Genomic DNA, 461373 nt, shown 5'->3' with positions numbered 1-461373 from the left:
CAACAGCGCTTCATCGCCCATCACCCGCTGCCCGCCTCCGTCGTCGCTGCACGCACCGACACGCTCAGCGAGCTGGCGGGCGTGGCGGTCTCGGCCTCCCAGGGGCTCTACTATCCACAAGCGGGATGGGCACAGCCAAAGCGACTCTGCGAGCAGTGGTTGCAACACGACCGCATTACCGTGCAGCAAGGCGAAGTCACCGAGCTGACGCAGACAGCGGGACATGCACCGTCGTGGCAGGTCACGCTGGCCAACGGGGAGAGGCTACAGGCCGACCACGTGGTAATCGCCACGGCGTCGCTGGCAAACCGGTTTGCCCAAACCGCCGAGCTGCCGCTGCAGCAGGTGCGGGGCCAGGTCAGCGAGCTAACGCTGCCAGAAGGCACCCAGACGCCGGATAAAGTGGTGTGCGCGGGAGGCTATGTGTCGCCGCCCATCGAGAACGTGCTGACCTTTGGTGCGAGCTTCGTTCCCAACGACGCGACGAGTCACGTCATCGACGAAGAGCACCAGCGCAATATCGACGAATTGCGCCAAGCGCTGCCAGCGTGGGTGGCCGCGCTTGAGGCCTCCGGCGTTGCATTACGCTCAGAGGCGCTGGAAGGCCGGGCAGCGGTACGGGCTGCCAGCCCCGATAAAACCCCTTACGCGGGACCGGTGCCCAATGCGGCGGCTTGGCAACGAGATTATGCCGTGCTGCGCAAGGATGCCTCGAAAGTGCCGTCTACCCCCAGTGAACACTACCCAGGGCTGTGGATATCCACCGCCCACGGCTCACGGGGGCTGGCGAGCGCACCGCTGTGTGCGGAAGTCATCGCATCGCGCCTTTGCGATGAGCCGCTGCCCATCGAGCAGCCGCTGGTGGACCATCTTCATCCAGGGCGGCGGCTGATCAGCGCGCTAGTGCGGGCTCAGTAATCGCCCTCTTCCTCGTCATCCGCCAACTCTCGCCCAAAGGAGCGCCATTGGGCGAGAGTCATTACTTCGGTCATCTCGAGCTCTAGGTCGTGGGCAATGATCAGCTCGTGACGGTCAAGCTGCTGCTTGAGCTCGGCGACCCAACCGCTCATCCCTTCTCCGGTATCGGTGGTGTCGTACCCTTGGCGGGTGACGAAGGCTTCCAGTAGCGCAGTGAGTGTTTCCGGCGGCAGCATGCGCGCCGGAACTTCGATAAAACGGCTCATTCGCTCTGCTCCCAGGCGGCTAAACGCTCGATGAACGTGGCTTCGTCGATCACCTCGACCCCCAACTGCTCGGCTTTAGTGAGCTTGCTGCCGGCGGCTTCACCCGCCACTAGGCAAGTGGTTTTTTTCGATACGCTGCCCGCTACTTTGGCCCCCAGCGCCTGAAGCCGCGCCTTGCCCTCGTCGCGGGTCATGCTGTCCATCGCCCCGGTCAGCACCCAGGTTTGGCCCTCCAGCGGCGTTGGGCCTTGCGTGACCTCTGCCTCTTGCCAGATCAAGCCTGCGTCGATCAACGCTTGCAGCGTTTCCAAGTTATGGGGCTGGCGGAAGAAGGTGTGGATATGCGCCGCCACGACGGGGCCCACGTCATTGACCGCCTCCAGCGCCGCCAGATCGGCATCTTGTAACGCTTGCAGCGTACCGAAGTGGTTGGCCACATTGGCCGCCGTGGCTTCGCCCACCTCACGGATACCCAGCGCGTAGATGAACCGCGCTAGCGTGGTCTGTTTGGCCTTTTCCAGCGCGTTGACCAAGTTAGTGGCGGACTTTTCGCCCATGCGCGGCAGGCTCTTCAACTGATCGACGCTGAGATGAAATAGATCGGCAGGGGTTTTCACCCACTCCTGATCCACTAACTGTTCAATCAGCTTCTCGCCCAGGCCGTCGATATCCAGCGCTTTCCGGCTGGCAAAGTGTTTTAGCGCCTCTTTACGCTGGGCGGCGCAGTAAAGCCCTCCGGAGCAGCGGGCCACGGCTTCGCCCTCGATACGCTCGATGTCCGAACCGCACACGGGGCAGTGATCGGGGAAAGTAATCGCGCGGGCATCCGCCGGGCGCTTCTCCTCGTCCACGCGCACCACTTGGGGGATGACATCGCCCGCGCGGCGAATCGCTACCGTATCGCCTATCATCACGCCCAGGCGGGTAATCTCATCGGCGTTGTGCAACGTGGCGTTAGAAACCGTCACCCCCGCGACGGTAACCGGCGCCAGCCGGGCGACCGGCGTGATGGCCCCGGTGCGGCCGACCTGAAACTCCACATCGTTGAGGGTGGTGACTTCCTCCTGAGCGGGGAATTTGAACGCCACCGCCCAGCGCGGCGCGCGGGCAACGAAGCCCAGTTCCCGCTGGTGGCGCAGGTCGTTGACCTTGATCACCACGCCATCGATGTCATACCCGAGTTGGTCGCGCTTTTCACCGAGCTGTTCGCAGTAATCGGCCACCGCGTCCGGGCCGAACAGAGTCGTCAGTTCCGCGCTGGTGCGAAAGCCTAGAGTGGATAAACGGGCCATCAGCGCACTGTGGGTGGCATCGCCCAAGTCGGGCTCCAAGCGTGCTGCTTGGTAGGCGTGGAACTCCAACGGACGGGTCGCCGTAATGCGCGGGTCGAGCTGACGCAGGCTGCCAGCGGCGGCGTTGCGCGGGTTGGCAAAGACTTTGCTGCCCTCTTCTCTAGCGCGCTCATTGAGTGCTTCAAAGCCAGCGTGGCGCATAATCACTTCACCGCGCACTTCCAACAGCTCAGGCACGCTTTTACCCATGAGCTTAAGCGGCACCGAGCGCAGGGTACGCAGGTTGGAGGTAATGCCCTCCCCCGTACGGCCATCCCCACGGGTTGCACCGCTAACCAACACGCCCTGCTCATACACCAACGATACTGCTGCGCCATCCAATTTCGGCTCGCAGCTAAACTCGATCTCGCTGGCTTGGCACTCCAAACGCTCCGCGACGCGCTCGGCAAAGGCCGCTATGTCGTCACGGCTAAAGGCGTTATCCAACGACAGCATGGGAATGGCGTGGGCCACTTCGGGGAAACCTTCTGCCGGGGCGGCACCGACTCGCTGAGTGGGCGAATCCGGGGAAATCAGCTCGGGATGATCGCTCTCCAACTGCGTCAAGCGCTGCAGCTTACGGTCGTAGTCAGCGTCGGTTAACGTCGGCTCGTCCAGGACGTAATAGCGGTGATTGGCGTCATCGAGATCGGCACGCAGTTGGCTGATCTCTTCCAGCAAGGTGGGGTCAGGCTGACTCATTCAGAGATTCCGAAGACAGATAAACAGGCATTTAGTAACAAAAACACCCGCCTTCTGGAAGAAGGCGGGTGTCGGCGCAACGCGGCGATTAACGCGCCTGCAGTTGGCGGTGCAAACGGTGGCGACGTTCGAATTCGTGCACCCGCTGACGGGCAAACTCGATGGTTTGTGCCGTCATGACGCTGCGGTTTTCATCTTTCAACTCGCCGCCCATGTGGCGCACTACCACCATGGCGGTTTCGACCATGGCTTCAAAAGCCGCCGAGCTATCCACCGCGCCGGGTAGCGGCATCAGGAACGTGATGCCGGGGGTGACGAATTCGTCCATCTCTTCGATGGGGAACGTACCGGGCTTGAGCACGTTGACCATCGAGAACTGTAGCTCGCTGTCCGGGCTTTCCGTTTCGAAGCGGTGGAAAACGCCCATGGTGCGGCTATACCGTAGCCCACAGGCCATGATGAGTTCGAGCAGTTTGCCACCATCGAAGCCATCGGGATCGCGGGAGAGCACGCTGATGACGACCATTTCCTCGGCGCTGGCCAGCGTCTCTTTGGCGTGTTCGCCGTTCACATCGTGCCGCAGAGCCTTTTCCAAGGTCGGGTGGGCACGTACGACGCTGTCCTGCGCCGCGTAAGTCTCTTCATAGTCGTCATCGAAGCCTTGGTAATGCTCTTCGTAGCGTCTCGCGCTGTCATCGTAGTCATCGAGCGCAGGCGCTGACGGCACCACTTCACGTTTGGCAGCGGCGTCGTGAGCGGCGGCTTCGCGAGCCTGGGCTTTCTCTTGAGCGATACGCGCTTTTTCAGCGTCAGCGGCCTGTTTGGCCTCACGACGCTGCTCGGCTTCCAGCGCTTTGCGCTCGGCTTTTTGCTTGGCCAAGGCTTCGGCACGCTTGGCTTTTTCGGCCTTCTTGATGGCCTTCTCTTTGCGACGCTCGATGATACGGCGCTTGAACGAGCGCCCGATACCTTCGAAATCGACCAGACGATACTCATCGATGTCGTCGTCATCCAGTTCGCGGTCGCCAACGGTCTCTTCGCGCAGTTGGCGGCGTTTGGGAGCGTCGGACGCGTGCTTGGCAAACACGGCATCTTCAGGCTCGGCGCGCAGCACCGGTTCTGGGTCGAGGGTCGGTGTCGGCTCATCGGCAGCCGAGTCTTTAGAACGCGCGGGAGTTTCTTCTGTTACGGGCTCTGCTACGGGCGTTTCCGCCGTCGTCATGGGTGGCACGTCAGGCTGTGCAGGCGCAACGTCTTCGGTAGGCTTGGCAACGGGGGCGTCGTCTACGGCGCGCACCGTAGGCGCGGCAGCCGGTGTCGTTTCCGGTTCGGGCGGCACAGAGGCCGACGCCGCAGTGGCAGACGGAGTCGGCTCGGCAGTGTTGGGCGGTTCGTGCTTAGCTGTCTGGGTATTGTCCGCGGCAAACAGGCTTGGCTCACGACGGGGTTCCGGCTTCGCCTCCTGCGTGACTGCATGTCGTTCGGCAGATACACGGGCAGCGGGTTCGGTGTGCGCGGCTGGCGAAGAGGGCTTAGCAGCCGACTTGCCAAACGAGCGACGAAAATCCGACAGCACTTTGGACGGTCCAGGATGCTCTTGACGTTTGAGCTTGGGTTTTTGCCCCAGCCCACTGTAATCGGCGGGCTTGACCACCCGAGCACCGCCGTTTGGCAGCTCCCAATTGATCTCGGCTTCTTTCGCCTCGTCGTCTAACTCGTCTAGCTTCGCGGTCGGCAAATCCTTTACCGCTTGGTCTAGCCGGGGCACACGACGCTGACGCTGGAGCCTACGCACACCGTCGACAACGATTAGCGAAACCAGTGCCAGTCCTAGAATGATTAACCACTCTCTTAATTCCATGTCGAGCATTCCATGGGTCATCTAACCGGTTACTAGGGCACAGTGCGCGGCACTGCGCCAGAATATGGGAACCTTCTTATAAATCGATATTTAGCACCAAGCATAGCGCGGTTGCTACGAAAAGAGCCAATTTTTGCTGATTTTCACACGTTTGAGCCGCTAAGGGAGCTTTTTAGGCGAATTTTTCGACCTTATCAACCATCAAAAGTGCCCTTTCCGCGTTATTCCATCTCTGATATGGGTGGCCAAACGCGGAGTGCCGTGTGAGGCCGCTACCCACTCAGTTCACCCTATTTAAACGTTATGCTAGTGAATGTTTTTCACTATCGCTAGTTTCTTATGAACGCATTGCGCTTTCACGACAGGCAATGATTCGCAAGCGATAAGCGGGACTTAAGCCTATACGGCCGCGACGATCCCACCGTCAACACCACGTTTTTTCAACAACTCGCTGTTATCAAAGCATTTCGTGGGCATGGCGTTACTATCCGCTTGCGCTGGCACACCCAGGTGACAGGCACGCATTGGCAAATAAGGAAACTCTTGGGAAGTCGCAACACGGCGCAGCCATGGGCCATACGCCCTATTCGACCAACTCGGCGGCCTCATCGATACCCACGGAAACCAAACGTGAAACGCCGGGCTCTTGCATGGTGACCCCCATCAGGCGCTCGGCGGCTTCCATGGCAATCTTGTTGTGGGTGATATAGATGAACTGCACGCTTTCGGACATCTCTTTCACCAGCTTGGCGTAGCGGCCAACGTTGGCGTCATCCAGCGGAGCGTCGACCTCATCCAGCATACAGAACGGGGCCGGGTTGAGCTGGAAGATGGCAAAGACCAGCGACAGCGCAGTCAGCGCTTTTTCCCCACCGGACAGCAGGTGAATCGTGCTGTTCTTCTTACCCGGCGGTCGGGCCATGATGGCCACGCCGGTTTCCAACAGGTCATCACCGGTCAGCGTCAGCCACGCCGCCCCACCGCCAAACACACGGGGAAAGAGCTTTTGCAGGCCGTTATTGACCTGATCGAACGTCTCCCGGAAACGGACGCGGGTTTCTTGATCGATCCGCTTGATCGCCCGCTCCAGCGTTTCGAGGGCTTCGGTGAGCTCGGCATGCTGGGCTTCGAGGTAGTTACGCCGCTCGGCCTGCTGATCGTACTCCTCAATGGCCGCGAGGTTGATCGCCCCCAGGCGGCGGATTTTTTCCGAGGTACTTTCCAAACGCTCTTGCCACGCAGGTTCGCTGGCATCGCTGGGCAGCGTGCTGGCGAGCGCATCGGCATCGTGGCCTAGTTCTGCTAACTGCTCATCCTGGGTCGCCGCTTTGAGCGCCAGCGCCTGCACGTCCATGCGGCGCTGCTGGAGCTGTTCGCGACTCTGTTCAAGATTGCGCTCGTGCTGCTGGCGGGCTAACTCATCGTTGCGCAGCTGCTCGGCCAGCGCCTGGGCCTGTTGGCGCGTCTCATTGAGCCGCCGTTCCTGCTGTTCGCGCTGGTGAAGCAGCTCTTCGAGCTCCTCAGCGGCCAGCTCGTCAGGCTCGACCAGCATTTCACGGGACTCTTCCAGCTCGGCAATACGCAGTGAGAGGCGCTCTTCGGTATCGCTTGAGCGGGACTGCTGCGCACGCAGGCTGTCGCGCTCGGCTTTTAAGCGCTCACGTTCCAAGGCCAGCGCCTGCTGCCGCGCTTTGAGCGGGGCATGCTGTTGGTTGAGCTGCTCGCGCTGCTCGCGCTGACGTTGGCGCTGTTCGGCGCTGGTTTCGCGGGCTTCGGCGGCGGTTTCCAGTTGCTCCATGGCCGTGTGCCAACGAGCGCGCTGCTCTTCTAAAGTAAGCGTTAACTCCGCCTCATCTTCTTGCAGTTGCGCCAGTTCGTCGTCTAATTCTGTGGCGCGACTGGAGAGATGCTCAAGGCGTTGGGCAAGCCGCTGCTCTTGCACTGCTAGCTGTTGGCGGGTGGCCGCGTGGTCACGCTCCTGCTCCGCCTGCTGCTCACGGGTCAGTTCTAACGTTTCAATCGTCTCGTTGGCGGCTTCGCACTGTTCATCCAAGAGCGCCAGCGCCTCTTCCGCCCGCTCACGCTCTGCGGCCAGCTCCTCAAAGCGGCGACGCGTCACCAATAGCGCATCGACACCCTCGCCGTTCGACTGCTGGTGCAGCCAGCCGCGACCGCGCCATACGCCGTCTTGGCTGACCACACTCTCACCAGGGGCAAGCCTAGCCAGCAGCGCTTCGGCCGCCTCGGCGGTATCCACATAGTGAATACTTGCTAACCACTCCGTTAGCGCGCCTGCGCCTTTCACCAAATCGCTGAGGCGATTGCCTGCGCCCGCCGTGGCTGTGGAAGGCGGCGCTTGATCAATCAAGCACCACTCCGTCGCTAGCGCTTCGGGCAGCGCGTTTAGCTGATGGGCGGCTACCAGTCGGGCGTTTAACCAAGGGGCGAGTAGCCAGGAAATAACCCGCTCCCAGCCTTGGCTGACCGAAATGGCTTCACCCAAGCGGGGTGCATCAGCAAGGCCATGAGCGGCAAGCGTTTCGCTTAGCTGAGGGTCGTGGTCGGCCAGAGCGGCATCCATCAGCGCCTGCAGCGAAGCAAGTTCACCCTGCTGCTGGCTAAGCGCAGCGCGTTGCTCGTCGCGGGAGGTTACCGCTTGCTGGTAGGCGCTTTTGGCATCGCTGTAGCGCTGCTGCCACTGTTCTCGCTCCACTTGGAAGGCGTCGGCACGTTGGTCGGCTTCTTCCAGGCGGGCTTGGTATACCGCGTGCTCGTTTTGTAGCGCGGTCATGTCGGCCAGCTCGCCGCGCTGCTGGCGGCGGCGCTGCCCTTCTGCCTGCAGGCGGGCAATACGTTGCTCTAAGTCGCGCAGCTGGTCTTGGCTACGGTCGGCATCGCGGCTGGCCTCGCGCCAGCGGTTTTCGGCGTCGGCCCACTGCTGTTCGGCAGCTTCCAGTGCTGGCGTTGCGTCGGCCAGGGTTTGCTCGAGCATCTCGAGTTGCTCTTCCAGCGCTTCATGCTCGGGCAGCAGCTCCTCAAAGCGCTCGTCGATCACCGCGAGCCGCTCCTGGTCGCCCTCGCTGACCTGGCGCTGCTCGTCGAGATCTCGGCGCGCGGTGGCAATGTCGTTGGCCAGCTGCGCTTCGCGGCTTCGGCGGTGGGCCTGGTCCTGCTCTAAGCGGGCAATACGCGTGGTGGTTTCATAAAACTGCTGTTGGTGGCGGTCCAACACGTCGGCCAGCTCGTCGTGCTGTTCGCGGGCCTGCTCCAAGCGGGTTTCACACTGGCGTACGCCAAACACGTCTTTCTCGACGGCAATTTCCAGCTCGCGGACACGGCTCTCTTGGTGGGACTGTTCGGCCCGCAGGGCGCGGCCGCGCAGCAGCGCCAGCTCGCCTTTTAAGCGATACTCCTGCTGTTTGAGCTCTTGGTAGCGCTTGGCGGCTTCCGCTTGGCGCTTGAGGCGTTCGAGCTGTTTATCCAGCTCTTCGCGAATGTCGTCCAGGCGCTCCAGGTTCTCCTGGGTGCGCCGCATGCGGTTTTCGGTTTCCCGACGGCGCTCTTTGTACTTGGAGATCCCCGCGGCTTCTTCGAGGGTGGCGCGAAGGTCATCCGGGCGCGCTTCGATCAGCCGCGAGATCATGCCCTGGCCGATAATGGCGTAGGAGCGCGGGCCTAGGCCGGTCCCCATGAACAGGTCGGCGATATCCCGGCGGCGGCACTTCTGGCCGTTGAAGAAGTAGTTGGACTGGCCATCCCGGGTCACCAAGCGTTTAACGGCAATTTCTGAGTACTGGGCGTATAAACCGCCCATACCGCCATCGCGGTTATCGAACTTCAGCTCGATAGAGGCCTGCCCTACCGGCTTACGCCCGGTAGAGCCGTTGAAGATAACGTCGGCCATGGATTCGCCGCGCAGGGTTTTGGCGGAGGACTCCCCCATTACCCAGCGCACGGCGTCGATAATATTGGATTTACCGCAGCCGTTCGGCCCGACGATGGCCGTCATATTGCCATCGAAGGGCACGGTGACCGGATCGACAAAGGACTTGAACCCAACGAGACGAATAGAGGTTAAGCGCATTGCAACCCTTAGCAGCGGTAGCTTAAGTGGAGATTATTCAAAAACACGGTTGATAACGACATTGGCCGCATCGTCTTCGCTGATAGCACCTACGCTGACGCTCTCCAAATCGCCAAACAGGTCGCCCGGCTGCGGCGTGGCCTGCCCAGATTCTGAGACACGCACCACCAAGCGTGCTTCGCGCACCTGGGAGATTTGCGCCTGGGGCGACATGGCGGCGGTATCGTCCAGCACCACGGTCATGGGCAGCTCAGAAACCTGCGTACGTATCACCGCCAGCGGCGGCAGCTCGCCCTCGATATCCCGGGCGGTGATGAACACCGTGGCGTCGTCACTGACATTGTCTACCAGCGCCTCATCCAAGGAAACGTTCACCCGCACCCCTTGCCCCTGCGCGTCTGCAGGCGCCTCAGGCATTACGCCCATGCGCTCTTGGGCAACGCGAATGCCATCGCGCAGCGACTCAGCCGTTTCCGGATCTTCGATGTTAGCAACAGCGCGACGCCAGCGGTCAATGGCCGTTTCATAGTCACCGTTATCGAAGGCGTGGATGCCCAACAGCCCCAGCACGGTGGGCTGGCGGGGGTCTAACTCTAGCGTTTCGTCCACTAACGCTTGAACATCAGGGGTTAGTTCACGCTCGGCCATGAAGAAGCGGAGCTGCGCCAGCTGGGCGAGCAGCGGTGGAATACGCCCTTCAATGGCAATCAAGCGCTCCAGGGCATCGGCGGCTTTTTCGGGCAGGCCGGTATCGCGGTAGAGCGGAAACAGCGAGCTCCACACGTTGGGGTTGTTGGGCTGACGCTCGGCCTCGGCCTCCATGCGCTCCAGAAACATAGCCATCGAGCCTTCCGGGTCGTTGCGAACTTCCTCTTGGATGGCGTAGAGCGTCAGGTCGCCTTCTGCCCCGTTTTGCTGGTACCAGAAGGTGCTGGCCCCTACCACGGCGACCATGACCAGCGGCACCACCAGCCGTCCAGCGGTCACGGTTTTCAGCGGGCGTTTGGTTTGGGTGGCGGTATCTTCCAGCAGACTACGCTCTAGCTCTAAACGATCTTCGTTAAAGCGAGTCTCGTCGATATCGCCCCGCTCGCGGGCCGCCTCCAAGGAGGCCAAGCGACGTTGGAAGATCGCCACGTTCTGTTCGGCAGACGTATCGTTGGCTTCAAACTGCTGTAGATGATCACGCAGGGGACGAGCACCGCGCATGGGGGCAATTAATAACCACAGCGCGGGCAGTAACAGTAAGGCAATCGCTATCCAGAGCGGTGTCATGAAGACCTCTCGCGGTTAATCAGGGCATCTAGGCGGGCGCGCTCTTCGGCACTCAACGCTTTCGCAGATGCATTGCGGCGGGCGCGTACCATCAGCACGACGACCAGCATGCCTAGCACCACCAGCCCAATCGGTAGTCCCCACAGCAGGTAGGTGCGGTTTTCTAGGCGCGGGTTGTAGAGGATGTACTCCCCAAAGCGCTGCACCATGTGGTTGATGATTTCGATATCGGACTGACCGTCCTGAAGCAGCTGATAGACCCGCTCTCGCATATCACCAGAGATCGGCGCATCTGAGTCATCGATCGCCTGGTTTTCGCATAGCGGGCAGCGCATGGAGGCCGTGAGGTCACGGTAGCGCTGCTCCATCACCGGGTCATCGAACTCGCGGATTTCGATGCCTGCCGCGACAACGCTGCCCGCCAGGGTGAGCAGCGCCACGGCCACTAGCCAACGCATTAACGCCATTTTTCCACCTCCGGCAGGATGCGCTCGCGAACGTCTTCAGGCGATACGTAGCCTTTATGGTGGTAGCGAATCACTCCATCGGCATCCACCAAGAACGTTTCCGGTGCGCCGTAGACGCCAAGATCGAAGCCCAGGCTGCCTTCAGGGTCGAAGACGTTCACTTCAAAGGGGTCGCCAAACTCGCTTAAAAACTCCAAGCCTTTCTCGCGGGTATCTCGGTAGTTGATGCCCACCATACGGATGCCGTTATCAGCGAGCTCTAACAGCTGCGGCATTTCCTGCTTGCAGGCGGGGCACCATTCGCCCCATACGTTGACGAGCGTGACCTCCCCGGTCATCAGCGTTTCATCCACCTGACGATTGGCATCGCGTAGCGTGCTGGCTTCGAACGCGGGGAACGCCCGCGCCATGAGCGCAGAGTCCCGTTGAGACGGGTCACGGCCCAATCCCTGATAGAGAAACAGCGCGATGCCGAGAAAACCGATGGGTAACAGAAGCAGCAGTAGGCGGCGTGTCATACCGTGGCCTCCTGAGACGTCGAGCGGTCAGTATGAACGGGTTTGGCTTGGCGGGCAGCCGCACGACGGTAGCGTTTGTCCGCTACGGCCAAGATGCCGCCGAAGGCCATGAGCAGGCCACCCAGCCACAGCCAGCGCACAAACGGTTTGTACTGGATGCGCATAGCATAGCTGCCGTCGCCCAGGTCTTCCCCCATGGCCACATAGAGGTCGCGGAACAGGCCGGGGCGCAGCGCGACTTGGGTCATGGGCATGCCGGTGGCGAGATAGAGGCGCTTCTCAGGGCGCATCACAAAGCTGCGCCCCTCTTCCCCACGCTGTACCTGAATGATCGAGGTATCGGCCAGGAAGTTCGGGCCGCGACGGTTGGTGAGCTCCGTCATAGTGAACTGGTAGCCTGCCACTTCTACAGTGGAGCCGGGCGACATGCGTACGTTACGTTCGATGTTGTAGTTCGAAACCACGGCAACGCCCACGATAGTCACCGCAATGCCCACGTGGCCCAGCACCATTCCCCAGTAAGAGAGCGAGAGCTTGCGCAGCCCGGCGACAAACGAGCTGGCGTGGCGGGTCTTGTCGAACAGGTCGCGCACCATTGGCAAGACGATCCACAGCGCAGAAATAATGCCCAGCGACACCCACAGGTTCCATTCGCCGTCGTAGACCAACGGCATGGCCACACCCAGCACGATAGCCGCTGCCGCCGCGAGACCTAGCTTGCGCCACAGCTCACGGCCACTCATGCTTTTCCAGCGCGCCACTGGCCCCAAGCCCATGAAGACACACATCACCACGGTGAGCGGCACAAAGAGCGCATTAAAGTAAGGCGGGCCTACGCTGATTTTACCCAGCCCCAAAGAGTCCAGAATCAGCGGGTACACTGTGCCCAAGAGCACCGTCACGGTCATGATGACCAGGAGGATGTTATTGATCAGCAGCAGCGAATCCCGCGAGAGCCAGTTAAAACCGACCTTATGGCTCACCCTTGGCGCGCGCAGGGCAAACACCAGCAGCGATAGCGTGACGGTAATCGCCAGCAGCATCAAAATGAAGAAGCCACGGGAGGGGTCGTTGGCAAAGGCGTGGACCGAGGTCAGTACGCCCGAGCGCACCAGGAAGGTGCCCATCAGCGACAGCGAGAAGGTGGAGATCGCCAACAGCACCGTCCAGCTCTTGAACGAGCCACGTTTTTCGGTCACCGCCAGCGAGTGAACCAGCGCCGTACCCGTTAACCAAGGCAATAGCGAAGCGTTCTCCACCGGGTCCCAGAACCACCAGCCGCCCCAGCCAAGCTCGTAGTAGGCCCACCAGCTGCCGAGTGCGATCCCGACGGTGAGAAACGCCCAGGCCACGTTGGTCCAGGGGCGCGCCCAGCGGGTCCAAGCGGCGTCTAAGCGCCCGCCCAGCAGGGCGGCAATCGCGAAAGCAAACACCACCGAAAAGCCCACATAACCCATGTAGAGCATCGGCGGGTGAACCACTAGGCCAAAATCCTGCAGCAGCGGATTCAGGTCCGCGCCATCCTGCGGCATGTTGGGCAGCAGGCGTTCAAAGGGGTTGGAGGTCATGAGAATGAAGAGCAGAAAGCCCACACACACCATGCCCATGATGCCCTGCACCCTGGCCACCATGTCGCGGGGCAAGTCGCCCGAGAAGACCGACGCCGCATAACCCCAGCCCGCCAGCATCAGGCTCCACAGCAGCACCGAGCCTTCATGGTTTCCCCATACCGCGCTGAACTTGTAGTACCAGGGCAGCAGCGAATTGGAATTATTAGCCACGTTGGCCACACTAAAATCATCCAGCATATAGCTGGCGGTCAGACAGAGGTAGGCAATGGCGACGAACAGGAATTGTCCTGTCGCCATGGGCCGGCCATAGGCCATCCATAGCGGGCGACGGGTCGCCGCCCCGGCAAGCGGCATCACTGCCTGCACCACCGCCATTAATAGCGCGATGACCAGGGCAAAGTGGCCAATTTCAGGAATGATCTTAATTAACATGGGCGCTCCGAATTAGCATCAGGCCTTATCGCGTGGGGTGCGTTCAGCCGTTAATAGTCGCTTCTTTCTGGGGAGCCTTCCTGCTCTAGGCGCTTGCCCACTTCGGCGGCTTTCGCTTGAAAGTCGGCCGGGGAGTAGCCTGCTTCTTCCAATGCCTGAGCCACTTCAGGCGGCATGTAGTTTTCATCGTGGCGCGCCAGCACTTTATCGGCGTAGAGACGACCATCGGCCTGCAGTTCGCCGACCACCACCACGCCCTGCCCTTCACGGAACAGGTCCGGCAGAATCCCGCTGTAGTAGACCTCCAGATCGTCCACGTAGTCGGTCACCACAAACTCGACGTCCAGGCTTTCCGGGTCGCGGGACACAGAGCCCTCTTTGACCATGCCACCCGCGCGAATCTGGCGCTCCATGGGGGCATCGCCCTGGGCGATTTGCACCGGGCTGAAAAACAGATTGATGTTGGCGCGCAGCGCGTACAGGGTGAGCCCCACCGCAATGGCGGTGAGCGACAATAGCCCCAATATGACAAACAGCTTCTGTTTACGTTTAGGCGTCATGGTGAACGTCCTTTTGAGCAGAGGTAACGGGCTCTTGCAGAGGCTGCGCATGCGGTGACGACTGGCGCTGGGCGTGCTCACGACGCACCCGACGCTTGACCGTGTGAAGAAGCTGGCGGCGCTCCTGGCGGGCATGCCATACGATGACCAGCATCAATAGCGCAGTGACTCCCCAGGCAGCCCACACGTAAACCGCGTGACCGCCCATGGCAAAAAATTCGTTCAGCGAGGAAAAGGCCATTAGTTCGTCTCCTCGGCAAGCTCGCGCACCCAGCGCTTGTTGGCTTCTCGACGCAGAATTTCGCTGCGCGTGCGCATCAGCGTGAGGGCAATGAAAAAGCTGTAAAAACCCAACACCATAATGAGTAGCGGCGCCCACATATCCATGGTCATGGCGGCGCGGCCGGTAATCGTAAAGGTGGCGGGCTGGTGCAGGGTGTACCACCAATCCACGGAGTATTTGATGATCGGAATATTGATGACGCCGACCATGGCTAGCACCGAGGCGGCACGGGAGCCGCTATCGCGGCTGCTAAAGGCACCCCGCAGAGCTATCACGCCCAGATAGAGAAACAGCAGAATCAGCATGGACGTGAGGCGCGCGTCCCACATCCACCAAGTGCCCCAGGTCGGCACGCCCCACACTGCGCCCGAAAAAAGGGCCACGAAGGTCATCGCAGCCCCCAACGGGGCCATGACGGTGGCAGCCATATCGGCCACTTTGATTTTCCAGACCATGAACACCAGCCCGGAGACCGCCATGGAAACGAAAATGGACTGCGCTAGAAACGCCGCAGGGACGTGGACATAAATGATGCGAAAACTATTGCCCTGCTGGTAATCCGCCGGTGCAAAGACCAACCCCCAAACGGTGCCGACCAGCAGCAGCAACGTTGCTGCCACCCAGAAAAACGGCTGCAGCTTGGCGCTAATGGCATAGAACCATTTGGGGGATCTTAGTTTGTTGATAAAGGCCCACATGGTGTTCCCGTCCTCTAACCGTTAATGCTGATGCGCAGCGATGCCGCAATGGCCCAGGGTGCCAGCATCAGCGCCAGCGCTAACAGGGCCCCTAGAATCGCCAAATGCGCGGCTATTCCATCGCCAAAAATCGCGGCCTGTACGGCACCTGCGCCGAAAATTAGTACTGGTATATAGAGCGGCAGCACCAGCAGCGATAGCAGCACACCGCCCCGCGCTAGCCCCACCGTCAATGCGGCACCGATGGCCCCGATCAGGCTCAAGCTGGCCGTCCCGAGTGCCAACGACAGCGCTAGCACGGCGTAGCTTCCCGCTGGAAGCGACAGCATGATGCCCAAGAGGGGCGCCATGAGCGCGAGCGGCAGACCGGTCAGCAGCCAGTGTACCGCCACTTTTGCCAACCCCAGCGCTGCCAGCGGCTGGGGGGCCAGTAATAGCTGCTCGAGGCTGCCATCGTCGTAGTCGCTGCGAAACAGGCTATCCAGCGAAAGCAGGGCGGCGAGCAGTGCGGCCACCCATAACAGCCCCGGCGCAATGCTTGCCAACAGCTCTGGATCCGGTGAAATCCCTATGGGAAACAGGGTAATCACCAGGGCAAAGAACACCAGCGGATTGAGCACTTCGCCACGACGGCGCAGCATCAGGGTGAGGTCGCGCTTAAGCGTCGCCTTGATGGCCACCATCAAACCGCCCTGGGGGGCATGCATGACCACCTCGGGAGTGCTCCGTTGAGCGTGTGAACGTTGCAACGCTGTCTCCTTCTTACCCCAGCTGAATACGCCTAAGCACGGGTGACTCGGTCAGCGCATGGTGCGTAGTGACCAACACACAGCCGCCAGACTGCGCGTGGGCCACCAGCTGCGCTTCTAGCGCTGCCACCCCTTGACGATCGATCGCGGTGAAAGGCTCGTCGAGCACCCACAGCGCGCGCTGGGTTAAGGTCAAACGCGCCAGCGCTACACGCCGCTGCTGCCCGGCGGACAGCTGCCCGGCAGGCACGTCTTCGAAGCCGGCGAGCCCAACGGCAGCCAACGCCGCCTCTCGTGCGGGCTCGCTGCCCTTTTCTCCGCTAAGCGCTTGATACCAAGCTAAATTCTCCAGCGGCGAAAGACCTGCCTTCACACCGGGGGCATGACCTAAATAGAGTAAATTAGCGAGAAAATGTTCACGGGCTTGGCGCATGGGTTCGCCATTCCAGTAAAGCTCGCCACGGTAATCGGTTAATTGGCCAGAGAATATTTTCAGCAGGGTCGTCTTGCCGCTGCCGTTGGGGCCTTCAATGCGCACGATCTCGCCGCTTTGAATATCGAGATCGAGCCCTTCAAACAGCCAACGGTCATCACGTTCACAGGCCAATTGTCGGGCTTGCAGGCACAGGCTCAAAAGACACTCCAGGCACATTGATTTTGGGTCGAACTCTACACGGAAAGGCCCTTTCCCGCCAGTCGGGCTCTGCGGCCTTGGGTCGCAGCGTGGTCCAGAGCCATGCTGGCTTAAGCGTCTTGCGGATGAGCCAAGCGAAAGACAGGACTAGCACTGTATGCAAAAACAGGCTTATACTGTAACCACTGTATGAATAGACACCACAGAATAAAACAACAGGTATCGACTCAATCAAACGCCTTGGCAACGGGCGCTGCATGGGAGAACACACTATGACGACCTGCCTATCCTCTCGGGTAACGTCTCACGTCCCTTCTTACGTATCCCCTCAGACGCTGTCTCAACCGGTAGCGCCATCGACGCCTCACCCGTTAGCGTCTCGCAGCGCTTCCTCACACACGCGCCAAGCGTGCACACCCCCTCGCGTCACACGTCGCAACACCTACGCCCTGCGTATTCGCGGTGACCGCATGCGCGACTGCAACCTGTTCGACGGCGATGTCATCATCATTCACCGTCACCAGCACGACGCTCATCAAGAGACCGCCGTTGCGACGATCAACCAGCGCGAGGTAACGCTAAAACAGCTCTCCATTAGTCGCCTGGGCATTCATTTATGGCCGGAAGATGCAGCCATGCCCGATCTCTTCCTGCATAATTGTGATATTCAGGTGCTGGGCATGGTGATGGGCGTGGCCCAACACGCCACGGACCCCCGGCATCACTAACTGGTCATCCACCCTGCCGGGAGTCCTAGTTGCGTTTTCGAGTTCCTGATTTAGCCCTTGATACATGGCACACCGCCGAGATCGACGTCGAGAAGAGTCAGTTTTTGACCTGGGTGTGCCACGCCCCGACCACCGACGCCTTCGACACGCTGCTACACGCGGCCAAAGCCGCCCATCCGAATGCCAGCCATCACTGTACAGCCTTCATCGCAGGCCCGCCTGGCGAGCAAACCCACATCGGTTTTTCTGACGATGGTGAACCGGGCGGCACCGCAGGGCGCCCCATGTTTCAGGCGCTGCAGGGCAGCCAACTCGGCGAGATTGGCTGTGTGGTGATTCGCTACTTTGGCGGCACCAAGCTCGGCACCGGCGGGTTAGCCCGCGCCTATGCGCAGGCGGTGAATGCCGGGCTCGAAACGCTGCCCACCCGGGAAGTCGTCGAGAGGGATCTCTATGAGCTGAAAGTTAGCTTCGCCCACGAGGCGCAAGCCCGGGCTTGGTGCGACGAGCAGGGCCTGCCCGTACAACGGGCAGCGTACGACGGCAACGGCGTGAGTTTGACCATCGGCTGGCCACTGGATGTCGAGCTGGATATCAGCGGCCTAGAAAATCGTCTTAAAACAGCCATTGAGCTACAGCAAATATAAAAAAACGCGGCTTACACAAGCGCTTGCTCGGTAAGCCGCGTTCTATAGCGGCAGGCGTGCTGTCTAACAAGCCGCCTAGCCCAGGTACTTGATCATTACCCCGGCAGCCACCGCCGAACCGATGACCCCAGCCACGTTCGGCCCCATGGCATGCATCAGCAGGAAGTTGTGCGGGTTCGCTTCCAGACCGACCTTATTCGCCACGCGCGCAGCCATCGGCACGGCAGACACACCTGCCGCGCCAATCAACGGGTTGATGGGCATTTTGCTGACCAGGTTCATCAGCTTGGCCATCAAGACACCGGCGGCGGTGCCGATACCGAACGCCACGATCCCCAGGCCCAGAATCCCTAGGGTTTCGAACGCCAAAAAGCTCTCCGCCATCAGCTTAGACCCTACCGACAGACCCAGAATGATCGTGACGATATTGATCAGCGCATTTTGCGCGGTATCGGAGAGGCGCTCCACTACCCCACACTCACGCATCAGGTTGCCGAAGCAGAACATGCCCAGCAGCGGCGCTGCGTCCGGCAGAAACAGCGCGACAGCAATCAAAAGCATCAGTGGGAAGACCACTTTTTCGAGCTTAGAGACCGGACGCAGCTGCGTCATGGTGATCTTGCGCTCTTTTTCGGTGGTCAGCAGGCGCATGATCGGCGGTTGGATCAACGGCACCAGTGCCATGTAGGCATAGGCCGCGACGGCAATCGCCCCTAGCAACTCAGGCGCCAGCACGCTGGAAACGTAGATCGAGGTCGGACCATCCGCCCCGCCGATGATACCAATCGCCGCCGCCTGATTGAGCGAGAAATCCATGATACCCATGGACGTCAGCAGCACCGCGCCAAACAGCGTGGCAAAGATACCGAACTGCGCCGCCGCCCCCAGGAACAGCGTGCGCGGGTTGGCCAGCAGCGGGCCGAAGTCGGTCATCGCTCCAACGCCCATGAAGATCAGCAGCGGCGCAATGCCCGAGCCAATGGCGACCTTGTAAAAGTTATAGAGCATGCCATCGCTGTAGCCGACGCTCACCGCCACGTCTTTGGCAGCGCGCAGCTGATCCGGCGCGGCCGAGTCGTGGGCAATGGCCTTGAGGGTCTTGCGCCAACCCTCGACACCGGCCAGCGGGTCTAGCGTCGCGCCCAGCGCCGCCGCCATTTGCTCAAGCACGGCGGGCTTGGCTACTTCAATGGCTTGATCCAACGCCGAAATCGCCAAACCGGCCTCGGGAATGTTGGCCAAAATACCGCCAAACCCAATCGGCACCAGCAGCAGAGGCTCGAACTTCTTGTAGATCGCCAGGTAGAGTAGCCCAAGCCCCACCAGGATCATGACCGCTTGGCCAAGCTCCAGGTTATAGAGCCCGGAGCCTTCCCATAGAGTGATTAATTTATCCATTCCGAAAAGCCCTTAAAGCTCGATCAGCGCATCGCCAACGGCCACGCTATCGCCTTCGCTGACGTTGACTTTCGACACCGTACCGGCGCTGCTGGCACGCACTTCGGTTTCCATCTTCATGGCTTCCAGAATGATCACGACATCGCCTTCGGCCACTTGTTCGCCTGGCCGTACGTTCACTTTGAAGATGTTACCCGCCAGCGGCGCATCGATGCTGACACCGCTGGGTGCCGGGGCGTCGGCTTCGGGCTGGGCGTCGGACTGCTCTTGAATGTTGTCAATCTCGCCCCCCTCCGACACCTCGACCACGTACGCCTTGCCGTTGAGCTTCACGGTATAGGTTTCCGGGCCTGCGCCAGCGCTTGGTGCGGCGGCAGGGGCTGTTTCTGCTTTGGCCGGCGCAGCCGTGCGAGGTGCTTCCGGCGCAGGCTCGAAAGCGTCTTTATTGTCGCGGTTCTTGAGGAATTTCAAACCAATCTGCGGGAACAGGGCATAGGTCAATACGTCATCCACTTCCCGCTCGCCGTCGGCAAGGCGAATGCCATCGGCGCTGGCTTTCTCTTTCAGCTCGGCGGCGAGTTTGTCCATCTCAGGTGAGAGGTTGTCTGCCGGGCGGCAGGTAATTGGCTCGCCGCCTTCCAGCACACGCTTTTGCAATTCGGCATTGAAGGGTGCTGGGGCAGAGCCGTATTCACCTTTCAGCAGCGCCTGTACCTCTTTAGAGATCGACTTGTAGCGCTCGCCCATCATGACGTTCATGACCGCTTGGGTACCCACGATTTGTGACGTGGGGGTAACCAGCGGAATGAAACCGAGATCTTCGCGGACGCGGGGGATTTCACTCAGCACGTCATCCAGCTTGTCGCCAGCGCCCTGCTCTTTTAACTGGCTCTCCATGTTGGTGAGCATGCCGCCGGGAACCTGGGCCACCAGAATGCGCGAATCGATACCGCGCAGCGAACCTTCGAAGGCGGCGTATTTTTTACGCACCTCGCGGAAGTAGCCAGCGATATCTTCCAGCAACTCTAGGTCCAAGCCAGTGTCGCGGTCGGTATCTTTTAGCATGGCGACCACCGATTCCGTCGGGCTGTGGCCGTAGGTCATCGACATGGAGGAGATGGCGGTGTCGACGTTATCGACTCCTGCTTCGACCGCTTTCAAAATGGTCGAGGTCGATAAGCCTGTGGTCGCATGGCAGTGCAGGTGAACCGGAATAGAGAGCTCTTTTTTCAGACGCGTGACTAGATCATACGCCGTGTACGGCGTGAGTAGCCCCGCCATATCCTTGATAGCCAGAGAGTCTGCGCCCATTGCAGCAATGGTCTTCGCAAGATCGACCCAGCTATCCAGGGTATGTACCGGGCTTACCGTGTAAGAAATGGTGCCCTGTGCATGGCCGCCGACTTGGCGCACCGCTTTGATGGCGCGTTCCAGGTTGCGCGGGTCGTTCATCGCATCAAACACACGGAATACGTCGACCCCATTGGTTTTGGCCCGCTCGACGAACTTATCGACGACGTCATCAGCGTAGTGACGGTAACCCAGCAGGTTCTGACCACGCAGCAGCATCGCCTGTGGCGTGTTCGGCATGGCTTCTTTCAGGGCGCGAATACGTTCCCACGGATCTTCCCCTAGGTAGCGGATGCACGCATCGAACGTGGCACCACCCCAGGTTTCCAGCGACCAGTAGCCGACCTTATCCAGCTTTTCGGCAATGGGCAGCATGTCGTCCAAGCGCAGGCGCGTGGCAAACAGAGATTGATGCGCATCGCGCAGTACCACATCGGTGATTCCCAGAGGACGTTTTATTTCATTCATGGTCATGGCTCACAGTTTGGCGTTATGAATTTGTAGTAAATTTAACAAAAAAATTGCATCAGGAGCGAAATGGACACGCGGGAACGTGCCGCTTACGGACGGCGAGACGAACGATAACGATGCACCGCAGCACTGATCACTGCGACGACTTCGTCGTTTTGGCCCTGACTGGCGGGAGTTTTCCCACTTTTTCGGCCCGCTGGCGCAGCCACAGGGGCAGGCTGAAAGCGGTCAATCAGCTTTGACATTAGCGTGACGCTAATGACCAAAATAGTAAGAAAAACAAAAACAAAGCCCATACCAAGACCCATTAGAGCGAGCCCCTCTTGGAGCAACTCCGACCCTTGCATAGCGTGCTCTCCTTATTTTATAGGGTTATTGGCACACCAAACGCCTCCAACGGCGCTTGGCGCAATAAGGGTAATACACTAACCTGCCACATCCAGAATAGAATGCAATCGCGCCATAGTGGAAGTCATGGTTGTTAATTTACTACATAAAGGCAAGATCGGTCTCGCACCGATGGAAGGCGTCATCGATGCGCTCACCCGTGACCTACTCACTCGACAGGCCGGTTTTGACTGGTCGGTAACGGAGTTCGTCCGCGTCGTCGACACGCGCCTCCCCCCACGTGTGTTTTATAAACACTGCCCCGAATTACAGCAGTGCCCCGTCGCCACGCCCAGCGGCGTGCCGGTGCATCTGCAACTACTGGGCTCCGACCCTCAGGCCTTGGCCGAGAATGCGCGCCAAGCGCTGGCGCTGGGCGCAATCAGTATCGATCTCAATTTTGGCTGCCCTGCCAAGCTCGTCAACCGCCACGACGGCGGCGCCTCACTGCTGCGCCAGCCCGACCGCGTGTATCGCGCCGTGAAAGCGGTCGCGGACGCGCTAGACGGTGACATCCCGGTGACGGCGAAGATTCGACTGGGGTTTGCCAATCGTCGCTTGGCAGTGGCGTGTGCGCAGGCCACTGAGGCGGGCGGCGCGGCGCGCCTGGTCGTCCATGGGCGAACGCGAAACGAAGGATATCGTCCACCGGCGCACTGGGAGTGGATCGGCAAAGTGCGCCACCACGTATCTATCCCCGTGGTGGCCAATGGCGACATTTGGACCCTGGAAGATTACTGGAAGGCCCGCACGCTCTCAGGCTGCTGCGATGTGATGCTTGGGCGCAGTGCGTTGGCAGACCCCTGGCTCGCCCCTCGTATTCGCCACTGGCAGCAAACCGGCGAACGCTTGGCGGACACCACGTGGGAAATGCGCGCCAGCGTACTGCAAGAGTACGCCGCCCTACAGCGCCAACATCTTCCTGACCGCGTGGTCGTATCTCTGGTAAAGCAGTGGCTTGCCCAGATGCGCCAGGGCAACGCCGAAGCCAACCTGCATTTTCAGCGCCTGAAGCGCTTGACCGACCTGGACACACTTTTGGGTAGCCTGATCCCTAGCGCAAGCGCACTTAACGCCTGCGAACCCGCCTAAGGCTGTCGAGCACGCCCCACCCCTACCTTCCCCCCCAGCCGATTTAAAGCGCCTCTCCAGGCGCTTTTTTAGGCGCATCACTGCTTTCGCTACCCGGCACTCTCCCTTGGCGCGTTACAGGCCAAAAAAAAAGCGCCCTTCCGCAAAGATGCGGGGGCGCTTTACACGATCGCAAGACTATCGCGCGAGCCACGATAGTCAGGCTAGAAAACAGAAAACCCGCTCTCCTATGAGAGCGGGTTTTGGAATCTGGCGCGCCCGGGAGGATTCGAACCTCCGACCACCTGATTCGTAGTCAGGTACTCTATCCAGCTGAGCTACGGGCGCTTTTCAGTCATTGCTTACTGCGTAAAACAATGAAAACAGTGTAACATCAAATACTTACCTTTGCAACTTGGCGCGCCCGGGAGGATTCGAACCTCCGACCACCTGATTCGTAGTCAGGTACTCTATCCAGCTGAGCTACGGGCGCATATCAAATTGCGATGCTACATGATGCAGTTGGCGGAGAGAGAGGGATTCGAACCCTCGATAGGGCTATAAACCCTATACTCCCTTAGCAGGGGAGCGCCTTCAGCCACTCGGCCACCTCTCCTCAACGGCACGGCGCGAATATTACCGATTATGATGACTGGTGTCCAGTCCTATTCCGATTTTTTTCGCGCCGCCCTGATATTACCGCTTAAACGCTCTTTAATGAGCGTGACACAGGCGGCCATTTACTCTGCTTCGCTTTCACTATTACGTTCACGCTGAATACGCTGATAGATCTCTTCACGGTGAACCGCGACATCTTTCGGTGCGTTCACACCAATGCGTACTTGATTACCTTTCACACCTAACACCGTGACGGTGATTTCATCACCGATCATCAGTGTTTCGCCAACGCGGCGGGTTAGGATGAGCATGGCTGATCTCCTTCTCAGACGTTTATACAACGGGATGTGTCCGCCAACGGGGGCCACCACGCCATTATGCGGCATGGTGCCCCCTGCCACCAATGGCTTTGGCCCCTATGACACCTTAACCTCCCGTTGAAAGAAAGCTCACCACCACACGGCAGCGAGTACCTTCAGCGTAGAAGGTTTAGGCCACAATTGTTATTCAGATTCGATATCGGATTTATCGAGACCAAATGCTTTGTGTAAGGCGTTGACAGCAAGTTCCATATGTTTTTCGTCAATCACGACAGAAATTTTAATTTCGGACGTGGAGACCATACGGATATTGACGTTTTCATCGGCCAATACGCGGAACATTTTAGAGGCGACACCCGCATGAGAGCGCATACCGACGCCCACCAGTGACACTTTGGCAATATTATCGTCACCGCGCAGCTCGCCGCCGCCCAGGTCAGGAATAACTGTCTCTTCCAACAGCTTTTTGGTGGCCTTGTAGTCACCCTTCGCCACGGTGAAGGTGAAATCGGTGTAGTCGCCAGCCGGTGCGACGTTCTGAACGATCATATCGACTTCGATGTTGGCATCGGCAATCGGGCCCAAAATACGGGAAGCCACACCCGGAACGTCTGGGGTGTTCAACAGCGTCAATTTGGCTTCGTTTTTGGTAAAGGCGATACCGGAGATTAGCGGTTCTTCCATAGAATCCTCGTCTTGGTCTGAGTCAGCAACAATCAGGGTGCCCGGGCCGTCTTCAAAGCTCGACAGCACCCGCAGCGGTACGTTGTACTTACCGGCGAATTCAACCGCGCGAATTTGCAGCACTTTAGAGCCCAAACTGGCGAGTTCGAGCATCTCTTCTACGGTGATGCTTTCAAGGCGCTGCGCTTTGGAGCAGACGCGAGGGTCGGTGGTGTAAACACCGTCCACATCGGTATAGATTTGGCACTCATCAGCGCCAAGGGCCGCTGCCAGAGCCACCCCGGTGGTGTCCGAGCCGCCACGGCCCAACGTGGTAATATTGCCGTCTTCGTCCACGCCCTGGAAACCGGCCACGACCACGACCTTACCTTCGTCCAGGTCAGACTTCAGGTCGTCGGTTTCGATGCGCTGGATACGCGCTTTGGTGTAGGCGCTATCCGTCAGAATTCCCACCTGAGCACCGGTGTGCGAGGTTGCCGGAACGCCAATTTGCTGCAGCGCCATGGCCAGCAGGGAAATGGTGACCTGCTCGCCGGTGGAAAGCAGCATGTCCATTTCACGGGGCGCGGGGTCTTCGTTGAGGGCGTGAGCCATATCGGTGAGGCGGTTCGTTTCGCCGCTCATCGCGGAGACGACGACCACGACCTGGTGGCCTTGGTCGCGAAAGCCTTTCACTTTTTCCGCCACGGCCTTGATACGGTCGACAGAGCCCACCGAGGTGCCGCCGAACTTCTGTACGTATAGTGCCATATGCCGTTTTTCCTTTACGTTCGGGAATGGAGGGTGAATATTGTTGTTGCTAAGTTTCCTAACTAGCAAAAAGGCCGATGGCAAATAATGCCACCGGCCTCTCTATTTAGCGAAGCGTGTTTTCCAACCAAGCCGGGACGCTGTTCAACGCATCCGGCAGCGCCTCTGGCTGACTGCCGCCCGCTTGTGCCATGTCGGGGCGACCGCCCCCTTTACCGCCTACCTGGGAGGCCACATGGTTGACCAGTTCGCCCGCTTTGACCCGATCGGTCAAGTCGGCGGTCACCCCGGCAATCAGACTGACTTTGCCGGCGGCTTTGTCGGCCGTGCCTAGCAGGATGACGCCGGAGCCCAGCTTGTTCTTCAACTGATCCAGTACGCCGCGCAGGTCTTTACCAGAGACGCCCTCCAGCTCGGTCACCAGCAGCTTCACACCGCCGACGTCCTGCACCTGGCTGAGCATGTCACTGCCCGCCGCGCTCGCCAGCTTCGCTTTGAGCTGCTCGAGCTCTTTTTCCAAGCTGCGGTTGCGCTCCACCAGTGATTCGACACGGGCTTCCACCTGTTCAGGCTTGGTTTTCAAACGCTCGCCCAGGCGCTGCACGCGCGCTTCCTGTTCGCGGAAGTAGGCCAAGGCGTTTTCACCGGTAATCGCTTCGATACGGCGCACACCGGAGGCGATACCTACCTCGCTGACGACGTGGCAGCAGCCAATGTCGCCACTGCGGTTGACGTGGGTGCCGCCGCAAAGCTCGATGGAGAAGTCATCGGCACCGATGGTCAACACGCGCACGTTATCAGCGTACTTGGCTTCGAACAGCGCCGCCGCGCCTTTGGCCTTGGCGTCCGCGAGGCTCATCTGCTCGATTTTCGTCGGCGCGTTGGCCAGAATCTGTTCATTAACGATGCGCTCGACCTCAGCAAGCTGCTCGGCGGTCATCGGCTCGAAGTGGCTAAAGTCGAAACGCAGACGTTCGGCGTTGACCAGCGAGCCCTTCTGCTGGACGTGATCCCCCAGCACCATCCGCAATGCTTTGTGCAGCAAGTGGGTCGCGGAGTGGTTACGAATGGTCGCACCGCGCAGGCTGGCGTCGACTTCACCACGCACGCTGGCACCCACGCTCAGCGTTCCTTCGACCATCACGCCCTGATGAAGATGGTGGCCGCTCTGTTTCTGGGTGTCGGTCACCTGGAAACGACCGCCATCGACGTGCAAGTAGCCGGTGTCGCCCACCTGACCACCAGACTCCCCGTAGAACGGCGTGCGATCCAGCACCACGGTGCCTTTCTGCCCCGCCTCTAGAGCCGCCAGCGCGTTGCCCTCGCTATCCACGAGCGCCGTGACGGTGGCTTGATCCTCCAACCGCTCGTAGCCGGTGAACTGGGTTTCGCCATCCAGCTCAATCGATGCAGTGTAATCCGCGCCAAACTGGCTAGCGGCGCGGGCGCGCTCACGCTGGGCTTCGAGCTCACGCTGGAAGCCCGCCTCGTCCAGTGTCACTTCACGCTCACGGCACACGTCGGCGGTCAAATCGAATGGAAAGCCATAGGTGTCGTAGAGCTTGAACACGGTTTCGCCGGGCAGCACGTCGCCCTGAAGCTCTTCTAGAGCAGCATTGAGCAAGCCCATACCGTGATCTAACGTGCGGGCAAACTGCTCTTCCTCTTTCAGCAGTACACGAGCGATCTGCTCACTGGCATCGCGCAGTTCGGGATAGGCGTCGCCCATTTCGGCATCGAGCGCAGAGACCAGCTTGTGGAAGAACGGTTCGGAAGCGCCCAGCTTATGGCCGTGGCGAATCGCCCGACGAATAATCCGACGCAGCACGTAGCCGCGGCCTTCATTGGAGGGCAGTACGCCGTCGGCAATTAAGAATGCACAGGAGCGAATATGGTCGGCGATGACGCGCAGCGACGGAGTGGAGGTATCACCGTGACCAGTAGCGTCGGCAGCGGCTTTCAGCAGGTTCTGGAACAGATCGATTTCGTAGTTAGAGTGCACACCCTGCATTACCGCCGCAACGCGCTCTAAGCCCATACCGGTGTCGATAGAGGGCTTGGGTAGCGGGTTGAGCGTGCCTTGGGCATCGCGCTCAAACTGCATGAAAACGAGGTTCCAGATTTCGATGTAGCGGTCGCCATCCTCTTCAGGGCTTCCGGGCGGGCCACCCCACACTTCCGGGCCGTGATCGAAAAAGATCTCAGAACTGGGGCCGCAGGGGCCGGTGTCGCCCATCTGCCAGAAGTTATCTTCATCCAGCTTAGAGAAACGCTCCGGGTCGATGCCGATCTCCTCTTTCCAGATGCGCTCGGCTTCATCATCGCTGATGTGCACCGTGACCCAGAGTTTTTCCTTGGGCAGCCCCAGAGTCTCGGTCAGAAACGTCCAGGCAAAGCGAATGGCGTCGCGCTTGAAGTAATCGCCAAAGCTAAAGTTGCCCAGCATCTCGAAGAAGGTGTGGTGGCGCGCAGTGTAACCTACGTTGTCCAAATCATTGTGCTTGCCACCGGCACGCACACAGCGCTGAGCAGACGTAGCGCGCACGTAGGGGCGTGGGTCACGGCCCAGGAATACATCTTTGAAAGGCACCATGCCCGCGTTGGTGAACAGCAGCGTCGGGTCGTTGCCCGGCACCAGCGAGCTAGACGGCACTGCCGTATGGCCGTGCTCTTCAAAAAACGATAAGAAGGCCTGTCTGATCTCTGCGCTTTTCATAGGGTATCCGTAACAAGAAAGCGTGATGCCCCAGGGCGCTGTCGCCGCCACCCGCTGGGGTCGCAAAGGGTCTATTATAACGCAGTTGTCAAACGACTAAAGCCGCAGTTAGTGGCAGAAGCCAAACAGACTGCGGCAACGAGGGAGAAGTGGGCATTATCATAGGGCGGAACGTATCGGTAGAAACCACTACTTAGGAGGGGCGTAAAATACCCAGAGGGAATTACAAGCAGGAGAGCGCGTAGCGAATTTGCTCGAAATCAAAGCCGCGTGTTGCTAAAAAGCGCTCGCGTTTGGCGCGCTCTTTAGGTGTTTCACCTGGGGAGTCATAGCGTCTTGCCAGCGTTTCTTTAGCAAGTTCAAACCAGTCGATGGCCTCACGCTCCTCAACGGCTGCCAACGCCTCAGAGAGCGTTTCTTGATCCACGCCCCGTTGGCGCAACTCGCCTTTGATACGAATCACGCCCTGCCCCCGGGCAATCCGCGAACGGACGAAGCTCTCGGCGAATCGCGCGTCTGACTGGAGCGCCTGTTCGGCCAGGGCATCGAGGCAGGCGTCGATCTCATCACCATCGAAAGATTTTTGCTGCAGCTTACGCGCCAGCTCGGCGCGGGAATACTCGCGCCGAGCCAGCAATTGAATGGCGACGTCCCGTGGCGAGGCGTCTGCATTAGAGGAGAACATGGCGCCCTCCTCTTTTCCACGCCAACGGGAATGGCCGCTTAGAGCAGATCGTCATCGCCATCGGCGGCCACGTCTGCGGCAGGCGCGTCTTCTTTCTTCGGTTCGGCCTTGGCCAGGAGCTGTTCACGGATCTGAGTCTCGATCTCGTTCATGATCTCGGGATGCTCCTCCAGGTACTGGGCCGCATTGGCTTTACCCTGACCGATCTTGTTACCTTTATAGCTGTACCAAGCGCCGGCTTTATCGACCAAGTTGCACTGCACGCCAAGATCGATGACCTCGCCCGCGTGGTAAATGCCTTTGCCGTACAGGATTTGGAATTCGGCCTGCCGGAACGGCGGTGCCACCTTATTCTTCACCACTTTCACGCGGGTTTCGTTGCCGGTGACTTCGTCGCCCGACTTCACCGAACCAGTGCGGCGAATGTCCAAGCGCACGCTGGAGTAGAACTTCAGCGCATTACCGCCAGTGGTGGTCTCGGGGCTGCCGAACATCACGCCGATTTTCATACGAATCTGGTTGATGAAGACCACTAAACAGTTGGCGTTTTTGATGTTACCGGTGATTTTGCGCAGCGCCTGGGACATCAAGCGCGCCTGAAGGCCCACGTGGGAATCGCCCATTTCGCCTTCGATTTCTGCACGTGGCGTCAAAGCGGCAACGGAGTCGATGATGATCACATCCACACCACCTGAACGTACCAGCATGTCGGTAATTTCCAGCGCCTGCTCACCGGTATCTGGCTGGGAGACCAGTAGGTCATCCAGGTTCACGCCTAATTTCTCAGCGTAGCTGGGGTCCAGCGCGTGCTCGGCATCGACGAAAGCGCACACTTTGCCCTGCTTTTGCGCCTGGGCAATGACCGACAGTGTCAGGGTCGTTTTACCCGACGACTCAGGACCAAAGATTTCGACGACGCGACCAAACGGCAAACCACCAATGCCCAGGGCAATATCCAGCCCTAAAGAACCAGTGGAGACAGACGGCATAACGACGCGAGGCGCATCGCCGAGGCGCATAACGGTTCCTTTGCCAAACTGACGGTCAATTTGGCTGAGTGCGGCATTAAGCGCTTTTGTGCGGTTGTCTTCCTGAGCCATGCAGAGATTCCTCATAACAAGCTGTATAATTAGCCAGTAGTATGCCAAAGATTAGCGACTAAACAAATCCTCGACGGCAACTTTAACGATTATTTCTTCTGCGCCTGGGCGCTCAACCGAGCGACCAGCCCCGCCAGGGCTTCACGCACCGCCTGCTCACGCACCGCTTGGCGATCGCCAGGAAAAAGGAAGCGCTCGGCCTCTTGCTGTTCGGCACCGCCCCAAGCGATCCACACGGTACCTACCGGCTTGTCATCACTGCCGCCATCGGGCCCTGCCACCCCGCTCACCGCGACGGCCACATCGGCACCGCTCTCGCGGCAGGCACCGGCGACCATGCGCTTCACCACAGGTTCGCTGACCGCGCCGTGGTCAGCGAGAGTGGCCGCCTCCACGCCTAACAGACGTGTTTTCGCGGCGTTGGAGTACGTAACGTAGCCCGCCGTAAAATAGGCCGAGCTTCCGGCCACCGAGGTAATGGCGCTGGAAATGCCACCGCCCGTGCAGGATTCTGCCGTGGTCACTTCCACGCCTAGCTGAAGGCATTGCCGACCCAGCCGCTGGGCAAGCAGCGATAAATCGAGATTCTTGAGACTAGAAACGCTGGGGGGCATGGTGACTCCTTCATGTAAGACCTTAGGGTAGCGTAGAATACTGCGTTTAGCTTTCTCAACGAAATTGCCCAACGAACATGCCGTAAGCTCAATGCTTGCGCCACGCTCAATCAGGACGCCCATGTCACAGGCCAGCCCCGCCCATACGCCAATGATGGCGCAATACCTTAACATCAAGCGCGAGCACCCCGAGGTACTGCTGTTTTACCGCATGGGGGATTTTTACGAGCTATTTTTCGACGACGCAAAACGCGCCGCCGCTCTGCTGGATATTACGCTGACGCAACGCGGCCAATCTGGAGGCAAGCCCATCCCCATGGCTGGCGTGCCCTACCATAGCGCCGAGGGGTATTTGGCACGCTTGGTGGCCGGCGGGGAGTCGGTAGCGATTTGCGAGCAAATCGGCGACCCGGCCACCAGCAAGGGGCCCGTAGAGCGCAAGGTCGTGCGTATCGTGACGCCCGGTACGCTGCACGATGAAGCCCTGCTCGATGCTCGGCGAGATAACGTCCTGGTGGCCGTTGCCCCTGGCAAAGCAGGCTGGGGATTGGCGTGGCTGGAGCTCTCCAGCGGTCGTTTCAACGTACTGGAAGTCGAGAGCGAAGCGGAAATGCTCGCCGAGCTTACTCGTCTCTCTCCCGCTGAGCTGCTGGTGCCGGAGAGTCTGACCTTGCCTGATGCGTGGTCGCAACAGCGCAGCCTACGCCGCCAGGGGGAGTGGCTATTCGATCTGGAGAGCGCCACCCGCAGCCTATGCGACCAGTTTGAAGTCAGTGACCTGCGTGGCTTTGGCTGCGCGCACCTCTCCACGGCGCTGATCGCGGCCGGTGTCCTGATCGACTACGCCCGCGATACCCAGCGCTCGCGCCTGCCCCATGTGACCGCCATCAGCGTAGAGAACCGCGATGATGCCGTGGTGATCGACGCCGCCAGCCGCCGTAACCTGGAGATCGACATCAATCTAGGGGGTACCAGCGATAACACCCTGGCCAGCGTGCTCGATACCTGCACCACCGCCATGGGGTCGCGGCTTTTAAAGCGCTGGCTGAACCGCCCGCTGCGCCAGCGAGAGATCGTCGAGGGCCGCCAAGCCGGCGTTGCCCTGCTCTCCATTGATGCCGCTTACATGAGCCTGCGGGAGACGTTGAACGACGTGGGGGACGTGGAACGCATACTCGCCCGCGTGGCTCTTTACAGCGCGCGCCCACGCGATCTCGCACGTCTGAGAGATGCGCTCGCCACGCTGCCCACGCTGGAAGCACTGCTGATCGATATCGACAGCGGCAGCGCCCTGGATAGCCTCAAGCCACACATTCGCCCCTACCCCGAGCTGGCCGATACGCTAGCGCGCGCGCTGGTCGACAACCCGCCCGTCGTGATTCGGGATGGCGGTGTGATTGCCGACGGCTTCGATGCCGAGCTGGACGAGCACCGCGGTATGGCCGAAAACGCTGGCGACTACCTCGTACAACTGGAAAGGAGAGAGCGCGAGCGCACCGGACTCGCCAACCTCAAAGTGGGCTATAACCGGGTACACGGCTACTTCATCGAGCTCCCTCGCGCCCAGGCGCAGCATGCGCCCGCCGACTACATCCGTCGTCAAACGCTGAAAAACGCCGAGCGCTTCATCATTCCCGAGCTGAAAGAGTTTGAGGACAAGGCACTTTCCGCCAAGTCGCGGGCGCTCACTCGGGAAAAATGGCTTTACGATCAGCTCCTGGCTGATCTCAACGCCCAATTGCACGAGCTACAAAGCACCTCTCGTGCACTCGCAGAGCTAGACGTGCTGTGCGCCTTCGCCGAGCGCGCCGACGCCCTCAACTGGGTGCGCCCTCGATTGGTGGAGGCCACCGGCATCACCATTACTGCCGGGCGCCACCCGGTCGTGGAGCAGGTCAGCGACAAACCGTTCGTGCCCAACGACGTGCGGCTAACCCCGCAGCAGCACATGCTGATCATTACCGGCCCCAACATGGGCGGTAAATCGACCTACATGCGCCAGACGGCGTTGATTGCGCTACTCGCCCATAGCGGCAGCTTCGTGCCCGCCGATGCCGCCGAGATCGGCCCGGTCGACCGTATATTTACCCGAATTGGCTCGTCGGATGACCTCGCCGGCGGACGCTCGACCTTCATGGTGGAAATGACCGAAACCGCCAATATCCTGCATAATGCCACCGAGCATAGCCTGGTGCTGATGGATGAGATTGGCCGCGGCACCAGCACCTTCGACGGGCTCTCCTTGGCCTGGGCAAGCGCTGAGCATCTCGCCAACGCGCGGGCGCTCACGCTGTTTGCCACGCACTATTTTGAAATGACGGCGCTGCCTGAGCAGGCGGAGGGCGTCGCCAATATTCATCTGACAGCGACAGAGCACGGCGATGGTATCGTGTTCATGCACCGTATCGAGGCGGGTCCTGCCAGTCAGAGCTATGGCTTGCAGGTCGCCCAGCTCGCCGGTGTGCCTAATCCGGTGATTCGCCGCGCTCGGGAAAAGCTGATGATGCTCGAACAGCGGGATGTCGACGAACAGCAGCGACCGGCGGCGAGCCCGTCGATACCGCAGCAAAACGACCTGTTCGCCAGCGCCCCACACCCGGTGGTGGAAGCGCTCGGCAAGGCGGATATCGACGACTTGTCGCCTCGGGAAGCGCTGGCCCTGTTGTATCAGTGGCGAGAGCTGCTATAGACAATGGATATAATGAGCGGCAGTAATCGCATCAACAGATGAGCGTGAGCGCTTGCCGCCGGGTATGGGCACCACTAGAATGTCGGCCATACTTTTTTATCTTATAAAAAACCGCTGATTTATAACCATTCACGATTGACCACGACCGGGAGACTTCTCGGTCTCGCAAGAGGGATAGCAAGATGACGTTTGTCGTTACCGAGAACTGCATCCAATGCAAATACACCGACTGTGTGGAAGTGTGCCCGGTCGACTGTTTCTACGAAGGCCCCAACTTCCTGGTCATTCACCCAGACGAGTGCATCGACTGCGCGCTGTGTGAACCAGAGTGTCCGGCTGAGGCGATATTCTCCGAGGACGAGCTGCCCGATGGTCAGGAGCAGTTCATCGAGATCAACGCGGAGCTGGCCGAGGTGTGGCCCAATATTGCCGAGAAGAAAGACCCGCTCCCCGATGCCGAAGAGTGGGACGGCAAAACCGGCAAGCTGGAAAAACTCGAGCGCTAAGCGCTGCGTGTCGACACGCCGCAAAAAACCAGCGTACGCGCTGGTTTTTTTGTGAGCGGATGAACAGCGCTTCAGCGCTGCGTAAATGGCGGGCATAAAAAAAGGCGGCCCGTAGGCCGCCCGCTCCAAGCACTTCCTCTGACCACTCCCTGTGTCAACCTCCTCAGGTGACGTCCTTGCCAGGACTCACATCACTGTGTCACCCGGCGCACCTACCTGCATCCCGTTGCATCCTGCCTGAAGCATCCTTGCCTCCCCTTGTCCTGAGATCATTGTGGCAGAAGCGGCTAACTTCTCAACCAAGCCCAAAACGCAAAAGGCGAGCCTTACCGGCTCGCCCCTCTCTCACTAAAATCTTAAATATCAACAACTTAAATTAAGATTAGTGAAAAAATTCGCTTTTTCTTACATGGTTCCGAGCGAATGTCGTCGGCATTTGTAAGAGATCTCTTACAAATTTTTGAGAGATCTCTTACACGCGGAGGCTATTTTTCCGCTTACTGACCTTTAATCGCTTTCAAACCGGGGTAGCTCACATCGCCAAGCTCGGCTTCGATCACCAGCAAGCGGTTGTACTTCGCGACACGGTCAGAGCGGCACAGTGAGCCGGTCTTGATTTGACCCGCGCAGGTGCCCACGGCCAGATCGGCAATGGTGGTGTCTTCGGTTTCGCCACTGCGGTGGGAGATGACCGCCGTGAAGCCTGCATCCTGGGCCATTTTGATCGCATCCAGGGTTTCAGACAGCGAGCCGATTTGGTTGAACTTGATCAGGATGGAGTTACCGATCTGCTCATCGATACCGCGCTTGAGGATCTTAGTGTTGGTCACGAACAGGTCGTCCCCCACCAGCTGCACTTTATCGCCCAGCTTGTCGGTCAGCGCCTTCCAACCAGCCCAGTCGGACTCGTCCATGCCGTCTTCGATCGAGACGATCGGATAGTCGGCACACAGGCCCGCCAGGTAGTCCGCAAAACCTTCGGCGTCGTAGCTCTTGCCTTCGCCAGAGAGGTTGTACTGGCCGTCTTTGTAGAACTCGGATGAGGCACAGTCCAGCGCCAGCGTGACGTCGCTGCCCAAGGTGTAACCCGCATCGGCAACGGCTTGCTTGATGACCGCCAGCGCGTCGGCGTTGGACGCCAAGTTCGGCGCAAAGCCACCTTCATCGCCCACCGACGTCGAGAGGCCTTTGGCGGAGAGCACTTTTTTCAGCGCGTGGAAAATCTCCGCGCCCATACGCAGACCTTCACGGAAGTTCGCAGCGCCGACTGGCTGTACCATGAACTCCTGGATGTCCACGTTGTTATCCGCGTGCTCGCCGCCGTTCAGAATGTTCATCATCGGCACCGGCATGCTGTACTGGCCGGGCTGGCCGTATAGCTCGGCGATATGCGCATACAGCGGCACGCCCTTGGCATTTGCCGCCGCTTTCGCCGCCGCCAGAGATACCGCCAGAATCGCATTGGCACCGAGGGTGGCTTTGTTATCCGTGCCGTCCAGCGCCAGCATGGCGTCGTCCAAGCCCCGCTGGTCCCGCGCATCCATTCCCAACAACGCATCGCGGATCTTGCCATTCACGGCCTCGACGGCTTTCAAAACGCCTTTGCCGAGGTAGCGTGCCTTGTCGCCATCGCGCAGCTCGAGCGCTTCGCGGGAGCCCGTGGAGGCACCGCTGGGGGCACAGGCAACGCCGACGGCACCGCTTTCCAAACGTACGGTGGCCTGAACGGTCGGATTGCCGCGCGAATCGAGCACTTCCAGCGCACTGATTTCAACAATTTTGGTCATGACAGTGTCCTTTGGTTGTCGGTCTAATCGATGAGAGGTCCAATGTATACCACGGATTGCCGCCGCGATTAACGGATGGTCAAGGGCTCGAAGCCTTTTACCAGCGCGTCTAATTGCGACAGCTGCGTCAAGAACGGCTCAAGCTGGTCCAGCGGCAGCGCGCAGGGGCCGTCGCACTTGGCGTTATCGGGGTCTGGATGAGCTTCCAAAAACAGTCCGGCCAAGCCCACCGCAACGCCCGCACGAGCAAGCTCGGCGACCTGAGCACGGCGGCCATCGGCGCTGTCCGCACGGCCACCGGGGCGCTGCAAGGCGTGGGTCACATCGAAGAACACCGGGTAGCCGGTCTGCTTCATGTCACCAAAGCCCAGCATATCCACGACGAGGTTGTTGTAGCCAAAACTGGTGCCCCGCTCGCACAGCATCAGGCGGTCGTTGCCCGCTTCCTGAAACTTGGTGAGGATATGGCGCATTTCATGGGGGGCCAAAAACTGCGGCTTCTTGATATTGATCGCCGCACCGGTTTTCGCCATCGCCACCACGAGATCGGTTTGGCGCGCCAAAAAGGCCGGCAGTTGGATAATATCGGCGACTTCAGCAGCAGGCGCTGCCTGCCACGGCTCGTGCACATCGGTAATGATGGGTACGTTGTAGCGCGCCTTGATATCGGCCAGAATTTGCAGGCCTTTTTCCAATCCAGGACCACGATAGGAGTGGATCGAGCTGCGATTCGCTTTATCGAAACTGGCCTTGAACACATAAGGCATACCCAGCTTTTGCGTCACATTCACGTAGGCCTGCGCGACTTCATCGGCCAGCTCCGCCGACTCCAGCACGTTCATGCCGCCTAACAGCATAAGCGGCAAAGAATTGCCGGCGGTTAAGCCGGCAACGTTGATGTGATGCTCTGGGAATTGGGACTGAGAAGACATGCTTCCCCCTTTATTCCTGAGGTGCGGCGTGGGCACGGGTACGTGCCGTTTTATGCTCTAGCGCGGCATTGACGAAGCCAGAGAAGAGCGGATGACCGTCGCGAGGCGTCGACGTGAACTCCGGGTGGAACTGACACGCCACGTACCAAGGGTGGTCCGCCAGCTCGACGACTTCGACCAGCGACTGGTCGACGCTCTTGCCCGAAATCACCAGACCTGCGGCTTCCAGATCATCGATGAACTGGTTGTTAACCTCGAAGCGGTGGCGATGACGCTCAACGATTTCGTCGGCACCGTACGCTTCGCGGGCTTTGCTACCGGCTGCCAGATGGCACACTTGGCCGCCCAAACGCATGGTGCCGCCCAGGTCGGAGGCCGCGTCGCGCAGCTCGATCTTGCCTTCGGCATTGATCCACTCGGTGATCAACCCCACCACCGGGTGCTTGGTATCGTGGGTAAACTCGGTGGAGTTGGCGTCTTTCCAGCCAGCCACGTTGCGAGCGAACTCGATCACCGCTACCTGCATGCCTAGACAGATACCCAGGTAAGGGATGTTGTTTTCACGGGCAAACTGGGCGGTCAGGATCTTGCCTTCCACGCCGCGCTCGCCAAAACCGCCGGGCACCAGAATGGCGTCTTTACCTGCCAGACGCTCGGTGCCGTGACGCTCGATGTCTTCAGAGTCGATGTAGTCGACGTTGACCTTGATGCGGCCCTGAATACCTGCGTGGATCAGCGCTTCGTTCAGCGACTTATACGCATCCAGCAGCTCCATGTACTTGCCGACCATGGCGATGCTGACGGACTTCAGCGGGTTGAGCTTGGCATCGAGTACCTTGACCCACTCCGACAGGTCCGCAGGTGCTGCTTCCAGACGCAGCTTGTCGCAGACGATATCGTCGAGGCCGTGCTCGTGCAGCATCAGCGGAATGCGGTAGATGGTGTCGGCATCTTGCAGCGGCACCACCGCACGCTCTTCTACATTGGTGAACAAGGCAATCTTGCGACGCTCGCTCTCTTCGAGCTCCACTTCGCTGCGGCAAATCAGGATATCCGGCTGGATACCGATAGAGCGCAGCTCTTTGACGCTGTGCTGCGTCGGCTTGGTTTTGGTTTCGCCAGCGGTCTTGATGTACGGCACCAGAGTCAGGTGCATGTAAATGGCGCGGCTGGCGCCCAGCTCGCTGCGGATCTGACGAATGGATTCTAGGAACGGCAGCGATTCGATATCGCCGACCGTACCGCCGATCTCCACCAGCGCCACGTCGAAGCCTTCGCCTCCGGCGTAGACGCGCTGCTTGATCTCATCGGTAATGTGCGGAATGACCTGCACAGTGCCACCCAGGTAATCGCCACGGCGCTCTTTACGCAGCACGTGTTCGTACACACGGCCTGTGGTGAAGTTGTTGCCCTGGGTCATTTTGGTGCGAATAAAGCGCTCGTAGTGACCTAAGTCCAAGTCCGTCTCGGCGCCATCCTCGGTGACGAACACCTCGCCGTGCTGGAAAGGACTCATGGTGCCCGGGTCCACGTTGATGTACGGGTCGAGCTTGAGCATGGTGACCTTAAGGCCGCGGGCCTCTAGAATCGCCGCCAGCGAGGCCGACGCGATGCCCTTGCCAAGAGAGGACACAACGCCGCCGGTCACGAAGATATATCGTGTCATGGAAAACCTGTCGAAACGTGATCAAAAGGCGTAACAGAAAGCCACACCAGGATGGGACGACAGAATAGCAGAGTACGCCTTAAGGCTCAATTTGAACTGAAACAGCGCCAGCCTCGGTCGCGAGCTAAAGCTGCCTCCCACTCTAGCACTGGCTATATATAAGCAGTGGGAGGCCGATTGATCGGGCTAAAGGATGCCGATGCTCAGTTGCCCCAGAGGTAGATCTGCGCGAGGCACTGTAAACCCAATCCTGGGCGCTACTTTTGTCATCCATGACAAGAAGACCCTCGCTACGACCTACCCCTGGTGCTGTTCGGCATGACATACACACTTTACACGCCTAGGTAATCCAGAATGCCCTCGGCGGCCTGACGCCCTTCATAAATAGCGGTGACCACGAGATCGGAGCCGCGCACCATATCGCCACCGGCAAAGATTTTCTCGTTGCTGGTTTGAAAGGCGTACTGACCGTGCTCAGGCGCTTTAACAAGATCCCATTCGTTAACGTCGATATTGGCGCTATCGAACCACGGTGCTGGGCTTGCCTGGAAACCGAAAGCCACCACCACGGCATCAGCGGCGATGATCTCTTCAGACCCCGGCACGACTTCAGGACGACGACGGCCATTCTCATCCGGCTCGCCCAGGCGCGTACGAACCACTTTTACGCCTTCGACCTTGTCTTCACCCACTACCGCTACCGGCTGGCGGTTGAACAGGAACTCGACGCCCTCTTCCCGCGCATTGGCCACTTCACGGCGCGAGCCCGGCATGTTCTCTTCATCGCGGCGGTAGGCACAGGTCACGCTGGCGGCGCGCTGACGAATCGAGGTGCGGTTACAGTCCATCGCGGTATCGCCACCGCCCAGCACCACCACGCGCTTGCCTTCCATCGAGATAAAGTCGTTCGGGTCTTTCTCGAAGCCCAAGCGGCGGTTGACGTTGGCAATCAGGAAATCCAGCGCTTTGTAGACGCCGGGCAGGTCTTCACCGGGGAAGCCGCCCTGCATGTACTTGTACGTCCCCATGCCCAGGAACACAGCGTCGTACTCCTGCAGCAGCGTCTCGAACTCGACATCGGTGCCGATTTCGGTATTCAGACGGAACTCAACGCCCATCTCCTCGAATACCGCACGACGGCGCTCCATGACGTTCTTTTCCAGCTTGAACTCAGGAATACCGAAAGTCAGCAGACCGCCAATTTCGGGGTACTTATCGAACACCACTGGCTTGACGCCATTGCGCGCCAGAATATCGGCACAGCCTAAGCCCGCAGGGCCTGCACCGACAATCGCAACCTTTTTATCGGTCCACACCACCTTGGACATGTCCGGGCGCCAGCCCATGGCAAAGGCGGTATCGGTAATGTACTTCTCTACCGAGCCAATGGTCACCGCGCCAAAGCCGTCGTTGAGGGTGCAATCGCCTTCACACAGGCGGTCTTGCGGGCACACCCGGCCACACACTTCCGGCAGCGAGTTAGTTTTGTGGGACAGCTCGGCGGCTTCGATAATGTTGCCTTCCACCACCAGCTGCAGCCAGTTGGGGATGTAGTTGTGTACCGGGCACTTCCACTCGCAGTAGGGGTTGCCGCAGTGCAAGCAGCGGTGCGCCTGGCTCGCCGCATCGGTGGGCTTGAACGGCTCGTAAATTTCCGCGAACTCTTTGGCCCGGGTGTGCGCCGGTTTTTTCTGTGGGTCTTTACGACCCACGTCGACAAACTGAAAATCGTTGTTTAAACGGTTGGCCATGATCTCTCTCCTCGAAGCGTAGGCGCTGACGGTTATTGCGGCTGACGCCGAGACTGATCCAGCAGACTACCCAGGCTGGCCGCTTTTGGCTTCACCAGCCAGAAGTGGCGCGCGTAGTCGCTGAAGTCTTCCAGAATCGCCGCACCGCGTGCGGAACCCGTCGCGGCCACGTAGGCCTCGATCATTTCCCGCAGGTGGCGACGGTAAGCTTCCATCGCTTCGGTGTTGACCCGGTGAATTTCGACCAGCTCGTGGTTGTACTTGTCCACGAAGGTCCGGTCTTCATCCAACACGTAGGCAAAGCCACCGGTCATGCCCGCCCCAAAGTTAACGCCGGTTTCACCCAGCACGCAGACCAAACCACCGGTCATGTACTCACAGCAGTGGTCGCCCGCGCCTTCGATCACAGCCGTTGCGCCGGAGTTACGCACCGCAAAGCGCTCGCCAGCGGTACCTGCGGCAAACAGTGTGCCGCCTGTCGCCCCATAGAGGCAGGTGTTGCCGATGATGGCCGTTTTGTGGCTCTCGAACTGGCTGACTTTCGGCGGCACGATCACAATGCTGCCGCCGTTCATGCCTTTACCGACATAGTCGTTGGCATCGCCTTCCAGGTAGAGGTTCAGGCCGCGGGCGTTCCACACCCCAAAGCTCTGGCCTGCCACGCCGGTAAAGCGCGCGGTGACCGGAGCGGCCTCAAGGCCCTCTTCACCGTAACGCTTGGCAATCGCCCCGGAGGTGAGCGCCCCTACACTGCGGTCGCAGTTAGTGATGGTGAAATCGAACGTGCCGCCAGACTGAGACTCGATGGCCTCTTTCAGCGCCGCCAAGACTTCCTGGTTTTTGGCACCCGGGTCGTGGGGCACGTTGCGGCTAACTTCACAGAACTGCGGCGCATCTGCAGGCACGAAGTCGTTCGCCAGCAGCGGCATTAAGTCCAGCTTACGCTGTGATGCCGTATTGCCTTCCAGCACTTCCAGCAGGTCCGTGCGGCCAATCAGGTCGGTGAGCTTACGCACGCCCAGCATGGCCATCAATTCGCGCACTTCTTCGGCAATAAAGCGGAAGTAGTTTTTCACCATATCCACGGTGCCGCGGAAGTGCTCGCCACGCAGGAAGTCATCCTGGGTTGCAACACCGGTGGCGCAGTTGTTCAGGTGGCAAATACGCAGGTATTTACAGCCCAGCGCGACCATCGGCGCGGTGCCGAAACCGAAGCTTTCAGCACCCAGAATCGCCGCTTTGACGACGTCGAGGCCGGTCTTCAGACCGCCATCGGTTTGCAGACGAATTTTGTCCCGCAGGCCGTTAATGCGCAGCGCCTGATGCACCTCGGGCAGCCCCAGCTCCCAAGGGGAACCGGCGTGCTTGATGGAGGTGAGCGGGCTGGCTGCGGTGCCGCCGTCGTAGCCAGATACGGTGATTAAATCCGCATAGGCTTTGGCGACGCCGGTGGCAATAGTGCCGATCCCTGGCTCGGAGACTAGTTTTACCGAGACCTGCGCGTCTGGGTTGACCTGCTTGAGGTCAAAGATCAGCTGCGCCAAGTCCTCGATGGAGTAAATATCGTGGTGAGGCGGCGGTGAAATCAGCGTGACGCCGGGCACCGAGTAGCGCAAGCGGGCAATCAGTTGATTGACCTTACCGCCCGGTAGCTGGCCGCCCTCACCGGGCTTGGCGCCCTGGGCTACCTTGATCTGCAGCACTTCGGCATTGACCAAGTAAGCCGGAGTCACGCCAAAGCGCCCAGAGGCGATTTGTTTGATTTTCGAGCTGCGAATGGTGCCGTAACGCGCCGGGTCTTCGCCGCCCTCACCGGAGTTGGAGCGACCGCCCGCCTCGTTCATGGCCTGGGCCAGCGCTTCGTGCGCCTCGGGAGAGAGCGCACCCAGCGACATACCGGCGCTGTCAAAGCGCGGAATCAGCGCTTCAATGGGCTCGACCTCTTCCAGCGGCACCGGCGACTCGGAAGGCTTGAGCGTCAGCAGGTCACGAATGGTGGCCACCGGACGCTCGTTCACCAGCTGGGCAAACTTTTTCCACTTGGCGTAGCTGCCTTCTTGCACAGCGGCTTGCAGCGATTTCACTACGTCCGGATTGTAGGCGTGGTACTCGTGGCCATGCACGTACTTGAGCATGCCGCCTTGGGAGATCCCTTTGCGGGGAATCCACGCATCCTTGGCCAGCAGCTCTTGCTGAAGCTGAAGCTCGGCAAAGCCGGTGCCCTGAATACGAGAGGCCATGCCCACGAAGCAGGTATCCATGACTTCATCCGCCAGGCCGACGGCTTCAAACAGCATGGAGCCACGGTAGGAAGCCAGCGTCGAGATGCCCATCTTCGAAAGAATCTTGAACAGTCCTTTCTGCAGGCCCTTACGGTAGTTCTCGCGAGCATCTGCTGGGTTGCCGGTCAGCTCGCCCGTGCGGTGCATATCCGCCATGACCTGATACGCCAGCCACGGGTAGACCGCCGTTGCGCCCACACCGAACAGCACCGCCATCTGGTGCGCATCGCGAGCGTAGCCGGTCTCGACCACGATGTTGGCGTTGGGGCGTAGCGCCAAGCGGCCAAGGTGGGAGTGAACGGCACCCACCGCCAAAGCTGCCTGAATGGGCAACTGGCCTTTGGGCAGCTCCGCATCGCTTAGTACCAGAATCACTTTACCCGCTTTCACCTGCGCTTCGGCTTCTTGGCACAGCGCGGTAATCGCCTGCTGCAAGCTGGTCTGCTCAGGGTCGTAGCCCAGCGTCAGCATGTGGCTGGCAAAAGCCGGATCGTCCTGGCTTACCAGGGCAGTGAATTTACGCGGCGAGAGCACCGGCGTGGTCAAAATCAAGCGGTGAGCGTGTTCCGGCGTGGCCTTGAAGACGTTCAGCTCCGCACCACAGCAGGTTTCCAACGACATCACGATCGCTTCGCGCAGCGGATCGATCGGCGGGTTGGTGACCTGGGCAAATTTCTGACGGAAGAAGTCAGTAAGCAGACGCGGACGGCTCGACAGTACCGCCATGGGCGTATCATCTCCCATGGAGCCCACCGCTTCCTGGCCACTTTCCGCCAGCGGGCGCAGCACCTGGTCGCGCTCTTCGAACGTCACCTGGAACATCTTCTGCTGCACGTTCAGTGCCTCAGTGTCCATCGTTTGGAAGCGCGCCAGTTCGGTCAGCGCCGACTCCAGGTAGTTCGCTTCCTGCTTCAGCCAGCGCTTGTAGGGGTATGCGGACTTCAGGCGATCATCGATATCCTGAGTGTGCAGTACTTCGCCCGTTTGGGTATCCACGGCCAGCATCTGGCCGGGTCCGACGCGGCCTTTTGCCACCACGTCTTCCGGCTTGTAGCCGTAGGTACCGATTTCGGAGGCCAGGGTGATGTAGCCATTCTTGGTAATCACCCAGCGCGCGGGGCGCAGGCCGTTACGGTCCAGCATACAGACTGCTTGGCGGCCGTCGGTCATCACCACGCCCGCAGGGCCGTCCCACGGCTCCATGTGCATGGAGTTGTACTCGTAGAACGCGCGCAGCTCGGCGTCCATGGTCTCGACGTTTTGCCAGGCGGGCGGCACTATCATGCGCACGGCGCGGTGCAGCTCCATGCCGCCGGTCAGCAGCACTTCCAGCATGTTATCCATACTGGAGGAGTCGGAGCCGGTGGTGTTGACGATTTCGTCCAGCTTGGCGATATCCGGCAGACGCTCGTTAACGAAGTTCGCCTTACGCGAGTTCGCCCAACCACGGTTGGCTTCGATGGTGTTAATTTCACCGTTGTGCGCCAGCAGGCGGAACGGCTGCGCCAACGGCCAGCGCGGTGCGGTGTTAGTCGAGAAGCGCTGGTGGAACACGCAGATGGCGGTTTCCAGACGCGGATCGTTCAGGTCTTTGTAGAACGCCGGTAGATCTTCCGGCATCACCAAGCCTTTATAGGAGACCACCTCGGTAGAGAGCGACGCCACATAGAAGTTTTCATCACTGCGCAGCGCCTGCTCGGCGTAGCGGCGCCCCATGAAGAGATCAACATCGAAATTTTCGCTGCTGCCGGGGGCGACAAACAGTTGTTCAATGCGCGGCAGGCAGTCCAGCGCCATGGGGCCACAGACGCTGGCGTCCGTGGGCACCACGCGCCAGCCCAGCACGTCCAAACCACGCGCGCTGAGTTCAGCAACCAGCGTCTCTTTCGCTTTAGAGGCACGCGCATCGTCGTTGGGCAAAAACACCGAGCCCACCGCAAAGCGCTCGCCCAGCTCGACGTCGAGCGCTTCTTTGGCGGCAGCACGCATGAACTGTGCGGGCATCTTCAGCAGCAGGCCGCAACCGTCGCCAGTTTTACCATCTGCCGCGATACCGCCACGGTGGGTCATGCAAGTCAGTGATTCAATAGCCGTTTTCAGCAAGTCGTGGCTGGCCTGCCCTTCCATGTGGGCAATAAGGCCAAAGCCGCAGTTATCGCGAAACTCGCCTGGCTGGTGAAGACCTCTATTCATGGGCGTGCCTCTAGTCAGCGTATTTTGTAAGCAGCGTTTTTATGGTATTATTACGGGTTTTTCTTTTTTTATGGCTCTTGTTACCCGCCCGAAATAGGGTGTTTTCCGCATTCGCTGCTGCAAGAAAATGGTCGCTCAGCATAGCGATTTGCCACCGCGTAGCGCAATCGCCCGGCGCGCGCCAATCGCTAAAAACCCTCGCCAAAACCCGTAGTTGCATTATCGTTCAATAAAAAAACAGTTATACTTCAACGGCTTGCAATGCAAAGAAACGATATTTTAACGACCGAAAGAGCTCATTAGACTTTAGTCTAATTATCACCAAAAACCCCATGCCGATAGCGCATAAGGCATACGGATATCATTACGTAATGCTTGTATCGGCTCTTCGTGGGCAGAAAAAAACCCGCCTGATTAGAGGCGGGTTCCGAGCGGTGAGGCTAGCCAACTATCCCCTGGCCGCGAGGGTAACCATCCAGTAGCTGCCGTAAGGTGTCGGCTGGAGTGGCGTCGCTGACGCAGGCATCGCCCAAGTCCTTCAGCAGCACCAGACGCAGACGCGCATCGACGTTCTTTTTATCCAATCGCATACGCGCCAAGAAGTCATCCGTCGACATGCCCGCGGGCGCGACCAGCGGAAGACCCGCGCTTTCAATCACCCTTTTCGTGCGCTCAAGCGCATCCGCGCTAATCCAGCCAAGCTGATGAGAGAGCGTGGCGGCCATCGCCATGCCCGCTCCCACGGCTTCGCCGTGCAGCCAGTTGCCGTAGCCTTGATGCGCCTCGATGGCGTGGCCAAAGGTGTGTCCAAGGTTCAAGAGCGCACGCACGCCCTGCTCGGTTTCGTCTTCCGCCACGATATCGGCTTTGATCTGGCAGCTCTTGGCGATGGCTTCAGCCACCACCTCGGGTTCGACACGGCGTAGCGCCGCCATGTTTTGCTCAAGCCAAGCGAGGAAGGCCGCATCGCGAATAAAACCGTACTTCACTACCTCGGCAAGCCCCGCTGAGAGTTCCCGAGCGGGCAAGGTGGTGAGGGTAGCGATATCGACTACCACGGCCTTGGGCTGCCAAAACGCGCCAATCATGTTCTTACCCAGCGGATGGTTCACGCCGGTTTTGCCGCCCACCGAGGAGTCCACCTGCGACAGCAGCGTGGTGGGCACTTGGATGAACGCCACGCCGCGCTGATAGGACGCCGCTGCATAGCCCACCATATCGCCCATCACACCGCCGCCTAGCGCAATCAGTGTACAGCGCCGATTGAAGCCTGCTTCGAGCAGCGCATCCCAAATGCGCCCCACCTGCTCGATGGTTTTGTACTGCTCTCCGTCAGGCAACACCAAGGTACGCACGTCGAGCTGCTCGGGCAACACGTCCTGTAGCGCCTTCAAATAGTGCGGGGCCACCGTCTCGTTGGTGACGATCATCACCTGATGACCTGCCAGATAAGGCACGAAGCTATCCGAGCGTTGGAGCAGCCCCACGCCAATGTGAATGGGATAACTGCGCTCACCCAGTTCAACAGTTAACGTGTGGTGATGGGCTTGTTCGGTCATGGGGATACCTTTTTCTGCGGGGCGCTGGCAGCGTCCAACGGATCGATCATGCGGTGTACGCGGCGTAAAATCTCGTTGACCACCGCCCGCGGGCTTCGGCGATCCGTGCGCACGGTAATGTCAGACGTCGCGCGGTAGAGCGGGTCGCGGGTGGCAAACATGTCGTTGAGCACCTGCTCGCGGTTGGCACACTGCAACAGCGGGCGGTTGCGATCCTTGGCGGTCCGTTTTAGCTGCTGTTCGACGGTGGTCATCAAGTAGATGACCGTGCCGCGCTCACGCAGGGCACGGCGGTTCTCTTCCCGCAGCACCGCGCCACCGCCGGTGGCAACGACCACGTCCGCTAATTGGGTAAGCTCGTCGATCATCTGGATTTCACGCTGGCGAAAGCCGGGCTCGCCCTCTACGTCAAAGATCCAGGGAATATCGGCACCGCAGCGGTCCTGTATGGCGTGGTCGCTATCGTAAAACGGGCGCGATAGCTCTCCCGCCAACAGGCGGCCTATCGTGCTCTTACCAGCCCCCATGGGGCCTATTAAAAAAAGATTGGGTAAATCCTGCATCAGCGAACCGCCAAACCATCATCAAGTAGTCGTGGAGTAATAAAGACCAGTAACTCTACCTTTTCATTGCTCTCTTCGGTATAGCGGAACAGGCGTCCCAACACCGGAAGGTCACCGAGAAGCGGCGTCTTGGCCATTTGGCTAAGCTGTTCTGTGGTCAAAATACCGCCTAACACCACCGTCTGGCCATTATCCACCAGCACCTGGGTTTCGATTTGATTGGTATCGATGGGCGGCTCGCCGCCAAACTCGCTTTCACGGAAACTATCGTTCTTGATCACCAAGTCCATGATGATGCGATTGTCCGGGGTGATTTGTGGGGTCACCTCCAGCGACAGCTCCGCCTCTTTGAATTCGGTATCCGGGTTGCCCTGGGCATCGACACTCTGGAACGCCCGCTCTTCGCCCTGGCGAATGGTGGCGGTGCGCTGGTTGGCGGTAATCACGCGGGGCTGGGAGATCGTCTGGCTCTTGCCTTCGCTTTCCAACGCGCGCAGCTCCAGGTCGAGCAGAATATCCCCAGAAAGGTAGCCAAAGCTAAAGCCGGTGTTGGCTGCCGCCGTGGAGCCCAAATCCACCGCCAGCCCCCCCTGAGCGCGGTTGATGCCGTCAGGGTTGATATCGCGACGTGAGAACGTGCCGTCGTCTCCTTCTACAAAGCCGCGGGTGCTGGAAACGCCCCAGTTCACGCCCAGCTCGCGAGACGCCGTATCCCGGGCAATCACGATGCGCGCCTCTATCTGTACTTGGCGTACCGCCACATCAAGACGGTCGAGGGTACGCATGATGTCGCGCACCTGATCGGCGGTATCTTGGATCAACAGCGTGTTGGTACGCTGATCGACACTCACCCGGCCACGCTCGGTCAGCAAACCAAAGCCTTCCGCCCCACGCAGCAGTTGGGCCAAGTCTTCGGCCCGGGCGTATTTCACCTCGATGAACTCGGTCACCAGCGGCGCTAACGTCTGCTGCTGGTTGCGCGCTTCGATCTCTTGACGCTCGATCTCCGCCAGCTCCCCCGCCGGTGCCACGACAATGACATTGCCCTGCTCACGGCTTGAGAGTCCCTGACTTTGCAGAATCAGCGCCAGCGCCTGGTCCCAGGGCACGTCGTTCAGATTGAGCGTCACACGGCCCGTCACGCTGTCGCTCGCCACCAGGTTCAGGCCGGTAAATTCGGCCAGGGTGGCCAGCACCGCACGCACTTCGATATCTTGGAAATTGAGGCTCAGGCGATCGCCGGTAAAGCTCTCGCCCTGCTGCTCGCGCTCTTGCTGACTGGCTTGGCTCACTGGCTGCACTTCGACGGTGAGCGTACGACCGCTTTGCGATGAGATCATCGCGTAGGGACCGTTGGTTTGCAGCTCCAGCAGCGTATCGCGCTGCCCAGAGCGGGGCGTGATGCGCGTAATCGGCGTCGCGAAATCGGTCACATCGTAGATTTGGTTGAGCGCATCGGGAATGTCCACATCGCGCAGTTCGGCCACGACCACTCCGTCACTGCCTTCGCGCACCTGGGTCACCACGCCTTCGCGGTCGAACGTAACCAACAAACGACCGGCGCCATCCGCTCCCCGGCGAAAATCGATGTCGGTGACTTGCGGCCCTTCGTCGGTTTCCAGGCCACCACTGACCGGCTCGGACGACGCGGCGTTCATGGCCGCTGGCGCAGACGGCGGCGCACTGGCAGCCGCCGCCAGCGTAATGCGCAGCTGGTCGCCTTCCACTCGGGAGGTGTAGTCGAGCGGCTGGCGTAAATCGACCACCAGACGCGTTCGGCCATTTCCCTCCAGCGCTGTAATCTGCTCGACGCTTGCGTTCTCCACGCTGATCCGGCGCTGGGGCAGATCGCTCTGCGTATCGGCCAGATCCAGCGCCAAGCGGGGCGGCGTGTCCAATCGGTAGCCGCGCAGTTCGGCGACACCGCCGCTGAATTGCAGGAGCAGCTCGACCTCACCGCTGCCGGTTTGGCGCACATCCAAATCGGTTAGCACGGACCCAAAAGCAAACGTTGGCATCAGAGCTAACAGTGATAGCGTCATTCGACGAAGTGTAGCGGCCATAGGTGTCATCCGGTAACAAGTCATGAAGTGGGTTGCCTGGTGGCGTGAGCGCGCTGGCTACTCATCCAAGCTGAGCGTTGCCTGACGCTCCTGCCAACCCACCTGCTGATTTAAAATACGTTCGGTGATGTGCACTTCCTGCGGGCGAATGTCGGTGACCTGCCCGTAGTCGGTGCCGAGATAATTGCCTTCACGCACGCTGGTCACGCTGCCGTCCGGCGCGCTGATCAGCGCCACCTGCTGCCCCCCCATGCGCAGCGTGCCCACTAAACGCAGGCTTTGGAGCGGAAACTGCTCGAGCGGCTCGGCCTTTCGCTGCTGGTCGGGAGCCAAGGCGCTGTCGAAGACCGCAACCACGTCGGTCGCCCGCACGCTCTCAGGTGCCAGAAAGGGGCTGCGGGTGTCACTATAGCGGTAATCCACCGGCTGGTATTCGGGAATCGTCGGAATGATGACCGGCGGCTGCCCCGTGGGGGCACGACGAATCTCCTCCATGACCGACTCTAGCTGGCTGAGGTTGGCATCGCCACAGCCTGCCAGCAGCGCCACCATGCCAATGCTGAATAAACGCTTCATGGGGCTGGCACCTCCCCTTCGTCTGCTTCTTCTATATAGCTATAGGTGCGGGCCACCAGCGACATTCGCAGCGACTCCCCGCTCTGCTCGGCAGGCGAGAGCGCGACATCGTGCTGGGTCACGATACGTGCTAGCTGGCTAATATCGGCCACGAATTGCGCCAGCTCGTGATAGCCGCCACGCACCTGAATATCCAGCGGGTGTTCTACATAGTGCGTGTTGCTCACGGTGGGACGCAGGCGAATCGTCTCGATACTGAGGTCATTATCCAACGCCGCATCGCTAATACTGTCCAGCAACGAGGGAATTTCGGCACTGGTGGGCAGCATGGAACGCATGGTGGCCATCTGCTCTTCGAGAGCGGTGAGCTGGTCGCGCACTTCGGGCAAAAACGCCGCTTCGGAAACTTTGCTGCGGTACTCGTTCAGAAGCCGCGCCTCTTGGCGCTGCGCTGCTTCCAGCTCGACGCGCTTTTCGCTCACCAACCACCAACTCAGCCCGCCAAGGGCGACGCCAAACGCCAGTGCACCACACAGTGCTTTGAGCAGCACAGGCCATTCACCCGCCTCTTTGACATCCAGCGCCTGCCAATCCAGGGTTTTCAGCCGCTGCCACTCATCCTGCCACCGCTCGCGCCCCCACTTCATGGCGACTCCTCCTCATCACCGAGCTCTTCCAGCGAGGATTGCACCACTTCGAACTGGAACATGCGACTGTTGCCATCCTGCCCGCTGGTGACTTCCGACAGGAGCGGCACGCCAAGCTCTGGCACGCTGGCGAGCTGACGAAGCTGATCGGAGACCTGACGCTCGCTGCCAGCCATGGCCGATACGCTCACCTGCTCGCCGGTGCGCGTCAGGCGCTGATACACCACGCCATCCACCGCACTCGCGGCGATAGCATTGAAAAGCTGCACGGTGCTGATCCGCTCGGCTTGCAGGGTTTGAAACAGCGTTAACTGTTCACCCAAGCGCTCGGCGGTTTGCTGGTAGCGCTGTACGTCGGCAATTTCGTTGTTCAGGCGCTCGATGTGCTGGGTGATATAGGCATTACGCTGCTGCTGGGCGGCTAGCTTTTGCTGGTAGAGCTGGGCGACCCCCAGGCCCAGGGCAATGCCCGCCACCAGCATCAGCACCACGACTCCGTAAAAACGGCGGGTCCGCTTTTCCCGGCGCGCTTCCCGCCAGGGAAGCAGGTTAATCGTGATGCTCATAGCCCGACCCTCATCGCTAAACCCCCAGCGGTGAGCATGGCAGGGGCATCGTTGGTCAGACCTTCCATGTTGAGGCGCTTGTTGACCCGCATCCGCTGGAACGGGTTGGCAATGGTCACCGACATGCCGCTATCTTCGGCAATGCGTTCAGCCAAGCCGGGAATGACGCTGGAGCCGCCCGCTAGCACGATGTGTTGCACTTCATGCTGACGGCCAGCGGTATAGTAAAGCTGCAGCGAGCGTCCCACCTGCTGCACGACGGTCTCCAGAAACGGATTGAGCACTTTGTCGTGGTAATCCTCTGGCAGGCCACCGCGCTTTTTCGCAAAGCCGGCCTCTTCGTTGCTCAAGGAGTAGTGATCGCGAATAGCGTCGGTGAGCTGGCGGCCGCCAAACACGGTATCGCGGCTATAGACGATATGGCCACCACGCACCACGTGAAAGGCGTTCATGTTCGCGCCGATATCCACCAGCCCGACGCAGGCGTTGGGGTCGCTGTCTACGTTGAGCTGGCGGCGCAGCTCGGCCAGCGAACGCTCCATGGCGAAGGTTTCCACGTCTACCGCCGCGGGCTCTAGCCCTGCCCGCTCCAAGGTTTCAGTGAGCTGCGACACGTCCTGCTGGCGGCAGGCGACCAGAATGACTTGCTGCTGCTCATCATCGAAGGGCGCGGGCCCAAGGCAGTGAAAGTCGAACGCTACCTCGCTGAACGGAAACGGAATATGCCGGTCAGACTCGGCGATGATCCGCTCCTCGATTTCGTCTTCGCTCAGCGATACGGGAAACTGGAGCGTCTTGGTAATGGCGGCGCTGGCCGGAACGGCCACGGCCGCCTTACGCGTAGACGGTTTGGCATGCTCGACGGCACGACTCAGCACGTTGGCAACATCGTTCATATCACGAATGCGGCGTTCGACCACCGCGCCCTCGCGCAGCGGACGCACGGCATAGCTCTCGACCTGATAGTTGTCGTTACACCGTTTGAGTTCGAGTAGCTTGACGGTAGCCGACGTAATATCGACACCAATCAACCCTTTACTGGGTTTTAGTAAGCGCATGTTGAGTTCGGCTCCGCCTGCCTGTCGTGCGAGTTTCGAGGTTACATGATTTTTAGTTAAGGCACACGCCAATGCCTCTACGTCATATCAACACTGGTGGCCGCTGCCTCCCCTTCCTATAATGGCAGCCAATTGCGCGCTATGGCGGTTACACCACCATACCTACTCTTCTTTTCACGGGTGCCCACTGTTCATGACGTTTTTACGAACTCTTGTGCTGTCACTATTTTCGCTGGTCGTTGCGCTCTCGGGTGCGGTCATACTGGCGGTGATCGGTGCCGCTATCTATTTCTCGCCGGGCCTGCCCGACGTGCGCCAGCTGCAGGATTTCGAACTGCACACGCCGCTGCGAATCTTTACCAACGACGGCAAGCTGATCGGCGAATTCGGTGAAGAGCGCCGCATGGCGATCGACTTCGACGACATTCCCCAAGACATGATCAACGCGCTGATCGCCGCCGAAGATGCCAGCTACTTCGACCACGCCGGTGTCGACCCGCGCGGCCTAGCGCGGGCGGCGGTCGAGCTGGTACAGAGCGGCGGCACCATTCAATCGGGTGGCTCTACCATCACCATGCAGGTCGCGCGTAACTACATGCTGACCCTGGATCAGACTTTCACGCGTAAGATTCGCGAGATTCTGCTGGCCCTGCAAATGGAACAAATCCTCGATAAAGAGGAGATCTTCGAGCTTTACGTCAACAAAATCTTCCTAGGTAACCGCGCCTACGGGATTGCCGCCGCCGCCGAGACCTATTACGACAAGCCGCTAGCCGAGCTGAGTCTGGCAGAAACGGCGATGATTGCCGGGCTGCCCAAAGCACCCTCGGCGTTCAACCCGCTGGCCAACTCCGAGCGCTCACTGATCCGCCGCAACTGGATCCTGTTCCGTATGCGCGAGCTTGGCTATATCGATAACGATACCTACCAGAATGCCGTGCAGGCGCCGGTCACCGCGCGCCGTCACTACACGCAAACCGAAGTGGATGCCGCCTACGTGGCAGAGATGGCTCGCCAGTACGCCATCGAGCGCTTTGGCGACACCGCCTATACCGGCGGCTACCGTATTTACACCACCATCGACAGCGAACTGCAGCCCTTTGCCCGCCAAGCGCTGGCCAACGGTCTGATCGAGTACGACCTGCGCCACGGTTGGCGCGGTGCCGAGCAGGAAGACATCGCGCCCAGCTTGGTAGAAGCCCAAGAGCAGACCAATACCCAGGGCCTGGAAGAGGAGCTGTCCGAGTCGCCGGAAATTCGCCAAACCGCACGTCAGGCTGCCCAACGCAGCCAAACCGAAGTCGAAGGTGTGGATGGCGATGTGAGCAACTGGCTACAGGTACTGGAGCGCACGCCTAACTACGGCCTACTGCAACCCGCCATCGTAGTAGAGAGCAGTGGCCGTGAAATGCAGGTACTGACCCGTGGCGGTGAGCTGCAAACCATTCCGTGGAGCGGCCTGAACTGGGCGCGCCCCTATTTGAGCCCGCGTAGCCGCGGGGCCGAGCCCAGCAGCGCAGCGCAGATTGCCGAACGTGGCGATATGATCCGTGTCATCGAAACCGACGACGGCACGCTGCGTCTCTCTCAGCGCCCGGATGCCGAAGGTTCGCTGGTGGCGCAAGACCCGCGCACCGGCGCGATTCTGGCACTTCAAGGCGGGTTCGATTTCAACGCCAGTAAATTCAACCGTGCCGTTCAGGCCCAGCGCCAGTCTGGCTCGATCTTCAAGCCGTTCATCTACCTCGCCGCGCTACAGGATGGCGAAATGAACGCTGCCAGTGTGGTCAATGACGCGCCGGTGGTGCTGGACGACGGCAGCGATTCGCTGTGGCGTCCGGTGAACTCCAGCCGCGACTTCCAAGGGCCGATGCGCCTGCGTCCGGCGCTTGCGCGTTCGCGCAATCTCGTCACCATTCGCGTTCTGCAAACCATGGGGCTCGACCACACCATTCAGTACCTCGAAGGCTTTGGCTTTGCGCCTGAGCGCCTTCCCCGCGGTCTGTCACTGGCCCTGGGGAGCGCCAGCCTCACGCCCATGGAGATGACCAACGCCTACGCGGTGATCGCCAACGGTGGCTTCCAGGTCGCGCCTTGGTTTATCGAGCGCGTCACTCGTGATGACGATAACGAAGTCATTGACGAAGCCACGCCGCAGGTGGCCTGCGTGAACTGTGCCGAGGACCAGGAAACCGTCGAAATCGATGGGAAGAGCTACCCTATCGCGCCCCGCGTCGCTGACCCCGCAGCGGTGTACATCCTGCGTGACATGCTGCGCGACGTCATCACATCGGGCACGGGCCGGGCAGCGCTAAGCCTGAACCGTGACGACATCGTCGGTAAAACCGGGACGACTAACAGCCAGCGGGACGCTTGGTTTGCCGGTTTCAACAGCAACCTCGTAACGACGGTGTGGGTCGGTAAAGACAGCAACGACACCATTGCCGAGTACGGTGCGAATGCTGCACTGCCGATCTGGATCGACTTCATGGGCGATGCGCTGGAAGGGACGCCCTCTGCGCTGCCAGAGCGTCCCGACACCATCGTCACCGCGCGGGTGGACCCGAATACCGGCCGTCGCCTGCACGATGACCAGTCTGGCGGCATCTCGGAGCTGTTCCACCAGGATCATCTGCCCGACTTCCAGCCTCGCCGTATCAGCCAGGAGCTGGAAGAGGCCAGCGGCTCGCAGGGGTCAGGCACGGCAGAGTCGATCTTCTAAGGCACCGACCATCGGTTAGCCCACGGGTGAGCCGTTGACACGAAAAGCCCGGGAGCTGACGTTCCCGGGCTTTTTTGGTGCTGCTTGTCTACTCGGCACACTCAACCGGCAACCGGTGGTGTCTCCCGCTTGCTCGCCTGCCAGTTGGCAGCGATGGCGACGATCATCACGGCGACCCCTGCCATTTCGGTCCAGAGACTCGGGTAGAACACACCGACGATCGCACCGCCAATGGCCAGGCGCGGCAGCCAAGACATGCGGGTGAACAAATACCCCTCTAGCGAAGCCGCAAACGCACAGAGCGCCAGCAGCGCGATGACCGCGTTCCAGACCACCACGAGCACCGGCCCGCCGATGATGATTTCCGGATTGAAGACCATGAACAGCGGAATCAAATAGAGCCCTTTGGCAAACTTCCACGCCTGGAAGCCCGTCTCCATGGGTTTACTGCCCGCAATGGCCGCCCCGGCAAACCCCGCGAGCGCAATGGGCGGCGTGACGTTGGAGTCCTGGGAGTACCAGAACACCACCAGGTGCGCGATCAACAGCGGCACGCCGAACTCCGAGGTAAGCGCCGGCCCGACGAGAACGATCAGCACGATATAGCTCGCGGTCACCGGCAGGCCCATGCCTAGAATCAAACTCGCAATCAGCACTAGCAGCAGCGCGAGTACCAGATTACCGCCGGAGAACGCCAGCATCATGGAGGAGAACTTCAGCCCCAGCCCGGTCAAACCGACCACGCCGACGATGATACCCGCCACCGCACAGGCCATGGAAACCGCGACGGCATTGCGCGCGCCCAGCTCCAACCCCTGTACCAGCTTCACCAGGCCTGCCCATACGACCGCTTTGGTGCGTTCGACCGTGACCGGCTCGCCCTGTTTGGGTGCCACGAAGAAGTACCACAGCGCGTAGCGCAAAACGGCCACCGCCACCATGGTGACGACTGCGTAGTAGCCCACCCGCATGGGTGACATGCTCATGGCCAGCAGCCACACCAGTACCGCCAGCGGAAGCAGGAAGTGCCAGCCATCCTTCATAACCTGACGCATTTGCGGCAACTCGCTCTTGGCCATGCCCTGCATGCCCTGCTTCAAGGCGATGATATGCACGAAGAGATAGACCGTCGCGAAGTACATGATCGCCGGGAGGATACTGATTTTGACAATTTCCAGGTACGGCGTGTTGGTATATTCCGCGATTAAAAACGCGCCAGCACCCATCAGCGGCGGCATGATTTGCCCGCCGGTAGAGGCCGCCGCTTCGATACCCCCCGCCTGTTTGGGCTGGTAACCCAGCTTCTTCATCAGCGGAATGGTAAACGCGCCGGTGGTCACCACGTTGGCAATGGCGCTCCCCGAAATGGAGCCCATGCCCGCCGAGGCCAGCACGGCGGCTTTCGCCGGGCCGCCGCGCTGACGCCCGGTGGCGGCATAGGCCATATCGATAAAGAATTTACCGGCACCGGTGCTTTCCAGAAAGGCGCCGAAGAGCACGAAAATAAAGATATAGGTGGCCGCCACTCCCAGCGGCAGGCCGAAAATGCCCTCTTGGCCAAGGTAAAGCTGGCCCGCTACGCGGTCGAGGCTATACCCACGGTGTTCCATGATGCCGGGCATCCACTCGCCCAGCCAAGGCAGCTCCCCCCGGGGGCCAGCAAAGGCGTAGATAATGGCCAACATGCCAATCACCGTCATACCAAAGCCCACCGCGCGGCGGCTGGCTTCCAGCACGGTGACCGTGGCAATACACGCGACCAAGATATCGGTCTGGTTCCAGAACCCGGCGCGACTGAAGATGGCATCGAGGTTGAGTACCAGGTAGCCGCCGGTGATCAGCGCCCCGGCAAAGAAGACGAGGTCGATGCCCCAGCCCAGAATGCCGCGCTTTCGGTTAGGCCCGAAGGCCGGAAACATCAAAAATGCCAGCAGCATGATCAGCGCCAGGTGAATACTGCGCTGATAGAACAGGCCCAGCGGCTGAATACCCGCCGAGTAGAGTTGGAAGAGCGAGAGTCCCACCGCCACGATGGTGATACACCATAAAACGAAGCGGGGTTGAATCGCATTGCCGCCCGGCATCACAGTCGGCGGTGGCGTGGATTCGTTCATGAAGTCCTCGGAAGCGTTAGCTAACTTAGGGGGTTAACACCCACTTAATTTTTATGAAACGTGACATCGATAAGCGCACATAGCTGGCAAGCGACGCAGGAGTTAGGGCGATGACAAAGCAATCGTGACGCGCTGACCGGCGGCCCGCTCGCTCAAGCTCACGGTGGGATGCTCGCCATCTGGCCACATGACACGGTGGTTGACGGCCTCGGAGCCTACCCGCAGCACGTAGCGGTTGTTCGCCACCGGTTCGTTGATCGCGTTGATCCAGTAACCGCCCTCACCGTCGGATACCTGCTCACCACGCCCAAAGATATGTCCAAGCCCTGCGGCAAAATCCGGTTGATGGCTGCGCTCGAGCAGCAGCGTACCGGCCGCGTTGCGGTAGCAGTCCAACACCGTGAAGTGTTCGACAGAGTGCTGCCACTGGATGCACCAGCGGCTGCCCTCTGGCGCGGCTGCATCCACTAGCGTGTCGCCCTGCTCGGTCACCACCGTCAAGCGCTTAGACGCAGTCGCCGAAGCGAGGGAGGCCCCCGCTTCGGCGAACAAACCACTCACCAGTAAGAGCGCCATCAGTCGTCGTTGCCACTGCATGGCACAGCTCCTAATGGATTAAGGGCGCAGACGGTCCGGGATCTCGGCGCCGACTTCTTCGAAGTAGCGAATCGCACCCGGGTGCAGCGGCACCGGTGTTGAGTTCATGGTGAACTCGATGGTGGTGTCGTTAGCCGCCGGGTGAACGGCAATCAGCTCATCGGTGTTTTCAAACAGAAGCTGGGTCAGTTGGTAGGCCAACTTTTCATCCATATCAGAGTTGACAACCAGCACGTTGGGAATACCGATGGTCTGCACCGCTTCGTCCATGCCGTCATACATACCGGCGGCCAGCTCGTAAGGGGCGAAGACGGCTTCGGCTTCTTGTGCGTTGGCGATTTCTTCATCCGACAGGCCAATGAGGCGGATATCGCGTGTCGCGGCAAGGTTGAGGATAGAACTGGTGGGCGGTCCAACGCTCCAGAAACCGGCGTCGATGTCGCCATCACGGATCGCATCGGCGGTTTCGTTGAAGTTCAAACGCTGGGGGGTAAAGTCTTCGTAGCTCACGCCGTTGGCTTCCAGCAGGGCACGGGCGTTCAGCTCGGTACCGCTACCCGGTGCGCCGACCGACACGCGCTTTCCAGCCAGATCCGCGATGCTTTCGATGTCAGACTCTGCCAAGGTGACGAGCTGCACGGCATTCGGGTACACCGACGCCAGCGCACGGGTGTTCTCGATCTGGCGGCCTTCGAAATCGCCGGTACCGGTGTAGGCTTGGTAGACCGTATCGGCCAGCGCCAACGCCATGTCGGCATCGCCACGCATGATCAGGCCCATGTTTTCGACGGAGGCACCGGTTACTTCGGCCGTGGCCTGAGCACCGTCGATGTGGTTGTTGATCATTTCAGCAAAGCCGCCGCCGATGGGGTAGTACACGCCGCCGGTGCCGCCGGTGGCAATCGAGAGTTGCTGTGCGCTAGCGGGCAGCGCCACGGCTAGCATGGATGCGGCTACGGTATATTTTAGAGTTCGCATGAGCGTTTCCTCCGTCCTGCTTGGACTTATAGGTATGGTTGACGTAAAGGAGGTGTGAAGCCCCAGCCCCGACTCGCCGTTACGGCTGCCCGGGGCGGTGCCAAGAAGTTAGCACGGCTAGTGCGTGGGATGCTAATACAGGCCACACGCTCAGCTTAGTTCACCAGGGTGTTGACCTGCTCCACGATATGAGCACCAATCGGCAGTGCCGAGGTCGCCGCCGGCGACGGGGCGTTGCCCACGTTCACCGTACGTTTTGTATTCACAAACAGAAAATCATCCACCAGCTTGCCGTCGTTGGAGACCGCCTGAGCGCGCACCCCAGCTGGGTAAGGCGTTAGGTCGTCAAGCGTTAAGCTAGGGCAATACTTACGCACCAGCTCTAGATATCCACGCTTATAAAGCGAGTTTTTCATCTCAAACAGCCCAGGTTTCAGATGTTTACCTAACACTTTCAAAATACCGGGATGGGTGAACATCTGTCCCATATCGCTTAGCGACATATCCTGCTTACGGTAACCCTCGCGCTTCAGCGCTAGCACCGCATTGGGGCCTACGGTCACCGTGCCATCGATCATCCGCGTCAAGTGAACGCCCAAGAACGGCATGGCGGGGTCAGGAATCGGGTAAATCAGGTGGTTCACGATCTGGTTGTGGTGCTCGGGTAGCAGATAATACTCCCCACGAAACGGGCAGATCGTAAAGCCAGGGTCTTTGCCCAGCATGCGAATGACTCGATCCGCCATCAGGCCAGAACAGGTGACGAGATAGCGCCCCGTGAAGGTGTCTTGTTGGGTGGTCACCACCACCTCGTCAGCGCGCTCTTCCAAACCGGTGACACAGTGGTTAAAGCGGATCTCACCGCCGAGGCGCGTAAACTCCGCCGCCATGGCGCGGGTCACCTCGGCGTAGTTCACGATGCCGCTGGAGGGCACGAAAATGCCAGCCACGCCGGTGATATTGGGCTCGCGCTCCTTGAGCGCATCGGCTTCCAGCCACTCACGCTCCAGCCCGTTGGCGGCGGTGCGCTCCCACAATGCTTTCATGCGCTGCTTTTCAAGGTCATTGGTGGCTACCAGCAGTTTGCCGCAGATGTCGTAGCGCACATCGTGCTGGTCGCAAAACTCACGCGTGGCGCGGTTGCCCTCCAGGCAAAACTTCGCTTTCAGGCTGCCCGGCGTGTAGTACACCCCCGCATGAATTACCCCGCTATTGTGGCCGGTTTGGTGTTGGGCCGCCCCCGACTCTTTCTCGACCACCAGCAGGCGCTTATCCGGGTAGGCCTGTTGCAGCTGCATGGCGGTGGAGAAGCCTAAAATACCGCCACCGACAATGATGAAATCCCACATGAATGTCGTTACCTGTGCCAAATTTTCAAAATTTATTGATAATAGCCGTTAATTCACGTTGATCGCCACGCCCCTACATTGGTCTAACGAACCTTGGTCTAAGGAGTTCTTATGGAGCACGATGCGCCGCGCCAAAACCTCGCGATTAGCGCCTACCAAGCGCTTAAGCACGACATTATTCGCGGCCGCTACGCGCCGGAAGAGAAGCTCTTAATGAGCCGCTTAAAAGAGTATTACGGAGTGAGCACGGGGCCGCTGCGCGAAGCGCTTTCTCAACTAGTGGCCGACCGTTTAGTGGTAGCGATTAGCCAGCGCGGCTATCGAGTGGCGGCGATGTCGCTGGCCGAGCTGAACGATATCTACGATGCCCGCGCCCAGTTAGAAGGGTTGATTTTGCGCTTGGCGATCGAGCGCGGCGATGACGATTGGGAAGCGAACGTGCTGGCTACTGCCCACCGGCTGGCCAAGGTCACCGAGGTCAGTTCCCCCGATGAGCTGCTGGACGGCTGGGATTTACGCCACAAAGCATTCCACACCGCCATCGCCAGCGGCTGTAACTCGCCGCACCTGCTGCAAATGCGCGATACCCTCTTCGATCAGGTAGAGCGTTACCGCCACTTATGGCTGCAAGAGACCGTGATGTCGCCCCAAGCCCTTGACACCAAACGCCAGGAGCATGCCGCTTTGGTCGACGTGATTCTGGCGCGCAACGCCGAGCAAGCCGCCAACCTGATGCGTGACCACCTCATGACGCCGGTGCCGATCATTACCCGGGTGCTTCAAGCTCGTGGTATCGATTAAATTCTGCGTTTTAAAAAAATGTAGAAATTTTTAAATAACGGCGATACATTGAACGCAACAAGATCACTATTCGGAGTTCACGCCATGACACGCTTCAACTGGGACGACCCGCTACTGCTGGAAAGCCAGCTCACCGATGAAGAGCGCCAGATCCGCGATGCGGCTCACGACTATTGCCAGGAAAATCTGCAGCCACGCGTGCTCAGTGCCTTCCGTGAAGAGCGTTTTGATCGTCAGATCATGAACGAGATGGGCGAGCTGGGCCTCTTGGGCGCGACGGTTTCCCCGGAGTACGGCGGTGCAGGCGTGAATCACGTGGCCTACGGCCTGATTGCCCGCGAAGTAGAGCGTGTCGATTCCGGCTACCGTTCTGCCATGAGCGTTCAGTCGTCGCTGGTGATGTACCCCATTGAAGCCTACGGCTCTGAAGAGCAGAAGCATAAGTACCTGCCCAAGCTGGCCAGCGGCGAGATGGTCGGCTGCTTTGGCCTGACCGAACCCGACCACGGCTCCGACCCGGGCTCCATGATCACCCGCGCGGAAAAGGTCGATGGCGGCTACCGCCTGACCGGCGCGAAAATGTGGATCACCAACAGCCCGATTGCCGATATTGCCGTGGTATGGGCGAAATCTGCCGCCCACGACAACCAGATTAAAGGCTTTATTGTTGAGCGCGGCACCGAAGGCTTCTCCACCCCGAAAATCGAAGGCAAAGTGTCGCTGCGTGCCTCGATCACCGGCGAGATCGTGCTGGACAACGCCTTCGTTCCGGAAGAGAACCTGCTGCCTAACGTTAGCGGCCTGAAAGGCCCCTTCGGCTGCTTGAACAAAGCGCGCTACGGCATTGCCTGGGGTGTGATGGGCACCGCCGAATTCTGCTGGCACGCTGCTCGCCAGTACACTCTGGACCGCAAGCAGTTTGGCCGCCCGCTCGCCGCCAACCAGCTCATTCAGAAAAAACTGGCCGATATGCAGACGGAGATCACCCTGGGCCTTCAAGCCGCTCTGCAGGTGGGTCGCTTGATGGACAGCGGCAACTGGGCACCGGAGATGATCTCGCTGATCAAGCGCAACAACTGCGGTAAAGCGCTGGATATCGCCCGCGTTTCCCGCGATATGCACGGCGGTAACGGCGTGTCTGACGAGTATGGCGTGATTCGTCACATGGTGAACCTGGAGTCCGTGAATACCTATGAAGGTACCCACGATGTGCACGCCCTGATTCTGGGCCGCGCGCAAACCGGCATTCAGTCCTTCTTCTAATCCATACCGACTAACGCATACCAACGAATCGATCACCACTCACGAGGCGCCCAATGAGCACAGCCGCGAAGCCCCTGGCAGGCATTAAAGTCCTCGATATCTCTCGGGTACTGGCAGGCCCCTGGTGCGGGCAGATGCTAGCCGACATGGGTGCCGAGGTGATCAAAATCGAGCGCCCCCAAAGCGGCGATGACACGCGCCACTGGGGGCCTCCGTGGCTTTCCGGCAGCACTGAATCGGCGTACTACCTGTGCGCCAATCGCGGTAAGCGCTCGGTGACGGTGGATATGGCCAAGCCCGAAGGCCAAGCGCTGATTAAACAGCTCGCCGCTCAGTCGGATGTGGTGCTGGAGAACTTCAAAGTTGGCGGGCTAAAGAAGTACGGTTTGGATTACGCCAGTTTAAAGGCGATTAACCCCGGCATTATCTACTGCTCGATCACCGGCTTTGGCCAGGAAAGCCCCTACGCCCACCGGGCGGGATATGACTTCATGATTCAAGCCATGGGCGGCATCATGAGCCTGACTGGCAAGCCGGATAGTGAGCCCGGTGGCGGCCCGGTCAAAAGCGGCGTGGCCTTTACCGATATCTTTACCGGCCTATATGCCGCCAACGCAGTGCTGGCCGCGCTCTACCAGCGCCGCGACACCGGCGAAGGCTGCCACATTGATTTGGCCCTGATGGATGTTCAGGTAGGCGTGCTGGCGAACCAGGCGCTGAACTACCTGACCTCTGGTCAGGTGCCTCAGCGGTTGGGCAACGCGCATCCCAATATCGTGCCCTACCAGGCGTTTGCCACGGCGGATGGTCATATGATCGTGGCGGTGGGCAACGACGAGCAGTTCAAGCGCTTCTGCCAAGTGATCGATCAGCCGCAGTTGGCGCAAGATGAACGCTTTGCTACCAACGGTAGCCGTGTGCAGCATCGCGAGACGCTGGTGCCAATGTTAGAACTCGCTTTAGCATCGCAGCCTACGGATACGTGGCTCTCAGCATTTGAAGCGGTGGGCGTGCCCTGCGGGCCGATTAATACCCTAGATCGCGTCTTCGACGACCCCCACGTGAAAGCCCGAGGCCTAAAGCAAACGCTGCCCCATCGCCTGGCGGGAGAAGTGCACTTGGTGGCGAACCCGATTCGTATCAACGGCGAATCGATCAGCGCCAGTACCGCACCGCCAACCCTGGGCGAACACACGGACAGCGTGCTGGATGCCATCGGCATTACCGATGAACAGCGCCTGGCGCTGCGTCAAGCAGGCATCATTTAGGCCGCTCGAGGCATCACGCCGCTCTCCAAACGCCCTGCGGGGCGTTTTTCATTGGGGAATCCGCCCCCGCCCTGCCCATAGTTCTCTATACAAAACCTATACAGAAAGAGCATGAGCGGCTAGACTGCGACTACGGCTTATTTCACTATTTGTTTAGAAAACACTCACATACTCAGGCTTTTGACGACATCAGTGCGCGGTATTTCTGCCACGCAAGCGAGCGCGAGCGAACACTTCAGGAGACGTTATGGGCAACTGCGCACGGGTGAACGGCACGTGTAAACGCTGTGAAGGGGAACTGCCTTTTGATTTCACGATGGCGTTCCAACCCATCGTCGATGTTCGGCTGGCCCGCGTGGTCACCCATGAAGCCTTGGTGCGGGGGATCAATGGCGAGTCTGCCTGGAGCGTCATTTCTCAAGTCACCGATGAGCTGCTCTACCGCTTCGATCAAGCTTGCCGCGTCAAAGCCATCGAGCTCGCCAGTGAGCTAGGTATGACCACGGATCTCTCCATCAACTTTCTGCCCAACGCGGTTTACGAGCCAGAAGCGTGTATTCAGGCCACGCTGGAAGTCTCCCAGCGGGTAGGCTGGCCGATGGACAAGCTGATTTTCGAGATTACCGAAACCGAGCGAGTGCGCGACCGGCAGCACCTGTGCAATATCATCGACGCTTACCGCACCATGGGGTTTAAAACGGCTCTCGACGACTTCGGTAACGGCTATGCCAACCTGGACCTGCTCACCGACCTCGCCCCGGACAAGCTGAAAATCGACCGCGAGCTGGTCATGCAGTGCGACCATGACCCCCGTCGCCAAGCACTGCTCAATGCCATTATTTTGCTCGCCGCCGAACTCGACATGACGCTGATTGCCGAAGGGGTAGAGACCCGCGCTGAAGCCTTATGGCTAGCTCGGGCGGGCATTACTCGCCAGCAGGGCTTTTACTACGCCAAACCCGCCATTGGCAAACTGGGCACCGAATTGACACCACTGCTTGAAGCGTTGCGGTCAGAGGCCCAGCTAAGCACGGAGAGCTGAATGACAAGCATGAGCACGGACCATCTCTACCAGTTGGTCAACCGTTCCAAACGCAATACGGAGAACGTGATCAAGACCGCACCACTGGGCATCTGCATTACCGACCCTCACGGGAATTTCGAGATGGTCAATCCGGCCTACTGCCAGTTCTACGGCTATCGGGAAGAGGAGCTGATCGGCCAGCACTTCACGCTCGTGGTGCCCGAAGCGTACCGCTCACACATGCGCCAGCTACACGATGACTTCATTCAAGGCGATGAAACTCATGAGCTTCGCCAAGAGTGGGAAGTGCGCTGTAAAAACGGCGAAACCCGCACCATCATCGCCGAAGCTGCCCGCATCGAGGGCGACGACGGTGCTTCTCGCAAGGTTACCTTCATCGTCGATATCACCCAGCGTAAGCAGCTCGAAGAGCGCTTGAAACAAGCCAACGAGCGCCTGGAATATTTAGCCCACCACGACGAACTCACCGGGCTGCTCAACCGTCGCCAAGGGCTCTCCAAGCTGGACGAAGCCCTAGAGCGCTGCCGCCGCTACGGCAATCAGCTCAGTATCGTGCTGTTCGATTTGGATGACTTCAAGAACATCAACGATTCCTACGGCCACAGCACCGGCGACAGCGTGCTCCAAGAGCTGACCCGGGTCGTCAATCAACAGCTGCGGGAAACCGACTTCCAGGTCCGCCTGGGAGGCGAAGAGTTTTTGATCATCATGCCGGAGGTCGATGCGGATTCGGCGCATATTGCCATGGAGCGCATCCGCCAAAAGGTCGAGCAAACGCCTTACACCGAACATGAGCTGACCGTGACCCTATCGGCGGGCATCGCATGTTACATTGAAGCGTCGAGTACTCGAATGCTTGATCGCGCGGATAAAGCGATGTATCAGGCGAAACAAGCAGGGCGCAACCGGATTGTCATCGCATCGTCATCAGTGTGATCAACGCTATTGCGCACTATGCTAAAGCAACACCCTATCCTTAAAGGAGCTGAGTCATGAGCAATGCCGAGCTAAACGAACTAAAGCAGAAATACGTCGCTGCGGGCGCTGCAAGCCCCGCTACCGCCTTTGCGGATCGCGCCGAAAACGCTGAGATCTGGGACGCCGACGGCAACCGCTTTATCGACTTCGCTGGCGGCATCGGCGTCTTGAACGTAGGGCATCGTCACCCGAAAGTCGTGGCAGCCGTGAAAGCCCAATTGGATAAGGTGATGCACACCTGCCAAACGGTCATGCCTTATGAAGGCTACGTCAAAGTGGCCGAGAAGCTGAGTCACATCGTCCCTGTACGTGGTCACGCCAAAGTCATGCTGGCGAACTCCGGTGCCGAAGCGCTGGAAAATGCGGTGAAGATCGCCCGCGCCGCTACCGGTCGCTCTAATGTCATCTGTTTCGATGGCGGCTACCACGGCCGTACTTTCTACACCATGGCGATGAACGGTAAGGTTGCCCCTTACCAAACCGATTTCGGCCCGATGCCGGGCACCGTCTTCCGTGCGCCCTACCCTGTGCCTTACCACGGCGTCAGCGAAGACGAAGCGATTCGCGGCCTGAAAATGGCGCTGAAAACCGACGCGAACCCGAAAGACACCGCTGCGATCATTCTTGAGCCGGTGCTAGGTGAAGGCGGTTTTTATCCCGCGCCGAAGAGCTTCCTCGAAAAGATCCGTGAGATTTGCGATGAGCACGGCATGCTAATGATCATCGACGAAGTGCAGTCGGGCTTTGGCCGTACCGGCAAGATGTTCGCCATCGAGCACAGCGGCGTGGAACCGGACATGATGACCATGGCCAAGAGTATGGCCGACGGCATGCCGATCTCTGCCGTCGTCGGCACCGACACCATCATGGACGCCTCTGGCCCGAACTCCCTAGGCGGCACCTACACCGGCAGCCCCACTGCCTGTGCGGCGGCGCTGGCGGTAATGGACGTCTTCGAAGAGGAGAACATCCTCGAGAAGAGCCAGGCACTTGGCGAAAAACTGGCCGCGCGCTTCAACGAGTGGCAGGGCAAGTTTGATTGCATCGATCACGTGCGCAACATGGGCGCCATGGCAGCATTTGAGCTGGTCAACAACAAAACCGACCGCACGCCAAACCCGGAACTGGCGGCAGCGCTGTGCAAGAAAGCCCGCGAAGAGGGCCTTATCCTGCTCTCGTGCGGTATGTACGGCAACACCATTCGCTTTTTGATGCCGGTCACCATCGAAGACGACGTGCTGAACGAAGGCCTGGATATCATCGAATCCTGCCTGGAATCGCTGATCTAAGCGCTCTGCACCAACGACAACGCCGCCCCTGGGGCGGCGTTGCCGTTTTTACGCATCATATTTTGTTACTTGAACAGGGGCGCCTGCTGGTTCAACTGTCTGATCTGATAAAGATCATGCGTATAGGCATCCCATCTGAATATCAGAGCATTCAGGAGCACCACTCCCCAAATGGCCAACAGGATCATCACCGGCTGATTGACCCACGCGAACGCCGATACGTTGACTGAGTAGTGAATGGTATACACACTCATCGCCGCCAGTAGCTGGACCAACCCACAGTTTGCGATCACCGCCAGAATGAACGCACTCCTGACGTTGATAGACGGCAAGCGCGTCTTGAACAACCGCAGATGACGCACGCGAACACCGCCCTCTCCTGCCTGATGCGACGAAGGACGAGCGAGTGTTCTCTGACGGTGCAGAAGCGGCAGCCCATAGGCCTCTCGCCCCTCCTGAGAGAACGCAATGCGAAGGGCGTCCATGTTAAATCCACGCCCAAAGATGCGCGTTGCCGCCTCTTCAAAGCGTGGCGTATCGGCCTCATCCGACGACGTTTGCTGAGCGGCCGTGAGCGTATCCAGCTGCCTACTTTTATGACCCGAAAGTTTCGCATCGTTAGGTGTATTGATATTAAAGTGCATTTGGTAAATCTGGTACCAAGCGGCTGTTACACCCACGAATATCATCAAGAAAATCAGCACGGTTATCATTTATCTATCCTCATTCCTACTTATCCTCACATCTACTTAGCCTCACACCCACTTATTCTCAAACCCACCTAGCCTCCCTCTTACTGACGGGTCGATCCCAAAAACCGCGTTTCGATGTTAGAGGAGATCGAAGGCTCATCTAACGCAGCGATGTGCAGCACCACCGGGTGGCTCGGCTGGGTCAACGCTGACGCGTCAGCATTGAGCGCCACGCGTAACTGCCTCGTTTCATTAGCGGCCAAGACGAATGTGTCAGCCCCTTGTAAACGCAGGCCGGGCAAGCCGGTGGCGGATAACGCGTACTGGTGTTCCTTCGTATCTTGATTGCGCAGCGTCACGGTGTAGTAGTTGATAATGCGCCCCTCGGCCGTGCTTTCAAACAGCGCCTGACGATCTCGGGCGACCTCTACATCTATAGGCACCCGGGCATTCAAGAAACCAATCAACAAAACCACCATAGAAAGCAGTGCCACCGTATAGGCCAACAGCTGAGGTCGCCAAAACCGCGTAGGTTTGCCCTCTAGCGCGCGCTCGGTAGTGTAGCGAATCAGGCCCAGCGGCTTATCGATACGCGCCATCACGCTATCGCAGGCATCGATACACGCCGCGCAGCCAATACACTCATACTGCAGGCCATCACGAATATCGATCCCCGTGGGGCACACCTGAACGCACAGTTCGCAATCAATACAGTCCCCAACAGCCGCTTCCGCAACCTCTTTGCGATGGCCACGACGGGGCTCACCACGGGCGGGATCGTAAGAAACAATCAGCGTATGGCTATCAAACATGGCCGACTGAAAGCGTGCATAGGGGCACATGTGCAGACACACCTGATGGCGCAACCAGCCAGCGTTCAGGTAGGTAAACAGAGTAAAAAAACCGATCCAAAAAAGCGCCCAAGGGTGCGCCTCTAGGCTGAATAGATCCCTCACGAGCCCACCCACCGGCGTAAAATAGCCCACGAAGGTGACGCCCGTTACCCACGCAATCAGTAGCCAAGCGGTATGTTTAGCGCCTTTTCGCCATAACGACCCCAGCGTGTTAGATGCGTTGTCGCGACGTATCCGACGGTGCCTTGGCCCCTCCAGGCGGTGCTCGAACCAAATAAACAAAAACGTCCATACACTTTGCGGACAGCTATAGCCACACCACACTCGCCCCGCCGCCACCGTGATCAAAAACAGACCAAACGCGCACAGCACCAGAATCCAGGTCAGTAAGATAAAGTCTTGGGGATAAAACGTCGCTGCGAAGAGATGGAACTCCTGGGCAGAGAGGTCAAACCACACCATGGGGCGGTCACCCCACTGAAGCCATGGCAAGCCCACATAGAGCGCTATTAGCAGCCAGTTGGAATAACGCCTTATGCGCTGAAAAAAGCCCTGTATTTCTCGCACATAGATATGCCCAGACGTGGATGTCGAGCGATTAGTAGATTGAGCCTGAGGCGAATGGTGTTCAACGGCTGCATCGGTGGTTAGGTCTTGCAGAGGAATGCGTTGCGTCATACCGATATCCAGAAAAGAGGGAGTGGCGATCTATACGGTCGAGGGGCGTCACCGAATGAGCCGCTACTATGCTCTCCCAGCCAACCACTAAAACAGATGCAGTTTTAGAGAAAAAAGCCGTATCAGTTTTGATATGCTTTTGATTGAGAGTATCGATTCTGTTGATCCCACTAAGCACCCGCGCCAAGCACCAGCGAGTTTATGCCATGAAACGCTATGAACAGTTTGCCGATGAAATAGCCACGCTGATTCGCCAAGGCGTACTGGGCCCAGGCGAGCGCATTCCATCAGTGCGCCAAGCGAGCCGCCATCACGGCATTAGCCCGTCGACAGTGTTTCAGGCGTACTACTTACTGGAAAACCAGGGGCTTATCAGCGCTCGGGCGCGCTCGGGCTACTTTGTTCGTGAACACGCACGGCGCTTGACCAACGAACCCCGCGTCACGCTACAACCCACCGACCCAGCGGAGGTGCAGGTCAGCGAGCTGGTGTTCTCGGTGCTGGACTCACTGCAGGATGATCAAACGGTGCCCTTTGGCTCGGCTTTCCCTAGCCCTGAGCTGTTTCCACTCTCTCGCTTGAGTATCAGCATGACACGCGGCTTGCGGGCGCTTTCGCCCCAACAGGTGGTGGCTGATATGACCACCGGGCACACCGACCTGTGCCGGCAGATTGCTCTGCGCTACATGCTGGGCGGCATTCAACTGCCGATGGACGAACTGGTGATTACCAATGGCGCAATGGAGGCGCTCAATCTAGCCCTACAGTGCGTGACCCAGCCGGGGGATCTGGTCGCGGTTGAGTCGCCTGCTTTTTATGCCAGCCTGCAGGTGTTGGAGCGGCTCAAACTGCGCGCGGTGGAAATTCCGGTTCACCCTCGGGAAGGGATTGACCTAGACGTGCTGGCAGAGCGATTAGCGACGCTGCCCATCAAAGCCTGCTGGTTTATGAGCCACCTGCAGAACCCCATCGGCGCCAGCCTAAGCAACGAGCGCAAGCAGGTGCTTTACCAGTTATTAAAGCAGCACCAAGTGCCCATGCTAGAGGATGACGTGTATGCCGAGCTCTATTTTGGCAGCACGCCGCCCGCTCCCGTTAAGGCCTTTGATGATGAGGGCTTGGTGCTTCACTGCAGCTCTTTCTCGAAGTGCTTGGCACCCGGCTATCGGGTGGGCTGGGTAGCGGGCGGCCGTTATGCCCAGGAGATCTCGCGGCTAAAGCTGATGACCACTATTTCCCCCTCTATCCCCGCCCAGGCCGCCATTGCTGACTACTTACAACACGGTGGCTACGACCGCCATTTGCGCAAGCTGCGCCATGCCTTAGAAGCCCAACAAACCAGTATGCTGGCGGCGGCAGATCGCTACTTCCCAGCGCATACGCGCATCACCCGACCTGCGGGCGGTTATTTCCTTTGGGTGGAGTTTCCCGAACACGTGGATTCGCTGCAGCTGTTTCGCACAGCGCTCGACCATGGCGTTAGCCTCGCGCCAGGCCCCATTTTCTCCGCGACCCAACAGTTTCGCCACTGCATTCGCTTAAGCTATGGCCACCCCTGGACCCAGCGCAGCGAACGGGGGATGGAAACGCTAGGTAAGTTGTTGAGCCGAATCTAAACCCAGTGGACACATTCCCAACGTAAACAAACGATGGCCCTAGATCATTGATAACGCTCTATTGAAACCCTTTAAAGATATGTTATAACATAATTAAATACCGCCAATATGGAGAATGAGTCATGTTTGTACTTTCTAACCCGAAAATCAGCACGCTGGCCTTCAGCATTGCACTACTGACCTGCGCTCAAGTCACCCAGGCCAATGACCATAATCACGACCATAGTCATGATCATGACCATAGCCACAGCGACGCGCACGCTCATGACCATGACCATGACCATTCGCATGATAACGATATCTATGCGGGCTACTTTGACGATGACCAAATTGCCGATCGCCCGCTTACCGATTGGGAAGGCGACTGGCAGTCCGTTTATCCTTATTTGTTGGACGGCACGTTAGACCCTGTTTTCGCCCATAAAGCCGAGGAGGGAGACAAAAGCGCCGAGGAGTACAAAGCGTACTACGATACCGGTTACGCGACTGATGTAGAGCGGATCGTCATCGATGGAAGCAGCGTCACCTTCTTTACCAACGGCGAGCCGATGGCCGGCGACTACCACTACGATGGCTACGAGATTCTAAATTACGAAGCCGGCAACCGAGGCGTTCGCTTCATCTTCGAACTCGCAGAAGAAGCCGATGACGCACTCCCCCGCTACCTTCAGTTCAGCGACCACAGCATCTATCCGACGGATGCACACCACTACCACCTGTACTGGGGAGATGATCGTGACGCGCTGTTGGAGGAAGTGACCAACTGGCCAACCTACTACGCTTCATCGCTCAGTGGTGAAGAGATCGTCGATGAGATGCTGTCTCACTAATCTCACTCATTTTTTCCATGAGATACCCCTCCTTGAGCGCTGACGGCCCCCGCCAGCGCTCTCATTTTATCCCCACCGTTCGCTACGCGCCGCGGCATGATGAGCGTGCAAGCTTTCAATGTGCTCCACTTTCATCTTGCCTCTGCCGAGAAAGCCCGTGAGTAGACGAATAGAAAGGGACGTTGAATCCTATATACATCCAGCCCCCATCTAGCTTGGCATTCATGGTGCTCGTATTTTCCTGGCACTCTTTGCTTCGTTATAGCGCCTGGCAGTGGGCTTTCATATCCGCCTGCCAAGCTCGTGGGCTCACCGGTCCTCTCACCGTCGCCAAAGAGATTTACGCGGGATCGATGCTCATTAGCAGGCGTTTATGGCCATTGTCGAGTGCAGGGCTTCTATGCACCAACCCACGCTCTTCGCTGCCAACCCAACCGCTGCCCTTGATCAAACCAATATCGCCGGGCGCAAGGCGTTGGATGGCAGCAGTGTCAGTGGCAATCTCGGGTTTACCGGGGTGCGGCGCCCCCAGCCCTTTACGATTGATGGCGTACTCCGGCAACCATTCGCTACCGGGCCCAACATAGGTCGTAACGAGGCGCACCGGCAGGTTGTCGCAGTGAAAGCGCGGGCACATGGCACTGTTAAGCAGGCGTAAGCGAAGACCGACGGTACGCGTCTCGAATAAAAAGGCCACCGCGTCGGCGATATAAGCGCTAGCGCGTGGCGACGAGCCGCCCCAAAGGCCCGCTGTCCGCCCGACTGATTTAGCGCATGGGAATCTTGGGAGTCTCTGGCGCAAGGCGCTGACGAAAAACGCGCCAAACGTGAGATATCAGCGTTGCCAATGTGAATAGCAGGGCAGCCAGGGAGACGATGGTCGGGCCGGTGGGGGTATCCAGCAGGTAGGCGCTTTTGAGCCCTGTCACGACCGCCAGCATGGCGACCCCAACGGCCACCATCGCCATGGCTTCGGGCGTCCGGCAAAACGGGCGTGCGGTCGCGGCGGGGATGATCAATAGCGCGGCGATCAGCAAGACGCCCACGACTTTCAGCGCGACGGCCACCACCACGGCCAGTGCCAGGGTGAGCACTAACTGTTCACGACGCGGCTGAATGCCACTGGCGTAAGCCAGCTCCTCGCTGAGCGTCGCCGCCAGCAAAGGCGACCAGCGCCAGTACAGCAGTAGCAACACCAGCGCCACGCCACCGCCAATGACCCAAAGATCCTGTTTGCCAACGGCCAAAATATCGCCGAATAGATATGCGTGAAGGTCGATACGCACGCCGGTGAGAAACGACACGGCCACCAGCCCCACTGCCAGCGCAGAGTGAGCCATCACACCGAGCAGCGTATCCATGGCGTAGCCACGACCGCTCAGTAAAGAGACACAGGTCGCCATCAGCAGTGCTACCGTCAGCACACCGAGGAAAATCGAGATATTCATCAACAGCGACAGCGCAACGCCCAGGATGGCCGCATGGGCCGTCGCGTCGCCAAAATACGCCATGCGTCGCCACACCACGAAGCAACCCAGCGGTGCGGCCGCCATGGCCACGAGTATGCCCGCCAACAGGGCGCGCCACATAAAATCATCCAGCATGGGCGGCCTCCTGAGACTGCTGATGATAGAGCGCCAGCGTTTGTGCGGCTTGATCACCGAACAGCGAGCGATAATCCTGCGTCGAGGCCACGTGCTCAGGCTTACCCTGGCAACAGACACAGCGATTGAGGCAAAGCACGTGATCGGCGGTCTGCATCACCACGTGCAGGTCGTGACTGACCATCAGCACGGCGCAGCCGTAGGTGTGGCGAACGCGTTCGATATGGCGATAAAACGCCGCCGTTCCTCGGTGGTCGAGACCTTGCGTCGCTTCATCGAGAATCAAGATGTCGGGCTTGACCAGGAGCGCTCGCGCCAGCAGCACGCGCTGCAACTGCCCGCCAGACAAATCGCTCATATTGGCCTGCAAAAGCGTCTCGGCCCCGGCGTCTTTTAGCGCGCCGTCGACCTCTTGACGAGAATGGCGGCGCGGCAAGTTGATGAAGCGCTGGACCGTCATCGGCAGCGTCACATCCAAATGGAGCCGCTGGGGGACGTACCCAATGCGCTGTTGTGGAGCGAGGGTGACACTGCCCGAGGTGGGCTTCACCGCACCGATCAAGGTTTTCACCAGCGTCGATTTGCCCGAACCGTTAGGGCCGATTAGCGTGAGCACCTGCTCACGAAACAGATCGAAGTGAATATTCTCAAGAATCTGCTGCCCACCGAAGCGAACGTTCAACTGACGAACGCTAAGTACCGCTTCACGAGGGGGTGAAGATGCAAGTGACATCATAGCCATCCGCTCTTGACGTATTTGTTATGTTATAACATAAATATAAAGACAAGCGATACTCGAATGTCCCTCCTTGTCTCGTTCACTCATCCCCGTTTCATCAGGAGCTCCCATGCCATACCGCTTAACGTACTTCGCGCTGCCATTACTGACGGCCTTTCCCCTAGCAACCTTGGCGGAAGTGCCCCGCGTCGCGGTAGATATTCCCCCGGTGTACTCGTTGGTGGCGACCGTCATGGGCGATGTGGGCACGCCCGAGCTGTTCATTCAGCCTGGCGCCTCTCCCCACGGCTATTCGCTGCGCCCCTCGGAAGCCAGCGCGCTGGACAGTGCGGATCTGGTGATATGGGTCAGCGATTCGCTCACCCCTTGGCTGGAAGGGCCGGTAGAACATTTAGCGGGAGACGCACACCACCTAGAGCTGATGGACGTGCCCGGCATCACCACACTGGCATACCGCGAAGAAGCGACGTTCACGCTGGATGAGGGGCAAGCTCACGAGCATAAGCATGACCATGAACATCCGCATGCCAAGTCTCATGACCACCACGATCACCAAGATCACCACGGCCATCATCACAGCCATACCGGCACGAACCCGCACGCTTGGCTATCACCCTCGAACGCGCGCCAGTGGCTCACGGCGATCGCCGACCAGCTAAGCGACCTCGACCCGGATAACGCTGCCGCCTACCGTGACAACGCTGCACAAGGACAAGACGCGCTGATCGCGCTGGAACAACAGCTTCAGGAGCGCCTCGCCCACAGCGCCGACACCCGCTTCATCGTGTTCCACGATGCGTACCAGTATTTCGAGGAAGCCTTTAACGTTCAGGCCGCAGGCGCCATTTCCATCGGCGACGCGTCTGCACCCAGCCCAGCACACATCAAGGCGTTACAAAGGCTGGTCAATGAAGAGAATATTCAGTGTGTCTTCAGCGAACCGCAGTTCAACCCGCAGATGGTCAACAACGTATTTGGCGATACGTCGGCGTATTTGGGCGTGATGGACCCTCTTGGCGTGGGCTTGACGCTGGATGCGGGACTGTATGCGGCGTTGCTGGAGCAGCTAGCCGATGAGATAACGCGCTGCACGCGTGCTGAAAGTGCGTAATACTCGTCTTCCGCGCGAGTGGTCAAAACGTAACGCTGCGAATGGCGTGCTGCGCGCAGCGTTACGTTAGTCAGTAGGGGAAAGAAGTCGGGCTGGCATGGCCGACAAAGGAAAAGGCGTACATATGAAAAAAGCGGTTCTCGTCGCGTTTGGGATAGCGCTGCTCGCCCTCTTCGGCCTCGGTACAAGCCTTTACAGCACCCTGCAGGCGCCTGCCAGCGTCTCGGTGGTTAGCCCGATGGGCGGTTACGTCATCGAATCCGTGAGGGTAACCGGGCTGCTTGCTCCGCTGGGCGGCGTCGCTTACCTGCGCATCATCGACCGGCAAACGCCCTCGACCGTTTACCGCACGCCGCTTTTCGCCACGCAGCACATCGACTTCTCGAAAACATCGGAGGATAGCCGCTACCTGGACGCCATCGTTTGGGTGCGCTTCGATAAACAGGCGCAGCATTTCTCCATCGGTATGCCGCAGTGGCGCGCTGATTGGCGCAACCGCTTCATCAGCAACACGCCCTTCGAGGCAGGTGGCAACGGCTAGGCTGGGTTGGATGACGTTTGGCCAGCCATGGAGGGATTTACCGAGGCCGCCGGTCACCCTCTAAAAAGTTGGCCGTAAACACGGCGTTGCCGTGGGTCTCGAACGACCATTTCATCACGTCGCTTAGTGCCGCCATCACCTCATCGAACTCGCCAAACACCTGGGTGCTCATTCGGTTGGGGTGAACCTCCAGCCCGGTGGCCTCTAAACGTTTGACCACCTCTTTGACTACTGGCTTGAAATCATCGGCCAGCGGGTAGTAGCTCAGCTGTACGGAAAGGTACATATCGTCTCCTTAATCGCCTCTATGGCTGTACCGTTTGAAACTGCTGCCACGCGGCCAGTATCGCCGTGCGCGTCTCTTCCGGGTGTTCCATCGGGAACATGTGCGTGCCGGGCACCATACTCACCGGCAGCCCGCGTCGAGCGATGCGCTTGAGCCGTGAAGGCGTCATCAAGTGCGACTGCTGCCCCGCCACCAGTTGGATGGGTACGCCTACGCGCTGCGGCAGGTTGGAGAGGTGATCCGGCAGGTGGCGGAAAATCTCCAGCTCGATGCGCGGGTCAAAGGTCAGCTCGGCGCTACCGTCATCTAAAAGCCGCGTGCCTGCTTCAATGTAGTCGTTGAGCGCCTCAGGGGTAAAGCGACGAAACAGCCCTCGCCGCCGTAATGAGTTCGCCATCGCCTCACGGCTGGGCCACACGCTGCGCCGCCCTTTGGTTTTACCCGCCGGCGTAATGCGGTCCATCAGCCCAAACCGCTTGGCCGCTTTCATGGCCCAGGCATCTGGCCCCAGCATCAGCGGCGGGTCGAGCATAATCACGCCACAAAAGCGCTTCGGCTGCTTGTCGGCGGCCATGGCCATCAGCGTGCCGCCCAGCGAATGCCCGACGCCCAGCAGCGGCGCGTCGGTATCGGGGAGGTAGCTAATCAGCTCCTCCACCAAGTTGCCCCAGTTGTGGTTCACCGGGTAATCCGGATGGTGGCCTAGCCGATCTAGCGGGTGTAAATCGAACGACTCTGCCAGCGGGTCTAACAGGCTGCGGTAGCTCAAACCGGGAAAGCCGTTGGCATGGGCAAACACTAAGCGGGGGCGTTGGGTGGCATCGGCAGGCATGGCAGGCTCGCGGTTAGGCTAACAGGAAGAAGCGCTATCTATCATACGTCTGTTTTAACGCGAGCACTGAAACCCGTCAATCCACCCAAGGATTAACAGGCTAATTAAAACAGCGAGAGCTGCTGGGCAGCGGTCTCTTCCGCCAAGCGGTAGCCCACCCCCAGCAGGCGCACGGGGCGCTCGCCCCTTGCCCATCCCACGTTCAGCAAGGTTTCGAACTGTTCCAAGTTGGGGGCGGGGTCGGCGTGTTCGACGGTGGTTTGAGTGAAGTCGTTGAATTTGATCTTCACCATTACTCCTCGCACGGCGGGTGCCGGGTCTAGGCGGGCGTAGCGGCGCTCTAAATCGCTAATCAGCTCGGGGAGCTGGCGGCGGCAGGCTTCCAGGGTGGGTAGGTCTTGGGAGTAGGTTAGCTCGGTGCTGATCGACTTGCGCTCGCGGTGGGTTTTAACGGGGCGCTCATCGCGCCCATGGCTGAGTTCATGCAGCCGATGGCCAAAGCGGCCAAAGCGCTCTACCAGCTCGGTAAGCGGCCGGGCGCGCAGATCCGCGCCAGTCTGAATGCCCAACTCCGCCAGCTTTTCAGCGGTGCGCGGCCCTACCCCGTGGATCTTTTTCACCGGAAGCTGCTGCACGAAAGCATCTATATCGTCTGGCGTAATGACAAACAGACCATCGGGCTTGCGCCAGTCGCTGGCGATCTTGGCGAGAAACTTGTTGGGTGCCACGCCCGCCGAGACGGTAATGCCTACTTCCTGCTTCACCCGATGGCGGATGGCTTCAGCCATACGGGTGGCGCTGCCGTGGTGAAGCTTGACCTCCGAGACATCCAGAAAGGCTTCATCCAGCGAGAGCGGCTCGATCAGCTCGGTGACATCGCGATAGATAGCAAACACCTGGCGGGCAACATCTTTGTACTTCGCCATGTCGCCACGAATCACAGTGAGATGGGGGCAGCGTTTGAGCGCCTGAGCCATGGGCATGGCGGAGTGGATGCCGAACTTGCGCGCCGGATAGTTGCAGGTAGCGACCACCCCGCGCTGCTCCACACTGCCGCCAATGGCAATGGGGATATCGGTTAACGCGGGGTTATCGCGCATCTCTACCGCCGCATAGAAGCAGTCACAGTCGCAGTGGATAATTTTGCGCACAGGCCGACCTTGCCTCCGCCCTTACCTGTAAAAAAGCACAGTTTATCACAGGGTGTGCAGCATTTACGTACCACAAAAGGTGCGCAACACCTGTTCGCTTTCCGTGGCCGGAGCGGCCAAGCGGCGCGCTTCTTCGGATTCATCAAAAGGCTGTGTGACCGCCGCGAGCAGCGTGTGGAAGGGCGCGAAATCGCCTTCTACCGCCGCATCGATGACCTCTTGAATGCGGTGGTTACGGGGAATCACCACCGGGTTAGCGCGGCGCATGGCCTCCAGACGCTCGCTCTGCTGGCTCGCTTGCTGGGCGTTTTCCCACTCGGCCAGCCAAGCGGTCAGGCCGTCGGGCTGAGTGGTCAGCGCTAGCAGCGCCTCTTTTTGGGAATGGGCTGATGAGTCCTTTATCAGCGCTTGCGCATAGTGCGTTAGCGCGTCGAACGTCGCGGTCATGTCCATGCGACCTTGATGCATCTGGATTTCCAGCGCTTCCATCAGCGCCACGGCGCGGTCGCTTTCTGGGGCAAGGCCCAGCTTATTAGCGTGCAGGCGGCGCTGCTCGGCGCTAAAGCGGGAGGTAAAGCCGCGAAGCACCTCGGTGGCTTGCTCTACCACGGCATCGCCCTCTTCACGCATCAGCGGCAGCAGGGTTTCGGCAAAACGGGCCAGATTCCACTGGGCAATGCCCGGCTGGTTGTTGAAGGCGTAGCGCCCGCCCTGATCAATGGAGCTATACACTTTTTGCGGATCGAACTGCTCCATAAAGGCGCAGGGGCCGTAATCGATGGTTTCACCGGCAATGCTGCAGTTGTCGGTGTTCATCACCCCGTGGATAAAGCCCAGGCTCATCCAACGCGCCACCAGCGCCGCTTGGCGGGCGGTCACCGCTTCTAACAGCGCAAGGTAAGGGTCTTCAGCGTTGGCCGCTTCTGGGTAGTGGCGGGCAATCACATGATCGGCCAGCGCTTTGAGCGCGCTTTCATCGCGGCGAACGGCGGCAAACTGGAACGTGCCCACGCGAATATGGCTGCTGGCCACGCGGGTCAGCACGGCCCCCGGCTCGGCCATTTGACGCACCACGCGCTCACCGGTGGCGACAGCAGCCAGGGCGCGAGTGGTGGGTACGCCCACGGCGGCCATAAATTCACTCACCAGGTATTCCCGCAGCACCGGGCCAAGGGGCGAGCGGCCATCGCCACCGCGAGAAAACGGCGTGCGGCCGCTGCCTTTTAGCTGCACATCACGGCGTATTCCTTGCTGATCCACCACTTCGCCCAACAGCAGTGCGCGGCCATCGCCTAGCTGCGGCACGAAGTTGCCGAACTGGTGCCCGGCGTAGCCCAGCGCTTTAGGCTCGGCACCCGACGGCAGCTGGTTACCGCTGAACCACTGGGCCAGCGTGGCGTCGTCGGGCCGGGTTTGCATACCTAGCTGCGCGGCCAGGGCATCGTTGAACGCGATCAGGCTGGGCTGTGCCACGGGCGTAGGCTGGCAGGCCACCCATAGGGGCTCTGGCAGCGTGGCAAACTGGTGTTCAAAGGTCAGCACGGGCAACTCCGCTTTTCAATTAATGGCCTACAGAATACCCTAGCAGCTTACTCAAGTACTTGGCGATAGTATGCCGCAGAGAGACACGTTAACCCCTGTTAAGTTACCGATAGAGCAAGGGCCACTCACGCCCCTGCCCCAGGCCTTCTACAACCGCGATACGTTGGAAGTCGCCCGAGACCTGCTGGGCTGCTGGCTAGTGCGCCAGCTCGATGGTGAGCTAATGGCCGCGCGCATTGTGGAAACCGAGGCCTACCGTGGCTCGGAAGATTCCGCTTGCCATGCCCACCGGCGCAGAACGCCACGCACCGAGGCGATGTTTGGCCCGCCCGGTCACGCCTACGTCTATTTGGTGTACGGCATGCACTGGCTGCTGAACGTGGTCACCCAGCCGGAAGGCAACCCCTGCGCGGTATTGATTCGAGCGGTAGAGCCAGTGATCGGCGAGCCTGCCATGCGCGCATGGCGCAGCGTGGCGGGGCGTAACCTAAGCAACGGCCCCGGCAAACTGACTCGGGCACTGCGTATCGATAACGCCCTCTACGGCCACGATATGACGCAAAACGGCGATCAGGCGAACGGCCTGTGGATTACCTCCGGCGAGCCGCCCAGTACGATTGCCAGCGGCCCAAGAGTCGGCATCGATTACGCCCAACCCGCCGACCGCGACGCCCCCTGGCGGCTATGGAGCGAGGGCAACCCGTGGGTGTCGAAAGCGCGTTAAGCGCTCTTCAAGCACGCCACCGCTTGCTCCAACACCGGCGTTAGCGGCGCGCGCCATTGGTGAGTCAAAAACGCATCGGCACGGGTCACACCCAGCGAGAGCGATGCTACAGGCAGCCCCATGGCGTGGGCATCGCGGCAGAAGCGGTAGCCGGAATAGACCATCAACGACGTACCCACTGCCAGCACCGCATCAGCTTGCTGCAGCGCCGCCTGGGCCGCCAACCGCCGCCCCGGGGGCACCACATCGCCGTAGTAGACCACCTGCGGTTTGAGGATGCCCTTGCAGCGGGGGCAGTCCAGCACTTTGAAGGTAGAGAAATCGGTTTCCAGATCCGCATCGCCATCCGGCGCGTGGCGGGCATCCAGCGCGGCAAAGGCAGGGTTCATGCGCGCCATTTCACTGTGCATGGCGTGGCGCATCATTTGATAGCCGCACGCCATACAGGCCACCACGTCCGCCCTGCCGTGAAGATCGATCACCTTTTTCGAGCCAGCCCGCTGGTGCAGGCGGTCCACGTTTTGCGTCACCAGCAGCTCCACATGGCCCATGGCCTCCAGCTCTGCCAACGCCCGATGCGCCCCGCTCACTTGGGCTTCGCGCATGGCTTTAAAGCCCACCAGCGCCCGCGCCCAGTAGCGCTGGCGTACGGCGAAGGAACTCATAAAATCACCGTGCTGCACCGGCGGCGGGCGCTTCCACTGGCCATCGGCATCGCGGTAATCGGGAATCCCGCTGTCGGTACTCACCCCCGCCCCGGTAATCACCCAGAGTTTGGGGTGGCGTTTGATGAAAGCGGCCAGCGCTTCCCCGGCCACCTGGCTGCTCTCGCGTTTTTCTGTACTTTCCACGGCCTGCGTCAATGGATCACCCTAGGCAATACTGCGACAAGTCAACGATACTGTATGACAATATAAGCACATGCAATGTGCCCTCGATAGCGGAGTAAGGAGCCTCTCATGCAGTGGGATCACGAGATTATTATTGTCGGTGGCGGCATGGTGGGCGCGGCCCTGGCGGCAAGGCTCGGCCAGGCGGGCATTTCCGTAGGGCTCGTCGAGCGCGGCAGCGCCCCGAAACCCGCCAGCGGCGACTACGACCTGCGTATTTCATCGCTCAACGCCCGGTCGCTCGCATTTGTGAAAGCCAGCGGCGCGATACTGCCTGGCGAGCGCTGCTGCCCGTTCCGGCATATCGATGTGGCGAATCAGGATGGCACCGGCCACTCCGTGTTCTCCGCCGAAGAGAGCGGCATGAACGACTTCGGTATCTTTATCGAAAACCGCGCTTTGCAGCACGCCCTGTGGCAACGCCTGGAAGAACTGCCCAGCGTGACCTGCTATACCCAGTGCGCTCCGCTCAGCACCATGGCGGCCACCACCGCCCGCATGCTAGAGCTGGATAACGGCAAAACCCTGAGCGCCCGACTGATTGTAGGGGCCGACGGCGCGCGCTCTACGCTACGCGAGCTGGCAGGCATTGGCGTGACCAGCCACGACTACCACCAGCGGGCGATGATTATTAACGTCGAGACCGAGCTGCCCCAGCAGGACGTTAGCTGGCAGTGTTTTACCCCCAAAGGGCCGATTGCCATGCTGCCGCTGCCCGGCCAGCGCGCCTCGCTGGTGTGGTACGACAGCGATGAAGCCACCAAAGCCCGCGAACAGCTCTCTGACAACGCGCTCCAGCACGCCATCGAAACCACCTTCCCCAAGCGCCTGGGCAAGCTCACCCGTATTGTGGCGCGGGCCAGCTTTCCCATTAAGCGCCAGCACGCCAAACGCTACATCGGCAAACGCCTCGCGCTGATTGGCGACGCCGCCCACGTAGTGCACCCGCTGGCCGGGCAAGGGTTGAACATCGGCCTACACGACGCCGACACCCTGGCCGAGCTGATCATCAAAGGCCGCGACCCCGGCGACCACATCAGCCTGCACCGCTTCGAATGCCAGCGCCGCCTGGCCAACCAAGCGATGATTGCCGCCACCGATAGCTTCCACCACCTGTTCACCGGCGCAAAGCCGCTGCGCCAACTGGGCGATCTCAGCCTGCACTTGGCCGAGCGCGTGCCTTTTGCCAAACGTATGATGATGCAGCAGGCCAATGGGTTGAATCCGTTTAAAATCGGCTAACGCTGACTGTCACAAAAGGGGCGAGGACGTCAGTGACTGACTAACCACGCCCCAACGCCCGCTGAACCGCCTGCTCCGCGTGGATCTCGGTGGTATCAAACAGCGGCACGCTCGTATCGGCTTGCTGAATCAGCAGGCCAATCTCTGTACAGCCTAAAATCACGCCCTGCGCGCCGCGCTCAGCCAGCGAAGCGACGATCTTCAAATAGTCAGCTTTGGCATCTGCTTTTACAACGCCCAAGCACAGCTCTTGGTAAATCACCGAGTGTACGCGCTCACGCTGTGACTCGGTGGGCACCACCACCTCGATGCCGTGACGCTGCAAGCGCTCGATATAAAACGCCTGCTCCATGGTAAACCGCGTACCTAGCAAACCCACGCAGGTAATGCCCTGCTGTTGCAGCACCTGAGCCGTGGTGTCGGCGATATGCAGCAGCGGAATGGAGACCGCCGCTTCCAGCGGCTCCGCCACCTTGTGCATGGTGTTGGTACACAGCACCAGAAAATCGGCCCCGGCCGCTTCGATCGTTTTTCCCGCCGCACCCAATATCTCAGCGGTAGCCTGCCAGTTGCCTTGATGCTGTAGCGCCTCTATCTCGGCAAAATCGACGCTGTACAGCACCACCTTGGCCGAATGCAGCCCGCCCAACGCCGTGCGCACATGCTGGTTGATGAGGCGATAGTAGGTCTGCGTGGATTCCCAACTCATACCGCCGATTAAGCCAATGGTTTTCATAGAGATGCGTTCACAGGTTGGGGCTTGGAAAAGGATAAGCTGAGAGTGCTACCCCGCCTTCAGGCGGGGCTTCTCACACATTAGCTGTTAGCGTTCTCTTCGGCCACCTGACGCAGCGCATCGACCAACACATCGGCGGGCTGGGCACCCGAGATCAGGTAACGGCCATCGAGAATAAAGCCCGGCACCGCGCTCACCCCTGCGTCCATAAAGCGCTGTTCTGCCTCGCGTACTTCCTCCGTGTATTGGTCAGAACGGGCAATGGCTTCAGCGGTGTCACCGTCCAGCCCAACCTCAATGGCCTTCTCACGAAGCACCGCTGGGTCGGCGGGGTTTTTCGCTTCACCGAAGTAGGCCTCAAACAGCGCCAACTGAAGCGCCGTCTCTTGGTGTTGAGTTCCGGCCCACGCCAGCACGCGGTGGGCGGCGAAGGTATTGTTCGCCCGGCGCTCCAGGGCACCCCGGAAATTCAGCCCAAGCTCTTCAGCGGCGGCCATAATCTCGCGCTGAGACTGCTCCATGGTAGCCGCGTCTTTGCCGTACTTGTGGCACAAGTGCTCCAGAATCGGCTCGCCTTCAGGCGGCATATCGCGGTTCAGCTCAAAAGGCTGCCAGACCAGCTCAACGTCGATCTCGCCCTTGAGTGTCTCTAGCGCTTGCTCCAAGCGCCGGTAGCCAATGGCGCACCACGGGCAGGCCACGTCGGATACCAGGTCGATTCTTACCTTTTGCATCATGGAACTCCTCTTCGACATATTCCAACATTCGATCCAACTAACAGCATGGTACGTGTATATAGCAAGTAACGGCAGTACCGATGACGGAGGCCACCATGGAAAAAGCCGCGTTAGCACTCATCGCCGTGTTGCTATTAAGCGGGTGCAGCAACACCGCGTCACCTAGCGCACCTGCTCCGGACACGGCAACCGAGCAACACCAGTCCCACCATCAGCTAACCGATAAATGGATTGGCCGATGGATTGGCGTTGAAGGGTTATTTCTGGCCATCAGCAAAGACGAACCTGCAGGCCCCGGCCACTACCTACTTGAAATGCAGTACGGCCTGGATGCCGATCAACGCGGCACCTTCGAAGGCCAAGCAACCGCCGAGGGCATCCGCTTCAACCGCGAGGACGGCCAACACTTGCTCCGAGCTGGCGATGGCGAAGCCACTGGTATGAAATGGCTATTGGAAAAGGAAGACTGCCTAATAGTTAAAACAGGTGAAGGCTATTGCCGCGACTGATCTACCCGTTGGGCTATCAAGAAGTGGCACGGTGACATCGGCTATTCGCACGGCAGTTCAATCAACTGGCCCGCCTTATCCAAACTGTATTCGCCAAAATCCCTCGCCAAGTAGAGCGCGCCTGAATAGACGCTTTGCGCCTCTTTGCGGATATCCTCAATGGAAGGCGAGGTATGGGAGATAAGCGGATAACGAGGGCTAAAGTGGGTGAGCACCAAGTTGGGCAGCTTGATGGCTTGAGCAAACGCCGCCACCTGCTTGCCGTAGCTATGCCCTACCTCACCGGCCTTTTCGGCCATCTCTTCGGTGTAGGTGGCTTCGTGCACCAGCACCTGTGCCCCGGCGCATGCCTCTGCCAACAGCTCGGGCTGGTCGTTGTCTCCGGCAATCACCACTTTTCTGGGAGCGTGTTTGAACAGCAGATAATCCTGGCTACGCAGCGGCTTGCCTTCAAACGCCACATCCCTTCCCTGCTTCAACTGCCCCCACAACGGCCCTCTGGGAATGCCTTGTTGATCTAATTTATTCACATCCAGGGCTGCACCCACGTTGCGCTCAGTGAACGTATAGGCATAGCACGGCACCCGATGGGAAAGCGTAAACGTCGTCACCGCCATGTTCTCAAACTCAACGCTGGGCAGGTCATCGGAGCAGATAAATTCCAGTGCAAAAGGCAAGCAAAGCTGTGTGACCGCAAACGTGGCTTCCAGCCAGGTTTGGATACCTGCCGAGGCCACAATGGTTAGAGGTGCTGTGCGCCCGCCCATGGCCGCACTCGCCAGAATGCCAGGCAGCCCATAGCAGTGGTCGCCGTGCACGTGGGTAATCAAGATGGCTTTCAGTGAATGGAACGACAGCTTCGTGTGCAAAACCTGATGCTGGGTGCCTTCGCCACAATCGATCAGGTACCAGCCCTTCCCCTTGCTCTCGCGCAAGGCGATGCCGGAGACGTTTCTTGTTTTGGTGGGTACACCGGCTGAAGTGCCGAGAAAGAGTAGGTTCATGGTGTTTTGTGGGGCCATGGAGATTAATAGCTATTCTCGGAAAATTGCTACAACGCCTACACCAAGCGCGCCTTGACCATGGAGGCGAAACAGCAATGGAAGAGAAGCCACCATGTTAAGCGCTTATCAAGCGGCGTTAAATTCCAGTGGATGGAGGTCATCCAGATCGACCGTACTCCGAGCCACCCAAAGATCATGCATATCTTGCATCGCCAACCAGCTCTCAGGGCTACGTCCCAGCACTTTGGAAAGTCGCAGCGACATTTCCGGGCTAATGCCACTTTCTCCTTTGAGCAGCCGGGACAACGTGGACGGTGAAACGCCCAGACTCGTAGCAAGCTGACGCGAGCTAATGCCAAAGGGTTCCAAATACACGTCCCGAATAAATTCACCAGGATGCGGCGGATTATGCATCGTCATTAGTGATAATCCTCATAATCAAGAATGTAGGCGTTGCTGTCCTGAAATTCGAACGTCATACGCCAATTTCCGTTTACCCAAATCGACCATCGCCCTTTGTCTTTTCCTTTCAATGGGTGAAGCCTAAAGCCAGGGATGTTCATGTCTTCGACTGAAGTGGCGGTATCCAGAGCAAGAAGCTGCATACGTAGCTTCTTGGTATGATGCGCACTCACTTGATGTTGAATTGATGGTCAAGCCACTTCCTGTAGTACGGGTCATGAATATGGTCGAGCACCAATTCCCGTACCGAGTCGTTGGTTCTGATCGTTTCAGAATTTAGTACTGAACAGAGAACCAAGAATTTCTGCAGAGGGTATGGGCGCTGCGGATTCTTGGGAAACAAATAAAAATTTAGCTTTCCGTCAAGTTTGTCGATTCTCGAAAAGGACTGGATCTGATTCGCCAATGAAACAGTGCTTACAACACCGCTCGAAATTTGTTGACGCAACAGCTCATCAATCTGCTTGCTGTTGGTTATCAGCAGCCTGGACATGACCGCTGTAACTTGCCGACGAAGAAATGAGTCGCTTTGCCAAAGATTTTGATATTTTTTAACGAACTTAGTTAGGTCCTCAGGATGTGAGTACTTAGCTTTGAACCACAGCGCAGAATAGAAATCCGCAGGATTTTTGCTCATGAATGACGCCGAGACCAAGCTGTTGTCAACTGAGCTTAAGAACTCAGTTGCCTGGTCAGTGAGCGGAACCTCCCACAGTGTGACTAAGCTGGCCAGTTGAAATAGAGAAATATCATCAAACACATCTATAGCGCTAAGAATCTCTTGCACCTTAGACGCAGAGCGCTTCGTGTATCCAATCTTTGAGAGATAAATTAGGAGATTAGGTCTCAAGGACGGATAGTTGACATAAATATCGGTGATCTCGGTTAGCAGCTTCGTGGATTCAGCCTTGCCAAAGGCTGTTATGTAACGCTTCGCGATCTTGTCCCAATACTTAGGCGACCGATCTTTGAAATGCTTTTTCAATCGCCTACGAAGCTCGGTCGTTGTTTTATCGTATTCTTTGTCTCCTTTCTTTAAGCCCTCAACAGAATCGAGGTACTTGTTCTCTTCAATCTGAAAGTGAAAACGAGCTTCTTTACTGTCATAGATTGCGGTCTTTGAAAGGTTAAGAGCCAAACCCCGGCTCTTCAACATATCTGACACCGAGCTAATCAGTTCTATAGCTTGGCTTCGATCATCGACGCCAATAACAATGTCATCCATCCAGCGTGTAAAGTTCTTGTTAGTTTTCTTGTCTAGAACTTCGTCAACTTCGAAAAGAAAGGAATGAGCCAGCAGCCTGATCGCCTCTAGGTTGGAAGTCGGGAGACCTCTGGCACTGTAGGGAAGATAATCAGGCTTCCACGAAATTTCCTCTATGACGCGAAATAGGACATCGACAAGCACTTCGTTGGCTTCGATATAGCCTAGGAAGACCTTTTTTAGTTCGTTTATGTCAATACTGTCGTAGTAGTTCGACAGGTCGGTAACTATCAAAAGTTTTTTGTCTTCGTTAAAGCGATAAATTTCCTTCTGCAACTTTTTCCATTGCTGCCTGAAATTCAGGCCGTACTCTGCAGCATCATGTGGTTTGCCTACATTATGTTTGTCGCGGGAGTAGAAGGCATTTTCTGCAGGTTGATGTTTAACAATTTGTTCCGCTACATGCTCCACCAGAACCTGAAGAACGAGCGCATCTGCCGGCTGGGGAATCACTATGTGCCTACAGACACCAAATTTCTTCTCAAGGCGGTAAATCAGAGGAAGTGATACACGATAGGTGCCATTGAGAAGTTCATTTCGGATGGCATTTGCTCGCTCTTCAATGTTGTAGTTGAAGTCGTAGTGATCGTACAAGTCTTTGAAGTCTAAGGACCGTAACTGACCGCGGACGATCTTCCTCCAGATCGAACTTACCTCTTTCTTACCAAATAGATTAGAAAGAGCATCCTTTCGTAGTTGCCGGAAGCGTTCGGTATGCATTTGTCCTCGCTGCTCGTCTAACACTGCTTATACGGAAGACTGCATAACCCCAATAAACGTACCCGCTCATTCATTGAGGTTATGTAGCCAGTCTATCGACTCTATCCCACTGATTCGCCTGAAAGCAAAGGGAAAATAGGCGGCATATCCAACATTTGCATGCTGGCGCGTTTTGCTCAGCCTCGTCATACCGTCAGGAACACACTGCACGGCTAATACTTTACGCCAAGCCCAAACCAGGCCCAAGCAAGATGCAAGCTGCTAACCAAACCCCACCGCCACCAATTCCCCCTCAAACCACTGCTGCTTAAGCCCCCCTGTTTTTCCAGCAGCGTGAGGCAAGGCCTTAGCGGGTGTTGGGGCGATAGGCCGACATGAAGCTGGCGCAATCGTCGCTGATAAGGTAGTTGCCCCGCAGGCTGGTGCAGGGGGGTGGCGTGTTGGGTGAGCCACGCGATGTCAGGGAGCAGTAAGTGCGTGGCGCCGCTGTCCAGCGCCAGGGTAATGCCTTTGGCGTCGAAGTCGCCTGCGTAAAGGTGCGGCCTGCGAGTTTTGCGCCATACCTCGGCCAGGTGGGCGAAGCCGCCGCCGTAGTGGCTATCGCCTCGGTAGGCGATGAGCGGGTTGGCGTAACCGCTGAGGGCGCTGATGTTCGGGTTGAAAGCGTAGAAGCTGTCGAGGTTTTCCACCTGCACCAGAGCGCCGAAGGCCCCCAGCGTGAGGTGGCGAACGTCCACGTCTCGTATGCAGCGCGGCTCGTTGGCAAGCCCCGAGGTGGGCTGGGGCGGCAGGCTGAGCAGTACGCGCCAGGCACGGGGGCCTTCGCGGGTGGCTTTATCTTCTTCTACGCCCTCTTTCGCCTGGGCGGCACTGCTCAGGCCGCTGAGCGAGCGGCCTAGCGGTGCCAAGCGGGCACTTTCCAGTACATCATTGATCTGCGCCAGCAACTCGGCATCGAAGCGCAGGGCTTGGCTGGAAAGCCGCCTGCCGAGATCGATATCCTGCTGGCGGCACCAGGCCACCACGTCTTCCACCCATTGACCGCGCGTTTTGTCTACTATCGGCTGACGGCGAAGCTGTTTCGCTACGTCATTGAGACCAGAGCGGGCGCGCCCCGTCAGGTTCATACCGCCACCGCCAGGGCCACATCGTGAATCAGCCGCAGGTCGTTATAGGCGCTGGCCTTGCTCTCCTCTTGCTGCAGGCGGAAGGCCTGCTGTTCGCTGCGCGGCAGCCCTTGATACTCGGCAATGACTTGGAACAGCCAAATCTCGTCCGCCCACTCCAGGCCGCTCTGTTGCAGGTACGCCAGGGCGCTGACCGGTTCGGTAGGCGGCTGGTCGAGCACTGCGAGGTAGAAGTGTTCCACGTCCTGCTTGAGCGCCTGCTGGCGGGCGGCGGCCAGGCTCTCTTCGGCGGGTTGAACGGGGTTGGCGACCGCGACGTTTTGTGCGGCGTGGCGTGGGGCGGGCAGGTCATGCAGCAGTTCGGCCAGTACGCGGGTATCCAGGGCGCGGTCTAGCGCCGGGGCGGCGGCGGGGTTGAGCGGGGTGGCGCGGTTGAAGAGCGCGGGCACCTCGCTACGCTGGGCGTAGTTGCCGGGCACAAAGCCAGGGTGTTCGCGCATGAAGGCGGCCATGCCGGTCATCAGACGGCTGCGGGCCTGCTGCTTGCGAAAGCGCGCCATGAGGTCGATCAGCCGACGCTGCACTTCCCGCAGGCTGGTGTAGTGGTGGCTCAGGCGGTTCTGAAGCTGGCTGATGAGCAGCTTGCGCAGGCTGCCGTCGCTACCCACCAGTTCGATCAGCTCGTCGAAGTCGATCAGCGCGAGGCCATCGAGTAGCCGCACGATCTGCTTTTGGGCGCGGTCGTTCTCGCGGATCTTGTCGTTGAGCTGGCTAACGAAGCCGAAATCGCTATTCAGCCGCTGCCACAGGCTGTCGATGGCGTCGGCAAAGCGGCCGTTGAGGTCGTCCACTTCCTGGCGCAGGCGCAGTAGCTGCTGCTCTTGCCGCCAGTGTTCGCCTTTGCTGCGCGCTTCCCGGTAGCTCTCTATCTGGCTACGAATCAGCTCCAGGGTTTCCGCTACGTCGGCATTGACGTGGCGGCGGGCTTCGTCGGCGAGCATTTCGGCGATCAGGTCGCGCACCTTGGGCGAGAGCTTCACGCCGCTTTGCTCGTCGGGCCGCCACAGCACGCGGGCTGCCAGCAGCTTGCGCAGCGCACCGTCGCTCAGGCCTTCCAGCGGTATGTCGTCGCGGGTATAGCCCTGCATGAGGCGCTCGGCGTGTTTGCCCAGCAGCGCCAGGCGCTCCGCGCCGGTTTTCAGCAGGCGGCTCTCCAGTTCGCTCACGCCATTGCCCATACGCTTACTCACAGCAACGCCTCCTGCGTGCCCTCGTCTCCGTCGGCATCGATCGGCAGGTTCTCTTCATCACGAATGAAGCGCACCACATCCACCAAGTAATCCATCTTGCCCGCTACCACGAACACCTGGCGTTCGCTGTGGGGCTGCATCAGGTAGCCGTGCTCCTTCAGCCGCTTGAAAATCTGCTTTACCTGGGCATCCAACTGGTCGCTCTGGGAGCCAAAGAAGCTATCCGTAGCTAGCCGCTCCAGGCGCTCGCGCAGGCTCTGGTTGTCTTCGCATTTGGCGCTGAATTCAGCGGGTTTGAGCACATCGCCGGGGGCCGCCAGGGTGTCGTGGCCTAGCGCTTCTTGCACCAATTGCAGCCACTCCAGCATGGGCAGCAGGCTGTTGAGCGTGTCAGCTAGCTGGCGGGAGAGTTGCTCCCGCGCCGCGTCGTTGAGCTGGCGCCAGGCCAGGAAGTAGACGCTGGCATCCTCGTTGCTGGCCAGCCGCCGGTTGAGCGGGCGCAGGTAGGCGTCGATCGCCTCGCGGGTCTCTTCGTTGGAGAGGTGGCGGTAGGCGTTGTCGTCGCTGACGGCGCAGATGAAGTCACCGGCCAGCAGGCGTTCCAGTAAAGGGCCGTGTTCGATCATGCGCTGACCTCCTGTTGGCGCTGCTTGATCTTCTGCGCCAGCGCGCTGAGGCGCGGCTCGATACGCTTGAGCCGGCGCTGCTGGTGAGTGGCATCCCGCTCGATGAGGTAGCGGTTGGCGAACAGCAGCAGCACGTCGGATTCCGGGTTGGGAAACGCACCGACGATATGAATGCGGTTGCTGTCGCAGGCATCGAACAGTTTTTCCACGTTGTGGTAGGCCAGCGTGCCGATCTCATCGATGGGCCAGTGAATGGCGATTTGCGCCTCGCCGCGCAGCAGGCGGGTAAAAGCAAGCAGGAACTTACATAGAATCAGATACGCCATGCCGTGGCTGGAGGACTCCAGCAGTTGGCGGTCATTTTTGATCACCAGATCCGTGCCACCTTCGTTCAGGTGCAGCTCCAGGCGCAGCAGGCTTTCGAAGCTGTACTGCTGGTCGCTACGCAGCAGGTCGACCACGTCCGCTAGGGCGTTGAGGTAGTCGTCGCTGGGTAGCGTCTGGCCAGACTCCCGCCACGCCTTGTAGCGCTGGGCAAACAGTTTGAGCGGCTCCCAGAAGCCCAGCTCGTCGATGGTGGATTGAATGCGCACTTCCGCCTTGGTGATGCCTTCCAAGCGCAGGTCGTCGGCGACCTCTTCCGAAAGCCGGCGGCTTTGAGCGCTGATGCGCCGGTTCAGGTCACGGAAAACGATAAAGAACTTGTCCAGATCGTCGCTGAGGTTACGCCCTTCCTGAATCAGCTGCTGCTGTTGATCCTCCAGCAGTTTGAGCATACCGCGCAGCAGCGGCAGCAGTAGCCGGGGGCTGTCGCTGGGCAGCTTGTCGCGCTCGCTTTGCAGGGCATCGGCAAAGCCGCTGCTGGCGTCTTTGATCAGTTGGCTTTCGACCTCCAGACAGCCTCGGCGTAACTGTTCTAGCTGCTGGTGGCGGCTGGTCAGCGCTTGGCGGGTTCGCTCGATACGCTCGTCCACATCCCCGACGCTGGCTTCCGCTGGCGCGCCTTCGGCCACCAGCTCCAGGCTGTCCAGCTGGTTGAGCAGCGGCGTGAGAGTGTCCAGGGCGCCTCGGGCGCTGTCGCGCTGGGCTTTGAGGTCGTTCACCGCTTGCTGGTGGGCGTCGCGGGCGGCATGGAAGGCGTTCTTCAAATGCGCTTTATCGCGCTTGAGCTGCTGGTCGCGCTGGGCCAGTTCGGCCTCTTCCGCCACTAGCTGCGGTTTGTGCTGGCCCCATTCGATGCGCATGAAGCGCTGGTACTCGGCCAGCTCCTCCTGACGAGCGGTGGTGTGGCGAATGCGCTCGTTCTGCGCTTCCAGGCGGGTTTTGGTGGCCTTGAGCTGGGCGGGGTCGACGCCTTGGTCGGCCAGTTCCTGGCTGAAGGCGGCTTCCAGCTCTTCGCGCTGGCGCTGGTGTTCGGCGTTGGCATCGCTAAGCTGCTGTTTATAGGTGCGTAGCTGGGCCTCCAGGCTGTCGAGCTGGCTCTGGGCGTCGGCTTTGAGTTCCAGCAGTTGGCCTTGATGGGTCTCGGCCAGCTCGGCCAGGGCTTCGCGCTTCTCGTCGCGCAGCTCGGCTTGTGCCTGCTCCTGGCGGGCCAGTGCGCCTTCGATGTGGGCACGGCGGGCTTTCTGGCTCTCCGCGTGGCGGGCCTGCTGCTGGCGGCGCGCTTCCAGGGCGTACGCCACTTCTTGCTCGGCGCGCTGGTGGGCCAGCCGGGCGGTATCCTGGGCATCATCCGCCTGCTGCACCCGCTCGTTGTGCTGCTTGAGCGCTTTTTCAGCGGCGACGCAGGCGCTTTGGGCGCGGGCTTTGGCACCTTCTGCTTCTTCGATGGCGGCCAGCAGGCTGGCTTCGTCCTGGGCATACTCCGGCAGCGCAATAGCGGAAAGGTCCAGCGCCAGGCCGAACAGGTCGTCGCTGGCGTTTTCCGCTAGCTGCGGGGCGAGGTCGCGGCGCTCCAGCAGCTCGGGGGCAATCACCTTGCCGAGCTGCTGCTCCCAGCCGGGGCGGTGGTAGCGCAAGAAGTAGCGCAGGCTGCCCTGCTCGGGGGTTTGCTGCTGGTAGAGCGTGTAACAGTGCTGCTCGGCGCGCTCGCGCTGTTGGCGGCACTGCACGAGATGCTGTTCGGCGGTGTCGCGTTCGCGTTTGTGGGTATCCAGCTCGCGGCGCAGCGCTTCCAGAGTCGCCCCCGCCGCGCTGCGGGCTTGCTGGGCGTCGTCCAGCCGTGCCTGGGCCAGTTCGGCTTCCTGGGCTTCTTCGCGGGTTTGTGTGGGCATGGCGAGCTGGGCTTTTAGCTCGGCCAACTGCTCCACGCCTAGTTCTAGCTGGGCTTGGTACTCGCTCTCTAGCCGCTGGCGGGCCTGCTGATAGCGCTCGTTATGCTGCTGTTCGGTTTGCCACTGCTGCTCGCGGCGCCCGGCCTTCTCTTCGACCAGCGCGTCGATCAGCGCCTGACTCTCTTGGGTCTGGCGGGCGAGGGTGTCGGAGAGTTCGCGCAGTCGGCCATCTAGGCGCGCCTGGCTTTCCTTCACTGCGTCCTGCATCACTTGCAGGTGTTGCTGCAGCTGGTCGCGCTGTTCGCGCCACTGGGGCAGCGCGTTGATATCCCGCTCCAGGCCGGGCATATCGGCATCAGCATAGCGCTCGAACTGGGTTTGCAGGTCGTTGAGGCGGCGCTGGGTGTGCTGCAGTTGGCTTGCCACTTCGCTGTGCTGGTCGTTGAGTGCATCCCGCCGCTCGGTGTAGGCCTGCTCTTCGGCCTGGAATGCCTGCTGGTGGCGATTGAGTTCGCTGTCTACATCGGCCACCCGCCGCTGGGCCTGTTCGCGGTCGTCGGCCAATTGGGGTTTGAGTTGCCACAGGGTGGTGTCGAGTTCGGCCAGCTCGCGGTCGATGCCAGAGAGCTTGGCCAGCGAGGCTTGCAGCGGCTCCAGACGCATGGATTGGCGCATCTGAGCAATCCATTCGCGGGCTTTGGCGCTGCGGATGCGGGTGACGGGCAGCTCGACGCCGTCCTCTTCGAAAATCGCCGCCAGCATGGTCTTGAGGGTGTCCATCTTACCCTCTTTGGCATGCACCGCCGAGACCAGCTTTTCGATATGGCGAATGCGCCGCTCGGGGTTCACTAGGCTAAACTGAGCGGCGATCTGGCGCAGCCTCAGGCCGTCGCGGCTGTTGCCGTGGAGCTGGGTAAAGTCGTTCTGAATCACCGAGCGGAATTCAGAGGTCGCGCCCAGCTTGGGAGAAACCGGCGTGCCGCTACGGCGCAGCCCGCTGGCCCACTGGGTATAGTCCAGCGCCAGCGGGCCCTGCTCCGTCTCCACTAGGTAATCATCCGGTCGATAAGGTGCGCCCACGAAGCGGTACTCCACGCCACCTTCGGCCTTGCGGGTCAGCACCGCTTGGCAGATGTTGCCCGCTTCGCGGCGGTATTCGTACACCAGATAGCTGTTCCGGTGGGGCAAGTAGAACGCATCGAACTTCATACGCGTTTTGGGCACTACCTTATTGGGTAGCTCGCCGTAAAACACCGGCACCAGCCGCTGTAGCGTGGTTTTACCGGAGGCGTTGGTGCCGCAAATATTGGTGTGGCCGTCCACACTGAGTTCGACCACGCCATTTAAGTGACCGTGAATCATCACGATTCGCAATAAGTGAGCCATGCCGTATCCTTGGACGGGTATTGTCATTGCCGTTCATGCTTTCATTACTGTGCTAGGCGACAGTTTACGCTATCTGATTTGGAGACGTTATGCCCCGCTACCCCGAGCATCTCACTGGCGAAGGCCCGGCCAACCCGTTCCCCGGCATTAAAGTATTGGAGCGTCGGCTTGGCCGAGAGATCCCGCACCGGCTGGGCTCTAACGAGGGGCTAGACATGCCCCATCGCGCCTTGCGGGAGCACTTTGGCGATGCGGTGGTGCAGCACGTTTACTGTTATGGCGATGCCGAGGCGTTCGGAGTGCGCCAACGCTTGAGCGCACAGCAGAACATTCCCCTGGAGCACCTGCTGGTGGATGCCGGTGCCGATAGCTTGATCGCTCTGGCGCTGCGCACCACCTGCACGGCGGGCGATGCGGTCGTGAGTACGGCGGGCACCTACCCTACCTTCGCTTACTTCGCCAAAGGCCAGGGCTGCCGCTTGATCGAGCCAAGTTACCATGAAGCGCCCGGCGTACTTGCTCCGGATTTAGAAGCGCTGGCCGCCGCCGCCCATCAAGAAAATGCGCGGCTGGTGTATTTGGCGAACCCCGATAACCCCAGCGGCCACCTGCACAGCGATAGCGCGATTCTCAAGCTACGCGAGGCGCTGCCGGAGGCGTGCTGGCTGCTGCTGGATGAGGCTTACGGCGATTTTCGTGACGACGCGGGCAGCGAGTTCCTCGGCCAGGCGCTGCCGCGGGTGATTCGCCTACGCACGCTCTCCAAGGCCCACGGCCTTGCCGGGATGCGGATTGGCTACGCGATTGCCGAGCCTGACGTGTTGGCGATGATGATGAAGGTGCGTATTCACTACGCGGTGTCCTCGTTCGCCCAGGCAGCGGCCGAAGTCGTGCTCGATCACCCCGAGGAAGTACAGCAGCACATTGAAGCGGTGAAAGCCCGCCGCGAACAGTTGGCGCTGCACTTTATCAGCCTGGGTGCCGACGTGCTGCCCAGCGCGACGAACTTCGTCGGCATTCGGCTCTCCAGCGCGGAATTGGCAGCGGCGGTTCACCAGGAACTGCTAGCCGAAGGTGTATTGGTGGCCCGCCTTGCGCACCCTGAACTGGCCAACGTGATCCGTATTACGGCGGTGGAAGGAGCGCTGGAACCCGGTAGGTTGGCCGCTCTGGAGAAGGCGATTCAGCAGCACGGCTAGCGCCGCTTGCCCCGGGTCTATTTCAAGGGCTATTTCAAGTCTATTACAAGGTTATGCCGGGGTTAGCCAGTGCTGGTAAGCCTCTAGCTCACCGCGCACCGCTTTGCGATAAAGGTGCTGCAGCTGAGCCGTCACGCTATTAGCCGCAATCGGCTCACTGGGCGGCGGTGCCCCGGCACGGCTGCCAACTCTGCGCCCATCCAGCTCCCTCAGCGGCAGAATTTCGGCGGCGGTGCCGGTTAAAAAGGCTTCATCAGCGGTGTAGAGCTCATCGCGGGTAATGCGCCGCTCTTTAACCTCAATGCCTAACACATCGCGAGCCAGATGAATGACGCTATCGCGGGTGATGCCCTGCAGGCAAGAGGTTACTTCCGGGGTGTGCAGCACGCCATCGCGCAGCAAAAAGACGTTCGCCGCCGAAGCCTCGGCCACATAGCCCTCTGGGTCGAGCATGATGGTTTCATCAAAGCCCGCTTTTACCGCCGTATTGAGCGCCAGCATCGAGTTCACGTAGTGGCCGCTGGTTTTAGCGCGGCATAGGCTGATATTGACGTGGTGGCGCGCCCAGGAAGAGGTTAAAGCGCGTAGGCCGTGGGACGCCGCATGGGGTGAGATATAAGGTCCTAAATCCCAGGCAGCAATCATTACATGGGTGGTCAGCCCTTGAGCGCGTAGCCCCAGGCCTTCCGCGCCTAAAAAAACGGTGGGCTTTAAATAGGCACTGCTTAAACCGTTTTTGGTCAGGCTTTCGCGCTGGGCATCAATTAGCTCGGCTTCGCTAAACGGCAGTGGAATATCCAGCGCATGGGCACTTTCCACTAGCCTGCGAGTATGCTCGGCCACTCGAAACAGTTGGGGGCCTTGCGCTCCTGCATAGGCGCGCACCCCCTCAAAGCAGCCCATGCCATAGTGCAGCGTATGGGTGAACACATGCACTTTGGCGTCCCGCCAGGCGAACCACTGGCCATCCTGCCAGATCCAACCGTCGCGATCATAGAGTGGTGTCATCGGGTTGTTTGCTCCCACTGTTGGTGCCAGCCATCAATTAACGCCTGCTGGTGTGGCTGCAGCGCTTGGTAGCCCCAGGCGGCAATTTCGTCGTTTTGTGGATCGAACACGGCGGTCTTACTGCCCGCAAGGGTTTGGATCACGGCATGACCGCAGAGCGGCACATAACCTTCGGAGTAGCCGCCTTCATGCACCACTACCAGCTTGCCGCTGCAGCAGCGCTCTGCCACGGCCTTGACTTGGGCGGTCATGGTGGCGAAGGCTTGGCTATTGAGCAGCATCTTGCCTAGCGGGTCTTTGGCGCAGGCGTCATAGCCACAGGCCACCACGATTAGGTCAGGCTTGAATGCCTCCAAAGCGGGCAGCACCAATGTTTCCATCGCATACGCGTAGGCTCCCAGGCCACAGCCTGGGGGTAGCGGCAAGTTAAGGTTAGCGCCTAACCCGTCCCCTTCGCCCTGCTCGTCGAAACCACCGGTTTCCAGCGGGTAGTTGGCCGCTTGGTGCATGGAAACGGTGAAGACATCGGGGTCGTGATAAAACGCCGCCTGCTGGCCGTTGCCGTGGTGAACGTCCCAATCGAGTATCGCCACGCGCTTGGCTTGGCCTAACGTGCGGGCACGCATTACCGCAACGGGGATATTGCCTAACAGGCAGAATCCTCGGCCCTGGTCGGCTTCGGCATGGTGGCCCGGCGGGCGGCATAGCGCATAGGCGTTATCCACGTCGCCCAGTGCCACGGCCTCAACGGCAGCAATGGCCAGCCCCGCTGAGTGGGTTGCCGCCGCCCAACTGCCCGGCATATAGGGCGCGCAGTCTCCGCCATTGCCACCCCGTGCTTCATCCCCTGCTTGCAGTTCATCCAAATAACGCGGGGTATGAAAACGCAGTAGGTCAGAGAGCGTTGCAGCAGGCGGTTTCACCACGTAAAGCTCGTCAATCAGCCCGCTGACTTCCAGAATATTCTTCAGCCGCCGCTTGCTCTCAGGGCTTTCGGAGGCGGCCTGGGGCTGCAAGAACTCCCCCGGCGCGGAGAAAACACCGATGGCCCCCTGGTCGTGCCAAAAGCAGCGTTCGTGCCAGTAAAATGCGGTTTTACTCATGCGGTAAACCCCTGCATAAAGGCCGCTAGGTTGGCGCTTAAATGCTCGGTGGGGTAGCCGCCTTCCTGCACAATCACCATGGGTAGCGAGAGCGCTTTTAAGCGTTTGCCCACCTCGATAAACGCCTCGGTTTCCACATTAAGGCCCGCTAGCGGGTCATCCTTATGGGCGTCTAACCCCAGCGCGACCACCACGGCATCCGGCTCATAGCGCTGCAGATGGTCGATCAGGATCGCCAGCGCATCTAAATAGACCTCGCCATCGCTGCCCACCGGCAGGGGGCGATTCACATTGGCCCCCACGCCTTCATCGCTACCCTCTTCATCGGCACCGCCCCAGAAAAACGGGTAAAAATCGCTGGGATCGGCGTGTAGCGAACCGGTCCATACATCGCCCCTGGCGTAGAAAATATCCTGGGTGCCGTTACCGTGGTGTAGGTCTACATCGATAATTGCCACCTTGGCAAAGCGTTCGCGCAGCACGGTGGCGGCCAGCGCCGAATTGTTCAGCAAGCAAAAGCCGCCGGCGCGTTCTGGCCCAGCGTGGTGGCCCGGCGGGCGGCACAGCGCATAGGTAACCGCTTCTCCGTCTAGCACCGCTTCTGCTGCCGCCTGAGCGGTGGCGGCCGAGGCCAGCGCGCCTTGAAAACTGGTCGCACTCAGTGGGCAGGCCATATCGTGCAGATGCCAGCCCGCCTGCCCAACCGGGTGACGGGGGTAGTGGTGGCCGCCGCAAGGGTGAATATTGGGTGCCACGAACTCAGCTGCATTGGGTAGCGTTTGCCAGCGGGCGTAGATCGTTTCCAGAAATTTCAAATAGCGCGGCGTATGAATCTGCTCCAGGCGCTTACGCAGTTTGGGGGAGTCTGACTCCACTGGCGCAGTGAGCACTAAGCCAGCCTGCGCTAACCCCTGCGTTAGCAGCTCGGCACGCACCGGGCCTTCTGGTGAGGGCGCGGGCTGGCCGCGTAGCAGAAACGTGGGCGGCGCATGTAACACTTGGTCAGGGTGGTAAAAACACTTCATGAGTCGCAGTCCTTAGCTGGTCACAGCAGTGACGGTATCCAGGTGGAAAGCGCCGGGAAGGCCGCCAGCAGCACAATCACCACCAAGAACGAGACGTAAAACGGCAGCGACGCCACAATGGCCCGTTCATAGGGCACCTCGGCTATTCGCGCGGCGGTCATTAGCGTCATCCCCACCGGCGGTGTGACGTTAGAGATATTGAGCACCACAATCATCAGAATAGCGAAGTGAAGCGGATCAAAGCCAAGCTGAATCATGGCGGGCACCAGCACCGGCGCGATAACCACCAGCGCGGGCAGTACGTCCATCACCGTTCCCACCACTAGCAGCAGCAGGCAGACCAGCATCAGCTGCACAAAAGCCGCGTCGCTAAAGGTGGTGATGATGCTGGCCGCATCCCGTGCAATGCCTGAACGGGTGACAAACCAGCCCAGCACCGCCGAGGTGGCTAGCAGGAAAAACACCACCCCAGAAAAGCGCACGGTAGTGACTAACGCCTCCCATATTTTTCGCCACGTCAGGTTCCGGTAGAACACTACGCCGATCACGATGGCGTATACCGCAGCAAACCCCGACGCTTCGGTGATGGTGGTTAAGCCTGAGAGAATACCGCCCAAAATAATCAGCGGCACCACCATGGCGGGCAGCGCCAGTACAAACGACATGATCGCCATCTTAAACGGCGTGGGTGCCTGTTTTGGGTAGTTACGCTTCCAGGCTAAAAAGAAGCTAACGCCTAGCAGCGCCAAGGCCATCAGCAGGCCAGGGATAATGCCACCGGCGAACAGGTCGATGACCGAAATATCCCGCAGTAAGGTGGCGTAGACCACCATCACCACGCTGGGGGGAATAATCGGCCCAATGATCGAAGAGCACGCGGTCACTGCCGCTGCATATTCGGCATCGTAGCCCTGCTTTTTCATCTCGGGGATCATGATTTTGCCGATGGCCACCGTATCGGTCACCGCTGCCCCGGTCAGACCCGCAAAAAACACCGAGACCGAAATATTCACATGGGAGAGCGAGCCCCGCACCCGGCCAAACAGCGCATTGTTGAACGCGATCAGCTTGTGGGTCAGCCCGCCCTGGTTCATTAGCTCTGCGGTAAAAATAAAGTAGGGTACGGCGATCAGCAGAAAGCCGGAGACGCCAGAAAACATACGGTCGGCGATGATACCGAGCATGCGCTCGCCGCCAATCGCAAACCCGCCCGCCAACCCAGACATCGCCATCACAACGGCTACCGGCGCGCCAATAAACAGCAGTACAACAAACGCAATAATCGCAGGCGTCATGAGCGGTGCTCCCCATCAACGGTATCGATAAGTTCGCCAATCACGTCCTGCTCATCCATAAAGTGTTCGAGCAGTGCAAACCCGTGCACCAAGTGCAGCAGCATAATGACCCCACTCATCGGCACGACAACGGCGGTGACCTTGCTGGGAATACGGATTTGGTCGGAGACCATGTACACTTGAGTGGCGCTGCTAAAGTAGTCCCAGCCATACCAGGTGAGCATGAGCGCAAATAGGCCAATCACCCCTAGGCAAAGCCCGGCGGCCACCTGCACCATCACTTTCGGCAAGCTGCGTACCAGCAGCGTCATGGCGACGTGCTCACCGTAGCGCAGCGAAATCGTCATCGAGAGAAAACCAATCCAAGGCAAAAACAGCCGCGCCAACGAGTAGGTCCAGCTCAGCGTGCTGCCCGTGATCAATTTGTATAAAAATGCGGTAAAGGAGATGCCCAGCATCGCCAGAATACAGCCCACACACACCACGATAGCGACCTGATTGACCAGGTCGCTTAAGCGGCGCAAAGGAGTTAAAACGCCCATGGCTATTCCTCACGCTGGGGCGCATGGCCCCAGCGTTGATCACCGTTATTGTCCGTAAATCCGCAGATCGTCTTCCGCTAGCTGCTGGCCCACGCGCTCCACTTCATCTAGCAGGCCCTGCACGCGCGCCTCGTCCATCCCGAAGTCGTTCACGATCCACTCCTGCCAAGCGGGGCGGGCCACTTCGGCCATGCGCTCACGTTCGGCATCGGGCATCAGGTAGCAGGCTTCAAAGCGCTCGCAGGACTCGACCCAACTGGCGGTGGCGAGTGCGCCCGACATGCCATGGCTGAGCTGAATGGCCTCCCGCGCCGAGCTAATCACCGCCTGCTGGTGCGTTTCCGGCAGCGATTGGTACCAGGACTCGCTCACCACCCAAGGCGCGCTGTTATACACATGCCCGGTGAGGGTGGTGTAGTCGGTCACCGCATCGAAGTTGAAGGTGGTGTTGAGCACCGGCGCGTTGAACTGGCCATCGGCTAAGCCGGTTTCCAGCGCGGTGATCAGCTCGCCCCAGGGCAGCGGCGTCGCGGAGGCCCCTAACGAGCGCATAATGGCGACGTGGGCCGGGTTCTCTTCGGTGCGAATATTGAGCCCTTCCAGGTCTTCCAGGGTTTCGATCAAACGGACGTTATTGGTGAAGGCTACAAAGCCGCCGCCGTCATCGAAGGTACCTAGATAGCGCATGCTCGCGGCATCCACGGTGCCCGACATAAAGTCGGCAAACCACTCGCTATCGAAGAACGTCCAGGCCTGCCGCCAGCTGGTAAAGAGGAACGGCGCGGTCACCGCTTGGTAGTCACCATAGAACGACGACATGGCCCCGGCGGACATAATGGTGGACTGCAGCGTACGACCGCCCTGCACTTCTGAGCCATTTTCTACTTCAGAGCCGAGCTGGCCGCCGCCGAAGATAGTGACTTCCAGATCCCCGTCGGTACGGGCTTCGACGAGATTTTTAAAATGCACCAGCGCCGGATAGATTTCGTTATTGTTCATATCCTCCGGGAGCTGGGTGGCGATCACCATTTCATAGGATTGGGCCTGAGCCGTGGCACTGGCCATTGCCAGCGGAAGTGCCGCAAGGGCAGTGAAGAGCAAAGAGCGATTAGCGTTCATAACACACCTCGTTTTGGTTATTGATGGTCTTCGTTATGACTGGCGTTGCAGTGCTGCGGGCGTGGTGGCCTTTATTGTTGTTATACGGCCAGGCCTGCAGCGGAGTTTATTAGTGATGCTTGGGCAGTGACTCCCATAGTTCAATCGCGGCAGCGAGATCCTCCAGTGAGGCCCCTACCGATTTAAACAGCGTGATGGCGTCTTTATCCGAGCGCCCTGGTTTGGCCCCTGTGAGCACCTCAGCAAGCTCCGCACGGATATCGTCAAACTGAAAAGCGCCCTCCTCAATGGCCTGCAGAATGTCCCCCGCCTCGCCTTTTGCGCCCGCGTAGGTATCCACAAACACCTGTGCTCGGTGTAAACACGCCGCGTCGGTTTCCCGCATCTGCGGCCGAAACGCGCCAATTAGGTCAACGTGAGTACCGGGCGTTAGCCACTCTCCTTTGATAATGGGCTGGGTGGAGAGTGTCACGCAGCTGACGATATCGGCTTCTACTACGGCGGTGGGTAAGTTATCCGCCACCTGAGTATCAAAGCGGTCTGCGTACTCCTCGGCAATCGCGGCGGCCTTGCTGGGGTGTCGCCCCCAGATAAGCACGCGTTTGATGGGGCGCACGCTGGCGTGGGCTTCGATCACCATAGGAGCCAGCTTGCCTGTGCCCACGACCAACAGCGTTTCGGCGTCTTTATTGGCTAGCGCCTGGGCGGCCAGAGCGGAGGCGGCGGCGGTGCGGCGGCGGGTTAATTCGCTGCCATCGATACAGGCCAACGGCTGACCGTGCTTGCCTTCGCTGAGCAGGTAAAGCCCGGAAATCGCGGGAATTCCGTGCTCTGCGTTTTGCGGAAACACGTTGACCATTTTCACACCGATATAGCCAGCGGCTTCCCAGGCAGGCATCAGCAGCATGGTGGCTTCGCCGTCGGGCCGGTGCATGGCGTGATGGTGGCGCGGTGGCGACTCCACCCCGTTCACAAAGGTGTGCCGCAAGCGGTCGATGACGCCCTGCCAAGTAAGGTACTGCGCGACTTCCGCTGCCGAGACAACCTGCATATCAAGCCTCCGGCAGCGCAGCGATGACCATGATTTCCACCTTCCATTCAGGCTTGGCCAGCTTGGCTTCCACGGCGGCACGTACCGGCGGGCGGCCAGGCACCACCCAGGCATCCCAGGCTTGGTTCATTTGGTCGAACTCCGCCATGCTGGTGACCCAAATTTGCGCCGACACCAAATGCTCTTTAGAGGTCCCCGCCTGGGCCAGCAATTGATCGATTCGGGCCAACACCTGCTCCGTTTGCCCACGCATATCGGCGGTAGAATCTGTGGGCACCTGGCCTGCGAGATACACCGTGCCGTTATGAATGGCCACTTGGCTCATGCGGATGTTGCTGTCTTGATAGGTCACGCCCATGGGGTCTCTCCAAGGAAAATGGGGTTCCTCTTGAGACTACGACGATGCAACAGCGTGTGCTTGCCCGAAACTCTGGCAAATTTGCCCGTAAGTCAGGCAGACAAGGCGTTCAGCGGTCAGATGAGGGGGAAATCTCGAAGTAGCGCCGATAGGCGCGTGAGAAGCTGCCCTGGTCACGAAAGCCGACCAGCATGGCAATATGTCCAAGGCTCAGCGCGCTATGGCGCACCAGCGTGCGCGCATGCTCTAGCCTCCTGCTCTGTACATAGGCCAGCGGCGTCACCCCGGTTAATTCACGAAAGCAGCTATGAAAGTGCCCAGGGCTTAATGCACACAGGGCCGCTAGCTGCTCAACGCGCACTTCATCCGCCAAATGTTGGTCTAGCCAGGCATCCAACCGCTCTAGATCAAGCCGCTCACTGATACAGCGCACCCCGAGCTGGTCGGCCGTCTGTTTTGGCGCGTCTTGCAGGTACATATAGAGCGCTCGCAGTAGCAACACGGCGATCTCATTTTGCAGTGCTGGGCATTGGTCAAGCTGATGCGCAAGCGCATGGGTGAGCTGATTTAAAGCAGGCGGAACGGTAAAGAAACGTGGCTTATCGAATAAGCGCTCAATCTCACTGCCCTTTTCCAGGGAGGCTAAGTGCTGCACAGGGATATCCAGCACCAGCGTTCGATTGCTGCCATCACCTTGATACTCGTGATGGCGCGATGAGGGAATCAAACAGCCTCGGCGAGCGGTCACCCGCTCCCCTTGGCCTTCCATGGCAAGCTCGGTAACGCCACACGTCGCCAGGATTAGCTGGTGAAAATCGTGGGAGTGCGCTACCTGCTCTGGGGCCAAATTGCGGCTATGCAGCTCAAACTGGGCCATGAACTTACCACTGGGTTGGTTCTCAATAAGAGCCTTTACTATACGGCGATGCCCTGCTGAAAAGCGAGGGTGCGTTAACGTTGTATTAACGCACCTACAGCAGGCTGCTGTCTTTATGCGTCAGGCAGTGCGGCGACTACCATAATCTCCACTTTCCACTCGGGCTTGGCTAGCTTGGCTTCCAGCGCCGCGCGTACCGGCGGACGCCCCGGCACCACCCAGGCTTCCCACACTTCGTTCATTTCTGCGAATTCGGCCATATCGGTCACCCATACCTGAGCAGAGATCAGGTGCTTTTTAGAGGTGCCCGCCTGCGCCAGCAGCTCATCAATACGCGCCAACACCTGCTCGGTTTGACCACGCATGCCCACCGTGGCATCGGCTGGCACTTGACCCGCGAGGTAAACCGTTCCGTTATGAACAGTCACTTGGCTCATACGCGCATTGCTTTCGTGATAGGTCACGCCCATGGGGGTATCTCCAGCGAAGATGTGTATGTTATTAAGTTGATGTGCACTTAAGCACCGCATTTATACGATGCTTGGCGGGATTCAACAATAGATACACGCGACTGAGCGTTGCTAGACAGGGAGTGATGACGAGGAGAACAGCAAAAAGCCCAGGCAGCCGGAAGGCTGCCTGGGCTTTGCCTAGTCATGCATTAGGAAATGGAGTAGTTGGTGTTCCAGTTATCGTCGAGGAAGTTATTGATATCTAGGTTTTCGAAGTTGGCTAGCGCCTGCGTATCGAACTCAGTGCCTATGTCCTCAACGCGGAATAACTGGGCATTTTCTCCGCTCGCGTCTTCATTAGCCAAGAGATAAACAACCTCTTCATCCTCTAAGCCAAGTTGATCAAGCCACGTAAGATCCGCAAAGCTCTCGGTTGTGAAGACAGCGAAGGCGTCCTCCGCGCCAAGCGCTCCGTTTATGGGATCTTTCACAAACCCTGGCGTGGTTCCACGAAGTGATGCGAATTCGTCTGCTGTCAGGTCAATAAATACCTGATCAAAGCCAGGAGCATCCCCCACCCGGAAATCAGTAATGAGATCAACCTCACCGTCCGGCTGTCCATTAATGGCAAACGTTTTGGAGAGTTGGGGGATGCTGCCGCCGGGAAGTGCACCAGGCTGATGAGTGTAGCCACTCACAGTAAACGTAATATTGAGATCCTGCTCATCATCACTTTCTAGCGGGTCATCTATAATAACGATACTAGCAGCATCATTAACTAGAAAATCTGCCGGCGTCCCTCCATTATCGGCCACATTGAGAGTATAGATGTTCTCGTAAGTATCCTGCACCACCCAAGACGTCAATGATGAAAGAGGCACATCGCTATTTACAGCACCATCTAATAGCGCACTTGCGGTGTCAAATAGCTCTTTGGCTGCGCGAACATCCAACAACCCTGCATCGAGAAAAGATGCTTGCTCTGTCACCAGCGAGTAATTTTCCGGAGCATCCGCCCCACTGATAACACGCTGGACAAGAGCTCCAAGCGGATAAGTAACAACCAGCTCTGACTGCTCAAAGTTACTTAACTCATTCAGCACTTCATAATCTTGGTAACCTATTTCATTAGCATTAACGCGTACACTACTCGCTGCTGACAACGCGCTGCTATCGATAGCGTCTATCAGCTGCTGTGCATCATCTTCTACAATCCAGCTCAGCAAATTATCGCGCTCTAAGTCAACCTCATTACTTGCATTAATTATAACAGAAGTCACTGTTGTTAAAAGCTGCTCAACTTCAGCCACCGTTAACGGGGAGGTATTAAAAGGCTGGTCAGTTAAAAGCTGATAGCCTCCTGGGCGCTCATCTGAGCTAGAAGGCAACACTCCTCCAGCGTTTACAAAAACAACAGCATCTTGCAAGGAATAACCCACCTCCACGCCATCGAGCATCACGTTATCTAGCGCAACAAACGCCTCATACTGATCAGCGTTTAGCAGTTCACCAGACGCCAAGTCTAAGCTAATCGCATCTGCGCCCGTTACCCATGCTTCGCCGCTCGCCGCCAATAAACTAGTCGCCTCAGCACCAGTAATACTCCATGTTTGAAGCGCTTCCACACTAACATTGCGGCTATTTAGCGCACCATCAACAATCGCTTGAACCGACTGGTATCGAGCTTGTGCATCGGCAACCGTGGTTAATGAAAAATTTGGTAACTCACCACTATTGGGGGTAATTTCATAGCTATTAGAAATACTTTCAATCTGACTCAAAGTTAAGTTGCTCGTTAAGATAAACCGAACTGGCGTATCACCAAGCTCGAAGTTATCTAACCGTTGCAATCGCTGCAAGTCAGCAATTGCCAAGATATTATCATTCACCGAAACCTGCTGCGCGTCGGTAATATGCTGCGGAAACTCGGTGCCAACCTGTGTTTCTAACAGGGCAGCTACCGCATCTACAATCGTCCACTTCAGAAGTGAGTTTACTGCGGGCGTAGGTGTATTAGCATTAGCTAAGGCAGACTCCGCTTTATCAACCAAAGGTTTAACGTCGGCAGCAGTAAAAATGCCGATAGGCAGTTCTTCATCAGCAATGCGATAACCTACACTATCATCACCAGGGTCTTTATTGAGACTCTCGACACCCTCTTTGTCAATGACATCTAATGCCTCTTCTAAAGTATACAGCACTTCAATAGGATCATCGGCATATTGATAATTGCCTAGGGTCATCAACGCTTGATACTGCGAGTAAGTAACTTGATTATCTGTAAGCACCACATTATCAGCTAGAGTGACATGCTCCTGATTGAGCGCTTGTATAACGTTGTCCGCTGTATCGCTTACCGTCCAGTTAAACAGAGTTTGAACAGTTTCATTGTTATTTTCGAGACCATCAGCTGCTTCTAATACTGTACGGATACTTGCTAATGTATCGGCAGAGTCGGAAACGGTTAAGGTCGTTACCAGAGCAGCTGCATCATCCAACAGGCTAAAACGCCCCACTGGGGCGAGTAAATCCGCTTGTTCGGCGCGTAATGCATCGCTAATATCAGCATAGGTTACTGCGGTAGTATCACCTAAACTAAAGTTTTCCAGTGCCGCATCCAACCGTTCATATTGCACAGCTGTTAATGCGGGATTAGTAACTTGAATCGTATCCGCAAGCTGCAAACCGTCTGGCAGATTAACGCTTAACTGCGCATCGATATTGGCGTAACTGTCGAGCACGCTCCACATGTAAACACTGCTGAGATCAAGCTCGTTTTCAGCATTCTCCAGCAATTGGCGTACAACTGTCAGGTCATTAATAGCAGACTGCACGGTCAGTGGCTGCGGGGTAAACAGCTCGCTAGCACTAATGATGTAATTCTCTACCACATCCCCAGAAAACGCTTGCACTAGCGTATATTCCACCTGCTCACCGCCACGCTGATAGCCGTCGTTATTGCTTTCAATCGCTAGCAGTGCAGCATACTCTCCAATCGTAACCACTTGATCAGTAACACGAATCTCATCAGCGCGCGCAATATATGACGCGCCTTGTTCAACGGCTAAAATCGCCTCAACAGTATCGTTAATGACCCAATCAAACAGGGCGTCAGCATCTAACTGGTCGACGTTGCTAGCCCCGCTTATAATGTCTTCAACACGAGCAAGTTCTACGCTGGCATCAGCAACGCTACGCGCTCCAGGATTATACACGTCAGGCGTAAGTTGATAGTTACCTGCTAGCTCAAACTCTGTACTAACAGCCCCCTCTAAGGTGTAACGAACCACGGTTGCAGCCAGCTCAAAATTCTCAAGCATCACCAAGCGTTCGTACTGAGCTTGATTAATCCCTGTATTGGTGACACGCACTTGATCTGCCAGAGTCACATGAACGCCAGCAATATCGCTAATAATGGCATTAGCGTTATCCTGCACTATCCAGCTAAACGGCAAGTTTTCGCGCAGCTCTTCACTGTTTTCAGCATTTTCCACTAACGTATCAATCTGAGCATACTGATCACGTGCGTCTGTTACTGATAGTTCGCCACCTTGGCGAATTTCTTCTGAGTTGATCGCGTAATTATTGAGCAACGAACCATTATTATCAGCGGTAATGGCGCTTGAAAGCGTGTACTCGATAGTTTCGCCAGTGCGCACGTAGTTACTCTGAAGTTCTGATAGGGCTTCAAACTGCTCCAAAGTAATCATGCTATCGCTAACGTTGACAGCATTGGCACGTAGTACGTGATCAACGTCACCCACACCCAAAATAGCGTCAACTGTATCAAGCACTGTCCAATTGAAGAGTTGATCAACATTAGACGTTTGTGGATTTACCGCATTTGACAGGATGTTCTCTACTTTTGCGAGCGTTTCTTCTGCTTCTAACACGCTAACACTGCCGGCATTGAAAGGCGGTTGTTCGGCGATTTCATAGTTATCAGCAAGCGTGTCGGCAGAAATTGCTTGCGATAAGGTATAGCCTACAACGGTATCGCCAAGCTGGAAGTTTTCCAGCGTATTGAGCTGGTTAAATTCATCAAAGGTGAGAGAACGATCACTAATTGTGATGAGGTCAGCACCAGTCACATGATTATCATTGAGCTCCGCTATAATAGCATCGGCGCTATCACTAACGGACCACTGGAATAGCATAAGAGGAGGTTGATTGTTAGCACCTTCTAAAACACGCGATACATTCAAAAAAGACGAAGCTGCTTGTGCGACGGTTACAGTACCTGTATTAAAGGGAGCATCGAGTTCAATAATGTAGTTGCTAGCTAGCGGAGCTGCTTCAAGGGCTTGTGCAAGCGTATAGTTTACTTCTGTGGCACCTAGCTCGAAATTATCTAATGCATCAAGCTGCTTAAACTGTGCTGGGGTAATGACGGCTTCAGTAACGCTAACACGGCGAGCTTCATTAAGCTGCGGATCTGCACTGGAAGCGCCAATCACGTTGTCAAAGCTGTCGAGGATGGTCCAATCCAACAATATCTCACGTGTTAAACCATCATCTCCGGCATTCAGGGCGCGATCCGTTAATAACCTTGCTTCGTCAATAAGCTCTGCCGCTTCTTGCAGGCTTAATTCACTGCTAACAAATGGTGTTTCTGGATCTAGTGTGTAATTTTCAGGCATTTCTGCCGTTTGCAACGCCTCTTCAAGTGTGTAAGGCACCACGGTACTGCCAAGTATAAAGTTATCCAGCGTATTCAGATCTGCGAATTGATCCGGTCGGATCGTGTCATCCGTTAGCGTAACACGTTCAGCACCTAAAACGGCGGGGCGTTCCAAACCGCCGGTCACCAGCACATCTTCGACGCTGGCGCGAATTGACCAGTTATAGATCTCAGACAGCTCGATAGGCGCAGTACTAATATCGTAATCACCTGAGAGGATATTCTCTACAAGCGCTAGGCGGTCAGCAGCAACCGTCAACCCTAATGTGCCCGCAGAAAACACTTGGCCTGGGTTGATCAAATATTGATTGGGGAGATCTCCGTTCTGCGCAAGATTAACCGCAGTTTGCATCGTGAGATATGGCAGATCTGCGCGAGTGTCAATCGTTTTAGAGAGATCGCTGTTAGGGTTTTGAACCTCTTGCTGGGCATTGCGAAGAGGGTTGCTATCGCCGTCTCGATAAGCATCAAAGTTGACGTCTGCACCCGCTTTATCAATAGCATCAAGTGCCTGCTTCACTTGGCCTGCAATAGAGGGCAGCCCTAACGCATCAGCCATTTGCTGATTAGTTAGCTCACGATTCGCCTCGTTAGCTTGGTTGAGTGCGTTGGCAAGAAGTGACAGCGCGTCGCTATTGCTAATGCCTGCACTGTCGGCCATCGCCATCAAGCCAGCAACCTTAACACTCGAGACAAGCAACTCAACGCTAGCAGCGTCCTCGCCCAATGGATCAGTAATCAGCAGATTAAAACGTTCATCTAATCCCAACGCAGTTTTAATTATGGTTTGCGATGCAGCATCGTTGACATCAAACTGAGCCGATAGCTGCACCATCAGCGTGGTCAGCGGTGTGATGACCGTCGCGTCTTCAGGGGCCCGTAGTACGCCGGTAAATGGTAGACCCGTAGCAATATCGACGCCGCCAGTCGCGGTCAAGATACCGCTGCCCTGCAGACCGCTAAAGAAGCCATCGTCATTGGTGGTGACTTGGTTCGAATTTACGGCCCGGGTGACGGTCGCGCCAGAGATATAGCCATCGACCACATAGCCGCTAATAGTGGCCGGGCCAGCATCACCACCGCCACCGCCGCCTCCACCGCCTGCAGCGGCAGCCCCCACGGCAATGGCACCACCCCCTATATAGAGCCAAGGCGGAATGTCACCAAACGAGCTGACCGGCTCGCTGCTACTACTGCTTGCGGTGCTAGGGAAGCTGCTGGTGCTTGAGGTATCGGTGGCGAAAGAGGCGCTGGGCACAAACAACAAACTGCCGAAATCCTCGCCACTGGCGATGCCTTGCTGCAGAGCATTGCTAGGGCTGATCAGGAATAAATCGCCTTGCTGCACCAGCGCGCCGCGCTCAATGACCATTTGCGTGCCGTCGGCACGGGTGACCATCACGTTGCCGTCGGGCAGTCGCTCCCAGGTTTGCACGTCGGGAAGTTGGCTCAGCGGTACCAATAGGCCACTGTCGTTGCCCAATAGCTCCATGAGGGAGTCGACATCGACCACCACTCGCCCGTTTTCCAAGGCCACATCGGCGGCTGCAATATCAATGCGCTGGCCGCTGTTCATGATGAGGGTCAGGCTGCCGTTGGGCTGGCGAATCACTTCTGCCACGCCTTGCAGATCATTGACGGCGACCATTTGATCCGCCAGGGCCTGTTGCGCCATCAGTGGCAGCACGAGGGTGGCGGCCATACCGCCCTGTTTCAGGGCTTTTTGATGTTTCGCCATCCAGCGGCGGACGAACGCCATGCGCTCTTGGGGATCAGCCGGTACGTCGATACGCACTACGTCGTCGCGCGTGTTGGCCAAGAAGTCCCAATCACGGTGAGACTCTTGGGCGCTGACCCTGACACCGTTGAGCAGGTGGCCACTCATAACGCCGGGTTGCGTTGACTTAAGCATATCGGCTGATGACTTCGCCATTGAGCACATCTCCACTGAAGGTTCGCAAGCGCGTTGCGCCAAACGTTTTTATGAAAGACAGGCGTTGGCCGCCTTAGCGCCCTCATCAATCGTGGATGACAAGAGGCGATTAGATAAATAGGCTCAAGTATTTCACAAAGAGGCAGGAAATAAACCCGTAAAAAGGCGGGGTAATGCAAGGCTTCACAGGATTAAAAGCATCATCACGGACAAAAACGTCCACCGACGTCAATGTTAGGCACAAAAAAAGGGCCTAGCGATAAACGCTAGGCCCTTGAATTTGGTGCCGGTGGCCAGACTCGAACTGGCACACCCGTAAAGGCGGCGGATTTTGAATCCGCTGCGTCTACCAATTCCGCCACACCGGCAATGGATGCGCATTATACGTAGATAACCCACTAGGTCAATCACATCGACTGACTTTATCCACCTAAAGCGCTATCCTAGGCGGCTTGTTTGACCACTGAAAAGAGCTTCTTCACATGCAGCGTGCGGATTTCCATTTCGAGCTACCCGATGAGCTAATTGCCCGCTATCCGTCCGAACAGCGCAGCGATTGCCGTTTACTGTGTGTGGATGGGCAAAGCGGTGCGCTGGCCCATCGCCGCTTTCCCGACCTGTTAGACCTGTTAGAACCGGGCGACCTGTTGGTGTTCAACGACACGCGAGTGATTCCCGCTCGCCTGCACGGCCACAAGGCCAGCGGCGGCAAGGTGGAAATGCTGCTGGAGCGTCCGCTGGATAGCCACCGAGGGCTGGCGCATATTCGTTCTAGCAAGTCGCCCAAGCCGGGCACCGAGCTGATTTTCGAAGGCGACATTCATGCCGTGGTGGAAGGCCGCCGCGATGCGCTGTTCGAACTGCGCTTTTTAGGCGAGACGCCGATGATCGCGCTGCTGGAAAAGCACGGCCATATGCCGCTGCCGCCCTATATCACCCGGGAAGACGAGTTGAGCGACCGCGAGCGCTACCAAACCGTCTACGCTCGCCGTGACGGGGCCGTCGCAGCACCGACCGCGGGGCTGCACTTCGATCAGCCGCTGCTGGATGCTTTGGCCAAGAAAGGCATCAACAGTGCTTTCGTGACACTGCACGTCGGCGCAGGCACCTTCCAGCCGGTGCGGGTGGATAACATCCTCGAACACCACATGCACAGCGAGTGGATCGAGGTAACAGAGACCACCTGCCAGCAGATTCGCGAGACGCAAGCCGCTGGCAAGCGCGTGATTGCCGTGGGGACGACGAGCGTTCGCTGCCTGGAGAGCGCCTGTATGAAGAGCAGCGATGGCCAGATTGCGCCGTTCAGCGGCGACACCGATATCTTCATTTATCCCGGTTATGAGTGGCGCTGCGTGGATGCTCTCATCACCAACTTCCACTTGCCCGAATCCACCCTATTGATGCTGGTGTCGGCGTTCGCGGGCTATGAGCACATCATGCAGGCTTACCGTACGGCGGTCGAAGAGCGTTACGCCTTCTTTAGCTATGGCGACGCCATGCTGCTGACCCGCTAACCGCCGCGCCTACCGATCGATCAACGAGTGACTGTCATGCGAAACGAATGTTTTATGCGCTTCGAGCGCCTCGCCGAAGATGGCCGCGCGCGCCGTGGCCGCCTGCACTTCCCACGCGGCACGGTGGAAACCCCCGCGTTCATGCCGGTCGGCACCTACGGTACGGTCAAGGGCATGACGCCCGAGTCGGTCAAAGAGATCGGCGCAGAGATCATTCTGGGCAATACCTTCCACCTGTGGCTGCGCCCCGGCACCGATGTGATCGAAGCCCACGGCGACCTGCACGACTTTGCCCAGTGGGATAAGCCAATCCTCACCGACTCCGGCGGCTTCCAGGTGTTCTCGCTGGGTGAAATGCGCAAGATCACCGAGCAGGGCGTGCATTTCCGCTCGCCGGTGGATGGCAGCAAAGTGTTCATGGGGCCAGAAGAGTCCATGGCGGTGCAGCGCTCGCTGGGCTCTGACGTGGTGATGATCTTTGACGAATGCACGCCCTACCCGGCCACGTTCGAAGAGGCCGAAAAATCCATGGAGCTGTCGCTGCGCTGGGCCAAGCGCTCCCGCGACGCCCATGGCGATTCGCCCTCGGCGCTGTTCGGCATTATTCAGGGTGGCATGCACCCTGAGCTGCGTGAGCGCTCGCTCAAGGGGCTTTTGGAGATCGGCTTCGACGGTCTCGCCATCGGCGGCCTCTCCGTGGGCGAACCCAAAGAAGAGATGATCAAGGTACTCGATTACCTGCCCACCTGGATGCCGGACGACACCCCGCGCTATCTCATGGGCGTGGGCAAGCCGGAAGATCTCGTCGAAGGCGTGCGTCGCGGTGTGGATATGTTCGACTGCGTGATGCCCACGCGCAACGCGCGTAACGGCCACCTGTTCACCTCCGAAGGCACCGTCAAGATTCGCAACGCCAAGCACCGCTTCGACACCCGCCCGCTGGATGAAGAGTGCGATTGCCATACCTGCCAGAACTTCTCCCGTGGCTACTTGCACCACTTGGATCGTTGCAACGAAATGCTGGGCTCCATGCTCAATACGATCCATAACTTACGCTACTACCAGCGGGTGATGGCTGATTTGCGCGCGGCAATCGAAGCGGGTACATTGACGACCTTTGTGGAAAGCTTCTATGCAAGGCGCGGCCTCCCTGTGCCCCCCCTTGCGGGCGCTACTACCTAATCCCTTTATGGCCGCCCGTCGCTGCGGGTGGCGTAACTCACTCACCCATTGAGTGTTCTAACCCAGGAGTTCCCTGCAATGCTGGATTTCTTCATCTCACCAGCCCATGCCCAAGAAGCCGCTGCTGGCGGTGGCATCGCGCAAATCGTCATGCTGGTCGGCTTCGTGCTGATCTTCTACTTCCTGCTGTGGCGTCCGCAAGCCAAACGCGCCAAGCAGCACAAGCAGCTGGTCTCTAGCCTTGCCAAGGGCGATGAAGTCGTCATCGGCGGCGGTCTGGTTGGCCGCGTGACCAAAGTCAGCGACGAGTTCCTGACCCTGGAAGTCTCTGAAGGTACCGAAGTCAACGTGCAGAAAAACGCCGTTGCCGCCGTACTGCCTAAAGGCACCATTAAGTCCATCTAACGCTTGCACTCTCCCCCTGCCGACCCAGTGCCAGCCACCCCGGCAGGGGTGACATGGTAGCGTCGATGGTGAACGTTGCTGTGCGCAGCCTGTCTGTGCACAGCGATTCCGTTTGTAATTGAAGGCAGGGCTTGCATGCTCAACCGTTACCCCCTGTGGAAGTATCTGCTGATACTGGTCGTCCTGGTGGTTGGCCTTATCTACTCGCTTCCCAATCTATTCCCCGCAGATCCCGCCATTCAGGTGAGCGATGCCCAAGGCGACGCGCTGGATGAACGGCAAATCACCCGCGTTGAAGAAGCGCTCAGCGAGCGCGACATCGCCGTCAAGGCCGTTGAAGAGACCAACGGCCAGTGGCTGATTCGCTTGCAAAGCGACGATGACCAGCTCGACGCGCGGGATATCGCCGCAGACGTGCTGGGTCCCAACGCGACCGTTGCACTCAACCTTGCCGATGCCACCCCAGGCTGGCTGCAAGCCTTTTCGGCCTCTCCGATGACGCTGGGCCTCGATTTACGCGGCGGCGTTCACTTCCTGCTGGAAGTGGATATGGACGCCGCGCTGACCCAGCGCCTCGAAGTGAACGCCAGCGCCATGCGCGAACTGCTGCGTAGTGAGCGTATTCGCTACCGCAACACCACCATCGACGAACGCTCGCTATCGATCGACTTCGCCAGCGCCGAAGACCGCGACGACGCCCGTCGTTTGATCAGCCGCGACTTCCCCAACTTCGAGTACACCAACGAAGGGGATGGCCGCGCTTCGAGCTTGGTCATGACGCTGAGCGATGTCACGGTCAACGAAATCCAGGACTACGCGATCAACCAGAACTTGACCACGCTGCGCAACCGCGTGAACGAGCTGGGCGTGGCCGAGCCCATGGTACAGCGCCAAGGGCCGAGCCAAATCGTGGTCGAGCTACCCGGCGTACAGGACACCGTGGCCGCCAAGCGGATCGTGGGCGCGACGGCCAACCTCGAGTTTCGTCTAGAAGCGCGCAACGATACACCGGATGCCGAAACCGAACGCTTCGAGTTTCGTAACGACCCGGCCCGCTCAGCGGAGCTGATGCGGGATGTGATCATTACTGGTGACAGCGTCTCCAGCGCCAGCAACAGCTTCGACGAGAACGGTCGCCCCCAGGTCAACATCAACCTGGATGGCACCGGTGGCACGCTGATGAACCGCGCTACGCGCACCAACATTGGCCGCAACATGGCGGTGCTGTTCATCGAGCACAAGAGCGAAGATCGCATCGAGGTCGACCCGGAAACCGGCGAAGAGACCATCGTTCGGGATCCCTACACCGAACGCGGCTTGATTAGCCTAGCGACCATTCAGAGCGCACTGGGTAACAGCTTCCGGATTACTGGCCTCGACTCCCCTACCGAAGCCGCCGAGCTAGCGCTGCTGCTGCGTTCAGGCTCGCTCGCTGCGCCGATCTACTTCGTTCAGGAGCGTACCATCGGGCCCAGCCTGGGCGCTGAAAACATCGAACGCGGCCTGCTATCGGTTCAGATCGGCTTGCTGCTGGTCGTGCTGTTCATGCTGGTGCGTTACAAGGTGTTCGGCGTGTTTGCCAACATCGCGCTGGCGCTCAACTTGACACTGCTGGTGGCCGTGATGTCGATGCTGGGGGCGACGCTCACCCTGCCCGGCATTGCCGGTATCGTCCTGACGCTAGGCATGGCGGTGGACGCCAACGTGCTGATCTTCGAGCGGATACGTGAAGAGCTGCGCAACGGCATGTCGATTCAGCAGGCCATTTACGCGGGCTACGAGCGGGCGTTCACATCGATCGTGGATGCCAACATCACCACCCTGCTGGTGGCGGTGATTCTATTCTCGATTGGCACCGGGCCCGTGAAAGGCTTTGCCGTCACGCTATCGATCGGCATCCTGACGTCGATGTTCACTGCGCTGATGGTGACGCGTGCCATGGTCAATTTGGCCTATGGTGGCAAGCCCGTCAAAAAGCTGTGGATCTGATATCGATGAGATCACAACACGCGCTCAGCACAGAATTTAAGAGGTGGTCATGAAACCCCTATCCCAACTGCGCATCGACTTCATGGGGCGGCGCAACCTAGCGTTCATCGTCTCCGCCGTGATGTTGATCGTCTCGATTGGTGCCATCGTGTTCCAGCAGCTCAACCTGGGCTTGGACTTTACCGGCGGCACCCTGGTGGAAGTCCGCTACGGCGCCGCGCCGTCTCTGGACGCCATTCGTCAACTGCTGGAAGACAGCGGCTTCCAAGATGTGTCGGTGCAAACCTTTGGCGCGTCGACCGAAGTCTTGATTCGCCTACAGCAAGCCTTCGACGGCGATGTGGGTAACGAAGTCGTCAATCTGCTGCGGGGCAACGGCGATAGCGTCAATCTGGTTCGCGCCGAGTTCGTGGGCGCCCAGGTAGGCGACCAGCTACGCGATCAGAGCGGCCTGGGGCTGCTCGTGGCCCTGGGCGTGGTCATGCTCTACGTGGCCTTCCGCTTTCAGTACAAGTTCGCCCTCGGCGCCCTGCTGGCTCTGCTGCACGATGTCATCATCGTGGTAGGCGTCTTCGCCGTGTTCCAGCTCGACTTCGACCTCACGGTACTGGCCGCGATCCTGGCAGTCATCGGCTACTCGCTGAACGACACCATCGTCGTGTATGACCGCATCCGCGAGACGATTCGCACGTCGCGTATCGACGATATGTCGCAAATCTTCAACGAAGCGATCAACGCCACGCTGTCGCGTACGCTGGCCACGTCAGGCACCACCGTGCTGGTGCTGCTGGCGCTGCTGCTGCTGGGCGGTGACATGATCGAAAACTTCGCCATCGCTCTGCTGGTAGGCATCGTGGTGGGCACGTTCTCGTCTATCTATATCTCCGGTGCCCTGCTGATTCCGCTGAAGCTCTCTCGGGAAGATCTCATTCCCGCTAAGAAAGAGGTGGATGAAGAGGAAGAAGAGCTGCCGTAAGCACTCAAAAGCAGCCAACGAAAAGGCCCTGCCGGGTAACCCCGGCAGGGCCTTTTTACTACCATTTTATTGACTACTCACTACTCACCACTCACTACGCAGCGCGACCGCGCCGCCAGTGATTAAAAGTGCGGCGCCAGCTGCTTGATCAATGCTTTGTAGAGACGCGGGCCAGCGGCCATCAGTTGGCCTTCGGCATTCACGCTCGGCTTGCCGTCCGGGGTACCCATCAGCGCGCCGGCTTCTTTCAACAGTAGCGTTCCGACCTGCATGTCCTGCTCTTCGAGCCCCAGGACGAAGACGCTGTCGACACGGCCAGCGGCCAGTTCGCACATATCCAGCAAACCACTACCCGTCGCCAACAGCGACTCTACCTGCGGGGCGAGCTGTTGGGTAATGGTCAGGTACGCGGGGAGATGGCTCGGACGCAACCAGGTTTCCGGCAAGCTCATCGCCATGCGGGTCGCAGGAATCGCGGTGGGCTTGCTAACACGCATGCGCTTGTCGTTGTGCTGAGCACCGCGGCCACGGCTGGCGATATATTCGTCATCACCAAAAGGAGAGATCACCACCGCGTGCTCGGGGCGACCTTTAACGAGACACACCACTGAGAGTGCAAAGCCCTTACCGGCTACCGCCAGGTTGGAGTAGCCGTGCAGCGGTTCGATTTTCCACACGATATCTTCCCCTTCGCCTTCGCCCGCTTTATGGGGCGTGTAGCGGCCGGTGAAGCCGTGCTGCGGATAGCCGCGCTGCAGCTGCTGAACGATGGTCGCCTCGGCTTTGCGTGCCGTGTCTTCTAGCAAGCGGTCGAGGTTGAATTCTTCATGGGCGTTTTCGATGCGTTCGCGAACGCGTAAAAAGTGCTCAACGGCGCCGCGCGCCGCGCGCAGCGTAAATTGGACCATCGGATTCATGATCGGGCCTTGTCACAGTGATGTTAAAGAACGGGTCAGGCGCCATACGCCTTTTGGCGGGCAATTCTAACAGAGCCCCCTCGGGCATGCCATCGACTCATGCTAAACTGCGCGCTTTACGCATTTGAAGCGGGCCTACTATGCTTGAGCGCATCCGAATCGTTCTAATTGGCACCAGCCACCCTGGCAACATTGGCGGCGTGGCACGCGCCATGCACAACATGGGCTTGGCGGATCTCGCCTTGGTCGCGCCTCGCTGCGACGTGATCACCCAAGACAGCATTTCCCGCGCCTCCGGTGCCGACCACCTACTGCACCAAGCCACGGTGCACGCCACACTGGAAGATGCCGTGGCCGACTGCACCCTGGCAGTGGGCGCCAGCGCTCGCTCGCGCACGCTGCCCTGGCCGATGATCTCGCCTCGGGAGCTGGCCGAGCGCCTGCCGGGCGAGTGCCAAGCCGACAACGCCCGCGTGGCGCTGGTATTTGGCCGTGAAGATAGTGGACTGACCAACGCCGAACTGCAGCGCTGCCACGCCCACGTGCATATTCCCACCAACGCGGAATTTAGCTCGCTGAACCTTGCCGCCGCGGTGCAAGTGGTGGCGTATGAGTGCCGTATGGCATGGCTTAGCCAGGCCGATGCCCCCCAGGTGGCGGATGACAACGACGAGCGGGCGACCCACGAAGAGCTCGAGCGCTACTTCGAGCACCTAGAGCGCACGCTTATCGCCATCGAGTTTCACGATCCTGCCCAGCCGCGCCAGCTCATGGCACGCTTGCGCCGCCTCTACCTGCGGTCACGGCCCGAAAAGATGGAAATGAACATTCTACGCGGCATTCTTTCGGCGACTGAAAAGGCCGCCCAACAGAGCGAGACGCAGCGTGTGAATAAAGAGAGTCGCGACAAACTCGACTAACCCGTCACGGCGCCCTCGTCGCAAAAGGCGCCAGCAAAGCGGCCATGGCCTAAACTTGAAGTTACATCGACGCGCCCCAACATCGCCTTATCGATTGCCGCTTTGCACTCAACCAATTCCAATACCGTATTGCTGCCGCCTCCCCTATCGCCCAAGGATCACCCATGTTTCAACGCCTGCGTGAAGACATCAATAGCGTTTTTGACCGCGACCCTGCGGCACGTAACTTTCTTGAGGTACTGACCAACTATCCTGGCCTGCACGCCTTACTGCTGCACCGTTGCAGCCATTGGCTATGGAACAAGAACTTCAAATGGTTGGCACGGACGCTATCGACCTTCTCCCGCTGGCTGACCGGCATCGAAATTCACCCGGGCGCGACCATCGGGCGACGCTTTTTCATCGACCACGGCATGGGCGTGGTGATTGGCGAAACCGCCCGAGTGGGCGATAACGTCACGCTCTATCAAGGCGTGACGCTAGGCGGCACTAGCTGGAACAAAGGCAAGCGCCACCCTACGCTGGAAGATGGCGTCATCGTCGGTGCTGGGGCCAAAATATTGGGGCCATTTACCGTGGGCGCCGGGGCCAAGATCGGTTCTAACGCGGTGGTCACCAAAGAAGTGCCAGCGGGCGCCACCGTTGTGGGCATTCCCGGCAAAATCGTCAAACGCGCCGACCCGGATGTGGAAGAAGCGCTGGACGTCGACCCGGCCCGCCGTGAAGCCATCTGCCAGAAATTTGGCTTCGATGCTTATGGCGTTAGCCAAGACATGCCCGACCCCGTGGCGCGCTCGATGCAGGCCATGCTCGATCACATGCACGCCGTGGACGAGCGTATCGAACGCATGTGCTCGACGCTGCGCAAACTGGACGCCAACTACCGCGACGGCCAGCTCCCCGCCCTGCGGGATGAAGACTTTGCCGATATTCTGGAGGAAAACGACACCGGTTGCCCCGGGCTTGGCCGCGCCGCCCAGGAGCGTAGCGATACAGCGGCGGAGGACAGTGCCTCCCGCAATAGTTGACCAAAGCACTCAGGATTTCCATAATGGCGCAACATTTGCTGCCAGTGCGCTGAACGCTCAGCGACGAGGTACCTGTCATGCGCTTGACCACAAAAGGCCGTTACGCCGTTACCGCCATGCTGGATTTGGCGATCAACGCCCCCAGCGGCCCCACCAGTCTGGGGGACATCTCCCAGCGCCAGGAGATTTCACTCTCCTACCTGGAGCAACTGTTTGCCAGACTGCGCCGGGCGGGATTGGTCAGCAGCGTGCGCGGGCCGGGTGGCGGCTACCTGTTGGCCAAAGCGCCCGAGGCGATCAGCGTGTCCCAAGTGATCGATGCGGTCAATGAAACCGTCGACGCGACTCGCTGCCAGGGGCTATCCGATTGCCAGCAGGGCGATACCTGTTTGACACACCATTTATGGTGCGAGCTATCCGGGCAAATCCGCAGTTTTCTCGACGATATTACGCTGGCGCAACTGATACAGCGCCCGGATGTCATCCGCATCGCTACCCGTCAAAAACAGCGGGTCGAGGCGGGCATCCTCGCCTCCTCTCCTTGACGGCCTTTACTGCACGCTGGAACCCATGACGATGACTGCTACTCCCTCGCTGCCCATTTATCTCGATTATGCCGCCACGACGCCGGTCGATGATCGCGTGGCCGAGGTCATGCAGCGTTACCTCACAGTCGACCAACTCTTCGCCAATCCCGCCTCCCGTAGCCATATGCTGGGCTGGCAAGCCGAACAGGTGGTCGAGCAGGCGCGCCGCCAAGTGGCCGACATGATCGGCGCCGACCCGCGTGAAATCGTGTGGACCAGCGGTGCCACCGAAGCCAACAACCTCGCGCTGATTGGCTTCATGCGCGCCAACCGCGAACGTGGCATGCACCTTGTCACCTCCACCATCGAGCATAAAGCTGTGGTGGATACCGCCAAGGCGCTGGAGAGTGAAGGCTTCGAGGTCACTTGGCTGCCCCCCGGCCGCGACGGGCGCGTGACGCCCGGACAGCTGCGCGCCGCCATGCGCGACGATACGGCGCTGGTATCGCTCATGACGGTGAATAACGAACTGGGCAGCATCAATGACATTGCCGCTTTGGCAGACGTCGCCCATGACTTTGGCGCGGCCTTTCATACCGATGCCGCGCAAGCGGTAGGACGAGTGCCGCTCGACGTCATCGCCCAGCACATCGATTTGATGTCGCTCTCGGGCCATAAAGCCTACGGCCCCAAGGGTGTTGGCGCGCTGTACGTGAAGCGCCACCCAGACATTCGCATCGAAGCGCTGATTCATGGCGGCGGGCATGAGCGCGGCATGCGTTCCGGCACGCTGCCCACCCATCAGATCGCCGGGATGGGGGAAGCCTTTTCCGTCATGCAGCAGCAGCAGGACGATGACCAAGCGCGCATCACCGCGCTACGCGAGCGCTTGTTAAGTGGCTTGGCCGATCTGGAGGGCGTCGTTCCCAACTCGCCATCCGAGAACGTCGTTCCCAACATCGTCAATCTGGCCTTCGAAGGTGTCGATGGCGAGGCGCTGTTGATGGCACTGCGGGACGTCGCGGTATCCACCGGCTCGGCCTGCAACTCGGCCAGCGTCGACCCCTCTTATGTTCTATTGGGCATTGGCACGCCCCGTCGGCTGGCGCTCTCATCGCTACGTATCAGCGTTGGGCGCTTTACCCAAGCGGCCGAGATCGACCACGCACTAACCTTACTGCGCCACGCGGTGAGCGGCTTACGTGCCAACGCACGTTAGGCGGCTGACGCTCTCCTGACGCACGGCTAACGACTTCTCAAAGGAGAACGCTCCATGGCAACACTGAACATTACCCCCGCTGCGGCTGAACAGATCCATCGCGTACTCGACGAGCGCGGCCAAGGCCTGGGCCTTCGGGTATCGGTCAAACCCAGCGGCTGCTCGGGTTACAGCTACGTACTGGACTTCGCCGACGAAGCCCAAGCGGACGACGTGCGCTTCGAAGCCCACGGTGCCAGCGTGTACGTCGCGCCAGACGCGGTAGAGATGCTGGACGGCAGCGAAGTGGATTACGTCAACGAAGGCTTGAACCGCTTTTTCCGCTTCAACAACCCCAATGTCAAAGATCAGTGCGGCTGCGGTGAAAGCTTCACGGTCTAAACCACCCGCCAGGACGGTTGCGCACATCACCGGTATTCATCCCCACCGGGAGGCGCTATAATCGCGGCCACTCGGCAGCCGCAGCCACCGACGGCCCTAGCCGACCACTTTTTTCCTGCGCCGCCCCGGCTTTCCGGGGCGGCAATTTCTGCTTTATCCCTTTTAAGGAGATTTCTGCATGGCGACTGAACGTACTCTTTCCATCATCAAGCCCGATGCCGTTGCAAAAAATGCCATTGGCGACATCATCGCTCGCTTTGAAAAAGCCGGCCTGCAAGTCGTAGCCGCCAAAATGCTGCACCTCTCTGAAGAGAAGGCAGGCGGTTTCTACGCCGAGCACAAAGAGCGTCCCTTCTTCAAAGACCTGGTTGGCTTCATGACCTCTGGTCCGGTCGTCGTACAGGTACTGGAAGGCGAAGGCGCCATCGCGAAAAACCGTGAGCTGATGGGTGCCACCAACCCGAAAGAAGCCGCTCCGGGCACCATCCGCGCCGACTTTGCGGAAACAATCGACGCCAACGCTGTCCATGGCTCTGATTCTCCGGAAAGCGCCGAGCGCGAAATTAGCTACTTCTTCGGTAACGACGAAATCTGCCCGCGCTAAACCAAGCGCCGCCGTTTCAACCTTCGTTGCCGGCCATTTTCGCGGGGGCTCTGCCCCCGCCTCTTTCTGAACGCTGACCGCCATGACCACCACCGTAGCTCAACATACGCCTGCCACTCACACAACGCCCGATAGCGCGACGACCGAACACGCGTCTCCCGCTCGACAGAACCTGCTGGGTCTCTCCCGCGAGCAGATGGAAGCGTTCTTTTTGTCGATCGGCGAAAAGAAGTTTCGCGCCACGCAGGTCATGAAGTGGATTCACCAGGAGGGTATCGACGACTTTACGGCGATGACCAACCTGTCGAAGCCGCTGCGCGACAAGCTCGCCCAAGTCGCTGAAATTCGCGGCCCAGGGGTTGTCTACGAAGGCACGTCCAGCGACGGTACCCGTAAATGGGTGTTAGAGGTGGAAGATGGCAGCTACGTCGAGACGGTCCTGATTCCGGCCGAGAACGGAAAGCGGCGCACGCTATGCGTCTCTTCCCAGGTGGGCTGCTCGCTGGATTGCAGCTTCTGTTCGACTGGCAAGCAGGGGTTCCAGCGTAACTTGACCGCCGCCGAGATCATCGGCCAGGTGTGGGTCGCCCAACGCAGCGTGGGCCCGCGCCGTGATACCGCCAACCGCCCGGTGACCAACGTGGTCATGATGGGGATGGGCGAACCGCTGCTCAATTTCGATAACGTCGTGCCTGCCATGAAGCTGATGCTCGACGATAACGGCTACGGGCTCTCCAAACGTCGCGTCACGCTCTCCACCTCTGGCGTCGTGCCGATGATGGACAAACTAGGCGACGAACTGGATGTGAGCCTTGCCATTTCGCTGCACGCCTCCACCGACGAGCTGCGCAACGAACTGGTGCCGATCAACCGTAAGTACAACATCCGTGCGCTGCTGGATGCCTGCCACCGCTATCTGGCCAAGTGTCCCGATAACCGTCAGGTCACCATCGAGTACACGCTGATCAAAGACGTCAACGATCAGCAAGAGCACGCTGAGCAGCTCGCCGCGCTGCTTAAAGAACTGCCGTGCAAAATCAACCTGATTCCGTTTAACCCGTTCCCGAATTCAGGTTATGAGAAGCCTTCACGTAACCAAGTGATGCGCTTTCAACAGTGGCTGTACGATTTAGAGTACAACGCCACCGTGCGGACCACCCGCGGTGACGACATCGATGCCGCCTGTGGTCAGCTGGTAGGCCGTGTGAAAGACCGTACCAAGCGCAGCGCACGCTACATACAGTCCGTGCAGCTCGACGCTGACTAACCGCTGCTGTCTTGACTTCCAACCGACACAGCGCTTTGATGGACACGTTTTTTTGCCGGGCGCTCGCCAAGCGTCCGCAGTACGGCACTGGCTCAACCGTTTCGACTCAAGAGGGCGTAGATGATCGGTCACCGCAGGCGCATTACCTCCATCAGGATGCCCATGCTGTCCGTGCTTGCTGGCAGCCTGCTGCTGGCGGGCTGTGCCACCTCTGGCCAGGGGGTCCGTACTGATGCCAATCCCGATGCGGTAGATGCCTATACCCAGCTTGGCGTCGCTTACCTAGAGCGTGATAACCTGCCACGCGCACTGAACGCCCTCGACCGTGCCCTGGAGTTGAACCCGCGTCATGCGGAGGCACTTCAAGCGCTTGCGCTGGTCTACCAACAGCAGGGGGAGAGCGAGCTGGCCAATCGTTACTTCCAGCAGGCGCTGGATGCCGAGCCATCGTTCACCCGCGCGCGTAACAACTACGCGGCGTTTTTGTATCAGCAGGCCGAGTTTTCCAAAGCTTGCGAACAGTTAGAAATGGCATCCCAGGATGCCCAATATGCCAATCGCGCCCAGCTCTTTACCAACCTGGGCCAGTGTTATTTGGCCATCGACGAATTGGATAAAGCGCGCGAACGTTTGCAACGCGCGCAAAGCATCGACCCGCGCAACCCACGCGGGTATTTAATGTTAGCCGAACTGGAAGTTTCGCAGGGCAATTATGATCAGGCCTGGGCACCGCTGCAGAACTATTTGCAGCTAGCGGGCCCAGACCCAGCGGCACTGGAAATGGCGATCGATGTCGCCCTCGCCCGCGGTGACGACGCCGCGGCTGCCGACTACCAGCGCTTGCTAAACAACTGATTGCCGCCCTGATCACCACATTATTGAAGGATGCTCAGCTATGAGCGACACACAGTTACACGATAGCGTTACTACGGCCCACAGCACGGCAACCCCTGGTGAGTTGCTCTCTCGTCAACGCGAATCGCTCGGCGTCCCGCTGGCGGATGCCGCCCGCGCCCTCAATCTACGCCCGGCCGTGGTGGATGGCCTGGAGCGTGATAATTACGAAGAGATTCCCGTTGCCGCGTATCGTCGCGGCTATTTGCGTGCCTATGCCAAATACCTGGGCATGGATGACCGCGTGGTGCTCGACGCTTATCAAGCCCGCCACGGCACCAGCGACGCGGAACGCAAAGTCACGCCGGTCGCCGTCACCAAGCCCCCCTCCAAGGTCGGCGCGTGGCTGTTCAAACTGGTCACGCTGCTGGTGATCGTCGGGTTGATTGCCGTGACGGTGGCCTGGTGGCAGAGCCGCGGCGGCAGCGAGCCGCCGAGCATCGGCGCCTCCCCCGCCATGGAAGAGAACGACGCCCCCATGAGCGAACCGTCCCCTGAGCCAGCGCCCGAGCCTACCCCGGTGGTCACGCCTGAACCTGCCGTCACCGAAGAGCTGACGAGCGATGCAGCCAGCGACGCGTCTACCGACAGCGCCTCCAACGACGACAGCACCGCGCCCGTGGCTGACACTGACGAGCGCGTACAGGCCACCGAAGAAACGCCTGACGCCCAGGTGACAGAAGCCGAAACCGACGCTCCGACCGCCGACGCAGACACGCCCGAAGAAACCGTCGCCGAGGCCGCCCCGGCGACCAATCCCAACCTGCTCGAGCTGACGTTCAACGAGCAGTCCTGGACCGAAATTTTCGATGCCAACAACCAACGCGTGTTTGTCGGTCTGCAAACCCCCGGCACCACCGCGAGCGTTGAGGGCGAGCCGCCTTTTCGTTTAACCGTCGGCAACGCCACCGGTGTAGAGCTGCGCTACCAAGGCGAGCTCGTCAACCTTGCCGAGCGCGCCGGTGCCAATAACGTTGCCCGCTTTACCCTGGGAGAGTGACCCGTCTTATGCACGCCCCTTCTCCGATCAAACGCCGCCCGTCACGCCAAATTCATGTTGGCAATGTGGCCGTAGGCGGCGATGCGCCGATCTCCGTTCAAAGCATGACCAACACCAACACGCTGGACGTGGACGCCACCGTCGGCCAGATCCAGCAGTTGGAAAAAGCCGGGGCGGATATCGTCCGTGTCTCGGTGCCGGATATGGACGCCGCTGAAGCCTTCGGCAAAATCAAACAGCGGGTAGCGGTGCCCCTTGTTGCCGATATCCACTTCGATTACAAAATCGCCCTTCGCGTGGCCGAGCTGGGCGTGGACTGCCTGCGCATCAACCCCGGCAACATTGGCCGGGAAGATCGCGTACGCGCGGTGGTGAGTGCCGCTCGCGATCACGGCATTCCCATCCGGATCGGTGTCAACGCCGGGTCGCTGGAAAAAGACCTGCAAAAGAAGTACGGCGAGCCCACGCCCGCGGCGCTGGTCGAGTCGGCGATGCGCCATATCGACCACCTGGATCGTCTCGATTTCCAGGAGTTTAAAGTCAGCGTCAAGGCCTCCGATGTCTTCATGGCCGTCGCCGCGTACCGCGACTTGGCTACCCGCATCGAGCAGCCGCTGCACCTGGGTATCACCGAAGCAGGCGGCCTGCGTTCGGGCACGGTGAAGTCCTCTATTGGCCTTGGCATGCTGCTGATGGACGGTATCGGCGATACCATCCGCGTCTCGCTGGCTGCCGACCCGGTGGAAGAGATCAAGGTCGGGTTCGATATGCTCAAGAGCCTGAAGCTGCGCGCCAAGGGCATTAACTTTATCGCCTGCCCCAGCTGCTCGCGGCAGAACTTTGACGTCATCAGCACCATGAACCAGCTCGAAGAGCGCCTGGAAGACGTGATGACACCGCTGGACGTTTCGGTGATTGGCTGTGTGGTCAACGGCCCCGGCGAAGCCAAAGAGACCGATATCGGCCTCACCGGCGGCTCGCCTGCCAACCTGGTCTATATCGATGGCAAACCGGCGAGCAAGCTGCGCAATGACCACCTCGTCGACGATCTGGAAAAGCTGATTCGCGACAAAGTGCGTCAAAAAGAGCAGCAGCAAGAGAACATGATTGCGCGCAGCGTTTAACGTCCCAGTGGCTGAAAGAGGCGGTGTGAGCGTCCCGCCTCGTGTGCTGCCGCCCCATAAGGAGTTTTCATTGAGCAAGTCCGCCGCTAAAAAGATTCAAGCCATCCGTGGTATGAACGACCTATTGCCCAGCGACAGCCCTCGCTGGCAATTTTTTGAGGGCAAAGTACGCCAACTCATGCACCGTTACGGCTTCGATGAAATTCGTACGCCGATTGTGGAGCAGACGGCGCTGTTTGCCCGTTCGATTGGTGAAGTCACCGACATCGTCGAAAAAGAGATGTACACCTTCGACGACCGCAACGGTGACAGCCTGACGCTGCGCCCCGAAGGCACCGCCAGCTGCGTGCGGGCGGCCATGGAACACGGTTTGCTGCATAACCAAACCCAGCGGCTTTGGTACCAGGGGCCGATGTTCCGTCACGAGCGCCCCCAGAAAGGACGCTATCGCCAGTTCCACCAAGTGGGTGTCGAGACGTACGGCTTCGAAGGCCCGGATATCGACGCCGAAGTCATTTTGCTTTCGGCACGTCTGTGGCAAGAGCTGGGCTTGATGGAGCACGTCACCCTGGAGTTGAACTCGCTAGGCTCGGCTGACGCCCGTGCGGCCTACCGCGATAAGCTAGTGGCTTACTTCGAGCAGCACCACGATATTCTCGATGACGATTCCAAGCGGCGCCTGACCAGCAACCCGCTGCGCATTCTGGACTCGAAAAACCCAGAGATGGCCGAGATGCTCGACGCGGCTCCGCAGCTGATGGATCACCTGGACGACGAGTCCCGCGCGCATTTCGAGCAGCTCAAAGCGATGCTGGATGCCTCCGGGATTCCGTACGTGGTCAACCCACGTTTGGTGCGCGGCCTGGACTACTACTGCCGCACGGTGTTCGAGTGGACCACCACTGCACTGGGCAGCCAAGGCACCGTGTGCGCTGGCGGCCGCTACGACGGTCTGGTCGAGCAGCTGGGCGGCAAACCCACGCCTGCAGTGGGTTTTGCCATGGGCATCGAACGCCTGATCCTGCTGCTGGACACCCTCGACCTAGTGCCCAACGAAGCGCTGGGCGGCTGCGACGTTTACTTGATGCCGATGGATGACAGCGCCACCGTGGCCGCGCTGACGCTCGCCGAACAGCTGCGCAGTGCGCTGCCTTCGTTACGCCTGCAGCTGCACTGCGGCGGCGGCAGCTTCAAAAGCCGGATGAAGAAAGCCGATAAAAGCGCCGCGCCGGTGGCGATTTTGCTAGGCGAGGACGAGCTAGCCCACCAAACCGCCACGTTGAAGTTTTTGCGTGATGATCGCGAGCAGCAGCAAGTGTCCCAGACCGAGCTGGCCGACGCGCTTCGCGAGTTACTGTCGAACGTACCGTCTCACTAACATCGCTGCCCAGCACCGACTGGGCAGATGAACACTCGTTAGCCGCATTGGCGGCTGACCTATGGAACAGGAGGCCGCCCGTGGCGGAGCTGAGAAGCGAAGAAGAGCAGCTAGAAGTCGTCAAACGCTGGTGGAAAGAGAACGGAACCTCGCTGATTGCCGGTGCCGTTCTCGCTGCGGCGGGCGTCTTTGGTTGGAATGCGTGGCAGAACTATCAAGAAGGCAAGGCGGAAGCCGCCTCTGCCCGTTACCAACAGCTCATCAATATGACGGCTGGCACGACCTTGGAAGGCGATCAGCTAAGCGCAGCACAGACGCTGATCGATGAGCTCACCGACGACTACGGCAACACGCTGTATGCCGAACTGGCACAGCTCTTGGAGGCTCGTCTTGCCGTTGAGCAAGACGATCTTTCCACCGCCAAGCAGGCGCTGCAGGACGTCGCCAGCAACTCCTCGCGCCGCTATGTACAAAGCGTAGCTTGGCTGCGTTTGGCACGCATCGAAGTGGCACAGGGCAACCCCGATGCTGCGCTGGCGCTGCTCGATCAGCCCATCTCTGACGCGCTGGCGGCCCAACAAGCCAACGTACGCGGCGATGCCTTCCTCGCGCAAAATCAGCCCGAGCAGGCGCGCGAGGCATGGCAAACCGCCCAGTCACTCGCCCAAACGAAGAACCAGCCGCTTTACGGCATGCAGTTCAAGCTTGACGATCTCGGCGCCGAGGAGGCGACACAGTGATGACGACTAGCCTGTCAAAACCGCTCTTTTCCAAACATCTAATGCGCACCACCCTGGGTGCCGTGGCGTTGGCACTGTTGGCTGGCTGTGCCAGCAAAGGTGAGCCTGCCTTCACGCCCAAAGAGCTGCGCAACTTCGATGAAACGTCATCGCTGGACAGCGTTTGGGATCGTCACGTTGGCGATGGCTTTGGCCGCGCCCGCTACCCCATCGCCCCATCGCGTGAGGGCGATACGGTCTTCGCCGCCGACGCCAACGGCCTGGTCGCCGCGTTCGATGCCAACAGCGGCGAGCGTGAGTGGGAAATCGAGCTGGATAGCCCGGTTTCCAGCGCGCTGAATGCCATTGCCGGTCAAGTGTATCTCGGCACCCGCAACGGTGAAGTGATTGCCCTCGACCAGCGGGACGGTAGCGTTGCTTGGCGCTCGCGGGTCTCCAGCGAAGTGTTGGCGGCCCCACAGGCCAACCAGCAATTGTTGCTGGTTCAGAGCGTGGACGGCCAAATCACGGCCCTGGATCGCGCCAGCGGTGAAGAGCGCTGGGTCTACACCAGCTCGCAGCCTGCCTTGACGCTACGCGGCACCGGAACGCCGATGGTCATCGATCCGGTCACCTTCGTGGGCTTGGCTAACGGACGCTTGGCCACGCTGGATAACCGCAGCGGCCAAGCTCTGTGGGATATGCAGATTGCTACCCCACGCGGACGCAGCGACGTCGAGCGGCTGGTGGACCTGTCCGGTCAGCCGGTTCTCAGCCCCGATGGACGCCTATTCGTGACTAGCTACAATGGCCGTGTGGTCGCCCTGGAAGCCACCCGTGGCGGTGTCTTGTGGGAAACCAACCTTTCTAGCCGCCACACGCCAATTCTGGTGGGCAACTTCTTGTTCGTGGTCAGCGACGACAGCCACGTCGTGGCCCTCGATGCCAACAGCGGTCAGGAAGTTTGGCGTAACGACGATCTCGAAGATCGCTGGCTCACCGCTCCCGCCTTTGCCGATGGCCGTATCGTCGTGGGCGATTTCGAAGGCTATGTCCATCTGATCGACGCCCGCGATGGCAACCTGGTCGGCCGCACCCGAATCGATGATTCAGGTATTAGCGTGCGCCCGGTCACGGAAGGCAGCACCATTCATGTCCAGGCCAACAATGGTCGCCTGGAAACCCTGGAAGTCACTCCATGACACCCGTCATTGCATTAGTCGGTCGCCCCAATGTGGGCAAATCGACGCTGTTTAACCGTCTGACCCGCTCGCGCGATGCGCTGGTGGCAGACTTTCCTGGCCTGACCCGTGACCGTAAATACGGTAACGGCATGCTGGGTGGAAAGGCGTACACCGTCATCGATACCGGCGGTATCAGCGGTGACGAAGAAGGCATCGATGCCGCGATGGCCGAACAGTCCCTCGCGGCCATCGACGAAGCCGATATCGTGCTGTTCTTGGTCGATGCCCGCGCCGGGCTGAACGTTGCCGATGAAGCGATTGCCAACCACCTGCGCGTCAATCAGAAGAAAACCTGGCTGGTGGTCAACAAGACCGACGGCTTGGAAGAGCACTCGGCCATGGCCGACTTCTGGAAGCTAGGCTTGGGCGACCCCTGGCCGATTGCGGCCGCTCATGGCCGCAACGTATCGCTGTTGATCGATACGGTCCTCGAACCTTTCCCTGAGCGGGATGCCAGCATCCCCGCCGACACGGGCACCAAAGGCATTCGCATTGGCGTCATCGGCCGCCCCAACGTAGGTAAGTCCACGCTGGTCAACCGCCTGCTCGGTGAAGAGCGCGTGGTCGTGTTCGATGAAGCGGGCACTACCCGTGATGCCATCGAAATTCCCTTCGAGCGCAACGGCAAGCCGTATGTGCTGATCGACACCGCCGGCATTCGGCGGCGCAAGAACGTGCGCGAAATCGCCGAAAAGTTCTCGATCATCAAGACGCTGGATGCGATCAAAGAGAGCCACGTGGCGGTCATGGTACTGGATGCCCGCAGCGGCTTGGTCGAGCAGGATCTGCACCTGCTGGATTATGTGCTCACCACCGGCCGTGCGCTGGTGCTGGCCGTGAACAAGTGGGACGGGCTGGAGAGCGAAGCCAAAGAGAAGATGCGCGCCGATATCAAGCGACGTCTGGGCTTTGCCGACTACGCCGAGCTGCACTTCATTTCCGCCCTGCACGGTACGGCGGTGGGCGATCTGTACCCCTCCATCGAGCGGGCGTTCAACGCCGCCAACGCGCACTGGTCGACCAACCGTCTCACCACGCTGCTGCAGGATGCGGTCAGCCAGCATCCACCTCCCATGGTGAATGGACGCCGCATCAAGCTGCGTATGGCTCACCAGGGTGGCAGCAACCCGCCGATTATCGTGGTACACGGCAACCAGACGGCCTCGCTGCCCGAGGCATACCGCCGCTACCTGACCAACACGTTCCGCAAAGTGTTGAAGGTGCGCGGCACGCCGATGCGCTTCGAGTTCCGCTCGGGCGATAACCCGTTCGATCACATGGCGGGCGCCAGCGATAAAGAGAAAGCCAAAAAACGCGAGCTCAACCGCACCAAAGAGGCGCGCAAGAGCCGCCGTTAAGCGTTATCTCTCACCTCAACGCCCACTGACGATTCAGTGGGCGTTTTTAATGCTCCTTCTCCCGCAAATCTGCTTGACAGACACCACTGCCCGCTCTCAAATAGCGGCGCTTTTCGGCACCTGCCCTGTAGATACTTGCTCTATCACTCTTGCCCTTCTTAGGAGGGACTGACATGCACGACGCTGTTCGTCGCGGACGCGGCTTGGTTTTACTGCTGCTGGCGACTCTCTTGACCGGCTGCTTGGCACTGCCCCAAACGGGACTGTTTGCTTTTCGCTTAGCGGTCACCTCACTCGGCATCGAGGACGTACGCATTGGCCCTTACAGCGTCAATGCCGGATTGGACACCAGCGATCTATCGAGTTTGCTGGCCTCTAGCCTGGGTGCTGGAAGCTTGCCGGTGCAAGCCACCCTGGCGATGGGGCTTGGCCTGCCCGCTGGCATGCCTCCGGTGGAGATGTCTGGCTTTCGCTGGACGCTGGACATGCCCGGCGTCGACCCCGTACAGGGCAACTATGCCCAGAACGTGACGCTCACCTCAGGGGAAGATGCCAATCTCCGCCTGCCGGTGGCTTTCGATGTGCTGGCTGCCGACCAGCAGCACATGACGCCGATGCTAGAGCTGGCGAGCCAACTCGCCAGCCAAGGGGAACTGCCTGTGGGCAGTGAGCTGGCCATCACCCCAGGGGATTTGCGCGGCCTGGGCATGACGCTACCCGCTGGTCTGCTCACCCCAACCATTCGCTTGAACGTGGGCGACGACGGGCAGCTCATCCCCCAACGCTAAAGCTTGCCCAGCGCGTCACTCACCCCGCTCATGCAGCCGTTTGCGGCCCACGTACTGGGCCGCAAACTGCCACGCCGTCCGGCCGCTTCGCCCGCCGCGCAGTGTGGCAAAGCGAATCGCTTCCGCCCGCGCAGCCTCATTCCAGTCCTGTTTTCCGCCGATACGCCCTACCCAGTGTTCGCATACCTCCAGGTACGCCGCTTGGCTAAACGGATGAAAGCCTAACCACAGGCCGAAACGATCCGAGAGGGAGATTTTCTCTTCCACCGCATCGCCGTGATGTAATTCGTCACCCACCAGCCGTGAGCCGCTGTTGTCCTCCATCGACTCCGGCAGCAGATGGCGACGGTTCGAAGTGGCATAGAGCAACACGTTATCCGGCGGCCCGGTCAGCGCACCATCCAGCACGCTCTTGAGCGCTTTGTAGGCATCGTCGTTGCCTTCAAACGACAGATCGTCGCAATACACCACGAAGCGGTGCGGCTGATGACGCAGCTGTTCTACCAACAGCGGCAGGCTTGCCAGGTCGTGACGGTCGACCTGGATCAGTCTCAAGCCTTCATCGGCGAGTGAATTGAGCAACGCCCGTATCACCGACGACTTACCGCTCCCCCGGGAGCCCCATAGCAGCGCGTGGTTGGCGGGCAGGCCTTGCAAAAAGGCGCGGGTGTTATCGACCAGTGCCTGCTTCTGACGCTCGATGCCCAGCAGATCATCCAGCGTCATGGTGTCTCTTGGGGGTACCGGCACTAGCCGCCCGCCCAGTGGGTGGCGTTGCCAGATGGCGGCCACGTGTTGCTCCCACGCAACCGGCGTGGGCGCTGGCGGCAGCCAGTGGTCGACATGATCGAGTAACCGCGCTAGGCGCTGGCTTAATTCGGCATCCATCGTCATCCTCAGAGTGCGTTATGATAGGGTTGATTTACCACTGCCAGTGGTTATCTTGTGTGCAAGGATCCCCACTCGTCTATAAGGAAACTGTCTATGCGTTGGCTTCGCCCATTAGCGGTTACGGCGCTCTGCGCCTCGATCGCCGCTTGCTCGACGTCACCCACCGGTCGTTCACAGCTGCTGCTGCTCTCCGATGATCAGCTCAATCAGATGGGCCAACAGGCCTTCGCCGAATATCAGCAAAACATTCCGACTGCGGGTCAGGCGAGCCACCGTTACGTGCAGTGCATCACCAATGCCATTGTCGACGTGCTTCCCAACGAGCAGCGCGACCTGGATTGGCAAATTCGTGTGTTTGAGTCCGAACAGCCGAACGCCTTTGCCCTGCCTGGCGGCTACATGGGTGTAAACACCGGCATGCTGGACATCGCCACCAGCCAGGACCAGCTCGCCTCGGTGGTCGGCCATGAAATCGGCCACGTGCTGGCGCGCCACGCCAACGAGCGTGCTTCGACACAAAGCGCCACGTCGCTGGGCCTTTCGGTCATCTCCAGCACGTCGGGCATGCAGACACCGGCAGGCCAGCAGTTGATGGGTGTGCTCGGCTTGGGGGCCGAGTACGGCATTGCGCTACCTTTCTCCCGCCGTCATGAAAGCGAGGCCGATGTGATAGGCCTACAGCTCATGGCGCAAGCGGGCTTCGACCCGCGTGAAAGCGTCACGCTATGGGAAAACATGCAGGCCGCGACGGGCGGCGGTGCGCCTCCTGCCTGGATGTCGACGCACCCCAGCCAAGGCCAGCGGATTCAAGGCCTGCAAGCCAATATGGAGCAAGCGCTGGCCACCTACGAGCAGGCTCGCAACAGCGGCCGTACTCCTAACTGTCCGCGACCGTAGCGGCCATTCGAGGCTTTCATGATCCGATTGGGTTTACTGCTGTTAGTGCTGCCGATTCTGGTGCTGCTAGGCGTTTACTTTTGGGAGTTGGGGGACGTTCGCGCCTGCCAGCTCGACGGCGGCTACTGGAACTACCTGGAGGGGGCTTGCTACGACACGCCACAGCCCTTCGTGTCGTGGCTCGAGCGTTCACCGCTGCTGGTGAACGGCGGCATGCTGCTATCCGTGGTGGGGTTGGTGATGTGCATGGTGGGCTTTTATACCAAACCGCGTTAGACCGACCCTTTCTCTCGCTCTCGTGAGCTCACAACGACAGGATGGGGGCACTCGCCCCCATCGTCCTGCTCACTCATTGAGAGACTGGCGGAGCAGCGAGCGCACGCTGGCCGTTTCCGGTCGAACGTTGCGCCATAGAAAGAACGATTCGGCCGCCTGCTCGACCAGCATGCCCAAGCCATCCAGCCGTTTCGCCCCGCGCGGTTCCGCCCACTGAAGAAACACCGTCGGCTCAGCGCCGTACATCATGTCATAGGCCCAGGCGCCTTCGGCAAACAGCGTCTCCGGCAGCGGCGGCAGCTCGCCTGAAAGGCTGGCACTGGTGCCGTTGATCACCAAGTCGAATTGCCCGTCGATGGATGCAAAACCGCCGCCCTGGAGAGTGCCCAGGTCGGCAAACGCGTGGGCCAGCTGCTCGGCTTTCTCCGCCGTGCGGTTGACGATGACGACCTCACTGGGCTTCTCCGCCAGCAGCGGTTCCAATACGCCGCGCACCGCGCCGCCTGCGCCGATGACCAGCACACGCTTACCCGCCAGAGGGACGCGGTGATAGGCCAAATCCCGCACTAACCCAATACCGTCGGTGGTATCGCCATAGGTACGCCCGTTACCGCCCACAATCAGCGTATTCACCGCCTGGGCGCGCTTGGCGCGGTGACTCAGCGTATCGCAGAGTGCAAAGGCATCGCCTTTGAAGGGCACGGTGACGTTCGCACCACGGCCGCCGTCGGCGACGAATGCTCGCCAAGCATCAGCAAACCCCTCCACAGGGGCGAGCTCAGCGGTATAACGCATGGCTTGCTGGGTTTGACTGGCAAATTCCCCATGGATCAGCGGGGATTTCGAGTGCTTAATAGGATTGCCAAATACGCAGTAACGATCAGTCATCGACGCTCCTTAGGCGTTGCTCTGCTGGGCGGCTTCGGCCAGCCAATCGCGGGGCACCAAGTAGTCGTGCAGCGCGGCCTCACGACTGCCCGCGTCAGGGGTAAAGGCGTACTCCCAGCGGGCCAGCGGCGGCATGGACATCAGAATGGACTCCGTACGCCCGCCGCTCTGCAGGCCAAACAGCGTGCCACGGTCCCATACCAGGTTGAACTCGACATAGCGACCGCGGCGGTAGAGCTGGAAGTCGCGCTCGCGCTCGCCCCAGGCGTCCTGCTTACGGCGCTCGACGATGGGCAGGTAAGCGTCCAGAAAGCTATCGCCTACCGCGCGCTGAAACGCAAAACACTCTTCAAAGCTGCCTTCGTTCAAGTCATCAAAAAAGAGTCCGCCGACGCCGCGGGTCTCCTCGCGGTGCTTCAGATAGAAGTAGTCGTCGCACCACGCTTTGTAGCGCTCGTAAACGCCCTCACCAAAGGGCGCGCAGGCGTCACGCGCGACCTGATGCCAGTGCACCACGTCCTCGAACACCGGATAGTAAGGGGTTAGGTCGAAGCCGCCGCCAAACCACCACACCGGCGGCTCGCCCTCTTTTTCGGCAATGAAAAAGCGCACGTTGCCGTGGCTGGTGGGTACGTTGGGATTTTCTGGGTGCATGACCCAAGAGACGCCCACCGCATGAAAGCTGCGCCCGGCCAGCTCGGGCCGGGCTGCGGTCGCAGACGGCGGCAGCTGCGCACCGTGGACATGGGAAAAATTGACGCCGCCTTTTTCAAAAATAGCGCCCGACTCCATCACCCGCGAGCGGCCTCCGCCGCCCTCTTCGCGCTGCCAGCTATCCTCTTTGAACGCGGCCCGCCCATCAGCGGCGGCAAGCCCTTCACAGAGGCGCTCCTGAAGATCGAGAAGGTACGCTTTAACGTCGTCTAGGTGCTCGTGGGCCACGGTAACTCCTGGTGAGGTGAATCGTGAATCGTGAATCGTGAATCATGAATCGTGAATCGTGAATCGTGAATCGTGAATCGATGGCAGTGTGACGAAGTCGGACGGCTAGTCACGCATCACTTTGCCGGTCACCAAATCGCGGATGGTGCTGGGTTTGGCATTGCCGCCCAGTTCGCCAGCCACGATGGCGGCGACCTCCTCCCCAAAAATGGTAGCGACCTCGCCTGCGCTCATGGCAGGAGGGTCGCCGGCTCGGTTGGCGGAGGTAGAGACGAGTGGGCCACCAAACGCTTCGCACAGCGCTTTCATCAGCGGGTGGTCGGTCACGCGTAACGCGACACTTTGGTGAGCACCACGCACTAAGCCGTGGCTTCTGCCGTTATCGGGCACTAGCCAAGTGTTAGGGCCAGGCCAACTGGCGGCCAGCGGGGCATGCAGCGCAAGGGGTAGCTGGGTCAGCCAAGGCTGAAATTGCTGAATGCTCGCCGCCACCAAGATCACGCCCTTGGCCGGGTCGCGCTCTTTCATGCGCATCAAATGCGCCAGCGCTTCGTCGTTATCGGGATCACAGCTCAGCCCCCATACCGCTTCGGTAGGGCATGCGATCACACCACCTGCGCGCAGCGCATCTACCGCCGCTTTCACGTCAACCGCCGGTTTCATAGACGCTCCTGATAAGCTCTCAGCCAATCCAACAAAGGAGGCTGCATCTTACCACGGGGCCGTCATTCTCACCCAGCCGCCCGCCTGCTGCGTCGCCTGCCCTTCCAGCTCCAGCATTAACAGCCGCTGTTGGCAGGCGCTCACCGAGAGACCGGTGGTCTGCACCAGCAGATCGATCGGCGTTGGCGAGGCTCCCAGCGCATCGAGCAACGGATCACCGCTGGCCGTCGAAGGGCTGTCGGGTCCGTGAGACGTCGTCTCGCCATGCGTCGTCGTCTCTACGGGCAGGTAGTGGGGCGCCCATTGCTGCAACTCTTCGAGCATATCGTCCACATGGCGCACCAGCGTGGCCCCGCTACGTAGGAGCTGTAGGCAGCCACGGGCTTGTACATTGTGCAGCGAGCCTGGCAGCGCGAATAGCTCACGCCCTTGCTCTACCGCTAGGCGGGCGCTCACCAGTGAGCCGCTTTTCTCGGTGGCTTCGACCACCAGCGTGCCGAGTGATAGCCCGGTGACGATACGGTTACGGCGAGGAAAAAAGGCGGGACGGGCAGCCGTGCCCGGCGGATGCTCGGACAGCACCAAACCGCCGGGCTGGGTACTGAGCTGTTCGTAGAGATCGCGATGGCGCGCGGGATAAATGACATCGATGCCGCTTCCCAGCACGGCAATGGAGGTGCCACCCGCCTCCAGCGCTGCACGCTGGGCAACCCCGTCGACACCCAAGGCCATACCGCTCACCACACACCAGCCGCGCCCAGCCAATTCACGGGCAAACGCTTGAGCGTTACGGCTACCCTCCGACGTGGGCCGCCGCGTACCGACCATAGCGATGCCCGGAGCGCTCAGGGCGCGTAAATCCCCCTGCGCCCACAGCACCACCGGTGGGTCAGGAAGCTGATTGAGTAACTCAGGCCAATCGGGGTGATCGCGGTGCAGCAGATGACGATCGGGCGCGCCTTGCAGCCAGGTCAAGGTGTCGTCCACCACGTGTTGCAGAGGGCTGCGCGTCGGGTGAGCGAGCCACAGGCGTAACGCATTGGCGGCACTGCTGGGCAGCGCCGCTAACCAGCCTTGCGGCCACGACGGCTGACGCGCTACCAGTTGTGCAATGCGCGTTGCCCCCATTCCAGGCAGTGCATGCACTGCCAGCCACTCCTTGGCATCCATCGCTGTTCCCTCTTGTAACGGATGATTCGTTCGTTAGCGCGCGGGCGAGCGCACGCTGTCCCCGATGGCCAATACCCGTGACGCCTGCATGACGAGGGCATAACTCATCTGATTGTAAGGCCGGAAAACCATCACCAGACCCGCTTCGGTATCGGGTAGGCGCAGTAGCTCTTGGGTGCGAGGATCGGTGACGAGCTCGCCCTGCTGATCGACACGCAGTACGTGCCCAGGCTGCAAGCCATCCTGGGTGCCTAGGTCCAGCGCAACGATCTGTAGGCGTCCAATAAAACGCACCCCACCCGGTACCGCAACGATCTGGCCCGACACGTCATTCAACGGTGCGCGGGGAACGAACGCGTCGCTCAGCTCACGATCCTCCAGCGGCAGCAGAATGTCGTCGTTACGCACTTCCTGATAGGCGCTGAGCACCTCGACCCGGGCGATATCGCCCTCGCTGCTGACGTAGCGCGCTTCGCCAATATTGATCAACTCATCGCCCAATCGCGTGCCATCGGCCGCGACATAGGGCTCGCCCGGACGATAGATCCCCAAACGCGTGCGCTCCGGCAGCTCTCCACGCACGTACAGCGTATCGCCTGCCCCGCTAATCAGACGCTGGTTGTCGCCGCCCACCACGTAGGCCAGCGCCTGTAGGTTCTCATCTGGCTCGACCACGCGATGCTCACGCAAAAAGGCGCGCACCAGGTCCATCGGAATCGGCGTAATGGCTTCGCGCTCCGGCACGGTGCGCATTTGCGGCGAGAGTTTGACGACGCCCTGGCCACGCTCCAACGTGACGCAGGGCTGGCCTTCGCAGGTGCCCAGTAGCAGCACGTCCCCAGGATAAATGAGGTGAGGATTGCGCACCTGAGGGTTTGCCCGCCACAGCGACGGCCACTGCCAAGGAGAGTGAAGGTAGCGGGCCGAGATGTCCCATAGGGTGTCGCCAGGAACCACTTCGTAGCGCTGCGGAGCATCGCGGCGTAAGCCTTCCAGGGCCCAGACAAGTTGGCTGGTCAGCAGCCCCCACGTTAAGAGCAAGCCAAAGACGCTATAATAAAGAGGCTTTCGGGCCACCATCCGGTTCTCTCCAGGCAGTCGTTGGTGAAGCAGTGGAAGAGGGCCACACGGTGTCGCGCGTGCCCTGTCACGCTATCAGCATGTTATAGTGGCCCATAGTAAAGCAGTTAGGCGCGCTGACACAGGTTCGCCGCTAACTCATCTTAAAGACTCAGCATAACGGTGATTGTAACGCCATGGCCAAACTTCCTATTCTCGAATTCCCCGACGAGCGCCTGCGCACCAAGGCGGTACCGGTGGAAACCGTTGACGACGAGGTCCGCCAGCTCGTCGACGATATGTTGGAGACCATGTACGACGCGCGCGGCATCGGCCTTGCCGCCACGCAAATCGATGTCCACCGCCGCGTGGTGGTGATGGATGTCAGCGACGATAACTCCCAACCGCTGGTGCTGATCAACCCGCGCTACGAGCCCATTGGCGATGCCAAAGAGCCGCTCTCTGAGGGCTGTTTGTCGATCCCTGAGTACTACGCCGAAGTGCCGCGCTACCTGAAAGTGAAGCTCAATGCGCTGGACCGTCACGGGGAGCCCTACGAGCTGGAAGCAGATGGCCTACTGGCCCACTGCATTCAACATGAGTACGACCATCTGGAAGGTGTGCTGTTTGTGGATTACCTCTCGCCGCTCAAGCGCGATCGGGTGATGAAAAAAATGCAGAAGCGCCACAAGCTGATGAACGACGCCTAACCGGCACCTCATCACCTGGCCACTGGCCGAGCTGACACGCTGCCCCGCAGGCTTCTGCCTGCACGATAGCGCTGCCTCTCGGCCTTTGTGCGTTTCATAGATGGCACTTTCTCTCTTCTCTTAGGGGTTCTCCACCATGTCACCGTTACGCGTTGTTTTTGCTGGCACGCCAGACTTCGCCGCCTCCAGCCTTGCCGCCGTTCTCGACAGCGAACACGAAGTGGTGGCGATTTACACCCAGCCCGACCGCCCTGCTGGTCGAGGCCGCAAGCTCACGCCCAGCCCGGTCAAACAGCTGGCACAAGCGCACGGCCTGCCGGTGTATCAACCCGTCAGCTTGAAAGACGCCGATGCGCAAGCCGAACTGGCGGCGCTGAATGCCGATGTGATGGTGGTGGTCGCCTATGGGCTGCTGCTGCCCCAAGCGGTGCTGGATACGCCCCGCCTAGGCTGCATTAATGTGCACGCCTCGCTGCTGCCCCGCTGGCGCGGCGCGGCGCCGATTCAGCGCGCCATCGAAGCCGGTGATAGCACCTCCGGCGTCACCATCATGCAAATGGATGCGGGGCTGGATACCGGCGCTATGCTGTACGAAGTACGCACCCCGATCACCTCTCGCACCACGGGCGGCGACCTCCACGACCGGCTAGCTATTCAAGGCGCTAATGCGCTGGTGACCGTGCTCGACCAACTGGACAGCGGCAGCCTCGACGCCACGCCGCAGCCTGATGAGGGCGTGACCTACGCCGCCAAGCTCAGCAAAGCCGAGGCCGAGCTCGACTTTAGCCAGCCCGCCGAGCAGTTAGCGCGTAAAATTCGTGCCTTCAACCCGTGGCCGGTGGCTTGGTGCCCCCTGGGGAACGATCGTCTGCGGCTGTTGATGGCCAGCGTCGAACCTGGCGAGCAGCCGCCAGCCGCGCCTGGCACGCTGTTGGCACATGGCGACGAACACCTGCGCATTGCCTGCGGTGCCCAGGGCCAGGAAGTGCTGTGCGTCAGCCGTGCCCAGCTACCCGGCGGCAAAGCCATGGCAGTGCGTGATCTTTTGAATGCCCGCCAAACGCCCTTGAGCGAAGGTGTTCGCCTTGGACAGCCCTCACAGCCATCCTCGCAAGGAGCGCGCCCATGAGCGAGCGACCCGCCAAAAGCGGCAGCGGCCTGGACGTCCGCGCGGCGGCGGCCAGAAGTCTGGTGCCGGTTCTCACCGATAAAGGCTCCCTGGCCGGGCTCGATGAGCACAGCGTCATCGCCAGAGACCGCGCACTGCTCAAAGAGCTTTGCTACGGCACCTGCCGACGCTTGCCGCGTCTTCAAGCGCTGGCCAGCCGTCTGTTGAAGCAACCCTTCAAAAAGCGCGATGCGGATGTCCAGGCGCTGCTGCTGATCGGTATCTATCAGCTGCTCTACATGCGTACGCCTGCCCACGCCGCCGTGGGGGAAACCGCTGGCGCTGCGCGTCTGCTGGAGAAAGAGTGGGCCACCCGCGTGCTCAACGGCTGCCTGCGCCGCCTACAGCGCGAAGCCGACGCTCTGCAGGCCGAAGTCGACCGGGATGAGAGCGTGGCCTTGGAGCACCCTCAGTGGCTGCTAGGCAAGCTGCGTAACGCCTGGCCAGATCAGTGGCGCGCCATTGCCCGGGCCAACAATGAGCCGGGACCGATGACGCTGCGTGTCAACCAGCGTCACAATGATCGTGAAGCGTACCTGCAGCAACTCACTGAACAGGGCTTGAACGGCCAGCTCTGCTTGCACGCCCCCGATGGCATTACGCTGACTCATCCATGCGATGTCTCGGTGCTGCCTGGCTTCGACCAGGGCCATGTCAGCGTGCAGGACGAAGCCGCACAGCTCTGCGCCGCGCTGCTTGGCCCAGCGCTCGCCCCACGGCCGGGTGCCCACGTCTTGGATGCCTGCTGCGCGCCCGGCGGCAAAACCGCCCACTTATTGGAGCAGTTCGATATTGCGCTGACCGCGCTGGATAGCGATAACCAGCGGCTGGCCCGCGTCGACGACACGCTCAGTCGCTTAGGGCTCAGTGCCGAGCTGAAACATGCCGATGCCACCACCCGCGACTGGTGGAGCGGCACGCCGTTTGACGCCATTTTGCTAGATGCCCCCTGCTCCGGCACCGGCGTGATTCGTCGCCACCCGGACATCAAAGCGCTACGCCGCAAAGAGGACATCCGCCAGCTCGCCAAGCTGCAGCAACAGCTGCTGGATAATCTCTGGCCGCTGCTACGGCCCGGCGGTACGCTGCTCTACGCCACGTGCTCGGTGCTCCCCGAAGAGAATGCCGCACAGATCGATGCGTTTTTGGCCCGCACCCCGGATGCCCACGCCACCACGCCCCATGACGTGGCCTGGGGCGAACAGAGTGGCCAAGGGCGCCAGCTGTTTCCCGCTCAGAACAGTCACGATGGCTTTTTTTATGCCAGACTAGAGAAGCGACCGGCCTAGGCGTTTCGCCCTGTGCCACCTGTTCATGACACGCAAGGAGATAGCATGAGTCATCACACTTATAAGCATATCGAGCTCACCGGTTCATCCGAAAAAGGGATCGAGGACGCCGTGCAGAACGCTCTGGCGAAAGCCTCCGAGAGCGTTCACAACATGCGCTGGCTCGAAGTCACCGACACCCGCGGCCACATCGAAGATGGCCGCGTGGCCCACTGGCAGGTCACCGTGAAGGTGGGCTTCACGCTGGAATAATCCCTACCTGCTTTTCGACGGCGGCTGGTTTACACTGGCCGCCGTCTTTATTGCAGCGCACACCGCCAAGCGGCCATGCGCTGGCGCTTATAACGGAACCGATGCTCAGCGATGAAAATCATCATTCTTGGCGCCGGCCAGGTCGGCGGCACCCTTGCGGAGCACCTCGCCCGCGAGGAGAACGACATCACCGTCGTCGATACCGACGGCGCAAAACTGCGCGAACTGCACACCAAGCTGGATATCCGCACGGTGACCGGCGCGGGCTCCTACCCCATCGTGCTGCGCCAAGCGGGCTGCGAAGACGCCGACATGCTGATCGCGGTGACCAACACCGACGAAATCAACATGATCGCCTGTCAGGTGGCCCACACGCTGTTTCGCACGCCCACCAAAATTGCCAGGGTGCGCTCCACCGCTTACCTCACCCGTAAAGGGCTATTCGCCCACGAAGCGATTCCCATCGACGTGCTGATCAGCCCCGAGCAGGTGGTCACCGACCACGTGCGCCGCTTGATCGAACATCCCGGCGCGCTGCAGGTGCTGGAGTTTGCCGGTGGCTTAGTGCAGCTGGTGGCGGTGAAGGCCTTCTACGGCGGCCCGCTGGTGGGCCAGGATCTGGCGTTTTTGGGCAAGCATATGCCCAACGTGGAAACCCGCGTGGCGGCTATTTACCGCCGCAACCGGCCAATCATTCCCCGAGGCGACACGGTGATTGAAGCCGACGACGAGGTGTTCTTTTTGGCCGCCCGCCGGGATATTCGCGCGGTGATGAGCGAGCTGCGTAAGGTGGAGCGGGACTTCCGCCGGGTGGTGATTGCCGGGGGCGGCAATATCGGCGAACGGCTAGCAGAGCACTTAGAGCACAGCCATCAAGTCAAGATCATTGAGCATAGTCTGGAGCGCTGCACCACGCTTTCCGAGCGGCTGGATCGCACCGTGGTGCTCCACGGCAGCGCCACCAGTAAGCGGCTGCTGGAAGAGGAGAACATCGAAGACTGCGATATCTTCTGCGCGCTGACCAACGACGACGAAGTGAACATCATGTCGTCGCTGCTCGCCAAGCGGCTGGGGGCAAAGAAGGTGCTCACGCTGATCAACAACGCGGCCTACGTCGATTTAGTCCAGGGCGGCGATATCGACATCGCCATTTCCCCCCAGCAGGCCACCATCGGCAGCCTGCTGACCCACGTGCGCCGGGGGGATATCGTCAATGTCCACTCCCTGCGCCGGGGCGCGGCGGAGGCCATCGAGGCCATCGCCCACGGCGATAAGCAGTCGTCGAAAGTGGTGGGGCGTACGATTGCCGAGATCGACCTGCCTGAAGGCACCACCATTGGTGCCATCGTACGCGGTAAAGAGGTGCTGATTGCCCACGGCGACGTGCGGGTAGAGAGCGGCGACCACGTGATTCTGTTCGTGATCGACAAACGGCGCATTCGTGATGTGGAGCGCCTGTTCCAGGTCGGGCTAACGTTTTTCTAAGGAGCGCGCCAGCGTGATGACACAGCCACCACCGAGATCAACAGCGCTATGAGTTTGCGGGTCATTCTACGTATTTTGGGCCTGCTGCTGATGCTTTTCAGCCTGACGATGCTGCCCCCCATGCTCATGTCGCTCTGGTTTCGAGACGGCGTCTGGCACGCGTTCATGAGCGGCATTGGGATTACCGTCATGACGGGGCTGTTTCTCTACCTGCCCAACCGCCGTGCTCACAAAGAGCTACGCATCCGCGACGGGTTCATCATCGCGGCCATGTTCTGGACCGTACTCGCGCTGTTCGGCTCGCTGCCGTTGATGCTGTTTGGCGAAGGCTCGCTGAGCATGACCGATGCGGTATTCGAGTCGTTTTCTGGCCTGACGACCACCGGGGCCACGGTGATTACCGGTATCGACTTTTTGCCCGAATCGATCCTCTACTATCGTCAGCAGCTCCAGTGGCTAGGCGGCATGGGGATCGTCGTACTGGCCGTGGCCATACTGCCCACCCTCGGCGTCGGGGGCATGGCCCTGTATCGCACCGAAATTCCGGGGCCGCTCAAGGACTCCAAGCTCACGCCGCGGATTACCGAAACCGCCAAAGCGCTCTGGTACATTTACGCGACGCTCACGTTTGCCTGCATGGTCGCCTACATGCTGGCGGGGATGAACTGGTTCGATGCCCTAGGCCACAGTTTCTCCACCGTCGCCATCGGCGGGTTCTCCACCTACGATGCCAGTATCGGCTACTTCAATAGCGCCGCCATCGAGTTGATCTGCATCGGCTTCATGCTGATTTCGGCCTTCAGCTTTAGCCTGCACTTCATTGCCTGGCGGGAAAAGCGTCTGCTGCACTACTTCCAAGACCCGGAAGCCCGCTTTCTGATGCTGTTTTTAGCCGGGCTCACCACCATTACCGTGATCACCCTATGGCTCACCGACACCTACGACGACATCGTGGGGCTACGTCATGCGCTCTTCGAGGTGGTCTCGGTGGCCACGACCGCCGGCTTTGCCGTAGCAGACTTTTCTGGCTGGCCAGGGGCACTGCCGTTCCTGCTGTTCGTAGCCGCGTTCGTGGGCGGCTGCTCGGGCTCTACCGCCGGGGGGATGAAGGTCATACGAATCATCCTGATCCTGAAGCAGGGGATGCGTGAGGTCATGCGTCTGATTCACCCCAACGCGGTCATCGCCGTCAAGGTCGGCAAAGTGAGCGTGCCCGATAGCATCGCCCAGGCCGTGTGGGGATTTTTCTCCGCCTATGTGATGCTGTTCTTTTTGATGCTGGTGGGCGTGATGGCAACGGGCGTCGATCAGGTAACGGCATGGTCTACCGTGGGCTCTGCGCTGAACAACCTGGGCCCGGCACTCGGTGAGGCCAGCAGCCACTATGGCGATTTACCAAGCCTCGCCAAATGGATCCTAGTGCTGGCCATGCTGCTGGGCCGCTTGGAAATTTTTACGGTACTGGTGCTGTTTACCCCGGCGTTTTGGCGGCGTTAAACGCACTGCTGGTGACTTTTTTTGAGATTTTTTAATGACTCACGATGACGCAACACCGCTGGCGCAAGAGAACAGCACGCTTCCGACGACCAGCGGCCCGCTGAGAACCATTCAGGTGGGCGCGACCCGCTACACGCTCCTTGGCACTGCCCACGTCTCTGCCGAGAGCGCAGACGACGTTCGTCGGCTGATCGACAGCGGCCACTTCGATGCGGTGGCCATCGAACTCTGCGATGCCCGCCACCACAGCATGGACAACCCCGACGCCATGGGTGAGCAGGACCTGTTTCAGGTGTTCAAACAGGGCAAAGCGGGGATGGTCGCGGCAAGCCTCGCGCTGGGCGCGTTTCAGCAGCGAATTGCCGAGCAGTCCGGCATTCAGCCGGGAGCCGAGATGCGAGCGGCGGTGGAAGAGTGCCGTACCCGCAATCTGCCACTGCTGCTGGTCGATAGGGATGTGGGCATTACCCTGAAACGGATTTATCGCAACGTGCCCTGGTGGCAGCGCTTCTCGCTGTTTTCAGGGCTGATTGGCAGCGTGCTCTCACGTCAGGATGTCTCCAAAGAAGACATCGAAAAGCTCAAAGAGGGTGACATGCTAGAGGCCACCTTCAGCGAGTTTGCTGCCGAGTCCGAAGCGCTCTACTCTCCGCTGATCCGTGAGCGTGATCGCTACATGGCGCTGCGTTTGGCGGAGGAAGCGCCGCCTGGGCGCTACCAGAACGTGTTGGTGGTATTGGGCGCCGGACACTTGAAAGGCACGGGTGAGCACTTGGAAACACCGCTGCCGGACAACCCCACGGTGGAGCGGGAGTCTCTCGAAGCCACACCGCCGCCTTCCAAACTGTGGAAAGCCGCCCCCTGGCTGATTACGGCGCTCGTCATTACCGGTTTCGTGGTGGGCTTTTCACGCAATACCGATCTGGGCTGGCAGCTGGTCATCGAGTGGTTTTTGATCAACGGGATTCTATCCGGCGGGGCTACCATTGCCGCTCTCGCCCACCCGGTGACGGTCATCGCGACCTTCTTTGCCGCGCCGCTCACTTCCCTCAACCCGACGATTGGCGCAGGCTTTGTGGCAACGGGAGTCGAGCTCTACATGCGCAAGCCCAAAGTGCGCGACTTTTCGACCCTGCGCCACGATGTGACGCAGCTCAAGGGCTGGTGGAAAAACCGCGTCTCTCGCACCCTGCTGGTGTTCATTCTCGCCACGCTCGGCTCGGCGGTGGGCACCTGGGTCGCGGGCTTTAGAATCGCCGGCGCCTTGTTCGGCAGCGGTGCTGCGTGAGTACGATCAAACAAGCCCCCTGGCAGGCCGATGCACTGCTCCTGCTGGTCACGGTTGTGGCCGCTGGCGGCTGGATATTTTCCAAGGAGGCGCTTGCGGGCATGCCGCCGCTGCTGTTTATCGGCACGCGCTTCTTACTCGCCGGGCTGATATTGCTGGGATTCTCTTGGCCTGCTCTGCGACGTATGCCGATACGCCGAATACGCCGCGGCCTGCTGGTCGGCGTTTTGTTCAGCGCCGCCATCGCGTTTTGGGTGCTCGGGCTGCACTACTCCGACCACCTGGGAGAAAGCGCCTTCATCAACAGCTTGGGCATTCTGCTGGTGCCCGTGGTAGCCCGGCTACTGTTTGGCGACCGCCCACCGCGCAGCACCTGGATCGCGCTGCCCATCGCATTGCTCGGCTTTGCCCTGCTCTCGCTCAATGCGGGGTTTCGAGTGGAAGCCAGCCAGCTACTCATGGTGTGCGCCGCGCTCTGTTTTGCACTGCTGATCAACGTCAATACCCGGGTGGTGCGTAACGTTCCCGCACTACCTCTCACCACGCTACAACTCATCTCAGTGGGCGTGGTGCTGACCAGCCTATCACTGGTAGTGGAACACCAGCCGCTGGCACTGAGTCCGTCGATTCTCGGCTGGTTCATGGCCAGCGTGCTGCTGGCCAGCTCGCTGCGCTTCTTTCTGCAGATCAAGGCGCAGGGCATGACGACCCCCAGCCATGCGGCGGTGATTCTCATGCTGGAAGCCGTTTGGACCGCGCTGTTTGCCGCCTGGTGGTTTGGCGAAACCATGACCTCGCTGCAGCTTCTGGGCTGCAGCCTGATTTTCGCCGCGCTGCTGATCAACCGCTGGTACTGGGTGCGCAAAGTCCTGTTACGCTGGTTGCCGGGCCAAACCCCTTAACGCTCTTACTGTTGTCTGTCTAGCAGCCGCTGCATCGCAGCGGTGGGCTCTTCGATCTTGCGATAGTAGCGGCTTTCCGCATAGCTATCGTTGAACACGTCAAAGTAGTCATCCAGCACGCTCGCCGCTGTTTCATCGCCACTTTGGCGTAGTAGCTCGATGGCCACCTCGGCGGTGCACAGATGCGCTTTCGAGGCGGGCTTGCGCAGCCGGTAGCGGGTTTCACGCTCGGTGCGCAGCGGCAGTACCGGCAGTACATCCAGGTAAGGGCTTTTGCGGAACATACGCCGCGCCTGACGCCAGGTGCCATCCAAAATGATGAACACCGGAATGCGCGCCTGCTGCTTGGCGGCATGCACCGCGCCGATATCCACCACGCGGTCGGCGTAATCCGGCTGGTCGTCCGGGAAAATCACGAACGGCGCGTAACGCGGATCTGCCAGCAGCGCCGCCAGCGTGTCGTCCGGCGCGGTGCGATACCAGGTAAACACGCGGGTGTTGGTCAGCACGTCGCCAATCAAGCGCCCGGTGTTAGTCGGTTTGTAGTGCTCAATGGAGTGGGTCAACAGCCATACCTGAGCGTCGCTCTCCGCCTTCACCTGATACGGGCAGAGGCAATTCAGCTCGGGCAAGTTGCAACCTTCGCAACGCTTAACGAAGCTGCCCCGCGCTTTGAATTCACGCCGAGGCGGGCGCGGATGCCCGGTGGCCGGGTCGCGGTCGGTCAATGCATCGTGCTCGGGGGGCAGCGAGGTCGCGTCAGGCATCTGCGCTCCAGTGGGTCGTCAAAGGGCGCAGAGTATAAAGCAGGCCATACATCCTGACGAATACTCCCTACAGTCAAGCACCATGGTAAACCAACATTATTCCAAAAGTTGACACCCTCAGCACAGCCCCGCTAGAGTCCTGTCAACTTTCAAAAGAATATAGGTTTACCCCGTGACCACTACCTCGACTGCTTCTTACGCGGCGGATGCCGCGCCGCGCCACGACTGGACGCTTGACGAGATCAACGCGCTGTTTGCGCTGCCCTTTAACGACCTGCTGTTTCAAGCCCAGCAGGTGCACCGGGCGCATTTCGATGCCAACGCGGTGCAGGTCTCTACTCTACTGTCGATTAAAACCGGGGCCTGCCCGGAAGACTGCAAATACTGCCCCCAGTCGGGCCACTACAACACCCAGTTGGAAAAAGAGAAGCTGCTAGAAATCGAGAAGGTAGTGGCCCAGGCCCAGGCGGCCAAAGAGGCTGGCGCTAGCCGCTTCTGCATGGGGGCCGCGTGGCGCAGCCCACGGGATAAAGATTTAGTGGTGGTGGAAGAGATGGTGCGCCAGGTGAAAGCGCTGGGGCTTGAGACCTGCATGACGCTGGGTATGGTCGACGGCGAGCAGGCCACCCGGCTGGCGGCGGCCGGGCTGGACTACTACAACCACAACCTCGACACCTCCCCCGATTACTACGGCGAAATCATCACCACCCGCACCTACAGCGACCGCTTAGAGACCCTAGCCACCGTGCGCGACGCCGGTATGAAAGTGTGCTCTGGCGGTATTTTGGGCATGGGCGAAGGCGCGCAGGATCGCAGCGCGCTGCTGCAGCAGCTGGCTAAGCTCTCTCCGCACCCCGAATCCGTGCCTATCAACATGCTGGTCAAAGTGCCGGGAACGCCACTGGAGAACGTGGAGGATTTAGACCCGCTGGAGTTCATCCGCGCCATTGCCGTGGCGCGCATCATGATGCCCCAAAGCCATGTGCGCCTCTCGGCGGGCCGCGAGCAGATGAGCGAATCCACCCAAGCACTCGCCTTCCTGGCCGGTGCCAACTCCATCTTCTACGGCGACAAGCTGCTGACCACCAGCAACCCCCAGGCAGAGCGCGACCGTGCGCTATTTGCCAAGCTGGGCCTGCACCCCGAGCGCCGCGATACCTGCGAAGACGATACACAGCGCGCCGAGCGGCTGGCCCAACAGGCGCAGCGTAACGCCCAAGCCGAACGCGCTGCGGCGCTGGCGGTGGATGCCAGTGTCTGAGGTGTGGCACCAGCGACTAGCGGCAGCCCGCGATGAGCGCGAGCGCCAGCAGCGCTGGCGCAACCGCCGCGTCTCTGCCCACGGGGCACTCGACTTTGCAGGCAACGACTATCTGGGCCTTGCCCAAGACCCACGGGTTCAGGCGGCTCAGGCGGAAGGCGCGAAACGCTTTGGCGCCGGGGCCGGCGCGTCGCATTTGGTCAGCGGGCATCTGGGCATTCACGATGCCTTGGAAGAGGCGCTGGCGGAGTGGACCGGACGGGAGCGGGCGCTGCTATTTTCCACGGGCTATATGGCGAACCTAGGCGTGCTGCAGGCGCTAGCGGATCCCCACACCGCGATATTTCAGGACCGGCTTAATCACGCCTCGCTACTCGACGGTGGCGCGCTGAGCGGCGCCCGCTCGCGGCGCTACCACCACCGCGATGGTCATGATCTGGCGCGTTTACTGGCGCGCAGCACGGCCACCCATAAGCTGGTAGTGAGCGACGGCGTGTTCAGCATGGATGGTGATATTGCTGACGTCGGAGAACTTGCCCACATCAGCCAGCAGCACGGCGCTTGGCTAATGATCGACGATGCCCACGGGCTCGGCGTGCTCGGAGAAAACGGCGCGGGCTGCGTGGAAGGCGTTGATAGCCAGGACGTGCCGATCTTGGTCGGCACCTTGGGCAAAGCGCTGGGCACCGCAGGCGCGTTTGTGGCGGGGGACGCCGTACTCATTGAGCACCTGATTCAGTTTTCCCGCAGCTATGTGTACACCACCGCCCAACCGCCCGCGATTGCCGCCGCCACGCTAGAAGCACTCACCATTGTCCAGCGGGAGCCGGAGCACCGCCAACGGCTCGCTCGCCATATTGACTACTTCCGCCAGCAAGCCATCGCCTTGGAGCTGCCCCTCGGACACTCCCACACGCCGATTCAACCTCTGCTGCTGGGAAGCGAGCAGCGCACCCTGGCCTGGGCGGCCACGTTCGATGAGCACGCTATCCAGGTAGGGGCGATTCGACCACCCACGGTGCCCAACGGCGAGTCGCGGCTGCGTATCACGTTAAGCGCCCGCCATACTCAACGGGATATCGATCGGCTACTGGAGGTCGCCGCCGACTGCCTGAACGAGGAGCAGCGATGAAGCTCATCCTACTCTCGGGCTGGGGCGTCGACCGCCGTATATGGCAACCGCTGGCAGAGTACTGGCCCGGCAACGTCGAACCCAGCGCAGTGGAGTGGCCCGGCTACGGCGAATCTCCAGCGCTACCTACCCCCACACACATTGCAGCGCTCGCCGAGCGTATGGCACCCGAGCTACCCAGCGATGCCATCTGGGTGGGCTGGTCGCTGGGTGGGCTGCTGGCCACGGCGCTGCTCAATCATCTGCCGCCGCCCAAGGCCCTGTTGCTACTGGGCGCAGGTAGCCGTTTTTGCTGTGACGGGGAAGATGGCGGTGTGACGAGCCAGGAGCTTGCCAGCTTTCAGCGCGCTTTCTGCCGTGACCCCGTTGCCACATGGCGGCACTTTCTACGCTGGCAGGCCCAGGGCGAACCCAATGCCCGCGAGGCCCATAGACAGCTACGAGCACAGTTAAGTGAGACTCCCCAAGCCGATACCGACACGCTCGCGCAAGGGCTCACGTGGCTTGAAACGCTGGATAACCGGGCGCTGCTTGCCACCCCTCCCTGCCCTATCCGCCGATTGGCAGGCGCCCACGACCCGCTGCTATCAAGCAGCACGCGCCAGCAAGCGCTTCAACTGGAAGCCGCAGGGCACTGCCCCATGCTCTCCCAGCCCGCCCCACTGGCGGCACGGCTGGCCGAGCAGGCCACGCGGGCGCTACAGGAACCGCGATGAACACACCGGTCACCTCGCTGCCACTGCTCCGCTGGCAGGAGCGTGTTGCTCGGGCTTTTTCACGGGCGGCACCACGCTACGATGCTCTCGCCAGCGCCCAGCGCGACATTGGCGAAACGCTCTGGCAAACGCTACCGGAGAGCGCCCAGCATGTGCTCGACCTTGGCTGCGGCACCGGCTACTGGACCCAGCGGCTGGCGAGCCACTACCCAAACGCCACCACCACCGGGCTCGACCTGGCGCCGGGTATGCTCGCCCACGCCCAAGCGCAGTATGGCGATGCCATACGCTGGCAACAGGGAGATGCCGCCGCGCTGCCGCTGGACGACGCAAGCGTGGATCTCGTGTTCTCTAACCTGGCGATTCAGTGGTGCCCGGATATCGGCGCGGTGCTGCGGGAGTTGGCGCGGGTGCTCGCCCCTGGCGGGCAGGCGCGCATCACCACGCTGCTGCCCGGCACGCTGAACGAAGTCGCCACCGCCTGGCAGCGGCCCGAGGCACTGCTGCAAACGCCGGATGCAAGCGCCGTACAGCGGGCGATTCAACAAAGCGGCCTGCGCCTCATCCAGCACGCCTGCGATCAGCGGCGTTTTTTCTACCCCGACCTGAACGCCGTAATGGCCTCTATCAAAGGCGTGGGTGCCCAAGTGGCCAGACCCAACGCTCGGCTGACCCGCCAAGCGCTTACCACCGCCCAGGCCCGCTATGAATCGCTACGCACGCCGCAGGGGCTGCCGGTGAGCTACCACTGCCTGACGCTACAACTGGAAAGTGCGATATGAATAACAGCTATTTCGTCACCGGTACCGACACCGACGCGGGCAAAACCCTGGCCACTAGCGCGCTGCTTTGCGCCGCCCGCCAGCGCCAGCTCACCACGCTGGGGTTAAAACCGATTGCCTCCGGCAGCGAGGCCACGCCCATCGGCCTACGCAACCGCGACGCCCTGGCGCTACAGGCGCAAAGCTTCCCGCCGGTGGAGTATCCAACGGTGAACCCCTGGGCCTTTGCCCCCGCCATTGCGCCGCATCTCGCCGCTCTGGAAGCAGGTACGGTGCTTAACGTGGCAAGGGTTACTCAGGCGCTCAGCGACACGTTAACCGACACACCACGGGATCTGACGCTAATCGAAGGCGCAGGCGGCTGGCGGGTGCCGCTGAACGAGGCGGAGGACTTTTCCGACCTGCCCCGCGCGCTCGGGCTGCCGGTGATTATGGTGGTTGGGCTGAAGCTGGGTTGCCTGAACCATGCCCGGCTCACCGCCGAAGCCATCGCCGCCGATGGCTTAATGCTGGCGGGCTGGGTAGGCAGCGTAGTGGACTCAGCCTTTGCCGACGACAGCCCGCGCTTTGCGGCCAATGTGGCGCTGCTAAAACGCGCTCTGCCCGCCCCTTGCTTGGGCATCATTCCTCATTTGGCCACGGCAGATGCGGCCACCGCGCAGCGCTACCTCTCCCTTGATGCGCTGCTCCCCCTCGCCACCCAGGAGGCGACGCCATGAACTCCCCCGTTTGGCACCCCTACGCCCATCTCAAAACCCAAACGCCTGCGCCCAAAGTGGTCGGCGGCAGCGGCAGCTACTTTACGCTAGACAGCGGCGAGCGCCTGCTGGATGCCACCTGCTCCTGGTGGTGCATGATTCACGGCTACGGCCATCCGCGCCTCGTCGCCGCCATCCGCGAGCAGGCCGGGGAGCTTTGCCATGTGATGCTGGGCGGTCTGACCCACGACCCCGCCGACCAGCTGGCAAGGGCGCTGGTACGCATCACCCCGCCGGGGCTGAACCATGTGTTCTACTCCGATAGCGGCTCGGTGGGTATGGAAGTGGCCATGAAGATGGCGCTGCAGTATCAGGTGCTGAGCGGCCACCCCGGCAAGCGCAAAATGCTCTCGCTCATGAAGGCGTACCACGGCGATACCACCGGCTGCATGGCGGTGTGCGACCCCGAAGAGGGCATGCACAGCCTGTTCGCCAGCCTGCTGCCCCAGCACCACTTTGCCCCAGCACCCACGGCCCCCTTCGACGCGACGCCTGAGCAGGTAGAGCGGGACCTCGCCGCGCTGCGGGAGGTGCTAGCGCGCCACCACCATGAGATTGCTGCGCTACTGATGGAGCCGCTGCTGCAAGCGGCAGGCGGGCTGAACATGACCTCACCCCACTACCTACGCGGCGCGCGAGCGCTGTGCGATGAGTTTGGCGTGCTGCTGATTTTTGATGAAGTCGCCACCGGCTTTGGCCGCACCGGCGAGCTTTTCGCCGCCGACCACGCGGGCGTCACGCCAGACATCATGGTGCTCTCCAAAGGGCTGACCGGCGGCTACTTGGGCCATGCGGCCACGCTGGCTACTGACCGGGTTCACGGGGCATTTATTGGAGACAGCGAGCACCACGCTTTCATGCACGGCCCCACTTTTATGGGCAACCCCCTGGCCTGCCGCGTGGCGCTGGAGAGCCTGAAGGTGTTCGAAGAGGAGCACTACCTGGAGAAAATTGCCGCGCTCAGCCAAACGTTACAGCGCGAGCTATTAGAAGACGTAGCGCTGCGCGCACATCCGGCCGTAGCGGACGTGCGCGTATTAGGCGCAACGGCGGTGATCGAAACCCACAGCAGCGAAGCGCTGAAAGGCGTTGCCGCGTTTGCCCGAGCGCGGGGCGTGTGGCTACGCCCCATTGGCCGCTGGCTTTACACCATGCCCGCCTATATCGCGACGGACGCCGAGCTCACCCAGATTACCGGGGTGATGAAAGCGTGGTTTTTAGAGTAGCGTCATCCAACGTCATGAACAGGTCAGGTGAGGAATCCTGCCGATCAAGGCAGTATCAAATTCCCCTGCTTACGCCACTGGTTAACCAGCGCCGGCACGCCTTCCCCCGCCGTGGTATTGATCGCCAGCACGCCGGGGGGGCTGAGCTCATCGGCGTCGGGGTCCACCAGCGCACAAGGGGTGTCGTAATCGATATAGGTGAGCAGCGATGCGGCGGGCATCACCGCCAGCGAGGTGCCCACCACTAGCAGGAAATCCGCCTGGCTCACCAGCTCGCAGGCCTCTTCGAACAGCGGCACCGCCTCACCAAACCACACCACGTCCGGGCGCAGCTGACTGCCCTTATCGCACACATCGCCCAGGGCAATACCCCCCTTTAACAGTGGGTAGCGCAGCCGTGCATCCACCGATGAGCGCGCCTTCAAAATCTCACCGTGCAGGTGCAGCACGTGGCGGGAGCCTGCCCGCTCGTGCAGGTCGTCGATGTTCTGGGTGATCACGCTAACCTGAAAGCCATCCTGCTCCAGCGCCGCCAGCGCTTTATGGGCGGCATTGGGCTTTGCACGACGAATCTGCTCACGGCGCTGGTTATAGAACGCCAGCACCCGCTCCGGGTCTTGCCGCCACCCTTGCGGCGTGGCGACCTCTTCCACCGGGTGATCCTCCCAGAGGCCATCGCTGGCGCGGAAGGTTTGAATGCCGCTCTCCGCGCTGATTCCCGAGCCGGTAAATACCACCAAGTGCGGGGCTGAAGTCATGCTGTCCTCGGCTTACGTCGTCCAGTAAACGCCTAATGTACCAGTTGCCCCACGGTGCCCGCGAACCGCTGCTTGTTGCGATACGGATAAACGTCAATCACCCGCCCATCCAGAATCGCCCTCTGTAGCGCCAGCCAGTAGTCCGGGTCGAACAGCTCCGGGTGCTGCTCCATAAATAGTGCGCGTAGTTCCGGGTTGGCAAACATAAACGGGCCAAACTCTTCGGGGAAGATATCGTTGGGGCCAATGGAAAGGCTGGCCCCGCCATCCATGTAACTGTCGTACCCTTGAGACTTGGGTATATGGCGAAAGCGACACTCGGTGAGATAGCTCACCTCGTCGTAGTCGTAGAAAATCACCCGCCCGTGGCGAGTGACGCCAAAATTCTTCAGCAGCATATCGCCAGGGAAAATATTCGCCGCCGCCATCTGTTTGATGGCGTTGCCGTAATCTTTTAGCACCATTACCCGCTCATCGGCGCTGCACTGCTCCAGGTAAATATTCAGCGGCGTCATCATTCGCTCGGTGTAGCAGTGCTTGATGATCACTTTATCCTCTTTCAGCGACACCGTGGAGGGCGCAACCTCTAGCAGGTGGGCCAAACACTCCGGCTCGAAGTGGTCCTGGCGGACGATAAAGTTGGAGAACTCCTGGGTATCGGCCATCCGCCCTACCCGGTCGTGGCGTTTTACCAGCCGATACTTCTCCCGCACGATGGCGTGGGTGACCTCTTTGGCGGGGTCGAACTTATCCTTGATGATCTTGAACACGGTCCGGAAGCTCGGCAGCACAAATACCGCCATCACCATACCCCGCACCCCCGGCGCGATCATAAATTGCTCTTCGCGTTTAGCCACCTGCTGGTTCAGCGCGCGGAAAAATTCGGTTTTGCCGTGTTTGAAAAAGCCAATGGCGGCGTACAGCTCGCCCTCGGGCTTGTGGGACATGAGCTGTTTTAGGTAGGCGACGAACTCCCCCGGCACCGGCACGTCCACCTGAAAATAGGCGCGGGTGAACGAGAAGATGATCGACACTTCATCGGTTTCGGTGAGTACCGTATCCAAATGCAGGCAGGGGTCGCCGCCCTGCTGCTCGCCGTACCCTTCGCCATGCAGAATGGGCAGCACCAGCGGCACCTGCTCGCCACCGCCTAAAATACGCCCGACCAGATACGCCCCTTTGTTACGGTAAAAAACGCTGTTGAGTAGCTCCACCTGGGCATCCTCCGCCTTCCAAATCGCGGCGGGGAGCTGAGTTTCCAGCAAGCCAGCGCCGAGCTGGCTATCGCGTTCCAAGTTGGCAAAGGGAGACTCAAACGGTGCTTCGCTCAGCGCCCAAGCGAGTGCCCCCGCCCAGTCGCCATTGACGTAATGCCTGCGGCACAGCTCAATGCCCGAACGGTGCGCGGCATCCTCCCGGGAGCTGTACACAAACATCCAGTCGTTGCGGATATGGCGATGCTGAAAGACTGAGCAGAACAGCGAATTAAAGAAGGTTTCCGCCAGCTCGTAATCCAGCCGCTGGCTAATCAACTGGGCGTAGTGCCCCCGCGCTTCCCGCCATGTTTCGCAGTGGGCCAGCACGTCCTGGGCAAAGGTGCGCTGCAATCGGTCGAGCGTCTCCTCGACTTTTTCACCGTACAGGTTGATCCGCGCGGCGGAGGCCTGCTGCGCTTCACGCCAGGCGGCATCGCGAAAACGGCGGCTGGCATCTGAGGTGATCTGCTTGAAACGCGCACGGTACTCATCGAAACCGTGCAGCACAGTGGCCGCTAGGCGATACGCGGGAGAGTGTTTCATCACGCTGGCTCACGTCGAAAAAAGAGCTTCTCAGATTCCGTGAACGGCACACTACATACGAGACGACCTTAGTCCTGTAAGTGTCAGCCCTGTCAGTGTTAGCCCTGTGAGTGTGAATCCTGTGGGTACGGCGCAATAGAGGCGACCTCCAGGCGAAACGGCCCGGCGGTGCGGTCGGCAATCAAGAAACCGAGCTGGTGAATAGAGTGCGGGTCGAGAGGCGGCGCGCTGGAAAGCAGCGTGCCCCGGCGCACCGCCTCGAACTGTGCCCAGGTGAATTGATGCGTTTCCCACTGGTGAGCCGTAGGCGTGAAAGCGACGCGGTAGGCGCTTGCTTCGTCCAGCGCGCTGCTTTTGAGCCGTAGCTGATAGGTGCGACCATCCCCACGCACGCGAAGCGTAACTCCTTGGCTGTGTGCTAGGGTCGGCTCAAAGCCGTTGGGTTCACGGCGCACCGAGGCAAAGCCACCGCCGTTTTCCAGCGATACCTCGCCACAAAAGCAGCCAGCGCCCGCTTCCACGCAAAAGCCGCTTTGAGACACGCCGCCCATCACACCATCGTCCACGGCGTACCAGCGCCGCTGCTCTGACTCGGCCATGTTCGATTCGGTAAAGTTCAACATCCTTCAAGCTCCTCCTTGCCTGCCCATAACAACGCCTCTGAGCGAAAGCCCAGAGGCGCACTGCTGTGGTTCAGACTAGGCGATCTGCCGTGGTGATTACAATTTCGCGGAGGCGACCTTCGATGCGACAGGGTCGAGATCCTCCGGCGCGGCGGTGACCAGCGCGAACTCCTCTTCTGCGGTTTTCGCGACTAAATGATTTTTGCTGTAGAGGAAGTAGTAAGCCGCTCCAGCAATGAACAGCACGATGGTGTAGTTGAACGCGCGAGGGTCAAACGCGTAGACACCGGTCAACGCGACGAGCGAGAGCACCAACGCGATGCCGGAGGTCACCACGCCTCCCGGCGTTTTATAGGGGCGCGGCAGGTCGGGCTGTTTCACGCGCAGCATAATATGGCTAAGCGCCATCAGCGCATAAGAGATAGTCGCCCCCACAACGGCCATGCCTAACATCAGATCGCCTTCCCCGCTCAGCGATGCGAGAAAGCCCAAAATACCGGGCACAATCAGCGCTAAGTAAGGCACTTTACGCTCGCTAGTGAGCGACAGCGGTTTGGGTAAATAACCCGCCCGAGAGAGCGCGAATACCAGGCGGCTATAGCCATAAATAATCGAGAAGAACGACGCGATCAAACCCGCTAAGCCCAGCACGTTGACCAGGGTCGCCAGCGTGGGATTACCCGCCGCATTCAGCGCATCTACCAGCGGCACACCGCTTTGGCCAATCATCTCAGCGCCCGCCGCACCGGCCAGCAGCACGACTACGAGCAGGGCGGTGAAGAGCAAGAACAGCATCGCACCAATGATGCCTTTGGGCATATCCCGGGCGGGGTCTTTCGCCTCCTCGGCCGCCAGCGGCACACCTTCAACGGCCAGGAACAGCCACATACCAAAAGGAAGCGCCGCCCAAATACCGTACCAGCCGAACGGCATGAAGGTGCTCGCCCCCGCCGCATCGGTGGGTGCAATATCAAACAGGTTGGCCGAATCGAAATCGCCAATCAGCGCCACGGCGGTGGCCAAAATGGCAAAGACCGCCAAACCGCTAATCACCATCATCACTTTCAGCGCTTCCCCCACACCCGCCAGGTGAATGCCGATAAACACCGCATAAAACAGCAGATACACCAGCGGCCCGTTAACGCCTAATAACGCTTCCACCGCCGAGCCAATAAAAATCACGATGGCCGCTGGGGCTAGCGCGTACTCGATCAACACCGCAAGCCCGGTCAAATAGCCGCCTGCAGGCCCCATGGCTTGGCGGGCAAAGCTGTAGCCGCCCCCTGCCGCGGGAATGGCGGCGGACATTTCTGCCAGCGCCAGCACTAGCGCTAGGTACATCAGCGCCATCAAACAGGCGGCAATCGCAAAGCCGCCCCAGCCCGCTTCGGCAATGCCAAAGTTCCAGCCCGCAAAGTCACCGGAAATAACGTAGGAGACCCCAAGGCCCGCGAGCAGCATCCAGCCTGCCGTACCTTTACGCAGCTGGCGCTTGGCCAGATACGCCTGATCAACCGTTGGTTGTGTCATCGTTTTGCCCTTTTCAGTGTGGAACGCAATGGGTGTCAGCGGCGTGCTGTGATCCTGGTTCCGTCTTGTTATTGGGAGAGTCGTCAGCGGTGTTATTGAAAATGTCGTTAGCGTTGTTATTGAAAGTGTCGTCCGCGTTTTGCGCGTTGTGCTCGTCAATCAGCCACAAGAAAATTCCGAGTTGAACCGCTGCTGCCCTCCAAGACGCTGTCTTCGCTGCGGTCTTTTAGCTTCACGCCGGAGAGCTTGCGCTCCCGCGCCTCGGTTAACAGCAGCAACAAGCGCCGGGCCGCCTCTTCATACGCAAGCCCGGCTGGCCGCACGTTGGAGATACAGTTACGCCGATCATCTTTTAACCCCACTTCGGGGCCCCAGGTCATGTACAGCCCCAAACTATCTGGGGAGCTAAGGCCAGGGCGCTCGCCAACCATGACGAGCACTGCATCTGCGTTGAGCAGCGCGCCTACTTCGTCGCCAATCGCCACGCGCCCTTGTTCCACCAGTGTCAGCGGTGCGAGCTGCCATTCGTTCTTGTCGCGCCCGAATGCGTCATACAACGCGGTGAGAAACGGGGCGCTGTTTTGCTGCACCGCCAGCGCCGAGAGGCCATCGACGATCACCACTGCCAGATCAAACCGTTGACCGCTTTCTGCCGCCTGCTGCAGCGTTTGCCGGGATGCCTCGTTGAGGCGTCTGCCGTAGTCGGGCCGCTGCAGGTACATCGCGCGGTCCTCTGCACGGCTGTGTACCGCAAGCGGTGCGGTGCTCAAGCCAAGCGCCTGGGTCAGCTCATCGGCCAGCACCTCACACTCCAGCGGGCAGTGAACCGCATCTTGGGCCTGGGCATGGGCGAGTTGAAACGCGAGCAGCTGTTTGGTGGGTAGGCTCACCCCCGCGCGCCCCAAACCAATGCGCGCGTCGGTAAAGGCGCGCAGGCGCTCCCAGGGGTTTTCAATGACGATCGGCGCAGTGGTTTCCTGCGTGGGTTGCTTAGCCATCTTAGTCGCTCCCCTTCGGCAAGTGGCGCAGGCTGTTAGCAAAGGCGGCGGGCAGTTGGTCGTTAAGACGATGGGTGCTCACATCTTGGAAGATCTGCATCTTGGCCAGCCACTGCTCGAACTCTGGCGCGGCTTTTAGCCCCAGCACCCGACGGGCATAGAGCGCATCGTGAAACGACGTGGTTTGATAGTTGAGCATGATGTCGTCAGAGCCGGGGATGCCCATCACGAAGTTGCAGCCCGCCACGCCCAGCAGCGTCAGCAGATTATCCATATCGTTTTGATCGGCGTTGGCGTGGTTGGTGTAACACACGTCGCACCCCATCGGCACACCTAAGAGCTTGCCGCAGAAGTGATCCTCCAGCCCGGCGCGAGTGATCTCTTTACCGTCGTAGAGATATTCAGGGCCAATAAACCCCACCACCGTGTTGACCAGCAGCGGATTGAACTTGCGTGCCACGGCGTAGGCCCGGGCTTCGCAGGTTTGCTGATCCAGCCCGTGGTGAGCATCGGCGGAGAGCGAGCTGCCTTGGCCGGTTTCGAAATACATCACGTTGCGACCCACGGTGCCTCGGTTCAACGTTTGTGCAGCGGCTTCGGCTTCCGCCAGGGTGCTCAAACCGAACCCAAAGCTGCGGTTGGTGGCTTCGGTGCCGCCAATGGACTGAAACACCAGATCCACCGGTGCGCCCTGTTCAATGGCTTCTAGCGTATTGGTCACGTGGGTCAGCACGCAGGATTGCGTAGGGATCTCGTATTTCTGGATCACGTCGTCCATCAGGCGCATTAGCTTGATGCTCTGAGCGACGTTATCGGTAGCCGGGTTGATACCGATCACCGCATCGCCGCTGCCATACAGCAGGCCATCGAGAATACTCGCCGCGATGCCGGTGACGTCATCGGTGGGGTGGTTGGGCTGTAAGCGGGTCGAAAGCCGCCCCGGCAGCCCAATGGTATTGCGAAATGCCGTGGTCACGTGGCATTTCTTCGCCACCAGCATGAGGTCCTGGTTGCGCATCAGCTTACTCACCGCTGCGGCCATTTCCGGCGTAATGCCGGGCCGGGCAGCGGCTAGCGCTTTACTGGTGGCGTGGTCCGAAAGCAGCCAGTTGCGAAAATCGCCTACGGTCAGGTGCTTCAGCGGCGCAAACGCCTCTGCATCGTGGTCGTCGATAATCAGGCGGGTGATTTCGTCCTGCTCGTAGGGGATCAGCGCGTCGTTCAAAAAAGTGGTGAGCGGCAGCTCCGCCAGCACCATTTGGGCGACGACCCGCTCTTCTGCGGACTCTGCCATCACCCCAGCGAGGCGGTCGCCCGAGCGCGGCGGCGTGGCTTTGGCCATCAATTCGGCGAGCCCGCTAAAGCGATAGCGGCGGCTCCCCACCGTGGTGTGATAGGTCTGCGCCATGAGCCTTCCCTTCCCTTCTCTTACCTGTTCGATACTCAAGGCGCGGTATGCGCGTTGAGGAACAAAACTTGCTTGTTCTCACAATAGCGCTATCACTTAACGGGGAGTATCGAGTTTTGGCAAAACACACCAAGGCTATAAAAACCAATAAGAAACAGCGGGTTAATAAAGACAACAAGGCGTGGACGCGGTTGATTCACGCTGTCAGGAGCTGGTGATGACCTTGACGCCTACCCAAAGCGCACCAAAAAAGTGCATTCAAGAAGCGTTTGATGCCGATGAGCATGCGCAAAACCTCACCCGTTGGCAGCAGCAGTATGATCAGCTGACCCCAGGGCGGTTTTATGGGCGGCTGGATGAAATTGCGTTGCCTGCGATTCAGGTGTTCAAAGAGCACACCGGCCAAGCGCTGCGTCAGGATTGCCGGGTGTGGGAGGATTCTTTATGGCTGGGCATTCCAACCCGACCAGCGGGCTCGCGTATCAATGGGCAGCCGCTCGACGCGCAGCAAGTGATGTGCCGCCCCGGCGGGCGCGATTTTGAATTGGTAACCCCGGAAGCCTTCGATATTTACGGGCTGGTGATACGCCTACCGGCATTACACGCCGCTGCCGAACGCCAGGGCATCACGCTGGATGAGCAGTGGATGATCGCGCCCCGCCGGCATGTGAACCCTGCCACGCTGCGCGCTTTACTGTTTCTTTTGGAGCGGCTGTTAGGCCAACAGCAGGGAGCCATTGCTGAAAAGCTACATCAGGATATTCTTTTAACCGGCCTGCTGGAGCTTTTAGATGCCCAACAGCCCAGTGGCGAGCTGCCTCCCAGCTACGCGCATCGCAAAGCCGTGGTCGACCGGGTCAAGCAGTACGTCGACGCGCATGTAGACGCCCCCATCACCGTGGATGCGCTGTGTGAACTGACCCATGTGAGCCGACGCACGCTGCAATATAGCTTTACGACGATTTTAGGCATTAGTCCGCTGCAGTTTTTGAGGCTGACGCGCCTTAACCGAGTGCGGCGCGCCCTGCGCGCCGCTGAACCGCCACAAACAGTGACCGAGATTGCAACGTATTGGGGATTTTGGCATTTAGGACAGTTCGCCCACGACTATAAGCAGCAGTTTGGTGAGTGCCCTTCGCAAACACTACAGGGGCCAGCCTAGCATCGCCGTTTATCTTATATATGAGAATGGATGCATTGACGACACTGTTTACCTTCTTAAAAAAGGGCTGCTGAGACAGCAGCCCCATAAGCCCGTTATACCTTGTGAAATATAACACCATAGTCATTCGGGTCGACGACGCCCTCTAGTCGACCAATTTGCGAAAAGTCGCCTTGCTCTAAAACACTATCGATATTGGTATCCATAAAGGCCAAGTTTTTAACGACATTGACTTTGATCGGCATACCTTTACCGTCGATATCAATGATCCACGCCAAAAAACCACCGGAAAATTTTGCAAGGCTTCCAATAGGGTAAAGCCCATAGCACTGAATATACTCGACCAAGGTCGCTTTATCATAACATTGTGGTGCCTCACTAATTAAGCGATACGCATTTAACGGTGTCAGCGGCCTAACGCCATTTCTCCCATACATCAACTTGCTCACCGCTTTAATGATAGACACTACAAGCACATTATCTGATATCTGTGACCCTTTAAGATTGAAAGGGTACCCCGTTCCATCCAATAACTCGTTGGCATGCAACATAATATCTTCACAGGTGGCACTTGGCTTCCAGCCGAGCGACAGCAGCTTACTCCTTAGGGTCACCACATGCTGCTTTAGGATCTCTTTATGTCGAGGCGACATGTTCGCTTTCAGCGTGGGCAGCTCTTCACTGACCAGCAACGGTTTGCCCATGGTATGTAACAGGGCGCCCACCACAGCCTCTCTGACGTGTATGGAATGAGGGTCCCTAATCAACAGGATATCGGCCATTTGTACTGCGACTCGGACAGCCTGCCGAACCCAGTCAGGCTCGTTGTGTAAAAACGCAAGCGCATACAAAAGCGCTTTCCTATCTTGTCTCAACAAATAGAGGATGGCGTCGGCGCAATCGTAGATCACCTTTTCAGGAAAGTGATCGCGGCTTTTTATATACATCAAAGAGTATTGAAGCTGGTGAGCCAGCTCCAAGACGCCTCTCTGCATTGGTGACTGCCTCAGGCGCTTTTTTTGTTCCTTTTCTTCACGCTGTATCGCCGCTTTTTCGACTGCGCCAGGTATAAATAAGGGAGAGTGACCAACTACGCGATCGTTGCTACCCGAGCGGTAAGCGGCTTCTCGCTCTGCCTCATTCACGATATAAAAAAGCTCTTCTGTCTGATGAGGCTCTAAATTGACATATTCGATTCCGAGTGCTGCATATCCGTGGTTACCAAAAGGACGCATATGCCTGATGACTCCTTCGGAAAAGAAACTGGCACCATTCGGAAACTCAATGGTAACGCCAGGAAGCTGCTGACCGACGGTAATGGGGACGGTGTCTTCAATCGCGACATCTACCAAGCATCCCCCCACGGATATATTGCGTAGACTTCCCGCCACGATCAATCCATCCAGATACACCTCGACGCTCACTTTTGCCCGCATACCCAGTATGAAAGGAATACGAACGGCGCCTCGTTGCTCTAGCAAAAACACTGAGCTAGGCAGTTGACACTCTAATCGATATGTCGAGCTGTCTACTTTGACGGCCTTTGTAGGAATGTTACTAACACTATGAATATCACGCGTTAGCGCTGAGTTTTTCACTGAGCCATCTAGTGGATTTAGCGTTTCAATATCAAAACTAACTTTTCCATCTCGGACATAACTATTAAAACTTTCTCCGTGACACTCCACCTCGATAACTAAGAGGCCGGTCTCGACATTAAGATCGATGATATTCGCTTGTAAAGCATACGGCATGTCTTTCGCATATACACAAATCTCATACTGATGCTTAAGAAACGATTGTACAACATGAGCTGTTGGGTTTTGCACAGGAGCGGAAGCAGGCATAGAACCACCATTTAAGTATTTTTAATTATAATGCAGCAACCTACCACTACATTTTAATACTTAGGTGGCTAAGTGCATGTTTTATTTTGTAAACTTAAAAAGAATGTGAACAAACGTTAAATATTAAACGTATTGATCGACAATGGGGCAGGCGAGTGCTAATCACTGGTCAAAGAAAACATCACAAAAAGAATCATTTTCAAACTTCTATACGAGCCACTTATTCGCAAAATGGTCAGCGGTTAAAGGTCGGTCATAAAAGTAGCCTTGGGCTTGGGTACAGCCCATCGCGATGAGGGCCTCACACTGCTCCTTCGACTCGATGCCTTCAGCGATCGTCTGTAAGCCTAGCGCGTTGGCCATCGCAATGATCGTTCTCACGATAGCGCGATCATTTTCGCTGGTGAGCATGTCGCGTACGAATGAAATGTCGATCTTGATCTTGTCCGCAGCAAAGCGTTTCAAATACGCCAAGGAGGAATAACCGGTACCGAAATCGTCAATCGACAACCCCATCCCATGGCTTTTGAGCACTTCCGTGATGGCAATGGCATCGTCGGGATGCGTCATGATGCCGCTTTCGGTAATCTCGATACTCAACGCCTGAGGAGAGATGCCATGCGCTTGGCAACTCGCGAGGAGCGTCGTCACCAAATCGCTATCTTCGAACTGATCGGCGGCGATGTTAATGGCTAGCTGCCCTCGAAGCTCGACACCCTGGCGCTGCCAATCGGCTAACTGGCGGCAGGCTTGATCGATGACACAGTTCCCTAACGCCGCAATCATGCCTCGCTCTTCGGCAATGGCGATAAACTGCACAGGAGAGACCTCTCCCAGCTCTTCATCCCACCAACGACACAACGCCTCCGCCCCAATGAGTTGGCCACTGCGCATATCGACTTGCGGCTGAAAATGGAGGTAGAGCGACTGATGAGCAATCGCCATCGCTAGGCGCTTGGCAATATGCAGCTGCTGAGCGACGGCATGGCCCATCCAGTGTTCAAAGGTGCGCATCGTGAGTTTCTGACGCTTCGCTTGGTACATGGCAATATCAGCATGCTTCAGTAGCGCCTGAGCCGACTGGCCATGGTCGGGATATAGCGAGATCCCCACGCTGACGGACAGTTCGGACGAGTGCTGCTCTATCACCATCGGTTGATGCAGGCTGGCACAGAGGATGTCGGCCGTTTGCATGGCGCTAACATCGTCGTGAACTCCCCGGCAGATCACCACGAACTCGTCACCGCCCAGACGGGCTAAATAGTCGTCAGCAGGCAGCACGCTGCGAAAACGCTGCGCGACCTCTTTGAGCACCAAGTCGCCTACATCGTGGCCTGCGGTGTCGTTGATCTCTTTGAAGTGGTTGAGATCCAGTAGCAGCAATGCAAAAGGGGTTGGCGGATGATCATTGACGCACTCTTCAAGACACTGCATGAAGTCCGTACGATTGGGTAACTGCGTCCCAGCATCACGAAAGGCCAGTTGACGAATACGCGCTTCATCCCGTTGGCGGCCCAGCTCGGATGCCGCTCTTGCCGCAAATATTTGCAGTACCGTGCTCACGATTTGGGTCTCGAAGAGCGGTGCCTTGAACATCACCCCAATAATTCCGATGGGGCGACCTTTGGCGTCGTCTAGCCGTCGGCCAACGTAGGCATTCACCCATGCCAGAGCACCGTTGGACTCTACTGGAAGGCGAATGCCGGCGTTTTCATGCACGATACACTCACGCTGGGTCAAAACGTCCTGGCAAGGCACTCCTGCTAGATGGTAACTAAACGCGGACTGGCGAACGCCGTTGACATAAAGCGCCAAGACATTGGCGATGTTGGGATCTTGCTCGTCTAGCGTGGCGATAAAGCCAACATCAGCGGCTAGCGCGTTGGCCATATGGTCGGTCAGCTGCGTCAAGAACGCTTCGCCGTGCTGTGCGGAAACGGCTGTGGCTACTTGCGTGACGGCATGCTGGATACGCTGTTCGGCCTTACGATGACGAAGACTGTCGATACCAAAGGCAATGTCATCGGCCAACTCGCTCAATAAACGTACCTCGGCAGCGGTCATGGGCGAATCGTCGCTCTGGTAAAGGGTGATGACACCGAGTAACTGCCCTCGGTAAATCAGCGGTAGCGCCACCAACACGGCGACCTCCAAGGCCACTAGCGTGGTATCACTGCCCGAGGCATTGGGATCGCATTGCGGTCTATACACCACAGGGGCACGGCGCGATATTGCTTGGCGTATGATATCGCGGCTATAGCCCGCTACGAGCAGTTGCTTGGGGCTCAACCAACCGAGAACGTCGGCCTCTCTATCCGCACAGGCTTGTAACACCCCCTCAGGGTTCTCCATCCCCGGCACGATGTGATGCACCCAAGCGGCCGTGTACCCTCCGACGTCCACCAGCACGCGACAAGCGGATTGAAGCAGCGATGTTTCATCACTGGCATGAAAGCGCGCGTCATTACCTCTGCTCAACAGCCGCAGCGCCCGCTGTTTGCAGGCGATTTGCTGATCGGCCTGCTGTCCGACGAGCTGACGGGACAGCTCGACGCCTGCCAGCGAGGCAATGATGCGCATGACCTCATTGGCGTAGTTAGGCAGCTGCAGCGGACGCGAATGCATGAGCACGAGAATACCGTGACAGTGTCCCGAGGCATCGGCCATGGGCACCCCGAGATAGCTTTCCACGGACAGCGCGGCCAAACGAGCATCGTCAGGAAAGCAGGCACGTGCCTGAGAAGTGATGTGGAAGCAGGTGCGCTCCTTAACTCGCTCACACGGGGTGCCAGAAAGTGTATAGGGCGCGGCGTCGACGAATTCACCTTCCGACCACATGGCCAACGGCGTCGCAGTACCGCTACGATCGATACTGGCGACCAATGCATGGTCGGCACTGAGCAAATGCGCCAAGGTGTGGGCTAAATGGTGAAAGAACCCGCCTTTATTGACGCGGGACAATCCTTCGGCGAGCTGTTGGAAAATTTCTGGTGCCGTCGTAGGAGACATGATATTAAGCGCCTTCGGGTTTGATAGGTCAGCCACGTTGGCAAGCCAAATGCTTTGATCAAAGCCGAATTGACCGCTGTGTGATCATCCCTGAGTCATACAGTGATTGTCTCTGCTGCATGTGAGCAGCCACCTTAAAAAGCATCGCCCGTCCTTGCTACCTATGCCCATTGATGCCATTTGAGCAGCGGCGCTTAAAAGGCATATCTTTTTTATTGCTTAACGCATGATGCACAGCTCACGCTCTCTATCTTTCAAGCAAATGCTTTAAGCAATAACGCTTAAGGCCAATAACACACGGCCTTTAAATTTTAATGAACTTAACCATAAATTTATTTTAGATGACCGATTTAAATAGATTTAACTGCACTATTTATATGCTTTTTCCGCGCGCGGCCAAAAAAACAGTTTACGCCGCTCATTATCAACCTATCAGGGTGATATTCAACCTAAACAGTCCTTCATGTCAATAGGCCGTTCCCCAACCATTCAGGGCTATATGGAGGATCGTGTGAATAAAATCGAACAGAAACGGCTAGCTAGCAACATCGGCAGAGCCATTGCCAAACAGCGAATACGCAGCCAGTTGACCCAGGAAGAGGTGGCCGAACGCCTTGGGGTGGGCAATGAAGCCGTTTCTCGAATCGAGCGGGGGCGTGTCATTCCCAACATCGTCCGCTTATTAGAATTAGCCGAGATTTTCAATTGCGAAGCCGCCGAGCTTTTAGGTCAAGCAAGTGTTCATGTCGATGATCAAACACAGCGCATTAAAACGTTATTAGCCCCCCTAAAGCCGCATGATCGACAATTGATGCTAGAACTCATAGAAAGCTTGGCCACGCGTTTTCGACAAGATTCCTCCACCGAAGAGTAACCAACACGACTATCCCGACTCTTTTGAGCTATCACTGCCTAACGTATCCGCTCCCCCCAACGCGACTGGCGGGGTTGCCAGCACCTTTGGTGCTTCTCTACGGTTCGTGCTATAGGTAGTGAGCGCTGCATTCAGCATGGCAGCCCCAACACTCGACGCCGTCCTGGTGCCCAGCTCACTCCCACCTTGCGAGGCCCTATGCTGAACACGACTTCCTGGAATCGTCTTCGCTACAGCGCCTACGCGCCTCTCTACGATGCGATTGTAGCGCCCGCGTTGCGCAGACCAAGACGTGTCGCGCTCAGCCATGTGGACTGGGAACCCGGTATGCGCGTTCTCTTGGTGGGAGCAGGGACGGGGCTGGACCTCCCCTTTTTGCCCCACGAGTTAGAAACACACCTGACCGATCTCACCCCTGCGATGGTCCGGCGCGCCAGCGCCAGGGCCGAGCGCTATCAGCGTGATGTGGCTTGTCATGTCATGGACGCCACCCAACTCGTCTATCCTGATGAACACTTCGATGTCGTCATCATGCACCTGATTTTGGCGGACATGCCTCGCCCGGAGCAGGGTTTGGCAGAGGCCTATCGCGTACTGAAACCCGGCGGGCAACTGTGCGTCATGGATAAATTCCAACCCGACACCCAACCTGCCGGGTGGGGGCGCCGCACGTTGAACGTATTCACTTCGATCATTGCGACCGATATCACGCGTCAAGCCAGCCCCATGATCCAACATGCTGGCTTTCGTATTCAGCGAGACGAGCCGGTACTCATGAACGGTCTGTTTCGTGCCCTGCTCGCCGTCAAATAGCGCTGTGTAATTGCTCATCGCTTGCAAAAACCTATACAATAAAATTAATGTGTATAGCTTACGTTGCACAACCCGTGGGGCACTGGGGTTTGCCTGCTCTCTATTCGAAAACGTCAATGATGAGGACGCGCCATGCCCAAAGCCGCCGTAAAGCGCTTTCGTCGCCTGCCAGAGGACGAACAGTCTCGCGTCATCGAAATGGCCTGGGAAGATCGCACGCCTTTTGAAGCGATCGAACGGCTATTTGGTTTAGGGGAACCCGATGTGATCGAGGTCATGCGCTACCAGATGACCCCAGGCTCATTCCGCCTATGGCGCAAGCGGGTCACGGGCCGCACTACCAAACATCAGTCGCTTCGCTCGCCCGATGTGATGCGAGGCTACTGCCCTACCCAGTACAAACGTTAACGCCACTGTCTTATTGTCCCACTCTCTCTTCTAATATCTTACTCACTAGGAAGGAACAGTGAGGCGAAGACCATTTTCAGCGCCCCAATAATGTTATATTATCACATAACATATACTATGAAAGGTCTTGCCAATGTCGTTGCTTTCTCCCTTACCCGTGACCGTGCTTTCCGGCTTTTTAGGTGCCGGCAAAACCACCGTGCTCAACCATATCCTGGCGAACCGTGAAGGCCTCCGGGTGGCGGTGATCGTCAATGACATGAGCGACGTCAATATCGATGGTACCCTGGTACGCGGCGGCCCAGGCGAGTCAACGCTCGACAGTGACGTTGCGCTCAACCGCGCAGACGAGCGCTTGGTCGAAATGAGCAATGGCTGCATCTGCTGCACTCTGCGTGAAGATCTGTTGGTCGAGGTCAGCCAACTGGCCCGTGAAGGTAAGTTTGATTACCTGGTGATCGAGTCGACCGGCATTTCTGAACCGCTGCCTGTCGCCGAAACCTTCACCTTTGAAGATGAGAGTGGTCAAAGCCTTTCCCACGTTGCCCGGCTAGACACTCTCGTGACGGTGGTGGACGGGGCTAACTTCCTCGCCCAATACCAGGAAGCGCAAAGCCTTGAAGAGGTCGGAGAGAGCCTGGGCGAAGAGGACGAACGTAACGTCGCAGACCTGTTGGTCGACCAAATTGAATTTTGCAATGTCCTACTGATCAGCAAGACCGACCTGATCACTGAGAAAGAGCTGGACGCTTTGAAAGCGATTCTACGCTCGCTCAATCCCGACGCAGACATCGTGCCCATCACCCAAGGTGGCGTGCCGCTAGAAAAAGTGCTGAATACAGGCAAGTTCAACTTTGAACACGCGCAGCAAGCGCCCGGCTGGCTGAAAGAGCTACGTGGCGAACACATCCCCGAAACCGAAGAGTACGGCATTGGCAGCTTCGCCTACCACGCTCGCCGCCCTTTTCACCCTCAAAAGTTTCACGACCTGTTAAACGCCGAATGGTTTGGCAAAGGCCTGCTGCGCTCCAAAGGTTTCTTCTGGCTGGCCACCCGCCCTCGCTATGCGGGCCAGTGGAGCCAGGCAGGTGGCATTGCCCATCACGGCCCGGCAGGCGTGTTTTGGAAAGCCATTCCTGAAGCCGACTGGCCAGAGGACCCAGAGTATCGCCAATTCATTATGGAGAAGTGGCAAGAGCCGTTTGGCGATATGCGCCAAGAGCTGGTATTTATCGGCCAAAACCTAGATGAGGCCAGAATGCGTGAAGCGCTGGACGGCTGCCTGCTCAGCGAGGCGGAGCTTTTGGAAGGTATGAAGGTATGGCAGCAACTGCCCGATCCATTCCCAGCCTGGGAGTGAATCGACTTCACTGTCTACTATTTGATACCGCATAAAAAAGAGAGGCCTAGGCCTCTCTTTTTATAAACCGCATGCAACTTACTGCAACATACTGGGCAGCCAGGTGGCCAAGCCGGGAAAGACGATCAGCACCGCCACCAGCAACATCGAGCAGAGAATATAAGGTATCGCTGCTGAGTATATTTCACGCATGGTGGTCCCAGCGGGCGCAACGCCTTTCATAACGAAGAGCAATAGCCCCAAGGGAGGCGTCGAGAAGCTGATCTCTAACGCTAGCAAGACCACTACCCCAAACCACACTAGATCGAACCCTAACGCTTGAGCCAGCGGGAAGAAGATCGGTACGGTCAGCATCATAATAGAGATCTGCTCCATGAAAGTGCCTAGCACCAGCAGCACCGCAAACATCGCCAGCAGCATTAGGATAGGCGATAGGTCGAAGCTGGTAGCCCAGCTAATCAGCCCACCCGAAGCTCCTGAGAAACCGAGCAACTGGCTGAACGTGGCCGAGCCGAACACAATCAAGTAGGCCATCAAGGTGACTTTTAATGCCCCGGTGACCGATAGTTTGAACGCTTCCCATGTCATGCAACGGAAGATAAACGCCAAAATAATGACGCCCAACGCTCCAAACGCGGCTGCCTCAGAAGGCGTGGCAAAACCAATCAGCATCAACGCCACAATAACGACCATCACACTCAGCATCGGCAGAATATCGGTCACTATCAGTTTTAACTTAGCCTTCAGTGGTACCGGTTCAAGCTCATAGTTTGGCGCCGCCAAGGGGTCCAGCTTCGTTTGAATAAAGATAGTGGCGATATAGAAACCTGCCAGCGTCAGCCCCGGTAAGATACCCGCAATCAGTAGCGCACCGATATCTACTTTTGCCAACGTTGCTAATAGTACCGCTAGTGCAGAAGGCGGAATAATAATCGCAAGACCGCCAGTGCCCAGGATCGGCCCAATGGCCATTTTCTTTTTATACCCTCGGCGCTCCATTTCAGGCACCAGTAGCGACCCCATCAAGGCGGTGGACCCCATCGAAGAACCACTTAAAGTGGAAAATGCCGTGCCGCCCACGACCGTTACGTAAGATAAACGCCCCGGCACTTTGCCCATCAATTGGTCGACGGCATTGAACATTTTCATGCCCAAACCGGTGCGGAAGAACAGTTCACCCATCAACAAGAAAAGCGGGATCGGCACTAAGTTGAAGCTAGAGAGCGCGCCAAAACCGTTGTTGAGCATCTGTAGAATGCCCGTTTGTCCGCCCATAAAGTGCCACGCGCCAATCACATTGGCGGCTAAAAATGCCAGGGCGATGGGCGTACCAATCGCCATAAAGATCAGGATGAGCGAGAGTAAAAAGGCGAGCGCAAAGTACCATTCCATTATTCTTTAATCCCCGCTTCGCCGCTGTGAAGAATGTCATGACCGACCACAAAGCGGCCAAACTCAATCGCCATCAGTGTAAAACTGATGGGAAATACAATGGTCAAGATCCACTTAGGCACAAAGTAAGCACGCACGTCATAATCGGTACGCTCTATATTCATTAACAATAAGTCCAACCCCTTCCACGCCAGAACGCCGCAGACCACTACGCACAGTAGCGACACGCCTCGGCTGAGCACATTCAGTACGGGCGGCGGCAGCACCGATGTTAGCAATTCAATATGTACGTGGCCTTTTTGGCGCACCAACCACGGTGCTCCTAATAGCGTGAGGTAGAACATGGCGTACTCGGTGGAAAGAAAGAACCAAGCCGATGGCTGAAGCCCTAAGTTGCGAATAATCACCGAGAGCACCACTGCCACCATCAGCCAGACCAGCATGATGGCGGCCAGTAGGGCCATGCCGTTTAGCAGCAGCAGGTAGCCGCGTTGTGCGTAGCGCATAAGAAACCCTGGAAAATAGCCACACAAACGGGGCGCTCGATTACTCGGCGCCCCCTACGTTTTATAGATCGTTGAATTTTTCGATCAGCGTATCGTAGTGCTCAAGCCCCATGGGATGACGCTCCATCTGGCGACGCATGCGTTCCCAGGTGGCATCACGGGCCGCATCGGAGAAACGCTGTGCCGCTTCGCCTTCCAGTGTCACCACTTGCATACCATCGGCTTCAAGTTGCGCCTGCTGTTCCTCGGCTAGCTCAGCCAGTTTTTCAGCGCTTTCACGCTCATGCTCAATTGCCACTTCCTGAAGGATCTGCTGGGACTCTTCGCTCAGCTGGTTCCACTTATCCAGGTTGACGATAACGCCCATGTCCGTGGAGAAGAAGGCAGGGTCCACCCGGTAGTTCAGGAAACGGTCCCAGTTGAGGTCTTTCAGGCCAATCTGAGTCCAACCGGTGGCATTAACCACGCTACGCTCCAGGGCGGCATACACATCAGTGGTCGGCAAGCTAATCGGCTGCGCTCCCAGATAGTCCTGGAAGAAGGCATCATAAACAGGGTTACTGCGCAGGCGCAGGCCTGAAATACTCAGATTGCCTTCTTCGTCCATACTAGGCTCGTCAATGGTGTAGAGGTTGTAGCTGACACCGCTATCGAACCAACCCAGATAATAGGTGCCCATTTTTTCCTGGTGGATCTGGTTGAGCAGGTCGATACCACCATTTTCACGGGCATAGATGGCATTGGTATTAGACGCCACCATGGCATCGCGTTCCGGCACGGTACCGGCGTAAAAGCTGGCAGCGGTATACGCCATATCCACCACGCCATTACGCACCGCATCAGGTTGCTCGGAAAGGCCGATCACTTCAGGACCGCCACGCACGTTGATCTGTACCACCCCTTCACCGCGCTCGTTTACCTTATCAACAAACTCTAAAAAGCTTTGCGTGTAGATTAAGGAAGGCGGAAAAGCATGAACGGCATTGATTTGATCAACCGCCAATACGTGAGTCGAAGCCAAGGCGGTAAGCATGCCCAGGGTGAGTGTTACTTTTTTCATTCGTTTGTCTCCTGCACAAGGTGATCTTTTATAGCGGTTGTTGTGTTGATCTATTTTTGAAACCTGTTGATGCAAGCGTGCTGTTATTTTTTTAAATACCTAGAGTGCTGAGCTTACCCCTTGCTGATGATGTCACTCTCTGGAGGCTTAGGAATTGCCCAGGAGAACTGCTCCTCATAATCTGCTGCAAACCGACTGATCGTGTCAGCGTGCTGTCGAGTCATATCGATATCATCCCAGCCATTCAGCAGCTTGGTTCGCCACACAGGGCTAATCGTAAAGCCCACTTCCACCTCAGCAACCCGAATAATCTGTTGCTCCAAATTGACGTAGATAGTGGCAGGAGAATTGCCAAGGGCTGCCAGCAAACGCTCAGCGTCCTCCTCCTCCACGACCGCTGGCAGCAGGCCATTATTGACGGCGTTAGAGGCGAAGATATCGCCGAAACTCGGTGCCACGACGCAGCGAAAGCCGTAGTCCACCAGCGCATAGACCGCCGCTTCACGGGAGGAGCCAGCACCGAAATTACGGCGGCTAACCATCACCTCTGCGCTCTCCCCACCGGGGCGGTGCAGAATAAAATCAGAATGGGCAGTGCCCTGCTCATCATGGCGAACGTCGTACAGCAGGAACTGGCCGTAACCTACGCTGCGCGGCTCTTTCATAAAGCGCGCGGGAATAAGCTGGTCGGTATCGATATTCGCAGTGGGCAATGCTACGCCCAGAGTGTCTAATACAGTGATCGGCTTCATGAGTGCGCTCCTGTTTGCATCCGCTTGGGCACTGTTAGTTGGCGCACATCCGCTAAGTGGCCGTGTATGGCGGCAGCGGCCACCATGGCTGGCGACATCAAATGCGTACGCGCCCCTGGCCCCTGGCGACCCTTGAAGTTGCGGTTGGTGGTGGAAGCACAGCGCTCGCCGCTCGCCACCAGATCACCGTTCATCCCGACACACATAGAGCAGCCAGAGTGGCGCCACTCAAGCCCGGCATCGATAAAAATGCGGTCCAGCCCTTCTGCTTCTGCCTGAGCCTTCACCAGCGTGGAGCCGGGCGAGACCATACCGGGCACGCGGCTTTTGTGGCCCGCCAGCACCGCCGCCGCAGCACGCAAGTCTTCAATACGTGCATTGGTACAGGAGCCAATAAATACCCGATCAATGGTGATATCAGTGAGCTTTTGCCCCGCCGTTAGTCCCATATAGGACAAGCTATCCCGGGCTTGGCGCGCTTTCGCCGGATCGTTCAACTGGTCAGGATCAGGCACCGCCCGGTCGATCGGCAGCGCTTCTTCGGGTGAAACACCCCAGGTTACTGTCGGCGCAATCTCATCGGCATGCAGCGTTACCTCTAGGTCAAAGCGAGCATCCGGGTCGCTGTGCAGCGTGGACCAGTACGCACAGGCTTGTTCGAAGGCATCGCCTTTCGGACTCCAGGGGCGCTCGCGCAGATAGTCGAAAGTCGTTTGATCGGGAGCGATCATGCCGCAACGGCCACCGCCCTCAATGGAGAGGTTGCACAGCGTTAAGCGCGCTTCCATGGAGAGCGAGCGAATCGCTTCACCGGCGTACTCGATGGCGTAGCCCCGTGCACCATCGGCACCCAACCGAGCAACCCAGGTGAGCGCGATATCCTTGGCGGTAATGCCTTCGGCCAGACGGCCTTCCACCGTGATGCGCATCACCTTGGGCTTGCTTTGCCACAACGTTTGAGTAGCCAGCACGTGGGCGACTTCTGATGCGCCAATGCCAAAGGCAATGCTGCCAAAGGCACCGTGGGTAGCGGTATGGCTATCGCCACACACCATCACCATCCCGGGCTGAGTGAGCCCCTGCTCCGGCCCGAGCACATGCACGATGCCCTGGCGAGGGTCATCCAGGCCAAACAGCGTCACACCATGTTGCTGGGTATTGTGGGAGAGCTGCTCGATCATTGAGCGCACTTTGGGATCAGCAACGCCTGCCAAATCACGGGCTAGCGTCGGGACATAATGGTCAGCAATGCCAAAGGTTAAATCGGGCCGGGCAACGGGCAGAGCTCGCTCAGCGAGTTTATTGAAGGCGTGAAAGGAGCCTTCATGGACAAAGTGACGGTCAATCCACAGCAGGCTTTGACCGCTTTCACTGCGGTGGACCTCGTGGGCGCGCCAAACTTTGTCAAACAGCGTTGTTGGGGTACTCATGGTTTTCGCTCGTTGCCTCGGCCTTCGTTAGACTTGTCATCACCACCCCAATACAACTAGCGCAATTTGACAACACAGGTCAAATGTATTTTTTACAATTTTAAATCTGTATTAAATTTAATACATTAAAAATATAGCCTAATGCGCTACTCGTCTTTCCCGGCGGTGGGCATTCCACCAACCTTCGGCTCCCAATAACGAGAGTTGTCATCACCGTTTCGCTCAAGGTCGATCTGGAAGCGGTAACGATCCGGGCGATAGAGCGCATCGAGATGCTCCACCCCACGCCCCTGCTCGTCATACACCACGCGAGTGAGCGAGATCAGCGGCGAGCCAACCGCCACATCCAACGCTTGAGCGACCTCATGACTCGCAAGCGTCGCAGAAATGGATTGGGAAGCGTGATCCACCTTCACGCCACTGCGCTCCAACAGCACGAACAGTGGTGTATTCGCCAGATCCATCTCGTTGTAGTGCAGGGCGATAGTTTCCGGCACGTGGGTTACCAAATGAGAAAACGGCTTATTGTCGACCATTCGCACACGCACTGAACGCTGCACCTTCCCGCCCTGAGCCATGCCCAACCGCTCACGGATCATTTCCGGCGGCGGCACATAAGCAAACTCCAGTAGCCGCACCTGAGAGGCTTGACTCATCTTGACCATATTGGGCATCAGGTTAGACACACTGGCGGTCATCACCGTGGCATCCAACGGCTGCTCCAGCACCACCGTGCCGACCCCTGCCTTACGGGTCACTAAACCTGCGGTTTGAAGCGCTTCCATCGCTCTTCGAACAGTCACGCGTGAAACGCCGTGCTGTTCTGCCAATTTGTTTTCCCCAGGCAGCTTGCTATCGGCAGGCAGCCGTCCGCTCAAGATCGCATCTTTCAACAGCAGATAAATCCGGTGTGATTTGGTGCCGCCCACCGCAGAGGGTTGTGCCTCACTCATCCATGCCTCTCCTCAGGATGTTGTTCAAAAAAATTCGTATCAGGCTTGACGAAGGGACAATAATAGACATAAAAATGTATTACATATAATACATATCAACAGCCAATAAATAACACAATTACTGCCGCTTGAAAGCCATTATTACAGAAATCGGCAGCATGAGAGTCGACGATGCTTAACCTGCACAGTGGAACCAAAGAGCACCATGGCATTGCACAGGTGCGTGCTTTTTTAAGCGCCATGGAAGACCGCGATTTGCCCCGTGCCGAGCGCTACCTGGCAGCAACGGTCACCATCCGTTTTCCCGGCTCGCCGACCATGAGCCGACTGAGTGAAGTTGTGGAGTGGGCACAGGCACGCTATCGCCAAGTGCACAAAACATTTCACGCAGTAGACCTTTGCAGTGACCAGCAACGATGTGCCAATGCAGACCACTGCGTAGTGGTGTGCCACGGAGAATTATCAGTGGAGTGGCTGGATGGCAGCACGTCGAACGGCGTGCGCTTTATTGACCGCTTTGAATTAACCGATGGCCTGATTACCCGCCAGGAAGTGTGGAACGACTTGGCGCTCGTACGCCGCTAATACCCATCAGATGCAAACGCTTACCCAACAATGATGAGACCGCTATGACACGCCAACACCTTACGTCACCACAGGCTGCTTCTCCACAGGCTTCACACCAGCCCGCTCAACTTAAACAGCTGTTGCAGGCTCCCCCCATTGTGGTCGCTCCCGGCGTGTTTGACGCACTCGGCGCGTCACTGGCCGAACAGGCTGGGTTTGATACCGTCTACCTTTCGGGTGCCAGCTTGGCGTACACCCAACTGGGGCGGCCCGATATTGGCCTTTTGAGCATTACCGAAATTTGCACCGCCATGTCGCATATCCGCGAACGCACCAATCTTTCCGTGGTGGTGGATTGCGACACCGGCTTTGGCAACGCCATGAACGTGATGCGCAGCGTGCGTCTGCTAGAGCGCGCAGGCGCCAACGCCATTCAGTTGGAAGACCAGACTTACCCTAAACGCTGCGGCCATCTGCGTGGCAAAACGCTGGTTTCCAAGAGCGAAATGGTCGGTAAATTGCATGCAGCACTGGATGCGCGAGAAAATGATAGCACGCTTATTATTGGCCGCACCGATGCGTTAGGCGTGGAAGGCACCGACAGCGCCATCGAGCGCGCCCAGGCTTACTATGAAGCGGGCGTGGACATGCTGTTTATCGAAGGTATCCGCACCGACGACGATATCAGCAAGATCATGGCCCAGTTCAAAGGCAAAGTGCCGATCATGGCCAATATGGTCGAGGGTGGAGACACACCGCTGCAGAACGCCCAGGCGCTGGAAGCGCTGGGTTTCTCGCTGGTGATTTTCCCTGGCGCGTTGGTGCGAGCGATTACCCACATGGCCAGTCGCTTCTTTGCCACGCTGAAACAGGACGGCACCACCGACGCCTTCCGTGACCAGATGCTCGACTTTAAACAGCTCAACGACTACCTAGGCACCCAAGCGATGCTGGAGCTTGGCGAGCAGTACGACAATCGCTAATCAAACACTACCAAGGCACCATCCAGGCGCTCACCGCTTAGCCACTAACAATGATGAGTCAGGAGACAACCATGCAGACCACCGATAAAACGGCAAAAGAGATCTTTCACGACGTGATGGCCAACCCTCAGCGGGTGCCCTTTGGCTTTGGCAAAAAAGCTGTGCTGGTCAATGTAGACCCCCAGAAGGCCTACACCCGTACCGATCTCTTCAAGACCGCCTACGAAACCGACCCCAAACAGCTGGAGTATACGAACCAGTTGGCGCGCGGCTTCCGGGAGAAGGGCTGGCCGGTGGTCTGGACTCATGTCGCCTTTCTGGACTCCGCCGAAGATGCGGGCGTGTGGGGCACCCGCACCGACACTCCCGATTCACTGCAAAACATCAAGTACGGCTCCGAGCGCGCCGAATTCGACGAGCGCTGCGAAATCGACCGCAGCCGCGACGTGATCTACACCAAGCGCATGCCTTCGGCCTTTTTTGAAACGCCGCTGCAGTCCCTGCTGGTATGGCACCAGGTCGACACAGTAATCATCACCGGTGGCTCTACCTCAGGCTGCATTCGCGCCACTGCCGTGGAGAGCCTGTCCCGTGGCTACCGCACCATCGTGCCGATGGAGTGCGTCGCCGATAAGCACGAAAGCTACCACTACGCCAACCTGACCGACCTGCACCTCAAATACGCCGACGTCATGCCCGTTGCTGACGTGCTGGCGTGGCTTGAGGGCGATGCATAAGGCGAGGAGCTAGCGATGAAAGAGTCACTTGGCGTTTACGATTACTGGGCCTACGACCAACGCCCTAAAATTACTTGGCCCGGCGGAGCAAAGGTAGCCTTCTGGGTCGCCCCTAATATCGAGTATTACGAACTCGATCCGCCGCAGAACCCGAGCCGAAAGCCGTGGCCGCACCCTCACCCATCGGTACCCGGCTACAGCATTCGCGATTACGGCAACCGGGTGGGCCACCAGCGCCAAATGGCCCTGTTGGATAAATACGGGGTTCGTGGCTCTGTATCGCTTTCCGTAGCGCTCTGCGAGCACCATCCCGAGATTATCCAGATGTGCAAAGAGCGCGACTGGGAGTTCTTTAGCCACGGCATCTACAACACCCGCTACACCTATGGGCTCAGCGAAGCCCAAGAGCGGGCAATGATTCGCGACAGTATGGAAACCATTCACCGCCATACCGGCCAGGCCTGCGCGGGCTATCTGGCCCCTGCGCTCTCTCACTCTGAGCGCACTCTGGATCTATTTGCCGAAGTGGGCGAAGAGCTATTCGGCGATAAAGGCGGGATTTATACCTGTGACCTGTTCCATGACGATCAGCCAACGCCGGTGAGCGTTCGCTCCGGCAAGCGCTTTATCTCCATGCCCTACTCGCTGGAGATGAACGACACCATCGTCTACGCGGTGAACAAAGTGGAGCCGCGTCAGTACGCCACCATGCTCAAGCGCCACTTTGATCGCCTGTATTTAGAGGGCGCGGAGTCCGGCACGGTGATGTGCATTCCCACTCACAACTATCAGGTGAGCTGCCCCCATCGCATCAAGGCGTTTGAAGAGGCACTGGAGTACATCACCGGGCACCCGGATGTATGGGTCGCCACGGGCAGAGAAATCGCCGATTACTATCTCGAACACCATTACGATGCCGCCCTCGACAGCATCCAGGCCCAGGCCGCCACCGCACGCAGGGAGGGCTAATCCTATGGCATCCAAAGACATGGCGCTCAACGACGACTACCTCGATTACCCCTTGCGCCGCCACGGCTACGACCACGACCGCTATGCATGGTCGATGCTAAGTGAACGTACACCGGTCACCTGGCCCGAGGGTAAAACCCTGGCGGTGTGGATCAATATTTCGCTGCAGTTCTATCCGCTCAACCAGCGCGGCGAGCCGTTCAAAGTACCCAACGGCATGACCATGCCCTATCCGGACCTGCGCCACTTTTCGCTGCGGGATTACGGCAACCGGGTGGGTATCTATCGCGTGCTGAAAGCGCTGGCCGCGCACAACATCACGCCTACCTTTGCGATTAACGCGCAACTAGCTGAGCAGACGCCCTATTTGGTGCAGCGCTTGAAAGAGCACGGCGGTGAATTTATCGCCCACGGCTGGAACATGGATCACCTGCACTACGGCGGCCAACCGATTGAAGAGGAAGCCGAGCTGGTCAAACGCTCCGTGGACACGCTGCGGCGAGTGACCGGCCAACCTATTCGCGGCTGGCTAAGCCCCGCCAAGCACCAGAGTTTCAACACACTGGACCTGCTGGCAGACAACGGCATTGCGTACTGCGCCGACTGGGTGAACGACGACATGCCGTATGCTTGTGACACCAACACCGGCAGATTGACCATGATGCCGTTGGCCACCGAGATTGAAGATCAGTTCGTAATGAGCCAGAACCTGCACTCGGAAGATTCCTGGGTAACTCAGGTAAAAGACGCGTTTGATTTTCTGCTGGAAGAGTCCCGCGAGCAGGGCGGGCGACTGTTTGCCTTGAACCTGCACCCCTGGTTGGTCGGCCAGCCTCACCGGATTGCTTGCCTGGAAGACGTGCTGGCGCATATCAGCGGGCACCCGGACATCTGGCAGGCCCCGGCGGGTGAAATTCTAGATGCCTTCCACCCAGCTGCGGAGCAGGCGTAATGGCGATCATTCCCTACACACACGAAGGCTTTGATGCCCACCTTCCGCTGCTGATTATCGGCGCGGGGGCCTGCGGCCTGGTAGCGGCCCTGGCCGCCCAGGAAGCGGGCGTTGAGCTGGCTGTTTTAGAGCGCGACGCCCTGCCCCGTGGCAGCACGGCGATGTCGTCGGGGTTTATTCCTGCCGCCAATACGCGCTTTCAGCATGAGTTGGGCGTCACGGACTCTGCCGAGGCCATGGCAGAGGATATTCAAAAGAAGAATGGCTTTGAGGCCGACCCGAGCATCGTCGAACTGCTGGCCAGCCAATCCGGCCCAACCATCGAATGGCTAGCGGATCAGCATGGCGTGCCCTTTGAGCTGGTGGAAGGCTTTCTCTACCCCGGCCACCGCCACCTGCGCATGCACGCCACGCCCCGGCGCACCGGGGAAGAGTTGATGGGCGCGCTACTTAACGCCGCCGAAGCGGCAGGGATCGACATTCTGACCCAGGCCCGGGTAGTGGATCTACACGTGGACAGCACCCAACGCGTGCGCGGCGTCACCCTGGAGCGCCCAGACGGCAGCCGCGAAAGCATTGGCTGCGATGCGCTGGTTCTGGCCTGCAACGGCTATGGCGGTAACCCAGAGCTGGTGGCACGTTATCTGCCCACGCTGAGACACGCGCTGTATTACGGCCACGAGGGCAACCAGGGTGACGCCTTACTGTGGGGTCAGGAAATGGGCGCGAGCACCAAAGACTTAGGTGCCTGCCAAGGCCACGGCTCGCTCGCCACCCCTCATCAAACGCTGATTAGCTGGGCACTGATGATGCAAGGGGGCATTCAGGTCAACATCAAGGGCGAGCGCTTCTCCAATGAGCACGGCGGCTACTCCGAACAGGCCGCCAAGGTGCTGGCGCAGCCGGAGCAAGTGGCCTGGAATCTTTATGATGCCCGCATTCATGAGTCTGCCCAGGCGTTCGAAGATTACCGCAACGCTCAGGAGAGCGGCGCAGTACGCAGCTTCTCAACCCTGGAAGAGATGGCCACTGGCCTGAAACTTCCCCTTGGGGAACTGCAAGCCACCTTCACCCAAATGCAGCAGCACGCTGAGCAGCAAAAAGCCGATGCGTTTGGCCGCCGCTTTGACCCCGCCAACCTTCTGAAAGCCCCCTACTACGCCATTCGCGTCACCGGGGCACTATTCCATACCCAGGGCGGTTTAGAAGTGAATCGCAAGGCCCGCGTGCTCAATACACAGGGGCAGGCGCTGCCGAACCTGTTTGCCGCAGGTGGCGCCGCGCGTGGGGTGTCGGGCTCCAACGACAGTGGCTATCTTTCCGGCAACGGGCTGCTGAGTGCGGTGGTGCTGGGCGCAGTGGCCGGCAAAAGCGCCGCCGAGCTGCTGCACTTAAAGCTCAGTTCCGCCGCACTGCCTTAACCTGCATGAATGGCACACCACTCGCTTCCCGGGTGGTGTGCGGCACATTTTGTCAAACCGATACCGCACTATCCAACCTCGGATGCGCCAACGCTTGCCAAGCGTCATAGGTGGTAAAGAACACTTGGCCGGTGAGCTCGTGGTAGAACGCCGTGTGCGTTAGGCGATCCATCACCGGCCCTTTCACTTCGGCCAAGTGAAGCATGGCACCGGCGTCTTTCAGCCGACCGTTGATCGCCTCCAGGCTCTCCAGGGCCGAAGCATCGATGACATTCACTGCCTGACAGGTGAGCACAATGTGCTTGATCGACGGCGAGCGGGCGGCCAGCGCCATGACGGTATCTTCGAGATAGCGGGCGTTGGCAAAATAGAGGCTTTCATCGATGCGCAGCATGGCGACATGCTCGTCGGTTTCGACCTGATGGCGCTTCACGTTACGAAAATGCTCGGTGCCCGGCACCCGCCCTACCACCGCACTATGGGGCTGGCTGGTGCGGTAAAGGTGTAGCCCCAGCGAGAGCACCACCCCGCTGATAATGCCCACTTCCACGCTGTGCAGAAGGGTCAGCAGCAAAGTAGCGACCATCGCCACCCCGTCGCTGCGGGAGTATTGCCAGGTTCGCTTTACCGCAGGCAAATCAATCAACGTCCCCACTGCCACGATAATCGTGGCGGCCAGCGTGGCGGTGGGTAATAAGGCCAGTAAGTCGGTGAGTAGCAGCGTGGCCAACACAATACCAAGCGCGGTAAACGCCCCCGCCAGCGGCGTTGCTGCCCCGGCTTCAAAATTGACCACCGAGCGCGAAAAACCGCCCGACACCGGCGAGCCACCGCTAACGCCAGCGCCAAGATTCGCCATACCGAGCGCAATCAGCTCTTGGTTGGGGTCGATACGCTGACGACGCTTGGCGGCCAGGGTCTGCGCCACGGACACCGACTCTACAAACCCTACCAAGCTGATCAGCAGCGCCGCCGGGAGCAGGCCGAGCCACAGCGATTGATCCAGACTCGGCAGCGTCATGGCAGGCAGGCCACTGGGCACAAAGCCCACCACATCGACCCCGCGCTGCTCTAGTTGGAAGCCCCAGGCCAACAGCGTAGTCACTACCACGGCCGAAATAGGCGCGGCTTTGACCATTAACCCTGCCCAACTGGCAGGCATTCCCAGCTCGGTCAGCCAACCATTCAGGCGCTTGCGACACACCCATAGATACGCCCAAACGCCAAGGCCAATCAGCAGCGTAATGACGTTCACCTGCTGCCACTGACCCAATAGCGCACGCAGCAGTTCCACCACGTTATGGCCGGATGCTTCGACCCCCAAAATGTGCTTCAACTGGCTGATCGCGATCAAAATCCCCGAGGCGGTCACAAACCCGGAGATCACCGGGTGGCTGAGAAAGTTGACTAAAAAGCCCAGCCGAAGCACGCCCATGGCGATAAGGATCAGTCCAGAGAGCGCGGCCAGCACCAGCGCCGCACCGAGATATTCCGGGCTGCCCGGCGCGGCAAAACTGCTCAGCGCCGAGGCCGTCATCAGTGCTGCCACCGCCACCGGCCCTACCGCCAAACTCGCACTGGTGCCAAAGATGGCGTACAGCACCAGCGGCAGCATGCTGGCATAGAGCCCCATTTCCGGCGGCAACCCTGCCAGCATGGCGTAGGCCAGCGCTTGCGGCACCAGCATCAGCGTGACGATGACTGCGGCAAGCACATCCCGCGTGAGCAAGCCCCGATGATACGTTCGCAGCCAGCCGATTAGCGGCACCCAGCGCTCAATGATCATGATGCAGTCTCAAAATAGGTATCTGCTGATACGGGGCCTTCGTACTAGGGTTTCACGCGTCTTCGCTTTTTATTGGGCGCTTCGTTCAAGGCCATGGCGCTGATCTTCCAAGTCAACCCCTGCCGCATGAGCCGCCGCAAACAGTTCCGCCAAATCGCACTGCTCGTGCTGACGCTTGGCGTAGGCCCACAGGTGCGTGGCCCGCTTACCTGAGCGGCAAAATGCCAATAGCGGGCGCGGCAGCTGCTGGAGCGCTTCAGCAAAGGCGTGGATGTCAGCTTCGCTGTACTCGCCTGGCTTCACGGGGATATGCACCCAGGCAAGGCCAAGCTGCTCAGCTTTTTCGCGGTAGCGCGCCTCGTCGGGAAAGTCTTCGCTCTCACCCTCGATGCGGTTACACACCACCGCGTTGAAACCACGCGCTTTTACCTCTTCCAACTCATCCACCGCCAGCGCTGAGGTGATCTCAACGCCTGGCTCCAATGGCTTCGTTTGCATGACCACACCTCCTCTTGGTTTGGATAACTTCAATCCCAGGCCGCACCTTCCAGGGCATCCAGGGGGATTTTTAGATAGCGCTTGCCGTTGGCTTCTGGTTCCGGTAAACGGCCACCGCGAGTATTCACCTGCAGCGCGTGCAAAATCAGCTTGGGCATGGGTAGCTCGCTATCCCGCTGGTGGCGCAGGGCGATGTACGCCTCCTCGCTTTTGCCAACCAAGTGCGGGTTGTTGGCTCGCTGCTCATCGACGCTGCTCTGCCACGTTGGCTCACGGCCATCGGGCATATAGTCGTGGCCGGTGAACAGCCGCGTATCGTCCGGCAGCGTGAGAATCTGCTGAATGGAGTCCCATAGAGACTTGGCATTCCCACCGGGAAAATCGGCGCGCGCCGTCCCAAAATCAGGCTGAAACAGAGTGTCATGCACTAAGGCGGCATCACCGATGACGTAGGTGATGGAGGCCAGCGTATGACCAGGCGAGTGCAGCACGCAGGCGCTGAGTTCTCCAATGGCAAACGTATCGCCCTCCACAAACAGCGTGTCCCACTGGCGGCCATCGGTCGGCATCTCCGGCCAGTGATAAATCTCCTTCCACAGGGCCTGCACTTGGGTGACGTACTGGCCAATCGCCGTCGGCGCGCCGGTCTTCTCTTTTAGGTACTGGGCTGCTGAAAAGTGATCCGCGTGGGGGTGCGTATCCAGAATCCACGCCACTGTCAGTCCCTCTTCCTTGATATATTTCAGCAACGCATCAGCGCAGAAAGTCGCCGTTGCGCCGGATTTCTCGTCGAAATCCAGCACCGGATCAATAATCGTGCACTGTTTGGTAGCGGGGTCGCTGACGATGTATTGAACGCTGAAGGTGCGCGGATCAAAAAAGCCCGCCACGTCGGGTGACCCCGCACCGGTGCTTTGAGATAGGGCGAAGGTCTTCATGCTTATCTCCTAGATACGTGAGTATGTCTGCTTGCCGCTTATGCGACAACTATTGTTATAAAGATAGCTAATTATGGAATATAAGCAATCACCACCACAAAAATGCCGCCTCCCTGGCAACAGGGGGCGGCAATCCATAAGAGCACTAGTGGCGCAATCGATACGGGCTAAAACGCCTTCTCTAACGCAAAGCGCGGTTGGGTCTTCCCCTCTTTCGTCACGCTCTCCGTGAACATCGCTAGCGGGCGCACCCAAAGGCCGTAGTCGCCGTAGAGCGCGCGGTAGACCACTAGCGGCTCTTCGCTTTCGCTGTGCTGGGCGGTGCCCACCACTTCGTACAGGCTGCCTTTGTAGTGGCGGTAAATACCGGGAACGGGAGTGGTCATTCGTTTTCCTCTTGAATAGCTTGAGTGGCGGCGGGCTGATTCGCTTTCTTGGCGAGGCGCTCCAGCACTTTGGAGGCGGCCACGAAGCCAAAGGTGCCGGTGAGAAAGGTCGCCGCGCCAAAGCCGGAGGCGCAGTCGAGCCGTGTAGCCTCGTTGCTGCCGGGCTTTTGCAGGCACACTTCGCCGTCGGCACTGGGGTAGACCAGCTGCTCGTCGGAGTAGACGCACTCCACCGAGAAGCGCCGCTTGGGATTGCGGGAGAAGCCGTAGTCGCGGCGCAATCTTGAGCGCACTTTAGAGAGCAGTGGGTCGTGCTCGGTGCGGGTCAAGTCCGCCACTTGGATGCGCGTGGGGTCGGTTTGTCCGCCCGCTGCGCCGGTGACGGTAATCGGGATTTTGCGTCGCTTGCACCAGGCGATTAGCGCGGCCTTGGCAATTACGCTGTCGATGGCATCCACTACATGGTCAGCGTCATCGGGAATGCGCTCGGCCAGGTTGGTGGACGTGACGAAGGCGGTATCCGCGATGATCTCGATCTCGGGGGCAATCAGGCGGCAGCGCTCGGCCAGCACGTCTACTTTGGGCTGGCCAATCGTGCCATCCAGCGCGTGGAGCTGGCGGTTAACGTTGGAGACACACACGTCGTCCAGATCGATCAGCGTGAGTTTGCCGATGCCCGAGCGGGCGAGCGCCTCGACCGTCCAGCTACCCACACCGCCGACCCCGACCACCACCACATGGGCACGGCGAAATGCCTGCGCCGCACGCTGGCCGTAGAGGCGTCGAATACCGCCAAAGCGGAAGTCATAATCGCTAGAGGAAGTCGTGGATTCATTCAATGACATGGGCTGGCTCACAGTGCTTGCAGGGCAGAAGGCGTGGCAATGGGCGGCGTTCGCACGCTATCTAGCGGTAAATGCCCCTGCCAGCCAAACTGCTCGAACAGATTTTTCATCGTCTCATCCACGGCGCAGCTAAGCTGAATGCGTTTATCCAGCAGCGGGTGATCAAACGCTAAATAGGTCGCGGCAAGCAGCAGCCGCGGGGCGGCCAGCTGCTCGGCAAAAAAGCGGTTGTGGACACTTTTGCCATGCTTGGCGTCGCCAATGATCGGGTAGCCACGGCGGGATAAGTGGCGGCGAATTTGGTGTCGCCGCCCAGTCAGCGGCCGTGCTTCCACCAGGGAATAGCGCGCCACCGGGTAGCGGTCTACCTGCACCGGCAGCTCGACGCTATCCAAGCGGCGAATATCGGTCATCGCGGGCATGGCGGGCATTTCTGCCTTGGGGCGCGTGCCGTCCTCTTCCCGTAACGGGTAATCCAACCGCTCCTGCTCCGGCGCTTTGCCGCGCACCACCGCCAGGTAGCGCTTCTCTACCTGGCGTTCGCTAAACCCTTCGCTCAGCAGGGCGGCCGCCTCGGAGGAGAGACCAAACACCATCACGCCGGAGGTAGGCCGATCCAGCCGGTGCACCGGGTAGACCCGCTTGCCGAGCTGGTCGCGCAGGCGCTGAAGCAGGAACTCGGTTTCCCCACGCGCCAGCGCTGAGCGGTGCACTAACAGGCCTGACGGCTTATGCACCGCTACAAGATGCTCATCCTGATAAAGGATGTTGAGTGGCTGCATGGAACTCCTTGATACATAGGCAGAGCATTTGGACATGAAACAGAAACGTGAAAAAGGGGCATAAAACAGAGATGTGGAATCGCGGGCTATTGTCGCGACTTGGAGCGCTAATGTCATCCACTGGGTAAATGAGAATGACATTCACAAACCTACCCAAGCTAATCGTTACGTTATAAAATAACTTTTTAAACCCATCAGGAGTTCCTTATGAAGCGCGCCTTCGCTGCGGGGGTTACCCTACTGCTTGCTTTGCCGACCGCCTCTTCGCTTTGGGCGGCTGACCAACGGCTGGATATCGTCGCCCCTTGGGAAATCAAGAGCGCCAACCCAGCCACCTCCGGCTACGTATTTGGCCGTATGCGCGTAGCGGAAACCTTGGTGGACACCGATGCCGACGGCCAGCTTGCCCCGGGGCTTGCCACTGAGTGGCAGGTATCGGATAACGGTTTGACGTGGCGCTTTACCCTTCGCGAAGGCGCGACGTTCCATGACGGCAGTGCAGTCACGGCTGACGCGGTGCTGACAAGCCTGGAAGCCGCGCTGGCCAAGCCCGGCATTCTCGACAGCGCCCCCATTCGCCACATGAGCGCGGATGGTCGTGACGTGGTGATCGCGCTTGATAGCCCCTTCTCGGCGCTGCCTGCGCTGCTGGCCCACTCGACGGCGCTGATTCTCGCGGAAGCTGCGTTCGATGCGCAGGGCGATGTCGTCGCGATGATCGGCAGCGGCCCTTACCAAGTCGAGGAGCTAAGCCCGCCCCAACGCCTGACCGTGACGCGGTTTGATAACTACTGGGGCGGCGCGCCCGCCATTGCCAGCGCCAGCTATCTCGCCGTGAGCCGTGGCGAAACCCGCGCGTTAATGGCGGAGAGCGGCGATGCGGATATCGTGTTTACCCTCGACCCCGCCAGCCAAGCGCGGCTCTCCCGCAATGCCCGCTTAACGCTGCATAGCGAACCGCTGCCGCGAACGATCATGCTGAAGCTCAACGCCGGACACGCGTTACTGGACGATGCCCGCGCCCGCCAAGCGCTGAGCATGGCGATTGACCGGCAAGGCATTGCCGCCGGCCTGCTGCGCACGCCAGAGGCTGCCGCGGCTGAACTCTTTCCAGTCAGCCTAGGGCCGTGGCACCTGGGCCTAGAGGCCAGCACTGCCCAAGATGTAGAGGGCGCCAAGGTGCTGCTAGCAGAACTCGGCTGGCAGACGGGCAGCAACGGCATGCTGGAGCGCGATGGCGAGCCTTTCGCGCTAACCCTGCGCACCTACGCCGACCGCCCCGAGCTTCCGCTAGTGGCCACCGCCCTGCAAAGCCAGTGGCAGGAGATTGGCGTGGCGCTGGAAGTCGCTGTGACCAACGCCAGCGAGATTCCCTCTGGCCACCACGACGACAGCCTGGAAGTGGGTCTATCGGGCCGCAACTATGGCTTGGTACCGAACCCGCTGGGCTCGCTGCTAGACGATATTGGCAGCGACCCAGACGCCATGGGCGGCGACTGGGGCACCATGAACTGGCGCGATGAAGACGTTGCTCAGTGGCTCGACACCCTTCGCCAAGCCACCGATGAGCAAACGCTTACGGATCTCGCGCCGCTCGTGGCCGAACGCCTGCATCAAGAAATGCCGCTCATTCCCATTGCCTGGTATCAGCAGACGGCGGCGGTGAACCAGCAGTTGGAGGGCTTCTCTATCGACCCGCTAGAGCGCAGCTACCGCATTGACCAACTGGAGTGGGCAGAGTGATCTCACGCGCAAACCAAGGGCTTGGCCACCTGCTGCTGTCGCGGCTTTTTCAGGCGGGGTTAGTGGCGTGGCTAGTTGGCACGCTGACCTTCGTTCTCACCCGCACCCTACCGGGGGATATGGCCTACCGCATTGCGGCCGGGCGCTATGGTCACGACATGGTAGACGGAGCGGCGGCGGAAGCCGTGCGGGCGGAGCTGGCGCTCGACCAGCCGGGGCTGAGCGCGTATGCAGGCTGGCTGTGGGACTTGCTGCAGCTGGATTTAGGCCGCTCGCTGGTGAGCGGCCGCCCGGTGATCCAGGAGCTTTCCCACCAGCTAGGCCACTCGCTCAGCCTGGCCGTGATCGCGGTACTGCTCTCGCTGCTAATTGGCCCACCACTAGGCCTAGCCGCAGGGCGCAAACCCGGTGGCGTATTGGATCGCGTGAGTGAAGTGGCCGCCAGCGTGCTGCGCGCCCTGCCCGCTTTTGCCGTGGGGCTGTTACTGATCATGCTGTTTGCGGTCACGCTGGGCTGGCTACCCGCCGCAGGCCATGACGGTGCCGCACACACCCTGCTGCCTGCGCTAACGTTAGCGCTGGGTTTGGCTGCCGTTTCCAGCCGCGTGGCGCGCAACGCCATGGCGGACGTTTCGCATTCCGCTTACTACGCCTTTTCTCACACCAAAGGCCTCAGCGCACGGCAAAGCTTTTGGCGCCACGGCCTGCGCAACGCCTCGGTACCCGTGGTGGCGTACCTGGGCGTGCAGTTCGTTTACCTGATTGAAGGCGTCGTGGTGGTAGAAACCCTGTTTGCCTGGCCGGGCATCGGCCACGCCCTGGTTCACGCCATCGTGGCCCGAGATGTGCCAATGATTCAGGGCACCGCGCTGGTGATGGGGCTGCTGTTCGTGCTGCTCAATACGGCGGTGGATATGACCTGCTACCTACTCGACCCACGGAGACGCCGCGCATGATGCCTGATTCCTCATCATCTTCCACGGCGTCGCGTACAGCGTCATCACCCTTGCGCCGTTACTTCACTTCACTCACGGTTCGTCAGTGGTGGGGCGCGGGCTTACTCCTGCTGCTACTGGCCTTTGCCTGGCTGGTGCCCTGGTTAAGCGATGCCGACCCTGCCCGTCAGCAGTTAACACGTATTTTGCAGGCACCTTCGCTGACCGAGCCTTTCGGCACCGACCATTTGGGCCGCAGCATGCTGGCACGCTTGGCGTCAGCCATTCAGCTATCGCTGGGCATGGCGCTACTGAGCGTGGCCACCGCCGCCATTCCTGGCGTTCTGTTGGGTGTCATGGCCGGTTGGCGAGGCGGCTGGTGTGACCGCGTGCTGGGCAGCATCGCGGATGCTTGCCTAGCCCTGCCCGGCCTGCTGCTAGTGCTTCTGCTGGTGGCCATTGCGCCCGGCAATTTCTGGGCGCTCTATGTGGGTATTTCACTGGTGCTGTGGATCGAGTACTTCCGCGTGGTGCGTGCCCGTACCCAGGCGCTGGTGAGTTCGCCACAAATCGAAGCGAGCCGTCTTCTCGGCTTTGGCACGGTGATGCTGTTCCGCCGCCACTTGTGGCCAGAGCTAGCCCCCCAGGTATTCACCTTAGCAGCCTTTGGCGCCGCCAGCGCCATTCTCGCTATGGCGGCGCTTGGCTTTGTGAGTGTCGGATTGCGCCCACCCACCGCCGAGCTTGGCCTGATGATGATCGAACTGCTGCCCTACTACCACGAAGCCCCCTGGGCCATGGCACAGCCGATCATCGTTCTGTTCGTGGTGGTACTGAGCTTAAACCTCCTGGCTGGGAAGGACCCGCGATGACATCGATGACCTTAACCACCACGCTGCTACAAGTGAACGAATTAGCGATCAGCGGGGACGGCGTCACCATTGCCCCGATCAGCTTTACCTTGGAAGCCGGTCAGCGCCTCACGCTACTAGGCGAAACCGGCTCCGGTAAGAGCCTGATCGCCCAAGCCATTATGGGCACCCTGCCTGCTGGACTGAGCGCCCAAGGCGCGCTGGAAATCGCCGGAAAGCGCTTTGCGGCAGCAGAACCCGCTACCCGCCACGCCCTATGGGGGCGAACCCTGGCGCTGCTGCCTCAAGAGCCCTGGCATGCCCTCGACCCCACCATGCGCGCACAGGCGCAAGTCGCGGAAACGCATCGCTTCGTGGCGGGAAAAACAACACCAGCCGCCAACGAGGCCGCCAGCGTGGAGTTGAGCCGCTTGGGCTTAGCCCAGGCGCTGAACAAGCTGCCGGGGGAGCTTTCCGGCGGCATGGCCCAGCGGGTGGCGTTTGCCGCCGCCAGCGCGGCGGGCGCGCCTATCGTCATTGCCGATGAGCCGACCAAGGGCCTGGATGCCCCGCGTCGGGATGAAGTGGTCGAACTGCTTGCCCACACGCCCAACCGAGGCGGCGCACTGCTGACGATTACCCACGATATCGAGGTCGCCAGGCGGTTAGGGGGCGACGTCATCATCCTGCGTCAGGGCCAGGTCGTTGAACGTGGCCCGGCGGACGTGCTGCTCGATCAGCCACAAACGGCGTATGCTCAGCGCTTATTAGGGGCGGAGCCCAGCCGCTGGCCAGACCCGCCCTCTTTCACGGGCAGCGCCCAGGCACCCGTCATCAGTGCGGATGCGCTGCGCATGGCGCGAGGCGGGCGCGAGCTGTTTCGCGACCTTTCCGTCAGCGTGCGCCCCGGCGAAATCGTCGGTGTCGTCGGCCCCTCCGGCTGTGGCAAGAGCACGTTGGGCGATATTCTACTCGGCGTGACACGCCCCATCTCTGGCCGCGTGGATGTCTCTCGCGAGATGCCGAGGCTTGGCCGCCAAAAGCTCTACCAAGATCCGCCCGCCGCTTTTTCACCCCACTGGAGCCTGACCCAACTGCTGGAGGATTTGCAGCGCCGCCACCGCTTCGAGCAGCGCGCGATTGCCCCTTTGATGCAGCGCTTGGGCCTCAACGAGCAGCTGTTGAGCCGTCGACCGGGTGAGATCTCCGGTGGTGAGCTGCAGCGCTTTGCCATTCTTCGCGTGCTGCTGCTCAAGCCGCGCTTTCTATTTGCCGATGAGCCTACCTCGCGGCTCGACCCTGTCACCCAGCAGCAGACGCTCGGCCTGCTGGTGGAGCTGGCCCGGGAGCAGGCCTGCGCGGTGATGCTGGTCAGCCACGACCCGGCATTGATCGAGAAAGTGTGCGACCAGACGCTCACGTTGGCGGGTTGAGCAGCGGGCAGCTACGCTGTAATAGCGCCCCTTTTTAGGGCTTCCATGGATCAGGAAAGGAGCAACCAAGATGCGCTATTCACTACCCCTTACCGGTATTGCCGCGAGCATGCTGTTGGCCACGGCGGTTCACGCTAACGAGTCGCTGGATGTCGAGATGCATAAGGTCAGCGCCGACGGTGTGGAGGAGTCCATTGGCACGGTGGCCGTTGAGCATACCGAGCACGGCGTGCTGCTCACTCCCTCACTCACCGGTTTAGAGCCGGGTGTTTACGGCTTTCACGTCCACCAAAATGCTAGCTGCGAACCTGCCGACAACGACAGCGGAGAGATGACCGCTGCGCTGTCGGCCGGTGGCCACTACGACCCAGAAGAGGCGGGCACCCACCAAGGCCCCTACGGTGACGGCCACTTGGGTGACCTGCCCGTGCTCACTGTCAATGACGATGGCGAAGCCAACCTGCCGGTACTGGCTCCGCGCCTTAGCATGGAAGACATGCCGGGCCGCAGCCTCATGATTCACGCCGGGGGCGATACTTACGCGGATGAGCCCCACCTCGGCGGTGGCGGTGCCCGCATGGCCTGCGGCGTTGTCTCGTCTTAATGCTCTATTGATGCTGTTTTTGCCACCGTTTCAAACCGGGCAGCCTCATGGCTGCCCATTTTTTTGCTGACGGATCAGCGACTAACGTCGCGGGCCACTAAAGTCGTAAAGCACTTATCGGCACGTCTCTGTACATTCACCCCGGCTAAATAAGCGCGGCTTGCTGTATGGCTGTCCGCTTAACACCCTCCCTGACCAGTTGAGTGCTTTACATGATTACGTTCATTCTCTCGATAGTGCTATTAGTCGTGGGTTACTTTACCTACGGCAAGTTTGTCGAGCGCGTGTTTGTCGCGGACCGCAAGCGACAAACACCGGCGTTCAGCATGCGCGACGACATCGACTACGTGCCGATGAATACCACGCGCAACTCGCTTATTCAGCTGCTCAACATTGCCGGCGTGGGGCCGATTTTTGGCCCTATCCTGGGCGCTCTCTATGGCCCGGTGGCGTTTGTATGGATCGTGATTGGCTGTATTTTCGCAGGCGCGGTTCACGACTACCTGACCGGCATGATCTCCATCCGTAACCACGGCGCCCACCTGCCCCAGTTAGCGGGTAAATTTCTGGGCAAAACGATGAAGCACGTAGTGAATGGCTTCGCGATCTTGCTGCTGCTGTTGGTCGGTACCGTATTCGTGACTTCTCCGGCGGCCCTGTTGGCCAACATGACGTCGCTGTCGCTCACGTTGATCATCCTGGCTATTTTTGCCTATTACCTGATTGCCACGCTGCTACCGATCGATAAAGTCATTGGACGTATTTACCCCTACTTCGGCGCGCTGCTACTGTTTAGCGCCGCTGGCATCGGCATTGGCTTGGTCGTGACGGGCGCGCCTATTCCCGAGCTGTCGTTCCAGAACATGCACCCGGATAACGCGCCGATCTTCCCGCTGCTGTTCCTGACCATCTCCTGCGGTGCGCTTTCTGGCTTCCACGCCACCCAAACGCCGATCATCTCGCGCACGACGGAAAACGAAACCAACGGCCGCAAGATTTTCTACGGCATGATGATCGCCGAGGGTGTGATCGCCATGATTTGGGCAGCGGCGGCCATGAGCCTGTTCCAGGGTGAACAGTCGCTTTCCGATGTATTGGCAGCGGGCGGCCCGGCCGCTGTCGTGAGCGAAGTGTCCACCACGATGCTGGGCGCGGTTGGCGGCACGTTAGCCGTGCTGGGCGTCATTGTGCTGCCCATCACCTCGGGTGATACCGCTTTCCGCAGCGCACGGATGATCATTGCCGACTATTTGAAAGTAGAGCAAAAGCCCATCGTCAAGCGTATCTTGATTGCGCTGCCGCTGTTCGTGATGTCCTACGCGCTCACCCATATGGACTTCACGCTGCTATGGCGCTACTTCTCCTGGGCCAACCAAACCACCGCCGTGATTGCGCTCTGGACCGGCACGATGTATCTGGTGCTATCGCGCAAGCCCTACCTGATCACCTCGATTCCGGCGGTATTTATGACCATGGCGACCTTCACCTACCTCGCTTACGCGCCGATTGGCTTTAACCTGCCGCTGCAAACCAGCTACATCGTCGCGGCACTTGGCACGCTAGTCTGTATTGCGCTCTTCATGAAGCGCGTGCGCCGCCTCAGCCGCGCCACCTTTAGCGTGGATGAGCCGGTGCCTGGTGCGCTGGATCAAGACGCTACGCTGGCTACTAGCAATCGGTAAATATCAGGTCAACACTTTGCACTGAAACGCAAAACGGGCAGCCTCTGGAGGCTGCCCGTTTCTATTCGCGCGTTGACGCGTGGCTGGATCGCTGACTTACTCTTCGTCAGTGGCCAGTGCCATGTGCTTTTGCAGGTAGTTCTGGATACCCACCTGATCGATCAGTTTGAGCTGCGTTTCGATATGATCGATGTGGCCCTCTTCGTCAGCCAGCAGATCGCGAAGCAGATCACGCGTCACGTAATCTTTGACGCTTTCACAATAAGTGATGGCTTCGATGTAGTCGTTACGGCCGTCATGCTCGATCTTGAGATCGCACTCGAGCATCTCTTTGACGTTTTCACCGATGTGCAGCTTACCGAGATCTTGAAGGTTCGGGATGCCCTCCAAGAACAGAATGCGTTCGATGAGCTTGTCAGCGTGCTGCATCTCTTCGATGGACTCATCGTACTCCCACTTGGCTAGCACTTTGAGGCCCCAGTCTTTATACATCTTGGCATGTAAAAAGTACTGGTTGATCGCCACGAGTTCGTTGCCAAGCGCGATATTGAGATGCTGAATTACTTTCGGATCGCCTTTCATGCCGTCACCTTTTTTAGCGTATTGCCCTATAAAGTACTGTTTTGCACCGTACTCTTACGTTAATCAAGGAGTATAGGCCATAAAAGGCTAACTCCCAACGGTGTTGAGAGTATCAGCCATGGCGATAAAAATTCAAGTAAATCAATTATTTGCTAACGATAAGCCTAACAAGAGTGATTCGCGTCATACGGCGTAAGCGAGACTCATATCAGACTCGGCGCGTACGGCCTGAACGGCCTCGCGGGTGAGGGATTTGGCGAAGCAGGCGCATTTGCCACACTGGGTGCCGCAGCCAGTGGCTTCGCGGACTTCCCGCCAGCTGCGCGCTCCGTCGCTAACCTGCTGGCGAATCTGATGATCGGTTACTCCCTTGCACACACACACGTACATGGCGACACCTCATAAAAATCATGAGGTGAATGTAAATGATTCGCATACATCTTTTCAAGTAGAAAACGTTGTTCTTTAGTATCGATTCGCCTTAAGGCCATTGAGACATGGCATAACCCGTTGGTCGGCGGGCTATTTCCGTGGGCACCGCTCCCCCATTATTTTTTCGGCAGCACCACGGTCTCTGTCTTGGAGGCGATGTCAGGCCAGCTTCTGCGCTGCCCATCAAACAGTACCCACCAGTAGCCAATACCGAACGCCGCCAGCGAGAGCCACGCGGTTGCGCAGCGAATCAGGCTCTGCTTCAGCGTGATCGCGTGGCCATCCAGGGTTTGCACCCGCAGCCGCCACGCCTGCATACCCAGCGTCATGCCACCCCGGCGCCAGGAGTACACGAAAAACAGCGTGACGAAAAACAGCAGCATGAGCCGCAAGCTCCAGATATCGAAAGCCGTAGTGCCAATCTCCTCGGCGGGCTGGCCGAGCACGAAGCGGAAAAAGGCCAAATGCGCCACGGTCACGGCGATCCAGATGGCCGTGACCAAAAAGCCATCGTACAGCATAGCTCCCAACCGTCGGCCCAGCCCGGCGGGCCACACGTCATCCAATTGAGTAAAGCGTCGTGTCGTCACTGTTCTTGTCTCCTGGTTCGCGTCTTCGCGGCGCTTAGCCATTTCGCCGTAAGAAGTAGATCCCTACCGCGGCACAGGCAAGGGTCGGCACCAGCACCGCCCAAACGGGGGAAAAGCCAAAGATGGTGGACGCCGGGGCGAGCAAATCCTGTACGTACTTGAACACCAGCCCGGTGACCACGCCATAAAAGACCCGCGTGCCTGCCGCCACTGACCGCAGCGGACCAAACACGAACGAAGCGGCAATTAGCACCAGCGACCCCATGGTGAGCGGCATCAACACCTTCTGCCAAAAATAGAGGAGCGGTTGGTCTGCCTGTAGGTTCTGGCTTTGGAGGAAGTTGGCGTACGCCCACAGCTCGCTAGGCGCTTGGCTTTCAATATCCCGCAGCAAACGCTCCAGCTGGGTCGGTGTGAGCGCCGTTTCCCAAGCCGCACTGGGCTGGTACGCCGACTCGGTGCGATTATCAAAAATGCGCGTGGTGGTCACCCCTTCGAGCAGCCATGCGCCCTCTTCCCAGTGGGCACGATTGGCATGGGTGGCTTCGACTAAGCGACGTTCGTCGAAGCGGTAGCGGGTTAAATCCAGCACGACGTTATCCGCCCGAATGGCGCCGAAGCGATAGACGCTATTGCCTTCAAACTGCCAGCCGCTGCGGGTGGTAAGCATGGCCCTCTCGCCTTGGCGCTGCTCTAAGCGCCAGGCTTCGGCGTACTGCTCGGTCCGTGGGCTGACGAACTCTGCCACCAGTAGCACCACAACGACAACCAGCAGCACGGGCTTCATCACGCCCCAGACAATGCGCGCCAGCGATCGGCCAGCAGCACGCATCACCGTCAATTCGTTGCTAGAGGCCATGCTGCCCAGACCAATCAGCGCGCCAATCAGCACCGCGACCGGCGCGTACTGATAAAAGCGCCAGGGGAGTCGCATCCCCAAGTAGAGCAGCACGTCTAGCGCGCTGTAGTCGCCCTGGGTATCCCCTAAATCTCCGATATAGGCAATGGTGATATCCAGCCCCAGCAGCACGAACTGCACCACCACGATGGCGGCCAGCACGTTACGGGCGATATAGCGATCCATTTGATCCATTGCGATCAGCATTAGCGCATTCCCTTACGTTGCGAGTGCCATAACAGCAGTAAGCCAAGCCCCAAGAACAGCGCATGCACCGGCCACACGCCCAACGCCACCGCGAGCGAACCACTCCCGATGGCATCGACGGCGGCCAGCAGCAAACTTAAATAGGCAACGTAGAGAAACACGGCGGGTAGCAGTTTGGCGAAGCGTCCTTGGCGAGGGTTTACCCGTGAAAGCGGCTGGGCCAACAGTGCCAAGATGAAGACCATGAGCGGCAATCCTGCCCGCCACTGGAACTGCGCCTGGGCGCGCGGGTCGGGGTTTTGCCATAGCTCAGCGGTGGTGGCGTATTCGAGGGAGTCCAGCTCTTGACGATCCCGGCTCAGCCCTAGCCGCAGCGTGTAGCGCTCGAAGGTCAAGCGCTCGGCATCTTGGCGACCGGGGGTGACACCGTAGCGCTCGCCATCTTCAAGAACGAGAAAGCGACTGCCGGTGTCGACGTTCGTTTCCTGATAACCCGTACCCGCCCGTGTGATGTAGCTATGGGTCTTCTCAGCGCCGGCCATGGGCTGCTCGTGCACCAGGACTTCCTGCATTTCCGTGCCGTCACTGCTGAAGTCGGTGATGTAGGCCGTCCGCCCACCGCCGAAGTCTTGGAAACGGCCAGGGGCGAGCACCGACACGTCCAAACGGCTGCGTTGCTCCTCCAGCGTCGCCTCGGTTTGCAGCGCCCCGGCCGGAGTCAACCATACACTACATACCCCCACCAGCACCGCGACCACCGTGGCGGGCAGCAGCGTGACGCGAAAGAGCCGCGTTGGGCTCATGCCACAAGCCACCATCACGGTGATTTCACTGTTCATATAGAGCTGCCCATACGCCAGCAGAATGCCGAGGAAAAACGACAGCGGCAGAATCAGCTCCATGAAGCCCGGCAGATGAAACAGCATCAGGCTGCCTAAAATCGTGACCGGGAAGTCCCCCTCGGCAGCATCCGAGAAGTAGCGGATGAAGCGGCTGCCCATGATGACCAGCAGCAGAATGCCTGCCACGGCAGACATCGTCAGTAACACTTCGCGAGTTAAGTACCGAAATAGAATCAACGCACTCTCCGACTAGTGGTGCAGGTGACCATGCAATGCGTCCATGGCTTGGGTACACTAATCAAACTGGTAGCAAACACTAAATAACGGGGCATTATCCCGAATCACTCGTTGCTTGTCTTGTTGGAGACGTCATGGAATTTTCCGTTCAGACCGCGAACCCCGCCAAAGCCGAAACGGCTTGCCTCGTTCTCCCTGTCTATAAAGGTAGCGACTTACTGCCCGCCGTGGCCAAATTAGACGACGCCAGCGAGCGCTTGATCGGCCAGCTGCTGGAGCGCGGCGACTTCGACGCGGCGTTGGGCAACACGCAGCTAGTGCCTTTCGCACCGGGCTTGGGAGCCGACCGCATTCTGCTGGTGGGGTTGGGTGAGCGCGACAAATGCCAGGAAGCGGCCTTTATCAAGGCACTCGATGCCGCCATGGCCGCCCTGGTCAAACTGCCCGTGGACGAAGCCAGCGCCACCTTTACTGACGTACCGCTCGACGATCGCGACGCCGTCTGGAAAGCACGCAAGACCCTAGAAGCCGCCGAACGCGCGATTTACCGATTCGATCACTTCAAGTCATCGCCGGCCAAAGCGCCTAGCTTGGCTAAACTGACGCTGATCGTCAGCGATGCCGGCGATGCGCCGCTCGCCAAGCAAGGCGCCGCGCTCGGCACCGCCATTGGTCAGGGCATTAATTTTACGCGCACGCTCGGCAACCTGCCGGGCAACGTATGCACGCCGCGCTACTTAGCCGAGCAGGCAGAAGCATTGGGGCGCGATTCCCAAGGCGCGCTCGACGTTGAGATTCTAGACGAAGAGGCACTAGAGGCCCTGGGCGCTCATTCACTGCTGTCAGTGGGCCGTGGCAGCGTCGAGCCAACACGCCTCATCGTGATGAAATACCAGGGTGCAGACAACCCCGACGAGGCGCCCCATGTCCTGGTCGGCAAAGGTATCACCTTCGATACGGGCGGTATCTCGCTGAAGCCCGGCGAAGGCATGGATGAAATGAAGTTCGATATGGGCGGTGCGGCCAGCGTCTTCGGTACCGTCAAAGCCGTGCTGGCCATCAAACCCAAGCTCAACGCCGTGTTTATCGTTGCCGCCGCCGAGAACATGCCTGATGGTGCCGCCACCAAGCCGGGCGACATTATCAAAACGCTCAAAGGCCTGACGGTGGAAGTCCTCAACACCGATGCCGAGGGCCGTTTGGTGCTGTGCGACGCCCTTACCTACGCTGAGCGCTTCACGCCTGCCAGCGTGGTCGATATCGCCACGTTGACGGGCGCGGCCATTATTGCCCTTGGTCACCACGCCACCGGCCTGCTCTCCAACGACGATGACCTAGCGCTTGATCTGCTGGATGCCGGTGAAACCGCCTGGGACCGCGCGTGGCACCTGCCGCTATGGGATGAGTACCAGGAGCAGCTGGACTCCAACTTCGCCGACTTGGCCAACATCGGTGGGCGTCCGGCAGGTACGATTACCGCTGCCTGCTTCCTATCACGCTTTGCCGACCACTTCCCCTGGGCGCACCTGGATATTGCCGGCACCGCTTGGCATTCGGGCAAACAAAAAGGCGCCACCGGCCGCCCGGTGGGTCTGCTGACCCAGTACCTACTCGACCGTGAAGCCGACGCCCAAGTCGAAAAGGGCGACACCTAACCTCACAAACCGGCCACCAATGGTTGCCTTTCGTTAACGCAACCGTTAAACCTGAACGTATGTGCGTGTGCCAGCGCGTCCAGGCACACGCCAACCATACGATACGCTTAATAGATGCCCTTCGGGGCTTGGCTCTAGCGGAGAGAACACGCCGTGCCCACAGCTTCAGATGCTCAACTTGAATCGCGTTTTGAAATTTTGCCGTCCAATCAGCCGATGGCCGATGAGATCCGCGATAACATCCTGCAAAACCCAGGGTTTGGTAAACACTTCACCGACCATATGGCCCACGTGCGCTGGACCGTCGATGCCGACTGGCACGGCCACCAAGTACGCCCCTACGGCCCGCTCACCCTCGACCCTGCCGCCTCCGTGCTGCACTACGGCCAGGAAATTTTCGAAGGCATCAAGGCATACCGCCATGCCGATGGCTCTATCTGGACCTTCCGCCCAGAGAAAAACGCCGAGCGTTTTCGCCGCAGCGCCCGCCGCCTAGCGCTGCCCGAGCTTTCCGATGACGACTTCATCGGCTCGCTGAAAGCACTGCTGGCCCAAGACCACGCCTGGGTACCTACCCCAGCCAGCGACGCCGACGAGTGCAGCCTCTACCTTCGCCCGTTTATGATCGCCTCAGAAGCCTTCCTTGGTGTGCGCCCGGCTCACGAAGTGGACTACTACGTGATTGCCTCTCCAGCGGCGGCCTACTTCAAAGGCGGTATCGAGCCGGTCTCTATCTGGCTCTCCTCACACTACAAGCGCGCGGCCCCTGGCGGCACCGGTTTTGCCAAGTGCGGTGGCAACTACGCCGCCTCGCTGGCCGCCCAAAAAGAAGCCGCCGCCAACGGTTGCAGCCAGGTCGCCTTCCTGGACGCTGCTGAAAACAAGTGGATCGAAGAGCTGGGCGGCATGAACCTGTTCTTCGTTTATAAAGATGGCCGCATCGTCACACCGCGCCTGACCGACACCATCTTGGAAGGCGTGACCCGCAACTCTGTCCTCACTCTGGCCAAAGACGCCGGCCTCACCCCCGAAGAGCGCGCGATCAGCATCGACGAGTGGCGCGAAGGTGCTGCCTCCGGCGAGATTACCGAGGTGTTCGCCTGCGGTACGGCTGCCGTGATTACCCCGGTTGGCGAACTGGTCACGGAAAACGAGCGTATTCGTCTTCAGGGTGATGGCAATAACGAAGTGGCCAAGCGCATTCGCAAAACCCTGCTCGACCTTCAGTATGGCCGCAGCGAAGACAAATATGGCTGGCTGACCCGCTTGGTATGACCCTCTAGCGTTACCCAACACCTGGCCGCCACTCACCGTGGCGGCCAGGCTGCCAAGCGCGTTGACCCCGCTGGAGCCACCGATGGCACGCATCGATTTTTATATTCTGCCCGATACCACCCTAGAAGCGCGCTTACAGTTCGCCTGCAAGCTCGCCGAGACGATTCACCGCAAAGGGTATCGACTGCACCTCCACTGCGAAGACAAAGCGCTGGCCGAACAGGCCGACGAAGCGCTATGGCAGTTCCGCGATGATGCTTATCTGCCCCATGCACTGGAAGATAGCGAGCTGGCTGACACTGTGCCCATCACACTCGGCTGGCAGCAGCTACCGGTGCCCACTGAAGAGACGGCGCTGCTGAACCTGCACCCCGATATTCCCGAAGGTATCGAGCACTTCGCTCGGATTGCCGAGATCATCAACCAACACCAACACGTGCTGGTCGCTAAACGCGCCTGCTGGCAGCGCTACAAGGCGCTTGGGCATGAGGTCGTGCCACATAAGCTGGGATAGCGCTCTGCACGTTAAACGTCCCAAGCCCCATAACAACAACTCAATGGATGAGATTGCCGATGCTTTCCCATACCTTTCTAGCCCGCACGCCGCTAGCGGTCATCGTGATTGCCCAGCTGTTTGGCACCTCGCTCTGGTTTAGCGTTAACGGTGTCGGCTTAGCGCTGCAGGAAGCCGTAGGCCTTAGCGAAAGCGACCTCGGGCTGCTCACCATCGCCGTGCAGGCGGGGTTTATTACCGGCACCCTGCTGATTGCGACCACTGGCTTGGCCGACCGCGTGCGCGCCAGCCACCTGTTTGCGATGTCTGCTGTACTGGGCGCGCTGATCAACGCGGCCTTTATTAGCGTCGCAGATAGCGTCACCTTGGCGGCAATGGCACGCTTTTTAGTCGGGCTTTGTCTGGCGGGCATTTATCCGCTGGGCATGAAGCTGGTAGTGAGCTGGACACCCACCCACGCAGGCTCGGCGCTTGGCTGGTTGGTGGGTATGCTCACCCTTGGCATTGCTTCGCCGCACCTGCTGCGCGGGCTCACCCTGCACCTGCCTTGGCAGTGGCCACTGCTGTTGGCCTCTGCCCTTGCTCTCCTGGCAGCGCTGATGATTTTCCAACTAGGCGTGGGGCCACATCTGCCTGCCAAGGCCAACGGCGGGCGACCTTGGGCGGGGCTTGCCGCATTCAAAGAGAAGAACTTCCGCGCCGCCGCGCTGGGTTACTTCGGCCACTGCTGGGAGCTTTACGCCCTCTGGGCGCTGGTGCCTTTTTTGGTCGCCAGAGAGCTGGAACGCTTAGGCGCGGCCCCGGGCCTGCAGCCGTGGCTAAGCTTTGCGGTCATTGCCTTGGGGCTTCCCGGCTGCGTATGGGCAGGCTGGTGGAGCCGACGTATCGGTAGCGCGCGGGTCGCATTTATCGCGTTGGCGGTATCTGGCACCCTGTGTCTTATTTATCCGCTGCTAGGCGGCCTCTCCCCCTGGCTACTGCTGGCGCTGCTTGCCCTATGGGGCGTGAGCGTGATTGCCGACTCGGCCCAATTCTCTGCCTTGGCCTCCGCCAGCGCGCCGCCCGAGCGGCTGGGCGCGGCGCTGGCCATGATGAATGCGATTGGCTTTGGCCTCACGATTCCCTCCATCGCGCTGGTCACGGCGCTATGGGCAAGCCAAGGGCCTTGGGTGATTGGGTGGTTGCTACCTGGGCCCATCATTGGCCTCATCACGATGCGTAGACTGATCACCCGCTGACGGTAGGGGCTACGTTTGGTAAGGTGCCCTCACCATTACCTCTCCACGCCCGATCAAAGAAGGTTGTCGCCATGAACCACGCTGCCCAGTGGGTGCCGCTCAGCCAAGAGCACCACGGCGGTTTAATGTGGCAGCGTTTTACTGCCTACCACTTCGCGCAAACCACTACCCAGGTCGCACTGGCAGACGCTGAGCTTCGCCATGTGGCGGCGAATGTTCCAATCGCGCTAACGGAAACCGCCGAAGGTTGGCAGGCCGTTGCGCTGCTGGGGCTGGAAGATGGCCAGAACCTTCTGGTAGACGACCAGGGGCGCTGGCGGGCAGCCTATGTGCCTGCCGCGCTGCGCGGCCACCCGTTTGGGCTACATTCTAACTATCCTGGCAGGCTGTGTATTGACCAGCACTCGCCCTATGTCGTTGAACGCCTGGATGCCGAGCCTTTTTTCAACCAGCACGGCGAGCTTGCCCGCTTTCCTGCCCAGGTACTGGCATTTCTACAGCAGCGTGAGCAAGGCTGTCAGCGACTTTCCAAGCGTATTAACGCGTTGGCCAAGGCGGCACTGCTGACGCCCTGGCAGCCCCACGGTTATCAAGGCAGCACACCGCTGTATCAAATCGACGAGCGCGCTTGGCAGGCCCTTTCTGCCAAACAAGTAGGGCTTTTCTGGCAATTGGGTGCCGTCCCTTTGGTGTACGCTCTGCTGCAATCGCAACAGCAGCTTGGCCGTTTGCAGCTCTATCAGCAACGCAAGGCGACGGCAGAACCGTCCGTGCCGCCCTCAGATCCCCTTGCCCAATGGCAAGAAGCGCTGAGCAGCGAAGCCGAATATGACTGGCCGAGCGCTACCTAAACGCGCTAAGTACCGATGCTCTTCAGGAACGATAATGAATGTGAACGTAACCAGGTCGCTCATACTCGGCCTACTGCTGGTCAGCCCTCCACTGATTGCTCAACCCGTGCTGGAGGAGCCGCTGGCCGAGATGGCCCCCTTGCCTGCTTCCTCTCTGGATGGCCCGGCTTTTTCGCCTGAGCTTAAAGAACTCCTTGATCGCTTTCGCTGGCAAGCCAGTGAGGCGACGGGCAGCTCTGTGGCACTGGTTGCGTTACGTGAAAAAATTCAGCAAGCCATCGAGCAGCAGCCCGGCATTCTGGCTCAGCGCTCTCGGGAGCGGGAATCCGTGCTGCGCATTGACGAAGTGCGCGCCGTGCGCCGTCCACAGGTGAATGCAGGCCTTGAGTACCGCAACGACCTCCAGCGTACTGAATCACTGCCCGACCGCGGCTCCCGCGTCGATGCCGTGGTCACGCTGAGCCAGCTACTGCTGGATTTCGGCGCGAGTAGCGAACGCGTACGCGCCGCCGACCTCAGCGCAGAAGCGGCGTTTTGGCAGTCCCAGTCTAGCATTGAAGAAGAAGTCCTCTACGCGGTGAACGCTTACCTAGACGTGGCTCGTCTGACCGCCCAGCGCCAATTGGCCGAGCATAACCTTGAGCAGCACCAGCGTATTTTTGAAGACGTGAGCCTACGCCGTGAAGCAGGCGCAGGCTCACGCGCCGACGTTCTGCGCGCGCAAAGCCGCTTGAGCGATGCCGAATCACGCTTGGTCACACTGGAAGGCGAGCTGGCCCGGGCGATCAACGTGTATCAGGAAGCGTTTTTCACCACGCCGGATGTGCTGGCGCTGCCCCAGGGTGCCGCGCTATTAAGCGATGCCAATGCAGACCGCCTGCTAGACAGAGCGCTGGCGCAAAACGCCGCGCTGCGCAGCCAGACGCTCACCAGTGAAGCCAGCGACGCCGAGGCCCAGGCCACCCGGAATGCCCGCCTTCCCAGCCTAAGCGTGGCGGTAGAGGGCCGCCAGTTCGATGTGAACGATTTCAACGAATCCGACAACGACGTCGCGCTGCTCTTTAACGTGGACTACACCCCCTACAGCGGCGGTGCTACCTCCTCGCGGGTTGCCCAGGCGGTCGAGCGCCAGCAGCAGAGCCAGTACGAGCAGCAGGCGCTGCGCCGCGAGCTAGAGCGCGAAGTACGCTCTGCCTACACCGATACCCGCACCCGACGCGCGGAGCTGGAAGCGCAAACCGCCACGCTCGCCGCCGAAGAGGAAGCCCTGCTGGCCTACCGCGACCAGTTTGCCGTTGGCCGCAGTAGCATCAACGACTTGCTCGACGCTCAGCGCGACCTATTTCAAACCGCGCTGGAGCTGATTAACCGCCGAGTGCGCTGGGAACAGGCCGCTTTCCAGCAGCTCGCGGTCACTGGTGAACTGCTGGATGTGATGGAGATTCACCTTGAACGCCGCTAACCCCCATCACGACAACCTAGAGCAGTGCTTGACCTTCGTGGCCGCCCACCTAACGCTGCCCGTTTCTGAAGCTGCCGTGCGTGCTCACCGGGTAGGCAACGAATCACCGCTGACCCCGGACGGCTTCATTGATGCCGCCGAACGCCACGGCATGGTCGCCGCACTGGGCGAGCATACCCTCGCCACCCTGGGTAACTCGCTGCTGCCTGCGGTGGCGCTGCTGAAAAATGGCCGCGCGGTGGTCCTTATCGAGCGTATCGATGAGGAGCGCTTTGCGCTGTTTGATCCGGCCTTGGGGAAACAGCCGGTGGAGACCAACGTAAGCGCCCTGGAAGAGGCGTATATCGGCCACCTCATTGCCGTACGCGCCCGCTACCGCCCGGTCAGCTTAAATAGTGAACCAGCGATTCAAGGCGGCCACTGGTTCTGGAGCGCGCTCTCCTCGAATCGCTGGGTGTATACCCAAGTGATCATTGCCGCCGCGCTCACCAACCTTTTAGGTCTGGCCACGTCGCTGTTCATCATGGTGGTGTACGACCGCGTACTGCCTAACGAAGCGGTAGAGTCGTTGGTGGCACTCACCATCGGTGTGAGTATCGCCCTGCTGTTCGATTTTGCGGTAAAAACCCTGCGCCAGCTGTTTATCGAGCGGGCTGGCCAGGAAGCAGATTTGCGCATGGGACGGCGTATTTTTGATCACGTGCTCAACCTGCAAATGAGCGCGAAGCGTGGCTCCACCGGCGGCTTTGCCAATACCCTCCGAGAGTTTGAGACACTGCGCGACTTCTTCGCCTCGGCGTCGCTGGTTGCCATTGTCGACCTGCCGTTTATCCTGCTGTTTATTGGCGTGATTTATCTGATCGGTGGGCCGCTGGCCATCATCCCCATGATCGCCGTTCCCCTTGTATTGCTGATTGGCATCGCCGTTCAGCCGTTTCTTAAACGCCTTTCTGGTCAAGCCTTTGAGGAGAGCCGTTCCAAGCAGGGCGTGTTGATCGAGGCCGTTGCTGGCTTGGAAACCATCAAGGCCAGCGGTGCGGCACCGATGATTCGTAAACGCTGGGAAGAGAGCGTTCACCAGCAGTCGAATGTAGGGCGTAAAGGGCGCGCGATTCAGCAGTTCGCCCTCAACGCCACTGCCTTTGCCCAGCAGGCCGCCCAGGTCAGCATCGTGGTGTACGGGGTCTTTCTGGTGGGCGATGGCACCATCTCCATGGGGGCCATGATTGCCTGCGTCATTCTCACCGGGCGCGCGCTGGCGCCGCTGGCACAGCTGGCGCAAACCATGACGCGCATCAACCAAGCGCGTACCTCCTACCGCGCGCTCGACCAGTTGATGAACATGCCCTCCGAGCGCCCGGCAGGCCGCCACTACCTCAGCCGCCCCACGCTGGAAGGCAAGCTGCGCCTGCAGGACGTGAGCTTTCGCTACCCCGAGCAAACTACCGCAGCGCTGGCGAATATCAACCTGACCATCGAGCCCGGCGAGAAAGTCGCCCTGCTTGGCCGCGTCGGCTCCGGCAAGAGTACGCTGGCGCGCCTACTGCTGGGCATTTACCCACCGGAACAGGGCGCTGTGCTGGTCGATGATACCGACCTTCGACAAATCGACCCTGCGGATTTACGTCACAACATTGGCAGCGTTCTGCAAGAAGCCTGGCTCTTCTCCGGCACCGTGCGGCAAAACATTGCCATTGGTGCCCACCACCCCACCGATGAGCAGATTCTCAACGCCGCCAAGCTTGCCGGAGCACATGACTTCATTGCCCGCCACCCCAAAGGCTACGACATGCCGATTGGCGAGCGCGGTGAGGGGCTCTCCGGCGGGCAACGGCAGTTGATCTGCCTGGCCCGCGCACTGCTGGGCGCACCGCCGATTCTGCTGATGGATGAGCCCACCAGCGCCATGGATATCCAAACCGAAAAAGAGGTGATTGCGCGCCTGAAAGCCGCGAGCCCAACGCAAACGCTGGTGGTGGTCACCCACCGCACTAGCCTGCTGGAGCTGGTGGACCGCGTGGTGATTCTCGACCAGGGCCAGATCGTCGCCGACGGCCCCAAAGCCCAGGTCATGCGCCCTGTGGAAGCCGCTCCCCACCGCTCGCGTGAAGGAACTGCCCAGTGAACCGTCCTACTTCTCAACTGGATTTTGAGCATTTCGTACGTCACGGACGTGCCAAGCGCCCCATCGGCAGTAGCCTGTTACTGCTCACGATCATCGCGTTTCTGCTGATTGGCTTTGTTTGGGCCTATCTCACGGAAGTGGATGAAGTCACCCGCGGCCAGGGCAAAGTGGTGCCTTCGCGCAGCCTGCAAGTGGTCGAAAGCTTGGAAGGCGGCGTGGTCACGGAGATCAACGTGCGCCGGGGCGATACGGTGGCCCAAGGCGATACGCTCATGGTGCTCAGCGGTGGCACGCTTAGAGGTGATTACGAAGAGAGCCTCCAGCGCTTGCGTTCGTTACAACTGCGTATCCAGCGTTTAGAGGCCGAAATCAGCCAAACGCCGCTGGCGCTGGATGAGGCCCTGAGCCAAGCAGCCCCCAGCGTGGCCGCCAGCGAAACGCGGCTCTTTCATGGCCGCCAATTAGAACTGAATGCGGAGCTACAGGTGCTAGAGCAGCAGGGCTACCAGCGACGCCAAGAGACAGCGGAGCTGGAAGCCGCCCTTAGCACAGCCCGCTCAGGCGTTCAGCTGGCCGAACAGGAGCTAGCGATCATCCAACCGCTGGCCCAGCGCGGCATCGAACCGGAAACCTCGCTACTGCGGGTGCGCCAATCGCTCAATGAGCTGCGGGGTGAAGTGGCCCGTCAGCAGAGCGCCGTGGCGCGCGCCGAGGCGTCGATTGCGGAAATCGAAGATCGCAAGGTGGCGGCACGCAACGCCTTCGAGGCCGATGCGTTAGCCCAGCTGGCCGAAGCGACCTCCCAAGTCGCCGAGCTGCAAAAAACCCTGCCGGGGCGTGCGGACCAAGTCGCCCGCACCACGATTCGCTCGCCGGTAGACGGCGTGGTCAATCAAGTACACATCAGTACGGTGGGCGGCGTGGCAGGTTCTGGCGAGCCGCTGGTGGAAGTGGTGCCTGCCGATGATGCCCTGGTAGTAGAAGCGCATATTCGCCCGTCCGATATCGCCTTTCTCTACCCCGGCCAGCCGGTCAAAGTAAAACTGACCGCCTACGACTTTGCCCGTTACGGAGGCTTGGACGGCGAGCTGGTGACCATCGCCGCCGACGCGGTAGAAATGCCGGAAAGCGGCGAGCTGATGTATCCCGTGGAAGTGCGTACCGACGGCTATCTTTACGACGCCGATAACCAGCCTTTGGATATCATGCCGGGGATGGTGGCAGAAATCGACATTCTCAGCGGCAAACGCAGCGTGCTGGACTACCTAATGGAGCCCGTGGTGAAAGTCCGCGACCGCGCACTGCGCGACTAAACGCTATACCGAGCGCCCCTGAAAGCAAGATGCAACGCCCCTGACGAGCGCGGGGCGTTCGCGCTATACTTGCTCCCATTTTTTGCAAGCCGTGAGCCGACTCCCCATGGAAAAGACCTACCAACCTGAACAGATCGAAACCCGCTGGTACGAACGCTGGGAAGCCGATAACCGCTTCGCCCCGTCTGGCCGCGGCAAGCCCTTCTCGATCATGATTCCGCCGCCCAACGTGACCGGCAGCCTGCACATGGGCCACGCGTTCCAGGACACCATCATGGACACCCTGACGCGCTGGAAGCGGATGCAGGGCAACAACACCCTGTGGCAGGTAGGCACCGACCACGCCGGTATCGCCACGCAGATGCTGGTAGAGCGTAAGATTGCCGCCGAAGAAGGCAAAACCCGCCACGATCTCGGCCGCGATGCGTTCATCGATAAAGTGTGGGAGTGGAAGGAGGAGTCCGGCGGCCACATTACCCGCCAGCTGCGCCGCATGGGCGCCAGCGTCGACTGGAGCCGTGAACGCTTCACCATGGACGACGGCTTCTACAAAGCGGTTCAGGAAGTCTTTGTGCGCCTGCATGAAGAGAAGCTAATTTATCGCGGCAAGCGCTTGGTGAACTGGGACCCTACCCTGCACACCGCCATTTCCGACCTGGAAGTGGAAAACAAAGAGCAGCAGGGCAGCTTCTGGCACTTCCGCTACCCGCTGGCCGACGGCGTCAAAACCGACGACGGCAAGGATTACGTGGTGGTCGCCACCACCCGCCCGGAAACCCTGCTGGGCGATACCGGCGTGGCGGTTAACCCGGAAGACTCGCGCTACGCCTCCTTGGTGGGCAAATTCATCGAACTGCCGCTGGTAGGTCGCCGTATTCCTATCGTGGCGGACGAGCACGCCGATATGGAGAAAGGCTCCGGCTGCGTGAAGATCACCCCGGCCCACGACTTTAACGACTACGAAGTCGGCAAGCGCCAGAACCATCTGCTGATCAACGTCTTCACCAAAGATGCGACGATTCTTGAGCAGGCGGAAATTTTCGACCTGAAAGGTCAACCGCAGCCTGATGAAGACGCCACCTTGCCGGCCAAATACGCGGGCTTGGATCGTTTCGAAGCGCGCAAACAGATCGTCGCCGATATGGAGGCCCTCGGCCTGCTGGTGCAGGTAGAGAGCGTTAACAACACCCTGCCCTACGGCGACCGCTCCGGCGATGTCATCGAGCCGCTGCTCACCGATCAGTGGTTCGTGGCCGTAGAGAGCCTCGCCAAGCCCGCCATCGAAGCGGTAGAGAACGGCGACATTCAGTTCGTGCCGAAGAACTACGAGAACATGTACTTCGCCTGGATGCGTGACCTGCAGGACTGGTGTATTTCTCGCCAGCTGTGGTGGGGCCACCGCATTCCCGCTTGGTACGACGCCGACGGCAATGTTTACGTAGCCAGGAGCGAAGAGGAAGCCCGCGAGAAGCATGGCCTGGGCGCTGACGTGGCGCTGACCCAAGACGAAGACGTGCTGGACACCTGGTTCAGCTCGGGCCTGTGGACATTTGGCACCCTGGGCTGGCCGGAAAAAACCCCGGAGCTGGACACCTTCCACCCCTCCAGCGTACTGGTAACGGGGTTTGACATCATCTTCTTCTGGGTCGCCCGGATGATCATGATGACGCTGAAATTCACTGGCGAAGTGCCCTTCAAAACCGTTTACGTACATGGCCTAGTGCGCGACGGCCAGGGTCAGAAGATGTCCAAATCCAAGGGCAACGTGCTGGACCCTATCGACCTGATCGATGGCATCACGCTGGATGACCTGCTGGAAAAGCGCACCGGCAACATGATGCAGCCCCAGAAGGCCAAAGCGATTGCCAAAGCCACCAAAGAAGAATTTAAAGACGGTATCGAAGCCCACGGCACCGATGCGCTGCGCTTTACGTTCCTTTCCCAGGCCACCACCGGGCGCGATATCAAGTTCGATATGAACCGCCTAGACGGCTACCGCAACTTCTGCAACAAGCTGTGGAACGCCTCGCGCTACGTGTTGATGAATGCCGAAGGCGAAGATTGCGGCACCAGCGGCGAAGAAGTGGAGCTGTCGCTAGCCGATCGCTGGATCATCTCCCAGCTACAGAAAACCGAAGCGCAAGTCACCAAAGCCATGGACGAGTATCGCTTCGACCACGCGTCCCAAGCGCTGTACGAGTTTGTTTGGAACGAGTACTGCGACTGGTACCTGGAGCTTTCCAAGCCGGTCCTGTGGGACGAAGCGGCCAGTGCCGACGCCAAACGCGGCACCCGCCGCACCTTGGTGCGGGTACTGGAAACTATCCTGCGCTTGTCTCACCCGATGATGCCCTATATTTCTGAAGAGATCTGGCAGCGCGTGGCACCGCTGGCGGGCACCTATGTGGGCGACGATGCCTCCATCATGCATCAGGCGTGGCCGGAAGCCGACGAGAGCAAGATCGACGAGCAGGCCACCCGCGATATCGAGTGGCTGAAAGGCGTGATCATCGCGGTGCGCAACATCCGCGCCGAGATGAACATCGCCCCCGGTAAGCCGCTGGATGTGCTGCTGACCAAAGGCCAGCCCGAAGACGCCGAACGCCTGGAGCAGAACCGCCGCTTCCTGGCCAAGCTAGCGAAACTGGAAAGTGTGACGTGGCTGGCCAACCCAGAAGACGCCCCGCTTTCAGCCACGCAGCTGGTCGGCGATATGGAAGTGCTGGTGCCGATGGCGGACCTGATCGATAAAGACGCGGAGCTTGCTCGCCTCGCCAAAGAGATCGAGAAACAGGACAAACTTATCGGTGGCATCAAGAAGAAGCTGGGCAACGAAGGCTTTATCGCCAAAGCCCCCGACGCCGTGATCGAGAAAGAGCGCGGCAAACTGGCGGAATTCCAGTCCGCCAAAAAGCTGCTCGAAGAGCAGCAGGCGAAGATTGCTGCGATGTAAGTCAGCGCTGACGGCAGTAGTTCAACGGCACCCCCTGGGGTGCCGTTGTCGTTAATGCGCCTCGCAATCCCAACCGCTGCGCGCAGCGTCATCGTTTTTTATGATGAAGCGTGTAAGGTTGGTCATGATTCTGCCACTGAGTGGCAACACCGAAGGTTCAGCCATCGTTAATTCGGCTACCGTTTCTCACACTACGGAATGCGCTATGTCCACACTCTCTGAGGCTCAACTGCAGGCATTAGACACGACCCTGCAGCAAGCGGAGATCGACTACCAATCGCTGTCGCCCATGGCCGATACCGGCCTGGCCCATGACCACGTGTGGATTCACCGCGAAGGGGACGACTGGGTGGCGCGACTGCCCAAGCAGAGCCAGATGAACCTGCCGCCAGCGGAAAACTTGACGTATCAAGCCGCCTGCTACGAACGGGCCAGCCACGGCGGGCACACGCCACGCCTATACGGTGTACTACCACCTAGCGAAGCGCTGCCACGCGGCGCGCTGCTGGTCGAGGCGATTCGCGGGCGCTTGGCCGAACTCCCCCAGGACCTGCCTGCCATTGCCGACACACTCGCCAGCCTGCACCGCCAGCCGCTGCCTCGCCAGCGCCCGCCGCTGCTGGCCCCCAAATCGCCTTGGCAGGCCATGGTGGAGGAGGTGTCTCAGCAGGCCCAGTGGTTGAGCGATGCCCAGCTCCCCAGCGGTATTCACCTGCGTATTCAGCAGGAGCTGGATTTACTGCCCCGCACGCTGGACGACGCCGCTCCTACGCTGATCAGCTTTGATACGCACCCCGGCAACTTTTTAATCACCGACGATGGCCGGGCGGTGCTGGTGGATCTCGAGAAGTGCCGCTATGGCCTGCCGGGCATCGATTTGGCCCACACCTCGCTCTACACCTCGACCACCTGGGACCTCAATAGCCAAGCGGTACTCAGCCTGGAGGAGGTTGTTGGGTTCTATCGTCGCTGGCAGGCTGCGATGGTCACAGCGCCTGAGATTACGTTGCCAAGTGTGGATACGCTGATTGCTTGCCGACGCGCCACCTGGCTGTGGTCGCTCACCTGGTGTGCCAAGTGGCGCGCTCAGCACCTACATCGCCAGGATGACGAGCGCCGGGGCGAGGATTGGTCGGCCGAGCTGACCGATGCGGTCGTGATCGACCACGTGCGCGACCGTGTCGAGCACTACCTCTCGCTGCCCATTATCGAACACGTCCACAGTGAACTGCAGTGCCTACAAACCGCTCTATAACCAACTGATTTGATGAGGTGTGCGATGAAACCACGCTCTGCTCTGGCCACCGCCGTGGCGCTTGCTCTAGTCACCTTCACCGCCCCTGCGGTCGCCGCCCCCGACCCGCAAGAGTGGGAGAGCGTACTGGACGCCGCCGACGGCCAAACCGTGTACTGGAATGCCTGGGGCGGCGACGCGCGCACCAATCGCTACATTGCCTGGGTCGCAGAGCAGATGCAGGAGAGCTATGGCGTTCGCGTGGAGCACGTGAAACTCGACGACACCAGCAGCGCCGTGGCGCGGGTATTGGGTGAGCAGCAGGCGGGGAACGACAGCGAGGGCAGCATCGACTTGATTTGGATCAACGGCGAAAACTTCGCCGCCATGCGCGAGCAAGACCTGCTGTTTGGGCCTTTTGCGGAATCGCTGCCGAACTTCGCCCTCACTTACCCTGACGAAAACCCCGAAGTCGTCACCGACTTCACCCTGCCCACCGAAGGCTACGAGTCCCCCTGGGGCAAAGCGCAAATCACCTTCTACTACGACAGCGCGCAAACCGACACGCCGCCTCAAAGCATTGCGGCGCTACTCGGCTGGGCCAAAGAGCATCCCGGCCAGTTTAGCTATCCGCGTATTCCCGATTTCACCGGCAGCACGTTCCTCAAGCAGGCGCTGATCGAGCTGACCGATCAAGATGAAGCGCTTTACGCGCCGGTCGAAGACGCCGATTTCGAGGAGATCACCGAACCGCTGTGGGCCTATTTAGACGAGCTTCACCCGCATTTATGGCGCAGTGGCCGTAGCTTTCCCGAATCCGGCCCCAACCTTCGCACGCTAATGAGCGACGGCGAACTCAGCCTCGCTTTCTCGTTCTACCCCACCGATGCCGCCGTGGCGGTGATGGAGTATGAGCTGCCGGAAAGCGTGCGTAGCTATGTGTTGGAAGGCGGCACCCTGGGTAACGTGCACTTCGTGGCGATTCCCTACAACTCACCCCATAAAGCGGGTGCAATGGCGCTAGCCAACTTCCTGCTCTCCCCGGAGGCGCAAGCCCAGAAGCAGTCGCTCAGCATGTGGGGCGACCGCAGCGTGTTAGCGATCCAGCAGCTTGAGCCGAGCGACCAGGCGCTCTTCGAGCAGGTCGAGAGCCACCCAGCAGCACTGCCCGCCGATGCGCTCTCCAACACCCTTGCCGAACCCCACCCCAGTTGGATGAACGCCCTTCAGGATGCTTGGCTTGAGCGTTACGGTGTCAACTAAACGCACGACTCACACCCGCATGCGACTCACTGAACCATGCTGCGGCTAGCGCCTCTTCTGATCATTGCCCTGCTGGTGATTCCCGTCACCGCAGGGCTTGGCATGGTGTTGCTGCCTGCTTTTGGCTACCTGCCGGTACTGGGGAGCGAGCAGGCCAACCTCTCCGCTTGGCAAATGCTGTTCGCCCAGCCGGGGCTTGGCCGCTCGGTGGCGGTGAGCTTTGCCAGCGGCTTGGCCAGTACGGCGCTGGCGCTGCTGATCGTCGTGCTGTTTTTAGCTGCCAGCCAAGGCACTTGGCTGGACCGCAGCCTACGCCGCTTGGTGTCGCCCCTGCTGGCAATTCCCCACGCGGCGGTGGCGTTCGGCTTTGCGTTTTTAATCGCGCCTTCCGGGCTGATGGCACGGCTTATCTCCCCCTGGCTCTCCGGCTGGGAAGCGCCTCCCGATGCGCTGATCGTGAACGACCCCTGGGGGCTTGCGCTCACCTTCGGCCTGGTACTCAAAGAAGCCCCGTTTCTCTTGTTAATGAGCCTGGCGGCGCTGCCCCAGTTACAGGCGGAACAGCGCCTGCGGCTGGCGCGGTCGCTGGGTTACGCGCCCACGATTGCCTGGCTCAAAGTGGTGCTTCCTTCGCTCTATCCATTGATACGCCTACCTATCTACGCGGTCATTGCCTACGCCACGTCGGTGGTGGATATGGCGCTGATTTTGGGGCCGCGCTTGCCGCCCACCTTGAGCGTCTCGATTCTTGGCTGGTTTAGCGATCCGGACATTACCCACCGTTTTATGGCATCAGCCGCCGCGGTACTGCAACTGGGCGTGACGCTGGCCGCGCTGCTGAGCTGGTGGCTGTTAGAGCAGCTAGCCCGCAGGCTGAGCCAGCGCTGGCTGACCAACGGCGACCGGCAGTGGGGGGAAGCCCTCTTCACCGTAACAGGCCGAGCGGGGCTAACCCTGGCAAGCCTGGCCGCGCTGGCCGCGCTGATCGGGTTAGGGCTTTTCTCGGTGGCCGGGTTTTGGCGTTTTCCTGAGCTGCTGCCGCAGTCGTTTACCTTCGACCACTGGCAGCGCAGCGCCGACATGCTGGCCGGGCCGCTGGTGAATACCGCGCTGATTGCGCTGCTCTCGACCGGCTTGGCGGCCGCGTTGGTCGTCGCCACTCTTGAAAACGAGCAGCGCCAGCAGATTCACCCTACCCGTTCGCTCTGGCTACTCTACTTGCCGCTGCTGGTGCCGCAAATCGCATTTTTATATGGCTTAGTGGTAGCCGCCGAACGCCTGGGCATTCGCCCCCAGCTAGCGCTGGTGGTGTCGGGCCACCTGCTGTTCGTGCTGCCTTATGTGTATCTCTCGCTAGCCGAGGCCTACCGCCGCTTAGATCCTCGCTGGCTCTACATTGCGCAGTCGCTGGGCGTCTCGCGCCGCCGGGCGTTTTGGCGCGTGCGGCTGCCGCTCCTGCTCGCCCCGCTGCTGACCGCCGTGGCGGTGGGTTTGGCGGTCAGTATTGGCCAATATTTACCCACCCAACTATTAGGCGCAGGCAGAGTACCAACAGTGACCACCGAAGCCGTGGCGCTGGCCTCCGGAGGAAACCGCCGCTTAATCGGCGTGTGGGCGCTGGTGCAAGCGGGCCTGCCGCTTGTAGGCTTTATGGCCGCCGTCGCACTGCCCCGGTGGCTAGGCGCTCCACGCCGTGTCCCTCTCAACGTTCAACGCCAAGGTTAAGACGCCCTGTGGATAAGGAACCCCGTGAATAACGCTGCCAATGCCCTGACCCTAGAGCAAGTAAGCATTCACTTAGCTGGCCGCCCGCTGCTGCATGTGGACGCCACGGTGGCCCCCGGCGAAGTGCTCACCGTGATGGGCCCCTCGGGTTCCGGCAAATCGACACTGCTGGCCTTTATCGCCGGCTTTTTACACAGCACGTTCTCCGCCCAAGGGCAGGTTCGCCTTGGCGACACCGACGTACTCAGCCTGCCCGCCGAGCAGCGCGGCGTTGGCCTGCTGTTTCAAGACCCGCTGCTGTTTCCCCACTTGAGCGTCGGCGGCAACCTGCACTTTGGCCTGCCCCATCGCAGCCCGCAAAAGAGCGCGCAGATTGCCAAAGCGCTCGATCAGGTAGGGCTTACGGGGTTTGAAGCCCGCGACCCGGCCACGCTCTCTGGCGGGCAGCAGGCTAGGGTAGCGTTGATGCGTTTGCTGCTCTCCCAGCCTCGCGCCGTGCTGCTGGATGAACCTTTCTCCAAACTCGATACGGCGCTGCGCCAAGAGATGCGCACGCTGGTTTTCGGCCAACTGCGGGAGGCGGGCCTGCCTGCCCTGCTCGTTACCCATGACGAAGCCGATGCCACCGTTGCAGGAGGGCCGATCATTGCCCTTGGCTGATCCACACCCCGCGCCTGCGTCCCTGAGCATCATCATTCCCATGCTCAATGAGGCAGCGGGTATTCAGGCAACGCTCACGCGGCTGCAACCGCTGCGCGCCTCAGGCGTTCAACTCCTCGTCGTGGATGGTGGCAGCACCGATGCCAGCGTGGCCCTCGCAGCACCGCTGGCCGATGCGGTACTCAGCAGCGCCCCCGGACGAGCACGGCAAATGAACCTGGGTGCGCAGCACGCCCACGCCCCGGCGCTGCTTTTTTTGCATGCCGATACCCAACTGCCCCCCGGCGAAGAGCAGCGTGCGGTGGTAGATCTACAAAAGGCGCTGGCCCAACACGCTTGGGGGCGATTCGATATTCAGCTCACGGGGCGAAGCCATTGGCTGCCGGTGGTCGCGAGCTTGATGAACCTGCGCTCGCGGATTAGCGGTATCGCGACCGGCGACCAAGGCATCTTTGTGCGCCGCGATACGTTTTGCGCGCTGGGCGGTTTTCCCAATCAGCCGCTGATGGAAGACATCGAACTCAGCAAACGCCTGAAGGCGCACTCGCCCCCCGCCTGCCTGCGCCAGAAGGTGATAAGCTCGGGCAGGCGCTGGGACGAGTTCGGCGCTTGGCCCACCATTCGCCTCATGTGGCGGCTACGCTACCGCTATTGGCGCGGTGTCAGCGCCACTCAATTGGCTAAGGAGTACCGCGATGCACGTTAAGCTCGCCGCGCCCCACCTGCACCTGCTGGCCAAAGCGCCGCTGCCGGGGCAGGCCAAGACGCGTTTGATCCCCTGCTTGGGCGCAGAGGGCGCCGCCAAAGCCCACGCCGCCATGGTGCGACACTGTGTTGCCACCGGCTGCGAAGCGCTGGGGGCGGAGAATGTTACGCTGTGGACCTCGTTAGACCACCACCACCCACTATTTTTAGAGCTTCAGGCCCAACACGGCATGGCCTTGGCCGCCCAAGAGCAGGGCGATGTGGGCAGGCGCGTTCGCCATGCACTGAACAGCACCGACGGCCCCGCCATGGTGATGGGCACCGACTGCCCCAGTATTACCAGCGCCATGCTCAAACGCTGCCGAGCGGCGTTGAGCACCTTTGCCGTGGTGATTCTACCGGCTGAGGATGGCGGCTACGGGCTGATTGGCAGCCACCAGGATCACCCCAGCCTGTTTGAAGACATTCCCTGGGGCACCGAACAGGTATTGAGCGTGACGCAAGCGCGCCTGGCGGCGCTGGGCCTGGAAGCCGCCTACCCAGATACCATGTGGGACATCGACCGCCCCGAAGATTGGCAGCGCTGGCAGCAGTTGCGTCACGCCAGCGTGTAAGGAAACGTTCCGTTTTAGCACTGAGTACGAACACCTTTTCCAAGGAGCCTGCCATGAACCGTCAGCGCCTGCTGATTATTGCCCTACTGCTACTGGCCGTGATTGGCTTCTACGTTAGCGGCGCCCATACGTTCTTCACTCTGGATACCCTGCAGGCCTACCGCAGCGATTTTCAGGCAGCGTTCCAGCAGTCGCCCTGGCAGGTGGCGGGCATTTTCTTTGCGGTGTATGTGGCGATGGCTGCACTCTCGCTGCCCGGCGCGTCGCTGTTAACGCTGCTAGGCGGCGCGCTGTTTGGGTTGGGCTGGGGGCTAGTGATCATCTCATTTGCCAGCGCCATCGGCGCGACGCTCGCCTTTCTACTCTCACGCTTTTTGTTTCGTCAGCCCATCGAAAAACGCTTTCCCCGCCAGTTCCACACGGTGAACCGGGGCGTCGAGAAAGATGGCGCGTTTTATCTGTTCACCCTGCGTTTGGTGCCCATTTTCCCGTTTTTCATGATCAACCTGGTGATGGGCCTAACGCGGATTAAAACCACCACGTTTTACTGGGTGAGCCAGCTCGGCATGCTGCCCGGCACGGCGGTTTACGTGAATGCGGGCGGCCAGCTCGGCGAGCTGGAAAGCCTGAGCGGCATTATCTCGCCTGGGCTCATCGCCTCGTTTGCGCTGCTGGCGGTGTTCCCCTGGGTGGCCCGGCGCATTGCGCTGATGGTGCAAAAGCGCAACGCCTACAAAGGCTTCACTCGCCCTAGCCGTTTTGACTACGACATCGTGGTGATTGGCGGCGGCTCGGCGGGGCTGGTGACCAGCTATATCGCCAGCGCCGTGAAAGCCAAGGTGGCTCTCATCGAAAAGCACAAGATGGGCGGCGACTGCCTTAACACTGGCTGCGTGCCTTCCAAAGCCTTGATTCGGGCGGCCCGCGCGGCCCATGAAATTCGCACAGCAGACCGCTTTGGCGTGAGCACCAGCGAGCCCAGCGTGGATTTCGCCAAGGTGATGGGGCATGTGCATCAGGCCATCCGCGATATCGAGCCCCACGACAGCGTCGAGCGCTACACCAAGCTTGGTGTAGAGGTGTATCAAGAGCACGCCACCCTCGTTTCACCATGGGAAATTCGCGTGGGCGATCAAACCCTCACCGCTCGCCATATCGTGCTGGCCACCGGAGCGCGCCCTCGCGTGCCGCCCCTGCCCGGTATCGAGCACGCGCCGCTACTCACCTCTGAAAACCTCTGGTCGCTCACCGAGCTGCCCAAACGGCTGGTGGTGCTGGGTGGCGGTGCGATTGGCTGCGAACTGAGCCAAAGCTTTGCCCGCTTAGGTAGCCACGTCATCTTGGTAGAGGGCGCGCCGCAACTGCTGGGCCGGGAAGATAATGAGGTGGGCGAGCACGTAGAGCGCACGCTCACTCAAGAGGGCGTGACGGTGATGACCGGCGCGAAAGCGCTGGAGGTGAACCAAGTCGACGGGGAGCATCAGCTTGTTATTGAACACTTGGGTGAGCGCAGCACCTTAGCGTTTGATTATCTACTGGTGAGCGCGGGCCGTCAGGCCAACGTGGAAGGGTTAGGACTGGAGGCGCTAGGGATTACCACCACCGACGGCGGCACGCTGGCCCTCAACGAGCGGCTGCAAACGCGCCTGCCTAACATCTGGGCCTGCGGCGACTTAGCGGGCCCCTACCAGCTTACCCACGCAGCCGCCCATCAGGCATGGCACGCCGCCGTGAATGCGCTGTTTGGCGAGCTGAAAAGCTTCGCGGTGGACTACCGCTTTATGCCCGCCGTTACCTATGTTCAGCCGGAAGTAGCGCGAGTTGGTCTCAACGAAAAAGAGGCCACCGCGAAAGGTGTCGCCTTTGAAGTGACCCGCTACGCCATGAGCGAAAGCGACCGCGCCATTGCCGAAGGCGCCCCCGAAGGCTTTATCAAAGTGCTTACCGTGCCCGGCAAAGACAAAATTCTGGGAGTGACGATCGTCGCGGAGAACGCCGGGGAGTGGCTGGGCGAGTTCACCATCGCCATGAAGCACGGCCTGGGGCTGAATAAACTGCTCGGCACCATTCACCCCTACCCCACGCTAGGCGAAGCCGCCAAAGCCACCGCAGGCGTTTGGAAAAACGCCCACAAGCCAGAACGAGTGCTGGCACTATTGAAGCGGTATTTCGATTGGCGACGGGGATGAGATTGACGAGCGCGAGTGGCGCTACCTACAAGTCACTCGCGCTCGGGAAGTACTAGCGAGTCGCCGTACGCCTTGGAGAAGGTTTCCACCACTTCATGAACAATTTTACGCTGAGGCTGCGGCAGCGTCTTATACATTGCGAGAAGATGATGCTCTTCTCTAGTCAGCGAGGTTTCCCACTGCCCCTGCGGCTCCTTAACGGCGTTATCTTCTGCCCCGCCATAACGCAGATAATGGGGCGTGACAGATAACCAACGCGCCAGCACCTGCAGTTTTTCCTGACTTGGAATCGAGTCTCCTCGCAACCAGCGCCTAACGGCCTGGAAGGTGATTGGTTTTCCCCAGTAGCGCAAATTGAATTCACGCTCTAGCACGGAGGGCCGAGTGTCGTACCCCGCCGCTTGCATAGAGGATTTTAAGCGCTCGGCAAACATGATTTTTTCATTCATGCCGCCAATGTGAATCGATTATTCAATAGTTGTTGAATAATGATTTACCTTTTGATTGAATCATTAATTCAATTTTGATATGAAGTGGCGCTCGGCCTATGGCCAACATGGACGTGCTATCTCGTGTTTTGAGGAGTCATTCAGGATGAGCGAACAGCGTCAACACTTGCTCCATGAGCACGGCGGCCTATACGACTCTCTGATGAAAATCAGCCACGCGCCGTCTCTGACGGCGCTTTTTGAGCAGCTAACATGCGCGCTTCACCGAATGACCCACCAAATGCCCATTGCTATATACCGTCATACCAAGACTATGGAGTTGCGTTTGATACACGTTTTTCCATCCGCATGCTCCCTAAAAGCGCACCCACGTCTTATCTCTATCCGCTCGGTCAGCACATTGTTGGCGTCGGAGCTGCAATATTATGAATTAAAATGTGAAGCAGAGACATGGGGCTACATAGCTCTCCCCCCCTCTTATCACCTCGTCTCATCCCGTTGGAGTCGCTTGGTCATTACGATTGCGGCGCAGCGACTAGGTCTATTAACCATGGAGCAACTGGCTGAGCGCCGAGCAGGCTTAAAACGATACCGCCAACAACTCTCTAGTGACATCAAGCGTTTTTCTGACTTCAAAGACATTGTCCGACATCACGGAGAGCGGCTATGCAAACTGTTCGAATCGCAAGGCATTGCCCTCCTAAGAAATCATCAAATGCACAGTTTTGGTGACTGTCCCTCCGAACGACACATTCTCAATGCTCTTGAAACTCTAACAAGAGGGAATACTAATGATGCGACCGTAGAGCTCGACGGCATGTGCCAAGGCGGCGTAGCAACAAGGCTAGATATCTCATGCGTCACGCCAAGCTGGCTCTTTCTTTTTCGTCACACTCCCCTCTCTCATCTGCCAGAGAACTTCTCGGCCAATGTTGATCCTATGGGTTACTGGTCACCATTGGAAATAGCCACGATGACGGAGTTAGGCGACCATATTGCCATGGCGATTACCGCCATGGACGCCGTTTACTTGAATCAGCAGTTGACGCACAGCAATCAACGCTTGCAAACATTAGCCCGCACCGATCCATTAACCCAGTGTTGGAATCGGCACTACACAGAAATGACACTGAGCCGCCTAATCGATTCGGACGTCTCCCTATCTGTCATACTGTTCGATGTTGACGACTTCAAAAATATCAATGATACGTTCGGCCATTCTGTGGGGGACGACGTCCTGAGGCGTCTAAGCCAAGTTGTCCAAAACACGCTTCGTGAAGAGGATCATCTTGGCCGCTGGGGAGGAGAAGAGTTCCTCATCATCATTCGAGAGACAGATACCGCTGCCAGCTTGCTTCTTGCACAACGTCTTTGCAGTATTGTGTCAACGACACCTTTCAAACTGCCGCTCCCCGTGACGATCAGCATTGGCCTTACGTCGAAGAAGACTGGAGATACAGTGCGTCATTTGGTGGAACGCGCCGATCACGGTATGTACTTGGCCAAGAAAGCTGGCAAAAATCGAGTGACTATCGGTAAATAACAATGCGCTAACAACGTCGTCTCATCGCTCGCTCAAGGAGGCGGACATGCAGCTACTGCTCATCGGCGCGGGCCACGCCCACGCCTTCGTACTGGAGGCGTTTGCTCAACGCCCGGATAAAGCGGTATCGATCACCGTCGTGAGCGACAGCCAACTGGCCGCCTACTCGGGCAGCGTACCTGCGTGGCTCTCTGGGGAGTGCACGCTGCGGGAGACTCAGATGGATATCGCGGCGCTCTGCCAGCGGGCGGGGGCTCGCTTTATTGCTTCTCCAGCCGTGGCGTTCAGCACGAGCGAGCGCCAGGTAATGCTGGCGGATGGCAGCGTGATTGCGTTTGACGTGGCCTCCTTCAACGTCGGCTCGACGCTCGCGTTACCGCAAGTTATTGCCCCGCAAAGCGATGAGGGGATCGGGCCAAAAGGTATTGAGGAGAATACGCTGCCCACGCTGCTGGCCATGCGCCCGCTCAGCTCGTTGCACCACCGTTGGCAAGCATTACGCGAAGAGGTGGCCAAACTGCCTGCAGGAGTGTTCCAGAACGTAGTGAGCGTAGGCGGCGGCGCAGCAGGCTGCGAGACGCTGATGAGCGTCCTGGCGCAGCTTCGCCAGCAGCGCCCGGACATTCACTGGCAAGGCGAGCTGATCAGCGCCGCCAAAACGCTGCTGCCCGGCGCTGGCTGGCTGCCCCGCTGGTTAACGGCGCGAGCGCTCACACGTGCGGGCGTGCGCGTCCATACAGGCGTGCGAGGGCACGCCTTGGTACCCGGCGGCGTGCAAACCGACACCGGCAACCACATCGCCGCGGATATCGTGCTCTGGGCGACCGGAGCCGTGGGCCAAACGTGGCTGCAGCAAACGGCGCTGCCGTTGAATGAGCACGGCTTTATCCCGGTGGATACGTCACTTGAGGTCATCGGCCAACCGGGCATCTTTGCCGCTGGCGACTGCGCTACGCTGCGCTCTTCCCCGCTGCCTAAGGCAGGCGTTTATGCGGTGCGCATGGGGCCCGTCTTGGCAGAGAATTTACGGGCTGCCTGTCACGGCAAACAGCTCACCCCGTGGCAACCTCCGCGTCGCGTGCTGGCACTGATTGGCACCGGCGACGGTCACGCCATTGCCAGCCGTGGAGCCATGGGCTTTTCAGGACGCTGGGTGTGGCAATGGAAAAAGCGGATTGATGCGCGTTTTATCACTCGCTTCAATCCGCCTTTTCATGCGTCGCAAAGAGAGTAAACAGAGCCTGAACCACTGATTCAGCGGTCATTCAGCAGGCCAGGGGTAACCTCAAACACCCCACTGTTTTCAGCGACTTGAAAACAGTTCTCCCTCTCCGCGTTGTTTGAGGATCTCTTATGCGCTCACTGCACACATTGAAAACATCCATCACGCTACTGTTTCTCACGTTCATGCTTGCCGGCTGTAAAGGTCTTCACGGACCTGGTGGCTTTGGCAAGCACGATGAGTGGGTTTTACTCATTGTCGGTATCGCCATTGGCGCTGGCTGTATGGCCCTGTACCAGCGCCGTCACTGACCGTCAGTTAGCTTCCCGCCAACCGCCGAGCACACGGCTATCCGGTCCGAAGAACACCAAACGGTCGTGGTCGATCAAGTAACGATACGCGGTATCCAGCATATCGGTGACCCGCTTGGCGTCTTCCATATTGGGGCAGGCCATTCGGGTGGAGGCCAGTTCGCTGAACTCAATGCGCTGGCTTTCGCCCAGGCTCACCTTGCCGGTGAACTGGTTGCAGCCATCCGAGCCGCTAACCTTGCCGTCGCGGCCGATGCGGAAAAACGGCGTCTCGGGCATGGAGAGCCGTTCATCGGTCCCTACCAACAGTAAGTTCCAGCGCTGCTCGACCACTGGCCCAGAGAGCGTGCCGCCTTGCGGCGCGTCGATGCGCTCTTGTTGCGGTGCGCTGCTGCAGCCTGCCAGCGTGACCATGCTTAGCGCGGCTAGCCATCCTTTCATGCCCTGTGATGTCATCTCGACTCCCTTATCCGATCAGCTCGTTAATCCTGAATCAAACTTGAACCGGTGATTTAGTCTCGGTTCAGCAGCGGTTGCGTAGGCTTGGCATTGTCACTTGCGGGGCTATCGCTTCACAAGCTTGCCCCAACTTGCCAACAAGAGGAAACCGCTATGCAACCGACTCCATTAAAAGCCCTGGCTGCTGCCATCTGCACCCTTGCCCTCTCCGCTCCGCTGGCGGCGCAGGAAGAGGTGCGCATCAACGGCGAAGTGGTCGAACGCTTCAATGACCTGCTCGTGGTCGATGAAGGCGACCGTCGTCTGCTGGTTCGCCCGCAAGGCAACAGTGGTGAGCGCTTCCAAGTAGGCGACGACATTATGGTGGAAGGCCGCTTGGAAGGCGATACCGTCACCGCTTCGTCGCTTCGCGGCTCGGCAGATGAGCCCGATAACGGTGACCAGCCACAAGCGCGCGTCGTCGCCCCCGACGTCGAGGCGCTACAGCGTCAGCTCGATGAACAAGGCTTCGGTGAGATGATTGAACTGAAGCGCCACGAAGATGTTTACCGCATTACTAGCATTAATGAGGAAGGTGTCGACGTTCACAGCTTCTTCTCACCGGACGGTGAGTTACTGGAATGGCACATCAAACGTCCTGGGCATGACCGCCCTCACCGCGATGAGAGCCTGTCGACCCTAGAGCAGAGTGACGTGGAGAACGCGCTGAGCGACCAGGGCTACCGTAATGCCGCCCTGGTCGACTTCAAGGGCCGCCATATGGAGTGGATGGCGCAGAATGACGCCGAAGAGCAGGTCATACTGCATGTGGACTACCGCGGCGACGTTTACCGCGAAAAACGCCTCCCCGCGTGGCCCGCTGAATAAACTCACTAATCTTTTGGCGTTACGATGTACCTGAAAGGTCGCCCTTGGGCGGCCTTTCGGCGGCGGGCAGCGTCAGCTCGACGCGTAACCCGCTGGGCGAGTTAGCGGCAAGCGCCAAATGCCCACCGTAAAGCCGCGCCAGATCCTGCACGATGGCGAGCCCCAAACCATCGCCGGGGGTCGATTCATCGAAGCGCTCGCCTCGCTCCACGGCTTTTAGCCGCTGGGTTTCGGGCATACCCGGGCCGTCATCGCTAATCACCACGGTCAGTTGCTCTGGCGATACCCGGCGTGCCTCGATCATCACCTGCTGACGCGCCCACTTGCAGGCGTTATCCAGCAGGTTGCCTAACAGCTCATCGAGATCCTGGGACTCACCTCGAAACGCTAACGCATCATCGCACTGAACGCTGATATGGAGTGGCGCGAGGCCGCGGACGTATACATGGCGCATCACGCTCACTAGCCCCTCTAACGTGTCTGCTACCTGGGTGCGCTCGCCCATGTGGTAGCCCGCACCGACGGCCCGAGCGCGGCGCAAATGGTGATCGACCAGACGCTGCAGACGTGACAATGCCTCCTCAGTGGTGGCGTCATGCGCCTGCTGAGCCGATAGGCTGTTGGCTAACATGGCGAGGGGCGTTTTGAGGCCGTGAGCCAAGTTGCCCACATGTTGACGACTGCGAGCAATCACCTCTCGGTTATGGGTCACCAGCGCATTGATCTCATCCACCAGCGGCTGTAGCTCTTCCACCGTGGCGTGGGCTAACTGTTCGCGGTACCCCTGGCGTACCGCAAGAAGGTCGCGACGCAGCCGGGTGAGCGGCTTTAACCCCCAGCGAACTTGCCACCACACCGCCACCGCTAGCCCGATTCCCAGCAGCGCCAGCGAAGCTACTAAAGGAAGGACGATACGCGACAGGGCATCATCAATGTCGTTTTGTGGGCCGGCCACGGTGATACTCAACGGCGGGCCGCTGCCTGGGGCTGAGAAGTGACGGCCCCGGGCGCGTAGCGCTTCGCCCTCTGGCCCGGTGAGCGCCAGCGCCTGAGAAACATCGCTGGTCAGCGCGGGCAGGCTGGCATTCAGCAGCGAACGCGAGGCAATCAGCACCTCATCGTCGTGGGCAATTTGCCAATACCACCCCGAGTAGGCGCGATCGAACTGAGGGCCGCCAATATCACGGGTTTTGATCAACTGACCCTGCTCATTGAACTCTACAGAGGCCATCAGCCCCAGTAGGTTGGCGTCCAGCCGGGCGTCAAAGGTGCGCTCGGCGTGATCTTTGAACAGCCAGTAGATAAATAGCCCCACGCCCACTAACGCAATGGCACTCCATAGGCCAGCGGATCCTAGCAGACGCGCTCGCAGTGACAGTTTCACGAGCGGTCGCACAGCCGATACCCCTGACCACGCAGGGTTTCGATACGCTCTGCCCCCACTTTGCGCCGCAACCGACTGATGATCACTTCGAGAGAATTATGGTCACGGTCGTTATCGTAAGAGTAGAGATGTTCGGAGAGCTCGGTACGACTGACCACCCGCTCAGCGTTATGAATCAGATACACGAGTAGCTGATGTTCAAAGGCGGTAAGTTTTAACGGCAGGCCTGCGAGATGGAAGGTGCCTAGCTGAGTGTCGTACTCTAGCTCGCCGCTGCGGATCATCACATCAGCGTGGCCAGACGCACGGCGAATCAGCGCACGCAGCCGCATGATAATCTCCTCCATGCGAAAGGGTTTGGTGACATAATCATCCGCCCCGGCGCGGAACCCCTGCACCTTCTCACTCCAGCCATCCCGGGCGGTCAAAATCACCACCGGTAGCGTGCGGCCATGTTGTCGCCAATCGTGCAGAACACTTAAGCCATCCCGCCCAGGCAGACCCAGATCCAGCACCGCCGCGTCATAGGTCTCGTGATTGCCCATGTACACGGCTTCGTTACCGTCGTTGACAACATCGACGACGAAACCATTACCCTCAAGCGCTTCACGCATTTGAGCCGCGAGATGCTGCTCATCTTCGACCACTAACACTCGCATTATTAGGCTCCGCCGTTATCGCGGGTAGGCGGCAAACGCGCCTCAATTTGGCCCCTGCCGTCAATTTCTAGAAAACGACCATCTTCTCGGGCAATGCGAATTTTGAGTACGTTGCCTTGGGCCGTCAGCAGGCGCAGCTCATACACCTGCTCGCTATTTTCCCAGCCACGTCCGCTTTTCATTTCGATATCGAGTAGTTCGCCCTCATAGCGCTGCTGTACCACGGCGATGGCGTCATCCACCGTCAGGGCGGATTGAGCGACCCCCGGGGTGGGAACGCTGACGAACAAGAGTGTGCTCAGCAGGGCGCAGCGAAGCACGCTGCCACGATGGCCACTGTTCATAAAAGACTCCTGGCAAACGCCATACTCTAAGAGTAATCCAACACTATAACGGGAAGCGCCTTAACCTTGACTGAACAAGCGCGCCATTCAGGTTATCGTCAGCTTTCGGTGCGTATACTCGTTGCATTGGCGCTAAGTGAGGCCCGACCTATGATTTGCTCTATCGTACTGCTAAAGCGGCGTGTTTGGTTACCCTGGGTGAACACGATGCGCGGCTTGTTGCTGTGTACACTCACGCTGCCGCTGCTGGGCTTACCGGTGCTTGCGGCACCACCGTCTCTGGAGACGCCCGCCACCCCGATTGCCACTGCGCAAAGCGCGGGGGTTTACTTGAAAGGCCGCATTAGCGAGCGGTTCGGTAATAGCTTCATTCTTGAAGATGAGAGCGGTCGCGTCTTAGTCGATACCTGGCCGGAGGGGCGTTCAGCACTCACTGCGAACGCGGGTGATGAGATCGGTGTGTTTGGCCTGCCGACGGGCCAGCGCATGCAGGCTCGCTGGCTGGTGATCGGTGAAACGCTCGTCGAAGTGGAAGAGCCCTACGCGTCTCGCTTACCCGGAGACCGCTTGAACCGCTCGGCCCCAGTCTCCGCGCCTTCGCTCACCGAGCGACCCAATAGCGACGCTTTTTTTATGCAGCGCGCCGAGCAGGCGGGTTATCAACCGCTGGGCGGCGTCGAGTACAAGCCTCGCCATGTGGAGCTACGCGCAATGAACCCCTATGGCGAGGCGGTTGAACTCCATATGGAGTTCAGTGGCGACATCTATAAAGAGCGCCACCGAGAGTAGTGTTACCAGCTACCGCTGTTTTCCATGGAAGCCCAAGGCTCCTGGGGGGCCAACGCATCGCCTTTTTGCAGCAACTCCACGGAGATGCCGTCCGGCGACTTCACGAAGGCCATGTGGCCATCGCGGGGCGGGCGGTTGATGGTGACGCCTTTATCCTGCAGATGCTGGCAAAGGGCGTAAATGTCATCGACCCGGTAGGCCAGGTGACCAAAGTTACGACCGCCGGTGTACTCCTCCGGGTCCCAGTTATAGGTCAACTCAAGCTCAGGGGCCGTGAGGCGCTCGGAGCGCGCTTCATCTTCGGGAGCCGCCAGGAACACCAGCGTAAAACGGCCCTTTTCGTTCTCTTTGCGGCGCACTTCTTTCAGGCCGAGCAGGTCACAATAAAAGTGAAGCGAGGCGTCTAAGTCGCTGACGCGTACCATAGTGTGTAAAAACTGCATGTCATTTCCTCTTCATTGAAGAATGGTAATTATATCCCGTGCAACCGCCGAGTGCGGTGCCGAGCCGGTCACGTAGCACCATTAAAACATAGACAACAGTGCGACAGTAAAATAGAAAGTAGACACGTTGTATAATGATGTCACGGCGATTCATCTCGTGTGTCATGTCTGGGTGACGATCACGATTCGCTATCAGCACGTCGAGGAGAAGTCTGTGGATTCGATTACGCAAGCAGCGCTTGGCGCAGCCGTCGGGGGCGCCGTACTGGGTAAGCGTCTGGGTCGCAAGGCCATCGTACTGGGTGCGTTGCTGGGTACCCTGCCCGATCTGGACGTCGCGTTGGATTATGGCGACGCCATTGCCAATGTCACGGAGCATCGCGGGTTTAGCCATTCACTGTTCGTACTGACGGGTCTTGGCACGCTGCTGGCCGTGCTGAGTGCCCGCTTTGCTCCAGCACGGGACATCTCGTTGGGTCGCTGGTGGTGCTTTTTTACGTTGATATTAGTGACTCACCCGCTGCTCGACTCGCTGACCACCTACGGCACGCAGTTGCTCTGGCCGCTAGACGCACCGCCCGCCGCGTGGCCTATCGTCTTCATCATCGATCCGTTCTACACGCTACCGCTGCTTATGGCGCTGATCATCGGCAGCGTGTCGGGCAAGGTACGCAGTGCCTGCCGCACGGGGCTGGTGATCTCCTGCGCTTACCTCATGATGGCCGCAGGTGCCAAATGGAGCGTCGAGCAGCGCCTAACGCCAGCCCTAGCCGAGGCGGACTTACAAGCTGCCCCCGTACTCATCCAACCCACGCCGTTCAATATCGCACTATGGCGGGCAACGGTCATCGATGAAGACCGCTATTACGAGAGTTTGATCAGTGTATTCGATCGTGACCGAGTCCCCGCACTGGAACCGCTGCGTCGTAACGTCGAACTGGAGGCCAACGCTTTGGAGGGACCGCTAGGGCAGCGGCTGACGTGGTTCACAGGGCCGTTTTTACGTTTCGAAACCCGTGATATCAATGGACAAGAGACGCTGATCGCCACCGACATTCGGTTGGGCTTCCCAGGCTTTCACCCCTTCAACTTCACCTTGGCAACCCGTGAGGGCGACCGCTGGATGCCGGTGGCCATCAGCGAAGAGGTGCGCTCCCCCAGGGGGTTACACCTAGCCACACTGGCGCGGCTGGCGGCCCGAGCGGGTGGTGATGTCTCGGCGCTGTGCGCCAGCGATTACGTGGAACCGCAGTGGCGCGCAGAGCCGTTTCTGTACCGCTGCTAGTGGCTGAGATGCTAGATCATGATGGCTAGGGCGCGATGCCCTGGCCGCACCCTTTGTACTGTTCGCCGCCAATGGTGAGCGTGACGCGAGCAGGATAAGGCTCGCCACTCATGTCATCGAAGCAGGCACCCGATTCAATGCGTACGCGGAAAAACTGCTCGGCGTTAGCGTTCTCGATCACTACCCTGCCTGCCTCGTTGTCCATCACGCTGACCATATAAGGCATGGTGGTGGTGTCGCTGCCGTAGTTGGTAGTCCAGGTCATTACTGGCGCATCGTTCGCCAGCTCGATCGTCCAGCCGGGCTCGTTACCGCGAGCGAGCAGCATCACGCCAGGATGGCTGCTACGCGTCGCGATCTCCCGCTGAACTCCCTGCTGGCACTGTAGCTGCCCACGGGGCGTTTCGATTTGCGCCTGGTCGCCGCGATTCCAGAAGCTGATATCGCCATCCTGATAGCGGGCACCGCTGGCCACGACGGCTTGAGGCAATCGCCACGCGCCATGTAGCGACCACAGCCGTAACTCTTCCCCATTGACGGCCGTGACCAAGTCTTGATTGGCTGGTTGGCAGTTCCAAGCTTGAAAGCGCTCGGCACTACCGGGAAACAGCACCGAAGGCAGTAGCGGTGCGCTGCTTTGTACGGTGGTTTTTACCGGCGGCTCAGGGTCGGGCACACGGGTGGCGCAACCAGCTAGCAGCACACCGGCAGCCGCTGCCGTGGTGAATCGTCGTAATGCAGCATTAGCCTTCATCGAACGTGCTCCCTGTCAGATCCCTCATGATATGTCTTAATGCACGGTTTACTTCTTAAAAGCGCTCAGGTCGTGTGGGTCGAACGTGGTGACGTCTTTGGGTAGGCCTAACGCTTCACGCTTCACTTTGACCTGCATTTTTTCCGCTAACCGCTCGGCATCGTCATCGGTGGTACGGCCATTCAGCTCGGCAAGCTGGGCCATGCCCTGATGGTAAAAGGTCAGAATATCCAGCGCTAGGCGGTTATCGTCTTCCACTGCGCGACGTAGCGGCTGCAGGTAGCTGCTGATACGCGACAGGTGGTGCTTGAGTTGCCAAACATAGCGCATCTCGGCCATCCAGGGGCGCTCTCTTAGCGCCGCGAACATAGCGCTGGTGGCAAGCAAGCCCAACAATACGCCCAGCGCGTTCAGCCAGACGCTGCTGCCAAAGGTAGTGGTGAGGAGCATGGAAAACAGCAGGCCAAAAATAATCAGTTGCCCGGCCATCGCCACGCTGATAATGCGGGCTTTACGCCGGTACGTTTCGGGATCGTGCTGTTCAAGGGAAAAGGCCATGGCCAACCTCGTCATCAAAGGGAATCGTTATGATACGGGGCTGGCCGGGGCAGTCAACGCGCTAGGCGTTGTCCGAACATCAGGCAATACGTTCAGCGGCGGTCTTCAGCAATCGCTCGGTGGTTTCCCAGCTCACGCAGGCGTCGGTGACCGAGACGCCGTAACGTAGCGCCTTGGGCGCCAACGCTTGCTTGCCTTCGAACAGGTGGCTCTCCAGCATCAACGCGACCAGATTGGTATCCCCTGCTTGACGCTGGGCCAGCACATCCAGCATCACTTCGCTTTGGCGGCGGTGATCCTTGCGTGCATTGGCGTGACTGCAATCCACCATCAAACGCGGATTCTGACCCGCTTCGCGCAGCGTATTGACCGCGCTGCGCACATGGTGGGCTTGGTAATTGGGCTCGCCATGGCCGCCGCGTAGCACCACATGGGTATGCGGGTTGCCGGCGCTCTCCTGCATGATAGGGCGGCCCTGGGCATCCATGGCAAAACGCTGATGGGAGTGGGCTGCCGCCTGCATGGCATCGATCGCCACCTGCACATCGCCACTGGTGGCATTCTTGAAGCCCACGGCGGCGCTGAGGTCGCTGGCCAGTTCCCGGTGCAACTGGGATTCCGTCGTGCGCGCCCCAATCGCCACCCAGCTCAACAGGTCATCCAGGTACGGGGCTAACAAGGGCTGTAACAGCTCGGTGGCCACCGGCAGGCCACGGGAGGCGACGGCGTGCATAAGCTCACGGGAAAGGGCGATACCGCGCGGCATGTCGCCGCTGCCATCAAGATCAGGGTCGTAAGCCAGCCCCTTCCAACCGACCGTGGTGCGCGGCTTTTCAACGTACACTCGCATCACCGGCAAAATCTGCTCGCTGACCTCATCGCTAAGCGCTGCTAGCCGATCCGCGTACTCCAGTGCAGCATCGGGGTCGTGAATCGAGCACGGGCCTACCACAACGAGCAAGCGGTCATCCTGCCCATTGAGAATGCGCTGTACCGCTTGGCGCTGATGGTCAATTTGTGCGTTGAGGGTGCTGTTCACCACCACCCGTTGACGCAGTTCAGCCGGTAGCGGTAGCGCCGTTGCAGACATTAGTGTGGAGGCCGTAGAGGAACAAGCGGTGTTGATAGGGGCATTCATAGGTTAACTCTCCGAATTCGTATGACATAACGCGTGACATCGCATCACCAACTTGCCACCCAAATGGGCACGGTCGGAGGTGGCAGCTTGCACCGACCGCGCGACGCTAAATCGCCAGCCATAGCCATAACCGGGATAACGGATGGTGTTGGGGCTAGCGATGGAGTAAGCGCGGTAAGACATGGTGCAGCTCCTTGATAATCTACCTATGAAAAATGCGGATGAATGAAACGAAAGAAGCCTCGGTGGAGTTACCCACCGAGGCTTCTTTGCATGCGGCAGGCAACCTAGGCGGTGTGCCTGCTGGCGCGACGCTAGGCGTCGGCCAGGGGCACACCGTGGCTAAACCAATACGCTGCATAGTAACCGAATTGAGTCGTCCCCACGCTCGCCCAGGCGCACGCCACCGTTACCGGTTTGGCAGTGACGCTGGATGATGGCGTACCGTGTGACATAGGGCTTCCTCAATCGATCAATAACGAACTGTCTTTATCCTGCCTGCGCATTCGCCAAATGGCAACCGGGAATTACGCGCCGGTTAGATCAGGCAAATGATTAGCTGCCGAACGCCTGAATCCAGCCAATGGTGGCGGGCAGCGCGCTCATACCGACCAGAATCACAATACCGAGAATAATCGGCAGGATGCCAGAGTCGTCTTTGAAATTGTCGTCGTGATGGGCCATGACAGCCTCCTCATAATGGGTCGAGTTCACGGCACGGGCCGTACGCCAAAAGTGATGGATTATTCTAGTGAGACCGGGGAGCGTAGGCAAATACATCCGAGAACATTCGCTCGCTGTTCACGCCCAAGCGCTCCAGTACGTCCACGCAGGCGTAGACCATGCCCGGCGAGCCCGAGAGGTAGACATCACAGTCGCTTGGCGTGATGGGGGCCTTGGCCAGTTCGCTCTCCAGCACCAAATCGACGCGGCCCTGGTGGTGAGTGATTCGCTCCCCAGGTGCGAGCGGCTCGGTGAGCGGAAACTCGGTGACCGCATGAAACGCCACCTGATCATGCTGCTGTGCCCACGCACAGGCGAGATCTTCTGCATACAGGTCGCGATGCTCGCGGTTCGCCCACCATAGGGAAATGGGCCGTGCAGGCTGATCACGCAGTGCGGCCTCGATGATAGCCTTCATTTGAGCAAACCCCGTGCCAGCGGCAATCAGCAGCAGCGGGCGCTCGCTTTGTGTATCCAACACGCACTCACCGCTCGGCAGACGAACGGTGAGCTGATTCGCCACCTGCAGCAGTTGGCGCAGGCGCTGGGAGTTGTCCCGCTCGGGCCAGTGCTGAATCTGCAGCTCTAGTGTACCGTCGCCCCGGTCGCAGCTCGCAATCGAGAACGGCACCCACGTCGCCTCGTCCAGCATTAACTCGAGGTATTGACCAGGGGCGTGCTGCATTGCTTCGGCGCGCCCGGCGAGGGTCACTTTGAACACGTCGGGATTGAGATCCTCAACGGCCGTGACCTGGCAGGTTAGCGTTTTGCACGTTAACGTAGCGCTCATGAAAGCCTCTTTATGGAAAATCGTTCGGCCCGCACGGCCGGTTAACCGTGGCGCGGTGTGGGTAACGGAATGTCGATGCCCAGCTCGTCCCAGCGCTCGTCGACACGGGTTTTCACCGCCTCGTCCATGACGATGGGCGTTCCCCACTCACGGTCGGTTTCGCCGGGCCACTTGTTGGTCGCGTCCAAGCCCATTTTGGAGCCAAGCCCAGACACCGGCGACGCAAAGTCGAGATAGTCGATGGGCGTGTTTTCCACCATCACCGTGTCACGAGCGGGATCCATGCGCGTAGTGATCGCCCACATCACGTCTTCCCAGTTGCGTGCATCCACATCGTCATCCAGCACGATGACGAACTTGGTGTACATGAACTGTCGCAGGAAGCTCCATACCCCCATCATCACGCGCTTGGCGTGGCCGGGGTACTGCTTCTTCATGGTGACGACTGCCATACGGTAGGAGCAGCCCTCTGGCGGCAGGTAGAAATCGACGATTTCAGGGAACTGCTTGCACAGGATGGGCACGAACACTTCGTTGAGCGCTACGCCCAAAATGGCGGGCTCATCAGGCGGACGGCCGGTGTAGGTGGAGTGATAGATCGCATCGCGACGCATGGTCATCCGCGTCACGGTAAAGACCGGGAAGTGATCCACCTCGTTGTAGTATCCCGTGTGGTCACCAAATGGCCCTTCCGGTGCCATATCGTCTGGGTAGATGAAGCCTTCCAGAATGATTTCGCTGGAGGCAGGAACCTCCAGATCCGCATGGCCGCACTTGACCAGCTCGGTGCGCGAACCGCGTAGCAAACCTGCAAAGGCATACTCTGACAGCGTGTCGGGTACCGGCGTCACTGCGCCAAGAATGGTCGCTGGGTCAGCGCCGAGCGCCACCGCCACGGGGAACGGCTCGCCGGGATGGGCTTTTTGGAACTCGAGAAAATCCAGCGCGCCGCCGCGGTGGGAGAGCCAGCGCATGATGAGGCGATTCTTGCCGATTTTCTGCTGACGATAGATCCCCAGGTTCTGGCGCTTTTTGTGCGGCCCTTTGGTGATCACCAGCGGCCAAGTGACGAGCGGTGCCGCATCGCCCGGCCAGCAGTGCTGGATCGGCAAGCGGCCCAAGTCCACGTCATCGCCTTCGTAAACGACTTCCTGTACCGGCGCACGCTTGACGCTTTTGGGCCCCATGCTGAGCACCTGCTTGAAGATCGGCAGTTTGTCCCAGGCATCTTTCAGGCCTTTGGGCGGGTCCGGCTCCTTCAAGAAAGCCAGCAGTTTGCCCACTTCTCGTAGCGCCTCGACCGAATCCTGCCCCATGCCCAGCGCTACCCGTTTCGGAGTACCGAACAGGTTGCCCAACAGCGGCATGTCGTGACCCTTCACATTTTCGAACAGCAGTGCAGGGCCACCGGCACGCAGCGTGCGGTCGCAGATTTCGGTGATTTCCAAGTAGGGATCTACTTCGGCCGTGATGCGCTTTAGCTCACCTTTGGCCTCTAGCGCCGCAATAAAGTCGCGCAAGTCGTTGTACTTCAATGCCCTCTCCTCAACCCGGCTGTCTGATGCCGTTTGGCGCTACGCCTATGCAAAGCGCCTTAGCGGCGCTTCATGGCTTCAAAGAATTCCAGATTGGTCTTGGTGTCTTTCAGACGATCAATCAAGAACTCGGTGGCCGCCGTATCTTCCATCGGGTTGAGCAGTTTACGCAGAATCCACATGCGCTGCATTTCATCCTCAGAGGCCAGCAGGTCTTCGCGACGCGTACCGCTGCGGCGAATGTTGATGGCCGGGAAGACGCGCTTTTCCGCCAGCTTGCGGTCCAGGTGCGCTTCCATGTTACCGGTGCCCTTGAACTCTTCGAAGATGACTTCGTCCATTTTCGAACCGGTATCGACCAGCGCAGTAGCGATGATCGTCAGGCTGCCGCCCTCTTCGATGTTACGCGCGGCACCAAAGAAGCGTTTCGGCTTCTCGAGCGCGTGGGCATCCACACCACCGGTGAGCACCTTGCCAGAGCTGGGTACCACGGTGTTGTAGGCACGCGCGAGACGAGTGATGGAGTCGAGCAGAATCACGACGTCTTTCTTGTGCTCTACCAAGCGCTTGGCTTTTTCGATGACCATTTCGGCTACCTGCACGTGGCGGGCAGGCGGCTCATCGAAGGTGGAAGCGACCACTTCACCGCGCACGGTGCGGGACATCTCGGTGACTTCCTCCGGGCGCTCATCGATCAGCAGCACGATCAGATGACATTCGGGGTTGTTGCGCGTGATGGAGGTAGCAATGTTCTGCAACATCAGCGTCTTACCCGCTTTCGGCGGAGACACCAGCAGGCCGCGCTGGCCCTTACCAATCGGCGCAGTCAAATCGATGATTCGGGCCGTCAGGTCTTCGGTCGACCCGTTGCCGATCTCCATGCGCAGACGGTCGTCCGGGAACAGCGGCGTCAAGTTCTCGAAGAGAATCTTGTGCTTGGCGTTTTCCGGGCGATCAAAGTTGATCTGGCTGACTTTGAGCAGGGCAAAGTAGCGCTCACCCTCTTTGGGCGGACGGATTTTGCCGGAAATGGAGTCGCCCTTGCGCAGATTGAAACGACGAATCTGTGAAGGCGATACGTAGATATCGTCCGGTCCGGCGAGATACGAGCTGTCGGCGCTCCGCAGGAAGCCAAAGCCATCCTGAAGAATTTCCAGCACACCGTCGCCGTAGATATCCTCGCCACTTTTGGCGTGCTTCTTGAGGATGGCGAAAATGATGTCCTGCTTGCGCGAACGGGCCAGGTTGTCGATGCCCATTTCGCGGGCGATATCGAGCAGCTCGGGAACGGTTTTTTGCTTGAGTTCAGTGAGATTCATCGGTGTGTTAGAAAATTGCTCATGAAAGCTAGGCGCTAGGCGCCGGGAATAAGACAGGAGGCGTGGCCGAAATCATAGGGCTAAGCGCCGAGTGATGCGTTCAGACCCCATCTAGGCACACGCTCGAGTGATAAAAGCTGGGCAGTCGCCGCGACAATGCCGAACACGTAGACGTGGCATTACTGACTGCTTAGCATGAGGGTGCAAATAAACTAGTTAATCTGATTGGCACGGAGAATGCGTTTCAGCGGGTTATCTGACGACTTGGACATCTGGCTGATGCCATCTGGATACGTACTGCTCGGGGTGCCCGAGTCAGTGCGCTTGTTAAGACGAACAAGCCAACTCGGATCAAGCCAGTAGCTCGATGGTAGTCAAGGCCCGCGACAAACGCAAGCCTTTGGCAATTGACAATAGTCAGAGGTCACCGCAACCTTGGCATAGCCAATTTGAAGGATAGCTCATGCCCAAGGACATTTCGCTCCCCATCGCCGCCCCCACTGCCGAGTTCGAGAGCGGTGAGCCGCAGCGCCTAGCCGCCATTGACCTTGGCTCCAATAGCTTTCACCTGCTGGTGGCCAACTACCAGAACGAACGTTTACAAGTAGTGGCACGCTTGGGTGAAAAGGTCCAACTGGCGGCAGGACTAGACGAGAACGGTTACCTCAGCGAGGCCGCCATGCAGCGCGCGCTCGACTGCCTGGGCCGCTTTGCGCCGTTTTTGACCGATATCGAAGGCCCTAACCTTCGCGTCGTGGGCACTAACGCCTTGCGTGACGCTCACAATAGCCAAACGTTCATCGAGCGCGCGGAAGCCCAGCTCGGCCACGCCATCGAGATCATTGCCGGACGCGAAGAAGCCCGCTTGATTTACCTGGGCGCCGCTCACGCGCTGGCAGAAAGCGGCCGCCGCCTGATTGTCGATATTGGCGGCGGGTCCACCGAGTTCATTATCGGCGAGGCCTTCGAACCCAAAGCGCTGGAGAGCCTGCGCATGGGATGCGTCACCTTTACCGGGCGCTTTTTCGCCGACGGCGAATTGACCGAAAAACGCATGCGCCGCGCCGAGCTGGCGGCACTCTCGGAGCTGGCCAACATCCAGCGCCCCTACCAGCGCTTGGGTTGGGACGACCCCGTGGGCTCCAGCGGCACGATCAAGGCCGCCGCTAGCGTCCTATTCGCCTATGGTGACACGCCACAAGAGGGAGTGATCACGCGCAGCGGACTCAAGAAGCTGCGCGAGCGGCTGCTCAAGTGCAAACAGCTCGACAAAGTCGAACTAGAGGGTTTGAAACCCGATCGGGCGCGCGTTTTCCCTGCGGGCATTGCCATCTTGAGCGCCATCTTCGAGGCTTTCGATCTCGAGCAGATGCGCTTTGCCGATGGCGCGCTGCGCGAAGGGGTGCTGTACGACATGGCCGGGCGCAATAGCGCCGAAGACACCCGCTCCAACACGCTGGAGATGCTCAAACGGGTCTACGATGTCGATACACGCCAAGCGGAAAACGTGGCCGATACGGCCACGCGTCTGTTCGATGAGGTCAAAACGGCATGGAAACTGACCGCAGAGCAGGGCCACTACCTGACCTGGGCCAGCCATGTGCATGAAATCGGGCTGGCGATCTCTCACAGCCAGTTTCATCGCCACGGCGCTTATCTTCTCGAACACTCCGACCTGGCCGGTTTTTCTCGCCCTGAGCAGCGGTTGCTGGCGTTTTTGGTGCGCGCCCATCGGCGTAAATTCCCGACCAAGGAGTGGCAAGCCCTGCCGGCCTCGCAGCAGCCAAGCGCCGCCAAACTGGCTCGCCTGCTGCGCCTCGCCGTCTTGATCAACCACTCCCGCCCGGAAGGCGCTCCCTTACCGCCCGACATCAACGCGGACAGCCAAGACGAGTCGCTGACCATCACGCTGCCCCCCAGCGATGAACCCACGCTGCTCAGCACCGATTTGGAGCAGGAGCAGGCCTTCATGGCCAATGCAGGGTTCGTGCTCCACTTGAACAACCCTGCCTAACCCTCGCGCTGAAACACCGTCCCTTCCGCCTGCCAGAGCACTTGGGCAGGCGGTTGCAGCACCCCCAGACAGCGCTCTCCCGCCATGACGATCACCAAACGCTCCCTCTCCCAGGGTGGCAGTGCCTGCTCTTGCAGCCAGCGTTTCAGGTCGCGTCGACCACGCCCTGGCAGGTCGAGCACCTCGCCGCCTCGTCGCCTGCGCAGCATGACGGGGGCGACTGAATCGCTATCGTCAGCCAGGCGAAGCTGCAGCGGCCCCAGGGGCGTTGTCACCCCCGGCGTGCCGTCCCAAGGCATTTGCCAATGCGGTAGCGCGCTCACAGGTGTCATGAGATATAGCCTGCGACGCCACACCCGCGCCTGGACACCGGGCCACTCCACAAGCACCTGAGCATCCCGGGCAGCGTTCAGCTGGTCGAGCAAGCTGGTCAAACGCGCTTGGGGAGGCGTTGGCAGCCCTCGTTGCTGGCAGAGCGTACGCACCAGCAGGCGCTGGCGGGGCATTGGCAGCGCCACCAGTGCCGACGCGTCGAGGCAGCCCGGCGCTAGCGTGAGTGCGGCCAACTCGTCGGCGGCGTAGCTGGCCAGCAGCGCATCGGCCTCGCCAGCCCACCCTGCGCTTTGGGCCAGCGAGCGCACCGCCCCTGGCCAGCGCTGCGCCAACGTTGGCAAGACCTCATGGCGCAAGCGATTACGATCAAACGCCCCATCGCGATTGCTGGGGTCTTCACACCAGTCAAGCGATAGCGCGTGAGCCGTATCGGCCAACGTTTGGCGACTGACGCCAAGCCACGGGCGTAGTAGCGTAATGCCCTGCCACTCCCGTCGGTATGGCATGCCTGCCAGCCCGCGAATGCCGCTGCCCCGCAGCGCCGCCAGCAGCAACGTTTCTGCCTGATCGTCCTGATGCTGCGCCAGCCATAGGGTGTCACCCGCAGGCACATGCAGCGCAAAGGCCGCGTAGCGGGCACGCCGGGCAGCGGCTTCCACCCCGTCCCCCTGCTCATCGACGGTCACACGCTCGATGGTGAGTGGGACGCCCTGGTGCTCGCACAGCCGCTGGCAGTGACGCTCGAAGGCGCTGGAAGCGGCTTGAAGACCGTGATTGACGTGCAACGCGCGCAGCCTATGGTCACTGCCGCGACACACCTCGGCAGCCAGCGTCAGCAGCAGCGAGGAGTCCAGTCCGCCGGAGAGGGCGACCCAAACGCAACGCCCCGGCGGGGTCTCCGCCAGGGCGTCATCGAGCAGGCCTAAGAGCCGGTTAGGCGGCTGGGGCGCCATAGCTCATCAAGCGCGCGTAGCGGCGCTCTAACAGGGCGTCGCTATCCAGCGCCTGCAGTCGTTCGAGACTGGCCGACAGCGCATCCTTCACCCGTGCAGCGGTGTCGACCGGATGACGATGAGCGCCGCCCAGCGGCTCTTTGATCAGCGAGTCCACGAAGCCCAGCTCTTTCAAACGCTCGGCGGTGATGCCCATGGCCTGGGCCGCGTCGGAGGCTTTCTCGGCACTCTTCCACAAAATGGAGGCACAGCCTTCCGGAGAAATCACCGAATAGGTGGAGTACTGCAGCATGTGCAGCTCGTCGCACACGCCGATCGCCAGCGCGCCGCCGGAGCCGCCCTCGCCCACCACGGTGGAGATGATCGGTGTCTTCAAGCGCGACATGACCGCCAGGTTATAGGCAATCGCTTCCGACTGGCCGCGCTCTTCGGCGTCGATACCCGGATAGGCCCCTGGGGTGTCGATGAAGGTCAAAATCGGCATCTTGAAACGCTCGGCCATCTCCATCAGGCGACAGGCCTTGCGGTAGCCTTCCGGGCGTGGCATGCCGAAATTACGGCGCACCTTCTCTTTTACGTCGCGGCCTTTCTGATGTCCAATCACCATGACCGGGGCATCGTTCAAGCGGGCGATCCCGCCGACCAGAGCGGCATCGTCGGCAAAGTTACGGTCGCCGTGCAGCTCGTCGAAATCGGTGAAGATGTGCGCTAAGTAATCCAGCGTGTAAGGACGCTGGGGATGCCGCGAAAGCTGCGACACCTGCCACGGTGTCAGGTCTTTGAAGATGGATTCCGTCAACTTGCGGCTCTTCTCCTCCAGCCGTGAAATCTCATCAGAGAGATTCACTTGGCTGTCGGAACTCACCAAACGCAGCTCCTCAATTTTTGCCTGGAGTTCGGCAACGGGCTGTTCAAAATCGAGATAGTTAGGATTCATCGGCTCTGCCTGTAAGCTGCCTATAAAAAATAAGCCTTGTCGAAACGCGCATATTGGGCGCCATTATCGCACCCTGACCCTGCCACGCAAGGCAATGCCCGCCCAATTCCGCACGAGCGCCCTGGAGCGCTCACACGCGGGGTGATTAACGGTAGCGTAGCTGGACGCCTACCTGCCCTTGCACATCACGCAGCGCAAGCAGCAGATCATCGCTCGGCGCAACCTTCCACTCCTCGGCCAGCTCCAGCCAAGCGACCGCGTCCGGATGGCGGTACTGCAGCCGCACGGGCAGTCCGGTGTCATCCCGAAAGGGCGTCAAACTATCCCGCAGGCTGTCGACCAAGCGGCCATTGATCTGTCCGGCATCCAGCGCTAGCTCGACGGCTTGGCCGTAGCGCACGCGGGCCGTGACCATCGGCGTCACGTCTTTACCGCGCAGCCGAAGACCGCCGGAGAAGTCGTCGCTGGAGACTTCGCCCTCCACGATGATCACTTGATCCGATTCGATTTGGCCGCGTAGCTGCTCGAAAAGTTCGCCGAACAGCGACGCTTCGATACGTCCGGTGCGGTCGTCCAGGGTGATGAATGCCATGGTGTCGCCACGTTTGGACTTCATGGTGCGCATGGCGACCACCAAGCCCGCTACCCGCTGCGGCTCCCGGGAGGGTTTCAAATCGCTGATACGGGTCGACACGAAGCGCTTGAGTTCGCGTTCGTACTCGTCGATGGGATGTCCGGTCAGGTAGAGCCCCAGGGTGTCCTTTTCACCGGAGAGCCGCTCACGGTCGGTCCATTCGCGCACATGACGATACTCGGCGTAGACATCGCTGGTCTCTTCCTCGGCAGCAAAGGCATCGCCAAACATGTCCATCATGCCCAGGTTCTGGTTAGCATGATTTTGTGCGGCGGCCTTCAGCGCATCTTCCATCGCCGCGAACAGCACCGCCCGATTGGGCCCCAGATTATCCAACGCGCCAGAGCGTATCAGCGCTTCCAGGGTGCGCTTGTTCATCCGTTTCGGATCGATACGACGGCAGAAGTCGAACAGATCGTTGAACGGCCCGTCGGCCTGACGCGCTTCGACGATGGCACCAATCGGCCCTTCACCGACGCCACGGATCGCCCCCAAGCCGTACACCACCCGGCCGTCGGTATCCACGGTAAACTTGTAGCCACCTACGTTGACATCCGGCGGTGTCACCGTGAGCTTCAAGTGGCGGCACTCTTCGATCAGCGGCACCACTTTGTCCAGGTTATCCATCTCCGTGGACATCACCGCCGCCATGAAGGGGCCTGGGTAGTGCGCCTTCAGCCATGCGGTCTGATACGACACCAGCGCGTAGGCTGCCGAGTGTGATTTGTTGAAGCCGTAACCGGCGAACTTCTCTACCAGGTCGAAGATGTTGCCCGCCAGGTCCTTATCGATGCCGTTGGCCGCGCAGCCTTCCATGAAGCCTGCCCGCTGCTTGGCCATCTCTTCGGGCTTTTTCTTACCCATGGCACGGCGCAGCATGTCGGCTTGGCCAAGGGTGTACCCTGCCATCACCTGAGCGATCTGCATGACCTGCTCTTGGTAGAGAATGATCCCGTAGGTGGGCGTCAGCACCGGTTTCAACAGATCGTGCTGATAATCCGGGTGTGGATAAGAGACTTCCGCCCGGCCATGTTTCCGGTTGATGAAGTCATCCACCATGCCCGACTGCAGCGGACCGGGGCGGAACAGGGCCACCAAGGCGATCATATCGTCCAGCGAGTCCGGCAGCAGGCGCTTGATCAGCTCCTTCATCCCGCGGGATTCGAGCTGGAAGACCGCGGTGGTCTCCGCCCGCTTGAGCATCTCGAAGGTTTTGCCGTCGTCCAGGGGGATGGCGTCGATATTGAGCGGGCCTTGGCCAGCAGCGTCGCGCACTTTGTCCACCATCTCCAGCGCCCAGTCGATGATGGTCAGCGTGCGCAAGCCCAGGAAGTCGAACTTCACCAGCCCGGCGTCTTCGATGTCGTTCTTGTCGAACTGCACCACCAGCCCCGAGCCATCTTCGTCACACAGCAGCGGCGAAAAGTCGGTGAGTTTGGTGGGGGCGATCACCACGCCGCCCGCGTGCTTGCCGGTACCGCGCGTGGTGCCCTCGAGCTTCAGGGCCATTTCCCAGATCTCTTCGGCCTCTTCGTCGTTCTCGATGAACTCCTTGAGGGCTGGCTCTTGCTCGATGGCTTTGGCCAGCGTCATGCCCACTTCAAAAGGAATCAGCTTGGAGAGCTTATCCCCCAGTGAGTAGGGCTTGCCCTGGGCGCGGGCCACGTCGCGCACCACGGCTTTGGCGGCCATGGTGCCGAAGGTGACGATCTGGGAAACCGCGTTCCGGCCATAGCGGTCAGCCACGTACTCGATGACCTTGTCGCGCTTCTCCATGCAGAAATCGACGTCGAAGTCGGGCATGGAGACACGTTCAGGGTTAAGAAAGCGCTCGAACAGCAGATCGTAGCCGATGGGGTCCAGGTCGGTGATTTTTTGCGCATAGGCCACCAGAGACCCCGCACCGGAGCCGCGCCCCGGGCCTACCGGCACGTTGTTGTCCTTGGCCCACTGGATAAAGTCCATCACGATCAGGAAGTAGCCAGGGAACCCCATCTGAATGATAACGTTGAGCTCGAACTCCAGTCGGTCACGGTAGCGCTGGTCGATCTCGCGAAACGCGTCACTGTCTCTCGGGTACTGCTCGGCGGGGAACAGGAAATCGAGCCGCTCCGTCAAACCATCGTGGGAGACCTTGCGAAAGAACTCATCCTGGGTCATGCCTTCAGGAATGCCGAACTCGGGCAGAAAGATCTCTCCCAAGCGCACATCGACGCTGCACCGCTCAGCAATCATCACGCTGTTTTCCAGCGCTTCGGGAATATCGGCAAACAGCGCTGCCATCTCTTCCGGGCTTTTGAGGTACTGCTCTTCGGTGTAGCGGCGCTCGCGGCGCGGGTCGTCCAGCGCCTTCCCCTCACCAATGGCAACGCGGGTTTCGTGGGCCCAGAAGTCTTCACGCTCTAGAAAGCGCACGTCGTTGGTGGCGACGACGGGCGTGCCGGTGTCGATCGCCAGTTGAACGCTGGCGTGTACGCACGCCTCTTCCAGAGGTCGGCCGGTGCGGATGAGTTCCAGGTAGAAGCGGTCGGGAAACGCCTGCTGCCACTCTTCCAGCAGTTGGCGCGCTTCCCGCTCGTGCTCGGAGAGCAGATGGCGGCCAATCTCGCCTTCGCGCCCGCCCGACAGGGCAATCAACCCCTCGCTTTGCGCCAGCACCCACTGTTTATCGAGGATTGCCCGCCCCTGGCGCTGGCCATCGGTCCAGCCCTTGGAGATCAGCTCGGTCAGGTTTCGATAGCCCACATCGTTCATCGCTAGCAGCGTGATGCGGTACGGGTGGGCATCGTCGTGGGGATTTGAGAGCCAGAGATCGCTGCCAATGATCGGCTTCAACCCGGCGCCCTGAGCGGCTTTGTAGAATTTGACCAAACCAAACAGGTTGGCTTCGTCGGTGAGCGCCAGCGCCGGCATCCCGCGCTCAGCGGTCGTGCTGACCAGTGACTTGAGTTTGACCAAGCCATCGACCAGAGAGTATTCACTGTGCAAACGAAGATGAACGAACGGAACCGTCATGGGACTCTCAGCATTGAACGCTTAACAAAATGAAGTGTGCGACTACAGCAGCGCTAACTGGCGCTGTACGGGCGCGAAGCTTTTGCGGTGCTCGGCCAGTGCACCGTGGGCTTCCAGCGCCGCCAGGTGCTCTTTGGTGGGGTACCCTTTGTGGCGGGCAAACCCATATTCAGGATAGCGCAGATCCAGTTCGGCCATTTGTGCATCCCGCGCCACCTTGGCCAGAATCGAGGCGGCGGCAATCGCGGGGTGGCGGGCGTCGCCCTTCACCACGGCCTGGCCCGGCAGCGCGTGCCCCGGCAGGCGGTTGCCATCCACCAGCAGGTATTCGGCCTGGGGAAGCAGCGCATCCACCGCGCGGCGCATGGCCAGATGCGTCGCATGATAGATATTGAGCGAGTCGACCTCTTCAGCGCTCGCCTCCGCCACTGCAAACGCCAGCGCACGCTCGCGAATGAGCACATCCAACGACTCACGCCTGCGGGCAGTGAGCTTCTTGGAGTCGGTTAAGCCGTCGATAGGTGCCTTGGGGTCCAGAATCACGGCGGCGGCTACCACGCTCCCCACCAGCGGCCCACGGCCGACCTCATCGACCCCCGCCAGAAAATCCCCCGCATACTCCACCACGAGCGGCGGAAAGTCGGCTGGTTTAGTCGCCATCCGGTTTAGCCTCCAGCGGCTCGCCTGCAACCAAGGCGGTAATCGCCTGCGCGGCGCGCTCGCTGGCCGTGCGCTGCAGCGTGGCATGCATCGCGGCAAAGCGTGCTTCCAGAACGTGACGCGTCTCGGCATCGCTAAGTAGCTGGCTTATCTGCTCGGCAATCGCCTCCGGCGTGGCCGCGTGCTGAATCAGCTCAGGCACCACGCTCTCCTGGGCAATCAAATTGGGTAGTGAGATCCACTGGGTTTTCACCAGCCGTTTGGCGAGCCAATGGGTCGCGGGCGCCATTTTGTACGCCACCAGCATGGCGCGATGGCAGAGCATGGCCTCTAGCGCCGCCGTACCGGAGGTCAGCAGTACCGCATCGCTGGCGACCATCGCCTCTCGGGCTTGGCCCTCCAGCAGCGTGACCCGCTGGGCCAACGCGGGGTAGCCTGCCAGCAGCTCGCCAAGCTCGGTATAGCGCTGGGCGGTGGCCGCAGGTATCACCACCTGCAACCCTGTGTGGCGCTGGCACAGCAGCGTCACCGCATCTAAGAAGGTGGCACCCATAAAACGGATTTCGTTCCGCCGGGAGCCGGGCAGCAGCGCTAGAACCGGCGCGTCCGCGTTCAACCCTAGCGTACGGCGGGCCGCGGCACGATCATTCTCCAGCGGCAGCTCGTCGGCAAGCGGATGGCCTACGAAGGCGACCGGCACTCGGTGGCGATGATAGAAGTCCGCCTCGAAGGGCAGCAGCGTAAGCATGGCATCCACGGCGCTGGCGATCTTCTTCACCCGCCCCTGCCGCCACGCCCATACCGAGGGGCTCACGTAGTGGGCCGTCGTGACGCCAGCGGCACGCAGCTGCTTCTCCAGCCCAATGTTGAAGTCCGGTGCATCGATACCGATCATGACGTCCGGCTGCCAGGCCAGCGCCTCTTCGCGCAGGGTGCGACGCACGCGAACCAGTTCTGGCAGGTGCTTGAGCACCTCGACCAACCCCATCACCGAGAGGGTTTCAAGGGGGAAACGGCTCTTCAGGCCTTGGGCCTCCATACGGGGACCGCCCATACCGCGAAACTCCACCTGGGGGTGACGGGCGCGCAGCGCCTGCATCAATCCCGCACCGAGGATATCGCCAGAGAGTTCGCCTGCCACAAGGTATACGCGCTGCAGTGTCATAGTGACGGGAGAGCCGGTTAGAAAAAGGTTAGCGAACGATACCGCGGGTTGAACGCTCGATAGAGTCGGCAAACAGCGCGACTTCCGGTAGATCGAAACGGCTGCGCATTTCACTGACCGCTTGTTCGACGGTCAAGCCTTGGCGATACACCAGCTTGTAAGCAGAGGTTAGCGCGGCGATCGCTTCGCGACTAAACCCGCGGCGTTTCAAGCCGACGAGGTTCAGCCCGCGCGCTTCTGCCGGATTACCGTTGATCATCACGTAGGCCGGAGTGTCCTTGGTGATGATCGAGCCCCCCCCCGCCATGGCATGGTCGCCAAAATGGCAGAATTGGTGCACGGCGGCCAGGCCACCCAAAATGGCATGATCGCCCAGCGTCACGTGGCCCGCCAGCGTCACCTGGTTGGCAAGAATACAGTCGTTGCCAATGACGCAGTCATGGCCCACGTGTACGTAGGCCATGAACAGGTTACGGGAGCCGATGGTGGTTTCGCTTCGGTCTTGCACGGTGCCGCGATGCAGCGTTACGCCCTCGCGAATCACGTTGTCATCACCCATCACTAGGCGCGTCGGTTCACCTGCGTACTTCTTGTCCTGGCAGTCTTCGCCCACCGAGGCAAACTGAAAGATACGCGTGCGCTCCCCCAACACCGTGGGGCCTTTTATCACCACATGGGGGCCGATGACCGAGCCTGCGCCAATCGTGACGTCAGGCCCAATCACGCTGAACGGGCCAACCTCAACGTCATCAGCAAGCCGTGCCGCTGGGTCGACCAAAGCAGTAGGATGTATCAAGCCACCTTCCTCTCGGCACAAATGATTTCTGCTTCGCAGGCCAGCTCGCCGTCTACCGTGGCACGGCAGGCAAACTTCCAGATACCGCGCTTGCCGCGAATCACGTTCGCCTCCAGCGTCAGTTGATCACCCGGCATGACAGGACGCTTGAAGCGGACATTGTCGCTGCCTACGAGGTAGTATACATAGCCGTCGGCCGGCAGCTTATTGACCGTTTTGAACCCTAGGATACCGCATACCTGAGCCAGCGCTTCAACGACCAGTACACCGGGCATGATGGGGTGGTGAGGAAAATGGCCGTTGAAGAACGGCTCATTGATGCTCACGTTTTTGTACGCAACGATGGTTTCGCCCACGGTTAACTGCGTGACTCGATCCACCAGCAAGAACGGATAGCGGTGGGGCAAGTATTCGCGAATTTCGTTGATATCCATAACCATCGTAACGACCTCTAAAATGACAAAAGGCCTGAGCAGTATCAGGCGCGCACCAGTAATCCTACTGGTAAAAAGGCAGTGGATTATAACCTGCTGCTATGAAGCCTCAAGCCACTCCCTCAGGAAATCCTTCTTTCTTCACGATTCTCGCTGGCTTTTTTCCACCCGCGCCAAGCGCTTGGCAATATCGTCGAGCTGCTTGAAGCGCACCGCATTTTTTCGCCACTGAGTGTTGCTCATGGCGCCGGTACCCGACGAGTACACCCCCGGCTCGTGAATCGAATTGGTGACCAAACTCATGCCCGTGACCTGAACGCCATCGCAAATGGTCAGGTGGCCCGACAGCCCGACACCGCCGCCCAGCATACAGTGCTTGCCCACTTTGGTAGAGCCGGCGATGCCGACACAGCCTGCCAGCGCGCTGTGGTCACCAATGGTGACGTTGTGCGCAATCTGGACTTGGCTGTCGATTTTGACATCGTTACCAATCACCGTATCCCCCAGCGCGCCCCGGTCGATGCTGGAGCAGCTGCCGACTTCCACGTCATCGCCAAGCACCACGCCACCCAGTTGCGCAATCTTGTGCCAGCCTGCCCCATCGTGAGCAAAGCCGAAGCCGTCACCGCCAATCACACAGCCGCTTTGCAGGATGACGCGCTTGCCCATCACGACGCCGTGGCACACGGTGACATTGGCGTGCAGCCGCGTGTCGTCGCCAATCACGCAGTCCGCGCCGATCACGCTGCCTGCCCCGACGACCACGCGATCTCCCAGCACGACGCCAGACTCGATCACCGCATTCGCTTGCACACAGACACCGTCGCCCAGCGTGACGCCATCGGCGACGATGGCAGAGGGGTGAATGCCCGGCACGTCTCGCGCCGGTAACGGATCGAACAGTTGCGACAGCTTGGCGTAACCCAAGTAGGGGTTTTCCATCTCCAAGCGTGGCACCGGGCAGTTCTTGCCATGCTCTGGATGCAGCAGAACGGCCGCCGCCTTCGTCGTGGCCAAGTCTTTCAAGTAGGCGCGATTGGCTAGAAAAGCGACCTGATCCGACGCTGCTTCCTTGAGCGTTGCCAAACCGCGGATTGGCTGATTGGCGTCGCCTTCGAAATCAACGTCGAGATGACGTGCGATATCCGCAAGGGTGAGGTAGTGAGAAGCGTGCGTCATGGGAGCCCAAGGAAGCAGTGGTGCGGCTAAGCCGCACCGAGGGTCATAAAATTAGTTCAGCGAATCGAAAATCTGAGTGACTTCGTTCGTCACGTTGGGCAGGTCCGTCGAGGAGTGCAGTACGCCTTGCGGCTCCACTAGCACGTCGATGTTGTGACGCTCCAGCACCTGCTCTACTGCTTGCTCCAGCTTGGCTTCGGCCCCTTGCAGGAACTGCTGCTCGGAAGCCTGCTGTGCCTGCAGCACCTCACGGCGCAGCTGTTCGAAGCGGCCGCCCTTCTCCTGCAGTTCAGCAATCAGCGACTCGCGCTCGGATTGCGACATGGTCTCGCCTTCCTGCTGAAGGCGCGTCTGGAGTTGCTGCAGCTCGCCACCCAGCGCTTCGGCTTCGCGCTGCTGGCTGCCGATCTGCCCTTCGAGCTGGCTCAGCGAGGATTGGGCCGACTGAGTATTCATCAGTGCCGCACGCCAATCCAACACCGCGACTTCAGCGGCGTAGGCCGGGAGGGTCATCGCCCCCAATAGACACACAGCAGCGGTCAGTTTACGCATCATGGTGATACTCCTTAAATTAGAACGTTTGACCCAGCGAGAACTGGAAGAACTGTGTATCGTCACCACTTTCGTCATTCAGCGGCTCAGCCACGCTGAACGTCAGCGGGCCCACGGGCGTCAGCCACGAAAGACCCACACCCACGCTGTAGCGCAAGTCGCCTAGATCCACGCCGGAGCTGCACTGCTGGCGTCCTGCATCGGCGTCGAGCACGTCGTAGCACGAGCTCAAGAAGGTGTTACCGGCATCTAAGAACAGCGAAGGCTGCACCGAACGCTGGTTCTCTACGAACGGCATCGGGAAGAGCACTTCGGCGGAGCCTTCTACCAGTACGTTACCGCCCAAGGTGCGGTCACGGCCACCCTCACGGGCGGGCGTGGTGCGCTCACCCAGGGTGTTAGAGGTAAAACCACGCACCGAGCCCAGGCCGCCTGCATAGAAGTTTTCGTAGAACGGGTAGGGGTCGTTGCTGCCCAGCGTATCGGCGTAGCCCAGATTACCGCTGAACTTCAGCGCCCAGGTTTCGTCATCGTTAAACGGGAAGAGCTGCTGTGCGCGGGCCTGGAGTTTGTAGTACTCCGCATCGCTACCCGGCACGCCGGTTTCCAACGAGACGCGCTGGTAGTTACCGGCGGTCGGCATGATGCCGCGGTTCAGGTTGTTGCGTGTCCAGCTCGCGGTCAGCTTGAGGCTTTGTGCGTTTTCGCCCTGATCTTCCACATAGCGGCGGATTTCAGAGGCGGTGTCGAAGTAGGTCTTCACCGTGACGTCTTCGACACTGGCACCAAAGTTCAGACGCGACAGCTCGCTGATGGGGTAGCCGAAGTTGATACCGGCACCGTAGGCATCGGTCGAGAAGGTCGAGATATCGGAGTCGGCGTAGTCGGTTTCGCGGTAGAACACGTTGTACCCGCGAGAGATGCCGTCCAGCGTCCAGTAAGGATCGGTGAAAGCAAAATTGACGCTGGTGAAGGTGTCACTGCGCTGGGCGCCGACGTTGACGCGGTTACCGGTGCCGAGGAAGTTGTTTTGAGCCAGACCGACCCCGTAGATCACGCCCGCGCTCTGCGAAAAGCCGACGCTGGCAGAGACCGAACCTGAAGGCTGCTCTTCCACGTTATAGGTCACGTCCAGCAGATCGGGCTCACCCGGCACCGGCTGCGTGTCGACTTCCACTTGGCTAAAGAAGCCCAAACGCTCCAGACGCTGACGCGACTGAGTGATCGACTCCGTCGATGCCGGGGCACCTTCGAGCTGGATCATCTCACGACGCAGCACTTCGTCTTGGGTCGTGGTGTTGCCGTAGAACTCGATACGACGCACGTAAGCGCGCTGACCTGGATTCACGGCGATCACGAGATCGACCGTTTCGCCGTCATCGGCCACTTCAGGAATGCCCTGCACCTCGGCAAAGGCGAAGCCTTCCGCGCCCAGGCGCTGGCGCAGCGCTTCCGTCGAGGCGTTGACATCGCCACGGGAGAAGATATCGCCGCTGTTGATTTCGAGCAGGTTGCGGGCTTCGTTTTCGCTGATCTGCAGATCGCCGGCAAAGCGGATATCGCCTACGCGGTACTGACCGCCTTCATCGATGTTGAGGGTGATGAAGATGTCGGACTTCTCGGGGCCAATCGATACCTGGGTCGACGTGACGTCAAAGTTGACGTAGCCACGGTCCAGATAGAATGACCGTAGACGCTCGATATCGCCAGAAAGCGCTTCCCGAGAGTACTCGTCGTTGGAGAACCAGCCGAAGATGCGCCCTGGGCGGTCGTTCAACTCGAAAATGTCCCGCAGAGTTTCATCGTCGAAATCCTGGTTGCCGACGATGTTGATCTGACGAATCTTGGCGACTTCGCCTTCGTTGATATCGATGTTGACCTGTACGCGGCCTTCATCGATCTCCTCGACGTCCACATTGATACCGGCGCTATAGCGCCCCTGGGCTTGATACACGCCCTCGAGTTCACGCTCGATCTCGTCGAGGGTGGAGAGCTGTAGCACTTGGCCTTCCGACAGGCCCGATTCGCGCAGGCCGTTGCGCAGATCTTCATCGGAGATCTGGTCGTTGCCTTCGATGTTCAAGCGCGCAATGGTAGGCCGCTCGACCACTTGGATCACCAGCACGTCGCCTTCCCGGGCCAACGAGACGTCTTCAAACAGTCCGGTCGCGAATAGGTCCCGTGCGGCGGCGGCGAGCTGCTGCTCGTCGACGCGGTCGTTCGCGCTCACGGGAAACGCATTAAAGACCGAGGCGGCGGAAACCCGCTGCAGTCCTTCCACACGAATGTCTGAAACATCAAAGGATTGTGCTTGGGCGCCGCTGGCGCCTACCAGCAAGAGTGCCGCCATTCCAAGGGTCTTGATTTTCATGCAGTCAGTTCGCTCGCGTTGGTCTGCCCGTCGGTTAAGACAGGCACCATATACATTTGTGCAGGCAGATGACAAGGCATCCTGCGCGCTACACGCGTTATTACCACAGGCGCATCAAATCGAAATAGAGCGCCATCAACATCAGGGTGCCGACCATGGCTAACCCGATGCGCAGCCCTATCGCTTGTGTTTGCTCAGAAACCGGCCGCCCACGTAATACCTCGACGAAATAGTAAAGCAGATGACCGCCATCGAGCACGGGGATGGGCAGCAAATTCAGCACCCCTAAACTGATCGAAAGATACGCGAGAAAGCCCACGAAGGCTTCTACCCCCGCGCGTGCCGAATCGCCGGAAATTTGTGCGATGGTGATCGGCCCAGACAAGTTGGACAGGGAGATCAGCCCTACCAACATCTTACGGATCGCATCCACCGTCAGCAGAACCATCTCACCGGTGCGTGACAGCGCTTGCCCGACGGCCTCGATCGGCCCGTAGCGAATCTCGCGCTGCAGCGACTCAGGCCAGCTAAACGGCTCTGCACCGGCTCCAATGTACCCAACCTCGTCACCACTCTCCAGCGTATTACGTCCTGGGGTGAGCGAAAGCGTGCCCTGCTCCCCATCACGCTGGTACCCAACGCGCAGGGTCTCGCCAGCGCTATCGCGAATCACCGCGACAAACTGCATCCAGTCGTCGATGGGTTCACCGTTGAGCGAGACGATACGATCACCGGCTCTAAGCCCGGCCGCCTCGGCCGCTTGTCCTTCGACGACCTGACCAAGCACCGCCGGCACGTTAGGCTGCCAAGGAGAGAAGCCCAGCGTTTGCAGTGGCTGCGGTGGGTCTTGGCGTACCATGTAATCATCGACCGGCAGCTGATAGCCGCGCGTCGCACTTGCTCCCTCCGGCATGGCCTCGATGGTGAGGTCGCCGCTGAAACCGATCATGGACACCAGTTTCAGGTTGATCTCCTCCCAGGAGCGCATCGACTCGCCCTGAATGGCGGTGATCTCACTTCCCTGTTCCAAGCCAGCCTGAGCAGCGGGCGAGTTCGGCGTGATCTCGCCTACGAGGGGGGCCACGGTCGTCGTGCCCGCCACGAACAGCGCCCAGTAGGCGACGATGGCGAGTAGGAAGTTGGCAATGGGGCCTGCGGCGACGATCGCAATGCGCTGCCACACGGTCTTGCGGTTGAAGGCGTGTTGCAACTGATCGTCTGGCACCGGCGCTTCGCGCTCGTCTAGCATCTTGACGTAGCCGCCCAGCGGAATGGCCGCCACCGCAAACTCGGTGCCGTGGCGATCCACCGTCGACCACAGCGGCTTACCAAACCCTACCGAAAACCGCAGCACTTTGACGCCACAGCGACGCGCCACCCAGAAGTGACCAAATTCATGAAAGGTCACTAGCAGTCCCAACACGACGATGACGGCTAAGATATTCTGTATCAGGCCCACTTTTCGCTCCTTTCCACGACGCGCTGCTCAGCGTTGACTGAGACTAAGCGGTTAACTGACGTAAGGTGATTGCCGCTTGCTCGCGCGCCCAGCGGTCCGCCGCCAGCACTCGCTCCAGCGAATCGGCTTGACCGGGATACGCCAGCCCCATGACCGTTGCGACCAGCTCTGGAATCGCCCCGAACGTGATGTGCCCCGCCAAGAAGGCCTCGACGGCCACTTCGTTGGCCGCGTTCAACACCGCCGGGGCCGCGCCACCGGCCTGCATGGCCTCCCGGGCCAAGCGAAGACAGGGAAAGCGTGTCTCGTCAGGGGCTTCGAAATCGAGCCGGGCGACTTGGAACAGGTCGAGCGTTTCCACGCCGGCGTCGATCCGTTCAGGCCAAGCCAAGCCATAGGCGATGGGCGTTCGCATGTCGGGATTCCCCAACTGGGCGATCACCGACCCATCGTCGTAGGCCGCCATGGAGTGAATGACGCTCTGCGGATGGACGACCACCTGAATCTGCTCGGGCGTGGCATCGAACAGCCAACATGCTTCGATGAGTTCGAGGCCTTTGTTCATCAGCGACGCGCTATCCACCGAGATCTTGCGACCCATGGACCAGTTGGGATGCGCACAGGCTTGATCGGGCGTGGCACTGGCGATCTGCTCCGCCGACCAGCCACGGAATGGCCCACCGGAGGCCGTCAACAGCAGCTGCCGCACACCGTGCTTGGCTAACCCGCCACGATGCTCGCTGGGTAGACACTGGTAGATGGCATTATGTTCAGAATCGATCGGCAGCAGCGTGGCCCCAGAGCGCGCGACGGCATCCATGAACAGCGCACCGCTCATCACCAGCGCTTCTTTGTTGGCCAGCAGGACGCGCTTGCCCGCCTCGGCGGCCGCCAGTGAGGGCAACAGCCCCGCCGCCCCTACGATCGCTGCCATCACGGTATCGACCTCTGCCGCCCGCGCAACCTCGCACAGCGCCTCCTGTCCAGCCAGCGCCGTTGTGCTGACCCCTGCGCGGCGCAGCGCTTGCTGCAACCACTGGGCATCGGCATCGGTATCCAGCACGGCAAACCGCGGTGAGTGCGCGATGCACTGTTCGAGCAACGCCTCTTTCGACGTATGCGCCGTCAGCGCATGCACACGGTAACGGTCGGGGTGGCGGGCGATGACGTCCAGGGTGCTTTTACCGATGGAGCCGGTCGCACCGAGCACGGTGACCGACTGAACTGAGACGTGACTCATAGCGCGCTCACCTGAAGTGACAGTACCTGCAGATAGAACAGCGCGAAGATGGGAATAGCTGCGGTCAGGCTATCGATACGGTCCAACACACCACCGTGGCCCGGCAGTAGCTGGCTGGAGTCTTTGATATTGCGGTAGCGCTTCAACATGCTCTCAAACAGATCCCCTAGCACGGAGGTCAGCGTCACCACGGCAGTAATCACCACCAGCGCTACCCCGCCCATGGGTCCAAGAGGCTGCCAAAGCGCAAAGAGCATCGCCAGCAGCGTCGTGGCGGCCAACCCGCCGTAGACGCCTTCCCAGGATTTTCCCGGGCTCACCCGTGGGGCCAGCTTGCGCTTCCCCCAGCGACGGCCGGCAAAATAGGCGCCGATATCGGCCGTCCAGACCAGCAGTAGCACGAACAGCAGCCACACCGCACCGCTATCGCGCAGTACATTGAAACCCACCCAGCACGGCAGTAACACCCAAACGCCCATCAGCAGGCGGCGCGACGTGGTGTGCCACTGCTGGCTGCTGTGGGGGTACTGGGTCACCCAGTAGAGATTGAGTAGCCAACCGGCAGCAGCGAGCCACAGCGGCCACACCGCATACGCCGCGCCGCCGAGCCATAAAAGCGCCAGCAGCACCGCCATTCCCGCGACCAGTGCCAGCCGGGTACGCGAAGCGCCTACGCCCGCCAGGTTGGTCCACTCCCAGGTACCTAACAGCACGATCAGCGCTGTAAACAGCGCAAAGGCACCTCCCTGTAAGCCGAACAGACCGATCAGCGTCACAGGCGCCAACCAGGCTGCGGTGATCATCCGCTGTTTAAGCACCTTGCGCCTCTATTTGTTCGTCGGTCATTCCAAAGCGGCGACGTCGTAAGCAGAAATCGTCGAGTGCTTGGTCGAAGGCCGCCCCATCGAAATCTGGCCATAATAAGGGCGAAAAATGCAGTTCGGCATAGGCCAATTGCCAGAGCATGAAGTTCGAGAGCCGCTGCTCGCCGCTGGTACGGATACATAGATCCACCGGCGGTACTTGGTCGGTGTTCATGGCCGCATCCAAGCGTGCTTCGTCGATGGCCTCGGGCGACAGCTCTCCGGCGGCCACCTGCTCGGCAAGCTGGCGGGCGGCACGGGCGATGTCCCACTGGCCACCGTAGTTCGCGGCAATCACCAGATGCATGCCGGTATTCTCGGCGGTCAGCGCTTCGGCGCGCTGGATATGCTTTTGAATCGCATGGGAAAAGCCACGCTGCTCGCCAATAATCGACAGGCGGATGTTGCGCTCGTTGAGCTTTTTGACTTCGCGCTTGAGCGCCATCAAAAACAGCTCCATGAGCGCGTTCACCTCAGCGGCGGGACGCTTCCAGTTCTCGCTGGAGAACGCGAACAGGCTCAGCGTCGGGACGCCTCGCTCTGCCGCGCGCTCGATCACTGCGCGCACGGCTTCGACACCGGCGCGGTGACCGCGCACACCCGACAGCCCACGTGCCCGCGCCCAGCGGTTGTTACCATCCATAATGATAGCAACATGGGACGGCAGCGCTTCCTCGGATCGAGAAAGCGTCGTGCCGCCCGGCTGCTCTTGGGGAAGCTGCGGAGACGTCATGGGTTCTCGCACCAAAGATCAGTCATAAGTAAGCCAAGCGATGGCCCACGAGCGGCCAAGCCGCCCGTGGCAGAGTGAACGCAGGGGGTTATACCTGCATGAGATCCTGTTCTTTTGCGGCCAGCGCCTTGTCGATCTCAGCGATATATTTGTCGGTCAGCTTCTGGATCTCGTCTTCGCCCTGACGCTGATCATCTTCGGTGATCTCTTTGTCCTTGAGCAAGGATTTGAAGTCACCGTTGGCATCACGACGCACGTTACGCACGGCCACACGCGCCGTTTCCGCTTCGCTACGCGCCTGCTTGATGTAGCCTTTACGGGTCTCTTCTGTCAGCATCGGCATCGGTACACGAATCACGTTACCAGCGCTGGACGGGTTCAGACCCAGGTCAGAGGTCATGATCGCTTTTTCGATTTTCGGCACCATTCCCTGCTCCCAAGGAGCCACGGTCAAGGTACGCGCATCTTCAACGTTCACGGACGCCACTTGGTTCAGCGGCACTTGACCACCGTAATACTCGACGGTCACGGCATCCAGGATGCTAGGGTGAGCACGGCCCGTGCGGATCTTGTTGAAGTTGCTGTGCAGCGCCTCAACGCTCTTCTTCATGCGAGACTCTGCATCTTTCTTGATGTCGTTGATCACGTTGTTACCCTCTGTCTATCAGCGTGCCTTCCTTGCCTCCAACCACGAGGTTAAGCAGGGCACCAGGCTTGTTCATATCAAATACCCGCACCGGCATATTATGGTCACGTACCAGGCAGATTGCGGTCAAATCCATTACGCCCAGCTTCTGGTCCAGAGCGTCGTCATAGGAGAGCTGGTCGTATTTTACGGCGTCGGGGTGCTTCACCGGGTCCTTATTGTACACGCCATCCACCTTGGTGGCCTTGATGACGACGTCGACATCCACTTCGATGCCGCGCAAACAGGCCGCAGAGTCCGTGGTGAAGAACGGGTTTCCGGTGCCCGCAGAGAACAGCACCACGTCGCCCGACGTTAAATAGCGGATGGCAGTGCGGCGGTCGTAATGCTCCACCACACCACTCATGGGAATCGCTGACATCACGCGGGAGCGAATGTTGGAGCGCTCCAGCGCATCGCGCATGGCGAGCGCATTCATCACCGTTGCCAGCATTCCCATGTGGTCACCCGTGACCCGATCCATACCGGCCTCGTTGAGCGCCGCGCCACGGAACAGGTTACCGCCACCGATCACGATACCGACCTGTACACCAATTCCCACCAGCTGGCCGATCTCCAGCGCCATGCGATCCAATACCTTCGGATCGATACCAAAATCGTGCTCACCCATCAGCGCTTCGCCCGACAGCTTCAGCAAAATACGCTTGTACTTCGACTTCGACTTGTCGATTTTGGTGGCAGCAGTGGGGGTAGACTCTTGAACATCACGTGACATGGCATCTCTCCTGAGGCAGACCTGGGCACAGGTGGGCGAGGCAGCGCCTGTATTTCACAGGGGCCGGATACACGAAGGCGTGCGCTCGCGCGCACGCCATCTTCTTGCTGGAACCTCTGACCTTAGCGACGGCCAGCCTGTTCCATGACTTCTTTAGCGAAGTCGACTTCTTCTTTCTCGATGCCTTCGCCCACTTCAAAGCGAGTGAAGCTGACCACTTCGCCACCGGCTGCTTTGACGAACTCAGCAACGGATTGGTTCGGGTCTTTGACGAACGGCTGTTCGGTCAGGCTGTTCTCGGCCAGGTACTTCTTCAGGCGGCCTTGAACCATCTTCTCAGCGATCTGCTCAGGCTTACCGGCCATGTCCGGCTGGGCCAGGATGATCGCTTTCTCTTTGTCCAGCTGCTCTTGCGGCATCTCTTCCGGATGGGCAACGGCCGGGTTGATCGCAGCAACGTGCATGGCAACGTCTTTGGCTGCTTCGCTGGTGCCGCCTTTCAGGACGGTCAGAACGCCAATGCGGCCGCCGTGAACGTATTCGCCCACCAGACCACCGTCCACGGCATCGACGACAACGGCACGACGTACGCCGATGTTTTCGCCGATTTTCTGAACCAGCTGCTCACGAGCGGACTCAAGGTCACCCGCCATCACCGCGGCCACGTCTTCGTTCTTCGCCGCAAAGAACGCATCCGCGATCTTGTTGGAGAAGTCGATGAAGTTGTCGTCACGGGCAACGAAATCGGTCTCAGAGTTGATTTCGACCATGACGCCGTAGCTGCCATCGTCTGCTACGCGAGTAACGACCGCACCTTCAGCAGCGGTACGACCCGCCTTCTTCGCGGCTTTAAGACCAGAGCTTTTACGCAGGTTTTCGATCGCGACTTCGATGTCACCGTCGGCTTCGGTGAGTGCTTTTTTACACTCCATCATGCCAAGACCGGTACGTTCGCGCAGTTCCTTCACCTGAGAGGCGCTGATAGCTGCCATGAGATTTCACCTCGGAAATGGTTCTAACTGAGAGTTAAACGCGCTACAGAGTATAAGCACGATAAATGACCGTTGCGTATCACTGTGCAGAGCGCTTGCCGGCATTGATCCGGCGTGATCGGCCCGCCAGGGCGAACCCAAAGCGGGAAAAAGGGGGCATAAGGCCCCCTCTTAACACGATGCGGCTCAACCTGCCCGCCGCACCCCTGTCGCCTTACTCGGCGGCAGCGTTTGTGTCGGCAGAAGCGGCTTCTTCTTCAGTCACTTCGACGAACTCGTCCGGACGACCTTCTTTCGCACGGCCACACGCGTCGGCAATCGCCTTCACGTAGATCTGGATGGCACGAATGGAGTCATCGTTACCCGGGATCACGTAATCAACGCCATCCGGGTTGGAGTTGGTATCTACCACGCCAATGACCGGGATACCCAGCTTGTTGGCTTCGTTGATCGCGATGCGCTCGTGGTCAACGTCGATAACGAACAGTGCGTCCGGCAGGCCGCCCATGTTCTTGATACCGCCGATAGAACGCTCAAGCTTCTCTTGCTCACGCGTTGCCATCAAGACTTCTTTCTTGGTCAGCTTCTCGAAGGTGCCGTCTTCGCGCATGACTTCCAGGTCACGCAGACGCTTGATGGACTGACGAATGGTCTTGAAGTTGGTCAGCATGCCGCCCAACCAGCGATGGTTGACGAACGGCTGGCCAACGCGATTCGCTTCTTCTTTGATGATCTTGCTAGCGCTGCGCTTGGTGCCAACAAACAGAATTTTGTTGTTGGATGCCGCCATCTTCTCGACCACGTCGATCGCTTCGTTCAGCGCCGGCAGGGTGTGCTCGAGGTTGATGATGTGAATCTTGTTGCGCGCGCCGAAGATGAATTTACCCATCTTCGGATTCCAGTACTTGGTTTGGTGACCGAAGTGAGCACCTGCTTTCAGCAGGTCACGCATATTGACGTGAGACATGGTAAAACTCCTGAAACTCGGGTTAGGCCTCCACGCACCCCATGGATCCGACCAGTAGCGTCGTCGAACGTCGCTAAAGGCACCCGGGACCATGTGCCGGTGCATGTGTGTTTTCAAGGCTTGCTGTTGTGCAACCCAGCGGTGCTGCGTTGCGATCTCGTTGCCCTTTCGCGCCGCGCCAGCCAGTAAAGAAGCATTGGATGGCGATTGCAGGAAAGCGCGCGGCTTTATACCATAGATCATTGCCAAGATGAAGCCGCAGGCGCGTTTCGACGCGCAATTGGCCGCTCATCACTTACCCAGAAGCCACATCGAGAATTCATGAACGTTCCCATCAAGACGCCTTCTGAAATCGAGAAAATGCGCGAAGCCGGTCGCCAGGCGGCCAGCGTTATCGAAATGATCACGCCCCACGTCAAAGCGGGCATCAGCACCGGCGAGATCGACCGCCTGTGCCACGAGTACATCGTTAACGAGCTGGGCTCGACGCCGGCACCGCTGAACTACCACGGCTTTCCCAAAGCAACCTGTACCTCCATCAACCATGTGGTGTGCCACGGCATCCCCGATGACGCCAAAAAGCTCAAAAACGGCGACATCATGAACCTGGACATCACCGTGCGCACGCCCGATGGCTACCACGGTGACTCCAGCGTGATGTTCGTGGTGGGCGACACCATTCAGGGCGAACGCCTGTGCCGCATCACCCAAGAGTGCCTGTATAAAAGCATCGAGCTGGTCAAGCCTGGCGTGCGCCTTTCTGAGCTTGCCCGTGTGATTCAGCAGCACGCCGAAGCCCATGGTTACTCGGTGGTACGTGATTTCTGCGGCCACGGCATTGGTGCCGACTTTCACGAAGACCCGCAGTTCCTGCACTACGACGGCTACGCCCCCGATGCCGACATCCGCCTGGAAGCGGGCATGTGCTTCACCATCGAGCCGATGATCAACGTGGGCGGTTACAAAACCAAGGTACTGCGGGATGGCTGGACCGCCGTCACGAAAGATCGCAGCCTATCGGCCCAGTGGGAGCACACCCTGCTCGTCACCGACACCGGCGTTGACGTGCTGACGGCACGCAGCGACGAAGACTTTAGCTTCCTGAATCGCTGATGCTTCTTCACCACTACCGGTTCGAGCCGGACACGTCGCTTTACGATCTCGATCTGTTTCGCACCGAGCTTGCCGGGTCACGCTCTCCCATCGCCCCCTTCAAAGCGGCTTTACGGGACATTCAGGCACGGCTGGACGAGCAGTTTCGCGCCGGTGCCGATATCCGCGACCTAGTCCGCGGCCGGGCGTGGTATCTCGACCAGCTTCTCGCCATTGCCTGGGCCCAGCACGCTTGGCCCGACGACGGCGTCGCGCTGGTAGCGGTGGGAGGCTACGGGCGTGGTGAACTGCATCCCCACTCGGACATCGACCTCCTCCTACTGCTCGAACACGACGACGACACCCCCTACCGGGAGCCGCTGAGCGCTTTTATCACCTTTCTCTGGGATATCGGCCTGGAGATCGGCCACAGCGTGCGCTCACTCAACGACTGCGAACGGGAAGCTGAAGCAGACGTGACGGTGATCACCAACCTGCTGGAGTCGCGCCTCATCGCCGGACCGGAGAGCCTGCGCGAGAAAATGCGCGAACGCTTGAGCACGCCGAACCTGTGGCCCGCCGACCGCTTTTTCGAGGCCAAGTGGCAGGAGCAGATCGCCCGCCACTACCGCTACAACAACTCCGAGTACCACCTGGAGCCCAACCTCAAAAGCTCCCCCGGCGGCCTACGCGATATCCAGATGATTGGCTGGGTGGCCAAGCGCCATTTTGGCACCGAGCAGTACACCGACATCGTCGCCAACGGCTTCATGAACGACGCCGAGCTGCGCATTCTTAGCCAGGGCCAGGCGTTTCTCTGGCAGGTGCGCTACGCCCTGCACATGCTCACAGGCCGAGCCGAAGATCGGCTGCTGTTCGATCACCAGCGCACCATTGCCGAGATGTTCGGCTTCAAGGACACTCCCGAACGGCTCGCCGTCGAGCAGTTCATGAAGCGTTACTATCGCCATGTAACGGCCCTTGCCGGGCTCAACGACATGCTGCTGCAGCACTTCGACGAAGTGATTCTGCGCGGCAAGGAGTCATTGGAAACCGTCAAGCTCAACGAGCGCTTCGAAACCAAGGGCGGCTATATCCAGGTACGTTCGCGCAACCTGTTCCGCGAGCGCCCCGCGGCCATGCTGGAACTCTTCCTGCTGATGGCCAAGCACCCGGAGATCGAGGGGGTTCGCGCCGACACCATTCGGCTGATTCGTGACCATCGCCATCAAATCGACGATCACTACCGGGAAGACCCGCGCCACCAGCGACTCTTCATGGCCATCATGCGGGCACCGGGGAACGTTCCTCGCCAGCTGCGACGCATGAACCGCTACGGCATTCTCGGCAAGTACCTGCCGGAGTTTGGTCGCGCCGTGGGGCTGATGCAGCACGACCTGTTCCATATCTACACGGTCGATGCCCATACCCTGCGCCTACTGAAATTCCTGCACGGTTTCCGCAAGCCAGAGGCCAAGGGCGACTTCCCCGTGGCAGCGACGCTCATCCACCAGTTACCCAAGCTGGACCTGCTGTGGATTGCGGGCCTGTTCCACGACATCGGCAAAGGCCGTGGCGGCGACCACTCCGAAATCGGCGCGCGGGATGTCGAGCAATTCTGTCATCGCCACCACATTTCCCAGCACGACACCAACCTAGTGAGCTGGCTGGTGGAGCATCATCTGCTGATGTCGATGACTGCCCAGAAGCGTGACATCAGCGACCCCGACGTAATCCGCGACTTCGCACTGATCGTGCGCGACGAGACCCGCCTGGACTACCTCTACGTGCTCACCGTCGCTGACATCAACGCCACCAACCCCACCCTATGGAACGGCTGGCGGGCATCTCTATTGCGCCAGCTCCACGCCGAAACCAAACGCGCCCTGCGCCGTGGGCTGAAAAATCCACCGGATCGAGACGACTGGGTGCGCGAAACTCGCACTGAGGCGCGCTCGCTGCTGCAAACAGTCGGCGTCGATAGTGGCCAAATCGACCAGCTGTGGGAGTCGCTGGGGGAAGATTACTTCCTGCAGTACGCGCCCAGCGAGATCGTCTGGCAGACCCAAGGCATTCTGGCGCACCAGCCCTCGCCGCTGCCGCTGGTGTTGATCAGCGCGCCCACCGCCGACATGGCCGAAGGCGGCACCAAAGTGTTCATTCACACCCGCTCGGTGGATGACCTGTTCGCCGCCACCGCCGCCGCCATGGAGCAGCTCGGGCTTTCGATTCACGATGCGCGCATTGCCACGTCGCACAACGACTGGACGCTCAACACCTTCATCGTGCTGGATAGCCACGGTCAGCCGATTCGTGACCCGGAGCGCATCGAAGAGATGCGCAGCCACTTGGTAGAAGAGCTGGACGACCCGGACGACTACCCCGAGATCGTCACCCGACACACGCCGCGCCAGCTCAAGCACTTCAAAGTGCCAACCGAAGTGGTGATCGAACAGGACCCGGCCAACGAGCGTACCCTGCTGGAACTGACCGCCCCCGACCGCCCCGGCCTGCTGGCTCGGGTAGGGCGCATCTTCATGGAGCAGGATATTGCCCTCTCGGCCGCCAAGATCGCCACGTTGGGCGAGCGGGTAGAGGACGTGTTCTTCATTACCACCAAGGCAGGCGAGCCGCTCACCGACCCCGAACGCCAGCAGCAGCTTCGCGAACGGCTGATAGAAGTGCTAGGCGTCTAAACCATAAAGTCGCCCTGCCCTGGTGGTTAGGTTTGAGCCTGCCCCAGGGCTTGCCTATAATCGGCGGTTCGATAAATGGTTTTGCCTACCGCTCCCGCCCTTACGCTCTCAACGGACGCGCCATGAACCCTGATCTCAACGCCCTACACCCCTATCCGTTTGAAAAGCTGGCCGCCCTCAAAGCGGCGCTCACGCCCCCGGCGGGACTGACGCATATTCCGCTGACGATCGGCGAACCTCAGCACGCCCCCTATCAAGGCGCGCTGGACGCTCTCATTGCCCACCAGCTCGACATGGCCCGCTATCCGGCCACCAACGGCCTGCCCGCGCTACGCGAGACGATCGCCGCCTGGGCGACCCAGCGCTTTGGCCTCGCGGGGCTGGACGCCGAACGCCAGGTACTGCCGGTGAACGGCACTCGCGAAGCGATCTTCGCCTTCGTGCAGGCCGCGCTGGATCGCACGCGCCCCGCCAAGGTGGCCGTGCCCAATCCGTTCTACCAAATTTACGAAGGCGCGACGCTACTGGCAGGCGGCCAGCCGCTCTACCTGGACTGCACCGCCGAAAACGGCTTCCGCCCCGATTTTTCAGCGGTCAGCGCCGACACTTGGCGCGACGTGCAGATCGTGTTTATCTGCTCGCCGGGCAACCCGACCGGGGCCGTCACGCCGCTGGCCGAGTTCAAACAGCTGATTGCCCTGGCCGATGAGCACGACTTCATCATCGCCTCCGACGAGTGCTACTCCGAGCTTTACCTAGACGAGAACACGCCGCCGCCCGGGCTTTTACAGGCCTGCGCCGAGCTTGGCCGCGATGACTACCGCCGCTGCGTGGTCTTCCACTCGCTCTCCAAGCGCTCCAACCTACCGGGCCTACGCTCCGGCTTCGTGGCGGGCGATGCGGGCCTACTCGCCCCTTTCAAGCGCTACCGCACCTATCATGGCTGCGCCATGTCGCTGCCGCTGCAGCACGCGTCCATCGCAGCCTGGCAGGACGAAACCCACGTGCGCGCCAACCGCGACGCCTACCGGGAAAAATTCAGCGCGGTGACGGAAGTACTCGCCCCGGTGATGGACTTCCCCACCCCCGAAGCGAGCTTCTACCTCTGGCCTGCGGTACCGGGCGGCGACGATATCGCCTTTACCCAGCGGCTATTCAGCGAACAACACGTGAGCGTGCTTCCCGGCAGTTTAATGGGCCGCCCAGGCCACAACGGCCATAATCCTGGCGCGGGTCGGCTACGCTTAGCCTTAGTGGCGGAGCTTGAGCCGACCTTGGAAGCGGCCACGCGCCTTCGCCAACTTATCGAGCGCGGCTAGTCCGCGCCGCCTAAGACGACGACAGGAGGCTCTATGCTGACGCTCTACATCATTCATAACTGCGACACCTGCCGCAAAGCGCGCAAAGCGCTGGACGACAAAGCGCTGATGTATAAAACCCACGACCTGCGTAAAGATGGCTTGTCGGCGGCGCTACTCGAACACATCCTGAACCGTGTTCCGCTGGTCGAGGTAATCAACAAGCGCAGCAAAATCTGGCGGGATCTTTCTGACGAAGAGAAGGATTACGATGCCAACTCGGCGCGTCAGCTGCTGCTCCAGCACCCGACGCTGCTCAAGCGGCCGCTGCTGGAACTCGACGACGGCACCATCCTGATCGGCTACCGTGACGGCGACTATGACACGCTAAGCGGCTAACCTGGACTCGACTTCTCTCACTCACTTTCTCTCACTAACCTCTAAGGAATACGCGTTATGCTGAGCTTCGCGCTTGGAATCGGCACCCAAAACACCCAGGGCGACTGGCTGGAAATCTACTACCCGGCCCCGCTGCTCAATCCGGACGCGAGTCTGGTCGCCGCCGCCCAAGAAGCGCTGGATGCACCGGCAGGCAATGCCCCGGTGAGCTTCCTGCCGGAAGACTGCACCCGCCTGGCCAAAGCGCTGGAAGCGGCAGGCCACTCCGAGCAGGCCGCCCTGGCCGAGTCGCTGGCCACTAGCCAGCGCCCGCTGGTGGCGATGTTCCTGGAGAGCGACCAGCCGCCGCAAACCGCCCCGGAGGTGTACCTGAAGCTGCACCTGCTGTCGCATCGCTTAGTGAAGCCTCACGGCCTGGACCTGACCGGCATGTTCGGCCTGCTGCGTAACATCGCCTGGACCAACGAAGGCGCCATCGACATCGAAGAGCTGCCCGCCCGCCGTCTCAAGGCACGCCTGGCTGGCCGTACGCTGTCCGTCGACTGCGTGGACAAATTCCCCAAAATGACCGACTACGTTGTGCCCACCGGCATCCGCATCGGCGACACCGCCCGCGTACGTCTGGGCGCTTACCTGGGCGAAGGCACCACGGTCATGCATGAAGGGTTCGTCAACTTCAACGCGGGCACCGAAGGCCCCGGCATGATCGAAGGACGCATTTCCGCAGGTGTGATGGTCGGCAAAGGTTCTGACCTGGGCGGCGGTTGCTCGACCATGGGCACGCTATCGGGCGGCGGCAACATCATCATCAAGGTGGGCGAAGGCTGCCTAATTGGTGCCAATGCCGGCATCGGCATTCCGCTGGGTGACCGTTGCACCGTCGAAGCTGGCCTCTACATCACCGCAGGCTCCAAAGTGACGCTATTGGATGACCAGGGCCAGGAAGTCAATACCGTTGCCGCCCGCGAGCTGGCAGGCCAAGACGACCTGCTGCTGCGCCGCAACTCACAGAGTGGCCGCATCGAGTGCCTGACCAATAAAAGCGCCATTGCGCTGAACGAGGCGCTGCATGCCCATAACTGAGCCTGACTCACTGTCGCCGACGCTGACGCTGGCGTTCGAGCTGCTTAGCCGGGCATCGGTGACCCCCGACGATGAAGGCTGCCAGAACCTGATGATCGAGCGCTTAACGGCGCTCGGTTTCCATATCGAGCAGCTCCCCTTTGGCGACGTGAAGAACTTTTGGGCCGTACGCGGTCATCACGGCCCGGTGATTGCCTTTGCCGGACACACCGACGTGGTGCCCAGCGGGCCACACACCAACTGGGAATTTCCGCCTTTCGAGCCCTGTATCGACGACCAAGGCATGCTGTGCGGGCGCGGCGCGGCGGACATGAAAGGCAGCCTGGCAGCGATGCTGACGGCGGTGGAGCGCTTTGTCGCCCGCTACCCCGACCACGAGGGGCGGATCGCGTTTTTGATTACCTCCGATGAAGAGGGGCCCGCCATCGACGGCACCCGCGCGGTGGTCGAACACCTTCGCGAGCGCAATGAACGCTTGGACTACTGCATCGTGGGCGAGCCCTCGTCTACCGCTCGCCTGGGCGACGTGATCAAAAACGGGCGCCGTGGCTCTTTGGGCGGCGTGCTGCATGTGAAAGGCGTGCAGGGCCATGTGGCCTACCCCCACCTAGCGCGCAACCCGATTCACCAAGCGATGCCCGCCCTGGATGCGCTCGTCAACGAGCATTGGGATGCAGGCAATGACTTCTTCCCTGCGACCAGTTTTCAGATCTCGAACATGCGTGCCGGTACCGGAGCCACCAACGTGATTCCTGGCGAGGTAGAGGTGGTGTTCAACTTCCGCTATTCCACCGAAGTCACCCATGACGAGCTGCGCTCACGCACCGAGGCGATTCTGGATCAGCACGGCCTCGAGTACCACATTGATTGGACCCTGAACGGCGAACCATTCCTGACCGCAGAAGGCGAGCTGGTGGATGCGGCGATTCGTGGCGTGGAAGCCGTGACCGGTGAGCGTCCGCAGCTCTCCACCAGCGGCGGCACCTCCGATGGCCGTTTCATTGCCACCCTAGGCGCCCAGGTGGTCGAACTCGGACCGCTCAATGACACCATCCACAAGGTGAACGAGCGCGTGCGGGCCAGCGATTTGGATGGGCTGAGCCGCATCTACGAAGCAACCCTGCAAGCGCTGCTGACCACCGATGAGGTAAGCGTATGATGGAGCGGTTTCCGGATATCGAAGTGTATCTGGCGCGGGTCACGCTGGATGACGTCAATGCTTGGCTGGCCGAGGTTCTGAGCGCACCACCCCTCAGCCCGGCAGGCAAGGGGAAATGGAAAACCCGCGGCCAACATCAGGGCGATAGCGTGCCGGTGCTGCTGGTGGACAACGCTGCCGATGGTTTTGCCAGTCTCTGGTTCGACAGCAACCAGACGCCGTGGCATACCGATCAGGAGTGCGCTCAGCATGCCGCTGAGGCGCTGCAGGTGGAAGTTCGCTGCTCGCTAGGCGGCTGGCATCCCGGCGATGACCCTGACCGTTTTTGGCAAGTTCTACCCAGCGGCCAAGAGCGTGCCATCGAATGGCCCGATTCGGGCCGCTAAATGCAAAAACCCCCGCCAATGCGGGGGTTTTCTCTACCAGCAAGGGACGCTGTTAGAACGCTTACTCGATAATACTCACATCATCGGCCTGCAGGCCACGATCGTTTTTGATCACGTGATAGCGAACGATTTGGCCTTCGGCCAGCATCCGTGGGCCGCGGCCACGGATGGCACGAAAGTGAACGAATACGTCCTCTCCGTTATCGCGGGTAATGAAGCCGTAACCTTTATTGGTATTGAACCACTTGACCTCTCCCTCTTCACGGCCATCGTTGGGATCGATGATGTCTTCTTCATCATCGTCCGCTACCGGCGACGTCGCTTGAGGCTGACGCGGTGCTGGTTTCACTCGGGCAACGTCCGCTTTGACCACCATGGGCGGCGCCAGGGCAGCGGCGGCTAACGTGCCAATGAACAACATGACAAAGCAGCCAAGGGCGACGGCGGCATACACACTAAACGCCGCGCCAGCTAGCCACTGTTCAGCCATCGGTGCATTGGTTAAATGAACGATCCCCGCCAACAAAAGCGGCGTGGGGGCGGCCAGTAAGATACTGATAAAGAAACAGCGAAAAACAACTTTTGGGTTCATAGATGATGAAAGCTCTCTTGTTGTATGGGTAACAGACGAAGGACAATACTCGAACTACCAGGCCCATTCCTAACAGTACCGAGCATACTACACAAGGTGACGATGTTATCATGACAAACGATTTATCGCCTGCCGAGCTCACTCAACGTCTTGAATCGTTGGAGAGTCGGCTGGCTTATCAAGAGCATTGGCTGGATACGCTCGACCAAGCGGTCGCCCAGCAAGAACGACGCTTGGAAAAACTCGAGCAACTCAGCGCCTTGATGCGCGAACGGCTACGTGAACAGCATCAGGCGCTCCAAGCAGGCGATAGCCAAGGCAGCTTTCGCCCTGAAGATGACGTTCCGCCCCACTATTGAGCATTAGACACGCTTAAGCCCTTTATCGCCCCACCACACTGCTGGGGTCGACGCTCGCCAAGCCAAAGGCCTCGGCGACCGCACGGTAAGTGATCTGGCCATTATGAACGTTCAGACCGGGCAAGAAGTGCGCATCGTCGGCGAGCGCCTTTTGCCAGCCTTTGTCGGCGAGTGCCAGCACGAACGGCAGCGTGGCGTTGGTCAGCCCTAGCGTAGACGTACGTGCCACGGCACCGGGCATGTTGGCCACACAGTAGTGCACGATGCCATCCACGAGATAGGTGGGCTCGGCGTGGGTGGTGGGCTTGCTGGTTTCAAAGCAGCCGCCCTGATCGATCGCCACGTCTACCAGTACGCTCCCCGGCTTCATGTCTGCCAGCATGGCACGCGTGATCAGCTTGGGGGCTGCAGCCCCCGGAATGAGCACGGCCCCCACGATCATGTCCGACTCTCGTACCGCGTGATCCAGCGCGTCGGCCGTGGAGTAAACGGTTTTGATGCGCCCCTGATAGCGATCATCCAGCACTTCCAGCCGGGCAATGGATTTATCCAGAATCGTGACGTCCGCGCCCAGTCCCAGCGCCATGCGAGCAGCGTTCTCGCCCACCACGCCACCGCCGATCACTGTCACTTTGCCTGGCGACACACCGGGGACACCCGGCAGCAGTACGCCAGAACCGCCCTGCGCTTTCTCCAGGCTATGCGCCCCCGCCTGTACGGCCATTCGGCCAGCGACGGTGCTCATGGGGGCAAGCAGTGGCAGGCCGCCTTTGGCATCGGTAATGGTTTCGTAGGCAATACAAGTGGCACCGCTTTCCATTAGCCCTTGGGTGAGGGACTTTTCAGCGGCCAAGTGCAAGTAGGTAAACAGCGTATGCTCCGGGGTGAGACGCGCGACCTCCTCTGGCTGCGGCTCTTTGACTTTCAAGATCAGCTCGGCGTGTTGCCACAGCGCCTCCACGCTTTTTTCGATGGTGGCGCCCGCGCTTTGATAAGCGCTATCGGGAAAGCCTGCGCCGTCGCCCGCGCCACTCTCCACGTAGACATGGTGGCCACGCCCGGTTAGCTCGCGCACCCCTGTCGGCGTAAGGGCGACACGGTACTCGTGATTTTTGATCTCTTTGGGAACGGCAATTTTCATGGCTGAATTCTCCACAGTTCGGATGAACGACACGTCGCTCACTGCATTACAGCACAGCCGGTGAGAACCACCACCCCTATGAATCAAAACGAAAAAAAACGCCGGCTAAGGCGTTTTTTAACAGAAATATCTAGTGCGTGAGCGCGGCACACGAAAAAATCGACGCTCCTCAGCTCCGCCTCATCGCTCCTCGATCACCGCACTGCCATAGATACGCTGATACTCGTCAGGCAAACGCTTCGGGCGGCCGCTGGAGAGGGCCACGCACGCAAATCGGGTGCGGGCGTTGAGCAGCGTTTTGCCATCCTCCACACGCTTCAACTGAAAGCGACGGGTTAGGCTAAACCGGCCGTCGCAGGCGACGATCCAAGTCGCAAGCTGCAGCGCATCGCCGGAAAAGGCGGGTGCGAGGTAGTCCAGCTCATGGCGGTGTACCACCATTGCCCTGTCCAGCGTTCGGTAGCGCTCAAGAGAGAGCCCCAGTGCCTCGGAGTGCGCCCAGCTAATTTGCTCAACCCAGCGCAAGTACTCGCTGTTATTGACGTGCTGATAGGCATCGATCGCCTCGGGCAGCACCTTCAGGTCGATCACAAACGGGTCTGGCAATGCCCACTCCATGTGGCTCTCTCCTTGTTCTACCTCATATTGACGGTTAGCGGGGGGTCAATCGCGGAATACGCGAACGCCCAGCGCCTTCAAATAGGCCGTTTCCGGAATGGCCGGATGTACCGGATGATCCGGCCCTTGGTGGCCCTGGAAGATGACCTGGCCGTGACGATCCTGGTGGCGCACCGCGCCACGGACTACGTCGACCAAGCGCTCGGACGCCAAGTGCATGGAACACGACGCCGACAGCAGCAGGCCGTCGCGGCCTAGCAGACGCATCGCCTCACGATTGAGACGCGAGTAGGCGCGCTCACCGTGGGGAATGTCCTTGCGCTTTTTGATGAACGCAGGCGGATCGAGAATCACCACGTCGAACTGCTCGCCATCGGCCTTCAATGCCGCCAGGGCTTCAAAGGCGTCGCCTTCACCAATCGCCACCTGCTCTTGAACACCGTTGAGTTCGGCGTTGCGCGCCACCTGCTCCAACGCCGCACCGGATGCGTCCACGCAGAGCACTTCTGAGGCACCGCTGGCCGCTGCCTGAACGCCCCAGCCACCCACGTAGCTGAAGACATCCAGCACGCGCTTACCCGCCACTTGGCTGTTGAGCCAAGCGCGGTTGACGCGGTGATCGTAGAACCAGCCGGTTTTCTGGCCGTTCAGCACCGGTACGGCAAAGGTGACGCCATTTTCGACCAGCAGCACTTCATCGGGCAGCGTGCCTTTGACCACTTCCACGTGGGCTTCCAGACCCTCCTGACGGCGGCCACCGGTGTCGTTACGGAAGACGATGGCGCTCGGCTTGACGACTTTCTCCAGCGCATCGACGATCTCCTCTGCCAGTGCCTGCATACCGGCGGTGTTGAGCTGCACCACCAGCACATCGCCAAACCGGTCGATCACCAAGCCCGGCAGCAGATCGCCTTCACCGTGAATCAGACGATAGAACGGCTGATCGAACACGCGCTGACGCAGCGCGAGCGCTTGATTGAAACGATGCACGAACAGCGAGCGGTCCAGGCGCATTTCAGGATCGCGGGACATGACGCGCCCACAGATCAACGAGTGGGGATTCACGTAAGCCACGCCCAGCGTTTTTCCGTTGGACGCCTCCACGAGCGCAGGCTCACCCGCCGCAAAGTTTTTCAGCGGCGTCTCTTTGATATCGACTTCGTTGGAGTAGATCCACAGATGGCCAGCCTTCAAGCGGCGATCGGCATTCTTGTTCAGGCGCAGGCGTTGAGTCACAACAATCTCCAAAAGAGCAGGCGAGCAACGTCGACGCGCTGCCCGCATAAGCAAAACAGGTCGCCGCCCAAGGCGGCGATTAGCGCTGGCAGCCGGGGCAAAACACGCTGGCCCGCTGGCCCAGAGTGATTCGCCTCAGCTCGCTGCCACAGCGCAGGCAGGGCTGCCCGTGGCGACCGTAAACGTTCAGCCGCTGGGCGAAATAACCGGGCTCTCCTTGGCCGCTGACGAAATCGCGCAGCGTGGTGCCGCCCTGGGTAATGGCTGCCGCCAAGACCTCTTTGACGGCGGCCGCCAGCGCATCGTAGCGCGCCCGGGAGATACGCCCCGCCGCACGGCGCGGGTCGATACCAGCCATGAACAGCGCTTCGGCGGCATAGATATTGCCCGCACCCACGACCACTCGGTTATCCATCAAAAAGGGTTTGACTGCCACGCGCTTGTCACGGGACAGGCGGTAGAGCCACTGGCCATCGAAGGCCTCGCTCAGCGGCTCGGGGCCAAGATGCGCAAGGCGGGTATCGCGACTGCCGTCGCCCTGCTGCCAGTCGACGAAACCAAACCGCCGCGGGTCATGGTAGCGCAGCACATAGCCGCTGGCCGTCACAAGATCCACATGATCGTGTTTTTTAGGTACGTCGCCCAGGCGCGCAATACGCAGGCTTCCCGACATGCCCAAGTGCCACAGCAGCGTGGCATGGCCATCGGGCATGGCTAGCGGCATCTGCAAATACTTGGCGCGGCGCGCCAGCTCGCCGACGCGCGCGCCGATCAGGCGATCGGCCAGATCGTCAGGCACCGGCACGCGCAAGCGCGGCTGGCGCACTCGCACTTCGGTAATCTCTTGCCCTTCGAGATAGGGGGCAATGCCACGTCGTGTGGTTTCTACTTCAGGCAGTTCGGGCATGATGAAAGCCTATGATGACAGCGCCGTGACAGCCAGGACCAGCCAGGGCACTAACGACAGACATGCAAAAACCCGGCTTTGGGCCGGGTTTTTCAACAGGCGCTCGCCTGCGGTGAAAGCCGATCATCGTAACCGCGATTACTTGATCTTGGCTTCCTTGTAGATGACGTGCTTACGGACCACCGGGTCGTATTTCTTGAATTCGAACTTATCCGGGGTGTTCCGCTTGTTCTTATCAGTGGTGTAGAAGTGGCCAGTACCGGCACTAGACACCAGCTTGATCTTATCGCGCATGGTTTAACTCTCCCAAAAGTGCTTAGCAGAAGCTAGCTTAGATAGCGTCGCCGCGTTTGCGGATGTCGGCCAGAACCGTCTCGATACCTTTCTTGTCGATGATGCGCATGCCTTTGGAGGAAACGCGCAGCTTGACGAAGCGGTTTTCGGATTCAACCCAAAAACGATGGGTGTGCAGGTTCGGCAAGAAACGACGACGTGTCTTACGCTGGGAGTGAGAAACGTTATTACCAGTTACCGGACGCTTGCCGGTAACCTGACATACTTTGGACATGAGAGCCTCCAACCGCTTGGCGAGTTGTTCAAAACTGTCGGGCAAACCGGAGCAGGGAGGGAGTCGACGCAGTTAACCGCCTAGCTGTACCCAAATCCGTTATTCAACCCAAGTTCAAAGGTGGCACTTTATACCAGAGCACCTAGCTACCAGCAAGCGAAACCGCCCAAAAAGGCCAAAAAAGCGCGTTTTTGGACAATTTACTTAGAAAAGAGGCATTGGCCTTACGACCCGCCGCACGTTTTCTCCTGCTGATATGACGGCTATAGCCAGCCACGCTCGGCAAACGACACCACGTCTCCGTCTCCCACCACAAAATGATCGAGAACCCGCACGTCAAAGAGTGCAAGGGCATCTTTCAAGCGTTCGGTGATACGTCGATCGGCATCGCTGGGCTCAGCCACACCCGAGGGGTGATTGTGGGCCAGGATGACAGCGCCAGCGTGTAGTTCCAGCGCACGCTTGGCAACTTCGCGGGGATAAACGGATGCGCTGTCTAGGGTACCGCGAAACAGGGATTCATAGCGAATAATTCGGTGCTGCGTATCCAAAAAAAGTACCGCGAACTCTTCATGCCCCAAATGACGCAGCTGAGAGCTCAGGTAGTGACGCACTAAGGCAGGTGAGGTTAACGCATTGCCACGCGCCAGTTGACTGGCTAAATGCCGCCTTGAAAGCTCAAGTGTGGCCTGTAGTTGCGCAAATTTAGCGCTCCCCAGCCCACGAGCGGCACAGAACTGGGTTTGGTCGGCTTCCAGCAACTGCCTTAATCCCCCGAAACTGGTCAGCAGGTCCCGCGCCAAATCCACCGCAGAGCGCCCCTGCACCCCTACGCGAAGAAAAATAGCCAGAAGCTCCGCATCCGAGAGCGCCTGAGCGCCCATATTGAGCAGTTTTTCCCGTGGCCGCTCGCCCTCAGGCCAGTGATTAATTCCCATTCGACGCCTCCCTGCCTCTACACTTGATGAGCGATGCCTACCGCACGCCTCACTTTACCTAGCTTTATTAGCACTCGCCTGAGCATGCCAAAATAATCGGTCAAATGGTATGGTAAGCCCCTTGTTGATCGTCACACTGGACTGCCCACCATGGCCTCACTTTCGCACTCCCCTTTGTCGTCACTTGCGGGTAAGCGCCTGCTGCTCGGCGTTAGCGCGGGCATCGCGGCGTACAAAAGCGCGCTGATCGTACGGCTGCTCAAGCAGGCGGGCTGCGAAGTGCGCGTGGTCATGACCGAGGGGGCCCAAGCCTTCATCACGCCCCTCACGCTTCAGGCGCTCTCGGGCGAGCCCGTGCGGACCTCGCTCCTCAATCCTGACGCGGAAGCCGGCATGGGACATATCGAGCTCGCCCGCTGGGCGGATGCCATCGTCATCGCCCCCGCCACGGCCGACCTGATCGCGCGGCTGGTGCACGGCATGGCGGATGATCTACTCACTACGCTCTGCTTGGCCTCCGAGGCGCCACGACTCATCGCGCCAGCGATGAATCAAGCCATGTGGCGCCACCCCGCCACTCAGCGCAATGTCGCCCAGCTGGCCAGCGACGGCTGGCAGCTCATTGGCCCCGCCGCAGGCGACCAAGCCTGCGGTGACGTCGGTCCAGGGCGAATGAGCGAGCCTGAGGAGATCATTGAAGCGCTTCGCCGCCATTTTGCTCCACCGTCCATTGCCTCCCAAGATGCTCCGCACGTGGTGATTACTGCTGGTCCTACCCGGGAAGCATTAGACCCCGTCCGCTACCTGTCGAATCACAGCTCAGGCAAGATGGGCTATGCCCTGGCAGCCGAAGCCGCCGCGCAAGGGGCACGGGTAACGCTGGTTAGCGGCCCGGTCAATCTGCCCACCCCTCAGGGGGTCGAGCGGATCAGCGTCGATACGGCCCTGCAGATGCACGAGGCAGCGCTGCGTCTCGCCCCAACGGCAGCACTGTTCATTGGTTGCGCAGCGGTGGCCGATTACCGCGCCGCCCATGCGGCCGAGCACAAGCTGAAAAAAACCGACGACCAGGACACCCTGACGCTCACGCTGGTGAAAAACCCCGACATCATTGCCGACGTGGCGGCACTGCCAGACGGCCAGCGCCCCTTCGTCGTGGGCTTTGCCGCCGAGACCCAGGACGTGGAGCGCTACGCCCAGGACAAGCTCACCCGCAAAGGGCTCGACATGATCGTCGCCAACGACGTTTCCCAGCAGGGCCTGGGCTTTGGCAGCGACGACAACGCCGCGCTCCTGCTATGGCGAACGCCCCATGGAAGCGAGCAATGGGCGGCGGCGCCGCAACCCAAAACCCAGTTGGCCGCGCTGATCGTTCAACGCGCTTTCACACAACTCTCCTTGACCACCTCTGGAGCCTGACCATGAGTAGCCCCCGCCCGCGCCTACAGTGCCACGTGTTGGACGAGCGTCTGCATGACTATCTGCCCACCTACGCCACGGCAGGCTCTGCAGGCATGGACTTACGGGCGTTGCTGGATGAGCCGCTGACGCTCGCCCCTGGCGAGTGTCAGCTCGTGCGCACCGGGCTGGCCATCTATATCGAAGATCCAGGCTTAGCGGGCATGATTTTGCCGCGCTCTGGCCTTGGCCATAAACACGGCATCGTACTGGGCAATCTGGTAGGTTTGATCGACTCCGACTACCAGGGCGAGCTGATGATCTCGGTCTGGAACCGCGGTCAGGCCAGCTTCACGATCACCCCCTTCGAACGGCTCGCCCAATACGTTCTGGTGCCCGTGGTGCAAGCCGATCTCGACCTCGTCGATCGCTTCACCGACTCGTCCCGCGGCAGCGGCGGTTTTGGCAGCACCGGGCGTCAATAACGCGCCGACTCACTCCCCTATCAGCGTTTTCAAGGATCGATGATGACCGTACCCGCTTCGATATTTCGCGCCTACGACATTCGCGGCGTAGTAGATGACACACTTGACGACGCCACCACCGAGCTGATTGGCCGCGCCGTCGGCTCCGAAGCGGCCGCTCGTGGCGAACAGACGGTGATCGTGGCCCGGGATGGCCGCACGTCTGGGCCGCGCCTGCAGGCGGCGCTCATTCGCGGCCTACAGGCCGCAGGGCGGGACGTGATCGACATCGGCATGGTGCCCACACCGGTCCTCTACTTTGCCACGCATACGCTGGCAGAGAGCCGCTCAGGCGTTATGCTCACCGGTAGCCACAACCCGCCGGACTACAATGGCTTTAAAATCGTCCTGGCGGGCGACACCTTATCGGGCGACGCGATTACTGCGCTCTTTGAGCGCATTCAGGCAGGTAATTTCACTCACGGCGACGGTAGCGTTCGCCACCACGATTTGCGCGCCACCTACCTGGAGCGCATCTTGAGCGATGTGACGCTAGCACGCCCGCTCAGCGCCGTGGTGGATTGCGGCAACGGTGTGGCGGGCGAATTAGGCCCCCAGCTCGTCGAACGTTTGGGCGTCGCCACCACGCCGCTGTTCGCCGAGATCGATGGGCGCTTCCCCAACCATCACCCCGACCCCGGTAAGCCTGAAAATCTGCAGGACCTGATTCGCCACGTTCAACAGACCGGTGCCGACATCGGCCTGGCCTTCGATGGCGACGGTGACCGTCTAGGCGTCGTCACGCCCCGAGGGCGCATGATTTATCCCGACCACCTGATGATGCTGTTTGCCACCGATATGCTGTCGCGCAACCCAGGCGCCAAAGTCGTCTTCGATATCAAGTGCACCGGCAACCTAGCGAAGGTGATTAGCGAGGCAGGCGGCGACCCCGAGATGTGGCGCACCGGCCACTCGCTCATCAAAGCGCGGATGAAAGAGACCGGCGCGCTGCTGGGCGGTGAAATGAGCGGTCATCTCTTTTTCAAGGAGCGCTGGTACGGTTTCGATGACGGCCTCTACTCGGCCGCTCGACTGCTGGAGATCCTTGCCCAGTTCCAAGGCGATGCGGACGCTTTTTTCGACCAGTTCCCCCAGGATGTCAGCACGCCAGAGATCAATATCAGCGTTGCCGATGAAGAAAAATTTGCCATTATCGAGACGCTTGCCAGAGAGGGCGACTTCGGCGAAGGTATCAAAACCACGCTGGATGGCATTCGCGTTGATTACCCAGACGGCTGGGGATTATGCCGCGCCTCAAACACGACGCCTGCACTGGTTCTGCGTTTCGAGGGAAAGGACAGCGAAGCACTTGCTCGCATCCGTGAACGCTTTGCAAACGCGCTGCACGGTGTCGCACCTACACTGACCATACCGGCCACCACAACGGCATGATCGCGCCTTTAGAACGCGCGACGTGTTAAACAGGCTGTGATTGCCAGCCGCGCACAGCGACGCAACCGACATTAAAAAAGAGCCAAGGGACATCGTCATGAGTTCAGCTAGCCGCGACCCTCAGGTCGTTGTGGAGGTGCTGTCAGAAGCACTTCCCTATATTCAGCAATTTTCCGGTAAAACCGTCGTCGTCAAATACGGTGGCAATGCCATGACCGAAGACACGCTGATCGACTCGTTTGCTCGTAACATCGTGCTGATGAAAGAGGTTGGCATCAACCCGGTAGTGGTGCACGGCGGCGGTCCGCAAATTGGCAGCCTGCTGGAGAAGCTCAATATCGAATCCCGCTTCGTCAACGGCATGCGGGTCACCGACTCCCAAACCATGGACGTGGTCGAGATGGTACTGGGCGGCTTGGTCAACAAGAGCATCGTCAACCTGATCAACCAAAGCGGCGGCAAAGCGATTGGTTTGACCGGCAAAGATGGCGCTCAAATTCGCGCTCGCCAGCTCAAGGTAGAGCACCAAAGCCCGGAGATGACCGCGCCGGAGATCATCGATATTGGCCACGTGGGCGAAGTGGAGTCGATCTCCACCGACCTCATCGAGATGCTGGCCGCTCGCGACTTCATCCCGGTCATCGCGCCTATCGGGGTCGATGACGAAGGGAACAGCTACAACATCAACGCCGACCTGGTGGCAGGCAAACTGGCCGAAGCGCTGAACGCCGAAAAGCTGATGCTGCTCACCAATGTGGCAGGCTTGATGAACAGCGAAGGCAAGGTCCTGACCGGGCTCACGACCGCTCAGGTGGACGGTCTGATTGCCGACGGCACCATCTACGGCGGGATGCTCCCCAAGATCCGCTGCGCGCTGGACGCGGTGAAAGGCGGCGTGAACAGCGCCCACATTATTGATGGGCGTGTGCCCCACGCCGTACTGCTGGAAATTTTCACCAACGCCGGGGTAGGCACCCTGATCACTGACGCAGGCTAATCGCGACGGAGGGCAAGAGTCATGAGTGACGATCGCAAACCTCGCCGCCGCGAGCAGATACTGCAGGCGCTGGCCATCATGCTGGAAGAGGATAGCGGTAAACGCATCACCACGGCTGCCCTGGCGCGCCAAGTGGGCGTTTCCGAAGCGGCGCTGTATCGCCATTTTCCCAGCAAGGCGCGCATGTTCGAGGGCTTGATCGACTTTATCGAAGAGAGCATTTTCGCCCGAATCACCCGCATTCTCGATGATATTCCCGACGCAACCACCCGCTGCGGAACGATTCTCTCGCTCCTGCTTGGGTTTGCCGAGAAGAACCCTGGGCTTGCCAGGGTACTGGGAGGCGATGTGCTCACCGGAGAGACCGCTCGACTGCGCCAGCGGGTACACCAGCTCTTCGAGCGCCTAGAGACCCAGCTCAAGCAGGTGCTCCGTGAAGCCGAGCTGCGCGAAGGGCTGCGCACCAGCATTTCCGCCTCGGCCGCCGCCAATTTATTGATCGCTCAGGCCGAGGGGCGTATTTCGCAATACGTACGCAGCGACTTCAAGCGGCTACCTACCGAGTATTGGGACGACCAGTGGACGCTGATCTCGGGCCAGCTGTTACGGGCCACGGCCCAACCTGCATGACGTGACAGACGAACGAGGCAAACGAAAACGCCCCGGCGGTGCGAACCGTCGGGGCGTTTTTTATCGTGACGACTCAGCGTTACGCTGCGATCGCCGCGTCGCCCATTTTCTGGCGAAGCTTCTTCATGGCGTTCTTTTCGAGCTGGCGAATACGCTCGGCGCTAACGCCGTACACATCGGCCAAATCGTGCAGCGTGGCTTTATCGTCGGTGAGCCAGCGGCGCTGCAGAATATCCCGCGAGCGCTCATCCAGCCCTTTGAGCGCCAATTGAAGACGGCGCGTGGAGTCCTCTTCGAAGTCGCTATCTTCGAGCTGCGTTGCCGGGTCGGCGGAGGCATCGTCGAGGAAGTACGCTGGCGCTTGGTACGTGCTCTCTTCGTCGTCGCTGGGCGACGCATCGTACCCGGCATCGAATGCCGAGAGGCGGCCTTCCATATCGCGCACGACTTCCGGCTTCACGTCGAGGTCTTTGGCAATTGCATCGACCTCGTCGTTGTTCAGCCATGCCAAACGCTTTTTCGCGCTGCGCAGGTTGAAGAACAGCTTACGCTGCGCCTTGGTGGTGGCGATTTTGACGATACGCCAGTTACGCAGCACGAACTCATGAATCTCGGCTTTGATCCAATGCACGGCGAACGACACCAAGCGCACCCCTTGATTCGGGTCGAAGCGCTTCACGGCTTTCATCAAGCCTACGTTGCCTTCTTGGATCAAGTCCGCTTGCGGCAGGCCGTAGCCTGAGTAGCTGCGGGCAATGTGCACCACAAACCGCAGGTGCGACAGCACCAACCGGCGCGCTGCCTCCAGATCGCCCTCATCGTAGAGGCGGAACGCTAGCTCGCGCTCTTCCTCGACGCTCAGCACAGCGATGCCATTCACCGCTTGAATATAGCCTCCCAGGTCGTTACCTGGCGAAAGCTGTCCCACCGGTAGAAGACTAGTGCTCATGTGCAGGTGGTCTCCCTTAAAACCTATCGTGGTTGACGTGCTGGCGTGACGTGAATACGTGCTGCCAAACGTCTTGCATTAACGCTTAAGACCTTAGTCGAAGCCTAAGGTTCAAATGACCGATGCCAACACTGCATCGACCAACGGGGGTAGATATTCCCCGTGGTTGCCCGCATGACACAGGGTATCGAGTCTAGACGCTGCATGTAACTCTATGATGACAGCGGTGCAGGCGTCGGCTCAGCGCGGGCGAATACTGGACAGATGACGCGTGACGGCAAGCCAAGCGCCCAGCCAGCCAAGTAGTGTACTGCAAGATAGCAGAATTGTAGAGCCTGTCACGTCCAACTGCGGCAAGCTGAAGCTGGCACCGTAGCTGGCCGCCAGCGCGGCCACTGGCAACGATAGCCAGTGGTTGCCCAAGGCCAACAGCCCCAGCGCCAGGAGCCCTCCCCCCGCGCCATACCAGGCACCGCTGTACAAGAAGGGTCGACGCACGAAGGCGTGTGTCGCGCCGATCAGCATCACCACTTCGATTTCTCGACGCCGACTCTCCACCGCCAAGCGGATGGTATTGCCAACGACCAGCAGCACACCGAAACCGAACAGCACGCCCAGCGCCAGCGCAACGCGGCGGCCGAGTGCCGCCAAATGGCGCAGCCGCTCGACCCAGGCTAAATCCACGCGGACTTCGTCGATGCCAGCTAACCCCTCCAATCGCTCGGCCAGTTCGGCCATCGCAGCGGGCTCTACATCTTGGGGGGAAATGACGATGCTCGCGGGGAGCGGATTGTCCTCGAGCCCTGCTAGGGTATCGTCGATACCCAGCGACTGCTGAAAATCCGCCATGCCTTGCTCAGGGCTAATCATGCGCGTCTTGGCCACGCCGTCATCAGCGCTCACCGCCTCTTCGATTCGGGACGCTTGCGCTGCGTCGACGCCCATCTCGAGGTACACGGTGAGCGATGCGCTTTCATCCAGCTCGGCGTCCAGCAGCTTGGCGCTGTCCAGCGTCAGCCACAGGGCTGCGGGAAGCACCAGGGCGATGGCAATCGCCAGCATGGTCAGCAAGTTGCCCAGCGGGTAGCGCACCAGGCGAAAAAGGCTATCCAGCGCCATGGCGCGATGGTGACGGCCCCACGCTCGCAGGCGACTGCTAACGCGCGTTTGCTGAGAGCGAGCGCCGCTGCGGGGCGTTTTCTCGGGTGTAGGCGTAGCGGTCTTCACGGGCGCGCGGGCGGCGCGCGGACGCGGAGCAGCGCCGCTTTGGCGAGGGGTGGTCGAGCGCTTCATACGGCCCCCTCATCGGCTACGAGACGCCCATCACGCAGGCGCAGAATTCGATGACGTAGGCGCGCGATCAGCGCCAAGTCGTGACTCGCAATCATCACCGTGGTGCCGATACGGTTAAAGTCTTCGAATAGCGCCATGATATCGGCAGAGAGCTGGGGGTCGAGGTTTCCGGTGGGTTCGTCGGCCAGCAGCAGTGCGGGTTTGTTAACCACGGCGCGGGCGATGCCCACGCGCTGCTGCTCACCGCCCGACAGCTCGATGGGCAAGGCTTTTTCACGGTGTAACAGGCCAACCTTGTCCAGCGCGGCGCGCACGCGCCGGGCCGCTTCGCGGGGTTCCACCCCCTGAATGTCCAGCGGCAGCGAGACGTTGTGAAACACGCTACGATCAAACAACAGCTGATGATCCTGAAACACCACGCCAATCTGACGGCGGTAGAACGGCACCTGGCTGGCGTGGAGTTGGGCGATGTCGTGCCCGGCCACAACGACGCGTCCCCGGCTGGGTTTTTCCAGCCGCATGATCAAGCGCAGCAGCGAACTTTTTCCCGCTCCCGAGTGGCCGGTGAGAAACACCATTTCACCTCTCGCGACGCGAAAGTTCAGGTGTGCCAGCGCCTCGAAGCGCCCTCCGTAGCGCTTCCCCACGTGCTCAAAGGCAATCATGCGCGGCCATCGTCTCCCTGGCGGTCAAATAGCGCGTTGACGAAATCGTTAGCGTTGAAGGGGCGCAGGTCGTCCAGACCTTCGCCTACCCCAATGAAGCGGATCGGCGTCTCGAGCTGCTTTGCCAGCGCGAAGATGATGCCGCCTTTGGCGGTGCCATCCAGCTTGGTCAGGGTAATCCCGCTAATCGGCACCGCTTCGTTGAAGGTCGTGGCCTGGGAAATGGCGTTCTGCCCCGTGCCCGCATCCAGTACCAGCATGACCTCGTGGGGCGCTGTGTCATCGAGCTTCTGCATTACCCGATGGACTTTTTTCAACTCTTCCATCAGGTGGCTCTTGTTGTGCAGCCGCCCGGCGGTATCGGCGATCAGCACGTCCACGCCGCGAGACTTGGCGGCCGCCACCGCGTCATATATCACCGAAGCGCTGTCGGCACCGGTATGCTGAGCAATGACCGGCACACTGTTCCGCTCGCCCCACACCTTCAACTGCTCGACCGCCGCGGCACGGAAAGTATCCCCGGCCGCCAGCATGACGCTCTTACCTTCGCGCTGAAAGCGCTGGGTGAGCTTACCGATGGTGGTGGTCTTACCAACGCCATTGACCCCGACCACCAAAATCACGAAGGGGCCATCACTCTCTTTCTCGAAGCTGAGCGGCGCCGACACGGGGGCCAGCAGCGCGGCTAACTCTTCCTGCAAGCCACGGTAGAGCGCCTCGGGATTGTTCAGCTCTTTGCGGGACACCCGCGCTTCCAAGCGCTCGATGATCTCGCTCGTCGCTTCGATACCCACATCGGCCATGAGCAGCTGAGTTTCCAGATCTTCCAGCAGCTCGTCATCGATATGCTTTTTGCCCAGGAACAGATCGGCCAGGCCGTCGGTCAGGTTGGCGCGAGTTTTCCCTAGACCAGACTTGATGCGCGCAAACCAGCCTTTCTTTTCGCCCTTTTCCGCCACCGGCTTCTCTTGAAGGGCTGGCTTCGCGGCGGGCTCTGGCTCTGGCTCTGGCTCTGGCTCTGGCTCTGGCTCTGGCTCTGGCTCTGGCTCTGGCTCTGGCTCTGGCACAGTATCCATCATCGGCGCCGGGGTCACGTCCTCATCAACCCCGGTGGGCTGCACATCCTCTTTATTCACCGGCTCGGGCGACTGCTCCTGAGCGAGCGCGTCGGCGTCCTCGCGCGCTGCCGGCTTGAGGGATTCTTCTTCCTGCGGCTCAGCCGGCGATGTCGCCGAGGCTGAAACCTCCGCCTCAGGCGCCGTATCGGGCGCGCCTTCGGGCTCTTCCGGCAGCGCTGGCTGCTCCTGGGCGTCTTGAGGCTCCTGCTGGGAGTCGTGCTTTTTCTTACGTTTGAAAAAACCGAACATAGGTGTCATCCGACTAAATAGGTGATCATTGGGATTATCCTACCACCGCAGACCAAGACTTTGGATAAGTAGCCCGCTACAATCGCGATATGAAACGACAACGCCCTTCTCGCGCTTCCTCGCGCCCATCGACATCCTCTCGCGGCCAAGCCAAACCGCCAGGGAAGCTGCGCATCATCGGCGGTGATTTTCGCCGCCGTCAGCTACCCGTACTCGACCGCCCGGGCCTGCGTCCCACGCCGGATCGCGTACGCGAAACGCTGTTCAATTGGCTAGGCCAGGCCCTCTATGGCAAGCAGGTGCTGGACCTGTTTGCAGGCACCGGCGCGCTAGGCATCGAGTCGCTCTCACGGGGGGCCGCCGAGGTCACGTTCGTCGAGCGTGACGCCCAGGTGGCGTCGCATATTCGTGAGAATCTCACCACCTTGAAAGCCGCGCAGGGCAAGGTCATCACCGCCGATGCCCTAGCGTTCGTCGCGTCGCCAGGCCAGCCGATGGACGTGGTGTTTCTCGACCCGCCCTTCCACCAGGGATGGGCCGCGTCTTGCTGCAGCGCATTAGAAGCACACGGATGGTTAGCCAAGGAAGCGATGATCTACTTGGAAACCGAACAGAGCCTGACGCCAACGGTACCGGCCAACTGGCAGCTCCATCGTGAAACTCAGGCAGGTGAAAGCATGGCCAGGCTCTATCGACGGTTACCCGCGTAAAGCGCTTGCCGCCAAGTAACAGCGGCGTTACGCTCGCCCCATTACGTCAAACATCGCGATCCATTTTATGGCAAGACGACAGGCAGCCGCCTGTCGTTCGTTACTGGAGGTAGGCATGAGCCTTGAGTTGTTCAATCAGTTGGAGCAGAAAGTCACCGACACCGTCGAGGCGTTGGAGATGATGAAGCTGGAAAACGAAGAGTTGCGCAACGAAAATGCGCAGCTAAAGCAAGAGCGCGAAGAGTGGGAGCGCCGTTTGCAGGGTGTGCTCAGCAAGTTCGACGGTATGGACGACAGCAGCGCGTCCTAAGCCAGCGTTCGAGACATCAGTAGCGCATCTTCACGCCCGGTCGCGCCGTTGGCGGCCGGGTAGTAGCCCTTCCGACGACCATCCTCCTGAAAACCTACCTGCCGATAGAGCGCAATGGCTCGCTGGTTTCCGGCGCGCACTTCCAGCAGTAATCGCTCGGCTTGCCAGCCCGTTGCCATGGCAATGACCTCATCCAACAAGCGTCGCCCTATACCTTGCCCCTGGCAATCAGGCCGCACGCCAATGGCCTGTAATTCGGCATCGAACGGTAGTTTCGCGACCAGGGCGTAGCCTGCGAGCGCGTCGCCCTGCCAATCCCCCAAGACCCACGCTTGCTCATCGGCCAGCGCCTCCTCTAGCTGCTGGCCACTGGCGCCGCTTTGCGCGAGGGCTTCGAGCGCGAGCAAAGGCGCTCGGTCGACCGCGCTCAGCCGACGAATCACACCTTACCCCACTGCTTGCCTAATGCCACCAAATGGGGCCATAGCGCGCGCTTGGCGCTAGCGTTCTGGATGAGCGCTGCCAGCGAGGGGCCTTGCCAAACCGGTAGCGCGAGCGTTTGGCTCTGCCCTTCATCAAGTGCGATGACGCGCGCCAAGTCGGGCGATGCCGTCTCTGCGCCCCACCACAACACTTGCTCTAGTTGCCAGCCTTGCCGACTTGCTGCCCCGGCAATGAACGCCGCCACGCCCTCTTGGGCTTCTTCGAGGGGCTCTTCCGGCTCGAAAGCGGTGGCCATGGGTGGCCAGGTGAAGTGAGTCACCGTCGGCAGCTCGCCGCGCCAGATGCCCGCAGCACGCAGTATATTGGCCAGCAGCTGTTGCTCCACGACCGATAGCGTGCCTTCACAGAGACTCAACCACCGCCCGCCAAGACAGACGCAGGAAAGACTGAAGTTCAGCGGTTTGGCGCGCTCGCGGGGCCGGGCCGCCGGTTCAGGCGCAGGGGCGGCTTCCGGTTGAGGTGCCGTCACGGCCTGCCCTAACAGCGCTTTGACGGCTGAAGGCGACGTCACCGACGACGCGTTTGGCTCGGCATCGGCTTGACGCGGCGGGCGAGGCGCAGGGGCGTCGTCCAGCAACGCCTGCAGGCGCTCGCGCGGGGCCGCTTTGGCCGGTGCGTCCTCCCACTCACAGGCGCCGGTTGGCAGGGCGTTGGGCAACTGATAACGAGACGCCCAGGACGTAATGCCCATGGCATCCAGATAGTGCCGACGAGTGACTTCTGGGGTCACTGGCCGCCGCCACGACAGTTGGGAGAGTTGGGACGCTCGCTGCCGCGCGCCTGCCACTCGCGGAGCGTATAGAGATGTAACGCCAGCGCGTGGACCGGGCCCGAGAGCTCGTCGGCCAACAGGGCGTATATTTGCTGATGACGCTTCACCGGCATCATGCCGTCGAAGCTATCGCTTACCAGGGTGACTTTGAAGTGCGTTTCCGAGTTGGCCGGCACGTTATGCATGTGGCTCTCGTTCTCGACTCGGAGAACGTCTGGGGTTAGCGACGCCAACTTTTGCTCAATTTGTGTCTGTATCGCCATGGGACTCTCCTTCCGTCAGCAACGCCTCTATTGTACGCCCTTACTTCCCAACAGACGATGCCCGCCGCTCGATGAGCGCCCGCTGGGCCAGCGACACCCGAGACAAGCTCGCCAGTAGCGCCAACAGCGTCGTTCCTGCCCCCAGCCACAGCGTGACCTGTATCGGCGCCCCCAGCGCCAGCGCCGCCCCTACGAGTGCCACCCCGAAAGATTGCCCCACCGTACGGGTCGTACTCATCACACCGGAGACGTTGGCGCTGCGCTCTGGCGGCAGGCTGCCCATCATTTCGCGGTTATTCGGCGGCTGAAAAAGCCCAAAGCCGATCCCGCAGAGTGCCGTCCGCCACAGGCTACCCACCACTCCCGTACTCTCGTCCACCAGCGCCAGCGCCACCAGTCCGACGATCAGCAGGACCAGTCCCGTACTCGACAGCAGGCTGGGGTTAACGCGATCCGCCAAGCGCCCTGCGACGGGCCCCACCAGCATGATCGCCAGCGGCCATGGCGTGAACAGCCACGCCGTCTCCAGAGGCGAAAACCGCATCTGTTCTTGGTAGAAAAACGACAGCGCTACAAAGGTGAGTCCTTGACCGATAAACGCCAAACCGGAGGCCGACACCGCCAGCGTAAAGCGCTTCTCGGCAAACACACTGAGCGGCAGCAACGGGTAAGGTGCCCGGTGCTGGCGACGCACGAACAGCACGCAGGCTGCCACTGCCAGTAGCCCCCAACCGCCGCTCTGCCACACCGGAGCGGCGTGTCCCACGGCGTCCATGGCGATAAAAAAGCTCGCCAGCATCAGCATCGAGTAGAGCGCCCCCAGCGTATCGAAGCTGCCTTGTCGCGGCGTCTCTTTCGGCAGTGCGCGTCGCGCCAGCCAGAGTGAGCAGAGCCCCAGCGGCAGGTTGAGCGCGAACAGCCACGGCCACTCCACGAACGAGAGAATCACACCGCTGAGCGTGGGGCCTGCGGCATAGCCGCCAGCCACGACCAGAGCGCTCAGCCCCAGCGCGCTGCCAAGCAGCCGAGAGGGAAAAATAGCGCGATAGAGCGACGGCCCGATGGAGAGCGTGGCCGCCGCGCCCAAGCCCTGCAGCGCACGAAAAACGAGCAGCGTTTCGAGGTTACGCGACAGCGCGGCACCGAGTGCCGCCAGCACGAAAGTGGCCAAGCCAAACAGATACAGCCGTCGGCGAGTGATCAACTCGCTGATTCCGGCAAACACGAGCAAAAAGGCCGCACAGACGACCTGAAAGAGATTGGTGATCCACACCGCCCGGGATGCCGAGACGTCTAGGTCCGCCGCGATGGTCGGCAAGGCCAAATTGATCATGGTGGTATCGACTACCGCCATCAGCGTGCCGGTCACTAGCGCCAGCACGGCCAACAAACGCTCAGGCCCGGGCAGCCCATCGTCGCCGGGGCGAGTTTCAAACAGTCGCATGGTGATGAATTCCTGAACAACACCCTCTGAAACGGCAAAACCGGCCGAAGCCGGTTTTACAGTGCGCTCATGCTAAAAATAATAGCACGCTAATCTTGTTCGTTGTCGAGCAGCAGTGCGTCGTCAACATCCGAGATTTCCAGAGCCGTTTCGTCGTCCAGGTCGATGGCGAGATAGCTGTGCTCCACGCGCAGGAAGTCCTGAAACAGCGACCAATCGAGTTTTTCTGGCCACTGACGCTCATCCTCTTCCCAAGCGCGCAGCTCGGTCTCTAGGATTTCTACGTGACGCTCACGCACGAACGTCTCCAACGCCTCTGGGGTATCCATCTCGGGGATCAGGTATACCGTACTTTCACGTTCGACGTCGTCCAGGGTCAGGTCGTCGTCTCCCATGGTGGGTTCGAGCGCATTGATCCAGTCCACGAAGGTCTGGGTCGGCCTGACGCTCAGGGCAGAGCGATTTAGCAGTTTCATGGGATTCTCCTCGCCGTCGAAACGTTGACCATTATGGGCGCTAAATCGCGCCCTTACCAACTTTTCGTCCGCAACCCGCCCAGTTGAGCGTCAATCCACTTCTGGACGCATGGCCGGGAACAGCAGCACATCTCGAATGGAGGGGCTGTCGGTGAACAGCATCACCAAGCGGTCAATGCCGATGCCCTCGCCCGCCGTCGGCGGCATGCCGTACTCCAAGGCGCGCACGTAGTCGGCGTCATAGTACATGGCTTCCAGGTCACCGGCGTCTTTTTCGGCCGCCTGTTCGCGGAAACGCTCTGCTTGGTCTTCGGCGTCGTTCAGCTCCGAGAAGCCGTTGGCGATCTCGCGGCCACCGACGAAGAACTCGAAGCGATCCGTGACGAAGGGGTCCGCATCGTTACGACGCGCCAGCGGGCTGACTTCGGCCGGGTATTCGGTGATGAACGTCGGCTGGTCCAGCTTGTGTTCCGCCACTTCTTCAAAAATCTCGGTTTGGACTTTACCTAGCCCCCAGCTCTCTTTGACCTTGATACCGAGCTTTTCTGCCGCAGCACGGGCAGCATCCAGGGTGTCCAGCTCGGCGTCGGTGATGCCGTCGCCGTGATCCAGAATCGCTTGGCGCAGGGTGAGACGCTTGAAGGGCTGGCCGAAATCGTAGCTGGCCCCTTGGTACGTGATCGTAGTAGTGCCCAGCACTTCCTGCGCCGCGGTGCGCAGCATGGCTTCGGTCATGTCCAGAAGGTCGCGGTAATCCGCGTAGGCCCAGTAGAACTCCACCATGGTGAACTCGGGGTTGTGCCGCGTGGACAAGCCTTCGTTACGGAAGTTGCGGTTGATCTCGAACACTTTCTCGAAACCACCCACCACCAGGCGCTTCAGATAAAGCTCCGGCGCAATACGCAGGTACATATCGATATCCAGCGCATTGTGGTGAGTGATGAACGGGCGCGCCGCCGCGCCGCCGGGGATTGGCTGCAGCATCGGCGTTTCCACTTCCATGAAGCCACGGGCTTCGAAGAAACGGCGCATGGAGCTGATCACCGCTGCGCGGGTCTCGAAGACCTTACGCGACTGCGGGTTCATGATCAGGTCCACGTAGCGCTGGCGATAGCGGGCTTCTTGATCGGTCAGGCCGTGGAACTTGTCCGGCAGCGGACGCAGGCTCTTGGTCAGCAGCTGCGCCTCGACCATCATGACGTACAGATCGCCCTTGCCGGATTTGTGCACTGGGCCACGAGCGGCGACGATATCGCCGATGTCCCAGCCCTTGATGTCTTCCAGCACGTCTTCCGGCAGCCCCTTTTTATCCACATAGAGCTGGATCTGGCCCGCCACGTCCTGAATCACAATGAAAGGACCGCGTTTGCGCATCACACGACCGGCCACCGACGCTGGGTGGTTCAACGCTTCCAGCTCGGCTTTGTCTTTCTCGCCCAGCAAGTTGTGCAGCTCGACGGTGAGGCTGTCGCGGCGGAAATCGTTCGGGAAAGCGCTCTTGCCCTGCTCGGCCGCCCGCTCACGGCGGGCCGCCAGCTTGGCACGGCGCTCGGCGATCAGGTGATTTTCATTATCGAGAGAAGACGCGTCTTGGTTAGCCATCGGGCACCCTATTCATGTTCGAACGCTAAAAAGATTACAAACCCTGCTTCAGGCTGGCGACGATAAACTGGTCTAAATCGCCGTCGAGCACTTTGTCGCAGTTGCTGGACTGAACGCCGGTACGCAGGTCTTTAATGCGCTGATCGTCCAATACGTAAGAGCGAATTTGGCTGCCCCAACCGATATCGGCTTTGGAGTCTTCCGCCTCCTGCTTGGCCGCATTGCGCTTTTGCATCTCGTGTTCCCACAGCTTCGCCTTCAACTGCTTCATGGCGAAATCGCGGTTGGCGTGCTGGCTACGCTGATTCTGGCATGCCACCACAATTCCGGTGGGTTCGTGGGTAATCCGTACCGCCGAGTCGGTGGTGTTAACGTGCTGACCACCAGCGCCGCTGGAGCGGTAGGTATCGACACGCAGGTCGGATGGGTTAATCTCAACCTCGAAGCTATCGTCGATTTCAGGAGACAAGAACACCGACGCAAACGAGGTGTGACGGCGGCCACCGGAGTCGAACGGGCTTTTGCGCACTAAGCGGTGAACGCCGGTTTCCGTGCGTAGCCAGCCAAAGGCGTGGTCGCCCTGGATATGCAGCGACGCCGATTTGATGCCCGCCACTTCGCCTGGGGAAATTTCGATGATCTCGGTTTTGAAGCCGTGGCTCTCTGCCCAGCGCAGGTACATACGCAGCAAAATATTGGCCCAGTCCTGGGCTTCGGTGCCACCGGACCCCGATTGAATATCCAGGTAGGCGTTGTTCTCGTCCATTTCTCCCGAGAACATACGGCGAAACTCAAGCTTTTCCAGAGCGCCCTGCAGGCCACCCAGCTCTTTACGCACTTCCTCAACGGTGGCTTCATCCTCTTCCATTTCGGCGAGTTCTAACAGGTCGCGGCTATCCGCGAGGCCCTGGTCTAGCTCGTCGATGGTCGCCACAATCGCTTCAAGGGAGGCGCGCTCTTTACCCAGCTTCTGGGCGTAGTCTGGGTCGTTCCAAACATTGGGATCTTCAAGTTCGCGGGACACTTCTTCTAGCCGATCTTTACGCTCGGCATAGTCAAAGATACCCCCTAAGAACGTCTGTCCGCTCAGACAGGTCCTTGATCTGGTTATGAATCGGGTTGGTTTCCAACATGGATCACTCTAGCCTTGGTCAGTAAATAGCGGGGTCTCACGCGCGTTAAAACGCAGCTTAAAAGAGACAGGCGCCGCTGGGGCAGCTCATGGTTTGGTGCTAAACACCTCCCCGAGCTATCCCAGCGGCGAAATTCTGGCAAGCATTGTAACGAAACCCAGCGCCCACCGCACCCACCCTAGGCGGCGTTCGCCACGTAAAAAACCCGGCCGAGGCCGGGTCAGTAGGTCACGAAAATCGAACAGTAAGCGCGAACCGCGGATCAGAACCGATAGGTCAGCTGGGCACCGAAACCATGGGCTTCGTTTTTGTAGTCACCAGAGTAGTTAGAGGTAACACTAGGTATGCCCTGTTGCTCTACAAGCGGATCTGTTTTGGACTGATCAACAGATGTGCCACGCTCTGTCAGATAAGAGTACGCAAAGTCTAATGTAAGATCAGGTGTTGGGCTCCAGCCTGCGCCAATTGAGAAGATACGGCGGTCGTCTGAAGGAATACGCACGCTACGGGTGGCATCCTGGGTTGGCGTGAAGTCCAGCGTTACACCAGCACGCAGTGCCAGTGCAGGCGTTAGCTGATACTCACCACCCGTTGAAAAGGCCCAAGCGTTTGAGTAGTTCTGCTGCTCGTTAGTAATCACATCACGCTCTACGCCACTCACGAGAATCTGATCAAACCGGCTCCAGCGCGCCCAGGAAGCACCGAACATAAGCTTAAGGTCGTCACTCATTTGCTGGGTGAGCGAGAAGTTGACCGTTTCAGGTGTGGTTAGATCTAAAGAGGCATCATCTGTAATGGTGCCTATACCTAACTCATCAAGTACAGGAGAGCTTGCGGTAAAGTCACCTTCGAGCGTGTAGTCAACCTTTGAACGGTAAGTTAAACCAAAGGTTGTTTCCGGCACAGGCTGATAAATCACCCCCAGGTTATAGCCCCAGGCTTCATCATCACCCTCCACCCGCGAATCCACTTCGGTCAGGCCAAGCGGCGTTACTGTCGGCACTTGGCGGTGCAGTTCGCCATTCACACGGTTATAAGTAATACCAACGCCCACGCCCCACTGCTCATTAAAACGGTAGGAAACAGTAGGTTGAGCACTAATGACTCGCACCTCGGTGTAGTTGCCTTGGTTACGCCCCATAAAGCCATCTTCATAGTCGGTTTTCGAACCAAAAGGAGCGTAAACACCAAAACCAAACGCCAGCTGTTCATTAACAGGATGTGCATAAAAAGCGAACGGAATTAGCGTTCCTGGCACCATATCACCATCGTTGGTACCTGAGACAGGAAGTGTATCTGTCATACCCCCGGTTGCTTGCGCAATAGCAGGGCTACTTTGCGATGCCTGTGCATTAGAGATAGAGCTATTTACATTTAGGTACGTCCCGCCTGCCGTAATTTGGGCACGGTCAAGGAACGACATACCTGCCGGGTTACCGAATACAATCGTAGCATCGTGTACGTTTGAGCTACGTCCCGCATGGCCATACCCCTGCCCACTGACGCTCTGCTCGTTAATCTGATATCCGCCTGCGTTAGCTTGGCTTGCAAAGGTAACTGCTGCAACCGCGGCCGCTAGGGTTACTTTCTTGAAGTTATTATGCATTGTGGGCCTCTCTTCCTATGATCCGGCGGACTCAGCCATCCACCTGCGTCGTTATTACACCTCAGTTTTCGCCCAATGACGGGTTCGGTTCAAGTGCAAACGAGCGTTTTATTTTGTTTTTTGCTTATACATTAGTCGCACGACCGTTTTAAATCAGTGTTTTAGTTATTTTGACTGATGCTGACGCGCACGCTTGACCTATGGGTTACCCATAGGTTTTACACTATTTTAAATAACATTAGATGGCGACCTGGGAGAAAAACAGTGCTGAACGACTTAAAAGTGGGCGAACTTGCCAAACGTGGCAACGTGACCGCTGAGACCGTTCGCCATTACACGCGCGAAGGACTGCTCTCGCCCACACGCCACCCTGATAATGGCTACCAACTTTTTTCAGCTACCGACCTTGAGCGGCTGCACTTTATTCAGCGGGCGCGAAAGCTGGGCTTTAGCGTGGCGGAGATCCGCGACATCCTGGCCCATGCCGACCAAGGCGACTCCCCCTGCCCGCTGGTACGCGACCTGCTTGCCCACCGGCTGCCGCAAATACGCGCACGGATTGCCGAACTGGAAGCGCTCGCCCAGCGAATGGAGCAGGCGCTGGAGAGCTGGCAAGACATGCCCGATGGCACCCCCGACGGCCATAGCCTGTGCCGCTTAATCGAAAGTTTTCCTGAGGAGGCCCCATGCAGCACGACACCGAGCAAACCGTGATGCTGATACGCACCGTGCCGGGTATGAACTGCCAGGGCTGCGTTAAGCGCATGCGTGAGGCGATTCAAGCCCAGGACCCGGCCGCCCAAGTGGAAGGGTTTCCTGCAGAAAAGCGTCTGGAAGTGACCAGCTCCCTCGACGATCAAGCGCTGGATAGTGCGCTCAACGAAGCGGGCTACCCACCCAGTGACGACGCGAGTGACGCACCACACCCCGACGCACCTGAACCCGCTGAATCGCAGAGCGCTCCCGTGGATGCGCCCCAACTGCGCCTGCTGATTAGCGGTATGACCTGTGCGGGCTGCGTGAAAAGCGTTGAGAAGGCGCTGGCCAACACGCCTGGAGTGAACAGCGCCTCGGTGAATTTCGGCACGCACACTGCCCAAGTTACAGGCAGTGCAACGCCTGATGCGCTAATGGCCTCCGTTGCTGAGGCGGGCTATCGCGCCGAACCGATTGTGGATATGCGTGAAGCCGAGCGCACTCGCGAGGCTCAAGAAGCCGTTACCTACCGCCAGCGCCTCAAGGGCAGCATTCTATCGCTTGCCCTTGCGATCCCACTGATGCTGAGCATGTTCTTTTACCATCCACACCCCATGGGCGCCGGCCGCTTGTATTGGCTGGTGATTGGCCTGCTGACGCTGGCTATTTTGGCCTTTCCTGGGCGGCACTTTTTCACCAACGCTTGGAAACAACTCAAGCACCACCAAGCCAACATGGACACCCTGGTGGCGATGGGCACCGGCACCGCCTGGCTCTACTCGATGATGGTAGTGCTCTTCGCCCCCTGGTTGCCGGAGGTGGCTCAGGGCATCTATTTTGAAGCGTCGGCCATGGTGGTCGGGCTTATTCTGCTGGGCAACGCCATGGAGCTACGCGCCCGAGGCCGCACCAGCAGCGCCCTTAAACGGCTGCTCGACCTGCAGGAGAAAACCGCCCGGGTGATACGCGACGGCGTTGAACAAGAAATCGCGGTGGACGATGTAGCGCTGGATGACCATATTCGCGTGCGCCCCGGTGAGCGGCTGCCGGTGGATGGCGTAGTGCTCGACGGCCAGAGCTATATCGATGAGTCGATGCTTACCGGCGAACCGGTGCCCGTGCATAAAACAGCGGACGATGACGTAAGCGCGGGCACGGTGAACGGTAACGGTAGCTTGGTGTACCGCGCCACGCGCATCGGCCGCGATACCCGTTTGGGGCGCATTACCGAGCAGGTGGCCAGCGCACAAAACTCCCGCCCACCGATTGGCGAGCTGGCCGATACGATCTCAGGCATATTTGTACCCGCCGTGATGATTATTGCGGTGCTAACGGCCCTTGCCTGGTACAACCTCGGACCCGCTCCGGTGGCTATTCATATGCTGGTTACTGCTACTACCGTGCTAATTATCGCCTGCCCCTGCGCGCTGGGCTTGGCCACCCCGATCTCTACCATGATTGGCGTGGGCAAAGCCGCCGAGCATGGCGTGCTGGTGCGCAGCGGCGAAGCGCTGCAAACCGCTAGCCGTCTGACCACCCTGGTGGTGGACAAGACCGGCACGCTGACCGAAGGAAAGCCGCGTGTCACTGAGGCAACGGTGCTGCATAACGATAGCACCCAAGTACTGGCCTGGGTGGCCGCCCTAGAGAGCCGCTCGGAGCACCCCCTTGCCAAAGCGCTGACGGCCTACGCCGAAGAGCAAGGCGCCCGACCCGATGCGCTGGCTAGCTTTGATAGCGTGACCGGCGGCGGTGTTAAAGGCACCAGCCAAGCTAATGACACGCTGCTGCTAGGCAATGCGCGCTTATTGGAAGCGTCTGGCGTCGACCTTTCCCCAGCAGACGAGAGCATTCGCCAGCTGGAAGCCAAGGCGCGCTCGCTGGTTTATTTAGCGGTGAATGGCAAGCTGGCCGCCCTCTTCGGCGTTAGCGACCCGCTGCGCAAAGATGCCGCTGCCGCCGTGAAGCGCTTGCAGAACGATGGGTTAATCGTTGTGATGCTGACTGGCGATAACGAGCATACCGCCGCTGCGGTGGCCCGCGAGGTAGGCATTAGCGAGTTCAAGGCAGGCATGACGCCTGACGACAAGCACGCAGAAATTGAGCGCCGCCAAGCGGCGGGCGAAGTGGTCGGCATGGTGGGCGACGGTATTAACGACGCCCCCGCGCTGGCTCGCGCCAACGTGGGTTTTGCCATTGGCCAGGGTACCGATATCGCCATGGAGAGCGCCGGTATTACGCTGATGCGCGGCTCACTACACGGCGTGGCCACGGCGATTGAGCTTAGCCGGGCCACGCTCACCAACATCAAGCAGAATCTAGTCGGCGCATTTGGCTATAACGTACTTTGTATCCCGATTGCCGCCGGCGTGCTCTACCCCGTAACCGGCATGCTGCTGTCACCGATCATTGCCGGCGTGGCCATGTCGCTCTCCTCCATCACCGTGGTCAGCAACGCCAACCGCCTACGGTTATGGAAGCCCACCCAGCAGGAGGCCGTATGAGTTTACTGATCAACCTTGCGGGTATTGCCATCATTGGCTTGATCGTCTGGTGGTTTTGGCTTAACTAGCTGATTTTACGTCATCACGGCTAGCTCACCCCGATATAACGCCCTGGCTTGTGGTTCAGGGCGATGATCAAGTTGAGCATCAGCGCTCCCAGCACCGAGTAGCCCACACGGTCTAGCGGTAGCTGGGTGAGCGCCACCAGCAGGATCACGCCATCGATGCCGAGCTGCACATAGCCCGCCCGCAGGCCGTGTTTATCTTGCAGGTAGAGGGCGAGAATATTGATACCGCCAAGGCTGGTACGGTGGCGAAACAGCATCAGCATGCCAATCCCCATTAATGCACCGCCCATCAGCGCCGCGTAGAGCGACGGCACGTTGGCAAATTCGACCCACCCCTGAGTGAGCTCGGAGAACAGCGAGACCAAGCCAATGGCAACAAAGGTGCGCAGCGTAAAGCTCCACCCCATGCGTTTGATCGCCAGATAGTAAAACGGCAGATTGATGGCAAAAAACCAGACGCCAAAACCCCACCCGGTCAGATAATTGAGCAGTAGCGCCATCCCTGCAGTGCTACCGGTGAGCAGCACCGCGTGGGTATAGAACGTCACCCCGAGTGCGACGAACAGCGTACCCAACAGCATCGCCATGATGTCTTCATAGGGCTTGTGGGGGTCTTTAGGCAGGTCTTCCATGCGCATGAGTGCGTCCTTTTTAGGATTATTAGAGCGGCCGCTTAAGCGGCCAAGGACGCGAGGATAGCGGAGAGCGTTAAACGGGGCTAGCGTGCTCCACCATCAGCTGCAGCGACTCGCGTCCCCGCCAGCGGTTACGATTGAGCTTGTACGCGCAGTGCAGCGTGTCGCCCACGCTAAACGAGGGCAGCTCCCCCGGCGTAAGCGCGCGAAACCAGATCGCTTTGCGGGTCACCGCTCCCATGGAGAGCTCCATCATTAGGTGTGAACCCTCCGCCCCAACGGGGCGTAACGCCTCGACGATAAAGCGCCCTTCGAACAGCGGCGGATCGAACTCCCGCCCGTAGGGGCCCAAGGTCTCGATCTCTTCCAGCGTGGCCAACGAGAGCTGGGCAGTCGAGAGCTCGCCATCGGTCCACAGACGCGGGTAGAGCGGCGTATCGCCCAACTGCTCGCTCACCGCCTGCAAAAACGCCGTTTTGAAGGTATAGAGCTGCTCCCGCGGCACGCCGACGCCTGCGGCACCACTGTGCCCACCGAAGCGCGGCAGCGACTCAGGAGCAAGCTCAAAAGTACGCTGCAGGGCATCTCTTAGGTGCAGCCCCTCTATGGAGCGGCCAGAGCCGGTGAGCATATTGGGCGCGGCTGCCCGCGTCAGCACCACGGCTGGACGCCCGTAGGCCTGCACCAGCCGCGAGGCGACGATGCCCTGCACGCCGGGGTGGCCATCTTCCAGCAGCACCACGACGGCAGGCTCGTTGGCTTCCAAAGCAGGTGCGGCGAGCGCCCGCGCCTCCTCGGCCATGTCCGCCTCAATCGCCTTGCGGGACTGGTTATCCTGGTCCAGCACCTCAAGCTGCCGGTTCGCGACGCCGTCGCTCTCGGCCAGCATGAAGTGCAGCGCCGCGTAGGGGTCGTCCAATCGCGAGCGAGCGTTGATTCTCGGCCCCATCTGAAACGCCAGTGTTTCGGCATTGAAGGGCACGCTGTCGGCCCCTAAGCGCGCGGCCATGGCTCGCCAGCAGGCGGCGTCCATGCGGTTGATTAGCGTCAGGCCATGGCTGACCACCGCCCGATTGGCGGGGCTTCCGCCTAGCGAGACGCAGTCCGCCACGGTGCCTAACGCCACGTAGGAGAGCCACGGTGAGAGCTTCGGCGTGGCCTCCGGCAATACGCCCCACTCCACCAGTACGCCGCGGGCGAGCGACATCAGCAGCCACGCCACCATGCAGCCCGCAATGGTTTTATCCGGGTAGTGGCAGTCGCTGCGGGTCGGGTTCACGCAGGCATACGCCGAGGGCGGTGGGCCTTCCAGGGGAAGCGCATGGTGATCACTGACCACCACGTCGATACCGGCTGCTTTCAGCCGCGCAATGCGCGGCTCGTCAGAACTGCCGCAGTCGGCGGTAATCACCAGCGTGGGCAGCGGTTTTAAGCTCAGCGTTCGCTCCACCAGCGGCAGGCTGATGCCGTAGCCGTCGTGAATACGATGGCCAATCAAGCTGTGCAGCTTGTGCTCGGGCACGCCAAATAGCTCGACCAGCGTACGCCGAATGACCACGTGGGAGGTGATGCCGTCCACATCATAGTCGGTCAGAATACCGATAGACTCGCCCTCGGCGACCGCTTGAGCAATGCGCTCCGCCGCACGACGGCCATCGGCGAGTTTTTCAGGATGCACGAGATAGCGCAGGCTCGGTGACACCAGCGGCGCAAGCTCCCCGGTATAGCCGGGCAGCCGCGAGGCCAACAGCCGCGCCTGCAGCTCGCTCAGTCCTTCTGACTGGGCACGTAAATAGACAGCCTCGTCCAGGGGACGAGGCTCTAAGCGGGGATGGTGACTCTGCTGAGAAAGGGGTGACACCTGGGTCATATCACCTCAACGGCGGTTGTCAGCAACGAACTGCTGGACCGCGCTCAATTCGGCGGGCAACACCGTGTAGCGCTCTTCGCGCTCCAGCAGGTCGTCCATGTGGGTCGGCAGCGGTACGCCCTGGAAGCCCGCTTTCACCACTGCCTCGGCGAACTTCGCCGGGTGGGCGGTGGCCAGGGTGATCATCGGCGTGGAGGTATCCACACGCGCCCGCTCGGCCGCTCGGTAGCCGGTAGCCGTATGCGGATCAAGAATTTCCCCGGTGCGATGATGCGCTTCTCGAATCACTTCTAGAATCGTCTCGTCATCGACGCTGTAGCTGGCGAACTTCTCGCGCAGCTTGGCCAGCGGCGCATCGGCAAGCGCGGTGGGCGCTTGCTGGAAGCGCTCCAGCAGCGCGGCCACGGCGGCCCCGTCGCGGTCGTAGGCATCGAACAGCAGGCGCTCGAAATTGGACGACACCACGATATCCATAGAGGGGGCCAGCGTGGCCGCCAGCTCTTTCTTGGAGAAGTCGTTAGCCGCCAACGTGCGGTGCAGAATATCGTTGGCATTGGTGGCGATGATGAACTGCTTCACCGGCAGGCCCATCTTGTAAGCCATATAGCCTGCAAAGACGTTGCCGAAGTTGGCCGAGGGCACGCAGAAGCTTACTTCCCGCTGGGGAGCGCCCAACGCCACGCCTGCGGCCACGTAGTAGACGATCTGGGCCATGATGCGCGCCCAGTTGATCGAATTCACCGCAACAAGCCGCGTGCCGTTCAAGAAGTCTTGATTGGCAAAGCTGGCCTTGACCATCGCCTGGGCATCGTCAAAGTTACCTTCAATGGCGATGTTAAAGACGTTATTTGCCAGCACCGAGGTCATCTGGCGACGCTGCACTTCCGACACGCGGTTGTGGGGGTGCAGAATGAAAATATCGAGATTGTCGCAGTGGCGGCAGCCTTCAATCGCCGCCGAGCCGGTATCGCCAGAGGTGGCCCCCATGATCACCGCGCGCTCACCGCGCTTTTTCAGGAAGTGATCCAGCAGCCGCCCCAGCAGTTGCAGTGCCACGTCCTTGAACGCCAGCGTGGGCCCGTGGAACTGCTCCAGCAGGAAGTGGTTGGCATCCAACTGTTTTAACGGCACCACCGCGTCGTGGTTGAACGTGGCATACGCCTCGATCACCAAACGGCGAAAGGTATCGTCATCGATCTCACCGTTGACGAACGGCTTCATCACCCGAAAGGCGATCTCGGCGTAGGAGAGCCCGGCCATGCTGGCCAGCTCCTCTTTGGAGAACTCGGGCAGCGTTTCCGGTACGTAGAGGCCGCCGTCGCTAGCCATACCGGTGAGCACCACCTCTTCAAACGAGAGGGCGGGCGCTTGCCCACGCGTGCTGATATAGCGCATCGGTTACTCTCCTTCGTCCAGGCTTTCCACGCGAATACGCGTGACGGGGCCTGCAATATCGGCCATGGCTTCGATCTCGCGGATCGCTTCGTTCATCTGCTTCTCTTTGGTGCGATGCGTCAGCAGAATAATCGGCACCAGCTCGCCTTCGGTGGCCTCTTTCTGAATCAGCGCTTCAATGGAGATGCCCTGCTCGGCCAGAATGGTCGCTACACGGGCCAGCACGCCGGGGCGGTCCACCGCCAGCAGGCGCAGGTAGTACGCCGTGGTGATCTCTTCCATCGGCATGATCGGCAGCTGGCTGACATCTTCGTCGATGCCGCTAAACGCCAGGTACGGCACGCGGTAGTGGTGGTCGGTGGCGATGTCGCGCGCCACGTCCAGCAGATCCGCCACCACGGCTGACGCCGTTGGCTCGGCACCGGCTCCCGCGCCGTAGTACAGCGTGGGGCCAACCGCATCGCCCATGACCGCAATGGCGTTTTTCACACCATGCACATTGGCTAGCAAACGCTCTTTGGGAATCAGCGTGGGGTGAACGCGCAACTCAAGGCCTTGATCGGTACGCTTGGAGATCCCCAGATGCTTGATCACGTAACCGAGGTTATCAGCCTGTTCCACGTCTTCGGCGGTGATGCGCGAAATGCCTTCGGTGAAGGCTTTTTCGAACTGCAGCGGCACGCCGTAAGCAATGGAGGCAAGAATGGTCAGCTTGTGGGCGGCATCGATGCCTTCCACATCGAACGTCGGGTCGGCTTCGGCATAGCCAAGCGCCTGGGCCTCGGCCAATACGTCTTCAAAGGCACGGCCTTCGTCGCGCATGTGAGTCAGAATGAAGTTACCGGTGCCGTTGATAATGCCGGCCACCCACTCGATACGGTTAGCCCCCAGGCCTTCACGCAGCGATTTGATAACGGGAATACCACCCGCGACGGCGGCTTCAAAGGCAACGATCACGCCCTTTTCGTGGGCGGCGCGGAAAATCTCGTTACCGTGAACGGCGATCAGCGCCTTGTTGGCGGTGACTACATGCTTGCCGTTGGCAATTGCGGTGAGCACCAGCTCGCGGGCAATATCGTAGCCGCCGATCAGCTCTACCAGCACATCCACGTTGGGGTTGTTCGCGACTTCAAACGCATCGGTCGTCGCGTTAATGCCGGTAATATCGCAGTCGGGATGAATACTGCGGTGGGCAACCTGCTCAATCACAATCGGGCGGCCTGCGCGGCGGCTAATATCGTCCGCGTTGCGCGTTAATACGTTGAAGGTGCCGCCACCCACAGTGCCTAACCCACAAATGCCTACTCTTACCGGTTTCAAAATACTTCCCCTTTCGTGTTGGGCACCCGCGGGTGCCGCTTCTTAAATCAGTGTCTCAGCGTGTCCGTTCGTCACTTATGTGACGTTATTCATCTTCCAAGCCTAACATGGCAACGAGCCGCTCGGGGGGTACAAATCCAGGCACCATTTGCCCATCGGGCAGGATAATAGCTGGCGTGCCTTGCACCCCTAGCGCTTGCCCCAAGGCGTACTGATCTGCCACCGGGTTATCGCAGCTGGCTTCTGCGGCAATCGTCTGGCCCTCTTTAGCCTGATTCATCGCTTCACTGCGGTTATCAGAGCACCAGACTTGCTGGAGGGTGTTAGCGGCGCCACTGCCCATACCAGCTCGTGGAAAAGCGAGATAGTGTACCGCAATCCCACGTTCGTTGAGCTCGGGCACGGTCTCATGGAGGCGCTCGCAATAGGGGCAGGTGGGGTCGGTAAACACCACCACCGTGGCCTTGGGCTCCTCGACGCCCCTAAACACGACGCGCTCGCTCTCGGGAATCGCTGCCAGCGCCGCTGCTCGCTCTTGGTTGCGGGACTGCTCGGTCAGATTCACTAGTCCATTATCCGCATTTTGGTAGAGGTCCCCTACCAAAAAGTGGCTACCGTCGGCATTGGAGTAAAACGACTCACCGCTCTCCAGACGAACATGATAGATCCCTTCCATCGGCGTGGCGCTCACCTGCTCTACCGGCATCGGCTGGCCGTTCACCTGTAAATTTTCAGCCAAGCGCTCGGCAACATCATCGGCGTAGGCAAAAGCAGGCAGTAAACTGCCCGCCAGCACCAGCCAGGGGGCACAGGATTTCGCAGCTGAGGGCATACGTTGGCGCATTCTTTGATTAACCTCGTGGATGGTGGTCAGCATGCAGTTGCTCCAGGCGCGCCTGGGCAACGTGAGTATAAATTTGTGTGGTGGATAGGTCGCTATGACCTAACAGCAGCTGTACGACCCGTAAATTAGCCCCATGATTCAATAAATGAGTCGCGAATGCGTGGCGCAACGTGTGAGGCGACAGCGGCCGCGATATTCCTGCCGTGATGGCGTGGGCTTTAATACGGTGCCAAAATGTCTGCCGCGTCATTGAGTTATCGCCTCGCCCGGGGAACAGCGCTGGGCGCGTTGGGTCTTGCATCAACGCTGGCCGCGCTGTTTTTAAGTACTGCGCCAGCCACTCGGCGGCCTCCTCCCCCATGGGCACTAGGCGGTCTTTATCCCCCTTGCCGCGCACGCGCACCACCCCCTGGCGCAAGTTGACTGCATCGCCGGTCAGGCCAACAAGCTCAGACACCCGCAGCCCACAGGCGTAAAGCAGCTCCAGCATGGTGCGATCACGCACACCCAGCGGCGTGCCCACATCCGGGGCCAGCAGCAGGCGCTCGACCTCGTCTTCCTCAAGCGTATTGGGCAGGCTGGGGCGTACCTTGGGAAGCGACACGTTGGTCAGCGGGTCGCTGTCGATATGTCCATAGAGCCGTGCCCAGCGATAAAAACTGCGCAGTGACGAAAGCATTCTGGCGTTGCTGCGCAGTTGGTAGCCTTGCTCGCGGCGCTGCTCCATCCAAGCGCCAAACCGCGCGGGGGACGCCGTGAGCAACGTTTCATCATCGCGCTCGAGCTGCTCTTGCCAGGCGGTCAAATCACGACGGTAGGCCGCTAGCGTATGGTCGCTGGCGCCCTGCTCTAACCACAGAGCATCCAGATACGCATCGATCACGCTCATCGGCTAACGGTCTCATTGCAAAGCCATAAACAAAAACCCCGCCCCGCAAAGCGGTGACGGGGTTTTCCGTATCCGAGCGCCAAGCGCTCGAGAAAAAGTGGCGATTAAGCCAGCTTTTCCTTGATACGCGCCGACTTACCGCTACGCTCACGCAGGTAGTACAGCTTGGCTTGACGAACGTCACCGCGACGCTTGACTTCGATGGAGTCTACCAGCGGGCTGTAGGTCTGGAAGGTACGCTCAACGCCAACACCGTGGGAGATTTTACGCACGGTGAAAGCGGAGTTCAGGCCACGGTTACGCTTACCGATGACCACACCTTCAAACGCCTGCAGACGCTCACGAGTGCCTTCTTTTACTTTAACCTGAACGACGATGGTGTCGCCCGGTGCAAAAGCAGGAACCTCTTTGCTCATTTGCTCGGCTTCGATCGCCTGGATCACCTTGTTCTTGCTGCTCATCTTCATACTCCTAAATAACGTAATGGCTTGCCACGCAGTCGTGGAAGGGGCAAACCGTGATCCCGGCGCTCGAAGCGAGCTACGCGGGAGTCGTTATGGGTGACGCAGGTACGTAAGCTTACTACTGTATCCGTCCTGCACCGCCGCTCTGCCTACTCCGTGTTACCCAACGTAGCGGACAGAGCGTGTTCCTCGATAAACTCGTCTAGCAGCACTTGCTGCTCGGCGTTAAGGGTTCGCCCTGCTAACAGATCAGGACGACGCTGCCAGGTACGCCCCAGCGACTGCTTTAACCGCCAGCGCTTGATGGCTGCATGATTTCCGCTAAGCAGCACGTCAGGCACTCGGCGCCCGTCAATCACTTCAGGACGGGTATAGTGCGGGCAGTCTAACAAACCGTCGTTAAACGAGTCTTCGATAGCGGAATCCTGGTGGCCCAGCACGCCGGGTACCAGCCTTGCCGCTGCGTCGATCAGCACCATCGCGGGCAACTCGCCGCCGCTCAGCACATAGTCGCCAATCGACCACTCTTCATCGATGTCACTCTCCACCACACGCTCGTCGATACCTTCGTAGCGCCCGGCAACCACCACCAGAGGGCCTGCCGAGGCGAGCGCTTGCACGCCCTGCTGATCCAACCGACGCCCTTGGGGCGACAGGTAGATCACCGTTGGCGTCAGGCCGGTGGCCTGCTCGGCACGTTGGCGCGCATCAAAGATAGCCGCTCGGAGCGTATCTACCTTCATCAGCATACCGGGGCCGCCGCCATAGGGGCGATCGTCCACGCTGCGGTGGCGGTCGGTGGCATAATCACGCGGATTCCAGAACTCAAGGGCAATGCGCTGCTTCTCTACCGCTCGACCGATCACACCTTGCAGGGTTATCGCATCGAACATGTCGGGAAACAGCGATACCACGCCAATCCACATCGCCGGCACGTCTGTCGCGTCCTCTTCGAGCACCGCTGGATCGTCCGCTGACCGTTCGTTCAAAGCGTCTTGGCTCATCAGAACTCAGGATCCCAGTCGACCACCATACGGCCATCTTCCAGGTCGATCTCAACGATCACATCATCAGGCAAAAAGGGTAACAGCCGCTCGCGCTTATCGATTGCGTCGTTATCACCGCGTACCACCATGACATCGTTCGCGCCGGTTTCAAACAGGTAGCTGACCTGCCCTAACCGCTCGCCTGACTGAGTGAAGACAGTAAGGCCCTCAAGCTCATGCCAGTAATACTCATCGTCGGAAAGCTCGGGCAGTGACTCTTTCAGCATCAGGATATCCGCTTGTGCCAGCGCTTCGGCTGCCGTTCGGTCATCCACACCTTTTAACTGCACCACCAACCCTTTACCTTGCCGACTCCCCTGAACCACGGTCATACGCGTGAGGGTTTCCCCTTGGCGCACCCACCACTCAGGGTACTCTAGAATGCTGTCCATGGGGTTGGTATAGGAGTACACCTTCAGCCAACCTTTAATCCCGTGAGGGCTAGTTAGCTTACCAAGCACCACATGTGTGTCGTCAGTATGGCTAGTGTTAAAACGCGTCATTGACGACCACTCCAGCTACAACAGCATCTATTGCTATGACTTGCGACGGGCAACAGGCTTAGGCCTGCTTGCGCGCTTCTTTAACCAGCTCAGCAACACGACCAGACAGCTGGGCGCCTTGGCTCTGCCAGTGAGTAACGCGATCCAGATCAACACGCAGACGCTCTTCTTGACCACGGGCAACCGGATTGAAGAAGCCGATACGCTCGATGAAACGGCCGTCACGGGCGTTGCGAGAATCGGTAACAGTCAGGTGATAAAAGGGACGCTTTTTGGCGCCACCACGTGCCAAACGAATGGTAACCATACGATAACTATCCTTCGGTTGAGGTTACGAGAGTGGGGCATAGCGCAAACCGCTATCAGAACACTCGTCATACTGTTTTCTTGGCGCACCACCTGCTTATATAAGCCAAGGCGACACACCATCAGGACCTTCACTGGCAAGTATTGGGGCCGTGCTAACGCACATTTTGCCAACACCCACGCATGAAGAGGCCGCATTCTACGCAAATGCGCTCGGCTTGGAAAGCCTGACAGCCAGAAAACTCACAGGCCGTCAACCTTACCAAGCGCATCAGAACGCGACGACAGGTACCATTTAGCGCCAGGGTAAGCCGCCAGGACCACCCATGCCGCCCATACCACCGGGACCACCCGGGCCGCCGCCACCCATCATGCCCGACATACCGCGCATCATTTTCTGCATGCCACCTTTCTTGCCCGCTTTCTTCATCATCTTCTGCATCTGCTTGTGCTGCTTTAGCAGGCGGTTCAAGTCAGGCACCTGCAGACCCGCCCCCGCTGCTATGCGACGCTTGCGCGAACCGTTAATGATGTCGGGCTTCCGGCGCTCTTTGGGCGTCATGGAGTTGATCAGCGCTTCTAGCTTGCCTAGCTCCTTCTCAGGGCCGGGGCCTTGCGCCAGTTCGGCCATTTGGCCCATACCCGGCAACTTGCCGAGCAGGCCGCCCATGCCGCCCATTTTTTTGAGCTGCTGAAGCTGGTCGCGAAAGTCTTCCAGATCAAAGCCGTCACCTTTCTTCACCTTGCTGGCAAGCTGGGCAGCTTTGTCCTTATCGACGGTGCGCTCGGCCTCTTCGATCAGCGACAGCATGTCGCCCATGCCAAGAATTCGAGACGCGACCCGGTCGGGGTGGAAAGGCTCTAGCGCATCGACCTTTTCACCAACCCCCATAAACTTGATCGGCTTACCCGTGACATGACGGACAGACAGTGCAGCACCACCCCTTGCATCACCATCAGCCTTGGTCAGGATCACACCGGTCAAGGGCAGCGCTTCATTGAACGCCTTGGCGGTATTTACCGCATCCTGACCAGTCATGGCATCAACGACAAACAGCGTTTCTTGGGGAGAAACCGCCTTATGCAGTGCCTGAATTTCCGCCATCATCGCTTCATCGATGGCAAGGCGGCCTGCAGTATCGACTAGCACTACGTCGTGGAACTGAATTTTAGCGTGCTTGATGGCCGCGTTGGCGATGTCGACCGGCTTCTGGTCAGAGCGGGAGGGGAAGAAGTCGACCTGAACCTCTTTCGCCAGGGTTTCAAGCTGGTCGATGGCCGCCGGACGGTAGACGTCCGCCGAGACCACCAGCACCTTTTTCTTCTCGCGCTCACGCAGGTAGCGGGCCAGCTTGGCAACGGAGGTGGTTTTACCCGCCCCCTGCAAACCGGCCATCAGCACGACAGCGGGAGAGCCTTTTAGGCTCAGGCCTTCATTGGCCTCGCCCATAATCGCTTCCAGCTCTTGCTGGACGATTTTGACGAACTGCTGGCCCGGCGAGAGGCTTTTCGACACCTCTTGGCCGACCGCACGCTCGCGCACCCGCTCAATAAAGGCTTTAACTACCGGTAGCGCCACGTCTGCCTCAAGCAGCGCTTTGCGTACTTCACGTAGGGTATCTTTGATATTGTCGTCGGTTAGCCGTGCTTGGCCTTTGATCGACTTCAGCGTCTGGGAAAGACGCTCGCTCAGATTCTGAAACATGGGGCCTCTGCCTCCGTCGCTGTCGCCGGGCGTATTCACCGGACGAATGTGGCCGCGATTATACGCGCTCGCGGCCTGAGTCTCCATGGGCGTCAGCGTTGGCGCTCGATGGCTGTGCGACGCCGCCTTGATTGGTTATAGTAGGCGGGCCGATCTAGATGACCGGAAAATACATTGAGGCGTCCTGACTGGGAGGTATTGCCACTCGGATACAGGCGCTGTTCTGACCCTATTCTTCTCAACAACGCGCTGCAAGGCGCATGGATAGCATCATGCAGGCGCTCCCGTTCGCCACGATCGCTTTTATACTCTATGTCGCCGCTGCCATTTGGCAGGGCATGACGCTGTTTCGCCGGGTGCCTCCCCGCCAGGGCATGGTACGTCTGCTAGGCGCGCTGGGCCTACTGTTGCATATTCCCGTGGTCGTGCAGTTGGTGGGGGAATCACCGGGGCTGCTGCCCGGCTTTACCACCAGTGCCACGTTATTGATGGCGGTGGCGGTGAATGTGGTGCTGGTGGCCAGCCTATTCAAGCCAGTGCTTAATGCGGGCATCGCGCTGTTTCCACTTGCTGGCATTGCCCTGATTGTGGCCACTTGGCTGCCTAGCCAGGGCAGCCATAGCGGCTTAACACCGGGTATTTTGCTGCATGCCGTAAGCTCAGCGCTGGCCTTTGCCGTGCTGGCCATTGCCGCGGTGCAGGCGGTGCTGGTGGGATTACAGAATCAGGCGCTGCGTCATCACCATATTCGCGGCATCGTCCAGTCTTTACCACCGCTCACCACCATGGAGCGTGTGCTGTTTGAGCTGGTATGGGCGGGTATTGTGCTGCTGACCTTGGCAATTATTAGCGGCTTAATTTTCCTCGATAATCTATTTGCTCAGCATTTGGTGCATAAAACGGTGCTATCGCTGGGCGCTTGGGTCATCTTTACTACGCTCTTAGTAGGGCGTTACCGGTTTGGCTGGCGCGGAATGCGAGCCGTGCGCTGGACACTCGGCGGTTGTGCTCTGCTGCTGCTGGCTTACTTTGGTAGTAAATTCGTGCTGGAAATTCTGCTTAACCGCTAAGCCTGCGGGCTTAGTGGTGATCGCGTCAGTAAACGCGCGCTTGACACGCCACTGCCATGCTTCTAAAAATCGAGCTTAATACGCCATAAAGGAACTTTCGACTTGAGCGACGACTTCCCCTTGGGGTTACTGTTCGGCCTGCTAGCCTTACTCATCCTGCTGTCTGCCTTCTTCTCTAGTTCTGAAACGGGCATGATGTCGATCAACCGCTACCGGCTTAGCCATCAAGCCAACAGCGGCGACCGTAGCGCCAAGCGTGTCATGCGCCTGCTCACCCGGCCCGATCGTCTCATTGGCGTCATCCTGATTGGCAACAACTTCGTCAATAACCTGGCAGCCTCGATTGCCACCATCATCGCCATTCACTTTTTTGGCGACGTCTCAGGCCCTGCTATTTCCACCGCACTGCTGACCATCACCATTCTGATTTTCGCGGAAGTGACGCCCAAGACGTACGCGGCCATCAAACCCGAGCGCATCGCTTACCCCACTTCCTTTGCCTTGGAGCCACTGCTCAAACTGCTCTATCCCTTGGTATGGCTGGTCAACGTGATGTCGAACGGCTTGCTGCGGTTAGTCGGTGTCAAAAGCGTGGATAACGGCGGCGACAGCCTGACCCGCGACGAGCTGCGCACCGTGGTGCACGAAGCAGGCACGCTGATCCCTTACCGCCACCGGGCCATGCTGCTGTCGATTCTGGACCTTGAGAACGTTACGGTGAACGACATCATGGTGCCCCGACACGAAGTGCTGGGCATCGACCTGGACGATTCGCTGGAAGATATTCTGACTCAAATTCGGACCAGTCAGCACACACGCCTGCCGGTCTACAAAGGCGATATCAACAACATCATTGGCATGTTGCACCTGCGTAACGCCGCACGCTTCTTATCCCGCAGCGAAGTCACCAAAGCGGCCATCGTTCAAGAAGCGCGGGAGCCCTACTTCATTCCCGAGTCCACGCCGCTGCATACCCAGCTGCTGAATTTTCAAAAGCAGAAGCGACGGATCGGCATCGTGGTGGATGAGTACGGCGATGTAGAGGGGTTGGTCACGCTGGAGGATATTCTCGAAGAGATCGTCGGCGAGTTTACGACCGACGTGTCCGAAGATGACGAGATTCATCAGCAGGACGATGGCAGCCATGTCATCGAAGGCACGGCGAACATCCGCGAGATCAATAAGATGCTCGGCTGGCAGTTGCCCACCGACGGCCCCAAGACGCTGAACGGATTGATTCTGGAGCACCTGGAAGCCTTCCCGGAAGGCCCGGCCTGTCTACAAATCGGCAATACGCGGATGGAGATTCTGGAGATTCGCGACAACCTGATCACGTCAGCGCGCTGCTGGCAAAAGCTGCGCCTGCCTCGCCGCTAACTCTGCGTTGTTGACTGGCTGCGGGCGATCTCGCTGTCGCCTGCGGCCTTCAATGCTCTGACACGCTGCTCCAAAAAGCGCCTTAACGCGACGCCTTCGACTTCATGGACGGCAATGGGCGGGCCAAAATGGAGGCTCACCGGCGCCCTAAAGCGTGACGGCCACTTCTTCAGCGCCTTACCGCCGTAGTGAGACGTCCACGACCCCCACAACCCGGCCAGCCCTGCTGGAATCACCGGCACATTGTCACGAGCCAGGATGGTTTCGAGCCCACGGCGGAACGTGTGGATCTCGCCATCGGGGGTCAAACGCCCCTCGGGAAACACCATCACGATATCGCCCTGGCGCAGCGCCTTGCTCACTTCATCCAAGGTACGCCGCAGCGCTCCTGGGCTATGGCGCTCCGACTCGATGGGAATCGCCCCCACCAGTTGAAACCACCACTTCAGCCAGCGGGATTCAAAAATGGGCTGGTCCATCACGAAGCGCAGCGGACGAGGGCTGCCACCGCCCAGCACCAGCGCATCCATAAAGCTCACGTGGTTACAGACGACCAGCGCCGCGCCCTGTTTAGGTACGTGACCTTGGCCATGCACCGACAGCCGGTAACAGCCGCGCATGGCCACGTAAATGACACGACGCAGCAGGCACCGAGTGGCGTTGATCCCCCATGTCACGTCGCTGCCCCCCGGTGTCGTAACCCGGCCAGCACGGTGCTCATGAGTTGATCCAACAGCTCATCGACCTTGAGCTGCTGCCCCTGCCAGTAGCCAAGCCGCTCGTTCAACCCCAGCTGCACCAAGCCGTGAACGCTGCCCCACAGCGTGCGGCCAAGGCGGCGCGCTTCCAGATCGTCCAGAACGGGCTGGTACTGCTTTAACGACGTTTCCACCTGGGTAAACAGGGCTTCGATGAGATCGCTCTGACGCTGGTCCAGCTCGCCTTCCTGAGCCAGCGGGTAGTCGAACAGTAGCTGCCAACGGTAGCAATCCTGCTCGGCGAATCGCCAGTAAGCGTGGGCCAGAGAGCGCAACCACGGCTCGGGGTCGTCTTCGGCCAGGCTCGTAATGGTGTGCTGCAAACGTGCGAGGGTTTCGACGTTGACGTGCTGCAATAAATTGTTAAAGCTGCCGTAGAGTTTTAGCAGCGTACTGGGCGCGCAGCCCACCTCTCTGGCCAAAGCACGCAGTGATAAACCATGGACTGGCTGCTTAGCCAACCACTCATCACAAGCGTGCATGACCTGCGCGTGGAGGGCATCGGGCGCATGCTGTCTAGGACGGGCCATGGCGATCTCTTCAGGTCAACGGCAAACAGGGAAGAATGCCTCCTCGCGCTTTAGCGTGAGCAAGGTATACGATAGGATACCTTACATCGAACACTGTTTTCGACACTAAAACGCCACATTTAACGTATTACGACTTCCCTTTGCCATTTTGCATCAGCGCCGCAGGTATCGCGCCTAAAGGAGACCGGCATGACGGGACGCCTACACGTACAGCGCCTATCGCTCGCCCGCCTTGCGCCCAACCTCAAAAGCACTGCTTCGCTCATCGAGTCTCCCAACTTAGCACCGCGCCAGCCCGTGTCGGCCCTTCGTCTAGAGCAAGGGCAGTTGACCCACACGCCGCTCTTTTGGGGGCTGACGCCGCCGTGGCTCAAGGTTCTCGACCACGCCCCGCACTGCGCGCGGGCGGAAACGCTCAGCAAACGCGCCATGTTCCAGGAGGCCTTCAGCGCGCGGCGCTGCGTGATTCCGGTGAGTGGCTTTTACGTGTGGAAGCCCCAGGCACGCAGTAAGCAGCCGTTTTTGGTGACCCACGTGAATCGCACCCCGCTGCTGCTCGGCGCGCTTTGGTGTCGTTACCACACCACGCTGACCACCTTTACCGACTCGACGGCGCTGATCAGCGTGCCTGCGAATGCCTGCCTATCGTCGCTCACCGATCGCTTACCGGTGATCCTTCCACCAGAGGCGCTACACCAATGGCTAGACCCCAACACGGACGTTGCGTCGCTGACACCGCTTTTGGTGCCCGCCCCGCTGGAACTGTTGGGCGCTTTTCCGGTATCAAAGCATGTGAATAACCCTGCCTACCAGTCACCCTCTTGCGCGCACCCTACGGGGCCAATGCTGCGCTGGACCGTGTCACAGGAGCCGTAATGTTGCCCACTATGTCTGTTATTCCGCCTCGCCTGCAGGCAAGGCGCGCGGTTGTTGGCCTGACCATCGGCCTGCTCTTGGCGCCCGCCACTCCCCTCTGGGCAGAAGAGAGCCCGGTCGCCGAGGCCATTACCCCGACCATCAGTCCTTTCGATGACCGCGACTACCGGGTCATCACTCTCGACAATGGCCTACAGGCGCTGCTGGTCAGCGACCCCGATGCCGACAAGGCCGCCGCGTCCATGAACGTGCGGGTCGGCAGCGCGCAGGATCCCGACGACCTCCAGGGCTTGGCCCACTTTCTGGAGCACATGCTGTTTTTGGGCACCGAGCCCTACCCCCAGTCGGATGCCTACCAGCAATACATTTCCGACAACGCAGGCTCTCATAACGCCTTTACGGCTCAGCAGGACACCAACTACTTTTTCGATATTGAGCCTTCAGCGCTGCCCGGCGCACTAGACCGCTTTAGCGAGTTTTTCCTCTCGCCGCTGTTCAACGCGGACCACCTGGAGAGCGAACGCAACATCGTGCACTCAGAGTACATGGCGCGCATTCGCGATGAGTCGCGGCGTGAGAACGACGTGCTGAATCAACTGCTCAACCCGGAGAACCCCACCACCGGCTTTGCAGTGGGCAGCCGAGACACGCTGGCAAACCCGCCCGAAGGCGAGGCAACGCTGCGCGAGCGGGTGATCGACTTCTACCACCGCTACTACGATGCCAACGTGATGAACTTAGCGGTAGTAGCCCCCCAACCGCTCGACGAACTGGAAGCCTTAGTGGTGGAGCGGTTTGCCGATATTCCCGATCACGACTTGAGCGCCCCCACGATTGACACGCCACTGATCGACACCGACACGCTGCCGCGCTATATCGAGCGCCAGTCGCTGCAGGATCGTCGCCAACTGCGCTTCTACTTCCCCGTTCCTGACCCTAGCGACGAGTATCGCACCAAGCCAACTCAGCTCATCGCGCATTTACTGGGCGATGAGGGCGACGGCAGCCTGCTGGCCGTGCTGCGTGAGGCGGGCTTGGCCGACGGGCTCTCTGCGGGCGTGGGGCGCGGCGATGGCAATGAGGCGCTGTTTACCGTCTCCATTAGCCTGACGCCCGCAGGTGCCGAACGCCTCGACGACATCGAAGCCACGCTGTTTGCCGCGGTCGAGCAGATTCGGGCAGAAGGGCTGGCCGAGTGGCGCTACGACGAGCAAAAAAGCCTCAGCGAGCAGGCGTTTCGCTTTCAGCAGCACGGCGCTCCTCAGCAAGAGGCTACCCGCCTAGCCATGAGCCTTTCGCGCTACCCGGTCGAGGACGTGCAATACGCCGCGTACCGCATGGACGGCATGGATAGCGAACGCCAGCAGCGCTACCTGGACGCCCTAACGTCCGACAACATGCTGCGCGTCTACTCCGCGCCGGACGTAGAGAGCGACACCGTAACCCCCTGGTTCAACACTCAGTGGAAAGAGCAGCCGCCCACCACGACCGGTCAGGCCTTGGACGGTCTCGCGCTTCCCGAGCCGAACCCCTTCATTGCCAGCGACCTCACCCTTCAGGCGGGCCAGGACGAGCAGCCTTCGACACTAATCGAGACGCCCACGTTTACCGCTTGGCACATGCAGGACAGCCGTTTCAATACGCCCAGCGTGGAGTGGCGGGTGAGCCTGCAGCATCCCAGCGCTAGCTACTCGGCAGAAGAAGCGGTACTCATGCGTCTGTTGGCAGGCTGGCTGAACGACAGCCTCAACGAGTCGCTTTACCCCGCGTGGCTTGCCGGGCAGTCGTTTAGCGCATACGCCCACGCGCGCGGTATGACGCTGTCGTTTTCTGGTTGGCGGGATGGCCAAACGCCGCTCATCAAGCAAGCCATCGAGCAGCTTCAGCAGGCGGATATCTCTGCTGGCGCCTTTGAGCGGGTGCGCTATCAGCTACAGCGGGAGTGGCGCAACGCGCCACGCGCGTCGTTGACCGGCCAAGCCAGCCGAGCCCTGGGTGAGGCGCTGCTCTCCCCGCAGTGGTCGACGGACGAACTGCTGGCCGCCAGCCAGCGGCTTGAGAAGCATCATCTGGAAGATTTCCGCGAGCGTTTCCTAGATGCTCTGTACATCGACGCCATGGCCGTGGGTAACCTGACTGCCGATCAGGCACGGGAGCAGGCCAACCTTATTCGCGGCGCACTGACACCCCGCTTAACGCGGGATGACATTCCCCCTCTGTCGCCATTGGAGGCGAGCGAGGAGCCAACGGTACTTCACCCCCATAGCACCCGTGAGGAGTCACTGGTACTGCGCTACCTGCAGGGACGCGACACTAGCATCGACGAGCAGGCGCGCCTGAGCGTGCTCGCCCAATGGCTGGACACGCCGTTCTATCAACAGCTGCGTACCGAGGAGCAGCTTGGCTACATCGTCAACGCGGGCTATTCACCGCTGCTGGAAGCGCCGGGCATTGGCCTGGTCGTGCAGTCACCGGATGCGGATAGCGGCACCATTGCCGAACGAATGGACGCTTTCATGGCAGCCGCCGGTGAGCGTCTCGAGACACTGAGCGATGAAGAGCTGGCGGCCCACCGGCAAGCGGTTCATGACCGCCTGCGCCAGCGGGATACCAGCCTGCAGGGCATGGCTAACCGCTATTGGCAAGCCACCGCACTGGACGAGGTACGCTTTGACCGTCAGGCGCACATCGCACAGCGGGCACTCGAGGTCAGCGTCGAAGAGCTACAGGCGTTGTGGCCCTCGCTGCTCGCTCACCCGCTAGACATCCGATTCAACCCGGGCGATGCACCCAGCGACATCGGCGCTTACCGTGAGACGCTCGCGCCCTTCGACCCACGCTAACCGCTCGCCAGCTCAGGCATCGAACGCCTGGGCTGGCATCATGGCTTCGACGAACATCACCAGCTCTTCGAGAATCTGCCGCTCATGATCGGTGAGCGGCTGCTGATTGTAACGCTCGATTTCCCGGGCAAATGCTTTAAGCGTAAAACCCGATAGCGCCGGGTCATTCATGCGCATCCAACGAAACGCCTCCCACTGCTCACGCTCTTCGCCCTCTAGGGTGTCCGGGTAACTGCGCGCGCGAAAGCGAAACAGCATCTCTTCCAGGCGCGGGTCTTGAAAGGCAAAGCGTTGGCCCACCAAGTCCCAAGGATCCATCGCCAGCACCCGCTCCATCTGCTGACGATCCGCCGCAGAGAAAAAGCTGCCGGAGTAGAGCATCAAATCGGGGTCTTGAGGCGACTCTTCGTAGCCGCCGCTGAATACCTCGGTCACCTTTTGCGCTACGCCGCTGGCCTCGCGCAGGGTTTTCCAGTGCCCTCGGCAAGCGGCGATATCAATCCCCAAGCGCGCCACGATCGCGCCGTACTCGCCTTTCTGCTCGCCCTCCACGTCTTTCAGCACCGTGGCTGGAAAGATCACCGGGCAGCGGTTGATATGAATGACTTTGAGCGGGATGCGCGCCTCCCCTTCAGAAAGATCCTGCTGGCTGACGAACACCCGCTCACGAATCTGCTCGGCGCTGAGCGACAGCAAATCGCCGGGATCGACGCTCAAATCGTAGACGATCACCCCGTTAGGGTTGGTAGGGTGCTCCGCCAGGGGCATCACCAAGGCGCTACAGCCTCGGCTGGCCGGGTAACGGCGGGAGATGTGCAGCAGCGGTTTGGCGCTGGGGAGGTCGAGCTGCTTGGCCACCGCGCGCTTGCCGCGCAGGCCGAGCAAGTAGTCGAACAGTTTAGGGTTACGCGCTTTCAGCAGCCGCGCCAGTGCAATGGTGGCGCGCACGTCGGCCACCGCATCGTGGGCGCCCTCATGGGCGATGCCGTTCGCCGCAGTGAGGTGCTCCAGTTTAAAGCTGGGCGCACCATCTTCCCGCAGGGGCCATTCGATGCCCTCTGGGCGCAGCGCATAGAACGCCCGCACCACGTCGATCAAATCCCAGCGGGAGTTGCCGTTTTGCCACTCACGGGCGTAGGGATCGAGCAGGTTACGATAAAACAGGTGGCGGGAGACTTCATCATCGAAACGCAGGCTATTGTAGCCGGCCACGCAGGTGCCGGGCTCGCTCATGGCGCTCTGTACCTGGCGCGCGAACTCAGCTTCGGGAAGCCCCCGACGCTGCGCTTTTTGAGGCGTGATGCCAGTAATTAGGCAGGCGGCGGGGTGCGGCAGGTAGTCATCGGCGGGCTTACAGTACAGCTCGATAGGGTCGCCGATTTCATTGAGGTCGGCATCGGTGCGTAATGCAGCAAACTGAGCGGGCCGATCGCGACGCGGATCGGCACCAAAGGTCTCATAATCGTGCCAGAGAAAACTGGCAGGGGCGGCATTCGATGGCGCCATGGATGCAAACTCCCTTGAGCGTGACAGCCCACCCATGCGCCGTGACATCTTTCGCTGGATGGGAATAAAAGCCCAAGACTAGCACACCCGCGGCGCTTCTCGCCGCCCCTCACCGTGCTCGTGTACGCTTAGCTTTTGGGCAGCGTCACGTTGAGCTCCAGCACCGAGCAGTTATCTTCGCTATCCAGCGAAATTTGAATGGCGTCGTCGTCCACATGCACATAACGACGAATCACTTCGAGCAGTTCGCGCTCAAGCAGCGGCATGTAGTCAGGCTGACCACGCTGGCTACGCTGATGCGCCACGATGATTTGTAACCGTTCTTTGGCCACCGAGGCGGATTTCTTGCGCTCACGCTTCAAGAACTCCAGCAGTTTCATCGACGACTACCCCCAAACATCCTGCTCAGTAATCCTTTGCGCTGCATCTCATGGAAGCGCAGCGGCATCTCCTCTCCCAGCAGGCGTGACACGGTATCGGCATACGCTTGACCGGCATCGCTCGAACCATCGTGAGTGACGGGCACCCCTTGGTTAGAGGCACGCAGCACGGCTTCGGATTCGGGAATCAGACCCAGTAGATCGATCGCGAGAATCTCGCGAATATCGTCCAGCGTCAGCATGTCGCCGGAAGTGACACGGGCAGGATTGTAACGGGTAATCAGCAGGTGCTCTTTCACCGGGTCAAGCCCCTGCTCGGCACGCTGGGTTTTCGAGCCCAGAAGACCCAGGATACGGTCTGAGTCACGTACCGACGAGACTTCCGGGTTGGTCACGACGATGGCTTCGTCGGCGTAGTACATCGCCAACTGCGCACCGCGTTCGATACCGGCGGGAGAGTCGCACAGGATGTAGTCGAAGTCGTCTTTCAACTGCTCCAGGATCTTCTCGACCCCCTCTTGGGTGAGCGCGTCCTTATCCCGGGTTTGCGAGGCTGGCAAAATGAACAGATTCTCAACGCGCTTATCGCGGATCAGCGCTTGATTCAGCCCCGCCTCGCCTTGAATCACGTTGACCAGGTCGTACACCACCCGACGCTCGCAGCCCATGATCAAATCCAGGTTGCGCAATCCTACGTCGAAGTCGATCACCACCGTCTTCTTGCCACGCAGCGCGAGCCCTGTCGAAATCGCCGCGGCGCTGGTGGTTTTACCGACCCCCCCTTTACCTGAGGTCACAACTATAATTTTGGCCAAGAGTCACTTCCTTCTTGAAGTCGTTCATTGCGAGCGCGATCGCGTGGCGCTGCCCGCATAACGGGAACATCAATGTCATCAAAACAGCACACTGTAACGGATCGCAGCGGTGGCGTCGCTAGGCAAGAAGCACTAACCGGCACTCCCTCATGCGGCTTACCCCAGCGGCTTAATATCTAACTGTTCTTTAATAAAATGGACTTCGGCTGCCCGCCCTAATAGCTGGGAGTCGATATCCTCCAGCCGTTTGTAATTACCCGCTACGGAGAGCAGCTCGGCCTCCAGCTCGCGGCAGTAAATACCTGCCTGGGTATTCCCATGGATGCCGGCCAACGCGCGGCCACGCAAGGCCCCGTACACGTGAATACTGCCTGCTGCCAGCACCTCTGCGCCGGCGTTGACCGCACCGATCACGATCAAATCCCCCTCGGCGGCGCTCACTTGCTGGCCGGACCGCACCGTCCCCCGGTACAGCCGGGTGGCTCCCAAACCGCTCGTCTCCGGTTCGCTGTCGACCTCGTCGGGGTCGGCAACGGGCTCGACGCTTTCCAACGCACGGGCTCGCCCCTCTTCCACGGGGGCAAACCAGCCCAGCCCCAGCGCCCACGCCGACTGACGAATCGGCTCGGCACCGCCACGGACGGCCACGGGTAACAGCTTGTGATCACGGCATACTGCGCAGATCCGCTCCAGGGCGAGGTGCGGCTCATCGAGTTTTTCCACGCTAAGCACAACGGGTGTATGCTGAAAGAACGCGGGAGATTGCGACAGTTTGCCAGCAAGCTGCCGCCGGATACGCTCCGGGTCAGCGCTCGTCAACTCCATGACGGTCATCGGCAGCATGCCGCCCTTGAAGGTGAAGGCTACGTCGGCACTGTTGGCGTTGAGGCTCATGGCCGAACTCCATGTCATGTTCAGGTAAGATAAGGGTAGCGCAATCTCGCGCCTTGCGGGGTGGCCGGCTGGAAAACTCACCGCGCAACGGCAAAGCTAAGCGACAGCGACGAGGACTGCAACCGCCTGCTCATCGATGTCTGATTTTTTTCACGTTCCGCACCTCACAGCAGGATGATCCATGCACGGACTGTTACGACGCCTGTTCGCTCCTCGGTGGCAACACCCCGATCCCGAGGTGCGCCGCAAGGCACTTCAATCCCTCGACCCGCAGCATTCAGAGCAGCGGGAGGCCCTTCTGTCTCTCGCTGGCGACAGCGACAGTACCATTCAGCTCGCAGCCCTGCTCGCGCTCGACGATATCGACAAACTGCTGGCCGCCTATCCGCAGCATCACGAGGACGAAGCGTGGTTCAATGCCGTGTGTCAACGCCTCACCGGTGCCGAGGGCCATATCGACCTACAGCAGCGCCAAGCGCAGGTAGCCCTGCTGAGCGACCAGCGACTGCTCAACGCGATTGCCCTGCAGGGCGATAACCTGGGGCTGCGGCTCACTGCCGTTGAACAGTTGCACGATGAAGACGATCTCGTCCAACAGGCGTGCCACAACAGCGTGGCCGCGGTACGCCATCAGGCCGCGCAGCGTATTAGCGGTGAGGCGTCGCTCAAGCGGTTACTGAAAGAGGCGCGGCGTGATCGCCAGGTCATGCGCTACGCCAAGGAGCAGCTCACCCAACGGCGCAACGACGAACAGTGGCTCGAAGAGCAGCAGGCCCAGCGCGAGCACCTATTGAACCAATTAGAGCAGCACGCGCGTGCGCCTTGGGAGCCGCTTTACGGTGGTCGCCTGCGCCACTTGGAGCGCGAGTGGCAGCAGCTCAGCCATTCACCCAGCCTCAGCCAGGAGCAGCGCTTCCATCAGGCCATGCTGAGTTGCCGCAAAACCCTGCACGATCACGATACCCAGGAGCAGGCGCGTCAACAAAGCCTCGCTCGCCGTGCCGAAGCGGAAAGCACTCGCGACCATTTATTAGAGGGGTTAGAAGAGACCCTGGAAGGGCTGGCCCACGCCGACGAACTGACCGCCCAGGATATCGACAGCCTGCGCGCCCAACGCCAGCTCTTAGGCCAGCGCTGGCAGGCGCTGTCCGATCTCCACCCCCCTAACGACACCACTCAGCAGCGTTACAGCCAGGCGCTGGCGCAGTACGAACAGAGCATGGAGGCGTGGCAGCGCTGGCAATCGGAAAGCCTCGCCGTGGAGCATGCCCTGGCCAACAGCGATGACCAGGCGCTAGCCAAGCATGTCAAAGCGTGCCGCTGGCCCGAGACACTGACGCCGCCCGCGCTGCTTGCCCAGGCGCAAAAGCAGCTGGCTACCCAGCCAGTGGCAGCCACCCCCACCGGAGCGTCGCTCAACGCGTTAGAAGCGGAGCTCGATAATTTCGAGCACTTGCTGGAGCGCGGCGCGTTCAAGAGCGCCAGCCGCCTCCATCAACGTTTGAAGCCGACTCTCGATGCCCTTACGGGCGAGGAGGCCAAGCCGCTCAAGCGTCGCTTGAAACATCTTGGCGCGCGGCTTGCCGAGCTGCGCGACTGGCGCGGTTTTGTGGCAGGCCCCAAGCGTGAGCAGCTCTGCGCGAGTATCGACGCTCTGGCCGACGACCCTCACATGGCCGAATCAGCGCTGGACCGCCATCATCGCCAACTGGTGAAAGAGTGGAAGGCGTTAGGCGATGCGGCGGCCAATAAAGAGCAGTCCGCGCGCTTTCGGGCAGCGTCCGATCGTATCCATGAGCGTCTGGCGCCCTGGCGCGCCCAGCTCGATCAAGAGCGCGACGCTAACCTGCGCGGACGCGAAGCGCTCTGTGAGCAGCTCGAAACGCTACTGGCTCAGCCCGCCGAGGACGCCGACCCCGACGTGCTGCGGGAGATTCGTGACAAAGCGCGCCACCAGTGGCGCCACTACTCCCCCGTCCCCCGGGAGCACGCCGAAGCCATTGGCCGCCGCTTTGGGGCGATTCGCCATCGCCTGCAAGCGCTGATCGACCAGCGCGCCGAGCAGATTGCTGCGCAAAAGCGCGCACTGATCGAGCAGGTCCAAGCGCTACAGAACGATAGCGAGCAGTCGCTGACAGCGCGCATTGCACACACCAAGCGGCTACAGCAGCAGTGGCGTTCACTAGGGCGTGCGCCGAAGGGCGATGAGCAAGCGCTTTGGAAGACCTTCCGCAGCGCCTGTGACCAGCTCTTTGCGCAGCGCGACGCTCAAAAACATGAGCAAGCCGCTCGTCAGCAGCAAACGCTTGACCAGCTTCAGCGCCTCATCGACGACATGGATAGCTGGCAACCCACACACGCCGACGAGTCCGAGCGGCTGGACGCCTACCTAGCCAGCCTTCAGCAGCTAGAGCCGCTGCCCCGCAACCGCCGTAGCGACGGCATGCAGAAGCGGCTTGGCGGCATCGTACGCGCCAAACGCGAACGCTTGAGCCGCCTTGAGGTCGTCGACAAGGTACAGCAGTGGCACGCCCTCCTGCCCCTGATCAATGCGCACCTAGCGGCCGACCATCAGGCGCTTAGTGGTGGTCATCCAGCGCCGGTGGACGCCAATAGCGAGCTGTCCACACCGCTGCCCGCAACGTATGGCGATGCGCATCAACGGCGAAACGAGGCTCGCTCGTCTACCACGCTGCCTCTCTCCAGCGAACAGCAGGGCGACGTCGAGGAGCAGTTGGCTCGACTGCGGGTGCATCTATCGCTGCTTGCCCTAGGCAGCGTTAAGCAGCGAGACGAGCCGCTGCGGCTTGCCATTCAGGTAGAGCGCTTGAATAACGGCCTGAACGCCGAACGCAGCAAAGCGGACGAACTGGAGGAAGTGCTGGTCGACCTGTTGGCCCTCGGCCCCATGCCAAACCGTCTTTGGCAGCAAGAGGTCAACGAATTGGACAACCTACTGGGCCGCCTAGCGCGCCCACCGCAGCCCTAATCGTAGCCCTCAATAGGTGAGCGTCACATAGCAAACGGGAGGCAGATCGCCTCCCGTTTTGCGTTCTCTTTCTTGTGGAAAGAGCCCGTGTCAGATGGCTTGGGCCTAGCCCATGAATTGGCCACCGTTGATATCGATGTTAGCCCCTGTAATGAAACCTGACTCTTTATCGGCCAGGAACGTCACCAGGCGGCCGATCTCTTCGGGAGTGCCGTAGCGCTTGACCGGGATCGTTTCACGAATCGCTTCGCGCACCTGCTCCGGAATTTTCATGATCATATCGGTGGCGATGTAGCCAGGCGAAACGGTGTTTACGGTAATGCCCTTCGTGGCCGTTTCTTGCGCCAACGACATGGTCAAGCCGTGCATGCCCGCTTTGGCTGCGGCGTAGTTCACCTGACCGAACTGGCCTTTTCGCCCGTTGATGGAAGAGATGTTGATGATGCGACCGTACCCGTTCTCCAGCATCATTTCGATGACGCTGCGGCAGGTGTTGAAGACGCTGTTCAAGTTGGTATCGATGACTTGATACCACTGCTCGTAGGACATTTTTTTCATGGTGCCATCGCGAGTGATACCGGCACAGTTGACCAGCACGCTGATCGGACCATGCGTTTCATGGATCTCACGGGCACCTTCGACGCAGGCATTGTGGTCGGATAAATCAACACCCGACAGCGCGATGTTGTTATAGCCGTCGGTTTGTTGTGTTGCCAGCCAGGTCTTGGCCTTGTCGGGATTGTGATACCCCGCCACGACCAGATAACCCGCATCCGCCAACGAACGGCAAATTGCCGTCCCGATTCCACCAGTTCCACCAGTTACCCAGGCGACGGGGGCTTGATTGGCCATTGACTACCTCCCTGATATGACAAATGGCTTGGACCTTAAGCACTGTTATGGCGTCGCAAGCCATTCTGAATAAGCGCTTTCGCGCTTCTTTCACTCACAGCACGCCGCTTGTTCTATTGGGCGACACACCGACAGTAAGCTTTTTATTATGCCTATTGGAAGCATAGCTTTACTCTTTCAATGTTGCAGCACGATGAAGCTGACCGCCAGCAAGGAAACGTTTCATGGCAGGGGTTGACTTAGCGTCAAAAATACGTAGAATACGCCACACGTTGATGCGGGGTGGAGCAGTCTGGTAGCTCGTCGGGCTCATAACCCGAAGGTCATCGGTTCAAATCCGGTCCCCGCTACCAAACATAGAAAAAGCCGATTCTTTCGAGAATCGGCTTTTTTGTGCGTGTACGGTAAGCAATGCTTGTGGAAGCAGCTCGTCGGGCTCAGCTCTTTATCACCCCAGGAAGGTCATCGGTTCAAGTCCGCCCCCCGCTACCAAACATAGAAAAAGCCGATTCTTTCGAGAATCGGCTTTTTTGTGCGCATACGGTAAGCAATGCTTGTGGAAGCAGCTCGTCGGGCTCAGCTCTTTATCACCCCAGGAAGGTCATCGGTTTAAGTCCGACCCCCGCTACCAAACATAGAAAAAGCCGATTCTTTAGGGGAATAGGCTTTTTTGTGCGCATACGGTAAGCAATGCTTGTGGAAGCAGCTCATCGGGCTCAGCTCTTTATCACCCCAGGAAGGTCATCGGTTCAAGTCCGGCTCCCGCTACTAAACATAGAAAAAGCCGATTCTTTCGAGAATCGGCTTTTTTGTGTGCGTTCTTCCGTCTCCGCGCTTTATTTCCCTTCACTTCCTTGAATCCCCGGGCGGCTGCCTGCATATCATGGAGCAACCTTTTCCATGCGATGCAGAGTTTACCCATGTCGATTATTGATCCCCGTACCGGCAACCCGATGACTGCCGACCCTGTCGCGAACACTGCCACGCCTACCGGTGGCGAGCGCCCCAGCGTGACGCGCGAAGAGGTCATCATTGAACTCAACGCGGGCAACATCCAGCAGGTATTAGAAGCCTCGATGCAGGTACCGGTGCTGCTGGATTGCTGGGCACCCTGGTGCGAGCCGTGTAAAAACCTGATGCCTGTGCTCGAGAAGCTGGCCATCGAGTACGGCGGTGCGTTTTTGCTGGCAACGCTAGATGTCGAAGCGAATCCAGAGATCGCAGGTCAATTAGGCGTGCGCTCGGTGCCGGACGTGAAGCTGGTGAGCCAGGGAGGCTTGGTAGATAGCTTCCAGGGCGCTTTGCCAGAGAAAGAAGTACGCGAGTGGCTCAACCGCTACTTCCCCGCTCCCGGTGACGCGCCGCCCAGCCCCGAAGAGCAGGCAGAAGACGCCCTGAGCGCGGGCGATGCCGCAGGCGCGCGGGAAATTTACCAAACGCTGATGAGCCAATACCCGGAGCATTACGCGTACCACATTGGTTTTGCCAAAACGCTGGTGGCGGAGGGGCGCGGCGACGAAGCGCGAAGCGTGCTGGATAACCTGCCGCCAGAGGAGCGCGATGCAGCACCCGCTCGTGGCGTTCGCGCCAGCATCGAGTTCAGCGAACAGGCGCTCTCAGCGGAAGAGATTGCTGCGCTGGGTGATCGCACTGACAGCGAAGCGCAGTACCAGCGGGCGCTGCGCCAAGTGGCCGACGGTCAGTATGATGCCGGCCTCGACGCACTGCTGACGCTGATGAAGCAGGACCGCGCCTATAACGATGACGCGGCCCGCAAAACGCTACTACAGGTATTCGATGCGTTAGGGGCTGACCACCCTCTCACGGTCACCTATCGCCGCAAGCTGTTCGCCCTGCTCTATTGATAGCGCCTGACGAAGGCAACGTTACGCTTTTAACAGCGCATCCATCCGTGATAACGCCGCTTCCAGTTGGGAAGCGGTGGTGCCGAAATTGAGCCGCACGAACCCAGGGCAACCAAAAGCCGCCCCCTCAGAGAGTGCTACCCCTGCCTTTTCCAAAAGCGTTTGGGCAGGGGTCTCCCCCAAGCCCGCATCACGCATATCCAGCCACGCCAAATAGGTCGACTCTGGTGCGCTCAGCGACACGCCAGGCCAGGTTGCTACACGCGCTTCCAGCGCTGTCCCATGGCGGCGTAGAACGTCCAGCAGCGCTTGACGCCAGGGTTCGCCCTCGCGATACGCTGCCTCGGCAGCGACCAAGCCCAATACGTTGCCGTCCGGCAAAAAGCCTTTGGTAGCCTCGGCGAAACGGTGCCGCAACGCAGGATCAGGAATGACCGCACAGGCGCTGGTGAGCCCGGCCAGATTGAACGTTTTCGAGGGTGCCCAGAGGGTAATCGTGCGTTTGGCCAGCTCAGGAAACAGCGCCGCCAGGGGGCGGTGGCGCGCGCCTTCATCCAGCAGCAAATCACAGTGCAGCTCGTCGGAGACCACCCATAAATCGTGGCGTTCGACCACGGCGGCGAGTTGCTCAAGTTCTCTCAGTGTCCATACGCGCCCGGTCGGGTTATGCGGATGACACCACAGCAGCAGCCGAGTCTGCGGGGTGATGGCCGCTTCCAGCGCCTCGATATCCAGCCGCCAAGGCTCGCCAGGGGCAGCAGGCTCCGCTAACATCGCCTGCTGCGCTAGCCGCCCGGTGCGTTCGGCCACGGCCAGAAAGGGCGGGTAGATCGGCGCGATGGTGAGCACGCCCTCGCCAGGCTGAGTCAAGGCTATGGCGGCAAAGTGCAGTGCAGGCACCACGCCCGGCAGCCACTGCTGCCATTCGGGTTCAATGGACCACGCATAGTGATGAGCGCTCCATTGACACAGCGCCTCACTCAGCGTGGCGGGCACTTCACCGTAGCCGTAAACGCCGTGAGCGACCCGTCGCTGGAGCGCGTCGATCACCGCGGGCGGCGAGTGAAAGTCCATATCGGCGACCCACAGCGGCAGCACGTCCGCCGCGTAGCGGTGCCACTTCTGCGAGGCATACTGTCCTTCGGGAGCGCGTCTTTCCACGGGCGTGGCAAAATCGAACGCCATAACACATCTCACTTATTTCTACGGGAGTAGACACTGAGCATGCCGCAAGATGACTTTTATACCAAGATGCGCGCAGGCCTCTCGGCGCTGTTGCGGCAATGGCGCTCGCTGGGAAAGGCGGATGCCGACCAGCTCGCGCTGATTTTGGCGGAAACCGCTAGGGTCGCCAAATTAGGCACTCCGGAGGCCACGCCAAGCGGAGCCACGCTGGAGCAGTGGAGCCAAGACCAGCAGGGCGAGATGCCCCTGTGGGCACCGCGCACGGCCGTTTTTCTCCTCAACCAAATGCCTGCTCGGCCTACCCCGCAAAGCGACGAGGAAGCCTGCGCCTGGGCCTACTGTTGGTTACGCAATCGCTCGTTCGATTCGCTGGAGGCGGCTCGTGCCGCGCTGCCCGGCCACCTCGTCGAGCCGCTCACCGAGGCGTTGGACGCTGCTTGGCGCGACCAGCAAGGGCTTCGACTGGTCTAGCGTCGCTTGCGCACGGGCGATTTTGGCTTGAAACCAGCCGGCTTGGTGGCCAGCCATTCGACGAAAGCGCGAATATCGGCATCGTCCTTGAGCGCCGCCAAACTGGCAAAGCGGTCGGCCAGTTCACGTTCGCTGTACAGCCGGTGAATGTGCTTATGGCACGGGTGGCACAGCCACACGATGGCCGTGAGCCGCTCCTCACGACTATGGCGCTTTTGATAACGCGGCTTGTTGTGCAGCGTTCTGGGAATGAGATGATGCTTGGTCAGCGGCGATGCGCGCTGACAAAGTTCGCAACCATCGGGCTTGGGCGGCGGGGAAAGCGCATGGGCGCCTGAGTCTGGAGAATGGGTCACGGCAGCAAGCCTCCCAAACGGATAATGATGAAACGGTGGTACATCCCCATTGCGCTAATAACCATTGCGCCATGTTCATGCCCCCATAATAACGAAAGGAAAACGCCCTATGGTAGACGTTCCACTCACTTGGCAACTGGCTAAGCTTGGCCTCTCCGTCAGCATGGTGCTGGGGTTGGGCACCGTCGCCGTGCGGGCTAGCCCCCGCATTGCTGGGCTGCTCTCGGGCTATCCGCTGGGCACGGCACTGGCGCTATTTTTTATCGGCTTGGAGATATCGCCTGCTTTTGCCACCCAAAGTGCCGTGCATACCCTAGCGGGATTCACGGCGACCATGGCGCTAGGCGCAGGGTATCTCATCACAGGCCGCCAGCCAGGCATCAAAGGGGTATTGGGCGGCGTGCTAGGGGGCTTTGCTGCGTGGCTGGCGGTCAGCACGCTGCTGGCCCAATTCAACTTCACGCGCCTTAGCGGTACGCTGGTCACCCTGTGCGCCATTGGTCTCTTCAGCTGGCTGTTTCGCACCATTCCAGATGTGAAGAGCACCGCTAGCAGCACCTTCTCTTGGCCCGCGCTGGTGGCTCGGGCTGGACTCGCCACAGCCATCATTTTTGTCATCACGCGCATTGCCCACTGGCTGCCGCCCGAATGGGCTGGCACGCTGGCAGCGTTTCCCGTCACCATGCTGCCATTTTTACTGATTCTTCACGTGGGGCACGGTCACGCTCCCGTCGCTACGGTCATCAAGCACTACCCCATGGGCCTTGGTTCGCTACTCAGCTATACCCTATGCGTTTCTTATACTTATAGTACGCTGGGGCTATTCTGGGGAACGCTGGCGGGGTTTCTCGCCGCCACGCTGTGGCTACTTGGCTGGATGCAGTTGACGGCATGGCGCCAGCGCCGCAACACTTGACCAAGCGCTCGCTTGGGTTAATTCTGGAGCAGGGCTACTTCGCACACTAATAATAAGGATCACGTCATGTTTACTCGCACCATAGAACCGGCGTTTTACGATACGGATGCCTTGGGCCACATCAATAACACGCGCCTCCCCGCGTGGTTCGAGCTGGCGCGTAATGACCTGTTCAAACTCTTCACGCCCGACCTGAACCCCCAACAGTGGCGGTTGATCATGGCGCGCATGGAAGTGGACTACCGCGCTGAACTGTTTTACGGCCACGATATCGAAATCCGTACCTACTTGACCCGTTTGGGCAACAGCTCGTTTACCGTCACCCAGGAAGCCCGGCAGCATGGTACGCTAACCAACTTGGGGCACACGGTGATGGTGCAGTACGATCATCAGGAGAAGCGAGCCGTTCCTATCGAGGGCGCCCTGCGTGAGGCGTTGTTGGCGCATTTAGAGACGGCGCCCGCTTCCGCTTAATTCCCCCGCCTGACATGGTGGGGCCTTCCAGGAGTCACCATGGCCATCCGCTATAATCTCTGGATTGATCCGGACAACACGGCGCAGCACCGCGCCGTGGAAGCCGACTTGGAGCGCTATTTCATGGAGCGCTTCGCCGACTACCCGCATATCCGCTTGTTCGGTGCAGACCCGTACGATTATGATGCCCCGTTCAATCGACTTTACGACGTGCTGATGGCTCGCGCCGCCGAGTACTGCGAGGAGAAGTGGCGCTACGTCGCCTCTCCTGAACAGCTCAACCGCTGCTTTTTCCGCGCCGTTGGCCGTTCGACTAAATTTGTTCAAGACGACCGAAAGTGAGACGTTGACGCAATGGTAATTCGTACCGACCAAGCACCCGACGAGCGCCAGCTGGCGATCATTACTCAACAGCTCGGGCGAGCGCCTCGCGGTATCGAAGCCGTTGCAGCCACCGACGCCCAAGGTACGCCGCTCGTACTGCGGATGGCACCTATCGTGGATGGTAAACCTTTCCCGACCCTGTACTGGCTCTGCTCGGACCTGCTGAAAATCGAAATTTCGCGCATCGAAGCCGTGGGCGTGATCAAGTCCCTCGAGCAGCGTCTGCAGGAAGAGCCGGACTTCCTCGCCGCTTATCAGCAAAGTCATCGCGATTACGTCGATGCCCGCTGGCGCTCGATGAGCGAGGCTCAGCGCGAAGAGGTGGCTCGCCTAGGCTACACCGACGTACTCACCGAACGCGGTGTAGGCGGCATCAGTAACTGGCAGCAGGTGCGCTGTCTACACACCCAGTACGCTCACCATCTGTGCGGGAACAATGTCATCGGCCAGTGGATGGACGAACACTATGACGTTCAGCGCTGCCTAGGCTAACGCCGCCCGCTTCTCTCTACCCCTCTGCGATAAGGACGCCCTGACGATGTCACGTATTTGTGTTTACCTCGGTTCTCGGGAAGGTAACAGCCCGGCCTTCCGGCAGGCCGCGCGCTCCCTTGGCAAGGCCCTTGGGCAGCGCGGCCACACCTTGGTCTATGGCGGTGCACGGGTCGGGCTCATGGGAGAGTTGGCCAATGCGGCTCTCGGGGCGGGCGGTCGCGTACTCGGCGTTATGCCGGATCACTTGGTCGAGCGCGAACAGGCACACTTTGGCTTAACGGAGCTGATTCGCGTCCCTAACATGCACGAGCGCAAAGCCACCATGGCGGCGAATGCCGATGCGTTCATTGCTCTACCGGGCGGGATTGGTACGTTCGAAGAACTGTTCGAAATCTGGACGTGGGGCTACCTGGGGCTTCACGACAAACCGATGGGGCTGCTGGATACCGAAGGCTTTTACGCGCCGCTACTGGCGTTTTTGGATAGCACGGTCAGCCACGGCTTTCTGGCCCAAACGACACGTGACATGCTGCTCGACGCTTCGACGCCAGAGCGTCTTTTAGAGGCGCTGGAAGCCCAGCTGGATTAACGAACGTCGAGCTACGATTAGGCTTTGAGAGTCAGTGTGCGAGTGCGCTGATAGGTAAGCTGGAGCAGTCGGGCATCTTCCCCTGCACGGTGGCGGTGGATGCCCCGTTCGGCCACGACGGACTCTTTGGTATCGCTCCACAGCGCCTGCTGCTCTTCACTGAGCAGGATGCGCAGCGCTTCCAGACGAAAACGGGGCAGCATGCCAGCGTGATGAAACAGCAACGACAGCCAGGTGTTATCGTAGCCCCAACTATCGCTATACGCCTTACCTAGTTCCCGCAGCTCATCGTTGAGCCACTGGGCCACTTGGCGCACCGGGTAACCCTCTTTCATCAGCCGCTCACGCGAAATGCCGTGCAGCAGTTCGGCTTTGGGATCCCAATGCACCCACTCATCCAACGGCTGAATAAGAAACGCGCAGCAGCTACCGTCGGCGCGGGCGATGCCCACTTCGATCGGGTAGCTGCCGCGCCCGAATCCGGACGCTTCGATATCTAGCACTGTAGGTAGCGTCTCGGACACTGATTTCCTCTTTTCTGTCTCGCCACCGGATACGGGGCTCAGGCGGCGGCCATTTCCACCGCAGGCTGCCGTTCGGCCATGCGCTGCCAGTAGTCGGCTTGCTCATGGTCCACTGCTAAGCCTAGCTCACCCAAGCGGTAGGCACGCGCCAAACGCTCCGCAGCCAGGTAATGGCCTGCCTGCGCCGCACGGGCGTACCAAGTCACCGCATAATCTTCACGGCGGGGATACTGCACACAGCCGTGTTCATGAATTTGTGCCACCTGATACTGCGACTTTACATCGCCTGCCTGGGCCGCTTCCAGTACGTAGCGTGCGCCACGCGCCTTGTCCTGTGGAGACAAGCTGCGGTGAAACAACATGTGCCCATAAATGGACTGTGCATCCGGGTGCCCCGCTTCGGCACACCGCTTGAACAGTCGCATGGTGAGGCGCTGCGTACGCGGTGAACGCGGGAGTAACCAACGGGTGTGAAACAGCTGCTCGGCTAGACGAAATTCCAACCGGGTAAACAACGATGATGCCTGCGGCATGGCAAACCACCCTGCCTATCTGTTGAGACCTTCGGCTAACCATCTCACCTTCCACGACGGCTAACCATGCGATAAACCGGCGCTTGGCCGGTCGATGGGCTGGCAAGCATACGCCTGCCTTCGCCCCGACTCAACCCTCTTGGTTTGCTGCTTTTGTAGACCCTCGCTAACATGCCTTCCACAGGCTGGTAACGGCGATTGGCATCGCTCACTTTCCAGCAACGTTTTCGCCCACGCGAGGAGACAACCATGCAAACGCGCCCACTGGGTAGAACCGGAATGGAGGTCAGCCGACTGTGTCTAGGCACCATGACGTTTGGTGAACAGAACAGCGAAGCTGAGGCTCATGAACAGCTCGACCGCGCAGTAGCGTTTGGTATTAACTTTATCGACACGGCGGAGATGTACCCCGTTCCGCCAAAGGCGGAAACCCAAGGGTTAACGGAAGCCTATATCGGCAGCTGGTTAAAAGCCCGAGGCGCTCGCGACGATGTGATCATTGCCACCAAAGCGGCAGGGCCAGGTTTAGAACATATTCGCGGCGGCCCTAAAATGAGCCGCGACCACCTCCACCAGGCCATCGATACCAGCCTGGAGCGCCTGCAAACGGACTACGTAGATCTGTACCAGTTGCACTGGCCCGACCGTCACACCAACTTTTTTGGCAAGCTCGGCTACACTCATGCGGAGCAGGAAGACGCCACCCCGCTGGAAGAGACGCTCTCCGCTCTGAAAGAGCTCGTCGATGCCGGTAAGATTCGCGCCGTCGGTCTATCCAATGAAACGCCCTGGGGCGTCATGCGAATGCTGCAGCTCTCAGACCAGCTGGGCCTGCCACGCGTTGCCTCCATCCAAAATCCTTATAACCTGCTGAACCGTTCGTTCGAAGTGGGCTTGGCAGAAATTGCCCATCGCGAAGACGTCGGGTTACTGGCTTACTCTCCGCTGGGGTTTGGCGTGCTGTCCGGGAAGTACCTCAACGGCGCCCAGCCGCCAAAGGGCCGCTTGACGCTCTATGAGCGCTTCAAGCGCTACACATCACCCGAAGCCGAGGCCGCGACACACGCCTACGTCGATCTGGCCAAAGCGCATGGGCTCGACCCCGCGCAAATGGCGCTGGCATTCGTCAATTCACGCAGCTTCCTGACCAGCAATATCATTGGGGCCACGACGATGGAGCAGCTGGAGAGCAACCTCGCCAGTGAGAGCCTGAAACTCGACGACGACGTTTTGACCGCCATCGACGATATCCATCGTCGCATGCCGAATCCCTGCCCCTAACGGCTCCTATCGTGTCGATAGCCTCGGCCGCCGCCGAGGCTTGATATAATCTTGCTAGCTATTTAGTGGTCGCATCTCATGCCGAGAAGCGACCCTCTTTTGTCACGGCACAAGGAGCACGCCATGCTGAGCGTTATTTCCCCCGCCAAAACGCTGGATTTTGAAACACCCCCGACGACCCAGAAGGTCACCCAGCCAGATTTTCTCGAGTACAGCCAGCCGCTGATCGATATCTTACGCGGTTACTCTCCTCAGCAAATCAGCGACCTAATGGGCATCAGCGACAAACTAGCAGGCCTGAACGCGGCTCGCTTTGCCGAGTGGCAGCCACCCTTTTCGTTAGACAACGCCAAACCCGCCGTGCAGGCATTTCAGGGAGACGTCTACACTGGCCTGGAAGCCGAAACCTTCAGCGATGCAGACAATCGGTTTGCCCAGCAGCATTTGCGCATTCTATCGGGCCTCTATGGTTTGCTCCGCCCGCTGGACTTGATCCAAGCCTACCGTCTGGAAATGGGTACCAAACTGCCCAACGACGCAGGCAGGGATCTTTACGCCTATTGGAAGCCGATCCTGACGCCTGCCCTGAATAGCGCGATCGCCGAGAGTGGGTCGAAGGTACTCGTAAACCTAGCCTCCAACGAATACTTCAAAGCCATCGAAGCGAAAAAACTGGATGCCCGAGTGGTGACTCCCGTCTTCAAGGATGAGAAAAACGGCACGTTCAAAATCATCAGTTTCTATGCGAAAAAAGCGAGGGGGTTGATGAGCGCCTGGATCATTCGGCAGCAGATCAATGACCCCAACGCGCTCAAAGATTTCGATGTGGCAGGCTACCGCTTTGATGCCGCCGCTTCCGAAGGCGATACGCTCGTATTCACTCGTCGCGAAACGGAGCGTTAAGGTTAATAAAATGTGACCGTTTGCGCCGATCTTGGCTTTAAATACCGGCGGTGAATCTCTTTAAAGGTGGCCGTATCGCAGCAGTGTAGCCATTCATAGGCCACCATATCGGCAGACACCGCCACCGCCCCCTGGGCACAGGCACGCTCGCGCGCAAGACGCGCCTCTTCGGGACGGCGGCTGGCGGCCCCTTCACTCAGCCAAAACACCTCATACCCTGCCGCTAACAGGCCCAGTGCACTTTGCAATACGCAAATATGGGCTTCCGTGCCGCACACCACGACCTGGCTGCGGCCCAACGCTGCCAGCGCCTGCGAAAACGCGGGCTCCTCGGTCACGCTAAAGTGTCGCTTCTGCCATGTCGTATGTGTGTCCAAGCTCTCCAGCAGGGTCGCTGCGGTCCCGCCTAGTCGCTCGGGATACTGCTCGGTGAGCCATACGGGCACCTGCAACTGGTTGGCGATACCTGCCAGCCAAGCCGCCTCTCGAAGAGCCGCCTCACCGCCTTCGATCACGGGCAATAAACCCGCCTGAAAATCGATCATCAACAAGATGCTTCGAGCCTGATCTAAACGCACTTTTTGCTCCTTTTTTTGTCTTTATAGTGACTCTCACCATCACCTAGGCGAGGTATTACACGGTAAACTGATGGCCCACCCTTTTCTATCTGCTTCGCACTGAAGCAGTTGGCATTACCTGCATCCTCATTGGAGAATCAACATGTTAAGGCAATTCTTTGTCATGCTATTGGTGAGCGTTATGGGCGTTAGCGCCGCCATCGAACACGCGGAGGCACGCCGCCTAGGCGGTGGTAGCAGCATGGGTAGCGTGTCACGCTCCGCTGACCGACCGGCTAGCACGCCCGCACAGCAACAGGCCCAAAGCACCCAGCAGGGCGCAGGCGCAGCCACCGCTGCTCGCCGTGGAGGTATGGGTGGCATGATGGGCGGCCTACTGGCAGGCGGCTTGCTGGCAGCGCTCTTCTTCGGTGGTGCGTTTGACGAGCTGCGTCTGATGGATCTGCTCGTCATGGTAGGCGTCGCTGCGCTGGCGATCTTCGCTTTCCGCGCCTTCATGCGTCAGCGTCGTCCTGCATCCGCCCACCCGGCAGGCTATCAGCGCGAACGCCAAGAGACTCAGTACACCCCAAACAACGTCACAGCGTCTCCAGGCAGCTTAGCCAGTGGCTTACAAAGCACACCGGCTTGGTTTGACAAGGAGCGTTTTCTAGGCGGTGCCAAAGAGCATTTCATGACGCTGCAGCGTGCTTGGGATAATAACGACTTCAATCAAATCCAGGAGTACGTGACGCCAGAGCTCTACAACCTGCTTCGCCAGGAGCGCGCCGAGCAGCCTGCCAATAATCGCACTGAGATCGTGCGACTGTTTGCAGAGCTTGGCGATATCAATGAGTACGATGGCCACGCCGAAGCCACCGTCATCTTCCACGGTATTTTGGAAGAGAACGGTGAGCAAACCGAGTTCAACGAAACGTGGCACTTGACGCGTGCCATGCGCGATCAGGCACCTTGGTATCTACAGGGTATCGAGCAAAACCCAGGTGCATGACCAAACTACTTTCCAAGCCTTAAAACGCAAAACAGCCGCTTCTAAGCGGCTGTTTTTATATCGGTAGCATATCGATACGCTGCAAAGAGTCGTTTTCTTACTCCTCTGCAGACTCTTCGATATTCTCACCCATGTCCTCTAGGCTTTCGCCTGCATCTTCCATGCTCTCATCGATGTTTTCACCTGCTTCTTCGGCAGGGCCCTGGTTATCACAGGCAGCTAAACCGCCCATCATCATGGCCATCAGTAGCGCAACCGCTAGCTTCTTCATCAATGGGGTACTCATATCGCGTCTCCTCCTGAGATGCTGCTTAAATGATAGGTACCCGCTCATACTAGTTGCTCGGCAGCCCTGCCGCCACCAAAGAGCAGTAACTCCCTGTTATTTATTTTTTTAAAACAGTCGTTTCAAGGAAACTTTGTGCACCCGTGGCGTCACTTTTCAATGCTTGGACATTCGGAAGGCACAGCCCAAAAGCCCCGAGCACAGGGTGCCCGGGGCTGGTCATGGCGCGCTTTCAAGCGCGCAACAAAAAACCCAGCCGACTGGCTGGGTTCTTTGCGGTATAAGTGCCTGACGATGACCTACTCTCGCATGGGGAGACCCCACACTACCATCGGCGCTAAGCGGTTTCACTTCTGAGTTCGGCAAGGGATCAGGTGGTTCACGCGTGCTATGGTCGTCAGGCGTAACAGGTAATGCATATCATGCTGAGTATTGTGTGATCGTCTCTTGTCCGTCAGCGCTTTGGCTGGCGGATGCGTATCCGGTTCTCTGAGTGCATTCACACTCGTTCGTTATCACTGCGACCAGACCCCTTGGGTGTTATAGGGTCAAGCCTCACGGGCCATTAGTACACGTTAGCTCAACGCCTTGCAGCGCTTCCACACCGTGCCTATCAACCAGCTGGTCTCGCTGGGCCCTTTAGGAGACTCTAGGTCTCAGGGATGTCTCATCTTGAAGGGGGCTTCCCGCTTAGATGCTTTCAGCGGTTATCCCGTCCGACCATAGCTACCCGGCAATGCCACTGGCGTGACAACCGGAACACCAGAGGGTCGTCCACTCCGGTCCTCTCGTACTAGGAGCAGCTCTTCTCAAACATCCAACGCCCACGGCAGATAGGGACCGAACTGTCTCACGACGTTCTAAACCCAGCTCGCGTACCACTTTAAATGGCGAACAGCCATACCCTTGGGACCGACTTCAGCCCCAGGATGTGATGAGCCGACATCGAGGTGCCAAACACCGCCGTCGATGTGAACTCTTGGGCGGTATCAGCCTGTTATCCCCGGAGTACCTTTTATCCGTTGAGCGATGGCCCTTCCATACAGAACCACCGGATCACTAGAACCTGCTTTCGCACCTGCTCGACGTGTCTGTCTCGCAGTCAAGCACCCTTATGCTCTTGCACTCATTGCACGATGTCCGACCGTGCTGAGGGTACCTTCGTGCTCCTCCGTTACGCTTTGGGAGGAGACCGCCCCAGTCAAACTACCCACCACACACTGTCCTCGATCCGGATAACGGACCTGAGTGAGAACGCCAATGATGCCAGGCTGGTATTTCAAGGTTGGCTCCACCCGAACTGGCGTCCGGGTTTCAAAGCCTCCCAGCTATCCTACACAGGCAACATCAGCGTCCAGTGTGAAGCTATAGTAAAGGTTCACGGGGTCTTTCCGTCTAGCCGCGGGTACACCGCATCTTCACGGCGATTTCAATTTCACTGAGTCTCGGGTGGAGACAGCGTGGCCATCATTACGCCATTCGTGCAGGTCGGAACTTACCCGACAAGGAATTTCGCTACCTTAGGACCGTTATAGTTACGGCCGCCGTTTACCGGGGCTTCGATCAAGAGCTTCGGCCGAGGCCTAACACCATCACTTAACCTTCCGGCACCGGGCAGGCGTCACACCCTATACGTCCGCTTGCGCGTTAGCAGAGTGCTGTGTTTTTACTAAACAGTTGCAGCCACCTGGTATCTTCGACCGGTTCGGGCTCGGGGAGCAAGTCCCATTACCCTACGCCGGCGTGCCTTCTCCCGAAGTTACGGCACCATTTTGCCTAGTTCCTTCACCCGAGTTCTCTCAAGCGCCTTGGGATTCTCACCCTGACCACCTGTGTCGGTTTGGGGTACGGTCGCACATGATCTGAAGCTTAGAGGCTTTTCCTGGAAGCGTGGCATCAATGACTTCCGGACCGTGGTCCGTTCGTTTCGTGTCTCGGCCTTAGCGTCCCGGATTTACCTAAGACACCAGCCTACTCACTTTCACCAGGACAACCAACGCCTGGCTCACCTAGCCTTCTCCGTCCCCCCATCGCAATCATGTCCGGTACGGGAATATTGACCCGTTTCCCATCGACTACGCCTTTCGGCCTCGCCTTAGGGGCCGACTCACTCTGCTCCGATTAGCGTCGAACAGAAACCCTTGGTCTTCCGGCGAGGGAGTTTTTCACTCCCTTTATCGTTACTCATGTCAGCATTCGCACTCGTGATACCTCCAGCATGCTTCTCAACACACCTTCATTGGCTTACACGACGCTCCTCTACCGCTCATCCAGAGGATGAACCCGTAGCTTCGGTACCTGGTTTAGCCCCGTTACATCTTCCGCGCAGGCCGACTCGACTAGTGAGCTATTACGCTTTCTTTAAAGGATGGCTGCTTCTAAGCCAACCTCCTAGCTGTCTGAGCCTTCCCACATCGTTTCCCACTTAACCAGGATTTGGGGACCTTAGCTGACGGTCTGGGTTGTTTCCCTTTTCACGACGGACGTTAGCACCCGCCGTGTGTCTCCCACGCTCGCACTCACCGGTATTCGGAGTTTGCCTCGGGTTGGTAAGTCGGGATGACCCCCTAGCCGAAACAGTGCTCTACCCCCGGCGGTGATACGTGAGGCGCTACCTAAATAGCTTTCGAGGAGAACCAGCTATCTCCGAGCTTGATTAGCCTTTCACTCCGATCCACAAGTCATCCAAATCTTTTTCAACAGATCCTGGTTCGGGCCTCCAATTGATGTTACTCAATCTTCACCCTGCTCATGGATAGATCGCTCGGTTTCGGGTCTATATCCAGCGACTGTGTCGCCCAGTTAAGACTCGGTTTCCCTACGGCTCCCCTATACGGTTAACCTCGCCACTGAATATAAGTCGCTGACCCATTATACAAAAGGTACGCAGTCACGGAACAAGTCCGCTCCTACTGCTTGTACGCACACGGTTTCAGGATCTATTTCACTCCCCTCTCCGGGGTTCTTTTCGCCTTTCCCTCACGGTACTGGTTCACTATCGGTCAGCCAGGAGTATTTAGCCTTGGAGGATGGTCCCCCCGTCTTCAGTCAAGGTTTCTCGTGCCCCGACCTACTCGATTTCACATGATCAGATTTTCGGCTACGGGGCTATCACCCACTATGGCCACGCTTCCCAGCGTATTCGCCTAATCAGTCACATGCTTAAGGGCTGGTCCCCGTTCGCTCGCCGCTACTAGGGGAATCTCGGTTGATTTCTTTTCCTCAGGGTACTTAGATGTTTCAGTTCCCCTGGTTCGCCTCCTACACCTATGTATTCAGCGTAGGATACTCAGCTGATGCTGAGTGGGTTTCCCCATTCAGAGATGTCCGGGTCACAGGTCGTTTGCCACCTCACCGAACCTTATCGCAGGCTACCACGTCTTTCATCGCCTCTGGCTGCCTAGGCATCCACCGTGTGCGCTTCATTGCTTGACCCTATAACCCGAAGGGGTCTGGTATCTCGCAATGACAACGATTGCCGGATACGCTTGAGACGTATCACTTAACAATTACGTATGAACGTTTCAATAAACGTTCATGTCAGCATGATATACATTGTTAAAGAGCGACTGTTCAGTGAACAGTGATAAGGCAACGCTGATGCGCCTGACTTATCAATGGTCACGAAACAACAAACGGTGTCGAGAATGGTGGAGCCAAGCGGGATCGAACCGCTGACCTCCTGCGTGCAAGGCAGGCGCTCTCCCAGCTGAGCTATGGCCCCATCTGACCACACTGACCTCTCGGTAATTTTATGTCTCACAAGGCATGCCATGGCACCGCATAGTCTGACTATACAAAGCACAAGAGCATGATATGTTCGATAAAATTTGGTGGGTCTGGGCAGACTTGAACTGCCGACCTCACCCTTATCAGGGGTGCGCTCTAACCAACTGAGCTACAGACCCAAGAGGGGATCGTGCGTAAACCGTTTGCTCTACTATCTGATCAGGTAATTCATTGTGAGCGCTTACCGCGAGGGGAAGACATCGTTTAAGGAGGTGATCCAGCCGCAGGTTCCCCTACGGCTACCTTGTTACGACTTCACCCCAGTCATGAACCACACCGTGGTGATCGCCCTCTTGCGTTAGGCTAACCACTTCTGGTGCAGTCCACTCCCATGGTGTGACGGGCGGTGTGTACAAGGCCCGGGAACGTATTCACCGTAGCATTCTGATCTACGATTACTAGCGATTCCGACTTCACGGAGTCGAGTTGCAGACTCCGATCCGGACTGAGATCGGCTTTTCGGGATTGGCTGACTCTCGCGAGCTCGCAACCCTTTGTACCGACCATTGTAGCACGTGTGTAGCCCTACTCGTAAGGGCCATGATGACTTGACGTCGTCCCCACCTTCCTCCGGTTTGTCACCGGCAGTCTCCTTAGAGTTCCCGCCATTACGCGCTGGCAAATAAGGACAAGGGTTGCGCTCGTTACGGGACTTAACCCAACATTTCACAACACGAGCTGACGACAGCCATGCAGCACCTGTCTCTGCGTTCCCGAAGGCACTAAGGTATCTCTACCGAATTCGCAGGATGTCAAGAGTAGGTAAGGTTCTTCGCGTTGCATCGAATTAAACCACATGCTCCACCGCTTGTGCGGGCCCCCGTCAATTCATTTGAGTTTTAACCTTGCGGCCGTACTCCCCAGGCGGTCGACTTATCGCGTTAACTTCGCCACAAAGTGCGCTAGGCACCCAACGGCTGGTCGACATCGTTTACGGCGTGGACTACCAGGGTATCTAATCCTGTTTGCTACCCACGCTTTCGCACCTCAGTGTCAGTGTCAGTCCAGAAGGCCGCCTTCGCCACTGGTATTCCTCCCGATCTCTACGCATTTCACCGCTACACCGGGAATTCTACCTTCCTCTCCTGCACTCTAGCTTGACAGTTCCGGATGCCGTTCCCAGGTTGAGCCCGGGGCTTTCACAACCGGCTTATCAAGCCACCTACGCGCGCTTTACGCCCAGTAATTCCGATTAACGCTTGCACCCTCCGTATTACCGCGGCTGCTGGCACGGAGTTAGCCGGTGCTTCTTCTGCGAGTGATGTCTTTCCTAGCGGGTATTAACCGCTAGGCGTTCTTCCTCGCTGAAAGTGCTTTACAACCCGAGGGCCTTCTTCACACACGCGGCATGGCTGGATCAGGGTTGCCCCCATTGTCCAATATTCCCCACTGCTGCCTCCCGTAGGAGTTCGGGCCGTGTCTCAGTCCCGATGTGGCTGATCATCCTCTCAGACCAGCTACGGATCGTTGCCTTGGTGAGCCTTTACCTCACCAACTAGCTAATCCGACATAGGCTCATCCGATAGCGGGAGCCGAAGCCCCCTTTCTCCCGTAGGACGTATGCGGTATTAGCCTGGGTTTCCCCAGGTTATCCCCCACTATCGGGCAGATTCCTATGCATTACTCACCCGTCCGCCGCTCGTCAGCATCCAGCAAGCTGGATCTGTTACCGCTCGACTTGCATGTGTTAGGCCTGCCGCCAGCGTTCAATCTGAGCCATGATCAAACTCTTCAGTTTAAGATCAATGCGGTTCTTGCCTGTGACCGAGGTCACAGAAGCGAACCAAACTTGGCTCAAGGGTCAAACGAATTCATTCATTAGGCCGAAGCCTGTTTGACGAGTCGCTTGCCTTGATAATAGGTGATGATTCACCCTCATCGGCAAGCGCCCACATGAATTACCTGATCAAATTGTTAAAGAGCTGTTTCGCTGTGCCGGCTCGATGACCTGAACCGTGTTGCCTTAGCGAGGAAGGCGTATTCTACGCATTCCGTGGTGTTTGTCAACCGCTGTTTTCAGCGAGTAAAGCGAGCGATCCAATCAATAACGAGACGATGCTAACTTCCTGACAAACCAGAGGTTTTCAACCTCATTCACCGCTGGTAACGCTTGGCGTCCCCGGCAGCGGATGCGTACTTTACGGATTCGAAGCCGGGTTGGCAAGAGCTAATGTGAAAAAGTTTTCAGAAAGTTCACACCAGGGTCACGCGAGCGTAACGCTTCTTGCCCGCTTGAATCACATACACTTTACCAGTGGCGAGCATGGTGTCTTGAGCAACGACCTCACCATCCACTTTGACACTGCCGTTTTTCAGCATGTCTTTCGCTTGCGCGCTGTTTTTGGTCAGACCAGAGCGGTTGAGCACGGCTGCAATCGGCGCCTGCTCGCCACCCTCGAAATCGACCTCTACTTCCGGCAGGTCTTCCGGCAGCTCACCATCGGCCAGTTGGTTACCCGCCGACTTGTGCGCATTCGCGGCGGCTTCATCACCGTGGTAACGAGCGATGAGTTCACGAGCCAGCTCCATTTTCACATCGCGAGGATTCGCACCCTGCTCGACACTCTGCTTCAGCGCCTCGATCTCTTCGTTCGATTTGAGCGAGAGCAGCTCGAAGTAACGCCACATTAAGCTATCGGGCATGGAGACCAGCTTATTGAACATGGACCCCGGTGCTTCATCCACGCCCACGTAGTTGCCAAGCGACTTGGACATTTTCTGCACGCCGTCCAGACCTTCCAATAGCGGCATGGTAATGACCACCTGGGGCTCCTGACCGAAGTGCTTCTGAATCTCGCGCCCCATGAGCAGATTGAATTTCTGGTCGGTACCGCCCAGTTCCACGTCGGCTTCCAGCGCGACCGAGTCGTACCCCTGCACCAGCGGGTAGAGGAATTCATGAATGGCGATGGACTGGTTGGCTTTGTAGCGCTTTTCAAAGTCATCGCGCTCCAGCATCCGCGCTACAGTACTTTGCGCGGCCAGCTCGATCATCTTGGCGGCACTTAGCTCGCCAAACCACTCGGCGTTGAAGCGCACCTCGGTCTTTTCTGGATCGAGGATTTTGAACACCTGCTCTTTATAGGTTTCTGCGTTCGCCTTGACGTCGGCTTCGGTCAGCGGCTTGCGGGTGACGTTTTTACCGGTCGGGTCACCAATGCGGCCAGTGAAATCACCAATCAAAAAGATAACGGTGTGACCAAGATCTTGGAACTGGCGCATTTTGGTCAGCAGTACGCTGTGGCCCAGGTGCAAATCAGGTGCTGTAGGGTCGAACCCTGCTTTAATACGCAGCTTGCGACCAGACGCGAGCTTTTTACGCAGCTCGTCTTCTACCAGGATTTCATGCGTCCCCCGCGACAGCAGCGCTAACGCCTGATCCACCTCACTCATTGCCTCTCTCCATGTACTATGTGCCGTTAAAGGCGTTTAAATAATCAATAGTGGGCGATGTTATCACGCTCCACCGCCTTGGTTGAGCCTTCACCCCGTTTTGGATGACTCGCATGATGAAAACCGCTTCCTCCACACCGACGGCCTACTATATCGGGCTCATGACAGGCACCAGCTTGGACGGCATTGATGCCGCCCTGGTCGCCATCACTCCTGGCACGCCACCTAAGCTATTAGCCACGGCCGCCGTTGCCATGCCCGATACGCTGCACGCGCAGCTACTGCACCTTTGCCACGCGCCAGCAGCGCGCTTTGCCGAACTGGCCGCCGCCGAGAATGCCTTTTGCCGCCTCCAGGCCCAGGCCGTTACAGAACTCTTAACGGAACAGGGGCTCGTCCCGGCTCAGATTACGGCGATTGGCAGCCACGGCCAGACAATTGAGCACGCGCCACAAGGTCACCAGGGGGGTCCGGCATATACGCTACAGCTAGATAACCCGAGCCTGCTGGCAGAATTGACGGGATGTACGGTGGTGGCCGATTTTCGCCGCCGAGACTTGGCCGCTGGCGGCCAAGCAGCGCCTTTAGCACCCGCCTTCCACCAAGCGCTGTTTGGGCAGCGCCCAGGCGAACAGCTCGTGCTGAACCTGGGCGGTTTTGCCAACCTTACGTGGCTTCCTCAAGAGCAGGAGCGCGCCGTGGTGGGCTTCGATACCGGACCGGCGAACGTGCTGCTGGATGCCTGGTTTGCCAAGCATCACACCGGGCGATTTGATGAGAACGGTACTTGGGCGGCCAGCGGGCAAATCGACCAAGCGCTGCTCGCCCGCCTGCTGCAAGAACCCTTTTTTCATCAGCCGCCGCCGCGCAGCACCGGGCGCGAGCTGTTTCACTTAGCGTGGTTGAGCGACCACCTCACTGGCGACGAAGCCCCCCGTGATGTTCAGGCAACGCTGGCCGAACTGACGGCGGTGAGTGTCGCGCAAGGGGTGGCCCAACTGCCGCTAAGCCAGCCCAGCGCCACGCTACTGGTGGGCGGTGGCGGTGCTCACAATGCCTATTTGATGGAAAGGCTAGCCGCGCACCTGCCCAAGGTCACGCTGCTCTCCCCCGCTACGCTGGGCTGGCCGGAAGATTGGATTGAAGCAGGAGCCTTTGCTTGGCTCGCCCACCAGCGCCTGCACGGGCTACCCGGCAACCTGCCTTCCGTGACTGGCGCCAGCGGCCCGCGGGTATTGGGCGGCATTTACGCCCCCTAGCGGCGAAGGCCATCAATAATCGTCACCGTCGCGCAGAGCAAGATGAGACGGCACCTGCGCATCTAACGGCTTACCGCTGGCGGCGGCGTCGCCCTGCTTGATCATCAGCCGCAGGTCGTTGGCGGAATCCGCATGGGCCAGCGCCACTTGCTGGCTGACTTGGCCCGCTTGATAAAGCGTGTAAAGCGCCTGATCGAAAGTTTGCATCCCCGCGTCGCGGGAGCCTGCCATGGCCTGCTTTAATTCATCAATACGCCCTTTACGGATCAGATCCACCACCCGTGGCGACGAGAGCAGAATCTCAATCGCCGCGCAGCGGCCGCCCTGCTGAGTAGGCAGCAGCTGCTGCGCGACCACGGCACGCAGATTCAGCGACAGATCCATCAGCACCTGCTCGTGCCGCTCATGGGGAAAGAGGTGAAGGATGCGCTCCAACGCCTGGTTGGCGTTGTTGGCGTGCAGCGTCGCCAAACAGAGATGCCCTGTTTCCGCGAAAGTGAGGGCGTGCTCCATGGTCTCGCGGGTACGAACTTCGCCAATCAAGATCACATCCGGCGCTTGGCGTAGCGTATTTTTCAGCGCCACCTCGAAGGACTCCGTATCCACCCCCACTTCGCGCTGATTAACGATGCCTCGCTGATGCGGATGCAGGTACTCGATGGGGTCTTCAATGGTGATGATGTGCCCACCGACTGAGGCGTTGCGCTCCTGAATCATCGCCGCCAGGGTAGTGGATTTCCCCGTTCCCGTGCCGCCTACCACTAGCACCAGCCCGCGTTTGGCATTGGCCAACGTCGCCAACTGGCTAGGCACGCCCAGCGCGCTAAGGGTCGGAATGGTCTGCGCAATACGGCGCACCACCATGGCGGGCTCGTTACGCTGTTGAAAGGCGCTTACCCGAAACCGCCCCGCACTCTCCAAGCTTAGGGCAAAGTTCGCCTCGTGCTCCTCTTGAAATCGCTCCCGCTGCTTCTCGGGAACCGCATTCAGCACCAGGCTACGCACCTGGCTAGAGGAGAGCGGCTGACGCCCCAGCGGCATCAGCCCCTTGGGCGTTTTCAAGCTGGGCGGCGCGCCCACCGAAATCAGCAGGTCAGAGGCCTGCTGCTCGACCATGATGCCCAGCAGTTGGTGCAGCCACTGGGTCGCGGTCATACCGCTGGCTGGCTCACTCATCGCGTCTATTATCCTTTTGCCGCCTTACTCATCTTTTAACGTCAGCGTGCCTTTAGCTCTTACTTGGGCTTCCTCCATACTCACCACGCCCTCTTTAACCAGCTTGGCGAGCGAGGCATTCAGGGTCTGCATTCCCAGTGCGCCGCCGGTCTGGATAGCGGAGTAGATCTGCGCCACTTTATCTTCGCGAATGAGGTTACGCACCGCAGACGTGGCAATCAGAATCTCGTGGGCCGCCACGCGCCCGCCACCCTGACGCTTCAACAACGTTTGCGAGACAACCGCCTGGAGCGATTCAGACAGCATTGAGCGCACCATGGATTTCTCTTCACCGGGGAATATATCGATGATCCGATCGATGGTTTTCGCCGCCGAGGTCGTGTGCAGCGTACCAAACACCAAGTGTCCCGTTTCAGCCGCAGTCAGCGCTAAACGGATCGTTTCGAGATCGCGAAGCTCGCCTACCAAAATCACGTCCGGATCTTCGCGCAGCGCGCTTCGCAGCGCCCCAGAGAAGCTATGGGTGTCGCGGTGAACCTCCCGCTGATTAATCAGGCAGCGTTTGCTGGTGTGCACAAACTCCACTGGGTCTTCGATGGTTAGAATATGCTCGAAGCGCTGTTCGTTGATGTAGTCGATCATCGCCGCCAAGGTCGTGCTTTTGCCCGATCCCGTGGGCCCGGTCACTAGCACTAATCCCCTGGGTAGCATCGAAAGGCGCTGGAACACCTCGCCCATGCCCAAGGTGTCCATGGAAAGCACCTTATTGGGAATGGTACGGAACACCGCCCCCGCCCCGCGTGCCTGGTTAAAGGCATTGACCCTAAAGCGCGCCACGCCCGGCACCTCAAACGAGAAGTCCGCTTCTAAGTGCTCTTCATAGTCGCGGCGCTGCCGATCGTTCATGATGTCGTAGATCAGCCGCCGAACGTCGCTGTTCTCCATGGCGGGCACATTAAGCCGACGAATATCGCCATCAACACGTATCATGGGAGGCAGTCCCGCCGAAAGGTGCAGGTCGGATGCATTCTGCTTTGCCGAGAATGCCAGCAGTTCGGTAATATCCATCTCTCTTTCCCAGCTGCGGTAAGGTGCTTGAGTATGACAGACAACGCGCTCCCCGAGTCACTTGCATCTGCGCGTGAACGCCTGCGCCGGGCGCTTGAGGATGCCGGACGCTCGCCCACCAGCGCCACCCTGCTGGCGGTGAGCAAAACCAAGCCCGCCGAGATGCTGCGCGAAGCGTGGCAGCACGGCCAGCGCGAGTTTGGTGAAAACTACCTACAAGAGGCGCTGGATAAACAAGCGGCGCTTGAGGATCTTGACGGCATTGTGTGGCACTTCATTGGCCCGCTGCAATCGAACAAGACCCGCGCTGTGGCCGAGCAGTTTGCCTGGGTACACAGCGTTGACCGGTTAAAGATCGCCAAACGCCTGAGCGAACAGCGCCCGGCAGCGTTACCACCGCTAAACGTATGCCTGCAGGTCAATATTAGCCGCGAGGCCACAAAATCCGGCGTGCTGCCGGAAGACGCCTTAGCGCTGGCCCAAGAGACTGCCGCCCTGCCAGGCCTCGCCCTGCGCGGGCTGATGGCGATTCCCGCCCCGGCGGAGACGCTAGAGGCACAGCGCCAGCCGCTGGCAGCGCTGCGCCAGCTCTTGGAAGAGCTCCAAGCGGCACTGCCTGAGGCACCGCTGGATACGCTCTCGATGGGCATGAGCGACGATTTAGAAGCGGCTGTCTTAGAAGGCGCCACGCTGGTACGTTTAGGCACCGCCATTTTTGGCGCACGGGGCTAACTACGGTTCACACAGCACGCGGCTCACACAACACACGGTTTACTTTACACGCTGCAAGACGCAGCCATTTGCAAAAAAGGATACCCCCATGGCGAGCAAGATCACCTTCATTGGCGCAGGCAATATGGCCAGTGCCATTATCGGCGGCCTGATCGAAAGCGGTGTCTCACCTAGCGACATCACCGCCACGGCACCCAACGAAAGCGAACTGGCTCCGCTCGCGGCGCGCCTGGGTATTCATACCCACACCAACAACAGTGCAGCGGTCAGCGGTGCAGATGTGGTCGTGCTGGCGGTCAAACCGCAGATCATGCGCGGCGTTTGTGAAGCCCTGCGTGAAAGCGTTCAGCAGCAGGCGCCGCTGGTAATGTCCATTGCTGCAGGCCTGGATGCCAACACCATCGACCAGTGGCTGGGCGGCGGCAACGCCCTGGTGCGCTGCATGCCCAACACCCCGTCACTGGTCGGTATCGGCGCCAGCGGCCTGTACGCCAACGCGGCGGTCAGCGATGCCCAGCGCACCCTCGCCACGCAGCTGATGGAAGCCGTGGGCATTGTCGAGTGGGTCGAGGAAGAGCGTTTACTGGATGCGGTGACCGCGGTTTCCGGCAGCGCCCCGGCTTACTTCTTCTTGATGTTTGAAGCCATGGAAGAGGCCGCCGTGAAGCTCGGCCTGCCTGCTGAAACCGCCCGCCGCTTGGCCATTCAAACCGCCTTGGGGGCCTCCACCATGGCCCAGCGCAGCGACAAAGACCCGGCTACCTTGAAGCAGAACGTCATGTCACCCGGCGGCACTACCGAGCGCGCTATTGCGCATATGGAAGAGGCGCACCTGCGCACGATCATCGCCGACGCCATGCAGGCCTGCGCCGAGCGCGCCGATGCCATGTCCAAAGAGCTCAGCGGACACGAATGAGTCACACGCCGCTAACGAGCCGTGAATGACGCCATAAGAACGATATGTTTGAGGAGAAGCCGCAATGGGAAGTCAATTAGGCAGCGCCGGATTAATGCTGGTGAACTCGCTGATCAATATTTATCTGTTTCTGTTGATGCTGCGCTTTTTGCTGCAGGCATCCCGGGCGGATTACTACAACCCACTCAGCCAGTCGGTGGTCAAAATCACCCAGCCAGTCGTGGGACTATTCCAAGGCTTTTTAGGGCCGGTCGCTGGTCGCTTTGATCTTGCCACTCTGGCGGCCGGTTTCGTGCTGAAAGTCGTCAGTATGATTGCCATTTTCATGGTGATCGGCGTGGGCATGCCGCCCGTTGCAGGGCTGCTGATTGCCGGGGTGGCCGCGCTGGCCAACGCCATCTTGAAGATCTACTTCTTTGCCATGATCGTGATGATCATTCTGAGCTGGGTCGCGCCGAATGCCAGCCACCCCGGCGCACTGCTGGTGATGCAGTTGGTCGAGCCGATCATGGCTCCAGTGAGAAAAGTGATTCCGCCGCTAGGCATGATCGATCTTTCACCAATCGTGGTCTTTATCGCCATCAACCTGGTAGACGGCGTTGTGGTGGGCTCGCTGATTCGTGCAGCAGGCATTTCGGGGGCACTCGTAGGGCTATAACGCGCCTATCGATGCAACGAACGCCCCGAGCTTACTTTTTGCAGGACTTATTTTTGCAGGACTAGCGCTTTCGATGCCTGATTCAGACACTCTTGCTTATGACGACCGGCCAGCGGACTCCGTTGGCCTTGTGACCCCTCACGTGGTTAAGTTTGATACGCCGCTGCCGCTTGCCTGCGGCAAGACGCTGCCGGAGTACGAACTGATCTATGAGACCTACGGCACGCTGAACGCCGAGCGCTCTAATGCGGTGCTGATTTGCCACGCGCTGTCGGGGCATCATCACGCTGCGGGCTATCACACCGCTGATGATCGCAAACCTGGCTGGTGGGATGCTCATATCGGCCCCGGTAAATCCATCGACACCAATCGCTTTTTCGTGGTGTCGCTGAACAACCTGGGCGGCTGCCACGGCAGTACCGGCCCGGTGAGCCATAACCCGGACACCGGCCGCCAGTGGGGCCCTGACTTCCCCGTGGTGACAGTGAGCGATTGGGTCACCAGCCAAGCGCGTCTCGCCGACCATCTGGGCATCGAGCGCTGGGCAGCGGCAGTGGGCGGCAGTTTGGGCGGCATGCAGGTGCTGCAGTGGACGATCACCTACCCCGAACGCGTTGCCAATGCCGTCGTCATTGCGGCCACGCCGCGCCTCTCGGCGCAGAACATCGCCTTCAACGAGGTCGCCCGCCAAGCCATCCGCTCAGACCCGGAGTTCTTCGACGGTTGGTACGCCGAACACGACACCGTGCCCAAACGGGGGCTAAAGCTGGCCCGCATGGTCGGACATATCACCTATCTCTCCGAAGACGCCATGGGCAGCAAGTTTGGCCGCGACCTGCGCAGCGATGATTTGAACTTTGGCTTCGACGTCGAGTTCCAGGTGGAGTCGTACCTGCGCTATCAGGGCGATACCTTCTCGACTGCGTTCGATGCCAATACCTACCTGCTGATGACCAAAGCGTTGGACTACTTCGACCCGGCGGCCAGCTGCGACGGCGATCTTGCCTGCGCCCTGGCACCGGCGCAGTGCCCCTTTTTGATCGTCAGCTTTACCACCGACTGGCGCTTCCCGCCGTCGCGCTCCCGGGAGTTGGTGGATGCGCTGACGCGCGCGGGCAAATCGGTGAGCTATGCCAACATTGAATCGCCCCACGGGCACGATGCCTTCTTATTGCCGGAACCGCGTTATCAAGCGCTGTTCAGCGCCTTTATGGGCCGCGTCGCCCGAGAGCAGCACCTAGACGCCGCAGGCGCGGAGGAAACACGCTAATGCGCACGGATCTTGAACTGATTTACGACTGGGTTCCCCAAGGTGCACACGTTTTGGACTTGGCCTGCGGCGACGGCATTCTGCTGGAGCGACTGGCCCAAGAGAAAGGTGTGACCGGCTATGGGTTAGAGATCGACCCCGACGGCATCACCCAATGCGTGGCACGCGGCGTCAACGTGATCGAGCATAACCTGGATGACGGCCTGGGCAGCTTCTGCGATAACAGCTATGACCAGGTCATCATGACCCAGGCGCTGCAAGCGCTGCGCCGCCCGGACAAAATGCTCGATGAAATGCTGCGAGTAGCCGAGGAGGGAATCATCACCTTCCCTAACTTCGCCTACTGGCGTCATCGCATTCACCTGGGGTTACGCGGCTACATGCCGGTGTCAAAATCGCTGCCCCACGCGTGGTACGACACCCCCAATATCCACCTATCGACGTTTAACGACTTCGAGCACCTGTGCAAAGAGAAAGGGCTGGTGATTGTTGACCGCGCCGTGGGCGTTGGCGACCACAAGGGACACTGGACCTCGAAGTGGTGGCCTAATCTGTTTGGTGAAATCGCCATTTTCCGAGTGCGCCGACGCGCCTAATACCGCACTTACCTCACCCATGAGAGGAGACACGCTATGGCTATTGCGACACTGCGACGCTTTCCACTGCTGCTAGTGCTGCTGGGGACACTGCTCAGCGCCACCCAGGCAGCGGCAGAGCAGATGGTGCGAGTGGGCGAATACGAGATCCACTACAACGCCATCGAAACGCGCTTTCTCACTCCAGAAGTGGCGCAGGCAAACAGTATCCAGCGCAGTATCGGGCACGGTTTGGTGAATGTGAGCGTGCGCGAGCGCCAGCCGGATGGTTCCACACGACCGGTCAACGCCAGTGTTGAGGGCTATGTTAGCGACCTCACCGACACCCGCGAGCCGCTCAGTTTTCGCACCGTTCACGATGGCGATGCCACCTACCATCTTGCCACGTTCACCCTGCGCCAAGACGAGCCGATGCGCTTCAATCTCGACGTGCGCTACGACCGCAATGAAAACCCCAAGCCAGTGAGTTTTATCCAGCGCTTCTATATCGAACGCTAAACCCGTACCGGTAGCGCCCGCGCCAGGCGGGCCGCTACCGGTACACTCTGCTGCCACTCCACCCTCACGCCATATGCCACTACTTCCACACCGGCGTTCACCGCATCACTTAACGCTGCCGCATAGGTAGGGTCGATATGAGTCGCCGGTGCCACGTCCGCAATTCCCTCATGCGCCACGCAGAACAGCAGCACTGCCCGCTCGCCCTGCTCGGCCAGCGCCGCCAATGTGTGCAAATGCTTGGTTCCACGCACGCTCACGGAGTCGGGAAAGTAGCCATGCCCATCCGCCTCTTTCAGCGTGACCTGTTTGACCTCCACGTAGGCGGCGCCCTTCTCAGGGTCATCCAAACGAAAATCGAGCCGCGCTTCGCCTACCTTTACCTCACGCTTTAACGTTTGATAGCCCGTAAGTGGTGCTATCTCGCCTGCATTAATCGCGGCTTCGACCAAGCCATTCGCTCGCCCGGTGTGAACCGATGCCAGCGCCGTTCCACCATCTGGCTCGGGCAGCTCTATCCACTCCCAGGTCCAGGCCAGCTTGCGTTTGGGGTTATGACTGGGCGAGAGCCATACCCGGCCGCCGGGCACGTTCACCGACTTCATCGAGCCAGTATTCGGGCAGTGAGCCACCACTTCCTCACCGCTATCCAGGCGCACATCGGCCAGAAAGCGCTTATAGCGGCGCAGCAGCGTGCCGGACACCAGCCCTGGATAGGTCATCATAAGCGGCTCACAAAGCGCGCGATGCGCACCACCGCCTCCTGCAGCCGTGCCACGTCGTTGGTGAACGCGATGCGCACATGGTGCTCGCCGCCCTGTACGGCAAAGTCGATACCCGGCGTGATGGCGACGTTCTCCTCCACCAACAGGCGCTCGCAGAAGGCTTGGCTGTCGCGACTATAGCGGGAGATATCCAGCCAGAGATAGAACGCTCCCTGGGGCGGTAGATCCGGCGCAAGCCCTAGCTCGGCCAAGCCATCCAGCAGCACTTGGCGGCGCTGCTTAAGAGTGGCTCGCCGGGTTTCCAGAATATCCCGGCACTCCGGGGTAAACGCTGCCAGCGCCGCGTGCTGGGAAGGCGTTGGCGCGGCGAGGAACACGTTTTGTGCCAGCCGAGTCAGCGGCTCGACAGCCTGCTCCGGGGCGACCAGCCACCCCAAGCGCCAGCCGGTCATGCCAAAGTATTTGGAAAAGCTGTTCACCACAAAGGCGTCATCCGACAATGACGTGGCCGACAGCGGCGCGTCGTCGTAATTCAGCCCCTGGTAAATCTCATCGACGATGACATCGCCGCCCTTGGCCGCCACCGTATCGATCACCTTCGTGAGCGCCGGGGCCTCCAGCGTATGCCCGGTCGGGTTTGAGGGGCTGGCCAGCATGGCTAAACGCGTCTTGGCCTGCCAATGCTGCTCGATCAGCGGTGCGGTGAGCTGCCAACCGCTGTCGCGCCCTACCGGCACGGCGTCGATCTCGGCCCCTGCCAACGCCATGAAGTGGCGGTTGCATGGGTAGTTTGGGTCGGCCATGAGCACTCGGTCGCCGCTCTCAACGAGCAGCTGGCTGGCCAACAGCAGTGCTCCAGACGCCCCGGGGGTGACCAGAATACGGGCGGGATCCACCGTGGCGTTGAAGTGCTCGGCGTAGTGCCCCGCAATGGCCTCACGCAGCGACGCCAAACCGGCTGCGGGGGTGTAGCGCGTTCTGCCTTCGGCAAGCGCCTGCTGCCCGGCGGCGACGATGGGAGCGGGCGTTGCGAAATCGGGCTCGCCCACTTCCAGGTGAATCACGTCATGACCTGCCGCTTCACGCGCCTGAGCCATTTCCAATAAGTGCATTACGCGAAAAGGCGCAACGTGATCGACACGCGAATTCCAGGCCATAACGGCTCCTTCACCTAGCAGTAGTTAAACCATGACCCAGGTCGCACAAGATGTGGGACCATGGTCGAAAGCGCACTATTATGCTTGCATCGCGCGCAATTTTCAGCTAAACAAGCATCCCTTTGGCGTGAGATCGTGACACACGCTCATGGTCGATCAGCAGTCACATACGTAAGGGGCACTCCCATGCCAGTAGCGGAAAAGAAACCGGAAGCGTCCAAGTCCTTCACACCGTATGAGCCGGCACCGGGTGAAGAGTATATGAATGAGAAGCAGCTCGCGCACTTCCGCCAGCTGCTTCTGGACTGGAAACAGGACCTCATGGAAGAGGTGGATCGTACCGTACGCCACCTGCAGGAAGATGCTAACAACTACGCCGACCCCGCCGACCGCGCCACGCAAGAAGAGGGCTTTAGCCTGGAATTGCGCACCCGGGATCGCGAGCGCAAGTTGCTGAAGAAGATCAACGAAACCATCGAGAAGATCGATGATGACGACTACGGCTTCTGCGAAGCCTGCGGCGTGGAGATCGGCATTCGTCGCTTGGAAGCACGCCCCACCGCCACACTGTGCGTCGACTGCAAAACCTTGGCCGAGCTGAAAGAGAAGCAGCTAGGCGGTTAAGCACCCTGCCATCCGGCTAAGACGATGGCCGACAGCGGGCACCCTTGAGGTGCCCGTTTTTGTTTGTCATCTTGTGTGCTTCTCACCGCTTGACCGTTTTCACGCACGGGTTGCCATGACCGCCACCGCTCACTATCGAGGGCGCTTTGCCCCCACCCCCTCCGGGCCGCTTCATCTTGGCTCGCTGGTTGCCGCGCTCGGCAGCTATTTGGATGCCCGCGCTGCGGGCGGCCAGTGGCTGGTACGTATTGAAGACATCGACCCACCACGCTGCCCAGAAGGCGCGGACAGCACCATCTTGCGCCAGCTAGAGGCCTTCGGCCTGACATGGGATGGGGAGGTGATATGGCAACGCCATCGTCATGATGCCTACCAGCAAGCCCTGGACCGGCTCATCGATCAGGGGCTGGCGTATCCATGTAGCTGCTCACGCAAGCAGTGGCAGGCTTACGATATTTACCCCGGCTGGTGCCGAGACGGTGTGCGCGATGCCAGCAAGCCGGTCGCATGGCGGCTGCGCAGCGACCTCGCCAAACGCCCCGTCGGCTGGCACGACCGGCTATTCGGCGAGCAGCGCTTCGATCCCGCCGAGCTGGGCGATGTTGTGTTAAAGCGCAAAGACCAATTATGGGCCTACCAGCTCGCGGTGGTGGTGGATGACGCCCACCAGGGCATTACCGATATCGTGCGCGGGTACGACCTGCTGGATAACACGCCTTGGCAGCAGCAGTTACAGGAAGCGCTACAGCTGCCCACGCCGCGCTACCTGCATCTGCCGCTGGTAGTCACGGCGGACGGCCAAAAGCTCTCCAAGCAAAACCTCGCCCCTGCACTGGCCGAGGAGAGCCGCGGTATTCGTCGCCAGCTATTTCAGGCGCTTCAACTCCTCGACCAGACCCCGCCACCGGCTCTAATCGATGAAGCGCCGAGCGTGCAGCTACGCTGGGCCATCGAGCACTGGACGGTGGCCCAGCTGGCCCCGCAGGCCCACCGCTCTTCGCCACCGGAGCCGTAAGATGTACGTTTACCGCATCATGCTATTTCTTGTCTTTGGCGGGTATCTTCTCTCCCCGCTGTTCATGGATGGCTGGGCTGACCCGAGCGTGGCCTGGTACCGCCCGTTTGCCATTTGGGGGGGCCTGATTGCCCTGACGCTATGGCTCGAGCAGAAGAGGAAGTTGGATGAACGCTGAGTTAGTAGGCGTCGTATTACTAGGGCTTGGCTATCTTGGGCTGCTGTTTGGCTGTGGCATGGCCGTCGAGCGGGGCTGGGTGCCGGTGCGCATTACTCGCCACCCGATGGTGTATACCCTAGCGCTCGGCGTATACGCCAGCGCCTGGGCCATCTACGGCAGCATCGAACTCGCCGCGAATGCCGGGTTTGGCTACCTCGCTTACTACCTAGGGCCAGCGGGAGCTTTCTTGCTCGCCCCTGTGCTACTGGTACCGATTCAGCGCATTACCCGCACTTACCAGCTCTCTTCATTGGCGGATCTATTCGCCTTTCGCTACCGCTCCCGCTGGGCGGGAACGCTGGTGACGCTCTTGAGCCTGCTCGCCGTGCTGCCGCTACTGGGCATTCAGGTGCAAACCTTGAGTGACGCCGTGCAACTACTGACCGGCAGTCGCTACAGTGCTGCGGTAGCGCTGCTGTTCTGTGGCATCATTGCCGCCTGCGCCGTGCTGTTTGGCGCCCGCCACAGTCATCGGCACCGCCACGATACGCTGCTGAGCGTGATTGCCTTCGAATCGGTGATCAAACTCCTGGCCATGCTCGGGCTCGGTGCCATTGCCTTGTGGTGGGTGTTTGATGGCCCTCAAGATTTACAGCGCTGGCTGGAAGGCCCGGGCGCGGCACTCCAGAGCGCCACCCCACAGCTCGAAGCCCCCCAGTGGCGTACGCTTCTGCTGCTGTTTTTCGCGGCGGCCTTCATGATGCCGCACCTATTTCAGATCACCTTTGCCGAAAGCCTCTCTCGCCATACCTTGATGCAAGCCAGTTGGACACTACCGCTCTTTTTGCTCTTGATGGCGCTACCGGTGCCGCTGATCCTGTGGGCGGCGCAGTCGGCCAACGAGAGCGTACCGCTGGCCGCTTACGCGGCGTACCTGATGACCGAGCACTGGTGGGTCGGCGCGCTGGCGTTCATTGGGGGCTTGGCGGCCGCCAGCGGCACCATGATGATGATTGCGCTCGCGCTCTCCGGCATGGTGCTAAACCACATCGTGCTGGTCGCCCGTCCGCCAGAGGCGCGTAGCGACCTCTACGGCTGGCTGCTGTGGCTGCGCCGGGGGCTGGTCGGGGCCGTGATTGTCGGTGGCTGGCTGTTTGCCGAAAGCGTCGGGCGCTATCACTCCTTGACGAACCTCGGGTTGGCCGCGTTCGTGGGCATGGCGCAGTGTTTGCCGGGCCTTCTAGCACTGCTCTATTGGCCGGGTGCCAACCGCAAAGGCATGATTGCCGGCCTTATCGGCGGTATTGGCGTCTGGCTATGGGGGTTATGGCTACCGCTGCTGTTCGATATCGCCCTCCCCGCACTGCCGTTCACTCTGTTGATGCCCGCCGATGCACCCGCGTGGTACAACGCCACGCTGATCTCGCTGGCGGTGAATATCGTCTTGCTGATCGTCGTGTCGCTGTTTACGCGCATCTCCGAGGGCGAGCGCTCGGCGGCGGAAGCCTGCTCGGTGGATGCGGTCATCCGCTCGAAACGCCTACCACTGGAAGCCGCGACGGCGGGGGATTTCCCCGCCCACTTGGCTCAGGCACTTGGCGATGAAGCCGCCAGCCGCGAAGTGGACCGCGCCCTGAAAGCGCTCAACCTGACCCCGCAAGAGCGCCGACCCTATGCGCTGCGCCGTTTACGTGACCGTATTCAGGCCAACTTATCAGGGCTGATGGGGCCGTCGGTGGCGCGGGATATCGTCGACCGCTACCTGCCCTACCGCCACGATGATGCTCCTGTCACCGACGACATCCACTTTGTCGAGAGCCGCTTAGAAGCCTACCGCTCGCGTCTCACCGGGCTTGCCAGAGAACTCGACGGGCTGCGCCGTCACCATCGGCAAACCCTGGCCTATCTGCCGGTGGGGCTGTGCGTGTTGGGCGACGACGATGAGCTGCTGATGTGGAACCAAGCGCTCTCCCAGCTCTCTGGCATCAGCGGCGATAGCGTGATCGGCTCCCGGCGCGACAGCCTGCCGCCGCCCTGGCCCACGCTACTGGGCAGCGTGCTGAACGCCAGCCAAACGCCGCTGTACAAACAGGCGGTCACGCTGCACGGCAAAGACTACTTTTTGACGCTGCATAAAGCGGTGCTCAGCGGCCACGATAGCCGCGGCGGCAGCGTCATTCTGGTCGAGGATCACACCGAGATGAAATGGCTGGAGGAGGAGTTGGTGCACGCCGCGCGGCTCGCCTCCATTGGCCAGCTTGCCGCTGGGGTCGCTCACGAGATTGGCAACCCGATTACCGGCATCTCATCGCTGGCGCAAAACCTGCGCTACGACACCGACGACCCGGCGCTTTTGGAAACCGCCGACCAAATTCAGCAGCTCACTCAGCGGGTGACTAAAATCGTCAACTCACTGGTGGGCTTTGCCCATGGCGGACGCCCGGCACTGCCGCTTCCTGCCGCCCCAGCCTCGCTGAAAACGGTCAGCGACGACGCCCTGCACTTGATCCATTTAGCCCGCTCGGGGGAGGATGTCACCTTTACCAATCACTGCCCAAGTGACATTGTGGTGAGCGGTGATGCTCAGCGTCTTACCCAAGTCATGGTAAATTTACTGAGCAACGCCAAGGATGCTTGCTCCCCCCAGGGAACGGTGCTAATTGAGGCAGGCACTCAGGCCCGCCACGCTTGGTGGCGCGTCGTCGACGACGGACATGGGATTGATCCCAGCGTCAAACACCGCCTGTTCGAACCGTTCACCACCACCAAACCGGCGGGTGAAGGCACCGGACTTGGGCTATCGTTGGCGTATCAAATTATCAATGAGCACCAAGGCAAAATAGAGGTCGCTTCGCCACCTCCCGGAAAGCCTCGCGGCACGGCCATTACGCTATGGCTACCGCTTTACCAACAGGATGATCACTTGCCCCATGCCCAGGATACTGATTGTTGAAGATGAAGCGATTATTCGCAGCGCGTTAAAGCGCTTACTGGAACGTCATCACTACAGTGTCAGCGAAGCGGCCAGCGCCGAAGAGGCCCGCACGCAGCCACTCAGCGACTTTGACCTCATCATCAGCGACCTGCGCCTGCCGGGGGAGCCGGGCACGACGCTCATTGAACTCGCGGCCCCCGCTCCGGTACTGATCATGACCAGCTACGCCAGCATGCGTTCGGCGGTGGATGCGCTCAAGCAGGGCGCGGTCGACTATGTCGCCAAACCCTTCGACCACACCGAGCTTCTGGAAACCGTCGAGCGTATTCTGCACAAGCAGTCGATGCAGCAGGGCACGCCGCCGGATGTCACCGACGGAGGCGGCGGCCGTCAAACCATGATTGGCGACTGCATCGCCATGCAGGAGGTTTACACGCGCATTCGCAAAACCGCGCCTGCGGACGTCACCGTGCTCATCCAAGGCGAATCTGGCACTGGCAAGGAGCTGGTCGCGCGCGCCATCCATCAGCAGAGCAAGCGCGCCAAAGCGCCGCTGATTTGCGTGAACTGCGCGGCGATTCCCGAAACGCTGATCGAATCCGAGCTGTTTGGTCACGAAAAAGGCGCCTTTACCGGCGCCAGCGCGGCACGCACCGGCTTGGTCGAAGCCGCCGACGGCGGCACGCTGTTTCTCGATGAGATTGGCGAGCTGCCGCTGGATGCCCAAGCGCGCCTGCTGCGGGTACTGCAAGAGGGCGAAATCCGCAAAATTGGCTCCGTGGAAACCCGCCATGTGAACGTTCGGCTGATTGCCGCCACTCACCGCGACCTGCGCGCGCTTTCCAAAAGCGGCGAGTTCCGGCTTGATTTGTACTACCGGCTGAACGTGATGCAGATCGCCCTGCCACCGCTGCGCGAGCGCGAAGACGACGTACTCAAAATCGCTGACATCCTGCTGGAAAAGGCCTGCAAGCGCCACGAACGCCCAGGACTACGGCTCTCCAGAGCGGCCCGCCAGGATCTACGCGACTACCCCTGGCCCGGTAACGTGCGCGAGCTGGAAAATGCGCTAGAGCGCGGCGTGATTCTTGCCGAAGGCCATTTGATTCATCCCGACGATTTAGGGCTTGGTCCGGTCACCAACCGTTCTCACCCGCCAGCGCCCAGCGCGGCTCCATCCCCCAGCGAGACTGCGGCGACCATCGACGAAGACGACCTCTCGCTGGAAGACTACTTCCAACATTTCGTGCTGGAACACCAGGATCAAATGAGCGAAACCGAGCTAGCGCAGAAGCTAGGGATTAGTCGTAAAAATTTGTGGGAGCGCCGCCAGCGGCTGGGCATTCCGAGAAAGAAAACCGCTCGCCGACAAAGCTAGCCCCCATAAGAGCGGTCAAGACGTTAGTCATTGGCCGTAAGACTAACGTCTAATAGATTGATTTACCTGAGAAATATCCAAAAATCGTTACCCAACCACTGTTACCTTCCCACACAATGACACGCAAAATAGCCGCTAAAATGGGTAACACTTTCTCTTCCAAATAGTTCCCTGGCCTACCCAAAAATCGCCAAACCACTGAAATACATGGGGTATCAAATGAGTGGCACGGCGAGTGCACTATTACTAGGCAAGAAGAACAAACTGGGCAGCGCGGTAAGTCGTTAACAAGAACAACATGACACCGCCCCGACCTGAGCCAAAACAAAAACAACAGGGCCAGGTAGAGATAACGGCACGAATAAGAACAACAGGCTTGAGTCTCATTACTTGCATGCGCAGCACAAGGCCACTAAGCGGAGCCATGCAACAAAGCGCAGCGAACAATAACAACAGTCAGCAAGTGCCCAAATAAGGACGCGACGTACACAAGGGTCTGCACCCAAACAACAACAATAGCAGCATACGTGTACACCCCCGGAGCCAATAACAACTCGCCGGGAGAGAAAAGTTCGCGGTTGGATTATTGTTTTGAATACGAGGCGGTCGGAATCAGAGTGGTTCTTTACGCCTGCCGACTGCGGTGCGTATTCAGGGCGATGTGCCATCATGAATAAAAACAGCAGCATGGACGCTGATTGTCTGCTTTATAGGGGAGGCTCACGTAGCCTCCCCTTTCCGCGTTTATGGGCACCCATCGACGCTCTGGTCGGCGGCTCTTTGCATACCGCTCTTTGCAAGCCCCAGGGGGTCGGATACACTCAACCCCTTACCGTCCTCCATACGGTCACGTTTTTCGAACCCGTTTTCGCTACACTGCGAGTCGACATCGCCGCATGTTTAAAGGATTTACCCGTTTATTACATAGTCCGGGAGAGCACTTGAAATCCCTGCTCGATTCCCCAGAGAGCGCCTCCGATGCGCCCAGCCCTCGTATTATTCCGCGCTCCGAGCATCCCGTTTCTCGTCAGCAAATCAGTGAAGCCGCGCTCAAGGTGCTGTACCGCCTCAATGGGGCTGGTTTCGATGCCTATCTTGTCGGTGGCTGCATTCGCGACGCACTGCTGGGCAAAATGCCGAAAGACTTCGATGTTGCCACCAACGCAACGCCCGAGCAGGTGCGCGACCTATTTCGCAACTCACGCCTGATTGGCCGCCGTTTCCGCATCGTTCACGTGCGCTTTGGCCGCGAAGTCATCGAGGTAACCACCTTCCGTGGTAAACCCCAGGACGAGCACGGCGACCATATCGCTCACCAGTCGGACGATGGCCTGCTGCTGCGGGACAACGTATGGGGCAATATCGAAGAGGACGCGCTGCGCCGCGACTTCACGGTCAATGCGCTCTACTACAACATTGCCGATTTCACGATCCATGATTTTGCCAACGGGGCGCGGGACATCGAATCGCGCACGCTGCGGCTGATTGGCGACCCCGCGACCCGCTACCGTGAAGACCCGGTACGGATGCTGCGCGCGGTCCGCTTCGCGGCCAAGCTCGACTTCACCATCGAGCCTGCCACCGAAGCGCCCATGTACGACCTCGCTCCGCTGCTGCTGCAAATTCCGCCAGCACGCCTGTTCGATGAAGTGCTCAAACTCTTCATGTCCGGCCACGGGCTAATCACTTTCCGCCTGCTGAGCCACTACAACCTGTTTGGCATGCTCTTTCCGGAAGCGGAAGAGGCCATGGCCGACGCCGCCTGGGCAGAGGAGCTCATCGAGCAGGCGCTCGCCAATACCGACAAGCGCATTGCCGACGACCGCCCGGTCACGCCCGCCTTCCTGCTTGCGGCTTTTTTATGGGCTCCCGTGGTGCATCGTCAGGCCGAGCTCGAGCGCGAGGGCATGCCTGCCGTGCCCGCCCTACAAACCGCCGCTCAGCAGGTCGTATCGCGCCAGCTTCAGCACACCTCCATTCCCAAGCGGTTTGGCATCCCCATGCGCGAAATTTGGGAGCTGCAAGCACGCCTGCCGATGCGCCGGGGCAAGCGCGCGTTCCAAACCCGTGAACATCCGCGCTTTCGCGCCGCCTTTGATCTGCTGATACTACGTGAGCAGGCGGGCGAAATTCCTCGTGGCCTGGGCGACTGGTGGGATGCCTTCCAGAAAGGCGACGATCACGAACAGCGTCGCCTGTTGCAAAAGGTTGGCAGCGACCCGGCCAGCCAAGGCGACCGCCGTCGCAAAAAGCGCCGCAAACCGCGGAAGGCAAACAGTGAATAACGCCGTTCGTTGCTATATCGGCCTTGGCAGCAACTTAGAGAATCCCATTGGGCAGGTGCAGCAGGCGCTCCAGGAATTGGCCGCCTTGCCGTTGTCACGGCAAGTGGCCAGCTCGTCGCTCTACGCCACGGCGCCCATCGGCCCTCAAGATCAGCCGGACTTCATCAATGCCGTCGCCTGTTTGGAGACACGTCTATCGCCGCTGGCGCTCCTCGACCAGCTACAGGCGCTGGAGCAGCGCCATCGGCGACGGCGGCTACGCCACTGGGGGCCACGCACGCTGGACCTAGATGTGCTGCTTTACGGCGAACATATCCTGCAGCACCCCCGCTTGACCGTACCTCATGGGCAGATGTACGCCCGCGCTTTCGTACTCGTACCGCTGGCAGAGGTCGCCACGGCGCTTCAGCAGCCCATCACGCTGCACCAGCAACCGCTCGAAGCGTGGCTGTCGCGCCTCAATACGAGCGATATTCGGCACTTAAGTGCTACCGATGTAACCGCCACTGCTACCATCTGACACAAATCTCGACACCACGCCCCCAATCAGGTAACAATTGCCGGTTACGCCACATCGCGCAGGCAGGGACGCTGCGATAATAATGGCCGAGCAGAGCGCAGGCGCCTCGTGCGCACTCGCCGCATCGGCCCCATAACGTTTGAATGAGAGCACGCCATGAAAACCGTCACCCTGAGCACCCTGCAGGCGTATAAACGCGCCGGTGAAACGTTCAGCTGCCTGACTGCTTACGATGCCTCCTTTGCCCATGCTGCTGGCGCAGCGGGTATCGATGTCCTACTGGTAGGCGACTCCCTGGGAATGGTGTTACAGGGGCACAGCAGCACCTTGCCCGTGACCATCGATGACATTTGTTACCACACCCGCTGTGCCGCACGCGGCAAAGGCCACAGCTTGCTGATGGTCGACCTACCGTTCATGAGCAATGCCACTACCGAACGCCTTTTAGAAGATGGCGCGGCGCTCATGCGAGCAGGCGCGGAACTGGTCAAGGTAGAGGGCGAAGCGTGGATGGCCGACGGCATACGCGAACTAACCCGCCGCGGCGTCCCTGTTTGCGCCCACTTGGGCTTGACGCCGCAAACCGTTTACCAACTGGGTGGCTATAAAGTCCAGGGCCGTGAGGCCGAGCAAGCAGAAAAAATTATTCATGACGCCAAAGTGCTGGTCGAGGCAGGCGCCTCGGTGATTCTGCTGGAGTGCGTGCCCGCCAGCTTGGGCAAAGCAGTGACCGAAGCGCTGGACGTGCCGGTCATTGGGATCGGCGCAGGCCCGGATACCGATGGCCAAATTCTCGTGATGCACGACGTGCTGGGCGTTACCCACGGCCGCACACCGCGCTTCGTGAAGAACTTCATGGCGGAAGCGAGCTCCATTCAGGGTGCTTTCGAGCAGTACCATGAAGCGGTCAAGTCCCGAGCGTTCCCCGCTCCAGAGCACTGTTTTTAAGTAACTGCTTTACGTAACCGTTTTTCAGTGAGCGACAGCGACTTCACTATGCGCACTTTGCGAGACATATCCGAGCTTCGCGCCACGCTGCGCGACTATCGCCAAAAGGGCCAGCGCATTGCGCTGGTGCCTACGATGGGCAACCTGCATGCTGGCCATCTGGCTTTGATCGCCACCGCCCGCCAGCACGCCGACGTGGTCGTGTCTAGCCTGTTCGTCAATCCCATGCAGTTTGGCCCAGGTGAAGATCTAGACGCTTATCCGCGCACGTTCGACGCCGACCAGCGCCAGCTCACCGACGCCGGCTGTGATCTGCTGTTTGCCCCCACGGTGAGCGCCCTTTACCCGAACGGCTTGGATGCGCAGACTCGTGTTCACGTACCCGAGGTCGGCGACGGGCTTTGCGGTGGCTCGCGCCCCGGCCACTTCGACGGTGTCTCCACCGTGGTGAGCATGCTATTCAACCTGGTGCAGCCAGACGTCGCCTGCTTTGGTGAAAAGGATTATCAGCAACTGGCGGTGATTCGTAAGCTGGTGGCCGACCTGCACATGCCCATCGAGATCATCGGCGTGCCGATCGTGCGCGCCGACGATGGCTTGGCCCTTTCGTCCCGCAACGGCTATCTCAGCGCGCAGGAGCGCGCCACGGCGCCGATGCTCTACAAAACGCTGTGCGAACTGCGTGATGCGCTGGTACGAGGGGAATCCGCCGAACAGGTACTACACCGGGGTAAAACGGCGCTGTATGATGCCGGCTTTACGCCGGATTACCTCGAACTCCGGGATGCCACCCTTGGCCCGGTCACCGATACTACGCATCATGCCGTACTGCTCGCCGCCGCCAAGCTCGGTCCTGCCCGGCTCATCGACAATCTCAGCGTGCAGCTACCCAGCGCTGCTCGTCGCTAGCCTGCAAGGCTTGCCCGTTACTCAGGAGTTTCCATGCACACCATCATGCTAAAAGCCAAGCTGCACATGGCCCGCGTTACCCATGCCGTTCTCAACTACGAAGGCTCGTGCGCCATCGACGGCGACCTGCTGGATATGGCCGGTATCCGCGAAAACGAACAGATCCAGATTTACAACGTCGAGAACGGCGAGCGCTTCACCACCTACGCCATCCGTGGCGAAGAGGGATCGCGCCTGATCTCGATCAACGGCGCGGCAGCGCACTTGGCCTCGCCGGGGCATCGCATCATCATTTGCAGCTATGCGCACTACTCGGAGGCCGAGCTGGAGAATCACCAGCCCGCGCTGGTGTATCTACAGGAAGGCAACCACGTCAGCCATACCAGTAACGCCATTCCGGTACAGCTGGCGTAAGCCAACTGACGCGCTAAGAACGGGCCGTTGATCGGCCCGTTTTTTATTGGCGTTAAAAGCGTATTGCCGCAATGCACAACCTTCCCCTATGCTGATAGCCAAGCCTGACACGACACGCTAATAACGACGCTAACAACAATGGATAGGCGACACGTCTATCTGCCGTAGGAACGATGCGACACTTACTCAAGGAGTTATTGTATGCAAGACGTGGTCATTGTGGCGGCTCGCCGCACCGCTGTAGGTAGTTTTGGGGGTTCACTCGCCGGGATTCCAGCTAGCGATTTGGGTGCGCTGGTCATCAAAGACATTATCGCTTCCACCGGCGTTGCGCCGGAGCAGATCGACGAAGTGCTGCTGGGTCAGGTGCTGACCGCAGGCGTTGGCCAAAACCCGGCGCGCCAAGCAGCCATCAAGGCAGGCCTGCCAGACACCGTCCCGGCCATGACGATCAATAAGGTGTGTGGATCGGGTTTGAAAGCGCTGCATCTGGCGACCCAAGCCATCCGCTGCGGCGATGCCGAGATCGTGCTGGCCGGTGGGCAGGAGAACATGTCCGCCTCTCCACACATCCTGCCGAACTCGCGCAACGGCCAGCGCATGGGCGATTGGAAAGCTATCGACTCCATGGTGCACGACGGCTTGTGGGATGCTTTCAATAACTACCACATGGGCATTACTGCCGAAAATCTGGCAGAGAAATACGGCATCACCCGGGAAGAGATGGACGACTTTGCCGCCGCGTCCCAGCAAAAAGCCGCTGCCGCCATCAAAGAGGGTAAATTCAAAGGCCAGATCGTGCCGGTCGAGGTGCCGCAGCGTAAAGGCGACCCGGTGGTGTTCGATACCGACGAAAACCCTCGCGAAGTCACGGCAGACAAGCTGGCTGGCATGCGTCCTGCGTTCAAGAAAGACGGCACCGTGACGGCGGGTAACGCCTCGTCGCTGAACGACGGCGCGGCCGTGGTTATGCTCTGCTCGGCGGAAAAAGCCAAAGAGCTTGGCTTGGAGCCCCTAGCCCGCATTGCCGCCTACTCCAACGCAGGCGTCGACCCGGCCATCATGGGGATCGGACCGGCCCCTGCCACCCGTCGATGCCTGGAAAAAGCGGGCTGGAGCCTGGATGACCTAGACCTCGTCGAAGCCAACGAAGCCTTCGCTGCTCAAGCGCTGTCGGTCAATAAAGAGCTGGGCTGGGACACGTCGAAGGTGAACGTCAACGGCGGCGCCATCGCGCTAGGTCACCCCATCGGTGCGTCGGGCTGCCGCGTGCTGGTGACACTGCTCCACGAAATGATTGCTCGCGATGCCAAAAAAGGCTTGGCGACGCTATGTATTGGCGGCGGCCAAGGGGTTGCCCTGGCCATCGAGCGTCCGTAACGCCCGCTGTGCCTCGCTAAAGCGTGCCCCCGCCATGGCGGGGGCTTTTTTTGCCTACCGTGTATTAGCGGCGCTTTTCACCAACGATGCGCGACGGCGTGCGCCATACCAACAGCACGCCCATGAGGAACAGTCCCGAGGCGACCCACATCGCCACCGGTAGACTAGTGCCATCGACCACTTGACCACCTACCATGGCCCCAAGGCCAATCGACATGTTGAAGACGAACGCCATTAACGCCGTGGCGGCTTCCGTGTTGGGCGCCGTGCGTAGAATCCACGTCTGAATACTCACTGATACGCTGCCAAATACAGCGCCCCACAGCATTAACAGCAGCACGCCACTGGTCGGCTCTACGCCTACCACCGGGAAGATCGCCACGACCACCAGCAGTACGCTAGGAATCGCGAGCACCGCACGGTACGGGTGACGGCCAGCAAACATCCCCGCAACGATATTGCCCAAAATTCCCGACGCACCGTACAGCAGCAGCAGGCTTCCGACATGGCGCTGCGCGACCCCACTGATCTCTTGCAAAATAGGACTAATGAAGGTGTAGGCCGCAAAGTGGCCAACCACGACAAACCCCGTGGTCAACACGGCTACCCGCACGCCACGATTCTTTAGCTGTTGCGCCAGCACCCGAAGCCGCACCGGCTCTCGGGGCGGCAGTGGCGGTAGCCAGCGCCAAAGCGCCAACGCCGTGAGCAAACTCAAGCCCCCCAAGGCACCAAAGGCCACGCGCCAGTTACTGATATCACCCAGCAGCGTGCCCAACGGTACGCCGAGCACCGAGGCCGCCGCCACGCCGCCAAAAATGATGGTCATGGCCCGCGATACCTGATCGCTAGGCACCAGGCGTGGCGCAATACTGCCCGCAATGGCCCAAAAACCGCCGATACTGATCCCCACCAACACTCGCGCCGCCAAAAGTAGGGCAAAGTTGCTGGCCATGGCGGAGAGCACGCTGCCCAGCACCATCACTGCCATCATCAACGTCAGCATGATACGGCGATCGAGACGCCCTACCGCCACCGGCAGCAGCGGCGCTGAAAACGCCGCCACGACGCCGGGCACCGTCACCATCAACCCTGCCATACCCGGGGTCACGCCCATCGACTCTGCCACCTGAGAGAGCAAGCCGATAGGTAGTTGCTCTGCGGTCACCAACAAAAAAATGCCGATCATCACGGCCACCACCGCCCACCAACGCGGCGATTCCTGCTGCTCCATGCTATGTCCTCGCATTCCTGACCTATCAAAACGACACCGCCCCCACAGCCAAGGGCTGCGGGGGCGGTGAATCCTACGCTGAGCGCTAGTTAGCTAGCGACATCCGCCTCGGCAGCTTCAAACGCTGCTTTCTCTTCTTCGGTGATCTCTTTGATCGAGAGCTTCACGCGGTTGCGGTTGTCGATATCCAGCACCTTCACGATGACATCGTCGCCTTCGTTCAGGAAGTCGCGCACGTTATTGACGCGCTCCTGGACGATTTGCGAGATGTGCACCAGGCCATCGGTTCCCGGCATGATGTTCACGAACGCACCAAAGTCGGCGATACGTACGACCTTGCCTTTGTACAGCTTGCCGATTTCCGCTTCGGCGGTGATCGCCAGTACGGTATCGATTGCTTTCTTGGCAGCGGCTTTGTCTTCGGCGTAGATGCGAACGGTGCCATCGTCATCAAGATCGATCGATGCGCCGGTGTCTTCGCAAATCTTGCGGATGGTGGCGCCGCCCTTGCCGATGACGTCGCGAATCTTGTCCGGATCGATTTTGATCGTCGCCATGGAGGGGGCGTTTTCCGACACCTCGTTACGGCTCTGGCTGATCACGGCGTTCATCTGCGCCAGGATACCAATGCGCGCATCGTGGGCCTGCTGCAGCGCAGTCTCCATGATCTCTTCGTTGATGCCCTCGATCTTGATGTCCATCTGCAGGGCAGTGACGCCCTCTTCAGAACCGGCCACTTTGAAGTCCATGTCACCCAGGTGGTCTTCGTCACCCAGGATATCGGTCAGCACCGCGTAGCCGTCTTCGTCTTTGACGAGGCCCATGGCAATACCCGCTACCGGGGCTTTCAGCGGAACGCCCGCATCCATCAACGCCAGCGAGGAGCCGCACACGGACGCCATGGAGCTAGAGCCGTTGGATTCGGTGATTTCCGACACCACACGAATGGTGTAGGGGAACTCTTCTTCAGACGGCAGCATCGCTTGGACACCGCGACGCGCCAAACGGCCGTGGCCGATTTCGCGACGCTTGGGGCCACCCATGAAGCCAGCTTCACCCACCGAGTAGGGAGGGAAGTTGTAGTGCAGCATGAAGCGGTCTTTACGCTCGCCTTCCAGCGACTCGATCAGCTGCGAATCACGCAGTGTACCCAGTGTCGCCACGGCAATCGCCTGGGTTTCACCACGGGTGAAGATGGCCGAACCGTGAGTTTTCGGCAGCACGCCGACTTCGATGTTCAGCGGACGCACGGTGACGTTATCGCGGCCATCGATACGCGGCTCGCCCTTGACCACGCGGGAACGCACCACACGCTTCTCAAGCGCTGCGAACGCGCCTTTCACGTCATCCTTGCTGAACTTGCCTTCCGCTTCCTCTTCGCCTTCCGCGGCCGCCAACTGCTCGACGGCGTCGTCTTTCAGCGCCGCGAGTGCATCTTGGCGGGCCATCTTGTCGGTGATGCGATAAGCCTCGCCCACTTTGGCTTCAAAGGCATCGGCCATGGCCGTTTTCAGCGCCACGTTTTCTGCCGGTGCCTGCCACTCCCAGCGCGGCTTACCGGCTTCAGCGGTCAGCTCTTTGATGGCGTTGACCGCGACTTGCATCTCCTGGTGGCCAAACAGTACGGCACCCAGCATTTCGTCTTCGAGCAACTCTTGCGCTTCGGACTCCACCATCAGCACGGCGTTTTCGGTACCGGCCACGACCATGTCCAACTCGGAGGTCGTCAGCTCTTCAACGGTGGGGTTCAGGAAGTAGCCTTGCTCTTCGTTGAAGCCAACGCGGGCGGCACCAATCGGGCCATTGAACGGTACGCCAGAAATACTCAGCGCTGCCGAGGTGCCCAGCATGGCCGCGATATCCGGATCGTGGTTACGGTCGGTGGAGAGAACGGTACAGATGACCTGCACTTCGTTCATGAAACCTTTAGGAAACAGCGGGCGAATCGGACGGTCGATCAAACGCGACGTGAGGGTCTCTTTCTCCGTCGGGCGGCCTTCACGCTTGAAGAAACCACCGGGGATTTTACCCACGGCGTAGGTTTTCTCTTGGTAGTGTACCGAGAGCGGGAAAAAGGGCTGGCCTGGGTTGACGTCTTTCTTCGCCACCACCGTACACAGCACGACAGTTTCGTCCATGGTGACCATCACGGCACCAGTGGCTTGGCGAGCGATACGCCCAGTTTCGAGGGTGACGGTGCTGCGACCGTATTGGAACGTTTTTTTGACCGGATTCACGGCTACTTCCTTTAACATTAATAGCTACTTGTCTTTTCGCTTGGGTCGTTTGACTCGCCACCATTCTAGGCGTTGACGCGCCGTACGGCTACCAGAAACAAAAAAACGGGCAGCCCACAAGGAGCTGCCCGTTTTAGATCATGGCCGTTAAGAACTTAGCGGCGCAGACCCAGACGCTGAATCAGAGACTGATAGCGTTCGAAATCTTTACGCTTCAGGTAGTCCAGCAGCTTACGACGCTGGTTTACCATGCGGATCAGACCACGACGAGAGTGGTGATCCTGCTTGTTGGTCTTGAAGTGGTCCTGCAGGCCGTTGATGTTGGCGCTCAGCAGTGCAACCTGAACTTCAGGGGAACCAGTATCGTTATCGCCGCGGCCGTATTCGTTGACGATCTCGGCCTTTTTCTCAGCGGTTAATGCCATCTGTCTCTCCAGTAAGCAATATGCCTAAAAATGAATGGGTGAGACCACGCATATTTGCAGTCTCAAGCGACTATTTTCGCGCAAATCGCCACATCCTTGCAACGCTTTACGAGATAGCGACCGTACTTAACAGCCGCTTGGGGGCCACTTCCCGCGGCCCTTTTACAACGCCAAGGCCGATAAACGTCTCGGCGTAATAAAGTCGTGCCAACGCATCGGGGGCCAGGTCATCGATGGCGAGCGTGGCTGACTGCCCGTGGGCCAGTCGGCCAAACGATGTGTCATCGACGCTAAGCGACGGCAGGTGATCGACCAGCACGTCCACGGGCATCAGTTCTGCCTCGCGGTCGGCTTGGCTGGCGAGGGCTTCCAGCGCCTCGAGTGTCCACATCGCATCGCCATCGAACGGCCCGGTTTTGAGCCGACGTAGCTGGCTGATATGGGCACCACAGCCCAGCGCGTGGCCAATGTCTTCCGCCAACGTGCGGATGTACGTGCCTTTGCTGCAGCTGACTTCCAGCTCGAACGCCGTGCCCTCGAACGAAAGCAGGCGCGCATCATACACGCTTACCCGCCGCGCTGCACGTTCAACCTGTTTCCCCTCGCGGGCCAACTCGTAGAGCTTTTTGCCCTGATGCTTCAGCGCCGAGTACATGGGGGGCACCTGATCGATCTCACCGCGAAAACGCGTCAAGACGAATTCGATGTCCTCGACCGCAAGGCTTGGCACCTCGCGACGCTCCAGCACCGTGCCTTCGGCATCGCCGGTGTCGGTGATCACCCCCAGTTCGACCCGGGTGCGATACATCTTGTCGGCTTCCAGCAGGTGCGCGGAAAACTTGGTGGCCTCCCCCAGGCAGATAGGCAGCAAGCCTGTCGCCATCGGGTCCAACGTGCCGGTATGCCCGGCTTTTTGCGCGTCGAACAGATGGCGCACACGCTGCAGTGCATGGTTGCTGGAGAGGCCTTTCGGCTTATCCAGCAGCACCACGCCATTGACCGGCAATCCGCGACGGCGACGGGCCATTAGCGCGTCTCCTCACCTTGCTCTTCACTGCCGCCCTCGTCTTCCGCTTGACGGGCACGGTCAGAAGAGACCGCTTCGTCGATCAGCGATGAGAGGTGCTGGCCGCGCACCACGCTTTCATCGAAATGAAAGCGCAGCTCGGGTACGTGACGCAGCTTGATGCGCTGGGCGATTTGGCTTCTCAGAAACCCTGCTGCACGTTTCAGTACCTGCAGGTTCTCCTTGATACGCTCGGGATCCTGTTCACCCAGCAGGGTGACGTAGATATCGGCGTAGCCAAGGTCACGACTGACGGTTGCACCGCTCACCGTGACCATGCCCAAGCGCGGGTCTTTCACTTCGCGTTGGATCAGTACCGCCAGCTCCTTCTGGAGCTGGTCGGCTACTCGGTCGGTACGCTTGAATTCGCGCATGGTTGCTCCTCGCGCGGCCTTACAGGCTGCGCTCGACCTTCACTTGGTCAAAGACTTCGATCTTGTCGCCGACCTGGACATCGTTGTAGTTCTTCACGCCGATGCCACACTCCATACCGTTACGCACTTCTTGTACGTCGTCTTTGAAGCGGCGCAGCGATTCGAGCTCACCTTCGTAGATGACCACGTTGTCACGCAGAACGCGGATACGCTTGCTGCGCGACACGGTGCCTTCGACGACCATACAGCCAGCCACCGCACCGATCTTCGGCGCGCGGAACACGTCGCGTACTTCGGCCACACCCACGATCTCTTCTTTCCACTCGGGGGCGAGCATACCGCTCATCGCCTGTTTGACTTCGTCGATCAGGTGGTAGATGACGCTGTAGTAGCGCAGATCCAGACCTTCACGCTCGATGATCTCACGAGCAGCGGCATCGGCACGGACGTTAAAGCCCACCACGATGGCTTCCGAGGCCAGCGCCAAGTTGGCGTCGGTACCGGTGATCCCCCCCACACCAGAGGAGACCACGGCCACCTGTACTTCTTCGGTGGAAAGCTCCTCCAAGGCGCCTTTGATCGCTTCCAGCGAGCCCTGTACGTCGGCTTTGAGGACGATGTTGACCTTGGCCACTTCGTCTTGGCCCATCTGGCTGAACATGTTCTCCAGCTTGGCCTTCTGCTGACGTGCCAGACGCACTTCGCGGTATTTACCCTGACGGAAGTTAGCTACTTCGCGGGCCTTCTTCTCGTCGGCCACGACCATGAAGTCGTCACCGGCATCCGGCGTACCATCCAGGCCCTGGATCTCGACCGGCATGGCGGGGCCTGCGGTATCGACTTGCTTGCCCAGCTCGTTGGTCAGCGCACGAACGCGGCCGTAGTGCAGGCCCGCCAGGACGATGTCGCCCTTCTTTAGCGTCCCGTTTTGTACCAGCACGGTAGCGACCGGACCGCGACCTTTGTCCAGGCGCGACTCGACGACGACCCCTTTACCCGGCGCAGACGGCACGGCTTTGAGTTCGAGAACCTCGGACACGAGCTGAATCGCTTCCAGCAGGTCTTCGATGCCTTCACCGCTCTTCGCAGAGACGTGAACGAACTGTGTATCGCCGCCCCACTCTTCCGAGATGACGCCGTGCTGAGACAGCTCGTTCTTGACACGATCGGGATCGGCCTGGGGCTTATCGATCTTGTTCACGGCCACGACCATCGGTACGCCAGCGGCTTTCGAGTGCTCGACGGCTTCGATGGTTTGCGGCATCACGCCGTCGTCGGCCGCCACCACCAGGATGACCACGTCGGTGGCTTTCGCACCGCGAGCACGCATGGCGGTAAACGCCGCGTGACCCGGGGTATCCAGGAAGGTCACGCCACCGTGGTCATCTTCCACATGGTAGGCACCGATGTGCTGGGTAATACCGCCCGCTTCGCCAGTGGCGACTTTCGCACGACGGATGTAGTCCAGCAGCGAGGTCTTACCGTGGTCGACGTGACCCATGACGGTGACGACCGGTGAGCGGGTGATCTCTTCGCCTTCGTAGGAGATGCCTTCCAGCATTTCCGTTTCCAGCGCGTCATCCTTCACCAGTTTGACCTTGTGGCCCATCTCTTCCACCACAATCGCGGCGGTATCCTGATCGATGGTCTGGTTGATGGTCACCGCCGCGCCCATGGTGAACATGGCTTTGATGACTTCGTTGGCCTTGATCGACATCTTGTCGGCCAGCTCAGCTACGCTGATCGATTCAGGGATCGAGACTTCACGTACGATCGGCTGCGTAGGCTTCTGGAAGCCGTGCTTGCCGTTGCCGCTTTGGCTTGCGCCACCGCGACGTCCGCCACGGCGCTCGGCACGCTTCACTTTCTTGCCGCCGCCACGCTTGCGCTCTTCGCGATCGCCGCGATCGTCGTCGTCGTCACGACCTTTCTTCTTCGCAGCCGCCTTTTTGGGCGGTGCGGTACGACGGTCGGTACGACCCTCTTTCGGCGGTGCAGGCGGCAGGTCATCGGCCGCTGGCGTATCGTCGATTTCCAGCTCGGGCACTTCGATATCCGGCACTTCAGCGGCTTTTGCCTTGGCCTGCTCTTCCGCTTCTTTACGCGCAGCATCTTCGGCAGCCTTGGCTTTGGCCGCTGCGGCTTTTTCTTCCGCGGCGCGGGCATCGCGTGCTTTACGCTCAGCTTCCGCTTCTGCCATGTCGCCCACTAGCTGACGCGGACCAGAGTGCTTGGGCTCAGGCGCTTTCGGCTTCTCTTCTTCCTCACGCTTGACGTACGTTTTCTTCTTACGTACCTGCACTTCGATCGTTTTACCACGCTCGCCGGTCTTGATACGGCTGCGGGTTTTACGGGTCAGCGTAATGCGATTCTTGCTCGGCTCGCTGTCGCCGCCGCCGTGGCTTTTCTTCAAAAAGCTCAGCAGCGTCTGCTTGTCGTCTTCAGAGACAGCGTCGCTTTCTGAACGGTGTTTCAAACCGGCTTCTTTCATCTGTTCCAAGAGGCGGGGCACATCGCGGCCCACCTTTACTGCAAAATCTTTAACTGTCATATCTGACATAGTGACCCTCCTCAGCCCGTGACCTGTTTACTGTGTGTTTGAGTCCGATGCGTCATCGACTTCAAACCAGGGCGCACGGGCAGTCATGATCAGTGCCGCTGCGCGCGCTTCGTCCAACTCCTCGATATCGACCAGATCGTCGACAGACTGCTCGGCGAGATCTTCCATTGTGACAATGCCGCGGCTAGCCAGGATGAAGGCCAGGTGGCGCTCCATGCCGTCCATTTCCAGCAGGTCGTCCGCTGGCTGGGCACCGTCTAGCGCTTCTTCCGAGGCAATGGCCATCGTCAGCAGCTCGTCTTTCGCACGTGCACGCAGCTCTTCTACCAGCTCTTCGTCGAACTCTTCGATTTCGAGCATCTCTTCCAGCGGCACGTAGGCAACTTCTTCCAGGGTGGTGAACCCTTCTTCCACCAGCAATCGAGCGACGTCTTCATCGACACCCAGGTGCTGGACGAACGAATCCACCAAGCTGTCGATTTCCTGCTCGCGCTTGGACTCGGCTTCGTCTTCGGTCATGACGTTGATCCGCCAGCCGGTCAACTCAGACGCCAAACGTACGTTCTGGCCGCTACGGCCAATCGCCTGTGCCAGGTTGTCCTGAGCCACTGCGACGTCCATGGCATGCGCGTCTTCGTCCACTAGGATAGACGCCACATCGGCCGGTGCCATGGCGTTGATCACCAGCTGTGCGGGATTGTCGTCCCACAGGACGATGTCTACGCGCTCGTTTTGCAATTCAGACGAGACCGCCTGAACGCGAGAACCGCGCATACCGACGCAGGCACCGACGGGGTCGATGCGACGATCATTGGTTTTCACGGCGATCTTCGCCCGTGACCCCGGATCGCGAGCGGCACCCTTGATTTCGATCAGCTGCTCGGCGATTTCCGGCACTTCGATCTTGAACAGTTCGATGATGAACTCAGGACAGGTACGCGAAAGCTGCAGTTGAGCACCGCGAGCATCCGGATCGACTTTGACCAGCAATGCACGTACGCGCTCGTTCATCCGGTAGCGCTCGCCGTGGATCATCTCGTTGCGCGGCAAAAACGCTTCGGCGTTCTCACCCAGGTCGATGATCAGACCGTCACGGGTAGTCTTCTTGACGATACCCGCCACCAGCTCGCCTTCACGATCGGCGTATTGACGCACGACTTCGGCGCGCTCGGCTTCACGCACCTTCTGCACGATCACCTGCTTGGCGGTTTGCGCAGCAATGCGCCCAAACACGGCGTTTTCGATCTTTTGCTCGACCACGTCGCCCAGTTTCAGCGGCGGATCGCGCTGCTCGGCGATGCTCTCTTTGATTTCGTAGTCTGGCGTTTCGAATTCGTCATCTTCGACCACGGTCCAGTAGCGGAACGTATCGTAGTCGCCCGTGCGGCGATCGATATGCACGCGCACATTGGCCTCTTCATGCTCAAAACGCTTGCGCGACGCGCTGGCCAGCGCGGCTTCTACCGCTTCGAAGATGACATCGCGGGGGACGCCTTTTTCATTAGAGATCGCGTCCACGACCATTAAAATTTCTTTACTCATGCGTTTGCCTCGCCAGAAAACCTGTCCTTTTGTGCATCATCCCGGCGCCTGCCGGAAGCCGCGACCCGTATTATTCGTCGAACTGCGGGACAACGTGCGCAGAATCGATGCTTTCGATAGGAAAGCAGTACTCTTCGCCTTCCAGTTGCAGCAGCACTTCATCACCCTCGACACCTGCGAGGAGCCCTTGGTATTTGCGACGCCCATCAAACGCGACGCGCAGCTTCAGAGCCACCTGATGGCCCTGATAGCGGATAAAGTGATCCAGGGAGTAGAGGGGGCGTGCCATGCCGGGCGACGAGACTTCCAAGCGATACTCGCCGGGAATCGGGTCTTCCACATCCATCACGGCACTGACTTGACGGCTAATATCAGCGCAGTCTTCCACGCTGACACCGCTCTCGCGCTCGATGTAAATCACCAGCCGCGAATGCTTGCCCTGGGAAATATGGTCGATACCCCATAGCTCGAAGCCCATGGCGGCAACGACAGGTTCGATCAGCGCGTGAAGCGCAGCGTGTTTTGTGGCCACAGACAAAGCTCCTATAGCCGTTGCATCAGGCACCTGGCCAGGAGTCATAAGAAAAGCTAGGTGGCTGATTGGCATTACCTGGGAATGTGTCTCTGGCTATTCGGACAACATCCGCTCGTGAGACACTCTTGGCTCGCAAAAAGCTATTTACAAAAAGCTACTAACAAAAAGCCCCTTCACAGGAAGGGGCTTTTTGAAAGAAACCTGTAGTACCATTCTAGCAACATGTCGCGAACTTTTCGCTGTCTTACCAAGTACAATCTTGATCACTTGTAGACATGCCATGTTACTAACTAAATGGTAGCGGGGACCGGATTTGAACCGATGACCTTCGGGTTATGAGCCCGACGAGCTACCAGACTGCTCCACCCCGCATCAATCTAGGTCGACGATAATAGACACTTGAAGAGGTTACGTCAAGAACTCATTCCGAGCACTTGTTTCAAATGCGTCTTACGTCTCAGGTGCCAATCCTGACATTCTGGGAAGCTGGTAAACCAGCGAATCAGATGGTGCCGAAGGCGGGACTTGAACCCGCACGACCGTAAGGTCACTACCCCCTCAAGATAGCGTGTCTACCAATTCCACCACTTCGGCATCAGGGGAGGCTAAAGAAAGCGACATCAAGATGTTACTCGCTGCTTTCCTCTAGCACTGGCGCGGTATTATCCATACTTGCAGGGGAGTCGTCAAGCGTTGGAATGTTTTGCTGCTGCTCGATCATTCGCGCATCGGGAATACCGGCTTCCGGTGCTTGGCCTGCCTGAGTGGCAAAGTACGCCAGCGCCATCGATGTCACGAAAAAGCCTGCGGCCAAAATACCGGTCGTGCGGGAAAGAAAGTTACCGCTACCCCGTGAACCAAAGACCGTTTGCGATGCACCGCCACCAAAGGCCGCGCCTGCTTCGGCACCTTTACCCTGCTGAAGCAGGATGAGTACAACCAAGGCGACCGCAATCACCACGTGAACCATAAGAATTGCAACTTGCATGGAGTTATCCTGCTGACTGACAAATGGCGTAGAAATCGTCGGTTTTGAGCGAGGCACCGCCCACCAAACCGCCGTCGATGTCCGGCTGAGCCAGCAGCTCAGCCGCGTTACTTGCGTTCATGCTACCGCCGTAAAGCAGTGTCAGCTGCTCAGCAAGCGACGCATCAAACCCTGCCTGATAGGCACGAATGCCTGCCATGACCTCTTGCGCTTGCGCTGGCGTCGCCGTGCGACCAGTACCAATGGCCCAAACAGGCTCGTAGGCAATGACGACCTGCAAGCGCTGTGCAGGCGATAGGCGATCCATGATATAGCCTACTTGGCCTAACACAACGTCCATCGTGTGGCCCGCATCGCGCTCTTCCAGCGTTTCGCCCACACACAAAATCGGCGTAAGCCCGGCGTCCAGCGCCGCCAATAGACGATCACACACCTGCTCATCGCTTTCACGGTAGAGCTGCCGACGCTCCGAGTGTCCCACCAGTACGTAAGCCGCGCCAACCTCTTTGAGCATACCGCCGCTCACTTCGCCGGTATGCGCACCGGCGGGGTGGGGGTTGAGCGTTTGCGCCCCTAACTGCAACGGCGTGCCGCTAAACGCCTGACGCGCAGCGTCTAAATAGGGAAACGGCGGAATCACGACCACGTCGATGGACGTGGGCAGCGCCGCTGACGCAAAGGCTTGGCCAAACGCGTCGATGAGCGCCTTGGAACCGTTCATTTTCCAATTGCCGGCAATCAATGGCGTACGCATGGAGAATCCTCACTCAAGGTGGAGCGAAATGGTATAGGAGCCGCCTTGTCAAGACAACCGCTGTTGCACGGCCAATCGCAGGCACAGCGCGCTTTTCGCACTAAAGCGGCTCCCACTTTTCGAAATCGTTAGCCAAGCAGCGCCTCGACTTGGCCCGCCAATTTATGGGCCAAGCGATCGACGTCAAGATGTGCGCGCCCTTCGACCATGACACGAATCAAAGGCTCGGTGCCCGATGGCCTCAGCAGCACCCGCCCCTGGTCACCCAGCTCCGCTTCCAAGGCGGCCACGGCATCGAGAAGCGGCTGGGCCATCATCACGTCGCTGGCATTCGATCCTGCGGGCAGGCGCACATTGACCAGCGATTGCGGCACTTTTTCGAGCCCTTTCAACAGGGCGGGCAACGGTTTCTGCTCGCGCACCATCAGCGCCAACACCTGTAGCGCCGATACGACGCCGTCGCCTGTGGTCTGCACGTGACCGCAAACGATGTGCCCAGAGGCTTCGCCGCCCAGCTCCCATCCGTTGGCGGCCATCATTTCCATGACGAAGCGGTCACCTACCTTGGCACGCTGGAAAGGTATGCCGAGCCGATCCAGCGCCATGGCAAGGCCGAAATTGCTCATCAGCGTGCCGACCACGCCGCCGTCCAGCAGCCCGCGCTCGTGGCGGTCGCGAGCAATCAAGTAGAGAATATCGTCGCCGTCGACTTCGCGGCCATCGGCATCAACGAGCAGTACGCGGTCGCCGTCACCATCGAAGGCGACCCCCAAATCGGCGCCTTGCTGGATGACCGCCGCGCGTAGCGCCGCCGGGTGCGTCGAGCCAACTTGATGGTTGATATTCAAGCCGTCCGGCGCAGCACCGATCACGCTCACCTCCGCGCCTAACTCGCGAAACACGCTGGGGGCGATATGGTAAGTGGCCCCATGAGCGCAATCCAATACCACTTTCAGTCCGTGCAGACTCAGCCGGTCCGGCAGCGTCGATTTGCAGAATTCGATATAGCGACCAGCGGCGTCATCGATGCGCGTCGCCTTACCCAACTGCGCCGCATCGGCAGTGCTGAGCGGCGCTTCCAGCATCGTCTCGATGCGGTCTTCCACTTCGTCTGGCAATTTCTTGCCTGCCGCAGAGAAAAACTTGATGCCGTTATCGTCAAACGGATTGTGCGACGCCGAAATCACGATACCGGCGTCGGCACGGAAGGTGCGCGTCAGGTAGGCGATGCCCGGCGTGGGCATTGGCCCGAGCAGCGACACATCGACCCCGGCCGCCGACAGACCGGCCTCCAACGCAGATTCGAACATATAACCGGAAATCCGCGTATCCTTACCGATCAACACGCGAGTACGCCCCTTTTCACGGCGCAACACCTGCCCGGCCGCCCAGCCCAGTTTGAGCATGAAGTCGGCCGTAATGGGCGCTTGCCCCACGGTACCGCGAATGCCGTCGGTACCAAAATAGCGTCTTGTCATTATCAAAGTTCCTTATCCACGGGCGGCTCACAGCCTTCCTGCAGCACCGCCCACGCCATGTTCACGGCATCCACCGTTGGCCCTACATCATGCACCCTTAAGATGCTCGCCCCACGCTCCACCGCCATGGCCGCCAGCGCCAAGCCACCGGCTAGCCGCTCTTCCACAGGACGTCCCAGCACTTTACCGATCATGCTTTTGCGTGACATGCCAACCAGAATGGGAAGTTCCAGCGCCCTCAGCGAGTCCATATACTTCAGCAGCCGCAGGTTGTGCTCGACGGTTTTACCAAAGCCAAACCCTGGGTCGATCAGCAAGCGCTGACGGCGCAGGCCGACGGCTTCGCAGGCAGCGATGCGGTCAGTAAGGTAGGCGGCCACTTCACGCTCGACGGGGTCGCGGTAGCTCGGCGCTTGCTGCATGCTCTGGGGCTCACCCTGACGATGCATTAAACATACGGGCAAGCCGCTGCTGGCGGCGGCGGCCAGAGCACCCTCGCGCTCTAGGGCCCGCACATCGTTGATCATGCCTGCGCCCAAGGCACTGGCTTCACGAATCACCGTGGCGCTACTGGTATCCACCGAGACCAACGCATCGAGTTCACGCACCAGCGCCTCGACCACCGGCGCGACCCGATCCAGCTCCTGCTGCTCGGAAACCGGCGTTGCCCCGGGACGGGTCGATTCGCCGCCCACGTCGATCATCGCCGCCCCTTCGGCCAGCATATGCTCGGCATGGCGCAGCGCATCGTCCAGCGCGACATGCTGACCGCCATCGGAGAACGAATCCGGCGTGACGTTCAAAATTCCCATGACGCGCGGGAATGAAAGATCAAGCGTATGGCGCCCACAGCGCAGCTGCAACGCACTCTCTGCTTGGCGTGAAGGCGATGAAGGGTCAACGTTCGGAGTCATGCTGCCGCCTAAAATCAAAAATGAAACGTAACTGTCACTGCCTCACAGCATAACAAAAAGGCGCCCCCATTGGGGACGCCTTTGGCTGCGCGACCTGCGTGGCCTAGGGGCCGGCAGGGCCGCCCAGCGGATCGGAGGGCCGACGACGAGGCTCGTCGTCATCCTCTTCACCATCGTCGCTCGATGCGTTCGACGCTTGATCGTCTGCCTTGGTGTCGGGCTTGTCATCGCTGACACGCATGCCGCCACCGGAGGAGTCACCGTCGTTCCAACCTTCCGGCGGACGAGGATCACGACCTTCCATGATGTCCTTCAACTGGTTGGCATCGATGGTTTCGAACTTCATCAGCGCTTCTGCCATGGCATCCAGCTTATCGCGGTTGTCATGCAGGATTTGACGCGCCTGCTCGTAGCACTCATCGATGATCTTGCGCACTTCTTTATCGAGCCGCGTCGTGGTTTCGCCCGACTTCAGCTTGCCGCCACCTTGGCCTGGGCCGCCGAGGAACTGGTGAGACTCGTCCTCGTCGTACATGATCGGACCCATCTCATCCGAGAGCCCCCACTTGGCGACCATGTTATGGGCCAATTCGGTCGCCCGCTTGATATCGTTGGAAGCACCGGTCGTGACACCGTTGGCACCCAATGTCATCTCTTCGGCGATACGACCACCAAACAGCGAGCAGATTTGGCTAATGATTTGCTGACGCGACAGGCTGTAGCGATCTTCTTCGGGTAGGAACATCGTCACACCGAGCGCGCGGCCACGGGGAATGATCGTCACCTTGTAGACCGGGTCGTGCTCGGGCATGACCAAACCGATGATCGCATGGCCCGCTTCGTGATAAGCCGTATTGAGCTTCTCTTTGTCGGTCATGACCATGGATTTGCGCTCTGCGCCCATCATGATCTTGTCCTTGGCAAGCTCAAGCTCATCCATGCCCACCAAACGCTTGTTACGGCGTGCGGCAAACAGAGCAGCTTCGTTCACCAGGTTTGCGAGATCAGCCCCCGAGAAGCCAGGCGTACCGCGTGCGATGAGCTGCGGCTTGACGTCATCGGCCAGCGGCACCTTGCGCAGGTGAACGCCCAGAATGTGCTCGCGGCCTCGAATGTCTGGCAGACCAACGGTGACCTGACGGTCGAAACGACCGGGGCGCAGCAGCGCCGGGTCGAGAACGTCCGGACGGTTGGTGGCGGCGATGACGATGATGCCTTCGTTGGCTTCAAAGCCGTCCATTTCCACCAGCAGCTGGTTCAGCGTTTGCTCACGCTCATCGTTGCCGCCCCCCATGCCGGTACCGCGCGAACGGCCAACGGCATCGATCTCATCGATGAAGATGATGCAGGGCGCCTGCTTCTTGGCCTGTTCGAACATATCGCGAACGCGAGACGCGCCCACACCGACGAACATCTCGACGAAGTCGGAACCAGAAATCGAGAAAAACGGCACTTTGGCTTCGCCCGCAATGGACTTGGCCAGCAGTGTCTTACCGGTACCGGGCGGGCCCACCATCAGAACGCCACGGGGAATCGTTCCACCCAGGCGCTGGAACTTGGTCGGGTCACGCAGGAAGTCGACCAGCTCTTCGACCTCTTCCTTCGCTTCGTCACAGCCTGCCACGTCGGCAAAGGTGGTTTTGATCTGGTCCTGAGAGAGCAGCTTCGCTTTGGACTTGCCAAAGCTCATCGGGCCGCCTTTACCGCCCCCAGCGCCGCCTTGCATTTGGCGCATGAAGAACATGAAGATGGCCAGAATCAGCAGAATCGGGAAGCTGGCGATCAGCAGACGTGTCCAGATGCTCTGCTGCTCTGGCTCCTTACCGACCACGGTGACGTTATTGCTGAGCAGGTCGTCCATCAGCTTGGGGTCTTCCGCTGCTGGGCGAATGGTCTGGAACTGCGAACCATCCGTGCGCTCACCGGTGATGGTGTAGCCATCGATGGTGACGCTACGTACCTGCTGATTTTGCACCTGTTGCACGAACTGGGAGTAGTTCGTGGTCTGCGGTGCGCTTTCCGTACTGAAATTATTGAACACTGTCAGTAGAACGGCCGCGATGACCAACCACAGAATCAGGTTCTTCGCCATATCGTTCAAGGGGCTACCCTCATTACAAGAATCCGTCAGTTAACCGCTAATACTCTGACCTTACACTAGAGCTTAACGTTCAACCATTGCCAAAGCCCATTGGGCGTTGGGCCATCTGTGTCACGCTCGTCCATTGTGCCTAATGTGACACACCTTGCGCTTGCCTGTCTGGCAATCGCGGTGATAAATCTTTGCTATTGCGCCAGCGCCTTGCCAGCCCTGGTTAACCGCGAAAGCCCTCCGCTAAAAAGTAGACTTCCCGAGAGCGCGCACGCGAGGCGTCTGGCTTACGAGTGACCACACGGTCAAAACTGCCGCGCAGCTCTTTTAGATACGCATCGAACCCTTCGCCTTGAAAGACCTTGACCAAAAAACGGCCTTTGGGTGAAAGCGTTTCCCGGGCCAGTTCCAATGCCAGCTCGACGAGATACATGGCCTGGGGCTGATCGATGGCTGCCATACCACTCATATTGGGGGCCATGTCCGACATAACAAGGTCTACCGGACGATTTCCCAAACGTTCGAGAATCGCATTGAGCACGCTCTCTTCGGTGAAATCGCCCTGAATGAAGTCCACACCGGCCAGAGCGTCCATTTCCAAGATGTCCGACGCAATGACGACCCCTTCCGGGCCGACTTTTTCGGCCGCGATTTGGCTCCACCCACCTGGGGCAGCGCCGAGGTCGATGACCGTCATCCCGTTGCGAAACAGCTTATCTTTCTCGTCCAACTCTAGCAGCTTGTAGCTCGCCCGAGAGCGGTAGCCATCCTGCCAGCTCTGCTTCACATACTGGTCGTCGAAGTGTTCTTTCTTCCAGTTGTTGCTGGTTTTGCTCACTGAATGTTTACGGCTTGGGGGCTTTTGCTGCATGTGGGAATCTGACACTGGAATAAGAGATGGGCGCGTTCACGTGATTGCTTTCACTTAGCGGCATTTCACCGTAAGATGGAACGTTAAGCGCTAACCGGGATACCGCAAGATACCATGAGCTTGTCACAGGCACAAAAGAAAGCATTTCGTAGCATTGGCCACCATTTGAACCCCGTGGTCACCGTTTCTGAGAACGGCGTCTCCGAAAATCTGCTCGCAGAACTCAGCCGCGCGCTCAATGATCACGAGCTGATCAAAGTAAAGCTCGCCCTACCCGAACGGGATGACCGCGCTGCGATGATCAACGAGCTGCTGGCTGACAGCAACGCCGAGCTGGTGCAAACCATTGGCAAAATGGCGCTGCTTTATCGCCGCAACCCAAAGGCTAACCCCAAGCTCTCCAACGTTACCCGCTTCGAGAACCATCACGGGCGGCACTAACGCGCACAGCACTATGCTGACACGGCGCCAAGCGCCGCTAAGCTAAAAGGCCCGAAGCAGCTACCTGCATCGGGCCTTTTTTATGGCGCTATCTGCACAGCATTAGAGGTGTTCAACACTCTCAATTTCGTACTCAACGTCGCCGCCGGGCGTTTTCACCACCACCACATCGCCCTCTTCTTTACCAATCAGCGCGCGCGCAATGGGTGAAGTGACCGAAATACGACCCGCTTTAATGTCGGCTTCATCTTCGCCAACAATGCGATAGGTAACGCTGGCATCACTATCCAGGTTCAAGAGCGACACGGTCACTCCAAAAATCACCTTACCGGTCTTCGGCAGCTTGGTGACATCGATCACCTGGGCGCCCGAAAGCTTGCTCTCAATTTCCTGGATACGACCTTCAATAAACCCCTGCTGCTCGCGGGCGGCGTGATACTCGGCGTTCTCCTTGAGGTCACCGTGTTCACGCGCTTCGGCGATGGCCGCAATCACTCGGGGGCGCTCTTCGCCCTTCAAGTGGTTGAGCTCTTCGCGAAGGCTTTTTTCTCCCGCTACCGTCATCGGGACCTTGTTCATTGACTTGCTCCTGCATGCAGATCCTGAAGGCGCCGCACCGTAATCTCCCTACCGTACTCTAGCGCCATGCAAACAGCATTAGCGCCCGCCAAGGTGGTCGCATAGGGCACCTTGCGCGCGAGAGCAGTACGGCGAATGATCGAAGAGTCGTTAATTGCCTGACGACCTTCGGTAGTGTTCACGATGTAGGCGATTTCGTCGTTCTTCAGCAGATCGACGATATGGGGACGGCCTTCGTAGACTTTATTGACGTGCTCCACGGGTAGCCCGGCGGCTTCGATGGCCGCTGCCGTACCGCGTGTTGCACAAAGTGTGAAGCCCAATGTTAGCAGAGAACGGGCCACTTCGATAATCCCCTGCTTGTCAGGTTCACGCACCGACAGGAACGCTTTACGGTCGCCGTCCAGCGCCGGGATCGCTTCGCCCGCGCCTAGCTGCGCCTTGAAGAAGGCTTCAGCGAAGGTATCGCCCGAGCCCATCACTTCACCGGTGGACTTCATCTCCGGCGAGAGAATCGGGTCAACGCCCTGGAACTTGTTGAACGGGAAGACCGCTTCTTTGACGCTGTAGAAGTGCGGCACGATTTCCCGCTCGAAGCCCTGCTCGGCGAGGGTTTTACCGGCCATGCAGCGCGCAGCAATCTGGGCCAGCGAGGTGCCGATGCACTTGGAAACAAACGGCACGGTACGCGAGGCGCGGGGGTTGACCTCAATCACGTAGATCTCACCATCTTGCCACGCCAGCTGCACGTTCATCAGGCCTTTGACGCCCAACTCCACGGCCATTTTCTTGACCTGCTCGCGCATCTCGTCCTGCACGTCGGCAGGCAGCGAGTAAGGCGGCAGCGCGCAGGCAGAGTCGCCAGAGTGAACGCCCGCTTGCTCGACGTGCTGCATGATACCGCCAATTACGACCTGCTGGCCGTCAGAGACTGCATCGATATCCACTTCCACCGCGGCGCTCAGGAAGTGATCCAGCAGTACTGGCGAGTCGTTAGAGACCTTCACCGCGTTGGTCATGTAGTTTTCGAGCTCGGAGGCGTCGTAGACGATCTCCATCGCCCGGCCGCCCAGGACGTAGCTCGGGCGCACGACCAGGGGGTAGCCAATTTTTTCGGCTTTGGCGAAGGCATCTTCGAAACTGCGCGCAGTGGCGTTGGGCGGCTGTTTCAGGCCGAGCTTGTCGATCATCACCTGGAAGCGCTCGCGGTCTTCAGCGCGGTCGATGGCGTCCGGCGTGGTACCGATAATCGGCACGCCTGCAGCTTCCAGCTCGCGGGCCAGCTTCAGCGGCGTTTGACCACCAAACTGTACAATCACGCCCACCGGCTTCTCTTTATCGGCAATTTCCAGCACGTCTTCCAGCGTGACCGGCTCGAAGTAGAGACGATCAGAGGTGTCGTAGTCGGTAGAGACGGTTTCCGGGTTGCAGTTGACCATGATGGTTTCGTAGCCGTCATCGCGCATGGCGAAGGCGGCGTGAACGCAGCAGTAATCGAACTCGATACCCTGGCCGATACGGTTCGGGCCACCGCCCAACACCATGATTTTCTGGCGATCAGACACGTCCGCTTCGCACTCTTCCTCGTAGGTGGAGTACATGTAGGCCGTGTCCGACGCAAATTCGGCAGCGCAGGTATCCACGCGCTTGTAGACCGGACGGATATTGGCTGCCTGACGAGTCTTGCGGAACTCTTTTTCGGACACACCCAATAGCTTCGCTAGACGTGCATCCGAGAAGCCCTTGCGCTTGAGCTGGAACAGCTCGCGAGCGGAGAGATCCGCCAACGCGCGCTTGGAGACCGCCGCTTCGGTCAGAATCAGGTCTTCCAGCTGAACCAGGAACCAACGGTCGATATTGGTCAGCGCAAACACGTCGTCCACGCTCATGCCCGCGCGCATGGCGTCGGCCACGAAGAAGATACGCTCGGCCCCTGCCGCCTGCAGCTCGCCCTTGATCTGGGCCATGGCGTCATCGGTGAACTCGGTAATGATCGGGTCGAGGCCGTCGTTACCGGTTTCCATGCCACGCAGCGCTTTTTGCAGCGATTCTTGGAACGTACGGCCAATCGCCATCACCTCGCCCACCGACTTCATCTGGGTGGTCAGGCGATCGTTCGCTTGGGGAAACTTCTCGAAGGTAAAACGCGGAATTTTGGTAACGACATAGTCGATGGACGGCTCGAAGGACGCTGGGGTTTGGCCGCCCGTGATGTCGTTCTGCAGTTCGTCCAGGGTATATCCCACCGCCAGCTTCGCCGCGATCTTGGCAATCGGGAAGCCGGTGGCCTTCGAGGCCAGCGCCGACGAACGGGAGACGCGGGGGTTCATCTCGATGACGACCATGCGGCCAGTCTTCGGGTCCATACCGAACTGAACGTTCGACCCGCCGGTTTCCACGCCGATCTCGCGCAGCACCGCGAGGCTGGCGTCGCGCATGATCTGATACTCTTTATCGGTCAGCGTTTGCGCCGGTGCCACGGTGATGGAGTCGCCGGTGTGGACGCCCATCGGGTCGAAGTTTTCGATCGCGCAGACGATGATGCAGTTATCGTTCTTATCGCGCACCACCTCCATTTCGTATTCTTTCCAACCCAGCAGCGATTCATCGATGAGCAGCTCGTGGTTGTTGGACAGTTCGAAACCGCGGGTGCAGATCTCTTCGAACTCTTCCTTGTTGTACGCCACACCGCCGCCGGAGCCGCCCATGGTGTAGGAGGGGCGAATGATCGTCGGGAAGCCAAGCTCCGCCTGGATTTCCCACGCCTCGTCCATGGTGTGCGCCACTTTCGCTTTGGGGCACTCCAGGCCGATGTTCTTCATCGCCTTGTCGAACAGATCGCGGTCTTCGGCTTTGTTGATGGCATCGGCATTGGCACCGATCATCTCGACACCGTACTTGGCCAATACGCCGTGCTTGTCCAGATCGAGCGCGCAGTTCAGCGCGGTCTGGCCACCCATGGTGGGCAGAATCACGTCAGGACGCTCGGCTTCGATGATTTTCTCGACCGCCTGCCAGGTAATCGGCTCGATGTAGGTAGCATCGGCCATGGCGGGATCGGTCATGATCGTGGCCGGGTTGGAGTTGACCAAAATAACCCGGTACCCCTCCTCGCGCAGGGCTTTACACGCCTGGGCGCCGGAGTAGTCGAATTCGCAGGCCTGGCCGATGACGATCGGACCAGCGCCAATGATAAGAATGCTATTGATATCGGTACGCTTAGGCATAACGGTTCCCGCAAAAAGTGGTGACGATGAGCATCAAAACGGCGTAACTAGGCAATGAGAGGCAGCGCGGCGAACCTAGCGGCGCGCCTGCATCATGGCGATAAAGCGATCGAACAGCGGCGCTACATCGCGCGGGCCAGGGCTGGCTTCCGGGTGGCCCTGAAAGCTAAACGCCGGACGATCGGTACGCTCAATCCCCTGCAGAGTGCCGTCGAACAGCGAGCGGTGCGTGGCACGTACGTTGCTCGGCAGGGTCGCTTCATCGGCCGCAAAGCCGTGGTTCTGGCTGGTGATCATCACCGTGCCGGTATCCAGGTCTTGTACCGGATGGTTGGCACCGTGGTGGCCGTGGCCCATCTTGACGGTTTTGGCACCGGAGGCCAGCGCCAGCAGCTGGTGGCCCAAGCAAATGCCGAACACCGGCGTGTCGGTTTCCAACACTTCCCGGATCGCTTTAATCGCGTAGTCACAGGGCTCGGGGTCGCCGGGGCCGTTGGCCAGGAACACGCCGTCCGGGTTCATCGCCAGCACCTCTGCCGCAGGCGTTTGCGCCGGCACCACGGTCAAGCGGCAGCCCCGCGCCGCCAGCATGCGCAGGATGTTGAACTTCACGCCGTAATCGAACGCCACCACGTGGTAGGGGCGCTCGCCCTGGCTCGCATCCGCGTAGCCTTCGCCCAAGGTCCACTCGCCTTCCGACCACTCGTAAGCCTCTTTGCAAGAGACTTCTTTGGCCAAATCCATGCCCTTCAAGCCCGGAAACGCCTTCGCCGCTGCCAGCGCCCGCTCGACGGCATCGTCGCCCTCTGCATCGGCACCTGCCAGAATCGCGCCGTTCTGGGCACCTTTATCGCGCAAAATACGCGTTAGGCGTCGGGTATCGATATCCGCAATGCCTAGCACGTTTTGGCTTTTCAGATAATCAGAGAGGGTTTGCTCGGAGCGGAAGCTGCTGGCCAGCAGGGGAAGATCACGAATCACCAGGCCCGCTGCCGCAATGGAGGCGGACTCCACATCTTCGGAATTAATACCGGTATTGCCGATATGCGGGTAAGTCAGGGTGACGATTTGGCGGGTGTAAGAGGGGTCGGTGAGGATTTCCTGGTAGCCGGTCATGGCTGTATTGAACACCACCTCACCGCTTGTGACTCCATCCGCGCCAATGGCCGTTCCATGAAACACACTGCCATCTTCCAGGGCTAATATCGCGGGTTTGCTCAATGCGGGGTTATTCAAGACAAGTTCTCCCATGCTGGTGGGAGCCTGTGGGCGCAGGCTCGGCGATCCGGTTGTCGGCGTTTGCGTGCAAACGTCGGGTCGTAAAAAAGCGGGACGAAGCCGACAATAAAAACATCGGTTTCATCCCGCTTGTTGTTCTCATCCATGCCACCATAACGGTCGTGACCATGGCGCAGCAGTTCGCTGACTCTTTTCTCTAACCTAACGGCCAGTGCAACAAGCGTGGTTCACTTTCCACTGACATCGACTACCACAGACATTCGCTGCAGGCGTTTTACTGGCTATTGAAAGCCACTCGGCCAAAATTTTTGGAATGTTACAGGATTTACCGACCGTCGGCTAGCCCTTAATTTTCAGCGTAGGGTAAAGAACGCTTTGCCAATCAGTGAAGCTCCAAGACGTCTTGCATGTCGTAGCGGCCATGAGGCTGGCTGGCGACCCAGCGAGCGGCGCGCACAGCGCCTTTGGCAAAGGTCATGCGGCTTGAGGCCTTGTGGGTAATCTCGATGCGCTCGCCTTCGGTGGCGAACATCACGGTATGCTCACCGACGATATCGCCTGCGCGAACGGTCGCAAAGCCGATCTCTTTGTCGGTGCGCGGGCCGCACTGCCCTACCCGCTCGAACACACCGTGCTCTTTTAGGGTGCGGCCTAGGCTTTCCGCGACCACTTCCCCCATTTTGATGGCCGTACCGGAAGGCGCATCGACTTTATGGCGGTGGTGCGATTCGATCACTTCAATGTCGTACCCTTCATCACCCAGCGCTTTGGCCGCCGTTTCCAGCAGTTTCAGCGTTAGGTTCACGCCCACGCTCATGTTGGGGGCGAAGACCATGGCGACTTTATCGCGGTAGCTATCCAGCTCGGCCAGTTCGTCATCGTTCATGCCGGTGGTGCCGATCACGATGCGCTTACCGTGCTCGGCACAGAATGCCAGGTTCGCCAGCGTCACCTGCGGTGCGGTGAAGTCGATCAGCACGTCGAAGTCATCGACGATGGCGCTGAGCGAATCGACCGCCACCACGCCCCGCTTGCCTACGCCCGCCAGCTCGCCGATATCGGCACCGGCCAAGGAGCTGCCCGGCTCCACGATACCGCCCGCCAGGGAGGCATCGGCTTCTTGCTCGACGGCGTTGACTAACGTGCGGCCCATGCGGCCAGCTACGCCTACAATGGCAATTCGGGTCATGGAAACTCCTACGCGTGCGCTATTTGGCATCAATCTAGAAACAAAAAGGGTGGCCGCGATTATAACAGACCACCCGGCCGATGCGGCGCTAACGCCGCCGCCCCTCGATCACTTCAATTTTCCCAGACGATCTCTAGCGGTTCGTCTTTCGCCATCCGCACCAAATGGCTTTCGACCACGCCTTCGAGCTGGTCCAGGTGCTCCTCTTCGAGGGTTTCGATAGAGACCAGCAGCCGTTCTGGCTCGGCGTGCATCAGGCAGGTACCGCTGGCAAACACGATTTTGGCGTCCTGCTCGGTGTATTCCACCTCAAGTTTATGGGCCCAGTGCTTGCACAGGCGGTTGATCAACCGCGCGCCGGATGGGGTGGCAATCTCTGCTCGGGATAAAGGCATGCGGTTCTCTCCAAGTCGACAGACGTGATGCCCTACTAGCCTAATCGCCGCCCCCGCAAGAGCCAAGCAACGAATGAGAATTCGTTGCAACGGCGTGTTGCTCAACGCTAACGCTTATCGCTTACCTCGACACCTTTCCCGCTTTTGAGGATAATGCCGACATGAGAATAGCAATTAACATCAACATCTATGTTTGATTAAACATTCATCGTTAGCGTAGACGCTAAAGAACTCAGGTAACCAATGCCACTATGCTGTTACGTCTCTCTCTTCCTTTCGTCGGTGCGCTGACATCTCTCGTTTGCGCGTCGGCTATCGCGGCACCCATCACGGTCACTGATATTGCTGGCCGACAGATCACCCTAGACGCCCCTGCCGAACGCGTCATCCTGGGCGAAGGCAGGCAAATCTATCTGCTGGGCATGCTCGAACCCGACGCACCACTGGCCCACGTGGTGGGCTGGCGAGAAGACTTTTCACAAGCAGACCCTGACAACTACCAGCGCTACTTAGAGCGCTTCCCCGAGATGGCTTCGATTCCCACCTTTGGAGGCTTCAAAGATGGCACCTTCGATGTCGAACAAGCGGCGTCGCTGAATCCTGACCTGATTCTGATGAACATCGAGGCAAAAGCAGCCACCGAGGATGCCGCCTACGATGACAAGCTCGCGGAACTGGACATTCCCATCGTGTACGTGGACTTCCGCGAAGACCCCATCGAGAACACCATTCCATCGATGCGCCTGATCGGCCAGTTGATGAACGACGAGGCCGCTGCCGAGGAGTTCATCACCTTTGCCGAAGCGCAGCTCGCCCGGGTTACGGAGGTCATCGAGCAAGCCAATCCCGAACGACCACGGGTCTTCGTCGATCGTGCAGGCGGCTATTCGGATGAGTGCTGTATGAGCTTCGGCCCTGCCAACTTTGGCGAGTACGTGACGCTGGCAGGCGGCACCAACATCGCCAACGGCATCATCCCCGCCAGCTTTGGCAACCTCAACCCCGAGCAAATCATCGCCGCCAACCCGCAGCACGTGGTGGTCACGGGCGGCAGTTGGGATGCCTACGTGCCAGGCGGTGACTGGGTTGGTGTTGGTCCCGGCGCCGATCAGGCGCAGGCACGGGAAAAACTGCAAGCGTTAACGACCCGCACCGCCATGACCGGCATCGACGCCGTCGAGACAGGGAACGTTCACGCGATTTGGCACCAGTTCTATAACAGCCCCTACTACTTCGTTGCCGTACAGCAGCTAGCCAAGTGGTTCCATCCCGAGCTGTTTGAAGATTTAGACCCCGAAGCTACCTTGGAAGAGCTTCACGACCGGTTTCTGCCGATCGATTATCAGCCCGGCTACTGGATAACGCTTCATGATGAGTAATGCCAACGTCGCCCACCCAACCGCCGGACGCACGTTCTATCGCGCTCAAGTGTGGCGTCGACAGCTGATTCTGGTGGGGCTGACCCTCGCGCTGCTGCTCAGTCTCTGTGTGGATTTGGCACTCGGCCCCGCCCGTTTCAGCTTGGCCGAGGTGATCGCTGCGCTGGTGACTCCCGATGCCGTCAGCCAGCAGGCGCGAGTCATTCTGTGGGACATTCGTATGCCGGTCGCGCTCATGGCCATCGTCGTAGGGGCTAGCCTCTCGGTGGCGGGCGCGCAGATGCAGACCATCCTCAGCAACCCGCTCGCCAGCCCGTTCACGCTGGGGATTTCCGCAGGTGCCAGCTTTGGTGCTGCCCTGGGCTTGGCCTTTGGCGTGGCTATCATCCCCACCGCCATCGAATACGTGGTGCCCATCAACGCGTTTCTGATGGCCATGTTCACCGCGTTTTTAATTCACGCGCTGAGCCTCAAACGCGGCGTCACCGTGGAAACCATCGTACTACTCGGCATTGCGATGGTGTTCATCTTCAACTCGTTGATGGCGCTGATCCAGTTCTTTGCCAGCCAAGAGGCCGTGGCTGCCGTGGTGTTCTGGACGATGGGCAGCCTCACCAAAGCCACCTGGCCAAAGTTCTGGATCGCGCTTGGCGTACTCGCCCTGGTAATGCCGCTTTTGGCACGCCACGGCTGGGCGCTCACCGCCATGCGTTTAGGGGATGCCAAAGCGGAGAGCATGGGCGTTAACCCTCGCGCGCTGCGCCTAGAGGTATTGGTGCTTGTGTCGCTGCTGGCCGCCATCGCCGTTGCCTTCGTCGGTACGATTGGCTTCATTGGCCTGGTGGGCCCGCACATTGCCCGTATGCTGCTGGGCGAAGATCAGCGCTTCTTCCTGCCCGGCTCGGCCCTGTGCGGGGCGCTGATTCTCTCGGTGGGGTCGGTGCTGTCGAAGATCATCATTCCCGGCACCATCATTCCCATCGGCATCATCACGTCGCTCGTGGGCATTCCCTTCTTCCTTTTCCTCGTGCTCAATCACAAGAAGGCCGCATGGTAACGCTACAGCTCAAGAACGTGTGCGCCCGCTATGGGCGCAAAACCATTGTTCACGACATCTCCACGCCCTGCTTTCAAGGCGGGCAAGTCGTGGCGCTGCTTGGCCCCAACGCGGCAGGCAAATCGACACTGTTCCGTCGCATTCTGGGGTTGCTGAAAGGCAGCGGCGACGTGCTCATTTCGCACACCACCGCCGAGCGGCCCGTGGCCTACATGCCCCAGGACACCGGTGCCAAAGCCGTCTTATCGGTGTATGAGTCCGTGCTGCTGGCCCGCATGCAAGGGCGTAGCCTGACGGTACAAGCCGACGACCTTGCCCAAGTGGACAAAGCGCTTGCCGAGCTGAACATTAGCGCGCTGGCCGAGCGTGACATCGGCGATTTGAGCGGCGGCCAGCGCCAGCTAGTGAGCGCCGCCCAGGCGCTGGTGCAGGAGCCTGAAATCCTCATGCTGGACGAGCCCACGTCCGCGCTCGATCTCAACCGGCAAATTAGCCTGTTGAGCGTACTGAGACGCCTAGCCGACGAGCGGCAAATGCTGATCCTGGTCGCCCTACACGACATTGGCCACGCCCTGCGCTTTACCGATCACGCCATGGTCTTGGAACAAGGCAGGTTGATCGCCTGCGGCGCCACGGAGGACGTCATTACCCCCGAGCTGCTGCGCAGCGTTTACCACGTGAACGCTCGCATCGAGCCCTGCTCGAAAGGGCGGCCTCAGCTTATCGTCGAAGAGGCCATTTAAGGCGCTTACCTTCTAACGCCGCCAAGACGACACCGCCCAGCATCAAAGGCAGCGCCAAGAAGAAGTGGTGCGAGGCCGGAATATCGAATAGCAACCAATCCGCCAACACCGGCCATAGCAAGGCGAGGTACTCGAACGGCGCTAACCGCGACGCCTCGGCATAGCGAAATGCCAGCGTCATCGCGATATGCGCCGCCCCGCCCAACAGCCCCGCCAGCACGAGCAGGCTCAACACCTCTAGGCGTAACGCTGCCCAGCCCAGCGGCAGCGTCGCCAGCCCCGCCAAGGCCGACACCAAAATGAAGTAAAATGCGATAGCGCCTGCCGTTTCCGTGCGCGAAATGCGCCGCACGGTCAGTAACGCGCCCGCCGTTAGCACCGCGCTCAGCACCGCCAATAGATAGCCCACCAGCTGGCCCGACTGGGAAGCACCGCCCACGTTCGGCAACACCAATACGGCCATTCCCCCCATCGCCAGCCCCATGGCCAGCGCACGCACCCACGTAAAGCGCTCGCCCAACAGCAGTACACCGCCTAGTGCCATAAAAATAGGCGTCAACTGCGCCAGCAGCGTGGTCTCGGCCACCGGCAACACCGCGACGGCGGCAAACGAAGCAAACATCGCCGCCGCGCCCAATCCTGAACGCAAGGCATGGCCCAACGGCCGACGGGTCGCCAACCCCTGAGGAAACTCCCGGCGTAAGGCCAGAAACACCACGATCGGCAACAGCGCAAACAGCGAACGGAAGAATACCGACTGCCCCACCGGCACCTCATCGCTCACGGCTTTGATACACACCAGCATGCCCGTAAACAGCACCCCCGACAGCACGCGCAGCCAAATCCCTACGTAGGGGCGATCAACAGCATCCAAAGGCATTAGGTGACTTCCTTCATTCGTTAGCGTCCAGCGATTGATAAGCGGATGCTGTTATTGTGACGTAAAATACGTGTCATTAACGCATCCAGTACCTTCTATGTGGATCATTTTTGGCAAGAAGGTCGTTATTGAGCACAAGACAATACTTCGCAGGTTTAACCGAACTTGAGAACAAAATGGAAGATGTAACGCTCACCTGCCTGACCAACCTCCGCGTTGGCCGAAGCCGGGGCCAATTGGCAGCGAATAAACCTTGCTTATTGCTCGCAATCCTATGCGAAATTCAACGCGGCCATATTTCAACACCCCAGGTGTATATTGATGATCGTTTAATTGCGCGCTATTTCGATCTGTATGAGATAGCCACCGGCGATCGGCATGCCGCCAACCCTCACTTACCGCTTTGGCACTTAAAGAGCGATCAAGGAGTTACAGGTGCTCTTTGGGAACCCAACTTCGAGAGCAGTATTGCCAATGTCGCGGACAGCATCGGGCAGCCGAAATCACTTAAAAAGCTCTCTACACTGTTCACCGAGGCAACGCTTGATCCAGCGTTATTCAATGCCTTTCAAGATCCATCGACCGCCCGTTCGGCCTGCGCCCTCATCGTGACGCACTATTTCGCTCGCTCTGACCAGCAAAACGATCTCAATGTTTACTTAAATAACGCTTTTGCTAGTGGCGAGTACGAGAAACAAACTGATCGCTTAGTTGGCGAGGTAACAGAGAATGCTCAACAGCAGGCACGCTCTGCAGCATTTCGCATGTTGGTGCTGGAAGCTTACGACTATCGCTGTGCGGCCACTCGTTTACGCTTTATTACACCAGACTATCGCTACCTCGTGGAGGCCGCTCACTTGATTCCCTTTGCCGAGAGCTTCGATGACCGGCCCTCCAACGGGTTAGCACTAACACCGAACTTGCACTGGGCAATGGACAACTACCTGATTGCCCCTGGCCCCGATCATAAGTGGCATGTCAGCCCCACTCTTGATGAACTGATGCCAGACAACGCATGGCTTCATCAGTTGGATGGCCAAGCGGTCATACTCCCCAGAGCTAAGCACAGCCAGCCTGATCCGCTGGCTTTGTCGTGGCGGATGGATCACCTGCTGCGTTGATGCAGATAAAAAAGCCCCAGCACCGGGGTGCTGGGGCTGTTACCTCAAAGCGCTCTGGGTTCTTACGGCTTCATCTCTTCAAAGAACTTCTTCACGCTGTCGAAGAAACCGGTTTTCTTCGGCGAGTGGCTGTGGCTGTTGCTGCCATCGAAGCTCTCTTGCAGTTGGCGAAGCAGGTCTTTCTGCTCGTCGTTGAGGTTGACGGGCGTTTCCAGCACTACTTTGCACAGCAGGTCGCCGGGGGCGCCACCGCGAACGGGCTTCACGCCTTTGCCACGCAGGCGGAAGAGTTTGCCGGTTTGGGTTTCCGGCGGAATCTTCAGCTTCACGCGGCCATCCAGCGTGGGCACTTCCAACTCGCCACCGAGTGCTGCATCGACGAAATTGATCGGCACGTCGCACTGCAGGTGTTTACCGTCACGCTTGAAAATGTGGTGCGGCTTGATGGAAACCTGAACGTACAGATCGCCCGCCGGGCCACCGTTCACGCCGCTCTCGCCTTCGCCGTTGAGACGAATACGGTCGCCGGTATCCACACCCGGCGGAATCTTCACCGAGAGCGTGCGGGTTTCACGCACGCGGCCTTCGCCGTTACATTTGTGGCACGGCACTTTGATGTGCTGGCCACTGCCGTGACAGGTCGGGCAGGTTTGCTGAACCGCGAAGAAGCCCTGCTGCATACGTACCTGACCGTGGCCGTGGCAGGTGGGGCAGGTCTCTTTGGTGGAACCCGGCTCGGCACCGCCGCCGTCACAGCGGTCACACTCGATATGGCGCGGGACGCGAATATCCACCGTGGTGCCCGCCACCGCGCTCTCTAGATCCAGCTCTAGGTTGTAGCGCAGGTCGGAACCCCGTGCGGGTGCGTTGGGCCCACGACGACGGCCACCGCCGCCACCGAAGATATCGCCAAACACATCGCCGAAGATGTCGCTGAAATCGCCAGCGCCGCCGCCACCGAAGCCACCGCCGCCAAAGCCGCCGCCCTGGCCATCCACACCGGCATGACCGAACTGGTCGTAGGCCGCGCGCTTCTCGCCGTCGCTCAAGACTTCGTAGGCTTCCGACACTTCACGGAATTTTTCCGCTGCGGTGTTATCGTCCGGGTTTCGATCAGGGTGGAATTTTTGCGCCAGACGGCGATAGGCCTTTTTGATCTCTTTCTGATCGGCCCCTTTTTCGACACCCAGGACTTCGTAATAATCGCGTTTGGACATGGGTCCTACGCCTCCTGGTTAGCTACGCACTATAGGCGTCTCGGCCGCGGAAACAGCAACGCGGGAGTTGCCTCCCGCGTCACCGCTTTCCTTGGCAGAAAGAGGTGGGTTACTGCTTCTTCTTGTCGTCGTTGACTTCTTCGTACTCGGCGTCAACCACGTCATCGTCCTGCTTGGTGTTGGCCTCTTCTGCGCCTTCACCACCCGCCTGCGCGGCGTCTGCCTGCTCGGCATACATCTTCTGCGCCAGCTGGCCGGACACTTCGGTCAGCGCATCCAGTTTCTTCTGGATGTCGTCCTGGTCATCGGTTTTCACCGCTTCTTCCAGCTCGGCGATGGCGTTTTCGATGGCCTGTTTCTCGTCATCGGTCGCCTTGTCGCCCGCCTCTTGAACGGTCTTGCGAGTGGCGTGAATCATGCCGTCCGCTTGGTTACGCAGCTGCACCAGCGCTTCGAACTTTTTATCTTCGTCCGCGTGGGCTTCAGCGTCGCGTACCATTTGCTCGATCTCTTCATCGGAGAGGCCGCTGGACGCTTTGATGACGATGGACTGCTCTTTGCCGGTCGCCTTGTCTTTGGCAGATACGTTCAGGATACCGTTGGCATCGAGGTCGAACGCCACTTCGATCTGCGGTACACCACGCGGTGCCGGCGGAATGTCGGCGAGGTCGAAGCGACCCAGCGACTTGTTCTGCGACACTTGCTTACGCTCACCCTGGACGACGTGAATGGTCACGGCGGTCTGGTTGTCATCCGCGGTCGAGAAGGTTTGGGTCTTCTTGGTCGGGATGGTGGTGTTCTTGTCGATCAGCGGCGTCATCACGCCACCCAGGGTTTCGATACCCAGGGTCAGCGGGGTCACGTCAAGCAGCAGTACGTCTTTAACGTCGCCACCCAGAACACCGCCCTGAATCGCAGCACCCACGGCCACTGCTTCGTCCGGGTTCACGTCTTTACGCGCTTCTTTACCGAAGAAGTCTGCCGCTTTCTTCTGAACCATCGGCATACGGGTCTGACCGCCGACCAGAATCACTTCGTCGATTTCAGACGCGGACAGGCCTGCATCTTTCAGCGCCATTTTGCACGGCTCGAGCGAACGCTGAACCAGGTCTTCGACCAGCGACTCCAGTTTGGCACGGGTCACCTTCACGTTGAGGTGTTTCGGGCCAGTGTTGTCGGCGGTGATGTACGGCAGGTTCACGTCGGTCTGCTGCGCACTGGAAAGCTCGATCTTGGCTTTCTCGGCGGCTTCTTTCAGACGCTGCATGGCCAGATTGTCGCCAGACAGATCGATACCGCTGTCCGACTTGAACTGGTCGACCAGATAGTTGATCAGCGCCAAATCGAAATCTTCACCACCCAGGAAGGTGTCGCCGTTGGTCGCCAACACTTCGAACTGCGTTTCGCCATCAACGTCGGCCACTTCGATGATGGAGATATCGAAGGTACCGCCACCCAGATCGTACACCGCGATGGTTTTATCACCACGGGATTTGTCCATGCCGTAGGCAAGCGCTGCGGCGGTCGGCTCGTTGATGATGCGCTTGACGTCCAGACCGGCAATGCGGCCCGCATCTTTAGTAGCCTGACGCTGGCTGTCGTTGAAGTAGGCCGGTACGGTGATGACCGCTTCGGTGACCGCTTCGCCGAGATAGTCTTCGGCGGTCTTCTTCATTTTCTTCAGCACTTCCGCGCTTACCTGCGGCGGTGCCATTTTTTTGCCTTTCACTTCTACCCATGCATCGCCGTTATCGGCTTCAGCGATTTTGTAGGGCACCATCTTGATGTCTTTTTGAACGACGTCGTCTTTGAAGCGGCGGCCGATCAGACGCTTGATGGCGTAAAGGGTGTTTTCCGGGTTGGTCACGGCCTGGCGCTTGGCGGCCTGGCCTACCAGGGTTTCGCCGTCGTCGGTGTAGGCAATGATGGAAGGCGTGGTACGACCGCCTTCGGCGTTTTCAATGACTTTAGCGCTGTCACCATCGAGCACGGCCACACAAGAGTTAGTGGTGCCCAGGTCGATACCAATAATGCGTCCCATAGCAAAAACCTCGAATTCGGTTGAAACAAAACTGATGTTTTACGCCGCTGTTACTTACTTGGCGTCTGCGGGTTTTCCCGCGGGTTGCCCTTTATTTGGGGGCCGCTTGCAGCATTTCAAGGGCTTTTTTTACTGCAATGCGTCAACGCGGCTTAATTCGCTTTTTGGCTGACCACGACCATGGCAGGGCGCACGAGGCGGCCGTTCAGCAGATAGCCCTTCTGCATCACATCCATCACAGTGTTGGGGTCGAGCTCTGGGTTCGGCACCATCGCCATGGCTTCATGCACCTGTGGGTCGAAGGGCTCGCCCTGGGGCTCGATGCTTTCGACGCCAAACTTGCTCAGCACGTCTAGCTGCATCTTGAGGGTCATGGAGACACCTTCACGATGCACGTCGGACGCGTCATCCTGCATGCTTTCCAAGGCTTTCTCAAGGCTATCCACCACGGGCAGCAGCTCTTTGACGAACTTCTCCAGGGCAAACTTGCGCGCTTTTTCGGCTTCTTGCTCCGCCCGGCGGCGAACGTTTTGAGCTTCGGCAGCGGCGCGCAGCGCTTGGTCTTTGGCTTCCGCTAGGCTCTGCTCCAGCTCTTCTACCTGGGCGGCCAACACGTCGGCTTCGGGGCTGCCGGCGCTGCCTTCCAGCGGCGCATCGTCATCGATCAGCCCTTCCAGTTCGCCTTCCACCAACCGCTCCTCGGCAGATTGGTCGGTGACCTCTGCTTCCTGCTCTTGGCGTGCCAGCTCATCTTCCAACGGGGTTTGCGGTTCTTTTGCCATGCCTTGCTCCTGAAATAAGTAACGGTGCCGGTGGCGGCCACCTGAGTTAAGTAGCGGGTGTTAACCACGTATGCAGCCTATATGGGGGCCATAAAAGCCATCTCAAGAGGGGCATTGAAGTGAGTTATCGACTACTGTATAAAACAACAATTATTGGATAAGTATCCAGCTTCTGTGCCGCACCGCCTCAGGAGGCCTTATGCTTACGCAGCTAGCGATCCAAGACTACGCGATCGTTGATCGTCTCGAACTCGACCTGACCCGGGGCATGACCGCCATTACGGGCGAAACTGGGGCGGGTAAATCCATTCTGTTGGGTGCCCTGGGGCTCTGCCTGGGCGAGCGCGCCGATGCGGGTAGCGTGCGCCACGGCTGCGAGCGAACCGATCTCTCCGCCCGTTTCGATATTCAGCATCTGCCCGCCGCTACCGAATGGCTGGTGGCCCGCGAACTGCCCGCCGACGAGTGCCTGCTGCGCCGCGTGGTCACTGCCAACGGCCGCTCCAAGGCGTGGATCAACGGCCACCCGGCGACCATTGCCGATTTGAAATCCCTTGGCGAACAGTTGATTCAGATTCATGGCCAGCATGCCCACCAAGCCTTGATGCGGGAAGAGACGCACTTGGCGCTACTGGATGATTACGCCGGACTTCGCGAACGCAGCCAGCAGCTCGCCGAGACGTTCCGCGAGTGGCGCAGCGCTCGCCGTCGGCTGAAAAAACTCAGTGAAGAGGGCAGCGAAGTCGAGGCCAAACGCCAACTGCTGCGCTATCAAGTCGAGGAGCTGGATCAGCTAGGCCTTGCCGAAGGCGAGCTGCAAACCTTGGAAGAGGAACAGCACACCCTGGCCCACGCCGAAGAGACCCTGCGTGAAACCCAGTTTGCCGCCGACTGCTGCGAAAGCGATGAAGGGGGCGCCCTGTCGCTTCTCAACCAAGCCTACGCCCACCTGAGCGCGCTGCCCGGCAGCGATAAGGGCACGCTTGCCAACACGCTTACCATGTTGAGCGATGCACGCATTCAAGTCGAAGAAGCCGCCAGTGAGCTGCACCGACTGGCCAGTACTACCGAACTGGACCCAGAGCGGCTGGCGTGGGTAGAGGAGCGGATGGGCGACGTACACCGCATTGCCCGTAAGCACCACGTCGCTCCCGAAGAGATTTGTGCGCTGCATGCCCAACTCAAACAGGAAGTGGCGCAGCTCGAAGCCAGCGATGACGATCTAGAAGCCCTCAGCAGCCAAGTGGCCGAGTACCGCGAGCGTTACCGCAGCGAGGCCAAGCAGCTCACCGAAGCACGTCAGAAGGCCGCCGTGCGTCTGGGCAAAGAGGTACAGCAGCAGTTGGCCTTCTTGGCCATGGGCAAAGCACGCTTCGAAGTGGACGTCACCCCGCGCGAAACGCCTTCCCCCGAGGGCTTGGACCACGTGCAATTCCTGATCAGCGCTAATCCGGGCCAACCCGCCCGGCCGCTCACCAAAGTCGCTTCCGGGGGCGAGCTGTCGCGCATCAGCTTGGCCATTCAAGTGGTGGCGGCGTCGCATTCGACGATTCCGAGCCTCGTCTTCGATGAAGTGGACGTGGGTATTTCTGGGGCAACGGCGGAAATCGTCGGCCAACTGCTGCGGAAGCTGGGGGAAAACGGTCAGGTGATGACCGTGACCCACCTGCCTCAAGTGGCCGCTCAAGCGCACCAGCATCTGCACATCGAAAAGCGCGCCAAGCGAGACACCACGCTCACCCACATGGCGCTGCTGGACGAGCGCGGCCGGATCAGCGAGCTGGCGCGTATGCTGGGCGGCGTGACGCTATCCGACCAAACCCTGGCCCATGCGCGGGAAATGCTCCACGCCAGCCAGCGCCCGCCCCACTAACTCCCAGGGTCTCTAACGCCCAGGTATCTATCTCCCCAGCATCCAAGCCCACGCCACCTGACTCGCGCAGGTGGCACAGCGTACCTAGGCCTCCGTTGAATGCAAAACGCCCCCAGAGCGCCAGTGATACGTTCACTCGCACGTTGGGGGCGCTTTTACACGGCGTTGCGCTTAACGATTCGCTATTTGCGATTCGTTGGGCCGCTATCCTGGCGTGTCACATCAGACCCGCGAGGGCGAACGTACAGCACCAGGGCATGGTCCACTAGCTCGTAGCCGTGCTCTTCGGCGATCTCTTGCTGGCGACGCTCGATGATGTCATCGACGAATTCGATGATTTCACCGCTTTCCAGACACACCATATGGTCGTGGTGGTCCTCTTGGGTCATCTCGAAGACCGCGTGACCACCGTCGAAGTTGTGACGAATCACAAGGCCCGCCGACTCGAATTGAGTCAATACGCGGTAGACGGTTGCCAGGCCAACATCCTCGCCCGCATCAATCAGTGTTTTATACACTTCTTCTGCGCTAAGGTGGTGTTGACCCGAAGCATTTTCGAGAATCTGCAGGATCTTGACGCGCGGCAGGGTCACTTTCAGCCCGGCTTTGCGCAGTTCATGGTTCTGATCGGCCATGGTTGCTCTTCGCAGTAACAGGTTAGGTCGGGTATCATCGACCGAAACCACGATAGTGAAGAACAGGCTCAAATGCAAAAATTGACTCGTATCATTACTCTTTCCGTTGCCCTGACCGTTGTTAGCGGCTGCAGCTACGTTGGCGTTTATAAGCGCGACATTCCCCAGGGCAACCTGATCACCCAGGAGATGGTCAGCCAGCTCCAGCCGGGTATGACCCAAGAGCAGGTGACCTACGTCATGGGGCGCCCGCTGCTGGAAGCGCCGTTCGACTCCAGTGAGTGGGATTATGTCTACCGCATCGACAAAGCCTACGAGGGCGTCGAACAGCGCCGCGTGACGCTCACGTTCGATAACGCGGGCCGCTTGGTGAACATCGAACAGGAAGGCGATTTATCCAGTGATCTGCCGATCAGCACCGACGGCAGCATGGGCCCCGCCGTGGAAGGCGCAGACCCGCTGGACACGCTGCCCAGCCAGCGTACCCCCACGCCGGAAACGGCCCCCGAGCCACAGCCCATCATTACCGGCGAGTAAGCCAGGGCTACTGCCCTTTGGCCTGACGCTTGGCCCGCTCTAGGCGGGCCGCTTTCGGGTCGATCTGTAGCGGGCGATACACTTCCACACGGTCGCCCTCGCGCAGAGTCTCTTTGTCCGGCTGGCGAATGGCCTTGCCGAATATGCCCAGCGGTGCCTGCGCGAAGGTGTCGCTGGGTACCTCTTGGAACAGGCTAGGCAAATCGGCCAGCGCGACGGCTTGTCGTGCGGTCGTGCCCTCAGGCACCACGAGCGCAACGATGCGCTGTTTGTGGGGTAACGCGAAGGCGACCTCTACCTTCAGCAGGTTATCGGCCATACATCTCATCGGCGCGCTTGGTGAACGCGTCGACCAGTTGCCCGGCAATTTGCTGGAACAGCTTGCCAAACGCCATGCTCAGCAGCCGATTGGCGAACACGAACTCCATTTCCAAACTAACCTTACAGGCATCTTCGCCCATGGGCGTGAACAGCCAGCGACCCTTGAGCTGTTTGAACGGCCCTTTCACTAGCGACAGCTCGATGCGCTCAGGCGCGTATAGGTCGTTGCGCGTGGTAATGGTTTGCTCCACGCCCGCGCGCCCAAGCGTCATTTCACCAATCAGATGATCAGCGTCATGCTCGAGCAAACGCGCCCGGCGGCACCCCGGCAGGAACTCGGGGTAGCGTTCGAAGTCATTGACCAAATCGAACATTTGTTGGGGGGTGTGCCGCACCAAGGCGGTACGATTAACGGTTGGCATTGACCTCTCCGCTGACTTCACAGTGCCCAAAGCGTATCATGGGAAACATTTTTTCAGACCTTGAATGGTATCACGCCTCCCCACATAACGAAGGGGGTGCTACTGACAGATCAACGATGAGGTTCCATGGCCACTAAGAAAGGTAACAGCAAGGGCCCCGGCAGCAGTGTCATTGCCCAGAACAAGAAGGCACGGTTTGAGTACCATATCGACGAAACCTTCGAAGCGGGCTTGGCGCTGGCGGGCTGGGAAGTAAAAAGCCTGCGCGCCGGTAAAGCGCAGCTCACCGACACCTACATTTTGATTCGCAACGGCGAAGCGTTCCTGCTGGGCAGCCATATCATGCCGCTGAACACGGCCAGCACCCATGAAATTGCTGACCCCACGCGAACTCGTAAACTGCTGCTGCATCGTAAAGAGATCGCCAAAATCTTTTCGGTCACACAAGACAAGGGCCACACCTGTGTGCCGCTCAAGCTCTACTGGAAGCGTAACAAGGTGAAGTGCGAACTGGCGCTAGTAACCGGTAAGAAAATTCACGACAAGCGGGCTACCGAAAAAGATCGCGACTGGAATCGCCAAAAAGGCCGAATTATGCGGGAACATAACAAGGCTTAACTGGTCAATTTGCCGTGAGCACGTTAGAATGCGGCTCTGACTAAGGGGGCGACATGGTTTCGACGCCGGTGACAAACCCTGCGGTGCATGCCGAGAGCGTGATGTATCTCGTAAATACCACATCACGAAAAATAGTCGCAAACGACGAAAACTACGCTCAAGGCGCGCTGGCAGCTTAAACCCTGCTAGCTTCTTGTCTGGCCCCAAGGTGATGTGCCTATTCATCGCTGCGGGGATATGAGCTAAAGCTGATAGGACCGCGGTTGGCGGTGTCTTCTCGTCAACCGTTAAACTTTAGAAGGCTCGCGTGGCTGAATCCTGACCGTCGGAGTCAGTCGCGCTAAAGCAAATGACGGAATCTAAGCATGTAGAGCCAATGGGCGCGTGCTGGCGGACGCGGGTTCAATTCCCGCCGCCTCCACCAGACACCCCTACAAATCAAGCACCCACGGGTGCTTTTTTTGTGCCTGCTCACTGCCCTTATACGTCCAAGCGCCTCTTTTTAGCGTTATTTCCAGTATGAAAGCGACCGCTTTTCTCATGCCCTCTTCCCGCCCTTTGTCTCTTTTATGTGGCCGATGCAAAGGGCTTTGCACGCCTCATGAAGCCAGCTACTGTTAGAGGCCTAAGCTTGGCAAACGTCCAAGCGTATCGAGAAGGAAGTGACACATGCTGTATGGATTGAGCTTGCTGGCCGGTATCGTGCTGCTATTCGGCGGCGGGGAGGCGTTAATACGCGGTGCGGTCGCTGGTGCCAAGCGAATGGGGGTTTCACCACTACTCACGGGATTGGTGGTCGTGGGCTTTGGCACCTCGGCGCCTGAGCTAGTGGTATCGATCGATGCCGCGATACGCGAGCAGCCGGACATCGCCGTGGGCAATATCGTCGGTAGTAACATCGGTAACGTGTTACTGATTTTAGGGCTGTGTGCCGCCATCTGCCCCATGACCGTTCAGCCCCTGGCGCTGCAGCGAGACGGCGTGGTGGTGGTCGGCGCCAGTGTCCTGTTTATCGTACTGGCCTGGAGCGGTGCACTGGGTCGCTGGGAAGCGGCCCTACTGCTAGCCGCCCTCACTGCCTATCTGGTGTGGGCTTACCGCACCGAGCGCCAACAGCCGATGCCGGAAGGCGACATGCACGCCGCCGAAGCGGAGGAAGTCACGGCCATTCCCACCTCGACCGTCATGATCGTCGCCGCTCTCGTCGTGGGGCTGGGCATGTTGATTGGTGGCTCGCAGCTCTTGCTTTATGGAGCGATTGGCCTTGCCCAAGCGATGGGGATTTCAGAAGCCGTCATCGGCTTGACCATCGTCGCGGTCGGTACATCACTGCCAGAAATGGCCGTGTCAGTAATTGCCGCGCTGCGCCGTCACGCCGATGTCGCCGTGGGTAACATCCTAGGCAGCAACATCTTCAACGTGCTTGGGATTCTCGGCATCTCGGCCGTTCTCCAGCCGCTGCCCATTGCCGAACGGGTGAGCCAGTTTGACCAGTGGGTGATGCTGGGCTCGGCAGGCCTGCTGCTGCTTTTTCTTTATACCGGCATGCGCCTATCCCGCTGGGAAGGCACCGCGCTACTGGGTGGATACGCAGCGTACATTGCACTGAGCTTTACTATCTTTTAACGGACATGCACGGGTAAGTCAGTGCCCACTTCGTCGTAGTAACGCAGAGCGCCGGGGTGCAGCGGTGTCGTCATATGAGCGAGCAGGTCCGGCGTGACGCCCGCCCACCAGGCGGCCTGCTCCGCGAGACGCGCTTTTTGCTCCCAGAAGAGCTTCGTAAGGCGATAAGCGGTCTCTGCATCCATCTGCTCGGTGGTGTATGCGATGACGGGGCGTGACGTCGTGTAGGTGGGCTGGGCGATGCCGGGATAGGTGCCTCCTGGAATGACCTGGGGCACCGCCCCCGTCTGAGCGATCTGCTCGGCGGTCAAGCTAATGAGCGTGATGGGCACGAGCGACGCCGTCTCGATCACGTTGGGTGTGGGGTAAGAACTGGCCGTGACGAACGCATCGATCAGGCCCTCTCTCAACGCTTCTGGGCCATTGGTGATCGAGGCATCGGCCAAGCGCACCCTGTCTTCCAAACCGAAGAGCTGAAAATAGCGAGCGGCCTCTCCGGCGCTAAACGTGCCACGCCCAATCAGCACATGCTGGCCGCGCAACGCGTCGAACGATGCTGTGCCATCGTCCCCCGCCATGACGAAGTGCATGGTCAGCGACGGCATGGGAAACAGTCCACGAATGGCCGCGAACCGCTCATCATCATGACCAGCGAACGGCCCTTCGCCCGCCACGGCCTGAGCCACGAGGGCAGGCGGTGCCGTGAATACATAGCGCCCCTGCCGGGTCATGACTTCTTGAACATTTTGCACCGACCCCTGGCTCTCTTCGTTGGTCAGTACGATAGCGTCGTCACTGCCTTGTCGAATGACGTTAGCAAGCTCGCTGCCCATTTGGTGATAGGCCGTGCCCGCAAGTGCCGATTTATAAGTAATGCGCGTTTGCGCGTGGGCATCCAGCCCCATACCCGCCATCATCAGCGTGAATGCCAACACACCACCGGTACGAAAAAGAGAGCAGAAACGGGCGCGCATGCAACGTCCTTTGCAGTTGAGGCCTTCTCGGCCTGATGGATTGAGCGGATTCTGAATGCCGTCACGTGAAGCTTTCGCCGTCTATTGGCTGGCTACTCATCGCCTACCGGTCGACACCGATAGCATAGCGGCATATTCGTTCTTACGTTAGCAACCCGCCGTGGCGGACACCAATGGTCGGTTTAAACGGCTCGACCCGCGCCTGCCGAGGGGCAGCAGTGCCTGCGAGGCAATATTAAACCGCATTAGGGGCTGGTCAGCGCCTCCCATGGGCGAGATGATAGCGGGCTTTGCGCTTTCGAAGCGCTCGCTGGCTTCTTAATCTGGACCTTCGTGATGAACACCTTCGTTATCAAGCTGATCGCTCAGCGCTTGGCGCTGGGCCTGTTACTCCTTCTCGCCGTCTCGGTACTGATCTTCGTGGGCACCCAGCTACTGCCTGGCGACGTGGCGCAATCCATCCTTGGGCAGAGCGCCACCCCTGACGCCCTCGAGAACCTACGTCGTGAACTAGGGCTCGACCAACCCGCCTGGGCGCGCTACATCGATTGGTTGGGCGGCATCCTACAGGGCGATCTAGGCACGGCCCTGTCCAATCGCCAGGATATTGGCGAGTCGCTGTGGGGCCGGGCGGGGAATACGCTGTTCTTGGCGTTTTGGACGGCCGTGGTGGCCGTGCCATTCGCCATTCTCTTGGGGCTCGTGGCGGTGCGTTATCAGAATCGCTGGCCAGATCGCATCATTTCCGGCACCACGCTAACGGCCATCTCGCTACCCGAGTTTTTCATCGGCTATTTGCTGATCTATCTCTTTGCCGTGAAATTCAACTGGTTCCCTAGCGTGTCCACCGTCTATAGCGGCATGAGTCTGGGCGAGCGGCTACACGCCATTGTCCTGCCTGCCGCCACCTTAACGCTGGTGATTCTAGCTCACATGATGCGCATGACGCGGGCGGCCATTTTAAGCGTGATGCAGTCCCCCTATATCGAAACCGCCGAACTCAAGGGGCTGGGGCTATTTCGCATCATTGCGCGACACGCCTTTCCCAACGCCATTGCCCCCGTCGTCAACGTGGTCATGTTGAACCTCGCTTTCTTGATCGTGGGCGTGGTCGTCGTCGAGGTGATCTTCGTCTACCCCGGCATGGGTCAGTACTTGATCGACCACGTCGCCAAGCGCGATGTGCCGGTGGTACAGGCAGTGGGACTACTGTTTGCAGCGGTGTACATCGGACTCAACATGCTGGCGGACATCATCGCCATTGTCACCAACCCGCGCTTGCGCCACCCCAAATAACTCGCTGACCACCGTCTTTAGATAGGAAAGCACCACCATGTCGATATGTTTAACGCTGCTGAAACGAATGCCGGTGACTGCGCTGATCGGCCTGCTGCTCACGTTCGGCTTTTTAGTGATGGCCCTCTTCGCCCCTTGGCTGGCCCCTTACCCTATGGCCGACAGTGTGGGCGACATGTGGATGGGGCCATCGGCAGAGTTTTGGCTCGGCACCGACAATTTAGGCCGCGACCTTCTCTCACGGCTGATTTACGGCGCCCGCACCACGATGACCATTGCCGCGCTAGCCACGGCGCTGGCGTTCTCCATTGGCTCGGTGCTGGGCATTCTGGCGGCGGTCTACGGTGGCTGGGTGGATCAACTCATGTCGCGCGGTGTCGATATCGTCATGTCGATCCCGACGCTGATTTTTGCTCTGGTCATTCTGTCGGTGATGCCCAGCACGCTGCTCATGCTGATTTTGATCATGGGCGTGCTCGATTCGACCCGAGTGTTTCGTATTTCTCGAGCGGTCGCGGTGAACATCAACGTGATGGACTTCGTGGAAGCCGCTCGGCTGCGCGGCGAGGGCAACGTCTGGATCATCTTCCGAGAAATATTGCCCAACGCACTCACCCCGCTGGTGGCCGAGCTAGGCCTGCGGTTCATTTTCGCCGTCCTGTTCCTCTCTTCGCTGTCGTTTTTGGGGCTCGGCGTTCAACCACCGGAAGCCGACTGGGGCAGCATGGTGCGTGAAAACCGCCAAGGCATCGTCTTTGGCGTGCCCGCTGCGCTGATTCCTGCGGCGGCCATCGCGCTGTTGGCCATTTCCGTGAACCTAGTAGCCGACTGGGTGCTGCGACACACCACCGATCTAAAAGGAGGCCGCCGTGGCTGATTCGCTATTAGACATTCGTCATTTGACCATCGAAGCCACGGCCTACCCGCCCGGCGAAGCGCCCCGGGAGATCACCATCGTCAACGACGTCAGCTTCACCCTGGAGCGCGGCAAAGTACTGGGGCTGATTGGTGAATCCGGCGCGGGCAAATCGACCATTGGCTTGTCGCCAGCGGGCTGTGGACGCGGCGATATTCGCTTGAGCGGTGAAGTGTGGGTGAACGGCCGCGATATCTTGAAAGACTCGCCAAAGGCACTGCGTCAGCTGCGTGGTAAAACGGTGTGCTACGTGGCGCAGTCAGCGGCAGCCGCGTTCAACCCCGCCCACACGCTGATGGAGCAGGTCATCGAGACCTCCCTGTACCACCGCCTAGCCACTCGCCAAGAGGCCGAGGCACGAGCCATCGAACTGTTCGAGCAGCTTGGGCTACCCGACCCGGCACAGTTTGGCCACCGCTACCCGCACCAGGTATCGGGCGGGCAGCTACAGCGTGCCATGACCGCGATGGCACTCTGTCCAAAGCCCGATCTGATCATTTTCGACGAGCCCACCACGGCCCTTGACGTCACCACGCAAATCGACGTGCTGGCCGCCATCAAGCGGGCCATCAAAACCACGGGGGTCGGTGCACTCTATATCACCCACGACCTTGCCGTGGTCGCTCAAGTCGCAGATGACCTCCTCGTGCTGCGGCAGGGGGAAAAAGTCGAAATGGGCAGCACCGCGCACATCATTGAGTCGCCTCAAGCGCCGTATACGCAAGCGCTGGTGTCGGTGCGTTCCATCGAGCATACGCCGAAAACGCCGTCATCCACGCCGCTGCTGGCCATCGAGGGCGTCAGTGCGGCGTACCACCAAAGCGGAAGCAACGTGTTGAAGGACATTCATCTCTCGGTGAGCGCAGGCCAAACGCTGGCCATCGTGGGGGAGTCTGGGTCGGGGAAATCCACCCTGGCGCGGGTCATCACCGGGCTGCTGCCGCCCAACCAGGGCCAGCTTCGCTTTGACGGGAGCACACTGCCCAACACCCTCGCCAAACGTGATAAAGAGACGCTGCGCGAACTGCAGATGATTTATCAAATGGCGGACGTGGCCATGAACCCGCGCCACACCGTAGGCACCCTCATCGGCCGCCCGCTCACGTTCTACTTCGGCTTGAAAGGTCAAGCACGCCGTCAGCGGGTGATCGAGCTGCTCGACGCCATCGAGCTGGGGGAAGCGTTTATCGACCGCTATCCGGCCGAGCTGTCGGGCGGTCAAAAACAGCGCGTATGCATTGCGCGTGCCCTGGCGGCCAAACCGAAGCTCATCATCTGCGATGAGGTCACCAGCGCGCTCGACCCGCTCGTGGCCGATGGTATTTTAAAGCTGCTGTTGCGGCTACAGGCGCAGGAGAACGTGGCCTACCTGTTCATCACTCACGACTTGGCCACCGTCAAGGCGATTGCCGATAGCATTGCGGTGATGCACCAAGGGCGTGTGGTGCGTGACGGCGAGCGTGATACCGTGTTAAGCCCGCCTTTCGACGAGTATACGCAAACGCTATTGGCGTCGGTGCCGCAAATGAAGCTAGGATGGCTCGAAGAGGCCCTGACGACTCACGGCCATTAACTAAGTGCCAATAAGGGCAGTGGCACCATCGCTGCCTTTATGAATGTAAGGCATTCACCTTTCGTTTAACCGGCTAAACTTCTTACACTATTGTGCGTTATTTACTATTAGCGAAACGGATAATTTCTAAAAAAAAGACGGTATCTCTAAAAGATACGCCCTGTTCATTCGGTTTAATTCCGTATTGCGACGCAATATAGCTTGTTAAACTGGCGGCGCTTATTCCCCCTTCTTTTAACCATTATAAGGATAAACGCGCCATGTTGACGCTACATCATGACCCAGGCCAGCCTCGATACACTCGTTGCTGGCCTTTTTTGTTAGCGGCCTTACTATTTTTCATCAGCCCGGCGGCCTTTGCCGTCACCGGCGAGGTGGATTTAACCACCTCTGCCGTAGGCTATGTGGCCGTGGCGATCTTCGTGCTGGCCTATGCGCTGGTGATGGCCGAAGAGAAGATTCACATGCGCAAATCCAAGCCCGTGCTGGTGGCGGCGGGCATCATCTGGGGACTCATTGGCTGGGTATACGTTCAGAACGGCATGTCGGATACGTCCGAGTACGCATTTCGCGTGACGCTTCTGGAGTTTACCGAGCTAATGCTGTTCCTGCTGGTGGCGATGACGTATATCAACGCCATGGAAGAGCGTCGCGTCTTCGATGCGCTGCGCTCTTGGATGCTACGCAAAGGGTTTAACTACCGCACGCTGTTTTGGTTGACTGGCGGCTTGGCGTTTATGCTGTCGCCCATTGCCGATAACTTAACCACCGCCCTCTTGATGTGCGCAGTCATCACCAAAGTGGCCGAAGGCGACAAGCGCTTTATCAACTTGGCGTGTATTAACATCGTGGTCGCGGCCAACGCAGGCGGTGCCTTTAGCCCCTTTGGTGATATCACCACCTTGATGGTTTGGCAGGCAGGTCTCATCGAGTTCCAAGAGTTCTTTATCCTGTTCATTCCCTCTCTCGTGAACTTCTTGATTCCTGCGATCGTGATGAGCCTGTTCATCAAGGATCAAAAACCCAGCAGCGTGTATGAAGACGTTCAGCTCAAACGCGGCGCACGGCGCATCATTGCCCTGTTCTTGCTGACGATCGTCACGGCGGTGCTTTGCCATACGCTGCTCCATCTGCCGCCGGTCTTGGGCATGATGACAGGGCTTGGCTATCTACAGTTCTTTGGCTACTACCTACGCCAAAGCCTTCCCCGCTCGCTGGAGCGCAAGCGCGAACGCTATAGCCGCTTGGGCGATAATAAAAAGCTGGAACAGCTCGGCGGCGTGGTGCCCTTCGATGTCTTCAGCCGTGTGGCCCGCGCCGAGTGGGATACCCTGCTGTTCTTCTATGGGGTGGTGATGTGCGTTGGTGGTTTAGGCTTCATGGGCTATCTGGGACTGCTCTCAGAGGCGCTCTACACCGGTTGGAACGCTACCTGGGCCAACATTGCCTTGGGTATCGTATCGGCCGTGATCGATAACATTCCGGTCATGTTCGCGGTCCTCACCATGGAGCCCGACATGTCCCATGGCCACTGGCTGCTGATCACACTCACGGCGGGAGTGGGCGGTAGCCTACTGTCGATTGGCTCTGCTGCCGGGGTGGCGGTCATGGGTCAGGCGCGCGGCTCGTATACCTTCTTGGGCCATTTACGCTGGTCGCCGGTGATCTTGCTCGGCTACATCGCAAGCATTGCGGTACACATGTGGCTCAACGCCGGCAGCTTCAGCGTCTTTGGCTAGCGCTCTGCTGAGTCGCTATGCACAACACCCGCCCAGGCAACCTGGGCGGGTGTTCTGTTTTCGGGCGTCTTATGGTGGTATGCGGCCAGTGGTTCAGTAGCTCTCGAACAGGTACTCGATGGGCGTAGGCCGCCCAAACAGGTACCCCTGATAACGATAGCAGCCGTGCCCCTTCAGCCAATCCAACTGCTCTTTCTTCTCGACCCCTTCGGCCACCACCGTCAGCCCCAAGCTCACCGCCAGCAAGATGGTGGTATCCACGATGGCAGCGTCGGTCTTGTCAGTGAGCAGCTCACGGATGAAGGATTGATCGATCTTCAGCTCGTCCAGCGGCAAGCGCTTTAGGTAACTCAGCGATGAGTAGCCAGTGCCAAAGTCGTCCAGCGCAAAACGAATGCCCTGGGTGCGAAGTTTGAGCATGGTATTACGCACGCGGGTGGGTTCGCGCATCAGCAGGCTTTCGGTCACTTCCAGCACCAGTCGACCTGGCGGGGCCTGGGTTTGCGCCAGCAACCCTTCGAGGTTACGCACGAATTCGGGCTGCTGGAACTGCACCGAGCTGACGTTCACCGAAATGGTCAGCCCCGCGTAGGCCGGCTGATGCGACCACTTGGCCAGCTGCTCGCAGGCGCACTGCAGCACCCAGTAGCCGATGGGCACGATCAGTCCGTTCTCTTCGGCCAGCGGGATGAAGGTACCGGGCGATACCCAGCCGCGCTGGGGATGGTACCAGCGTAGTAGCGCCTCCACGCCGGTGGTGGCCCCCTGGTGGTCGACCTGCACCTGATAGTGTAGAGCCAGCTCGTTACGCTCTAGCGCTTGGTGCAAATCCCCTTCGAGACTGGCCCGCTCCAGCACGCTGGTTTGCATATCGACATTGAAGAAGCGCAGGGTGTTGCCGCCAGCCGCTTTGGCCTGCTGTAGGGCCATATCGGCCTGCTGCAGCACGCTGTTGACGCCTAGGCCTTCACCGTCGAACAGCGTGATACCAATACTGGCGCTGATCGGTAGAGCGCGGTCGTTGCGCAGTTGCGATACCGTGTCCAAAAGCTGGCGCCCCAGCCGTTCAGCGTTGGCAGCCGCATCGCTTTGCCGCTCGCCCAAGCCATTGACCTGCACGACGAACTCATCGCTACTAAAACGTGCCAGCGTGGCATCGTCGCTCAGGCGCTGCTTGAGATGCTGCGCGACGTTGATCAGCAGTTGATCACCGCTCTCGTGCCCCTGAATGTCGTTGACCAGTCGGAAGTTGTCCAAATCCACGATCAGTACGGCGCTGTAACCACTAGGCCCTTTATCGGGGTCGGTGGCCTCTGCCAGCGACTCCAGCAGCAGGCGTCGGTTGGGCAGCCCCGTTAGCGCATCGTAGAACGCCAGGTGGTGGGTGCGGGACTGCATCTCTAAATATTCAGTCAGCTCGGTGGAAATACCGCACAGGCACGGCGCTTCCCCGGGGGACATCTCCAGCGGCATTTTGATCGACAGGAAAGTGCGTACCCGTTCCTCGCCCTTTAGCACGTTGTGCTCTTCTACCGTGACTTTTTTGCCCGAAGAGAGCACTTGCTGGTCGATTTCGGCCATTTCGGCCGCGCTGGCGGGGTCGAAAAAGGCGTCATCGCGCTTGCCGAGAATCTCTTTTGGCGTCCGCTTGAACAACTCGCTGATTTGTCGATTGACGTAACGGTACTCCAGCGACGGCGTCTTGATGTAGATATACGCATCGACACTGTCGAGGATCGTGGTCAGCAGGTGTTCATTGGTGGAGAGCTTGGCGCGGTTGATACTGACCCGCCGCCGGAGCAGCAGTGAGGCCCCCACGGCCAGCGCCAACACGACGATCAACAGCCCTAAGGCCCACCACAGCCAGCGGGGAACCAGCGTCTCGGTCGCGCCGCCCGAGCGCCATGCGCTGAGCGTTTGGTAGTACACCGAATCCACATCGTCCTTCCACGTTAGCAGCGTGGTGTCGATCCGCTCTAGCACATCGGCAGATAGGGAGGGCGAGGCGGCATAAAAGAGGCGCGAGGGCTGAAATATGATCGGCGTTTCACGCAGGCCGTAATCCCGCGCTCGCCAGTCACCAAACAGATGGTTGGAGGCTACGAGATCAGCGTCACCGCGTGCCACGGCTTGAAAACCTGCGGCGAAGCTGTCCACCGGCATCCAGATGACGCGGATATCGAAGCGCTCGGTCACGGCGGCAAGATAGCTCTGCTGGATCGAACCATCCACCACGGCGACTCGCTGCTGCTCTAAATCCAGGATGGCTTCAACGCGATTGTCGTTGGCTTGGTAGAGCTGGGACCAGCTATGCATCACCGGCTCACGATGAAACGCAAAACGCCCGGCACGCTCTTCGCTCCAGGCGACATCCGGCAGCAGGTCGATCTCCCCTTGCTCCAGCAGCGTGAGACACTGCTGGAAATCACACAGGCGGCTCTCTAACTGCCACTGCTCCTGCTGTGCCATGGCTTCCAGCAATTCGCCCAGCACGCCGCGCAGTTGGCCCTGCTCGCCCGCAAACAGTTTCGGCGGATTATGATAGACCCCGATCCTAAGCGAGGTGTCGCCCTGTGCCAGGGCGCTCCACCCAAGCACGTAACAGAGCGCCACCGCCCCCATGGCAGAACACGTCAAGCGCTTGGCAGAACGGTTGCTTGGCATCCGGTTCAACGCGAACACTCCCTTGCGCTGCATGGTAGGCGTTACTCACCCGGCATGGTTAACGGCCCTGCGCGCTCCACCACGCACTGCCAAGCAGAGTCGTTCTCGACCCGCTCCACGAATGCCGCAATGGCCGGATATTCGGACAGTGACTGGGTCGCTTTTAACGCCTGAAGCGGAAAACTCATTTGAATGTCGGCGCCGCTGGGCCACTCGCCGGCAAAATGGCCGCGCGTCGCCAAGTGGGACTCCATCATATCCATATGCTGCGTTAACTGAGGCTGAATGAAGCGTTTACGTACGGTATCGCTAATACCCTTGGCCAGCGGTTTGATGAACCAGGGCGACTGTTTGGGCACTTGGTTAAACACGAGCCCCATGACCAATAGCGGCATTAACGAGCCTTCCGCATAGTGAAGCCAATAGCGATAATTGACCCACTCCTCACCGGCATCGGCGGCGGGTTGAAGCCGCCCGTTACCGTAACGGTTCACCAGGTAATCGATGATGGCCCCTGACTCCGCAATCGTTAAGTCGCCATCGGTGATGACCGGCGATTTGCCCAGCGGGTGCACTTTTTTCAACGCGTCCGGCGCCTGCTGAGTCTTGCTGTCACGCTGGTAAACTTCTATCTCATAATCGAGATTCAAAGACTCTAAAAGCCATAAAACACGGTGAGAGCGGGACTTTTCAAGATGGTGAACGCGGATCATAACTACTCCATGAGGCGACTTGATACATCTGCTTCACGCAGATGTCAGTTATCCATTGACTGCAAGCTTTCTCAGCTTAGCACTATTACAGCGTTGAACCCCATGGAGAAAGCGATGGCGAGTGTGCAAATGCAACAAGGGGCGAACACCGATGTTCGCCCCTTGCTTTTTCAAACGTTTAAGCCGTTGTTTTACTATATGTTTAAGAGTTAAAAGGCCGCTGCTGAGCGATGTATCACGCTCTATGCTGCGTCTTTAAACGGGCTAAAAGATCCATCGGCGACCACTTGCCTTGTAACCAGGGCGCCAATAAACGTGTCGATAGCGGTATGAATACAAACACCATGACCGGGGTCAGCATTAATGTGCTCACGAGCACACGGGGCACGAGCGCCCAGTCGGCCAGTACGCCGCCGAAAAGCCACTGAAACAGCAGCGAAATCGGGAAAAAGGCCAGCCAAACGGCCACCGCTTGCTTCCAGCGCGGCGGCGTCACACCGGGGCTCACGTTGAACCATGCATCCAGCCCGGTCGCTCGGTGCTCGTGTGGCGCATCGTAGAGTCCTTTGCCGCGCTCCAACCACGCATGACGAGACGCCGAGTGCTCCCAGGCGGCCAGCGACGCTTGGTTCTCGAAACGGAAGATAATCTGAAACTCATCGTCGTCTTGAGGGGGGGCTAGCACACCAGACCCTAGGTAGCCGGGAAAGTCAGCGGCCAGCTCGCGCCCTTCATTGAGCCAGCGATGAAAATCTTGGTAACGGCCATTCGCAACGCGACGGGCCACCATCAGTGTGACGGGTAAGGCAGACATGGGTGATCTCCTAATGTGTAAGCAGCGACGGCCGGGTAGGCCAGCTGCAGGCAATCAGGCGGGTAATCCTGATGCATGAGCCACATTATACAGGCAATATTAATGCCATGTAGATCTATCGTCGCGGTAAAGGATGGCTGCGCTCGCCGCGTTGAAAAGCACGCACGTGTTGATAGATATCGATCGCGCTTTGAATGGCATCGGCTTCTAACGCGTCAGGCTGAATCACCGGCCCTTTAACGCCCCCTTCCGTGCGCAATATTTCATCCACATCGGCGCGATAACGCGACAGAAGATGTTCGATATTCATACGAACGCGGTGAATCTCTAAATTAAAAGCCTGACGCTGTTCGGTGCGTTTAAAAATATCGAGAGGGTTTTCAGCAGACTCGATTAGGCTATCTAAGGTATTGCACACTAAACGCTCGGCGGTATTTAAATTGGGAATCACGGAATAGATCAGTTCGTAAAGCGTCATCGTGGCATCGTGCGGGTGCATAAACAGACTCAATAGCGGTTTAATGGAACAATATGGTGAAAGCGGCCTTGATCGGTAAACGTAATCCGAAAGACACCATGCACTCCCTCATGGCCCACCACCCGCTGCACGGCGTGGGCGGGGAACACGACCCAACGGCCATCCACACTGCGCGCCCGCACGTTATCGTACCGGCCTTCGTAGTAGGCCAGACATTCGGTGACACTTAGATGAAGAATGACGTCGATGGAGTGCATAACGTTGCGCAATTCGGCTGGCTCACAGATACTCTATGCTAACTGAAATGGCCGCCAATATCGGTAACCGCTTATGGATCTTTCCTCTATCACCCCGTTTTCCGCCACGTCAGCTGGCTGGACCTCACCGAACGTGCCTACTGCACGGGTATCGCGTCATGAGGTGGAGAGCCGGGAAGCCGGTATCGACCGTGGACTGAGCGCTCCAGCCTCCGACGACGTCAGCGAGAGCGACGAGAGCCGTGCCAGCGAAACGCCCACCGGCCCTACTCGGCCCGACGGCACGCCGCTGGCACCGGAAGAGATTCAGCAGCTCGAACAGCTCAAACAAACCGATCGCGAAGTGCGCCAGCACGAAATGGCCCACCAAACCGTTGGTGCCCCCTATACGGGAGGCGCTACCTATGAGTACGAAGTCGGCCCGGACGGTAAACGTTATGCGGTGGCTGGAGAGGTGTCGATCGATTACGGCCCCGTTCCCGGCGACCCGCAGGCCACGGTGGAGAAAATGCAGACCGTCATTGCAGCGGCCCTGGCTCCCGCGGACCCGTCACCGAAAGATCTGCAGGTGGCCGCTCAAGCGCGCCAGTACCTGCTAGAAGCCAAGCTGGAAGCGGCTCGTGAACAGAGCGAAATGAACCAGGCCCGCGCCACCGAGCAGCCGGGAGACGTGCCCGCCAATGATGAGCCGCAGCCTCCCGAGCAGGCCGCCTAACGGCCTGTTCTCCGCACTACTGTAGCATCGTCAACCCTTTCCAATCTTGCCGTTCGGGCCAGTGAGCCATCCACTCGGGCACCGATTCCGCGGGCATCGGGCGCGCAATTCCGTAGCCCTGAGCCAGCTCGCAGCCCAACGCCATGAGCGCTTTCGCATGGTCCAGCGTTTCCACGCCCTCCGCGAGCATGGGTCGCTGGAACCGGTTGGCCATGTAAATCACGCTCTCCACGATCGCCATGTCATTTTGATCGCTCAGCATATCGCGTACGAAACTCTGGTCGATCTTGATCAGGTTGACGGGCAGCTGACGTAAGTGGGTCAGCGATGAGAATCCCGTACCGAAATCATCGATGGCAAACCCCACGCCTAACGCTTGGCAGCGGGCCATGTTCTTCAGCGCGGCTTTCACATCGTGCATGGCGGCACTTTCGAGCACTTCGAGCTTTAACAGCGAGGGCGACACGGTGGGATAGCGCGCCAGTAGCTCCGCCAGACGCTGGCTGAACGTATTCACCAACAGGTGTGACGGGCTGATATTGACGTTCACGGGCAGCGCCATCCCTTCGCTTTGCCACAGGGCGAGCTGACGCAGCGCGTGCTCCAATACCCACTCTCCCAGATCCACCTCTAACGGCGTGCCATCGATGATCGGCAAGAAATCGCCCGGCGACAGCAGCCCAAGTTCAGGATGCTGCCAGCGGATCAGCGCCTCGACGCCCACGACGCAGCCACTGCGCATATCGACCTGTGGCTGATAGAACAGGCGCAGCTCGTCGTGGTGAATCGCATCCATAAAGCGCTGTCGCTGCTCATGACGCACTTGAAGCCTGCGATCCTGATGGGAGTCGAAAAAGTGATAGGTGTCGCGTCCACGCTGCTTGGCTCGGTACATCGCCTGATTGGCGTGGCGCAGCAGCACGTCACCCTGAGCGTGGTCGTCGGGATAGCAGGTAATACCAAGACTGGCGGTGAGGTAAATCGTTTGCCCTTCGATCAGCAGCGGCTGGCGAATCGACGCAAGCAACTTCTCGAAAAAGGCTTCCTCGACACCGTGATGCAGCAGCAATACGAACTCATCGCCGCCGATGCGCGCCAGCACGTCATCACCAAACAGCAGGTGACTGATCCGCTGCGCAAAGGCGGTCAGCAGCGCATCGCCAATCTGCGGGCCCAGTCGGTCATTGATGCGCTGAAAATGGTCGATATCGAGGGCGCAGACGGCCAGCGGTAGCTGGCGGTTTTCGGCGTGCTGAATCGACTCCTGAATCAGTTGCGTCAATAGCTGTAAGTTGGGCAGACCGGTCAATGCGTCAAAATAGACTTCACGGTTCAAATGGCGTGCGTGGGATGGAATGGCCGACAGGTCCGCCAGCACGATCACATGGTGATCCACCTGCCCCTGCTCATCGCGCACCCGATTGATCGACATCATGCCCGGATAGAACTGACCGTCGTGGCTACGGTAGCTGATCTGCCCTTTGCTACGGTCGCGAAGCTGCAGCTCTTCACGCATCAAGCGCGTGGTGCGGCTATCGTCCAAGGGGAGAATGCTGAACGCCTCGGGGGTTTTTCCCTGCACCTCGCTCAGCGCCAAGCCCGTCAGCTCGCTGAACGCAGGATTCACATCCACGACGGCGTTATCGGCGTTGGTAATGATGATGGCTTCGTTGGCGTAGCGAAACGCCGACTCGGCGGGTGCCAGCGGCGTACCGGCATCTAGGACCGACATCGCCACAGCGTCAACGGGGAGGGAGGCTGAACGTGCGGCTGGCTGAGGCAAAGACTGCTCTTGTGTGTCATTCAAGGGCGGGCACATGCGTCTCTGCTCTCCTCTTATAAGTGTTGGTGATTTAATGTCTTTTGGTCATATTAACACCGTCTCCTTCCCCGTGTTTTAGATTCAACAGCGCTGAATCAACGCGCTTTTTTCCTGTATGGCACACCGTCACCCGCACAGCATACCGCAGGGAGCGCAAGGCTCCCTGGGCGTGATCGACGCTATGTCATTCAGTGTAAGCGAGCTGGCGATGCTCGCGGGTGGATGGCTCTCCCACCTGGAATCGGCTCACCAGCGTCGACATTTCGTCCGCCTGCTCATCCAGCGAACGACTCGCCGTGGCGACGTGCTCTACCAGGGACGCGTTCTGCTGGGTGACATCTTCAAGCTGAGCCATCGCATGGCTAATTTGCTCGACACCGGCTGACTGCTCATGGCTCGCCGTGGCGATCTCATCGACCAGTGCCGCCACGTGCTGCACTCGCTCGGCAATGTGCGCAAGCGTGGTGCTCGTGGTAGAGACCAGCGACTCCCCTTCGCTAATACGCGCCACGTTGTTGTCGATCAACCGACGAATCTGCTCGGCCTCTTCCGCGCTACGGCTGGCCAGTTTGCGCACCTCGTCGGCCACGACGGCAAAGCCTCGCCCATGCTCCCCGGCTCGCGCGGCTTCCACAGAGGCATTTAGCGCCAACAAGTTGGTTTGAAAGGCGATGTTATCGATGGCGGCCACGATCGAGGTGACCTGCTCGTTTGCCTGAAGAATGTGCTGCATGGCTTGGCGCGCCTGCCTCGCCACGTCCGTGGCCTCTTGAGCTTGGGCGGCGACATCGCCCGTCATCTGCTGGGCTTGATGCGCATTTTCCGCATTTTGACGCACGGTGGCGGTCATCTGCTCCATGCTCGACGCGGTTTGCACCAGCGAGGCGGACTGCTCTTCGGTGCGCTGCGCCAAGTCCTGATTACCCTGGGCGATTTCATTACTGGCGAGTGCAACAGCATGCGCATTGCGCTTCATCTCTGCCACCAGCTGCTCCGTTTGCGCAGAGGCATCGTTGACGGCTTGGTAAAGCTTGGAGAGTTCGTCACTGCCGATAACGGGCAGACGCTGGGTCAGGTCATCCCCCCGGGAGGCAATGTTCACTAGGGCCTGCCGCAGCGGTCGAGTGATGGTGCGCACAATCAATATGGCGATCCCAATCGCCACCATCGTGGCTATTACAGCGATGCTCAAGTACCACCATAGCGCCTGCTGAGCCTGCTGTTTCAGTGCCTCGGTGGTCGTGATGATGGCCGCTGCGGCGCTGTCTTCCAGGGCTTTCAAACGGCCAATCTTGACGGTTTGCCAATCGAACCACTCTTCGGGGTTCACGCCGTAATCGCTGCTTTGCTGAATCGCCAGCGCTCGGCGCTCTAACACCCGCTCGATCTCAGGGCCACTCAGCGCACGACTGAGCGCTTCGCGCTGGGTGTCGTCAGACAGTACACGGTACGATTCTAGGAAGCTTTGCTCGGCCCCCACCAGCGAAAGCAACCGCTGAAGCGTGCTATCGGGCATCACGTCTGCCGCAAACACGTTCGAGAGTAGCGCTCGCTCGATACCTGCCAGATCTTTCGCTTCGAGGAGGTTGTAGTACGCAGCCAGCTGACGCGTGATGGTGCCCTGCCCCGTTAAGTGCGCCAGCTCGCCCACCAGCGTCATGAGCGCACTGTTCAGCCCCGTATAGTGGGCCAATGCCTCCGGGGCGGGCACACTTAGCTGGTCAACTTGGCGGCGCAGGGGTGGAACGCCTTGCCAGCGCTGGTCGATCTCCGTCAGCAGCGCGCTCAACCCTGTACTGAGTTGCCCTGCGTCCAACGCTTGTCGCTGCTGGAAGAACGCCTCGGCAGCCGCCTCGGTCGCGGGGCGTTGCTGACTCAAGCGGTTACCGAAGGCGTTACCCTGGCTGCCCAGAAAGCCAGCCGTCATACCTCGCTCTAGCTGTACTTGATGCACCCAGTGGCCTGCCTGTTGCGCCAGCGCCGTCAGCGCCTGCATACGAGACAGCTCCGTCACAGCGGCTTGTCGCTCTATCACACCGCTGGTGGCGAACCAGCCCAGTGCCATCAACGGAAACACCAGTACCAAGGCAAATTTGTACCGCATGGATAAGCGGTGGAGCAGCTCTTTCATCGCGTTGCTTAACCTCATGTCATGTCTTTCGGGGAGGTAAGCGGCGTACTCGTTTATTGTTCACGCTTGAGAGCGCATTGTTCGCTAAGTTTGCCGCATTTTGCGGCTAAGTTAAATATGCTTAGCCAGCAAAACGGCATCAGTGTAACGCGATGACAAGCGTGCGCATTGACGCAGGTCAGCATCGGTGACTCTCAAGGCGCGACCGACGCTGCCCCTAAAAAACGCTGCTGCCAATAGTCGATATCCAGCGGCACGCTGACCACCGCACGCCCGCTGCCGGGGGCGTGAATCATCTGTCGGTTGCCGCCGTAGATGCCCACATGGGTGGCTTTGTTACCATCGCCGAAAAAGAGCAAATCGCCGGGGCGGGGCGTCTCGACGTGGGGAAGGGTGCGAAACTGAGCATCGGCGGTGCGGGGGACGCGAATGCCCGCTGCCCGGTAGGTCATTTCGACCAAACCTGAGCAGTCCAGGCCATCCGGCGAGTTGCCGCCAAAGCGGTAAGGAGTACCAATGGCCTGCTGAGCATGGGAGAGAATCAACGCGCGCTCCATCGAGATGCCCGATGGCGAGCTGGGCGCGGGCGTCATGGCGACCTCTTTACTGGCACAGCCTGCCAATAGCAGTAGAGCGACGAGCGTCAACAGCGAAGAGAAGCGGGTTAACGGCATGAACAAGCTCCAAGGTGGCCTAGTCACAGTGCCTCTTATCATGGCTTAAGCGCCGTTCACCCGCTACTCCACCACTCGCCGTTAACGGCCTATCCACTCGATGAACGTGCTATCACCCAGCGCATGGCGCTCGTGACGCAGGCGGCTCATCGCCGCGTAGGGCAAATCCATGACCAAGCCATTGCTCAGCGGCTGTTCCAGCACCTGGCGCAGCAGGGCGTTGCACACGAACAGATGTGCCACCACCAGCACATGGCGGCCGGGGGGATGGAGCAACAGCCGACGCCACGCTTCGCTGACGCGGGCATCCAGCTCGGCAAGGGTTTCACCACGGGGCGGCGCGGCGCGGGCGGGGTCGTACCAGAAGGCGCTCATTTGCTCGGTGCCTTCCTGCTCATACACCTGCGCGTAGGTTTTTCCCTCCCACTCGCCCAGGTGCAGCTCGGCTAGGTCGTCGTCTACCTGTACTGGCAGGTCGAACTCCTCCCCCAGCCAAAGCGCGAACTCCCGGCAGCGGGCCAGCGGCGAGCTGACGATGGCATCATAGGGTGGGCGTCCATCCACCGTATGGCGCATCACTGCGTCGGTCACCTGCTGCCAGCCGGTGTCGCTGAGCGGATGGTCGGTACTGCCCCGCAGCATCCGTCCACCCTGCGGTTCGCCGTGACGCATCAAATCGATGGTGGTGATCTCGGCATGAGGAAAGCGCATGGCGATGCTCCTAACGTGAACGGATTAAATGATAGCGTGACGTACGCGAGCCGAGACCCACTCCGACACCAGCACCGTGGCAAAGATGAGCACGAAAATCACGCTGACCTGATTCCACGCTAGGCTGTTGATGGAGGCGTTCAGCTGCAGGCCTATGCCACCTGCGCCCACCAGCCCCAGCACCGTCGATTCGCGAATGTTGATATCCCAGCGGTACACGCTGATCCCCGCAAAGGCAGGCATGATTTGCGGCAGCACGCCGTAGTTCATCACCTGCAGGCGGCTGGCGCCCGTGGCGCTGATGGCTTCCACCGGTGTGGGATGGATCTCCTCAATGGCTTCATAGAGCAGCTTGCCCACAAAGCCAATCGAGCGCAGCGCGATGGCGATGATGCCCGCCAGCACGCCAGGGCCAAGAATGGTCACCAGCAGCATCGCCCAAATCAGCGAGTTGATCGAACGCGACGAGACGATGATGGTCAGCGCCAAGCTGCGCACGAGCGGATGCGGCGTGGTGTTACGCGCGGCTAAAAACGCCACCGGAAACGCCATCATAATGCCTAGTGCGGTGCCCAAGGTGGCGATATTGAGCGTGTCCCACATGGGTTTCCAAAGCTCGCTGGCGTACTCCCAGCGGGGCGGCATCATACGGCTAATCAGGTCGCTACCCTGGCGGCCAGCGTCTTCCACAAACACCCACATGGTGTTGTCAGAGATCACTTTCCAGCAGAGTAAGAACAGGCTAACGCCCGCCAGCCAAGCGAGGTACTGCAACCACTGGGCGCGGGTGGTGCGCCGCTGCCACTGTGGCACACCGTTTGAGGAAGTTGACACCGGCATGGAGAATTCCTTTTACCTTCAGACTTTACGTAAAGGGTGGGCAACAAGCGTTTGACGGCGCGCTACTGCGTCCAGCGACGCACATGGCTGGAGGCGTACTCACTCATCAGCACAATGGCGATGATGATCAGCAAAATGGCGGCCGAGGTGCCGTACTCGTAGCGGCTGAGCGAGGTGTTGAGCGTCGCGCCAATCCCCCCCGCCCCGACAATGCCGATCACCGACGACTCGCGGAAATTGATATCCAGCCGGTACATAGAAAGCCCGATCAACCGCGGCATCACCTGAGGCTGCACGGCATGATTCATGGTTTGCCACCAGCTCGCCCCGGTGGCGCGCACGGCTTCTACCTGTTTCCAGTCGAGGTCTTCGATATCTTCTGCCAGCAGCTTGGCCATAAAGCCGATGGTGGCAAAGGCCAGCGTGAGCATGCCCGCAAAGGGGCCAAAGCCGAACATCACCACAAACAGAATGGCAATGATCACCTCTTGGAAAGTGCGCGAGACGGCGATGATGGCCCGGCACACCGCGTAGATCGGTAAAGGGGCGATATTGCGCGCAGCCCCTAGCCCCACCGGGATGGCCAGCAGAACGCCGATCACCGTCGAGGTCAACGTCATGGTCAGGCTTTCCATCAAGCCCGCCAGAATATCGCTTTGGCGGCTGACAAAATCCGGCTGCAAAAACGCGCCGAGAAAGTTCAGCGCACGCCCGGCACCTTCCGCCACCCGCGCCCAGTTCACTTCCACCGATGCCAGCGCCAGCATCAGGTACACCACGCCACCCAGCGCCAGCGCCCAACGCAGGCGGCGGCTCTCTATCAGCGGCAGCCGACGCCACTGGCCTTGGCGGGCGGCCTGCTGGCGGGCTTGAGTGTCCGTCGTGCTCATTGCGCGCCTCCACTCGCTAAGCGGTTCTGGCGCGGCGCATGTGGTGCCGTGGCTGCCTGGGGCGGCGTGGCGTTAGACGTAGCGCCGCTGCCCTCCTCCTCGTCATCATCGGCAGGCTCAGGGGTGGTGTCCCAATCCTCTTCGCCGTAAATAGTGGTCAGCATCTCGCTGGTCAGATCGCTGGGCTTACCGTCGAAAACGATCTCCCCGGCGCGCAGCCCGACGATGCGATCGGCAAACTGCTGGGCCAACGCCACATCATGAATGTTAATGATGGCGGCCAGCTCGCGCTCGGCGCACAGCTCGCGAATCAAGCGCATGATTTGGCGAGAGGTTTTAGGGTCCAGGCTCGCGGTGGGTTCATCCACCAGCAGCAGTTTGGGGCTTTGCAGCAGCGCTCGAGCAATGCCCACCCGCTGGCGCTGGCCACCGGAGAGCGCATCGGCGCGCTTATCGATCGCGTGGGGCAGGCCTACACGCTCAAGCAAGCGAAACGCTTCTGCCACGGCTTCCTGCGGGTAGCGGCGTAAAAAGCTGCGCCAGAAACCTACATAGCCCAGCTGGCCAGAGAGCACGTTCTCCATCACGCTCAGGCGGTCCACCAGGGCGTACTCTTGGAAAATCATCCCCATGGAGCGGCGGGCATGGCGCAGGCGGCTGCCTGAGAGTTTCGTCAGCTCCACGTCTTCCAGTCGAATGCTGCCTTGGGTGGGCTCTACCAGACGATTCACGCAGCGGATCAACGTGCTCTTTCCCGCGCCAGACGGGCCAATAAGTGCCATAACCTGCCCTTTCGGCAGCGAGAGCTGGATATCGGTCAGCGCGCGGTCGCCGGTCGGGTAACGCTTGCCAACGCCGGTGAGTGTCAACATGGGGGATGCCTCAATCTCTTATGCGTCCGTGCTTGCGTTCACAAGCACGTCTCTAATGACTACATAGCGGCTCGGCCAGGAGGTCGCCCTCCTGGCCGAGAAAATCATGGAACGACCGATGGATTAGTCGCAGTCGTACGTCACACCGTTGGCATCGGCGATGGTACGGATCACTGACCAGTTCTCTTGATAGGTGATCGGAATGAACTGAGCTTCACCGGAGTTGGCAAACTCGGCTTCCAGCGGTGTGCCTTCCCAGTCGTAGCTGAAGAACGCATCCTGAATCTGCTCGGCAAGCTCCGGGCTCAGGTTGTGCGCCAGACCATAGGCCGTGGTGGGGAAGGTTTCCGAGGTGTAGATGACGTTGTAATCGCCTTCGCTCACCACATCGCGTGACAGCATGCGCTTGGCCACGGAGTTGGCAATGGCGGCGGCGTCGTAATCTTTGTTCACTACGCCAAGGATGGAATTGTCGTGAGAGCCAGAGAAAGCTGTCTCGAAATCTTCACCCGCTTCCAGACCGTACTCAGAGCGCAGCAGCGCGGAAGGCGCGCGGAAACCGGAGTTGGACGTTTCGGAGGTAAACGCCAGCTGACGACCGGCTAAGTCTTCCACCGACTCGATACCGCTATCGGGGTAGGTGATGATTTCCATCTCGTAGCCGAAACTGCCGTCTTCCGCCGCCATCATGGCGAAGGGGCGGAAGCCACCGCAGTTGACTGCCACCGGCACACCGCCCGTGTTGAAGCCCGCCACGTGGAGACGACCAGCGCGCAGCGCTTCCTGCTGGGCAGCGTTGGACTGCACCGGGAAGAACTGAACGTTTTTACCGGTAGCGTCGCTCAGGTGATCCAGGAAATCGGCCCAAACGTCGGCATACACGGCCGGATCTTCAACCGGCGTGTAAGCAAACACCAGCGTATCCGGATCGACCCACTGCGACTCATCGCTGGGCACGTCGGCGATCATGTCGCCGTCGTTGTCCATGTAGCGCGAAGAGAGATCAGCAGAGGCAGTGACCGCTGCCAGTGCAAACGCGCCCGCAACGGCGGCGCTCAACAGCGTACGAGAGAAAGAGAGAGTATGCATGCATCACCTAAGCGAGTTAAGAAGTGTTAACGCCATAGTGGCGAGCCGATGTGACAGCCTCGGGACACTCTCATGACGCCTAGGTGACGAATCCGTGACGACTAACAGTCGCCGCCCACGCAGCAGCCGCGCCGCTCCACGAACAGGCTGTTGCCGGCGATTTTCTTGGCCTGATGCTTCAGCTCCGAGAGCTGCGCAGCGATATCCAGCGCCTTGCAGGGAGCGGGGTCGGTAATCGGCTTGACGGCAACCGAGACGCTGACGAAGGGGAAGAATGTCACGCCGCCCTGGCGGCTTTCGATGGAGATCCCGCCCTGAAGACGGTCACTCTCCTCGTAAAAGCCAGGCGCCATCACTTCGAAAGAGTGGAGAATCTGCTGGCAGACGCTTTCCCAGTGTTCCAGCGGCAGCAACATCATGAAATCGTCGCCGCCGATATGGCCGATAAAGCCGCCGGCACTCTCCACCTGCGCCTGCAGCAATCGGGACAGTGAGATGATCACGTGGTCGCCGCGGGCATAGCCGTAGGCGTCGTTAAACGCCTTGAAGTTATCCAAATCCACGTAAGCCGCCGCGAAGCCGCTGCCTTGGGATAAATACGAAGCCAAGGTTTCGTTGATCAGAATATTGCCGGGCAGCCCGGTGAGTGGATTGGCGTGGCGCGCTTGGCGCACTTGAATCGCGGTAATCTCACGCAGCAGATCGACGATATTGCCCATCCCAAGGTACTGCCCCTCGCCATCGACGATGACGAAATCCTCCTGTTCGATGTCGCGGCTGTCGGTGAGCTGCTGGCTCAGCGCCTCCAGGGAGAGATCCGCATCCGCCACGATCATTTTAGGATCGGCGATCTCCAGCACGCAGCGCTTAGCGTACAGCGCGTGGCTGTACTGGTTGGTGAACAGCGTGAGGAAGGCATTGCGGCGCACCACCGCCACGGGAACGCCCGCTTCGATCACCGCCACGCAGCGCAGCCGAGGATCCCCGCGAAAGCGCTCGGCCAGCGTGGGCACCGAACAGCTCGCCGAGACGCTCTCGATCGGGCGTAAAATGGAGTGCGCGGTGCGACCCGCCGGGCTTTTGAGCTGGGTCGTGGCAGGCAGGAGCGTATTGAGCTGCATGGGAGGCTGAAGGCTTGGCCGAGCGAAGTAGAAACCTTGCAGCAGCGCAAGGCCTCTGTCTAGCTCCCATAAACAGAGATGTTCAGCGGCCGTTTCAACGCCTTCGGCGATGAGCTGGCAGTCGAGACTGCGCGCCACGTCCAAAATGGAGCGCAAAAACTCCCGTTTGGCAGGCTCTTTGTCGATCCCTGAGATGAAGTGACGGTCGAGCTTGACGAAGTCGGGCCGCAGCTCTGACCAGTGGCGCAGGCTGGAGTGCCCGGCCCCCAAATCATCCAACGCGACCTGAAAGCCCATATCGCGGTAGTGGTCCACCGCTTGACGCATCAGTTCGTAGTCATGAATCGGCACGTGTTCGGTCAACTCGATGACCACGCGCTCAGGGGGCAGGCCGCTCTCTTGGATGAAGCTCATCGTCAGCCCTTCGCGGAAATCACGCTCCACGATGGTCAACGGCATCACGTTGAGAAACAGCAGTCCCGGCAGTTCGAGCTCGGCAAACCGACGAATGGCGAGACGCCGACACAGAAGATCCAGCTCGACCAGCAGGCCCGCCTGGGTCGCCACATCGAATAACCGCAGGGGAGAGTGCAGCGGGGACGTTTTTGGCCCGCGAATCAGCGCTTCATAGCCGTAAATGGCCTGCTGATTGGCGTCCACGATGGGTTGGAACAGCACGTGCAGCTCTTCTGCCGCAATAATTTGATTTAGCCACTGCGCTTCTTGTGCGGTCATATGCCTGCTGCCCTATCAAACGTCTACTATCCCTATGATTTGTAACGCTCCATGAGGAAGGTTCTAGGGCAGCAAGCCTGCGTTATTGTGATGACAATTGTATGACAGCTAGCGGTTCTTTACGGGTCGATAGGCACCTTCGGCGGCGGAAAGACCACGTCGCCCCCACTGGCATCAAGCTGGCGAACATCCGTTGGTTTGCCCTGCTCGTCCAGGCTCACCAAACCGATGCCACTGGCGTTCCACAATCGCTCTCCGGCGCTGGCCTGGTCTGGATCGCGGGGGTAGATGCTGAGCTTGCGCCGCTTGGTGAACCAGTTAAGCGGCGACAGCGGCGCGTAGAGCCAGCGGTTCAGGCGGTCAAAGGTATTCAGCAGCTGTTTGGGAAAGGTGTTCTTCACCCCGCTCGACGTGATTTGCCAGAGCTGTGGCGCCCGCTTCTGGCGTCGCACGACGATGTCGTAGGCAAAGGAGTAGTGAACGTCCCCCGAGAGGATCACGTAGTTACCGGGGGTTTTGGAGTGCCGCCAGATATGCAGCAGCACGTTGGCCGCGCCCCGGTGCGCCATCCAGTTCTCGGCGTCGACCACCAGCGGCTTGCCCGCCAGGGTGAAAAGTTTTTGGATACTTTCGATCAGCTTGACGCCAAACATGGGCGCAGGCGAGACGATCACGGCGCTTTTAGTGCCCAGCAGCGCCTGCTGCATCTCCATCAGCGCTTCCCAATCCATCAAGCCCGATGGGCGACTGGGGCTGCGCTCGCTGCGCCAGCGGCGCGTGCGGGTGTCCAGCACGATGAGGGCGGGCGTGCCCGGCACCTGAAACTCCCAGCCCTGAAAGCGCAGCAGCCGCTCGATGAGGGCATCCTGGGCGCTAGGATTCAGCGGGCCGATATCGTCAAACAGGGTGATCGCCTGGTGGAGCAACGGGTTAAGTTTATCGGGCGCATTGCCCCAGCCCTGGCAGAGCAGGTACGCCACCAGCGCGTTGCCGATGATGCGTTTCGAGAACGGGTGGCCGTAGGCGCAGCGCTCCCAGTCGGCGGTCAGGTTCCAGTCGTCGGTCACATCGTGGTCATCAAAAATCATCAGGCTGGGCACGTGGGCCATCAGCCGCGCGCACTGAGGCAGGCCCTCTACAAAGGCTTCAATGATCGCCTGCTCTTCTCGATAAGCCTCGGCCTCTTTGTCGCCTAACGCCGGGGCGTCATAGGCAATCACCTGCCACGGCGTGGGCGACCACACCAGGCAGTACATGGCGAGCATCTCGGCCAGCGTCATCAGGTGGTTCTGGGCGTTCGCCGAGGTGAATACCGGCTTTTTGACGCCGCCAAAAAAGCGCTCGCGCAGCGCCGCATTGCTGGTGACATCCGGCAGCAGCGCTTCCCGGTGATAGTAGCTTTCCGGGGCGTTATACAGCGCTTGGCTGTCATCGACGGTAGCGCCCTCAAGCAGCTCATCCACCAGACCCAGACGGGCAATCAGCGCATGCACCGCCCGCAGCATGGGGCCTGCCACGTCATCCACGTACACTTGGTCGCCGGTCATCAGCAGCCACGCGGGCCACTCGGTAGGAGACTCCTGGCGCTCGGCTATCCAGTGATCGGCCCGCACTAGGCCATCGGCGCTGTCGTGATGGGGTTTACGGCAGGAGCCGTGCATCAAACGGTGGTGGCGAGAGGCCAACACAAAGCCTGGGTAGTCATAGCCATCGTGGCATAGCCACGGTGCCCACTCCGGCATGGGTTGCCACGCGCCGTCAGTGCTTTGTACCTGCAGGTCGTAGGCAATACGGGTATCGGTGGGCAGCGCAGCGGGCAGCGAAAGGTCGATACAGTGAATGTAAGCATGCCGTCCAATCGCCACGCACTGATGGGCGTTGTCTAACGCGTGGGTCTGCTGCTCCTCTTGCTCGGGGTTCAGCACGAGCTGCATGGTCAGCGGACGGGTCGCTACCAGCCATAAGATGAGCCGCGACGGCGACAGCCGACGCAGCAAAGGCCCGACCAGTACGTCGGGTAACGTCGTGGCGATTTGTGTCATTTCACACCCTCTGTGCTGTGTGTTGCATCGCTCTTAAGCTCGTTAAGTAGCGACCACAGGCAGTTCAATGACTACCTCTAAACCGCCAGACTCGGCGCGCTGAAGGCGCATCTGGCCATGATAAAGCGTGACGAGGTCCGTCACGATGGCTAATCCCAAGCCGCTGCCAGAGCGCTGTTCATCCAGCCGCTTGCCGCGCTGGACCGCTGCCTGGCACTCCTGCGGGGTCATACCGGGGCCGTCATCGCCCACCACCAACCGCAGCGTGTTCCCCTGTGCCTGCAGGCGGATATGCACATCGCTGTTGGCCCAGCGCAGGGCGTTGTCAAGCAGGTTACCCACCATCTCCTGCAGGTCCTGTCCGTCCATATGCACCCGCACGCCGCTATGCACGGTTTGACGCAGCGTAATATGACGGCGCTGCGCGAGCCGGGCAAGCCCGTTGATGAGCGGCGATAGTGTCTCTTGTAGTGCTACTGGGGCAAAGCGCACGCCCTCGCCTGCAGCGGAAGCCCGCGCCAAGTGGTGACGCACGGCGCTATCGATACGCGACAGCTCGGCTTCCCAGGCACTGCGGCTCTCGCTGGGTAGCTGTTTGGCCAACAGCCGCATGACGCTGATCGGTGTTTTGAGGGCGTGGGCCAAGTTGCCTGCGGTGTGGCGGCCCCGCTCGATGAGCCGCTGATCGCGGGCCAGCACGGCGTTCATGGATGTAGCCAGCGTGGCCAGCTCGTCAGGCAAACGAGTATCCAGCTGCTCTACCCGCCCCTGCTCTACATCACGTAAGTTGGCGTTCATGCGCCGCAGCGGCGCGAGCCCCCAACGCACTTGTAGTGCCAGCACGCCTAGCAGCAGCGCACCCAGGCCTAACAGTCCCAGCCACAGCATCTGCTGAAAAGCCCGAACGTCTTCGCGCAAGTCGTCGTCACGTGCGGCGACGCTCACGTGCAGCGGCGTCTCCAACGCGCCCAAATAGATATCGCGCTCTACGACGCGTAGCTGCTGGCCACGCGGGCCTGGCAGCGTGCGGGCGGTCACTCGCTCGCTCTCCAGTACCGGCAAGCGCTGATCCCATAACGACCGCGACGTGACCGAGTGGTTCGCATCGTCGGTAATCTGCCAATACCAGCCTGAGTAAACGTGGTCGAAACGCGGGTCACCCAGCGCGCGCTCGTAGTGGAGCTGCTCGGTGAGCGGGTCGTAAGTCACCCCCGCAATGACCACGTTGAGGGTCGCTTCCAGCCGTTCATCGAACGCGTTGACCGCAGAGGCACGGTAGTGATGGGACAACAGCCAGCCGGCCACGGGGAGTGCCAGCAGCACCATGAGCAGCACCGCCAGCAGCAGACGTAGGGTGATGGAGCGGTTAGCCCAGCGCTGGCTCCAAGTAACGACATTGGCGCTCATGAATCGCTTGGCTCATCGGCTAGCAGGCGGTACCCCTGACCACGCAGCGTTGCGATGCGCCACGCGCCCAGCTTGCGACGCAGACGGCTAACCTGAACGTCGATCACATTGGAGTCGGGTTCGTGGTCACGGTCGTACACGTGCTCGGACAGCTCGCTACGGCTGACGACCCGAGGAGAGGCGTGCATCAGGTAGCTCAAGAGACGGGTTTCCTGGGCGGTCAAGCTCACCGGCCTGCCCACCAAGGTGACATGCTGCGTATGGGTATCCAGGCTAAGCTCGCCCACTTTGAGCACCGGGTGCGCATGGCCATGGGTACGGCGCACCAAGGCCCGCAGGCGAAATAGCACCTCGGCGGGTTCAAAGGGTTTGGTGACGTAGTCATCGGCACCGGCGGTAAAGCCAGCGGCTTTATCGGCCCACCGTTCGCGGGCGGTCAAAATCAGCACGGGAAGATCGATGCCATCCTCCCGCCAGGAAGAGAGCCAACGGGTGCCGTCACCATCGGGCAGGCCGATATCCAAAATGACCGTATCGTACGCTTCGGTGCGCACTAAAAAGTCCGCTTCCTGGCCGTTCTCCGCACGCTCGACGATCCAATCGCCATCTTGCAGCGCTTGGCTCAGCTCACGGGCAAGCGCCTGGTCGTCCTCTACCAGTAAACACTTCATCAACACACCCTTATGAATACACTCAGTAAAGACGGGATATTGCAGGTAACCGTATCAACGCTGCATGTCGCGGATGCGCACGCCTTCGATTTGCATGAGCTGGCCATTCTGGCCATCGAACTCGAACTCGACGACCTGCCCTTGGGGACCTAGCAGCTTGATTTCATACTCGACCAGCCCATCGTCGCGCTCGATTTCGACCTCCAACACGTCGCCGATGTAGTGGGCGTCGAGCCAGTCGAGAATGGTATCCAGGGGAACCACGTCGCCTCGCCGCACTTCGCCATGCAGCGCCTCCCAGTGCTGGTCACCGGTCGCACTACCCATCAATACGAGCACCAGCAGTAGCGCCAGCCCCCCTGTCAAAGGGAGCCGCTGCCAGGGTAACTGCTTGAGTGAGAGGAGAGACGTCGTTTTCATAAGACTAGGATGCCAAAGGCAACATGAACGCTAGATGAACGGCTTTGTCAGGTTTAGGAAAGAACCCCGGTGATATAAATACCCTGTCGCATTCGCTGACTGACCTTCGTCAGGCATCATCCGGCAATGCATTCACTAAGCAAAGAAGGAATTTGATATGAACGCTATGAAAAAAATGCTGCTGATCCCGACCTCTGCTCTTCTGCTTGCCGCCGCAGCGGGCAGCGCCCAAGCCGACACGCAGCCGTTGGACCGGATCGATGACATTCTGACCTACGCCAACGACTATGGGTTCAGCCACATCGAAGAGATCAACGTGGACGACCGTGGCCGCGTGGAAGTGGAAGGTTGGCTGGATGACGAATGGTACGCCGACGTGGATTTCTCCATCGATAACGGCGAAAGCCTGCAAGAAGAGCGCAAGCGTCTGATTACCGGCGCCTGGGGTATGAGTGAAGAGGACGTCCGCCAAGCACTTGATGCTGCCCGCCAGGAAGGCATGACCGAATTCGAAAGCATCGATATCGATAAGAGCGGCATCATTGAGGTCGAGGGTCGAGAGCAGAACGGCCGCGAGCTGGAGCTGAGCCTGCGTCAGGGCTCCTTCGACGTCACCCAAATGGATCGCGACTGATCACTCAAGCGATCCACATGTCAGTTAGCATGGCAGTGTGCCAGCACTGACACAGCGGCGGGCCTTCGGGCCCGCCGCTTGCGTTGCGTCGCTCATTAGCGGCAGTCTTGGCAGTTCCCTCGAGCCATGATCGCCGCTGCAATGCGCTCGATACCTTGCCGGTAAGCAGCCTGACGATAGGTGATCTGCTCCTCCTCCGCCCTCATCAGCACCCGCTTGGCCTCATCGCCGAGTCGGCGATCCAGACGCTGATTGACCTCCTCTTCCTGCCAGGTTTCGCCCGCACGGTTTTGCAGCCACTCGAAATAGCTCACGATGACGCCGCCGGTATTCGCCAGCACGTCGGGCAGCACCGGCACGCCGCGTTTTTCCAGCGCCGCATCCGCATCGCTAGTGAGCGGCCCGTTGGCAATTTCAAGCACCGCGCCTGCCTTCACCTCGCCCACGTTGTCGCGATGCAGCTGATTTTCCAGCGCGGCGAGCACCAGCACATCGACCTCCAGGGTCAACAAGTCATCTCCAGACATGGCCTTGCCCTGCTGGCTTTTTGACAGCTTGCCATGCTGCTTCTTGTCCTCCTTCGCCGCCGCGATATCGAGCCCATCGGCATGGTAGATCGCACCGCTGGAGTCGGAGACCGCAACCAACTTGTAGCCACGCTGGCTTGCCAAGCGCGCAAAATGGAAGGCCGCATTGCCAAACCCTTGCACGGCCAGCGTGGTCTCCTCGGGCTTGCGCCCTTCGCGCTCGGCCCATAAATCCAATACGGTGAGCGCTCCGCGCCCCGTGGCCTCGACACGCCCCGGCGAGCCGCCAAGCGATAGCGGTTTCCCGGTGATGGCAGCAGGCGCCTGGGCGCGCCGAATCTGCTCATACTCATCGATCATCCAGCCCATGACGGTGGCATCGGTATTCACATCCGGTGCGGGAATGTCTCGGTCTGGCCCCATGATGTCGGCAATGGCGCGAATATAGCCCCGCGCCAAGCGCTCGCGCTCTAACGAAGAAAGCGCCTTGGCATCCACCTGCACGCCGCCTTTGCCGCCGCCATAGGGCAGGCCCACCACTGCACACTTCACCGCCATCCAAAAGCTCAAAGTGGTCACTTCATGCTGATTCACATCGGGGTGAAAGCGCACGCCCCCCTTGGCCGGGCCGAGGCTGGTGTCGTACTGCACTCGCCAGGCGGGAAACGCCTTCAAACTGCCATCGTCCATGCGCACCGGTACACTCACTTGCAGCGAGAGGCTGGGCTGCATCAACCGGGCCTGGGCATCGGGATGAATCGCCAGCGCGTTGAAGACCGCTTCAAGCCGTGAGCGGGCATCTTCGAACAGCGCGGCGCCCGTCTCGGGGGTTAGCCGCTGCGGCGCATTGGTGGTGGACGTTTTCGCCGAGGATTTCTTCGCTTTAGATTTTTGCTTTTTCGATTTGGCACTGCCCATGCAACACTCCTTTGCGTGTATCTAGGGGATTTTATTGGCATCGCGAGGTAATGTGTTTAGCGTAGCAGCAAGCGGCTAACTCAGTCGTATATCGGGCCGGTTGATAGGAGAGACTTTTGACGACCTCCGCCGAAGGTGTCAGCGATGGGATTCACCATGCGGTGCTGCGCGATATGGCGTGGCTCATCGTCACACCAGATTTGGTGACCCTTGGCGATTACCCAGGCCGCCCCACACGTTCCGCGCTGGGCTTAGCAGAGGAGCAGCATAAGTGGCTCGACACCCTGCTACCCAGGGTGCAAGCCCTAGATGGCAAGCTGATCACGCGCATGGGCCACTACCATGAACGGCTTTGGCAGCTGTTACTGGATAACGCCCCTAATACTCGCCTACTGGCCAACAACCTACGCATCACCCAGCGCCGCAACACCTTGGGAGAGCTGGACATGCTCTACCGCACGCGGGATCTCCCCTCCCCCATTCATTTAGAAGTGGCGATTAAGTTCTATCTTGGCCTACCCGAGGGGCCGGGAGAGCCCACCAGCCAAAGCCGCTGGATTGGCCCCGGCGGCTTGGACAGCTTGGCGTTGAAGTGCGGTCACCTTCTGCACCACCAACTGCCGCTCTCCCGCACGGCCCCTGCAAAGGCCGCCATGGCGCATTGGCTCACGCCCAGAGACATCGCGGAGTCCGCGACGCTCAGCGCACGGCTCACCCAACGGCTTGCCATGCCCGGCGTGCTGTTTTACCCCTGGCATGTCGCACTGCCACCACCAACCGGCGCAACCGCCGAGCATCGGCGAGGGTGGTGGTGCTATCAACACGCTTGGCCCAGCGTGGCCGAACGCTACAGCACGGCGCTACAGGTCGCGTGGCTAGCAAAGCCCCACTGGTTAGCGCCGCCATCGCTCGACGCGTTTGGCAACGCCAATGAGCGGATGGAGGCCGTGATGGCGCAGATCAACCGCTACGGGCCGCAGCAAGTAATGCTGTACGACCCACAGGAAGAAGAGAACTGCTGGGAAGAGAACTACTGGGAAAAGAGTTGCCAAGAAAATAGTGGCCAGGAGAGACCGCTAACGCGGCTGATGGTGGTGCCCGACGACTGGCCGCGCCAGGTACCGCTACCGCCGAAGCGGCGCGGCTAACCCGTCGTTTAAACCACCACCAGGTTGTCGCGGTGGATCAGTTCGTGGGCTTCCACGTAACCAAGGATGGCTTCGATCTGGTGGCTTGGCTGGCCTGCTAGCTGACGGGCTTCGTCAGCGCCGTAGTTGACCAACCCCTTGGCCACGCGAGCGCCCTGCTCGTCCACACACAGCACCATGTCGCCGCGCTTGAAACTGCCCTGCACGTCACGCACGCCCACCGCCAGCAGGCTGGAGCCTTTGTCGCGCAGCACGTTGACCGCACCCGCATCCAGCACCAGCGTACCGCGCACCTGAAGCTGTCCCGCCAGCCAGCGCTTGCGCGCCGCCATCGGCGCTTGATCCGGACGCAGCAGCGTGCCGAGCGCTTCGCCCCCCATGACGCGAGTGATCACCTCCGGCTGGCGGCCGCTGGCAATCACGGTCACCGCGCCGGAGCGCGCCGCGAGCTGGGCAGCACGCACCTTGGTGCTCATCCCCCCCCGGCCCAGCGCCCCGCCGCCGCCCGCCACGGCGGCCAAGCGGGGGTCGTCAGCACGCCCCTCAGCAATCAGCGTGGCGTCAGGATTATGGCGGGGGTCGGCATCGAACAGGCCTTCCTGGTCGGTGAGCAGCAGCAGCGCATCGGCTTCCAGCAGATTCGCCACCAACGCGCCGAGGGTGTCGTTATCGCCAAAGCGGATCTCGTCGGTGACGACGGTATCGTTTTCGTTGATGACCGGCACCACGCGCATCTCGACCAGCGTGCGCAGCGCCGAGAGCGCGTTCAGGTAGCGCTTGCGGTTAGAGAGGTCGTCGTGGGTAAGCAGAATCTGCGCGGTGAGCATGCCGTGGCGCGCAAAGTGCTGCTCGTAGCACTGGGTCAGGCCATTTTGGCCCACGGCGGCGGCCGCCTGAAGCTCGTGCACGGCGCTAGGGCGCGCCTGCCAGCCTAGGCGTACCATACCGGCTGCCACTGCACCGGAGGAGACCAGCACCACCTCTTTCCCCTGCTGATGCAGGGCGGCGATTTGATCCACCCAGCCGCCGATGGCCGCTTCATCCAACCCGCGACCATCATTAGTGAGCAGCGCGCTACCAATTTTGACCACTACCCGGCGGGCGCTACTCAGCGCCTCACGGCCCGGCAACTGCTCGTTGTGTTCCACGTCGCGACTCTCCCACGCCATTGCGCTCACGCGTTTCATCCTAGCTAGTACGCCGCTGGCTTACGGGGCGTACTCCACTTCGACATCGTAATCATCGTCGTCGAAATCGTCATCGTCTTCTTCATCATCGCGCTTACGACGACGGCCAAGGCGGGCCTCGGTACGGGCCACCGACTCCTCTTCCATGCGGCGACGCATCTCCTGCTCGCGGGCATGGGCCTCTTCGTCTTCGTTTTCCAAACGCTGCTGCTCGGTGAGCCAGCGGTAAGCGGCCTGCACCAGCTTATCGGTGCCTTCACTGCTGATCGCCGAAATACGGAAGACGGGGCCATCCCAGTTCAGCGCATCAATAATCGCCTGGGCGCGCGCCTCGCGCTCCTCTTCCGGCAGCAGATCGAACTTGTTCAGCACCAGCCAGCGGGGCCGCTCGGAGAGCGCCGGAGAGAACTGGCCAAGCTCGTGAATAATCGCCTGCGCCGCTTCTACTGGGTCGGACTCATCGAACGGCGCCACATCGACCACGTGGAACAGCAGCCGCGTGCGGGTCAGGTGCTTCAAGAAGCGCAGCCCCAGGCCAGCGCCGTCGGAGGCACCTTCAATCAGCCCCGGTACGTCGGCCATTACAAAGTGCTCATGCATACCCAGCTTCACCACGCCCAGGTTCGGCACCAGCGTAGTGAACGGGTAGTTGGCCACTTTGGGCTTGGCCGCCGACACGGAACGAATCAGCGTCGACTTACCGGCGTTGGGCATGCCCAGCAGGCCCACATCCGCCATCACTTTCATTTCCAGGCGCAGGTTACGACGGTCGCCTTCGGTGCCCGGCGTGGTACGGCGCGGTGCACGGTTGGTGGAGGATTTGAAGTGAATGTTTCCCAACCCACGGCGACCGCCTTCGGCCACCAGCACGACCTGACCGATTTCCGTCACGTCGGCAATCACCTCGAGGGTGTCTTCATCGATCACCGTGGTGCCCACCGGCACTTTGACGTGCAAGTCTTCCCCGGCTTTACCGCTCATCTGGCGGCCCATACCGCCCTGCCCGTTTTCAGCTTTGTAGAAGCGCTGAAATTTGAAATCGATCAAGGTGTTGAGCGCGTCATCACCAATCAGGTAGACGCTGCCACCGTGGCCGCCATCGCCACCATCGGGGCCACCTTTGGGCACATATTTCTCGCGGCGAAAGCTCAGACAGCCATTGCCGCCTTTACCTGCCTCAACAATGATCGAGGCTTCATCGACGAACTGCATTGGATTCTCCCGGCCGCTTCCGCCGCCCTCACTGCACTATCCCCACCCGCCTCATGCGGACAAAAGGGATCAAAAAGACAAAAAAGCCCCGCCATGGCGGGGCTTTTTTTCGTCATCTTCGCACTGCGTAAGTGACACAAGAACACTTACACAAAGCAACCTAGGCTGCTTAGGCAGATACGATGCTGACGAATTTACGGTTCTTCGGACCTTTGGTCTCGAACTTCACGACGCCATCGTTCAGTGCGAACAGCGTGTAGTCACGACCAACGCCCACGCCAGTGCCGGCGTGGAAACGCGTGCCGCGCTGACGAACGATGATGTTACCAGCGGTTGCCGCTTGGCCACCGTACAGTTTCACACCAAGGCGTTTGGATTCGGAATCGCGACCGTTACGCGTGGAGCCGGCTGCCTTTTTATGTGCCATTGCAAAATCCTCCTAAAGGGAATTGGCTGCTTACGCAGAAATTCCGGTAATTTTGACTTCAGTGAACCACTGACGGTGGCCCTGACGCTTCATGTGGTGCTTCCGGCGGCGGAATTTGATGATGGTGACTTTGTCGCCACGGCCGTGGGAAACAACTTCGGCGGAAACCTTGGCACCGCTTACCAGCGGAGCACCAACGTTGACGTCGTCGCCGTCTGCAACCAGCAGCACTTCATCAAACTCAATCGTTTCGCCGGTAGCGACTTCGATTTTCTCGAGCTTGAGGGTCTGACCTTCTTGAACGCGGTACTGTTTGCCACCGCTTTTGATAACTGCGTACATGTCGCTCTCCGGACTTGTCGTTAATGCCGGTTACGCCCCGCGTAACCAACGCTCATCGCCTTCCGCTCTTATCGACCTGCTGCGAGTGGCGCCCCTTTTGGCAACCATCTGACAGGGAGCATGATGAGTGGGTCGCGGATTATAACGACTATCGCGCCTTACCACAAGGCCACCGGTACTTGTCAATCACCGGCATGCCGCCCCCATGGCGCTACGCCTTGACGCCTTACAGGCAGCCCCATAGCATGACCTCACTCTTCTTACCCGCCGCGATGAACGGAACCCATGACAGCCAACGTCTCTCCAACCCCGCCTGCCAGCCCTTCGCCCTCACCGCTGCACGCCGTGGTGGCCGATGACTTTGACGCCGTCAACCAGACGATCGTCGCTCAGCTCAACTCTAAAGTGCCGCTGGTGGAAACCATTGGCCAGTACATCATCGAAAGCGGCGGTAAGCGTCTGCGCCCGCTTCTGGTGCTGCTGGCGGCCCGTTCGTTGGGCTATGAGGGCGACAAGCACATCACCCTCGCCACGCTGATCGAGTTCATGCACACCTCCACGCTGTTGCACGACGACGTGGTGGACGAGTCGCACATGCGCCGGGGCAAGAAAACCGCTAACGACGCCTGGGGCAATGCGCCTTCGGTGCTTGTGGGCGATTTTCTCTACTCCCGCTCGTTCCAGATGATGGTCGACGTTGGCTCCATGCGTATCATGGCGATCCTTTCCGGCGCGACTTGCGTGATTGCGGAAGGCGAAGTGCTGCAGTTGACCAACATTGGCAACCCCAGCATTTCCGAGGCGGATTACTTCGAAACGATTCAGGGCAAAACCGCGATGCTGTTCGAAGCCGCCTCCCATAGCGGCGCAGTGCTCGCCGAGGCCACGCCCGAGCAGGAGCGCGCCCTGCAGCATTACGGCCGCTACCTGGGCCTGGCTTTCCAACTGATCGACGACCTGCTGGACTACCAGGGCGACGCCACGGCCATGGGCAAAAACGTTGGCGATGACTTGGCCGAAGGCAAGCCCACGCTGCCGCTGATCCACGCCATGGAGCGTGGCACCCCCGAGCAAGCCAAGCTGATTCGTCAGGTGATTCGTAAAGGCGGTCTCGAGCAGCTAGACGACGTACTCGCGATCATCCAGGCCACCGGCGCCCTCGAGTACACCCGTGCCCGGGCAGAAGAGATGGCGGACAAAGCGCTGGCTGAACTCGACGCCCTGCCAGCCAGCACCTACCGCGACAGCATGGCGCAACTCGCCCGCTTGGCCGTCGATCGCCAGGCCTAATCGCCGGGAACGGCGTCTCTGCACAAACAGCGCAAAAGGGGCTTGAAAAAAGCCCTTCGCCTGCGTATGATTCGTCCCGTTGTTGAGCACGCCTTAGCAACCTTCGGAATATAGCTCAGCTTGGTAGAGCGCTGCCTTCGGGAGGCAGAGGTCGTAGGTTCGAATCCTGCTATTCCGACCAAGAATTTAGTGAAAACGGCCACTTAGCTCCTAGAGCAAGTGGCCGTTTTTGTTTTTGCGCTGCTATTTTCCGAGCGATCAGTCCAGGTGCCACCAGCGCGGCAGCAGTGCGCGCACCTTGGCTTGAGCAAAGCGGTCATCCATCAATACCACCACTCCTTCATCGTCCGGGCTGCGGATCACTCGCCCGGCGGCTTGCACCACTTTGATCATCCCTGGAATACGATAAGTGTAGTCATCACCTTGGCCAAAACGTGTTTGCAGGCGCGCTTTTAGCGCTTCGTTGAAATCGTTAAAGGGCGGCAGGCCCAGTGTCGCCACGAAAGCGCCGATGAGCCGATCACCGGGAAGGTCGATTCCCTCCGCGAAGGCACCGCCCAGCACGGCAAAACCGATGCCTTTACCGCCGGGCGTAAAACGCGCCAAAAACGCCTCACGCTCGGCTTCCTGCATACTGCGCGTTTGCGCGAACACCGGAATCTCAGGGTGCGCCTGCTCGAACGCGTCCATCACCTGCTCTAGATAAGCAAAGCTGCTGAAAAAGGCTAAATAGTGGCCCGGCGAGCGCCGGTACTGCTCTGCCAGCGTAGCGACGATGGGAATTACCGACGCAACACGATGATGATAGCGCGTAGAAATGTCCGTACGTAGCTGCACCTCTAACTGACGGGCGACAAAGGGCGAATCCACCTCGCGCCATACGCTCTGCTCGGGCAGGCCCAGCAGGTTACGGTAGTAATGGAAAGGCGACAGCGTGGCGGAAAACAGCACCGTGCAGTGAGCGCGCTTAAAGCGCGGGGCGAGAAAGTCCGCCGGGATCACATTGCGTAACCCAAGCACCGCACTTCCCTTGCCTTGAATCTCCAAATCGCACAGCGAGTGGTCGCCGAACGATTCCGCCAGGCGGCAGAATGCAAGCGCTTCGAACAGCAGTTCCTGGAGTGCCTGATTCGCGCCGTCGGGGTGCTCCACGAGATAATCCGAGATAGCCCCGGCCAGGGTATGCAGTGCGCCCACCAGCTTGGTGGGTAGCGCTTCTAGCAAGTGGTAACGCCGTTCTGAGTGCTCGGCGGCCTCTTTATTGAGCGCCTGCCACTGCCTGCCCACGCGGGCCAGCGGCTTGGCTAAGGCGGGCGGGGAATGACGGCGCAGGAAGCTCAAACGCTGCTGGGAGAGCGCGGCGCTGTACATGCCGCGAGCACGGTCTACCAGGTTATGCGCCTCATCCACCAGCAGCCCCACTCGCCAGTCGTTGGCCTGGGCAAGCCCGTGCAGCAGCGCGTGGCTATCGAACCAGTGGTTCACATCCCCCACCGCCACATCCGCCCAGCGGGCCAGCTCCTGGTCTAAGTAGTAGGGGCAAACCTGATGCGCCAGCGCCACCTGCCGCAGCGCATCGCGCGCTAGCCAACTTTGTTCCACCGCTGCCTGGCGGGCGGCAGGCAAGCGGTCGTAAAACCCTTTTGCTAACGGGCAGGCATCACCTTGGCAGGCGGTGCCGGGGTATTCACAGGCTTTATCGCGGGCGACGAGTTCCAGCACCCTCAACGGCTGCGCGGGGGCATCTAGGCTCGCCAAGGCATCGAGCGCGAGGCGGCGGCCAGGGGTTTTCATAGTGAGAAAAGCGATGCGGTCGAGCCGCTGGCGGGGCATCGCGGAGAGCATGGGAAACAGCGTGCCCAGGGTTTTGCCAATGCCGGTGGGCGCTTGGGCCAGCAGGCAGCGCCCGGTGCTGGCGGCTTTGAACACATCTTCGGCCAACGCCCGCTGGCCTGGGCGAAAATCCACGTGGGGAAAGGTCAGCGTGGCGAGCCACGCATCGCGGCGTTCGCGGTGGGCAGCCTCCTGCTCGGCCCAGGCTAAAAAGCGCTGGCACTGGTCGGTAAAGAACGCATCAAGCTCTGTGGCACTGGCCTCCAAGGTCAGCCGCGTTTCCTGACCGCTGGCAATATCCAGGTACACCAGCGCCAGCGTGATGTGTGAAAGGCCGCGCTCGGCGCAGAGCAGCGCGCCGTATATCTTCACCTGGGCCCAGTGCAGTGCGCGCTGGTTATCCGCCATACGCGCCAGGCTGCCGCGATGGGTTTTGACCTCTTCAACGCAATTCGCCGCCACATCGAAGCCATCGGCGCGGCCCGCCACGCGTAGCCCCTGATATTCGCCGGAGAGCGGCAATTCGGCCAGGTAGCCCGCTATGTTTTCCCGCCGTTTGGCCACCAGCGCGTGGCCTTCAATGCCCTCCTGGGCGCTGGGAGCGGGGGTAAAACGGTGGTCGAGGTCGCCTTGGCGTGCGGTGAAATCGCACAGCGTACGCACTGCGACCCGATAGCGGCTCATGAAGTTGGCTGCCAGCGCACGTGGCACACCTCGACCGGCATGTCGTGGCGGCAGAAGAAATCAATCCAGCGGCGCTGGTTATCCTGCAGGCGGTCACCGGGGCCTTTCACTTCGATCATACGGTAGCAAGGCTTCCCGGCGGGCGCATCGGGCATTAGCTGGATAAGATCCGGCAGGCCTGCCCGATTGTGCTTTAGGTCACTCAGCAAGCGGATAAAGCAGGCACGTAGGTGCGCGGCGGGCAGGCAGCTAAGCGCGGCTGTTAACAGCGGTTCGCTCAAGACACCCCAGTGCACAAACGGCGAGGTAATGCCCTGCTTCGCGTGCCATGTCGCGCGCATCGTCTCGCGGTAGCGCCCGTCGTCTAGCTGTGCCAGGCAGGCGTCGATCTCGGCTTGGCGCTGACGAACGAAGTCCTCGCGGTACAAATCCGCAGGCCCACTATGAAACGGGTGAAAAAACGCCCCCGGTAGCGGTTTGAAAATCGCTGGCCAGAGCAGCAGACCAAAAAGCCCGGTGATTAGGCAGTTTTCCACATAGAACACCGGAGCACTGGCGGTGGAGAAGTGTTCGGCAACGGCGCGCTCTACCGATTGAGGGCCAGGAAGCTCCAGCACGTAGGTCGGGGCCTCGGCGGCTTTCACGGCCTGGGGGGCGGGCTGGTTCAGCTTGCGCGCCAAGCGGGGCAACAAGCGCCCCAGCGCTTGGGCTTCGCTCTCCCCCGCCTGCTCGCGCGCGGCCTGAGCGAGTTCATAAGCCTCTGAATAGCGCTTCAGGCGTTCCAACACTCGCAGCCTGCGTATGCGCGCCTCGCTGTTAGTCGATTCAGCGTAAAGCGACAGGGCCAGCTCCGTATTGCCGCTACGTTCCGCCGTTTGCCCCAGGGTTAGCAGCAGCCGCGAACGGCGTGCGTCTAGCCAGCGGTTGTTGGAGGCTGCGGGCACTTCTGTGGCCAGCTGTTCAGGCAGCTCACCGTTTTCTAGGCGTTCGCGCAGGTGGTGTAGTGCCAGGTAGGTGTCCACCTCGTCTCGATGCTGAAACGCCCGTGATTCGGCAGTCAGCGGCACCTGCTCGAAACGCTGTAAACCCAGCTCGGTGAGCACGAACTCGGCCCAGTCCTGACGCAGGTTGCCAAAGAACATCAGCCGCAGGCGGTCGCACAGTGCCATGACGTTGAGTCGCACGATGTGCGTTGTGGCGGCAGGCCACCACTGGCGCAGCGGCAGTGCAACGGTGAGCACCGGCGTTAACGCCGCCTGAAGCACTGTTTTGGTGACGTTAGACGGCAGCCCAACGGAATTCATAGAGGCTTTCAGGGCGTCGCGCAGCTCGCTTAATCGCAGCAGCCGAAACAGCTCCTCCACGCTTAACAGCGGCGCGTCATCCACCCAGCCAAGCGCCAGTAGCGGCGCCAACGCCTGATGAGTATCGCCAATTTCAGGGTAGCTAAGCTTATCCACGCGGAACAGCTCGCCTTTACGCATCACCATCCGCACTAACAGCGCTTGAGAAGCGCGGGGCAGCTGCGACCACTGCTGGAGCGTGTGATGCTCATCGGCACTGAGTAAATCTCCGTGGCGCGCCTGCACCCACGCGACCACGAAGCGAAAATTCGCTAAGTAGTAGAAAGGATCATCGAGGGAGGCGGTCGCCGGAGCGGCAGAGGCACTGTTCATGCATCCATTGTAACAGTGCAAGCAGTCGTGGGTTAACCCACGCGGTGTTGGTAAAGCACTTCCAAGGCATCGTCAGCGGCTTGCTCGTCGGCGTTCGGTGTGTCAGAGGTTGGCTCGCTCACACGCGGGGCAGGCTTCGCTTGGGCAGCTGGCCTGCGCCCGCCGACCAGCACATACCACTCCGCTTCGGTGAGATAGTGCTGGCACCAGCGGCTGAGGCCATCGGCAACGGCGTCGCGGCTGCGCTCGCCGCCTCGAAACGCGGTCGCCAGGTGAAGCAAATCCTGGCGGGCAGTGCGAGCACGGGCGTTTCCCCCGTGCACTTTGGAAAGCGGGCAGCGTCGGTCATAGGCCGCGTTGGTGAGGGCATTTAGCCAACGCTCCACTTCATGTGCCTGAATACCGCCGTAAACTGCCACGTGCCGCTCCCGCGTTGAACGATCAAATTAAAAAAGAGATAACGACCTATAGCATAGGCCAAAAAGGCATAAGACTGCCCGAATTTCGTGCAACTGTCACCTTAATGCCTTATTTCACGCCCTGCATGACCTCCTCAAACCCTTGTAAGACGTTCACCACGTTGACCCCGATATCCTCAACGGCATAGCCCCCTTCCATCAAAAACACGCAGGGTAGCCCGGCGGCGGCAAGGCGCTGCCCGAGGGCAATAAAGTCGGCGTGTTGAAAGGTAAAGGCGCTGATCGGGTCACCTTCAAAAATATCCACACCCAGCGATACCACCAGCAGCTCGCACTCTGCTCTGTGGATGTGCGCCAGCGCCTCATCCAACGCGGCCATCCACGTCGCAACGGAGGTGCCCGGCGGCAGCGGATAATTGACCGTGAAGCCTTCACCTACTCCTTCGCCGGTTTCGTCGCTGTAGCCCGAAAAGTAGGGGAAGGTCACGTCAGGGTCGCCGTGGAGCGAGGCGAACAGCACGTCGTCACGGCGATAGAAGATCTGCTGGGTGCCGTTACCGTGATGAAAATCCACATCGAGAATCGCGACACGGCGCTTGCCAGCGTCCAGCGCGCGCTGGGCAGCGATGGCGGCATTGTTAAAGAAGCAGTAGCCGCCAAACTGGTCCACCGCCGCGTGGTGGCCCGGTGGGCGGCACAGGCCGAAGGTCGGCTCGCCAGTAGCGAGGGTATGATCGATTGCCGCCAGCGCCGTATCTTTACTTGCCAAGGCAGCGGCAAAAGTGCCTTCCGTAATCGAGGTTTCAGCAGCCAGGGCGTAGTAGCCCAACTGGCCGCTCACCGATTGGGGAATACGGTCGCCGCGCATCGTTCGTGCAGGCCAAATGTTGGGAATTGCTTCCCCCGCATGGCCCGCCGCTTGCCATGCCTGCCAGCAGTTTTCCAGGAACGCGACGTACTCGGCATCGTGAACCGCCAGCACGGGCGCTAGGCCGTAATCGTTGGGCGCGCGCACCTCGAAGTCCGCTTGGCGCAGGGCTGCCAGCACCAAATCGATTCGTTCCGGGCACTCGAAGGGCGTGACCAAGGCACCATCGTGCAGCTCGCTGCGTGCTTGGCGGCGGCGACTGCCTTCGGAGAAAAACGTCAGCATCAAGGCTCCTTACTCTTCATACGTATATGGCCACTTGGCGGCCCAGCGGCGTTTTTGATCGGGTGACTGCTGCTTTAGCCGATACTCTGCTCGGCTGGCCTCAGCGCGGTCGGCAAACGGCTGCGCGCCGAGCAGGGCTAACGGCGGATTCGCTCGGGTATAACGCGCGCCTTTACCCGCCGCATGGGCGCGGTAGCGCTTGGCGAGGTTGTTGGTAATACCCACATAGGTACCCCGCTGACACTCTAGCAGGTAGAGATACCATTGGGGCGGCGAACTCTTGTCCATGATGACTCATTGGTTGACGGGCGTGGTGGCCGTTCGCTGAGCGGCCAGCAGGCGCTCGAGCTCCGCCAAGGGCATGGGCTTGGCCAACCCGAAGCCTTGGAAGCCGTCGCAGTGATAGCTTAACAGCCGCTGGTGCTGCTCGCTGGTCTCGACCCCTTCGGCCACAACGCTCAGCCCCAAATGGTGGGCCATGGAGATGATGCCTTGAACGATGGCAGCATCATCGCTGCTGTTGGTCAGCTCGTGAATGAAACTGCGGTCGATTTTCACCGTACTGATGGGCAGATGCTTCAGATAACTCAGGCTCGAGTAGCCGGTGCCAAAGTCATCGATGGAGACGCTGACCTGCATACCGCGAAGGGCATGTAGAATCTCGATGGCGGAGGCGGTGTTATCCATCAAAGTACCTTCGGTCAGTTCCAGGGAGAGCTGTTCGGCAGGCAGCCCGGTATCGGCCAGGGTTTGGCGTAGCGTGGCCAGGAAGCTGTCACGATGGAACTGTAGCGGTGACAGGTTGACAGCAACGCGCAGTGCGCCCAAGCCGCTGCGCTGTAGTGCCAGCATGTCGTGACAAGCGCGTTGCAGCACCCACTCGCTGATCGGCATGATCTGCCCGGTGGCTTCCGCTAGTGGAATGAAGCGTGCCGGCGAGACATAGCCTTTGCTGGGGTGCGGCCAGCGCAGCAGCGCCTCCACGCTGGCAATATTGCCTTGCCGATCCATCAGCGGCTGATAGTGAAGCTCGAAGCCTTGGTGGTCGATCGCTTCTTGCAGGTCATTGCGCAGGCTCACTCGCTCGCTGGCCAGCGCATTGATGTCGTGACTGAACCAAGCGTACGCGTTGCGTCCCTGCTGCTTGGCCTTGTACATGGCCATGTCCGCCTGCTGGATCAGCGTTTGCGGCTGCGGCGTGTCGGGCTGGCTCATGGCAATCCCCACGCTGGCGGTCAGGTACAGTTCATGGCCCTCCAGGCAGTAGGGTTTGGCGAGCGCGGGCAGCAAGCGCTCGACCACCTCGATGACCTGCTGCTCGTCGCCCGTATTGGTAATCAGCAGCACGAATTCATCGCCCCCCAGGCGGGCGACCGTGTCTTCCTGGCGTAGCCCGGCCCGCAGCCGCTTGGCCACTTCGATCAGTACCTGGTCGCCTACCGCATGCCCCAAGGTATCATTGATGGGCTTGAAGTCGTCTAGATCGACGAACAGTACGCTGATCCGCTCACCGCTGCCTTGGGCGGCGGCAAACTGCTTATGCAGGGTCTCTTCGAACATCATGCGGTTGGGCAGACGGGTCAGGTCGTCATGGGTGGCATGGTAAGCCAGCCGCGCTTCATAGGCTTTGTGCTGCGAAATATCGTGCTGAACGCCCACAAAGTGCGTGACCTGACCTTCGCTGTCTCGCACGGGCGCAATATAAAGATCGTTCCAGAATGGCGTGCCATCCTTACGGTAATTGCACAGCGTGACATGGGTTTCGCGCTGCGCTTGAATCCCGCGCCGTAGCTTGGTGACCATGGCGGGATCGCTCTCTGGCCCTTGCAAGAAACGGCAGTTTTGGCCAATCACGTCACTCTGGGCGTACCCCGTCATGGTGCTAAACGCTTGGTTGGCGTAGATGATGGGCAGGTCAGGCTGTCGGGCATCCGCGATCAGTACGCCGTTGACGCTCGCTTCCACGCTGCGCTCCAGGGTGCGAAGCCGCGTCTGCTGACGCCGCTTGTCGGTCACGTCCTGGGCGATACAGTAGACCCCCTCGATGTGCCCGTTGACCGTGACGGGCAGGCTGATCAGATCCAGAATGCGTTGCTGGGCCTCCCGGTCGGTCATGGTGACTTCGTAGCGGCTAATGCCTCCCTGAAGCACATACGTGAAGTGCGCTTTGATGCGCTCTCGCTCGTGGGGAGCAATGAAATCGGTGAAGTGCCGCCCCACGACCTCGTCCAACGGGTAGCCGGTCACATCGGCACAGGTGGTATTGGCGGTTTGGAAATAGCCGCGCTGATCCAGCGAAAAGACGGCGTCGGGGTGGTGCACGAACAGCGAGCGGTAGCGCTGCTCGTTCTCTTCCAACGAGTGACGCGCCGCCGCCAGCTCCCGAGTACGGGCAATGGTAGCCCCCACGACGCCCACACTAAAAGCCAGCAGCCAGCTCATCACCAAGCCACCCATGGCCACACTGATGGGCATCACCCCCAAGAGGTACCAATTATGATGCTGCCCAGGATACGCGGTCAGCATTAAGTTCACGCCGCCAGGCAAGCCGGTGAGCCGGTTGGCCAAGGCGTTCACGGGGGATTCTACGCCTTCCACGGCGAAGCCCGAGGGGTGCAACATCATCAGCAGCTGCTCGCCTCGGCTCACGCCTACCTGAAACGGCCCCAGCGCCAGGCTTAACTCATGGTTGAGCAGCGCGCTCAAATCGATGGCCGCCAGCAGCTGCTGTGCTCGGTTGGGCACGGGAAGCGCCATCAGCATCATGCTGCGCTGCTCGCCATCGGGCATCAGCAGCCGCGGACGATCAAAGGGCACCGCCAGCCACGCCTGTACGCTGGGTTTGGCTAATTGTTCTACCAACCAACCATCGCGCCCCTGCTGACGCCCCTGGCGCCAGATCAGCCCCCCTTGAGCATCGATCAGGGCGATGGCATTCAAACTCAGGGTATCGCGGAAATAGCTCTGGGCATCTTGTTGGAGCAGTGTCGTGCGCTGCTCGTCAGGCAAACTCCCCAGGCGCTCTGCCATACGGTGCATGAGCTGCAGACGCTCTGACATGGCCTGCTCCGCGTTGAGCTGCACGTTATCCAGCAGATAACTGGCTTGCAACTCGATGGTCGAACGCTGGTTCATGCTCAGCAGTAACCACGCGAGACTACTCACCAACACGCCCGCCAACCCCACCATGACCGTGAGCTTACCAGGGCTCAGCCGCTCGGCGCGATGTCGCCAGCCCGCGACCAGCAGCGCGGCTCCCAGCAGCACGATGAAGACCAGCACCGCAATGGGCGATGAGCTGAACAGCGGCCGATCCTCTGCATCGCTCATCCATAGCCGCGCCACCACCCAACCGCCGAACAGCAGTAGCCCGACCCCAGACGCTCGCCAGCAGACTCGGCGCCAGTGGCTGCCCACGCCGACCCACAGACACGCGGTCATCCAGCCGAGCATCAGCACCGCTAGGGTGGTCATGCGCTCGTCCTGAGTCACCAGTGACGTTGCGACGCCACCATCCACCACGTTATGTAGCAGCGTATAGAGCAGCAGCACAGCCAGCACGGCGGCGCTCAGTTGTCGCAGCCAAGCCAACTGACAGAGCGTTGCCAGCAAACTCACCCCTATCAGAAACGTGGCCAGCGACGCATCGGGGACCAGCAGAGGGCCGAGCAGTGTTTCAGGCAGCACCAGCCCGACTAGCAGGCCAGCACTTCCCATCAGCAGCAGCGTGGCCGAGACGATTAAGAGCAGCGTTTCGGCTGCAAGATCACGGGTATTTAGCGGCACGCGGCCTCTCCTCTGCGTTCTGTGGCCTCAAGGCTAGCGCTCAAACGCCATGGTATCGGCCAATCGCTGCAGCTGGTCGTACTGGGCATCGAGATAGCGGCCATACGCTTCGCGGGGCATGAAATCGACGTGGGAGCCGTGGGTATGCTGCAGCGATTCCACCAGCGCAGGCTGTTGAAGGGCTTCCTCGAAGGCCTGGGCCAAACGCTCCAGACGCTCCGGCGGCGTATTCAGCGGCGCAAAAAGGCCGCGATCCGTCGTATTGACCAGCGCGATACCCTGCTCGATCAATGTCGGCACCTCCGGCAGCGCCGCGAGCCGCGTGTCACTGGCCACGCCCAGCGGCACCAGCGCACCACTCGCGAACAGCCCCCCGGCGGAGGGCAGGTTCAGCATGGCCACGTCCAATTCGCCGCCCAGTAGCGCCACGACCTGAGCCCCCGTATCGGGGTAGCGCACGAACTGGATGTCGTCCGGCGAGATGTCCGTCTGCTCGAAAAAGTGCAACCAAAAGAAGTGATCGGTCGAGTTGGGAATGATGCCCACCAACAGCTCACCGGGATGCTGCTCGACGAACGCTGCGATCTCGCTGGCCGTGGTGAGTGTATGGCCGGACACGGTGGCGGGAATGTTCACGGTGCGAGTCAGCAGGGCAATGGGGGCAAACGCATCGTGGGAGTAGTCGGACAGTCCGGCGATATAGGCCAAGTCGATGGTTTGATGGCTGCCCAACAGCGTGAGGCCATTCGGGGCGGCTTGCTTCACGAACTGCGAGCCAAGCGTGGCACCGTTGCCCGGCATGTTCATCGTGATGATCGATGTCCCCAAATAGGTCTGCGCTTGCTCGGCAATGACCCGAAATAGAATATCGGTCGCGCCGCCCTGCCCAAAGGGCACCACCAAGTTGATGTCCGATGTTGAGAAAGCGTTCGTGCGGGGCGCCTCCTCGGCGGTGGCTTGAGGCACCCCAATAAGGGCGGCCAGCAGCAGTGTCCCCATGAGGAATAGCGACGTGACCGTGTGGCGATGAACGCCCATGTGCCGCCGTACGGTTTTCAGTGCGTTAGTCGACCCAACGATCATGGCGTTTCATGCCTCACACGACTTAGCAGTGATGTGCTTATGCTTTGCAACATACCTTTAATTTACGCCCGCTACCACAGGGGCAAGGCGCATTGCGACCCGGCTTTAAACGCGCCACGCTGGGCGTACCGTCGACGTACCACCAGCGCCCCGCTTCCTTCACGAACCGCGAGACCTCCTCTAACACATGCCAGCCACTGGGCTCGCGAAACGTGGCGCGAAAGTGCACCGTTCCCTGGTCATCTTGTGCGCTAGGCGCCTCGACAATCACCAGCGACAGCCACTGTGTATCGGGGTCGGGCGGTAGCTGATGGGGACGCGTCGTGGCGTGCCACGTTGCCAGCAGATAGTCACGCTGATTCAACGCGAACGCCGCGTAACGTGAACGCATCAGCGCTTCTGGCGTGGGTGGCAGTGCCCCTTGGTGGTAGGGCTGGCAGCAGCCGTTAAACGGAAGACCGCTACCGCAGGGGCAACTTTCAGGCTGTGAGTGAGTCATAGCTGTGGCTCTGGCTTATGCATTTTGCGGGCGCTGTAGATGTTTTGTTTCGGTATTAGCCCTGAGTTAGGTATAGTAACAGAGCAAGATCCCTAGACAGACGGAGTACGACAACACGATCGATCATTCTTTCCAAACGCAGTGGAGGTTCTCCTATGAAGGTTTACAAACCGGAATGGCAGTGCACGTTTAGCGTAAACGAAGGCGCGGAAGAATCAGCAAACTGGAAAGAGCGAATCGCGTGGCGGCTTAGAGAACTCGCCGACCGGCTTGAAGGCGGCGGCCGCACGATCAAAATCGACTGCAGCGTCTCGCCCCAGGTGAGCCGTGACGAAGTGGATACTTGCTTGGGGAAAGGGTTTGAAGTCACCCAACGACTGCTAACCCAGCTGGCCCAGCAGCAGGCGTGCGAAGATGTGATGCGCCATGCGAAAGCCGAGCTTTACGAAGAGCAGCATCAGCACTAACAGCCAGACCGTAAGCGTCTCAAGAAAACACCCGCCGATCCTACTGGCGGGTGTTTTTTATTGGGTGCAAATAAACGCGTTAGCCTGAATATGGCGTTTCCAGAGCGTTGCCTAAGCGCTGCATAAACGCACTGCACTCATCAAGCTGCGCCGTTTCAATATACTCATCCGGCTGATGCGCCTGGGCAATACTGCCCGGCCCTAAAATAATCGCCTGGAGACCTTGCCCCTGAAACTGCCCCGCTTCGGTCGCATAGGCCACCGCATGCTGGCAGCAACCGTTAGGCAAGTGATCTTGCGCTAGCCGCAATACTTGCTGATTGTCACGGTCGGCCAGCCCTGGCACCGTCACATTCAGCGGTTCAGTGATGATTTCCACGGTTTTGCCCTGAGCACTTAACGCCTCACTGAGCGTTGCGCAGTAGTCGCTAAAGCGCCCATACACCTCTTCAAAGGTTTCTGTGGGTAGGTGGCGAATCTCCCACTCGAACTGGCACTCCCGTGCCATGATATTAATGGCCGTGCCGCCTTTGATTTTACCCACATGCAAGCTGGTATGCGGCACGTTAAAAGCCTCATCCACGCGCCCCTCTTCCACCAGCGCCGCCATAGTGTCCTCGATGAACGTCACCAGCCTGGCGGCCACGTGGATCGCGGACGTGCCTTGATTCACTTGGCTGCTGTGCGCTTCACGGCCAATCACTGTGGTACGCAGGTTGGTCGCGCCCTTTTGCGCCACCACCGGCTGCATGCTGGTGGGCTCGCCGACAATCACGTGGGCCGTGGTGGAGTAGTGCTCATAAAAGCGCTTAATCAGGCTGGGGGCGCCCACGCAGCCGATCTCTTCGTCATAAGAGAAGCCGAAGTAGATCGGCTGCTTCAGCGGTGCCTTCGCCCAGGTGGGCACCATGGCGAGCGCGCAGGCAATAAAGCCCTTCATATCGCAGGTACCGCGCCCGTATAAACGGCCATCGCCGCCATCGCGCAGGGTGAACGGGTCGCTGCTCCAGGGCTGGCCAGCCACAGGCACCACATCGGTATGACCAGACAGCATCACGCCACCGGGGGCATCCGGGCCAATGCGGGCAATCAGGTTGGCTTTGGTGCCACAGGGGCTCATCACCCGTTCGGCGGTCACACCGTAATCGGCTAGATAGCCCTCGACGAATTCGATAAGTGCCAAATTCGATTCGCTGGAGGTCGTGTCGAACGCCACTAATTGGGCCAGCAGCGCAGTTGCATCGGTCATGTTGATCTCGTTCGTTAGGCTTTTCGGTCACCCTAGCACCCCGCCTGTCCTTTGCCTACTGGGCACTGCAAGCGTCTCACTAAACGTTGACCGTCACGGCAAGTTCACCGTGCATTCACGAAAGCGTCATCTACACTTCCTACTGTTCAGTGCACCCAACAACTCAATAAACGTACTGCGCAAGACCTACAAGGAGCCGTTATGTCTCGTTTCACGTTGCACGCGCTTGCCCTCGGTGTTGCCACCGCCTCGTTCAGCCTCTCCGCCACTGCCGCCACCGAAGTGACCTGGTGGCATGCCATGGGCGGCCAGCTGGGTGAGATCCTGGAAGGCATGACCGAAGAGTTCAACGCTTCTCAAGATGAGTACCGCGTGACCCCCAGCTATCGCGGCAACTATACCGAAACCATGACCGGCGCCATTGCAGCGTTCCGCGCAGGCGAGCAGCCGCACATCCTGCAGGTGTTCGAGGTCGGCACCGGCACCATGATGAACGCCGACGGGGCGATTTATCCGGTGTATGAGCTAATGGAAGACCATGGCCGCGCGTTTGACCGTGACGCCTTCCTGCCCGCCGTAGTGGGCTACTACACCGATACCAACGGCAACATGCTGTCGTTCCCGTTCAACTCCTCTACGCCCATCATGTACTACAACCGCGATGTGTTCGAGGAAGCCGGCTTAGACCCCGAGCAGCCGCCACAAACCTGGGAAGAGGTGGCTGAATACGCTACCCAAATTACCGAATCGGGTGCTGCTAACTGCGGCTTTACCACCTCGTGGCCGAGCTGGGTGATGCTGGAGAACTTCTCCGCTATGCATAACTCCCCGCTGGGCACGCTGGAAAACGGCTTTGGCGGGTTGGAGACCGAGCTGAACTTCAACAACGAGCTGGTCGCCCGCCACTGGGATAACCTGAAAACCTGGCAAGATGCCGGCGCCTTCAAATGGGGCGGCCCCGGCCCTGGCCCAGATGCAGAACCGCTGTTCTACTCCCAAGAGTGCGCGATCTTCTTCGGTTCGTCCGCCTCCCGTGCCGATGTGGCTGCCAACGCCGACTTTGAAGTGGGTTTTGGCATGCAGCCCTACTACGCTGACGTAGAAGGCGCGCCGCAGAACTCCATCATTGGGGGGGCAACACTTTGGGCCTTGCAGGGCCACACTGATGACGAATACGCCGCCGTCGCCGCATTCTTCGAGTACCTCTCTCAGCCGGAAGTACAGGCCGAATGGCACCAGCAAACCGGCTACCTGCCGATTACTCAAGCCGCTTGGGACTTGAGCCAAGAGCAGGGCTACTACGATGAGAACCCCGGTGCGGATACCTCGCTGAAGCAGATGACGCTGAACGAGCCCACCGAGAACTCCAAAGGCCTGCGCTTTGGTAACTTCGTACAAATCCGCGACATCATCTCTGAGGAGATGGAAGCAGTGATGACCGGAGGCAAATCAGGCCAGGAAGCGGCCGATGCGGCGGTAGAGCGCGGCAACCAACTACTGCGCGATTTTGAATCCGCGAACCAGTAAGTAAGCACCGGCATCGCCGTCTGCCTTTTAGGCAGGCGGCGATGTCGTTATTAGTGCCGTCTGTTAATCGCAGGTTTCGTCGCTTATGCAAACCAAACGCATGACCTTTCCAGGGCGCTTTCTGCCCTATGCGCTACTCGCCCCTCAGGTCATTATCACGCTGATTTTCTTTATCTGGCCTGCCGGTCAAGCGCTCTACCAATCGCTGCTCCGTGAAGACGCGTTTGGCCTACGCACCACCTTTGTCGGGTTGGATAACTTTGCCCGCCTGTTCCGTGACGGCAACTATCTCAACTCGCTCTCGGTGACGGCAGTTTTCGCCATTGGCACGACGCTGCTCTCCATGGCAGTGGCGCTGCTGCTGGCCTGCACGGTGAATCGCATGATTCGCTCGCGCAGCACCTACACCACACTGCTGGTGTGGCCCTATGCCATTGCCCCCGCCATCGCCGGGGTGCTGTGGTGGTTTATCTTCAACCCCTCCATCGGCATCGTGCCTTACATGCTGGATATGGTGGGCTATCAGTGGAACCACCGCACCTCAGGGGCGGACGCCATGCTGCTGGTGATTTTTGCCGCCGCCTGGAAACAGATCTCCTATAACTTTCTGTTCTTCCTGGCCGGGCTGCAGTCGATTCCCCAATCGCTCATCGAGGCCGCCGCCATTGATGGCGCCAGCCCCATGAAGCGCTTCTGGACCATTGTGTTCCCCCTACTGTCTCCCACCACCTTCTTCCTGATGGTGGTGAACGTGGTGTACGCGATGTTCGATACCTTCGGCATTATTCACGCCACTACCCAGGGCGGCCCTGCCCAGGCCACCAACACGCTAGTGTACAAAGTGTACGCCGATGGCTTTGTCGGCCTGAACCTGGGGTCATCCGCCGCGCAGTCGGTGATTTTGATGGTGATTGTGGTCGCACTCACGGTGGTGCAATTCCGCTTTATCGAGCGCCGGGTGAACTACTAGCCGCAGGCTGACTGTTGGAGTCTTGACATGGTTGAAAATCGTCCCTGGGCGAACTTTTTTGCCCACTTAACGCTGATGGTAGGCGTCGCGGTGGTGGTGTTTCCCGTCTACGTGGCGCTGGTGGCCTCGACCCAAGCGCCGGGCGACCTGCTGCGCGGCACGCTGCCGATGCTGCCCGGTGCCCACGGCATCGAAAACTTTACCCGCATGTGGCAATCCGGCGTATCTAACGCGGGCGCGCCACCGGCCGGCACCATGCTATGGAACAGCTTTATCATGGCCATGGCGATTACCGTGGGTAAGCTGTCGATCTCGCTGCTCTCCGCCTTTGCGATTGTGTACTTCCGCTTCCGCTTTCGGATGTTCTTCTTCTGGCTCATCTTTCTTACCCTGATGCTGCCGGTGGAGGTACGCATTATTCCTACCTTCCAGGTGGTCGCGGATCTCAACATGCTCAATAGCTTTGCCGGGCTATCGATACCGCTCATTGCTTCCGCCACCGCGACGTTTCTGTTTCGGCAGTTTTTTATGACCATCCCCGAAGAGATGTTGGAAGCGGCCCGGGTGGATGGCGCAGGCCCGCTGAAATTCTTCAAAGACATTTTGATGCCGCTCTCCATCACCAATATCGCCGCGCTGTTCGTGATCATGTTTATTTACGGCTGGAACCAGTATCTATGGCCGCTGCTGATCACCACCGACCCGGACTACTACACCATTGTGATGGGCATTCAGCGCATGACCTCTGAAGAGAACCCCCAGTGGCACCTCATTATGGCCGCCGTGGTGATGGCGGCTCTGCCACCGGTATTAGTGATTCTGTTTATGCAACGCCTGTTTGTGAAAGGCCTGACCGAGACGGAGAAATAACCATGGCCAGCATTACCTTGGAAGGGCTGAAAAAAACCTACGCGGGCAACGTGGCGGCGGTCAAAGGGGTCGATTTACACATTCAGGACGGCGAGTTTGTGGTGCTGGTCGGGCCTTCCGGCTGCGGTAAATCCACCCTGCTGCGCATGGTGGCAGGCCTAGAGACCATCACCGAGGGCACCCTAAAAATCGGCGAGCGTGTAGTGAACCAGCTAGAGCCCGCCGAGCGGGATATCGCCATGGTGTTCCAAAACTACGCCCTCTACCCGCATATGACGGTGTACAACAACCTGGCATATGGCCTGAAGAATCGCGGCTTCAAGAAAGACGACATCGACCAGCGGGTGCGCACGGCGGCTAAGATGCTGGAGATTGAGGACTTTTTGGAGCGCAAACCGCGCAAGCTCTCCGGTGGCCAGCGCCAGCGGGTGGCGATGGGCCGTGCGTTAGTGCGCGAGCCCGCTGCGTTTCTGTTCGACGAGCCGCTCTCTAACCTGGATGCCAAGCTGCGCGTGCAGATGCGCGTCGAGATCAAGCAGCTTCAGCGGCGGTTAAAAACCACCAGCCTCTACGTGACCCACGACCAGCTCGAAGCGATGACGCTGGGCGACCGGCTCGTGGTGCTGAATGCCGGGCAAATCGAGCAGGTAGGCACCCCGATGGAGATCTACGCCCGCCCAGCTACCATGTTTGTAGCGGAGTTTATTGGCTCCCCGGCCATGAACATGCTGCCGCTGGATTACCTTGCTCAGCAGGATACCCAGGGCGTGCTGAGTCAGTTGCCGAAAGAGACTGATACCGTCGGCATCCGCCCGGACGATATGCTGCTCGCCCCGCCAGCCGCGCCCTATATAACGCTGAACGCTACCTTGATGCTGTTTGAAGCCGCCGGGGCAGAGAGCCATCTCTACCTAAACTTGGCAGGCAGCGACCAACCCACGGTGGTGCGTACCGCAGGCCAGCCGCCGGTCAGCGAAGGTGAAACACTGCAGGTGTACGTCACCAGCGATGCACTTCACCCGTTCAACAGCACCACTGGTAAACGTACTGGAGAGGTGTAGGCAGCCAAGCTGGCCGATTACTACCAAGGCAACTGTTCGCCATTGGAGTGCCAGAAGCCGCCGCTATTCTCTAAGTTAAGCGCTTTGATGCAGGCGGCAATGCCCGTCGCTGATTCCTGCGGGCTGATGTGGCCACCAAAATTGACCATGCGGGTTTTCACATAGCCCGGATGCAGCTGTGCCACGGCGATGCCGCGCGGCTTGAGATCGATGGCTAACGATTTACCAAAGGCGTTCAGCGCCGCTTTTGACGCACGATAGCCGTAGCGGCCACCTGAGTCGTTATCGGCCAAAGAGCCCATCCGGCTAGTAATATTGGCGATTTTACTGCCCTTTTTCATCAGCGGCAGCAGCGCTTCGGAGACTCGCAGCGGCGCATAGGCATTGATTTCCATCTGCTGGCGTAGGCTGTCGATCTCGATATCTCCCAACACATCATCGCGCAGCAGGCCCGCGTTATTGATCAACAGGTCAATGGTGTGCCCGGCTAGCGCCGCAGAAAGGCGCGCGATATCGTCGTCCTGGGTCACATCAATGCCTTCTATCACGTTGTCGGCGACACGTGCTAATTCATCAGACGTTTGGCGACACACGCCGATGACTTTCCATCCCTCCTGTTGATAATGCTCAGCAAGGGCTAATCCTACGCCACGATTTGCGCCTGTAATTACAACGGTGGACGACATCCTCTCTCCTTAAACACGCGATTAAATAATAAAACAGCATAACGAAAAAAGCCGATGTGTCATTGACACATCGGCGATAAATGACTTTCGAGTCTTAAAAGTCAATCTTTAAACATAGTCGGCGTCTTTAATCAGCCGTTGCCTGGAGCAGCACTTCTAACGCTAGAATAAAGCTATAAGCCACTACAATTGCGCGTTGCGAAGGCACGATAGAGGCACTACAAACCTCTTCGTCATTCACTATAGACGTATCACATTTCATTTTTGTTAACGCTGCATGTTGCGTTTCATCAATACTTAATTGAGAACAATATGTCATTGTACTCATTGCGATTGGGCAACTATTAAAGCCAAGAATTGAAGGATCTATCCTGATCGCATGCGCGCACCTCTGCTGTCATCGCTTGTTCACTTACCTGACTCGGCAGTGTCATTGTGACTGCGCATCATGTTCGAAAACGTGATAAAGGGATGCATCGCTCATGCGACTTTGTATCGTTAGCGAAACATGGTCACCAGAAATCAACGGCGTCGCCCACACGCTTAACCGGGTGTGCCGTGAGTTACAGCGTCTGGAAGTCACAGTGGATGTGATTCGTCCAACGCCAAGAGTGGCTGGCACCGCCCAGGGTGTCGAGCAAGAACTACAGGTCAATCGCTGCTCGATCCCAGGCTACCGTGATGTACAGGTGGGCTTTGCTCGCCCCGCCACGCTGCGTCGTTTTTGGCAGCAGCATCGGCCCGACGTGGTTTATCTAGCGACCCAAGGGCCGCTTGGTTGGGCGGCTCGGCAGGCGGCCACACAGCTCGAACTTCCACTGGTAGCGGGTTGGCATACCAATTTCGATCACTATTGCCATGATTACGGTGTCTCCTGGCTATCATCTGCCACACGCCGCTACTTGCGCTACTTCCACAACGGTTGCGCGCTCACTCTGGTGCCTACCCAGCAACAGGCCGCGCTGCTGCGCCAGCAGGGTATCCACGACGTACAAGTTTTGTCGCGGGGGATCGACGGCGATAAATTTTCGCCCGCCCACCGCGATGATGCGCTGAGAAAAGCGTGGGGCGTCAGCGAACATCAGCCAGTCGCGCTTTACGTGGGTCGGCTAGCGCCAGAGAAGAATCTCGCGTTGCTGCAAGAAACCCTCCAGGCCATGCGTGACGTACGTCCCGACATGGCCCTCGTGGTCGTCGGCGACGGCCCCGGGCGAGCACAATTAGAGAAAGCGCTCCCTGACGCGCATTTTACGGGATTCGTCGATAAACAGGCGCTGGCTCGACACTACGCCAGCGCCGATATGTTTGTGTTTCCCTCGCTGTCGGAAACCTGGGGTAATGTGGTCACCGAGGCCATGGCGAGCGGACTCGCGGTGGTGGCGTATCGCCACGCTGCTAGCGCCGAACTGATCCAGAGCGGTCATAACGGGATTACGGTCGAACCCAACGACGCCATGGCGTTTCAGCAAGCCGCCGTTGCGCTTTGCCAACATCCCGCCGAATACGCACGAATAGGAAGAATTGCCCGTTTACGCGCCCTGGAACAGAGCTGGTCGGGCATCGCGGAGCAATTTCTGCGCTACCTCAACTACGCCCAGGAGGCTAATCATGCGAGCTCGTCCGCTTGTCGTATTCGATCGTCTTGATCTCTGGGAGTGGCGGTTTTGCCAGCGAGTGACGCATCTCTCGCTTTATCGCCCCTGGCGCTTGGCCTTACAAACCGCCAGCAAACTGGGTGATTGGCCGGTGTGGGTGCTGTTGATTGCGGCGCAGCCCTGGCTACAACCGGACGGCGTATGGCGCATGCTGCAATACTCGCTGATTGCCCTCGTGGCCGTCACGGTTTACAAACTGGTCAAAACCAAGCTATGTCGCGAGCGCCCCTTCATTACCTATCTGGGCGGCGTGCACTGTGGCGAACCTGCACGAGACCGTTACAGCTTCCCCAGCGGACACACCATGCACGCCGTCATGTTTAGCGTCCTGGTAGCCGTACATACCCCCTGGCTGCTACCCATCGTTCTGCCACTGAGCCTGCTGATTGCCATCTCTCGTGTGGGGCTTGGGCTGCACTATGTCAGCGATGTACTTGTCGGCGGTGTGATGGGTTACGGCTTCGCGTTACTGAGCCTGTACTGGATGGGGTAGCTAAGCCCCACATCCTCTAAACCGCTGTTCTCCTACCACAGCGCTCTTGAACGTAAAAAGCTACGCGCTCCATTTGTCGATGGAGCGCGTAGCTTTTTTCACGGAGCACTACATATCGGGCGGCCTATCGTCTCGATCATCGGCGACGGTCATCAATGATGTCTTGAACATCATGTACACACCGACCCCTGAAAACCCCAAAAACAGGACGAACATGCCCAACATCAATACCATCGCCATAGCGTTTGTCCCTGAAAGTACACGGCTGCGACGTTGACGTCTTCTAACCGCTCAATTTTGGTGTAAACGAAAGGATAGACCAAAACCGAACCTTCATCTGTACAAATGCTGTGCAAGTCACGCCATGAGCACATGACAACCATCTATATCAGGAACTTACGTATACATATCGACGCAAAAAAACCACCTCACAAAAGCGAGATGGCTGTTTTGCATCGCGGCCGCTCCTTGGCATCGATGATCGACACGTCCTATGTCGATAAGAGTGAGCAGGCTGAGCGTCCTTCACCTCCCTGTTACATACTAGGCATCCTGCCTTCCTGAGTTGCTTGTCAGCCTGCTCACGCTGTTAAACGTTCCTGTCATACTGATGTCGTGGCGACTGCAGGTCTTCATATCTATCTAGAATACTGCAGGCTTTGGGCCAATCGTGAAAAATAGAAAATAAATTTATTAAAAACATAAACTTAAAAAATAACTCAAGCTCACGAGGAGGTCGCGCCATGCCAACGATGGCTAATTTTCATGTAGCAAACTGGCACATGCGACAAAACCGCACGGCACGTCGCCTCCTTGCCCCCGTCGTTGGCACAACGTGACCAAAACCCGCGTTTCCGAGTGGCGGCCGAATGCCACAACGCTTATGTTACTCATCACACCAAGACGCTCGCATGGGCATACTGAGGCATGAGGAAAGACCGATGAAACGTACCATCGCACTAGGCATCCTACTGTTGGCAACGCTATTGGTAATGAGTGGCTGCAATACCGTTCGCGGTATGGGGCAAGATATCGAACAGGGCGGCGAAGCCATTCAGCGCTCGGCGGACTGACCATGATGATGACCGTCTACCTTTCACACGGGCTGGAAAGTGGCCCCGGCGCCCTGAAAATGCAGGCACTCAAAGGGGTCGCCGAACAGTTGGATGACTGTGAGCCGGTCATCATGGATTACCGCGGCATGGACGAGCCAACCGACCGGCTGGCACACCTCACCAGAACGCTACAGTCGCGCGGCGATGATCCCACCCGCTGCGTTTTAGCAGGCTCTAGCCTGGGAGGCTGGTTGAGTGCGGCGGTCAGTGCCCAAACGCCCGTATTGGGCTGTTTTCTACTCGCCCCTGCGCTGGGGTTGCCCGAGTATCCTGAAACGTCCCCCACGATCCAAGCGCAGTACACACATATCATTCATGGCTGGCAGGACGATGTCGTTCCCCCAGGGCCCGTGATCGAACGCGCCCGTGTACAGCGACTCTCGCTACGAATGATCGATGACGACCACCGTTTGCACGGCAGCCTGGACACGATTCTAGCGGATTTCAGACGCTTTCTAGCGCAGTGCTCTGACGGTCAGCGAGGGGCGACATAAAAAAATACGACAAATAGTCGACATTGCCACCTCATATCTATACAAAGGATATACACGAAAAAGGAGAGTGCTCATGTTTGGACTATTCAATCGCGATCCCCAAAAGAAGCTCCAGCAGGCCTATGAACGCAAACTCCAGGCAGCGATGGAGGCTTCCCGTAACGGCGATATGCGGGCCAATGCCACGCTGACCGAAGAAGCAGAAGAGCTTCTGGCCGAGATCAACCGGCTCAAAGCGCAGAAGGGCTAACATGATGCGCCCAAGGTGGCCGTGGATTCTGCTGACGCTAGCGCTTGCCACGGGTCACGCCTATGGCGACTGCCCGTCAACCGGACAGTGGTGGCAGGCAGGCGGTGCCGTGGACGCACCAACGCTGCTTGCCCAGGCCGCTCAGCAGCAAGTCGTACTGCTGGGTGAACAGCACGACGCCGAAGACCACCACCGCTGGCAGCTACACACCTTAGCGGGACTCTACGCGCACCGTGCCGACATGGTGATTGGCTTGGAGATGCTGCCTAGAAGCGCTCAGCCAGTGTTGGACCGCTGGGTAGCGGGCGAGCTGACCGAGACAGCGCTGCTGGCCGAAAGCCACTGGGAAGAGGCGTGGGGGTTCGATGCTGCGCTTTACCTGCCCATTTTTCACTTCGCGCGACTACAAGCGATTCCGCTCGTCGCCCTCAACATCACGCCAGAACTGCGCCAACGGCTCGTCCAAGAGGGCTTTGATCAGGTACCCGCTGACCAGCGCTACGGAATTCCTGCCCCGCTACCCGCCCATGCAGCCTATCAGCAGCGTTTGACCCAGGTATTCGAGCAGCATGGCATGGGGCAAGAGAACCCTGCGATGTTGTCCCGCTTTACCCAAGCGCAGCTCGCCTGGGACACCGCCATGGCGCACGGCCTGGCAGAAGCCGTCAAAGAGGGCGCGTTAGCCGTTGGCTTAATGGGCCTTGGCCACGTCATCTACGGCCACGGCGTAGAGCATCAGCTCGAAGGGATGGGGATCCAGCACACCCTCAGCCTGCTGCCCTGGGAACAGGCGGAGTGCCGTGTCCCAGACCCAGCGCTTGCCGATGCCGTCTTTGTTCTCCCCCCATCCCTTACCCGCGGGCCCACGAATTAGGCGTCATCCGCCAGCGCAGGCAGCAGCGTTTTAAGCTTACGGGTCAAGGTGTTGCGCCCCCAGCCCAGCAGCTCGGCGGCTTCGCCCTTACGTCCACCGGTATGCTTGAGCGCCGTTTCGATCAGAATACGCTCGAAATCGGGCACCGCTTCTTCCAGCAGATGCGTATGCCCTTCGGCCAACGCATGATCGGCCCAGTCTCGAAATGCCGTACGCCAATCGCCGTGTACGCTGCTCTCGGAGGCTCCTACCGTCCGTAGTTCGGGCGGCAGGTCTTCGACCAGGATTTCCCGACCGGAAGCCATCACCGTCAGCCAGCGGCAGATATTTTCCAATTGACGGACGTTCCCTGGCCAGGGCAGACGCGTTAAATGCGCTTCTGCTTCGGGGGTCAACACTTTGATGTCGGTAGACAACTCTTTGGCGGCTTCGGCCAGGAAGTGGCGGGTGAGCCGAGGAATGTCTTCGCGCCGTTCGGCTAAACGCGGAAGATGAACGCGAATCACGTTCAGGCGGTGGAACAGATCCTCCCGGAAGCGCCCATCGTCGACGAGCGATTCGAGATTTTGATGCGTTGCCGCGATGATCCGCACATCGACTTTCACCGGCGTGTGACCGCCCACCCGGTAAAACTCGCCGTCGGCCAGCACGCGCAGCAGACGCGTTTGCGTTTCGGCCGGCATATCGCCGATCTCATCCAGAAACAGCGTGCCGCCGTTGGCCTGCTCGAAGCGGCCTTGGCGCTGCTGGGCCGCACCGGTAAAGGCCCCTTTTTCGTGCCCAAACAGCTCGGATTCGATCAAGTCGCGCGGAATCGCCGCCATATTCAGTGCAATAAACGGCTTGCCAGACCGGGGGCTGTGCTGGTGCAGCGCCTGGGCCACCCGCTCTTTACCCGTGCCCGACTCGCCGTTGATCAGTACCGTAATATGCGAATGGGATAGCCGACCAATGGCGCGAAAGACTTCCTGCATGGCGGGCGCTTCACCGATGATTTCGGCGCTCAACCCCTCTGGCACGCTCACCGGGCGCTGACGTTCACGGGCATGGGCGACCGCACGGCGCACCAGCGCGAGCGCTTCGTCCACATCGAACGGCTTGGGCAAGTACTCGAACGCCCCGCCCTGATAAGAGGCCACGGCGCTGTCCAGGTCGGAGTGTGCGGTCATGACGATGACCGGCAGGTCCGGATGGGCGTCACGCACCCGCGACATCAAATCCAGCCCGTCGATGCCCGGCATACGGATATCGGTGACCAGCACATCCGGCGGATTGTCCAACAGTCGCGCAAGCGCCGTATCCGCTCGCTCGATACACTCGACCTCCAAGTCGGGTTGCGCCAGCGCGCGCTCCAACACCCAGCGGATAGCGCGGTCATCATCGACAATAACCACTCGTGCAACATCGGTACGTGTCGCCTCAGTCATGACGCTTCTCCGGTGCAATTAATAACCAATGGAATCAGTAAACGAAATTCGGTATGTCCGGGTCGTGAGTCGCATTCGATCAATCCTTGATGTTGGTGCAATATTGACTGGGCAATCGATAGCCCTAGGCCGCTGCCTTCCGCGCGGCCAGAGACCATCGGGTAAAAAAGCGTGTCGCGCAGCGCCTCGGGAATACCAGGGCCGTTATCGATCACGCCCACTTCACTCACCAAGCGGTGCCGTTCGGCCCCCAGGGTAAACTGACGGCGCGCACGGGTCCGAAGCGTCAGTTCGGGAGCGGACGTGCCCGCATCGCTCATGGCCTGAACGGCGTTGCGCGCTACGTTGAGCACCGCTTGGATCATTTGCGATTCGTCACCGGACAGGTCCGGTAGGCTAGGGTCGTAGTCGCGACTGATGGTGACCTGCGGATGCTCGGCAATCAGCAGCGCCCGCACGCGCTCCAACACTTTATGAATGTTGACGGGCTCGTGTTTGATAATGCGATTGGGGCCCAGCATGGAGTCGACCAAATCCCGCAGGCGGTCGACCTCCTCCACGATGATATGGGTAAATTCCCGCAGCGCCGGGTCGTCTAAATCACGCTCCAGCAGTTGCGCCGCACCGCGAATGCCGCCTAATGGGTTCTTCACCTCGTGAGCCAAGCCCCGCGCCAGCACCTTGATGGTCTCTTGGCGAGTGGTGAGCGCCTCTTCCCGGGAGATCTGCATCAAGCGATCCCGCGGCTCGACCTCCAACAGCAGTTCATCGGCAGAGAGCGGCGTGACCGTATAATCGACGGTCAGCGGGTCGCTATTGAGCGGCGTAATACGCGCCTCGCGCTGTGTGTAGGGATGGAACGCATCGCGCGCTTTGGCCAGCA

General features: G+C 59.6%; 421 protein-coding genes, 10 tRNA genes, 3 rRNA genes and 1 other RNA gene (2 of these 435 cut by a window edge). 179 read left to right on the top strand and 256 right to left on the bottom strand.

Annotated features, from left to right (window positions below; genetic code table 11):
• A protein-coding gene (gene mnmC, locus AB6K10_RS07055; RefSeq protein ID WP_339118285.1) for a bifunctional tRNA (5-methylaminomethyl-2-thiouridine)(34)-methyltransferase MnmD/FAD-dependent 5-carboxymethylaminomethyl-2-thiouridine(34) oxidoreductase MnmC crosses the window boundary here: on the top strand, positions 1-918 show its end. It extends 1113 nt beyond the left edge of the window; 918 of the gene's 2031 nt are visible here — the last part of the coding sequence; the start codon falls outside the window, past its left edge; its stop codon occupies positions 916-918.
• On the opposite strand, the gene AB6K10_RS07050 is transcribed toward mnmC, so the two are convergent.
• From AB6K10_RS07050 to ccmA, 13 genes are all read right to left on the bottom strand, one after another.
• Positions 912-1184, bottom strand: a complete 273-nt coding sequence (locus AB6K10_RS07050; protein ID WP_044629984.1) for a YheU family protein — start codon at positions 1182-1184, stop codon at positions 912-914. The genes mnmC and AB6K10_RS07050 overlap by 7 nt on opposite strands.
• Entirely contained in the window at positions 1181-3217 is a 2037-nt protein-coding gene (gene ligA / locus AB6K10_RS07045) for an NAD-dependent DNA ligase LigA (protein WP_339118284.1), read from the bottom strand. Before ligA ends, AB6K10_RS07050 begins: the two co-directional genes overlap by 4 nt.
• 88 nt (positions 3218-3305) lie before the next feature.
• Positions 3306-5078 (bottom strand): cell division protein ZipA, encoded by a 1773-nt coding sequence (zipA, locus tag AB6K10_RS07040; RefSeq protein ID WP_339118283.1) that lies wholly within the window; start codon positions 5076-5078, stop codon positions 3306-3308.
• 583 nt (positions 5079-5661) lie between these two features.
• On the bottom strand, positions 5662-9162 hold the full coding sequence (gene smc / locus AB6K10_RS07035; protein WP_339118282.1) for a chromosome segregation protein SMC: 3501 nt from the start codon (positions 9160-9162) through the stop codon (positions 5662-5664).
• A 33-nt stretch (positions 9163-9195) separates the two neighbouring features.
• On the bottom strand, positions 9196-10437 hold the full coding sequence (gene ccmI, locus AB6K10_RS07030) for a c-type cytochrome biogenesis protein CcmI (protein ID WP_339118281.1): 1242 nt from the start codon (positions 10435-10437) through the stop codon (positions 9196-9198).
• Positions 10434-10904 carry a cytochrome c-type biogenesis protein gene (locus AB6K10_RS07025; RefSeq protein ID WP_253016659.1) on the bottom strand — a complete coding sequence of 157 codons (471 nt, stop codon included), beginning with the start codon at positions 10902-10904 and terminating at the stop codon, positions 10434-10436. Before AB6K10_RS07025 ends, ccmI begins: the two co-directional genes overlap by 4 nt.
• Positions 10895-11422, bottom strand: coding sequence for a DsbE family thiol:disulfide interchange protein (locus AB6K10_RS07020; RefSeq protein WP_253016657.1), 528 nt, complete (start codon positions 11420-11422; stop codon positions 10895-10897). Before AB6K10_RS07020 ends, AB6K10_RS07025 begins: the two co-directional genes overlap by 10 nt.
• Positions 11419-13425 carry a heme lyase CcmF/NrfE family subunit gene (locus tag AB6K10_RS07015; protein ID WP_339118280.1) on the bottom strand — a complete coding sequence of 669 codons (2007 nt, stop codon included), beginning with the start codon at positions 13423-13425 and terminating at the stop codon, positions 11419-11421. The genes AB6K10_RS07020 and AB6K10_RS07015 overlap by 4 nt, the downstream gene beginning before the upstream one ends.
• 50 nt (positions 13426-13475) lie before the next feature.
• Positions 13476-13985, bottom strand: a complete 510-nt coding sequence (gene ccmE / locus AB6K10_RS07010) for a cytochrome c maturation protein CcmE (RefSeq protein ID WP_339118279.1) — start codon at positions 13983-13985, stop codon at positions 13476-13478.
• Positions 13975-14226: a heme exporter protein CcmD gene (gene ccmD, locus AB6K10_RS07005; RefSeq protein ID WP_159341258.1), complete on the bottom strand. Its 252-nt coding sequence runs from the start codon at positions 14224-14226 to the stop codon at positions 13975-13977. Before ccmD ends, ccmE begins: the two co-directional genes overlap by 11 nt.
• Positions 14226-14966 carry a heme ABC transporter permease gene (locus AB6K10_RS07000; RefSeq protein ID WP_159341257.1) on the bottom strand — a complete coding sequence of 247 codons (741 nt, stop codon included), beginning with the start codon at positions 14964-14966 and terminating at the stop codon, positions 14226-14228. Before AB6K10_RS07000 ends, ccmD begins: the two co-directional genes overlap by 1 nt.
• Positions 14967-14980: 14 nt before the next feature.
• Complete coding sequence (gene ccmB, locus AB6K10_RS06995; RefSeq protein ID WP_159343708.1) at positions 14981-15673, bottom strand: heme exporter protein CcmB; 693 nt, start codon at positions 15671-15673, stop codon at positions 14981-14983.
• Positions 15674-15728: 55 nt separating this feature from the next.
• Positions 15729-16349 carry a cytochrome c biogenesis heme-transporting ATPase CcmA gene (ccmA, locus tag AB6K10_RS06990; RefSeq protein WP_339118278.1) on the bottom strand — a complete coding sequence of 207 codons (621 nt, stop codon included), beginning with the start codon at positions 16347-16349 and terminating at the stop codon, positions 15729-15731.
• A 272-nt stretch (positions 16350-16621) separates the two neighbouring features.
• Between ccmA and AB6K10_RS06985 the strand changes: the two genes are divergently transcribed.
• Complete coding sequence (locus AB6K10_RS06985; RefSeq protein ID WP_253016651.1) at positions 16622-17077, top strand: LexA family transcriptional regulator; 456 nt, start codon at positions 16622-16624, stop codon at positions 17075-17077.
• A 29-nt stretch (positions 17078-17106) separates the two neighbouring features.
• Entirely contained in the window at positions 17107-17724 is a 618-nt protein-coding gene (locus AB6K10_RS06980) for a YigZ family protein (RefSeq protein WP_339118277.1), read from the top strand.
• Positions 17725-17799: 75 nt separating this feature from the next.
• Here AB6K10_RS06980 and AB6K10_RS06975 read toward each other — a convergent pair whose 3' ends face one another.
• The 3 genes from AB6K10_RS06975 to AB6K10_RS06965 form a co-directional block, all read right to left on the bottom strand.
• Entirely contained in the window at positions 17800-19122 is a 1323-nt protein-coding gene (locus AB6K10_RS06975; protein WP_339118276.1) for a sodium ion-translocating decarboxylase subunit beta, read from the bottom strand.
• A gap of 12 nt (positions 19123-19134) precedes the next feature.
• Positions 19135-20940, bottom strand: a complete 1806-nt coding sequence (gene oadA, locus AB6K10_RS06970; protein ID WP_339118275.1) for a sodium-extruding oxaloacetate decarboxylase subunit alpha — start codon at positions 20938-20940, stop codon at positions 19135-19137.
• Positions 20941-21032: 92 nt separating this feature from the next.
• Positions 21033-21290, bottom strand: a complete 258-nt coding sequence (locus AB6K10_RS06965; protein ID WP_159341252.1) for an OadG family protein — start codon at positions 21288-21290, stop codon at positions 21033-21035.
• A gap of 172 nt (positions 21291-21462) precedes the next feature.
• Here AB6K10_RS06965 and AB6K10_RS06960 point away from each other — a divergent pair, with 172 nt between their 5' ends.
• Positions 21463-22422 carry a tRNA-dihydrouridine synthase family protein gene (locus AB6K10_RS06960; protein WP_339119602.1) on the top strand — a complete coding sequence of 320 codons (960 nt, stop codon included), beginning with the start codon at positions 21463-21465 and terminating at the stop codon, positions 22420-22422.
• Positions 22423-22672: 250 nt separating this feature from the next.
• On the opposite strand, the gene AB6K10_RS06955 is transcribed toward AB6K10_RS06960, so the two are convergent.
• From AB6K10_RS06955 to AB6K10_RS06915, 9 genes are all read right to left on the bottom strand, one after another.
• Positions 22673-22749: transfer RNA gene (locus tag AB6K10_RS06955), tRNA-Arg, on the bottom strand.
• A 68-nt stretch (positions 22750-22817) separates the two neighbouring features.
• Positions 22818-22894 (bottom strand) — tRNA-Arg (locus AB6K10_RS06950).
• A gap of 30 nt (positions 22895-22924) precedes the next feature.
• Positions 22925-23017: transfer RNA gene (locus AB6K10_RS06945), tRNA-Ser, on the bottom strand.
• Between the two features lie 124 nt (positions 23018-23141).
• Positions 23142-23330, bottom strand: coding sequence for a carbon storage regulator CsrA (gene csrA, locus AB6K10_RS06940; protein WP_039180068.1), 189 nt, complete (start codon positions 23328-23330; stop codon positions 23142-23144).
• Between the two features lie 192 nt (positions 23331-23522).
• Positions 23523-24773 carry an aspartate kinase gene (locus AB6K10_RS06935; RefSeq protein WP_159341251.1) on the bottom strand — a complete coding sequence of 417 codons (1251 nt, stop codon included), beginning with the start codon at positions 24771-24773 and terminating at the stop codon, positions 23523-23525.
• A 106-nt stretch (positions 24774-24879) separates the two neighbouring features.
• A complete protein-coding gene (alaS, locus tag AB6K10_RS06930) occupies positions 24880-27489 on the bottom strand; it encodes an alanine--tRNA ligase (protein WP_339118274.1) in 2610 nt (869 codons plus the stop codon).
• A 223-nt stretch (positions 27490-27712) separates the two neighbouring features.
• Positions 27713-28174 carry a regulatory protein RecX gene (locus AB6K10_RS06925; protein WP_305947108.1) on the bottom strand — a complete coding sequence of 154 codons (462 nt, stop codon included), beginning with the start codon at positions 28172-28174 and terminating at the stop codon, positions 27713-27715.
• Between the two features lie 38 nt (positions 28175-28212).
• Positions 28213-29274 carry a recombinase RecA gene (gene recA, locus AB6K10_RS06920; protein ID WP_159341248.1) on the bottom strand — a complete coding sequence of 354 codons (1062 nt, stop codon included), beginning with the start codon at positions 29272-29274 and terminating at the stop codon, positions 28213-28215.
• An 89-nt stretch (positions 29275-29363) separates the two neighbouring features.
• Positions 29364-29888, bottom strand: a complete 525-nt coding sequence (locus tag AB6K10_RS06915; RefSeq protein WP_339118273.1) for a CinA family protein — start codon at positions 29886-29888, stop codon at positions 29364-29366.
• Between the two features lie 121 nt (positions 29889-30009).
• Between AB6K10_RS06915 and mutS the strand changes: the two genes are divergently transcribed.
• The gene (mutS, locus tag AB6K10_RS06910) at positions 30010-32577 is read left to right on the top strand and encodes a DNA mismatch repair protein MutS (protein ID WP_339118272.1); all 2568 of its coding nucleotides are present in this window, start codon (positions 30010-30012) and stop codon (positions 32575-32577) included.
• A gap of 182 nt (positions 32578-32759) precedes the next feature.
• Positions 32760-33083, top strand: a complete 324-nt coding sequence (fdxA, locus tag AB6K10_RS06905; protein WP_044628866.1) for a ferredoxin FdxA — start codon at positions 32760-32762, stop codon at positions 33081-33083.
• 497 nt (positions 33084-33580) lie between these two features.
• On the opposite strand, the gene eno is transcribed toward fdxA, so the two are convergent.
• The 12 genes from eno to pilM form a co-directional block, all read right to left on the bottom strand.
• Positions 33581-34870, bottom strand: a complete 1290-nt coding sequence (gene eno / locus AB6K10_RS06900) for a phosphopyruvate hydratase (RefSeq protein WP_253016641.1) — start codon at positions 34868-34870, stop codon at positions 33581-33583.
• Between the two features lie 68 nt (positions 34871-34938).
• On the bottom strand, positions 34939-35802 hold the full coding sequence (gene kdsA, locus AB6K10_RS06895) for a 3-deoxy-8-phosphooctulonate synthase (protein WP_285263946.1): 864 nt from the start codon (positions 35800-35802) through the stop codon (positions 34939-34941).
• Positions 35803-35812: 10 nt separating this feature from the next.
• Positions 35813-37468, bottom strand: coding sequence for a CTP synthase (locus AB6K10_RS06890; RefSeq protein WP_285263945.1), 1656 nt, complete (start codon positions 37466-37468; stop codon positions 35813-35815).
• 332 nt (positions 37469-37800) lie between these two features.
• Positions 37801-39219: an FAD-dependent oxidoreductase gene (locus tag AB6K10_RS06885; protein WP_062362444.1), complete on the bottom strand. Its 1419-nt coding sequence runs from the start codon at positions 39217-39219 to the stop codon at positions 37801-37803.
• Positions 39220-39251: 32 nt separating this feature from the next.
• Positions 39252-43694, bottom strand: coding sequence for a glutamate synthase large subunit (gltB, locus tag AB6K10_RS06880; RefSeq protein WP_339118271.1), 4443 nt, complete (start codon positions 43692-43694; stop codon positions 39252-39254).
• 440 nt (positions 43695-44134) lie between these two features.
• Positions 44135-45253 carry a 3-dehydroquinate synthase gene (gene aroB / locus AB6K10_RS06875; protein ID WP_159341241.1) on the bottom strand — a complete coding sequence of 373 codons (1119 nt, stop codon included), beginning with the start codon at positions 45251-45253 and terminating at the stop codon, positions 44135-44137.
• Positions 45250-45816, bottom strand: coding sequence for a shikimate kinase AroK (gene aroK, locus AB6K10_RS06870; RefSeq protein WP_159341240.1), 567 nt, complete (start codon positions 45814-45816; stop codon positions 45250-45252). The genes aroB and aroK overlap by 4 nt, the downstream gene beginning before the upstream one ends.
• Positions 45816-47879: a type IV pilus secretin PilQ gene (pilQ, locus tag AB6K10_RS06865; RefSeq protein WP_339118270.1), complete on the bottom strand. Its 2064-nt coding sequence runs from the start codon at positions 47877-47879 to the stop codon at positions 45816-45818. Before pilQ ends, aroK begins: the two co-directional genes overlap by 1 nt.
• A gap of 57 nt (positions 47880-47936) precedes the next feature.
• A complete protein-coding gene (locus AB6K10_RS06860) occupies positions 47937-48455 on the bottom strand; it encodes a pilus assembly protein PilP (RefSeq protein WP_159341238.1) in 519 nt (172 codons plus the stop codon).
• Entirely contained in the window at positions 48452-49102 is a 651-nt protein-coding gene (locus AB6K10_RS06855; protein WP_285263941.1) for a type 4a pilus biogenesis protein PilO, read from the bottom strand. The genes AB6K10_RS06860 and AB6K10_RS06855 overlap by 4 nt, the downstream gene beginning before the upstream one ends.
• The gene (locus AB6K10_RS06850) at positions 49099-49668 is read right to left on the bottom strand and encodes a PilN domain-containing protein (RefSeq protein WP_159341236.1); all 570 of its coding nucleotides are present in this window, start codon (positions 49666-49668) and stop codon (positions 49099-49101) included. Before AB6K10_RS06850 ends, AB6K10_RS06855 begins: the two co-directional genes overlap by 4 nt.
• Positions 49665-50726, bottom strand: a complete 1062-nt coding sequence (pilM, locus tag AB6K10_RS06845; RefSeq protein WP_159341235.1) for a type IV pilus assembly protein PilM — start codon at positions 50724-50726, stop codon at positions 49665-49667. Before pilM ends, AB6K10_RS06850 begins: the two co-directional genes overlap by 4 nt.
• A 193-nt stretch (positions 50727-50919) precedes the next feature.
• Here pilM and AB6K10_RS06840 point away from each other — a divergent pair, with 193 nt between their 5' ends.
• Positions 50920-53448 carry a penicillin-binding protein 1A gene (locus AB6K10_RS06840; RefSeq protein WP_159341234.1) on the top strand — a complete coding sequence of 843 codons (2529 nt, stop codon included), beginning with the start codon at positions 50920-50922 and terminating at the stop codon, positions 53446-53448.
• 101 nt (positions 53449-53549) lie between these two features.
• Here the strand turns inward: AB6K10_RS06840 and AB6K10_RS06835 are convergent, their stop codons facing one another.
• The 4 genes from AB6K10_RS06835 to lhgO form a co-directional block, all read right to left on the bottom strand.
• Entirely contained in the window at positions 53550-55562 is a 2013-nt protein-coding gene (locus AB6K10_RS06835; protein ID WP_339118269.1) for a TRAP transporter permease, read from the bottom strand.
• Between the two features lie 102 nt (positions 55563-55664).
• Positions 55665-56159 carry a DUF1850 domain-containing protein gene (locus tag AB6K10_RS06830; RefSeq protein WP_339118268.1) on the bottom strand — a complete coding sequence of 165 codons (495 nt, stop codon included), beginning with the start codon at positions 56157-56159 and terminating at the stop codon, positions 55665-55667.
• Positions 56160-56177: 18 nt separating this feature from the next.
• The gene (locus AB6K10_RS06825; protein ID WP_339118267.1) at positions 56178-57137 is read right to left on the bottom strand and encodes a TAXI family TRAP transporter solute-binding subunit; all 960 of its coding nucleotides are present in this window, start codon (positions 57135-57137) and stop codon (positions 56178-56180) included.
• A gap of 155 nt (positions 57138-57292) precedes the next feature.
• A complete protein-coding gene (lhgO, locus tag AB6K10_RS06820; RefSeq protein ID WP_339118266.1) occupies positions 57293-58486 on the bottom strand; it encodes an L-2-hydroxyglutarate oxidase in 1194 nt (397 codons plus the stop codon).
• 111 nt (positions 58487-58597) lie between these two features.
• On the opposite strand from lhgO, the gene csiR reads away from it, so the two are divergent.
• The 6 genes from csiR to gabT all read left to right on the top strand — a co-directional run bounded on the left by csiR (position 58598) and on the right by gabT (position 65130).
• Complete coding sequence (gene csiR / locus AB6K10_RS06815) at positions 58598-59287, top strand: DNA-binding transcriptional regulator CsiR (protein ID WP_339118265.1); 690 nt, start codon at positions 58598-58600, stop codon at positions 59285-59287.
• Between the two features lie 84 nt (positions 59288-59371).
• The gene (locus AB6K10_RS06810) at positions 59372-60550 is read left to right on the top strand and encodes an acyl-CoA dehydrogenase (RefSeq protein WP_339118264.1); all 1179 of its coding nucleotides are present in this window, start codon (positions 59372-59374) and stop codon (positions 60548-60550) included.
• A 53-nt stretch (positions 60551-60603) separates the two neighbouring features.
• Positions 60604-61818: a CaiB/BaiF CoA-transferase family protein gene (locus AB6K10_RS06805; RefSeq protein ID WP_339118263.1), complete on the top strand. Its 1215-nt coding sequence runs from the start codon at positions 60604-60606 to the stop codon at positions 61816-61818.
• A 247-nt stretch (positions 61819-62065) separates the two neighbouring features.
• Positions 62066-62860, top strand: a complete 795-nt coding sequence (locus AB6K10_RS06800) for an EAL domain-containing protein (protein WP_159341227.1) — start codon at positions 62066-62068, stop codon at positions 62858-62860.
• A complete protein-coding gene (locus AB6K10_RS06795) occupies positions 62861-63799 on the top strand; it encodes a sensor domain-containing diguanylate cyclase (protein ID WP_339118262.1) in 939 nt (312 codons plus the stop codon).
• Positions 63800-63855: 56 nt separating this feature from the next.
• Positions 63856-65130, top strand: a complete 1275-nt coding sequence (gene gabT, locus AB6K10_RS06790; protein WP_159341225.1) for a 4-aminobutyrate--2-oxoglutarate transaminase — start codon at positions 63856-63858, stop codon at positions 65128-65130.
• 65 nt (positions 65131-65195) lie between these two features.
• Here the strand turns inward: gabT and AB6K10_RS06785 are convergent, their stop codons facing one another.
• Together AB6K10_RS06785 and ccoG are read right to left on the bottom strand one after the other, a co-directional pair.
• Positions 65196-65843 (bottom strand): hypothetical protein, encoded by a 648-nt coding sequence (locus AB6K10_RS06785; protein ID WP_339118261.1) that lies wholly within the window; start codon positions 65841-65843, stop codon positions 65196-65198.
• A gap of 80 nt (positions 65844-65923) precedes the next feature.
• Positions 65924-67354 (bottom strand): cytochrome c oxidase accessory protein CcoG, encoded by a 1431-nt coding sequence (gene ccoG, locus AB6K10_RS06780; RefSeq protein ID WP_339118260.1) that lies wholly within the window; start codon positions 67352-67354, stop codon positions 65924-65926.
• A gap of 206 nt (positions 67355-67560) precedes the next feature.
• Here ccoG and mapR point away from each other — a divergent pair, with 206 nt between their 5' ends.
• The gene (gene mapR / locus AB6K10_RS06775) at positions 67561-68970 is read left to right on the top strand and encodes a GntR family transcriptional regulator MpaR (RefSeq protein ID WP_339118259.1); all 1410 of its coding nucleotides are present in this window, start codon (positions 67561-67563) and stop codon (positions 68968-68970) included.
• Between the two features lie 122 nt (positions 68971-69092).
• Positions 69093-69800: a metal-binding protein ZinT gene (locus tag AB6K10_RS06770; RefSeq protein WP_339118258.1), complete on the top strand. Its 708-nt coding sequence runs from the start codon at positions 69093-69095 to the stop codon at positions 69798-69800.
• A 340-nt stretch (positions 69801-70140) separates the two neighbouring features.
• On the opposite strand, the gene AB6K10_RS06765 is transcribed toward AB6K10_RS06770, so the two are convergent.
• From AB6K10_RS06765 to AB6K10_RS06755, 3 genes are all read right to left on the bottom strand, one after another.
• Positions 70141-70497, bottom strand: a complete 357-nt coding sequence (locus tag AB6K10_RS06765) for a DUF1826 domain-containing protein (protein WP_339118257.1) — start codon at positions 70495-70497, stop codon at positions 70141-70143.
• A 70-nt stretch (positions 70498-70567) separates the two neighbouring features.
• Complete coding sequence (locus AB6K10_RS06760) at positions 70568-71404, bottom strand: metal ABC transporter permease (RefSeq protein ID WP_339118256.1); 837 nt, start codon at positions 71402-71404, stop codon at positions 70568-70570.
• Positions 71394-72140: a metal ABC transporter ATP-binding protein gene (locus tag AB6K10_RS06755; protein WP_339118255.1), complete on the bottom strand. Its 747-nt coding sequence runs from the start codon at positions 72138-72140 to the stop codon at positions 71394-71396. The genes AB6K10_RS06760 and AB6K10_RS06755 overlap by 11 nt, the downstream gene beginning before the upstream one ends.
• A 112-nt stretch (positions 72141-72252) precedes the next feature.
• Here AB6K10_RS06755 and AB6K10_RS06750 point away from each other — a divergent pair, with 112 nt between their 5' ends.
• Together AB6K10_RS06750 and AB6K10_RS06745 are read left to right on the top strand one after the other, a co-directional pair.
• Positions 72253-73254 (top strand): metal ABC transporter solute-binding protein, Zn/Mn family, encoded by a 1002-nt coding sequence (locus AB6K10_RS06750; RefSeq protein WP_339118254.1) that lies wholly within the window; start codon positions 72253-72255, stop codon positions 73252-73254.
• Positions 73255-73378: 124 nt separating this feature from the next.
• Entirely contained in the window at positions 73379-73795 is a 417-nt protein-coding gene (locus AB6K10_RS06745; RefSeq protein WP_339118253.1) for a hypothetical protein, read from the top strand.
• 37 nt (positions 73796-73832) lie between these two features.
• Here AB6K10_RS06745 and AB6K10_RS06740 read toward each other — a convergent pair whose 3' ends face one another.
• The 4 genes from AB6K10_RS06740 to AB6K10_RS06725 all read right to left on the bottom strand — a co-directional run bounded on the left by AB6K10_RS06740 (position 73833) and on the right by AB6K10_RS06725 (position 77606).
• Positions 73833-74081 (bottom strand): YkoF family thiamine/hydroxymethylpyrimidine-binding protein, encoded by a 249-nt coding sequence (locus AB6K10_RS06740; RefSeq protein WP_339118252.1) that lies wholly within the window; start codon positions 74079-74081, stop codon positions 73833-73835.
• A gap of 19 nt (positions 74082-74100) precedes the next feature.
• Positions 74101-74913: an alpha/beta hydrolase gene (locus tag AB6K10_RS06735; RefSeq protein ID WP_339118251.1), complete on the bottom strand. Its 813-nt coding sequence runs from the start codon at positions 74911-74913 to the stop codon at positions 74101-74103.
• 104 nt (positions 74914-75017) lie between these two features.
• Entirely contained in the window at positions 75018-76064 is a 1047-nt protein-coding gene (gene dinB / locus AB6K10_RS06730; RefSeq protein WP_159341216.1) for a DNA polymerase IV, read from the bottom strand.
• Between the two features lie 63 nt (positions 76065-76127).
• The gene (locus AB6K10_RS06725) at positions 76128-77606 is read right to left on the bottom strand and encodes a protein adenylyltransferase SelO family protein (RefSeq protein ID WP_339118250.1); all 1479 of its coding nucleotides are present in this window, start codon (positions 77604-77606) and stop codon (positions 76128-76130) included.
• 70 nt (positions 77607-77676) lie between these two features.
• On the opposite strand from AB6K10_RS06725, the gene AB6K10_RS06720 reads away from it, so the two are divergent.
• Positions 77677-78330, top strand: a complete 654-nt coding sequence (locus AB6K10_RS06720) for a DNA-3-methyladenine glycosylase (RefSeq protein WP_339118249.1) — start codon at positions 77677-77679, stop codon at positions 78328-78330.
• Here the strand turns inward: AB6K10_RS06720 and AB6K10_RS06715 are convergent.
• Positions 78327-79181 carry an NAD-dependent protein deacetylase gene (locus tag AB6K10_RS06715; protein ID WP_253016581.1) on the bottom strand — a complete coding sequence of 285 codons (855 nt, stop codon included), beginning with the start codon at positions 79179-79181 and terminating at the stop codon, positions 78327-78329. The two genes, AB6K10_RS06720 and AB6K10_RS06715, sit on opposite strands and share 4 nt — an antisense overlap.
• A gap of 108 nt (positions 79182-79289) precedes the next feature.
• Between AB6K10_RS06715 and AB6K10_RS06710 the strand changes: the two genes are divergently transcribed.
• Positions 79290-80462 carry a UbiH/UbiF/VisC/COQ6 family ubiquinone biosynthesis hydroxylase gene (locus tag AB6K10_RS06710; RefSeq protein WP_339118248.1) on the top strand — a complete coding sequence of 391 codons (1173 nt, stop codon included), beginning with the start codon at positions 79290-79292 and terminating at the stop codon, positions 80460-80462.
• Between the two features lie 40 nt (positions 80463-80502).
• Here AB6K10_RS06710 and AB6K10_RS06705 read toward each other — a convergent pair whose 3' ends face one another.
• Positions 80503-81198 (bottom strand): aspartate/glutamate racemase family protein, encoded by a 696-nt coding sequence (locus AB6K10_RS06705; RefSeq protein WP_339118247.1) that lies wholly within the window; start codon positions 81196-81198, stop codon positions 80503-80505.
• Between the two features lie 80 nt (positions 81199-81278).
• Positions 81279-81932 (bottom strand): DsbA family oxidoreductase, encoded by a 654-nt coding sequence (locus tag AB6K10_RS06700; protein WP_339119601.1) that lies wholly within the window; start codon positions 81930-81932, stop codon positions 81279-81281.
• Between the two features lie 98 nt (positions 81933-82030).
• On the opposite strand from AB6K10_RS06700, the gene AB6K10_RS06695 reads away from it, so the two are divergent.
• Entirely contained in the window at positions 82031-82444 is a 414-nt protein-coding gene (locus AB6K10_RS06695) for a hypothetical protein (RefSeq protein WP_339118246.1), read from the top strand.
• Positions 82445-82485: 41 nt separating this feature from the next.
• Here AB6K10_RS06695 and AB6K10_RS06690 read toward each other — a convergent pair whose 3' ends face one another.
• From AB6K10_RS06690 to AB6K10_RS06655, 8 genes are all read right to left on the bottom strand, one after another.
• Complete coding sequence (locus AB6K10_RS06690) at positions 82486-83448, bottom strand: ribonuclease Z (protein WP_339118245.1); 963 nt, start codon at positions 83446-83448, stop codon at positions 82486-82488.
• A gap of 126 nt (positions 83449-83574) precedes the next feature.
• The gene (locus tag AB6K10_RS06685; protein ID WP_339118244.1) at positions 83575-83868 is read right to left on the bottom strand and encodes a HigA family addiction module antitoxin; all 294 of its coding nucleotides are present in this window, start codon (positions 83866-83868) and stop codon (positions 83575-83577) included.
• Positions 83868-84053 (bottom strand): type II toxin-antitoxin system RelE/ParE family toxin, encoded by a 186-nt coding sequence (locus tag AB6K10_RS06680; protein WP_339118243.1) that lies wholly within the window; start codon positions 84051-84053, stop codon positions 83868-83870. The genes AB6K10_RS06685 and AB6K10_RS06680 overlap by 1 nt, the downstream gene beginning before the upstream one ends.
• Before the next feature lie 26 nt (positions 84054-84079).
• Positions 84080-85894, bottom strand: a complete 1815-nt coding sequence (locus AB6K10_RS06675) for an RNA-directed DNA polymerase (protein ID WP_339118242.1) — start codon at positions 85892-85894, stop codon at positions 84080-84082.
• A gap of 212 nt (positions 85895-86106) precedes the next feature.
• Positions 86107-87021, bottom strand: a complete 915-nt coding sequence (locus tag AB6K10_RS06670; protein WP_339118241.1) for a hypothetical protein — start codon at positions 87019-87021, stop codon at positions 86107-86109.
• Positions 87018-88259, bottom strand: a complete 1242-nt coding sequence (locus AB6K10_RS06665) for a hypothetical protein (RefSeq protein ID WP_339119600.1) — start codon at positions 88257-88259, stop codon at positions 87018-87020. The genes AB6K10_RS06670 and AB6K10_RS06665 overlap by 4 nt, the downstream gene beginning before the upstream one ends.
• A gap of 8 nt (positions 88260-88267) precedes the next feature.
• Positions 88268-88897: a hypothetical protein gene (locus AB6K10_RS06660; protein WP_339118240.1), complete on the bottom strand. Its 630-nt coding sequence runs from the start codon at positions 88895-88897 to the stop codon at positions 88268-88270.
• The gene (locus tag AB6K10_RS06655) at positions 88894-92556 is read right to left on the bottom strand and encodes an ATP-binding protein (protein ID WP_339118239.1); all 3663 of its coding nucleotides are present in this window, start codon (positions 92554-92556) and stop codon (positions 88894-88896) included. The genes AB6K10_RS06660 and AB6K10_RS06655 overlap by 4 nt, the downstream gene beginning before the upstream one ends.
• Before the next feature lie 89 nt (positions 92557-92645).
• Here AB6K10_RS06655 and AB6K10_RS06650 point away from each other — a divergent pair, with 89 nt between their 5' ends.
• Entirely contained in the window at positions 92646-93755 is a 1110-nt protein-coding gene (locus AB6K10_RS06650) for an aminotransferase class I/II-fold pyridoxal phosphate-dependent enzyme (protein ID WP_339118238.1), read from the top strand.
• A gap of 51 nt (positions 93756-93806) precedes the next feature.
• Here the strand turns inward: AB6K10_RS06650 and AB6K10_RS06645 are convergent, their stop codons facing one another.
• The 12 genes from AB6K10_RS06645 to AB6K10_RS06590 all read right to left on the bottom strand — a co-directional run bounded on the left by AB6K10_RS06645 (position 93807) and on the right by AB6K10_RS06590 (position 109567).
• The gene (locus tag AB6K10_RS06645; RefSeq protein ID WP_339118237.1) at positions 93807-94763 is read right to left on the bottom strand and encodes a branched-chain amino acid transaminase; all 957 of its coding nucleotides are present in this window, start codon (positions 94761-94763) and stop codon (positions 93807-93809) included.
• Complete coding sequence (locus tag AB6K10_RS06640; RefSeq protein WP_339118236.1) at positions 94760-95866, bottom strand: class II histone deacetylase; 1107 nt, start codon at positions 95864-95866, stop codon at positions 94760-94762. Before AB6K10_RS06640 ends, AB6K10_RS06645 begins: the two co-directional genes overlap by 4 nt.
• Positions 95863-96891, bottom strand: a complete 1029-nt coding sequence (locus AB6K10_RS06635; RefSeq protein WP_339118235.1) for a histone deacetylase family protein — start codon at positions 96889-96891, stop codon at positions 95863-95865. Before AB6K10_RS06635 ends, AB6K10_RS06640 begins: the two co-directional genes overlap by 4 nt.
• A 20-nt stretch (positions 96892-96911) precedes the next feature.
• Positions 96912-98186, bottom strand: coding sequence for a TRAP transporter large permease (locus tag AB6K10_RS06630; protein WP_339118234.1), 1275 nt, complete (start codon positions 98184-98186; stop codon positions 96912-96914).
• Entirely contained in the window at positions 98183-98728 is a 546-nt protein-coding gene (locus AB6K10_RS06625) for a TRAP transporter small permease subunit (protein WP_339118233.1), read from the bottom strand. Before AB6K10_RS06625 ends, AB6K10_RS06630 begins: the two co-directional genes overlap by 4 nt.
• Before the next feature lie 45 nt (positions 98729-98773).
• Positions 98774-99847, bottom strand: coding sequence for a TRAP transporter substrate-binding protein DctP (dctP, locus tag AB6K10_RS06620; RefSeq protein ID WP_339118232.1), 1074 nt, complete (start codon positions 99845-99847; stop codon positions 98774-98776).
• 109 nt (positions 99848-99956) lie between these two features.
• Entirely contained in the window at positions 99957-100898 is a 942-nt protein-coding gene (locus tag AB6K10_RS06615; protein ID WP_339118231.1) for an ornithine cyclodeaminase family protein, read from the bottom strand.
• Between the two features lies 1 nt (position 100899).
• Positions 100900-101256, bottom strand: coding sequence for a RidA family protein (locus tag AB6K10_RS06610; protein ID WP_188637672.1), 357 nt, complete (start codon positions 101254-101256; stop codon positions 100900-100902).
• Between the two features lie 109 nt (positions 101257-101365).
• Positions 101366-102133, bottom strand: a complete 768-nt coding sequence (locus AB6K10_RS06605) for an AraC family transcriptional regulator (RefSeq protein WP_339118230.1) — start codon at positions 102131-102133, stop codon at positions 101366-101368.
• Positions 102134-102246: 113 nt separating this feature from the next.
• On the bottom strand, positions 102247-102603 hold the full coding sequence (locus AB6K10_RS06600; RefSeq protein ID WP_339118229.1) for a RidA family protein: 357 nt from the start codon (positions 102601-102603) through the stop codon (positions 102247-102249).
• A gap of 191 nt (positions 102604-102794) precedes the next feature.
• Positions 102795-109199: a calcium-binding protein gene (locus tag AB6K10_RS06595; RefSeq protein WP_339118228.1), complete on the bottom strand. Its 6405-nt coding sequence runs from the start codon at positions 109197-109199 to the stop codon at positions 102795-102797.
• A 281-nt stretch (positions 109200-109480) separates the two neighbouring features.
• A tRNA-Leu gene (locus AB6K10_RS06590) sits at positions 109481-109567 on the bottom strand.
• A gap of 114 nt (positions 109568-109681) precedes the next feature.
• Between AB6K10_RS06590 and queA the strand changes: the two genes are divergently transcribed.
• The 5 genes from queA to secF all read left to right on the top strand — a co-directional run bounded on the left by queA (position 109682) and on the right by secF (position 115265).
• Positions 109682-110713: a tRNA preQ1(34) S-adenosylmethionine ribosyltransferase-isomerase QueA gene (gene queA / locus AB6K10_RS06585; RefSeq protein ID WP_339118227.1), complete on the top strand. Its 1032-nt coding sequence runs from the start codon at positions 109682-109684 to the stop codon at positions 110711-110713.
• A 36-nt stretch (positions 110714-110749) separates the two neighbouring features.
• Entirely contained in the window at positions 110750-111895 is a 1146-nt protein-coding gene (gene tgt, locus AB6K10_RS06580; RefSeq protein ID WP_253019020.1) for a tRNA guanosine(34) transglycosylase Tgt, read from the top strand.
• Positions 111896-111973: 78 nt separating this feature from the next.
• A complete protein-coding gene (gene yajC / locus AB6K10_RS06575) occupies positions 111974-112300 on the top strand; it encodes a preprotein translocase subunit YajC (RefSeq protein ID WP_159341199.1) in 327 nt (108 codons plus the stop codon).
• A gap of 135 nt (positions 112301-112435) precedes the next feature.
• Positions 112436-114289 carry a protein translocase subunit SecD gene (gene secD, locus AB6K10_RS06570; RefSeq protein ID WP_159341198.1) on the top strand — a complete coding sequence of 618 codons (1854 nt, stop codon included), beginning with the start codon at positions 112436-112438 and terminating at the stop codon, positions 114287-114289.
• Positions 114290-114338: 49 nt separating this feature from the next.
• On the top strand, positions 114339-115265 hold the full coding sequence (gene secF, locus AB6K10_RS06565; protein ID WP_159341197.1) for a protein translocase subunit SecF: 927 nt from the start codon (positions 114339-114341) through the stop codon (positions 115263-115265).
• A 122-nt stretch (positions 115266-115387) separates the two neighbouring features.
• Here the strand turns inward: secF and AB6K10_RS06560 are convergent, their stop codons facing one another.
• Positions 115388-116182 (bottom strand): inositol monophosphatase family protein, encoded by a 795-nt coding sequence (locus tag AB6K10_RS06560; protein ID WP_159341196.1) that lies wholly within the window; start codon positions 116180-116182, stop codon positions 115388-115390.
• Between the two features lie 140 nt (positions 116183-116322).
• Between AB6K10_RS06560 and trmJ the strand changes: the two genes are divergently transcribed.
• The 15 genes from trmJ to AB6K10_RS06485 all read left to right on the top strand — a co-directional run bounded on the left by trmJ (position 116323) and on the right by AB6K10_RS06485 (position 130633).
• Complete coding sequence (gene trmJ / locus AB6K10_RS06555) at positions 116323-117102, top strand: tRNA (cytosine(32)/uridine(32)-2'-O)-methyltransferase TrmJ (protein WP_339118226.1); 780 nt, start codon at positions 116323-116325, stop codon at positions 117100-117102.
• Between the two features lie 146 nt (positions 117103-117248).
• Complete coding sequence (cysE, locus tag AB6K10_RS06550; protein WP_302476126.1) at positions 117249-118130, top strand: serine O-acetyltransferase; 882 nt, start codon at positions 117249-117251, stop codon at positions 118128-118130.
• Between the two features lie 77 nt (positions 118131-118207).
• Positions 118208-118675, top strand: a complete 468-nt coding sequence (gene iscR / locus AB6K10_RS06545) for a Fe-S cluster assembly transcriptional regulator IscR (protein ID WP_159341193.1) — start codon at positions 118208-118210, stop codon at positions 118673-118675.
• 31 nt (positions 118676-118706) lie between these two features.
• Positions 118707-119876 carry an aminotransferase class V-fold PLP-dependent enzyme gene (locus tag AB6K10_RS06540; protein WP_339118225.1) on the top strand — a complete coding sequence of 390 codons (1170 nt, stop codon included), beginning with the start codon at positions 118707-118709 and terminating at the stop codon, positions 119874-119876.
• Positions 119877-119930: 54 nt separating this feature from the next.
• Positions 119931-120257: an iron-sulfur cluster assembly accessory protein gene (locus tag AB6K10_RS06535; protein ID WP_159341191.1), complete on the top strand. Its 327-nt coding sequence runs from the start codon at positions 119931-119933 to the stop codon at positions 120255-120257.
• Between the two features lie 178 nt (positions 120258-120435).
• Positions 120436-120861, top strand: coding sequence for a nucleoside-diphosphate kinase (gene ndk, locus AB6K10_RS06530; protein WP_159341190.1), 426 nt, complete (start codon positions 120436-120438; stop codon positions 120859-120861).
• Between the two features lie 82 nt (positions 120862-120943).
• Positions 120944-122128 (top strand): 23S rRNA (adenine(2503)-C(2))-methyltransferase RlmN, encoded by a 1185-nt coding sequence (rlmN, locus tag AB6K10_RS06525; RefSeq protein WP_253019025.1) that lies wholly within the window; start codon positions 120944-120946, stop codon positions 122126-122128.
• 120 nt (positions 122129-122248) lie between these two features.
• Positions 122249-122983 (top strand): type IV pilus biogenesis/stability protein PilW, encoded by a 735-nt coding sequence (pilW, locus tag AB6K10_RS06520; protein ID WP_159341188.1) that lies wholly within the window; start codon positions 122249-122251, stop codon positions 122981-122983.
• Positions 122984-123023: 40 nt separating this feature from the next.
• Positions 123024-124022, top strand: a complete 999-nt coding sequence (locus AB6K10_RS06515; protein WP_339118224.1) for a RodZ domain-containing protein — start codon at positions 123024-123026, stop codon at positions 124020-124022.
• 8 nt (positions 124023-124030) lie between these two features.
• Entirely contained in the window at positions 124031-125146 is a 1116-nt protein-coding gene (gene ispG, locus AB6K10_RS06510; RefSeq protein WP_339118223.1) for a flavodoxin-dependent (E)-4-hydroxy-3-methylbut-2-enyl-diphosphate synthase, read from the top strand.
• 70 nt (positions 125147-125216) lie between these two features.
• A complete protein-coding gene (gene hisS / locus AB6K10_RS06505) occupies positions 125217-126524 on the top strand; it encodes a histidine--tRNA ligase (RefSeq protein WP_339118222.1) in 1308 nt (435 codons plus the stop codon).
• An 80-nt stretch (positions 126525-126604) separates the two neighbouring features.
• Positions 126605-127264: a tetratricopeptide repeat protein gene (locus AB6K10_RS06500; protein ID WP_339118221.1), complete on the top strand. Its 660-nt coding sequence runs from the start codon at positions 126605-126607 to the stop codon at positions 127262-127264.
• Positions 127264-128445 carry an outer membrane protein assembly factor BamB gene (bamB, locus tag AB6K10_RS06495; protein WP_253019030.1) on the top strand — a complete coding sequence of 394 codons (1182 nt, stop codon included), beginning with the start codon at positions 127264-127266 and terminating at the stop codon, positions 128443-128445. Before AB6K10_RS06500 ends, bamB begins: the two co-directional genes overlap by 1 nt.
• Positions 128442-129845: a ribosome biogenesis GTPase Der gene (der, locus tag AB6K10_RS06490; RefSeq protein WP_159341182.1), complete on the top strand. Its 1404-nt coding sequence runs from the start codon at positions 128442-128444 to the stop codon at positions 129843-129845. The genes bamB and der overlap by 4 nt, the downstream gene beginning before the upstream one ends.
• A gap of 173 nt (positions 129846-130018) precedes the next feature.
• Positions 130019-130633 carry a hypothetical protein gene (locus AB6K10_RS06485; protein WP_339118220.1) on the top strand — a complete coding sequence of 205 codons (615 nt, stop codon included), beginning with the start codon at positions 130019-130021 and terminating at the stop codon, positions 130631-130633.
• A gap of 15 nt (positions 130634-130648) precedes the next feature.
• On the opposite strand, the gene AB6K10_RS06480 is transcribed toward AB6K10_RS06485, so the two are convergent.
• Positions 130649-131521: an ATP-binding protein gene (locus AB6K10_RS06480; protein WP_339118219.1), complete on the bottom strand. Its 873-nt coding sequence runs from the start codon at positions 131519-131521 to the stop codon at positions 130649-130651.
• A 96-nt stretch (positions 131522-131617) separates the two neighbouring features.
• Between AB6K10_RS06480 and AB6K10_RS06475 the strand changes: the two genes are divergently transcribed.
• Together AB6K10_RS06475 and AB6K10_RS06470 are read left to right on the top strand one after the other, a co-directional pair.
• Positions 131618-132421, top strand: a complete 804-nt coding sequence (locus tag AB6K10_RS06475; RefSeq protein WP_339118218.1) for a M48 family metallopeptidase — start codon at positions 131618-131620, stop codon at positions 132419-132421.
• A gap of 18 nt (positions 132422-132439) precedes the next feature.
• Positions 132440-132697: a hypothetical protein gene (locus AB6K10_RS06470; protein ID WP_159341178.1), complete on the top strand. Its 258-nt coding sequence runs from the start codon at positions 132440-132442 to the stop codon at positions 132695-132697.
• A gap of 69 nt (positions 132698-132766) precedes the next feature.
• On the opposite strand, the gene aroE is transcribed toward AB6K10_RS06470, so the two are convergent.
• The 5 genes from aroE to AB6K10_RS06445 form a co-directional block, all read right to left on the bottom strand.
• The gene (aroE, locus tag AB6K10_RS06465) at positions 132767-133585 is read right to left on the bottom strand and encodes a shikimate dehydrogenase (protein ID WP_253019032.1); all 819 of its coding nucleotides are present in this window, start codon (positions 133583-133585) and stop codon (positions 132767-132769) included.
• 9 nt (positions 133586-133594) lie between these two features.
• On the bottom strand, positions 133595-134527 hold the full coding sequence (hemF, locus tag AB6K10_RS06460) for an oxygen-dependent coproporphyrinogen oxidase (protein ID WP_159341176.1): 933 nt from the start codon (positions 134525-134527) through the stop codon (positions 133595-133597).
• 105 nt (positions 134528-134632) lie between these two features.
• A complete protein-coding gene (locus AB6K10_RS06455) occupies positions 134633-135190 on the bottom strand; it encodes an L-threonylcarbamoyladenylate synthase (protein WP_159341175.1) in 558 nt (185 codons plus the stop codon).
• A gap of 48 nt (positions 135191-135238) precedes the next feature.
• Positions 135239-136360: a DNA-processing protein DprA gene (gene dprA / locus AB6K10_RS06450; RefSeq protein WP_339118217.1), complete on the bottom strand. Its 1122-nt coding sequence runs from the start codon at positions 136358-136360 to the stop codon at positions 135239-135241.
• Between the two features lie 33 nt (positions 136361-136393).
• Positions 136394-137440 (bottom strand): LysM domain-containing protein, encoded by a 1047-nt coding sequence (locus tag AB6K10_RS06445; protein ID WP_339118216.1) that lies wholly within the window; start codon positions 137438-137440, stop codon positions 136394-136396.
• Positions 137441-137616: 176 nt separating this feature from the next.
• On the opposite strand from AB6K10_RS06445, the gene def reads away from it, so the two are divergent.
• From def to AB6K10_RS06405, 8 genes are all read left to right on the top strand, one after another.
• The gene (gene def / locus AB6K10_RS06440) at positions 137617-138129 is read left to right on the top strand and encodes a peptide deformylase (protein ID WP_159341172.1); all 513 of its coding nucleotides are present in this window, start codon (positions 137617-137619) and stop codon (positions 138127-138129) included.
• Positions 138130-138265: 136 nt separating this feature from the next.
• Entirely contained in the window at positions 138266-139258 is a 993-nt protein-coding gene (fmt, locus tag AB6K10_RS06435) for a methionyl-tRNA formyltransferase (protein ID WP_339118215.1), read from the top strand.
• Positions 139255-140586 carry a 16S rRNA (cytosine(967)-C(5))-methyltransferase RsmB gene (gene rsmB / locus AB6K10_RS06430; protein WP_285263894.1) on the top strand — a complete coding sequence of 444 codons (1332 nt, stop codon included), beginning with the start codon at positions 139255-139257 and terminating at the stop codon, positions 140584-140586. The genes fmt and rsmB overlap by 4 nt, the downstream gene beginning before the upstream one ends.
• Before the next feature lie 45 nt (positions 140587-140631).
• Positions 140632-140838 (top strand): dodecin, encoded by a 207-nt coding sequence (locus AB6K10_RS06425; protein ID WP_159341169.1) that lies wholly within the window; start codon positions 140632-140634, stop codon positions 140836-140838.
• A 111-nt stretch (positions 140839-140949) separates the two neighbouring features.
• Positions 140950-142323 carry a Trk system potassium transporter TrkA gene (trkA, locus tag AB6K10_RS06420; protein ID WP_339118214.1) on the top strand — a complete coding sequence of 458 codons (1374 nt, stop codon included), beginning with the start codon at positions 140950-140952 and terminating at the stop codon, positions 142321-142323.
• A 48-nt stretch (positions 142324-142371) separates the two neighbouring features.
• The gene (locus AB6K10_RS06415; protein ID WP_159341167.1) at positions 142372-143820 is read left to right on the top strand and encodes a TrkH family potassium uptake protein; all 1449 of its coding nucleotides are present in this window, start codon (positions 142372-142374) and stop codon (positions 143818-143820) included.
• 34 nt (positions 143821-143854) lie between these two features.
• Entirely contained in the window at positions 143855-145108 is a 1254-nt protein-coding gene (locus tag AB6K10_RS06410; RefSeq protein ID WP_339118213.1) for a TraB/GumN family protein, read from the top strand.
• Positions 145105-146010, top strand: coding sequence for a DMT family transporter (locus AB6K10_RS06405; RefSeq protein WP_159341165.1), 906 nt, complete (start codon positions 145105-145107; stop codon positions 146008-146010). The genes AB6K10_RS06410 and AB6K10_RS06405 overlap by 4 nt, the downstream gene beginning before the upstream one ends.
• Positions 146011-146015: 5 nt before the next feature.
• Here AB6K10_RS06405 and AB6K10_RS06400 read toward each other — a convergent pair whose 3' ends face one another.
• The gene (locus AB6K10_RS06400; RefSeq protein ID WP_253019040.1) at positions 146016-146777 is read right to left on the bottom strand and encodes a tRNA-uridine aminocarboxypropyltransferase; all 762 of its coding nucleotides are present in this window, start codon (positions 146775-146777) and stop codon (positions 146016-146018) included.
• A gap of 172 nt (positions 146778-146949) precedes the next feature.
• Here AB6K10_RS06400 and bioB point away from each other — a divergent pair, with 172 nt between their 5' ends.
• From bioB to bioA, 6 genes are read left to right on the top strand one after another with little or no spacing between them, the layout of a single operon-like run.
• The gene (gene bioB / locus AB6K10_RS06395) at positions 146950-148038 is read left to right on the top strand and encodes a biotin synthase BioB (RefSeq protein ID WP_339118212.1); all 1089 of its coding nucleotides are present in this window, start codon (positions 146950-146952) and stop codon (positions 148036-148038) included.
• On the top strand, positions 148025-149170 hold the full coding sequence (gene bioF / locus AB6K10_RS06390) for an 8-amino-7-oxononanoate synthase (protein ID WP_339118211.1): 1146 nt from the start codon (positions 148025-148027) through the stop codon (positions 149168-149170). Before bioB ends, bioF begins: the two co-directional genes overlap by 14 nt.
• Positions 149167-149886 carry an alpha/beta fold hydrolase gene (locus AB6K10_RS06385; RefSeq protein WP_339118210.1) on the top strand — a complete coding sequence of 240 codons (720 nt, stop codon included), beginning with the start codon at positions 149167-149169 and terminating at the stop codon, positions 149884-149886. Before bioF ends, AB6K10_RS06385 begins: the two co-directional genes overlap by 4 nt.
• The gene (locus tag AB6K10_RS06380; protein ID WP_339118209.1) at positions 149883-150668 is read left to right on the top strand and encodes a methyltransferase domain-containing protein; all 786 of its coding nucleotides are present in this window, start codon (positions 149883-149885) and stop codon (positions 150666-150668) included. The genes AB6K10_RS06385 and AB6K10_RS06380 overlap by 4 nt, the downstream gene beginning before the upstream one ends.
• Complete coding sequence (gene bioD / locus AB6K10_RS06375; RefSeq protein ID WP_339118208.1) at positions 150665-151387, top strand: dethiobiotin synthase; 723 nt, start codon at positions 150665-150667, stop codon at positions 151385-151387. The genes AB6K10_RS06380 and bioD overlap by 4 nt, the downstream gene beginning before the upstream one ends.
• The gene (gene bioA, locus AB6K10_RS06370) at positions 151384-152652 is read left to right on the top strand and encodes an adenosylmethionine--8-amino-7-oxononanoate transaminase (RefSeq protein ID WP_339118207.1); all 1269 of its coding nucleotides are present in this window, start codon (positions 151384-151386) and stop codon (positions 152650-152652) included. The genes bioD and bioA overlap by 4 nt, the downstream gene beginning before the upstream one ends.
• Positions 152653-152696: 44 nt before the next feature.
• On the opposite strand, the gene AB6K10_RS06365 is transcribed toward bioA, so the two are convergent.
• From AB6K10_RS06365 to AB6K10_RS06340, 6 genes are all read right to left on the bottom strand, one after another.
• Complete coding sequence (locus AB6K10_RS06365; RefSeq protein ID WP_159341157.1) at positions 152697-153410, bottom strand: NAD-dependent deacylase; 714 nt, start codon at positions 153408-153410, stop codon at positions 152697-152699.
• Between the two features lie 32 nt (positions 153411-153442).
• On the bottom strand, positions 153443-155209 hold the full coding sequence (gene aceK, locus AB6K10_RS06360; RefSeq protein ID WP_339118206.1) for a bifunctional isocitrate dehydrogenase kinase/phosphatase: 1767 nt from the start codon (positions 155207-155209) through the stop codon (positions 153443-153445).
• Positions 155210-155307: 98 nt separating this feature from the next.
• Entirely contained in the window at positions 155308-155832 is a 525-nt protein-coding gene (locus AB6K10_RS06355) for a CIA30 family protein (RefSeq protein ID WP_285263883.1), read from the bottom strand.
• A gap of 96 nt (positions 155833-155928) precedes the next feature.
• Positions 155929-157362 carry an ethanolamine permease gene (gene eat, locus AB6K10_RS06350; RefSeq protein ID WP_285263882.1) on the bottom strand — a complete coding sequence of 478 codons (1434 nt, stop codon included), beginning with the start codon at positions 157360-157362 and terminating at the stop codon, positions 155929-155931.
• A 155-nt stretch (positions 157363-157517) separates the two neighbouring features.
• Entirely contained in the window at positions 157518-158360 is an 843-nt protein-coding gene (gene eutC, locus AB6K10_RS06345) for an ethanolamine ammonia-lyase subunit EutC (protein WP_339118205.1), read from the bottom strand.
• 1 nt (position 158361) lies between these two features.
• Positions 158362-159768 (bottom strand): ethanolamine ammonia-lyase subunit EutB, encoded by a 1407-nt coding sequence (locus tag AB6K10_RS06340; RefSeq protein WP_339118204.1) that lies wholly within the window; start codon positions 159766-159768, stop codon positions 158362-158364.
• Positions 159769-159985: 217 nt separating this feature from the next.
• On the opposite strand from AB6K10_RS06340, the gene AB6K10_RS06335 reads away from it, so the two are divergent.
• The gene (locus AB6K10_RS06335; RefSeq protein ID WP_339118203.1) at positions 159986-160930 is read left to right on the top strand and encodes a helix-turn-helix domain-containing protein; all 945 of its coding nucleotides are present in this window, start codon (positions 159986-159988) and stop codon (positions 160928-160930) included.
• A gap of 95 nt (positions 160931-161025) precedes the next feature.
• Here AB6K10_RS06335 and AB6K10_RS06330 read toward each other — a convergent pair whose 3' ends face one another.
• Positions 161026-162777: a PilZ domain-containing protein gene (locus tag AB6K10_RS06330; RefSeq protein ID WP_253019053.1), complete on the bottom strand. Its 1752-nt coding sequence runs from the start codon at positions 162775-162777 to the stop codon at positions 161026-161028.
• A 207-nt stretch (positions 162778-162984) separates the two neighbouring features.
• Entirely contained in the window at positions 162985-165786 is a 2802-nt protein-coding gene (locus AB6K10_RS06325) for a GGDEF domain-containing protein (RefSeq protein ID WP_339118202.1), read from the bottom strand.
• 511 nt (positions 165787-166297) lie between these two features.
• Between AB6K10_RS06325 and AB6K10_RS06320 the strand changes: the two genes are divergently transcribed.
• From AB6K10_RS06320 to zigA, 4 genes are all read left to right on the top strand, one after another.
• Complete coding sequence (locus AB6K10_RS06320; protein WP_167520870.1) at positions 166298-166660, top strand: helix-turn-helix domain-containing protein; 363 nt, start codon at positions 166298-166300, stop codon at positions 166658-166660.
• A 198-nt stretch (positions 166661-166858) separates the two neighbouring features.
• Entirely contained in the window at positions 166859-167473 is a 615-nt protein-coding gene (locus AB6K10_RS06315; RefSeq protein WP_339118201.1) for a class I SAM-dependent methyltransferase, read from the top strand.
• A 132-nt stretch (positions 167474-167605) separates the two neighbouring features.
• Positions 167606-167881, top strand: a complete 276-nt coding sequence (locus AB6K10_RS06310) for a TIGR03643 family protein (RefSeq protein WP_044630516.1) — start codon at positions 167606-167608, stop codon at positions 167879-167881.
• A gap of 133 nt (positions 167882-168014) precedes the next feature.
• On the top strand, positions 168015-169241 hold the full coding sequence (gene zigA / locus AB6K10_RS06305; protein ID WP_339118200.1) for a zinc metallochaperone GTPase ZigA: 1227 nt from the start codon (positions 168015-168017) through the stop codon (positions 169239-169241).
• A 78-nt stretch (positions 169242-169319) separates the two neighbouring features.
• Here the strand turns inward: zigA and AB6K10_RS06300 are convergent, their stop codons facing one another.
• The 6 genes from AB6K10_RS06300 to AB6K10_RS06275 form a co-directional block, all read right to left on the bottom strand.
• Positions 169320-170633 carry a TRAP transporter large permease gene (locus tag AB6K10_RS06300; protein WP_159341144.1) on the bottom strand — a complete coding sequence of 438 codons (1314 nt, stop codon included), beginning with the start codon at positions 170631-170633 and terminating at the stop codon, positions 169320-169322.
• Complete coding sequence (locus AB6K10_RS06295) at positions 170633-171139, bottom strand: TRAP transporter small permease (protein WP_339118199.1); 507 nt, start codon at positions 171137-171139, stop codon at positions 170633-170635. Before AB6K10_RS06295 ends, AB6K10_RS06300 begins: the two co-directional genes overlap by 1 nt.
• Before the next feature lie 61 nt (positions 171140-171200).
• A complete protein-coding gene (gene dctP / locus AB6K10_RS06290) occupies positions 171201-172199 on the bottom strand; it encodes a TRAP transporter substrate-binding protein DctP (protein WP_253019057.1) in 999 nt (332 codons plus the stop codon).
• Positions 172200-172312: 113 nt separating this feature from the next.
• The gene (gene leuD / locus AB6K10_RS06285) at positions 172313-172951 is read right to left on the bottom strand and encodes a 3-isopropylmalate dehydratase small subunit (RefSeq protein WP_159341142.1); all 639 of its coding nucleotides are present in this window, start codon (positions 172949-172951) and stop codon (positions 172313-172315) included.
• Positions 172948-174381: a 3-isopropylmalate dehydratase large subunit gene (gene leuC / locus AB6K10_RS06280; RefSeq protein ID WP_339118198.1), complete on the bottom strand. Its 1434-nt coding sequence runs from the start codon at positions 174379-174381 to the stop codon at positions 172948-172950. Before leuC ends, leuD begins: the two co-directional genes overlap by 4 nt.
• Positions 174382-174527: 146 nt before the next feature.
• Positions 174528-175334, bottom strand: coding sequence for a GntR family transcriptional regulator (locus tag AB6K10_RS06275; RefSeq protein ID WP_253019059.1), 807 nt, complete (start codon positions 175332-175334; stop codon positions 174528-174530).
• Positions 175335-175505: 171 nt separating this feature from the next.
• On the opposite strand from AB6K10_RS06275, the gene AB6K10_RS06270 reads away from it, so the two are divergent.
• The 6 genes from AB6K10_RS06270 (at position 175506) to AB6K10_RS06245 (ending at position 180963) form a co-directional block, all read left to right on the top strand.
• Positions 175506-175919: a nuclear transport factor 2 family protein gene (locus AB6K10_RS06270; protein ID WP_253019060.1), complete on the top strand. Its 414-nt coding sequence runs from the start codon at positions 175506-175508 to the stop codon at positions 175917-175919.
• A gap of 44 nt (positions 175920-175963) precedes the next feature.
• Positions 175964-176884, top strand: coding sequence for an oxaloacetate decarboxylase (locus AB6K10_RS06265; protein WP_159341138.1), 921 nt, complete (start codon positions 175964-175966; stop codon positions 176882-176884).
• Between the two features lie 71 nt (positions 176885-176955).
• Positions 176956-177621, top strand: coding sequence for an isochorismatase family protein (locus AB6K10_RS06260; protein ID WP_159341137.1), 666 nt, complete (start codon positions 176956-176958; stop codon positions 177619-177621).
• A gap of 15 nt (positions 177622-177636) precedes the next feature.
• A complete protein-coding gene (locus tag AB6K10_RS06255) occupies positions 177637-178590 on the top strand; it encodes a polysaccharide deacetylase family protein (RefSeq protein ID WP_339118197.1) in 954 nt (317 codons plus the stop codon).
• 4 nt (positions 178591-178594) lie between these two features.
• Positions 178595-179542 (top strand): polysaccharide deacetylase family protein, encoded by a 948-nt coding sequence (locus AB6K10_RS06250; RefSeq protein ID WP_339118196.1) that lies wholly within the window; start codon positions 178595-178597, stop codon positions 179540-179542.
• Positions 179542-180963, top strand: a complete 1422-nt coding sequence (locus tag AB6K10_RS06245) for an FAD-dependent oxidoreductase (RefSeq protein ID WP_339118195.1) — start codon at positions 179542-179544, stop codon at positions 180961-180963. Before AB6K10_RS06250 ends, AB6K10_RS06245 begins: the two co-directional genes overlap by 1 nt.
• 52 nt (positions 180964-181015) lie before the next feature.
• Here AB6K10_RS06245 and AB6K10_RS06240 read toward each other — a convergent pair whose 3' ends face one another.
• The 6 genes from AB6K10_RS06240 to AB6K10_RS06215 form a co-directional block, all read right to left on the bottom strand.
• Complete coding sequence (locus AB6K10_RS06240; RefSeq protein ID WP_339118194.1) at positions 181016-182749, bottom strand: sulfate permease; 1734 nt, start codon at positions 182747-182749, stop codon at positions 181016-181018.
• A 69-nt stretch (positions 182750-182818) separates the two neighbouring features.
• Entirely contained in the window at positions 182819-183247 is a 429-nt protein-coding gene (locus AB6K10_RS06235; protein ID WP_339118193.1) for a TIGR01244 family sulfur transferase, read from the bottom strand.
• A 29-nt stretch (positions 183248-183276) separates the two neighbouring features.
• A complete protein-coding gene (locus AB6K10_RS06230) occupies positions 183277-184185 on the bottom strand; it encodes an MBL fold metallo-hydrolase (RefSeq protein WP_339118192.1) in 909 nt (302 codons plus the stop codon).
• Between the two features lie 167 nt (positions 184186-184352).
• Positions 184353-184571 carry a DUF1653 domain-containing protein gene (locus tag AB6K10_RS06225; protein ID WP_339118191.1) on the bottom strand — a complete coding sequence of 73 codons (219 nt, stop codon included), beginning with the start codon at positions 184569-184571 and terminating at the stop codon, positions 184353-184355.
• On the bottom strand, positions 184568-185416 hold the full coding sequence (gene tcdA, locus AB6K10_RS06220) for a tRNA cyclic N6-threonylcarbamoyladenosine(37) synthase TcdA (RefSeq protein ID WP_339118190.1): 849 nt from the start codon (positions 185414-185416) through the stop codon (positions 184568-184570). The genes AB6K10_RS06225 and tcdA overlap by 4 nt, the downstream gene beginning before the upstream one ends.
• 8 nt (positions 185417-185424) lie before the next feature.
• Positions 185425-186198, bottom strand: a complete 774-nt coding sequence (locus tag AB6K10_RS06215; protein ID WP_159341120.1) for a pseudouridine synthase — start codon at positions 186196-186198, stop codon at positions 185425-185427.
• Between the two features lie 207 nt (positions 186199-186405).
• Here AB6K10_RS06215 and AB6K10_RS06210 point away from each other — a divergent pair, with 207 nt between their 5' ends.
• The 6 genes from AB6K10_RS06210 to AB6K10_RS06185 all read left to right on the top strand — a co-directional run bounded on the left by AB6K10_RS06210 (position 186406) and on the right by AB6K10_RS06185 (position 193446).
• On the top strand, positions 186406-187941 hold the full coding sequence (locus tag AB6K10_RS06210) for an ABC transporter substrate-binding protein (protein WP_339118189.1): 1536 nt from the start codon (positions 186406-186408) through the stop codon (positions 187939-187941).
• Positions 187938-188897 carry an ABC transporter permease gene (locus AB6K10_RS06205; protein ID WP_339118188.1) on the top strand — a complete coding sequence of 320 codons (960 nt, stop codon included), beginning with the start codon at positions 187938-187940 and terminating at the stop codon, positions 188895-188897. The genes AB6K10_RS06210 and AB6K10_RS06205 overlap by 4 nt, the downstream gene beginning before the upstream one ends.
• A complete protein-coding gene (locus AB6K10_RS06200) occupies positions 188894-189748 on the top strand; it encodes an ABC transporter permease (protein WP_339118187.1) in 855 nt (284 codons plus the stop codon). Before AB6K10_RS06205 ends, AB6K10_RS06200 begins: the two co-directional genes overlap by 4 nt.
• Complete coding sequence (locus AB6K10_RS06195; protein WP_339118186.1) at positions 189745-191160, top strand: ATP-binding cassette domain-containing protein; 1416 nt, start codon at positions 189745-189747, stop codon at positions 191158-191160. Before AB6K10_RS06200 ends, AB6K10_RS06195 begins: the two co-directional genes overlap by 4 nt.
• 70 nt (positions 191161-191230) lie before the next feature.
• Positions 191231-191764, top strand: coding sequence for a superoxide dismutase family protein (gene sodC, locus AB6K10_RS06190; protein ID WP_159341112.1), 534 nt, complete (start codon positions 191231-191233; stop codon positions 191762-191764).
• A 212-nt stretch (positions 191765-191976) separates the two neighbouring features.
• Positions 191977-193446: a carbon starvation protein A gene (locus AB6K10_RS06185; protein ID WP_159341110.1), complete on the top strand. Its 1470-nt coding sequence runs from the start codon at positions 191977-191979 to the stop codon at positions 193444-193446.
• A 96-nt stretch (positions 193447-193542) separates the two neighbouring features.
• Here the strand turns inward: AB6K10_RS06185 and bfr are convergent, their stop codons facing one another.
• From bfr to lptF, 5 genes are all read right to left on the bottom strand, one after another.
• Positions 193543-194028 (bottom strand): bacterioferritin, encoded by a 486-nt coding sequence (gene bfr, locus AB6K10_RS06180; protein WP_159341108.1) that lies wholly within the window; start codon positions 194026-194028, stop codon positions 193543-193545.
• A 183-nt stretch (positions 194029-194211) separates the two neighbouring features.
• On the bottom strand, positions 194212-194418 hold the full coding sequence (locus AB6K10_RS06175; protein ID WP_159341106.1) for a (2Fe-2S)-binding protein: 207 nt from the start codon (positions 194416-194418) through the stop codon (positions 194212-194214).
• A gap of 158 nt (positions 194419-194576) precedes the next feature.
• A complete protein-coding gene (locus AB6K10_RS06170) occupies positions 194577-195050 on the bottom strand; it encodes an RDD family protein (protein ID WP_254436445.1) in 474 nt (157 codons plus the stop codon).
• A gap of 34 nt (positions 195051-195084) precedes the next feature.
• On the bottom strand, positions 195085-196149 hold the full coding sequence (gene lptG / locus AB6K10_RS06165) for an LPS export ABC transporter permease LptG (RefSeq protein WP_339119599.1): 1065 nt from the start codon (positions 196147-196149) through the stop codon (positions 195085-195087).
• A 5-nt stretch (positions 196150-196154) separates the two neighbouring features.
• Complete coding sequence (gene lptF / locus AB6K10_RS06160; protein ID WP_159341102.1) at positions 196155-197234, bottom strand: LPS export ABC transporter permease LptF; 1080 nt, start codon at positions 197232-197234, stop codon at positions 196155-196157.
• Positions 197235-197368: 134 nt separating this feature from the next.
• On the opposite strand from lptF, the gene AB6K10_RS06155 reads away from it, so the two are divergent.
• The 16 genes from AB6K10_RS06155 (at position 197369) to AB6K10_RS06080 (ending at position 219010) form a co-directional block, all read left to right on the top strand.
• Positions 197369-198889 (top strand): leucyl aminopeptidase, encoded by a 1521-nt coding sequence (locus AB6K10_RS06155; RefSeq protein ID WP_339118185.1) that lies wholly within the window; start codon positions 197369-197371, stop codon positions 198887-198889.
• Positions 198890-199042: 153 nt separating this feature from the next.
• The gene (locus AB6K10_RS06150) at positions 199043-200164 is read left to right on the top strand and encodes a branched-chain amino acid aminotransferase (protein WP_159341098.1); all 1122 of its coding nucleotides are present in this window, start codon (positions 199043-199045) and stop codon (positions 200162-200164) included.
• 82 nt (positions 200165-200246) lie between these two features.
• Positions 200247-200678 (top strand): DNA polymerase III subunit chi, encoded by a 432-nt coding sequence (locus tag AB6K10_RS06145; protein WP_159341096.1) that lies wholly within the window; start codon positions 200247-200249, stop codon positions 200676-200678.
• 59 nt (positions 200679-200737) lie between these two features.
• A complete protein-coding gene (locus AB6K10_RS06140; RefSeq protein ID WP_159341095.1) occupies positions 200738-201916 on the top strand; it encodes an MFS transporter in 1179 nt (392 codons plus the stop codon).
• Positions 201917-201987: 71 nt separating this feature from the next.
• Positions 201988-202767, top strand: coding sequence for a SapC family protein (locus tag AB6K10_RS06135; protein WP_159341093.1), 780 nt, complete (start codon positions 201988-201990; stop codon positions 202765-202767).
• A 40-nt stretch (positions 202768-202807) separates the two neighbouring features.
• Positions 202808-204229: a TolC family protein gene (locus AB6K10_RS06130; RefSeq protein WP_339118184.1), complete on the top strand. Its 1422-nt coding sequence runs from the start codon at positions 202808-202810 to the stop codon at positions 204227-204229.
• Positions 204216-206354 carry a type I secretion system permease/ATPase gene (locus tag AB6K10_RS06125; RefSeq protein WP_339118183.1) on the top strand — a complete coding sequence of 713 codons (2139 nt, stop codon included), beginning with the start codon at positions 204216-204218 and terminating at the stop codon, positions 206352-206354. Before AB6K10_RS06130 ends, AB6K10_RS06125 begins: the two co-directional genes overlap by 14 nt.
• Positions 206351-207667, top strand: coding sequence for an HlyD family type I secretion periplasmic adaptor subunit (locus tag AB6K10_RS06120; protein ID WP_159341087.1), 1317 nt, complete (start codon positions 206351-206353; stop codon positions 207665-207667). The genes AB6K10_RS06125 and AB6K10_RS06120 overlap by 4 nt, the downstream gene beginning before the upstream one ends.
• Positions 207668-207773: 106 nt before the next feature.
• Positions 207774-210620 carry a valine--tRNA ligase gene (locus AB6K10_RS06115; protein ID WP_339118182.1) on the top strand — a complete coding sequence of 949 codons (2847 nt, stop codon included), beginning with the start codon at positions 207774-207776 and terminating at the stop codon, positions 210618-210620.
• Between the two features lie 205 nt (positions 210621-210825).
• Entirely contained in the window at positions 210826-211875 is a 1050-nt protein-coding gene (locus AB6K10_RS06110) for an aminoglycoside phosphotransferase family protein (protein WP_339118181.1), read from the top strand.
• Positions 211876-211899: 24 nt separating this feature from the next.
• Positions 211900-213117, top strand: a complete 1218-nt coding sequence (locus tag AB6K10_RS06105) for an ABC transporter substrate-binding protein (protein ID WP_159341081.1) — start codon at positions 211900-211902, stop codon at positions 213115-213117.
• Between the two features lie 36 nt (positions 213118-213153).
• Positions 213154-214842 carry an ABC transporter permease gene (locus AB6K10_RS06100; RefSeq protein WP_159341079.1) on the top strand — a complete coding sequence of 563 codons (1689 nt, stop codon included), beginning with the start codon at positions 213154-213156 and terminating at the stop codon, positions 214840-214842.
• Positions 214843-214866: 24 nt separating this feature from the next.
• Positions 214867-215502 carry an ATP-binding cassette domain-containing protein gene (locus AB6K10_RS06095; RefSeq protein WP_159341077.1) on the top strand — a complete coding sequence of 212 codons (636 nt, stop codon included), beginning with the start codon at positions 214867-214869 and terminating at the stop codon, positions 215500-215502.
• Positions 215489-216208: a TIGR04283 family arsenosugar biosynthesis glycosyltransferase gene (locus AB6K10_RS06090; RefSeq protein ID WP_302476122.1), complete on the top strand. Its 720-nt coding sequence runs from the start codon at positions 215489-215491 to the stop codon at positions 216206-216208. The genes AB6K10_RS06095 and AB6K10_RS06090 overlap by 14 nt, the downstream gene beginning before the upstream one ends.
• Positions 216198-216821, top strand: coding sequence for a TIGR04282 family arsenosugar biosynthesis glycosyltransferase (locus tag AB6K10_RS06085; RefSeq protein ID WP_159341073.1), 624 nt, complete (start codon positions 216198-216200; stop codon positions 216819-216821). The genes AB6K10_RS06090 and AB6K10_RS06085 overlap by 11 nt, the downstream gene beginning before the upstream one ends.
• 53 nt (positions 216822-216874) lie before the next feature.
• Positions 216875-219010, top strand: coding sequence for an FAD-dependent oxidoreductase (locus tag AB6K10_RS06080; RefSeq protein ID WP_159341071.1), 2136 nt, complete (start codon positions 216875-216877; stop codon positions 219008-219010).
• A 32-nt stretch (positions 219011-219042) separates the two neighbouring features.
• Here the strand turns inward: AB6K10_RS06080 and AB6K10_RS06075 are convergent, their stop codons facing one another.
• Positions 219043-219444: a transcriptional regulator gene (locus AB6K10_RS06075; protein ID WP_254436444.1), complete on the bottom strand. Its 402-nt coding sequence runs from the start codon at positions 219442-219444 to the stop codon at positions 219043-219045.
• Between the two features lie 160 nt (positions 219445-219604).
• Between AB6K10_RS06075 and AB6K10_RS06070 the strand changes: the two genes are divergently transcribed.
• The 3 genes from AB6K10_RS06070 (at position 219605) to AB6K10_RS06060 (ending at position 222535) form a co-directional block, all read left to right on the top strand.
• Positions 219605-221002 (top strand): GGDEF domain-containing protein, encoded by a 1398-nt coding sequence (locus AB6K10_RS06070; RefSeq protein ID WP_159341067.1) that lies wholly within the window; start codon positions 219605-219607, stop codon positions 221000-221002.
• Positions 221003-221048: 46 nt separating this feature from the next.
• A complete protein-coding gene (locus tag AB6K10_RS06065; RefSeq protein ID WP_159341066.1) occupies positions 221049-222236 on the top strand; it encodes an FAD-dependent oxidoreductase in 1188 nt (395 codons plus the stop codon).
• 119 nt (positions 222237-222355) lie between these two features.
• On the top strand, positions 222356-222535 hold the full coding sequence (locus AB6K10_RS06060) for a hypothetical protein (RefSeq protein WP_339118180.1): 180 nt from the start codon (positions 222356-222358) through the stop codon (positions 222533-222535).
• A 3-nt stretch (positions 222536-222538) separates the two neighbouring features.
• On the opposite strand, the gene AB6K10_RS06055 is transcribed toward AB6K10_RS06060, so the two are convergent.
• Positions 222539-222991, bottom strand: coding sequence for an META domain-containing protein (locus tag AB6K10_RS06055; RefSeq protein ID WP_253019092.1), 453 nt, complete (start codon positions 222989-222991; stop codon positions 222539-222541).
• Between the two features lie 156 nt (positions 222992-223147).
• Between AB6K10_RS06055 and AB6K10_RS06050 the strand changes: the two genes are divergently transcribed.
• Complete coding sequence (locus AB6K10_RS06050) at positions 223148-223861, top strand: hypothetical protein (RefSeq protein ID WP_159341062.1); 714 nt, start codon at positions 223148-223150, stop codon at positions 223859-223861.
• A gap of 19 nt (positions 223862-223880) precedes the next feature.
• Here AB6K10_RS06050 and AB6K10_RS06045 read toward each other — a convergent pair whose 3' ends face one another.
• Genes AB6K10_RS06045 through AB6K10_RS06035 form a run of 3 tightly spaced genes read right to left on the bottom strand, consistent with a single transcriptional unit; the run spans position 223881 to position 226248 of the window.
• Positions 223881-225245 (bottom strand): ATP-binding protein, encoded by a 1365-nt coding sequence (locus tag AB6K10_RS06045; protein WP_339118179.1) that lies wholly within the window; start codon positions 225243-225245, stop codon positions 223881-223883.
• Positions 225242-225904 carry a response regulator transcription factor gene (locus AB6K10_RS06040; RefSeq protein ID WP_159341058.1) on the bottom strand — a complete coding sequence of 221 codons (663 nt, stop codon included), beginning with the start codon at positions 225902-225904 and terminating at the stop codon, positions 225242-225244. The genes AB6K10_RS06045 and AB6K10_RS06040 overlap by 4 nt, the downstream gene beginning before the upstream one ends.
• Positions 225905-225906: 2 nt before the next feature.
• Positions 225907-226248, bottom strand: a complete 342-nt coding sequence (locus AB6K10_RS06035; protein ID WP_159341056.1) for a Cys/Met metabolism pyridoxal-phosphate-dependent enzyme — start codon at positions 226246-226248, stop codon at positions 225907-225909.
• A gap of 150 nt (positions 226249-226398) precedes the next feature.
• Between AB6K10_RS06035 and AB6K10_RS06030 the strand changes: the two genes are divergently transcribed.
• Positions 226399-227037, top strand: a complete 639-nt coding sequence (locus tag AB6K10_RS06030; RefSeq protein ID WP_339118178.1) for a hypothetical protein — start codon at positions 226399-226401, stop codon at positions 227035-227037.
• A 2-nt stretch (positions 227038-227039) separates the two neighbouring features.
• Here AB6K10_RS06030 and gloA read toward each other — a convergent pair whose 3' ends face one another.
• On the bottom strand, positions 227040-227480 hold the full coding sequence (gene gloA / locus AB6K10_RS06025; RefSeq protein WP_339118177.1) for a lactoylglutathione lyase: 441 nt from the start codon (positions 227478-227480) through the stop codon (positions 227040-227042).
• Positions 227481-227694: 214 nt separating this feature from the next.
• Between gloA and AB6K10_RS06020 the strand changes: the two genes are divergently transcribed.
• Positions 227695-228765 (top strand): metal-dependent hydrolase, encoded by a 1071-nt coding sequence (locus AB6K10_RS06020; protein ID WP_339118176.1) that lies wholly within the window; start codon positions 227695-227697, stop codon positions 228763-228765.
• A gap of 25 nt (positions 228766-228790) precedes the next feature.
• On the opposite strand, the gene AB6K10_RS06015 is transcribed toward AB6K10_RS06020, so the two are convergent.
• The 3 genes from AB6K10_RS06015 to AB6K10_RS06005 all read right to left on the bottom strand — a co-directional run bounded on the left by AB6K10_RS06015 (position 228791) and on the right by AB6K10_RS06005 (position 231215).
• Complete coding sequence (locus AB6K10_RS06015; protein WP_339118175.1) at positions 228791-229519, bottom strand: MliC family protein; 729 nt, start codon at positions 229517-229519, stop codon at positions 228791-228793.
• A gap of 48 nt (positions 229520-229567) precedes the next feature.
• Positions 229568-230077, bottom strand: coding sequence for a DUF3087 family protein (locus AB6K10_RS06010; RefSeq protein ID WP_339118174.1), 510 nt, complete (start codon positions 230075-230077; stop codon positions 229568-229570).
• 79 nt (positions 230078-230156) lie between these two features.
• Positions 230157-231215, bottom strand: coding sequence for a 3-deoxy-7-phosphoheptulonate synthase (locus AB6K10_RS06005; RefSeq protein ID WP_339118173.1), 1059 nt, complete (start codon positions 231213-231215; stop codon positions 230157-230159).
• Positions 231216-231436: 221 nt separating this feature from the next.
• Between AB6K10_RS06005 and AB6K10_RS06000 the strand changes: the two genes are divergently transcribed.
• A complete protein-coding gene (locus AB6K10_RS06000) occupies positions 231437-231652 on the top strand; it encodes a hypothetical protein (protein ID WP_368473613.1) in 216 nt (71 codons plus the stop codon).
• 118 nt (positions 231653-231770) lie between these two features.
• Here the strand turns inward: AB6K10_RS06000 and AB6K10_RS05995 are convergent, their stop codons facing one another.
• The 4 genes from AB6K10_RS05995 to rho form a co-directional block, all read right to left on the bottom strand.
• Complete coding sequence (locus AB6K10_RS05995; RefSeq protein ID WP_285263815.1) at positions 231771-231899, bottom strand: hypothetical protein; 129 nt, start codon at positions 231897-231899, stop codon at positions 231771-231773.
• 64 nt (positions 231900-231963) lie between these two features.
• A complete protein-coding gene (locus tag AB6K10_RS05990; protein ID WP_339118172.1) occupies positions 231964-232728 on the bottom strand; it encodes an NAD(P)H-flavin reductase in 765 nt (254 codons plus the stop codon).
• 41 nt (positions 232729-232769) lie between these two features.
• Complete coding sequence (ubiD, locus tag AB6K10_RS05985; protein WP_159341039.1) at positions 232770-234263, bottom strand: 4-hydroxy-3-polyprenylbenzoate decarboxylase; 1494 nt, start codon at positions 234261-234263, stop codon at positions 232770-232772.
• A 59-nt stretch (positions 234264-234322) separates the two neighbouring features.
• Positions 234323-235582, bottom strand: coding sequence for a transcription termination factor Rho (gene rho / locus AB6K10_RS05980; RefSeq protein ID WP_038481222.1), 1260 nt, complete (start codon positions 235580-235582; stop codon positions 234323-234325).
• Positions 235583-236045: 463 nt separating this feature from the next.
• On the opposite strand from rho, the gene ppx reads away from it, so the two are divergent.
• Positions 236046-237596 (top strand): exopolyphosphatase, encoded by a 1551-nt coding sequence (gene ppx, locus AB6K10_RS05975; RefSeq protein ID WP_285263813.1) that lies wholly within the window; start codon positions 236046-236048, stop codon positions 237594-237596.
• Here the strand turns inward: ppx and tilS are convergent.
• The 18 genes from tilS to rpsB form a co-directional block, all read right to left on the bottom strand.
• Positions 237593-238882 (bottom strand): tRNA lysidine(34) synthetase TilS, encoded by a 1290-nt coding sequence (gene tilS / locus AB6K10_RS05970; RefSeq protein WP_339118171.1) that lies wholly within the window; start codon positions 238880-238882, stop codon positions 237593-237595. The two genes, ppx and tilS, sit on opposite strands and share 4 nt — an antisense overlap.
• The gene (gene accA, locus AB6K10_RS05965; RefSeq protein ID WP_159341033.1) at positions 238863-239819 is read right to left on the bottom strand and encodes an acetyl-CoA carboxylase carboxyl transferase subunit alpha; all 957 of its coding nucleotides are present in this window, start codon (positions 239817-239819) and stop codon (positions 238863-238865) included. Before accA ends, tilS begins: the two co-directional genes overlap by 20 nt.
• 145 nt (positions 239820-239964) lie before the next feature.
• On the bottom strand, positions 239965-243468 hold the full coding sequence (dnaE, locus tag AB6K10_RS05960) for a DNA polymerase III subunit alpha (protein ID WP_159341031.1): 3504 nt from the start codon (positions 243466-243468) through the stop codon (positions 239965-239967).
• A gap of 42 nt (positions 243469-243510) precedes the next feature.
• Entirely contained in the window at positions 243511-244128 is a 618-nt protein-coding gene (gene rnhB / locus AB6K10_RS05955) for a ribonuclease HII (RefSeq protein WP_253019107.1), read from the bottom strand.
• Positions 244118-245293, bottom strand: a complete 1176-nt coding sequence (lpxB, locus tag AB6K10_RS05950; RefSeq protein ID WP_339118170.1) for a lipid-A-disaccharide synthase — start codon at positions 245291-245293, stop codon at positions 244118-244120. The genes rnhB and lpxB overlap by 11 nt, the downstream gene beginning before the upstream one ends.
• 28 nt (positions 245294-245321) lie before the next feature.
• On the bottom strand, positions 245322-246089 hold the full coding sequence (lpxA, locus tag AB6K10_RS05945; protein ID WP_253019109.1) for an acyl-ACP--UDP-N-acetylglucosamine O-acyltransferase: 768 nt from the start codon (positions 246087-246089) through the stop codon (positions 245322-245324).
• Positions 246086-246529 (bottom strand): 3-hydroxyacyl-ACP dehydratase FabZ, encoded by a 444-nt coding sequence (fabZ, locus tag AB6K10_RS05940; RefSeq protein ID WP_044629712.1) that lies wholly within the window; start codon positions 246527-246529, stop codon positions 246086-246088. Before fabZ ends, lpxA begins: the two co-directional genes overlap by 4 nt.
• 135 nt (positions 246530-246664) lie before the next feature.
• Positions 246665-247702, bottom strand: a complete 1038-nt coding sequence (lpxD, locus tag AB6K10_RS05935) for a UDP-3-O-(3-hydroxymyristoyl)glucosamine N-acyltransferase (RefSeq protein ID WP_339118169.1) — start codon at positions 247700-247702, stop codon at positions 246665-246667.
• A 51-nt stretch (positions 247703-247753) separates the two neighbouring features.
• Complete coding sequence (locus AB6K10_RS05930) at positions 247754-248254, bottom strand: OmpH family outer membrane protein (RefSeq protein ID WP_253019156.1); 501 nt, start codon at positions 248252-248254, stop codon at positions 247754-247756.
• A 19-nt stretch (positions 248255-248273) separates the two neighbouring features.
• Complete coding sequence (bamA, locus tag AB6K10_RS05925) at positions 248274-250625, bottom strand: outer membrane protein assembly factor BamA (protein WP_368027051.1); 2352 nt, start codon at positions 250623-250625, stop codon at positions 248274-248276.
• A 100-nt stretch (positions 250626-250725) separates the two neighbouring features.
• Positions 250726-252084 (bottom strand): RIP metalloprotease RseP, encoded by a 1359-nt coding sequence (rseP, locus tag AB6K10_RS05920; protein ID WP_339118168.1) that lies wholly within the window; start codon positions 252082-252084, stop codon positions 250726-250728.
• 43 nt (positions 252085-252127) lie between these two features.
• Positions 252128-253324, bottom strand: coding sequence for a 1-deoxy-D-xylulose-5-phosphate reductoisomerase (gene ispC / locus AB6K10_RS05915; protein WP_253019111.1), 1197 nt, complete (start codon positions 253322-253324; stop codon positions 252128-252130).
• A complete protein-coding gene (locus tag AB6K10_RS05910) occupies positions 253321-254142 on the bottom strand; it encodes a phosphatidate cytidylyltransferase (RefSeq protein ID WP_253019112.1) in 822 nt (273 codons plus the stop codon). Before AB6K10_RS05910 ends, ispC begins: the two co-directional genes overlap by 4 nt.
• Positions 254135-254920: a polyprenyl diphosphate synthase gene (gene uppS / locus AB6K10_RS05905; RefSeq protein WP_253019113.1), complete on the bottom strand. Its 786-nt coding sequence runs from the start codon at positions 254918-254920 to the stop codon at positions 254135-254137. Before uppS ends, AB6K10_RS05910 begins: the two co-directional genes overlap by 8 nt.
• A gap of 88 nt (positions 254921-255008) precedes the next feature.
• Positions 255009-255566 (bottom strand): ribosome recycling factor, encoded by a 558-nt coding sequence (frr, locus tag AB6K10_RS05900; protein ID WP_159341010.1) that lies wholly within the window; start codon positions 255564-255566, stop codon positions 255009-255011.
• A 4-nt stretch (positions 255567-255570) separates the two neighbouring features.
• Entirely contained in the window at positions 255571-256341 is a 771-nt protein-coding gene (gene pyrH / locus AB6K10_RS05895; protein ID WP_139528317.1) for a UMP kinase, read from the bottom strand.
• A 122-nt stretch (positions 256342-256463) separates the two neighbouring features.
• Positions 256464-257333, bottom strand: coding sequence for a translation elongation factor Ts (gene tsf, locus AB6K10_RS05890; RefSeq protein ID WP_253019114.1), 870 nt, complete (start codon positions 257331-257333; stop codon positions 256464-256466).
• Between the two features lie 214 nt (positions 257334-257547).
• A complete protein-coding gene (rpsB, locus tag AB6K10_RS05885; protein WP_159341006.1) occupies positions 257548-258300 on the bottom strand; it encodes a 30S ribosomal protein S2 in 753 nt (250 codons plus the stop codon).
• A gap of 321 nt (positions 258301-258621) precedes the next feature.
• On the opposite strand from rpsB, the gene map reads away from it, so the two are divergent.
• From map to AB6K10_RS05850, 7 genes are all read left to right on the top strand, one after another.
• On the top strand, positions 258622-259413 hold the full coding sequence (gene map, locus AB6K10_RS05880) for a type I methionyl aminopeptidase (protein WP_159341004.1): 792 nt from the start codon (positions 258622-258624) through the stop codon (positions 259411-259413).
• Positions 259413-262088, top strand: coding sequence for a [protein-PII] uridylyltransferase (locus tag AB6K10_RS05875; RefSeq protein ID WP_339118167.1), 2676 nt, complete (start codon positions 259413-259415; stop codon positions 262086-262088). The genes map and AB6K10_RS05875 overlap by 1 nt, the downstream gene beginning before the upstream one ends.
• Positions 262089-262210: 122 nt before the next feature.
• A complete protein-coding gene (gene dapC, locus AB6K10_RS05870) occupies positions 262211-263407 on the top strand; it encodes a succinyldiaminopimelate transaminase (RefSeq protein WP_339118166.1) in 1197 nt (398 codons plus the stop codon).
• Positions 263408-263440: 33 nt separating this feature from the next.
• Positions 263441-263785: a Spx/MgsR family RNA polymerase-binding regulatory protein gene (locus AB6K10_RS05865; protein WP_339118165.1), complete on the top strand. Its 345-nt coding sequence runs from the start codon at positions 263441-263443 to the stop codon at positions 263783-263785.
• A gap of 57 nt (positions 263786-263842) precedes the next feature.
• Positions 263843-264868 (top strand): 2,3,4,5-tetrahydropyridine-2,6-dicarboxylate N-succinyltransferase, encoded by a 1026-nt coding sequence (gene dapD / locus AB6K10_RS05860; protein ID WP_253019118.1) that lies wholly within the window; start codon positions 263843-263845, stop codon positions 264866-264868.
• Positions 264855-266027, top strand: coding sequence for a succinyl-diaminopimelate desuccinylase (gene dapE / locus AB6K10_RS05855; RefSeq protein ID WP_285263803.1), 1173 nt, complete (start codon positions 264855-264857; stop codon positions 266025-266027). The genes dapD and dapE overlap by 14 nt, the downstream gene beginning before the upstream one ends.
• Positions 266024-266413, top strand: a complete 390-nt coding sequence (locus AB6K10_RS05850; RefSeq protein ID WP_339118164.1) for a hypothetical protein — start codon at positions 266024-266026, stop codon at positions 266411-266413. Before dapE ends, AB6K10_RS05850 begins: the two co-directional genes overlap by 4 nt.
• A gap of 61 nt (positions 266414-266474) precedes the next feature.
• On the opposite strand, the gene AB6K10_RS05845 is transcribed toward AB6K10_RS05850, so the two are convergent.
• A complete protein-coding gene (locus AB6K10_RS05845) occupies positions 266475-267005 on the bottom strand; it encodes a cold-shock protein (protein WP_139528307.1) in 531 nt (176 codons plus the stop codon).
• A gap of 110 nt (positions 267006-267115) precedes the next feature.
• Here AB6K10_RS05845 and AB6K10_RS05840 point away from each other — a divergent pair, with 110 nt between their 5' ends.
• Positions 267116-267364 (top strand): SlyX family protein, encoded by a 249-nt coding sequence (locus AB6K10_RS05840; RefSeq protein WP_139528306.1) that lies wholly within the window; start codon positions 267116-267118, stop codon positions 267362-267364.
• A 22-nt stretch (positions 267365-267386) separates the two neighbouring features.
• On the opposite strand, the gene ald is transcribed toward AB6K10_RS05840, so the two are convergent.
• The 7 genes from ald to radC all read right to left on the bottom strand — a co-directional run bounded on the left by ald (position 267387) and on the right by radC (position 272772).
• Entirely contained in the window at positions 267387-268505 is a 1119-nt protein-coding gene (ald, locus tag AB6K10_RS05835; RefSeq protein WP_339118163.1) for an alanine dehydrogenase, read from the bottom strand.
• A gap of 180 nt (positions 268506-268685) precedes the next feature.
• Positions 268686-269123 carry a thioesterase family protein gene (locus AB6K10_RS05830; RefSeq protein WP_253019121.1) on the bottom strand — a complete coding sequence of 146 codons (438 nt, stop codon included), beginning with the start codon at positions 269121-269123 and terminating at the stop codon, positions 268686-268688.
• A gap of 45 nt (positions 269124-269168) precedes the next feature.
• A complete protein-coding gene (locus AB6K10_RS05825) occupies positions 269169-270407 on the bottom strand; it encodes a class I SAM-dependent rRNA methyltransferase (protein ID WP_339118162.1) in 1239 nt (412 codons plus the stop codon).
• Between the two features lie 31 nt (positions 270408-270438).
• Complete coding sequence (gene mutM / locus AB6K10_RS05820) at positions 270439-271266, bottom strand: bifunctional DNA-formamidopyrimidine glycosylase/DNA-(apurinic or apyrimidinic site) lyase (protein WP_253019122.1); 828 nt, start codon at positions 271264-271266, stop codon at positions 270439-270441.
• A gap of 138 nt (positions 271267-271404) precedes the next feature.
• Entirely contained in the window at positions 271405-271560 is a 156-nt protein-coding gene (rpmG, locus tag AB6K10_RS05815) for a 50S ribosomal protein L33 (protein ID WP_009098622.1), read from the bottom strand.
• 37 nt (positions 271561-271597) lie between these two features.
• Positions 271598-271834, bottom strand: a complete 237-nt coding sequence (gene rpmB, locus AB6K10_RS05810; RefSeq protein ID WP_038481085.1) for a 50S ribosomal protein L28 — start codon at positions 271832-271834, stop codon at positions 271598-271600.
• A 263-nt stretch (positions 271835-272097) separates the two neighbouring features.
• Positions 272098-272772 carry a DNA repair protein RadC gene (radC, locus tag AB6K10_RS05805; protein ID WP_159340979.1) on the bottom strand — a complete coding sequence of 225 codons (675 nt, stop codon included), beginning with the start codon at positions 272770-272772 and terminating at the stop codon, positions 272098-272100.
• A gap of 150 nt (positions 272773-272922) precedes the next feature.
• Between radC and coaBC the strand changes: the two genes are divergently transcribed.
• From coaBC to slmA, 5 genes are all read left to right on the top strand, one after another.
• Positions 272923-274191, top strand: a complete 1269-nt coding sequence (gene coaBC / locus AB6K10_RS05800; protein ID WP_339118161.1) for a bifunctional phosphopantothenoylcysteine decarboxylase/phosphopantothenate--cysteine ligase CoaBC — start codon at positions 272923-272925, stop codon at positions 274189-274191.
• 2 nt (positions 274192-274193) lie between these two features.
• Complete coding sequence (gene dut / locus AB6K10_RS05795; RefSeq protein WP_253019124.1) at positions 274194-274655, top strand: dUTP diphosphatase; 462 nt, start codon at positions 274194-274196, stop codon at positions 274653-274655.
• A gap of 42 nt (positions 274656-274697) precedes the next feature.
• Positions 274698-276086, top strand: a complete 1389-nt coding sequence (locus tag AB6K10_RS05790; RefSeq protein ID WP_159340973.1) for a phosphomannomutase/phosphoglucomutase — start codon at positions 274698-274700, stop codon at positions 276084-276086.
• Between the two features lie 97 nt (positions 276087-276183).
• Positions 276184-277083, top strand: a complete 900-nt coding sequence (gene argB, locus AB6K10_RS05785) for an acetylglutamate kinase (protein WP_159340971.1) — start codon at positions 276184-276186, stop codon at positions 277081-277083.
• Between the two features lie 21 nt (positions 277084-277104).
• Entirely contained in the window at positions 277105-277713 is a 609-nt protein-coding gene (gene slmA / locus AB6K10_RS05780; RefSeq protein WP_159340969.1) for a nucleoid occlusion factor SlmA, read from the top strand.
• A 79-nt stretch (positions 277714-277792) separates the two neighbouring features.
• Here the strand turns inward: slmA and rpoH are convergent, their stop codons facing one another.
• The 4 genes from rpoH to ftsY all read right to left on the bottom strand — a co-directional run bounded on the left by rpoH (position 277793) and on the right by ftsY (position 281987).
• Complete coding sequence (rpoH, locus tag AB6K10_RS05775; protein ID WP_339118160.1) at positions 277793-278662, bottom strand: RNA polymerase sigma factor RpoH; 870 nt, start codon at positions 278660-278662, stop codon at positions 277793-277795.
• Positions 278663-278902: 240 nt separating this feature from the next.
• On the bottom strand, positions 278903-279955 hold the full coding sequence (ftsX, locus tag AB6K10_RS05770) for a permease-like cell division protein FtsX (RefSeq protein ID WP_159340965.1): 1053 nt from the start codon (positions 279953-279955) through the stop codon (positions 278903-278905).
• Positions 279952-280620 (bottom strand): cell division ATP-binding protein FtsE, encoded by a 669-nt coding sequence (ftsE, locus tag AB6K10_RS05765; protein ID WP_159340963.1) that lies wholly within the window; start codon positions 280618-280620, stop codon positions 279952-279954. Before ftsE ends, ftsX begins: the two co-directional genes overlap by 4 nt.
• Entirely contained in the window at positions 280617-281987 is a 1371-nt protein-coding gene (gene ftsY / locus AB6K10_RS05760; protein ID WP_339118159.1) for a signal recognition particle-docking protein FtsY, read from the bottom strand. Before ftsY ends, ftsE begins: the two co-directional genes overlap by 4 nt.
• Positions 281988-282076: 89 nt before the next feature.
• On the opposite strand from ftsY, the gene rsmD reads away from it, so the two are divergent.
• Complete coding sequence (gene rsmD, locus AB6K10_RS05755; protein ID WP_159340958.1) at positions 282077-282697, top strand: 16S rRNA (guanine(966)-N(2))-methyltransferase RsmD; 621 nt, start codon at positions 282077-282079, stop codon at positions 282695-282697.
• A 115-nt stretch (positions 282698-282812) separates the two neighbouring features.
• Complete coding sequence (locus AB6K10_RS05750; RefSeq protein ID WP_159340955.1) at positions 282813-283007, top strand: cell division protein ZapB; 195 nt, start codon at positions 282813-282815, stop codon at positions 283005-283007.
• Here the strand turns inward: AB6K10_RS05750 and rimI are convergent.
• The 8 genes from rimI to AB6K10_RS05710 all read right to left on the bottom strand — a co-directional run bounded on the left by rimI (position 283004) and on the right by AB6K10_RS05710 (position 290807).
• A complete protein-coding gene (gene rimI / locus AB6K10_RS05745; protein ID WP_339118158.1) occupies positions 283004-283450 on the bottom strand; it encodes a ribosomal protein S18-alanine N-acetyltransferase in 447 nt (148 codons plus the stop codon). The two genes, AB6K10_RS05750 and rimI, sit on opposite strands and share 4 nt — an antisense overlap.
• Positions 283447-284241, bottom strand: coding sequence for a hypothetical protein (locus AB6K10_RS05740; protein WP_339118157.1), 795 nt, complete (start codon positions 284239-284241; stop codon positions 283447-283449). Before AB6K10_RS05740 ends, rimI begins: the two co-directional genes overlap by 4 nt.
• The gene (locus AB6K10_RS05735; RefSeq protein ID WP_339118156.1) at positions 284238-284546 is read right to left on the bottom strand and encodes a BolA/IbaG family iron-sulfur metabolism protein; all 309 of its coding nucleotides are present in this window, start codon (positions 284544-284546) and stop codon (positions 284238-284240) included. The genes AB6K10_RS05740 and AB6K10_RS05735 overlap by 4 nt, the downstream gene beginning before the upstream one ends.
• Positions 284547-284586: 40 nt before the next feature.
• Positions 284587-285990 carry an MFS transporter gene (locus AB6K10_RS05730; protein WP_339118155.1) on the bottom strand — a complete coding sequence of 468 codons (1404 nt, stop codon included), beginning with the start codon at positions 285988-285990 and terminating at the stop codon, positions 284587-284589.
• An 89-nt stretch (positions 285991-286079) separates the two neighbouring features.
• Entirely contained in the window at positions 286080-286466 is a 387-nt protein-coding gene (locus tag AB6K10_RS05725; RefSeq protein WP_062359457.1) for a hypothetical protein, read from the bottom strand.
• A gap of 90 nt (positions 286467-286556) precedes the next feature.
• Complete coding sequence (gene lysS, locus AB6K10_RS05720; protein ID WP_253019131.1) at positions 286557-288068, bottom strand: lysine--tRNA ligase; 1512 nt, start codon at positions 288066-288068, stop codon at positions 286557-286559.
• 34 nt (positions 288069-288102) lie between these two features.
• Positions 288103-289201, bottom strand: a protein-coding gene (gene prfB, locus AB6K10_RS05715) for a peptide chain release factor 2 (protein WP_137093709.1) whose coding sequence is annotated in 2 segments (ribosomal slippage) — positions 288103-289125 and positions 289127-289201 — 1098 coding nt in all. Because the reading frame shifts where the segments join, the coding sequence is not laid out codon by codon here.
• Positions 289202-289463: 262 nt separating this feature from the next.
• Positions 289464-290807 (bottom strand): OmpP1/FadL family transporter, encoded by a 1344-nt coding sequence (locus AB6K10_RS05710; protein ID WP_253027648.1) that lies wholly within the window; start codon positions 290805-290807, stop codon positions 289464-289466.
• Positions 290808-291074: 267 nt separating this feature from the next.
• On the opposite strand from AB6K10_RS05710, the gene AB6K10_RS05705 reads away from it, so the two are divergent.
• Together AB6K10_RS05705 and AB6K10_RS05700 are read left to right on the top strand one after the other, a co-directional pair.
• Entirely contained in the window at positions 291075-291521 is a 447-nt protein-coding gene (locus AB6K10_RS05705; RefSeq protein ID WP_230834951.1) for a MerR family DNA-binding protein, read from the top strand.
• Positions 291494-294007: a heavy metal translocating P-type ATPase gene (locus AB6K10_RS05700; protein ID WP_284453574.1), complete on the top strand. Its 2514-nt coding sequence runs from the start codon at positions 291494-291496 to the stop codon at positions 294005-294007. Before AB6K10_RS05705 ends, AB6K10_RS05700 begins: the two co-directional genes overlap by 28 nt.
• Positions 294008-294095: 88 nt before the next feature.
• Here the strand turns inward: AB6K10_RS05700 and AB6K10_RS05695 are convergent, their stop codons facing one another.
• The 11 genes from AB6K10_RS05695 to ffh form a co-directional block, all read right to left on the bottom strand.
• Positions 294096-294713, bottom strand: coding sequence for a YitT family protein (locus AB6K10_RS05695; RefSeq protein ID WP_044629615.1), 618 nt, complete (start codon positions 294711-294713; stop codon positions 294096-294098).
• 70 nt (positions 294714-294783) lie between these two features.
• Positions 294784-296580 carry a DHH family phosphoesterase gene (locus AB6K10_RS05690; protein ID WP_339118154.1) on the bottom strand — a complete coding sequence of 599 codons (1797 nt, stop codon included), beginning with the start codon at positions 296578-296580 and terminating at the stop codon, positions 294784-294786.
• Positions 296581-296586: 6 nt separating this feature from the next.
• A complete protein-coding gene (gene thrC, locus AB6K10_RS05685; protein WP_339118153.1) occupies positions 296587-297975 on the bottom strand; it encodes a threonine synthase in 1389 nt (462 codons plus the stop codon).
• A gap of 3 nt (positions 297976-297978) precedes the next feature.
• Positions 297979-299295 (bottom strand): homoserine dehydrogenase, encoded by a 1317-nt coding sequence (locus AB6K10_RS05680; RefSeq protein ID WP_339118152.1) that lies wholly within the window; start codon positions 299293-299295, stop codon positions 297979-297981.
• Positions 299296-299380: 85 nt separating this feature from the next.
• Positions 299381-300127 (bottom strand): DsbC family protein, encoded by a 747-nt coding sequence (locus AB6K10_RS05675; RefSeq protein ID WP_230834940.1) that lies wholly within the window; start codon positions 300125-300127, stop codon positions 299381-299383.
• 19 nt (positions 300128-300146) lie between these two features.
• The gene (gene xerD, locus AB6K10_RS05670) at positions 300147-301028 is read right to left on the bottom strand and encodes a site-specific tyrosine recombinase XerD (RefSeq protein ID WP_062359479.1); all 882 of its coding nucleotides are present in this window, start codon (positions 301026-301028) and stop codon (positions 300147-300149) included.
• 104 nt (positions 301029-301132) lie between these two features.
• Positions 301133-301489, bottom strand: coding sequence for a 50S ribosomal protein L19 (gene rplS, locus AB6K10_RS05665; RefSeq protein ID WP_044629621.1), 357 nt, complete (start codon positions 301487-301489; stop codon positions 301133-301135).
• A gap of 152 nt (positions 301490-301641) precedes the next feature.
• Positions 301642-302418, bottom strand: a complete 777-nt coding sequence (trmD, locus tag AB6K10_RS05660) for a tRNA (guanosine(37)-N1)-methyltransferase TrmD (RefSeq protein WP_137093726.1) — start codon at positions 302416-302418, stop codon at positions 301642-301644.
• A gap of 77 nt (positions 302419-302495) precedes the next feature.
• Positions 302496-303041 carry a ribosome maturation factor RimM gene (gene rimM / locus AB6K10_RS05655; protein ID WP_339118151.1) on the bottom strand — a complete coding sequence of 182 codons (546 nt, stop codon included), beginning with the start codon at positions 303039-303041 and terminating at the stop codon, positions 302496-302498.
• 58 nt (positions 303042-303099) lie between these two features.
• Positions 303100-303348, bottom strand: a complete 249-nt coding sequence (rpsP, locus tag AB6K10_RS05650) for a 30S ribosomal protein S16 (RefSeq protein ID WP_009098555.1) — start codon at positions 303346-303348, stop codon at positions 303100-303102.
• A gap of 294 nt (positions 303349-303642) precedes the next feature.
• Positions 303643-305052 carry a signal recognition particle protein gene (gene ffh / locus AB6K10_RS05645; protein ID WP_287836540.1) on the bottom strand — a complete coding sequence of 470 codons (1410 nt, stop codon included), beginning with the start codon at positions 305050-305052 and terminating at the stop codon, positions 303643-303645.
• A 272-nt stretch (positions 305053-305324) separates the two neighbouring features.
• Between ffh and AB6K10_RS05640 the strand changes: the two genes are divergently transcribed.
• On the top strand, positions 305325-306122 hold the full coding sequence (locus AB6K10_RS05640) for an inner membrane protein YpjD (RefSeq protein WP_044629652.1): 798 nt from the start codon (positions 305325-305327) through the stop codon (positions 306120-306122).
• Between the two features lie 102 nt (positions 306123-306224).
• The gene (locus tag AB6K10_RS05635; RefSeq protein ID WP_159340922.1) at positions 306225-307499 is read left to right on the top strand and encodes an HlyC/CorC family transporter; all 1275 of its coding nucleotides are present in this window, start codon (positions 306225-306227) and stop codon (positions 307497-307499) included.
• Here AB6K10_RS05635 and AB6K10_RS05630 read toward each other — a convergent pair.
• Positions 307496-308176 carry a 1-acyl-sn-glycerol-3-phosphate acyltransferase gene (locus AB6K10_RS05630; RefSeq protein ID WP_159340920.1) on the bottom strand — a complete coding sequence of 227 codons (681 nt, stop codon included), beginning with the start codon at positions 308174-308176 and terminating at the stop codon, positions 307496-307498. The two genes, AB6K10_RS05635 and AB6K10_RS05630, sit on opposite strands and share 4 nt — an antisense overlap.
• Positions 308173-308787 carry a TetR/AcrR family transcriptional regulator gene (locus AB6K10_RS05625; protein WP_159340918.1) on the bottom strand — a complete coding sequence of 205 codons (615 nt, stop codon included), beginning with the start codon at positions 308785-308787 and terminating at the stop codon, positions 308173-308175. Before AB6K10_RS05625 ends, AB6K10_RS05630 begins: the two co-directional genes overlap by 4 nt.
• 189 nt (positions 308788-308976) lie before the next feature.
• Here AB6K10_RS05625 and AB6K10_RS05620 point away from each other — a divergent pair, with 189 nt between their 5' ends.
• A complete protein-coding gene (locus AB6K10_RS05620; RefSeq protein WP_339118150.1) occupies positions 308977-309663 on the top strand; it encodes an SOS response-associated peptidase in 687 nt (228 codons plus the stop codon).
• The gene (locus AB6K10_RS05615; RefSeq protein ID WP_339118149.1) at positions 309663-312506 is read left to right on the top strand and encodes an insulinase family protein; all 2844 of its coding nucleotides are present in this window, start codon (positions 309663-309665) and stop codon (positions 312504-312506) included. The genes AB6K10_RS05620 and AB6K10_RS05615 overlap by 1 nt, the downstream gene beginning before the upstream one ends.
• A 12-nt stretch (positions 312507-312518) precedes the next feature.
• Here AB6K10_RS05615 and sbcB read toward each other — a convergent pair whose 3' ends face one another.
• The 4 genes from sbcB to minC all read right to left on the bottom strand — a co-directional run bounded on the left by sbcB (position 312519) and on the right by minC (position 316101).
• Positions 312519-314012 carry an exodeoxyribonuclease I gene (sbcB, locus tag AB6K10_RS05610; protein WP_339118148.1) on the bottom strand — a complete coding sequence of 498 codons (1494 nt, stop codon included), beginning with the start codon at positions 314010-314012 and terminating at the stop codon, positions 312519-312521.
• A gap of 128 nt (positions 314013-314140) precedes the next feature.
• Entirely contained in the window at positions 314141-314392 is a 252-nt protein-coding gene (gene minE, locus AB6K10_RS05605) for a cell division topological specificity factor MinE (RefSeq protein ID WP_016915987.1), read from the bottom strand.
• The gene (minD, locus tag AB6K10_RS05600) at positions 314389-315207 is read right to left on the bottom strand and encodes a septum site-determining protein MinD (RefSeq protein ID WP_253019141.1); all 819 of its coding nucleotides are present in this window, start codon (positions 315205-315207) and stop codon (positions 314389-314391) included. The genes minE and minD overlap by 4 nt, the downstream gene beginning before the upstream one ends.
• 156 nt (positions 315208-315363) lie before the next feature.
• Positions 315364-316101, bottom strand: a complete 738-nt coding sequence (gene minC / locus AB6K10_RS05595) for a septum site-determining protein MinC (RefSeq protein ID WP_339118147.1) — start codon at positions 316099-316101, stop codon at positions 315364-315366.
• A gap of 181 nt (positions 316102-316282) precedes the next feature.
• Here minC and AB6K10_RS05590 point away from each other — a divergent pair, with 181 nt between their 5' ends.
• On the top strand, positions 316283-319090 hold the full coding sequence (locus tag AB6K10_RS05590; RefSeq protein ID WP_339118146.1) for a DUF349 domain-containing protein: 2808 nt from the start codon (positions 316283-316285) through the stop codon (positions 319088-319090).
• 105 nt (positions 319091-319195) lie between these two features.
• Here the strand turns inward: AB6K10_RS05590 and phbB are convergent, their stop codons facing one another.
• The gene (phbB, locus tag AB6K10_RS05585) at positions 319196-319942 is read right to left on the bottom strand and encodes an acetoacetyl-CoA reductase (protein ID WP_339118145.1); all 747 of its coding nucleotides are present in this window, start codon (positions 319940-319942) and stop codon (positions 319196-319198) included.
• A gap of 276 nt (positions 319943-320218) precedes the next feature.
• Between phbB and AB6K10_RS05580 the strand changes: the two genes are divergently transcribed.
• Together AB6K10_RS05580 and AB6K10_RS05575 are read left to right on the top strand one after the other, a co-directional pair.
• Positions 320219-320295 (top strand) — tRNA-Met (locus AB6K10_RS05580).
• Between the two features lie 567 nt (positions 320296-320862).
• Entirely contained in the window at positions 320863-321807 is a 945-nt protein-coding gene (locus tag AB6K10_RS05575) for a co-chaperone YbbN (protein ID WP_159340837.1), read from the top strand.
• A 21-nt stretch (positions 321808-321828) separates the two neighbouring features.
• Here the strand turns inward: AB6K10_RS05575 and AB6K10_RS05570 are convergent, their stop codons facing one another.
• Entirely contained in the window at positions 321829-322992 is a 1164-nt protein-coding gene (locus tag AB6K10_RS05570; RefSeq protein WP_339118144.1) for a PatB family C-S lyase, read from the bottom strand.
• A 39-nt stretch (positions 322993-323031) separates the two neighbouring features.
• Between AB6K10_RS05570 and AB6K10_RS05565 the strand changes: the two genes are divergently transcribed.
• Positions 323032-323463, top strand: coding sequence for a hypothetical protein (locus AB6K10_RS05565; RefSeq protein ID WP_159340835.1), 432 nt, complete (start codon positions 323032-323034; stop codon positions 323461-323463).
• Here the strand turns inward: AB6K10_RS05565 and AB6K10_RS05560 are convergent.
• Positions 323460-323819 carry a hypothetical protein gene (locus AB6K10_RS05560; RefSeq protein WP_159340834.1) on the bottom strand — a complete coding sequence of 120 codons (360 nt, stop codon included), beginning with the start codon at positions 323817-323819 and terminating at the stop codon, positions 323460-323462. The two genes, AB6K10_RS05565 and AB6K10_RS05560, sit on opposite strands and share 4 nt — an antisense overlap.
• A 109-nt stretch (positions 323820-323928) precedes the next feature.
• Between AB6K10_RS05560 and AB6K10_RS05555 the strand changes: the two genes are divergently transcribed.
• The 5 genes from AB6K10_RS05555 to AB6K10_RS05535 all read left to right on the top strand — a co-directional run bounded on the left by AB6K10_RS05555 (position 323929) and on the right by AB6K10_RS05535 (position 326677).
• The gene (locus tag AB6K10_RS05555) at positions 323929-324735 is read left to right on the top strand and encodes a hypothetical protein (RefSeq protein ID WP_159340833.1); all 807 of its coding nucleotides are present in this window, start codon (positions 323929-323931) and stop codon (positions 324733-324735) included.
• A gap of 66 nt (positions 324736-324801) precedes the next feature.
• A complete protein-coding gene (locus AB6K10_RS05550; RefSeq protein ID WP_159340832.1) occupies positions 324802-325209 on the top strand; it encodes a thioesterase family protein in 408 nt (135 codons plus the stop codon).
• Between the two features lie 39 nt (positions 325210-325248).
• Positions 325249-325551, top strand: coding sequence for a hypothetical protein (locus AB6K10_RS05545; RefSeq protein ID WP_139528238.1), 303 nt, complete (start codon positions 325249-325251; stop codon positions 325549-325551).
• A gap of 12 nt (positions 325552-325563) precedes the next feature.
• Positions 325564-326085, top strand: coding sequence for a DUF501 domain-containing protein (locus tag AB6K10_RS05540; RefSeq protein ID WP_253019146.1), 522 nt, complete (start codon positions 325564-325566; stop codon positions 326083-326085).
• 46 nt (positions 326086-326131) lie between these two features.
• Complete coding sequence (locus tag AB6K10_RS05535; protein WP_339118143.1) at positions 326132-326677, top strand: TIGR00730 family Rossman fold protein; 546 nt, start codon at positions 326132-326134, stop codon at positions 326675-326677.
• A 17-nt stretch (positions 326678-326694) separates the two neighbouring features.
• Here the strand turns inward: AB6K10_RS05535 and AB6K10_RS05530 are convergent, their stop codons facing one another.
• Together AB6K10_RS05530 and AB6K10_RS05525 are read right to left on the bottom strand one after the other, a co-directional pair.
• Positions 326695-327201, bottom strand: coding sequence for a hypothetical protein (locus AB6K10_RS05530; protein WP_159340829.1), 507 nt, complete (start codon positions 327199-327201; stop codon positions 326695-326697).
• A 38-nt stretch (positions 327202-327239) separates the two neighbouring features.
• On the bottom strand, positions 327240-327734 hold the full coding sequence (locus tag AB6K10_RS05525) for a tetratricopeptide repeat protein (protein ID WP_159340828.1): 495 nt from the start codon (positions 327732-327734) through the stop codon (positions 327240-327242).
• A gap of 249 nt (positions 327735-327983) precedes the next feature.
• On the opposite strand from AB6K10_RS05525, the gene AB6K10_RS05520 reads away from it, so the two are divergent.
• Together AB6K10_RS05520 and yaaA are read left to right on the top strand one after the other, a co-directional pair.
• A complete protein-coding gene (locus AB6K10_RS05520; protein ID WP_159340827.1) occupies positions 327984-329015 on the top strand; it encodes an NADP(H)-dependent aldo-keto reductase in 1032 nt (343 codons plus the stop codon).
• Positions 329016-329138: 123 nt separating this feature from the next.
• Positions 329139-329918 (top strand): peroxide stress protein YaaA, encoded by a 780-nt coding sequence (gene yaaA, locus AB6K10_RS05515; RefSeq protein ID WP_339118142.1) that lies wholly within the window; start codon positions 329139-329141, stop codon positions 329916-329918.
• A 2-nt stretch (positions 329919-329920) separates the two neighbouring features.
• Here yaaA and AB6K10_RS05510 read toward each other — a convergent pair whose 3' ends face one another.
• On the bottom strand, positions 329921-330496 hold the full coding sequence (locus tag AB6K10_RS05510; RefSeq protein ID WP_339118141.1) for an isochorismatase family protein: 576 nt from the start codon (positions 330494-330496) through the stop codon (positions 329921-329923).
• Positions 330497-330638: 142 nt separating this feature from the next.
• On the opposite strand from AB6K10_RS05510, the gene AB6K10_RS05505 reads away from it, so the two are divergent.
• The gene (locus AB6K10_RS05505) at positions 330639-331487 is read left to right on the top strand and encodes a Tim44 domain-containing protein (RefSeq protein WP_159340824.1); all 849 of its coding nucleotides are present in this window, start codon (positions 330639-330641) and stop codon (positions 331485-331487) included.
• A 97-nt stretch (positions 331488-331584) separates the two neighbouring features.
• Here the strand turns inward: AB6K10_RS05505 and AB6K10_RS05500 are convergent, their stop codons facing one another.
• From AB6K10_RS05500 to tyrS, 7 genes are all read right to left on the bottom strand, one after another.
• On the bottom strand, positions 331585-331773 hold the full coding sequence (locus AB6K10_RS05500) for a hypothetical protein (protein WP_159340823.1): 189 nt from the start codon (positions 331771-331773) through the stop codon (positions 331585-331587).
• A gap of 286 nt (positions 331774-332059) precedes the next feature.
• Positions 332060-332175, bottom strand: a 5S ribosomal RNA gene (gene rrf, locus AB6K10_RS05495).
• Between the two features lie 142 nt (positions 332176-332317).
• Positions 332318-335208 (bottom strand): 23S ribosomal RNA (locus AB6K10_RS05490).
• A 213-nt stretch (positions 335209-335421) separates the two neighbouring features.
• Positions 335422-335497, bottom strand: a tRNA-Ala gene (locus tag AB6K10_RS05485).
• 107 nt (positions 335498-335604) lie between these two features.
• Positions 335605-335681: transfer RNA gene (locus tag AB6K10_RS05480), tRNA-Ile, on the bottom strand.
• A gap of 86 nt (positions 335682-335767) precedes the next feature.
• Positions 335768-337300, bottom strand: a 16S ribosomal RNA gene (locus tag AB6K10_RS05475).
• Together the 16S, 23S and 5S rRNA genes with 2 tRNA genes alongside form the textbook arrangement of a ribosomal RNA operon.
• Positions 337301-337755: 455 nt before the next feature.
• Positions 337756-338955, bottom strand: a complete 1200-nt coding sequence (gene tyrS, locus AB6K10_RS05470) for a tyrosine--tRNA ligase (protein WP_253019158.1) — start codon at positions 338953-338955, stop codon at positions 337756-337758.
• 116 nt (positions 338956-339071) lie between these two features.
• Here tyrS and AB6K10_RS05465 point away from each other — a divergent pair, with 116 nt between their 5' ends.
• A complete protein-coding gene (locus AB6K10_RS05465; RefSeq protein ID WP_339119598.1) occupies positions 339072-340214 on the top strand; it encodes an anhydro-N-acetylmuramic acid kinase in 1143 nt (380 codons plus the stop codon).
• Positions 340215-340226: 12 nt separating this feature from the next.
• Here AB6K10_RS05465 and AB6K10_RS05460 read toward each other — a convergent pair whose 3' ends face one another.
• Entirely contained in the window at positions 340227-341390 is a 1164-nt protein-coding gene (locus AB6K10_RS05460) for a PilT/PilU family type 4a pilus ATPase (RefSeq protein WP_339118140.1), read from the bottom strand.
• Between the two features lie 24 nt (positions 341391-341414).
• Positions 341415-342458 (bottom strand): type IV pilus twitching motility protein PilT, encoded by a 1044-nt coding sequence (locus AB6K10_RS05455; protein WP_339118139.1) that lies wholly within the window; start codon positions 342456-342458, stop codon positions 341415-341417.
• 33 nt (positions 342459-342491) lie between these two features.
• Here AB6K10_RS05455 and AB6K10_RS05450 point away from each other — a divergent pair, with 33 nt between their 5' ends.
• From AB6K10_RS05450 to AB6K10_RS05425, 6 genes are all read left to right on the top strand, one after another.
• Entirely contained in the window at positions 342492-343190 is a 699-nt protein-coding gene (locus AB6K10_RS05450; protein WP_305947978.1) for a YggS family pyridoxal phosphate-dependent enzyme, read from the top strand.
• Between the two features lie 88 nt (positions 343191-343278).
• Positions 343279-344106 (top strand): pyrroline-5-carboxylate reductase, encoded by an 828-nt coding sequence (gene proC, locus AB6K10_RS05445; RefSeq protein ID WP_339118138.1) that lies wholly within the window; start codon positions 343279-343281, stop codon positions 344104-344106.
• Between the two features lie 64 nt (positions 344107-344170).
• Positions 344171-344764, top strand: a complete 594-nt coding sequence (locus AB6K10_RS05440) for a YggT family protein (RefSeq protein ID WP_285264234.1) — start codon at positions 344171-344173, stop codon at positions 344762-344764.
• A 73-nt stretch (positions 344765-344837) separates the two neighbouring features.
• Positions 344838-346034, top strand: coding sequence for a homoserine O-acetyltransferase (locus tag AB6K10_RS05435; RefSeq protein ID WP_339118137.1), 1197 nt, complete (start codon positions 344838-344840; stop codon positions 346032-346034).
• Entirely contained in the window at positions 346034-346630 is a 597-nt protein-coding gene (gene metW, locus AB6K10_RS05430) for a methionine biosynthesis protein MetW (protein WP_159340815.1), read from the top strand. Before AB6K10_RS05435 ends, metW begins: the two co-directional genes overlap by 1 nt.
• 36 nt (positions 346631-346666) lie before the next feature.
• Positions 346667-347128: a DUF4426 domain-containing protein gene (locus AB6K10_RS05425; RefSeq protein ID WP_339118136.1), complete on the top strand. Its 462-nt coding sequence runs from the start codon at positions 346667-346669 to the stop codon at positions 347126-347128.
• Here AB6K10_RS05425 and sfsA read toward each other — a convergent pair.
• Together sfsA and AB6K10_RS05415 are read right to left on the bottom strand one after the other, a co-directional pair.
• Entirely contained in the window at positions 347125-347853 is a 729-nt protein-coding gene (gene sfsA / locus AB6K10_RS05420; RefSeq protein WP_339118135.1) for a DNA/RNA nuclease SfsA, read from the bottom strand. The genes AB6K10_RS05425 and sfsA overlap by 4 nt on opposite strands.
• Positions 347850-349010, bottom strand: a complete 1161-nt coding sequence (locus AB6K10_RS05415) for an aminotransferase class I/II-fold pyridoxal phosphate-dependent enzyme (protein WP_339118134.1) — start codon at positions 349008-349010, stop codon at positions 347850-347852. The genes sfsA and AB6K10_RS05415 overlap by 4 nt, the downstream gene beginning before the upstream one ends.
• Before the next feature lie 186 nt (positions 349011-349196).
• Here AB6K10_RS05415 and dksA point away from each other — a divergent pair, with 186 nt between their 5' ends.
• From dksA to AB6K10_RS05360, 11 genes are all read left to right on the top strand, one after another.
• Positions 349197-349634: an RNA polymerase-binding protein DksA gene (gene dksA, locus AB6K10_RS05410; RefSeq protein ID WP_139527987.1), complete on the top strand. Its 438-nt coding sequence runs from the start codon at positions 349197-349199 to the stop codon at positions 349632-349634.
• A 115-nt stretch (positions 349635-349749) separates the two neighbouring features.
• A complete protein-coding gene (gluQRS, locus tag AB6K10_RS05405) occupies positions 349750-350649 on the top strand; it encodes a tRNA glutamyl-Q(34) synthetase GluQRS (protein WP_339118133.1) in 900 nt (299 codons plus the stop codon).
• Between the two features lies 1 nt (position 350650).
• Positions 350651-350827, top strand: a complete 177-nt coding sequence (locus AB6K10_RS05400; protein WP_305947984.1) for a hypothetical protein — start codon at positions 350651-350653, stop codon at positions 350825-350827.
• The gene (locus AB6K10_RS05395; RefSeq protein ID WP_339118132.1) at positions 350817-353762 is read left to right on the top strand and encodes an ATP-binding protein; all 2946 of its coding nucleotides are present in this window, start codon (positions 350817-350819) and stop codon (positions 353760-353762) included. The genes AB6K10_RS05400 and AB6K10_RS05395 overlap by 11 nt, the downstream gene beginning before the upstream one ends.
• Positions 353740-355122, top strand: a complete 1383-nt coding sequence (locus AB6K10_RS05390; RefSeq protein WP_339118131.1) for a sigma-54 dependent transcriptional regulator — start codon at positions 353740-353742, stop codon at positions 355120-355122. The genes AB6K10_RS05395 and AB6K10_RS05390 overlap by 23 nt, the downstream gene beginning before the upstream one ends.
• Positions 355123-356018: 896 nt before the next feature.
• A complete protein-coding gene (pcnB, locus tag AB6K10_RS05385; protein WP_159340809.1) occupies positions 356019-357407 on the top strand; it encodes a polynucleotide adenylyltransferase PcnB in 1389 nt (462 codons plus the stop codon).
• Complete coding sequence (gene folK / locus AB6K10_RS05380) at positions 357400-357927, top strand: 2-amino-4-hydroxy-6-hydroxymethyldihydropteridine diphosphokinase (RefSeq protein ID WP_339118130.1); 528 nt, start codon at positions 357400-357402, stop codon at positions 357925-357927. The genes pcnB and folK overlap by 8 nt, the downstream gene beginning before the upstream one ends.
• 156 nt (positions 357928-358083) lie before the next feature.
• Positions 358084-358875 carry a 3-methyl-2-oxobutanoate hydroxymethyltransferase gene (gene panB, locus AB6K10_RS05375; RefSeq protein ID WP_339118129.1) on the top strand — a complete coding sequence of 264 codons (792 nt, stop codon included), beginning with the start codon at positions 358084-358086 and terminating at the stop codon, positions 358873-358875.
• A gap of 48 nt (positions 358876-358923) precedes the next feature.
• Complete coding sequence (panC, locus tag AB6K10_RS05370) at positions 358924-359784, top strand: pantoate--beta-alanine ligase (protein WP_339118128.1); 861 nt, start codon at positions 358924-358926, stop codon at positions 359782-359784.
• 33 nt (positions 359785-359817) lie between these two features.
• Positions 359818-360198 (top strand): aspartate 1-decarboxylase, encoded by a 381-nt coding sequence (gene panD / locus AB6K10_RS05365; protein ID WP_058578292.1) that lies wholly within the window; start codon positions 359818-359820, stop codon positions 360196-360198.
• A 201-nt stretch (positions 360199-360399) separates the two neighbouring features.
• On the top strand, positions 360400-361578 hold the full coding sequence (locus AB6K10_RS05360; RefSeq protein WP_285264223.1) for an acetyl-CoA C-acetyltransferase: 1179 nt from the start codon (positions 360400-360402) through the stop codon (positions 361576-361578).
• Positions 361579-361642: 64 nt separating this feature from the next.
• On the opposite strand, the gene AB6K10_RS05355 is transcribed toward AB6K10_RS05360, so the two are convergent.
• The 16 genes from AB6K10_RS05355 to rlmE form a co-directional block, all read right to left on the bottom strand.
• Positions 361643-362812, bottom strand: coding sequence for an MFS transporter (locus AB6K10_RS05355; RefSeq protein ID WP_139527978.1), 1170 nt, complete (start codon positions 362810-362812; stop codon positions 361643-361645).
• 89 nt (positions 362813-362901) lie between these two features.
• Positions 362902-365067, bottom strand: a complete 2166-nt coding sequence (pnp, locus tag AB6K10_RS05350) for a polyribonucleotide nucleotidyltransferase (RefSeq protein WP_159340803.1) — start codon at positions 365065-365067, stop codon at positions 362902-362904.
• A gap of 137 nt (positions 365068-365204) precedes the next feature.
• Complete coding sequence (gene rpsO / locus AB6K10_RS05345; RefSeq protein ID WP_009723734.1) at positions 365205-365474, bottom strand: 30S ribosomal protein S15; 270 nt, start codon at positions 365472-365474, stop codon at positions 365205-365207.
• Between the two features lie 106 nt (positions 365475-365580).
• Positions 365581-366501: a tRNA pseudouridine(55) synthase TruB gene (gene truB / locus AB6K10_RS05340; protein WP_339118127.1), complete on the bottom strand. Its 921-nt coding sequence runs from the start codon at positions 366499-366501 to the stop codon at positions 365581-365583.
• A complete protein-coding gene (rbfA, locus tag AB6K10_RS05335; protein WP_159340801.1) occupies positions 366501-366914 on the bottom strand; it encodes a 30S ribosome-binding factor RbfA in 414 nt (137 codons plus the stop codon). The genes truB and rbfA overlap by 1 nt, the downstream gene beginning before the upstream one ends.
• Before the next feature lie 19 nt (positions 366915-366933).
• Positions 366934-369474: a translation initiation factor IF-2 gene (gene infB, locus AB6K10_RS05330; protein ID WP_159340800.1), complete on the bottom strand. Its 2541-nt coding sequence runs from the start codon at positions 369472-369474 to the stop codon at positions 366934-366936.
• Positions 369475-369501: 27 nt separating this feature from the next.
• On the bottom strand, positions 369502-371016 hold the full coding sequence (gene nusA / locus AB6K10_RS05325; RefSeq protein ID WP_159340799.1) for a transcription termination factor NusA: 1515 nt from the start codon (positions 371014-371016) through the stop codon (positions 369502-369504).
• A gap of 70 nt (positions 371017-371086) precedes the next feature.
• Complete coding sequence (rimP, locus tag AB6K10_RS05320; RefSeq protein ID WP_044629473.1) at positions 371087-371548, bottom strand: ribosome maturation factor RimP; 462 nt, start codon at positions 371546-371548, stop codon at positions 371087-371089.
• Positions 371549-371846: 298 nt separating this feature from the next.
• Positions 371847-371923, bottom strand: a tRNA-Met gene (locus AB6K10_RS05315).
• Positions 371924-372058: 135 nt separating this feature from the next.
• Positions 372059-372145 (bottom strand) — tRNA-Leu (locus tag AB6K10_RS05310).
• Positions 372146-372179: 34 nt separating this feature from the next.
• On the bottom strand, positions 372180-372539 hold the full coding sequence (gene secG, locus AB6K10_RS05305; RefSeq protein ID WP_139527971.1) for a preprotein translocase subunit SecG: 360 nt from the start codon (positions 372537-372539) through the stop codon (positions 372180-372182).
• A 4-nt stretch (positions 372540-372543) separates the two neighbouring features.
• Positions 372544-373293, bottom strand: a complete 750-nt coding sequence (gene tpiA, locus AB6K10_RS05300; RefSeq protein ID WP_159340797.1) for a triose-phosphate isomerase — start codon at positions 373291-373293, stop codon at positions 372544-372546.
• A 128-nt stretch (positions 373294-373421) separates the two neighbouring features.
• On the bottom strand, positions 373422-374771 hold the full coding sequence (gene glmM / locus AB6K10_RS05295; RefSeq protein ID WP_339118126.1) for a phosphoglucosamine mutase: 1350 nt from the start codon (positions 374769-374771) through the stop codon (positions 373422-373424).
• A 2-nt stretch (positions 374772-374773) separates the two neighbouring features.
• Entirely contained in the window at positions 374774-375685 is a 912-nt protein-coding gene (gene folP, locus AB6K10_RS05290) for a dihydropteroate synthase (RefSeq protein ID WP_339118125.1), read from the bottom strand.
• A gap of 103 nt (positions 375686-375788) precedes the next feature.
• Positions 375789-377786, bottom strand: coding sequence for an ATP-dependent zinc metalloprotease FtsH (gene ftsH / locus AB6K10_RS05285; RefSeq protein WP_159340794.1), 1998 nt, complete (start codon positions 377784-377786; stop codon positions 375789-375791).
• A 214-nt stretch (positions 377787-378000) separates the two neighbouring features.
• Complete coding sequence (gene rlmE, locus AB6K10_RS05280; protein ID WP_159340793.1) at positions 378001-378648, bottom strand: 23S rRNA (uridine(2552)-2'-O)-methyltransferase RlmE; 648 nt, start codon at positions 378646-378648, stop codon at positions 378001-378003.
• Between the two features lie 114 nt (positions 378649-378762).
• On the opposite strand from rlmE, the gene yhbY reads away from it, so the two are divergent.
• On the top strand, positions 378763-379089 hold the full coding sequence (gene yhbY / locus AB6K10_RS05275) for a ribosome assembly RNA-binding protein YhbY (protein ID WP_062360548.1): 327 nt from the start codon (positions 378763-378765) through the stop codon (positions 379087-379089).
• 102 nt (positions 379090-379191) lie between these two features.
• Here the strand turns inward: yhbY and greA are convergent, their stop codons facing one another.
• From greA to AB6K10_RS05250, 5 genes are all read right to left on the bottom strand, one after another.
• The gene (gene greA / locus AB6K10_RS05270) at positions 379192-379668 is read right to left on the bottom strand and encodes a transcription elongation factor GreA (protein ID WP_139527965.1); all 477 of its coding nucleotides are present in this window, start codon (positions 379666-379668) and stop codon (positions 379192-379194) included.
• Positions 379665-382895 (bottom strand): carbamoyl-phosphate synthase large subunit, encoded by a 3231-nt coding sequence (gene carB, locus AB6K10_RS05265; protein WP_159340792.1) that lies wholly within the window; start codon positions 382893-382895, stop codon positions 379665-379667. The genes greA and carB overlap by 4 nt, the downstream gene beginning before the upstream one ends.
• 75 nt (positions 382896-382970) lie before the next feature.
• Positions 382971-384116: a glutamine-hydrolyzing carbamoyl-phosphate synthase small subunit gene (carA, locus tag AB6K10_RS05260; protein ID WP_305948011.1), complete on the bottom strand. Its 1146-nt coding sequence runs from the start codon at positions 384114-384116 to the stop codon at positions 382971-382973.
• A 400-nt stretch (positions 384117-384516) separates the two neighbouring features.
• On the bottom strand, positions 384517-385323 hold the full coding sequence (gene dapB / locus AB6K10_RS05255; RefSeq protein ID WP_253019174.1) for a 4-hydroxy-tetrahydrodipicolinate reductase: 807 nt from the start codon (positions 385321-385323) through the stop codon (positions 384517-384519).
• Positions 385324-385436: 113 nt separating this feature from the next.
• Positions 385437-385718: a DUF2218 domain-containing protein gene (locus AB6K10_RS05250; RefSeq protein WP_139527961.1), complete on the bottom strand. Its 282-nt coding sequence runs from the start codon at positions 385716-385718 to the stop codon at positions 385437-385439.
• A gap of 251 nt (positions 385719-385969) precedes the next feature.
• Between AB6K10_RS05250 and AB6K10_RS05245 the strand changes: the two genes are divergently transcribed.
• From AB6K10_RS05245 to AB6K10_RS05235, 3 genes are read left to right on the top strand one after another with little or no spacing between them, the layout of a single operon-like run.
• Positions 385970-387097, top strand: coding sequence for an ABC transporter substrate-binding protein (locus AB6K10_RS05245; RefSeq protein ID WP_339118124.1), 1128 nt, complete (start codon positions 385970-385972; stop codon positions 387095-387097).
• Positions 387087-388154 carry an iron ABC transporter permease gene (locus AB6K10_RS05240; RefSeq protein WP_339118123.1) on the top strand — a complete coding sequence of 356 codons (1068 nt, stop codon included), beginning with the start codon at positions 387087-387089 and terminating at the stop codon, positions 388152-388154. The genes AB6K10_RS05245 and AB6K10_RS05240 overlap by 11 nt, the downstream gene beginning before the upstream one ends.
• The gene (locus tag AB6K10_RS05235) at positions 388148-388897 is read left to right on the top strand and encodes an ABC transporter ATP-binding protein (RefSeq protein ID WP_159340787.1); all 750 of its coding nucleotides are present in this window, start codon (positions 388148-388150) and stop codon (positions 388895-388897) included. The genes AB6K10_RS05240 and AB6K10_RS05235 overlap by 7 nt, the downstream gene beginning before the upstream one ends.
• Here the strand turns inward: AB6K10_RS05235 and AB6K10_RS05230 are convergent.
• Positions 388875-389777: a DMT family transporter gene (locus tag AB6K10_RS05230; protein ID WP_285264215.1), complete on the bottom strand. Its 903-nt coding sequence runs from the start codon at positions 389775-389777 to the stop codon at positions 388875-388877. The two genes, AB6K10_RS05235 and AB6K10_RS05230, sit on opposite strands and share 23 nt — an antisense overlap.
• A 128-nt stretch (positions 389778-389905) precedes the next feature.
• Here AB6K10_RS05230 and AB6K10_RS05225 point away from each other — a divergent pair, with 128 nt between their 5' ends.
• Positions 389906-390898, top strand: coding sequence for an HNH endonuclease (locus AB6K10_RS05225; protein WP_339118122.1), 993 nt, complete (start codon positions 389906-389908; stop codon positions 390896-390898).
• Positions 390899-390960: 62 nt separating this feature from the next.
• Here AB6K10_RS05225 and dnaJ read toward each other — a convergent pair whose 3' ends face one another.
• The 3 genes from dnaJ to grpE form a co-directional block, all read right to left on the bottom strand.
• Entirely contained in the window at positions 390961-392115 is a 1155-nt protein-coding gene (gene dnaJ, locus AB6K10_RS05220; protein ID WP_159340785.1) for a molecular chaperone DnaJ, read from the bottom strand.
• 109 nt (positions 392116-392224) lie between these two features.
• Positions 392225-394156, bottom strand: coding sequence for a molecular chaperone DnaK (dnaK, locus tag AB6K10_RS05215; RefSeq protein WP_159340784.1), 1932 nt, complete (start codon positions 394154-394156; stop codon positions 392225-392227).
• Between the two features lie 152 nt (positions 394157-394308).
• Positions 394309-394938 (bottom strand): nucleotide exchange factor GrpE, encoded by a 630-nt coding sequence (grpE, locus tag AB6K10_RS05210; protein ID WP_159340783.1) that lies wholly within the window; start codon positions 394936-394938, stop codon positions 394309-394311.
• A 199-nt stretch (positions 394939-395137) separates the two neighbouring features.
• On the opposite strand from grpE, the gene recN reads away from it, so the two are divergent.
• A complete protein-coding gene (gene recN, locus AB6K10_RS05205; protein ID WP_253019180.1) occupies positions 395138-396811 on the top strand; it encodes a DNA repair protein RecN in 1674 nt (557 codons plus the stop codon).
• Between the two features lie 182 nt (positions 396812-396993).
• Here the strand turns inward: recN and fur are convergent, their stop codons facing one another.
• Positions 396994-397446: a ferric iron uptake transcriptional regulator gene (fur, locus tag AB6K10_RS05200; RefSeq protein ID WP_016915905.1), complete on the bottom strand. Its 453-nt coding sequence runs from the start codon at positions 397444-397446 to the stop codon at positions 396994-396996.
• A gap of 72 nt (positions 397447-397518) precedes the next feature.
• Here fur and bamE point away from each other — a divergent pair, with 72 nt between their 5' ends.
• The gene (gene bamE / locus AB6K10_RS05195) at positions 397519-397983 is read left to right on the top strand and encodes an outer membrane protein assembly factor BamE (protein WP_339118121.1); all 465 of its coding nucleotides are present in this window, start codon (positions 397519-397521) and stop codon (positions 397981-397983) included.
• 7 nt (positions 397984-397990) lie between these two features.
• Here bamE and AB6K10_RS05190 read toward each other — a convergent pair whose 3' ends face one another.
• Positions 397991-398302, bottom strand: coding sequence for an RnfH family protein (locus tag AB6K10_RS05190; protein ID WP_159340780.1), 312 nt, complete (start codon positions 398300-398302; stop codon positions 397991-397993).
• Positions 398292-398726, bottom strand: a complete 435-nt coding sequence (locus AB6K10_RS05185) for a type II toxin-antitoxin system RatA family toxin (RefSeq protein WP_159340779.1) — start codon at positions 398724-398726, stop codon at positions 398292-398294. Before AB6K10_RS05185 ends, AB6K10_RS05190 begins: the two co-directional genes overlap by 11 nt.
• A gap of 126 nt (positions 398727-398852) precedes the next feature.
• On the opposite strand from AB6K10_RS05185, the gene smpB reads away from it, so the two are divergent.
• The 3 genes from smpB to AB6K10_RS05170 all read left to right on the top strand — a co-directional run bounded on the left by smpB (position 398853) and on the right by AB6K10_RS05170 (position 400970).
• Positions 398853-399344 (top strand): SsrA-binding protein SmpB, encoded by a 492-nt coding sequence (gene smpB / locus AB6K10_RS05180; RefSeq protein WP_062360527.1) that lies wholly within the window; start codon positions 398853-398855, stop codon positions 399342-399344.
• A gap of 44 nt (positions 399345-399388) precedes the next feature.
• Positions 399389-399768, top strand: a transfer-messenger RNA (tmRNA) gene (ssrA, locus tag AB6K10_RS05175).
• 245 nt (positions 399769-400013) lie between these two features.
• Positions 400014-400970 (top strand): calcium/sodium antiporter, encoded by a 957-nt coding sequence (locus AB6K10_RS05170; RefSeq protein WP_339118120.1) that lies wholly within the window; start codon positions 400014-400016, stop codon positions 400968-400970.
• Here the strand turns inward: AB6K10_RS05170 and AB6K10_RS05165 are convergent.
• On the bottom strand, positions 400967-401944 hold the full coding sequence (locus AB6K10_RS05165) for a TAXI family TRAP transporter solute-binding subunit (protein WP_339118119.1): 978 nt from the start codon (positions 401942-401944) through the stop codon (positions 400967-400969). The two genes, AB6K10_RS05170 and AB6K10_RS05165, sit on opposite strands and share 4 nt — an antisense overlap.
• Positions 401945-402280: 336 nt before the next feature.
• Here AB6K10_RS05165 and AB6K10_RS05160 point away from each other — a divergent pair, with 336 nt between their 5' ends.
• The 4 genes from AB6K10_RS05160 (at position 402281) to nhaD (ending at position 407468) form a co-directional block, all read left to right on the top strand.
• Positions 402281-403240, top strand: coding sequence for an ABC transporter permease (locus AB6K10_RS05160; RefSeq protein WP_253019181.1), 960 nt, complete (start codon positions 402281-402283; stop codon positions 403238-403240).
• Between the two features lie 37 nt (positions 403241-403277).
• A complete protein-coding gene (locus AB6K10_RS05155) occupies positions 403278-404117 on the top strand; it encodes an ABC transporter permease (RefSeq protein ID WP_253019182.1) in 840 nt (279 codons plus the stop codon).
• Positions 404110-405729 (top strand): ABC transporter ATP-binding protein, encoded by a 1620-nt coding sequence (locus tag AB6K10_RS05150; RefSeq protein WP_339118118.1) that lies wholly within the window; start codon positions 404110-404112, stop codon positions 405727-405729. Before AB6K10_RS05155 ends, AB6K10_RS05150 begins: the two co-directional genes overlap by 8 nt.
• 260 nt (positions 405730-405989) lie before the next feature.
• The gene (gene nhaD, locus AB6K10_RS05145) at positions 405990-407468 is read left to right on the top strand and encodes a sodium:proton antiporter NhaD (protein ID WP_159340726.1); all 1479 of its coding nucleotides are present in this window, start codon (positions 405990-405992) and stop codon (positions 407466-407468) included.
• A 93-nt stretch (positions 407469-407561) separates the two neighbouring features.
• On the opposite strand, the gene AB6K10_RS05140 is transcribed toward nhaD, so the two are convergent.
• From AB6K10_RS05140 to AB6K10_RS05120, 5 genes are all read right to left on the bottom strand, one after another.
• On the bottom strand, positions 407562-410090 hold the full coding sequence (locus tag AB6K10_RS05140; protein WP_339119597.1) for an EAL domain-containing protein: 2529 nt from the start codon (positions 410088-410090) through the stop codon (positions 407562-407564).
• A gap of 83 nt (positions 410091-410173) precedes the next feature.
• Positions 410174-410845, bottom strand: coding sequence for a glutathione S-transferase (locus tag AB6K10_RS05135; RefSeq protein WP_339118117.1), 672 nt, complete (start codon positions 410843-410845; stop codon positions 410174-410176).
• 235 nt (positions 410846-411080) lie between these two features.
• On the bottom strand, positions 411081-411659 hold the full coding sequence (locus AB6K10_RS05130; RefSeq protein ID WP_159340724.1) for an antibiotic biosynthesis monooxygenase: 579 nt from the start codon (positions 411657-411659) through the stop codon (positions 411081-411083).
• A gap of 115 nt (positions 411660-411774) precedes the next feature.
• Positions 411775-412158 (bottom strand): hypothetical protein, encoded by a 384-nt coding sequence (locus AB6K10_RS05125; protein ID WP_159340723.1) that lies wholly within the window; start codon positions 412156-412158, stop codon positions 411775-411777.
• Positions 412159-412166: 8 nt separating this feature from the next.
• Positions 412167-412394: a DUF2835 family protein gene (locus tag AB6K10_RS05120; protein ID WP_159340722.1), complete on the bottom strand. Its 228-nt coding sequence runs from the start codon at positions 412392-412394 to the stop codon at positions 412167-412169.
• A 73-nt stretch (positions 412395-412467) separates the two neighbouring features.
• Between AB6K10_RS05120 and AB6K10_RS05115 the strand changes: the two genes are divergently transcribed.
• Positions 412468-413109: a putative metalloprotease CJM1_0395 family protein gene (locus tag AB6K10_RS05115; protein WP_339118116.1), complete on the top strand. Its 642-nt coding sequence runs from the start codon at positions 412468-412470 to the stop codon at positions 413107-413109.
• 16 nt (positions 413110-413125) lie between these two features.
• On the opposite strand, the gene AB6K10_RS05110 is transcribed toward AB6K10_RS05115, so the two are convergent.
• From AB6K10_RS05110 to AB6K10_RS05050, 13 genes are all read right to left on the bottom strand, one after another.
• Complete coding sequence (locus AB6K10_RS05110) at positions 413126-414841, bottom strand: bifunctional diguanylate cyclase/phosphodiesterase (protein ID WP_253019186.1); 1716 nt, start codon at positions 414839-414841, stop codon at positions 413126-413128.
• Between the two features lie 274 nt (positions 414842-415115).
• Complete coding sequence (locus AB6K10_RS05105) at positions 415116-417080, bottom strand: nitrate- and nitrite sensing domain-containing protein (RefSeq protein WP_339118115.1); 1965 nt, start codon at positions 417078-417080, stop codon at positions 415116-415118.
• Positions 417081-417256: 176 nt separating this feature from the next.
• Positions 417257-417736: a C40 family peptidase gene (locus AB6K10_RS05100; RefSeq protein ID WP_253019188.1), complete on the bottom strand. Its 480-nt coding sequence runs from the start codon at positions 417734-417736 to the stop codon at positions 417257-417259.
• Between the two features lie 81 nt (positions 417737-417817).
• Entirely contained in the window at positions 417818-418447 is a 630-nt protein-coding gene (locus tag AB6K10_RS05095; RefSeq protein WP_253019189.1) for a histidine phosphatase family protein, read from the bottom strand.
• A 24-nt stretch (positions 418448-418471) separates the two neighbouring features.
• Entirely contained in the window at positions 418472-419287 is an 816-nt protein-coding gene (gene phnE / locus AB6K10_RS05090; RefSeq protein WP_253019190.1) for a phosphonate ABC transporter, permease protein PhnE, read from the bottom strand.
• A gap of 62 nt (positions 419288-419349) precedes the next feature.
• Entirely contained in the window at positions 419350-420177 is an 828-nt protein-coding gene (gene phnE / locus AB6K10_RS05085; protein ID WP_339118114.1) for a phosphonate ABC transporter, permease protein PhnE, read from the bottom strand.
• A complete protein-coding gene (gene phnC / locus AB6K10_RS05080) occupies positions 420174-421049 on the bottom strand; it encodes a phosphonate ABC transporter ATP-binding protein (protein WP_339118113.1) in 876 nt (291 codons plus the stop codon). The genes phnE (AB6K10_RS05085) and phnC overlap by 4 nt, the downstream gene beginning before the upstream one ends.
• A 123-nt stretch (positions 421050-421172) precedes the next feature.
• Positions 421173-422138 (bottom strand): phosphate/phosphite/phosphonate ABC transporter substrate-binding protein, encoded by a 966-nt coding sequence (gene phnD, locus AB6K10_RS05075; protein ID WP_339118112.1) that lies wholly within the window; start codon positions 422136-422138, stop codon positions 421173-421175.
• 101 nt (positions 422139-422239) lie between these two features.
• Positions 422240-423994 (bottom strand): bifunctional diguanylate cyclase/phosphodiesterase, encoded by a 1755-nt coding sequence (locus AB6K10_RS05070; RefSeq protein ID WP_339118111.1) that lies wholly within the window; start codon positions 423992-423994, stop codon positions 422240-422242.
• 119 nt (positions 423995-424113) lie between these two features.
• Positions 424114-426036, bottom strand: coding sequence for an alkaline phosphatase D family protein (locus tag AB6K10_RS05065; RefSeq protein WP_339118110.1), 1923 nt, complete (start codon positions 426034-426036; stop codon positions 424114-424116).
• A 42-nt stretch (positions 426037-426078) separates the two neighbouring features.
• The gene (locus tag AB6K10_RS05060; protein WP_339118109.1) at positions 426079-427443 is read right to left on the bottom strand and encodes a HAMP domain-containing sensor histidine kinase; all 1365 of its coding nucleotides are present in this window, start codon (positions 427441-427443) and stop codon (positions 426079-426081) included.
• Positions 427440-428114, bottom strand: a complete 675-nt coding sequence (locus AB6K10_RS05055; protein ID WP_159340711.1) for a response regulator transcription factor — start codon at positions 428112-428114, stop codon at positions 427440-427442. The genes AB6K10_RS05060 and AB6K10_RS05055 overlap by 4 nt, the downstream gene beginning before the upstream one ends.
• A 54-nt stretch (positions 428115-428168) precedes the next feature.
• Entirely contained in the window at positions 428169-428534 is a 366-nt protein-coding gene (locus AB6K10_RS05050; protein ID WP_159340710.1) for a PepSY domain-containing protein, read from the bottom strand.
• 157 nt (positions 428535-428691) lie between these two features.
• Between AB6K10_RS05050 and AB6K10_RS05045 the strand changes: the two genes are divergently transcribed.
• The gene (locus AB6K10_RS05045) at positions 428692-429168 is read left to right on the top strand and encodes a PepSY domain-containing protein (protein WP_253019196.1); all 477 of its coding nucleotides are present in this window, start codon (positions 428692-428694) and stop codon (positions 429166-429168) included.
• Between the two features lie 95 nt (positions 429169-429263).
• Here AB6K10_RS05045 and AB6K10_RS05040 read toward each other — a convergent pair whose 3' ends face one another.
• A complete protein-coding gene (locus AB6K10_RS05040; RefSeq protein WP_339118108.1) occupies positions 429264-430613 on the bottom strand; it encodes a Glu/Leu/Phe/Val dehydrogenase in 1350 nt (449 codons plus the stop codon).
• A gap of 116 nt (positions 430614-430729) precedes the next feature.
• Between AB6K10_RS05040 and AB6K10_RS05035 the strand changes: the two genes are divergently transcribed.
• On the top strand, positions 430730-431761 hold the full coding sequence (locus AB6K10_RS05035; protein WP_339118107.1) for a DUF1853 family protein: 1032 nt from the start codon (positions 430730-430732) through the stop codon (positions 431759-431761).
• Between the two features lie 8 nt (positions 431762-431769).
• Here the strand turns inward: AB6K10_RS05035 and proB are convergent, their stop codons facing one another.
• From proB to rplU, 4 genes are all read right to left on the bottom strand, one after another.
• Complete coding sequence (gene proB, locus AB6K10_RS05030) at positions 431770-432930, bottom strand: glutamate 5-kinase (RefSeq protein ID WP_254436476.1); 1161 nt, start codon at positions 432928-432930, stop codon at positions 431770-431772.
• Between the two features lie 39 nt (positions 432931-432969).
• A complete protein-coding gene (cgtA, locus tag AB6K10_RS05025) occupies positions 432970-434160 on the bottom strand; it encodes an Obg family GTPase CgtA (protein ID WP_159340707.1) in 1191 nt (396 codons plus the stop codon).
• A 169-nt stretch (positions 434161-434329) separates the two neighbouring features.
• Entirely contained in the window at positions 434330-434587 is a 258-nt protein-coding gene (gene rpmA, locus AB6K10_RS05020; RefSeq protein ID WP_139527922.1) for a 50S ribosomal protein L27, read from the bottom strand.
• Between the two features lie 30 nt (positions 434588-434617).
• Positions 434618-434929, bottom strand: a complete 312-nt coding sequence (gene rplU / locus AB6K10_RS05015) for a 50S ribosomal protein L21 (RefSeq protein ID WP_139527921.1) — start codon at positions 434927-434929, stop codon at positions 434618-434620.
• A gap of 285 nt (positions 434930-435214) precedes the next feature.
• On the opposite strand from rplU, the gene ispB reads away from it, so the two are divergent.
• Complete coding sequence (gene ispB / locus AB6K10_RS05010; RefSeq protein ID WP_339118106.1) at positions 435215-436219, top strand: octaprenyl diphosphate synthase; 1005 nt, start codon at positions 435215-435217, stop codon at positions 436217-436219.
• A 104-nt stretch (positions 436220-436323) separates the two neighbouring features.
• Positions 436324-436400: transfer RNA gene (locus tag AB6K10_RS05005), tRNA-Pro, on the top strand.
• A gap of 77 nt (positions 436401-436477) precedes the next feature.
• On the opposite strand, the gene AB6K10_RS05000 is transcribed toward AB6K10_RS05005, so the two are convergent.
• The 8 genes from AB6K10_RS05000 to AB6K10_RS04965 all read right to left on the bottom strand — a co-directional run bounded on the left by AB6K10_RS05000 (position 436478) and on the right by AB6K10_RS04965 (position 447352).
• On the bottom strand, positions 436478-438736 hold the full coding sequence (locus tag AB6K10_RS05000; protein WP_339119596.1) for an ATP-dependent DNA helicase: 2259 nt from the start codon (positions 438734-438736) through the stop codon (positions 436478-436480).
• On the bottom strand, positions 438733-440412 hold the full coding sequence (locus tag AB6K10_RS04995) for a VRR-NUC domain-containing protein (RefSeq protein ID WP_339118105.1): 1680 nt from the start codon (positions 440410-440412) through the stop codon (positions 438733-438735). Before AB6K10_RS04995 ends, AB6K10_RS05000 begins: the two co-directional genes overlap by 4 nt.
• 32 nt (positions 440413-440444) lie before the next feature.
• Entirely contained in the window at positions 440445-440831 is a 387-nt protein-coding gene (locus AB6K10_RS04990; RefSeq protein WP_285264197.1) for a hypothetical protein, read from the bottom strand.
• 109 nt (positions 440832-440940) lie between these two features.
• The gene (locus tag AB6K10_RS04985; protein ID WP_339118104.1) at positions 440941-441984 is read right to left on the bottom strand and encodes a histone deacetylase family protein; all 1044 of its coding nucleotides are present in this window, start codon (positions 441982-441984) and stop codon (positions 440941-440943) included.
• A 9-nt stretch (positions 441985-441993) separates the two neighbouring features.
• On the bottom strand, positions 441994-442272 hold the full coding sequence (locus AB6K10_RS04980; protein WP_159340702.1) for a GIY-YIG nuclease family protein: 279 nt from the start codon (positions 442270-442272) through the stop codon (positions 441994-441996).
• A 6-nt stretch (positions 442273-442278) separates the two neighbouring features.
• Positions 442279-445770 (bottom strand): EAL domain-containing protein, encoded by a 3492-nt coding sequence (locus AB6K10_RS04975; protein ID WP_339118103.1) that lies wholly within the window; start codon positions 445768-445770, stop codon positions 442279-442281.
• 33 nt (positions 445771-445803) lie between these two features.
• Positions 445804-446853, bottom strand: a complete 1050-nt coding sequence (locus AB6K10_RS04970; protein ID WP_339118102.1) for a tripartite tricarboxylate transporter substrate binding protein — start codon at positions 446851-446853, stop codon at positions 445804-445806.
• A 37-nt stretch (positions 446854-446890) separates the two neighbouring features.
• Entirely contained in the window at positions 446891-447352 is a 462-nt protein-coding gene (locus tag AB6K10_RS04965) for a YchJ family protein (RefSeq protein ID WP_159340700.1), read from the bottom strand.
• A gap of 155 nt (positions 447353-447507) precedes the next feature.
• Between AB6K10_RS04965 and AB6K10_RS04960 the strand changes: the two genes are divergently transcribed.
• Complete coding sequence (locus tag AB6K10_RS04960; RefSeq protein ID WP_159340699.1) at positions 447508-447819, top strand: hypothetical protein; 312 nt, start codon at positions 447508-447510, stop codon at positions 447817-447819.
• 79 nt (positions 447820-447898) lie between these two features.
• On the opposite strand, the gene argE is transcribed toward AB6K10_RS04960, so the two are convergent.
• Positions 447899-449068: an acetylornithine deacetylase gene (gene argE / locus AB6K10_RS04955; protein ID WP_339118101.1), complete on the bottom strand. Its 1170-nt coding sequence runs from the start codon at positions 449066-449068 to the stop codon at positions 447899-447901.
• Positions 449069-449269: 201 nt separating this feature from the next.
• Between argE and ugpB the strand changes: the two genes are divergently transcribed.
• The 4 genes from ugpB (at position 449270) to AB6K10_RS04935 (ending at position 453496) form a co-directional block, all read left to right on the top strand.
• A complete protein-coding gene (gene ugpB / locus AB6K10_RS04950) occupies positions 449270-450595 on the top strand; it encodes a sn-glycerol-3-phosphate ABC transporter substrate-binding protein UgpB (protein ID WP_253019205.1) in 1326 nt (441 codons plus the stop codon).
• Positions 450596-450680: 85 nt separating this feature from the next.
• Positions 450681-451565 carry a sn-glycerol-3-phosphate ABC transporter permease UgpA gene (gene ugpA, locus AB6K10_RS04945; RefSeq protein WP_285264191.1) on the top strand — a complete coding sequence of 295 codons (885 nt, stop codon included), beginning with the start codon at positions 450681-450683 and terminating at the stop codon, positions 451563-451565.
• Between the two features lie 27 nt (positions 451566-451592).
• Complete coding sequence (gene ugpE, locus AB6K10_RS04940; RefSeq protein ID WP_159340695.1) at positions 451593-452435, top strand: sn-glycerol-3-phosphate ABC transporter permease UgpE; 843 nt, start codon at positions 451593-451595, stop codon at positions 452433-452435.
• A gap of 2 nt (positions 452436-452437) precedes the next feature.
• Positions 452438-453496 carry a sn-glycerol-3-phosphate import ATP-binding protein UgpC gene (locus AB6K10_RS04935; RefSeq protein WP_339118100.1) on the top strand — a complete coding sequence of 353 codons (1059 nt, stop codon included), beginning with the start codon at positions 452438-452440 and terminating at the stop codon, positions 453494-453496.
• Positions 453497-453516: 20 nt separating this feature from the next.
• Here AB6K10_RS04935 and AB6K10_RS04930 read toward each other — a convergent pair whose 3' ends face one another.
• Complete coding sequence (locus AB6K10_RS04930; protein WP_339118099.1) at positions 453517-454182, bottom strand: SDR family oxidoreductase; 666 nt, start codon at positions 454180-454182, stop codon at positions 453517-453519.
• A 482-nt stretch (positions 454183-454664) separates the two neighbouring features.
• On the opposite strand from AB6K10_RS04930, the gene AB6K10_RS04925 reads away from it, so the two are divergent.
• Both AB6K10_RS04925 and AB6K10_RS04920 read left to right on the top strand, forming a co-directional pair.
• On the top strand, positions 454665-455828 hold the full coding sequence (locus AB6K10_RS04925; protein WP_339118098.1) for a glycosyltransferase family 1 protein: 1164 nt from the start codon (positions 454665-454667) through the stop codon (positions 455826-455828).
• On the top strand, positions 455791-456330 hold the full coding sequence (locus tag AB6K10_RS04920; protein ID WP_339118097.1) for a phosphatase PAP2 family protein: 540 nt from the start codon (positions 455791-455793) through the stop codon (positions 456328-456330). The genes AB6K10_RS04925 and AB6K10_RS04920 overlap by 38 nt, the downstream gene beginning before the upstream one ends.
• Positions 456331-456438: 108 nt before the next feature.
• On the opposite strand, the gene AB6K10_RS04915 is transcribed toward AB6K10_RS04920, so the two are convergent.
• The gene (locus AB6K10_RS04915; protein ID WP_285264186.1) at positions 456439-456570 is read right to left on the bottom strand and encodes a hypothetical protein; all 132 of its coding nucleotides are present in this window, start codon (positions 456568-456570) and stop codon (positions 456439-456441) included.
• Between the two features lie 701 nt (positions 456571-457271).
• Between AB6K10_RS04915 and AB6K10_RS04910 the strand changes: the two genes are divergently transcribed.
• From AB6K10_RS04910 to AB6K10_RS04895, 4 genes are all read left to right on the top strand, one after another.
• Positions 457272-457403 (top strand): entericidin A/B family lipoprotein, encoded by a 132-nt coding sequence (locus AB6K10_RS04910; RefSeq protein ID WP_159340690.1) that lies wholly within the window; start codon positions 457272-457274, stop codon positions 457401-457403.
• Between the two features lie 5 nt (positions 457404-457408).
• Entirely contained in the window at positions 457409-457939 is a 531-nt protein-coding gene (locus tag AB6K10_RS04905; protein WP_339119595.1) for an alpha/beta fold hydrolase, read from the top strand.
• Positions 457940-458012: 73 nt separating this feature from the next.
• On the top strand, positions 458013-458189 hold the full coding sequence (locus AB6K10_RS04900) for a DUF6435 family protein (protein ID WP_159340689.1): 177 nt from the start codon (positions 458013-458015) through the stop codon (positions 458187-458189).
• 1 nt (position 458190) lies between these two features.
• Positions 458191-459063, top strand: coding sequence for a ChaN family lipoprotein (locus tag AB6K10_RS04895; RefSeq protein WP_339118096.1), 873 nt, complete (start codon positions 458191-458193; stop codon positions 459061-459063).
• Here AB6K10_RS04895 and ntrC read toward each other — a convergent pair.
• Together ntrC and glnL are read right to left on the bottom strand one after the other, a co-directional pair.
• Complete coding sequence (gene ntrC, locus AB6K10_RS04890) at positions 459060-460490, bottom strand: nitrogen regulation protein NR(I) (RefSeq protein ID WP_159340687.1); 1431 nt, start codon at positions 460488-460490, stop codon at positions 459060-459062. The genes AB6K10_RS04895 and ntrC overlap by 4 nt on opposite strands.
• On the bottom strand, positions 460487-461373 hold the 3' portion of the coding sequence (gene glnL / locus AB6K10_RS04885; protein WP_339119594.1) for a nitrogen regulation protein NR(II). Its footprint extends 172 nt past the window's final position; the window shows 887 of its 1059 coding nt (coding positions 173-1059); its start codon lies beyond the right edge, outside the window; its stop codon occupies positions 460487-460489. Before glnL ends, ntrC begins: the two co-directional genes overlap by 4 nt.

This window comes from Halomonas sp. BMC6, from assembly GCF_964204995.1.
GTDB lineage: Bacteria > Pseudomonadota > Gammaproteobacteria > Pseudomonadales > Halomonadaceae > Vreelandella.
The sequence above is the reverse complement of the archived record's forward strand: the minus strand, read 5'-3'. Positions and strand labels throughout refer to the sequence as shown.

What these genes read in the sequence shown, in the direction of transcription:
- tpiA (WP_159340797.1), bottom strand. Translation starts at nt 373,293, where the DNA reads ATGCGTACGCCATTGATTGCCGGCAATTGGAAAATGAACGGTTCCAAG.
- oadA (WP_339118275.1), bottom strand. Translation starts at nt 20,940, where the DNA reads ATGAATGAAATAAAACGTCCTCTGGGAATCACCGATGTGGTACTGCGC.
- AB6K10_RS06215 (WP_159341120.1), bottom strand. Translation starts at nt 186,198, where the DNA reads ATGCAGCCACTCAACATCCTTTATCAGGATGAGCATCTTGTAGCGGTG.
- radC (WP_159340979.1), bottom strand. Translation starts at nt 272,772, where the DNA reads ATGGGAATTAATCACTGGCCTGAGGGCGAGCGGCCACGGGAAAAACTG.
- AB6K10_RS04965 (WP_159340700.1), bottom strand. Translation starts at nt 447,352, where the DNA reads ATGACTCACTCACAGCCTGAAAGTTGCCCCTGCGGTAGCGGTCTTCCG.
- AB6K10_RS05440 (WP_285264234.1), top strand. Translation starts at nt 344,171, where the DNA reads ATGGGAAGTCAATTAGGCAGCGCCGGATTAATGCTGGTGAACTCGCTG.
- AB6K10_RS06735 (WP_339118251.1), bottom strand. Translation starts at nt 74,913, where the DNA reads ATGCCTGCCGATGCCACCCAACGCCCCCGCTTAGTGTTTGCCCATGCC.
- AB6K10_RS06075 (WP_254436444.1), bottom strand. Translation starts at nt 219,444, where the DNA reads ATGTTTGCCGAGCGCTTAAAATCCTCTATGCAAGCGGCGGGGTACGAC.
- pcnB (WP_159340809.1), top strand. Translation starts at nt 356,019, where the DNA reads ATGTTTAAAGGATTTACCCGTTTATTACATAGTCCGGGAGAGCACTTG.
- aroE (WP_253019032.1), bottom strand. Translation starts at nt 133,585, where the DNA reads ATGACTGATCGTTACTGCGTATTTGGCAATCCTATTAAGCACTCGAAA.
- AB6K10_RS05165 (WP_339118119.1), bottom strand. Translation starts at nt 401,944, where the DNA reads ATGCGCGCCCGTTTCTGCTCTCTTTTTCGTACCGGTGGTGTGTTGGCA.
- AB6K10_RS06040 (WP_159341058.1), bottom strand. Translation starts at nt 225,904, where the DNA reads ATGCGAGTGTTAGTGGTCGAAGATGAGCAGCATCTCGCGGCTCAAATG.
- ald (WP_339118163.1), bottom strand. Translation starts at nt 268,505, where the DNA reads ATGAAAATTGCCGTTCCCAAAGAGATCAAAAATCACGAGTACCGTGTC.
- bioD (WP_339118208.1), top strand. Translation starts at nt 150,665, where the DNA reads ATGAATAACAGCTATTTCGTCACCGGTACCGACACCGACGCGGGCAAA.
- AB6K10_RS05355 (WP_139527978.1), bottom strand. Translation starts at nt 362,812, where the DNA reads ATGGAGCAGCAGGAATCGCCGCGTTGGTGGGCGGTGGTGGCCGTGATG.
- ffh (WP_287836540.1), bottom strand. Translation starts at nt 305,052, where the DNA reads ATGTTTCAGAATCTGAGCGAGCGTCTTTCCCAGACGCTGAAGTCGATC.
- AB6K10_RS05240 (WP_339118123.1), top strand. Translation starts at nt 387,087, where the DNA reads ATGATGAGTAATGCCAACGTCGCCCACCCAACCGCCGGACGCACGTTC.
- AB6K10_RS05625 (WP_159340918.1), bottom strand. Translation starts at nt 308,787, where the DNA reads ATGGCCCGTCCTAGACAGCATGCGCCCGATGCCCTCCACGCGCAGGTC.
- AB6K10_RS06425 (WP_159341169.1), top strand. Translation starts at nt 140,632, where the DNA reads ATGAGTCATCACACTTATAAGCATATCGAGCTCACCGGTTCATCCGAA.
- rsmD (WP_159340958.1), top strand. Translation starts at nt 282,077, where the DNA reads ATGAAACGACAACGCCCTTCTCGCGCTTCCTCGCGCCCATCGACATCC.
- queA (WP_339118227.1), top strand. Translation starts at nt 109,682, where the DNA reads ATGCAGCGTGCGGATTTCCATTTCGAGCTACCCGATGAGCTAATTGCC.
- rpmA (WP_139527922.1), bottom strand. Translation starts at nt 434,587, where the DNA reads ATGGCACATAAAAAGGCAGCCGGCTCCACGCGTAACGGTCGCGATTCC.
- AB6K10_RS06745 (WP_339118253.1), top strand. Translation starts at nt 73,379, where the DNA reads ATGAAAAAAGCGGTTCTCGTCGCGTTTGGGATAGCGCTGCTCGCCCTC.
- yhbY (WP_062360548.1), top strand. Translation starts at nt 378,763, where the DNA reads ATGAGCTTGTCACAGGCACAAAAGAAAGCATTTCGTAGCATTGGCCAC.
- AB6K10_RS06115 (WP_339118182.1), top strand. Translation starts at nt 207,774, where the DNA reads ATGGAAAAGACCTACCAACCTGAACAGATCGAAACCCGCTGGTACGAA.
- AB6K10_RS06695 (WP_339118246.1), top strand. Translation starts at nt 82,031, where the DNA reads ATGGAAAAAGCCGCGTTAGCACTCATCGCCGTGTTGCTATTAAGCGGG.
- metW (WP_159340815.1), top strand. Translation starts at nt 346,034, where the DNA reads ATGCGCACGGATCTTGAACTGATTTACGACTGGGTTCCCCAAGGTGCA.
- pilW (WP_159341188.1), top strand. Translation starts at nt 122,249, where the DNA reads ATGATCGGTCACCGCAGGCGCATTACCTCCATCAGGATGCCCATGCTG.
- grpE (WP_159340783.1), bottom strand. Translation starts at nt 394,938, where the DNA reads ATGGCAAAAGAACCGCAAACCCCGTTGGAAGATGAGCTGGCACGCCAA.
- AB6K10_RS06240 (WP_339118194.1), bottom strand. Translation starts at nt 182,749, where the DNA reads ATGATCATTGAGCGCTGGGTGCCGCTAATCGGCTGGCTGCGAACGTAT.
- lysS (WP_253019131.1), bottom strand. Translation starts at nt 288,068, where the DNA reads ATGGCTAACCAAGACGCGTCTTCTCTCGATAATGAAAATCACCTGATC.
- AB6K10_RS06005 (WP_339118173.1), bottom strand. Translation starts at nt 231,215, where the DNA reads ATGAATGCCCCTATCAACACCGCTTGTTCCTCTACGGCCTCCACACTA.
- AB6K10_RS05125 (WP_159340723.1), bottom strand. Translation starts at nt 412,158, where the DNA reads ATGCACCCGCACGATGCCACGATGACGCTTTACGAACTGATCTATTCC.
- AB6K10_RS04960 (WP_159340699.1), top strand. Translation starts at nt 447,508, where the DNA reads ATGAAGGTTTACAAACCGGAATGGCAGTGCACGTTTAGCGTAAACGAA.
- rplU (WP_139527921.1), bottom strand. Translation starts at nt 434,929, where the DNA reads ATGTACGCAGTTATCAAAAGCGGTGGCAAACAGTACCGCGTTCAAGAA.
- AB6K10_RS05615 (WP_339118149.1), top strand. Translation starts at nt 309,663, where the DNA reads ATGTTGCCCACTATGTCTGTTATTCCGCCTCGCCTGCAGGCAAGGCGC.
- ligA (WP_339118284.1), bottom strand. Translation starts at nt 3,217, where the DNA reads ATGAGTCAGCCTGACCCCACCTTGCTGGAAGAGATCAGCCAACTGCGT.
- AB6K10_RS06825 (WP_339118267.1), bottom strand. Translation starts at nt 57,137, where the DNA reads ATGCGAACTCTAAAATATACCGTAGCCGCATCCATGCTAGCCGTGGCG.
- bioF (WP_339118211.1), top strand. Translation starts at nt 148,025, where the DNA reads ATGCCAGTGTCTGAGGTGTGGCACCAGCGACTAGCGGCAGCCCGCGAT.
- AB6K10_RS06935 (WP_159341251.1), bottom strand. Translation starts at nt 24,773, where the DNA reads ATGGCACTATACGTACAGAAGTTCGGCGGCACCTCGGTGGGCTCTGTC.
- AB6K10_RS06175 (WP_159341106.1), bottom strand. Translation starts at nt 194,418, where the DNA reads ATGTACGTGTGTGTGTGCAAGGGAGTAACCGATCATCAGATTCGCCAG.
- AB6K10_RS04900 (WP_159340689.1), top strand. Translation starts at nt 458,013, where the DNA reads ATGTTTGGACTATTCAATCGCGATCCCCAAAAGAAGCTCCAGCAGGCC.
- zigA (WP_339118200.1), top strand. Translation starts at nt 168,015, where the DNA reads ATGTCGTTGCTTTCTCCCTTACCCGTGACCGTGCTTTCCGGCTTTTTA.
- AB6K10_RS06960 (WP_339119602.1), top strand. Translation starts at nt 21,463, where the DNA reads ATGGAAGGCGTCATCGATGCGCTCACCCGTGACCTACTCACTCGACAG.
- AB6K10_RS06770 (WP_339118258.1), top strand. Translation starts at nt 69,093, where the DNA reads ATGTTTGTACTTTCTAACCCGAAAATCAGCACGCTGGCCTTCAGCATT.
- coaBC (WP_339118161.1), top strand. Translation starts at nt 272,923, where the DNA reads ATGGCCTCACTTTCGCACTCCCCTTTGTCGTCACTTGCGGGTAAGCGC.
- rpsO (WP_009723734.1), bottom strand. Translation starts at nt 365,474, where the DNA reads ATGGCATTAACCGCTGAGAAAAAGGCCGAGATCGTCAACGAATACGGC.
- AB6K10_RS05455 (WP_339118139.1), bottom strand. Translation starts at nt 342,458, where the DNA reads ATGGATATTACCGAACTGCTGGCATTCTCGGCAAAGCAGAATGCATCC.
- AB6K10_RS06985 (WP_253016651.1), top strand. Translation starts at nt 16,622, where the DNA reads ATGACGACCTGCCTATCCTCTCGGGTAACGTCTCACGTCCCTTCTTAC.
- fur (WP_016915905.1), bottom strand. Translation starts at nt 397,446, where the DNA reads ATGGCCGATCAGAACCATGAACTGCGCAAAGCCGGGCTGAAAGTGACC.
- AB6K10_RS06140 (WP_159341095.1), top strand. Translation starts at nt 200,738, where the DNA reads ATGCTTTCCCATACCTTTCTAGCCCGCACGCCGCTAGCGGTCATCGTG.
- AB6K10_RS05830 (WP_253019121.1), bottom strand. Translation starts at nt 269,123, where the DNA reads ATGGAGTGGGCATTGCCAGACCCGTTTGTGATCGACCTGAAGGTGCTG.
- AB6K10_RS06200 (WP_339118187.1), top strand. Translation starts at nt 188,894, where the DNA reads ATGATGCCTGATTCCTCATCATCTTCCACGGCGTCGCGTACAGCGTCA.
- dapC (WP_339118166.1), top strand. Translation starts at nt 262,211, where the DNA reads ATGAACCCTGATCTCAACGCCCTACACCCCTATCCGTTTGAAAAGCTG.
- aceK (WP_339118206.1), bottom strand. Translation starts at nt 155,209, where the DNA reads ATGAAACACTCTCCCGCGTATCGCCTAGCGGCCACTGTGCTGCACGGT.
- AB6K10_RS06330 (WP_253019053.1), bottom strand. Translation starts at nt 162,777, where the DNA reads ATGCCTGCTTCCGCTCCTGTGCAAAACCCAACAGCTCATGTTGTACAA.
- AB6K10_RS06690 (WP_339118245.1), bottom strand. Translation starts at nt 83,448, where the DNA reads ATGAACCTACTCTTTCTCGGCACTTCAGCCGGTGTACCCACCAAAACA.
- AB6K10_RS06195 (WP_339118186.1), top strand. Translation starts at nt 189,745, where the DNA reads ATGACATCGATGACCTTAACCACCACGCTGCTACAAGTGAACGAATTA.
- phnC (WP_339118113.1), bottom strand. Translation starts at nt 421,049, where the DNA reads ATGTTGACACTCACCGGCGTTGGCAAGCGTTACCCGACCGGCGACCGC.
- AB6K10_RS05590 (WP_339118146.1), top strand. Translation starts at nt 316,283, where the DNA reads ATGCACGGACTGTTACGACGCCTGTTCGCTCCTCGGTGGCAACACCCC.
- AB6K10_RS06145 (WP_159341096.1), top strand. Translation starts at nt 200,247, where the DNA reads ATGGCACGCATCGATTTTTATATTCTGCCCGATACCACCCTAGAAGCG.
- AB6K10_RS06665 (WP_339119600.1), bottom strand. Translation starts at nt 88,259, where the DNA reads ATGGGCAATGGCGTGAGCGAACTGGAGAGCCGCCTGCTGAAAACCGGC.
- AB6K10_RS05575 (WP_159340837.1), top strand. Translation starts at nt 320,863, where the DNA reads ATGTCGATTATTGATCCCCGTACCGGCAACCCGATGACTGCCGACCCT.
- AB6K10_RS06855 (WP_285263941.1), bottom strand. Translation starts at nt 49,102, where the DNA reads ATGAAGTGGGGGCGCGAGCGGTGGCAGGATGAGTGGCAGCGGCTGAAA.
- rpmB (WP_038481085.1), bottom strand. Translation starts at nt 271,834, where the DNA reads ATGTCCAAAGTATGTCAGGTTACCGGCAAGCGTCCGGTAACTGGTAAT.
- AB6K10_RS07050 (WP_044629984.1), bottom strand. Translation starts at nt 1,184, where the DNA reads ATGAGCCGTTTTATCGAAGTTCCGGCGCGCATGCTGCCGCCGGAAACA.
- AB6K10_RS06830 (WP_339118268.1), bottom strand. Translation starts at nt 56,159, where the DNA reads ATGCAGTGGCAACGACGACTGATGGCGCTCTTACTGGTGAGTGGTTTG.
- AB6K10_RS06610 (WP_188637672.1), bottom strand. Translation starts at nt 101,256, where the DNA reads ATGGGCGTGACCTATCAAGACAGCAACATCCGCATGAGCCAAGTGGCC.
- pilQ (WP_339118270.1), bottom strand. Translation starts at nt 47,879, where the DNA reads ATGGCCGCTACACTTCGTCGAATGACGCTATCACTGTTAGCTCTGATG.
- der (WP_159341182.1), top strand. Translation starts at nt 128,442, where the DNA reads ATGACACCCGTCATTGCATTAGTCGGTCGCCCCAATGTGGGCAAATCG.
- ugpB (WP_253019205.1), top strand. Translation starts at nt 449,270, where the DNA reads ATGTCTCGTTTCACGTTGCACGCGCTTGCCCTCGGTGTTGCCACCGCC.
- phnE (WP_339118114.1), bottom strand. Translation starts at nt 420,177, where the DNA reads ATGAGCACGACGGACACTCAAGCCCGCCAGCAGGCCGCCCGCCAAGGC.
- AB6K10_RS04905 (WP_339119595.1), top strand. Translation starts at nt 457,409, where the DNA reads ATGATGACCGTCTACCTTTCACACGGGCTGGAAAGTGGCCCCGGCGCC.
- dnaK (WP_159340784.1), bottom strand. Translation starts at nt 394,156, where the DNA reads ATGGGACGCATTATTGGTATCGACCTGGGCACCACTAACTCTTGTGTG.
- AB6K10_RS04915 (WP_285264186.1), bottom strand. Translation starts at nt 456,570, where the DNA reads ATGGCGATGGTATTGATGTTGGGCATGTTCGTCCTGTTTTTGGGGTTT.
- AB6K10_RS06785 (WP_339118261.1), bottom strand. Translation starts at nt 65,843, where the DNA reads ATGATAACCGTGCTGATTTTCTTGATGATATTCGTGGGTGTAACAGCC.
- AB6K10_RS04895 (WP_339118096.1), top strand. Translation starts at nt 458,191, where the DNA reads ATGATGCGCCCAAGGTGGCCGTGGATTCTGCTGACGCTAGCGCTTGCC.
- rplS (WP_044629621.1), bottom strand. Translation starts at nt 301,489, where the DNA reads ATGAGCAGCAAGAACAAGGTGATCCAGGCGATCGAAGCCGAGCAAATG.
- leuC (WP_339118198.1), bottom strand. Translation starts at nt 174,381, where the DNA reads ATGAGTACCCCAACAACGCTGTTTGACAAAGTTTGGCGCGCCCACGAG.
- pnp (WP_159340803.1), bottom strand. Translation starts at nt 365,067, where the DNA reads ATGTTAAAGGAAGTAGCCGTGAATCCGGTCAAAAAAACGTTCCAATAC.
- bamE (WP_339118121.1), top strand. Translation starts at nt 397,519, where the DNA reads ATGCAAAAATTGACTCGTATCATTACTCTTTCCGTTGCCCTGACCGTT.
- AB6K10_RS06860 (WP_159341238.1), bottom strand. Translation starts at nt 48,455, where the DNA reads ATGAAGCGTTTATTCAGCATTGGCATGGTGGCGCTGCTGGCAGGCTGT.
- AB6K10_RS05235 (WP_159340787.1), top strand. Translation starts at nt 388,148, where the DNA reads ATGGTAACGCTACAGCTCAAGAACGTGTGCGCCCGCTATGGGCGCAAA.
- AB6K10_RS05995 (WP_285263815.1), bottom strand. Translation starts at nt 231,899, where the DNA reads ATGGCCCATCACGACGACAATTTCAAAGACGACTCTGGCATCCTGCCG.
- mapR (WP_339118259.1), top strand. Translation starts at nt 67,561, where the DNA reads ATGAAACGCTATGAACAGTTTGCCGATGAAATAGCCACGCTGATTCGC.
- AB6K10_RS05450 (WP_305947978.1), top strand. Translation starts at nt 342,492, where the DNA reads ATGACAGACAACGCGCTCCCCGAGTCACTTGCATCTGCGCGTGAACGC.
- AB6K10_RS06155 (WP_339118185.1), top strand. Translation starts at nt 197,369, where the DNA reads ATGGAATTTTCCGTTCAGACCGCGAACCCCGCCAAAGCCGAAACGGCT.
- AB6K10_RS06470 (WP_159341178.1), top strand. Translation starts at nt 132,440, where the DNA reads ATGATCCGATTGGGTTTACTGCTGTTAGTGCTGCCGATTCTGGTGCTG.
- AB6K10_RS05120 (WP_159340722.1), bottom strand. Translation starts at nt 412,394, where the DNA reads ATGCACTCCATCGACGTCATTCTTCATCTAAGTGTCACCGAATGTCTG.
- rpoH (WP_339118160.1), bottom strand. Translation starts at nt 278,662, where the DNA reads ATGAGCACTAGTCTTCTACCGGTGGGACAGCTTTCGCCAGGTAACGAC.
- AB6K10_RS06010 (WP_339118174.1), bottom strand. Translation starts at nt 230,077, where the DNA reads ATGGCCTTTTCCCTTGAACAGCACGATCCCGAAACGTACCGGCGTAAA.
- AB6K10_RS06085 (WP_159341073.1), top strand. Translation starts at nt 216,198, where the DNA reads ATGCACGTTAAGCTCGCCGCGCCCCACCTGCACCTGCTGGCCAAAGCG.
- AB6K10_RS06645 (WP_339118237.1), bottom strand. Translation starts at nt 94,763, where the DNA reads ATGACACCACTCTATGATCGCGACGGTTGGATCTGGCAGGATGGCCAG.
- AB6K10_RS07025 (WP_253016659.1), bottom strand. Translation starts at nt 10,904, where the DNA reads ATGGCGTTAATGCGTTGGCTAGTGGCCGTGGCGCTGCTCACCCTGGCG.
- AB6K10_RS06485 (WP_339118220.1), top strand. Translation starts at nt 130,019, where the DNA reads ATGCACGACGCTGTTCGTCGCGGACGCGGCTTGGTTTTACTGCTGCTG.
- slmA (WP_159340969.1), top strand. Translation starts at nt 277,105, where the DNA reads ATGAGTGACGATCGCAAACCTCGCCGCCGCGAGCAGATACTGCAGGCG.
- AB6K10_RS05110 (WP_253019186.1), bottom strand. Translation starts at nt 414,841, where the DNA reads ATGTCGGTCCTAGATGCCGGTACGCCGCTGGCACCCGCCGAGTCGGCG.
- rho (WP_038481222.1), bottom strand. Translation starts at nt 235,582, where the DNA reads ATGAATCTCACTGAACTCAAGCAAAAAACCGTTCCCGAGCTGCTCGAT.
- AB6K10_RS05130 (WP_159340724.1), bottom strand. Translation starts at nt 411,659, where the DNA reads ATGTCTGCCTTACCCGTCACACTGATGGTGGCCCGTCGCGTTGCGAAT.
- AB6K10_RS06355 (WP_285263883.1), bottom strand. Translation starts at nt 155,832, where the DNA reads ATGTTGAACTTTACCGAATCGAACATGGCCGAGTCAGAGCAGCGGCGC.
- AB6K10_RS05050 (WP_159340710.1), bottom strand. Translation starts at nt 428,534, where the DNA reads ATGAAAACGACGTCTCTCCTCTCACTCAAGCAGTTACCCTGGCAGCGG.
- AB6K10_RS06840 (WP_159341234.1), top strand. Translation starts at nt 50,920, where the DNA reads ATGACGTTTTTACGAACTCTTGTGCTGTCACTATTTTCGCTGGTCGTT.
- AB6K10_RS05675 (WP_230834940.1), bottom strand. Translation starts at nt 300,127, where the DNA reads ATGCCCTCAGCTGCGAAATCCTGTGCCCCCTGGCTGGTGCTGGCGGGC.
- bfr (WP_159341108.1), bottom strand. Translation starts at nt 194,028, where the DNA reads ATGAAAGGCGATCCGAAAGTAATTCAGCATCTCAATATCGCGCTTGGC.
- AB6K10_RS04985 (WP_339118104.1), bottom strand. Translation starts at nt 441,984, where the DNA reads ATGCTGACGTTTTTCTCCGAAGGCAGTCGCCGCCGCCAAGCACGCAGC.
- AB6K10_RS05540 (WP_253019146.1), top strand. Translation starts at nt 325,564, where the DNA reads ATGGTAATTCGTACCGACCAAGCACCCGACGAGCGCCAGCTGGCGATC.
- tyrS (WP_253019158.1), bottom strand. Translation starts at nt 338,955, where the DNA reads ATGAGTGAGGTGGATCAGGCGTTAGCGCTGCTGTCGCGGGGGACGCAT.
- folP (WP_339118125.1), bottom strand. Translation starts at nt 375,685, where the DNA reads ATGACTCCGAACGTTGACCCTTCATCGCCTTCACGCCAAGCAGAGAGT.
- AB6K10_RS05415 (WP_339118134.1), bottom strand. Translation starts at nt 349,010, where the DNA reads ATGGCCTGGAATTCGCGTGTCGATCACGTTGCGCCTTTTCGCGTAATG.
- AB6K10_RS05170 (WP_339118120.1), top strand. Translation starts at nt 400,014, where the DNA reads ATGCTGTATGGATTGAGCTTGCTGGCCGGTATCGTGCTGCTATTCGGC.
- AB6K10_RS06445 (WP_339118216.1), bottom strand. Translation starts at nt 137,440, where the DNA reads ATGGTGGCCCGAAAGCCTCTTTATTATAGCGTCTTTGGCTTGCTCTTA.
- infB (WP_159340800.1), bottom strand. Translation starts at nt 369,474, where the DNA reads ATGTCAGATATGACAGTTAAAGATTTTGCAGTAAAGGTGGGCCGCGAT.
- eat (WP_285263882.1), bottom strand. Translation starts at nt 157,362, where the DNA reads ATGACACAACCAACGGTTGATCAGGCGTATCTGGCCAAGCGCCAGCTG.
- AB6K10_RS06315 (WP_339118201.1), top strand. Translation starts at nt 166,859, where the DNA reads ATGCTGAACACGACTTCCTGGAATCGTCTTCGCTACAGCGCCTACGCG.
- phbB (WP_339118145.1), bottom strand. Translation starts at nt 319,942, where the DNA reads ATGGCCAATCAAGCCCCCGTCGCCTGGGTAACTGGTGGAACTGGTGGA.
- smpB (WP_062360527.1), top strand. Translation starts at nt 398,853, where the DNA reads ATGGCCACTAAGAAAGGTAACAGCAAGGGCCCCGGCAGCAGTGTCATT.
- AB6K10_RS06070 (WP_159341067.1), top strand. Translation starts at nt 219,605, where the DNA reads ATGAGCGAACAGCGTCAACACTTGCTCCATGAGCACGGCGGCCTATAC.
- AB6K10_RS06275 (WP_253019059.1), bottom strand. Translation starts at nt 175,334, where the DNA reads ATGAGTGAGGCACAACCCTCTGCGGTGGGCGGCACCAAATCACACCGG.
- AB6K10_RS06250 (WP_339118196.1), top strand. Translation starts at nt 178,595, where the DNA reads ATGGCATCCAAAGACATGGCGCTCAACGACGACTACCTCGATTACCCC.
- AB6K10_RS06210 (WP_339118189.1), top strand. Translation starts at nt 186,406, where the DNA reads ATGAAGCGCGCCTTCGCTGCGGGGGTTACCCTACTGCTTGCTTTGCCG.
- AB6K10_RS06810 (WP_339118264.1), top strand. Translation starts at nt 59,372, where the DNA reads ATGACACGCTTCAACTGGGACGACCCGCTACTGCTGGAAAGCCAGCTC.
- AB6K10_RS06605 (WP_339118230.1), bottom strand. Translation starts at nt 102,133, where the DNA reads ATGGCCCAGTTTGAGCTGCATAGCCGCAATTTGGCCCCAGAGCAGGTA.
- dut (WP_253019124.1), top strand. Translation starts at nt 274,194, where the DNA reads ATGAGTAGCCCCCGCCCGCGCCTACAGTGCCACGTGTTGGACGAGCGT.
- AB6K10_RS06410 (WP_339118213.1), top strand. Translation starts at nt 143,855, where the DNA reads ATGACTCACGATGACGCAACACCGCTGGCGCAAGAGAACAGCACGCTT.
- AB6K10_RS05700 (WP_284453574.1), top strand. Translation starts at nt 291,494, where the DNA reads ATGCAGCACGACACCGAGCAAACCGTGATGCTGATACGCACCGTGCCG.
- dksA (WP_139527987.1), top strand. Translation starts at nt 349,197, where the DNA reads ATGCCAGTAGCGGAAAAGAAACCGGAAGCGTCCAAGTCCTTCACACCG.
- gltB (WP_339118271.1), bottom strand. Translation starts at nt 43,694, where the DNA reads ATGAATAGAGGTCTTCACCAGCCAGGCGAGTTTCGCGATAACTGCGGC.
- AB6K10_RS05865 (WP_339118165.1), top strand. Translation starts at nt 263,441, where the DNA reads ATGCTGACGCTCTACATCATTCATAACTGCGACACCTGCCGCAAAGCG.
- AB6K10_RS05465 (WP_339119598.1), top strand. Translation starts at nt 339,072, where the DNA reads ATGAAAACCGCTTCCTCCACACCGACGGCCTACTATATCGGGCTCATG.
- xerD (WP_062359479.1), bottom strand. Translation starts at nt 301,028, where the DNA reads ATGAGCGTGATCGATGCGTATCTGGATGCTCTGTGGTTAGAGCAGGGC.
- AB6K10_RS06795 (WP_339118262.1), top strand. Translation starts at nt 62,861, where the DNA reads ATGACAAGCATGAGCACGGACCATCTCTACCAGTTGGTCAACCGTTCC.
- AB6K10_RS06595 (WP_339118228.1), bottom strand. Translation starts at nt 109,199, where the DNA reads ATGGCGAAGTCATCAGCCGATATGCTTAAGTCAACGCAACCCGGCGTT.
- AB6K10_RS05250 (WP_139527961.1), bottom strand. Translation starts at nt 385,718, where the DNA reads ATGCCTTTATCCCGAGCAGAGATTGCCACCCCATCCGGCGCGCGGTTG.
- AB6K10_RS06615 (WP_339118231.1), bottom strand. Translation starts at nt 100,898, where the DNA reads ATGCAGGTTGTCTCGGCAGCGGAAGTCGCGCAGTACCTTACTTGGCAG.
- AB6K10_RS06660 (WP_339118240.1), bottom strand. Translation starts at nt 88,897, where the DNA reads ATGATCGAACACGGCCCTTTACTGGAACGCCTGCTGGCCGGTGACTTC.
- eno (WP_253016641.1), bottom strand. Translation starts at nt 34,870, where the DNA reads ATGACCAAAATTGTTGAAATCAGTGCGCTGGAAGTGCTCGATTCGCGC.
- AB6K10_RS06515 (WP_339118224.1), top strand. Translation starts at nt 123,024, where the DNA reads ATGAGCGACACACAGTTACACGATAGCGTTACTACGGCCCACAGCACG.
- rlmN (WP_253019025.1), top strand. Translation starts at nt 120,944, where the DNA reads ATGACCACCACCGTAGCTCAACATACGCCTGCCACTCACACAACGCCC.
- AB6K10_RS05135 (WP_339118117.1), bottom strand. Translation starts at nt 410,845, where the DNA reads ATGATCCGCGTTCACCATCTTGAAAAGTCCCGCTCTCACCGTGTTTTA.
- AB6K10_RS06135 (WP_159341093.1), top strand. Translation starts at nt 201,988, where the DNA reads ATGAACCACGCTGCCCAGTGGGTGCCGCTCAGCCAAGAGCACCACGGC.
- AB6K10_RS04925 (WP_339118098.1), top strand. Translation starts at nt 454,665, where the DNA reads ATGCGACTTTGTATCGTTAGCGAAACATGGTCACCAGAAATCAACGGC.
- AB6K10_RS06015 (WP_339118175.1), bottom strand. Translation starts at nt 229,519, where the DNA reads ATGAAGGCTAATGCTGCATTACGACGATTCACCACGGCAGCGGCTGCC.
- AB6K10_RS06915 (WP_339118273.1), bottom strand. Translation starts at nt 29,888, where the DNA reads ATGCCCCCCAGCGTTTCTAGTCTCAAGAATCTCGATTTATCGCTGCTT.
- AB6K10_RS04995 (WP_339118105.1), bottom strand. Translation starts at nt 440,412, where the DNA reads ATGAACAGTGCCTCTGCCGCTCCGGCGACCGCCTCCCTCGATGATCCT.
- AB6K10_RS06030 (WP_339118178.1), top strand. Translation starts at nt 226,399, where the DNA reads ATGATTTGCTCTATCGTACTGCTAAAGCGGCGTGTTTGGTTACCCTGG.
- ispC (WP_253019111.1), bottom strand. Translation starts at nt 253,324, where the DNA reads ATGAGTCACGTCTCAGTTCAGTCGGTCACCGTGCTCGGTGCGACCGGC.
- ntrC (WP_159340687.1), bottom strand. Translation starts at nt 460,490, where the DNA reads ATGACTGAGGCGACACGTACCGATGTTGCACGAGTGGTTATTGTCGAT.
- AB6K10_RS06055 (WP_253019092.1), bottom strand. Translation starts at nt 222,991, where the DNA reads ATGACATCACAGGGCATGAAAGGATGGCTAGCCGCGCTAAGCATGGTC.
- uppS (WP_253019113.1), bottom strand. Translation starts at nt 254,920, where the DNA reads ATGACGTCTCCGCAGCTTCCCCAAGAGCAGCCGGGCGGCACGACGCTT.
- AB6K10_RS05735 (WP_339118156.1), bottom strand. Translation starts at nt 284,546, where the DNA reads ATGGCGATACAGACACAAATTGAGCAAAAGTTGGCGTCGCTAACCCCA.
- AB6K10_RS04910 (WP_159340690.1), top strand. Translation starts at nt 457,272, where the DNA reads ATGAAACGTACCATCGCACTAGGCATCCTACTGTTGGCAACGCTATTG.
- yaaA (WP_339118142.1), top strand. Translation starts at nt 329,139, where the DNA reads ATGCTGAGCGTTATTTCCCCCGCCAAAACGCTGGATTTTGAAACACCC.
- AB6K10_RS05535 (WP_339118143.1), top strand. Translation starts at nt 326,132, where the DNA reads ATGTCACGTATTTGTGTTTACCTCGGTTCTCGGGAAGGTAACAGCCCG.
- cgtA (WP_159340707.1), bottom strand. Translation starts at nt 434,160, where the DNA reads ATGCAGTTCGTCGATGAAGCCTCGATCATTGTTGAGGCAGGTAAAGGC.
- AB6K10_RS06635 (WP_339118235.1), bottom strand. Translation starts at nt 96,891, where the DNA reads ATGAAGTGTTTTTACCACCCTGACCAAGTGTTACATGCGCCGCCCACG.
- AB6K10_RS05245 (WP_339118124.1), top strand. Translation starts at nt 385,970, where the DNA reads ATGCTGTTACGTCTCTCTCTTCCTTTCGTCGGTGCGCTGACATCTCTC.
- gluQRS (WP_339118133.1), top strand. Translation starts at nt 349,750, where the DNA reads ATGACCGCCACCGCTCACTATCGAGGGCGCTTTGCCCCCACCCCCTCC.
- bamA (WP_368027051.1), bottom strand. Translation starts at nt 250,625, where the DNA reads ATGAAAATCAAGACCCTTGGAATGGCGGCACTCTTGCTGGTAGGCGCC.
- AB6K10_RS06630 (WP_339118234.1), bottom strand. Translation starts at nt 98,186, where the DNA reads ATGACGCCTGCGATTATTGCGTTTGTTGTACTGCTGTTTATTGGCGCG.
- glmM (WP_339118126.1), bottom strand. Translation starts at nt 374,771, where the DNA reads ATGACAAGACGCTATTTTGGTACCGACGGCATTCGCGGTACCGTGGGG.
- sbcB (WP_339118148.1), bottom strand. Translation starts at nt 314,012, where the DNA reads ATGGCGCCATCGAATGCCGCCCCTGCCAGTTTTCTCTGGCACGATTAT.
- tgt (WP_253019020.1), top strand. Translation starts at nt 110,750, where the DNA reads ATGCGAAACGAATGTTTTATGCGCTTCGAGCGCCTCGCCGAAGATGGC.
- ppx (WP_285263813.1), top strand. Translation starts at nt 236,046, where the DNA reads ATGCCCAAGGACATTTCGCTCCCCATCGCCGCCCCCACTGCCGAGTTC.
- ccmB (WP_159343708.1), bottom strand. Translation starts at nt 15,673, where the DNA reads ATGCATGCCCCCCAGGGCGGTTTGATGGTGGCCATCAAGGCGACGCTT.
- AB6K10_RS06535 (WP_159341191.1), top strand. Translation starts at nt 119,931, where the DNA reads ATGGCAACACTGAACATTACCCCCGCTGCGGCTGAACAGATCCATCGC.
- AB6K10_RS06650 (WP_339118238.1), top strand. Translation starts at nt 92,646, where the DNA reads ATGCCCCGCTACCCCGAGCATCTCACTGGCGAAGGCCCGGCCAACCCG.
- AB6K10_RS04970 (WP_339118102.1), bottom strand. Translation starts at nt 446,853, where the DNA reads ATGATCGTTGGGTCGACTAACGCACTGAAAACCGTACGGCGGCACATG.
- AB6K10_RS06640 (WP_339118236.1), bottom strand. Translation starts at nt 95,866, where the DNA reads ATGAGTAAAACCGCATTTTACTGGCACGAACGCTGCTTTTGGCACGAC.
- AB6K10_RS05620 (WP_339118150.1), top strand. Translation starts at nt 308,977, where the DNA reads ATGACGGGACGCCTACACGTACAGCGCCTATCGCTCGCCCGCCTTGCG.
- AB6K10_RS05400 (WP_305947984.1), top strand. Translation starts at nt 350,651, where the DNA reads ATGTACGTTTACCGCATCATGCTATTTCTTGTCTTTGGCGGGTATCTT.
- AB6K10_RS05115 (WP_339118116.1), top strand. Translation starts at nt 412,468, where the DNA reads ATGGATCTTTCCTCTATCACCCCGTTTTCCGCCACGTCAGCTGGCTGG.
- AB6K10_RS06385 (WP_339118210.1), top strand. Translation starts at nt 149,167, where the DNA reads ATGAAGCTCATCCTACTCTCGGGCTGGGGCGTCGACCGCCGTATATGG.
- AB6K10_RS06755 (WP_339118255.1), bottom strand. Translation starts at nt 72,140, where the DNA reads ATGATGTCACTTGCATCTTCACCCCCTCGTGAAGCGGTACTTAGCGTT.
- AB6K10_RS05565 (WP_159340835.1), top strand. Translation starts at nt 323,032, where the DNA reads ATGCCGCAAGATGACTTTTATACCAAGATGCGCGCAGGCCTCTCGGCG.
- AB6K10_RS06105 (WP_159341081.1), top strand. Translation starts at nt 211,900, where the DNA reads ATGAAACCACGCTCTGCTCTGGCCACCGCCGTGGCGCTTGCTCTAGTC.
- eutC (WP_339118205.1), bottom strand. Translation starts at nt 158,360, where the DNA reads ATGGCTAAGCAACCCACGCAGGAAACCACTGCGCCGATCGTCATTGAA.
- map (WP_159341004.1), top strand. Translation starts at nt 258,622, where the DNA reads ATGAACGTTCCCATCAAGACGCCTTCTGAAATCGAGAAAATGCGCGAA.
- AB6K10_RS06255 (WP_339118197.1), top strand. Translation starts at nt 177,637, where the DNA reads ATGAAAGAGTCACTTGGCGTTTACGATTACTGGGCCTACGACCAACGC.
- AB6K10_RS06625 (WP_339118233.1), bottom strand. Translation starts at nt 98,728, where the DNA reads ATGGGCGTTTTAACTCCTTTGCGCCGCTTAAGCGACCTGGTCAATCAG.
- AB6K10_RS05230 (WP_285264215.1), bottom strand. Translation starts at nt 389,777, where the DNA reads ATGCCTTTGGATGCTGTTGATCGCCCCTACGTAGGGATTTGGCTGCGC.
- AB6K10_RS05000 (WP_339119596.1), bottom strand. Translation starts at nt 438,736, where the DNA reads ATGAGCCGCTATCGGGTCGCAGTGCGTACGCTGTGCGATTTCACCGCA.
- AB6K10_RS06705 (WP_339118247.1), bottom strand. Translation starts at nt 81,198, where the DNA reads ATGAAAACCATTGGCTTAATCGGCGGTATGAGTTGGGAATCCACGCAG.
- AB6K10_RS05045 (WP_253019196.1), top strand. Translation starts at nt 428,692, where the DNA reads ATGAACGCTATGAAAAAAATGCTGCTGATCCCGACCTCTGCTCTTCTG.
- rpmG (WP_009098622.1), bottom strand. Translation starts at nt 271,560, where the DNA reads ATGCGCGATAAGATCAAGCTGGTGTCTAGTGCCGGTACTGGCCACTTC.
- AB6K10_RS06065 (WP_159341066.1), top strand. Translation starts at nt 221,049, where the DNA reads ATGCAGCTACTGCTCATCGGCGCGGGCCACGCCCACGCCTTCGTACTG.
- phnD (WP_339118112.1), bottom strand. Translation starts at nt 422,138, where the DNA reads ATGCATACTCTCTCTTTCTCTCGTACGCTGTTGAGCGCCGCCGTTGCG.
- pilM (WP_159341235.1), bottom strand. Translation starts at nt 50,726, where the DNA reads ATGCGCTTACTAAAACCCAGTAAAGGGTTGATTGGTGTCGATATTACG.
- truB (WP_339118127.1), bottom strand. Translation starts at nt 366,501, where the DNA reads ATGGCCCGTCGCCGTCGCGGATTGCCGGTCAATGGCGTGGTGCTGCTG.
- AB6K10_RS06740 (WP_339118252.1), bottom strand. Translation starts at nt 74,081, where the DNA reads ATGTACCTTTCCGTACAGCTGAGCTACTACCCGCTGGCCGATGATTTC.
- AB6K10_RS05055 (WP_159340711.1), bottom strand. Translation starts at nt 428,114, where the DNA reads ATGAAGTGTTTACTGGTAGAGGACGACCAGGCGCTTGCCCGTGAGCTG.
- AB6K10_RS05060 (WP_339118109.1), bottom strand. Translation starts at nt 427,443, where the DNA reads ATGAGCGCCAATGTCGTTACTTGGAGCCAGCGCTGGGCTAACCGCTCC.
- AB6K10_RS06230 (WP_339118192.1), bottom strand. Translation starts at nt 184,185, where the DNA reads ATGAAGACCTTCGCCCTATCTCAAAGCACCGGTGCGGGGTCACCCGAC.
- accA (WP_159341033.1), bottom strand. Translation starts at nt 239,819, where the DNA reads ATGAATCCTAACTATCTCGATTTTGAACAGCCCGTTGCCGAACTCCAG.
- AB6K10_RS04980 (WP_159340702.1), bottom strand. Translation starts at nt 442,272, where the DNA reads ATGGACAAGAGTTCGCCGCCCCAATGGTATCTCTACCTGCTAGAGTGT.
- AB6K10_RS06965 (WP_159341252.1), bottom strand. Translation starts at nt 21,290, where the DNA reads ATGCAAGGGTCGGAGTTGCTCCAAGAGGGGCTCGCTCTAATGGGTCTT.
- carB (WP_159340792.1), bottom strand. Translation starts at nt 382,895, where the DNA reads ATGCCTAAGCGTACCGATATCAATAGCATTCTTATCATTGGCGCTGGT.
- rimM (WP_339118151.1), bottom strand. Translation starts at nt 303,041, where the DNA reads ATGACGCGTTTTAACACTAGCCATACTGACGACACACATGTGGTGCTT.
- AB6K10_RS07020 (WP_253016657.1), bottom strand. Translation starts at nt 11,422, where the DNA reads ATGACACGCCGCCTACTGCTGCTTCTGTTACCCATCGGTTTTCTCGGC.
- AB6K10_RS05505 (WP_159340824.1), top strand. Translation starts at nt 330,639, where the DNA reads ATGTTAAGGCAATTCTTTGTCATGCTATTGGTGAGCGTTATGGGCGTT.
- AB6K10_RS06890 (WP_285263945.1), bottom strand. Translation starts at nt 37,468, where the DNA reads ATGACACGATATATCTTCGTGACCGGCGGCGTTGTGTCCTCTCTTGGC.
- zipA (WP_339118283.1), bottom strand. Translation starts at nt 5,078, where the DNA reads ATGGAATTAAGAGAGTGGTTAATCATTCTAGGACTGGCACTGGTTTCG.
- thrC (WP_339118153.1), bottom strand. Translation starts at nt 297,975, where the DNA reads ATGCGCTATATCAGCACGCGTGGGCAAGCGCCCGCCCTCTCGTTTGAA.
- AB6K10_RS05040 (WP_339118108.1), bottom strand. Translation starts at nt 430,613, where the DNA reads ATGGGCAGTGCCAAATCGAAAAAGCAAAAATCTAAAGCGAAGAAATCC.
- AB6K10_RS06100 (WP_159341079.1), top strand. Translation starts at nt 213,154, where the DNA reads ATGCTGCGGCTAGCGCCTCTTCTGATCATTGCCCTGCTGGTGATTCCC.
- AB6K10_RS06245 (WP_339118195.1), top strand. Translation starts at nt 179,542, where the DNA reads ATGGCGATCATTCCCTACACACACGAAGGCTTTGATGCCCACCTTCCG.
- ftsY (WP_339118159.1), bottom strand. Translation starts at nt 281,987, where the DNA reads ATGTTCGGTTTTTTCAAACGTAAGAAAAAGCACGACTCCCAGCAGGAG.
- AB6K10_RS07000 (WP_159341257.1), bottom strand. Translation starts at nt 14,966, where the DNA reads ATGTGGGCCTTTATCAACAAACTAAGATCCCCCAAATGGTTCTATGCC.
- AB6K10_RS05750 (WP_159340955.1), top strand. Translation starts at nt 282,813, where the DNA reads ATGAGCCTTGAGTTGTTCAATCAGTTGGAGCAGAAAGTCACCGACACC.
- dctP (WP_253019057.1), bottom strand. Translation starts at nt 172,199, where the DNA reads ATGAAAAAAGTAACACTCACCCTGGGCATGCTTACCGCCTTGGCTTCG.
- gabT (WP_159341225.1), top strand. Translation starts at nt 63,856, where the DNA reads ATGAGCAATGCCGAGCTAAACGAACTAAAGCAGAAATACGTCGCTGCG.
- AB6K10_RS06050 (WP_159341062.1), top strand. Translation starts at nt 223,148, where the DNA reads ATGCAACCGACTCCATTAAAAGCCCTGGCTGCTGCCATCTGCACCCTT.
- AB6K10_RS05850 (WP_339118164.1), top strand. Translation starts at nt 266,024, where the DNA reads ATGATGGAGCGGTTTCCGGATATCGAAGTGTATCTGGCGCGGGTCACG.
- secF (WP_159341197.1), top strand. Translation starts at nt 114,339, where the DNA reads ATGAAACCCCTATCCCAACTGCGCATCGACTTCATGGGGCGGCGCAAC.
- trmJ (WP_339118226.1), top strand. Translation starts at nt 116,323, where the DNA reads ATGCTTGAGCGCATCCGAATCGTTCTAATTGGCACCAGCCACCCTGGC.
- AB6K10_RS05395 (WP_339118132.1), top strand. Translation starts at nt 350,817, where the DNA reads ATGAACGCTGAGTTAGTAGGCGTCGTATTACTAGGGCTTGGCTATCTT.
- AB6K10_RS05725 (WP_062359457.1), bottom strand. Translation starts at nt 286,466, where the DNA reads ATGAAACTGCTAAATCGCTCTGCCCTGAGCGTCAGGCCGACCCAGACC.
- AB6K10_RS04935 (WP_339118100.1), top strand. Translation starts at nt 452,438, where the DNA reads ATGGCCAGCATTACCTTGGAAGGGCTGAAAAAAACCTACGCGGGCAAC.
- AB6K10_RS05390 (WP_339118131.1), top strand. Translation starts at nt 353,740, where the DNA reads ATGCCCAGGATACTGATTGTTGAAGATGAAGCGATTATTCGCAGCGCG.
- phnE (WP_253019190.1), bottom strand. Translation starts at nt 419,287, where the DNA reads ATGCCGGTGTCAACTTCCTCAAACGGTGTGCCACAGTGGCAGCGGCGC.
- AB6K10_RS05930 (WP_253019156.1), bottom strand. Translation starts at nt 248,254, where the DNA reads ATGCGTAAACTGACCGCTGCTGTGTGTCTATTGGGGGCGATGACCCTC.
- AB6K10_RS06325 (WP_339118202.1), bottom strand. Translation starts at nt 165,786, where the DNA reads ATGTCTCCTACGACGGCACCAGAAATTTTCCAACAGCTCGCCGAAGGA.
- AB6K10_RS06675 (WP_339118242.1), bottom strand. Translation starts at nt 85,894, where the DNA reads ATGCATACCGAACGCTTCCGGCAACTACGAAAGGATGCTCTTTCTAAT.
- AB6K10_RS06655 (WP_339118239.1), bottom strand. Translation starts at nt 92,556, where the DNA reads ATGGCTCACTTATTGCGAATCGTGATGATTCACGGTCACTTAAATGGC.
- tsf (WP_253019114.1), bottom strand. Translation starts at nt 257,333, where the DNA reads ATGGCAGCTATCAGCGCCTCTCAGGTGAAGGAACTGCGCGAACGTACC.
- AB6K10_RS05525 (WP_159340828.1), bottom strand. Translation starts at nt 327,734, where the DNA reads ATGCCGCAGGCATCATCGTTGTTTACCCGGTTGGAATTTCGTCTAGCC.
- trkA (WP_339118214.1), top strand. Translation starts at nt 140,950, where the DNA reads ATGAAAATCATCATTCTTGGCGCCGGCCAGGTCGGCGGCACCCTTGCG.
- dapB (WP_253019174.1), bottom strand. Translation starts at nt 385,323, where the DNA reads ATGACCCGAATTGCCATTGTAGGCGTAGCTGGCCGCATGGGCCGCACG.
- AB6K10_RS06000 (WP_368473613.1), top strand. Translation starts at nt 231,437, where the DNA reads ATGAATGAAACGAAAGAAGCCTCGGTGGAGTTACCCACCGAGGCTTCT.
- AB6K10_RS05555 (WP_159340833.1), top strand. Translation starts at nt 323,929, where the DNA reads ATGGTAGACGTTCCACTCACTTGGCAACTGGCTAAGCTTGGCCTCTCC.
- AB6K10_RS05360 (WP_285264223.1), top strand. Translation starts at nt 360,400, where the DNA reads ATGCAAGACGTGGTCATTGTGGCGGCTCGCCGCACCGCTGTAGGTAGT.
- ugpE (WP_159340695.1), top strand. Translation starts at nt 451,593, where the DNA reads ATGGTTGAAAATCGTCCCTGGGCGAACTTTTTTGCCCACTTAACGCTG.
- proB (WP_254436476.1), bottom strand. Translation starts at nt 432,930, where the DNA reads ATGGCGTGGGAGAGTCGCGACGTGGAACACAACGAGCAGTTGCCGGGC.
- csrA (WP_039180068.1), bottom strand. Translation starts at nt 23,330, where the DNA reads ATGCTCATCCTAACCCGCCGCGTTGGCGAAACACTGATGATCGGTGAT.
- AB6K10_RS05460 (WP_339118140.1), bottom strand. Translation starts at nt 341,390, where the DNA reads ATGAGTGAGCCAGCCAGCGGTATGACCGCGACCCAGTGGCTGCACCAA.
- greA (WP_139527965.1), bottom strand. Translation starts at nt 379,668, where the DNA reads ATGAACAAGGTCCCGATGACGGTAGCGGGAGAAAAAAGCCTTCGCGAA.
- dapD (WP_253019118.1), top strand. Translation starts at nt 263,843, where the DNA reads ATGCTGAGCTTCGCGCTTGGAATCGGCACCCAAAACACCCAGGGCGAC.
- tilS (WP_339118171.1), bottom strand. Translation starts at nt 238,882, where the DNA reads ATGGCGCCCCAGCCGCCTAACCGGCTCTTAGGCCTGCTCGATGACGCC.
- fabZ (WP_044629712.1), bottom strand. Translation starts at nt 246,529, where the DNA reads ATGGTTATGGATATCAACGAAATTCGCGAATACTTGCCCCACCGCTAT.
- aroB (WP_159341241.1), bottom strand. Translation starts at nt 45,253, where the DNA reads ATGACCGAACAAGCCCATCACCACACGTTAACTGTTGAACTGGGTGAG.
- dctP (WP_339118232.1), bottom strand. Translation starts at nt 99,847, where the DNA reads ATGAACGCTAATCGCTCTTTGCTCTTCACTGCCCTTGCGGCACTTCCG.
- AB6K10_RS06335 (WP_339118203.1), top strand. Translation starts at nt 159,986, where the DNA reads ATGACCTTGACGCCTACCCAAAGCGCACCAAAAAAGTGCATTCAAGAA.
- AB6K10_RS06475 (WP_339118218.1), top strand. Translation starts at nt 131,618, where the DNA reads ATGCGTTGGCTTCGCCCATTAGCGGTTACGGCGCTCTGCGCCTCGATC.
- rpsP (WP_009098555.1), bottom strand. Translation starts at nt 303,348, where the DNA reads ATGGTTACCATTCGTTTGGCACGTGGTGGCGCCAAAAAGCGTCCCTTT.
- secG (WP_139527971.1), bottom strand. Translation starts at nt 372,539, where the DNA reads ATGCAAGTTGCAATTCTTATGGTTCACGTGGTGATTGCGGTCGCCTTG.
- rpsB (WP_159341006.1), bottom strand. Translation starts at nt 258,300, where the DNA reads ATGTCTCACGTCAATATGCGTGACCTGCTGAAAGCAGGTGCTCACTTC.
- panD (WP_058578292.1), top strand. Translation starts at nt 359,818, where the DNA reads ATGCACACCATCATGCTAAAAGCCAAGCTGCACATGGCCCGCGTTACC.
- secD (WP_159341198.1), top strand. Translation starts at nt 112,436, where the DNA reads ATGCTCAACCGTTACCCCCTGTGGAAGTATCTGCTGATACTGGTCGTC.
- AB6K10_RS06720 (WP_339118249.1), top strand. Translation starts at nt 77,677, where the DNA reads ATGCCGCAGAGAGACACGTTAACCCCTGTTAAGTTACCGATAGAGCAA.
- iscR (WP_159341193.1), top strand. Translation starts at nt 118,208, where the DNA reads ATGCGCTTGACCACAAAAGGCCGTTACGCCGTTACCGCCATGCTGGAT.
- AB6K10_RS06340 (WP_339118204.1), bottom strand. Translation starts at nt 159,768, where the DNA reads ATGGCGCAGACCTATCACACCACGGTGGGGAGCCGCCGCTATCGCTTT.
- AB6K10_RS05160 (WP_253019181.1), top strand. Translation starts at nt 402,281, where the DNA reads ATGAACACCTTCGTTATCAAGCTGATCGCTCAGCGCTTGGCGCTGGGC.
- tcdA (WP_339118190.1), bottom strand. Translation starts at nt 185,416, where the DNA reads ATGTCATTGAATGAATCCACGACTTCCTCTAGCGATTATGACTTCCGC.
- pyrH (WP_139528317.1), bottom strand. Translation starts at nt 256,341, where the DNA reads ATGTCACGTGATGTTCAAGAGTCTACCCCCACTGCTGCCACCAAAATC.
- panB (WP_339118129.1), top strand. Translation starts at nt 358,084, where the DNA reads ATGAAAACCGTCACCCTGAGCACCCTGCAGGCGTATAAACGCGCCGGT.
- rsmB (WP_285263894.1), top strand. Translation starts at nt 139,255, where the DNA reads ATGAGCGAGCGACCCGCCAAAAGCGGCAGCGGCCTGGACGTCCGCGCG.
- AB6K10_RS06835 (WP_339118269.1), bottom strand. Translation starts at nt 55,562, where the DNA reads ATGAACGAATCCACGCCACCGCCGACTGTGATGCCGGGCGGCAATGCG.
- AB6K10_RS05435 (WP_339118137.1), top strand. Translation starts at nt 344,838, where the DNA reads ATGCCTGATTCAGACACTCTTGCTTATGACGACCGGCCAGCGGACTCC.
- AB6K10_RS06260 (WP_159341137.1), top strand. Translation starts at nt 176,956, where the DNA reads ATGCAGACCACCGATAAAACGGCAAAAGAGATCTTTCACGACGTGATG.
- AB6K10_RS05570 (WP_339118144.1), bottom strand. Translation starts at nt 322,992, where the DNA reads ATGGCGTTCGATTTTGCCACGCCCGTGGAAAGACGCGCTCCCGAAGGA.
- AB6K10_RS06415 (WP_159341167.1), top strand. Translation starts at nt 142,372, where the DNA reads ATGAGTTTGCGGGTCATTCTACGTATTTTGGGCCTGCTGCTGATGCTT.
- AB6K10_RS06680 (WP_339118243.1), bottom strand. Translation starts at nt 84,053, where the DNA reads ATGCAGCTTCTTGCTCTGGATACCGCCACTTCAGTCGAAGACATGAAC.
- AB6K10_RS06800 (WP_159341227.1), top strand. Translation starts at nt 62,066, where the DNA reads ATGGGCAACTGCGCACGGGTGAACGGCACGTGTAAACGCTGTGAAGGG.
- AB6K10_RS07015 (WP_339118280.1), bottom strand. Translation starts at nt 13,425, where the DNA reads ATGTTAATTAAGATCATTCCTGAAATTGGCCACTTTGCCCTGGTCATC.
- AB6K10_RS05545 (WP_139528238.1), top strand. Translation starts at nt 325,249, where the DNA reads ATGGCCATCCGCTATAATCTCTGGATTGATCCGGACAACACGGCGCAG.
- AB6K10_RS06685 (WP_339118244.1), bottom strand. Translation starts at nt 83,868, where the DNA reads ATGACGATGCATAATCCGCCGCATCCTGGTGAATTTATTCGGGACGTG.
- AB6K10_RS06700 (WP_339119601.1), bottom strand. Translation starts at nt 81,932, where the DNA reads ATGCAAAAGGTAAGAATCGACCTGGTATCCGACGTGGCCTGCCCGTGG.
- argE (WP_339118101.1), bottom strand. Translation starts at nt 449,068, where the DNA reads ATGACCGATGCAACTGCGCTGCTGGCCCAATTAGTGGCGTTCGACACG.
- minC (WP_339118147.1), bottom strand. Translation starts at nt 316,101, where the DNA reads ATGAGCCTCAACGCCAACAGTGCCGACGTAGCCTTCACCTTCAAGGGC.
- AB6K10_RS06885 (WP_062362444.1), bottom strand. Translation starts at nt 39,219, where the DNA reads ATGGCCAACCGTTTAAACAACGATTTTCAGTTTGTCGACGTGGGTCGT.
- AB6K10_RS05690 (WP_339118154.1), bottom strand. Translation starts at nt 296,580, where the DNA reads ATGACCCAGGTGTCACCCCTTTCTCAGCAGAGTCACCATCCCCGCTTA.
- AB6K10_RS05845 (WP_139528307.1), bottom strand. Translation starts at nt 267,005, where the DNA reads ATGAACCCAAAAGTTGTTTTTCGCTGTTTCTTTATCAGTATCTTACTG.
- AB6K10_RS06480 (WP_339118219.1), bottom strand. Translation starts at nt 131,521, where the DNA reads ATGGATGCCGAATTAAGCCAGCGCCTAGCGCGGTTACTCGATCATGTC.
- lpxD (WP_339118169.1), bottom strand. Translation starts at nt 247,702, where the DNA reads ATGACGCACGCTTCTCACTACCTCACCCTTGCGGATATCGCACGTCAT.
- trmD (WP_137093726.1), bottom strand. Translation starts at nt 302,418, where the DNA reads ATGTGGATTGGCGTGGTATCGCTGTTTCCCGACATGTTCGATGCGATA.
- dapE (WP_285263803.1), top strand. Translation starts at nt 264,855, where the DNA reads ATGCCCATAACTGAGCCTGACTCACTGTCGCCGACGCTGACGCTGGCG.
- AB6K10_RS06060 (WP_339118180.1), top strand. Translation starts at nt 222,356, where the DNA reads ATGCGCTCACTGCACACATTGAAAACATCCATCACGCTACTGTTTCTC.
- nhaD (WP_159340726.1), top strand. Translation starts at nt 405,990, where the DNA reads ATGTTGACGCTACATCATGACCCAGGCCAGCCTCGATACACTCGTTGC.
- AB6K10_RS05640 (WP_044629652.1), top strand. Translation starts at nt 305,325, where the DNA reads ATGCAGGCGCTCCCGTTCGCCACGATCGCTTTTATACTCTATGTCGCC.
- proC (WP_339118138.1), top strand. Translation starts at nt 343,279, where the DNA reads ATGGCGAGCAAGATCACCTTCATTGGCGCAGGCAATATGGCCAGTGCC.
- AB6K10_RS06270 (WP_253019060.1), top strand. Translation starts at nt 175,506, where the DNA reads ATGCTTAACCTGCACAGTGGAACCAAAGAGCACCATGGCATTGCACAG.
- AB6K10_RS06925 (WP_305947108.1), bottom strand. Translation starts at nt 28,174, where the DNA reads ATGTTCTCCTCTAATGCAGACGCCTCGCCACGGGACGTCGCCATTCAA.
- sfsA (WP_339118135.1), bottom strand. Translation starts at nt 347,853, where the DNA reads ATGATGACCTATCCAGGGCTGGTGTCCGGCACGCTGCTGCGCCGCTAT.
- AB6K10_RS06185 (WP_159341110.1), top strand. Translation starts at nt 191,977, where the DNA reads ATGATTACGTTCATTCTCTCGATAGTGCTATTAGTCGTGGGTTACTTT.
- leuD (WP_159341142.1), bottom strand. Translation starts at nt 172,951, where the DNA reads ATGAAGCCGATCACTGTATTAGACACTCTGGGCGTAGCATTGCCCACT.
- AB6K10_RS05790 (WP_159340973.1), top strand. Translation starts at nt 274,698, where the DNA reads ATGACCGTACCCGCTTCGATATTTCGCGCCTACGACATTCGCGGCGTA.
- AB6K10_RS04930 (WP_339118099.1), bottom strand. Translation starts at nt 454,182, where the DNA reads ATGTCGTCCACCGTTGTAATTACAGGCGCAAATCGTGGCGTAGGATTA.
- AB6K10_RS05100 (WP_253019188.1), bottom strand. Translation starts at nt 417,736, where the DNA reads ATGCCGTTAACCCGCTTCTCTTCGCTGTTGACGCTCGTCGCTCTACTG.
- AB6K10_RS06750 (WP_339118254.1), top strand. Translation starts at nt 72,253, where the DNA reads ATGCCATACCGCTTAACGTACTTCGCGCTGCCATTACTGACGGCCTTT.
- bamB (WP_253019030.1), top strand. Translation starts at nt 127,264, where the DNA reads ATGACGACTAGCCTGTCAAAACCGCTCTTTTCCAAACATCTAATGCGC.
- dnaE (WP_159341031.1), bottom strand. Translation starts at nt 243,468, where the DNA reads ATGACGGTTCCGTTCGTTCATCTTCGTTTGCACAGTGAATACTCTCTG.
- ndk (WP_159341190.1), top strand. Translation starts at nt 120,436, where the DNA reads ATGGCGACTGAACGTACTCTTTCCATCATCAAGCCCGATGCCGTTGCA.
- mutS (WP_339118272.1), top strand. Translation starts at nt 30,010, where the DNA reads ATGTCACAGGCCAGCCCCGCCCATACGCCAATGATGGCGCAATACCTT.
- AB6K10_RS06080 (WP_159341071.1), top strand. Translation starts at nt 216,875, where the DNA reads ATGAACCGTCAGCGCCTGCTGATTATTGCCCTACTGCTACTGGCCGTG.
- dnaJ (WP_159340785.1), bottom strand. Translation starts at nt 392,115, where the DNA reads ATGTCCAAACGCGATTATTACGAAGTCCTGGGTGTCGAAAAAGGGGCC.
- AB6K10_RS05095 (WP_253019189.1), bottom strand. Translation starts at nt 418,447, where the DNA reads ATGCGCTTTCCTCATGCCGAGATCACCACCATCGATTTGATGCGTCAC.
- AB6K10_RS05825 (WP_339118162.1), bottom strand. Translation starts at nt 270,407, where the DNA reads ATGCGGGCAGCGCGTCGACGTTGCTCGCCTGCTCTTTTGGAGATTGTT.
- gloA (WP_339118177.1), bottom strand. Translation starts at nt 227,480, where the DNA reads ATGCAGTTTTTACACACTATGGTACGCGTCAGCGACTTAGACGCCTCG.
- AB6K10_RS06225 (WP_339118191.1), bottom strand. Translation starts at nt 184,571, where the DNA reads ATGACCACTCCCGTTCCCGGTATTTACCGCCACTACAAAGGCAGCCTG.
- argB (WP_159340971.1), top strand. Translation starts at nt 276,184, where the DNA reads ATGAGTTCAGCTAGCCGCGACCCTCAGGTCGTTGTGGAGGTGCTGTCA.
- ccmD (WP_159341258.1), bottom strand. Translation starts at nt 14,226, where the DNA reads ATGGCCTTTTCCTCGCTGAACGAATTTTTTGCCATGGGCGGTCACGCG.
- ispG (WP_339118223.1), top strand. Translation starts at nt 124,031, where the DNA reads ATGCACGCCCCTTCTCCGATCAAACGCCGCCCGTCACGCCAAATTCAT.
- AB6K10_RS05550 (WP_159340832.1), top strand. Translation starts at nt 324,802, where the DNA reads ATGTTTACTCGCACCATAGAACCGGCGTTTTACGATACGGATGCCTTG.
- rlmE (WP_159340793.1), bottom strand. Translation starts at nt 378,648, where the DNA reads ATGCAGCAAAAGCCCCCAAGCCGTAAACATTCAGTGAGCAAAACCAGC.
- ugpA (WP_285264191.1), top strand. Translation starts at nt 450,681, where the DNA reads ATGCAAACCAAACGCATGACCTTTCCAGGGCGCTTTCTGCCCTATGCG.
- AB6K10_RS05140 (WP_339119597.1), bottom strand. Translation starts at nt 410,090, where the DNA reads ATGGGGGCGGTGGCGCTCTGTTACGTGCTTGGGTGGAGCGCCCTGGCA.
- AB6K10_RS06265 (WP_159341138.1), top strand. Translation starts at nt 175,964, where the DNA reads ATGACACGCCAACACCTTACGTCACCACAGGCTGCTTCTCCACAGGCT.
- AB6K10_RS06760 (WP_339118256.1), bottom strand. Translation starts at nt 71,404, where the DNA reads ATGCTGGATGATTTTATGTGGCGCGCCCTGTTGGCGGGCATACTCGTG.
- sodC (WP_159341112.1), top strand. Translation starts at nt 191,231, where the DNA reads ATGCGCTATTCACTACCCCTTACCGGTATTGCCGCGAGCATGCTGTTG.
- recA (WP_159341248.1), bottom strand. Translation starts at nt 29,274, where the DNA reads ATGGCTCAGGAAGACAACCGCACAAAAGCGCTTAATGCCGCACTCAGC.
- AB6K10_RS05065 (WP_339118110.1), bottom strand. Translation starts at nt 426,036, where the DNA reads ATGACACAAATCGCCACGACGTTACCCGACGTACTGGTCGGGCCTTTG.
- AB6K10_RS06365 (WP_159341157.1), bottom strand. Translation starts at nt 153,410, where the DNA reads ATGACTTCAGCCCCGCACTTGGTGGTATTTACCGGCTCGGGAATCAGC.
- kdsA (WP_285263946.1), bottom strand. Translation starts at nt 35,802, where the DNA reads ATGTCTTCTCAGTCCCAATTCCCAGAGCATCACATCAACGTTGCCGGC.
- AB6K10_RS05500 (WP_159340823.1), bottom strand. Translation starts at nt 331,773, where the DNA reads ATGAGTACCCCATTGATGAAGAAGCTAGCGGTTGCGCTACTGATGGCC.
- ccmE (WP_339118279.1), bottom strand. Translation starts at nt 13,985, where the DNA reads ATGACGCCTAAACGTAAACAGAAGCTGTTTGTCATATTGGGGCTATTG.
- AB6K10_RS05070 (WP_339118111.1), bottom strand. Translation starts at nt 423,994, where the DNA reads ATGACCGCACAAGAAGCGCAGTGGCTAAATCAAATTATTGCGGCAGAA.
- AB6K10_RS05185 (WP_159340779.1), bottom strand. Translation starts at nt 398,726, where the DNA reads ATGCCAACCGTTAATCGTACCGCCTTGGTGCGGCACACCCCCCAACAA.
- AB6K10_RS05695 (WP_044629615.1), bottom strand. Translation starts at nt 294,713, where the DNA reads ATGCGCATGGAAGACCTGCCTAAAGACCCCCACAAGCCCTATGAAGAC.
- AB6K10_RS06805 (WP_339118263.1), top strand. Translation starts at nt 60,604, where the DNA reads ATGAGCACAGCCGCGAAGCCCCTGGCAGGCATTAAAGTCCTCGATATC.
- ccmI (WP_339118281.1), bottom strand. Translation starts at nt 10,437, where the DNA reads ATGACACCGCTCTGGATAGCGATTGCCTTACTGTTACTGCCCGCGCTG.
- recN (WP_253019180.1), top strand. Translation starts at nt 395,138, where the DNA reads ATGCTTACGCAGCTAGCGATCCAAGACTACGCGATCGTTGATCGTCTC.
- AB6K10_RS06455 (WP_159341175.1), bottom strand. Translation starts at nt 135,190, where the DNA reads ATGAAACCGGCGGTTGACGTGAAAGCGGCGGTAGATGCGCTGCGCGCA.
- rnhB (WP_253019107.1), bottom strand. Translation starts at nt 244,128, where the DNA reads ATGGCGACTAAACCAGCCGACTTTCCGCCGCTCGTGGTGGAGTATGCG.
- bioA (WP_339118207.1), top strand. Translation starts at nt 151,384, where the DNA reads ATGAACTCCCCCGTTTGGCACCCCTACGCCCATCTCAAAACCCAAACG.
- AB6K10_RS06380 (WP_339118209.1), top strand. Translation starts at nt 149,883, where the DNA reads ATGAACACACCGGTCACCTCGCTGCCACTGCTCCGCTGGCAGGAGCGT.
- AB6K10_RS05710 (WP_253027648.1), bottom strand. Translation starts at nt 290,807, where the DNA reads ATGCATAATAACTTCAAGAAAGTAACCCTAGCGGCCGCGGTTGCAGCA.
- AB6K10_RS06110 (WP_339118181.1), top strand. Translation starts at nt 210,826, where the DNA reads ATGTCCACACTCTCTGAGGCTCAACTGCAGGCATTAGACACGACCCTG.
- AB6K10_RS05730 (WP_339118155.1), bottom strand. Translation starts at nt 285,990, where the DNA reads ATGCGACTGTTTGAAACTCGCCCCGGCGACGATGGGCTGCCCGGGCCT.
- yajC (WP_159341199.1), top strand. Translation starts at nt 111,974, where the DNA reads ATGCTGGATTTCTTCATCTCACCAGCCCATGCCCAAGAAGCCGCTGCT.
- AB6K10_RS05840 (WP_139528306.1), top strand. Translation starts at nt 267,116, where the DNA reads ATGACAAACGATTTATCGCCTGCCGAGCTCACTCAACGTCTTGAATCG.
- AB6K10_RS05190 (WP_159340780.1), bottom strand. Translation starts at nt 398,302, where the DNA reads ATGGCCGATAACCTGCTGAAGGTAGAGGTCGCCTTCGCGTTACCCCAC.
- AB6K10_RS05520 (WP_159340827.1), top strand. Translation starts at nt 327,984, where the DNA reads ATGCAAACGCGCCCACTGGGTAGAACCGGAATGGAGGTCAGCCGACTG.
- fmt (WP_339118215.1), top strand. Translation starts at nt 138,266, where the DNA reads ATGTCACCGTTACGCGTTGTTTTTGCTGGCACGCCAGACTTCGCCGCC.
- def (WP_159341172.1), top strand. Translation starts at nt 137,617, where the DNA reads ATGGCCAAACTTCCTATTCTCGAATTCCCCGACGAGCGCCTGCGCACC.
- lhgO (WP_339118266.1), bottom strand. Translation starts at nt 58,486, where the DNA reads ATGTGGGATTTCATCATTGTCGGTGGCGGTATTTTAGGCTTCTCCACC.
- AB6K10_RS06035 (WP_159341056.1), bottom strand. Translation starts at nt 226,248, where the DNA reads ATGAACAGTGGCCATCGTGGCAGCGTGCTTCGCTGCGCCCTGCTGAGC.
- panC (WP_339118128.1), top strand. Translation starts at nt 358,924, where the DNA reads ATGCGCACTTTGCGAGACATATCCGAGCTTCGCGCCACGCTGCGCGAC.
- AB6K10_RS06850 (WP_159341236.1), bottom strand. Translation starts at nt 49,668, where the DNA reads ATGAGCATCACGATTAACCTGCTTCCCTGGCGGGAAGCGCGCCGGGAA.
- AB6K10_RS06235 (WP_339118193.1), bottom strand. Translation starts at nt 183,247, where the DNA reads ATGCAAACGAAGCCATTGGAGCCAGGCGTTGAGATCACCTCAGCGCTG.
- AB6K10_RS06560 (WP_159341196.1), bottom strand. Translation starts at nt 116,182, where the DNA reads ATGAATCCGATGGTCCAATTTACGCTGCGCGCGGCGCGCGGCGCCGTT.
- lpxB (WP_339118170.1), bottom strand. Translation starts at nt 245,293, where the DNA reads ATGACACTGCAGCGCGTATACCTTGTGGCAGGCGAACTCTCTGGCGAT.
- AB6K10_RS06975 (WP_339118276.1), bottom strand. Translation starts at nt 19,122, where the DNA reads ATGGATAAATTAATCACTCTATGGGAAGGCTCCGGGCTCTATAACCTG.
- AB6K10_RS05875 (WP_339118167.1), top strand. Translation starts at nt 259,413, where the DNA reads ATGCTTCTTCACCACTACCGGTTCGAGCCGGACACGTCGCTTTACGAT.
- AB6K10_RS06670 (WP_339118241.1), bottom strand. Translation starts at nt 87,021, where the DNA reads ATGAACCTGACGGGGCGCGCCCGCTCTGGTCTCAATGACGTAGCGAAA.
- dprA (WP_339118217.1), bottom strand. Translation starts at nt 136,360, where the DNA reads ATGGATGCCAAGGAGTGGCTGGCAGTGCATGCACTGCCTGGAATGGGG.
- smc (WP_339118282.1), bottom strand. Translation starts at nt 9,162, where the DNA reads ATGCGCTTAACCTCTATTCGTCTCGTTGGGTTCAAGTCCTTTGTCGAT.
- AB6K10_RS05105 (WP_339118115.1), bottom strand. Translation starts at nt 417,080, where the DNA reads ATGAGGTTAAGCAACGCGATGAAAGAGCTGCTCCACCGCTTATCCATG.
- AB6K10_RS06710 (WP_339118248.1), top strand. Translation starts at nt 79,290, where the DNA reads ATGCAGTGGGATCACGAGATTATTATTGTCGGTGGCGGCATGGTGGGC.
- AB6K10_RS05990 (WP_339118172.1), bottom strand. Translation starts at nt 232,728, where the DNA reads ATGAGCGCTACGTTAACGTGCAAAACGCTAACCTGCCAGGTCACGGCC.
- nusA (WP_159340799.1), bottom strand. Translation starts at nt 371,016, where the DNA reads ATGAGTAAAGAAATTTTAATGGTCGTGGACGCGATCTCTAATGAAAAA.
- ftsX (WP_159340965.1), bottom strand. Translation starts at nt 279,955, where the DNA reads ATGAAGCGCTCGACCACCCCTCGCCAAAGCGGCGCTGCTCCGCGTCCG.
- AB6K10_RS04920 (WP_339118097.1), top strand. Translation starts at nt 455,791, where the DNA reads ATGCGAGCTCGTCCGCTTGTCGTATTCGATCGTCTTGATCTCTGGGAG.
- mutM (WP_253019122.1), bottom strand. Translation starts at nt 271,266, where the DNA reads ATGCCCGAACTGCCTGAAGTAGAAACCACACGACGTGGCATTGCCCCC.
- AB6K10_RS05425 (WP_339118136.1), top strand. Translation starts at nt 346,667, where the DNA reads ATGGCTATTGCGACACTGCGACGCTTTCCACTGCTGCTAGTGCTGCTG.
- aroK (WP_159341240.1), bottom strand. Translation starts at nt 45,816, where the DNA reads ATGCAGGATTTACCCAATCTTTTTTTAATAGGCCCCATGGGGGCTGGT.
- AB6K10_RS05155 (WP_253019182.1), top strand. Translation starts at nt 403,278, where the DNA reads ATGTCGATATGTTTAACGCTGCTGAAACGAATGCCGGTGACTGCGCTG.
- AB6K10_RS06600 (WP_339118229.1), bottom strand. Translation starts at nt 102,603, where the DNA reads ATGGGCGTGACCTATCACGAAAGCAATGCGCGTATGAGCCAAGTGACT.
- fdxA (WP_044628866.1), top strand. Translation starts at nt 32,760, where the DNA reads ATGACGTTTGTCGTTACCGAGAACTGCATCCAATGCAAATACACCGAC.
- rbfA (WP_159340801.1), bottom strand. Translation starts at nt 366,914, where the DNA reads ATGCGCGAATTCAAGCGTACCGACCGAGTAGCCGACCAGCTCCAGAAG.
- AB6K10_RS06310 (WP_044630516.1), top strand. Translation starts at nt 167,606, where the DNA reads ATGCCCAAAGCCGCCGTAAAGCGCTTTCGTCGCCTGCCAGAGGACGAA.
- AB6K10_RS06540 (WP_339118225.1), top strand. Translation starts at nt 118,707, where the DNA reads ATGACTGCTACTCCCTCGCTGCCCATTTATCTCGATTATGCCGCCACG.
- AB6K10_RS06300 (WP_159341144.1), bottom strand. Translation starts at nt 170,633, where the DNA reads ATGGAATGGTACTTTGCGCTCGCCTTTTTACTCTCGCTCATCCTGATC.
- ccoG (WP_339118260.1), bottom strand. Translation starts at nt 67,354, where the DNA reads ATGACGCAACGCATTCCTCTGCAAGACCTAACCACCGATGCAGCCGTT.
- ispB (WP_339118106.1), top strand. Translation starts at nt 435,215, where the DNA reads ATGACAGCCAACGTCTCTCCAACCCCGCCTGCCAGCCCTTCGCCCTCA.
- minE (WP_016915987.1), bottom strand. Translation starts at nt 314,392, where the DNA reads ATGAAACTGCTGGAGTTCTTGAAGCGTGAGCGCAAGAAATCCGCCTCG.
- AB6K10_RS06295 (WP_339118199.1), bottom strand. Translation starts at nt 171,139, where the DNA reads ATGCGCTACGCACAACGCGGCTACCTGCTGCTGCTAAACGGCATGGCC.
- csiR (WP_339118265.1), top strand. Translation starts at nt 58,598, where the DNA reads ATGGAGCACGATGCGCCGCGCCAAAACCTCGCGATTAGCGCCTACCAA.
- alaS (WP_339118274.1), bottom strand. Translation starts at nt 27,489, where the DNA reads ATGAAAAGCGCAGAGATCAGACAGGCCTTCTTATCGTTTTTTGAAGAG.
- ftsE (WP_159340963.1), bottom strand. Translation starts at nt 280,620, where the DNA reads ATGATTGCCTTTGAGCACGTGGGGAAGCGCTACGGAGGGCGCTTCGAG.
- AB6K10_RS06400 (WP_253019040.1), bottom strand. Translation starts at nt 146,777, where the DNA reads ATGCCTGACGCGACCTCGCTGCCCCCCGAGCACGATGCATTGACCGAC.